This window comes from Enterococcus sp. AZ091 (assembly GCF_051714805.1).
Taxonomy (GTDB): Bacteria; Bacillota; Bacilli; order Lactobacillales; family Enterococcaceae; genus Enterococcus_D; species Enterococcus_D gallinarum.
Window position 1 is genome coordinate 57,672 of record NZ_JBIOSO010000001.1, and the last position, 374,829, is coordinate 432,500.

General features: G+C 40.2%; 373 protein-coding genes, 22 tRNA genes, 1 other RNA gene, 3 pseudogenes, 1 riboswitch and 4 other annotated features (2 of these 404 running past the window's edge). Of the genes and pseudogenes, 85 read left to right on the top strand and 314 right to left on the bottom strand.

Annotation, left to right across the window (positions count from 1 at the left end; translation table 11 throughout):
• The 6 genes from IGJ28_RS00280 to IGJ28_RS00305 all read right to left on the bottom strand — a co-directional run.
• Nucleotides 1-107, bottom strand: partial view of an alpha/beta fold hydrolase gene (locus IGJ28_RS00280; RefSeq protein WP_252712313.1) — the start only. Its footprint begins 820 nt before the window's first position; only the first 107 of its 927 coding nucleotides appear in the window; its start codon is at nt 105-107; the stop codon falls past the left edge of the window.
• Nucleotides 108-425: 318 nt separating this feature from the next.
• Nucleotides 426-1,820: a glycoside hydrolase family 43 protein gene (locus tag IGJ28_RS00285; RefSeq protein ID WP_103300386.1), complete on the bottom strand. Its 1,395-nt coding sequence runs from the start codon at nt 1,818-1,820 to the stop codon at nt 426-428.
• A 32-nt stretch (nt 1,821-1,852) separates the two neighbouring features.
• Complete coding sequence (locus IGJ28_RS00290) at nt 1,853-3,643, bottom strand: glycoside hydrolase family 2 protein (RefSeq protein WP_252712314.1); 1,791 nt, start codon at nt 3,641-3,643, stop codon at nt 1,853-1,855.
• A gap of 19 nt (nt 3,644-3,662) precedes the next feature.
• Nucleotides 3,663-4,496, bottom strand: coding sequence for a carbohydrate ABC transporter permease (locus IGJ28_RS00295; protein WP_438845075.1), 834 nt, complete (start codon nt 4,494-4,496; stop codon nt 3,663-3,665).
• A gap of 10 nt (nt 4,497-4,506) precedes the next feature.
• A complete protein-coding gene (locus IGJ28_RS00300; protein WP_003128733.1) occupies nt 4,507-5,388 on the bottom strand; it encodes a carbohydrate ABC transporter permease in 882 nt (293 codons plus the stop codon).
• A gap of 221 nt (nt 5,389-5,609) precedes the next feature.
• Complete coding sequence (locus IGJ28_RS00305) at nt 5,610-6,854, bottom strand: extracellular solute-binding protein (protein WP_103300384.1); 1,245 nt, start codon at nt 6,852-6,854, stop codon at nt 5,610-5,612.
• A 246-nt stretch (nt 6,855-7,100) separates the two neighbouring features.
• Here IGJ28_RS00305 and IGJ28_RS00310 point away from each other — a divergent pair, with 246 nt between their 5' ends.
• Complete coding sequence (locus IGJ28_RS00310) at nt 7,101-8,009, top strand: ArsR/SmtB family transcription factor (protein WP_003128730.1); 909 nt, start codon at nt 7,101-7,103, stop codon at nt 8,007-8,009.
• Nucleotides 8,010-8,133: 124 nt separating this feature from the next.
• Here IGJ28_RS00310 and IGJ28_RS00315 read toward each other — a convergent pair whose 3' ends face one another.
• The 6 genes from IGJ28_RS00315 to IGJ28_RS00340 all read right to left on the bottom strand — a co-directional run bounded on the left by IGJ28_RS00315 (nt 8,134) and on the right by IGJ28_RS00340 (nt 13,836).
• The gene (locus IGJ28_RS00315; protein ID WP_138371512.1) at nt 8,134-9,171 is read right to left on the bottom strand and encodes a Gfo/Idh/MocA family protein; all 1,038 of its coding nucleotides are present in this window, start codon (nt 9,169-9,171) and stop codon (nt 8,134-8,136) included.
• A 15-nt stretch (nt 9,172-9,186) separates the two neighbouring features.
• On the bottom strand, nt 9,187-10,155 hold the full coding sequence (locus IGJ28_RS00320) for a sugar phosphate isomerase/epimerase family protein (RefSeq protein ID WP_003128726.1): 969 nt from the start codon (nt 10,153-10,155) through the stop codon (nt 9,187-9,189).
• A complete protein-coding gene (locus IGJ28_RS00325) occupies nt 10,152-10,871 on the bottom strand; it encodes a ThuA domain-containing protein (RefSeq protein WP_003128724.1) in 720 nt (239 codons plus the stop codon). Before IGJ28_RS00325 ends, IGJ28_RS00320 begins: the two co-directional genes overlap by 4 nt.
• The gene (locus IGJ28_RS00330; RefSeq protein WP_252712315.1) at nt 10,868-11,617 is read right to left on the bottom strand and encodes a sugar phosphate isomerase/epimerase family protein; all 750 of its coding nucleotides are present in this window, start codon (nt 11,615-11,617) and stop codon (nt 10,868-10,870) included. Before IGJ28_RS00330 ends, IGJ28_RS00325 begins: the two co-directional genes overlap by 4 nt.
• Nucleotides 11,618-11,643: 26 nt before the next feature.
• Nucleotides 11,644-12,717 carry a Gfo/Idh/MocA family protein gene (locus IGJ28_RS00335; RefSeq protein WP_003128720.1) on the bottom strand — a complete coding sequence of 358 codons (1,074 nt, stop codon included), beginning with the start codon at nt 12,715-12,717 and terminating at the stop codon, nt 11,644-11,646.
• 255 nt (nt 12,718-12,972) lie between these two features.
• Complete coding sequence (locus IGJ28_RS00340) at nt 12,973-13,836, bottom strand: helix-turn-helix transcriptional regulator (RefSeq protein ID WP_003128718.1); 864 nt, start codon at nt 13,834-13,836, stop codon at nt 12,973-12,975.
• A 137-nt stretch (nt 13,837-13,973) separates the two neighbouring features.
• Between IGJ28_RS00340 and IGJ28_RS00345 the strand changes: the two genes are divergently transcribed.
• Nucleotides 13,974-14,762 carry a PHP domain-containing protein gene (locus IGJ28_RS00345; protein WP_252712316.1) on the top strand — a complete coding sequence of 263 codons (789 nt, stop codon included), beginning with the start codon at nt 13,974-13,976 and terminating at the stop codon, nt 14,760-14,762.
• A 181-nt stretch (nt 14,763-14,943) separates the two neighbouring features.
• On the opposite strand, the gene IGJ28_RS00350 is transcribed toward IGJ28_RS00345, so the two are convergent.
• From IGJ28_RS00350 to IGJ28_RS00410, 13 genes are all read right to left on the bottom strand, one after another.
• The gene (locus IGJ28_RS00350; RefSeq protein WP_252712317.1) at nt 14,944-15,906 is read right to left on the bottom strand and encodes a hypothetical protein; all 963 of its coding nucleotides are present in this window, start codon (nt 15,904-15,906) and stop codon (nt 14,944-14,946) included.
• A 128-nt stretch (nt 15,907-16,034) separates the two neighbouring features.
• A complete protein-coding gene (locus IGJ28_RS00355; RefSeq protein WP_138371507.1) occupies nt 16,035-16,559 on the bottom strand; it encodes a D-lyxose/D-mannose family sugar isomerase in 525 nt (174 codons plus the stop codon).
• Nucleotides 16,560-16,576: 17 nt separating this feature from the next.
• Complete coding sequence (locus IGJ28_RS00360) at nt 16,577-17,671, bottom strand: PTS fructose transporter subunit IIC (protein ID WP_138371506.1); 1,095 nt, start codon at nt 17,669-17,671, stop codon at nt 16,577-16,579.
• 108 nt (nt 17,672-17,779) lie between these two features.
• Entirely contained in the window at nt 17,780-18,094 is a 315-nt protein-coding gene (locus IGJ28_RS00365) for a PTS fructose transporter subunit IIB (protein ID WP_138371505.1), read from the bottom strand.
• A gap of 34 nt (nt 18,095-18,128) precedes the next feature.
• Nucleotides 18,129-19,013 (bottom strand): ketose-bisphosphate aldolase, encoded by an 885-nt coding sequence (locus tag IGJ28_RS00370; RefSeq protein ID WP_138371504.1) that lies wholly within the window; start codon nt 19,011-19,013, stop codon nt 18,129-18,131.
• Between the two features lie 24 nt (nt 19,014-19,037).
• Nucleotides 19,038-19,502, bottom strand: coding sequence for a PTS sugar transporter subunit IIA (locus IGJ28_RS00375; RefSeq protein WP_138371503.1), 465 nt, complete (start codon nt 19,500-19,502; stop codon nt 19,038-19,040).
• Between the two features lie 3 nt (nt 19,503-19,505).
• A complete protein-coding gene (locus IGJ28_RS00380; RefSeq protein ID WP_252712318.1) occupies nt 19,506-20,975 on the bottom strand; it encodes a BglG family transcription antiterminator in 1,470 nt (489 codons plus the stop codon).
• Nucleotides 20,976-21,313: 338 nt separating this feature from the next.
• Entirely contained in the window at nt 21,314-22,252 is a 939-nt protein-coding gene (locus IGJ28_RS00385; protein WP_003128712.1) for a 2-dehydropantoate 2-reductase, read from the bottom strand.
• Between the two features lie 166 nt (nt 22,253-22,418).
• Entirely contained in the window at nt 22,419-23,372 is a 954-nt protein-coding gene (gene trhO, locus IGJ28_RS00390; protein WP_003128711.1) for an oxygen-dependent tRNA uridine(34) hydroxylase TrhO, read from the bottom strand.
• Between the two features lie 120 nt (nt 23,373-23,492).
• Nucleotides 23,493-24,248, bottom strand: coding sequence for an alpha/beta fold hydrolase (locus IGJ28_RS00395; protein ID WP_103300376.1), 756 nt, complete (start codon nt 24,246-24,248; stop codon nt 23,493-23,495).
• A gap of 103 nt (nt 24,249-24,351) precedes the next feature.
• Nucleotides 24,352-25,221 carry a fructokinase ScrK gene (scrK, locus tag IGJ28_RS00400; RefSeq protein WP_171917849.1) on the bottom strand — a complete coding sequence of 290 codons (870 nt, stop codon included), beginning with the start codon at nt 25,219-25,221 and terminating at the stop codon, nt 24,352-24,354.
• A 39-nt stretch (nt 25,222-25,260) separates the two neighbouring features.
• Nucleotides 25,261-25,758, bottom strand: a complete 498-nt coding sequence (locus IGJ28_RS00405; protein WP_003128705.1) for an LURP-one-related/scramblase family protein — start codon at nt 25,756-25,758, stop codon at nt 25,261-25,263.
• 4 nt (nt 25,759-25,762) lie between these two features.
• Entirely contained in the window at nt 25,763-26,638 is an 876-nt protein-coding gene (locus IGJ28_RS00410) for an SPFH domain-containing protein (RefSeq protein WP_003128704.1), read from the bottom strand.
• 171 nt (nt 26,639-26,809) lie between these two features.
• On the opposite strand from IGJ28_RS00410, the gene IGJ28_RS00415 reads away from it, so the two are divergent.
• Nucleotides 26,810-27,166, top strand: coding sequence for a hypothetical protein (locus tag IGJ28_RS00415; RefSeq protein ID WP_003128703.1), 357 nt, complete (start codon nt 26,810-26,812; stop codon nt 27,164-27,166).
• Between the two features lie 223 nt (nt 27,167-27,389).
• On the opposite strand, the gene queG is transcribed toward IGJ28_RS00415, so the two are convergent.
• Together queG and rpsN are read right to left on the bottom strand one after the other, a co-directional pair.
• Complete coding sequence (queG, locus tag IGJ28_RS00420; protein WP_003128702.1) at nt 27,390-28,580, bottom strand: tRNA epoxyqueuosine(34) reductase QueG; 1,191 nt, start codon at nt 28,578-28,580, stop codon at nt 27,390-27,392.
• Between the two features lie 272 nt (nt 28,581-28,852).
• The gene (rpsN, locus tag IGJ28_RS00425) at nt 28,853-29,122 is read right to left on the bottom strand and encodes a 30S ribosomal protein S14 (RefSeq protein WP_003128701.1); all 270 of its coding nucleotides are present in this window, start codon (nt 29,120-29,122) and stop codon (nt 28,853-28,855) included.
• Between the two features lie 275 nt (nt 29,123-29,397).
• Between rpsN and IGJ28_RS00430 the strand changes: the two genes are divergently transcribed.
• The 4 genes from IGJ28_RS00430 to dhaL all read left to right on the top strand — a co-directional run bounded on the left by IGJ28_RS00430 (nt 29,398) and on the right by dhaL (nt 33,948).
• On the top strand, nt 29,398-31,728 hold the full coding sequence (locus IGJ28_RS00430; protein ID WP_252712319.1) for an HAD-IC family P-type ATPase: 2,331 nt from the start codon (nt 29,398-29,400) through the stop codon (nt 31,726-31,728).
• 221 nt (nt 31,729-31,949) lie between these two features.
• Nucleotides 31,950-32,351, top strand: coding sequence for a dihydroxyacetone kinase phosphoryl donor subunit DhaM (dhaM, locus tag IGJ28_RS00435; RefSeq protein ID WP_003128685.1), 402 nt, complete (start codon nt 31,950-31,952; stop codon nt 32,349-32,351).
• The gene (dhaK, locus tag IGJ28_RS00440; protein WP_060813028.1) at nt 32,351-33,334 is read left to right on the top strand and encodes a dihydroxyacetone kinase subunit DhaK; all 984 of its coding nucleotides are present in this window, start codon (nt 32,351-32,353) and stop codon (nt 33,332-33,334) included. The genes dhaM and dhaK overlap by 1 nt, the downstream gene beginning before the upstream one ends.
• Before the next feature lie 14 nt (nt 33,335-33,348).
• Nucleotides 33,349-33,948, top strand: a complete 600-nt coding sequence (gene dhaL / locus IGJ28_RS00445; RefSeq protein WP_438845076.1) for a dihydroxyacetone kinase subunit DhaL — start codon at nt 33,349-33,351, stop codon at nt 33,946-33,948.
• Nucleotides 33,949-34,077: 129 nt separating this feature from the next.
• Here the strand turns inward: dhaL and IGJ28_RS00450 are convergent, their stop codons facing one another.
• The 4 genes from IGJ28_RS00450 to hisS all read right to left on the bottom strand — a co-directional run bounded on the left by IGJ28_RS00450 (nt 34,078) and on the right by hisS (nt 40,276).
• Entirely contained in the window at nt 34,078-35,946 is a 1,869-nt protein-coding gene (locus IGJ28_RS00450) for an acyltransferase family protein (protein WP_438845077.1), read from the bottom strand.
• Nucleotides 35,947-36,152: 206 nt separating this feature from the next.
• Nucleotides 36,153-37,028 (bottom strand): YitT family protein, encoded by an 876-nt coding sequence (locus tag IGJ28_RS00455; protein WP_060813031.1) that lies wholly within the window; start codon nt 37,026-37,028, stop codon nt 36,153-36,155.
• Between the two features lie 165 nt (nt 37,029-37,193).
• The gene (gene aspS, locus IGJ28_RS00460; protein ID WP_252712321.1) at nt 37,194-38,966 is read right to left on the bottom strand and encodes an aspartate--tRNA ligase; all 1,773 of its coding nucleotides are present in this window, start codon (nt 38,964-38,966) and stop codon (nt 37,194-37,196) included.
• On the bottom strand, nt 38,963-40,276 hold the full coding sequence (gene hisS, locus IGJ28_RS00465; RefSeq protein ID WP_003128675.1) for a histidine--tRNA ligase: 1,314 nt from the start codon (nt 40,274-40,276) through the stop codon (nt 38,963-38,965). The genes aspS and hisS overlap by 4 nt, the downstream gene beginning before the upstream one ends.
• 400 nt (nt 40,277-40,676) lie before the next feature.
• Nucleotides 40,677-40,879, bottom strand: a binding site (T-box leader).
• A gap of 132 nt (nt 40,880-41,011) precedes the next feature.
• Between hisS and IGJ28_RS00470 the strand changes: the two genes are divergently transcribed.
• The 3 genes from IGJ28_RS00470 (at nt 41,012) to IGJ28_RS00480 (ending at nt 42,728) form a co-directional block, all read left to right on the top strand.
• On the top strand, nt 41,012-41,956 hold the full coding sequence (locus tag IGJ28_RS00470) for an aldo/keto reductase (protein WP_252712322.1): 945 nt from the start codon (nt 41,012-41,014) through the stop codon (nt 41,954-41,956).
• A gap of 82 nt (nt 41,957-42,038) precedes the next feature.
• Nucleotides 42,039-42,482, top strand: coding sequence for an acyl-CoA thioesterase (locus IGJ28_RS00475; RefSeq protein WP_003128673.1), 444 nt, complete (start codon nt 42,039-42,041; stop codon nt 42,480-42,482).
• Nucleotides 42,483-42,557: 75 nt separating this feature from the next.
• Entirely contained in the window at nt 42,558-42,728 is a 171-nt protein-coding gene (locus tag IGJ28_RS00480) for a hypothetical protein (RefSeq protein ID WP_005472698.1), read from the top strand.
• An 81-nt stretch (nt 42,729-42,809) separates the two neighbouring features.
• Here the strand turns inward: IGJ28_RS00480 and IGJ28_RS00485 are convergent, their stop codons facing one another.
• The 16 genes from IGJ28_RS00485 to IGJ28_RS00560 all read right to left on the bottom strand — a co-directional run bounded on the left by IGJ28_RS00485 (nt 42,810) and on the right by IGJ28_RS00560 (nt 65,440).
• Nucleotides 42,810-43,448: a PepSY domain-containing protein gene (locus IGJ28_RS00485; RefSeq protein ID WP_252712323.1), complete on the bottom strand. Its 639-nt coding sequence runs from the start codon at nt 43,446-43,448 to the stop codon at nt 42,810-42,812.
• Nucleotides 43,449-43,555: 107 nt separating this feature from the next.
• Nucleotides 43,556-44,911 (bottom strand): sensor histidine kinase, encoded by a 1,356-nt coding sequence (locus IGJ28_RS00490; RefSeq protein ID WP_003128670.1) that lies wholly within the window; start codon nt 44,909-44,911, stop codon nt 43,556-43,558.
• A complete protein-coding gene (locus tag IGJ28_RS00495; RefSeq protein ID WP_252712324.1) occupies nt 44,901-45,608 on the bottom strand; it encodes a response regulator transcription factor in 708 nt (235 codons plus the stop codon). Before IGJ28_RS00495 ends, IGJ28_RS00490 begins: the two co-directional genes overlap by 11 nt.
• A gap of 136 nt (nt 45,609-45,744) precedes the next feature.
• The gene (locus tag IGJ28_RS00500; protein ID WP_438845078.1) at nt 45,745-47,172 is read right to left on the bottom strand and encodes an ABC transporter ATP-binding protein; all 1,428 of its coding nucleotides are present in this window, start codon (nt 47,170-47,172) and stop codon (nt 45,745-45,747) included.
• Between the two features lie 4 nt (nt 47,173-47,176).
• Nucleotides 47,177-47,875 (bottom strand): energy-coupling factor transporter transmembrane component T, encoded by a 699-nt coding sequence (locus tag IGJ28_RS00505; protein ID WP_167757181.1) that lies wholly within the window; start codon nt 47,873-47,875, stop codon nt 47,177-47,179.
• The gene (locus tag IGJ28_RS00510) at nt 47,872-48,471 is read right to left on the bottom strand and encodes an MptD family putative ECF transporter S component (protein ID WP_060813040.1); all 600 of its coding nucleotides are present in this window, start codon (nt 48,469-48,471) and stop codon (nt 47,872-47,874) included. Before IGJ28_RS00510 ends, IGJ28_RS00505 begins: the two co-directional genes overlap by 4 nt.
• Before the next feature lie 329 nt (nt 48,472-48,800).
• Nucleotides 48,801-50,309, bottom strand: a complete 1,509-nt coding sequence (locus IGJ28_RS00515; protein ID WP_438845079.1) for a helix-turn-helix domain-containing protein — start codon at nt 50,307-50,309, stop codon at nt 48,801-48,803.
• A 396-nt stretch (nt 50,310-50,705) separates the two neighbouring features.
• Nucleotides 50,706-51,089 (bottom strand): DUF7006 family protein, encoded by a 384-nt coding sequence (locus tag IGJ28_RS00520; protein ID WP_252712326.1) that lies wholly within the window; start codon nt 51,087-51,089, stop codon nt 50,706-50,708.
• Nucleotides 51,090-51,340: 251 nt separating this feature from the next.
• Nucleotides 51,341-52,150, bottom strand: coding sequence for a hypothetical protein (locus IGJ28_RS00525; RefSeq protein ID WP_208774608.1), 810 nt, complete (start codon nt 52,148-52,150; stop codon nt 51,341-51,343).
• Between the two features lie 8 nt (nt 52,151-52,158).
• On the bottom strand, nt 52,159-53,460 hold the full coding sequence (lepB, locus tag IGJ28_RS00530; RefSeq protein WP_208774606.1) for a signal peptidase I: 1,302 nt from the start codon (nt 53,458-53,460) through the stop codon (nt 52,159-52,161).
• On the bottom strand, nt 53,444-55,609 hold the full coding sequence (locus tag IGJ28_RS00535; protein ID WP_252712327.1) for a glucosaminidase domain-containing protein: 2,166 nt from the start codon (nt 55,607-55,609) through the stop codon (nt 53,444-53,446). The genes lepB and IGJ28_RS00535 overlap by 17 nt, the downstream gene beginning before the upstream one ends.
• Before the next feature lie 90 nt (nt 55,610-55,699).
• Nucleotides 55,700-57,454: a sortase family protein gene (locus IGJ28_RS00540; RefSeq protein ID WP_252712328.1), complete on the bottom strand. Its 1,755-nt coding sequence runs from the start codon at nt 57,452-57,454 to the stop codon at nt 55,700-55,702.
• Between the two features lie 171 nt (nt 57,455-57,625).
• Nucleotides 57,626-58,297, bottom strand: coding sequence for a pilin N-terminal domain-containing protein (locus IGJ28_RS00545; RefSeq protein ID WP_219645453.1), 672 nt, complete (start codon nt 58,295-58,297; stop codon nt 57,626-57,628).
• 4 nt (nt 58,298-58,301) lie between these two features.
• The gene (locus tag IGJ28_RS00550) at nt 58,302-62,441 is read right to left on the bottom strand and encodes a SpaA isopeptide-forming pilin-related protein (RefSeq protein ID WP_252712329.1); all 4,140 of its coding nucleotides are present in this window, start codon (nt 62,439-62,441) and stop codon (nt 58,302-58,304) included.
• Between the two features lie 66 nt (nt 62,442-62,507).
• Nucleotides 62,508-64,208, bottom strand: a complete 1,701-nt coding sequence (locus tag IGJ28_RS00555) for a SpaH/EbpB family LPXTG-anchored major pilin (RefSeq protein ID WP_438845080.1) — start codon at nt 64,206-64,208, stop codon at nt 62,508-62,510.
• Nucleotides 64,209-64,831: 623 nt separating this feature from the next.
• Nucleotides 64,832-65,440 (bottom strand): YitT family protein, encoded by a 609-nt coding sequence (locus IGJ28_RS00560; protein WP_021149136.1) that lies wholly within the window; start codon nt 65,438-65,440, stop codon nt 64,832-64,834.
• A gap of 444 nt (nt 65,441-65,884) precedes the next feature.
• Between IGJ28_RS00560 and IGJ28_RS00565 the strand changes: the two genes are divergently transcribed.
• Entirely contained in the window at nt 65,885-66,883 is a 999-nt protein-coding gene (locus IGJ28_RS00565; RefSeq protein ID WP_252712331.1) for a beta family protein, read from the top strand.
• Here IGJ28_RS00565 and IGJ28_RS00570 read toward each other — a convergent pair.
• Nucleotides 66,852-67,421, bottom strand: a complete 570-nt coding sequence (locus IGJ28_RS00570; RefSeq protein ID WP_252712332.1) for a sce7726 family protein — start codon at nt 67,419-67,421, stop codon at nt 66,852-66,854. The two genes, IGJ28_RS00565 and IGJ28_RS00570, sit on opposite strands and share 32 nt — an antisense overlap.
• Nucleotides 67,422-67,830: 409 nt before the next feature.
• Here IGJ28_RS00570 and IGJ28_RS00575 point away from each other — a divergent pair, with 409 nt between their 5' ends.
• Entirely contained in the window at nt 67,831-67,986 is a 156-nt protein-coding gene (locus IGJ28_RS00575) for a hypothetical protein (RefSeq protein WP_438845081.1), read from the top strand.
• A gap of 1,126 nt (nt 67,987-69,112) precedes the next feature.
• Here the strand turns inward: IGJ28_RS00575 and rplT are convergent.
• The 4 genes from rplT to nox all read right to left on the bottom strand — a co-directional run bounded on the left by rplT (nt 69,113) and on the right by nox (nt 72,013).
• Nucleotides 69,113-69,472, bottom strand: a complete 360-nt coding sequence (gene rplT, locus IGJ28_RS00580) for a 50S ribosomal protein L20 (RefSeq protein ID WP_003128653.1) — start codon at nt 69,470-69,472, stop codon at nt 69,113-69,115.
• A gap of 61 nt (nt 69,473-69,533) precedes the next feature.
• Nucleotides 69,534-69,734: a 50S ribosomal protein L35 gene (rpmI, locus tag IGJ28_RS00585; protein ID WP_003128650.1), complete on the bottom strand. Its 201-nt coding sequence runs from the start codon at nt 69,732-69,734 to the stop codon at nt 69,534-69,536.
• 60 nt (nt 69,735-69,794) lie between these two features.
• Nucleotides 69,795-70,316, bottom strand: a complete 522-nt coding sequence (gene infC, locus IGJ28_RS00590) for a translation initiation factor IF-3 (protein ID WP_003128645.1) — start codon at nt 70,314-70,316, stop codon at nt 69,795-69,797.
• Between the two features lie 49 nt (nt 70,317-70,365).
• Nucleotides 70,366-70,487, bottom strand: a sequence feature (ribosomal protein L20 leader region).
• Between the two features lie 191 nt (nt 70,488-70,678).
• Nucleotides 70,679-72,013 (bottom strand): H2O-forming NADH oxidase, encoded by a 1,335-nt coding sequence (gene nox / locus IGJ28_RS00595; RefSeq protein WP_003128643.1) that lies wholly within the window; start codon nt 72,011-72,013, stop codon nt 70,679-70,681.
• Nucleotides 72,014-72,350: 337 nt separating this feature from the next.
• Here nox and IGJ28_RS00600 point away from each other — a divergent pair, with 337 nt between their 5' ends.
• A complete protein-coding gene (locus tag IGJ28_RS00600; RefSeq protein ID WP_252712374.1) occupies nt 72,351-72,986 on the top strand; it encodes a pentapeptide repeat-containing protein in 636 nt (211 codons plus the stop codon).
• 4 nt (nt 72,987-72,990) lie between these two features.
• Here the strand turns inward: IGJ28_RS00600 and IGJ28_RS00605 are convergent, their stop codons facing one another.
• Both IGJ28_RS00605 and IGJ28_RS00610 read right to left on the bottom strand, forming a co-directional pair.
• Nucleotides 72,991-73,893, bottom strand: coding sequence for a magnesium transporter CorA family protein (locus IGJ28_RS00605; protein ID WP_003128641.1), 903 nt, complete (start codon nt 73,891-73,893; stop codon nt 72,991-72,993).
• Between the two features lie 95 nt (nt 73,894-73,988).
• Nucleotides 73,989-74,633 carry a deoxynucleoside kinase gene (locus IGJ28_RS00610; protein ID WP_003128640.1) on the bottom strand — a complete coding sequence of 215 codons (645 nt, stop codon included), beginning with the start codon at nt 74,631-74,633 and terminating at the stop codon, nt 73,989-73,991.
• A gap of 413 nt (nt 74,634-75,046) precedes the next feature.
• On the opposite strand from IGJ28_RS00610, the gene mvk reads away from it, so the two are divergent.
• Genes mvk through fni form a run of 4 tightly spaced genes read left to right on the top strand, consistent with a single transcriptional unit; the run spans nt 75,047 to nt 79,107 of the window.
• Nucleotides 75,047-75,979: a mevalonate kinase gene (gene mvk / locus IGJ28_RS00615; RefSeq protein ID WP_252712373.1), complete on the top strand. Its 933-nt coding sequence runs from the start codon at nt 75,047-75,049 to the stop codon at nt 75,977-75,979.
• Nucleotides 75,972-76,991: a diphosphomevalonate decarboxylase gene (gene mvaD / locus IGJ28_RS00620; protein ID WP_003128638.1), complete on the top strand. Its 1,020-nt coding sequence runs from the start codon at nt 75,972-75,974 to the stop codon at nt 76,989-76,991. Before mvk ends, mvaD begins: the two co-directional genes overlap by 8 nt.
• On the top strand, nt 76,988-78,067 hold the full coding sequence (locus tag IGJ28_RS00625) for a phosphomevalonate kinase (protein ID WP_156248051.1): 1,080 nt from the start codon (nt 76,988-76,990) through the stop codon (nt 78,065-78,067). Before mvaD ends, IGJ28_RS00625 begins: the two co-directional genes overlap by 4 nt.
• Nucleotides 78,067-79,107: a type 2 isopentenyl-diphosphate Delta-isomerase gene (gene fni / locus IGJ28_RS00630; protein ID WP_138371486.1), complete on the top strand. Its 1,041-nt coding sequence runs from the start codon at nt 78,067-78,069 to the stop codon at nt 79,105-79,107. The genes IGJ28_RS00625 and fni overlap by 1 nt, the downstream gene beginning before the upstream one ends.
• 179 nt (nt 79,108-79,286) lie before the next feature.
• Here fni and celB read toward each other — a convergent pair whose 3' ends face one another.
• The 5 genes from celB to rpsO form a co-directional block, all read right to left on the bottom strand.
• The gene (celB, locus tag IGJ28_RS00635; protein WP_438845082.1) at nt 79,287-80,648 is read right to left on the bottom strand and encodes a PTS cellobiose transporter subunit IIC; all 1,362 of its coding nucleotides are present in this window, start codon (nt 80,646-80,648) and stop codon (nt 79,287-79,289) included.
• Between the two features lie 3 nt (nt 80,649-80,651).
• Complete coding sequence (locus tag IGJ28_RS00640; RefSeq protein WP_103300342.1) at nt 80,652-82,043, bottom strand: glycoside hydrolase family 1 protein; 1,392 nt, start codon at nt 82,041-82,043, stop codon at nt 80,652-80,654.
• A 160-nt stretch (nt 82,044-82,203) separates the two neighbouring features.
• Nucleotides 82,204-82,971, bottom strand: a complete 768-nt coding sequence (locus IGJ28_RS00645; protein ID WP_081131380.1) for a DeoR family transcriptional regulator — start codon at nt 82,969-82,971, stop codon at nt 82,204-82,206.
• Nucleotides 82,972-83,159: 188 nt separating this feature from the next.
• The gene (pnp, locus tag IGJ28_RS00650; protein ID WP_041119857.1) at nt 83,160-85,277 is read right to left on the bottom strand and encodes a polyribonucleotide nucleotidyltransferase; all 2,118 of its coding nucleotides are present in this window, start codon (nt 85,275-85,277) and stop codon (nt 83,160-83,162) included.
• Between the two features lie 444 nt (nt 85,278-85,721).
• Entirely contained in the window at nt 85,722-85,991 is a 270-nt protein-coding gene (rpsO, locus tag IGJ28_RS00655; RefSeq protein ID WP_003128628.1) for a 30S ribosomal protein S15, read from the bottom strand.
• Between the two features lie 217 nt (nt 85,992-86,208).
• Here rpsO and IGJ28_RS00660 point away from each other — a divergent pair, with 217 nt between their 5' ends.
• Entirely contained in the window at nt 86,209-87,069 is an 861-nt protein-coding gene (locus tag IGJ28_RS00660; protein ID WP_003128626.1) for a MurR/RpiR family transcriptional regulator, read from the top strand.
• A gap of 121 nt (nt 87,070-87,190) precedes the next feature.
• Here IGJ28_RS00660 and IGJ28_RS00665 read toward each other — a convergent pair whose 3' ends face one another.
• From IGJ28_RS00665 to IGJ28_RS00695, 7 genes are all read right to left on the bottom strand, one after another.
• Nucleotides 87,191-88,585, bottom strand: coding sequence for a glycoside hydrolase family 1 protein (locus IGJ28_RS00665; protein WP_003128624.1), 1,395 nt, complete (start codon nt 88,583-88,585; stop codon nt 87,191-87,193).
• Complete coding sequence (locus tag IGJ28_RS00670; protein ID WP_438845083.1) at nt 88,579-90,816, bottom strand: glycoside hydrolase family 3 N-terminal domain-containing protein; 2,238 nt, start codon at nt 90,814-90,816, stop codon at nt 88,579-88,581. Before IGJ28_RS00670 ends, IGJ28_RS00665 begins: the two co-directional genes overlap by 7 nt.
• Before the next feature lie 28 nt (nt 90,817-90,844).
• The gene (locus tag IGJ28_RS00675; RefSeq protein ID WP_252712370.1) at nt 90,845-93,871 is read right to left on the bottom strand and encodes an alpha-mannosidase; all 3,027 of its coding nucleotides are present in this window, start codon (nt 93,869-93,871) and stop codon (nt 90,845-90,847) included.
• 90 nt (nt 93,872-93,961) lie between these two features.
• Nucleotides 93,962-95,611, bottom strand: coding sequence for an extracellular solute-binding protein (locus IGJ28_RS00680; protein WP_103300339.1), 1,650 nt, complete (start codon nt 95,609-95,611; stop codon nt 93,962-93,964).
• 19 nt (nt 95,612-95,630) lie between these two features.
• Nucleotides 95,631-96,545: a carbohydrate ABC transporter permease gene (locus tag IGJ28_RS00685; RefSeq protein ID WP_003128615.1), complete on the bottom strand. Its 915-nt coding sequence runs from the start codon at nt 96,543-96,545 to the stop codon at nt 95,631-95,633.
• 15 nt (nt 96,546-96,560) lie between these two features.
• Nucleotides 96,561-97,514, bottom strand: coding sequence for an ABC transporter permease (locus IGJ28_RS00690; protein ID WP_003128614.1), 954 nt, complete (start codon nt 97,512-97,514; stop codon nt 96,561-96,563).
• Nucleotides 97,515-97,592: 78 nt separating this feature from the next.
• Nucleotides 97,593-98,936 carry an alpha-L-fucosidase gene (locus tag IGJ28_RS00695; RefSeq protein WP_252712369.1) on the bottom strand — a complete coding sequence of 448 codons (1,344 nt, stop codon included), beginning with the start codon at nt 98,934-98,936 and terminating at the stop codon, nt 97,593-97,595.
• Nucleotides 98,937-99,371: 435 nt separating this feature from the next.
• On the opposite strand from IGJ28_RS00695, the gene IGJ28_RS00700 reads away from it, so the two are divergent.
• From IGJ28_RS00700 to IGJ28_RS00715, 4 genes are read left to right on the top strand one after another with little or no spacing between them, the layout of a single operon-like run.
• Nucleotides 99,372-99,998 carry a YesL family protein gene (locus IGJ28_RS00700; RefSeq protein ID WP_003128609.1) on the top strand — a complete coding sequence of 209 codons (627 nt, stop codon included), beginning with the start codon at nt 99,372-99,374 and terminating at the stop codon, nt 99,996-99,998.
• A 27-nt stretch (nt 99,999-100,025) separates the two neighbouring features.
• Entirely contained in the window at nt 100,026-101,888 is a 1,863-nt protein-coding gene (locus IGJ28_RS00705; protein ID WP_003128608.1) for a beta-N-acetylhexosaminidase, read from the top strand.
• A gap of 58 nt (nt 101,889-101,946) precedes the next feature.
• Nucleotides 101,947-102,432: a hypothetical protein gene (locus tag IGJ28_RS00710; RefSeq protein ID WP_060813083.1), complete on the top strand. Its 486-nt coding sequence runs from the start codon at nt 101,947-101,949 to the stop codon at nt 102,430-102,432.
• A gap of 11 nt (nt 102,433-102,443) precedes the next feature.
• Complete coding sequence (locus tag IGJ28_RS00715) at nt 102,444-103,742, top strand: alpha-L-fucosidase (RefSeq protein ID WP_003128606.1); 1,299 nt, start codon at nt 102,444-102,446, stop codon at nt 103,740-103,742.
• A gap of 246 nt (nt 103,743-103,988) precedes the next feature.
• Here the strand turns inward: IGJ28_RS00715 and IGJ28_RS00720 are convergent, their stop codons facing one another.
• The 5 genes from IGJ28_RS00720 to IGJ28_RS00740 form a co-directional block, all read right to left on the bottom strand.
• On the bottom strand, nt 103,989-105,278 hold the full coding sequence (locus tag IGJ28_RS00720) for a family 20 glycosylhydrolase (protein ID WP_438845084.1): 1,290 nt from the start codon (nt 105,276-105,278) through the stop codon (nt 103,989-103,991).
• A 29-nt stretch (nt 105,279-105,307) separates the two neighbouring features.
• Nucleotides 105,308-107,566, bottom strand: coding sequence for a helix-turn-helix domain-containing protein (locus tag IGJ28_RS00725; protein ID WP_438845423.1), 2,259 nt, complete (start codon nt 107,564-107,566; stop codon nt 105,308-105,310).
• A 100-nt stretch (nt 107,567-107,666) separates the two neighbouring features.
• The gene (locus IGJ28_RS00730; RefSeq protein WP_103300335.1) at nt 107,667-108,566 is read right to left on the bottom strand and encodes an ROK family protein; all 900 of its coding nucleotides are present in this window, start codon (nt 108,564-108,566) and stop codon (nt 107,667-107,669) included.
• A 228-nt stretch (nt 108,567-108,794) separates the two neighbouring features.
• Nucleotides 108,795-109,958 (bottom strand): AI-2E family transporter, encoded by a 1,164-nt coding sequence (locus tag IGJ28_RS00735; protein ID WP_003128601.1) that lies wholly within the window; start codon nt 109,956-109,958, stop codon nt 108,795-108,797.
• Between the two features lie 11 nt (nt 109,959-109,969).
• Nucleotides 109,970-110,320: a PTS glucitol/sorbitol transporter subunit IIA gene (locus IGJ28_RS00740; protein ID WP_003128600.1), complete on the bottom strand. Its 351-nt coding sequence runs from the start codon at nt 110,318-110,320 to the stop codon at nt 109,970-109,972.
• A gap of 118 nt (nt 110,321-110,438) precedes the next feature.
• Between IGJ28_RS00740 and IGJ28_RS00745 the strand changes: the two genes are divergently transcribed.
• The 3 genes from IGJ28_RS00745 to IGJ28_RS00755 are packed head-to-tail and all read left to right on the top strand — an operon-like array spanning nt 110,439 to nt 112,024.
• Nucleotides 110,439-111,461 (top strand): lactonase family protein, encoded by a 1,023-nt coding sequence (locus tag IGJ28_RS00745; protein WP_431382907.1) that lies wholly within the window; start codon nt 110,439-110,441, stop codon nt 111,459-111,461.
• A 21-nt stretch (nt 111,462-111,482) separates the two neighbouring features.
• Entirely contained in the window at nt 111,483-111,833 is a 351-nt protein-coding gene (locus IGJ28_RS00750; protein ID WP_003128598.1) for a hypothetical protein, read from the top strand.
• A 29-nt stretch (nt 111,834-111,862) separates the two neighbouring features.
• Entirely contained in the window at nt 111,863-112,024 is a 162-nt protein-coding gene (locus IGJ28_RS00755; RefSeq protein ID WP_021149110.1) for a hypothetical protein, read from the top strand.
• A 192-nt stretch (nt 112,025-112,216) separates the two neighbouring features.
• Here the strand turns inward: IGJ28_RS00755 and IGJ28_RS00760 are convergent, their stop codons facing one another.
• The 10 genes from IGJ28_RS00760 to metG all read right to left on the bottom strand — a co-directional run bounded on the left by IGJ28_RS00760 (nt 112,217) and on the right by metG (nt 127,270).
• Complete coding sequence (locus tag IGJ28_RS00760) at nt 112,217-113,764, bottom strand: bifunctional metallophosphatase/5'-nucleotidase (RefSeq protein ID WP_003128596.1); 1,548 nt, start codon at nt 113,762-113,764, stop codon at nt 112,217-112,219.
• 103 nt (nt 113,765-113,867) lie between these two features.
• On the bottom strand, nt 113,868-115,151 hold the full coding sequence (locus IGJ28_RS00765) for an ABC transporter substrate-binding protein (RefSeq protein WP_103300332.1): 1,284 nt from the start codon (nt 115,149-115,151) through the stop codon (nt 113,868-113,870).
• A 21-nt stretch (nt 115,152-115,172) separates the two neighbouring features.
• Nucleotides 115,173-116,465: an MBL fold metallo-hydrolase gene (locus tag IGJ28_RS00770; RefSeq protein WP_003128593.1), complete on the bottom strand. Its 1,293-nt coding sequence runs from the start codon at nt 116,463-116,465 to the stop codon at nt 115,173-115,175.
• The gene (locus IGJ28_RS00775; RefSeq protein ID WP_041119808.1) at nt 116,449-117,267 is read right to left on the bottom strand and encodes a carbohydrate ABC transporter permease; all 819 of its coding nucleotides are present in this window, start codon (nt 117,265-117,267) and stop codon (nt 116,449-116,451) included. Before IGJ28_RS00775 ends, IGJ28_RS00770 begins: the two co-directional genes overlap by 17 nt.
• Before the next feature lies 1 nt (nt 117,268).
• Nucleotides 117,269-118,150, bottom strand: coding sequence for a carbohydrate ABC transporter permease (locus IGJ28_RS00780; RefSeq protein ID WP_029487291.1), 882 nt, complete (start codon nt 118,148-118,150; stop codon nt 117,269-117,271).
• On the bottom strand, nt 118,150-119,223 hold the full coding sequence (locus tag IGJ28_RS00785; protein WP_029487292.1) for an ABC transporter ATP-binding protein: 1,074 nt from the start codon (nt 119,221-119,223) through the stop codon (nt 118,150-118,152). The genes IGJ28_RS00780 and IGJ28_RS00785 overlap by 1 nt, the downstream gene beginning before the upstream one ends.
• Nucleotides 119,224-119,692: 469 nt before the next feature.
• On the bottom strand, nt 119,693-121,201 hold the full coding sequence (gene abc-f / locus IGJ28_RS00790; RefSeq protein ID WP_438845085.1) for a ribosomal protection-like ABC-F family protein: 1,509 nt from the start codon (nt 121,199-121,201) through the stop codon (nt 119,693-119,695).
• Nucleotides 121,202-121,717: 516 nt separating this feature from the next.
• Nucleotides 121,718-122,146 (bottom strand): hypothetical protein, encoded by a 429-nt coding sequence (locus IGJ28_RS00795; RefSeq protein ID WP_003128588.1) that lies wholly within the window; start codon nt 122,144-122,146, stop codon nt 121,718-121,720.
• 174 nt (nt 122,147-122,320) lie between these two features.
• Entirely contained in the window at nt 122,321-124,999 is a 2,679-nt protein-coding gene (locus IGJ28_RS00800) for a cation-translocating P-type ATPase (protein WP_005472760.1), read from the bottom strand.
• Nucleotides 125,000-125,263: 264 nt separating this feature from the next.
• Nucleotides 125,264-127,270 (bottom strand): methionine--tRNA ligase, encoded by a 2,007-nt coding sequence (gene metG, locus IGJ28_RS00805; protein WP_003128586.1) that lies wholly within the window; start codon nt 127,268-127,270, stop codon nt 125,264-125,266.
• Nucleotides 127,271-127,454: 184 nt separating this feature from the next.
• On the opposite strand from metG, the gene IGJ28_RS00810 reads away from it, so the two are divergent.
• A complete protein-coding gene (locus IGJ28_RS00810; protein ID WP_005472766.1) occupies nt 127,455-127,724 on the top strand; it encodes a hypothetical protein in 270 nt (89 codons plus the stop codon).
• A gap of 45 nt (nt 127,725-127,769) precedes the next feature.
• Nucleotides 127,770-128,600 carry an NUDIX domain-containing protein gene (locus IGJ28_RS00815; RefSeq protein WP_060813097.1) on the top strand — a complete coding sequence of 277 codons (831 nt, stop codon included), beginning with the start codon at nt 127,770-127,772 and terminating at the stop codon, nt 128,598-128,600.
• Nucleotides 128,601-128,798: 198 nt separating this feature from the next.
• On the opposite strand, the gene IGJ28_RS00820 is transcribed toward IGJ28_RS00815, so the two are convergent.
• Genes IGJ28_RS00820 through opp3b form a run of 5 tightly spaced genes read right to left on the bottom strand, consistent with a single transcriptional unit; the run spans nt 128,799 to nt 133,833 of the window.
• Nucleotides 128,799-129,836 carry an RNA-guided endonuclease TnpB family protein gene (locus IGJ28_RS00820; protein ID WP_003128583.1) on the bottom strand — a complete coding sequence of 346 codons (1,038 nt, stop codon included), beginning with the start codon at nt 129,834-129,836 and terminating at the stop codon, nt 128,799-128,801.
• Between the two features lie 16 nt (nt 129,837-129,852).
• Nucleotides 129,853-130,788 carry an ABC transporter ATP-binding protein gene (locus tag IGJ28_RS00825; protein ID WP_003128581.1) on the bottom strand — a complete coding sequence of 312 codons (936 nt, stop codon included), beginning with the start codon at nt 130,786-130,788 and terminating at the stop codon, nt 129,853-129,855.
• A 14-nt stretch (nt 130,789-130,802) separates the two neighbouring features.
• A complete protein-coding gene (locus IGJ28_RS00830; RefSeq protein ID WP_029487296.1) occupies nt 130,803-131,855 on the bottom strand; it encodes an ABC transporter ATP-binding protein in 1,053 nt (350 codons plus the stop codon).
• Entirely contained in the window at nt 131,855-132,892 is a 1,038-nt protein-coding gene (gene opp3C, locus IGJ28_RS00835) for an oligopeptide ABC transporter permease (protein ID WP_003128579.1), read from the bottom strand. The genes IGJ28_RS00830 and opp3C overlap by 1 nt, the downstream gene beginning before the upstream one ends.
• Entirely contained in the window at nt 132,892-133,833 is a 942-nt protein-coding gene (gene opp3b, locus IGJ28_RS00840; protein ID WP_003128578.1) for an oligopeptide ABC transporter permease, read from the bottom strand. Before opp3b ends, opp3C begins: the two co-directional genes overlap by 1 nt.
• A gap of 82 nt (nt 133,834-133,915) precedes the next feature.
• Between opp3b and IGJ28_RS00845 the strand changes: the two genes are divergently transcribed.
• On the top strand, nt 133,916-134,251 hold the full coding sequence (locus tag IGJ28_RS00845) for a DUF3899 domain-containing protein (protein ID WP_003128577.1): 336 nt from the start codon (nt 133,916-133,918) through the stop codon (nt 134,249-134,251).
• Between the two features lie 232 nt (nt 134,252-134,483).
• On the opposite strand, the gene IGJ28_RS00850 is transcribed toward IGJ28_RS00845, so the two are convergent.
• The 20 genes from IGJ28_RS00850 to IGJ28_RS00945 form a co-directional block, all read right to left on the bottom strand.
• A complete protein-coding gene (locus IGJ28_RS00850) occupies nt 134,484-136,145 on the bottom strand; it encodes a peptide ABC transporter substrate-binding protein (protein ID WP_003128576.1) in 1,662 nt (553 codons plus the stop codon).
• A 482-nt stretch (nt 136,146-136,627) separates the two neighbouring features.
• Nucleotides 136,628-136,951, bottom strand: coding sequence for a hypothetical protein (locus tag IGJ28_RS00855; protein WP_021149088.1), 324 nt, complete (start codon nt 136,949-136,951; stop codon nt 136,628-136,630).
• A gap of 237 nt (nt 136,952-137,188) precedes the next feature.
• A complete protein-coding gene (gene pcp / locus IGJ28_RS00860) occupies nt 137,189-137,836 on the bottom strand; it encodes a pyroglutamyl-peptidase I (RefSeq protein ID WP_081131449.1) in 648 nt (215 codons plus the stop codon).
• 30 nt (nt 137,837-137,866) lie between these two features.
• Nucleotides 137,867-138,787, bottom strand: coding sequence for a DUF979 domain-containing protein (locus IGJ28_RS00865; RefSeq protein ID WP_003128573.1), 921 nt, complete (start codon nt 138,785-138,787; stop codon nt 137,867-137,869).
• Complete coding sequence (locus tag IGJ28_RS00870) at nt 138,788-139,471, bottom strand: DUF969 domain-containing protein (protein WP_103300327.1); 684 nt, start codon at nt 139,469-139,471, stop codon at nt 138,788-138,790. It abuts the gene before it with no gap.
• Between the two features lie 339 nt (nt 139,472-139,810).
• The gene (rlmN, locus tag IGJ28_RS00875; RefSeq protein WP_367178295.1) at nt 139,811-140,875 is read right to left on the bottom strand and encodes a 23S rRNA (adenine(2503)-C(2))-methyltransferase RlmN; all 1,065 of its coding nucleotides are present in this window, start codon (nt 140,873-140,875) and stop codon (nt 139,811-139,813) included.
• Between the two features lie 262 nt (nt 140,876-141,137).
• A complete protein-coding gene (locus tag IGJ28_RS00880) occupies nt 141,138-141,434 on the bottom strand; it encodes a hypothetical protein (protein WP_260281646.1) in 297 nt (98 codons plus the stop codon).
• Nucleotides 141,434-141,805 carry a type II toxin-antitoxin system PemK/MazF family toxin gene (locus tag IGJ28_RS00885; protein WP_003128565.1) on the bottom strand — a complete coding sequence of 124 codons (372 nt, stop codon included), beginning with the start codon at nt 141,803-141,805 and terminating at the stop codon, nt 141,434-141,436. Before IGJ28_RS00885 ends, IGJ28_RS00880 begins: the two co-directional genes overlap by 1 nt.
• A gap of 9 nt (nt 141,806-141,814) precedes the next feature.
• Nucleotides 141,815-142,936, bottom strand: coding sequence for an alanine racemase (gene alr / locus IGJ28_RS00890; RefSeq protein WP_081131397.1), 1,122 nt, complete (start codon nt 142,934-142,936; stop codon nt 141,815-141,817).
• Nucleotides 142,937-142,989: 53 nt separating this feature from the next.
• Nucleotides 142,990-143,346, bottom strand: a complete 357-nt coding sequence (gene acpS / locus IGJ28_RS00895; RefSeq protein ID WP_003128562.1) for a holo-ACP synthase — start codon at nt 143,344-143,346, stop codon at nt 142,990-142,992.
• 352 nt (nt 143,347-143,698) lie between these two features.
• Nucleotides 143,699-145,207, bottom strand: a complete 1,509-nt coding sequence (gene cshA / locus IGJ28_RS00900; protein ID WP_003128560.1) for a degradosome RNA helicase CshA — start codon at nt 145,205-145,207, stop codon at nt 143,699-143,701.
• A gap of 489 nt (nt 145,208-145,696) precedes the next feature.
• On the bottom strand, nt 145,697-146,992 hold the full coding sequence (locus IGJ28_RS00905; protein WP_170081052.1) for an ISLre2 family transposase: 1,296 nt from the start codon (nt 146,990-146,992) through the stop codon (nt 145,697-145,699).
• Between the two features lie 377 nt (nt 146,993-147,369).
• A complete protein-coding gene (locus IGJ28_RS00910; protein WP_170081053.1) occupies nt 147,370-148,833 on the bottom strand; it encodes an arylsulfatase in 1,464 nt (487 codons plus the stop codon).
• Nucleotides 148,834-149,094: 261 nt separating this feature from the next.
• Complete coding sequence (locus tag IGJ28_RS00915) at nt 149,095-150,450, bottom strand: PTS sugar transporter subunit IIC (protein ID WP_431408337.1); 1,356 nt, start codon at nt 150,448-150,450, stop codon at nt 149,095-149,097.
• A gap of 667 nt (nt 150,451-151,117) precedes the next feature.
• Nucleotides 151,118-151,936: a PTS system mannose/fructose/sorbose family transporter subunit IID gene (locus tag IGJ28_RS00920; RefSeq protein WP_396336506.1), complete on the bottom strand. Its 819-nt coding sequence runs from the start codon at nt 151,934-151,936 to the stop codon at nt 151,118-151,120.
• Nucleotides 151,920-152,732 (bottom strand): PTS mannose/fructose/sorbose/N-acetylgalactosamine transporter subunit IIC, encoded by an 813-nt coding sequence (locus IGJ28_RS00925; protein ID WP_002364110.1) that lies wholly within the window; start codon nt 152,730-152,732, stop codon nt 151,920-151,922. The genes IGJ28_RS00920 and IGJ28_RS00925 overlap by 17 nt, the downstream gene beginning before the upstream one ends.
• A gap of 21 nt (nt 152,733-152,753) precedes the next feature.
• On the bottom strand, nt 152,754-154,502 hold the full coding sequence (locus IGJ28_RS00930; protein ID WP_205943860.1) for a hypothetical protein: 1,749 nt from the start codon (nt 154,500-154,502) through the stop codon (nt 152,754-152,756).
• A gap of 14 nt (nt 154,503-154,516) precedes the next feature.
• Nucleotides 154,517-154,924: a PTS sugar transporter subunit IIA gene (locus IGJ28_RS00935; RefSeq protein ID WP_137264877.1), complete on the bottom strand. Its 408-nt coding sequence runs from the start codon at nt 154,922-154,924 to the stop codon at nt 154,517-154,519.
• 23 nt (nt 154,925-154,947) lie between these two features.
• A complete protein-coding gene (locus IGJ28_RS00940; RefSeq protein WP_077454256.1) occupies nt 154,948-155,427 on the bottom strand; it encodes a PTS system mannose/fructose/N-acetylgalactosamine-transporter subunit IIB in 480 nt (159 codons plus the stop codon).
• A 3-nt stretch (nt 155,428-155,430) separates the two neighbouring features.
• Nucleotides 155,431-157,209 (bottom strand): glycoside hydrolase family 35 protein, encoded by a 1,779-nt coding sequence (locus IGJ28_RS00945; RefSeq protein WP_170081055.1) that lies wholly within the window; start codon nt 157,207-157,209, stop codon nt 155,431-155,433.
• Between the two features lie 118 nt (nt 157,210-157,327).
• On the opposite strand from IGJ28_RS00945, the gene IGJ28_RS00950 reads away from it, so the two are divergent.
• The 3 genes from IGJ28_RS00950 (at nt 157,328) to IGJ28_RS00960 (ending at nt 159,995) form a co-directional block, all read left to right on the top strand.
• Nucleotides 157,328-158,032, top strand: a complete 705-nt coding sequence (locus IGJ28_RS00950) for a GntR family transcriptional regulator (RefSeq protein WP_137264879.1) — start codon at nt 157,328-157,330, stop codon at nt 158,030-158,032.
• An 80-nt stretch (nt 158,033-158,112) separates the two neighbouring features.
• Complete coding sequence (locus tag IGJ28_RS00955) at nt 158,113-159,222, top strand: radical SAM/SPASM domain-containing protein (protein ID WP_252712526.1); 1,110 nt, start codon at nt 158,113-158,115, stop codon at nt 159,220-159,222.
• Nucleotides 159,219-159,995, top strand: a complete 777-nt coding sequence (locus IGJ28_RS00960; RefSeq protein WP_170081057.1) for a sulfite exporter TauE/SafE family protein — start codon at nt 159,219-159,221, stop codon at nt 159,993-159,995. Before IGJ28_RS00955 ends, IGJ28_RS00960 begins: the two co-directional genes overlap by 4 nt.
• Nucleotides 159,996-160,089: 94 nt before the next feature.
• Here the strand turns inward: IGJ28_RS00960 and IGJ28_RS00965 are convergent, their stop codons facing one another.
• The 3 genes from IGJ28_RS00965 to IGJ28_RS00975 all read right to left on the bottom strand — a co-directional run bounded on the left by IGJ28_RS00965 (nt 160,090) and on the right by IGJ28_RS00975 (nt 161,731).
• Nucleotides 160,090-160,581, bottom strand: coding sequence for a hypothetical protein (locus IGJ28_RS00965; RefSeq protein ID WP_438845086.1), 492 nt, complete (start codon nt 160,579-160,581; stop codon nt 160,090-160,092).
• A gap of 348 nt (nt 160,582-160,929) precedes the next feature.
• Nucleotides 160,930-161,391 (bottom strand): hypothetical protein, encoded by a 462-nt coding sequence (locus tag IGJ28_RS00970; RefSeq protein ID WP_170081058.1) that lies wholly within the window; start codon nt 161,389-161,391, stop codon nt 160,930-160,932.
• A gap of 124 nt (nt 161,392-161,515) precedes the next feature.
• Nucleotides 161,516-161,731, bottom strand: a complete 216-nt coding sequence (locus IGJ28_RS00975) for a hypothetical protein (RefSeq protein WP_438845087.1) — start codon at nt 161,729-161,731, stop codon at nt 161,516-161,518.
• Nucleotides 161,732-162,783: 1,052 nt separating this feature from the next.
• Here IGJ28_RS00975 and IGJ28_RS00980 point away from each other — a divergent pair.
• Nucleotides 162,784-163,035 carry a hypothetical protein gene (locus IGJ28_RS00980; RefSeq protein ID WP_240943322.1) on the top strand — a complete coding sequence of 84 codons (252 nt, stop codon included), beginning with the start codon at nt 162,784-162,786 and terminating at the stop codon, nt 163,033-163,035.
• Between the two features lie 319 nt (nt 163,036-163,354).
• Nucleotides 163,355-163,903, top strand: coding sequence for a hypothetical protein (locus IGJ28_RS00985; protein WP_252712529.1), 549 nt, complete (start codon nt 163,355-163,357; stop codon nt 163,901-163,903).
• 5 nt (nt 163,904-163,908) lie between these two features.
• On the opposite strand, the gene IGJ28_RS00990 is transcribed toward IGJ28_RS00985, so the two are convergent.
• The 32 genes and pseudogenes from IGJ28_RS00990 to IGJ28_RS01145 form a co-directional block, all read right to left on the bottom strand.
• Nucleotides 163,909-164,487, bottom strand: coding sequence for a recombinase family protein (locus IGJ28_RS00990; protein ID WP_170081061.1), 579 nt, complete (start codon nt 164,485-164,487; stop codon nt 163,909-163,911).
• A gap of 14 nt (nt 164,488-164,501) precedes the next feature.
• Nucleotides 164,502-164,843: a BRCT domain-containing protein gene (locus tag IGJ28_RS00995; protein ID WP_317738541.1), complete on the bottom strand. Its 342-nt coding sequence runs from the start codon at nt 164,841-164,843 to the stop codon at nt 164,502-164,504.
• Nucleotides 164,844-165,056: 213 nt separating this feature from the next.
• Complete coding sequence (locus IGJ28_RS01000) at nt 165,057-166,667, bottom strand: amino acid ABC transporter ATP-binding/permease protein (RefSeq protein ID WP_170081063.1); 1,611 nt, start codon at nt 166,665-166,667, stop codon at nt 165,057-165,059.
• Nucleotides 166,660-168,357 (bottom strand): ATP-binding cassette domain-containing protein, encoded by a 1,698-nt coding sequence (locus IGJ28_RS01005; protein ID WP_170081064.1) that lies wholly within the window; start codon nt 168,355-168,357, stop codon nt 166,660-166,662. The genes IGJ28_RS01000 and IGJ28_RS01005 overlap by 8 nt, the downstream gene beginning before the upstream one ends.
• Entirely contained in the window at nt 168,354-169,157 is an 804-nt protein-coding gene (locus IGJ28_RS01010; RefSeq protein ID WP_170081065.1) for an ABC transporter ATP-binding protein, read from the bottom strand. The genes IGJ28_RS01005 and IGJ28_RS01010 overlap by 4 nt, the downstream gene beginning before the upstream one ends.
• The gene (locus IGJ28_RS01015; protein ID WP_170081066.1) at nt 169,157-170,143 is read right to left on the bottom strand and encodes a FecCD family ABC transporter permease; all 987 of its coding nucleotides are present in this window, start codon (nt 170,141-170,143) and stop codon (nt 169,157-169,159) included. The genes IGJ28_RS01010 and IGJ28_RS01015 overlap by 1 nt, the downstream gene beginning before the upstream one ends.
• Nucleotides 170,144-171,079 carry an ABC transporter substrate-binding protein gene (locus IGJ28_RS01020; protein ID WP_170081067.1) on the bottom strand — a complete coding sequence of 312 codons (936 nt, stop codon included), beginning with the start codon at nt 171,077-171,079 and terminating at the stop codon, nt 170,144-170,146.
• A 14-nt stretch (nt 171,080-171,093) separates the two neighbouring features.
• The gene (gene rpmG, locus IGJ28_RS01025) at nt 171,094-171,243 is read right to left on the bottom strand and encodes a 50S ribosomal protein L33 (protein ID WP_170081068.1); all 150 of its coding nucleotides are present in this window, start codon (nt 171,241-171,243) and stop codon (nt 171,094-171,096) included.
• Nucleotides 171,244-171,684: 441 nt separating this feature from the next.
• A pseudogene (locus tag IGJ28_RS01030) lies at nt 171,685-172,476 on the bottom strand (zeta toxin family protein).
• Nucleotides 172,463-172,648, bottom strand: a complete 186-nt coding sequence (locus tag IGJ28_RS01035) for a hypothetical protein (protein ID WP_170081070.1) — start codon at nt 172,646-172,648, stop codon at nt 172,463-172,465. The pseudogene IGJ28_RS01030 and the gene IGJ28_RS01035 overlap by 14 nt, the downstream one beginning before the upstream one ends.
• 24 nt (nt 172,649-172,672) lie before the next feature.
• On the bottom strand, nt 172,673-172,939 hold the full coding sequence (locus IGJ28_RS01040) for a helix-turn-helix domain-containing protein (RefSeq protein WP_170081071.1): 267 nt from the start codon (nt 172,937-172,939) through the stop codon (nt 172,673-172,675).
• A complete protein-coding gene (locus tag IGJ28_RS01045) occupies nt 172,926-173,285 on the bottom strand; it encodes a type II toxin-antitoxin system RelE/ParE family toxin (RefSeq protein WP_170081072.1) in 360 nt (119 codons plus the stop codon). The genes IGJ28_RS01040 and IGJ28_RS01045 overlap by 14 nt, the downstream gene beginning before the upstream one ends.
• Nucleotides 173,286-173,360: 75 nt before the next feature.
• A complete protein-coding gene (locus IGJ28_RS01050; RefSeq protein WP_252712530.1) occupies nt 173,361-174,857 on the bottom strand; it encodes a relaxase/mobilization nuclease domain-containing protein in 1,497 nt (498 codons plus the stop codon).
• Nucleotides 174,854-175,228 (bottom strand): plasmid mobilization protein, encoded by a 375-nt coding sequence (locus IGJ28_RS01055; protein WP_170081073.1) that lies wholly within the window; start codon nt 175,226-175,228, stop codon nt 174,854-174,856. The genes IGJ28_RS01050 and IGJ28_RS01055 overlap by 4 nt, the downstream gene beginning before the upstream one ends.
• A gap of 715 nt (nt 175,229-175,943) precedes the next feature.
• A complete protein-coding gene (locus IGJ28_RS01060) occupies nt 175,944-176,219 on the bottom strand; it encodes a hypothetical protein (protein WP_252712531.1) in 276 nt (91 codons plus the stop codon).
• Nucleotides 176,216-177,256: an ArdC family protein gene (locus IGJ28_RS01065; protein WP_170081075.1), complete on the bottom strand. Its 1,041-nt coding sequence runs from the start codon at nt 177,254-177,256 to the stop codon at nt 176,216-176,218. Before IGJ28_RS01065 ends, IGJ28_RS01060 begins: the two co-directional genes overlap by 4 nt.
• 75 nt (nt 177,257-177,331) lie before the next feature.
• Nucleotides 177,332-178,225: an LPXTG cell wall anchor domain-containing protein gene (locus IGJ28_RS01070; protein ID WP_170081076.1), complete on the bottom strand. Its 894-nt coding sequence runs from the start codon at nt 178,223-178,225 to the stop codon at nt 177,332-177,334.
• A 23-nt stretch (nt 178,226-178,248) separates the two neighbouring features.
• Nucleotides 178,249-179,079 carry a hypothetical protein gene (locus IGJ28_RS01075; RefSeq protein ID WP_170081077.1) on the bottom strand — a complete coding sequence of 277 codons (831 nt, stop codon included), beginning with the start codon at nt 179,077-179,079 and terminating at the stop codon, nt 178,249-178,251.
• Entirely contained in the window at nt 179,063-179,287 is a 225-nt protein-coding gene (locus IGJ28_RS01080; protein WP_154731697.1) for a hypothetical protein, read from the bottom strand. The genes IGJ28_RS01075 and IGJ28_RS01080 overlap by 17 nt, the downstream gene beginning before the upstream one ends.
• A gap of 223 nt (nt 179,288-179,510) precedes the next feature.
• Nucleotides 179,511-179,660, bottom strand: coding sequence for a hypothetical protein (locus IGJ28_RS01085; RefSeq protein ID WP_252712532.1), 150 nt, complete (start codon nt 179,658-179,660; stop codon nt 179,511-179,513).
• Nucleotides 179,653-180,234: a hypothetical protein gene (locus IGJ28_RS01090; protein ID WP_170081079.1), complete on the bottom strand. Its 582-nt coding sequence runs from the start codon at nt 180,232-180,234 to the stop codon at nt 179,653-179,655. Before IGJ28_RS01090 ends, IGJ28_RS01085 begins: the two co-directional genes overlap by 8 nt.
• Nucleotide 180,235: 1 nt before the next feature.
• On the bottom strand, nt 180,236-181,480 hold the full coding sequence (locus IGJ28_RS01095; protein ID WP_240943330.1) for a CHAP domain-containing protein: 1,245 nt from the start codon (nt 181,478-181,480) through the stop codon (nt 180,236-180,238).
• A 693-nt stretch (nt 181,481-182,173) separates the two neighbouring features.
• Nucleotides 182,174-184,471 (bottom strand): VirB4-like conjugal transfer ATPase, CD1110 family, encoded by a 2,298-nt coding sequence (locus tag IGJ28_RS01100; RefSeq protein WP_438845088.1) that lies wholly within the window; start codon nt 184,469-184,471, stop codon nt 182,174-182,176.
• Complete coding sequence (locus IGJ28_RS01105) at nt 184,440-184,859, bottom strand: PrgI family protein (RefSeq protein WP_170081081.1); 420 nt, start codon at nt 184,857-184,859, stop codon at nt 184,440-184,442. Before IGJ28_RS01105 ends, IGJ28_RS01100 begins: the two co-directional genes overlap by 32 nt.
• Nucleotide 184,860: 1 nt before the next feature.
• Nucleotides 184,861-185,601: a hypothetical protein gene (locus IGJ28_RS01110; RefSeq protein ID WP_170081082.1), complete on the bottom strand. Its 741-nt coding sequence runs from the start codon at nt 185,599-185,601 to the stop codon at nt 184,861-184,863.
• Between the two features lie 44 nt (nt 185,602-185,645).
• On the bottom strand, nt 185,646-185,918 hold the full coding sequence (locus IGJ28_RS01115) for a hypothetical protein (RefSeq protein WP_205943861.1): 273 nt from the start codon (nt 185,916-185,918) through the stop codon (nt 185,646-185,648).
• Between the two features lie 14 nt (nt 185,919-185,932).
• Complete coding sequence (locus tag IGJ28_RS01120; protein WP_252712534.1) at nt 185,933-187,741, bottom strand: VirD4-like conjugal transfer protein, CD1115 family; 1,809 nt, start codon at nt 187,739-187,741, stop codon at nt 185,933-185,935.
• Entirely contained in the window at nt 187,741-188,223 is a 483-nt protein-coding gene (locus tag IGJ28_RS01125; RefSeq protein ID WP_170081084.1) for a hypothetical protein, read from the bottom strand. The genes IGJ28_RS01120 and IGJ28_RS01125 overlap by 1 nt, the downstream gene beginning before the upstream one ends.
• A gap of 195 nt (nt 188,224-188,418) precedes the next feature.
• Nucleotides 188,419-188,742 carry an HU family DNA-binding protein gene (locus IGJ28_RS01130; protein ID WP_170081085.1) on the bottom strand — a complete coding sequence of 108 codons (324 nt, stop codon included), beginning with the start codon at nt 188,740-188,742 and terminating at the stop codon, nt 188,419-188,421.
• Nucleotides 188,726-188,956 (bottom strand): hypothetical protein, encoded by a 231-nt coding sequence (locus IGJ28_RS01135; protein ID WP_170081086.1) that lies wholly within the window; start codon nt 188,954-188,956, stop codon nt 188,726-188,728. Before IGJ28_RS01135 ends, IGJ28_RS01130 begins: the two co-directional genes overlap by 17 nt.
• A gap of 106 nt (nt 188,957-189,062) precedes the next feature.
• Nucleotides 189,063-189,266 carry a hypothetical protein gene (locus IGJ28_RS01140; protein ID WP_170081087.1) on the bottom strand — a complete coding sequence of 68 codons (204 nt, stop codon included), beginning with the start codon at nt 189,264-189,266 and terminating at the stop codon, nt 189,063-189,065.
• Between the two features lie 154 nt (nt 189,267-189,420).
• The gene (locus IGJ28_RS01145) at nt 189,421-189,804 is read right to left on the bottom strand and encodes a hypothetical protein (protein ID WP_252712738.1); all 384 of its coding nucleotides are present in this window, start codon (nt 189,802-189,804) and stop codon (nt 189,421-189,423) included.
• A gap of 70 nt (nt 189,805-189,874) precedes the next feature.
• Between IGJ28_RS01145 and IGJ28_RS01150 the strand changes: the two genes are divergently transcribed.
• Nucleotides 189,875-190,141 carry a hypothetical protein gene (locus tag IGJ28_RS01150; RefSeq protein WP_086339295.1) on the top strand — a complete coding sequence of 89 codons (267 nt, stop codon included), beginning with the start codon at nt 189,875-189,877 and terminating at the stop codon, nt 190,139-190,141.
• A gap of 239 nt (nt 190,142-190,380) precedes the next feature.
• On the opposite strand, the gene IGJ28_RS01155 is transcribed toward IGJ28_RS01150, so the two are convergent.
• The 16 genes and pseudogenes from IGJ28_RS01155 to IGJ28_RS01230 all read right to left on the bottom strand — a co-directional run bounded on the left by IGJ28_RS01155 (nt 190,381) and on the right by IGJ28_RS01230 (nt 206,898).
• Nucleotides 190,381-192,966: a VaFE repeat-containing surface-anchored protein gene (locus IGJ28_RS01155; RefSeq protein WP_438845424.1), complete on the bottom strand. Its 2,586-nt coding sequence runs from the start codon at nt 192,964-192,966 to the stop codon at nt 190,381-190,383.
• A gap of 36 nt (nt 192,967-193,002) precedes the next feature.
• Nucleotides 193,003-193,212 (bottom strand): annotated as a pseudogene (locus IGJ28_RS01160) (prealbumin-like fold domain-containing protein); the annotation flags it as partial.
• 156 nt (nt 193,213-193,368) lie between these two features.
• Complete coding sequence (gene ltrA / locus IGJ28_RS01165; protein ID WP_252712687.1) at nt 193,369-195,174, bottom strand: group II intron reverse transcriptase/maturase; 1,806 nt, start codon at nt 195,172-195,174, stop codon at nt 193,369-193,371.
• A 666-nt stretch (nt 195,175-195,840) separates the two neighbouring features.
• Entirely contained in the window at nt 195,841-197,583 is a 1,743-nt protein-coding gene (locus tag IGJ28_RS01170) for a SpaA isopeptide-forming pilin-related protein (protein WP_438845089.1), read from the bottom strand.
• A 179-nt stretch (nt 197,584-197,762) separates the two neighbouring features.
• Nucleotides 197,763-198,722: a LysM peptidoglycan-binding domain-containing protein gene (locus IGJ28_RS01175; RefSeq protein ID WP_252712665.1), complete on the bottom strand. Its 960-nt coding sequence runs from the start codon at nt 198,720-198,722 to the stop codon at nt 197,763-197,765.
• A complete protein-coding gene (locus tag IGJ28_RS01180) occupies nt 198,719-198,850 on the bottom strand; it encodes a hypothetical protein (protein ID WP_277347370.1) in 132 nt (43 codons plus the stop codon). Before IGJ28_RS01180 ends, IGJ28_RS01175 begins: the two co-directional genes overlap by 4 nt.
• Complete coding sequence (locus tag IGJ28_RS01185; RefSeq protein WP_170081091.1) at nt 198,851-199,072, bottom strand: hypothetical protein; 222 nt, start codon at nt 199,070-199,072, stop codon at nt 198,851-198,853.
• 113 nt (nt 199,073-199,185) lie between these two features.
• Nucleotides 199,186-199,425: a hypothetical protein gene (locus tag IGJ28_RS01190; protein WP_438845090.1), complete on the bottom strand. Its 240-nt coding sequence runs from the start codon at nt 199,423-199,425 to the stop codon at nt 199,186-199,188.
• Nucleotides 199,426-199,511: 86 nt separating this feature from the next.
• On the bottom strand, nt 199,512-199,895 hold the full coding sequence (locus tag IGJ28_RS01195) for a hypothetical protein (protein WP_170081094.1): 384 nt from the start codon (nt 199,893-199,895) through the stop codon (nt 199,512-199,514).
• A gap of 25 nt (nt 199,896-199,920) precedes the next feature.
• A complete protein-coding gene (locus tag IGJ28_RS01200) occupies nt 199,921-200,430 on the bottom strand; it encodes a hypothetical protein (protein ID WP_170081095.1) in 510 nt (169 codons plus the stop codon).
• A 490-nt stretch (nt 200,431-200,920) separates the two neighbouring features.
• Nucleotides 200,921-201,487: a hypothetical protein gene (locus IGJ28_RS01205; RefSeq protein ID WP_170081096.1), complete on the bottom strand. Its 567-nt coding sequence runs from the start codon at nt 201,485-201,487 to the stop codon at nt 200,921-200,923.
• Nucleotides 201,488-202,111: 624 nt separating this feature from the next.
• Complete coding sequence (locus IGJ28_RS01210) at nt 202,112-202,495, bottom strand: hypothetical protein (RefSeq protein ID WP_438845091.1); 384 nt, start codon at nt 202,493-202,495, stop codon at nt 202,112-202,114.
• A gap of 20 nt (nt 202,496-202,515) precedes the next feature.
• Complete coding sequence (locus IGJ28_RS01215) at nt 202,516-202,803, bottom strand: hypothetical protein (RefSeq protein WP_170081098.1); 288 nt, start codon at nt 202,801-202,803, stop codon at nt 202,516-202,518.
• Complete coding sequence (locus tag IGJ28_RS01220; RefSeq protein ID WP_170081099.1) at nt 202,800-204,014, bottom strand: replication initiator protein A; 1,215 nt, start codon at nt 204,012-204,014, stop codon at nt 202,800-202,802. Before IGJ28_RS01220 ends, IGJ28_RS01215 begins: the two co-directional genes overlap by 4 nt.
• A gap of 392 nt (nt 204,015-204,406) precedes the next feature.
• Nucleotides 204,407-205,756 (bottom strand): UDP-N-acetylmuramoyl-tripeptide--D-alanyl-D-alanine ligase, encoded by a 1,350-nt coding sequence (locus IGJ28_RS01225; protein ID WP_041119802.1) that lies wholly within the window; start codon nt 205,754-205,756, stop codon nt 204,407-204,409.
• An 86-nt stretch (nt 205,757-205,842) separates the two neighbouring features.
• Nucleotides 205,843-206,898: a D-alanine--D-alanine ligase gene (locus IGJ28_RS01230; protein ID WP_003128558.1), complete on the bottom strand. Its 1,056-nt coding sequence runs from the start codon at nt 206,896-206,898 to the stop codon at nt 205,843-205,845.
• Between the two features lie 180 nt (nt 206,899-207,078).
• Here IGJ28_RS01230 and IGJ28_RS01235 point away from each other — a divergent pair, with 180 nt between their 5' ends.
• Nucleotides 207,079-208,812: an ABC1 kinase family protein gene (locus IGJ28_RS01235; RefSeq protein WP_438845092.1), complete on the top strand. Its 1,734-nt coding sequence runs from the start codon at nt 207,079-207,081 to the stop codon at nt 208,810-208,812.
• Between the two features lie 27 nt (nt 208,813-208,839).
• Here IGJ28_RS01235 and IGJ28_RS01240 read toward each other — a convergent pair whose 3' ends face one another.
• The 6 genes from IGJ28_RS01240 to IGJ28_RS01265 form a co-directional block, all read right to left on the bottom strand.
• Entirely contained in the window at nt 208,840-209,292 is a 453-nt protein-coding gene (locus IGJ28_RS01240) for a YaiI/YqxD family protein (RefSeq protein WP_003128555.1), read from the bottom strand.
• A gap of 115 nt (nt 209,293-209,407) precedes the next feature.
• Nucleotides 209,408-210,073: an ABC transporter ATP-binding protein gene (locus tag IGJ28_RS01245; RefSeq protein WP_081131399.1), complete on the bottom strand. Its 666-nt coding sequence runs from the start codon at nt 210,071-210,073 to the stop codon at nt 209,408-209,410.
• Nucleotides 210,074-210,083: 10 nt separating this feature from the next.
• Nucleotides 210,084-211,580, bottom strand: coding sequence for an ABC transporter permease (locus IGJ28_RS01250; RefSeq protein WP_252712483.1), 1,497 nt, complete (start codon nt 211,578-211,580; stop codon nt 210,084-210,086).
• 260 nt (nt 211,581-211,840) lie between these two features.
• Nucleotides 211,841-213,670: a carbohydrate-binding domain-containing protein gene (locus tag IGJ28_RS01255; protein ID WP_081131401.1), complete on the bottom strand. Its 1,830-nt coding sequence runs from the start codon at nt 213,668-213,670 to the stop codon at nt 211,841-211,843.
• A 12-nt stretch (nt 213,671-213,682) separates the two neighbouring features.
• On the bottom strand, nt 213,683-214,357 hold the full coding sequence (locus IGJ28_RS01260) for a DUF4956 domain-containing protein (protein WP_081131402.1): 675 nt from the start codon (nt 214,355-214,357) through the stop codon (nt 213,683-213,685).
• Nucleotides 214,347-215,069, bottom strand: a complete 723-nt coding sequence (locus IGJ28_RS01265) for a polyphosphate polymerase domain-containing protein (RefSeq protein WP_081131403.1) — start codon at nt 215,067-215,069, stop codon at nt 214,347-214,349. The genes IGJ28_RS01260 and IGJ28_RS01265 overlap by 11 nt, the downstream gene beginning before the upstream one ends.
• A 132-nt stretch (nt 215,070-215,201) precedes the next feature.
• Here IGJ28_RS01265 and IGJ28_RS01270 point away from each other — a divergent pair, with 132 nt between their 5' ends.
• From IGJ28_RS01270 to IGJ28_RS01280, 3 genes are read left to right on the top strand one after another with little or no spacing between them, the layout of a single operon-like run.
• Nucleotides 215,202-215,876 (top strand): response regulator transcription factor, encoded by a 675-nt coding sequence (locus IGJ28_RS01270; protein WP_003128546.1) that lies wholly within the window; start codon nt 215,202-215,204, stop codon nt 215,874-215,876.
• A 3-nt stretch (nt 215,877-215,879) separates the two neighbouring features.
• Entirely contained in the window at nt 215,880-217,190 is a 1,311-nt protein-coding gene (locus tag IGJ28_RS01275) for a sensor histidine kinase (protein WP_252712485.1), read from the top strand.
• A gap of 2 nt (nt 217,191-217,192) precedes the next feature.
• Nucleotides 217,193-217,663, top strand: coding sequence for a GNAT family N-acetyltransferase (locus tag IGJ28_RS01280; RefSeq protein WP_252712486.1), 471 nt, complete (start codon nt 217,193-217,195; stop codon nt 217,661-217,663).
• Between the two features lie 270 nt (nt 217,664-217,933).
• Here the strand turns inward: IGJ28_RS01280 and udk are convergent, their stop codons facing one another.
• The 3 genes from udk to IGJ28_RS01295 all read right to left on the bottom strand — a co-directional run bounded on the left by udk (nt 217,934) and on the right by IGJ28_RS01295 (nt 220,057).
• Entirely contained in the window at nt 217,934-218,563 is a 630-nt protein-coding gene (gene udk / locus IGJ28_RS01285; RefSeq protein ID WP_003128539.1) for a uridine kinase, read from the bottom strand.
• An 83-nt stretch (nt 218,564-218,646) separates the two neighbouring features.
• Entirely contained in the window at nt 218,647-219,330 is a 684-nt protein-coding gene (locus IGJ28_RS01290; protein ID WP_252712487.1) for a YjjG family noncanonical pyrimidine nucleotidase, read from the bottom strand.
• 13 nt (nt 219,331-219,343) lie between these two features.
• Nucleotides 219,344-220,057 (bottom strand): pseudouridine synthase, encoded by a 714-nt coding sequence (locus IGJ28_RS01295; protein ID WP_138371466.1) that lies wholly within the window; start codon nt 220,055-220,057, stop codon nt 219,344-219,346.
• A 300-nt stretch (nt 220,058-220,357) separates the two neighbouring features.
• Between IGJ28_RS01295 and IGJ28_RS01300 the strand changes: the two genes are divergently transcribed.
• The 4 genes from IGJ28_RS01300 to IGJ28_RS01315 all read left to right on the top strand — a co-directional run bounded on the left by IGJ28_RS01300 (nt 220,358) and on the right by IGJ28_RS01315 (nt 222,825).
• A complete protein-coding gene (locus IGJ28_RS01300) occupies nt 220,358-220,972 on the top strand; it encodes a 50S ribosomal protein L25/general stress protein Ctc (protein WP_003128535.1) in 615 nt (204 codons plus the stop codon).
• Nucleotides 220,973-221,091: 119 nt separating this feature from the next.
• Nucleotides 221,092-221,409, top strand: coding sequence for a DUF960 domain-containing protein (locus IGJ28_RS01305; protein WP_003128534.1), 318 nt, complete (start codon nt 221,092-221,094; stop codon nt 221,407-221,409).
• A gap of 409 nt (nt 221,410-221,818) precedes the next feature.
• Nucleotides 221,819-222,076 (top strand): hypothetical protein, encoded by a 258-nt coding sequence (locus IGJ28_RS01310; protein WP_156233682.1) that lies wholly within the window; start codon nt 221,819-221,821, stop codon nt 222,074-222,076.
• 35 nt (nt 222,077-222,111) lie between these two features.
• Nucleotides 222,112-222,825, top strand: a complete 714-nt coding sequence (locus IGJ28_RS01315; protein WP_228074035.1) for a helix-turn-helix domain-containing protein — start codon at nt 222,112-222,114, stop codon at nt 222,823-222,825.
• A gap of 182 nt (nt 222,826-223,007) precedes the next feature.
• Here IGJ28_RS01315 and IGJ28_RS01320 read toward each other — a convergent pair whose 3' ends face one another.
• From IGJ28_RS01320 to IGJ28_RS01345, 6 genes are all read right to left on the bottom strand, one after another.
• Nucleotides 223,008-223,859 carry a MetQ/NlpA family ABC transporter substrate-binding protein gene (locus IGJ28_RS01320; RefSeq protein WP_003128530.1) on the bottom strand — a complete coding sequence of 284 codons (852 nt, stop codon included), beginning with the start codon at nt 223,857-223,859 and terminating at the stop codon, nt 223,008-223,010.
• Nucleotides 223,860-223,906: 47 nt separating this feature from the next.
• Nucleotides 223,907-224,593, bottom strand: a complete 687-nt coding sequence (locus tag IGJ28_RS01325) for a methionine ABC transporter permease (RefSeq protein WP_003128528.1) — start codon at nt 224,591-224,593, stop codon at nt 223,907-223,909.
• A complete protein-coding gene (locus IGJ28_RS01330) occupies nt 224,586-225,620 on the bottom strand; it encodes a methionine ABC transporter ATP-binding protein (protein ID WP_060813125.1) in 1,035 nt (344 codons plus the stop codon). Before IGJ28_RS01330 ends, IGJ28_RS01325 begins: the two co-directional genes overlap by 8 nt.
• A 75-nt stretch (nt 225,621-225,695) precedes the next feature.
• Nucleotides 225,696-225,947, bottom strand: a binding site (T-box leader).
• A 72-nt stretch (nt 225,948-226,019) separates the two neighbouring features.
• Entirely contained in the window at nt 226,020-226,358 is a 339-nt protein-coding gene (locus IGJ28_RS01335) for a glycine cleavage system protein H (protein WP_003128526.1), read from the bottom strand.
• The gene (locus tag IGJ28_RS01340) at nt 226,340-226,717 is read right to left on the bottom strand and encodes an arsenate reductase family protein (protein ID WP_003128525.1); all 378 of its coding nucleotides are present in this window, start codon (nt 226,715-226,717) and stop codon (nt 226,340-226,342) included. Before IGJ28_RS01340 ends, IGJ28_RS01335 begins: the two co-directional genes overlap by 19 nt.
• A gap of 10 nt (nt 226,718-226,727) precedes the next feature.
• Entirely contained in the window at nt 226,728-227,909 is a 1,182-nt protein-coding gene (locus IGJ28_RS01345) for an FtsW/RodA/SpoVE family cell cycle protein (RefSeq protein ID WP_005472807.1), read from the bottom strand.
• Nucleotides 227,910-228,296: 387 nt separating this feature from the next.
• Between IGJ28_RS01345 and IGJ28_RS01350 the strand changes: the two genes are divergently transcribed.
• A complete protein-coding gene (locus tag IGJ28_RS01350) occupies nt 228,297-228,677 on the top strand; it encodes a PH domain-containing protein (RefSeq protein WP_252712488.1) in 381 nt (126 codons plus the stop codon).
• A gap of 94 nt (nt 228,678-228,771) precedes the next feature.
• On the opposite strand, the gene IGJ28_RS01355 is transcribed toward IGJ28_RS01350, so the two are convergent.
• Nucleotides 228,772-228,846 (bottom strand) — tRNA-Ile (locus IGJ28_RS01355).
• A 913-nt stretch (nt 228,847-229,759) separates the two neighbouring features.
• On the opposite strand from IGJ28_RS01355, the gene IGJ28_RS01360 reads away from it, so the two are divergent.
• Nucleotides 229,760-230,563, top strand: coding sequence for a glycerophosphodiester phosphodiesterase (locus IGJ28_RS01360; protein WP_252712489.1), 804 nt, complete (start codon nt 229,760-229,762; stop codon nt 230,561-230,563).
• A 37-nt stretch (nt 230,564-230,600) separates the two neighbouring features.
• Here the strand turns inward: IGJ28_RS01360 and IGJ28_RS01365 are convergent, their stop codons facing one another.
• The 46 genes and pseudogenes from IGJ28_RS01365 to IGJ28_RS01590 form a co-directional block, all read right to left on the bottom strand.
• Nucleotides 230,601-231,494, bottom strand: coding sequence for a GH25 family lysozyme (locus tag IGJ28_RS01365; protein ID WP_252712490.1), 894 nt, complete (start codon nt 231,492-231,494; stop codon nt 230,601-230,603).
• 1 nt (nt 231,495) lies between these two features.
• On the bottom strand, nt 231,496-231,942 hold the full coding sequence (locus IGJ28_RS01370) for a phage holin family protein (protein WP_252712491.1): 447 nt from the start codon (nt 231,940-231,942) through the stop codon (nt 231,496-231,498).
• A 72-nt stretch (nt 231,943-232,014) separates the two neighbouring features.
• Nucleotides 232,015-232,155: a CD1375 family protein gene (locus IGJ28_RS01375; protein WP_252712492.1), complete on the bottom strand. Its 141-nt coding sequence runs from the start codon at nt 232,153-232,155 to the stop codon at nt 232,015-232,017.
• Nucleotides 232,156-232,169: 14 nt separating this feature from the next.
• The gene (locus tag IGJ28_RS01380; RefSeq protein WP_252712493.1) at nt 232,170-232,610 is read right to left on the bottom strand and encodes a hypothetical protein; all 441 of its coding nucleotides are present in this window, start codon (nt 232,608-232,610) and stop codon (nt 232,170-232,172) included.
• A gap of 1 nt (nt 232,611) precedes the next feature.
• The gene (locus IGJ28_RS01385; protein WP_252712494.1) at nt 232,612-233,793 is read right to left on the bottom strand and encodes a hypothetical protein; all 1,182 of its coding nucleotides are present in this window, start codon (nt 233,791-233,793) and stop codon (nt 232,612-232,614) included.
• Nucleotides 233,751-234,644: a BppU family phage baseplate upper protein gene (locus IGJ28_RS01390; RefSeq protein ID WP_438845093.1), complete on the bottom strand. Its 894-nt coding sequence runs from the start codon at nt 234,642-234,644 to the stop codon at nt 233,751-233,753. Before IGJ28_RS01390 ends, IGJ28_RS01385 begins: the two co-directional genes overlap by 43 nt.
• A gap of 22 nt (nt 234,645-234,666) precedes the next feature.
• A complete protein-coding gene (locus IGJ28_RS01395; RefSeq protein WP_254005523.1) occupies nt 234,667-237,588 on the bottom strand; it encodes a phage tail spike protein in 2,922 nt (973 codons plus the stop codon).
• A gap of 23 nt (nt 237,589-237,611) precedes the next feature.
• Nucleotides 237,612-238,310 carry a phage tail protein gene (locus tag IGJ28_RS01400; protein WP_438845425.1) on the bottom strand — a complete coding sequence of 233 codons (699 nt, stop codon included), beginning with the start codon at nt 238,308-238,310 and terminating at the stop codon, nt 237,612-237,614.
• Nucleotides 238,311-238,321: 11 nt separating this feature from the next.
• Nucleotides 238,322-240,700, bottom strand: a complete 2,379-nt coding sequence (locus tag IGJ28_RS01405; protein ID WP_252712497.1) for a phage tail tape measure protein — start codon at nt 240,698-240,700, stop codon at nt 238,322-238,324.
• A gap of 192 nt (nt 240,701-240,892) precedes the next feature.
• Entirely contained in the window at nt 240,893-241,357 is a 465-nt protein-coding gene (locus IGJ28_RS01410) for a hypothetical protein (RefSeq protein ID WP_252712498.1), read from the bottom strand.
• A gap of 23 nt (nt 241,358-241,380) precedes the next feature.
• A complete protein-coding gene (locus tag IGJ28_RS01415; RefSeq protein WP_252712499.1) occupies nt 241,381-242,079 on the bottom strand; it encodes a major tail protein in 699 nt (232 codons plus the stop codon).
• Nucleotides 242,067-242,432, bottom strand: a complete 366-nt coding sequence (locus IGJ28_RS01420; RefSeq protein WP_252712500.1) for an HK97-gp10 family putative phage morphogenesis protein — start codon at nt 242,430-242,432, stop codon at nt 242,067-242,069. The genes IGJ28_RS01415 and IGJ28_RS01420 overlap by 13 nt, the downstream gene beginning before the upstream one ends.
• Nucleotides 242,425-242,760: a hypothetical protein gene (locus IGJ28_RS01425; RefSeq protein WP_252712501.1), complete on the bottom strand. Its 336-nt coding sequence runs from the start codon at nt 242,758-242,760 to the stop codon at nt 242,425-242,427. Before IGJ28_RS01425 ends, IGJ28_RS01420 begins: the two co-directional genes overlap by 8 nt.
• Nucleotides 242,750-243,076 (bottom strand): phage head closure protein, encoded by a 327-nt coding sequence (locus IGJ28_RS01430; RefSeq protein ID WP_252712502.1) that lies wholly within the window; start codon nt 243,074-243,076, stop codon nt 242,750-242,752. Before IGJ28_RS01430 ends, IGJ28_RS01425 begins: the two co-directional genes overlap by 11 nt.
• Nucleotides 243,054-243,317: a head-tail connector protein gene (locus tag IGJ28_RS01435; protein WP_367178301.1), complete on the bottom strand. Its 264-nt coding sequence runs from the start codon at nt 243,315-243,317 to the stop codon at nt 243,054-243,056. Before IGJ28_RS01435 ends, IGJ28_RS01430 begins: the two co-directional genes overlap by 23 nt.
• A 12-nt stretch (nt 243,318-243,329) precedes the next feature.
• Complete coding sequence (locus IGJ28_RS01440; RefSeq protein ID WP_252712503.1) at nt 243,330-243,806, bottom strand: hypothetical protein; 477 nt, start codon at nt 243,804-243,806, stop codon at nt 243,330-243,332.
• Nucleotides 243,807-243,819: 13 nt separating this feature from the next.
• Nucleotides 243,820-244,632 (bottom strand): SGNH/GDSL hydrolase family protein, encoded by an 813-nt coding sequence (locus IGJ28_RS01445; RefSeq protein WP_252712504.1) that lies wholly within the window; start codon nt 244,630-244,632, stop codon nt 243,820-243,822.
• Nucleotides 244,633-244,725: 93 nt separating this feature from the next.
• Nucleotides 244,726-246,081, bottom strand: a pseudogene (locus tag IGJ28_RS01450) (phage major capsid protein); the annotation flags it as partial.
• An 11-nt stretch (nt 246,082-246,092) separates the two neighbouring features.
• Nucleotides 246,093-246,668: an HK97 family phage prohead protease gene (locus IGJ28_RS01455; RefSeq protein ID WP_252712506.1), complete on the bottom strand. Its 576-nt coding sequence runs from the start codon at nt 246,666-246,668 to the stop codon at nt 246,093-246,095.
• Nucleotides 246,640-247,824 (bottom strand): phage portal protein, encoded by a 1,185-nt coding sequence (locus IGJ28_RS01460; protein WP_252712507.1) that lies wholly within the window; start codon nt 247,822-247,824, stop codon nt 246,640-246,642. Before IGJ28_RS01460 ends, IGJ28_RS01455 begins: the two co-directional genes overlap by 29 nt.
• 65 nt (nt 247,825-247,889) lie before the next feature.
• On the bottom strand, nt 247,890-249,617 hold the full coding sequence (locus tag IGJ28_RS01465; protein WP_252712508.1) for a terminase large subunit: 1,728 nt from the start codon (nt 249,615-249,617) through the stop codon (nt 247,890-247,892).
• Nucleotides 249,614-250,066, bottom strand: coding sequence for a P27 family phage terminase small subunit (locus tag IGJ28_RS01470; protein ID WP_252712509.1), 453 nt, complete (start codon nt 250,064-250,066; stop codon nt 249,614-249,616). The genes IGJ28_RS01465 and IGJ28_RS01470 overlap by 4 nt, the downstream gene beginning before the upstream one ends.
• A 107-nt stretch (nt 250,067-250,173) precedes the next feature.
• Nucleotides 250,174-250,542: an HNH endonuclease gene (locus IGJ28_RS01475; RefSeq protein WP_252712510.1), complete on the bottom strand. Its 369-nt coding sequence runs from the start codon at nt 250,540-250,542 to the stop codon at nt 250,174-250,176.
• Entirely contained in the window at nt 250,542-250,937 is a 396-nt protein-coding gene (locus tag IGJ28_RS01480; RefSeq protein WP_252712511.1) for a hypothetical protein, read from the bottom strand. Before IGJ28_RS01480 ends, IGJ28_RS01475 begins: the two co-directional genes overlap by 1 nt.
• A gap of 201 nt (nt 250,938-251,138) precedes the next feature.
• Entirely contained in the window at nt 251,139-251,225 is an 87-nt protein-coding gene (locus IGJ28_RS01485) for a putative holin-like toxin (RefSeq protein WP_221180308.1), read from the bottom strand.
• Nucleotides 251,226-252,046: 821 nt separating this feature from the next.
• The gene (locus tag IGJ28_RS01490) at nt 252,047-252,445 is read right to left on the bottom strand and encodes an ArpU family phage packaging/lysis transcriptional regulator (RefSeq protein ID WP_438845094.1); all 399 of its coding nucleotides are present in this window, start codon (nt 252,443-252,445) and stop codon (nt 252,047-252,049) included.
• Between the two features lie 264 nt (nt 252,446-252,709).
• Nucleotides 252,710-253,414 carry an ORF6C domain-containing protein gene (locus IGJ28_RS01495; protein ID WP_252712697.1) on the bottom strand — a complete coding sequence of 235 codons (705 nt, stop codon included), beginning with the start codon at nt 253,412-253,414 and terminating at the stop codon, nt 252,710-252,712.
• A 26-nt stretch (nt 253,415-253,440) separates the two neighbouring features.
• Nucleotides 253,441-253,620 (bottom strand): hypothetical protein, encoded by a 180-nt coding sequence (locus IGJ28_RS01500; RefSeq protein WP_438845095.1) that lies wholly within the window; start codon nt 253,618-253,620, stop codon nt 253,441-253,443.
• Between the two features lie 3 nt (nt 253,621-253,623).
• On the bottom strand, nt 253,624-254,109 hold the full coding sequence (locus tag IGJ28_RS01505; RefSeq protein ID WP_252712699.1) for a hypothetical protein: 486 nt from the start codon (nt 254,107-254,109) through the stop codon (nt 253,624-253,626).
• 5 nt (nt 254,110-254,114) lie between these two features.
• A complete protein-coding gene (locus IGJ28_RS01510; RefSeq protein ID WP_252712700.1) occupies nt 254,115-254,303 on the bottom strand; it encodes a hypothetical protein in 189 nt (62 codons plus the stop codon).
• Nucleotides 254,296-254,658, bottom strand: a complete 363-nt coding sequence (locus IGJ28_RS01515; protein ID WP_438845096.1) for a YopX family protein — start codon at nt 254,656-254,658, stop codon at nt 254,296-254,298. Before IGJ28_RS01515 ends, IGJ28_RS01510 begins: the two co-directional genes overlap by 8 nt.
• 142 nt (nt 254,659-254,800) lie before the next feature.
• Nucleotides 254,801-255,175: a DUF5406 family protein gene (locus IGJ28_RS01520; protein WP_438845097.1), complete on the bottom strand. Its 375-nt coding sequence runs from the start codon at nt 255,173-255,175 to the stop codon at nt 254,801-254,803.
• A complete protein-coding gene (locus IGJ28_RS01525) occupies nt 255,175-255,495 on the bottom strand; it encodes a hypothetical protein (RefSeq protein WP_438845098.1) in 321 nt (106 codons plus the stop codon). The genes IGJ28_RS01520 and IGJ28_RS01525 overlap by 1 nt, the downstream gene beginning before the upstream one ends.
• An 85-nt stretch (nt 255,496-255,580) precedes the next feature.
• Nucleotides 255,581-255,772, bottom strand: a complete 192-nt coding sequence (locus IGJ28_RS01530) for a hypothetical protein (RefSeq protein WP_438845099.1) — start codon at nt 255,770-255,772, stop codon at nt 255,581-255,583.
• Nucleotides 255,773-256,239: 467 nt separating this feature from the next.
• The gene (locus IGJ28_RS01535) at nt 256,240-256,605 is read right to left on the bottom strand and encodes a hypothetical protein (protein ID WP_252712726.1); all 366 of its coding nucleotides are present in this window, start codon (nt 256,603-256,605) and stop codon (nt 256,240-256,242) included.
• Nucleotides 256,602-256,904 (bottom strand): hypothetical protein, encoded by a 303-nt coding sequence (locus IGJ28_RS01540; RefSeq protein WP_252712725.1) that lies wholly within the window; start codon nt 256,902-256,904, stop codon nt 256,602-256,604. The genes IGJ28_RS01535 and IGJ28_RS01540 overlap by 4 nt, the downstream gene beginning before the upstream one ends.
• Nucleotides 256,885-257,790: a hypothetical protein gene (locus IGJ28_RS01545; protein ID WP_438845100.1), complete on the bottom strand. Its 906-nt coding sequence runs from the start codon at nt 257,788-257,790 to the stop codon at nt 256,885-256,887. The genes IGJ28_RS01540 and IGJ28_RS01545 overlap by 20 nt, the downstream gene beginning before the upstream one ends.
• A gap of 13 nt (nt 257,791-257,803) precedes the next feature.
• Nucleotides 257,804-258,595 carry a PD-(D/E)XK nuclease-like domain-containing protein gene (locus IGJ28_RS01550; protein ID WP_252712684.1) on the bottom strand — a complete coding sequence of 264 codons (792 nt, stop codon included), beginning with the start codon at nt 258,593-258,595 and terminating at the stop codon, nt 257,804-257,806.
• The gene (locus tag IGJ28_RS01555; protein ID WP_252712685.1) at nt 258,567-259,460 is read right to left on the bottom strand and encodes a hypothetical protein; all 894 of its coding nucleotides are present in this window, start codon (nt 259,458-259,460) and stop codon (nt 258,567-258,569) included. Before IGJ28_RS01555 ends, IGJ28_RS01550 begins: the two co-directional genes overlap by 29 nt.
• A complete protein-coding gene (locus IGJ28_RS01560) occupies nt 259,450-259,788 on the bottom strand; it encodes a hypothetical protein (RefSeq protein WP_438845101.1) in 339 nt (112 codons plus the stop codon). Before IGJ28_RS01560 ends, IGJ28_RS01555 begins: the two co-directional genes overlap by 11 nt.
• Nucleotides 259,788-260,129, bottom strand: coding sequence for a hypothetical protein (locus IGJ28_RS01565; RefSeq protein WP_438845102.1), 342 nt, complete (start codon nt 260,127-260,129; stop codon nt 259,788-259,790). Before IGJ28_RS01565 ends, IGJ28_RS01560 begins: the two co-directional genes overlap by 1 nt.
• A gap of 82 nt (nt 260,130-260,211) precedes the next feature.
• Entirely contained in the window at nt 260,212-260,955 is a 744-nt protein-coding gene (locus IGJ28_RS01570; RefSeq protein WP_438845103.1) for a hypothetical protein, read from the bottom strand.
• A gap of 12 nt (nt 260,956-260,967) precedes the next feature.
• Nucleotides 260,968-261,375: a hypothetical protein gene (locus IGJ28_RS01575; protein ID WP_252712734.1), complete on the bottom strand. Its 408-nt coding sequence runs from the start codon at nt 261,373-261,375 to the stop codon at nt 260,968-260,970.
• Nucleotides 261,368-261,631 (bottom strand): hypothetical protein, encoded by a 264-nt coding sequence (locus tag IGJ28_RS01580; protein WP_438845104.1) that lies wholly within the window; start codon nt 261,629-261,631, stop codon nt 261,368-261,370. Before IGJ28_RS01580 ends, IGJ28_RS01575 begins: the two co-directional genes overlap by 8 nt.
• 3 nt (nt 261,632-261,634) lie before the next feature.
• Nucleotides 261,635-261,961: a hypothetical protein gene (locus IGJ28_RS01585; protein ID WP_252712303.1), complete on the bottom strand. Its 327-nt coding sequence runs from the start codon at nt 261,959-261,961 to the stop codon at nt 261,635-261,637.
• A gap of 22 nt (nt 261,962-261,983) precedes the next feature.
• On the bottom strand, nt 261,984-262,184 hold the full coding sequence (locus IGJ28_RS01590; protein ID WP_252712302.1) for a helix-turn-helix transcriptional regulator: 201 nt from the start codon (nt 262,182-262,184) through the stop codon (nt 261,984-261,986).
• Between the two features lie 107 nt (nt 262,185-262,291).
• Between IGJ28_RS01590 and IGJ28_RS01595 the strand changes: the two genes are divergently transcribed.
• Nucleotides 262,292-262,504, top strand: coding sequence for a helix-turn-helix domain-containing protein (locus IGJ28_RS01595; protein WP_252712301.1), 213 nt, complete (start codon nt 262,292-262,294; stop codon nt 262,502-262,504).
• Nucleotides 262,505-262,523: 19 nt separating this feature from the next.
• On the opposite strand, the gene IGJ28_RS01600 is transcribed toward IGJ28_RS01595, so the two are convergent.
• On the bottom strand, nt 262,524-262,673 hold the full coding sequence (locus tag IGJ28_RS01600) for a hypothetical protein (RefSeq protein WP_252712298.1): 150 nt from the start codon (nt 262,671-262,673) through the stop codon (nt 262,524-262,526).
• Between the two features lie 50 nt (nt 262,674-262,723).
• Here IGJ28_RS01600 and IGJ28_RS01605 point away from each other — a divergent pair, with 50 nt between their 5' ends.
• Nucleotides 262,724-262,888, top strand: coding sequence for a YjzC family protein (locus tag IGJ28_RS01605; protein ID WP_252712297.1), 165 nt, complete (start codon nt 262,724-262,726; stop codon nt 262,886-262,888).
• A gap of 10 nt (nt 262,889-262,898) precedes the next feature.
• Here IGJ28_RS01605 and IGJ28_RS01610 read toward each other — a convergent pair whose 3' ends face one another.
• The gene (locus IGJ28_RS01610; RefSeq protein WP_301554800.1) at nt 262,899-263,030 is read right to left on the bottom strand and encodes a hypothetical protein; all 132 of its coding nucleotides are present in this window, start codon (nt 263,028-263,030) and stop codon (nt 262,899-262,901) included.
• Between the two features lie 105 nt (nt 263,031-263,135).
• Between IGJ28_RS01610 and IGJ28_RS01615 the strand changes: the two genes are divergently transcribed.
• The gene (locus tag IGJ28_RS01615) at nt 263,136-263,351 is read left to right on the top strand and encodes a hypothetical protein (RefSeq protein WP_252712296.1); all 216 of its coding nucleotides are present in this window, start codon (nt 263,136-263,138) and stop codon (nt 263,349-263,351) included.
• Here IGJ28_RS01615 and IGJ28_RS01620 read toward each other — a convergent pair.
• Genes IGJ28_RS01620 through IGJ28_RS01640 form a run of 5 tightly spaced genes read right to left on the bottom strand, consistent with a single transcriptional unit; the run spans nt 263,335 to nt 264,392 of the window.
• A complete protein-coding gene (locus IGJ28_RS01620; RefSeq protein WP_252712295.1) occupies nt 263,335-263,481 on the bottom strand; it encodes a hypothetical protein in 147 nt (48 codons plus the stop codon). The two genes, IGJ28_RS01615 and IGJ28_RS01620, sit on opposite strands and share 17 nt — an antisense overlap.
• A gap of 5 nt (nt 263,482-263,486) precedes the next feature.
• Entirely contained in the window at nt 263,487-263,669 is a 183-nt protein-coding gene (locus tag IGJ28_RS01625; RefSeq protein WP_252712294.1) for a hypothetical protein, read from the bottom strand.
• Nucleotides 263,670-263,674: 5 nt separating this feature from the next.
• Complete coding sequence (locus IGJ28_RS01630; RefSeq protein ID WP_252712293.1) at nt 263,675-263,869, bottom strand: hypothetical protein; 195 nt, start codon at nt 263,867-263,869, stop codon at nt 263,675-263,677.
• On the bottom strand, nt 263,866-264,198 hold the full coding sequence (locus IGJ28_RS01635; RefSeq protein WP_252712292.1) for a DUF771 domain-containing protein: 333 nt from the start codon (nt 264,196-264,198) through the stop codon (nt 263,866-263,868). The genes IGJ28_RS01630 and IGJ28_RS01635 overlap by 4 nt, the downstream gene beginning before the upstream one ends.
• A gap of 11 nt (nt 264,199-264,209) precedes the next feature.
• On the bottom strand, nt 264,210-264,392 hold the full coding sequence (locus tag IGJ28_RS01640; RefSeq protein ID WP_252712291.1) for a hypothetical protein: 183 nt from the start codon (nt 264,390-264,392) through the stop codon (nt 264,210-264,212).
• A gap of 292 nt (nt 264,393-264,684) precedes the next feature.
• Between IGJ28_RS01640 and IGJ28_RS01645 the strand changes: the two genes are divergently transcribed.
• The 5 genes from IGJ28_RS01645 (at nt 264,685) to IGJ28_RS01665 (ending at nt 268,225) form a co-directional block, all read left to right on the top strand.
• Nucleotides 264,685-265,020: a helix-turn-helix domain-containing protein gene (locus tag IGJ28_RS01645; RefSeq protein ID WP_252712290.1), complete on the top strand. Its 336-nt coding sequence runs from the start codon at nt 264,685-264,687 to the stop codon at nt 265,018-265,020.
• Between the two features lie 11 nt (nt 265,021-265,031).
• The gene (locus tag IGJ28_RS01650; RefSeq protein ID WP_252712289.1) at nt 265,032-265,664 is read left to right on the top strand and encodes an ImmA/IrrE family metallo-endopeptidase; all 633 of its coding nucleotides are present in this window, start codon (nt 265,032-265,034) and stop codon (nt 265,662-265,664) included.
• Nucleotides 265,665-265,698: 34 nt separating this feature from the next.
• On the top strand, nt 265,699-266,685 hold the full coding sequence (locus IGJ28_RS01655) for an exonuclease domain-containing protein (protein WP_438845105.1): 987 nt from the start codon (nt 265,699-265,701) through the stop codon (nt 266,683-266,685).
• Nucleotides 266,685-266,975 (top strand): hypothetical protein, encoded by a 291-nt coding sequence (locus IGJ28_RS01660; RefSeq protein ID WP_252712287.1) that lies wholly within the window; start codon nt 266,685-266,687, stop codon nt 266,973-266,975. The genes IGJ28_RS01655 and IGJ28_RS01660 overlap by 1 nt, the downstream gene beginning before the upstream one ends.
• 113 nt (nt 266,976-267,088) lie before the next feature.
• On the top strand, nt 267,089-268,225 hold the full coding sequence (locus IGJ28_RS01665) for a tyrosine-type recombinase/integrase (protein WP_438845106.1): 1,137 nt from the start codon (nt 267,089-267,091) through the stop codon (nt 268,223-268,225).
• Nucleotides 268,226-268,299: 74 nt separating this feature from the next.
• Here IGJ28_RS01665 and IGJ28_RS01670 read toward each other — a convergent pair.
• Nucleotides 268,300-268,372, bottom strand: a tRNA-Thr gene (locus IGJ28_RS01670).
• A gap of 126 nt (nt 268,373-268,498) precedes the next feature.
• On the opposite strand from IGJ28_RS01670, the gene IGJ28_RS01675 reads away from it, so the two are divergent.
• Nucleotides 268,499-268,735: a hypothetical protein gene (locus tag IGJ28_RS01675; protein ID WP_003128523.1), complete on the top strand. Its 237-nt coding sequence runs from the start codon at nt 268,499-268,501 to the stop codon at nt 268,733-268,735.
• A gap of 200 nt (nt 268,736-268,935) precedes the next feature.
• Here the strand turns inward: IGJ28_RS01675 and upp are convergent, their stop codons facing one another.
• The 8 genes from upp to IGJ28_RS01715 form a co-directional block, all read right to left on the bottom strand.
• Entirely contained in the window at nt 268,936-269,565 is a 630-nt protein-coding gene (upp, locus tag IGJ28_RS01680; protein ID WP_005472811.1) for a uracil phosphoribosyltransferase, read from the bottom strand.
• 132 nt (nt 269,566-269,697) lie between these two features.
• Nucleotides 269,698-270,933 carry a serine hydroxymethyltransferase gene (gene glyA, locus IGJ28_RS01685; protein ID WP_005472813.1) on the bottom strand — a complete coding sequence of 412 codons (1,236 nt, stop codon included), beginning with the start codon at nt 270,931-270,933 and terminating at the stop codon, nt 269,698-269,700.
• Nucleotides 270,934-271,013: 80 nt separating this feature from the next.
• Entirely contained in the window at nt 271,014-272,042 is a 1,029-nt protein-coding gene (locus IGJ28_RS01690; RefSeq protein WP_252712285.1) for an L-threonylcarbamoyladenylate synthase, read from the bottom strand.
• Nucleotides 272,043-272,238: 196 nt separating this feature from the next.
• Complete coding sequence (prmC, locus tag IGJ28_RS01695; protein ID WP_252712284.1) at nt 272,239-273,075, bottom strand: peptide chain release factor N(5)-glutamine methyltransferase; 837 nt, start codon at nt 273,073-273,075, stop codon at nt 272,239-272,241.
• Nucleotides 273,068-274,141, bottom strand: a complete 1,074-nt coding sequence (gene prfA, locus IGJ28_RS01700; protein WP_003128515.1) for a peptide chain release factor 1 — start codon at nt 274,139-274,141, stop codon at nt 273,068-273,070. Before prfA ends, prmC begins: the two co-directional genes overlap by 8 nt.
• Nucleotides 274,142-274,144: 3 nt before the next feature.
• Nucleotides 274,145-274,729: a thymidine kinase gene (locus tag IGJ28_RS01705; RefSeq protein WP_029487305.1), complete on the bottom strand. Its 585-nt coding sequence runs from the start codon at nt 274,727-274,729 to the stop codon at nt 274,145-274,147.
• Nucleotides 274,730-274,851: 122 nt separating this feature from the next.
• Entirely contained in the window at nt 274,852-275,454 is a 603-nt protein-coding gene (locus IGJ28_RS01710; protein ID WP_156248032.1) for a GNAT family N-acetyltransferase, read from the bottom strand.
• A 50-nt stretch (nt 275,455-275,504) separates the two neighbouring features.
• Complete coding sequence (locus IGJ28_RS01715) at nt 275,505-276,059, bottom strand: AAA family ATPase (protein WP_252712282.1); 555 nt, start codon at nt 276,057-276,059, stop codon at nt 275,505-275,507.
• Nucleotides 276,060-276,151: 92 nt separating this feature from the next.
• On the opposite strand from IGJ28_RS01715, the gene msrA reads away from it, so the two are divergent.
• The 5 genes from msrA (at nt 276,152) to IGJ28_RS01740 (ending at nt 281,985) form a co-directional block, all read left to right on the top strand.
• Nucleotides 276,152-276,670, top strand: coding sequence for a peptide-methionine (S)-S-oxide reductase MsrA (msrA, locus tag IGJ28_RS01720; protein ID WP_003128511.1), 519 nt, complete (start codon nt 276,152-276,154; stop codon nt 276,668-276,670).
• 311 nt (nt 276,671-276,981) lie between these two features.
• Complete coding sequence (locus IGJ28_RS01725) at nt 276,982-278,046, top strand: iron-containing alcohol dehydrogenase family protein (RefSeq protein ID WP_195957541.1); 1,065 nt, start codon at nt 276,982-276,984, stop codon at nt 278,044-278,046.
• A 268-nt stretch (nt 278,047-278,314) separates the two neighbouring features.
• On the top strand, nt 278,315-279,721 hold the full coding sequence (locus tag IGJ28_RS01730; protein WP_252712280.1) for a TrkH family potassium uptake protein: 1,407 nt from the start codon (nt 278,315-278,317) through the stop codon (nt 279,719-279,721).
• 250 nt (nt 279,722-279,971) lie between these two features.
• The gene (locus IGJ28_RS01735) at nt 279,972-281,321 is read left to right on the top strand and encodes a Mur ligase family protein (RefSeq protein ID WP_081131416.1); all 1,350 of its coding nucleotides are present in this window, start codon (nt 279,972-279,974) and stop codon (nt 281,319-281,321) included.
• Nucleotides 281,314-281,985: a type 1 glutamine amidotransferase gene (locus IGJ28_RS01740; RefSeq protein WP_003128503.1), complete on the top strand. Its 672-nt coding sequence runs from the start codon at nt 281,314-281,316 to the stop codon at nt 281,983-281,985. The genes IGJ28_RS01735 and IGJ28_RS01740 overlap by 8 nt, the downstream gene beginning before the upstream one ends.
• 134 nt (nt 281,986-282,119) lie before the next feature.
• Here the strand turns inward: IGJ28_RS01740 and IGJ28_RS01745 are convergent, their stop codons facing one another.
• Both IGJ28_RS01745 and IGJ28_RS01750 read right to left on the bottom strand, forming a co-directional pair.
• A complete protein-coding gene (locus tag IGJ28_RS01745; protein WP_252712279.1) occupies nt 282,120-282,932 on the bottom strand; it encodes an endonuclease/exonuclease/phosphatase family protein in 813 nt (270 codons plus the stop codon).
• Nucleotides 282,933-283,150: 218 nt separating this feature from the next.
• On the bottom strand, nt 283,151-285,322 hold the full coding sequence (locus IGJ28_RS01750; protein ID WP_005472822.1) for a PTS transporter subunit IIBC: 2,172 nt from the start codon (nt 285,320-285,322) through the stop codon (nt 283,151-283,153).
• A gap of 253 nt (nt 285,323-285,575) precedes the next feature.
• Between IGJ28_RS01750 and IGJ28_RS01755 the strand changes: the two genes are divergently transcribed.
• Both IGJ28_RS01755 and IGJ28_RS01760 read left to right on the top strand, forming a co-directional pair.
• Nucleotides 285,576-287,840, top strand: a complete 2,265-nt coding sequence (locus tag IGJ28_RS01755) for a glycoside hydrolase family 65 protein (RefSeq protein WP_438845107.1) — start codon at nt 285,576-285,578, stop codon at nt 287,838-287,840.
• A gap of 114 nt (nt 287,841-287,954) precedes the next feature.
• Nucleotides 287,955-288,974, top strand: coding sequence for a LacI family DNA-binding transcriptional regulator (locus IGJ28_RS01760; RefSeq protein ID WP_081131419.1), 1,020 nt, complete (start codon nt 287,955-287,957; stop codon nt 288,972-288,974).
• A gap of 63 nt (nt 288,975-289,037) precedes the next feature.
• On the opposite strand, the gene IGJ28_RS01765 is transcribed toward IGJ28_RS01760, so the two are convergent.
• The gene (locus IGJ28_RS01765) at nt 289,038-290,003 is read right to left on the bottom strand and encodes a ribose-phosphate diphosphokinase (RefSeq protein ID WP_005472824.1); all 966 of its coding nucleotides are present in this window, start codon (nt 290,001-290,003) and stop codon (nt 289,038-289,040) included.
• Nucleotides 290,004-290,075: 72 nt separating this feature from the next.
• Entirely contained in the window at nt 290,076-290,624 is a 549-nt protein-coding gene (locus IGJ28_RS01770; RefSeq protein WP_005472825.1) for a C39 family peptidase, read from the bottom strand.
• 157 nt (nt 290,625-290,781) lie between these two features.
• Here IGJ28_RS01770 and IGJ28_RS01775 point away from each other — a divergent pair, with 157 nt between their 5' ends.
• Complete coding sequence (locus tag IGJ28_RS01775) at nt 290,782-292,674, top strand: M13 family metallopeptidase (protein WP_252712277.1); 1,893 nt, start codon at nt 290,782-290,784, stop codon at nt 292,672-292,674.
• A 218-nt stretch (nt 292,675-292,892) separates the two neighbouring features.
• Here the strand turns inward: IGJ28_RS01775 and IGJ28_RS01780 are convergent, their stop codons facing one another.
• From IGJ28_RS01780 to IGJ28_RS01790, 3 genes are read right to left on the bottom strand one after another with little or no spacing between them, the layout of a single operon-like run.
• Nucleotides 292,893-293,192 carry a hypothetical protein gene (locus IGJ28_RS01780; RefSeq protein WP_081131421.1) on the bottom strand — a complete coding sequence of 100 codons (300 nt, stop codon included), beginning with the start codon at nt 293,190-293,192 and terminating at the stop codon, nt 292,893-292,895.
• Between the two features lie 18 nt (nt 293,193-293,210).
• Entirely contained in the window at nt 293,211-293,756 is a 546-nt protein-coding gene (locus IGJ28_RS01785; RefSeq protein ID WP_003128491.1) for a cysteine hydrolase family protein, read from the bottom strand.
• A gap of 21 nt (nt 293,757-293,777) precedes the next feature.
• Nucleotides 293,778-294,473, bottom strand: coding sequence for a 5'-methylthioadenosine/adenosylhomocysteine nucleosidase (locus IGJ28_RS01790; RefSeq protein WP_252712276.1), 696 nt, complete (start codon nt 294,471-294,473; stop codon nt 293,778-293,780).
• Between the two features lie 106 nt (nt 294,474-294,579).
• Here IGJ28_RS01790 and IGJ28_RS01795 point away from each other — a divergent pair, with 106 nt between their 5' ends.
• Complete coding sequence (locus IGJ28_RS01795; protein ID WP_257602617.1) at nt 294,580-295,194, top strand: class I SAM-dependent methyltransferase; 615 nt, start codon at nt 294,580-294,582, stop codon at nt 295,192-295,194.
• Nucleotides 295,195-295,299: 105 nt separating this feature from the next.
• On the opposite strand, the gene macP is transcribed toward IGJ28_RS01795, so the two are convergent.
• Complete coding sequence (gene macP, locus IGJ28_RS01800; RefSeq protein ID WP_003128486.1) at nt 295,300-295,596, bottom strand: cell wall synthase accessory phosphoprotein MacP; 297 nt, start codon at nt 295,594-295,596, stop codon at nt 295,300-295,302.
• Nucleotides 295,589-296,167, bottom strand: coding sequence for an NUDIX hydrolase (locus IGJ28_RS01805; RefSeq protein WP_081131423.1), 579 nt, complete (start codon nt 296,165-296,167; stop codon nt 295,589-295,591). The genes macP and IGJ28_RS01805 overlap by 8 nt, the downstream gene beginning before the upstream one ends.
• A gap of 213 nt (nt 296,168-296,380) precedes the next feature.
• Between IGJ28_RS01805 and IGJ28_RS01810 the strand changes: the two genes are divergently transcribed.
• Complete coding sequence (locus IGJ28_RS01810) at nt 296,381-297,028, top strand: 5-bromo-4-chloroindolyl phosphate hydrolysis family protein (protein WP_003128484.1); 648 nt, start codon at nt 296,381-296,383, stop codon at nt 297,026-297,028.
• A gap of 96 nt (nt 297,029-297,124) precedes the next feature.
• Nucleotides 297,125-298,318, top strand: a complete 1,194-nt coding sequence (locus tag IGJ28_RS01815) for a toxic anion resistance protein (RefSeq protein WP_252712275.1) — start codon at nt 297,125-297,127, stop codon at nt 298,316-298,318.
• A 133-nt stretch (nt 298,319-298,451) separates the two neighbouring features.
• Here IGJ28_RS01815 and IGJ28_RS01820 read toward each other — a convergent pair whose 3' ends face one another.
• The 19 genes from IGJ28_RS01820 to IGJ28_RS01910 form a co-directional block, all read right to left on the bottom strand.
• Nucleotides 298,452-299,843 carry an APC family permease gene (locus IGJ28_RS01820; RefSeq protein ID WP_081131424.1) on the bottom strand — a complete coding sequence of 464 codons (1,392 nt, stop codon included), beginning with the start codon at nt 299,841-299,843 and terminating at the stop codon, nt 298,452-298,454.
• Nucleotides 299,844-299,865: 22 nt separating this feature from the next.
• Nucleotides 299,866-300,732, bottom strand: coding sequence for a GRP family sugar transporter (locus IGJ28_RS01825; RefSeq protein ID WP_252712274.1), 867 nt, complete (start codon nt 300,730-300,732; stop codon nt 299,866-299,868).
• Nucleotides 300,733-300,829: 97 nt separating this feature from the next.
• Nucleotides 300,830-301,855 (bottom strand): two-component system sensor histidine kinase SapS, encoded by a 1,026-nt coding sequence (gene sapS, locus IGJ28_RS01830; RefSeq protein WP_208774623.1) that lies wholly within the window; start codon nt 301,853-301,855, stop codon nt 300,830-300,832.
• Nucleotides 301,856-301,863: 8 nt separating this feature from the next.
• The gene (gene sapR / locus IGJ28_RS01835) at nt 301,864-302,538 is read right to left on the bottom strand and encodes a two-component system response regulator SapR (RefSeq protein WP_003128479.1); all 675 of its coding nucleotides are present in this window, start codon (nt 302,536-302,538) and stop codon (nt 301,864-301,866) included.
• A 151-nt stretch (nt 302,539-302,689) separates the two neighbouring features.
• Nucleotides 302,690-302,896 (bottom strand): hypothetical protein, encoded by a 207-nt coding sequence (locus IGJ28_RS01840; RefSeq protein ID WP_003128478.1) that lies wholly within the window; start codon nt 302,894-302,896, stop codon nt 302,690-302,692.
• Nucleotides 302,897-302,917: 21 nt separating this feature from the next.
• On the bottom strand, nt 302,918-304,411 hold the full coding sequence (locus tag IGJ28_RS01845) for a phosphomannomutase/phosphoglucomutase (protein ID WP_242387272.1): 1,494 nt from the start codon (nt 304,409-304,411) through the stop codon (nt 302,918-302,920).
• A gap of 157 nt (nt 304,412-304,568) precedes the next feature.
• Nucleotides 304,569-305,063: a methylated-DNA--[protein]-cysteine S-methyltransferase gene (locus IGJ28_RS01850; RefSeq protein WP_138371454.1), complete on the bottom strand. Its 495-nt coding sequence runs from the start codon at nt 305,061-305,063 to the stop codon at nt 304,569-304,571.
• 108 nt (nt 305,064-305,171) lie between these two features.
• On the bottom strand, nt 305,172-307,094 hold the full coding sequence (locus IGJ28_RS01855) for an ABC transporter ATP-binding protein (protein ID WP_252712272.1): 1,923 nt from the start codon (nt 307,092-307,094) through the stop codon (nt 305,172-305,174).
• Nucleotides 307,033-308,772: an ABC transporter ATP-binding protein gene (locus IGJ28_RS01860; protein ID WP_438845108.1), complete on the bottom strand. Its 1,740-nt coding sequence runs from the start codon at nt 308,770-308,772 to the stop codon at nt 307,033-307,035. Before IGJ28_RS01860 ends, IGJ28_RS01855 begins: the two co-directional genes overlap by 62 nt.
• Before the next feature lie 301 nt (nt 308,773-309,073).
• Nucleotides 309,074-310,570, bottom strand: coding sequence for a PASTA domain-containing protein (locus IGJ28_RS01865; protein WP_003128472.1), 1,497 nt, complete (start codon nt 310,568-310,570; stop codon nt 309,074-309,076).
• Entirely contained in the window at nt 310,563-311,237 is a 675-nt protein-coding gene (locus IGJ28_RS01870) for an ABC transporter ATP-binding protein (protein WP_252712270.1), read from the bottom strand. Before IGJ28_RS01870 ends, IGJ28_RS01865 begins: the two co-directional genes overlap by 8 nt.
• 12 nt (nt 311,238-311,249) lie before the next feature.
• Nucleotides 311,250-312,794 carry an ABC transporter permease gene (locus IGJ28_RS01875; RefSeq protein WP_252712269.1) on the bottom strand — a complete coding sequence of 515 codons (1,545 nt, stop codon included), beginning with the start codon at nt 312,792-312,794 and terminating at the stop codon, nt 311,250-311,252.
• A 353-nt stretch (nt 312,795-313,147) separates the two neighbouring features.
• Entirely contained in the window at nt 313,148-313,594 is a 447-nt protein-coding gene (gene dtd, locus IGJ28_RS01880; protein WP_160805919.1) for a D-aminoacyl-tRNA deacylase, read from the bottom strand.
• Nucleotides 313,595-313,604: 10 nt separating this feature from the next.
• The gene (locus IGJ28_RS01885; protein ID WP_003128466.1) at nt 313,605-315,815 is read right to left on the bottom strand and encodes a RelA/SpoT family protein; all 2,211 of its coding nucleotides are present in this window, start codon (nt 315,813-315,815) and stop codon (nt 313,605-313,607) included.
• A 208-nt stretch (nt 315,816-316,023) separates the two neighbouring features.
• Entirely contained in the window at nt 316,024-316,683 is a 660-nt protein-coding gene (locus IGJ28_RS01890) for a deoxyribose-phosphate aldolase (RefSeq protein WP_252712268.1), read from the bottom strand.
• 4 nt (nt 316,684-316,687) lie between these two features.
• A complete protein-coding gene (locus tag IGJ28_RS01895) occupies nt 316,688-317,443 on the bottom strand; it encodes a 16S rRNA (uracil(1498)-N(3))-methyltransferase (RefSeq protein ID WP_252712267.1) in 756 nt (251 codons plus the stop codon).
• A gap of 10 nt (nt 317,444-317,453) precedes the next feature.
• A complete protein-coding gene (gene prmA, locus IGJ28_RS01900; RefSeq protein ID WP_003128462.1) occupies nt 317,454-318,395 on the bottom strand; it encodes a 50S ribosomal protein L11 methyltransferase in 942 nt (313 codons plus the stop codon).
• 11 nt (nt 318,396-318,406) lie between these two features.
• Nucleotides 318,407-318,895, bottom strand: coding sequence for a DUF3013 family protein (locus IGJ28_RS01905; RefSeq protein WP_003128461.1), 489 nt, complete (start codon nt 318,893-318,895; stop codon nt 318,407-318,409).
• A gap of 17 nt (nt 318,896-318,912) precedes the next feature.
• The gene (locus IGJ28_RS01910; protein ID WP_005472850.1) at nt 318,913-319,533 is read right to left on the bottom strand and encodes a DNA-3-methyladenine glycosylase; all 621 of its coding nucleotides are present in this window, start codon (nt 319,531-319,533) and stop codon (nt 318,913-318,915) included.
• A gap of 176 nt (nt 319,534-319,709) precedes the next feature.
• On the opposite strand from IGJ28_RS01910, the gene IGJ28_RS01915 reads away from it, so the two are divergent.
• From IGJ28_RS01915 to IGJ28_RS01930, 4 genes are all read left to right on the top strand, one after another.
• Entirely contained in the window at nt 319,710-320,987 is a 1,278-nt protein-coding gene (locus IGJ28_RS01915; RefSeq protein ID WP_005472852.1) for a replication-associated recombination protein A, read from the top strand.
• 97 nt (nt 320,988-321,084) lie between these two features.
• Nucleotides 321,085-321,279, top strand: a non-coding RNA gene (ssrS, locus tag IGJ28_RS01920) — 6S RNA.
• A 118-nt stretch (nt 321,280-321,397) separates the two neighbouring features.
• Complete coding sequence (locus IGJ28_RS01925; protein ID WP_148394905.1) at nt 321,398-321,682, top strand: hypothetical protein; 285 nt, start codon at nt 321,398-321,400, stop codon at nt 321,680-321,682.
• A gap of 63 nt (nt 321,683-321,745) precedes the next feature.
• Nucleotides 321,746-322,228, top strand: a complete 483-nt coding sequence (locus tag IGJ28_RS01930) for a universal stress protein (RefSeq protein ID WP_003128457.1) — start codon at nt 321,746-321,748, stop codon at nt 322,226-322,228.
• Nucleotides 322,229-322,602: 374 nt separating this feature from the next.
• Here IGJ28_RS01930 and IGJ28_RS01935 read toward each other — a convergent pair whose 3' ends face one another.
• Both IGJ28_RS01935 and IGJ28_RS01940 read right to left on the bottom strand, forming a co-directional pair.
• On the bottom strand, nt 322,603-324,183 hold the full coding sequence (locus IGJ28_RS01935; RefSeq protein ID WP_003128454.1) for a hypothetical protein: 1,581 nt from the start codon (nt 324,181-324,183) through the stop codon (nt 322,603-322,605).
• A complete protein-coding gene (locus IGJ28_RS01940) occupies nt 324,180-324,941 on the bottom strand; it encodes an ABC transporter ATP-binding protein (RefSeq protein ID WP_003128453.1) in 762 nt (253 codons plus the stop codon). The genes IGJ28_RS01935 and IGJ28_RS01940 overlap by 4 nt, the downstream gene beginning before the upstream one ends.
• Before the next feature lie 270 nt (nt 324,942-325,211).
• On the opposite strand from IGJ28_RS01940, the gene IGJ28_RS01945 reads away from it, so the two are divergent.
• The 3 genes from IGJ28_RS01945 to abc-f (IGJ28_RS01955) all read left to right on the top strand — a co-directional run bounded on the left by IGJ28_RS01945 (nt 325,212) and on the right by abc-f (IGJ28_RS01955) (nt 329,094).
• The gene (locus IGJ28_RS01945) at nt 325,212-327,218 is read left to right on the top strand and encodes a KUP/HAK/KT family potassium transporter (protein WP_005472860.1); all 2,007 of its coding nucleotides are present in this window, start codon (nt 325,212-325,214) and stop codon (nt 327,216-327,218) included.
• Nucleotides 327,219-327,277: 59 nt separating this feature from the next.
• Nucleotides 327,278-327,406, top strand: coding sequence for a hypothetical protein (locus IGJ28_RS01950; protein WP_005472862.1), 129 nt, complete (start codon nt 327,278-327,280; stop codon nt 327,404-327,406).
• 104 nt (nt 327,407-327,510) lie between these two features.
• Nucleotides 327,511-329,094 (top strand): ribosomal protection-like ABC-F family protein, encoded by a 1,584-nt coding sequence (gene abc-f, locus IGJ28_RS01955; RefSeq protein WP_138371448.1) that lies wholly within the window; start codon nt 327,511-327,513, stop codon nt 329,092-329,094.
• Between the two features lie 172 nt (nt 329,095-329,266).
• On the opposite strand, the gene IGJ28_RS01960 is transcribed toward abc-f (IGJ28_RS01955), so the two are convergent.
• Both IGJ28_RS01960 and IGJ28_RS01965 read right to left on the bottom strand, forming a co-directional pair.
• On the bottom strand, nt 329,267-330,124 hold the full coding sequence (locus tag IGJ28_RS01960; protein WP_176333079.1) for an SPL family radical SAM protein: 858 nt from the start codon (nt 330,122-330,124) through the stop codon (nt 329,267-329,269).
• A 99-nt stretch (nt 330,125-330,223) separates the two neighbouring features.
• Entirely contained in the window at nt 330,224-331,684 is a 1,461-nt protein-coding gene (locus IGJ28_RS01965; protein WP_252712264.1) for a peptide MFS transporter, read from the bottom strand.
• Nucleotides 331,685-332,674: 990 nt separating this feature from the next.
• Here IGJ28_RS01965 and IGJ28_RS01970 point away from each other — a divergent pair.
• From IGJ28_RS01970 to IGJ28_RS01990, 5 genes are read left to right on the top strand one after another with little or no spacing between them, the layout of a single operon-like run.
• Nucleotides 332,675-333,016, top strand: coding sequence for a PadR family transcriptional regulator (locus tag IGJ28_RS01970; RefSeq protein ID WP_005472869.1), 342 nt, complete (start codon nt 332,675-332,677; stop codon nt 333,014-333,016).
• 9 nt (nt 333,017-333,025) lie between these two features.
• Complete coding sequence (locus IGJ28_RS01975; RefSeq protein WP_252712263.1) at nt 333,026-333,928, top strand: ABC transporter ATP-binding protein; 903 nt, start codon at nt 333,026-333,028, stop codon at nt 333,926-333,928.
• A 3-nt stretch (nt 333,929-333,931) separates the two neighbouring features.
• Nucleotides 333,932-334,711, top strand: coding sequence for an ABC transporter permease (locus IGJ28_RS01980; protein ID WP_081131432.1), 780 nt, complete (start codon nt 333,932-333,934; stop codon nt 334,709-334,711).
• Between the two features lie 10 nt (nt 334,712-334,721).
• Nucleotides 334,722-335,063 (top strand): DUF1048 domain-containing protein, encoded by a 342-nt coding sequence (locus tag IGJ28_RS01985; protein WP_252712262.1) that lies wholly within the window; start codon nt 334,722-334,724, stop codon nt 335,061-335,063.
• 9 nt (nt 335,064-335,072) lie between these two features.
• On the top strand, nt 335,073-335,384 hold the full coding sequence (locus tag IGJ28_RS01990) for a DUF1048 domain-containing protein (protein ID WP_081131434.1): 312 nt from the start codon (nt 335,073-335,075) through the stop codon (nt 335,382-335,384).
• Between the two features lie 213 nt (nt 335,385-335,597).
• Here IGJ28_RS01990 and IGJ28_RS01995 read toward each other — a convergent pair whose 3' ends face one another.
• The 14 genes from IGJ28_RS01995 to IGJ28_RS02060 all read right to left on the bottom strand — a co-directional run bounded on the left by IGJ28_RS01995 (nt 335,598) and on the right by IGJ28_RS02060 (nt 345,887).
• A complete protein-coding gene (locus IGJ28_RS01995; RefSeq protein ID WP_003128443.1) occupies nt 335,598-336,782 on the bottom strand; it encodes an acetate/propionate family kinase in 1,185 nt (394 codons plus the stop codon).
• Nucleotides 336,783-336,806: 24 nt separating this feature from the next.
• On the bottom strand, nt 336,807-337,814 hold the full coding sequence (locus IGJ28_RS02000; RefSeq protein WP_003128442.1) for a class I SAM-dependent methyltransferase: 1,008 nt from the start codon (nt 337,812-337,814) through the stop codon (nt 336,807-336,809).
• Nucleotides 337,815-337,988: 174 nt separating this feature from the next.
• Nucleotides 337,989-338,294: a competence type IV pilus minor pilin ComGG gene (comGG, locus tag IGJ28_RS02005; RefSeq protein ID WP_231455746.1), complete on the bottom strand. Its 306-nt coding sequence runs from the start codon at nt 338,292-338,294 to the stop codon at nt 337,989-337,991.
• Nucleotides 338,295-338,316: 22 nt separating this feature from the next.
• The gene (gene comGF, locus IGJ28_RS02010) at nt 338,317-338,730 is read right to left on the bottom strand and encodes a competence type IV pilus minor pilin ComGF (RefSeq protein ID WP_003128440.1); all 414 of its coding nucleotides are present in this window, start codon (nt 338,728-338,730) and stop codon (nt 338,317-338,319) included.
• Nucleotides 338,720-339,001, bottom strand: a complete 282-nt coding sequence (locus IGJ28_RS02015; RefSeq protein WP_103300412.1) for a hypothetical protein — start codon at nt 338,999-339,001, stop codon at nt 338,720-338,722. Before IGJ28_RS02015 ends, comGF begins: the two co-directional genes overlap by 11 nt.
• A 10-nt stretch (nt 339,002-339,011) precedes the next feature.
• Complete coding sequence (comGD, locus tag IGJ28_RS02020) at nt 339,012-339,491, bottom strand: competence type IV pilus minor pilin ComGD (protein WP_103300293.1); 480 nt, start codon at nt 339,489-339,491, stop codon at nt 339,012-339,014.
• On the bottom strand, nt 339,460-339,735 hold the full coding sequence (comGC, locus tag IGJ28_RS02025) for a competence type IV pilus major pilin ComGC (protein WP_103300292.1): 276 nt from the start codon (nt 339,733-339,735) through the stop codon (nt 339,460-339,462). Before comGC ends, comGD begins: the two co-directional genes overlap by 32 nt.
• Nucleotides 339,732-340,763: a competence type IV pilus assembly protein ComGB gene (gene comGB, locus IGJ28_RS02030; protein ID WP_252712261.1), complete on the bottom strand. Its 1,032-nt coding sequence runs from the start codon at nt 340,761-340,763 to the stop codon at nt 339,732-339,734. The genes comGC and comGB overlap by 4 nt, the downstream gene beginning before the upstream one ends.
• Nucleotides 340,738-341,679 (bottom strand): competence type IV pilus ATPase ComGA, encoded by a 942-nt coding sequence (gene comGA / locus IGJ28_RS02035; RefSeq protein WP_005472888.1) that lies wholly within the window; start codon nt 341,677-341,679, stop codon nt 340,738-340,740. Before comGA ends, comGB begins: the two co-directional genes overlap by 26 nt.
• Nucleotides 341,680-341,790: 111 nt before the next feature.
• Nucleotides 341,791-342,453, bottom strand: a complete 663-nt coding sequence (gene trmB / locus IGJ28_RS02040; RefSeq protein ID WP_003128433.1) for a tRNA (guanosine(46)-N7)-methyltransferase TrmB — start codon at nt 342,451-342,453, stop codon at nt 341,791-341,793.
• Nucleotides 342,454-342,506: 53 nt separating this feature from the next.
• Nucleotides 342,507-343,286: a phosphotransferase family protein gene (locus IGJ28_RS02045; RefSeq protein WP_003128432.1), complete on the bottom strand. Its 780-nt coding sequence runs from the start codon at nt 343,284-343,286 to the stop codon at nt 342,507-342,509.
• 104 nt (nt 343,287-343,390) lie between these two features.
• A complete protein-coding gene (locus IGJ28_RS02050) occupies nt 343,391-344,602 on the bottom strand; it encodes an ABC transporter permease (RefSeq protein WP_138371441.1) in 1,212 nt (403 codons plus the stop codon).
• Nucleotides 344,599-345,333, bottom strand: coding sequence for an ABC transporter ATP-binding protein (locus tag IGJ28_RS02055; protein WP_003128430.1), 735 nt, complete (start codon nt 345,331-345,333; stop codon nt 344,599-344,601). The genes IGJ28_RS02050 and IGJ28_RS02055 overlap by 4 nt, the downstream gene beginning before the upstream one ends.
• Before the next feature lie 74 nt (nt 345,334-345,407).
• Entirely contained in the window at nt 345,408-345,887 is a 480-nt protein-coding gene (locus IGJ28_RS02060; protein ID WP_081131438.1) for a hypothetical protein, read from the bottom strand.
• A 196-nt stretch (nt 345,888-346,083) separates the two neighbouring features.
• Between IGJ28_RS02060 and IGJ28_RS02065 the strand changes: the two genes are divergently transcribed.
• The 3 genes from IGJ28_RS02065 to IGJ28_RS02075 all read left to right on the top strand — a co-directional run bounded on the left by IGJ28_RS02065 (nt 346,084) and on the right by IGJ28_RS02075 (nt 348,031).
• A complete protein-coding gene (locus tag IGJ28_RS02065; RefSeq protein ID WP_005472896.1) occupies nt 346,084-346,509 on the top strand; it encodes an HIT family protein in 426 nt (141 codons plus the stop codon).
• Nucleotides 346,510-346,875, top strand: a complete 366-nt coding sequence (locus IGJ28_RS02070; RefSeq protein WP_103300289.1) for a YtxH domain-containing protein — start codon at nt 346,510-346,512, stop codon at nt 346,873-346,875.
• A gap of 127 nt (nt 346,876-347,002) precedes the next feature.
• On the top strand, nt 347,003-348,031 hold the full coding sequence (locus IGJ28_RS02075) for a peptidylprolyl isomerase (RefSeq protein WP_003128425.1): 1,029 nt from the start codon (nt 347,003-347,005) through the stop codon (nt 348,029-348,031).
• A 39-nt stretch (nt 348,032-348,070) separates the two neighbouring features.
• Here IGJ28_RS02075 and IGJ28_RS02080 read toward each other — a convergent pair whose 3' ends face one another.
• The 5 genes from IGJ28_RS02080 to IGJ28_RS02100 form a co-directional block, all read right to left on the bottom strand.
• Nucleotides 348,071-349,015: a 3'-5' exoribonuclease YhaM family protein gene (locus tag IGJ28_RS02080; protein ID WP_252712260.1), complete on the bottom strand. Its 945-nt coding sequence runs from the start codon at nt 349,013-349,015 to the stop codon at nt 348,071-348,073.
• A gap of 28 nt (nt 349,016-349,043) precedes the next feature.
• Nucleotides 349,044-351,704 (bottom strand): ATP-binding protein, encoded by a 2,661-nt coding sequence (locus tag IGJ28_RS02085; protein WP_252712259.1) that lies wholly within the window; start codon nt 351,702-351,704, stop codon nt 349,044-349,046.
• Nucleotides 351,701-352,888, bottom strand: coding sequence for a metallophosphoesterase family protein (locus IGJ28_RS02090; RefSeq protein WP_003128421.1), 1,188 nt, complete (start codon nt 352,886-352,888; stop codon nt 351,701-351,703). The genes IGJ28_RS02085 and IGJ28_RS02090 overlap by 4 nt, the downstream gene beginning before the upstream one ends.
• A gap of 262 nt (nt 352,889-353,150) precedes the next feature.
• The gene (locus tag IGJ28_RS02095) at nt 353,151-353,492 is read right to left on the bottom strand and encodes a YlbF family regulator (RefSeq protein ID WP_003128420.1); all 342 of its coding nucleotides are present in this window, start codon (nt 353,490-353,492) and stop codon (nt 353,151-353,153) included.
• 70 nt (nt 353,493-353,562) lie between these two features.
• Entirely contained in the window at nt 353,563-355,719 is a 2,157-nt protein-coding gene (locus IGJ28_RS02100; RefSeq protein WP_252712258.1) for a PBP1A family penicillin-binding protein, read from the bottom strand.
• Nucleotides 355,720-355,912: 193 nt separating this feature from the next.
• On the opposite strand from IGJ28_RS02100, the gene IGJ28_RS02105 reads away from it, so the two are divergent.
• Nucleotides 355,913-356,764 carry an RluA family pseudouridine synthase gene (locus IGJ28_RS02105; RefSeq protein ID WP_081131440.1) on the top strand — a complete coding sequence of 284 codons (852 nt, stop codon included), beginning with the start codon at nt 355,913-355,915 and terminating at the stop codon, nt 356,762-356,764.
• A 92-nt stretch (nt 356,765-356,856) separates the two neighbouring features.
• Here the strand turns inward: IGJ28_RS02105 and IGJ28_RS02110 are convergent, their stop codons facing one another.
• On the bottom strand, nt 356,857-357,582 hold the full coding sequence (locus tag IGJ28_RS02110) for a pseudouridine synthase (protein WP_252712257.1): 726 nt from the start codon (nt 357,580-357,582) through the stop codon (nt 356,857-356,859).
• Between the two features lie 90 nt (nt 357,583-357,672).
• On the bottom strand, nt 357,673-359,319 hold the full coding sequence (locus IGJ28_RS02115) for a putative polysaccharide biosynthesis protein (RefSeq protein WP_003128416.1): 1,647 nt from the start codon (nt 359,317-359,319) through the stop codon (nt 357,673-357,675).
• Between the two features lie 196 nt (nt 359,320-359,515).
• Here IGJ28_RS02115 and murE point away from each other — a divergent pair, with 196 nt between their 5' ends.
• Nucleotides 359,516-361,030 carry a UDP-N-acetylmuramyl-tripeptide synthetase gene (gene murE, locus IGJ28_RS02120; protein ID WP_252712256.1) on the top strand — a complete coding sequence of 505 codons (1,515 nt, stop codon included), beginning with the start codon at nt 359,516-359,518 and terminating at the stop codon, nt 361,028-361,030.
• 140 nt (nt 361,031-361,170) lie between these two features.
• On the opposite strand, the gene IGJ28_RS02125 is transcribed toward murE, so the two are convergent.
• Nucleotides 361,171-361,470 carry a DUF5960 family protein gene (locus IGJ28_RS02125; protein ID WP_005472910.1) on the bottom strand — a complete coding sequence of 100 codons (300 nt, stop codon included), beginning with the start codon at nt 361,468-361,470 and terminating at the stop codon, nt 361,171-361,173.
• A gap of 230 nt (nt 361,471-361,700) precedes the next feature.
• Between IGJ28_RS02125 and IGJ28_RS02130 the strand changes: the two genes are divergently transcribed.
• Nucleotides 361,701-361,931 (top strand): hypothetical protein, encoded by a 231-nt coding sequence (locus tag IGJ28_RS02130; RefSeq protein ID WP_003128412.1) that lies wholly within the window; start codon nt 361,701-361,703, stop codon nt 361,929-361,931.
• A 355-nt stretch (nt 361,932-362,286) separates the two neighbouring features.
• Here the strand turns inward: IGJ28_RS02130 and leuS are convergent, their stop codons facing one another.
• Together leuS and IGJ28_RS02140 are read right to left on the bottom strand one after the other, a co-directional pair.
• Nucleotides 362,287-364,701 carry a leucine--tRNA ligase gene (gene leuS / locus IGJ28_RS02135; protein ID WP_003128411.1) on the bottom strand — a complete coding sequence of 805 codons (2,415 nt, stop codon included), beginning with the start codon at nt 364,699-364,701 and terminating at the stop codon, nt 362,287-362,289.
• A gap of 88 nt (nt 364,702-364,789) precedes the next feature.
• Nucleotides 364,790-365,017: a binding site (T-box leader), on the bottom strand.
• A 43-nt stretch (nt 365,018-365,060) separates the two neighbouring features.
• Entirely contained in the window at nt 365,061-366,731 is a 1,671-nt protein-coding gene (locus tag IGJ28_RS02140; protein WP_252712255.1) for a LysM peptidoglycan-binding domain-containing protein, read from the bottom strand.
• A 261-nt stretch (nt 366,732-366,992) separates the two neighbouring features.
• Between IGJ28_RS02140 and IGJ28_RS02145 the strand changes: the two genes are divergently transcribed.
• Genes IGJ28_RS02145 through IGJ28_RS02155 form a run of 3 tightly spaced genes read left to right on the top strand, consistent with a single transcriptional unit; the run spans nt 366,993 to nt 369,201 of the window.
• Nucleotides 366,993-367,643 (top strand): phosphatase PAP2 family protein, encoded by a 651-nt coding sequence (locus tag IGJ28_RS02145; protein ID WP_003128409.1) that lies wholly within the window; start codon nt 366,993-366,995, stop codon nt 367,641-367,643.
• A gap of 24 nt (nt 367,644-367,667) precedes the next feature.
• On the top strand, nt 367,668-368,651 hold the full coding sequence (locus IGJ28_RS02150) for a TIGR01212 family radical SAM protein (protein ID WP_252712254.1): 984 nt from the start codon (nt 367,668-367,670) through the stop codon (nt 368,649-368,651).
• A complete protein-coding gene (locus IGJ28_RS02155) occupies nt 368,626-369,201 on the top strand; it encodes a tRNA (mnm(5)s(2)U34)-methyltransferase (RefSeq protein WP_005472914.1) in 576 nt (191 codons plus the stop codon). The genes IGJ28_RS02150 and IGJ28_RS02155 overlap by 26 nt, the downstream gene beginning before the upstream one ends.
• Nucleotides 369,202-369,225: 24 nt before the next feature.
• Here IGJ28_RS02155 and IGJ28_RS02160 read toward each other — a convergent pair whose 3' ends face one another.
• From IGJ28_RS02160 to IGJ28_RS02270, 23 genes are all read right to left on the bottom strand, one after another.
• Nucleotides 369,226-370,008, bottom strand: coding sequence for an alpha/beta hydrolase (locus tag IGJ28_RS02160; RefSeq protein ID WP_021149016.1), 783 nt, complete (start codon nt 370,006-370,008; stop codon nt 369,226-369,228).
• The gene (locus IGJ28_RS02165) at nt 370,008-371,489 is read right to left on the bottom strand and encodes an MDR family MFS transporter (RefSeq protein WP_252712304.1); all 1,482 of its coding nucleotides are present in this window, start codon (nt 371,487-371,489) and stop codon (nt 370,008-370,010) included. Before IGJ28_RS02165 ends, IGJ28_RS02160 begins: the two co-directional genes overlap by 1 nt.
• Nucleotides 371,490-371,556: 67 nt before the next feature.
• Complete coding sequence (metK, locus tag IGJ28_RS02170; RefSeq protein ID WP_003128403.1) at nt 371,557-372,741, bottom strand: methionine adenosyltransferase; 1,185 nt, start codon at nt 372,739-372,741, stop codon at nt 371,557-371,559.
• Nucleotides 372,739-372,821: riboswitch (SMK box riboswitch) on the bottom strand. It overlaps the preceding gene by 3 nt.
• A 102-nt stretch (nt 372,822-372,923) precedes the next feature.
• A tRNA-Glu gene (locus tag IGJ28_RS02175) sits at nt 372,924-372,995 on the bottom strand.
• A gap of 13 nt (nt 372,996-373,008) precedes the next feature.
• Nucleotides 373,009-373,082: transfer RNA gene (locus IGJ28_RS02180), tRNA-Ile, on the bottom strand.
• Nucleotides 373,083-373,098: 16 nt separating this feature from the next.
• Nucleotides 373,099-373,169 (bottom strand) — tRNA-Gly (locus tag IGJ28_RS02185).
• Nucleotides 373,170-373,173: 4 nt separating this feature from the next.
• Nucleotides 373,174-373,246: transfer RNA gene (locus tag IGJ28_RS02190), tRNA-Phe, on the bottom strand.
• Between the two features lie 4 nt (nt 373,247-373,250).
• Nucleotides 373,251-373,323 (bottom strand) — tRNA-Asp (locus IGJ28_RS02195).
• Between the two features lie 17 nt (nt 373,324-373,340).
• Nucleotides 373,341-373,414, bottom strand: a tRNA-Met gene (locus IGJ28_RS02200).
• Nucleotides 373,415-373,498: 84 nt separating this feature from the next.
• Nucleotides 373,499-373,588 (bottom strand) — tRNA-Ser (locus IGJ28_RS02205).
• A 14-nt stretch (nt 373,589-373,602) separates the two neighbouring features.
• A tRNA-Glu gene (locus IGJ28_RS02210) sits at nt 373,603-373,674 on the bottom strand.
• Between the two features lie 7 nt (nt 373,675-373,681).
• Nucleotides 373,682-373,769: transfer RNA gene (locus tag IGJ28_RS02215), tRNA-Ser, on the bottom strand.
• Between the two features lie 25 nt (nt 373,770-373,794).
• Nucleotides 373,795-373,868, bottom strand: a tRNA-Ile gene (locus tag IGJ28_RS02220).
• Between the two features lie 16 nt (nt 373,869-373,884).
• Nucleotides 373,885-373,955, bottom strand: a tRNA-Gly gene (locus IGJ28_RS02225).
• A 1-nt stretch (nt 373,956) separates the two neighbouring features.
• Nucleotides 373,957-374,033, bottom strand: a tRNA-Asp gene (locus IGJ28_RS02230).
• A gap of 46 nt (nt 374,034-374,079) precedes the next feature.
• Nucleotides 374,080-374,153, bottom strand: a tRNA-Met gene (locus tag IGJ28_RS02235).
• An 86-nt stretch (nt 374,154-374,239) separates the two neighbouring features.
• Nucleotides 374,240-374,329 (bottom strand) — tRNA-Ser (locus IGJ28_RS02240).
• A gap of 19 nt (nt 374,330-374,348) precedes the next feature.
• Nucleotides 374,349-374,422, bottom strand: a tRNA-Ile gene (locus tag IGJ28_RS02245).
• Nucleotides 374,423-374,435: 13 nt separating this feature from the next.
• Nucleotides 374,436-374,509 (bottom strand) — tRNA-Met (locus tag IGJ28_RS02250).
• A gap of 24 nt (nt 374,510-374,533) precedes the next feature.
• A tRNA-Ala gene (locus IGJ28_RS02255) sits at nt 374,534-374,606 on the bottom strand.
• Nucleotides 374,607-374,620: 14 nt separating this feature from the next.
• Nucleotides 374,621-374,694: transfer RNA gene (locus tag IGJ28_RS02260), tRNA-Pro, on the bottom strand.
• A 10-nt stretch (nt 374,695-374,704) separates the two neighbouring features.
• A tRNA-Arg gene (locus tag IGJ28_RS02265) sits at nt 374,705-374,778 on the bottom strand.
• A gap of 11 nt (nt 374,779-374,789) precedes the next feature.
• Nucleotides 374,790-374,829: transfer RNA gene (locus tag IGJ28_RS02270), tRNA-Leu, on the bottom strand; it runs 46 nt beyond the window's last position.

Here is a 374,829-nt window from a genome sequence, read left to right on the forward strand (position 1 = left end):
TGGATCAGCTGAAGCATCCCTTTGGACTGTCCCTCCGGCTGCCAAATTTTCACATAAAGTTGATCTTTGCCGTTTGAAGATCGAATCATTTCTTGCCTGGTTTTCATCCATTCACCTCATTTACATCTATTTTTACGTCTACTTTGTAAACCGATTTGCTCCGTTCCATTTGTCTTTATTATACATGGAAGAAGGAAAACTGCCTATCTTGGCCTAGAGCTCTATCAGCGGCTCATCCTAATTACTCAAAAAAAAAACAGTATCATGGCACGTCTGTCCATGACACTGCTTTAGGATGTTAGTTTGCTTCATTCGGATCGAAGAACAGCCCTAAATTGAACAAGACAGATCACAGCATGGCCATTTGAGCCACGCCATTGCTTTCAGTGTTATGATATCTAAACCACTGAAAGCAGCTCTAGAAACTATTCTCCCTCTTTTGGTATGATCTCCATCCGATCGACACTCAGTGTGTCGACCCCAATTTCTGAAGACACTTCGATTTTGATAGTGCCTGCTTTCAAATTCATAGTAGTTTGGATAGGCTGATAGTATTGTGACGGATAGACCGCCAAACGTTGGCTGTCATCATCTGTTTTCAGTTGAACATACACGGGCTCATTCAATGACAAATAATCTTGAGTTTTAAGATAAACGATGACCGTCGCTTCACTAGCCTGTCCCATTGTTGGTTGAAAAACCAAACGATCTTCGGTCGATTCAAACCCTTGAACCACTTTTTTCATCAATGCTTCCTCGTCTGTCACTGTTACTAAATCACCTTCAAGAAGCGCATCACTGGCGGTCATTCGGATCCTTTTTGCTTCACCACTGGGAAGCTTCTGTGTTTCATTATCCGCTAAAGGAACTTCTAATTTCAGCTTGTTTTCTTCCCATTTGATCGGCTGCAAACGAATCGAGCGTTGCCAGCCAGAATGATCCCAACGAGCAGCGTGAAATATCAACCAGTCTTCGGTGCCGTCTTTCGACTTGGCAAACCCATTGTGCCCGGGACCAAAAACAGTTTCTGTCTGCTGAAAAATCGGTTCGGATTCTTTCGTCCAACTTCGGGTATCTAATGGATCATCTTGGCGATCCATTGTCAAAAGTCCCAGTGCATAATCATTGTCCCAACTTCCACTAGCCGAATAGACCACATTCACCGTATCTTCTTTGATGATCACTTGAGGTGCTTCGTTAATCAACGGCGTTTGCCGCATTTCCCATTCGTATTCCGGAGTCGAAATCAGCTGCTTTTCACCAATGACTTCTGTAGGCGAGATCATTTCAGCAATATAAATATTTTGGGCAATATTTTCATATCCTTCCCAACCTGACCAAAGGAAATACCGTTGCTCGTCTAATTCGAGGACAGTTCCATCAATAGCAAACTTGTCATCCAGTCCTTTGATTTCTTCCAACTGCCAATCATCACTGTAAGGATCCTGGTTTTCGTTGACTAGTGCATACATCCGGTGGGTTTCTGAGGGATGATTGGCCGCAAAATAAACGACCCACGTACCATCCAGCTGATGAAGTTCCGGTGCCCAGATACTTTCAAACTCCGCAGGCATTTCCCAGATGACTTTTTTCTCCCCCGCTGCTACTTCAGTCAGATTTTCCGAACGCCAAAGGGTTAAGTTGTTACCAGTAGTTTTCGTATAATAATAATATTCCTCATCTTGAAAAATCCACGGGTCTGCACCATCGTTGTCGATGATCGCTGTGAAATCGTCAACCAGCGTTTCATGAGAAGTACCGCAACCTCCTACGAAAGGAGTCGCCAAAATCAATGCACAAATAATGCCTTTTTTTCTCATTGTCTCTCCTTTCCAATGTTACCGTCTGAATATCATTCAACTTGAGAAACATGAAATTGATCATTGATAGCTTTGATTGCTGCCAAGTCCACTTTAGGCTGACGGTCATAAGTCAATAACCCATTGATCTCCTGTTCGACATCGGTCAATTGCGTATAGCAATATCCCCAGAGCCCTACTGAAGCATAGACAGCCGACAGCACCCGTTGGTAGTCCTTTAAGAATTCAACTTCATTGTCGACTGACGTATACCCCCAACCTGGTTGTCCCGATACATCAAAGCCGATGCCACCAAATTCCGTTAACAAGATTGGTTGCTCCTGATAAGAAAAGCCGTTGGCAAAAATCGGCCACGGAGTAGAAAGCCGCTTAATCAGATTTTCGCGAGTTCGGAGGGTTTCTTTAAAGTAATCATATTTCTCAGTTTCTTCTTTTTGGCCATGGGCATAGTTGTGAATGGCGCAAATATCTGTTTCTGTCATTGCCCAACCATCATTTGAGATCACTAATCGTGTTTTATCCAATGCGTGCAAGAAATGATACATTGCTTGAGAGAAATGTTGCTGTGTTCGGTCAAAGGAAATCTTTGGCACGCCCCAGCTTTCATTGATCGGCACCCAAGTCACAATGGAGGGATGGCTAAAGTCTCTGGCAATGATCTCGGTCCATTCCCGCATCAGTCGTTCAACAGAATCTTCATTGTAAATCGCCGGAGCCGCACATTCTCCCCAAACCAGAAAACCTAACTGATCCGCCCAGTACAAAAAGCGCGGATCTTCTGTTTTTTGATGTTTGCGGCAACCATTGAAGCCCATTTCTTTTGCTAGTAAGATGTCTTTTTTAAAGTCTTCATCTGACGGTGCAGTCAAGAGGCCACTAGGCCAGTACCCTTGATCCAAAATCAACTTTTGATAGTAAGGTTTGTTGTTCAAATAGACCATGCCGTTTTCCGTATGGATTTTACGCATACCGAAATAACTTTTCAGGTAGTCAATTGTTTCTCCATCGTTGATTAAAGAAAGTTTAATATCAAATAACTGGGGATTTTCCGGTGTCCACGACCAACCGTCATGATGGAAATTGCTTCTGAAAATATGTTCCTGAAAAAGATCGGCATTGAACTTCATTTTTGCCGAATCTGCAGACAGTCTCCCCGCTGCGATTAGCTGTTCTTTAAAAGAGATCCGATAGTCCAGTTCACACTGCGGCTGGAACTGATTCAAGATCGTTTCAACAGTCACGGTCCCCTCATCAAAATTTGGAGTCAGATTGATTTCTTTCAAATAAGTCTCTGAAACGACTTCCAGCCATACTGGCTGCCAAATCCCGGTAGAATTCGTATACCAGATACCAGCAGATTCTGTCTCCCAGAATTGTTTTCCTCGAGGAATACTTTCATCTGCATGAGGATCAAATGCACGCACACTTACCGCTTGCTGACCGTCGACCAAATAATCGGTAATATCAACTTCAAAAGAGGTATGACCGCCTTGATGATTCGTTACATGACAACCATTGACAAAGACATCCGCCTCGTAATCCACCGCACCAAAATGCAAGACTACACGTTGACTGTCCATTGCCTGCACTGTGAATGTCCGGTAATACCAGACAATATCGTGAGGTTCTCGTTGGTTGATCCCGCTCAATTCGCTTTGATAGACGAAGGGCACCTTGATTCTATGCGGATAGGCTTCCTCCTCTTGATACCATTTCTCTTTTAGTCCTACATTTTTATCATCAAAGGCGAAGCGCCATTCTCCATTTAAATTCAGCCAGTTCTCTCGTTGAAACTGGGGTCTAGGGTATTCATTTCTGCTCATAGTTCCTCCAAAAAACAATTTATTTTATACCACTTTGCAATGACATTGATTCCATGAAACTCTTTTGCGCCACTAAATATAAAAGGAATGTCGGGATCAATGCTAAAAGAGCTCCTGCAGCTCCTACTCCCGGATACGTCATATATTGCCCTTGCAGCAACTGAAGTCCCGGCGTGATAGGCAGTTTATCAATATCGCTCATAACGATAGAAGGCCACAAGAAGTCGTTCCACGAACCAGTAAAACTAAATAACGCAACGACGGTTAAAACCGGCTTGATCAGCGGAAGAATAATATGATAAAAAATCTGAAATTCATTGGCCCCATCGATTACAGCCGACTCATCCAATTCTTTAGGAATCCCTAAGATAAACTGACGAACTAGAAAAATGTTATAGACACCTGCTGCGCCAGGAACGATCACGGCTAGAAACGTGTTGGTCCAGCCTAATGTATCCACGATTTTGAAATTGGGGATCAAATTGACGACACCAGGAAACATCATCGTTCCCAGCAATAATGCAAAAATCAAGTCTCGACCTTTAAACGTCAGCCGTGTATAGCCATAAGCCGCAAAAGAAACGATCACCATCACCAACAATGTGTGGGCTGTTGAAATGATCATCGAATTCAAAAACCAGCGAAAGACTGGCGATGAATGATTCCCCTGCAACAACCCTAAAAAGTTTGCGAAGGTCCACTCTTTAGGAATCAGGCTAAAGCCAACTTTTTGGATCTCAGCATCTGATTTGAAAGAGGTAAAAATAGCCCATATCAGAGGAAAAATCCAGACAATACAAACAATAGCTAATACGATAAATGCGACTCTTTTTCCTACTTTATTTTCTCGCATGGCTGTCCCCTTACCTCTCTAATTTTTTGATCATGATAAATTGAAAGACCGAAACGATCATGATAACGATCCCTAGTAAAATCGCCATCGCCGATGACATACCAGCAACGGACGTACTACTGCCAAAAGCATTCTCTTGAATATACATCATGAGTACTCTCGTCGAATTGTTCGGACCACCCCCGGTCAGCATCAATGGCTGTCCATAAATATTGAATTGAGCAATAGTCGTCATGACTGTTGTAAAAATCAGCTGATTCCGAATACTCGGCAACGAAATCCGGAAAAACTTCACTACACTGCTGGCTCCGTCAAGCTCGGCTGCCTCCATTTGTTCCCTGGGCACACCGTTCAACGCAGCTACATAAATGATCAAATTTCCTCCTAATGTCCACCAAATCGTTACGATCAAAATCGCGATCCAGGCCCATGGTTGTGTCCCGACAAAATTGATATCTATCCCAAAAACTTCTTTGATGGGGCCAAAGGATTTACTTAACAGAAACCCCCAAATGATCATTACAGCAGAGATGGCAAACAATGTCGGCAAGTAAAGAACCGATTGAAAAAAGCGCATCATCTTTGGCTTTGCGGACAATGCCACAGCTAATAGCAATGGAATCGCGATACACAGAGGTACTGATATCACTGCAAAGAATAGCGTGTTTTTCATCCCATTGAAAAATTGCGTATGATACAGCGAGTCTTGATCAAATAGAATCGTCTTAAAATTGTCTAAACCAATAAAAATCGGTGAACTAAAAAGATCCCATTCGGTAAAGGAAACATAAACACCAATTACAGCAGGAACCAAAAAGAATAAAATAAAAAGAATCATGTGGGGACCGATAAACAAAACGGGCCAACCACTGAGCTTTTTTTTGCTACTCATACATTACGCATCCTTTCATGTCTTGATAAAATCGACTAGAAAAAGACTGTGACAAAAACCGCTTCTGCATGGAAGATGCTCTTTCGTGTAAGTTGCCAAGCTAACCAGATCAAAAGGCCACTCTTTGAGAAATCTTATATGAGTCCTCTTTTGGTATGTGCCTTCTCGACATGTCTGAGCACTATCTTCTTTGCCTTCAGCTTTTGTCACAGACCCTGCGATTATTTCATTTTCTCTTCCACGACTTTTTGGATTTCACCAAAGGTATCTTTAATATCGGCTTTTCCAGTGATCATGTCCCAAGAACGATTATCGTATTCATCAAAAATGTAAGACAATCCATCGACTGCATTCACAGAGATCGCCGCCTGTCCTTTTTCTGTTTTCAACAAGAAAGATTGCGGCATCTTGACATATTCCTCATTGTCAAGCATCGCTAGTGAAGTTGGATTGGCGCCAGATTTCACCCATTCTAACTGGTTTGCCTGCAACCAAGTCAAGAAATCCACCATTCCCTCTTTCTTTTCATCAGACCGTTCTTCTTTTGTCTTAAACATCGCAAACTGATCAACTCCCGATCCTTGAACGATATTTTCCGCATCCCATTGCGGTGTAAAGGTTTCTCCCCACTCAAAGTCACTGATTTCTTCCATATTGCTCAACATCCACGTTCCTTCTGGCAAGAAGATCAGCTGTTGATTCGCAAAAAGTTTATTGGCATCTTCCCCGTCTGGCACCATATAGCCCGCATCATACAAATTTTTGAATTCCTGTACCGTGTTATACGAATACTCATTATCGATATTGATCTTGCCATCTTGATCTTGCCATTGTCCGCCCATTTGCTGATATAGATTGGAATAATTCTGCATCCCCCAGGTATAACCAAAGCTATAAACGCCATCTGCTTTTGCTTTTTCACCTGCCTGATTAATTTCTTCATAAGTCACGATGCCATCATCTAATGCTCCAGGAATGTATTTGTCTACCAGATCTTTGTTGTAATACATGACCCACGACCCCATGGTGGCTGGGATCCCATACTGGCTGTCCTCAAGAGTACCGGTATCCCAAGCTGCTTCAACATAATTGCTGCGATCTAGCTCTGTACCTTTGATCATGTCATCCCAAGAATCCAGCATCTCTTGGTTCTTATAGGTGGGAAGTGCTTCTGAAGCGACTAAAGCCAAATCTGGTACACCTTTCCCCGATTTACCTGCTGTAGTTAGTTTTGAGGTGAAGGTATCCCCTTGCATACTCACTAATTTCACTTTGAAATCCGGATCCGTCGCATTGTATTCGTCAATCGTCTTTTTGATTTTCTCCCCATCTGGTCCAGTTGTGGATGACCATAACAAAATTTCAGAACTCTTGCTTGAGTTGCCGCCGCCACTTCCACATGCTGACAATACGATGCCACACAGCAACGTCGCCCCTACTACCATAGCTGCTTTACTAAATTTCATTTTTCCACGCTCCTATTATTTAACTTATTTGTAAAACGATATTCCGACTCACTTTACTTTTTTCAACAACAATAAAAACCAAACTGTTTACACCGTTAAATTAACATCAAAATAAAGCGCTGTCAACAGCTATTTAACAACTAAAATAAAATATTTATATCGTTTAACTATAGTGTAAAATCATCAAGTTATGTTATAATAAACCTGCGCAATCGATTAACTAAAAAGTATAACGAGGTGAATAGAATGGAATTAAATTTAGAGAAAACTTCTTTACCGGTTTATGAAGCTTTAGCCAATGAGACGCGTTTGGCAATTTTGAGAGAGTTAGGCGGGGAAAGAAAAAGCATCAGTGAGATTGGGGAAAAACTGGCAATCAGCAACGCACTCATGACCAAGCACATCAAAAAATTAGAGCAGGCACAATTGATCAGATTAGAAAAAGGAACGGGAAAAGATTGGAAAAAGAAGTTTCTAGCTTTAAAGACTGATTTCATCAACATCAACTTCCCCGAAAAAGTATTTCCAGAAATGAATTTGACTTCATTACCTGTGAAAATTGGTCACTTCACTGATTTTAGAGCCGAGGCTTCTTGTGGAATGGCTACAAAAGATCGCCTGATCGGCGCATTGGATGATCCTAAATCCTTTTTGGCACAAGAACGAGTAGATGCCAGTATTATCTGGTTAAACAATGGATTCTTAGAGTACAAAATTCCGAAACCGCTAAAAAATGGGGAAAAAATCGAAATGCTGGAAATCAGCATGGAGATTGCTTCTGAATTCCCTATTTCCAATAATTATTGGCCGAGTGATATTTCTTTCTATATCAACGATGTCTGTTTAGGAACCTATACTGTTCCAGGAAACTTTTCAGATGTACGGGGGGCATTGACCCCTCAATGGTGGATCGATGAGTTCAGTCAATACGGCTTGTTGAAACATCTGCGGATCAACCGTTTTGATACTTCGATCGACGGAGAAAAACTGACCGACCATAACTTAAGCGAGATCGATTTGGATCACAGTGATTTCTTTACATTCAAAATTGCAGCACCGGCAACCGCAGAAAACGCAGGCGGTCTAACTATTTTTGGCGATCGTTGGGGCAATTACCCGCAGGATCTGCTTTTCAATTTTTATATTTCGGAATAAAAAAAGACACAGGCAAACAATCACCTGCATCACTTGATGATCTCTGTTAACTCTCCTTTGACTGCAAGATTTAACAGGGATCATTTGCTATGGCGGGATTCGTTTTTCTGTGTCTTGATTGCTCTTATTTTGCGCTGGCTACGGCAAAGATTCGTTCGATCAATTCCATGACGTTGCGAACTTCTTCATTTTTAACAATTGGTTCAGCACCGTGACGGACTACATGATAAAAATTCTTGTAGAAAGGATCAAAATCGGCTTTCGCTTCTGGGAATGGGATTGATTCTGCAGCCAATTCAGATGGCGGTGCCATTGTTTTCGTTAATCCAACACCTGCTTGGACAGGTTTAGGTGCGGCAACATCTTCGCGGCCAGTTGCCCGAACCATCTCACCATTCAATGCCCAATCTTGGATCGTAGCAGTTCCTTCAATTCCCTTAATGTACCAGCGAGGCAATTGGGTGTAATTGGAGGTCCCAACTTCCACGATTGCTTTGACACCATTTTCAAATGTGATCAAAGCAAAGAATCCATCGTCGACTTCTTCTCCCAGAATATAGCTTAAGTCAGCTTTCACATCTTTCACTGGACTGTCCACTAACCAAAGTATTTGATCCAACAAGTGAACGCCCCAGTCTAATACCATGCCGCCTCCTTGTTTTTTCACATGGCGCCAATCACCTGGGATGCCATTTGCACCTTGGACCCGTGATTCGATTTGGAAAAGATCACCGATCTGCCTATTACGATATAAATCGCGAACGATCAGAAAGTCTGGATCCCAGCGACGGTTTTGATGGACCATAAATGTATTGCCTGTTTCTTTGGCCACAGCAACGATTTCGTCTAGTTCAGCAGTGTTTAAAGCAACAGGTTTCTCACATACAACATGCTTACCCGCTCTGAGGGCTGCGATCGACAAATCCTTATGCAAATCATTCGGCGTTGCGATCAGCACTGCTTCAATGGTTTCATCTGCTAAGACTTCTTCATAACTTTTATAGATTTTATGCCCTTTTTCTTGTGAAATAGCTTGTCTTTCTTCCGAAATATCATAGGTTCCCACAATATGGATCCGTTCATTTTCATTCGGCAGGATGTTGTGCACATGGTAAGCACCCATACCGCCATAACCGATGACAACAAAATTGATTGCACTCATTTTCTATACTCCTCGTTACACCCACCACATTGCGGATGGTTCTTCTTTGATCATAATCGATTTCAAATTAGTGATTGCTCGGTTCAATCCTTCATCAACAGACATGATTGGATCTTCATGCTCGATACTCAAGACATAATCATACCCATAGATCCGCAATGCGGAAATGATGTCCGACCAAACTTGCAAGCTGTGCCCGCAGCCAACAGAGCGGAAAGTCCAAGCTCTTGTTTTGACATTGCTGTATGGCTGCATGTCTGTCAACCCATGCATGTTGATATTATCTTGATCAAGATACGTATCTTTGGCATGAAAATGATGAATCGCATCTGCTTCACCTAAAATCTTGACTGCTGCCACTGGATCGATCCCTTGCCACCACAAATGGCTTGGATCAAGGTTACAACCAATTGCTTTACCTGCAGCGTCGCGAAGTTTTAACATCGTATAAGGCGTATGAGCCAAGAATCCGCCATGCAGCTCAATACCGATTTTTACACCAGCAGCTTCTGCCTCGGTATTGATTTCTTTCCAATAAGGGATCAGCTTTTGCTCCCATTGATAGTTGTAATTATCATCGTATTCCGTTGGCCATGGCAGAACAGGCCAGTTGACTTGCGTGTCTGTTGCATTTCCTCCCGAAACACCAGAGAATCCATTGACGACAGGGACATTCATCAAACTGGCCAGCTTGATCGTTTTGCGTAATAATTCATCTGCTTCCTGCGCTTCATTTTTTAAAGGCGAAATGGGATTGTTGTGACAGCTTAACGCCGAGATTTCTAGTCCTTTGTCGGCTAATTTAGCTAAATATTCTTTCCGGTCTGCTTCACTAGCAAGCAACTTATCGATATCCAAGTGGGCATTGCCTGGAGAACCTCCTGTACCGATCTCAACTGTCTGCAATCCTTTTTCTGCAACTTCTGTGATCATTTCTTCAAACGTTAAATGATTGAATAATGGCGTAAATACTCCTAATTTCATTTGCCTACCTCCTCATTGGCTTGATAATGGCCGTACGTTGGGTACGTATTTTCTGTTGGTGCGCACCAACGTGCCGCGTTTTTGATAACTTTTTGTACTTTTTCGTTGTAATAACTCGGAAACGTCTCATGCCCAGGTTGGAAATAAAAGATCTTGCCATTGCCACGACGGAAGGTGCAGCCGCTGCGGAAGACTTCGCCTCCTGGGAACCAGCTAACAAAGATCAATTCGTCTGGAGTTGGGATGTCAAAGTGTTCCCCATACATTTCTTCTTTCTCAAGTTCAATAAATTCGCCGACACCTTCTACGATTGGATGACTCGGGTTGATATTCCAAATTCGACAATGCTGATCATCCACGCGCCATTTCAAGTCACAGGAAGTGCCCATCAATTTCTTGAAGACTTTTGAGAAGTGACCAGAATGGAGGACAATCAGACCCATTCCTTCTAACACCCGTTGTTGAACGCGCTGAACGATTTCGTCTTGTACTTCATCATGGGCCATATGCCCCCACCAAACGAGCACATCGGTATCAGCTAATACTTCGTTTGTTAATCCGTGTTCTGGTTCATCCAAGGTTGCTGTGCGAACTTGAAAATCATCTGCTTGCAAAAAGGCAGCGATTTGTCCGTGGATTCCTTCGGGATACATTGCCTGAACGGTTTCATCTGTTTTTTCGTGTCTAAATTCATTCCAAACAGTGACATGGATCATTGGTAAACCTCCTCAACGATAGCTTTTAATTGCAAATAATCGATGGCCGTCGCTTCTAAAGGTGCGTATTTTTGGAACGCTTCTTGTTCCACGATCAACCAAGGCAATTGGAATTGTTGCGCAACTGTGACATAGTCCTTGATAGGTAAAATGCCATTATTGATTTCTGTGCTTTCTTTTGGTTCTTCCTGCATATCTTTGATATGCAAAAGACCAACGGACTCTTGATGTTCTTTCAACCAAGTGAAAACATCAGTGCCGGAATAAGCGATCCAATAAAGATCTGCTTCTAATTTAAGTGCTGGATTTTCAGCTAACAATTCTCCCATCATTGATTTATTAGGAATCTCGGTAAATTCATGGGCATGATTGTGATAGTAGCATTCAAAGCCCTGAGCAGCTGCTTTCTTAGCAACTTCTGCAAACTCTCGGGCAAACTGTTGCCATTCTGCGAATGTCTCAAATGAAGCATATGGAACCACGAGTCGGTGATTCCCGATCGCTTTTTCATAGGCCAGTGTTGCTTCAAAATGATCCCGCAATGTTTCAAAGGGTAGATGAGAAGCAGCAACTTCCAAGTCGTATTCTTTTAGCGCGTTTGCGACCTCTGTTGCGGAATAACCGTAGTAACCCGCGAATTCGACTCCGTCATACCCGCTTTTTTTGACACTTTCAAGTGCTTGGAACAAGTCTTCTTTACACGCTTCTTGGATGCTCCATAACTGTAGTCCGATTTTTGGTTTCATGCTTTGCTCCTTTTTAGCGACTGCTTTTACAAGTAGACCGGTTCGCCAGTTGCTGAAGATTTGTAGATCGCTTCTAAAATCTCAGTAACTACCATTGCCTCTTCCGGCTTGACCACAGGTTCTGTGTCATTGATGATGGCGTTGATCCAAGATTGTGCTTCCAAGATTTCAGGCGTTTCGCCGTCCCCTTCATAGAAGTCGACACCACCAGTTTCCAACTCAATATTTTTTTCATACAACAAACTATGGTCTTCACCATTGATTGTTAAGCCATTATTCATATCCGCGCCAGCTTTGCTGCCCATCAATGTTGTTTTTGCTTCTTTGACATCTAAACTGTTCAACGCCCAGCTAGCTTCCAAGAAAATCGTTGCACCATTTTCCATCACGACAAATCCAAAAGCAGAGTCTTCTACCGAAAACTTCTCTGGATCCCATGACCCCCAAGCGTTCGCTGCATTCTTTGTCTGAGATAATTCATGGTAAGCTTTTCCGACAACAAATTTAGGTTGGTAGTTATTCATCATCCACAATGTTAAATCAAGAGCATGCGTACCGATGTCGATCAATGGTCCGCCGCCTTGAGCTTCTTCGTCTAGAAAGACGCCCCAAGTTGGTACGGCACGACGACGGATGGCATGGGCTTTCCCAAAATAGATATTGCCTAATTGTCCTTCCGCACAAACCTCGTGCAAGTAGCGGGAATCTTTTCTAAAACGGTTTTGATAACCGATCGTTAATTTTTTGCCTGTTCGATTAGCGGCATCGATCATTGCTTTTGCTTCTTCTGTCGTTTTTGCCATTGGTTTTTCGCACATTACATGGCAATCTGCTTCTAATGCTGCGATGGACAATTCCGCGTGAGAAGCATTTGGTGTACAAACATGCACAACATCTAATTCAGCTTCTGCTAACATTTCTTTGTAGTCGCTGAATACCTGGGCATCTTCTGTACCGAAAGCTGTTTTAGCTTCCACTGCTCGTTCGACGATCAAATCACAAAATGCGACCATTTCCGCTTCTTTTACTTGTGATAATGCCGGCATGTGTTTGCCATTCGCAATCCCACCGCAACCAATGATTCCAATTCTTACTGTCATCTCTTTCCTCCTGAAAACGCTTATTATTTTCTACTCATTCATTATAGCGAAAGGATTTGACAGGTTCTTCCCAATTTCCTCTTAAAAAATTCCCGAAATTTATCTTATGGAACTCTCACTAAAACGAATCAAAGACTCCTTCACACCAAATAAAAACACCCAAACAAACAGTGAACAACCGCTTAAAAATTGCGCTTGTTCAAGGGTTCGAGTGATTGACAAGATTGGGTCGTTGATCTAGCTTTCATCAAGTATTCAATTATTTAATTGTTTCTGATACTGCAATGGGGATTGTCCTACGGTCTCTTTGAACACGTGATGGAACGTTTTGACACTGGCAAATCCGGCTTTTTCCGCTACTTCTGCCATTGGAAGTTTCTCGTTTGCCAAAATGAATTTGGCTTGATTAATCCGGTATTCCGTCAGAAACTGCATGAATGTTTTTCCAGTATTCGTCTTAAAAAAGCGGGTAAAGTAATGGGGACTGAAGCCAACATGCTTCGCTGTTTCTTCCATCGTTAAGACATCTTGGTAATGGGATTCAATATATTCAAACACTTCATCCAGACGTTGCAGCGTTTCTTTGTATTGAGCTGCAGAACGTTTCAAAGGAGCGATCTTTTTGGCACGTGGCGGCAAACCTTGATAACATTCGCCGATCAACTGATACAAAAATCCCATCGTCAAATAGCGTTTACCAGCTACTTGCTCTTCCTCTAACTGGTAGAGTTCGATCAACAATCCTGTGATTTTTTCGGTAAAACTGACTGGCCAATGCTTGCTGTGGGGTTCCCCCTCATCAAAAAGCGTCTTTAAAGAAAGTTCTTTTTCTCGCAAAATGGTTTCATCAAACAGTGCGAAATCAAACTGATACACATACCGCTCACTCTCTGGAGAAGCCAAAAAATAGTGCGGCTGACCGCTGGCAAAAATGTACAGCTCGCCTTCTTCCAACTCAATGATCTCATCAGCTACCCCAATATTGACTTTTCCTCGTTTCGCATAAATCAGCTCGATTTCTTTATGTACATGGGGATAAACGATCGTCAGCCCATCATTAAGGAATGTCCGAAAGCGAAAATCGCTTTCAAATTCTGGAATCTCAAGATACATACTCATACTGCTATTTACTCCTTTGCTTCCATTCTCATCCATTATAGAACAAAGAGTTTTTGTACGAAATGCTTTTCTGATTTTTTATGAAAAAATAGTCGCTGCTCGCTTTTTATGGTATCTTGTACAAAAAGGAGGTTATTATGAATTACTACGATCAGCATTTGCATACTTTTTTATCTTTTGATTCAGAAGAACGCGTCGAAAATTATTTAGCTTTTCAACCGGAATTTTTTGTGGCGACTGACCACTTTGATCTCAAGAACCCTTATTCAAATTATCGCGATGATATTCCCGATTATGAACAGCTTCAACAATGCCATCAGACTTTACAGGAACAAACAGCAACGAAACTTTTGAAAGGGATCGAAATCGGTGTCGTTCCTGGGCAAGAAACACAAATACGCGACTATCTGGATCAGCATCCTTATGACCTGAAGTTAGTGAGCATCCATCAAAACGGTTCCTTTGACTATATGGATGATGCCGTATTGGAGAAAGACAAACTTACCGTCGTCAAGTCTTATTTTGATCAGATGGCCACAGTTTTAGATACTTTTTCTGACGGACATATCCTGACCCATTTTGACTACGGGTTGCGGCGCTTCGACTTTACAGCAGAAGAACTTGCACAGCATTTCGAAAAAGAACTGACAGTTATTTTCAAGAAAGTCGTCGCTCGCGAGCTAGCTTTTGAAGTCAATGCCAAAAGCTTTGGTTCTTATCAAAATGCATCACTTTACGAATATGCGATCCCACTCTATCAAAGTGTGGGGGGAAAACTCTTTACACTAGGTTCAGATGCTCATAAGTCCAGTGATTATCGCTTGTTATTTGCCGAAATGAGCCAGATGCTGCGCTCCTTTGGTGTAGAACAATTGGCCGTCTTTCAAGGAACCGAAAGATACATGACAGATTTGCCTGAAGGTTGAGGGAGGATATAGCAAGCTTATCAGAAAAAACGGATATGAAAGAAACAAGTAAAACTATCTACTATATACAAACAATCCACATTACCGCTCTTGAAAAATTTCGCAAAACGGCAATGTGGATTGTCTTTTTAGTTTGCTTTTATCCTAACATAAAAACTGCTCTTCACTGGAAAAACTCGTTCTACTCAATGATGTACTCCGTAATCGAATAATAATTTTTGTCTAAATAGTCCGCCAGTTCATGAACATAATTAGGCCTTCTTTGCATCTCGAATGTAATGCCTTGATGTTTTTGTACTGGTGATCCAGAAACCAAATTCTGCTCAGCTATTTTATTTAGTGTATAAATCACAGCACATTCTTGATTTGAACGAATATGCAACCAGTTAGTTCGGGCACGATTCGTCAGAGAAATCAATGGGTGCTGATTTCTTTTTTTGAAACAATACCCTAGATCTATGCCCCCACTACAAATCTTGGATAAATCCTCTTCTGAATCAAAAGCTTCCCCAATCCTCTTCTCAGTTGTAAAATCAAATTTTTGATAGCGCGTACAACTTTGAAAATCAATATATTCTCCTGTAGGAATGAACTGTTCATCGATAAGTTGGAGTTTTGCATCCGCCATCTTCAGTAAGTGATCCTCTATTGTTCTCTTTTCTCTATCTAGGTTAAAGTAAGCATGATTAGTCAAATTACATACTGTTGGAACTTCTGCTTCTCCTTCAATTTCTATGGTGAAAACATTTTTTTCTATACGATAACTGATTTTTATCGCCATTCTCTCATAGGGTCCGGAATCGTTATCTAATCTAAGTTCATAGGTCGTACGATTCTTCTTGAAAATTCGAAACTCTCTAAGATGAAATCCAGCGGCTCCTCCATGTAAATGATTACCTTTTTCATTTTTGTCTAAAAGAATTGAATCTTTCTTATGAGATAGATAATAAGCAGGAAATGTTCTTCCTGCATTCCTTCCAATGATTGCACCAAAAAAATATGGATTAGTGCAATAATGCCATAAATCATCATAGGAGAGGACATAATTTGTTTTAGTCTTTTTGTTTATAATCTTAGTAATACAGCCTCCCATAGCTAAGAATTCAATTTGTATTTCATGATTTTCTAACGTATAACGTTTCATATCCCCCTCCCAAAAACATTGTTCATCTTCATAAAAGCTTAGACCACATATCAGCATTCAAATATGACAAACTTATCGTTTTTATTAACGATTATTTGAATCGTTTGTTTCTTTCTCACTAGTTCTCGTCAGAAATTTGTTGGTAAACGTTGGATATGTGGATTTGTAAAAATATCGCTAGCATCGTCACTAGGGGAAGAAAATTCTGAAATAACTGCACCTTCACTTGAAGCTTGAAACCAATGTTTCGTGTCGGGATCAATCGTATATTGTTGGCCTGGTAGCAACTCGATTTCATTAAAAACTGTATAAAAATTTTCCGTCTTTCGAGGAATCTGACTGCTTATCTTTCCTTTTTCTCCAGTTCCTTCTACATATAGATAGACTTTCCCACTTCGACATCGAAATGTTTCTTGTTTCCCTTTCTTGCTTCCGATCGAAGGATGAAGATGTTCTGGACAAGTTTGAAAAGGTAGCAGAACCATCTCTTTAGCACAATATCTCTCATTATTAATATAGACAATCAAATTCAATCCTTCTTCTGCAATATTGTTTAAACCAAAATCGGCATACTCGATTTGTTCTAATTCTTCTTTGGTAAAAGCAATAGGTATATTTTCGAAAAAACTTTTTACTTTCTTTTTATAATCCATCCCCTTCAATCCCACCTTTAACTGATTTTTAGCTCGTCCCAAGAGATGTCTTCTTCTTTTTCTTCAATAACTATTTCTGCATTGGGATCAACAGCTTTTTTCAAGACTATAATAGTAAGCGCAGTGGCTAAAGAACCGATAAACAAAGCACCGATAAATGCCCACGGACGAGTCATAGTAGGAATAGCAAACATACCTGAAGCTGGAATATGGCTATCGGCTCCCCAAAGCATGCTCAATCCGCCACCGATTGCTCCACCGATCCCTGTTGCAATAACATTTTTTACTAAATCATTTAAAACAATTGGAAAACATCCTTCTGTAATTTGACAGATTCCCATGGGGAACGCCGTTTTTAGCGCTTCTTTTTCTTGATTCGTGAAAATATTTTTTCTAATGACTTTCCCAATAAAAAAGGCCATCGTCAACCCAAATGGAGTTACCATAGAAGCAAGAATAAGTACTGTGATTGGTTCATAGATCCCTTCAGAAAAAAGTGCAAAAACAAACGCAAAAACAACTTTGTTGATAGCGCCTCCATAATCAATCGAAGCTAAGATACCTATGATTGCCCCATAAAGAAACAAAGAGTTTGTGTCTAATCCTCTCAAATAATTGGTCAATGATTCTGTTACCCATATAATAGGTGTCCCTACTATATAGTACATAATCACTCCGGCAATAAATGAACTAACAAAAGGGATAACCAAAGTTGGCATCAGGCCCTGCATCCATGCAGGAACGTGAATATAATGAATCATTAGTAATACGATTACTCCCGAAAAGTAGCCAGAAACAATTCCTCCCAAGAACCCCGTACCCGTACCATTAGCAACCATCCCAATAATCAATCCAGGAGCAATCCCTGGCTTATCTGCAATAGAATACGCAATAGCGGTTGAAACGATCATCGGAAGTAGCCCTAGGCCATATCCTCCCATAGTTGTCATAGCATCAGCAAATGTCCACGTTCCTTTAAAATCTTCGATGGTCGCTCCGCCCATCATATTCCCTATAGCCAAAAGAAAACCTGCAGCAACAACAATTGGTAAAAAAAACGAAATGGCGGTCATCAAATGTTTTTTGAATCCAACTTCTTTTATCAGTGTCATTTTTCGCATCCTCCTAATTTTAGTAACCGTGACAGAATCTAGTAAATATGCATAGAAAATGTTTGAAAGTAGTTTTCCTTACTAAACTCTGTCACAAACTGTTGATGGCTATACTTTTACTTGTATTTCTTCAAATTTTTCGACTAATTTTGATGGTGACTTCACGACCAATCCTGTTGGAACATCAACTACTTTTTTCCCTTTGAAACGCTCCCTGCCATTTACTTTGATATCTGCTGCGATAACAACGATATCCGCCTCTTCAATACTTTCCTTCGTTAAGACATCTTGGGTTCCAGCTAATCCTTGCGTTTCGATACTGATTTCATGTCCCCGTGCAGTAGCAGCTTTCATCAACTTCTCTTTTGCAATATAAGTATGGGCGATACCTGCTGTACAGGCTGCAATACCAACGATTTTCATTTTGGTTCCTCCTTTAGTATCGAATAGAAAATTACTAATTTCTTCCTTTTAGTCCATAGTATTGTGCCTTATTCTCAGAGTTAAAAAGTTTTATTTTTGCAATCGCTACTTTCTTCGTTTCTGCCATACAAGACGGAAATAACACATTAGGTTCCCTGATCTCTGTATTTCCGGCATTTAATACTTCTCTTAATTTATTTGCGAAAACAATTTTGATATCGGAAGAGATATTTATTTTGTTTACCCCCATTGTTACAGCTTTACTGATTTCTTCGTCAGGATTCGAGGATCCCCCATGTAGCACCAAAGGAATATCTGTTATCCGCTCAATCTCTTCAAGAATATCCAATCTTAATTTAGGTTCCACATCTTTAGGGTAGATTCCATGAGCCGTTCCAATAGCTACTGCTAAACTATCAACTCCAGTCTTGTCAATGAAGTCTTGAGCAACTTTAGGGTCTGTGTAAATCACTTCACTGACGCCGCCTTCAACAGTATTTCCTGTATCGCCTATCGTACCAAGTTCCGCTTCCACAGAAACGCCGACTGCATGTGCCGTTTCTGCAACTTTCTTAGAAATCGCAACGTTTTCTTCATATGGTAAATGTGAGGCATCAATCATTACCGAAGTAAACCCTAATTGGATCGCATGAATCACTTGCTCATAACTGCCGCCATGGTCTAGATGAATACAAACCGGCAGTTGACTATGATTTGCCAAAAACTTCACCTGGCTGACAAAACTATCTGTCAAAAAGCTCAACTCGTCAGGATGAATAGCAATCATTACAGGAGATTGTGTTTCTTCACATGCTTCCATTACAGCATTTAGCAATTGCCCTGAGCCAGCATTAAAGGCTGGTACTGCAAACCCCTTTTCTTTTGCCACTCCTAAAATTTCTTTTCCAGATACTAACATATCTTCATTCCTACTTTCTTTTTATTATTTTTCAGTGATTAACTGATAAATTTCTTCTGGTGATGACGCATGTTTTAGGTTGTCTAAAAATTGATCATCAGCAAGCATGATGGCGACTTGTTGTAGCAACAAAATATGGGTTGTATTTACATCGGAATCTTTAACTGCGAACATAATGACAACTTTAACCTTTTCATCGTCGAGAGATTCCCACTCAATTGGCTTCTTGAGTGTTGCTACTGCAAGTGTTGTCGTTTTTACGCCTTTGGATTTCCCATGAGGGATGGCAATACCTTGTCCAATCCCAGTCTCCCCTTCTTCTTCTCTGAGATATACATCGGATAAAAACTCCTCCTTGCTGATAATAAAATCATTATTGTAAAGGATATCGACCATCTCTTTTAGCAGATCGTTTTTATTAGTTGCTAAGGAATTAATTTTGATAAGTTCCTTTCTTATAATTTTTTCCAATGCTATTGTTTTATCCACTCGCTACATCTCCTTTAGCATGTATTTTAATTTTTGAATTTGATGCTCAGTCAATAAAGGACTTATCGTTAACACAGGTATATCGACTTTTTCAATCGGCTTTTTCAAAGTTGATAGGATCAAATCAATATTTTCGTTTAGAAAGTCTTTATTCTGTTGGACTTGTCGTTGACTCATAGTTGCAACAACATTTAGATTAGGAAAGTAATTTTTCAATCGTGCTTTTAATAATTCCGATGTCCCCACTCCCGAAGAACAAACTAGAAGGATATTTCGTTGGTGTTCCTTGTTTAACTTGTATTTTTCAAAATATAAAGTTAGGTATCCAACCTCTTCTTCATTTATTTTTGTGTCGAACATCAAATCATTGTTTATTCGTTCAACGATTTTCATGAGTTTGTCAAAAGTTTCTTTATACTCAATTTTTTCTTCATTAAGGAGACTATTCTCGATAATGATACCGCTTCTTAAACGACTCAACATAGGCAAGATATGTTGCAATAAATTTTCGTGTAGCGTACGGCAGGAAGGTAGTAGACGAACATCGCTTAAATTAAAAAATTGCGTGATCAATTGTTGTGTGATCAAGCTGCCCAGTGTTTTATCAAGATTACTGCTTTCACGTGCTTGAATTCGAATAGAATAAATATTTTCAAAAATAAAATACTGTTCGATCTCACTTAAACCAATATTTAAATAGCATTCTAAGTTCTTTTTTATCTCTTTCGAGACATTTTTTAATACCTTATTTGCATCCATCAATTGTTGCTCACCTAATTCAAGTGGTTCTTGATCATCCAAATAAGAAACATTTCCTTCACGATACCGTTTAAGAACCATATAAAGATGAGTAAAAAAAGTAATATCATAGGGATAATTGATTGTCTCCCCAATCGCTCCTTCTAAGATCATTAATTGTTTATCGATAAAAAACTTATCTATTTCGTTCACTTTGATCCCTATTTCTCCCAGAGCATTTACTTTGTTTAAATCAATTATCAGCTGATTGATTGCTTTACGGATACTATTTTCTGATCCAGTGAGCCAAGCAAAATCCTGATTGATATGAAAGAGAAGGTCATACTGTTTGAACGTGTGAGCTATCTTTTTTATAAATCGTTCAGTGGTACTTTCACTGACATACGCCAGTTTAAAATGATCGCGATCAATTTTCTTGGGATGTTTAAACAATAGTGTCAGCATAAGAGTGTTCAGAATATTCTCTTCTTGATAATCGATAATAGGATGAATAGAAATATTCATCATGCGCTTATTCAGCCTGTATCCCTTTCCTGTCTCAGCAATAATGAATGATTCGCCAAATTCTTTTTCTGAGATATCATTGATCCTCTTCACGCGCCGATAAACTGTTTTATTAGACACAAACAGCTTCTCTGAGAGTTCTTTTGCTGCGATGAACTTCTCGTAATTCAACGAATGAATCAACTCATTTTCACTCGAACTAAAAACCATCTCACTCACCTCACATCTATAATTTATCATCAAAGTAGGCGGTTACATTTCAATCTATGTCCTTATCTATGGACAATCAAAGCTTAATATAATTGTACTATAGCTCCTAAATGACATAACTTGTATATGAGAATTAGAATGTATGGAGACCGTGGTCTTTTTTTTAAAGAGAATAGTTTTGCGATCAAAAAAAGCTTGCCAAACAATCTGTTCAGCAAGCTCAAACTAATCTTATAAAAAGATACACCAGTATTTATAAATTAAAGAAAAGTCTCGATTCATTCAATGAGTTATTATGGATACCGTTACCCTTAAACACCCAAAACATATAGCTTCTACTACTTCGCTTCAAGCACATCTTCTTTGGCATGGATCAATTGGGTCAAGAAGTCGCAATAAGGCGTGGGAACATTGTATTTTCGACCTTTACGCGAAATAGCCCCGTTGATGTAATCGATCTCCGTTTTACGATGATTATTGATCAAATCTTGATACATGGAAGGATAGTGCAAGCCAATACCTGCAGGATCATAGGTTTTTTCAATATGGGCAACGACTTCTGGAACATCTAGTTCTACCGATTCATGAGCAGCAACAGCTGCGAATTCTCCAACAATGGTTTGCACCATTTGTCGTGCAGTGGCTGTATTTCCAAACTGTGCAATGTTGACATCCAAAATTGAACATAAACCATTCAATGTACCATTGACACAGGCTTTACGATAGATTGAATAGCGAATATTTTCAGAGTATGACGCATTCAATCCAGAAGCAGTCAGTACCTCAGCCAGTTCTTTGGCCGCTGCTTCTTTGCCTTCACCAATGTTTTGCAGTTCAACCGATCCTTCCCCAAACAATCGAACTTGCCCAGGTCCAATCAAATCTGCTGTCCATAGGGTATTTCCTAAGAAAATTTTATCGGTAGCGACATATTTTTCAATTGTATCTTCATGTCCAATGCCATTAAGTAAGCAAAGTACTCTTGTTTGATCACCGATTAGTGAAGCAATGTCTTGCATCATTTGGTCTAATTGCATCGCTTTTGTAAAAACAATGATCAGATCCGCTGGCGTATCCGCCGTTACTTCGGACTGTGGATAAATGGGGAAAGATTCTGTGATTTCTTCTCCATCCAAATTTGCTTGTAGTCCATTGGTACGGATCGCTTCGATATGCGCTGGCCAACCATCGATCAACGTTACATCGTTGCCGCCTCTTTTTAATTTAATGGCAAATCGGCTGCCCATGGCACCAGCACCAGCAATAACAATTTTCATCTCTATTCCTCTTTCCTATCTGACAATTAGGTATAGTTTACTCCAAATCAAACAAATATGCGAGGGGCTTGCCTTTTTTAAAGTGAAATTTGTTAAAAAAATCAATTGGAATCGTTTGATTTTTCAGATAATTAAAGAACAAAAAAAGATCCTTTTCAGGATCTTTTTAAACCGTCACTTCAGACGCTAGTTGTGCTAAAACTGCTGCTTGTTCTTCTTGAGAGATATTGTGCTCAATGACGTAACGATTGTTTTCATTGGCGGCACATTCATAGCAGCAGCCGCCTAAGTGTGCCGCTTGATTCTCTTCCGAAGTGAGGAACTGACGATTGCACTCTGGATTTGCACAATTGACGTAACGCTCACATGGTGTGCCATCGAACCAATCGCGACCGATCACGGTCTTGTCGACATGATTGATCTCAACACTGATACGTTCATCAAAGACATACATCTTACCGTCCCACAACTCTCCTTGAACTTCTGGATCATTGCCATAAGCAAAAATTCCCCCGTGAAGTTGTGCTACGTCTTGGAATCCTTCTCGCAACAACCAGCCCGAGAATTTCTCGCAGCGAATCCCACCTGTGCAGTAAGTGACCACTTTTTTATCCATGAATTTCTCTTTGTTCTCAATGATCCATTGAGGCAATTCACGGAAACTGCGGATATCGGGACGGACCGCACCTCGAAAATGACCAAGATCGTATTCATAATCATTCCGCGCATCGATCACTACGGTATTTTCATCCAACAACGCTTCTTTGAAATCTTTCGGTTCTAGATACTTTCCGGTTAGTTCTAAAGGATCGATATCATCTTCTAAGTTCAATGACACCAATTCTTTTCGCGGCCGAACAAACAATTTTTTAAAGGCGTGTTCTTCCACCTCATCGATTTTGTAGTAGATTCCTTTGAAACGGGGGTCCGCTTCCATTTTTTCCATATAGGCATCCGTTGCTTCAATCGTTCCAGAAAGCGTTCCGTTGATTCCTTCTTTCGCAACAAGAATTCGACCTTTGATACCGATCTCTTTCCCAAAAGCTAAATGCTCTTTCGCAAAACTTTCTGGATCTTCGATGGTCGTGTATTTATAAAATAATAAAACGCGATAGTTCACAGTCATTCCTCCTTTTTTCCACCCTACAGTATAAAAAAGAAAAATGAAGAACACGAATTTTATGCTTGTACATAACCACACAATCCCTTTGCTTACCTAGATACCTGTCGTTTTTTGTTGTCAGAGTGAATCAGTGCTTTTTCCTAATTGTTCAACAAAAAAGGCCGTTACCTGATCCATGGTCTCTCCACGAACTAAATGTCGTTCTTCGCGAGAGATAAATGTCAGATTCGCTTCTGGATGCCCTTGCACAAAGGTTTCTACATCGTCGTAAGGGATTTTCTCATCTTCCGTCCCATGCCAGAACAACAATGGACGTCCAGCTAGTTTTTCTGGTTGCGTCTGGAGATCATAAGCTTCGATCCATCCTAGCAGCAACTGATAGTCATCTGGGACAAAGAAACCTGCAGCACCCGCATGTTTCTGGATCCGTTCACGGTAACCGATCATCGATGGCGAGCCCATCACACACGCAGCAGCGGTGATCTCCGGATGTTGGCATAGCAAGCCGCAAGTCGTCATCCCTCCCATTGAAACGCCTCCTACAGCGATTTGCCCATTTACCAAACCTAGATTTTCAAAGAAATCCACCAAATAAGAAAACTCAAATAAGTTGGTATGAATGCTTTGCCAGAAAATCAATGAAGGAATCTCGGATAGTTGGGTCTTTCGCTCCCCATGATTGGCGGCATCAGGTAAAATCACACGAAAGTTTTCCCGTGCTAGTTTTCGACCTTGCGTCAGTACCAATTCTTTACTCGTTTGCCAACCATGATAATAAATGATCAACGGCAACGGTTCATAGATCAAATGTTCTGGAACGACTTCCAATACTGGGATATTCCCGATTTTTCTTTTACGAACTGCAATTTTCATCTCTTTCCACCTCTGCTTAAGTATACGCATTCTGCTCTTACCTGCCAAATAATCCCTTCAATCACAAAAAAATCACACCAATGTTTTGGTGTGATCACATGTATCAGGAATGTAACACAGCTTCTCGTGCTAGTGCCAGACAGCCTAATGTTCCTGCATTGTCTTCTAATTCAGGTGTCACGATGTAGTCTGCAACTGCTGGTGTTTTGACATAGCCGTTGACCAATCGTTCAAAAGCTTGATGAACCTTTTCCACCATGTGACGCTGCTTCATTACGCCACCACCAAAAATAATGACATCCGGTGAAAGCATCAATGTAGTGTTGTAGGCGCATTGCGCGATATATTCAGCTTCGATGCTCCAGAAAGGCTCATCTTCAGACAATTCCTGTCCTTTCTTTCCTAAGCGTTTTTCAATCGCTGGACCTGCGGCCATCCCTTCGAGACAGTTGCCATGAAATGGACAGCTGCCTTTGAATGAATCATCAGGATGAGGCACTACCAGCATATGTCCCATCTCCGGATGACTGAATCCCTCAACAAAGCGGCCATCTTGTAATGCACCGCCGCCAACACCGGTGCCGATCGTATAATAAACTACACTGGATAGTCCTTTTCCTTTACCGAAAACATATTCCCCATAAGCTGCAGCATTGACATCTGTAGTCCAAGCAATGGGGATGGGAAAGGCTTGTTTCATCGTACCTACAAAATCAAAATTCTGCCAAGCTAATTTGGGTGTGGAGGTAATGTAGCCATACGTTGCGGAATCTCGATGGATATCGATTGGACCAAAGGAACCAATACCGATCCCTACTAACTGGTCTTCATACTTTTTGAAAAAATCGATCACTAATGCCATTGTTTCTTCTGGTGTGGTGGTGGGAAAACTGATCCGTTCTTTAATGGCCATTTCTTCATCACCAATCGCACAAACAAATTTTGTACCGCCTGCTTCTATCGATCCGTACATCTTTCCGTCTCCTTTTCCATCGTTGCTTTCATTTTCTGTTTAAGTACTGGCAGAACTCGCAGCTGCACCATCATCGGCTTTTACGCGATCGATGGCAATGACGAGACAAATAATCAAGTCCTCCAGATCTTCCTCATAAACCGTTACTTCATAGGTATCCCCCCATGAGATCCAGCGTTTATGAATCTCAGCAATTTGACGTCCCTGTCGATTGACGACAAAGTCCATGTCCCACCAATTCCCCTGAATTTCAATTCCTTGGGCATGGATGGAATAACGCGCTTTGAAAAGCGTGAATTCTTTTTCTAGAACAATTGCTTCTTCTCCATGTACCTCAACAAAAAACTTGGGCAATAGACTAAACACTTTCTTTGTGACTTCACCGATTTGCTGTTGTCGTTCATCATAAATCGCAAAGCTTTTAGGAATCTTCATGAAACTCCCTTCGACAAAATAGCGCGGCTTTTGCTGCTCATCCATGACAGTAAATTTTTCACCGATACTGAAGACTTTTTGCTTGATGTAAAGTTTTTTCATTTGATTACACCGCCTTTTCTTTCACATCGCCTGTATTGATCACAGGTTGAGTGCCTTTGTCAGTAATGATCGATACGAGTAAATTGTTGATCAATTGGACTTTTCGATCGTCAGTAAAGTTAATATCCTGGCCATCTTCGATCTGTTCCAAGGCCATTTGTGTCATGGAGACCGCTCCTTCAACAATGATTTGTCGTGCCGATAAAATTGCTTTGGCTTGCTGACGCTGCAACATGGCACTAGCGATCTCAGTGGCATACGCCAAGTGATTCAACCGCGTCTCGATCACCTCGACACCGGCTACCGCTAAACGCTCTTGCAGTTCTTGTGCCAGTTCTTCAGAAACTTCATTGGTATTGCCTCGCAAAGTCAAATCATCATCATTAAAAGTGTCATAAGGATACTGGGTAGCGATATGGCGAATCGCTGTTTCACTTTGGATCTCAACAAAATCTTGGTAGTAATCGACATCGAACAATGCTTTGGCCGTATCTACGACTCGAAAGACGACGACTGCTGAGATTTCGATCGGATTGCCATCAGAATCATTGACCTTCAATAAAGAGCTATTGAAGTTACGGACTTTCAGTGATACATTGATTTTCTGTGTTAGCGGCACAGTCACAAAGAGTCCATTGTCTTTAATGGTACCTAAATATTGACCAAAGAAAAGAATCGCTTTCGCTTGATTCGGCTGCACAATCGTCAATGAACTAATGAACAAGATAGCGATGATCCACAACACGACACTGATGACTAACTCCCAAACCGCATTGCGGACAATCCCATCATAAAAGAGATAGCCGCCGCCGATCATTAAGGCGATCAAGACGATCAGTGCTAAGTAACCGTTAACATGAAACGTTTGTTTTTCTTTCATCTTTACTCCCTCATTTCTTTTAATACCATATTACCTTTGTTCACAAAAGACTTCAATTCTTCTTCTCATTTTTTTAACCCCTTTCATAGACCTGCGATCATACTATTTTGCAATCAACCAAATTCCCGCTACAATGAAATGAGAGTCAATTGACAAGAAAGGGGTATCCAAATGGCACAAAAAATTTCATTAGAAAACGTAAAATGGTCATTAGAAGAAATCATTCAGACTGTTGGGACTGATCTATCTTCTGTTGTCGAAATTCAAAATCAAGAAGGAATCGATGTCGTGGTGATTGCCAAAGATGAATGGCAGCACCTCTTAGAACTACTCGATGCGCGCCATGCACAAGGCTATCGAATCGATCAAGAACTGCCAACGGATATATTGATTGACGTTGCTGATAGCGACAACGAATACCAACAAACAGCTGAACTAGAGATGGAATTACCGGAACGTGTCCATCCAGCACCAGACTTTGAATTAGACTCAGAAGAAATCGTTGAAAGCGATGATGTGCTGGATTAAGCTGAAAAAATAGACTACTGTGAAAAATCTTCCCCTAAAAATAGCATCCATTCGACCAATAGCCGAGCAATGTCGGAATACTTCCAGACCTTTCAGGTCATGTCGCATTTGCGGCATAGTTGACGTATTCTAAACATTGCTCGGCTCTTTATTATCAAAAATCGCGTGCTTTAATTTTTTGTACGATTGCTCACGTGCTTATGGAGTTCCGCCTAGCACGCAATCAATCAACTGACTTGTTTTTCCGATCTGCACCGGAGGATGCCACGATCGTTTTTAAGCGTTCGATCGCCGCTTGTAGTTCAACGCGTGCTTCTTCTTCTGGTTCTAGTTCTTCGCATTGCTGTAAGCGTTCTAGCCATTGTTCGGGTTCTTTGATGCCTAATTGTCCAATGGCCCAATAGGCTGTTCCACGGATGACAGGTCGGACGTCTTCTGTCGCACACCGCCAGATGGCTGGCAATGCGGTGCGATCTCCCAGATTTGCTAAGGCAATGATCGCATTACGCTGCAATGGTTTCTTCCCGCGCCAAGAACCAGATAAATGCCCAAACTGATTCTTAAAAGCTTTATTTGATAAAGAAAGCATTGGCTGCAACTTAGGATAAACGGTTTCTACTTCCGGTTCCATTTCCTGATGAAAATGGAAATCCTTGCCTCGATTGTAGGGACAGACCAACTGACAAATATCACAGCCATAGATGACATTATGCATCTTTTTACGATATTCCTCAGGCATCATGCCTTTTGTTTGTGTCTGATAGGAAAGGCAGCGCTGTGCGTTCATTCGCCCATCCCCTAAGAGCGCTTTTGTAGGACAGGCAGTAACACAGCGCATACAATCCCCACAGCCAAAGGGTACCGCTTCATCTGTTTCGAAGGAAATATTGGTGACGATCTCGCCTAAATAAACAAAAGAACCAAATTCTTCCGTGATCAATAAGCCATTGCGGCCAATGAACCCCAAACCAGCACGCTGTGCAACTGCCACATCCACCAGCTCACCGGTATCCACTTGCGGGGCAAACCGCCAGCTTTCTGCTTCTTCCAGATTCTCTGCTTGCGCTTTGATAAACTGGATCAATTTTTCTAAGCGATCACGTAAAATATCATGGTAATCGATCCCCCAAGAGGCGCGGGCAAACATCCCCCGTTTCTCATCTCGCGGCACTTTCTCTTTGATTTTTGTCGGATATGCCAGAGCGATCGCAATGATTGTTTGCGGATTTTCAAAGGTTCTTTCTGGATATATCCGCTCTTCGATCACTTGATGTTCGAAACCAGATGTATGGCCTTTCGCGCGCTGCTCCCTCAACGAGGACTCTAATTCATAAAACGGTTCAGCAGAAGCAAAGCCGATTTTATCAATACCTAAACGCTTGCTTTCTGCGATGATTTTCTCTTTTAAAGACATGATATACTCCTATCCAACATGTGTTCATCAGACCTTCGTCTTTGCTTTTTCTATTATACGAGACCACTTCCGATTAGTCGAATCGCTGCCCTCAAAAAATTCAAACAAAAAACTACCTAAACGCTCGGCGTCTATCTCCCAGTCTTTTTAGGAGATCAGCTGCCTCAGCATTCAGATAGTTTTCCTTGAATACCCCTCCATACAGCGCATTTCTGAGCTATCTAGAAGGGAAATCGTTTGATTGTATTATTTTTGTTACACCTATTAAATGTTTACCAACTAGCTTTTTTTACACCTGGCAATTTGCCTTCATGTGCCAATTGTCGAAAAGTGATCCGTGAAAGACCAAATTTACGCATATAGCCCCGTGGACGACCATCAGTCATATCCCGATTCTTCAAGCGATTCGGATTAGAATCTTTAGGCAATTTTGCTAAAGCTTGGTAATCTTTTGCTTGTTTCAATTGGTAACGGATCTCTGCGTATTGCTCGATCATTGCGGCTTGTTTTTTTGCTTTTGCTTGTTTTGATTTTTTGGCCATTATTTTCTCCTTTGTTTTTTCTATCCATCATTCTAAAAAGAAAAGAAATCAGCTAGCAGAGTCCTCCATTTTCGATTCAAAAACAACAAATCGAAATCATTACTATTTGAGCATTATGACTATATCAAGTTTCTGGGAACAAGTCAATGAAAAGCCCCTTCTTTCGAACAAACCGCTACTGTTTTTTAAGATTTCAATTATTTTTTCATCATTTCTTGCAATGACTTCTTGGCATGCTAGACTAAACAAGGAATCTGATAGAAATGGAGAATTATATGAAGCAAATAGATACGGGACTTACCTCAGAAGAAGTCACACAACGAACCGAACAAGGCCAACACAACGATTATGAAACAAAAACATCGAAGTCTACGACAGCAATTTTTAAGGACAATATCCTCACATTGTTCAATTTGCTGAACTTGTTGATTGGTGTCTGTCTTCTAGCAGTTGGCGCCTATTCCAATTTATTTTATCTGGTAATCATTTTGATCAATATCACTGTAGGGATCAGTCAAGAGATCCATGCTCGAAATCTAGTCAAAAAACTCTCGATCATCGCCCAACAAGAAATACGTGTGATACGAGATGGCGTTACACAGTCGGTGGATGCCAAATCCCTGGTCCTTGATGATCTTGTTGTCATTGGTGCAGGAGAACAGATTCCAGCCGACATGGTGGTTTTATCTGGACAAGCCGATGTCAATGAATCAATGCTGACAGGCGAAGCCGATCTCGTCGTCAAAGAAAACGACGCGACTCTCTTATCTGGCAGTTTTGTCGCCAGTGGAGAGGTCACTGCAAAAGTGATCCGCGTAGGAGCAGAGAATTATGCGGCAAAATTAAGCAATGAAGCCAAAACACATAAACCGCTGCGTTCAGAGCTAGTTTCTTCGATTCGCAAAGTCACAAAATTCACCAGTCTAGTGATTGTTCCATTAGGGGTGATCCTATTTCTACAAGCTTATTTATTTCGTGGCAGTGACTTAAAAGAAGCAGTGATCGTTTCGTCTGCTGCTTTATTAGGAATGCTGCCTAAAGGACTCGTCCTATTGATCAGCATTGCTTTGACCACGGGTGTCATCAAACTAGCCAAAAAAAGGATCTTAGTCCAAGATATGTACGCGATCGAGACACTGGCCCATGTCGATACCCTCTGTTTAGACAAAACCGGCACATTAACGGAAGGTCGATTATCCGTCGAATCGATCCAGCCAATCGATGACACCCAAGATATAACGGCAATCTTAGGCAGTTATTTGGCTGCCAGTACCGACAACAATGTGACGATGCAAGCGTTGCGCCAAACCATCACCGGATCTGAGCATTACCAGTCCTTTGCAGCAATGCCGTTTTCTTCTGATCGAAAATGGGGTGCTATCGCATTTCACGAATTAGGGGCAGTCTACCTAGGAGCACCTGAAAAGACGATCGCCAACCAACAGCTGCCGCAAATTCAAGAAGCGCAATCGGCTGGTTTAAGAGTCCTCGTCTTGACTCTTGATCCTCATTATAACGACGCCAATCAGCCCTTTGATCCAGAAAAGGCTGCCCCGCTGGCAGTTCTTGTTCTTGCTGATGTGATTCGGGAAAATGCAGAAAGCACATTGGCCTACCTGTCTGCAGAAGGAGTGGACTTGAAAGTGATCTCGGGTGACAATCCGATCACTGTTGCAGCCATCGCCAAACGCGCCGGATTGCCTAATTCCGAGAACTATATCGATCTTTCCCAACTAACAGAAGAAGCAGACGTTCGTCAAGCTGCCCAAACCTATACCGTTTTTGGGCGAGTGACGCCTCAGCAAAAGAAACTGCTAGTTTCTGAGTTGAAGGCACTAGGCAATACGGTCGCCATGACTGGAGACGGCGTCAATGACGTGTTGGCACTGCGTGAAGCCGATGTCAGTATCGCTATGGCTGCTGGGGACAGTGCGGCTCGTCAAATCGCGAATCTGGTTTTATTAGATTCCGATTTCACGACACTGCCAGCAGCACTCTTTGAAGGTCGCCGTGTCGTTAATAATGTGACGAAAGTATCTGGGATCTTTTTTATCAAAACGATCTACAGTTTCCTATTGTCCTTACTATGTGTTGCCACTTCTACGGCATTTCCTTTCATTCCGATCCAAATCACATTATTGGACCTGGCAATTGAAGGATATCCTTCCTTCTTCCTTTCCTTTGAAGAAGACAAAAAGCGAATCACCGGCCGTTACTTGCCTACCGCATTGCTGCGGGCGTTGCCGAGCGCACTCTTGGTGCTTTTGAATTATTTCGCTGTACAGTTCCTGCAAACTGACTATGGCTGGGAACCAATGACCGCAACTACATTGTTCTATTATCTGCTGATCGGCATCAGTTGTTTAGCTGTGATCCGCAGCTGTTTGCCGCTAAATCCATTGCGCTTATTTTTGATCGTAACCACGATTAGCGGAACATACATCGCCGCAATGCTCTTCCATCACATTTTAGAAGTAGGCTTTTTGACTAGCATCACCTTGCCAATCTTTGTTGGATTGATGGCGATCAACTGCTTATTGCAGTGGGGGCTATCTGCCCTTGCAACACAGATCACCCGCCGGCTAGAGCAAAACGCTACGGCTTGATCAATGGAAAAAAATGATTCCGGACAACTATGATAAATTCTCCTAATTAAGGATATTTATTTGTAGTTGCTCGTTTTTTTTATCTGTTCTTCAATTATTTTCTATTTATATAGTGGAGCAATCGTCATCCATGCAAGTTTTGCGAAATTTGTTATACTTTTAGTGAAGGCGGTTTCGTCTACTGCCGCTGAATCTATTTAAGAAAGCGTTGGTGAATCGAAATGAAGAAAAGTATTTTACTTGTTTCTCACAGTCAACAACTGACAGACGGACTGAAAGCCATGATCGAAGACATGTCGGACAGCGAAACAGTCACTCTTTTTTCATTGGGTGGAACAGCTGAAGGCGAATTAGGGTCTGATCCGACAAAAATCGTTGAAGCGGTCAATCAGTCTCCGGATGCCGAACAGATTCTCGTTTTTGCTGATTTGGGTAGTGCCGTACTAAACGCAGAGCTAGCCTATGATATGTTGGAACCGGAACAGCAAACCCGCTATCACTTGATTGATGCACCGCTTGTAGAAGGTGCTTTTGCCGCAGCAATCACCGCTGGATTCAGTGATGACCTATCCCAGATCACAGCAGAAGCCCAAAAAGCAGCTGAGAAAGGATGGAATCAATAATGAAAAAAATAATCAATGATCCTTCAGCGATCGTCGAAGAAATGCTAGCTGGTCTGGTTGCCAGCTATCCGCAACTGGTTCATCAAGTCGAAGACTCCCGAGTCGTAGCAAAAAACGCCACCCACGAACAAGTTGGCTTAGTCTCAGGCGGAGGCAGCGGACACGAACCGGCACACGCTGGGTTTGTTGGTGATGGTATGTTGAGTGCCGCCGTCTTGGGAGACGTCTTCACTTCTCCAACACCAGATCAGATCCTGACTGGGATCAAAGAAGCCGATCAAGGGCAAGGCGTGCTTTTGATCGTTAAAAACTATACGGGAGATATCCTAAACTTTGAAATGGCCAAAGATATGGCTGAGATGGAAGACATCACTGCTGAAATCGTCGTCGTAGATGATGATATTGCCGTCGAGAACAGTACCTATACTGCTGGAAAACGAGGCGTGGCTGGAACCATTCTCGTTCATAAGATTTTGGGTGCTGCTGCTCGTCAAGGACGTTCATTAACTGAATTAAAAGAATTAGGTGAAGCATTAGTTCCGACCATCAAAACCATTGGTGTTGCCTTAAAAGCAGCAACCGTTCCAGAAGTGGGTAAACCTGGTTTTGAATTAGCAGATGATGAAATCGAGTATGGCGTGGGAATCCATGGAGAACCTGGTTATCGCCGGGAAAAATTGAAACCATCGAAAGAGCTAGCCAAGGAATTGGTGGACAAAATTTTAGCTGATTATGAACAAACACCGAAAAAAGTTGGTGTCTTGATCAACGGCATGGGCGGTACACCGCTGATGGAACAATTCGTCTTTGCCAACGATGTACAGAAATTGCTCGCAGACAAAGACATTTCTGTCACATTCCATAAAGTCGGCAACTATATGACCTCTATCGATATGCAAGGTCTATCATTGACCATGATCGATTTCAGTAACAACGATGCGACGGATGCGCTCAACGAACCTGTTGAAACGATTGCTTGGTAAAGGAGGAATTTTCAATGCAAATGACAACAGAGATGACCCAACAATGGTTAAATGCATTTACAAAAGCCATTGAGGAAAATAAAGGCTATTTAAGTGATCTAGATACCCCTATTGGTGACGGCGATCACGGCAACAATATGGCTCGCGGCGTCGCAGCCTATCAAGAAGCATTCGCAAAACAACAGCCTAAAACAATCACAGACACATTCAAAGTACTCTCGATGGCATTGATCTCTAAAGTTGGTGGTGCTTCAGGTCCACTTTATGGCTCAGCATTCATGAACATGACCAAAGCTACAAAAGAACTAGAAACAATTGATTCGTATAAACAATTAGGAAGCATCATCGAAGAAGGGCTTAATGGGATCAAAGCTCGAGGCAAAGCAGAATTCGAAGACAAAACGATGGTCGATGTCTGGCAACCTGTTGCCGCAGCGTTAAAAAACGGCAGTCTGACTAAAGAACAAATCGAGGAAGCCAAAGAACATACAAAAGACCTAGTCGCCAAAAAAGGCCGTGCTTCTTATTTAGGCGAGCGGGCAATCGGACATATCGATCCAGGTGCCGCTTCCAGTGCATTGTTGTTTGAAACGCTTGTTGCAACGATTGGATAAAGATCCTCATTCCACTTAGGAAAGGCGATACAAAAAACCGAGAGATCTCTTGCGATTCTTGAAGATAAACAAGAATCTGTGCTTGAGACCTCTCGGTTAGTTTATTTTTCTAAGAAATAGTCAACGCCATTATTGCAAAATAGCTTGAGAAACTAGTGTACAATATTGCAACATACCATCAGGATTTGGATGAACTCGATCTTCATAGAACCACTCTTCATGTTCATTACTTAAATCATACCAATCGATCAATGTCATATTGTCGTATTTAGCAGTCATTTTCTCCAGCATGCTGTTGACCTCATTTTGCCATCTTTGCGTAGGTACCCGCACATTGATCCAATAGACTTTGCGATCGCCAATTTCTTTCATCAAATTATCGAATTGGGTTTCTGTAAAGGACCCATTCGTTCCTAGACCGATCAATACCGTATCTCGTAACAAATCTTTTTCTTTCAACGCTTTGATCAGTTCCGGACTCTCATACAATTGTCGTCCCACATCCCCATCAACGACAGCTTTGGGAAAAATTTCTTGCAAGTCGGCAGTGGCATCCAGCATAACAGAATCACCAAAAGCGGTAATTTCCAGCTCTTCGGCCTTCTTCACCTGGGCTTCTGTCAACCCATATTTTTCCATTACTGATTGTTCGGCTTCCGTTGCCTTTGAAGAATTTTCTCCTGTACTTTCTGTATCCGAGCCATTCGCATTTTTTTGTGTCTGTTCTGCCGCTTTTTTATTGGCAGCAATATTTTCTTTTAACTGCTGCTGTTGCGCATCTACATAATTCACCGGAGCGGTAGCTATTCCATAAAGAGCAACTAAGGAAACAAGCAGTCCTGGAAGCAGCCAAGGTTTTTGTCGACTAATCACCGGCTTACTGAACCAATTGCGCACCGTGCGGAAAGTATCTTTGTAGTGGAATTTCCGCAACGGATTTTCGATAAACCGATAGGACAATTCACTGATCAAGAGAATCAATACAATCTCAATCAATGTATGCAGGAGAACATTCTCGCCGACATTCCCAATCTTTGCTTCATAAAAAATCATCACAGGGAACTGATACAAATAAATCCCATAACTCCGCTTGCCGATGTAACTGAATAACGGATTTGTCAGCCAACGGTTCAGACTAGCTCCAGGATGGGCAGTGACCGCCACCAAGATCGTACAAAGCAAGCTGACTATCAGCATTCCTCCGTAATAAACAAAGGAAAGATGATCATCTAGCACAAAAAATGTTATCACTAAACCAATAAAAGAAAGACCACCAGCTAGGTTCAATACCCGCTTCGCTTTCTTCGGAATTTCTTTTTTTAAATGGGTGCTGGGCCAAATGAAAGCCAGCGCACTTCCCATCCAAATCGAAAACAAACGCGTGTCGGTACCATAATAAACTCGAGTAGGGTCTGCCCCTGGTGAATACCAGATCGCTAATAAAAGAGCCGAAAGTAACGAGCAGCCGATCACGATTTTAAAAATCGTCCCACGATTTTTGACTAACTTCATCAATAAAATAAAGAGTAACGGCCAAATCAAATAATTCTGCCCTTCAACAGCCAAAGACCATAGATGCGTAAAGGGAGATTCATTGCCGAATCGGTCAAAATAAGAAAGACCGTGATTGATCTGCCACCAGTTGTTGACATACAAGAGACTGCTGACGACGACTCCCCGCAGATTATTCAGTAAATTCCGCTGGAACAATGTAATGTAGGCAGCAGACAGAAGCAGCATCACCACCATGCCAGGATACAGTCGTTTCATCCGGCGGACATAAAAATCTTTGACAGCAATACGACCGTTCTGGTCCCACTCCTGTCGAAGCAAATCGGTGATCAAATAACCAGAAACTACAAAAAAAACAGGAACTCCTAAATACCCGCCTCGCATTTGAGTAGGTAATAAATGATATAAGATAACGCCGATCACGGCTAATGTACGGATACCGTCGAAACCAGTGATATAGCGGCTTGTTTTTAACCGTTTGTTCATTCTCCAACCACTTTTCTTTTTTTTGATCAACTGTTTTTCGTAAGAAACAGTCAATGTGGAACCATTAAAAAATAATGACCCATTTCTTCATAATTTACCAGATAAAGCAACAAGAAAGCTAGCAAGAATACTCTATTTTCTAAAAAAATTAATTTTTACAAAAAGAAAAAAGCATCTCATCACGAAACGCTTTGATCCAAGCTCTCCTATAATTCTTCTTCATAAAAACGACCCAATATTTGTACATTTTCAGCAATACTGACAAATGCCTTGGGATCTGCTTCTTTCATGGCAGAACGTAACATCGGCAACTCGAAGCGTGTAACGACAGTCAATAATACTGTCTGTTTATCATGCTTGTAGGCTCCTTCTGCTTCATTGATGATCGTAATTCCTCGGCGCAGACTTTTCTGGATCGTATGGATGACTTCTTCAGGACTTCTCGTAATAATCGTTACCTGCATTTTCTTTTGCTTGGTAAAAACAGCATCGGTCACTTTACCACTGACAAAAATCGCAATGGCACTATATAGCGCATACTGCCAGCCGAACAGGATACCCGCAGCAAACATGATGGCAATATTGAAAAAAATCGAGATGGACCCGATGGTTTTCCCCGTACGTTTCCGGATCGCGATACTTACAAAATCGAGGCCGCCAGAGGAAAGTCCGCTTTTTAGCGCATAACCAATACCGGCTCCGTTGATGGCTCCCCCAAAAATCCCGCAAATCATCGGATCTGTCGTCAGTGTTTCTTCTGGAAGAATCTGTACGAACAAAGATGTTAGGACTACAGTAATTCCTGTGAAAATCGTAAATTTATGACCAATCTTGAACCAGCCGAGAAAGAAAAGCGGAATATTCAGCAACAATAGGGCGACTGAGACGGGGATATAGAATCCAAGCCAATCCGTGGAAACGGTGGTCAAAATTTGAGCTATCCCTGTGATCCCGCTAGAATAGATTTTGCCGGGTTGATAAAAAAAATTGACTGCGATCGCCGATAAAATGGCGTAGACGATCGAAAACGATAATTTGTTGGCATAATCAGGGTGTGGCAGCCATTTAAAGAGGGTATTCATTTCATTCAAGAGCCTCGCTTTGTTGATTTGCTCTTATTATACTTCAGATAGTAAAAAAAGAAACGAACAATGAAAGAAATAGACAAATTCTCATGGAATTTTCTTAATCGTCTATTTTCATTCATCATTCGCTCGTTTGTTCTTTACTTGTTCATTTCTTTTTACTTAGTCTTCTTCAACTGTCGTGACATCAATATTCAATTCGAACAATTGCAGCGGCGCCACTTTACTTGGCGCTTGTGACATTGGATCGGCGGCTTTCCCGTTTTTAGGGAATGCGATCACTTCACGGATGTTTTCTTCACCAGCCAGCAACATCACTAAACGATCCAAGCCTAGTGCGATTCCGCCATGTGGTGGGAACCCATAGTCTAATGCCGTCAGCAAGAAACCAAATTGTTCTTCCATTTCACGGCGAGAAAAACCAAGGGTTTCAAACATTTGTTCTTGAACATCCCGCTGATGGATCCGGAGAGACCCACCGCCAAGCTCGTAACCGTTCAAGACGATATCATAAGCTTCCGCATACACTTTTGCAGGATCAGTTGCCAACAATGGTACATCTTTTTCTTTAGGCATCGTAAATGGATGGTGAGCAGAGACATAGCGGCCAGCTTCTGCATCGTATTCAAATTGTGGCCAATCTGTTACCCATAAGAAATTGAACTTGCTTTCATCGATCAAGCCTAATTCTTTTCCTAACTTGCTGCGGATTGCTCCTAAAGCCGCCGAAACGATCTCAAACTTATCCGCACCAAACATTAGGATATCGCCCACTTCTGCATTCGTAGCAGCAATGATCGATGCTGCAGCGTCAGTCAAGAATTTTGCGATTGGTCCTTTTAAGCCATCTTCTTCTACTTTGACCCATGCTAACCCTTTCGCACCAAACTGTCCTGCGTAATGTCCCAAATTATCCATATCTTTTCGGGAATATTTATCCGCAGCACCTTTCGCATTCAATGCTTTCACCACACCGCCATTTTCAAGCGCCATTTGGAAAACTTTGAAATCAACATCTTTAACGGTTTCGGACAAATCAATCAATTCCATGTCAAACCGAGTATCTGGCTTGTCGCTGCCATAACGTGCCATGGCATCATCGTAAGTCATTCGCGGAAACGGCGTAGTTACTTCTAGCCCTTTGACTTCACGCATGACATTGACTAACAGTTCCTCCGTGTAAGCTTGAATCTCTTCCGCCGTCAAAAAGGTTGTTTCAATATCGACTTGGGTAAATTCAGGCTGACGGTCTCCCCGCAAGTCTTCATCCCGGAAGCAACGGACGATTTGATAGTAACGATCGAATCCAGCACCCATCAATAATTGTTTGAAAATTTGTGGCGATTGTGGCAATGCATAAAAATGACCAGGGTAAACCCGGGAAGGAACGAGATAATCTCTGGCGCCTTCTGGTGTTGATTTCGCTAAATAAGGGGTTTCGATATCTAGAAAGTCATTGGTATCCAAGAAATGACGAATCACTTGTGTCGCTTTTGCCCGCATCATGATATTCTTAGTCATTTTGGGACGGCGTAAATCCAAATAACGATATTTCAACCGCGTTTCGTCTCCTACGATTTGATCATCTTCGATCGAAAATGCAGGTGTTTTGGCTGTATTCAAAATAGTGATCTCGCTGACCATCACTTCATAGTGCCCGGTTTTCATCTTAGGATTGATTGCTTCCGGTGCCCGATTGATGACTTGACCTGTCACTTCTAGCACATACTCGCTGCGGCAAGTATCTGCAATCGCCCATGCTTCTTTGGATACTTCCGGATTAAAGACAACTTGCACGATTCCTTCTCTGTCCCGCAAATCAATGAAAATCACTCCGCCTAAGTCACGACGTTTTTGGACCCAGCCTTTTAAAGTAACGGTTTGATCTAAATGGGCTTCTGAGACGCGCCCACAATATACTGTACGTTTGCTCATTCTTCTTCTCCTTGCTTGATTAAGATTGTAGTCATTTCATCATAGATTTCATCAAAATGATCATACAGATCGGCTAACTTAAATTGTTTCTCGATCCGGCTTGCCATCGATTTGATGTTGATCACTTGTTCAGCTAATTCATTTTCACCTAGGGTCAGCACCAAACGCGCCCCTTGCTTATCTGCCGATTTGAACTGCGCTTTTGCTTTCCGATTCATAAAATCACGATCTGCCGAAAAGCCAAAATTACGGATCGCCTGAACGACTTTCAATGCTTCCAAATTGGTTGCTTCTCCTAGACCAACAACATAAGCATCTAATTCGTTCAATGCTGGAATAACGACTTCTTCTGCTTCCATTGTGATCAATAGACGTTCTAAGCCCATCGCAAAACCGAAACCTGGCGTTTGTGGGCCGCCTAATTCTTCGACCAGATGGTCATAGCGTCCACCCGCACAGATCGTAGCTTGCGCCCCCATTTTTGGCGCTTCACTCATAATCTCAAAAATAGTATGGGTATAATAATCCAGTCCCCGGACCATATTTGAATCAATCTCATAAGGAATGTCCAAAGCATCCAACATCGTGATGACTGTTTCAAAATGGGCTTTAGCTTCCGGACTTAAATAGTCCAAGATCGAAGGAGCATCCGCAACGAACTGTTGATCTCGTTTGTCTTTACTATCTAAAACCCGCAGTGGATTCTCATGCAGACGACGTTTTGAATCTTCACTTAATTCTGCTTCATGAGGCGATAAATAATCAATCAGTGCTTGACGATAGTTCTTACGCGTTTCTTTATCCCCTAAAGAGTTAATCACTAATCGAAGTTGACTTAGCCCTAATTGTTTAAAGAAATCCATCGCCATCGCCATCGTTTCAACATCTGTCGCAGGATTTGCGGAACCAAATGCTTCTACACCGATTTGATGGAATTGACGTAAGCGACCTTTTTGCGGCCGTTCATAGCGGAACATCGGTCCAATATAAAAGACTTTGTAAGGCTTGTTGTATTCAGGTCCGAAAAGTTTATTTTCAACATAAGAACGAGCAATCGGCGCTGTGCCTTCCGGACGCAATGTCACATGGCGCTCTCCTTTGTCATAGAAATCGTACATTTCTTTTGAAACGATGTCGGTTGTATCACCAACGCTTCTAGCAATCACTTCAAAATGTTCAAAAATCGGTGTGCGGATTTCATTGTACTGATAATCACGAAAAACCAAACGGGCTGTTTCTTCAACAAACTGCCATTTTTCGGATTCTCCTGGTAAAATATCATTGGTGCCTTTTGGACGTTGATAACTCATCTGTTTTCATCCTCCTATTGTGGGTATCTTCGATCAATCAAAAACGATCGTATGTATTCATTACAACTGTACTGATTTGATCCATTGTGGGAAACGATTTTCTGTTCATCATCTGCTCGTCTACTCTGCGTTACCCTACAGTCGCTTCTAAGCTGTCGCTAAGAAGGACTTGCATGGTCTTCGACCAGTCGCAGTGATTCGAAAAGCGGTGACTACTCTCCCTTCGGTCGCCTACTACTGTTCATCATCTGCTCTGCCCTGCTTCGCAGGTCAATCGCAATGATTCGAAAAGCGGTGACTACTCTCCCTCCGGTCGCCTACTACTGTTCATCATCTGCTCTGCCCTGCTTCGCAGGTCAGTCGCAGTGATTCACAGCAAAAAACTCGCCCTTGTTTTCTACACAAGGGCGAGTTATTACACGCGGTACCACCTAAAATTCGAGAACTTTCATTCTCCTTTCGATTAACGCTCGTTCACGGAACAGCTTTTCTTCTGTTCATCTCCAGATTGTCTTTCCGGCATTTGTCCTAAACTGCTTGCAGCCATGGCAGTTTTCTCTTTGAAGGTCCAAAATGACGTACTCGATCTTTCACAGATTTTTGATATTATCTATAAACTACAAGAATCCTTTGGAAATGTCAAGCTGTTTCATAGGCTTTTTCAATACTTATGAATATCGTTTTTCAAGTTTTTCCTTTACACTAAAAGAAGAGATTAGAAGGAGGAATTGCTTTATGACAGATGTTCAAATCGGCAAATCACAAGTCTATGTACGCTCCCTTGGCCTAGGTGCAAATGCCATCGGCGGCCACAATTTATTTCCAAATTTAGATGAAGAAGAAGGCAAGGAAATTGTGCGGACGGCGCTGCGCAATGGGATCAATTTGATTGATACTGCCTATATTTACGGTGAAGGTCGATCAGAAGAACTGATCGGTGATGTCTTACAAGAAGAAGCGTTCGATCGCAATCAAGTCATCATTGCCACTAAAGCAGCTCATCGACCAGAAGAACCAAACAAAAAAGATAATTCGCCGGAATTCCTGACCCAAGCCGTTGAAGAAGCTTTAACACGCTTAAAAACCAACTATCTGGACATATTTTATATTCATTTTCCAGATGAAACCACCCCTAAAGAAGAAGCGATACGCGCATTGCATCAACTGAAAGAAGCTGGCAAAATCCGTGCGATCGGTGTCTCCAACTTCACACTTGAACAATTAAAAGAAGCCAATGCCGAAGGATACGTCGATGTTGTGGAAGATGAGTACAGTTTGATCCATCGCCAAGCTGAATCAGAACTTTTCCCTTATTTAGCTGAACATTCAATCAGTTTTGTTCCGTACTTTCCACTAGCATCCGGGTTGTTGACTGGAAAGTACACACAAGAAACGACCTTTTCAAACGACGATATCCGTAGTAAAAAGCCGGACTTTCAAGGTGATCGCTTTAAAAAAATCGTGTCGGCTGTCGACCAATTGCGACCAATCGCTGCCTCTTATGATGCAACGATCCCCCAACTTGTGTTGGCTTGGTACATGAAAAATCCTGCAGTTGCAGCAGTTATTCCAGGTGCAAAACAAGCCAATCAAGTTGCTGACAACGCGCAGGCATTGGATATCCATTTATCCGCAACCGATTATCAAGCGATTGATCACCTGTTTGCTGAATTTAAATAGTCCCGAAACAAGAGAAGGCACTTTGCATTTCTCTTGTTTTGTATTATGCTGATGAAAACAGTTATGAAAAGGAGCAACCCTGATGTCCTTATATTCCGGCTATATCCGCCAACCTCATTACTATGAAACTGATCAGATGGCAATCATTCACCATGCAAATTACATCCGTTGGTTCGAAGAAGCACGAGTAGATATGCTCGCCTTTTTACAATTGCCATACCATAAAATCGAAGAAGCGGGTTTGATTGTTCCCGTTCTTGAAGTCAATGCACAATACAAGGAAATGATCCGTTATGAGGATCAAGTACGCATCGATGTGCTCGTCGATCATTACACCGGTACTCGACTTGATTTTCGTTATGAGATTTATAGAACTGACAACAATCAGTTAGTCACAACTGGCGCTTCCAAACATTGTTTTTTGAGTAAAGAGACCTATCGCCTAGTCCATTTGAAGCGCAGCTTTCCTGAGATCCATCAAGTATTTTCAGATTATGCGACATTATCGGCTGCCTCGAAAAATTAATCTCGAGACAGATTAATTGCATTTAGAGCACTTTTTTGTATAATCAAAGGTAATTTTTATGGGAGGATGATGACAATGTATGTTGTTAAAGTCTTGCATGGTTACATTGGCAAAGATGGTCGTCGCACTCGTGAAAAAATACCGGACAAGTTGTGGATTTTTGAAGATCGGAAGCAGTCGGAAGCCTTTGCAGCAAAAATAGGCGGACGAGTCAAACCGCTCACAGAAGTAAAGCCAAATCAATAAAAAGCAAGACAGCGAAAGAACGCTTACTGGCGTAAGTTTCATTATTCGCTGCCTTGCTTTTTTTATTGCTTATCGCTTTTGCTAGTCGTCTTGTTCAGTTTCTAAAATTTCTCCTGTTTGCGCATTGATTTTAACATTTGTTTTTTTGTTGCCGTCTTCAACTTTGACTTCCCAATAAGTCACATTCATTTCTTTATCAAGATCCCAATCTGTTGCTTGTCCACCGCCAGCTTCTTTCACAGCACTATCGGAAATCTCTTTCAATGAAAGCAAGTTGGTCAGATCCAATTGATCGGCTTCTTTTTTGACGCCGTTTTGTTCGTCCGCATCTAGTTTTTCGGTTCTTTCTTCAGAAGTTTCTTTTGTTTCTGCATCGATCTTTAGTTCAAATTCATTCGTGTCGTCTACGCCTTCAACTTGATAGAAGTACTTACCAAAAGAAGTATCCAAGTCAAGCGATGTGATTGCTGCATCTGGATATTTGTTTTGGAACACTTGGACGGCTTCTTCTACTGTCACTGTGGGCAAACCGCCATTTGCGATGGCTGCACTGCTTGAAGATCTGTCCACAGCTTGCGAAGAAGTTGTTTCACTTGATGATGCGACTGCTGAGCTTGAACTGCTGTTTTGTGCAGGTTCAGAATTTCCAGTGTTATTTTGTGTACATCCTGCCAATAATCCTAGGGCAGCGATTCCGAACAAAATTGTTGTTTTTTTCATGTTTCATTCCTCCAATTAATTGTCTATTCCTTTTTTCTATATATTTAGAATAACAAGTCCTTCAGAAAAAAGAATCAAAAATGCTTGAAGAAAATCTAAAAAAATCTTCATCTTTCTCTTTCACTTGGGAAATCAATTTTAAAGACACTACCTTGCGGCTGATTATCCGTGACGGTAATTTCAGCATGATACTTGTTGGCCAGCTGCTTTACCAGTGATAATCCGATTCCTGAACCGGAAATTTGACTGGAACGAGAATCTTCCACTCGATAGAAACGCTCAAAAATCAACGCTTTCTTATCATTGGGGATCCCAATACCAAAGTCGGCAACGGTTAGAGACAAGTGCGTTTGATCTTGTGTCAGTCTCACATGAATGGGCTGATCTGCTGGTGAATACTTCGCTGCATTTTCTAAAAGATTTTGGATGATCTGTTGGAAGTCACGTTTGTGCCCTTGCTTCCTACACTGGTTTTCCACAAAATATTCAATCGATTGCGGAACGATCGTTGCTTGTTTTTCACATTCTTCTCGCACGATCTGCGAGACATCAACGAGGCTTATTTCTTGGGTTTGGTTTTTTTCCAAATCCAGCAGTTGATTACTCAATGTTTCCAAACGCTTCGATTCTTTATCGATAAAGGCCAGTGAAGAAGGAATGACTTCTGGGTGTTTGGTTCCACGCCGCTGGATCAATTGGACATGTCCGCGAATCGCGGCTAAAGGTGTCCGCAGCTCATGAGAAGCATCGGCAACAAACCGTTTTTCTCGCGCGATCGTCTCACGCTGTTCTTTCAGTAGTTTATTGAAAGCCAACGCCACAGAACGAATCTCGATTGGTTCTTCAACAATCGTCAATTCGCCTTTTTGGCTTTGTTCGATTTCAGCAATTTCTTGCGCCATCCCTGTTAATTTCCGGCTCCATTTCCCAACGCTCCAATAAATCAATATACTGCCAACGACTACAGCGATCAGGTTCAAGAAACTGCTGATCATAAAGAGACCATAGGCTAATTCCACACTGTCCTCACCATTGATGGCGATCTTCACCTGATCCCTATCGATTTCTTGGGTTTTCGTATAATAGATACCATCATCTGTAAAGACGATGCCCTCCAAAAATGGGATGATCCGTCCTTGATTGATCTCGGCAAAAATCTCTGCTGCATCTTCCGATAAAATGACACTGCCATCAGCTAAGATCACTTGCAAGGCATCTTCTTCATCTGCCGAAACATAGGCATTGACTAGATCATTCCAGTCATCCCCTGAAGCCTCCCCGTTTTCGATAGCCTCAAGAATATTGCTCGCACGATTTTCGATATGTTCAAACAAATACCCTACGGATAACAAGATAAACAATACATTGAAGAGAATCAACAGACCAAATAGAATCAAAGAAAAGCGGCTCGTTAATTGAAACTGGGCAGTTTTTCTGCGTGGGTTGGCGAACTTATTCTTCATGGGCGGTCCTCAACACATAGCCTAATCCCCGAACAGTTGCGATCATTTTCCCTTTACCGCAGACATCCAGCTTGTTGCGAAGGGTGCGAATATAAACATCTACCACATTTGTTTGACCATCGTATTCATACCCCCAAATCTCATTCAATAGCTCATCTCTGGTTTTGACTACTTCTGGTTCTTTCATCAACTCATATAAGATTCCAAACTCTTTAGGAGTCAATTCAATGGTCTCTCCGGCAACCTGGACCAAGTGTTTGGCGATGTCCATCATCAACTCGCCTGCCACCAACTGATTTTGTTGGTTCTTTTGCTGTTGGGCTTCCCGCTGCAACCGTCGCTCAATCACGCGAATCCGGGCAAACAGTTCTTCGATTTCAAAGGGCTTCGTTAAATAATCATCTAGGCCAACGTCAAGACCAGTCACGATATCGGCAGTTTGATTTCTGGCTGTCATCATCAAAATCGGAATATCGCTTTCTTTGCGAATTCGCCGCGCCACCGTGATGCCATCATAGATTGGCAGCATCCAATCCAACAAAATCAGATCAAACAGATCAGTTTGCTGATTGAACAAGGTCAATGCCTCTTGGCCATCTTTGGCCCATACCGTGTCGTACCCCTCAAAAGTCAACTCAGTCTGGATAAAACTGGCTAAACTTTCTTCGTCTTCCACTATCAAGATTCTCAAGGCCATCTGCTCTCCTCCTATTTTTGCTTCTATCATAACGGATTTTGTAAAAACTTCCTAACGGATTGAAAGAAAAAAATCATGAAGATTTTTTCATGTTCAGACAAAAACGGAGTGAACCAATGCTCACTCCGCTTTTCTTTTATCCCCCATTTGTCGCTAACTGATAGGTATCAACTAACTTTCCCTGTTCGAGTTGGATCACGTAAGGGCAGGTTTCATCCAAAAACTCTTTATCATGACTGATCACGGCTAACAGATCGACTTCTTTGGCAACTTCCTGCAGCAGATTTCCGACCTCTTCCATTTGTTTCAGGTCTAATCCGCTAGTCGGTTCATCGAAAAACAACAAGCGTTTACCTGAAAGCAATGCACTGCCGATCGCGACTCGCTGCTTTTCGCCACCGGACAAAGATTGTGGATGTCTGCGCAGTAAATGCTCTAGTTCCAACAAAGTCACGACTTGTTCAAAACGTTCCGGTCTGGCAGCTTTTGCCAACAATTCTTTTTCGACAGATTCAAAAAAAAGCTGCAGGTTCACATCTTGCATAACCAGAAAACTTTCTCGCAATAACTGCTTTTGATTGATTGGTTGACCATGCAGCCAAAATTGAGCTGCTGAACATTTTTTTAAGCCAGCGAACACTTGAAACAATGTCGACTTGCCAGCACCGTTCGGGCCAATCAAACCCACGACTTGTCGCGTAGGCACAACAAGTTTCGCAATATCAAGAGCTGGTTGCTGTTGGCGTCGATAAGTGACTTGGAGATTCGTCGCAATCAGATCAGCTGAGAAACTCGCTCCCTCTGTTTCGTTGATTGCCAACTCGAACTGCGGCTCGTTGATCCGCCTTAATCCGAGATTGTGAATCTGTTGCGGGGTATGAGAAAGCAATGCTTCACTGGTATACTCTGTGACCAAGCGCCCTTCTGCTAGTAATAAGTAACGATCCGCAATCCCCGTCAAGTAGGACAATCGGTGCTCTGCAATGACGATCGTCTTCCCTTGCTCTTTCAAAAGACGGATCGCTGCGGCAATTTTTTGTAGTGCTTCTTCATCAAGATTACTGGAAGGTTCATCGAACAAAAAGAGATCATGAGAAAGCATCGTTGCACAAGCGATTGCTACTCGCTGCTTCTCGCCACCAGATAGTTCGAAAACACTTGCATCCAACAATTCTGACAAAGAAAATTGTTCTGCCACTTCTTTGATCCGTTTTCGTATTTCTACTGGCTCTACCCCTGCATTTTCCATTGTAAACGCCAGTTCAGAATAAACATCTGTTGTAAAAAATTGTGTTTTGGGATTTTGAAAAACAACACCGATTTTTCTGGCGTAGGCGGGAAAGTCTTCCGTCGGCAAAGAATCCCCTGCCACTTGAACAACCCCCGTCATTTCTGCTGGATATAGTTCAGGAATCAAACCATTGAGAACATTCAACAAGGTTGACTTACCGCTACCGCTTTGGCCGCATAACACGACGACTTCACCAGCAAAAATCTGACAAGAGACATCTTTCAATACCTGCTGAGTGCTCCGTTTAAGAGATAGTTTTTCGATGGTGATCATTCCTTCACATCCTTACAAACAAAAAAATAAGTAGTAACACAGTACCAAACACTACATAATCAGCAAGTTTCAACCGCAGTGTATAAACCGAGGTATGAGGATTTTTAGCCGACAGGCCTCTTACTAACGCGGTCGCTGACAATTCTGTGGCAGTATTTTCTGCAGACATCAATAAAGGAATCAAAAAATACTCCACCGTCTGTAGAGGATGTCTTACATAGGACCAGCCGTTCAAAGCAATTCCGCGAAAGCGCATCGCTTGGCGAATACTTTTGACATCTTGCAACAATGTTGGAAAAAATCGAAACAGTACGGCCAGCGGTACCAGCAAAAACGAGGGAATGCGGATTTTTTGCAAAGCAGCTAACCATTCACTGATTTTCGTCCCACTCATCGCAAATACGGCTGCCATGATCGTCGGTAACAATCGGCGATACCCTACGGAAAAGAAATCCAGCAGGGTGGTTACTATTGAATTGTTTTGCCCTGCAAAAAAACCTTCTACCAAAGACAATAATAGAAACAGCCCGAAAAACAACAATCCCTTTCGCCAGAAACCGCTAAGTAGAAACAAGATAAACAAAAAGCTGATCACAATCAACTCTTTTGTCCACGTCAATGAAATCATCAATGTGACACTTGCAAAGAATGTCACAAATAATTTGCATCTGGGGTCAAGTGAGAGCCTAGTCACATCGATCACCCGTTTGTTTGATGCAACGTTGGTTGGAAATGTTTTTGATATAGTCGAGCACCGAGGCCTATCCCGACAATCGAAGCAACCAGTACAGCGAGCCCGCAAATCACCAGCATCGCTGTGGAAGTATGAGCAAAGACCCCTGCAATATAGCTTTGGTCTTTTCCACGAGCAACTAGCGAATCAATATACGCATTTTTCATGAACCACAATGGTAAGATGGGACCCATTAAACCAAAGCTAAATACGGTATAACTAATAGTTGTCTTGAGACTTCCTTTCCACTTGCTTTTATACTGAATCGTATCTGCCAGTACTGCACATAAAATATTCGGCATAAAGGCTAACGGAAAGTGACCTGAAATCAAAAAAAAGAGACCTACCACACTGCCCATGATGGTGATCGCGCCAAACTTTGGTACTTTATTCAACATCAATAGATAAATGACCCCAGAAAAAAGTGCTGTAACGGCTGGAATGAATAAATTATGAAATCCTGGAATAACAAACCGTAAAATCAGCAGACAAAAACTCATCAATAAAAAATAAATAGCTGTATATATCCCGACAGCAATCAGGTCTTGAACTTTTAAATTTTTCATTTCTTATGCTCCTTCTTTCAAGCACCGGTTCTTGGTGCGATTACAAGCATCTAGTATAGCACATTCCCGCGCGAAACAATGGAAATGATGCTTATCTAGTCTAAGGTTGAAAATAAAAAAGAAAGATCCACTTTTGTTGATAGCGCGAGCCACTCAGTAAGCCTGTAACCGATATTTTAGACTCTGTCCACGATTCCGGCTCGGATGACTTGATCGTTCTATCTTTGCTGCAGTTTCTCAAAAATGAATCTTTCCTTGTACTATAATTTGATCACCTTGTTTTCTGCTAGCTAACGCTATTCTACGAATTTTTGTAGTGCAGCAATAAGCTAGTTCTCTTCTAATAAACGATAATACTTTTCATCTCTGATCTTATCGATAAATGTGATCACGCGAATCCAATCCGGCAAGTACTGTTTTTCTCCCCACTGAAAAAGATACGGGATCTCTTTTACAAAATACTTGGACAGATCAATAGCGTAATCAGAAATGATCACATCCGGATTTTCTCTGATGCCTACGATATTGATTGGTCGTGGACTCATCCGTACCAACTTTTGTTTTTGGATTTCTTCTTCTATCCCACGGCTTTTTGACTCAACAGCCACTCTGACAGGTGCATCGTAATCGGAGAGAATGTAATACAGAATCTGAGAAGCATAGTATTTGAAGGAATTAGAATTTAACGTTTCGTACCAGACTTTATTTTCTGACTCTAAGTCGCAAGAAATTTTTTCCAATACCGTAAACCAATAATGATACTGTCTTTCGATTTCTGACAACGTAATGTAATCTCCAAACGAATCGATTTTATTTCCCAAACCAAACGTTAATAAGAAAGAAAAAATATAAGTAGCATTGATAAAAAGCAGCTTACGTTCATTCTGGCCAAAGGAAAAGTGGATTTGTTGTTCGATCAATGAAATCCAATCTTTAATCAATTTCCGATAATCATTCATATACATCGGTGATTGTAGGCGTAGCCGCTGCAATGATTCTTGCGAATAGCTTTGGCCAACTGTGAACATGTAATAGAGGTAGATCAGTTCTTCATCTGGCAAGTCTTTTGGAAAGATCAAATTCATTTCAAAAAAAGGAAGTAGAATCTCATTGTCAAAGGTCCCCTTGTCCATAAAGGGATTATAAAATTTTCTGACACTTTCCGGTATTTCTTGTATCTCATAGCCTTGCTTGATTCTAGTCACACAAACAGCTAAAAGATTAATAAAACGTTCTTTCGCTGCATGTCTCAGAAATGGGAAATAGTTGGTTAACTTTTGATAGACTTCAGTGACGCTTTTTTCAACAATCGGGGGGCGGTTGCTTTCGATCTCATCATACACATGCCAGTAAAAACTATGGAAGAAATAGCGAATTCGATATTCTTCACCCACAAGATATTCACTCTTTTTTAGATTAAGTTCCAACTTATACTGATCTAGAATCGGGGCAAAAGTACCAATCTGACGTTGCACGGTACGACCACTGACATACTGACTCTGACTAAAGGCTTCTAGTGACTTGAATTTTTGATAAAAAATCGCATCCCAAATAGTATAAAGTAACGTAGCTTTGGTTAAGTTGACCCGAATTTTATTTAGCAGAAACCTTTCCGAAAAAACTACTTGGATTTCTTTGTTGTCCCGCTTGATCATAAATTCCGGATATTCCCTTTGAATATCTTCCACCTGTTCCAAAACATTATTCAAGACAGGGTAAGAAATATTCAATTCATCAACCAACTCTTTATATGTGTAAGTGTCCTGATACGAACGATAATAGAATACGAAAAAATTTTGCACTAACCGATCCTGTCCTCTAAAAAAAGAATCTAGCACAATAAAGCCTCCTTATTATTGATAAGTTAAACAATATATCATCTTGTTTTATGCAATACAATTTATATGCTTTGCTTTTTAAAATAAAAAAACAGCAAAAACTTTTCTTGTTGGGGGACAAAAGTTTTGTACTGCTTTTTTGAAGTTCACTAAAACCGCTCATACACCATAATATAAAGGCTGCAAAAAATTCTAAGTCTGCTGATTTCTCACAAGACAAACGAATTTTTTGACCTGTTGTTAAGTTGAATGACGACTTCCTACCTGTTTCGATGCTTCCATCCAAACAGAGCTTACTATATTGTGATCTTTTCTTAATCGGCCGAATAATCGTTACGGTCACTTCACGTGTTCAAGCGATGCTTCTCAAGCAGCTGACTTCCTTTGCACTTCTTATCAATCAATAGAGAAATGCAATGAATGAGGCGTCTCATCTAAAAGTGTCATCCCACATTTTTCTTTGAAATAGCTTCGACAATCCTCTTTAGCTGTAATGACGACTTCTTCTTCCGTAAAGACAGTCTTTCCTTTCTTGGCTGTCACTTCGCTCAATTCTAGCAAAATCCATATTTGAGATTCCAGGCTATTGATGGTCGCCCAGCGCTGAAAAAAATTTTCTTTGTTGATACCGTCAATTTCTTCTTCTAGTTCTCTGCAGATTTCCAAGATACGTTCTTTGACGATCGGCAAACTAGTGGAAAATATTGGCTCATTGACTTTATTGACGAAATACGCAAGGTAATCCTCCATCGTATTAATCTTAAATGTTTGACGCAGCATTTCATTTCCTCCATTAATTTGAGGGGAGACGTTCCCTATTTGCCTGTTCCCGAAACAAAGTCATGGTTGACTCTATTTCTCGTCCCCTGTTATATTTTGTTGCTCTTGCTGTATGTTATCGTTTCCGGTGATTGATCGTGTCTTGTTTCCTAAAACTTTATACAAAAGACAGTCTTTGCTTCGACTTTCCTCTGTTTTTCCTATAGTGGATCTTCTGATCGATCCTGATAAGATTTAGCCTCAAAGCCCTTCTAACGTCCGATTTCTTGCTGTAGCTGTCTTACTTTGTTTTGCAGCTCCATGTACAAAGAGGTAACAGTATCCTTCGATTCCTCTACTTCAATTGAGATCTTGTGTGCTTTATTGCTGATACTTTCCAATTCAAGATTAGCTGTCCGGATCAAATGATCAGCTTCCATTTGTGCTTCTTCTAGAATGCGGCTTGCTTGTTTTTTGGCCGTCAGCAACACTTCCCCGATTTCTTGTTGTGCGTACTGCACATCTTTTTTCAATTGCTCATTTTGCTCCGTGAGCTCTGTAATCTTTTCTAGTGGTTGTTTCAACAATGTATCATTCTTTTTCACTTGCTGTTCGTAGGCATTCTCTACTTCTTGCAGTTTAAGGATAATTGCTTCTTTTTCTTCTCGTAGTGTTTGTTTCTCTTTCTCTGATCGTTGGACCGCTAGCATCAACTCGGTGACTTGCCTTTCTAGTTTTTGATTCGTGCTAAGCAATGAATCAACTTGGCCCAAATTATCCTTTGTACTTATATCTGTAGCTTCCACGCTTTCTTTCAAGCCCTCCTCTTTTACTTCTTTCATTTCCTCCGTTCTTTTTTCTCCTTCTAGCGTCTGTTTGTCAACTTCTTCCATCATTTCTTTTACAGGTTCCGTACTTTGCGATTCGTTGGGTTTCTCAGGATTCTTGTTAGCTTCTAAAACAAAAGAATCTTTTTCCTTAGCTTTGACCGATTCATCTCCATAGATCATCTCATCTGGTACACTATTGATTTCATCAATTAGCTTCTTTTTGAAAAACCATCCATCTTTATTTTTAGCCATAATTCTCCTTATCCTTTCTCTTTACTCGTTTCTAAGAGAGAAAAATCCTCTTGGTCTTTTTCTCTCAAAAAGGTCCCTTCATAAATCGTCTCCTGCTTCTGATTGACTGTCATAACGATTTCAATGGTTATTTGTGTCAGTTTAGGAATATCCTTCGCTTCTGCTATAAATACTTCTACGTTTTCTTTGATTTTTTCTTTGTTTTCTTCATTTTCTGTATCGCCTAATAATGAAAGTGTCAACGTTTGTGAGGGAACATCCACAGAAATCATTGCTTGTACTAAGCCGAAGTACGGAGCTAATTTTTGTGTCAACGCTGTTTCAATCTTCGGTTGTGCTTCTTTTTGTTTTTCTTTGTCCACTAACTTTGTCCAGTCTGTTTCTTTCAGTCCGATCCCCTCATCAGGATAAGAACGAACCGTTACTTTTGAGAGTAATTCATTTTGCTGACTCTTGAGTTTTTGTACTTCTTTTTCGACTTGAGCTGCTTGGTGCTGAGCAAGGTCTAACTGATTGCCCGTTTGAAATACGGAAACCATCATCAAGCACAACGCAAGTCCCAGCAATCCGCTAATAATCAAAAGAAAGAAGGTATTTTTTCGCGTCTCTTCCTGTTTCAAGATGCTTAGTTTCCGACGAAAATCAGCGGGATATTGTTCAAGATTCTTCACTTGTTCAAGACGATAATGCGCAATCAATCGAATCATCAAAATGACAAAACTGATGACAACTAGCGCAACTGCCAGAACATTCAGCACAAACATAGGACGACCTCCTTTTATACTTTGTGGAAGGATCCCTTTTAGAACTCCTTCTACTTGCGTTTTTTTTATCAATCCAAAATTTCTGCTATCATTCGACACGTCCATATGATCCCCTAATGTAAAATAATAGCCTGCTGGAATTTCATTTTTCTCTTTTAATTGCTCTGCCACTTGATCACTTAATTTCACCTGCACGGTTGAATCAAATTTGGACTTCGTCTCCAAACTAAGAATCAATATGTTTCCCCGGATGGTCATTTTATCACCCGGGACACCGATGATGCGCTTGATAAACATGCCCTCTTCCTCGGTGGCTGAGAAAGCAATGGTGGCATACCGTTGGAATTTCTGATTTCTTTCGATCAATACGTATTGCCCATCTTGAATCGTCGGCTCCATCGAGCTGCCAGAGACCGGATGGATCGTATAGCGGGTATGTAAGACGAAAAAGAGGCTAAAAACAACTCCGAATGCAAGTATGAAACCTATCGTTCTTTTTCGTCTAGACGCTTGATCGACTGAAGGATGATTATTTTGGCTCCACATAAGTCACTAGCTCCGAACGAGCCAAGCTATTCGTGATGACTCGATAGGAGATGATTGTTCCGCCAAGTACGTTTCCTTCAGAAATCAATATTCCATCGCTGGTCACTGCTTCTACAAATGCCACATGACCATACACTGGACTGGAACCTGCTGTTCCAGGACTAAAAGAAATCAACCACCCCGCCTGAGGTTCTTGGCTTGTTCGATAGCCTAATCGTTTGGCGGTATCTCCCCATTCTCCGCCATTTCCCATGAAATCATCCACGTGTTTCCCTAGTTGTGCAACACGGTTGTAGGCATACCACGTACATTGCCCAATTGGATAAGAACCGGATGAATTATAGTTTTTGCCATCATAATCTGGGAAAGTCATTGCTTTTTGATACTGTTCAGGGATATCTTCTTTTCCTTGTAACACTGCACTCGTTGAACCAGGTCTTTCTTTTGATTCTGGAACATCATATTGCGTTAAATGATAAGCAGCAATCAATGAGCTGATCTTCCGATTATAGGTCGTGTCTGTGGCATAGGTGCCAGTCAAGGAATCAGCAGCTCGCAAATAGTTTTTGGCTTGTGAGCGCCACACAGATTGATAATAGGTCTTATTGCCTTGAATCCCGCCTCTGATTAGCGAGATGTAGTCGCCAAGGGATTCTGTATAACTCGGGTATTTGCGAAAAGCCGCTTGAATCGTGTAAAGCTCACCATTTCCACGGTCCTCTTGCGTGGCAAAGCTGACGGATGCCCCTTGATAACTCCCCTTCACACCAAACAAATTATAATTTGGTGCGGTAGACAGCAGACTTGTACCCGAGCCGCTTTCTAAAATTGCTTGAGCGATCATGACCGAGGCAAAAACGTCATACTCTAACCCTAGCTTTTGAGCAGATTGAGCGATCGATTGGATAAAGGTTTGTGTTTGCGTATTTTGAGAAAAGTCCATTGAAGCAGGATAAGAGGCTTCAACTTTTTGTCCATACTCTGTCAACTTACAGTCCTTTAATCGTTGGACTTTCACTGTTTTTGCGAATGTGTCATCTTCTTGGAAACGTTCGATGGTGCTAACCTTATGTTTAGCTAGTTCAGGCTTTTCTTCGATTTGCTTGGCTGTCGGCTCAGCTACTTTTAAGTAGTAATCTGCGCCTAGATACAGCCCAAGTAATTGATCGTTCTTGTAAAGCAGGTCCCCTGCTTGCTTTTCATCAATTTGCACCAGCTGTTTTTGAATTTTCTTCAATGGTTTACCAAATAGATTGTCCACTAATGTATTGATCAAGTCCTCTGTTGTTTGTAAGGCTGTTTGTGACTCTTCTTTTCTTTCGACATCAAGTTTGTATTGTCCAATCGATTTGATCCCTTCATAGACCAAAATTCCTTTGGTTTTATCTTCAAAGCTGTTCAATAAGGGCAACTCGAACCCTTTCAAATCAGATTCTGCCACTTCACTTACCTTAAAAGATTGATCCAAAGATGCCCCGTTGACACTTGATAAAATCTCAGAAACCTGTGATTCCAGCAATCGATTATTGGTTATTACTGGTTGATTCACAGAGGAAGCAATCTTCGTTGAGTCGGTTGATGAGACTGGTTTGGTCGAATTTTTTGTTTCATTCGTATTAGTAACCGGCTGCGGCTTAGAATCCGTTGGCTCTTCTTTGCTTGTACTTGTTGACTGTTTCTCCTGACTAGAATTAGAAGTTGAGGTCGTTGATTGAGTTGTTGATTCTGTCCCCACTGGTTTTGAAGTACTTGGCTTTGAAGAACTTGACTCTGAAGTATCCATTGCTGTATCCGCCGTACTTTCACTACTGACACTACTTGATTCTGTTGATTGACTATCAGAAATCGTTTCAGAATCAGAAGTATCTGGTTGTGTCATCTCCGAACTGGAAGCAGTTGTATTTGTTGATTCTACAGTATTTTCCATTGTATTCTCTATCTCTTCACTAGGAACTGTACTTGGTGCTGTAACGGGTTCTTCTATATTTTCTGTCGCAGAGGGCACTGTCTCATCACTGGTCGGAACAGTGCTTGGTACTGTTGATTCGATCGCTGATTGATCTTCCGCATGTAATGGTTGGCCTAAGGCATTCTGAGTAAGCAGTAGTCCCAGCACAACTACGCAAACACCTAGCATACTTTTTTTCATGATCACACCTTCTTCTTTCTATTCACTGTATCGATTTTCTGACATTCAATCAGCTGCCAAAGTTTCGCGTTTGCTCATTGGAAGCAAGAATCAGCGAAGCAAACTAAAGAATAAGATTGGCAGCATAAAGAATAAAAACATGGGTAAAATTGTCTGTAATGGTTCTCTAACGAAGCGTGCCGCAACAACCATCGCAAAGCTTTGAACTTGAGAGACTGGATTCTTCTCTACGATCGTTCCATCTGATTTTGCGGTCGTCTGTCTTAATCCTAATGAGACCATCTCTTGTTGATCCATTCCTTGAATCGGTTCGACCGCTTGCAGTTCCCCTTGTACGACTCGGCGGTATTGGGTACCGATATTGCCCTCGCATCGTAACAAAGTAATCTTTGGAGCAGCACCCGGTTTATTTTTGGCAATATACGAGACTTCGGTTTCCTCCACTACTTTATTTAAAGAAACTGTGTAGACGTACACATCTTTAAAATCAGTAGTATAGATTTTATCGCCATTCTTCAAAAACTTGATTCGATGGAGCAAGACATCTTGCTCGTAAATATTGTGAGCAAGCAACACATAGTTGTCTTTCCCTAGTTGCTGTTCTTGCCGAAAGGTCGCTGCTCCGGTCAATAAATTTTGATTCTCCAATCCTGCTAGAATCGGTAAATTGATCGATTGATCAGGTATTACCAATTTGCCGATCCCCCAATTATTGGTAGAAAGTTGGAGGGAACTTTTTGCTAAAGCATAATCAGCAACATTTACACTAGCAATTTGACGTTCTTCATAATTTGCCCGCTGGATTTTGTTCAAATTATAATCACTTAACGTTTGTTCACTACCAATGTCTGTTGCTGAGACTTGTGTATCTTGCTGCATCTGCATGTAGCCATAAAACGCAATTCCTAAAATCGTCAGCATCGTGACGAAAATAAGGGCAAAGTACGCTTTAGTCACAAACAACAAACGTTTCAAATTCTTTCGTCCTCGTTGCGAACGTTGCGGATCATCCGAACGAAAATATCTTAACCAATAGCGGTAATTCAACATCAAAATCAAGAATAAGATCAAATTGATGCCTATCGTTCCTAAAACGATGTTTTGATAACTCCACAAGTTCCGTTTCGTTACTGCTTTCTCTACTGCATAAGAATAGGGAACTCTTTTTCCCGTCACCAGCAGGCGATAGGTATTGATTCCTGGAGGTGTACAGGTCAGCAGGGTTACTTCATCTTTTCCGGCATTGATCTTTACTTTATCTACTTCACTAGGCAAAATCTCTTCAAAAGAAGTGATTTGATACGCCAAACGTTCTCCTAAAATATTGATAAAGAACAAATCACCTTCCACAAGATTCCGAATATCTGTAAAAAGAACCTGATTCTTGACTCCACTATGTCCTGTAATAACTGAACGTGTATTCTCGCCACCGATAGGAATCGAAGTTGGTTCGAAATGCCCTAGTCCTTTATCCAATGTTTGATAGGAAGTTCCATGGTAGAATGGCATCTTCTTGATATCGATTGCTGGAATGTCAATCGTTCCCATCACACCGGAGCGATTCTTTAAAACACTTTTGTAAACGATTGGTTCTGGATTCTTCCCTTGCTGCTTTTCATAAATGTATTGGTTGTATTTCTGAGCCAATTGGTATTGCTCTTTTTTTTCTTTTTCACTTGTTTCTTCCATTGTCTGATCGTAAGCCAACTCTGCTTGGCTACGTTCGCGATTCGATAAATAATTGCCTACGATTGGATAAAGGAGCACAAGGAAACCAGCTGTGATCATCGTTATGGCAAAAAGCATTAAGAAAGAGTATTTTCTTCGTGATTGACGTTTCCTCATGTGATCCTCCTTTATTTTTTTGCGACCGATTCTTCTCTCTTCGGTCAAAACGTATGTACGGGAATAAAATAATTGCTATGATTTTAAAACAAATGTGACAGCCATTTGCCTGTTCGTCCTTTTCTATAAAATGGGGGCAGTTTTTTTAGGACTACCCCACACAACAATCCACTAAAACTTATGATGCTTGGTTTTCAGAACTTTGATGCCGATCCCACCCATCACAAGGATGAAAACTAGGATAAAATACAGAGGCTGTGCATTGCCGATACTGCCGCTAGTTTGAGGCAAGCGCTGATTGTCTCCGCCGTCGGGACTAGGTGGTGTCGTTCCTGGAGAGTCGACCACACTAGACTTTGGATATAAGAAGACTTCATTTAGCGCTGCTCCCTCCCGCTGCGGCAAAGGCAATTCCACGATGACCGGCTCCATCACTGACTGCAACAAATTATTGTCTTTTTCCACCACTTGATAGGTTCCGCTGGCTAAACCAGCAACACGGGCTAATCCGTTTTGATCGGTAGTGACAGTGATCGAAAATGCATCCACTCCAACGATAGGCTCAAACGTTGATTGACCTTGTACCGGAGTCACCCGGGTAATTTCATAGGAAATTCCGGCTAAAGGTGCGAGTGCATTTCCATTTCCATCTGTCACTTTATCTAGTTTTGTCCCATCCATAGGTAGATCTGTGGACAGAAGGGCTGAATCACTCAGCTTATATTTCTGTATCGAAATCGCATAAGACTCATTACTAGCTTCATCAGCCTGTACATGAAGCGGAGCTAACCCTAGTCCTATCAGAAATAGGAATGAGAGAAAGAAAACGATATTTTTTTTCATTTGATTACGCTCCTTTCTTTCCAAGCTGACGGTAGTAATAAAACAGCGCCCAGATTCCTGCCAAACCAAACGCACTTGCGATACCTAAAAGCCAAACCATTGGCCCATTGGCCCCCGCTTGCGGTAATTCTGTCGCAGGATCATCTTCTTGATAAACGAGAATTGTTTGATTCCCTTCAGTAATCGTGACTTTAAGCGGTTCTTTGATCAATTCGTAACCGACAGGTGCTTTTGTCTCTACAAGATTGTATGCTCCAGGTGCTACACCTGTAATGTTCAGATAACCGTTCGTATCTGTGGTTGCTGTTGCGACTTTTTCGGTCTGATTATTTCCTTTGTATAAATCAAACGTCGCACCTGCTAAAGGTTTACCAGTTGTTTTTTCTACATCGCTCAGCTGTCCGTCACCATTGGCATCGACTGCAGTTCCTGTTTCGTATTTAAATAACCGGATAGTAGAAGCACGAATCAAACCAATGTTGACATCTGTTATATGGTGAAGATTATCCTTCAGATTTTCATCGGCTGCCAAATCCGTTAATTCTGGCATTGTATACGCTGCAGTCTTGAATGTGTCTGGATCCGCTTTGGAGTTTCGTGTTGGATCATCCCCAACGAGTGGTTTTGTTACAGAAAATTTCTTCTGCACCACTTGATCACCAACCACAAATTCCGCGATGTATTCTCCTTCTGGAACGTTTGCAAAGAGATATTTCCCTTCTGCATTTGTTTTGATCAAAGAATTGCCCGCATCATCAACAAATTTTTCCCCAGTCAAGCTTTCTTTGACTAATTCATTTTGATAGGTGTCATCTACATAACTTGTGCGGTAAAGTTTCACTGGAATGTCTTTGGCAGGTTGTTCTGCATTTCCGTTTGCCAAATTACCAATCAACCCATCAAGGTTATCGTCATACCATGCAAGCCCGGAAAGGTCACGACCATAGACAGTAGTTTCAAAGTTTTGTGAGCGAACCACCATGTCTAAATGAGAGTTGAAGCGAATATTATTGACCAAGACATCTTCTGGTTTCTGACCACTTGGATCAATCGTAATTGTCAAAGTAAGTGTCTCGCCAACAGGCAATGAGTCTGTTTTCACTAGAAATCCTTTGGCTTTAGAGATGTCAGACGTTCCTGCATTATAGAGTGTCCAATCATCAATATCATTCGGATCTGTCTCTTCATTGGCTTTCTCCGTGGTAAAATAGATTTCTGCATCAGGATCATCCACACTGACATCTGTTACATTGTAACTACCGTGTAAGATTGTCCCTCTGGAATCCCCATCGTAAGGAAGCACATCGCTGATTCTCACGTCTTGGATAGGTTGTGCTGACTCATTCTTTGTAATCATTGTGTACTTGATAGCATCGGTCACCCCAACCGGTGTATCATCTCCCACTTCAATGAGTTTCTTGTCTCCTGTTTTGCTGACGATTACTTGTTGGATCAGTTTTTCTTTGAATGTGTCTGATGAAGATCGAATTGCTGCATCCGTTTCGTCTTTTACTGATGTATCATCTGCTCGCCACATTTCCCCTACAGTAGAGACTGTTAAATTGTCAGTAAATCCACTAGAATCAAAACTCAATTCTGGAAAATCAGATGTTGCTTTGAAATTCACTTCTACACCAGTTGTCAATGGCATATCTGAGAAGGCCCAACGAAGAGTGTTTGTTCCGTTAGCATTCGTTGTAATAGTTGGTTCGGGTAATGACTCTCCTATAGCATCCTTGCTGGAATTGGCTTGATAGTGGATTCCTTTTGGCAATGTTGTCGTCAATGCCCCGTCATAATCAACGGTGCTCGTTCCTGTCAACGCTCCACTTACTTTTATAGAAATTGTTTCAGAAGTATCGTAGAGTTCTTTTTCGATTTCTGTCTTCGTTACAATACTGAAGGGATTCACATAGGCTGATTCACCAAAAATACAATAATAGGTCATTGGAATAGAGGTTGCTTCTCCGCTAGCATTATACTGAGTTGGTAAGTATGTTCCAGTCGTGCCTGCCAAAGGATCATAGAGAATATTTCCATTGTTATCTTTAAATTGATGTGTGCTCAGTAATACTAAAGGATTTCCTGCAGGAGTCACGTTGCCGGGTTGTTTTTGAATAACCTTCAACGGGATTCTCGGCATACCTTTCCATCCCGTTGGAACAGATGTTTTTACATAAGCAGCAACGGCAGATATTTGTCCACCGCTTGCTATTGCCTCTTCTGGTGTGGCATACCAGTTATATAGCTGTTCTGTCACACCGAACGATTGAACTTGCATTGTTACTGGAGCAGTATTTGCAAAATTCTTCGCAACACCATACATAAATTTTGGTTTATCGGATACAGGCTCAATTACAGACGGTCTCGAAGTATCATATGCGAATGCACTGGGATCCCACATTAGTATGGTATCTTCTTCAAAGACTTCATCATTGGTTGTTCCGATGAAATCAAAAGCAACAATCGAGTCACCGGAAGATAACCGCGCATTTCCTGTATTAGTTGAAACACTAGGTTGATTTAGTGCTAAATTAGTCAACCAACTATGCATATCTGAGCTGCTTGCTTTTGCTAGTACTGGTCCACAAACATACGCCCCAGATGCTGTGACAATATTAGGATATGAAATACTTGAATTATTGGAAGTTGTCACCCCATCATAGGAAACAGAATCCACATAAAAGCTCATATCGTATCGACTCCAGTTGCTTGTTCGAGCAATCGCTTCTGTTTGAGTACGGTCCCAAGACATAATGAGCTCTAAACTTGAAAATGCTTTAGATGAACCACTAGTAGTTCTATTCCCAGTCATGAGGTACGTATATGGATTGACCACTCCTGCATAATCGGAGTTGGTGACATCGCCATTAGTGGTAACGTTAAAGTTACCTGATTCATAGACACCGATCTCTTCCAGCAATCCTTTAGGCTGTGTAGAATAAATCTCACCAGTATTGGCATTGGGAATCGCTAATGGTGCGGTAAATACATTGGTATTTACCGTGCCCACGTTTTTCATAAATGGTTGCGTCCGCTGATAAGTTGCTGGTGCATAAGCGCCTATCGAATAATTCGCGTATTGTGAAGTCGCTAAATTATTCGTAGTGGAGCTTCCATTGACTTGATAGGTTCCTTTTTGCTTGATCGTGTAAGTGATTGGTCCAGTAGGGAAGGAGGCGCCTCGATAATCACCTGTAGCTCTTCCTTCCAATGGACGCAATACAGTAACTGCCCCGATATCATATGCATCTAGATTGGCATTGCTTCCACCAAATACATCTGTTCCTTTTTTTCGATCCCCTGAAACCAATTGAATCTCTACCGATGGTTTAGCAGAAACCGTTGTCTGTGGAACCGCAAATTCAGAATCATACACACTGTTAATGGGTTCGGTTACACCACTTTCCAAATTTTCAGCATCTACTATGGTTAACTCAAAAGTCGGTTGCATCACCGTCCCATGCTTTGCATCGAACACATTCACTACGATTGGCACAAAGATTTGCCCTGTATCACTAATCGTCGATTCCATGATACCTTCCGAATACTGGGTACCATCACCTGCTCCCGTATCAACATAAGTCCCGTTTGCAATTTCTCCATTGACTTGAGGAACGCCATTACTATCTTTGGTAATTGCATTAGGGAGGGTCGCTTTCAATCGATAACGAATATTGGTGTAATCTTGATCTTTCGTACTATTTTGAATCGTAAATGAAACAAGATAAATCACTTGATCATGAGAGCGAACAATGGTATTCGTCTCATTCGAGTCATACCCAGGATTATCATTTGTATCAAATGTTGCTGTTCCTGTTTTCAAACTAATTTTGCCTTCTCCCATTTGAATAGGAGAACTAGCAGTAGTTCCGATTTCCTCTGACGTTGCTTCACTAAAGTAGACAGGTTTGTTTAAGGAATCTTTGGGTGTGTATTCCTTATTTGTCAACTCTTGCAAACTCTTATCCGTCACAGTTGTTGGAACAACGATCACCTCCGCATTTGAATCCTCATTAACCGAAGAAGAACCACTATCATCTGCCTTTAACGTAGAGGCAGATGGAATAGCCCAGATAATCAGCAAAGCGAGTACAACCGGAAACAGAACGGCGACAAGTGTATTCAATTTAAATTTATTCATTCCTTAAGTCACCTCATTCTTTCCTTCTGAACTCCTCTTAGTTTGTTTGACGTTTTTTATCAATCACTACAGCAGCTGTACCAATTGTGATGGCGCCAATTCAATTGCGATCAATAATGTTGTTCCAGCTCCCCCAGTAAATGGTAGATCGGTCTTCGTTTCATTGACGATCGTTGCTTCAATGATGTCATTAGATTCACTTGCTAAATTGACTGTGATTTGTTGTGGTGCTTTCAATAATTCATAGCCTTCTGGTGCTTTTGTTTCTACTACCCAATAGTCACGTTTGATTTGATCGGCATCAAATGTTGGCTCGGTACCAATATCTTGTTGTCCGTCACCGTCTGTATCGGTATACCAGTTCAACTCAAGACCATTAAATTCTGCCAATCCTTGATCGTCAGAGGTAGCTTTTAAAAGAGTGACGCCATTTGGCATGTCAGTAACTGAGCCATCGTTATTCAATGTATAAGACTTACCATCAGAAGCTAAGAATTTATTGGCTTTCGCATCTTCTTCACTTGTTGCAAGATGGAATTCTGCCCCTGCTAACAATTTAGCTTCGTCTTCTGCTGTCTTCTTGATGTCAAATCCGCCTGTGTAGTATTCTGGGTCTTCTTCAGGTGGAGATGGTACTTCAACCGGTTTTAATCCTGGACTTAAATAATCTACATCCATGTGGTTGACAATGGTTCCATTGAAGTCTTTGTCTGTATGGGTTTCAAAAACAACTTGGATCTTCGTATCGCCATTAGTGGCAACTTTCTTCATTCCAGCTTCAGTCAAACTAACAGCAACAGCTTTTGCATTCTCAGATTGGTCAGTGACTGGTTCTGTTGCCACATTAGCACCATTCAGTGTAACGGTATAATCTGTGCCAAATTCAAGTGCTACCCAGTCACTGGAATCTGTCTTCGTATTAACAGTTAACCCATCCAACAAAATCTTTTCGTTCAATGTATCGCGAATCGTATAGTAGTCAGCGTAAATTTCGTCGCCTGCAGAGACTGGAATATCCGCAACTTGATTACCATCTTTGTCATAAACTGGTGTAATAACCATGTCTTTCGCTGCAATTTGGTAGAGTCCGCTTGGAAGAGTGGCATTGGCTTCCCAAGTGAAATGATTTCCTGCTTTATTGGAGAAACCTTTTCCTTCTTCAACGGTCTTATCTGGTTCAAGCAAAGATTCCATAATGTTCTTCGGTTGAACGACTACATCATAGATTAATGAGCCTAGATCATCACGGTCCGTTTGAGGTACTTGCACAAAGAATGGATCTGCTGGTTTTGCAACGGCAGGAGAGACACCACGGTCATCTTCTAATTCGGTAACTAAATAAATGCCATCTGCCGCATTGCCGCTACCCAAATTCGCTTTGACAGACCCATCTGCTCCTGTCGTTACTGTTTGAGCAGTAAATGTGTTGTCAATCGTATAATCGGTTCCTTCTTTTTGATCTAATGGATTCGTTAAAGCAGCATCACCGATTGCCGTTACCCGTTGAATGCGGAATTTGATCCCTGCTAACGGCGTCTTTGTAACCGTATCATCCATCTCCCCATCGCCACGATCACCCAGTTCAGATAGATCTTTCACTTCATATTTCCAAAGTGTAATAGAACGAGGGCTAGTATTATCTGCAACAGGACCTGTAGTCGCTGCATAGGCAGATAAAGTGCCAGCAGCTGGAACCACCAAACTACCTGCTGTGAAAAGAGTTGTTGCAACAACGAACTTTGTAACTAATTTTTTCTTTCGTTTCATTTCTGTACCTTCTTTCATATTTTTTTAAATCTTTCCTAACCTACACATGCCTAAACAACCAATCCAACATTTTCGTTTTACATAAAGATCACTCCTAAAAAAGTGCAAAGATTATCTAAACAGATTATCGGATATTTTCGCTATTAGGAACTGACAAAATCCTTTCAAAAAATAAGTATTTGAGTCTCATTCTTACTTAGTAATCTTTTTAAAAAAGGAGTAATTCTTATCATTTTGCGCCTGGAAATGAATGGATAAAAGCGATTTTTATCTCAGACTTGAGCATTTTTTTAATAAATAAGGACATTTTACTTCGTTTTTTTCTGAAATATGTGTTAAAAATCACATGATTTGGGATTGAGAAATCTCTTTCACTTATTGACCTGTTTATGAAAAAGACAAAATTCAAAATAAATCAACTTATTTTGTCATATTGCGCATTTTTAACGGTTTCTCTCTATTCGTTGATAGACAAAAAACAAAAAACACCTCATAAATCTCCGTATAAACAAGAGATTTATGAGGCGAGTCAATTAATGAAATAACCCCAATTTGAATTGGATCACTACTGTTAGTTTGTCGTTTTTATTGCGGATGAAAGGAAGCAAGAATCACCAAATAGATCACCGACTGCTTCTTTTCAACAAAAAATCTAATAGATAAGAATTGACAAAACTAAATAGTAATCCAATTACTACTGATTTGAAGCCATAAGTCAAAAATCCTAATATTAATACCATAAAGTTGATATAGCGGATACCCCGAGCAATACTAAAATCAGGCCGCTTTTTGTTGATAGCCATGGCAATCACATCCATCCCAACAGTTGAAGCGTTAGCCGTGATGCAGCAATAGTACCCTACCGCTATGAACAAGCTCGCAAATAAGAAATCAAGCATTAGGTTTACTTGAAAATCAATCTTCATATAATAAAAAAGAGCAAAAAATAAATTATAAAAAACACTGCTGATAATGGACTTGAAAAAATTGGCTTTTCCTAAAAATAGCCAACAAAAAACCAGCAGAAGGGTCGTAATACCAGATGTCAAATAAACGATCGGTACATTGGTCACCTTTTCTAAAATCATCGCCATACTAGTGACACCACCATTGATGATCCCATTAGGTTTCATCCATTTCGCATAAGCAAATCCCAACAAACTATTACCCGCGATGATTTTTAGGACTGCCTTTGATTCTTCCAATACTTCATTCCTCGTTACTAGTTTCATTTGATATCCTCCCAGCCTCAACAGGAATCCGATTTCATTGTAGACTACTATACCATTAGTCAAGCGAATTTGGTATTTTGCTTAGCGGAAGAAACAAAAAACCCGCTCATTGAGCGGGTTCAATCGTTGTAGAACAACGTGAGTTTATTTGTTTAAAGCGTCTTTTGCTTGGTCAGCCAGAAAATAGTTTTAATAGGATTTGCTAGCATTTAAAACAATCCGATAATATTAACTTTTCGAATATAATCATTTAACAGAATTTAACTCAGTTTAAATTTATTCTGGGCAAATCTGAGGCAAATTTCTTCATCAAGCGTGGCATGCAAACACAAAAAAATTAACTGACCATATTGTTAATTGATTATAAAAATGATGAAATGGTGCTATCTTAATGATACAATAACAGAGAGGCTATTCGAATGGATACACAAAGGAGGTTTTTATTTGTACGTCCCAATTTTAAAAGAAAAACAAGGTGAAAAAGATGCATTAATGCAATTAAGCGAAAGTTCTAAGAACGCAATTTGCCCATTGCTAGAAGTAGCTCCTGAGCACTTTCAAGGTTCTGTTCCAAGTACTTTAGAAAATTATTGGAGGGATAGGCGTTATTATTTAGATTTCCCTTATGAAAACATTTCTGAAGGGATAGATAATAGCGTTTTCAAAAATTGGATAATCAATAATAATTCTGAGTACATGATTCCTGTCATCCACTTATCTTATGATGATGAAACCATTGCTAAGGTTATTAATAAATTTAGCGATGGTGTTGCCATACGGTTTACTATTGACGATTTTTTTGAAGAAGAATTCCTTGAGGAATTCAACAAAATATCAACAAAGCTTGAATTACAAAATGTTGATTTAATCATCGATTCCCAAGACATTAACGCTTCCAATTATAAAAAACAAGCAGCATCAGTGAAATCTTGCTTGATTGATATCCCAGATATACATGATTACAACTCTATAATAGTTGTTTCTGGTTCCTTTCCTACGACACTGGACATTGAAAAAGAAACTTTTTTAACAATCGGAAGACATGAAATAGATTTTTATAAATTAATCAAAAATAGCTTTACAGATTTAAACCTAGTCTTTGGTGATTATGGTATAAACCATTGGACAAGTTTTGAATTCATTCCTGGTATGCAGCCTTCGTTCAATATAAGATATACTCTAGAAAGTAACTATCTTGTATACAAAGGTAAAACATTGAAAAAAGGCGGTCTGAAGCTTGACAATGTCAAAAAATGTTGTATTGACTTAGTCAATTCTCAACATTTTTTGAAAAAGTCGTTTTCATGGGGCGATTCTGTAATACAAGAAATTTCTGACGGAACCAAAGGTTCGGGCGGGAATTTAACTACATGGAGAGCAATTGGTACTAATCATCACATAGAATATATTGTTAAACAACTCTCCAATCTTTTCGATGCTTAAGCGTTTCTCGAGTATATTGTTTTAAACTAGTAAACTCGATACTATTTCCAACCATTTCAACTAATTCAGGTTTGGTCTTATTTGAATAACCTCTCACTTTATTATTCTTCATGAGCAATCTTAACTCACTATTCCATAATAAGTCAGTCAAACCTCTATAGGTTATTCTTTTATTGAAGGACGCTGATCTTATATTCTTTAAAGAGATTTTTCCAAATTTATTTTCATAAGCACTGATTATTCCCCAATGCTCTGGAACATACAGTTCAATTTTATCCTCAAACTTCTTTCCTACTACAATAATACATTTATCAAATGTTGCATCATACATCTCAACCTGATTACTTAATCTATCTAGTGTGTCAACATCACTCTTTATTTCATAGCCCTTAAATAAGCCATTCGCAATTGCAACATCCACTCTTGCTTTACCGTCACAAATAACTAATTCTTCAAGAATTCTATATTCTTTTTCTTGATTTTCCCTAACCAATTTATCTATGAGAACATTTCTTATATCTAGATCAGTTAGTTTCATAATATATCACCCTGACATCTTAAAATTTTAGATAAATATAAATTATCTTTTCGAATAGTATATCAAAAACTAGAAGATTTATTTTAAATTATATTAACGAACTATTCTGTATTCACTCAGTCTAAATGTAGATTATTAAGCAATATACCCTCATGGATCAAACGCTTCGTTCTGTCTTGTAACATGCAAACAAGAACGAGGGGATAATCTCCTTCGTCCTCTATAAGCAAGATAGTTTAATTTTTTACATTCTATTATTGAACATATTCCATCATCGCATTTATATCCTCGGCTGCAATATTTCCAGCATAGTTTCTAGTAGCAAGTGATAACCCCGTTCTCCTCGCTCGAGCCATTTTAGTATAGTCATGTATCGTTACTTTTACAAGCTGGCGTGCCTATAAAAGAAATGAGTGAACGACCAGAATATAAAGATATGAAAATCACTCTGGAAATTTATTCTCATGTGATGCCTAGGAAAGTTAAGAAAACAGCTACAAAGTTTGCTAATTTTAGTGATTTTTTAATTGTATCACAAACCACCAACGCAAGTACATACTTTTGAATTTCCCATCTAATGTGGAGCAACCGTCCATTTTATAGGCAGTTTTTTACATGCGTATTAAAGAATACAATATACTTCTTTTCTAAATGGAACTTTTGTTTTTGTGTATCTTCTTCGCTTCCTGGCATGTCTTGAATATGGCACTTTGTTTTTATTATAAAAATAGGCAACTATCATTTTCTTTTTTTGTATTTGCCATAACCAATATTTCTGATATTCTTCTTGCCCACCACCGAGGTCATTATCGAATGTGCGTGTCACGATCTTAATTTTGTACTTTCCTCTACATTTCCAGTCAATGAAAATCATAAGTGCTATTGCTATAATAATCAGTACGACAAACAAAATAATTAGCGGTAAATTAGGCTTTATATACAAAATGTACAATTTTACGAAACACCCTTTGACCTTATTTATTAAGTCTACAAATTCTACCTTAACCGACTCCTTTTATTTATCATTATACCAAAAAAGCTCATCAAAGCGATAAATTTCTCAAATCTCTATATTCACATTTAACGCAGAATGGTCATTCACTTTTACGCCTACACTGATACTAATGCTCACCCTCTCATCATTCACAGGTGTAGTTGTAACTACAGTTGTTCCTAAACATCTCTTCCAAATTGGAGCCAACTATTTCTTAGTGTAGCGGATGGTCGCCCTATAGCCGTAACTACACACTCATACTACATCGATAATTTTGGTGCTGTATGGGTATGGTAGATTTGTTGTAGCCCAGTAACGGTTGGCGCAATCTCGCTCTCACCTAAGACCTGAGGGCGTAAAACACGACAACAGAACAAAGGGTTCACCAAGGAAAATTTCCCTACGGGTACATCCTAATGTCTCAAAACGCTCCTTCAGGGCAAGCCATTCATGGTGTCTCCTAATTGACCAAACAAGCGCAGTTTAGTTCTCGTTGAATTTCAGACATTCTGAAGATAGGCGCGCTTTGCGCCTACTAATATTTTATGCTAATGAATTTCGTCGTTCCAACCTGCCATAATGATTCGTTAAGTCATCATCCGCAATGGACTTTCACCATATAGTTAGTCACCATGCCTGGCGCACAACAAAAAACCCGCTCATTGAGCGGGTTCAATCGTTGTAGAACAACGTGAGTTTATTTGTTTAAAGCGTCTTTTGCTTGGTCAGCCAATGCAGTAAATGCTGTTGCATCGTTTACAGCCAAGTCAGCTAACATTTTGCGGTTGATGTCGATTTCAGCTAATTTCAAACCGTGCATCAATTTTGAGTAGCTTAAGCCATTCATACGAGCCGCTGCGTTGATACGAGCAATCCACAATTTGCGGAAGTCGCGTTTCTTTTGACGACGATCGCGGTATGCGTAGTTGTATGAATTCATTACTTGTTCTTTTGCTGTTTTAAATAAAGTGTGTTTAGAACCGTAGTAACCTTTTGCTAATTTTAGCACTTTTTTACGACGTTTACGAGTTACTGTTCCACCTTTAACACGTGCCATGTATAATTCCTCCTAATATGAAAATCGATAGTTGTTTGAATTTGTAAAGCCTGGGACGCAATTATTTCATGCGTGCTAATTGTTGACGGATACGTTTGTAATCGCCAGCTGAAACCATAGAAGCTTTACGCAATTGACGACGTTGTTTTTTTGTTTTACCGTGGAAACGGTGGCTAGTAAATGCACGGAAGCGTTTCAATCCGCCGCCGCCAGTACGTTTTACGCGTTTTGCTAATCCGCGGTGTGTTTTTTGTTTTGGCATAACTAATTTCCTCCTCAAAATCTTTCGTTATCTGACTTTAAACTGAAACTCAGTGAGTCATTATTTATCATTTTTTGGCGATAATACTAAGAACATGCTGCGTCCATCCATTTTTGGTTTTTGTTCAACGGATGCTAAATCAGCTGTTTCTTCAGCCAAACGATCCAACACTTTCTGACCAATCTCTTTATGGGTAATGGCACGGCCTTTGAAACGGATCGAAGCTTTTACTTTGTCCCCTTTTTCAAGGAATTTACGTGCATTACGCAACTTTGTGTTGAAATCATTGACGTCGATCGTTGGACTTAAACGAACCTCTTTAATGTTGATTACTTTTTGTTTTTTACGAGCTTCACGGTCTTTCTTCTGTTGCTCAAAACGATATTTTCCGTAATCCATAATTCTTGCTACCGGTGGTTTCGCATTTGGTGCCACCAATACCACATCAAGGTTTGCTCGTTCTGCAATTTGCAATGCTTCAGCTTTACTCTTTACACCAAGTTGTTCGCCGTTTTGATCAATCAAACGCAATTCACGTGCACGAATGCCGTCGTTTACCATCATATCCTTTGCTATGGTCATTCACCTCCGAGTTTTTTGAGAGAAAGAAAAGCTTGTCGATTCGAAATCAGACAATAAAAAAAAACGAGTTCTTCACGAACCCGCACGTACTCCATACACAAAATGTAGGAATCCTATTCTGCCCAGCGATACAGTCACTCAGGCGAGAAGCGGGTGCTTCTGCTTTAATTTCTCAACTTTTATAGTATACTGCTTTTTTTAGTTCTTGTCAATGATTTTCATGATTATTTCAAAAAAGAGCGCTTAACAAAAGTGAACAGCCACCTGAAGTTTCGGCTTGGTTCCAAAGAAGCTACTTCTAATCGTTTATTTGAAAAAAGAAGCTGCGACAAGATTTTTGTCACAGCTCCCTCAGCTATTTATTATTCAGCTTTCAATGCAGCCATTGTGATGTAGTTGTATGGTTGATTGAAGTGTGGTAAGAAGAAGATATCAAGTAATTTCATCTTGTCGATGGTTACACCTTCTTCAATTGCTAATGAGAACATGTGGATTCCCATAGCGATTTCTGAAGTACGTGATGCCATTTGGGCACCAATCACCCGACGTGATTCTTCTTCGTAAACGATCCGGATTTTCACGGTATCGTTTTCTTTCATGAATCCAGGTTTTTGCGTATCTTCATAATCTGAATACTTCACTTTCACACCGTTACGTTCTGCTGCTTCTACGGAAAGACCGGTAGAAACCATGTTGTAACCAAAGATTGAGATTCCGTTTGATCCTTGGACCCCAGTTGATTCCAATGATGTACCGCCAATGTTATGGCCAGCTACGATCCCTGAGCGAACGGCATTTGTTGCTAAAGCGATGTAGGTCGTTTGTTGCAATGCATTCGAATAAACCGTTGCACAGTCTCCAACCGCAAAAACATCTGGGTCACTTGTTTGTTGGTGACGGTCTACCAAGTAGGCACCATTCGTAAATAGTTCCAAGTGCTCTTTGCCTAATGTATTGTTTGGCAAGAAGCCGATCGCATTGATCACAAGATCCACTGGATATTCTCCATTATCCGTTACCACTGCTTCTACTTTGTCGGTTCCTTTGTATTCTCGAGCTAATTCACCAAAGTGCAATTCGATCCCATGCTCTGCTAAGTTTTGATCCATGTCATCCGTGAACCATTTGTCATAGTAGTTTGGTAATGCACGGTTAGCGGCATCAAATAAAAGAACGTTTTTACCACGACGTTTTGCAGCTTCTGCAATTTCCACTCCAATATAGCCGGCCCCGATGACAGCAACATTTTTTACTTCTTCAGCTGCTAGTTCTTTATCCACAGATTGGCCATCTTGGAATCTCTTCAAGAAATGAATATTGGCTAAATCACGACCAGGTACTTTTGGCGAAATTGGTACTGAACCTGTTGCCAAAACAAGTTTGTCATATGTTTCTACCACTTCTTCACCATCTTTTGTTACTGCATGAACCGTTTTTTTCTCAAAATCAATATGGTCAACAGTTGTTTCCATATAGATTTTTGCTCCCTTTGCCTCAAAATCTTCCCGTTTTGTATAGAATAAGCCTTCATACGAATCGATTTGACGTCCAACCCATAACGCAGTCCCACAACCAAGGTAACTGAGGTTTGTATTCCGATCGATCATTACCACTTCTTGATCTTGGTAATTGTCTAATAAGGTATTTGCTGCGGCAATCCCTGCGTGGTTCGCACCAATAATCACTGTTTTTGTCATGGAAAAATTTCCCCCTTTTGTTTATGGTTTCATTATAGCTACATTGTGAATTTAAAAACTATCAAGATTTTCGCAAACCGTTAAAAAAATGACAGTTTTTACTGGTTATTGCCGAATTATCCTTGAATTATGCTTCTGAAATGAAGATTTTTCTTAAAACAATTCATAACCTTGTGAATATAAGCGTATTTATTTTTCATAAAACCTTGCTATTTCAGCAGCTAAAGTTAGCCTATTGAATTAAATTCACAATCTATCCATCAAACATCTTTGCACTGCTAAAGGCATCGCTAAAAACATGGTATACTATTAAAAAAACAAAATTTTGAGGTGCAAAATGAAAAAAAAGCAGCCGGAGCCTCTTTTACCGATTATTGAATACTCAGAAACAAAAGATTTTTATCTTGAAGATGAAGAAATTTTTGAACAAGCTTTTTTTACAGAAACTGATGCCAGTTATGACGCTTGTACGGGTCTCATTTTAAAACAGTGCCACTTGAAAAAGGTCACCATGCAAAAGACAAGACTAGAGCATTGGGAATGCCAAAATGTTTTCTTTGAAAACTGCGACTTTTCCAACATGGAATGTTTGGGCGCTAGCTTTCATCAAGTACACTTCAAAAACTGCAAGCTGACCGGTACAAATTTTGCAGAAAGTTATTTTCGTGACTGTACATTTGAATCTTGCGTCGGCAATTTTGCTTCCTTCAGCAACACCAATCTCAAAACGATCCGCTTTGCAGAGTGCCAGCTAAATGACACAGAATTTTACGAAGTCCAATGGAAAAATCTCCAGTTGCAACACAATCAGCTGACAAACAGTAATTGGTTCCGAACCAAACTCTATCAGCTGGATCTGCGGACCAATCCTTTCCAGAAAATCGCTCTTTCGCAAGAATTGTTGCGGGGATTGATCGTTGACCAAGAACAAGCATTAGTGATTGCAGCGGGGTTAGGTCTAGTGATTGACTGAAGCATCACTTGATTCTGCGCCAGAGTGCAATCAACATCCATCCTGACAAGACTAAACTGATCAGCAGAGCGATTCCCCAGCCAAACACGGTATTCGTGAAGGGCAATGGAACGTTCATGCCAAAGAAGCTGGTAACGATCGATGGTACCGTCAGCAACAACGACCAAACAGTCAGGAATTTCATCGTGTCGTTCAAGTTGTTGTTCAACAAATTATTGTACGTACCTGACAATTGTTCCAGAATTTGAAACGCTAACTGAGTCATTTCAACGGCTTGTTTCGCTTCGATCAGTGCATCATCCAACTGCTCTTTTTCATTGTCGTCCATTAAACGAAAGAATGACAAAGCTTTGATCTGTTCTAATAAAACGGCGTTTTGTTTCGTTGCCGAAACCAGATAAACTAGTCCGATCTCCAAGTCAGACATTTCCAACAAATTTTTATTGGTGGTCTTTTCCCGCAGCCGTTGATTGAGATGCACGCGATCGCTATTGACTTCTTCGACTAAAGGAAAAAAAGTTCCTGAGATCAAAAAAAGACTATTAAAAAGAAAATGAATCGGTGTTTGCAAAGGATTTTGCACGAGTATCCGTTCCATCATCGGAATCACATATTGGGTATTTCTCGAAGAAAAAGTAAACAGCCGATCTTTTTTTAAGATAAACGTCATCGGACTTGTTTCAAAATGATTGTCTTTCTTTTCTTGTTGAGGTACGTTGAACACCAACAACAATGCTTGGTCATCAGTATCGAACTCCACACGGGCACGTTCATTCTTGTCTAATGAGTAAGTTAACATCTCATCAGTCAACTGGTGCTGTCTTTGTAAACGCGCAATACTGCTACTGTCTTGTTGATCCACTTGAATCCATTCATAACGGCCATTGTAAAATCGTTTTTTTTCCACTGGTTTCCCTCCACACGTTACATGTTCGCTTTCTTCTATTATAAAAGAAAACAGCTGGAATCCCCACTTTTATGGGCTGGACTCCAGCTGTTGCTTTATTTGCGCACTTTTGCCAGTGCTTCGTCGACCATCGCTAATACCTTTTGGGCTGCTTCTGGATCTTCAACAAAGTTGAATTGATCGCCGTCGATTTGGATTTTTGGACTTTCTTGGTATTCTTCATACCATTGATCATACCGCAGATTCAATTCTTGATAATAGTCATACAAGGTAGGATCAAAGGATAACTGTTCATATTCCCGTCCCCGTTTATTGATCCGTTCTAACATAGTTTCAAAAGAAACCCGAATATGGACCAATAAATCTGGATGTTTTTTATGAGCTGCATAAGGCAATTCTTCCAACATGTTGGCCAATAAATCATCATAAACCCGAACTTCTGTATCCGTTGCTCGTCCTAAATCAGCATTCAAATGGAAAAGCAGTGAATCTTCATAAATGGATCGATCCAATACATTATTATCATCATTCAATGCTTTTTTGATACTATCAAAACGTTTATTCAAAAAATAAATCTGCAATAAAAAAGCATATTTATTTGGATCGGCATAAAACAACGGCAGCACTTCATTATCATCGATTGACTCATAAAATGCTTGACTGCCTAAATGATCAGCTAACAATGCAGTTAAACTTGATTTTCCTGCGCCGATAGTTCCTGCTAATACGATCACGCTCATATCCCCCAACTCACTCATCACTAAATATTGTATGTTTCATTTGCGTAATCAACTATACACTACTAGATATTGTATCGTCAACCCAGCGCTTTTGAAGCACAAAAACAAAAAATTTTCAATAAAAGTTTAAATATTTTCAGTTTTTTACGATTTCTTTTTCGGAATGCTTAACGAAACAGCCTTCTTCTAGTAAAATAAGAAAGAATCTTTTATTCGTTTTTCTGCGAACTTTTCTGTTCTAACGGAAAACAAGGATCTATGATGAAATCACTAGTAATTATTAAGTAGATTGCAGCTTAGTTTAAAAGAATGACTCACAGGATCAAAGGGGAACCTTTATTTTTTTGCCTGCTGCTTCCTCTGAGACATTCTTTTGACTTCTGCTGCAGTTCTAAGAGAAATGAGGATAATGAATGTCACTCGGTACTGGCATAGCTACAGGGAAAATCATATTAATGGGTGAACATTCGGTCGTCTATGGTGAACCCGCCATCGCTTTTCCATTTGCTGGCGCAAAGGTCCACGTGACGATCACTGCCAGCCTAACGAATGATTTAACCTCCAATTATTACCATGGCCCACTAGAAGAAGCTCCTTCGCATTTAAAAAATGTGAAAGAACTTCTTCATCGCTTGCAGCAAGACCATCAAACCGGTCCCTTTTCTGTTTCGATCGTTAGTACAATCCCTTCAGAACGAGGAATGGGTTCAAGTGCGGCAGTTGCAGTTGCGTTGACTCGGGCCTTTTTTGATTGGCAGCACAAAGAGTTAAAAAAAGAACGGCTATTGGATTATGTCGATTTTTCTGAGAAAATCGCCCATGGAAATCCTAGCGGTATTGATGCTGCAGCAACAAGCGGCAACGAGGCGATCTACTTTACCAAAGGGCAGCCGATTACTTCTTTTCCATTGATGATCGATGGCTTTTTGTTAGTCGCCGATACAGGGATCAAAGGTCAGACCCGCACAGCTGTCAAAAGCGTCGCGCATCTGTTTGAAACGCAAAAACACCAAACGAGTCAGGCTATCAGCCGCTTAGGTTCTTTAGCAAAGACCGCTAAAGAAGCTATCTTACATAATCAGCTGACGCAGCTAGGTCAGGCAATGACCCACGCACATGAGACCCTCCGGCAACTAGGTGTCAGCAATCAAAACCTGGACGATCTCGTGTCACTGGCATTAGCCAACGGCGCTTTTGGCGCAAAGCTGACGGGCGGTGGCCGCGGTGGCTGTATGATCGCTTTGACTCAAACAAAAACACAGGCTGAAGTGATCAGCCGTATTTTATTGTCCAATGGCGCCCATGCCACTTGGATTCAAGGATTAGGAGCTTACGAACATGTATAAAGGAAAGGCGCGAGCCTACACGAATATTGCTTTGATCAAATATTGGGGCAAGGAGAACGAAACACTGATCTTGCCAATGAATAACAGCTTATCTTTGACGTTAGATGCTTTCTATACAGAAACCTCTGTTACCTTTTCAGAGGAATATACTCAAGACCGTTTTTTCCTGGATGACAAACAGCAGAGTGAGGCTGCAACGAAGAAAATCTCCGCTTTTTTGGATCTTGTACGCGCAAAAGCCAATTGTCCTTTTTTCGCGCAAGTCAACAGCCGCAATTTCGTTCCAACAGCTGCTGGTCTTGCTTCATCTGCTAGTGGACTAGCTGCTTTAGCCGGAGCCTGTAACGCAGCACTTGACTTACAATTATCACAAACAGAACTATCCCGTCTCGCTCGGCGGGGATCTGGCTCTGCTTGTCGCAGTATTTTTGGCGGCTTTGTCGAATGGCATACTGGTGATGATGACACGTCTTACGCAACACCGATTGCTTCGGAAGGCTGGGAAAAAGAGCTAAGTATGCTTTTCATTTTGATCAACGACAAAGAAAAAGATGTTTCCAGTCGTGACGGGATGCGTCGGACTGTAGAGACTTCCAGCTATTATTCTGGTTGGCTAGAAAGCACACCACACGATTTGAAAAAGTTAAAGCAAGCCATCCGCGAAAAAGACTTTCAGTTATTAGGTGAAACGACAGAAGCCAATGCCCTAAAAATGCATGCCACTACTATGGCGGCGACTCCACCGTTCACCTACTGGTCTCCTGAATCCTTGCGAGCAATGGATTGCGTCCGTTCCTTGCGTCAAAAAGGGCTGGCCTGCTACTTTACGATGGATGCCGGACCAAATGTCAAAGTGCTTTGTCAAAGAAAAGACGAAGAAGCTATATTAACCCAGCTGAAAAAAGATTTTCATCCTGAACAATTAATCGTTGCTCACGCAGGACAAGGGTTGGTTGATTTACCAATGACAGTGACCGATCCGTCTATGACAAATGAAGGAGTGTCGAAATGATAGAAATCTCAGTCCCCGGCAAATTATTTATTGCAGGTGAGTATGCGGTCGTTGAACCTGGACATCCAGCGATCATCGTTGCGGTGGATCAATTCATCAATGTGACGATCGAAGGCGCCCGCAAAAACGGCAGTATCCAATCTGCCCAGTACAGTGACTTGCCGATCCGCTGGACTCGCCGCAATGGCGAACTAGTACTGGACCACCGAGAAAATCCTTTTCATTACATTCTAGCTGCTATTCGTCTAACAGAAAAATACGCTCAAGAAAAAGGAACCCTGCTCTCTTTTTATGACTTAAAAGTAACGAGTGAGTTAGATAATTCCAACGGTCGAAAATATGGACTTGGTTCTAGCGGTGCAGTGACCGTTGCTACCGTCAAAGCACTCAACCTCTACTATGATCTAAAAATGGATCGCTTGACGCAATTCAAGATCGCCGCATTGGCCCATTTGGCCGTGCAAGGGAATGGCTCGTGTGGTGACATTGCTGCTTCTTGCTATGGTGGCTGGCTAGCTTTTTCCACATTTGATCATGAGTGGGTCTTACGAAAACAGCAGGAATGGACATTGACTCAGCTATTGACCAGTGATTGGCCAGAGCTTTCGATCCGTCCATTGACTGTACCAAAAACATTGCGCCTGTTGATTGGGTGGACAGGTAGTCCTGCTTCCACTTCTGATTTAGTTGACCAAGTCTATCAATCAAAAGAAGCCAAAGAAAAGGGCTATGCCAAATTTTTGGCAGACAGCAAAGACTGTGTCAATCGTTTGATTGATGGCTTTTTAAATGAAGACAGCCGAACAATCAAAAAAATGATTACCGAAAATCGAAAATTACTTGTAGGATTATCTAGTCTGACTGGTGTAACCATTGAAACACCCGCTTTAAAGAAACTATGTGACTTAGCAGAAACCTATCGCGGGGCCGCCAAGTCTTCAGGCGCTGGCGGCGGGGATTGCGGCATTGTGATCGTCGATCAAAAAACCGGGATCTTACCATTGATGAGCGCTTGGGAAAAAGCCGACATTATTCCATTGCCGCTGCATGTCTATCATTATCGGGAGGAGATCTAATGAATCGAAAAGATGAACACGTCTCATTGGCAAAAGCCTTTCACAAGCCACGGTTGAATGATTTTGATGCGGTTCAAATTATTCACCAGTCCTTTCCCGAGATCGATAGCGCACAAGTCACTTTGGAAACGGAACTCTTTGGCCGCTCTTTCGCTACCCCTTTTTTCATCAACGCCATGACAGGCGGAAGTGAGAAAAGCAAAAAAATCAACCAAGACTTGGCTGAAGTTGCGAAAGCTTGTGACCTGATGATGGCGACTGGTTCTGTCTCAGCTGCATTAAAAGACCCAGCGCTGTCCGACACGTTCCAAGTCGTTCGCCAAGTCAATCCAGAGGGCTTTCTTTTAGCAAATGTCGGTGCTGGTAGTTCCGTTGAAAATGCCTTGCGTGCGATCGACTTATTTGAAGCCGATGCCTTACAGATCCATCTGAATGCCCCTCAAGAATTGGTGATGCCAGAAGGGGACCGTGAATTCAGCAATTGGCTAAGTCTGCTGGAACAAATCGTAAAGGCGGCTCCAGTACCAGTTGTCGTAAAAGAAGTCGGTTTTGGTATGACCCGAGAGACTATTCAGCAATTGATTTCGGTAGGCGTACAAACGATCGATGTTGCTGGTAGCGGCGGAACGAGTTTTACCCAAATTGAAAATGCCCGCAGAAAAAAACGAGAAATGGCTTACTTGAATCACTTCGGCCAATCGACGGTTATTTCTTTACTAGAAGCCAACGAAGTGCAACACTCCTTCACGACAATCGCTTCAGGAGGGATTCGAGATGCCTTTGATATTTTCAAAGCTTTATGTCTTGGTGCCAAAAGTGTCGGAATCTCTGCTACGATTTTGACCATGCTCTTAGATAAAGGACCTGAAGAAACGATTGCCACCATCCAGTCTTGGAAAGAACAGCTTCAGCTGCTCTACACCATGGTCGGACAAACCCGGACACAGGATTTGACCAATGTACCGCTAATTTTCTCCGGTTCTGTCAAAGACTGGTGTCATGCCCGGCATATTTCGTTGTCGGATTATAGTTTTCGCTAAAAAAGAGGCTGGGACAGAAATGTTAAACTCCGCAAAATAAGGAAGAATACACGGAAATTGCTTTTCAAATTTTGGGGTAGTTCGATTAATTTCTCGGAGTTGCTTCTGCTTCCGCCATTTAGACGTGTTTAGAGCGTGGGACAAAAGTGTTTTTTACTTTTGTCCCACGCTCTTTTTGTCTACTGATCATGGAGAGTCGCTTCTGCTTCGTTTGCTTGCTGCTCCGCAAAAAGTTTACTATCGTACATTCGGAAAAATGGATAATAGCAGACAACCGAAATCAATAAATTAAGGATAGCGATCAAGATTCCGCGAAAATCACCGCCAGTTCCAAGAAATGCTCCAATCCCAACAGGTGAGATCCAAGGAATCCCGGTGATCACTTTAGCTACAAAGCCAAAGGATGTAGCAAAATAAGCAATCGTCACATTGATCAGCGGTGTCACAATAAAAGGAATAATCAAATAAGGATTATAGACGATTGGCGCACCAAAGATCACTGGTTCGTTGATATTGAACAATCCTGGAAGGATCGCCGCTTTGCCCAATACTTTCAACTGTTGGGATTTAGCTCGAAACAGCATCAACAAGACCAACCCTAACGTACTGCCAGCACCGCCAATAAAAATGTACATATTGACAAAATCACCGGCAAAAATGTTGGTTGCTCCATCGATGTTTTCGGTTAAAGCAACTAATAAAATAGGATTGATAAAACTGTTTTTGATGACGGCTGTTCCGTGAACACCAACGGCCCACAACAAATGGATCAACAACATGATTACAATGATCCCTAGCCAAGAACCTGTCAAATCTTTTACAAATTCAAATGGTTTTGACAACAAACCATGCAAGTCGGTATGAAAAACGGCTAAACAGCCATTGATCAGAATCATCAAAAAAGCAATAATAATCGCTGGAATCAGGGAAGCAAATGCTTTACTGACCCCATCTGGTACTCCCGCTGGCATTTGGATCGTGATTTTCTTTTTAACACAAAAACGATAGACTTGGGTTGCCAGCACCGCCGTAAGGATACCGATAAAAATACCGACCCCACTAAACCGTGTCACCCAAGAGCCAAGTGCTACACCATTATAGATGATAGCTGTCTCTCCAGTTGTTTGAAGCAATTGTGCCCCACTATCTGAAATATCGACTTGAATGATCGTCATCAAAAATGCAAACAACCCAAGAATTGCGCCAACAAAGCTGCTCAATTGGAGTTTTTCTTCTTTGCGATAGATGTCCGTTAAATAATACGCAGTGGCTAAACAATAAAAGAGTGCGATCGAGCCGATAGACATAGTTGCCGCGACACTATAAAGCGGGGAAAATTTCAAAATCGTCTGTTCAAAAAAGCTGGCCAGCGGCGGAATAATTTGAGGCAGGTTATTGATGATCAAAAAAGTCGAGCCAACGATCGTGAAAGGAACCGTGATGACTCCCGCTTGCATGATTGCTCGGATAAAACGCAAGTTAGCGACTTTATTTAATGGCGGCATCAATCGCTGCTCTAAAAAAGTAAAGACATGATTCATTGCTTATCCCTCCCAATGTCCGTTTTCGATCAACTTTTGATACCAGTAAAAACTATCTTTTTTCACACGCTTTTGCTCTTTTTCATCGGCATCATTCCGATCCACATAAATAAAACCATAGCGCTTTTTGATGCCTTCATGGACACTGATCAAATCGATCGCAGACCAAGGACTATAGCCAATCAATTCCACTCCTGACTCGATAGCTGCTAGACATTGCTGGATGTGCTGCTGCAAATAGTCGATACGGTAAGGATCATGGACTGCGCCGTTTTCTTCCAGATGATCTTCTGCTCCCAAACCGTTTTCTGTGATGAGGATTGGTAGATGGTAGCGATCATAGAGTGTTTGCAAAGTCGTTTTTAAGCCCAGAGGATCAATGGTCCAGTTAAACGCATTTTTCTTCAAATAGGGATTCGTAAATCCTTTATAAAACCCTCGTTCCATGATGTCTTCACTTTGTTGATCACTGATCCCATTCGTCATGTCTCCTTCCATCGTTGGCTGTTCAACTGTGACCGTTGTATAGAAATTCATAGCTACAAAGTCTGGGAAGGCACTGGTCATCAAAGCCTGATCCTCTGGGTGGATAGTGATCTTCACCCCATTTTGATTCAAGTAATCTTGAAAGACTGTATTGTAGCGTCCTAAGCAGGCAAAATCTAAATACGCCCAATTCCGAACGCTATTGAAATAAAGGGCCGCCTGATTGTCTTCCGGCTTGCTGGTTGCTGCATAAACAAGCGAGATATTAGGGACTGGTCCAATTTTTCCATTTGGAACGAGTTCATGGCAATGTTTGAAGGCAAGCTTTTCAGCAATCATCAGATGATGGAATTGCTGGTACTTCTCTGGTAGAGGAATCGTCTTGCCTAGAATCTTGCGATCGACTAAGAGCATGATATTCGGCTCATTGATCGTCAACCAATGGGTCACCCGATCACCATAAGCGTTGAACAATGTCTTAGCATAGGTTTCAAAAGCTTCAACTGTACTGCGATTTGTCCAGCCTCCTTGATCTTCCAATGCTTGTGGTAAATCAAAATGATTTAATGTAATAAATGGTTGGATTCCCTGCTTCAACAGTTCGTCGATGACAGCACTATAATGGTCCAATCCTTTCTGGTTAACACTTCCCCGCCCCTCAGGGTAGATCCGTGACCATGCAATTGAAAAGCGAAAAACTTTGATTCCTAGTTCTGCTAACAAGGCGATATCTTCCTTGTACCGATGATAATGATCCACCGCTACTGTAAAATCGGCGATCTCGTTATTGTCTCGGGGACGAGTATCTTGAACACTTAGTCCTTTACCATCCGCTAAATAAGCTCCTTCTGTTTGATGTGCGGAAATGGATGCTCCCCATAAAAAATCTGTTGGAAATTTTGATGTCATGATGTTCTCCTGTCTTTTTTAGTAAAGCGCTTTCTGGTATTTAGGATAATCGTCTCCTTGATCAAAAGCAATAGCCGGACAAGAACTGTTCATGAAAGAATATTTATGAACGTTTCTCCTTAATTGATTGTCTGAGAAAAACTTCAATGCTAAATTAAAATCATAGCAGTGAAAACTGCAGACCTTGAGAAGAAAATTGCGCCGTCTCGATCTCTGAAAGTTGCCTATTGCTAAACAAGCGATTCGCCATAAACGTACGATCAATCATAAATCCTCGGACATGGCCAATATTTTCTCCTTCCGTATAGATGATTTTCTCTCCTTGAGTATGCTGAAGCATCGTCCGATACACAAAGGATTCACTTAGTGTCGTTGTTGTGATTTCATGGGAATCGATTCCTGAGGCTTCAATCAAACACAAATCAGCCGTATATTTGCTGAAAGCCAGTGTCGCTATATCTCCGACTAACGCAGTGGAGTTGCTTTCCACTTCTCCTCCACACAGACAAACAATCGCCCGTCCTGGTTTTAGATCAATCAATGCGGAATGGTCATTGGTCACAATCGTTAAATCAAAATCAGCAACTGCGTGGATCAATTCTTTCGACCAGCGTCCAGCCCCCACAAAAATCAATTTCTTTTCTTGCAGCAAAAGGTGTAACGGTGGAAGCAGTCGCTGCCAAGGAAATTCTTCTACCGATCCAAGTTGCTGGGATTCTCTTTTTTCTGATTTCTTGATCCGTTTCACGCCGCCATAATAACGTTCAATCAACTGCTTTTTTTCCAGAAACAACAAATCCCTGCGAATCGTCACTTCTGATACTTGAAATCGATCCGCTAATTCTGAAACAGTCCCATAATCATACTTATCTAAGTAGGTGATCAAGGCCTCTCGTCGTCGAAAAACACTTCCCTGTGTGGCTTTCATTTTTTCACCTTCTATACGTTTTTTGAATTTTTGATTGCCCGACCTCTTTGAGTCAGTTTACCTTATTATCAGCGAAATGTCTGTGCCTTATGTCGTAAAAACCCCCCAGTAATCGAATCGATTACTGGGGGGTTGGACGTTGATTTACGTTTGCAAAATCTTCTCTTGCGGATAACTAGTTAAGAAAATTATTTTTTCTCTGCTTTATCGTCAGTCAATAATGCTTTGCGAGACAAATTGATCCGACCTTGTTTGTCGATCTCTGTGACTTTCACAAGAACTTCATCGCCTTCTTTGACAACATCTTCTACTTTGTTGACCCGTTCATTTGCAAGTTGAGAAATGTGAACTAACCCATCTTTGCCTTTGATCAAGTTGACAAAAGCGCCGAATTTTTCAACACGAACAACTTTCCCTAAATAAACTTCGCCAACTTTGACTTCTTTTGTTAGATCTTCAATGATCTTAATAGCTTTCTTGATCATTTCCGCATCAGAAGAAGCAATTGATACTTTTCCGTCTTGATCGATGTCGATCTTCACGCCTGTTTCATCAATGATGCCATTGATCGTGTCGCCACCTTTACCAATCACATCTTTGATTTTGGCTGGGTCGATTTGGATCATCTCGATCTTCGGTGCGTATGGACTCAATTCTTCCCGTGGTGCAGCAATAGTTGAAGTCAATTCATTTAAGATTTCCATCCGTGCTTTTTTCGCTTGCGATAGAGCTTCAGTTAAGATTTGCTCGGTGATTCCTTGGATCTTGATATCCATTTGTAAGGCTGTGATTCCATCTTTTGTTCCGGCAACTTTAAAGTCCATATCGCCTAAATGATCTTCCAATCCTTGGATGTCGGTCAAGATTGTATAGTTTTCGCCATCAGAGACAAGTCCCATCGCGATACCAGCAACAGGGGCTTTGATTGGAACACCAGCATCCATCAATGCCAATGTACCCGCACAAATACTTGCTTGTGAGGATGAACCATTGGATTCTAATACTTCTGCCACTAAACGGATTGTGTAAGGGAAATCCTCTTCACTTGGGATTACTTGCGCCAAGGCACGTTCACCTAAAGCGCCATGTCCGATCTCACGACGGCCTGGAGAACCGGCACGTCCTGTTGAACCAACTGAAAACTGCGGGAAATTATAGTGGTGGATGAACCGTTTTGATTCTTCTACCCCTAAACCATCAATGATTTGATGTTCACCCAATGGTGCCAATGTACAAGCAGATAATGCTTGCGTTTGCCCACGAGTGAATAGTCCTGAACCATGAACACGAGGCAACAGACCGACTTCTGAGGCTAATGGACGAATTTCATCCAATTTCCGGCCATCCGGACGAATTTTGTCGATCGTGATCAATTCACGGACAACATCTTTTTCAAGGTCTTCTGCGATTTGTTTCACTTCTTTTAGAAGCTGCGCTTCATCCTCATGACCCGCAAATTTTTCTGCATAAACTTCTTTAACTGTTTCTTTGACGTTGTCGATCTCGTCTTCACGAGCCAATTTTTCTTCGGTCATAACAGCCGTTTTCATTGTTTGATAGTAGCCATCGAAAATTTCTTTTTTCAAGTCAGCATCTACTTGAAGCAAAGTCACTTCCATTTTTGGTTTACCGACTGCTGCAACGATTTCTTCTTGGAAAGCAACTAATTCTTTGATTGCTTCAAAACCGAACAGCAAAGCGCCTAACATATCATCTTCAGAAACTTCTTTCGCTCCTGATTCTACCATGTTGATGGCTTTTTTCGTACCAGCAACCGTCAATTCGATATCTGTTTGCTCTGCTTGTTCAACGGTTGGATTCAACACATATTCCCCATTGACACGGCCAACTTCAACACCAGCGATTGGTCCGTCAAAAGGCACATCGGAAATAGACAACGCTAAAGAAGAGCCTAGCATTGCAGCCATTGCTGGTGAGCAATCTTGTTCCACACTCATGACAATATTTGTCACTTGGACTTCATTTCGGAAACCATCCGCAAACATTGGACGGATTGGACGGTCGATCAAACGAGCAGTCAATGTTGCTTCGGTACTTGGACGACCTTCACGTTTGATGAAACCACCAGGAACTTTCCCGACTGCGTACATTTTTTCTTCATAATTGATCGTTAAAGGGAAGAAGTCTGTATCTTTTGCTTCTTTTGAAGCAACGGCTGCACTAAGAACTACTGTATCGCCATAGCGGACGAGTACTGCGCCATTTGCTTGTTTGGCTAATTGGCCAACTTCAACTTGTAGCGGACGCCCGCCCCAAGTCGTTTTGAATACTTGTTTTTCTGTCATAATCTGCTCCTTTTTTTCTGAGCCAAGCAAGTCACTACTAAACAAATGAAAAAAGCGGATCGGTGCTTCCGCTGCTTTCATTTGGTTAGTAGGAAGCTGCTCGCCGTGTCTCAGAGATTCTTTTTTAGTTGCGGGTTTGATTCACCAGTCAAGTCCCGCTAATTGAGTTTGTTAAAAAGATGGGGCCACTATTATTAGTCGCCTAGTATATCATCTGCTCGTCTCCGCTTTCGCTTCGCTCACAGTTCTTATAAGTATTGCTAAGAAGAACTTGCATGTCTTGCTATAGCAAGACAGTCGCAGTGATTCCGCTCGGGTGACTACGCTCCTGATTAGTCGCCTAGTACTATTCATCATCTGCTCTGTGTGGCTTGTGCCGCCCAGTCGCAGTGATTCATAGCAAAAAAGTGAGATTCGGGTTGAACCTCACTTTTCTTTGTTTGATTAACGACGTAATCCTAAAGCTTGGATCAATTCGCGGTAACGTTGTACGTCTTTTTGACGTAGGTATGCTAATAAGTTACGACGGTGACCAACTTTTTTCATTAGGCCACGGTATGAATGGTGGTCTTTTTTGTGCATACGTGCATGTTCGTTCAAATGGTTGATTTCTTCTGTAAGAACAGCGATTTGAACTTCTGGAGAACCAGTATCTCCTTCATGACGAGCAAATTTGTTGATGATTTCGTTTTTGCGTTCTTTCGTAATTGCCATGTTTTTCACCTCTTTTTTCTTTTTTCACCTGCGACTGAGTAAAACGTTGGTGACTCGTTGAACCAAGTAACAGGTAGCGTGTATTCACACGTAATTACTTTACTTTATTCTACCTAAAAATGCAAGTTTCTTCGCTGAATCTTTTCATTTTAAAATGAAAGCAACACTCCAACTTATGGTATACTAAATCTAGAAATTTCTTAAAGCAGGTGACCTTATGAGCGTCCTTTCTCGCATTGAAAGTATCCAGAGCGAATTATCCAATTCCGAAAAAAAACTTTTTGATTACATCAAAAAAAATTCTGAAAAAGTTCCTTCGATGACTGCGAGTCAGTTGGCTCAAGCTACCGGGATCAGCGCCCCTACAGTTGTTCGTTTTGCAAAGAAAACAGGCTTTTCCAGCCTAACTGATCTTAAGATTCAGCTTTCTGCGGAATCTGGCTCCCGACAAACCCATGAGGAGATCATTGGCTATGCAGATGTTGCATTGAACGAATCTTTTCATGATATTACTGCGAAATTGAGCCATAATGCCCAAGTGACTATGCATGAGACTGCGGACCTTTTAGAAGAACAAGTAATGCTGGCAGCAGCGGACCTACTGAAAACCCGCAATCGGATCTTCGTATGTGGTATCGGTGCTTCCTCTTTGATTGCTCAAGATATCCAACAAAAATGGACTCGCTTAGGCAAAGTGGTTATTTTCGAAACCGACTATAATTCGCTGTTGCCTCAATTGATCAAACACGAAAAAGAATGTTTGCTCTGGGCTGTCTCAAACAGTGGTCAAACACCTGAAATCCTACACCTTGCGGAGTTTACGAAGGAGATGGGGATTCCAGTTCTATCTTTGACTCGCTTTGGCAGTAATTCCCTTTCGAAATTAGCAGATGTTCCGCTGCAAGTTTCCCGACCGAAAGAAGCCAATATGCGCAGTGCAGCAACCAACTCGATTATTGCTCATCTTTTGGCAGTTGATGTGCTGTTCTATGTCTTTTTGAGTAAAAATGAACAGCTGGCTCAAAATATCTACGAATCAAGACAGGCCATTGCTGACTATCGTCACAAATATCTCTGATCGTCAAATGCGCCTGCTAAATTCAGTGGTCGAAACTTAAGCATAAAATAAAATCAGTTGAAACACTCAAAGCATGCTCCAGAGGTCCAATCGTCCCTCTGAAGCATGCTTTATTTGCTGGCTAATCAGGTCCATTCCCTGAATCGATCCCATTGTCCTTTGCTACTTGCGCCATCCAAAAGCTCGACGCTTTTGGTGTTCGGGTATCATCTGTCAAATCTACTCGATAATACCCATAACGATTTTTATACGCATTCAGCCAGCTCCAACAATCGATAAATGTCCACATATGATAACCGAAGCAAGGGGCTCCTGCTTCGATCGCCCGCTGCAGTTCTTTGAGATGATCTGTTACAAATTCGATGCGATAGGTGTCATTAATCTCCCCCTCTTGCGTTGCGAAGCGTTCTTCTTGAGAAACCCCCATACCATTTTCAGAAATATACCAAGGAATCGTGCCATAGCTATTCTTTAGACGCATGGCAATGTCATAAATACCTTGCGGAAAGATTTCCCAACCGCGATGAGGGTTGATTTTTTTGTCCGGCCAATCATAGCCTCGAAAAAGATCCCTCGGCCCTGTGATTGGATCGTTCGGCGCAATCGGGGCTTGAACTCGTAATGGCTGGTAGTAATTGCAACCAATAAAGTCCACCGTATTTAAGGCAAAAAGTTCTCGGTCCCCCTCCTCTGTTACAGGAGCAAGACCTGACTTTTTCAGCATCGCGACTAATTTTTCTGGAAATCGTCCGAGGACTGTACAGTCTAAAAAACTGCGAATATAGAGTAAGTCTGCCCATTCAGCAGCTTCAAGATCAGCAGACTGCGGACTTTTCGGATAGACGGGCGATAAATTTAAGATAATCGCTATCTCTCCGTTAGGAATCGCAAGTTCGCGAAAAGCAGCTACTGCTTTTGCGTGAGCTAACAGTGTATGATAACCTACTTGGATCGCTCGTTTAAAATTATGAACTTTAGGCCAATGGGCATCCCCCATATATCCGCATTCAATATGAACTAAAGGTTCGTTGAATGTGGCCCATTTTTTGACAATGTCGCCAAATTGCTCAAAGGCGATACGAGCGTAAGCGGCAAAGTAATCTACCGATTCTCTGGCTTCCCAACCACCTCTTTCCATTAACCACCACGGCATATCAAAATGGAACAAATTGATGATAGGTTCGATTCCTTGATCGACCATTTCTTGAAAATAGGCACGATAGAAGGTGACTGCTTGAGGGTTGACCGTCTTTCCATCAGGTACTAGTCGTGTCCAAGCAATTGACGTCCGATAAGAGTTCAGATTCATGGCTTTCATCAGCGCCACATCTTCTCGAAAGTGTCGGTAGGTATTCGAAGTATCACTAGGTCCTACGTGATCATAGAACTTGTCTGGCTCCAATTCGAACCATTTATCCCAAGTTGAAGGGCTTTTGCCATCAATCGCCGCAGCGCCTTCCGTTTGAGGAGCAGAAGCAGCTGCTCCCCATAAAAATCCTTCCGGGAATTTTAACATGATTTCTCTCCTTTTCCATTTTCTTCTTGTTTCAATGGCTTCGTGAATACTTGTTTCTGATTGGCTGCTTCGACTTGGATGATAAAATCAGCTGGCAATTCATTTGGTGAAATGTTCAACCGTTTCAACGTTTCATAAGAAACTGTTAGAGAAAAGTCGACGGTGCTTTTGGCTGGCAAAAAGACTTTTTGAAAACCGCATAACACTTTGACACGCGGTAAGACCTGCTGTGAGTAATTGCGAAGGTACACTTGTACCACTTCAGCTCCTGCTATCGCCGAAAGATTCTCGATTGTTCCATTAATTTGGATTGCTTGCGGAGCATACTGCGCATGGATTCCCTTAAGCATAAATTCTGCATAGCTTAGACCATAACCAAACCCATAACGAGGGGTTCCTGAACAATCTGTGTAATCTCTCTGGAAAGCAGCCTCACGGTAGTTGTAATAAACTGGCAGCTGCCCATTTTCATCTGGAATAGAAACAGCTAGTTTCCCACTGGGATTCGTTTCGCCAAAAAGAATCCGAGCTAGCGCACTTCCGCCAAATTGCCCTGGATAACCTGCAAAAAGCAACGCATCAAAAGCGGTACTGACCTCACTTAACAGATGAGGACGGCCAGCAATGACAATACCGATCAGAGGTTTCTGAAATTTTTTCAATTCAGTAATCAATCGTTTTTGACATTCTGGCAATGCCAAAGACGCCAGATCGATATTTTCCCCACTGGTCATCTCCGCAGATCCTTGCAAGGCAGCTCCATTCTTATCAAAATCCGTCGAAAAGTCACGAATACTAGAGCCGCCAATCGTTAAAATGATTTGATCCGCTGTTGCTGCCGCTTGGCATGCGGCAGTCAGTTGCTCTTTGGTTCCTTCTGTGATGCCGCAGCCATCTGCTTGAATAAAAGTGGTTTCGGTCCCCTTGATTTCCAGCAACCCCTCCCACAGATTGCGGCACTCAGACAGTTCTTTGAAAGGAGTATAGTCCCCTAGCTGATGATAGCTGTTTTTGCTATGAGGACCAATAACAGCAATTGTTTGTCTTTGTTTCTTTAACGGTAAGACCTGCTCATTTTTCAACAAAACGATGGCTTCTTCTGCTAAACGAGTTGCACTTTCTTGAAACTGCTTTTGATCCGGAACGGACACCGTAGGCACCGGTTCGTCAAAAAGTCCTAACTGCTCTTTCAGTTTCAGAACGCGCATCACGGATTGATCAATGGTTTCTTGCTTAATCAACCCATGATCAACAGCAGCTTCCAACTGAGGGAAAACATTGTCCCATAAACTGATGTCTACGCCGCTGTTCATGGCCCGGGCTGCCGCTTCTGGTTTGTTTCCTAGCCAATCCGCTAAACGGTCCAACGCACAACCATCTGCCATCACAATTCCTGCAAAGCTGGCTTCCTCTCGCAAAATCTCTTGAAGTAAGCGAGGGTTCGCGTGACAAGGGACACCATCCCAATCATTATAAGCAGCCATGCACCCTAGTGCCCCTGCCTGAATTCCCGCCAGCATAGCGGGTAAATGAATCTCTCGCAATTCTTGCTCCCCAATATTGACTGGTCCTGCATTGTGCCCGCCCATACTTGAACCTTGAGCTGCAAAATGTTTTAACACGGCCAGTACATGGGTTGTCGGTTCATGACCAAGTATTTCCCCTTGCATTCCCTTGACCGCAGCTTGCGTAAAACAACTGGCTAAGTAGGGATCTTCACTGAAACATTCCTCGGTTCGTCCCCACCTAGGATCTCGTACGATATCCAAGGTAGAGATCAGCCCAACTTGTGCCCCTTTAGCTCGTAACTCTTGTGCCACGAACGTCTGCACGCTCTGATAAAGATCAGGATTCCAACTAGCCCCTGTACTGAAATTGACCGGCAGTGTTGTTGCTGCTAATCCTTGATGACCATGAGGACATTCTTCTGTCAAAAAAGCTGGGATTCCAAGACGAGTATGTTCTTTTAAATAGTCCTGAATCATCCGGCTGACTTCCCGTGATTCTTCCACCGAGAGACCCGTTGTTGCGTCCTTGCCCGACCAAGGATCTGCTCGGAAAACGCCGTAGATCCAGCCAATCGAGCCAAAGCGAGCAACTTCCGACTTGAAGTAGTCTGTCAAATAAAGTTTTCCTTCCTTTTTCTGATAAACTTGCCAGCCATACAATCGCTGATTCAACTGGCCGATTTTTTCTTTTAGGGACATCTTCTTTACAATTTCTTCGATCATTTTAAACTCCTATCATCAAAAATGCCGATTAGTCAAAATAGACCTTGACCGTTTGAATTTCATAAGGGTTGAAAGGAATCACCACTTGGTGGCACACGCCCGTGACCACTAACCCCTGCTGTTCCTCTTCCAATAAATTCGTTAGCACTGCTCGTTTGATTTTTTTAGCTGCGGTCAAGCGGCATGTCGTTTTGCGATTGTGGTATTCATACAAACGTACCACGATGGCTTCATCTGCTTCAGCCTTTTTGACCGAATCGATCAGCACATTATTGTGATCCACTTGTAAAAAAGATTGCTCTTGCTGCTGATCAAAATCTGCCAATACATATGCTGGTACATTGAGTGCCAACGCTTCTTCCATCGTTTGTCCTTTCTTCCAGTCACCTTCATGAACATAGAGAGAATAGGTAAACGAATGAAGTCCTTGATCTGCTTCTGGATAGGGATCAGTCGCCGACTTGATAAGAGAGAGACCAATTTTTTGGTAAGCTGTGCTGAATCCGTATTTACAATCCGTCAACACACTGACGCCATAACCATCTTCAGACAAGTCGACCCATTTTTGCCCACAACTCTCAAAACGTGCCAAATCCCAAGTGGTATTTTTGTGGATGGCGCGTTTGACATTCCCAAATTGGATATCGAAAGTGGCATCTAGCGTATTGACGGCAATTGGCAACTGCGCCTTCAATAAAAGATGATGCTGATGCCAATCGACCGTTGTCTCAAAGTCGATCCTGCCGGTTCCATGATAGAAATGGATCAGCTGAATGATCGTTGATTGCTCAAACGTCCGTTTGATACGGATCGTGTCACGAATCTCGCCTTGCTCGACGATTGATGCGTCAGTCACATCCTCTACTGGATAAGCTTTACGATCGTAGTAGATGTCTATATCCCACGCATCATAATCCATCGGTAAGTCTTCATAGGCAATCAATTGATTCATCACTTCTCCTGCTGGCAAGACCTCTCGCTGGTGTCTTTTGTCAAAAAGAGCAGTCATTTCATATGCCGCGTTAAATGTTACGACAAAGTCGGTCGTTTCCAGTTGACGAGTCAGCGGAACACACTCTTGTTCTACTGGTTCTGAGATAGTCTCCCTCAACGTTAGGGGCCGCAGACCTAAGCTAGGGACTTGCGGAACTTTGACCAGCAAACAACCATCTTCGGTTCGCTGTGTCAGATAATCTTCTTGAATCGCCGGACTATCAACTTTGATTACGGCATCACGAGTAAAGCCTAATGGATTATAGACCACCTGATGATTTGCATCACTGGCGGTTCCTCCTGCCACGAGGGACTGGATCAATTGCTCGCCTTCTTCAAAAAGAGCAGCATACTCTTCTTCTGTCTGCTGGTACACTTCGCCAATCGAACTTCCTGGCAAAATATCGTGAAATTGATTGAACAACAATTTTTTCCAGAGCCTTTCGAGGAGCTCTTGCGGATACGCTTCGCTTCGATAGGCACTGTAAAGCTTCTCAATAGTTTGCAATAAAAATTCGCCTTTGCGATTGGCTTTCTTATTTTTACCGATGGAGGTCAGTGTCCCACGATGGTACTCAAAATAGAGTTCGCCAAACCAGACCGGGGCTTCTGAATGAGCAAAAGCTGCGGCTAATCGGTCAAAAAATTTGCCCGCATGATCGCCAGTGATCACTGGCATCTGAGGGAGTGGTTTTGATAACCGCTGTTTTGTCTCCAGCATCTCTCTAGTGGGTCCGCCGCCGCCGTCTCCATAGCCATATGCAATCAAGATCTCATCATGCTGATCTTTTTGTTGGTACCGTTCAAAGCTGCCTTTGACTGTATAAGGGTCTAAAAGCCCATTGTAAGTGGTGTAGTAGGGTCTTGGACTGTAGCCTTCACTGATCGTTGTAATAAAGTGAGTCAAAACTCTGCTGCCATCGATTCCTTGCCAGTAAAACGAATCATAAGGAATCTGATTGAATTGATTCCAAGACAATTTAGTTGTCATGAAATAAGGTGTATTGGTCTTTTGCAAGATCTGTGGCAATGCGGCGGAATAGCCAAAAACATCAGGCAGCCACAAAATCTGACTCTCATGATCAAACTCTTCTTTGATAAAGCGTTTGCCGTATAAAATCTGCCTTACCAATGATTCACCGGAGGTCAAGTTGCAATCTGCTTCTACCCACATAGCACCTTCTACTTCCCAGCGTCCAGATTTAATCTTCTCTTTGATTGCCTGATATAACTCAGGATATTGTTCTTTGATCGCTTGATATAACTGGGGTTGGCTTTGGAGAAACGTATATTCAGGGTATTCATCCATCAATTTTAATACGGTCTGAAAACTGCGTTCTCCTTTTTCAACCGCTTGCTGTGCCGTCCAAAGCCATGCCAGATCGATGTGGGTATGCCCGACTGCGGTCACTTTTTGACGAATCTCTTGGCTGTAACACGCTTGCAGACATTCTTGCGCGTTTGTGAGGCCTTCATAGAATCGCGGCGTATAGGGGGCTCGAAAATCTAATGCATTGGCAGCTTGTGACAGACAGCTTTGATAGATTTGTTCTTCTCCGCCAAATTTCCTAATGGCACGCCAACTGTCAAAAATCGTCGAGAAATCAAACCAGACTTGCTCAACGATAGGATCGATCGCCAATAGATTCACGTAAAGCGGAAACTTCTTCTCTTCTCGTCCCGAAAAAATATCGATCTGTAAGGCTATTGTTCCTGTTAGCTCCGAGGGATCCAACCGCACTTCTCGATGGTTGACATCAATTGCCTGAATGTAATTCCCATTCAAGAACACTTTCATTTGCGGATTTGTCGTATTGTCCCATTCAGAGAGCGAAGAATAGACTTGCAAAGCAACCGACATCTCTTTCCAGTCTTCCGGTAGTTCAAAAGTTCCTTTCATTGTGTAATAACAATTCTTTTCTCCAAAAAAAGTTCCTTGCACATAGGGTGCCCAGTTTTCTTGCTTTAACTGCAAGTCATTAACAGGCACCTGATAGCGAATCCGGTAATTCTTTAATTGAAATAAAATCTTACGGATACGTTCAAATTCAAATAACTGCACGCTGTATTCTCTCCTTTACTCGGTTTCTGAGGAGGAAAAAAGCGGGTAGACAAGAAATTGTCCAAGCCCGCTTCTCCTATTGCCGTGACTCTAGTTCTCTTTCCAACGATCATATGCTGTTTGGTAAACGGAAATGTAGTCATCGATCCCCATGGACTCGATCGTCGAAACATATTTATCCCAATTACTGATTGGCTCGACACCCGTAATGAATTTGGCTTCCATTTGTTCGACATACGTTGTCAAGTCAGTAGCCGTAGCAGCCACTTTATCATTTTCTTCTACAGTCAGATAAAGTAATGGAAATGGTACTTCCGCAATGTCATCCATCTTATCTGCTGTTTCTTTGGCCACCCAGTCACTGAAACGAGTATCAGGTTGTTCATCCGCGGATTTCAAGATTTGATATTCACCTGTCGTATCGATAACAATGTTCGGTGTTGTCAACCCGTATGCTGGTGTGATCTTGCCACGTTCATCTTCTGTATTTTCTGTATCAATGCCTTCTGCATAAACTCGTACTTTTTGGCCGTCAGCATTTTCTTTGTACTCCCAAAGAACGCCTTCAGGTCCTTGTTCGATATATTTCGTACCTTCTTCAGAATAGAAGTAATCCACCCAGCGCATCGAAGCTTCCGGCGATGGATTGACATTTGTGATGGCAAAGGTGCCTCGAGAAATTCGTGGACTTCCTGGAATCACTGCTTCTGGCGACCATTTTGAAGTCAATGGTTGGAACATGGCATCGTTCATCGCTTCAATCTCGCTGCGGCCTGTCGTAAAGAAGCTGAAGTAATCGGCGAACAAGCCCAACTGATCATTTTGTCCTTTTGCTTTTTTCTGTTCATCAGATTGGCCATAAACTTCCGCATCCAACAAACCTTCACTATACAATTTGTTCATATACTCAAGGAATGCTTTATAGTTTTCCGAGATTGGTGTATAAGAAACCACATCATCATCTACTTGAACGCCTCGTGTCCGTAACCCAAAAGCTGCCATCAGCCATACCCTTGTTGAATTCATATCGACATCGGTCAAAGGAATCTCATCGGCTTTGCCATTACCATTGGGATCTTCGTTCTTGAATCGTGTCAGCAAATCATACAATTCATCCGTTGTCTTTGGCAGTTCCTTGACATCCAACTTATCTAGCCACGTTCCGTTGTACCACATCGGACCTTGCCACCAAATAGATGTCGCATTTCTCGAAATCATCGGCAATGAATAAATATGGCCATCTGGTGTGGTGATCGATTTTAAGATGGACGGATCTTCTTGGGTCAATGCATAAAGATTAGGCATAATTTCCGGCGTGATATATTCTTCTAACGGCAGCAGAATTCCTTGGGAACCATAATCGATCTCCATTGAAGAAGTGAGCGAATTCGATCCTGCGCCATAAACGATATCCGGCAGATCCCCTGAAGCAAATGCTAAGTTCAACTTGGTACTAAAGTCAGCAGAAGGGGGTGTTGTATAAGTCAGTTTGATTCCTGTTTTTTCTTGATAATCCTGCAGCGTCGGCATATCTTCCCATTCTGCCATACCTACTCCTGGCGCCATAATGTTCAGCGTCAGTTCTTCGCCTTCTTTAATGATTGGAAATTGGCTGTCATGATTGATGGCTACCCCTTCATTTTCTCCTGTTGTTTCCTTTTTTGTGTTCCCGCACCCACTGAGTAAAAGCGCACTGCACAAAAACACCCCTGTTACTCCTAAAATTTTTTTCATTCCCATCTTCTTCCTCCTCTATGTTTTATCCTTTAATTGATCCTACCATCATGCCTTTGACAAAATATTTCTGCAAAAATGGATAGACAATAATGACCGGTAATGATGAAACGATCATGACACCGTATTTGATGACCTCTGCTAACTGTTGCTTGCTGTATAACATACTGGCCATTTCGGAAGTCACATTGCTGACAGTATTTGATGACATATCTTGTAAAATCAAAATTTCCCGTAAAATCATTTGTAATGGATACATTGATTTATCTGACAGATAGATCAATGCGCTGAAGAAACTGTTCCAGTGTCCTACCCCGTAAAAAAGTGCCATAACTGCAATGATTGGCGTAGATAAAGGCAGTACGATCTGCATGAATAAGCGAAAATCCGAGCAGCCATCCACGATTGCCGCTTCTTCCATCTCTCTTGGGATCGTCGTTTGAAAAAAGGTCCGCGTAACGACCACATTATAGACAGAGACAGCTCCTGGGATAACCAAAGCCCAAACCGTATTCAACATCCCTAAGCTGCGGATCAGTAAATAGCTAGGGATTAAGCCCCCAGAAAGAAACATTGTCACTAGCATGAAATTGGTAAAAGCTCTTCTGCCATAGAAATCATCTCTGGAGAGTGCATAAGCACAAGGCAGTGTCACCAACAAATTGATGGATGTTCCTAAAACAGTGTAATAGATCGTATTTAAGTAGCCACGCCAGATGCTGCTATTGCCTAAGAGAGTTCGATAGCCTTCAAAGGTGACCCCTTTTGGCAATAACCACATTTCCCCCGAGTTGACTAAATGAGGATTTGAAATCGACGCACTAACGATATAGATCAATGGATAGAGAACGATTAGTAATGCTATGGCTAAAAAGAAATAAACAAAAACCAAAAAGATTTTATCTGCACGTGTATCTTTCACTAATGAAGTTGTTTTCATTCCTATACCACCTTTCTATAAGAGACTCGAATCGCTCAGCCGTTTCGCAATCCCGTTGACTAAAATCAAGAGAATTGAATTGATTAACGAGTTGAATAACCCAACAGCTGCTGCAAAACTATATTGTGCATCTAAAAGCCCTTGCTGATAAACGAAGGTTGCAATGACATTCGATGATTCCATATTCAATGGGTTTTGCATCAAAATGATTTTTTCGAATCCCACCGACATCAAACTACCAAAACTCATGATCAGTAAAATCACCATGGTCGGCATTATCGTTGGAATATTGATATACCAAACTCTTTGGAGCCGAGAAGCACCATCGATGGTGGCAGCTTCATGCAGCTGAGTATCCACTCCAGACAATGCTGCCAAGTAAATAACCGATCCCCAGCCTGTGCCTTGCCAGACGCCTGATAATACATAGATTGTTTTGAACCACCGCGGTTCAGTCATAAAATTGATTCTTCCCACGCCGATAAAATCTAGAAAGTGATTGATGATCCCAGTGGAAGGAGACAGAAATGCAATAACCATTCCGACCATTACCACTACTGCGATAAAGTTTGGGGCATACGTGACTGTCTGGGTAATTTTTTTGAATGGACCATCCTTGATTTCATTCAAAGCCAGTGCAAGGATGATCGGTAGCGGAAATCCGACGATCAAAGAGTACAAACTGATACCTAATGTATTTTTCATTAGATCCCAGAAGTAATAAGAATCAAAAAAGCGTTGAAAATGTTTGAACCCTACCCAAGGACTTTCGAATATTCCCAAAGAAGGCATATAGTCTTTAAAGGCGATGATCACACCATACATCGGCCCATAAGAAAAAATCAGAATAATCAAAAAAGCAGGCAGGACAAACAAATATAACTGTCGACTCTTTTTTAATTTAGTCTTCATTTCTTTGATTTTACTTTTTGATGCTGACACAGGCTCTCTGATCGTTGTTGTTTCCATTCATACTCCTCCTTGTGTTTTTGGTTTGTATACTAAATATGAAATGAATTCGCTTTCAAAGAAATGTGTATTTTTTCTTCAATGTGTAGAAATGCGAATGCCAACTGCTCCAAGTTCGGGCTGATGCACTTCTGATGAAGCAATATAGGCGTTTTCACCCGTTCCATGAATCGTCAGTGATTGATTGGTTGCTAAATCTGTGATCACGGATTTTTCATCTGCATGGATCTCCTTCAGAAAAATTCGCGGCTGCAAATTTGTTGTGATACTGCGAAAGGCATAATGTGTTTTTTGATCTTTGCTATAGGTAAGATGCCAATTCTCCGTCCACGCTTCTGGTCTAGCTCGGGTCTCGTAAATGCCTTCCCCATATTGTTCCAACCAATCACCCACTTCAAGCAGACGCTGGGTCTCTTCTTTCGTGAAAGTTCCTTCTGGTGTTGGACCCACTCCTAAAATTAAGTTTCCGCCTTTACTGACGACATCGATTAATGTATCGACTAACTCTTGGCTGCTTTTAAAGATGTCATGGGGAACATAGCCCCAGTCATTGCCTATAGGTATATTACTCTCCCAAACTTTTGTTGGGATTTCTTCTAAAGAAGGAATCTTGCGTTCTGGCGTCACATAATTCTCATGTCTGCCGCCCATCATGCGATCAACAATGATCAATTCTGGCTGGTTTCGCCGGGCAATCTCCGCTAAGCGATCCATCTGCAAATCTTCTTTCCCCTGCCCACACCAGCCGGCATCTAGCCATAGCAAATCCACTTTTCCATAGTTGCCAGTGATTTCATGAATTTGTCGATGAACAAAATCCACATACCGCGACCAGATTTCTGGCTGTTCTAATGGATCATAACTTGCGTGACGCCCTTTGATCGTTTCATCATCCAGCCAATAAAACGGTGAGTACCAGTCCGCCTTAGAATAATAAGCCCCAGTAGCAATACCCGCTTGCTGGAACGAGGCAAAAACTTCTTTTAGGATATCTCGTTTAAAAGGACTCAATTTACCGCCAATTTTGAATTCTGACTCCAGCGTATTGAAGAGATTAAAGCCGTCATGGTGTTTCGTTGTGAACAAACAATACTTGAAGCCAGCTTTTTTACACGTTTCAGCCCACTGATCAGTATCTAATTCTATCGGTGCAAACGCTTTGATCAGTTGCCAATAATCAAGACGCAATGTGTTGATATCTTCTCGATAAGCTTTATTTTCCCTTGCCCATTCATCTTTTTCTGATAGTTGCCATGATTCAACGATACCCGCTTGTGCGTATAAGCCATAATGGAAAATTACCCCAAATTTTAAATCTTGGAACCATTCCAAACGCTTCGCCAGCATCTCTGACTCAGGGTACCAACGATCATCCTGCTTACTGTTTTTCGCAGACTCAATGTCCCCACGAATTGTTGTCAATTTATCCAACCCCTTTCGCCACTAATCTAACGAGAAAATAAAGCGCTATCAATATGTAGTTTCAGCAGCTATGTCAAACTTTATTTTTTTGTAACAAAAGAGCACTCTTTTAAGAAACATACCACTTCAATTGAAGTTTTAGCTTACGGTATCAGACGCCATGTTCACTCTAGCAATTTCGCCTTTCTCATTTGTAAGAAAACTGCGGGCTAGCGCTCCTCGTTGTACTTTTCTCTTTATCTAGAAAACTTGCTCCTGCGGGCTGGCGCTCCTCGTCGCAATCGAATGTTTTCAAAAGATAGCTTTAGGAGGGTGTATGTATTAGCTAGTTCGGCTATGTAATTTTTTGAATACGCTTTCTAAAAGGTCCATTTCTTGCTACTATTTGGCTAGTAGTGTTCTACTTTTTATCAATTAGTTAAAAGAGGTGTGTCCATGAAACAATCACGAGGGTTATTTGATCTATCTTACCGTTTGGGTGATTATTTGCTGATGGTGATTCGATTGCATTTTTTGTGGTTCTTTTTTGTCCTACGGGGCGGAATCATTTTTGGCTTCTTTCCAGCGACGGCTACTGTTATTCGCTATTTCTTTGAATTATTTGCAAAAAAACCACTGCCTGCCGAACTTTATAGTTGGTTCAAACAACAAACAGCCAAAAATTTTTGGCGTAGTAATCAACTAGGTTTGCTGCAAATGGCGATCTTGCTGCTGCTATGGATCGAGCTGCGGATCTCCAGTACATTCTTGCAAAATGCCTTTCTCCATTTCGGATTGACGGTACTCTTTATCAGCGGTTTGCTCATCAGCTTTTATTTGCTGCCGGTCTTTGTCCGCTACCATCTTCCTTTTTGGGTCTATTTCAGGAATGCGTTTCTTTTAATGATCGTTAGTGTGCCACAAACGATTGCCATGATCTTAGGTGTGTTTTTGGTTACATTCGCCGCTACCTTTTTGCCGATTTTGTTATTCATTGCCTTCATCCCTTTGCTTCTCTGGCCAATCAGTTGGTTCGCCTATCAAGCGATCCAAAAAACAGAGTTGCTAACAAATGAACACTGACGATTTTTTACTAAAGGAGAGTGAATCATGGAGATAAAGATTGTCACCAACGAAAACGTCGCCGCTTTTTTTCAAATCGTTGCTCCTGAACTTGGCTTGTCACTATCAGAAACCGGCAAACCGCTTGAATTGATCCGCCGAAAAGGATCATTGAAAATCATTTCCAATACAGAAAAAGCCACGATTTACTATCAGGAAAAAGCCCATTTATTTCGAGGGCTCCTTCTATGGATGCAAGCAGATACCGATTTTGTCCACGAAGAGACTCCGCAATTTGACCAAATCGGTCCTATGATCGATTTATCTCGAAATGCAGTACTGACAGTACCTCAGTTGAAACGTTTCATTTTGTTGAGCAGCAAAATGGGGCTCAACAGTCTCATGCTATATATGGAAGATACTTACGAAATTCCTGAATATCCTTATTTTGGTCATTTGCGAGGGAGATACAGTCAATCTGACTTGCGGGAATTGGACCATTACGCTGACCAATTAGGCGTTACATTAGTTCCTGCGATCCAAACACTCGCTCATTTGACAAATCCATTAAAGTGGCATTTTGCCAAAGAGATACGTGACACGGAAGACATTCTGCTAGTTGGTGAGCCCAAAACTTACATTTTTCTTGAAGCCGCTCTTCGTTCCATTCGCAGCTGCTTCAAAACAAATAAAATCCATATTGGTATGGATGAAGCACACCAATTAGGAAAAGGCCGTTACCTCGAACACAATGGTTTAGAAGATCGCTTTGCCATCATGATTAAACATTTAAAACACGTCATCACTCTCTGTGAACAGCTACAATTAGAACCCATGATGTGGAGTGACATGTTCTTTCGGATTGGTTCTCCAACAGGCGATTACTATGATCCAGCAGTCGTCATTCCTCCAGAAGTCATTCAGCAAATTCCAGCAGTCAACATGGTGTACTGGGATTATTATCATCATGATTTTCAAACGTATCAACGACTGTTTGCTGAACATAAAAAGCTAAACCAACCCACAGTATTTGCTGGCGGTATTTGGACATGGAATGGACTGGCACCCAATTATGGCAAAACCATCGCTACAATGGAGCAAGCATTAAGAAGTGCCAAAGCAAATGGCATCACTGAAGTCTATGCTACCTTATGGGGAGATGACGGCGCAGAGACCCCGATGATTGCCAGCTTGTTAGGTCTACAATTATTTAGCGAGGCCCAGTTTTATGCCACGCCATCGCGGGAGATAGTCACAGATCACTTGAAACTATTTCATGGATCACAAGCAGAAGATTTTCTTTTGCTGGATCTTTTTGACCAAACTCCCGGTGTTGCTGCCGAAAATCCTTCTGGATCAAATCCAAGTAAATTATTGCTTTATCAAGATATTCTTTATGGCCTTTATGAAAAGACATTCAGAGAGGTGCCATTGACCCAACATTATGAGGAACTGGCCCAACGATTGGCCGCAGTCACGGGGACACAGGACACACAACGGATGTTCCGCTTTTATCACCAATTAGCGGTGGTACTAGCTTTGAAAGCTTCTTTGAGTCCCTGGATCTCAGAAGCCTATCATGAAAAAAAACGTGAGAACCTTCAAAAAGCCCTTGAGATGATTCAGCACTATCAGCAGGAATTACAACACTTGCATCAATCTCATCGAGATCTGTGGTTTGAATGGAACCGCCCCTTTGGGTTTGAAGTGATCGATCTTCGCTACGGCGCTCTATCTAAACGTGCCGAGATGGCACAATGGCGTTTGCAGAACTATTTGGATGGTCACATCACTAGATTACCAGAACTAGAGATGCCACTGTTGCCAGTAGATGATCCCTCAAGTGTCGGCAGTTTGGGAAGAAATCTTTTCCATGGCATTTATAGTGCCAGCAAGATATCTGATGTATAAGTACAAAAAAAGTACAAAAAAAGTACAAAAAATAGTGCAGAAAACAAGGAGGATTTGCATGAAAAAAAAGAGTTATCCCTTATTTTTCGTTGGTTTACTTTTCATTTGCGGTCTATTTTTTTATCAACAGACAACTTCTCGTTCAGCAGAAACCACTGTAGCGCGTTTGCAAGTTACAGGAGCCGTTACAGATTCTTCTGCAGCACAAGCGTGTCTGACCGTACTAAAGCAAAACCTGCAGGCAGCCACCCAGAAAGACGTTGAGGGCTACACAGCGACCCTTGTTACTTCTGCAAGAGAATCTACGGCAAAGGAAATGCACGCTTTTTTTGCGAAATATGATTTGACTCATGAACTCTTGTCTTTTGAAGTTGTCAAACAAGAAGCAGACTCCATGCTGGTAGCTGCACAGCAAAAAACAGTGAACCAAGGACAGAATGACTATCGCGACCATATTACCCAAGCCCATCATACCTTTGTGCTCGAGAATGGGCAGTGGAAGATTAAAGAAACGGTTATGACAAACACCGAATTCATTGATTAAGGAGTATCTCTATGAAAACATTTCAGAATTGGCCTGATCATTACCCCGATCCTAGCTGGTTTATTCATGATCGGTTTGGGTTGTTCATTCATTTTGGCTTATTTAGTATTGGTGCACGCCACGAATGGTTTATGACCACCGAAGAAATTGCCCCCGAAACTTATCGAGAAACTTATTTCGACCAATTTAATCCCAATTTATTTGATGCTGCTGTTTGGGCCCAAACAGCTAAAGATTGCGGTGTTCAATATATAGTCTTTACTACGAAACATCATGAAGGGTTCGCCCTATGGGATAGTGAATGGACCGATTATAAAGTCACCAATACACCCTTTAAGCGAGATTTACTCGCAGAATTATTGCCTGCGTTTCGTGATGTGGGAATCAAAATCGGACTCTATCATTCGCTGATTGACTGGTACCACCCTCATTTTACGATTGATGGATTGCATCCTCAAAGAAGTGACTTAGCCGCTCGAGAGTCCAATTCTCAACGGGATATGCTTATTTATCAAGATTTCATTGCTGGTCAAGTGACCGAACTATTGACTCAGTATGGCAGGATCGATTATATGTGGTTCGACTTTCCTTACAGTCATCGTGATTGGGGCTGGTCTAAAGGAAAAGGAGCAGAAGACTGGGACAGTTCGCGACTGGAAAAAATCTGTCGGACACTCCAACCGGATATGCTGATCAATGATCGCTTGGAACTTGGTCGGGGAATTACCACCCCTGAACAATTTCAACCAGAAAAACCACTGGAAAAAGACGGTTTACCTGTTCTTTGGGAAGCCTGTCAGACAATGTACGGGACTTGGGGCTATGATCGCGATGCGTTGGAATGGAAATCAAGTGATATGTTGGTGAAAATGTTGATCGATACGGTTTCAAAAGGGGGTAATTTTTTATTGAACATTGGTCCTAATCCCCGAGGAGAGATCGACCCGCGGGCAGTCAAACGAATGCAGGCGATTGGTGCATGGATACGGCTGCATAAAGAAGCTATCATCGATTGTGGTCCTAGTAAATACCCGGTACCTAAAGATTGTCGTTATACTCAAAATGGCAAGAAACTCTATTTGCATGTATATAGTTATCCCTTCAAACATATTCATTTGCCGGAAATTGCTGATCAAGTTCGCTTTATCCGCTTCTTGCATGATGGCTCTGAAATTTTTTATCGTGGCTTTGATCCTAATGAAGTCATCACTTCTACGGAAGCTGTCATTGCTCCTAATGATCTAGTCGTCACGCTGCCGGTAGTGCCACCTAATGTTCTCATTCCAGTCCTTGAGATTACATTGAAGTGAAAAGAGTAGAACAAAGAATACCGTAAAGCGCTAGACAATATCTCTAGCAAATAGACGGCAGACAGTAAATCTTCCTCGCAAACCCACGACGAAGATTCACTAGACTGCCGTCTACTATTTAAGTACTTGCTTTAAATACTCGCTTTAGATACTTGCTTGAGGTATTCTCTCCATGTATTCTTCTTAGGAATCTCTTCTTATCGTCCACTTTAAAACAAGTCACGTTTTCCTAGAGAACGTTTCGCTTTACTGCTTAGTCAACAACGACTGCCATTTCTGAAATAGTTGGCTAAAGGTTTCTTTCCCTGGATCTGTTTCTTCATAAACTTTTAGGCTAATGATAGCTTGCAGCCAAAAAGCTTCTGTGATCACTGCCGCACCTTCTTTTGCATCTGGGATATCTGCCCAAATCGCTAATGCGATCGCTGGGGTTTGTGCTAGTTGTTCTTGGGTCACTTGCTGTCCGTTGGCAAAAGTCGTTAATGTAAACTCATCGCTTATTTTTTCATAGGTCGGATACGTATACCCTGCAGCTTCACCTACTACATAATAAAAGAAATTGTCATTGTGATTGATCACAGAATAGCCTTTGTCAAAATAAAGAGCGACTGGTGCCATATTTTGATTCCAGCGTGTCCAATAGGAAATCTCACAGTTTTTCGTTAAGGAAAGCTTTTCCTTTCGATTCAAACGATAAAACCCATCATTCCATACACGAACAACAAAACCTAAGTCAGTCACATAGTCCACCAAATCATTCACATACGCAATGAATACTTCAATCCCACTTGCTTCTGGTCCATATGCTTCTTTGGCAGCTTCAACTAAAGTCGGAAACTCTTCTAGACGGTCAAAATCAACAAATTCATCTGCACCAATATGGAAATAATGGCTGTCTACAAATAGCTCTGCGTATTCTTTGTAGATCTCTCGGATGAAAGCAACAGCTTCTTGGTCAAGAATGTTCAATGCCCTAGCATCGACCCCACCAGTCGCGTTAGGTAAACACCATTTGGGATGGGTGGCTAAGACTTGCTTGAGATGTCCTGGGGAGTCAAAATCAGGAATGATCTCGATACCGTAACCTTTGGCATATGTGATTAGTTCTCGGATCTCTGTTTTTGTTAAATGTTCGGTTGATACAATCTCCGGAAAACGTTCAGACTCGATTCGAAATCCTTCATTTTCTGAAAAATGGACTTGCAAATGCGTGAACTGAAAAAAAGCCATACTGTGAACGAGTGCTTTTAGTTCTTTTAAGGAAAAATATTTGCGGCCAATATCGATCATTAGGCAGCGCTCCTTGATTTGGGCGGTGTAGCTGTTTTTTTGTTGTTTCTTCGTCACTTGATTCAAATAGTAGGTTGTCAGACCATAAAATAATTGCTGGGGATCTTTCGCAGTAATCGTTTTTTGTTCCTCATCAAGAATAAAATCTGCCGTTAGTGCAGGTTCGATCTTAATTTTTGGTTCCTCTTCTAATGAGACACCAATAGAAGTATAAAGTTCTCTCGCTTTTTGAGTCATTTCTTTCATTGTCACATTTCCCTTCATTTTTCGCATTTTCAGCGTTTTTGGTTGATTTTGCGATATTGTCCTGGTGTTACACCAACGATCGTTCGAAACTTACGCGTATAGTTCGAGACATCATAATAACCGTTGTCCCGAATGATTTCTTTGATCGGTAGATCGGTTTCGACTAATTCTTGTTTGATTTTTTCTAACCGCAGTTCTTGGATATACTTAGAAAATGTTTTGCCACTTTCTTTTTTCACAAATCGGCTAATATAAGAGACAGATACTTTAAATTCTTCCGCAATAGATTCCAATGACAGCTGAGAAGACTGAAAATTTGCTTTGATATAAGCAAAAATCGTTTCATTCAACTCCGATTCTTGATTTTGTGGTCGATCCCTCACTTTTTCGCAAATATGCTGGACCAATTGTTGCAACACCGTTCCTAGTTGCATCAGATTAGTAAAATCTGCATGTTCGGCTGCAAATAGCAAAATCTCCTCTCCCACTAATTCGCCTCCCGTTTGTGCAACCGTATTCAATAAATAATAGCCATACATCTTTTGGACCGGCTGAGATCGTTGTTTACTTAACCCGTCTTTGATTAACCAATGCACCGTTTCAATTGCGATATCGCTATTTCCTTGATTCAATGCTTGGATCAGTTTTAATTTTTGACTGTCGGGATACTGGATCGCCGAGCGTTGTTCTTCTGCGGAAATTTCAAGGTAATAAATGATTTGCTGGTTGTTACTGACATGATAATCCAATGCAGCTAATCCTTCAATATAAGATTCATTGATAGCCGTCAATTCATTGACGATGGTTCCCACCCCAATTGCTGGAAGCAGTCCAATCGCAGCTGCTATTTTTGCCGCGACTTCTTGAACGATCTCTTCCTGTTGGTATCTGTGATCAAATCCCACAGTCAATGCGATCACTTCAGTGGAAAGGATCTCGGTGGCGTAGGCTGTGTACCCTTGGCTGCTGATTTCTTCAATATAGTCAATCAGAAAACAGCTCTCGCCGGCTTTATATTTTGAAGCCACGGTTTTGGTATCGATCGTGATGACAAAATAATTGTCCGCAGGAAAATGAATATGAACGGCTTCGATCAGCCTTGCAACTTCTTGTTCCGAACGCAGACGACCGCTCATCAGCTTTCTAAGAACTTGTTCTCGAGCATGCGGCGTCTGCATCTGGATTTCTTTATGCAGTTCCTGCTGTTCTTCTAAAACAGCAGCCAATGTATTATGAACATCATCCATCGAATTGACCGACATCTCCATATCTTTATGGAATTCTCGAACCAAATGTTCGATTTTGCGGATCGGTCGATAATTTCTGATCCCCATTAATGTAACAGCAATGATCCCCACGAATAGAATACACATAAAAATAAGAATGAAATGTTCTTGAACGCGATTGACCAGCGATAATGCTTGTGATGGATTGGTTACCGATACCACTGAGATATGCAGTTCCTCATTGGGAATTGATTGAACGAGGTACTTTTGCTGATTAAACTGAAAGGTGTCCTGAGTGGTGATCTGAGCCATTTCTTGGGGATCATTCAAAAAAACTGTCAAATCGTTATGATTTGTGCTAGCTAAAATCTGAAACTCATCATTGATCAAATAATTCGTACTCGCACCATCACTATTGGTCAAGTCCAGCATTTTTGCTAAGCTGGCTTCTTTGATCTCATAAATAGCTGCTCCATAGACAGTCAGTTCATCATTTTGTAACGGCACAATGTAGAAGAATCGGGAATGATGCCGTGCCAATGATGCCCCTTCGATAGTCAGCAACGTTGGATAAGCTTTCTCTAGCTGATCGATCAGCTGTCCTTGCTGCATATCATTATCTGGGATTACTTTTTCTAAGAAACCTTCGACGGATAATTTGCCAATCGAAGAAAAAAAGTTCTCCGGTTCTTCTTTATAGTATAAATAAACTTCTTCGACAAACTCATTCGTGATCTTGTAGGTTTGCAGGCTTGCTTTGCCTTCCTTTGAATAATAGGGATGGGTCAAAAAATTTAATGAGAGTTGATGGTCATCCATCATTTTCTGGGTCAGGTAGTTCAATTGAAGGAAGTTGTTCTCTAAGGAGTATTTCAATTGAATCAACTGATTCTTTGCCGTTAATGCAACCTGTTCATTGATACTTTTGACAGAAGTCGCATACCAAATCCACGAGACCGTTAAAAAGGGGATCAGGAATACCAGCAAGTAGGAACTGATTGAGCGCGCGATCCCTCTGAACGTGTTTTGCCCGTTTTGATCGTAAAACTTTTTCACTTTTATCACCTGACCCTTGTTTCATTCGCTGCAATTTAAACGCTTACATAATAAAAAAATAGAGACTATTTTTTTATTACATTTTTATCTTAGAATTGCAACTGTTTTAGCTAGTTTTCATTTCAAAAGTTTGCAGTAACCAATTGTAGCAAGCACCAATTAAATTGGACTCATTCCCAAACTGGCAACAGGCAACATTTGGCAATCGAACTGTACTAGGAATCTGCGCTGCAATCTGCTGAATCTTCTTTTCTAATAGCGGAAGTAAAAAGTCGCTTTCACTGATTCCGCCTCCAATCAAAACAATTTCTGGATCAAGAATGTATTGTAGGTTGTAGCAGGCCACGGCTAGCTTTTCAATAAAGCGATCCACCCAAATCGTCACTGCCGGATCGTTTTGCTGGTAGTAAGCAACAACTTTATACCCATCAATCGAGGGGTCTTTTTTTTCGGCTGCAACTTGTTCTACCAATGTTCTTGTTGCACCGGCAATACTCCAAATTTCCCAATCTTTCTTTTCGACTTCAGGAAACAGCATATAACCAAACTCGCCAGCTAAAAAGTGTTTGCCACGAATCAACTGGTTATCGACCATCAATCCGCCTCCCACAGAGGTACCTAAAACAATGACAGCAAAACTGCTAGCGCCTCTTCCTCTTCCCAGCCATTTTTCTGCTAAAAGCGCGCAATTGCCATCATTCTCCGCGATGACGGGTTTTTGATAATAGTCCGTTAAGAAAGAAACCATGCGATTACCAAATCCCTCATAAAGCGGTGAATCCATCCCAATCTGTTGTGTCACTGGATCGACTAATCCTGTCGTACTAATAGCAATTCCGGAAAAGTCTTTTGGATAGTCATTATCAATATGTGAAATCAATCGGTCGATCACAGTTGAATAGTCTTTATTCATCGGAAAGCTTCCTAATTGTATTCTTTCTCCGTGACTATTCAACAACCCCGTCTTGATCATTGTCCCTCCGATATCTACTGCAAGAATCTTCATTCCAACGCTCCTTTGCTTGTATGTGCTTTCAGTATAAGCATTCTCTAGAAACAGAAGCTATATGTTTTTCTTGCAACTATGTGTCAAAAATCGCACATAACAAAAAGGCTGAAGCAATTCGCTCCAGCCTTCTAAATTCAGCTTTTTTATACTCCGATAAAAAACTAGAAAAATGTGTGAGTCAGTGTGATTTTCACAAAGATCTTTCGTCAAAAAATTTTCTTCGAACTATTCTTGCTGAACATCGCTTTCCGTTTCTTCTTCATACAAACTCGATACGGTCGTATACCATTCAAAAATATGGGTAATGATCACTTTTGCCGCAGCATATACCGGGATCCCCAGAATCACGCCGACAAGTCCGAAGAGTTTACCCGAAGTCAGCAATACTAATAAAATCGTCACGGGATGGATCGACAACTCGTTTCCTAAAACGAGTGGTGAGATCAATCGCCCTTCAATAGTCTGTTCGATCACAAAGACGACCAGAACTTTCACCAACAGGACAGGACCACCGACGATACCCAAAAAGACCGCCGGAACCATCGCTAGAAAAGAGCCTAGGTATGGAATCAAGTTCAAAAAGCCAGCTGCGATCCCTAATGTGATGGCATAATCTAGGCCGATCAAACTAAAACCGACCATAAACATGATGGCTACTGCAAATGCGACTGTTAGTTGCCCGCGAATATAAGAAGAAACTTGATCATTCATCTCTTTTAAAACCGTCAATGATGGTTTACGCATTTTTGTCGGCAAAAATTTCACGAAATAAGGTGCTAACTGTCGTCCATCTTTTAAAAGATAAAAGAGAATAAACGGCATCGTTATGACAGCCAATACCACCGTTGCAACGGCCCCAAAAAAGCTGCCGATATTTTGAATCGTGCTCCGTGATAAGTTTTGAATGATGTCGGTCATTGATGCAATCAACTTCTCATTGGATGCTTCCAATTGATCTTGAACTTGTGAGAAAATCGGATCGGACAAAATCTCATTGACTTTATTTTCAATGATATCCAAATATCCGGGCAAATTCTCAACGAAACTCATGGACTGTTCTTGGATCTTCGGCACAATCACCACAACGCCCCAGACGATCAATCCGATGACCAAAATAAAAAGACCGAAAATACTATAGATGCGTTTGATTCCCTTTCGTTCCAGATAATCAACCGCAGGATTCATCAAGTAATACAAAATCCCCGCCAAAATGATTGGCAATCCAACAATCGCCAGAAATTGCCAAATTGGCTCAAATAGATAGGATACTTTCGTAAACATAAACAAGATTAATAAGACGAGTAGAACCACTAATAGACTCGTGACTGCTTGATTATTTAAAAACCACTTCCAAAACCAGGACAAAGGGCGCTTCTCTGTTTCCTTCATTTCCCCGCCTCCTACTTGTAGATAACTTTCATACCAACTTCAAGGGTCGGCAAATTGAAAGGTTCTAAATAGATAGCGCTGGTCAGTTGCTCTTCGGGTACTTCATCGAAGATAAATGTCACATGCTGGATCGTTTGCAAAATTTGATTTGCGATAGGACCGACATGTGTCACGGTGTACGACTGATCCCCAAAAATAAGTGTATCGCCGTTTTCTACGACCAAATCTTGAGAATCTGGAATCGATTGGATCACTGAATACTCCCTTAAGATTTCTGTTGCTTGGTCGCCGAAAAAAATCAGCATTTTTTCTTTTTGATCGATCGCTTGTGGCCCAATCGCTTTGATTGTTCCTTGTTTCATACAACAACCTCCCCTTTATGTTCTTTTTTTATTATAACATAAGAAGTTTTTCTATCCGCCCATTTCCGCATTCTATGGTAGAATTAATAAGAAATCAAACTATTAGGAGGCTTTTTTTATGTTGCAAACGATCTACCTAGGCACTTATACGCGTCGCGAAAGTAAAGGGATCTATTCGATCACTTTAGATACAGAAAAAGAACAATTGGTCGACTTGACCTTGCGTGCGGAAGAAAAGAGCCCAACGTATCTTGCCCGCAGTAAAAAAGAAAGAGTTTATACTGTGACCGAAGTTGATGGCGCAGGCGGTTGTGGTGCTTATACGCCTGCATTTGAGTTGTTGAATACTGTGACCGAAGAAGGCGCACCATTGTGCTATGTAGCAGTAGATGAACCTCGTCAACTTGTTTATGGTGCTAATTATCATAAAGGTGAAGTAAACGTCTACAAAATATTGGCGGACGGCAGTATTGAAGCCACTGATCACATCTATCATGATGAACCTGTTGGTCCTCACGAAAATCAAGACAACCCTCATGTACACTACACAGACTTAACGCCGGATCAACGCTTAGCTGTATGTGATCTTGGAACAGACCGTGTGTATACGTATGACGTTTCTGCTGAAGGAAAATTAACAGAAGCGGCTGTTTATGTTGCAGCTGCCGGAACAGGCCCTCGTCATTTAGTGTTCCATCCTAACCACCAATATGCTTATCTGGTAGGAGAACTGGACAGCTCTTTGACTGTTTTACGCTACAATGAAGCTGATGGCAGCTTTGAAGAAATCCAAAAAGTACCGACTTTACCAGAAGATTTCACCGACTTTAATAGTGGGGCTGCTGTCCGAGTATCAAAAGATGGACGTTTCGTTTATTCATCCAATCGTGGACACAACTCTCTCGTTGTCTTTGAAGTAATTGAAGATGGCGCTGGCTTGAATTTCATTCAACGTCTATCAACGGAAGGTGACTTCCCGCGAGACTTTGACTTGGACCCAACCAACAAATTCTTAGTTTGTGCCAATCAAAATTCCGACAACTTGACTTTGTACCGTCGCAACGCCGAAACTGGTGAACTCACTACTATTCAAAAAGACGTTTACGCGCCTGAATGTGTTTGTGTCTTATTTGAAAAATAAAACGATCAGGAGGACTCCCCCATGTTTGATAAAACACCCATCGAGCTTTTACTGAAAGATTTTTCAAATATTTATAATAAGTGCCAGTCAACTTATGAATTGGTCACTAGCCGTCGTTACAATGAAGCCCTCGTCTTATTGACTACGGCTGAAACCTATGCCATTGCAGAAAAAGCCTATATTCGTTGTGATACCTTTAAAGAATTGCAAACATCCGAAGTTACTGGCTTCTTTGATGCTTTTGAGATTTACTATTTTGAATTGAAACAAGTCCTTTTCCATGATGACGATGACTTTGTTTCTCTTAAAAGTCGTTTGGAAAAAATGAAAGAAATGTATGAAGCATTGACAGCCGCATTCAATTTGTTATGATGGTACCAAATAGACGAAAAGGTGATCTCATGAACCAAGAAGAAGTGCTTGAGCGCTTAAAAGAAGAGTTAGAACTTCCTTTTTTCCAAGCAAAATTAGAGGAAAAAAACTATAGCGAAGAAGACTATCAGCAGGTAAAAGCCGATTTGATTCGCTACTTCGATGAATATGTCCGCAATGTAGAAAACTAATCTGATTTTCTTTTACAAGAACATAGAAAGGGTCTGTGTCATAAGTAGCAACTAGACAAGACGATCCGAGGATAACTGGGTGTCATCCATCGTACATTGGTGATGGAAACTTGCTGAAGCGCAAGCACAGTCTCATTCTCCTCGGAATCGTTCGTTTGTTGCATGACTTATGTCACAGCCCTTTTTGGCTTTTTAGTACACGATTTTGAAATTCTGATTCGTCTCAGCTTCTAGTACTGGGTGTTGTTTCAAATAATCAGCAATCAATTCAGTCATATCCACTTGGATCTCCCGTACAATTTTGTCGGCTGTAAACATCGCGTAATTCCCACCGCCTACCGCTCGGTATTGATTTACGACAACTTCCAGCTCCTGTTCCGGCGTGATAGGCTCATTATGGAACAACAAGCGTGTGATTCGTTTGCCAACTGGCTGGTTCATATCAATCGTATAGTCGATTCCTTCGTACATATCATAATTGTAGTATTGCGGTTTCGGCTCGATAAAGGCTGGATTAAAGACGATTTTTCCTGCTTCGACGGCTAAGTAATTCGCTGTCTGTTCCAACGCAAGACGCAACTCTGCTCCGGTCACTTTTACGACAGCCAATGTATTAGGATAAATATAATTCGTGATGACATCCCGCATCGTGATCGTTGTACCGAAGCCTTTCCCTTCATTATTGAAGAGCGCTGTCCCAGATATTTCCGCTCCGCTGGCAGCCATCTGAACGCGATTGATAAATTCCACGTATGGATGTTCCACGATCCGTGCCTGCATCGGATCAGTAATTCGCATATCCCCGTTCACTTTCCCTAGCGGCTGATCCAACCAGCTTTCCAATTCCGTCTCAATTGGTTCGATCATTGCCAAAATTGCTTCATCGGCTGAAACTTCTGCCACTGAATGCAATGTCGCTTGTTGATCCGTAATCACTGTTTGACCCTCTTTTTTCTCTATTGTTAATTGGATTCGGCCGATTTGGCTGCCCCGATAACCTGGCTGGACCACAGGGACCCCATTGACAATGGCGGCGATTTCCCGATGTTGGTGTCCAGTAAAGAAAGCGTCAATCCCCGGCACCTCTTGCAGTAACTCATAGCCTTCATTCTCTCCGGTCAACAATTCGGTGGCTTCACCGGTTACCAAATCTTTCTCAAAACCGCCATGATAGCTGACGATGACAAGATCTGCTTGTTTTCTTAGCTCTGGCACATATTTTTTTGCCGTTTGGATAATGCTTTCGAACCGCATCCCCTTGATGGTAGCTGGTTGTTCCCAATGAGGAATATACTGGGTCACCAATCCCAACACCGCAATCTTAATCCCATCTTTTTCAAGGATCGTATAGGCTTTGCCGAAATAGGGCTGTCCCTCTTCATTTAAGATGTTCGCTGCTAAAACAGGGGACTGATAACTAGCGATTGCCTCTTGAAGATACGTTAATCCATAATTAAATTCATGGTTTCCTAAAACATGGACATCGTATGCCATGTGATTGATCACTTTGGTCAATTCTGCTACCGGATGCTGGCTTTTGGCAATATAATAACTCAGTGGGGATCCTTGGATAAAATCGCCATTTTCGATCATTACAACAGGACCATCGGCTTCGGCTTTTAACTGCTTTAGTTTCGTTGCGACTTTCGCTGCCCCAATAGCCAGATCGTGGTCGTCGGCGAAATTAGTTGGGTAGACATAGCCGTGCATGTCGCTGGTTTCAAGAAAGGTGATTTGCATTTTCTCATTACTCCTCTAACATTTATGTAAAAGAGACCGCAGGGATATCTGACGGTCTCTTTCGGGTTGATAGGGTCATTGTCTGGCCCTTTTACGAGCAGAACTATTGATTCCAAACATCCTCAAGTTGTGGAATGGAATCTTTAATCAATTTATCGGTATCTTTGTCAGTATTCGACAAAATATTCTCCATGATTGAACGAACTTCATTGTAAGCTGAGTCTGCATTTTCAATTACTGGGATCGAGAAAAGTTCTTTTGTTGCTTCACTTAACTCAGAAGCAACTTTCGTATCTGGATTGTTCTTGTATTCATCACTATCTAAAACAGATTGAACAACTGGCATGTATCCTGTTGAAACTGCCCATTCTAATTGTGACTCAGGAGAAGTCAAAAACTTCATGTATTCAAAAGCAGCGGTACGTTCCTCTGGAGATGCACTTGTGAACATATATAAGTCTGTTCCTTGTTGTAGATTGATTTTTTCTGGGCGGGCAGAGACACCATATTCAAATTTGCCTTCGGTGTCTTTTTTGACATATCCTTCTCCAGCAATCGAGCCGATGAACATCGCAACTTGTTCGTTTGCGAATGGTCCTGAAAGATATTGATCGGATCCAGCAATACGGAAGTAGCCGTCTTTCACACCTTCCGCATAATAATTGATGACTTCTTTCGATTCATCGCTGTCTAGCTGTAAATCCTTGTTAAAATCAACACCTTTGTTTTTCATGCCAATAGCATAGTAGTTATTCAATGAATCAAAGCCAGCACCAACAACGCTGCCATTTGATTTTTCGTAAATTGTTTTTGAAGCTTCTTTTAACTCATCTAATGTTGTCGGTACTTCTACACCATATTCTTTTAAAAGATCTGCATTGTAGAATAACATTTCCGTTGATTTGTTGAAAGGAATACCATATTGGACACCATCAATTTGTGCACCTTCTAATAATGAAGAGCGAATTTCTTCTTGGTCACCCCAACCAATCGTATCATTATCGATATACTCGCCTAAATCAACAAGCATTTCATCTTGAGCTGCATTCCAAAGCCAACCTGGATACGCTTGTGTGATGGTTGGCAAATCTTTTGGTGAAGGTAGTGTCGAATTGATTTTCGCCTGCAGATCGGAGTACTGAGATTGATTTTGCAGTTCTACTTTCACATTTGGGTTTGCTTCCATAAACTCATCTGTCAGTTTCGTCAGTGCTTCTTCTTGTGCACCATTCATTGCATGCCAGAATGTGACAGTAGTATCTTTAGGAACCTCTGTAACGATCTCATCGCTGCCTTTTGCACTGTCATTTGAGCCATTGTTGCCGCATGCCCCTAACACTAAAGTTGCCGCAGCCACTGCTGCAAATGCTAGTTTTTTTGATTTCATTCTTTACTCTCCTCTATCCTTTTATAGTTCTATTTTCTCGCCACGTTCTGGCAATATTCTTTCGCCATACGGATTCACCAGTTTCTCTGGTTTCAAGGTATGGATTGGAACCAATCTTTTTGGTTCGATCCACGCAATAATCTGATCAAGATCCTCAGGAACTGCGTGTCCCGAAACCGGCAGCCGTACAAACTCAATTTCCAGCTTTGCTAACAAAGCGAGAAACTCTTCATAGGCAGGATCAAAAGCCCCCAACGGTTGTGCATCGCTATGGATATACAGACTGCCTGGTTGTAAATTTTCAAAATGGTCAACTGCTTGCCAGACATACTGGCCAGTGTCGACACATAAAGAACGATAATCAATTTCTAGCGCAGGATCTAACTCTGCTAAGGAAGCTCCGCCTTCAACCGTGTAATAGGGAACTTCTCTGTCAAAGATTTCTTTCAGTAATGCTGCTTGGTGTGCTTCAAGGACGATCGTTCGAGGACAAGCATCCACCAAAGCTAAAAAGCGCTCTACATTGGCAGGATAGCCGTTGAAAGTGATTTGCCGTTGTGGATTTTTTTCGACCAACTCGACAAAAGCCGCTACCAATTCTTTCTCACTGGCTACTTCGATAGTATCTGGATCGCTTTCTCTTTCAGGAAAACTGATACTGACTCCTTCCATCATCAATAGATCCGTGTGTTTGGCTAACTGACAAAATTCTTTTGTCCGCTCTGGATGATAGCCATGCAACCGCAAATCGCCCGTATAGGCAATAAAGTGATCCGGTGTTCGAATCAGCAATGCCGCGGCACCATAGGCGTCGTGGTCCACAGGAACGATCTCTACTTCGATCTCACCAACTTTGATCACATCGTGGGGTTCCAAGCCAATCATTTCCCGCACAAAGGCAGGGGCTTCATGAGGAGTAGGAATCAAAAAATCACCGGTGCGATTCAATGCTTTTAGGATCGCTTTGGTTTCTTTCAAGGTATACAAAGGGATTGCAGGGTCCAAATAATTGACCATCTTTGAATGATCAAGATGGGCATGAGATAGAAAAACAGCTGTTTCTTGATAGTCCTTTTGTTCTGATCCATGATACGTATAAGACAGACGAGGATCATAGACATTGCGCAATTGCGGGACCCAGCGATGATCCACTAAGGTCTGTAATGCTTCGTCGGGTAATGGCTGCTCTGGGTGATACTCCGAACCAAAATCGAAGAAAATATGGGCATCTTTGTATGCCACTTCGATGACGGTGCCGCCGATCGTGAGAATACCACTGTGAAATGTAACTGTTGTTTTAGCCTTTGATGCCATCTTTTGCCACTCCTTTAATAATCTCTTTTCTAAAAATCAAATAAATGATCAAAATCGGAATGACAGTCAATGTCGCAGCTGCCATCTGCAAATGAACATCGCTACCGCTTTCTGATGTGAAGGCCGCTAGCCCATTATTCAACAACCGATATTTTTTTTCATTCGTGACTAACAATGGCCACAAGAAAGAATTCCAGCTCGAGATAAAGGTCAAGATGCCAACAGTCACTAGTGCCGGTTTAGACATTGGGATCAATATCCGCCGTATGTAAGCCATATCGCTTGCACCATCGATTTTTGCTGCTTTATAAAAGGTATTCGAAATGCTTTTCAAATAGCCATTCAGGTAATAAATATAAAAGATACTCGTCAGAAAAGGAATAATCAACGCACTGTAAGTATTCAACAACCCCATTTGAGCAATCGTGTTGTAGTTGGTAAAGATGATTGATTCATAAGGAACCATCAATAAGGAAATCATTAGAGCAATCACAAGCCCTTTGAATTTGAATTCCAAACTAGTCAATGCAAAAGCTGCCAGAATAGCAGTAATCAATGTGGCGATAGTCGTGACTGCTGAAACAAAGACTGTATTCAGAAAGTAACGAAGAAATGGTGCTTTGGTAAAGACTTCGGCATAGTTGCTCCATTGAAAGGACTCCGGCAAAATCGTAGGCGGAATACTGGTGGCCTCACTATAAGTCATCAGTCCCGCGAGAATCATATAAATAAACGGAAAAATCGTGATGATCGCTAAGAGCGCCAAAAAAATCAGAGAGATGAGGGTTACGACTTTTTTCATCTTATTCCCCTACTTTCTTTAAAATTTTATTTTGGATAAAGGTCACCGCCAAAATAATAACAAAGAGAATCACAGTCGCAGCCATTGCGATCCCAGGACGGCCCGCAATATGGAATTTGTCATAAATATAATAGACAGCTGTGGTTGCGCTTTTGGCGATACCGGGTTGACCACCAAACAAGGCATAGACTTGTGTATAGACTTTAAAGGCACTGATGATATTAACGGTCAACAAGAAGGCAAATGTCGGAATCAACTGCGGAAAAGTAATCTTGCGAAAAATCTCCCAGTTATTGGCGCCAAACATTTTTGCGATCTTATAATGTTCTTTGTCAATGTTACGCATCCCTGCTAAGAGAATAATAATATTGAAGGCCAAACTGCTCCAAATCCCAAAAATGATCAGTGTCGGCATACTCATATTGACATTATCCAGCCAATTGACGGCGGGAATCCCCACTAAGCCCAGCAAGTAGTTGATGATCCCATAAGACCCATTAAAGAAATAGCGAAACACGATCCCAATGGCGATGGTACTGGTGACATACGGCATAAAGAAGATCGTCTCAAAAAAGCTCTTATGTTTCACCTTTTCAAAGATGATCCAAGCGATCGCTAGTGAAATCACTAATGCAATAGGAACCACAGCGAATGCAAACCAAGCTGTATTCTTTAGCGCCTTGAAAAACACTGGATCCGTCAGCACTTTTTGGTAGTTTTCTAATCCGGCATATCGCTGATTGATCAATGATCCTTTTTGAAAACTCATAAACAATGAACGAAATAATGGATACACACTAAAGAGCAAAATAATGACTAGTGAGGGCAATAAGAACAGCCAAGCTTTGGGTTGATTTTCGGGATTATAATTTTTCTTGAACATCAATAAACTCGCTCCCCTTTTTCATCAAAGATGAACGCTTTTTTGTAATTGAAGTCAAAAGCTAAGTGTGCTCCTTCTTCAATGATTTCTTCGATGCTAACGATCGATTTAACGTGGATGTCAGCCAGATCAAAGTTCAAGATCCGTTCACGACCAATTAGTTCAACACTTTTTATCTCGGTATTGAATAATGGTGTTTGGGTCGTCGTTAACACATCTTCTGGACGGATCCCTAAAGTATAATGACCATCTGTCAACGGTTTCTTGAAGCGGATATCCACGAAGCGCTCTGTAGGGATCGTGAATTCTGGATGATGCATGACACCATCTGTCACTTCTACTGGCAAGATATTGATAATTGGGTTTCCGATAAACTTTGCAACGAATAAATTATTGGGTTCTAAATAAAGATTTTGCGGATCATCATTTTGCTGGATCACGCCTTCATTCATCAAAATGATTTTGTCACTGATAGACAACGCTTCTTCTTGGTCATGAGTCACAAAAATCGTCGTGATCCCAACTTCTTTGACTAAGCGACGAATCTCCTCGCGAATCTTTAAACGCAAACGCGCATCTAAATTACTCAATGGTTCATCCAGCAATAGTACTTCAGGATTTTGGACTAACGCACGAGTGATGGCAACCCGCTGTTGCTGCCCACCAGACAATGTACCAGGTTTTTTATCCTTCAATTCTTCAATATTGGTCAGCTGCATATATTTTTCAGCAATTTGCTGCGCTTCGTTTTTCTTGATTTTTTTATCACCAACAGTCAGTGGAAACATGACATTTTCTAAAACGGTCATATGAGGATACAAGGCATAATTTTGAAAAACAAAGCCGATATTGCGATCCTTTGGCTCCGTTTTCACCACGGAATTTCCGTTAAAGCGGATATCCCCATCTGTCGGACTCAACAATCCAGCGATCAAATTCAAAATCGTTGACTTCCCACAGCCACTAGGCCCAAGTAAACAAACAAGATCGCCCTTCTCGATCGTAAAATCCACCGCTTTCAAAGCTTCAAACTTGTTGTCAAAGACCTTCTTCAACCCAACTACTTCTATCAAAAAAAGAACCTCCATTATTTTTCTCTTTGCCGCTTTTGTTCGACCAGCAAGATAGGAACACAAAAACAGCTGAATTCTTACAGGCTGTTGTCAAACGCTCAAAGAAATTCGATTTTTATGATAACAAATGAATATTTTTATTCGGTACTGTTATTGTAAATCTTTTGTAAAACCCTTTGGTAATTATGATAGAAATTTTAATTAACTAGCAGAACGATGAGAAAAAAATGAGATTGTTGAACGACAGAATATTGCATTGTAAGGCTTTTTTTCTTGCAAAATAAATAAAAAATCCAGCTAAAATAAATAAAAAAAGAAAAAACAGGCACCCCATTTATTATTTTTTATCTAGACCACTCAAATCAAAAAAACAGACTAACGATCAAAATAGGGTAGCTTTCTCAAAAACCCACCACTTTAAAATAACAAAACCGGGATAAGATTTAAAAAAATCCTATCCCGGTTCGATTTATGGACGCGCTAGATCTGTATGTCCAAGCAAAAATTGTTGTGTAGACACTTGATCCAGAAAATGGCGATCATGTTCAATGATCAACATCGTCGGTTGGACAAGTTGGATCACTTCAGCTAACTGATTCTGATTAAAGACATCCAGATAATTCAAGGGTTCATCCCAGATAAACAGCTCAGCAGGGGTTGCCAACGATTTTGCCAATTCCACACGCTTACGCTGCCCCATACTCATATCTTCGATTCGGGTCTGAAAGACATTTCGCTCCACGCCCAATTTCTTCAGATTATTCAACAATTCTTGATAATCCAATCGGTGGGATTCAGCAAACTCAGTCAAGGTGCCTCGATTATCCTCGTAATTTTGGCGAACACGACTGATGGACAAATGTTGCGGCATCCAAACAGAGCCGGTGACAGTTCCAGTAAAATGACCTAATAGGCCAGCCACTAAACTCGATTTGCCAGAACCATTTGCACCCAAAATACCAATCCGGTCACCAGCTTCGATGGTAAAATTCAACGGATCAAACAACGGTTGCTCATACGTCAATTGCAAATTTTCCACTCGCAGCAAAACTTTGTGATGCGTGGCTTTAACATTCATAGAAAGGGGATCGATATATTCGATGTCTTTCAACAACTGTTCTTTGACTTGTGCTTGATCTTCCATCCGCTTGACGATTGCTTTGGATCGTTTCATCGTTCTGGCTGCCCGAGCACCAATCGCCCCTGTGTCATAGACTGCTCCACTGCCTTTTTTTGCTGGTGATCCCAGTTTATCTCGTTCCCGTCCTCGTGACCATTCTGCTTTTTCGGCAGCCGTTCGCTTTAAACGGCCGATCTCTTTTTTCAGTTTAACATTTTGCTCCTGTTCAAACTGATCTTGCCGTTGCTTTTGTTCTTCGTAAACAGAAAAGTTCCCCTGATAAATCACTAGTCGGCTTTTTTCAATCGATAAAATGTGATCCACCACTTCGTCAACAAAGTGTCGATCATGGCTGACGACGATAAAGCCTTTTTTCCGTTTTAGATAAGCAGCTACATGAGCACGAGCTGTAATGTCTAAATGATTGGTGGGTTCATCGATCAACGGAAAGTGTTCCTCATCGATGAACAGTAGTGCAAGTAAAACTTTGGTTTGTTCCCCACCAGACATTGTCTCAAATGGACGCCAGAGGACATCTGGATCCAACTGAAGCAAATTTAACTCTCGCTCGATCTGCCATTGCTCAAAGTCACACAGATCTTGTAATGTATCATAGGTTAGTTGTTGCGGATCTGCCACTGGTTGAGGAAAGTAAACGAATGCTTGCTGATGGGTGATAGTCCCGCTATAAGGCAATTGGTCTTGCAGTAATTTGAGTAAAGTAGTTTTCCCCCGACCATTTCGACCGATCAAACCTAATTTCCACTGGGTATCGATCACCAAATCAGCTTGATCGAACAGCAGATGATTCTGAGTATCGAAGCCAAAACTTAATTGTTCTATTTTTATATTTGACATTTTTGTACCTCCTGTCTATCTCTAGACAAAAACCGCGCCTATTTTCAGGTCAGGTTCCAGAAAAGTACACAAAAAGACCCTCCAGAAAAACACACCAATCCTGAAAATCTGCACACTGCTCCCTAGAGAACATGATTCTATGCAGCTTCCAACAAATTGGTTAGTTTTTCAATGGAGGATCCCTCATTTCGTTTATAAGTTGTTTTCAGTATAGCATCTACCGCGAAAAACCGCAATTGGCGATACTTGTTTTTAGATTAGCAGTGAAACGATACTAACAAACTGTTAGGTAAATTTATTCACAATGTCTTTTGCAGTCATTTTATTATTTTGAGTAAAAAAACATTTATAAAAATAAAAAAACCATCAGGTTGGTTAGTCCTGATGGCAAAAGGAGTAAAATGAAAAATAAAAAGGTTGTTGGTTGTGAATTCATTATACATCCACCATCATCATTTTACATAAGAATAACATAACATTTAAATTAAATAACTCTCGTTTAAGAAACGAACTTTATCATTTTTTTAACAAGAGAGCTGTCATCCGCTGAATTGCAAAAGAGATTTCATCAGTGGCTTCGTCTTGTTTTTTCTCTGACGCATCGAAAGCTTCCCGATCGACCCCATCAGCAATACTTAGAATCATTTCTTCACAGCCAGCAACATACTTCGTATATGCTCGTTCAAATTTTTTGTGAATCCCCATGACCGTTGCAGGCGGGCGTAATTTAGAGATCTGTTCCAGCATCAAACGATATTTGTCCGTTCCTTTTTTAAAGGACGCTTCGATTGTTTCCAGACGCTCTGGTGATAGTTCAGATTCCTTTTTTTTATCGAGAGCCTGACGAATCTCTTCATAATTCGGATTCATGGTTTCCCCGATTTTCTCTGTCTCCTTCACTAGATCATTGATTGTTTGTACATAAAAACCTAAATTCGGTCGCACGATTCATTCCCCTACTTTCTTCTTAGCTATCTTTTATTTTACCGTTTATTGCCAAAAATGAAAAGGTCGGCAAAAGCAGATTGTTCATTCGCCCCTATTATTCATTTACGACGATTGGTGTGAACAAAAACCGCAGTCAGAATACTCTGCCTGCGGAATAAATTTAGAGACTGCTTATTTTTTGCCCATTGCACGTTGGACAGCTTTAACGATCTCAACGATCGGGATGATCGCGAAGGATGCACCTAGAACGATTCCCCATTGATAGAGATCTAAATGAGCCACTCGGAAGATGTCATTTAATCCAGGAACAACAATGATGACCATCATCAATGCAAAGGAAAGCAAGATTGCCCAGTTAAAGGTTTTGTTGCGGAAAGGTCCCACTTTGAATAATGATTGGTAAACAGACTTAACGTTAAAGGCATGGAACAGTTGCATCAATCCTAGTGTAGCAAACGCCATTGTCAATGCATCCGCATGGATTGCATCATAGGTATCGTGTACCGGCCATTGAATTGCTGACCAGTAGACGAACAAGACCGTTGCAGCTTCCAAGATCCCTTGATAGATGATACTGCTCATGACTCCACCAGAGAAGAAGTTCGAATTCCGGCCACGAGGGGCATGCTTCATCAAATCTTTCTCAGCTGGCTCCATTCCCAATGCGATTGCAGGGAAAGTATCTGTTACAAGGTTGATCCACAACAGATGGATCGGCAACAGTGTATCCCAGCCCCATAAGGTAGCTAAGAACAATGTCAAAACTTCACCTAAGTTAGCCGCTAACAAATATTGGATCGCTTTTTGGATGTTTGAGAAAACTTTTCGTCCTTCTTCAACAGCCACAACGATTGTTGCGAAGTTGTCATCAGCCAGAACCATATCCGAAGCACCCTTAGATACTTCAGTCCCAGTGATTCCCATACCAACACCGATATCAGCTTGTTTCAGTGCTGGCGCATCATTGACACCATCACCTGTCATAGCGACGACTTTGCCTTCATGTTGCCATGCTTTCACGATCCGAACTTTATGTTCAGGTGAAACCCGTGCATAAACCGAGTAATGAGTCACTTTTTGTGCAAACTCTTCATCACTCATTTTGTTCAATTCAGCACCCGTCAATACAGCTGCGTCATCACCAGGCTTGATGATTCCTAGACGTCCAGCGATTGCTTCTGCTGTGTCTCGGTGGTCTCCTGTGATCATGATTGGACGAATACCAGCTTCTTTAGCTACTCGCACAGCATCGGCTGCTTCAGCCCGTTCAGGGTCGATCATCCCTACAAGACCAGCAAAGACTAGATCATTTTCTACGATTTCTGATTCCAAGTTTTCTGGTACTGCATCTACATACTTGTATGCCATTCCCAAGACACGAAGCGCTTGTTTGGCCATATCTGTATTGTTGAACAAGATTTTTTGTTTTTCTTCTTCAGTCATTGGTACTTCTTGTCCGTTCAACAAGACTTTTGACGCACGTCCCAATAAGACATCAGGCGCGCCTTTCACTGCAACTAAGTAACGACCATCTTCTTGTTCATGGATCGTACTCATCAATTTACGATCCGAATCAAATGGCAGATCCGCTACACGAGGTTCTGCACTCACTTGATCTTTCACGTGGAAGCCTTGATCCATCCCGAATTGAACAAGTGCTGTTTCAGTAGGATCACCAATCAAGTTGCCTTCCTCACCGAACTTAGTATCATTCGCGAAGTTCATGACTTTCAGAGCCATTGTATCCAATGGAATGTCTTCAGAAGCAGCATGTTGCTTGTCATTGACATAAAGTTTTTCAACTGTCATTTGGTTTAGTGTCAATGTACCTGTTTTATCTGATGCGATGATGTCTGTCGCACCCAATGTTTCTACTGCCGGTAATTTACGAATAACAGCGTTTCGTTTGGCCATGACTTGCGTGCCTAGTGCTAAGATGATCGTTACGATCGCTGGCAATCCTTCTGGAATCGCAGCAACCGCAAGAGAGATTGATGTCAGCAACATGTCGACCCAAGAAGTATTATTGAAGATCGTACCAACAAAGAACATAATTACGGCGATCACGATGATGGCGATCGTCAAGAATTTACCAAGTTCATTCAAGTTACGTTTCAACGGCGTTTCCGTTTCTTCGGCTCTTGCTAACATACCAGCGATCTTACCGACTTCTGTCGCCATCCCTGTATTGACAACGACCCCTTTTCCCCGTCCATAAGTCACATTACTGTTGGAGTAAGCCATATTGACACGATCACCGATCCCAACATCTGTTGCATCGATCACAGTCAATTCTTTTTCTACGGGTACCGATTCACCAGTTAATGCCGCTTCTTCGATTTTCAGAGAACTAGCTTCTAATAAGCGTAAATCAGCTGGTACCACATCGCCGGCTTCTAAAAGAACGATATCTCCGGGAACCAGTTCATCGCTTTTGATCGTCACCGTATGCCCATTTCGTAACACATTGGCATTGGGCGTCGACATTTCCCGCAACGCTTCGATGGCTTGTTCGGCCTTCGCTTCTTGAACCACGCCCATGATCGCATTGATAATAACAACGGCTAAAATAATGATTGAATCGACGATTTCATGTGACACGACAGCAGAAATGATCGCAGCGGCTAACAAGACGATGATCATCAAATCTTTGAATTGTTCAAAGAATTTTTGAGCCATCGATTTTTTCTTACCTTCTTCTAATTCATTGGCGCCATATTGTGACAGACGACTTTTGGCTTCGTCATTTGTCAAACCGTTGGCATCGGTTTGCAGCTCTTTCAGAACAGCCTCAGCTTCTTGTGCATAAAAAGCTTGCGAGAGTTGCTCTTTTTTATTCTCTTCAGACATGTTTTTCCTCCTTTATTCTTCTTCCTTCTTTATTGTACATGAAATGAAAAAAAATAGACTCATGTATGCACTAAAACACATACACGAGTCTCACTATTTAAGGCAACACCAGAAATTTCTTTCAGGATGGTGATGTTGCCGCAGCGATAAGCTGCCAGTTACTCCCTCATGATCATCTCAATAAAGACCATTATACAAAATGTTTCATTCGGTTGCAATTTCATTTTCTGAAAAAAGAACAGAAATGATTAAATACTGTCTCGCTTAGGCAATGATTGATCCATTAGGCATTCCCTTTGGAGCTTCAACAATTTTTAATCGTCCTTCGGTATCTTCCGCGGAAAGGATCATCCCTTGACTGATTTGCCCCCGCATCTTACGTGGTTTCAGATTAGCTACGATTACGACTTTCTTACCAATCAAATCTTGCGGCTCTGGATAAAACTCAGCGATTCCTGACAAGATTTGTCGATCTTGATCATCACCCGCAGCTAAGCGAAATTGAAGCAGTTTATCTGCTCCTTTGACTTTTTGACAGTCGATCACTTCAGCTACTTTCAATTCGATCTTGTCGAAATCATCGTATTTGATCTCTGTTTTTTCAGAAGCAAGAACCGTTTCTTCTGGGTTCCATTTGACTGTTTCAGCAGTGCTTTGCGTTCCTTCCGCCATTTTCTTCTGGATATAAGCGACTTCCGTCTCTAATTCCAAACGAGGGAAGATTGGCGTTCCTTTAGCCACTACTTTGGTATCACTAGGAAATTCACCGAAGCGCAAGTCTTTCAAGTCCATGGCTTCTGAAGTTAAGCCTAACTGATGGAAAATATTTGCCGGTGTTTCGGTCATGATCGGTTGCAGCAAGATTGCTACGATTCGCAAGCTTTCTGCAAGATGGACCATCACACTGTCTAATTCTGCTTTTTTCTCAGGATCTTTGGCCAATACCCACGGTTGTGTTTCATCGATGTATTTGTTGGCACGAGAGATCAACGTCCATACTTCCGACAATGCAGTACTGAATTCCATCTTGTCCATTGCTTCATGGTAGCGACCTACGACGTTGGCTGCGGTTGTCGATAACTCACTATCGTAAGGAGTTACTTTTGAGGCATATTTAGGAACGATTCCTTCACAATACTTATTGATCATAGCGATAGTGCGGTTTAATAGATTACCCAGGTCATTGGCTAGATCATAGTTTACCCGGGAAACAAAGTCTTCTGGTGTAAAAACGCCGTCACTGCCAAAAGGCACTGCCCGCAGCAAGTAGTAGCGCAAAGCATCCAAGCTATAGCGCTCAACAAGCATCTCTGGATAAACGACATTGCCTTTAGATTTCGACATTTTGCCGTCTTTCATCATCAGCCAACCATGACCGAAGATTTTTTTAGGCAATGGCAAATCTAATGCCATCAGCATGATTGGCCAATAGATCGTATGGAAACGAACGATTTCTTTCCCAACCATATGAACATCTGCCGGCCAGTATTTTTGGAACAATGAATCGTCATCGGAACCATAGCCTAGTGCTGTAATATAGTTTGATAAAGCATCGATCCAAACATAGACCACATGTTCAGGACTCGCCGTTACTGGAATCCCCCACTTGAAAGTTGTTCTGGAGACAGCTAAATCTTCTAAACCTGGCTTGATGAAATTATTGATCATTTCATTCTTACGGGATTCAGGTTGGATAAATTCTGGATGCTCATCATAATATTGCACCAGACGATCTGCATACTTGCTCATGCGGAAGAAGTACGAAGACTCTTTTACTAATTCTACTTCGTGGCCGCTTGGTGCTTTCCCACCGATCACATGTCCTTCTTCATCACGATAAACTTCTGCCAATTGCGTTTCTGTGAAGTATTCTTCATCAGAGACAGAGTACCAGCCTTCATACTCACCAAGATAAATATCTCCTTGGTCCAATAATTGTTGAAAGATTTTTTGGACTGCCTTTTTGTGATAGTCGTCCGTTGTCCGGATAAATTTATCGTAGCTGATGTCCAATGTTTTCCACAATTTTTTGACATCGGCAGCCATTTTATCTACATATTCTTGTGGATCAACACCTAGTTCTTCCGCTTTTTTTTCGATTTTTTGCCCGTGTTCATCAACACCAGTCAAATAAAACACATCAAAGCCCATTAGACGTTTATAACGTGCTACTGCGTCGCAAGCTATCGTTGTATAAGAATTTCCGATATGCAATTTGCCGCTTGGATAATAGATTGGCGTCGTAATATAAAATGTTTCTTTTTCAGCCATGGGCGTACGTCCTCCTTTTCACCTGTAAAGTGTATACTAAGGTAGTATACCATAATTTTCTGTGAGTTTTTCCTTTTTTCTTTTGCCCAAATTGATGAGATAATTTTACTATCAGCTCCTTTTGGTTTATGAGCTGTTTTTTTGCTATAATAGGAATGAACGTTTGAAAGAGAGGGTTTTTCGCTTGAAAAAACAACAACAGCGCTTCATGATCTTAGCTGTTTTAACGATCATCCATTTGATTTTTTCTAGTTTTTATTTGTATTTTTACGGCTATTTCAATGGGCAAAATCTAGCTAGCTTCTTTGTGGTCATCACATCATTGCTTCGTTATGGGTTCCTGCTATGGATCGCTGTGTGGGGATATTTAGCCATGAAGCACACACAAAAAGCGGCATTCTTCTATTTAGCACTCTTTTTTATCAATTTGATTTTTCCCTATTTTTTTAACTAATCCATCATCATTATTATTTCATCATATCAGGAGTAGGAGACAGGAATGAAAGAATTCACCTCAAAAACAGCAGAAAAAGAGTATTATGAAAAAGAAGCTTCTGAAGCAGAATTTTTAACTTGGTATCGCAGTCAGGACCAGCCAAAATATGAGAAGCCTTCTGTGACAGTCGATATGGTCTTGATGTGTTACAACAAAGAAGAAGAAGAACTGAAGATTGCACTGATTCAGCGAAAAGGGCATCCCTTTCGAAATTCTTGGGCTTTACCGGGTGGTTTCGTCAATCCGAATGAGTCAACTGGTCAAAGTGTCATTCGCGAGACGCAAGAAGAGATCGGCGTAACCATCTCAAAGCAAAACATCGAACAACTCCATACCTTCAGCACACCAGGGCGAGACCCGCGGGGCTGGGTCATTACGGTCAGTTATCTCGCTTTTATCGGCGAAGAACCTTTGAGCGCTGGGGATGATGCCAATCAAGTCCGCTGGTTTTCATTAGAGAGAAAGGCGAACCAAATCTTTTTATCTAGTGGCGATGTTGAGATTATCTTGGACCTAGTCTCGGGACAATCTGTCGGTAAGGATACATTGGCTTTTGACCATAGCGCGATTATTTTGAAAGCATTTGAACGAGTGGCAAACAAAATGGAACACGAACCACAAGTACTGCTGGTTCTCGGCGAAAGCTTCACGATCACTGAAGCACGTAAAGTCTTCGCTAAATTTTTGGGGATCGATTTTAAATTGATTGACCATTCAAATTTCAAAAAAGCCATGCTTCAATATTTCACGGAAATCGGTGAAAAGCCCGTCGGTATTGGACGACCTTCGAAAATCTATGAATTGAATGCTGATGTGCTTGGCGACAAAATGTAGGCCGTGCAAAGAGGCTGCAACACAAGCAAACAAGAACCGAAACGATAGACGAATCACTTTCAGCTGAGCATAAAGCCAGCGTCTGTGGGTTTGTGTATCGTTTGGGTATTTTTTGTTTTGCCTGACGTCACAGCCTCTTCGCTGGTTAATCATAATTAGTGAGCAGAATTCCTAGAAACAAAAATCCAAAGATTTTTTCTATCCCCTAGGCGATCCCTGGCGCTCCTCCCAGTTCGTTTCACTTTCGATTACACGCAACATTTGCGTCATTTTTTGACACTCTTTGGCCGACAAAGAAATAAATCGGACTTCTTTGCCGTACCACTCTGCTTTGTACGTGATTTTACGAATAAACTGATGCCAGTCGCTGACTGAAAAATTCCCTGTAGATCTACAAGTCTCATCGATCAGCCGTTCCAAAAAAATCGTATCGTATTGTTTGACCAGATGAAAGGTTACTTGATCGATGTATTCTTTTTTTTGATCACGATGCGCTCGATATAGCTGAGAAACTTTTCCTTTTTGTTTTTGATAATTACGAGCATGACTAAGCACCATTTTTTTTCGTTTGACAGCTTTTGCTTTCACATTTAGTTTTCGTTCTGCACGGGCCAGCCTTTGTTGAGATTTGATGGCATTGGTACTGATAAAGGGTAACTGTGCATTGGCCTCTACCAACACTTCTGGATGATAAACCAAGGCAATCTTTCGTTGGTTCTTCGGCAAGGGCTGAATTTCTTCGATGCAAAGAATCGAAATATAAAATTCAGTATTGTTTCTTGCAGAAATCGTCGCCGATTTAATCTGACCATTGATTGGCCGATGACGCTTGACTGCAACGAATGATTTCAATTTAGGCAATTTCAACTGATCATCGACCAAGTAGATCGTATGTTGTTGATTGTTTGTCGTATACGATTGCCAAATATTCTTTTTCGTCTTCAGTTTAGGAAAGCCTGCTCGCTTTTGAAAATAGTTGCGAAAAGCCCGTTCCAAATTGCGCTGGGCGTTGGCCAGTGCCAAACTGTCGGTCTCTTTTAAAAAAGGATACTCTTTTTTTAATTTTGCAGGTGTTAGTTTTTCTTTTTCTGCATTTGTAGTAAGTTCTTCCATCTTTGCTTTTAGCAATTGATTATAGGTGAAGCGTACGCAACCAAACGTTTGGATAAAGAACTGCTTTTGTTCCTCTGTAGGATAGATCCGAAATTTGTATGCTTTTAAAACACTCAGTTTCATCTCCTCCTAAACAGGTCTACCCCTTTTTTTGTGCCAATTTTTTCTGATACTGTGCCGCTTCTTCCTTCGTAGCATAAATAAAATGCCCCTCTGCGATTTCTTCCATGGCACGAGGCTTGTCATCTGTTGGTTCGCTGACGTATTTGATGCGCTTCCGTTCTCGTTCATGATCTGGGTCTGGCAGTGGAATCGCCGACAAGAGACTCTCTGTGTACGGATGGACCCCATAATGATAGATTTCATCACTAGAACCTACTTCCAAAAGTTTACCATTATGCATCACACCGATGCGATCGCTGATATGTTTGACCATTGATAGGTCATGGGCAATGAATAGATAAGTCAGCTTATGTTCTTGCTGTAAATCTTGCAGCAAATTGACGATTTGGGCCTGAATCGAAACATCCAGAGCCGAAATCGGTTCATCACAGATGATGAACTTGGGATCTACCGCTAGTGCTCGGGCAATCCCAATCCGTTGCCGCTGTCCTCCGGAAAATTCGTGGGGATAGCGAGTTCCATGACTTGGGTTTAAACCAACAGTTTTCAACAAATCATCTACGCGCTGGTTGCGTTCCTTTTCGTTTTTTGCCAATCCGTTGATATCGATCCCTTCAGCAATGATATCGCGAACTTTCATTCGAGGATTCAATGATGCATACGGATCTTGGAAAACCATTTGTACTTCTCGACGGAAATCAGCTAAATCTTTTTTGCCTTTGATTTTCATGACATCTTGTCCATCAAACAAGATTTCTCCTGCCGTGGGATGATTCAGTCGAATGACCGTTCGACCAGTCGTTGACTTCCCACTACCGGATTCTCCTACTAGTCCAAAGGTTTCTCCTTCATAGATCTGAAAGGAGATATCATCTACAGCCTTGACTTCGTCTTTGCGGCCGACATTAAAATATTGTTTTAAGTTCTTTACTTCAAGCAACACTTTCTCCAATGGGTTCTCCTCCTTTATACAGATGCCTGTCTAGTTTTTTCTTGGAATTTTTTCCAACGAATCAAGATTTCATCCGGAGGGGTAACCTTAGGAGCTTGCGGAGCTAAAAGCCACGTAGCTGCTTTATGGGTCGGTGAAACATCAAAGAATGGTGGTTGCTGTTCGGCATCGATCTGCAAAGCAAACTCATTTCTAGGATAAAAAGCATCCCCAGTCGGCGGATCCAACAAATCTGGTGGTGAGCCAGGAATCGCATAAAGACGATCCCCCGTCCCCTCCAAGGTAGGCATGGAACCTAACAGCCCCCAAGTGTAAGGATGCTGTGGATTATAGAATATTTCTTCTGCTGTTCCCACCTCTACGATTTTGCCGCCATACATGACGGCTACCCGATCTGCCACGTTTGCTACTACTCCTAAATCATGGGTAATAAAAATGATCGATGAATTGATTTTTTGTTGGATATCTTTCAACAACTCAAGGATTTGGGCTTGAATCGTTACATCCAGTGCCGTAGTCGGCTCATCAGCAATCAGGATCTGTGGATAACAGATTAATGCGATGGCAATGACGATCCGTTGCCGTTGTCCCCCTGAAAATTGATGCGGATAATTTTTCAAACGCTTCTCAGCATTCGGAATCCCTACCAGATTCAAAAGATCCAAGGCTTGTCGGAGTCCTTCTTTTTTACTAAGTTTGTTATGTTTCATCAAAGATTCGGCCACTTGTTTGCCGATGGGCATCGTCGGGTCCAGAGAAGTCATGGGATCTTGGAAGATCATCGCAATTTCTTTTCCGCGAATCTTTTGTAGTTCTTTCTCAGATTTCTTGAGAATATCCGTTCCATTGAATAGGATCTCTCCATTATCTATATTGGCGTTACTAGCTAATAATCCCATGATACTGCGGGTAGTTACTGATTTCCCACTACCGGATTCGCCAACGATCGCTAGTGTTTCGCCTTTGTATAGTTCGAAACTGACATCGCGGATCGCTTGGACTTTCCCTGCAAAGGTATCAAAGGAGATCTCTAAATTTTTCACTTCTAACACTTTTTCCATAGCAATCACTCTTTCATTTTCGGATCAAAGGCATCACGGAGTCCGTCAGCAAGTAAGTTGAATCCGATCATAATGACCGACAACGTAACCGCCGGCACCCACATTTGGTAAGGCAAGAATAAAAAGGTCTTGTACCCGTCGCTCAGTAACATCCCTAGCGATGCTGAAGGCGGCTTTAAGCCCAAACCGATAAAGCTTAGAAAAGCCTCGAAGAAAATCGCTGATGGGATACTGAACATCATTTGGACAATAATCACACTCGAAATATTCGGCAAGATATGCTTCATCGCAATCTTCATACGGCTCTCACCTAATGTCGTAGCAGCTAGCACAAACTCTTGATCTTTTAATTTCATTGTTTGCGCGCGAACGATCCGAGCCATTGGAATCCAGTTGGTGATAGCCATCGCAGCTACGATCGAAAAGATTCCTGGTTTGAAGACGACCAGCATCAAAATCATCACCACTAGATTCGGAATCCCAGAAAGGATCTCTAAGAAACGTTGCATGATATTATCCACTCGTCCCCCTAATAAACCGGAAATCAATCCATAGGTCACGCCAAAGATGATATCTAGCAAAGCGGCAATAAAGGCAATCAATAGCGAGATTCTCGTTCCGACAAATAAACGGCTCAACAGATCCCGTCCTAGTCCGTCGGTTCCTAGTAGATAGTAAGTGCCTTCTGGAACATTGGCAGCAGCATATTTATCAACCAATTCACCACCAACCATTGCATACCCATTTAATCCTGGGAGATTGAGTCCGGGAATTTTGGGAGGCAGATTCGTGAACTTCACGTTTTGCGCAGTAGGGTCATGGGGAGAAACAAAGATCGTAATAATCGAGATTGCAATAATGATCAGCAATAGTACGATCGAAAATACAGCTGCTTTGTTTTTCTTCAAACGGCGCCATGAATCTTGGAAAAAGGTCAGCGATGGCGCAGCAATTGCTTCTCGTTCTTCTTTGGTATTTTTTTGTAACGGCTGAAATTTGGCTGCATCAATGGCAGCTACTTGATTGATTGTTTTCTCTTCCATTAGCCACGGCTCCCTTCTGACACACGGATACGCGGATCAACGATACCATACAAAATATCTACCACTAAAATCACAAATACTAACATGGCAGAGTACAAAATCGTGACTGCCATGATTGTTGGATAATCATTTGTCATGATTGATTTTACGAATTGTTCGCCAATCCCCGGAATCGCAAAAATATTCTCAACAACTAATGAACCCGTCATCAATCCAACGGCTAAAGGTCCTAACAAGGTAAGCAGCGGGATCAAACTGTTCCGCAAACCATGCTTGAAGGCGATCTCCCAGCGGCTCAGCCCTTTGGCACGAGCCAACTCAACGTAATCACTGTGGAGCACCTCGACCATCTCGGTTCGAATAAAGCGGGCAGAGTCTGCCAGTGGCGACATGGCTAATGCGATCGTTGGCAAAATCGTGCTTGCAAAAGTTTCCCATTTGGCGATTGGCAAGACACCTAATTTGATGGCAAAAATGTATTGCAGCAAAACGGCAAAGACAAAGTTCGGAATCGAACGTCCCAAGATCGCTACTAGCGTTGACGTCGTATCAATCCATGTATTTTGTTTCATAGCGGAGATCGTCCCTAAAATGATACCGAAAAAAGTCCCAAAAATAATTGCCTGCAGCCCCAATTGTAAAGAAGGACCAATCCGACCAGATAATAGATTCGCTACCGGTTGATTTTTGAATTGGAATGAAATCCCAAAGTCGCCTTTAACTAAATTCGTCAAGTACAGCCCATATTGAGTAATCATCGGTTTATCTAAACCTGCTTGTTCATTCAATAAGGCAATCTGTTCGGGACTCAGTTTTTCTGCATTGGTATAAGGTGTTCCTGGTAAAAATTGCATTAAGAAAAATGTGATCGTGGCAATCAACCATAAGGTCAATACCATATAGAATATCCGTTTCAATAAATATTTCAAAAAACCGTTCACGCGTCTTCCCCCTAGGTATTTTGACTTCTTATCAATAATTATGTAAATTAAGTAGTACGAATCATTAAAAAGGAGTCAACTTATGCGGATAAAAAAAAGTAGTGGGCTGATCGCCCTCATATGTACCCTTATTTCCATTAGCTGGTTGTTTTTCAAAAAGGAATTGACCCTGTCAACTATCTCGGATGCACTATTTCTTTGGGCTTTATTCTTCTTGATCATCGGCGGTTTTCTTTGGGTCTTTGCCTCTGGCTTCTTTGATCATTTCCAATATTCAATGAAAAAAGCTTTTTCCAAGAATAAAACCGATTACCTTAAACTCTCCGATGTTGGTAAACAAAGCTACGGCTTTTGGCTATGGCCAGGAATTTTTTTACTGCTACTTTCTTTGCTCTTTTTATTAATCAATACTCTTTAATTTAGTAACCTATCGTTTCGTGTCTTTTGTCGACTGCCTTTCTGCTTTAGAAAAAAAAGCCGGCTGAGACTGTATTCAAGAGAAGATTTCCATACGTGACAAATAGTGAAGCACTTGGCATTTTGGAGAAGCAGCAGCTTCTCCATTTTTGTTATGCCTGTTATTCCAGCTATTCATCGATAATCGTCATCTTGTATCCAGTTACTGTCCCAGCCGCTAGGCATTCAAGTGGTTATTCAATCGATGTCCACTTGTAATCGTATTGTGCGCCTGCTGCATGAGCAACGACACCTTTTACATTTGGTGCACGTAAATGAGCTTCTGCTTTTTGGTAAACTGGGATTACTCCTTGTTCACTCATGATTAGTTTTTCCGCATTGACTAAATCTTCCCAACGCTTTTCTGGGTCATTGACGTTAGTCGTACTTGCCGATTTAATCAAGGCATCATACTCTTCATTGCTCCATTGACCACGGTTATATGAGTTGCCAGTCGTGAATAAGTCTGTAAAACTGCTAGCATCTGCATAGTCAGCTCCCCAACCACCCATCAACATATCAAAGTCTCCAGCGTTGGAACGATCCAAACGAACAGAGAATGGTACGGGGCTTAACGTTACTGTCAAACCATCCAATGTTTTTTGCAATGTATCTTGTACATATTCAATGATTTTCTTCGTAGAATCTGTATCAGAGGCTAAGATATCAAATTCAAGAGAATCGATTCCCAATTCTTCTTTAGCTTTTTCCCAATGCTCTTTGGCTTTGGCCTCATCATATTCTAAAACACTGCCTGCTGATTTAGTAAAATCAGTATTGTCGGATGGGCTAAAGGTCATGCCTTCTGGTACTAGACCTGTCGAAGCAATTGAGCCGTCCCCTAAAATCGATGTCACTAAAGCGTCACGATCAATGGCATACGAAATTGCTTTACGTAAATTTTCATTGCGGAATGGTGATTTTTCATCGCGTTGATTGACTTCAAAATAATAGGTCGTTGCTTCTGGTTGAGAGACAAACGCTTCATCATTGGCCATTTGCTGTGCAAGTTCCCCTGTAAGAATGACATCATCAGCTTGACCATCTTGGAACAAGTTCAATGCAGTCGCTGATTCTTTAACAACACTCACATTGATGGTTTCTAATTTCACTGTATCTTTATCCCAATACTGATCATTCTTTTCGTATGCCCATTCGGTATCGGTTCCTGGTCCATCAAATCCGGTAAGAACAAAAGGTCCATTATAAACGGCATTGTCGCTCGTTGCCGCATATTGATCCCCGTGTTCTTCAACAACCGCTTGACTTTGTGGGAAGAAAGATGGGAATGCCAGCAAGTAGTCAAAGTAAGGAGTGGCCTTTTCTAATGTGATCTCTAACTCATGATCGCCAACTGCTTTGATTCCTAATTCAGACGGATCTTTCTCTCCGGCTGTGATAGCTTCCGCATTTTTTACTGGTGCGTACAAGTAGGCATACTCTGAAGCCGTCTCAGGCTTGACTGTTCGTTGCCAACCATAGACATAATCAGCTGCTGTTACAGGTTCGCCATTTGACCATTTTGCGTCATCACGCAATTTGATCTTATAAGTCAATCCATCTTCACTGACTTCTGCTTCTTCTGCTGCTCCAGCTGGCTGCGGTTTGCTGTCAGCGTCTAAGCGGTACAACCCCTCATATACATTATTTAGCGCACTGAAACTGATTGTATCTGTCGCAAGGGACAAATCGGCACTTGGCATTTCTTGTTGAACCACAACATTGAATACCTGTTCCGCATTGCTTTCGCTGCTGGCAGCTGATCCGCTGCTTGAATTATTTGAACCACCTGTGGTACAGCCTGCTAAAACTAAGCCGCACACAGCAACCAATCCATATGCCCATTTATTTTTCATCCTGAACTACTCCTTAATTGATTTAATTTTCAGAATAATCGCTCTTTTCTGAAGTTAGATTAGATTTTAATTAATAATTATTAAAAAAGCAATCTTTTTTTGCAATTTTTAGCATTAAAAAACACGATAAAAGACAATAACTTTGAAGAATTTCTACTAAATATTCCTAGAAAACTAATAAATATGCTACTTTCATCTTCTTCTCATTTTTATTTTAAAGACCATTTTTTCTTTTAAAAAAAACAAAAAGAGTTGTGTCATAAGTTTAAAAAAACAAGCATATATCCGAACAATCAATGAAAGACACTCACTTTACAGCCGTGTCTTGTCGCTAATCTTGATGATTCTTGCGACCTTCATTTTTGATCATTCGGATATCATTTGTTTTAACTTATGTTCCAACTCTTGACTAGTTTTAAGAAACATCTTAGCCACTATAACTGTCTGTGTCCGTTTTGACAAGCAATGTTCAACTAGAAGACTTAAGAAACTAGCGATTCTCCGCCAGCAGCAACAACTTCGTCTCGCAAAAAGGCAGTCAAACGCTCACCTATTTGTTCATCTGGATGACGGGGATCAACTAAGCTGATCTCTTGCTGCCAGATAGTGTCGCTTTTTTGGAAGGCACTCACAAAGCCGACCAATTGCTCACCTTCAATAGCTGCAATGACAACTTTATTCGGCTGCAGTAATTCTTCTGCTGTCCGCTGCTCTTTTTGATAGGTAGACGGATAAATTAGAACGGCTAAGTCGATCAGCTGATCACGTAAAATATAATTCTCTCTATCAAATTCAGTAATGATCATGATTTGCCCCCTTCGCATTTCGCGTGTTCCACTAGATGAATTCTATCAATAAATCGATAAAAAGACGAATAAATGACTTTCCGCGCTTCATACTTGCTCGTTACTTGAAATAAATAAGACCAGACAACATCGGCCTATTCTCGCAAGCAACCTATCCTCTTACAAGTTATATTCCTAGTTGTCTGATCTATCTATCGTTAAATCAATTCGTTTTAATTGACAATCTGTTCGTGCCGCTTAATGAATGGCGCCCCCGATTGCTTTGATGTCTTCTTTTCCTTGATAATCGACAATCGCACCGATTGCCGCTTCCAATCCTTTCGCAATATCTTGTAAGCTCATAGCCGGTTGACCAGGCTTGTCAACAACTTGCTCTGGAATGAATGGGACATGAATGAAGCCCCCTTTAAGCGTTGGGTATTTTGTATCGATCATGTATTGTACTTGATACATGATGTGGTTGCAGACAAATGTACCGGCAGTATTTGAAACAACAGCAGGAATCCCGGCTTCTTTCATCGCAGCTACCATTGCTTTGATCGGCAACTGACTGAAATAAGCAGGTTGGCCTTGAGGCTGGATGGCTTCATCTACTGGTTGATTGCCTTCGTTGTCTGGAATACGTGCATCATCGACATTGATCGCCACTCGCTCAGGTGAAATAGCAAAACGTCCGCCTGCTTGTCCAATATTCAAAACAACATCAGGTTGGATCTCTTCAATTTTAGCTTGTACAACTTCAGCTGATTTGCCGAAAACAGTAGGAATCTCTAATTTAACTATCTTTGCTCCGTTGATTTCTTCTGGTAATAATTTAACAGCTTCCAACGCTGGGTTGATTGCTTCTCCGCCAAATGGATCAAATCCTGTGACTAAACATTTCATATTGATCATCCTTTCTATTCCTTTTTACCACTAAAATGCCCAAAAGTACATCAATCCGATATGGATCACAATTAGCAGCACGGCAATCGGTGCTTGGGTTTTGATTACTGCATTCGAATTTTTCATCTCGAGTAATGCGACGGGTAATGCATTGAAATTGGCTGCCATCGGTGTCAACAATGTTCCGCAAAAACCGGCAGTCATCGCCAGTGCTCCTGCTACAACGGGATCTCCCCCTTGAGCGATTACGAATGGGACACCGATTCCGGCAGTAATGACAGTAAATGCCGCAAAGCCATTTCCCATGATCATTGTAAATAAAACCATGCCTAAACAATAGGCAATCACACCAATCAAACGATTGCCTTCGGGTACTACACCTGAAATACCATGGGAGATCACTTCTCCAACACCAGCAGCATTAAAAATCACGCCTAGAGCCGCTAGTAATTGTGGCAAGATACCAGCAGTACCGACTTGTTGGAACATACGATCGGAATCATCCAGCACTGTTTTTGGTTTAGCAGAGGTCAATACCATTGCTAAAATCAACGCCAAAACAGAAGCGATCCCGATCCCAACTTGTCCGCCTAAAGGTGTGTAGGAAATCGCAACTGCGATGACTGCTAGCGAGATACAAGGGATAAAAATCTTACTGCCGATTCTTTCGGCGGCTTGTTCTGCTTTTTGTTCATCGACATCCACGATTTTACCAATTCGAACTTGCTTGAAGAACGTCAATACACCCATACAAATAATGATGATCCCATCAATGATGTAAGGAATAAAGTTTCCGAAAGCAAAAACGATACCAAGTAAAAGCCAAAATGTTGCTGTACCCAGTCGTGTTGGATGGGTCGCATCTTTAAAGACTCGAACAGCAGTCATGATTGACAAGAGACCGATCAAAATATAAAAGAATTCTAAAATATTATTGATGATTGCTTCCATTTACTTTTCCTCCTTTTCGCCATATTTTTTAGACAATTTGCGATCGAAAGCCAGATTTGAAAGGGTAGCAATGACTAAAACGATCAGCGCGATAGGGATTGAAGCCTGTGCAATTGCACTGGCGGCTACGTCATAACCCAATGATTTTAACGTTCCAGTGATCAATAAAACACCCGAAGCCGCCACAAACGTATTTTGGGCAAAAAAGTTCCCGTAGTTCTCATTAGCTGCCGCCCGAGCTTTGATTTTTTCCTGATCTGCTTCTTCTAGTTCGCCATACTTGTTCTCCGCTGCGGCTTGCGCCATTGGGTTAACGATTGGACGAATAAATTGCGTGTGTCCTTGGATCCGAATCGAGAAGAAACCTGCTAGTTCTCGAATAAACAAATACAAACTTAAAAACTTGCCTGGGGTCAATCCTTTGATTTTTTCAATCAAAACAACGGCCTGTTGTTTCAATCCAAAGCGTTCTGAGATTCCTACCATTGGTAGTGTGAGTAGGAATAAGGTCACGAGACGATTGTCTACAAATGCCTTTCCTAACATTGATAAGAAATCAGTAAAATCTATCCCCGAAACTAATGCGGTTGCTAATCCTGCGATCAGAACAACGGCGATCGTGTCGAGTTTCAGCAAAAAGCCGACAAGAATTACCAAAATACCAATCAATTTGATCCATTCCATGGAATCATCCTTTCATCATGTGTGTTATTTTTATTTCTATCAATTCTTATAGTATAGACGATTTTTCAAGCCATGAGTATCGGAATTTTGAAAAAAACCAGAGAAACCGCTTTCCTTTGTTGTTATCCAAAACAATTTTTTTCTGAAATAAAAAAATCAGCAAAAGCAGGAACCGCACCCGTCTTTGTCTCAGATCTGGCCTTTTTCAGCGGTCTGTCAACAAAGAGTGCCGTTCACCTACTTTTCTGATTTTGAAAAAACGGTCTTCTGTACCGTTTTTTGATAAAAGTCTGTTCAATGAGCGACTTTCCCGCCTTCATGGTCAGACTTGATTTGATTCTAGGCAGTGACTTGCTTTTTCATCTGTTTGCTACGCAACTGACCGCAAGCTGCATCGATATCCGTCCCATGTTCTTTACGAATCACACAGTTGATACCATTTTTCTTCAAGATGTCATAAAATGCTAAAACATCTTCTTTCTTACTGCGAGCATACTGATCATGTTCACTGACAGGGTTGTAAGGAATCAAGTTCACATAAGAAAGCTTGCGTTTATTCTTGAGCAATTCGACCAATTGCCGCGCATGCTCTGGTCGATCATTGACATGATCCAGCATGATGTATTCAAACGTGATTCGCCGATTGTTTTTTTCCAAATAGTAGTCAATAGCTTCCATTAGTTTTTCAATCGGGAAACTGCGGTTGATCCGCATCATCGAAGTTCGTACTTCATTATTTGGAGCATGGAGTGAAATCGCAAGGTTCACTTGTAAGCCATTTTCAGCAAACTCTTTGATTTTATGAGCTAAACCACTGGTTGAAACAGTGATATGGCGCGCACCAATCGCTAGTCCTTTCGGATCATTGATAATCTGCAGAAACTGCATGACATTCTCGTAATTGTCAAAAGGCTCGCCGATTCCCATCACCACCACATGGGAGACACGTTCTCCAGCATTTAATTCATCGAAATAATGTTGCACCAGCATGATCTGAGCGACAATTTCTCCAGCAGTTAGGTCTCGTTGTTTTTTTAGCAGACCGCTCGCACAAAATGTACAGCCGATATTACAGCCGACTTGTGTCGTCACACAGACTGACATACCATATTCCTGACGCATTAAGACGGTCTCAATCATATGATTATCGGGTAACTGGAACAAATATTTGACTGTGCCGTCGCTGGCTTCTTGCAAGACGATTTGTTTCAAAGGATTGATCACAAACGATTCATTTAACTTAGTTACCAATGATTTAGGCAAATTGGTCATTTCTTCAAATGTCGCTACTCGTTTCTCATATAACCATTCCCACACTTGATGCGTGCGGAATTTCTTTTCTTCTTGCTCAGTCATCCACAAAGATAAGGACTCTTTGGTTAATCCATAAATTGAAGGTTTCACATTGCTTCCTCTTTTCAAAATAGTCGCTACATACTATAACTGAATTTTGCGTATAAAGCAACTCATCTCCGAGGCTTGTTGAAAGCAGAACTACGAATGCAACACTCTGATCTCAGAATATAAAAAAAGATAAAAGACTGAACGATCTTGTTCTAGACACTGGGCTCTTTTTCCTAATTTATCGTTTCTGCTAAAATTTTCCCTGCTAATGCAAAAAACTTTCCTCACGTATCACATATAGTGATGGAAAGTTTTTTTGTATTCACGTATTGAATTCAATGACTTTGCCATCTTTCGCGACTAATTCGCCACGTTGCGGTGGGCTTGTGTGCAGGTAAAGCTGCAATGGCATCTCCAATGTCAATGTCTTTTCTCCTTGCTGAAAGACACCATAGTAACTTGCTTTTTCCTGATCTTCATATGTATGGCTCAATAAATAATACCCTTTTTCAACGTCTTCTTGTTTCTTTTTAGTTTCCCGTAAAAAGCGCCGCAAGTGTTGATAAGTATAAAATAAAAATAGTATCAGTGTTGCCGCTAATAACAAATATCCTAGCATCATGAATGAATCGACGACGTGGAATAAGCCGTCTCGACTCCCACACTGATCATTAATGCCGCATCGACTTCACACATGATTGATTCATCTAGATGACAAACCTTCTCCTTTAGTCGACTTTTGTCGATTGTCCGAATCTGCTCCATCAAGATCACTGAATCTTTACCGATCCCTGTACAAGTCGCTGAGATCCCAATATGGGTCGGCAGTTTTGGCTTAGCCATTTTAGCCGTGATCGCGGCAATGATCACCGTTGGACTAAAATGATTGCCTAAATCATTTTGAATCACTAATACTGGCCGAATCCCTCCTTGCTCCGATCCAACGACCGGTGACAGATCGGCAAAATAAATGTCTCCCCTTTTTACCATAGGACCACCCTAACTTTTATATTCTCGCGGCACCCTTGCAGAAAGCGTGCATGCCACTTCATAATGAATCGTCTCTAATTGTTCCGCTACTTTTTGCATAGTGATGCACTGTCCGTTATCTTCGCCGATCAATGTGACTTTTGTTCCCGCAGGAAATGACCGGGGTAAACGGATCATCAGCTGATCCATACATACACGACCAACGATTTCACAATACTCACCAGCTACCAATAAAGAAAATCCTTGCATTTTTCGCAACCAGCCGTCCGCATAACCAATCGGTACCGTACCGATCCATTCTGCTTGCGGCGTGATATATGTTTCACCATAGCCAATTCCGGCTCCTTTTTCAAGTAATTTCACTTGGACCAATTCAGAAACAAGAGACAAGGCTGGTTTCAATGGATATGTTTCTGGCAATGCCGTTCCTGAAGGATTCAATCCATACATCGCAATGCCATAGCGAACCATGTTCCCTACGGCTTCTGCATGCCACAAAGCAGTAGCACTATTGCCGGCATGGACATACCTTGGCAATTCAGGCAGACATGCCAATGCGGTTTGAAACCGTTGATTTTGTTCTTGCCAATACGTATCATCTGCTTGATCGGCTGTCGCAAAATGGGTGAAAATCCCTTCCCATGTGAACAAAGACTGCTCTTGGAGCCATTTGACAGCCGAGAGTAACTCTTCATTAGAAATAAAGCCAATTCGCCCCATTCCTGTATCAACTTTCAAATGGACCTTCAGCGGATTGGTGACAGGATTTTTTTGCAAGAAAGCAGCCGCTTCTTGCAACCACTCGTTCGTGCTTACTGGAAATGAAAGATTGTAGTAGCTCAGCAAACCGATATCTGCCACAGAAACGATCCCCAACACCAATATTGGTTCACTGAATCCAGCTTCCCGCAACTCGATACCTTCATCGACTGTCGCAACACAAAAACCGGAAGCGCCCCCTTCTAGAGCTGCTGTTGCTGTCTCAATAGCCCCATGTCCGTAGCCATTTGCTTTGACCACAGCAAATAAATCCGTTGCCTTTGGCAAACGCGCCACTTCATTTTCAACATTTTCTTTGATTGCCTCTAAATTTATAATGGCTTTCGTTGGTCTATGGATTGAAACGACCATTCCACTTTCCTTCTTTCTCTAGTGATTCCCTTAACGAATCGCTATCTCTGGCATTATTCATTCTCCAACAAGATTTGCGCAAAGGCAGTCTCATTGGTATGAGTGATACTGACAAACGTCTGATGTAGAGGGTGAGGTGCCTTTGTAACAACGGGCGCTCCAGCCTCGTTGGTCAGAACTTCGATATCTTGAAAAGACAATTTCCCAATTCCTGTTCCCCAAGCTTTCGAAAAAGCTTCTTTACAAGCATACCGTCCCCCAAGAAATTCAATCTGCCTTTTTTTTGGCAGCTTGAAAAACAGTTCAGATTCCTTCTCAGTTAAAATACGCTGAATAAATTGCGGTTTGTTTTCAATCAATTCTTTGATGCGGGCTAATTCTACTGCATCGATCCCGATACCTTTGATCATTTTCTATCCTTTTCTGTTCAGCAAGAACCTTTATTCCATGACTGTTCATTACGATTTTATATCTATCTATTAAATACATCAGCTGCATTTATTTTAGTTTCATTCTACCAAAAAAAAAGGGAATTACCACTCAAAACTAAAGGGTTTAATGGATGGTTAAGAAATTTTTGAGAGGCTCGTTCTCCAGTTTTCCTTGACTATACCGTCTTTTCTCAAAAAGGGCAAAAAAATATCCGAACAATGATCGATCACGCCAAGTGGCCTCTTGGTCAGTGGCACACATTGGCAGGTTGATCGAAAAAAGTTCAGATAATTTTGTGTCGAAAAAGGTGCTGAAAGCGACCTCTAAGGACTAGTCTTGATTGTTGCGGATAACGAAGCCGCGTTTTTTGTCATTGCTGCGACGGTTATTTTTGCGAGCGCCGTCTTTGCTGTAATTTCCTCGAGCTTTGCCGCTGCGGTTGCCGCCGTTGTCTTTACGGTTACGGTTGTTGCTGTTGTTGCTGCGACGACCATTTTTATTGAAAGATTTCTTTCCTTGCGGTAATGGTCTTTCTGGTGTGATCTTCACAGGGACAAGATCAGATGGATCTTTCGCGATTGTTTTAAGAAGCAAAGCAGCCAAGTCTTGTGCTGAGTAGCGTTCCAATAAATCATCTGCAGCTTGGAGGTATTTATCCAACCCGTTTTCATCCATTTTCACTTCTACTTGTTCAATTGCTGCACCTAATTGCCCCTTAAAAGCTTCTTTTTCGGTTGGTGGACGCATTGGTGACATCCGTTTTTTAGTTAGATTTTCAATAACATGCAAATAACTCATTTCGTTTGGTGTAACGAAAGTTACGGAGATTCCGCCTTTACCTGCACGGCCCGTCCGTCCGATACGGTGAACATAACTCTCTGGATCTTGAGGAATATCATAGTTGTAGACGTGAGTCACACCAGAAATATCTAATCCTCGAGCTGCAACGTCTGTAGCAACCAAAATATCTAAATGACCGCTCTTGAATGATCGTAATACGCTCATTCGTTTTTGTTGAGACAAGTCTCCATGGATCCCTTCCGCTTTGTAGCCTCGAGCTTCTAGTCCTCGTGCCAATTCATCGACACGACGTTTTGTCCGACCAAAAACGATCGTCAACTCAGGTGTTTGTACATCCAACAAACGAGTCATAATATCGAATTTTTCATAGTCTTTTGAACGAACATAATATTGATCGATCAAATCAGCCGTCATTTCTTTCGCCTTGATTTGAACATGTTCAGGGTTTTTCATGAATTTTACACCAATGCTCTTGATTGCAGGAGGCATTGTTGCTGAAAATAGTAAGGTTTGACGTTCTTCAGGTACTTGGCTGATGATCTTCTCGATATCTTCCAAGAAGCCCATGTTCAACATTTCGTCTGCTTCATCCAAAACAAGTGTTTCCACTGTACCAAGTTTCAATGTGTGGCGGTTGATATGGTCTAACATACGTCCTGGTGTACCGACAACGATATGGGGACGATCTTTTAGTTGACGGATTTGACGACCTATATCCGCACCACCGTAAACCGCTTGAACCCGGATTTTTTTGTCTTTTCCTAAACGATATAGTTCTTCTTGGGTTTGGATCGCTAATTCCCGAGTAGGTGCAATCACTAATCCTTGTAGTTGGTGATTTGCTGGGTCGATTTTTTCCAACATTGGCAAGCCGAATGCTGCTGTTTTTCCGGTACCGGTCTGTGCTTGACCGATGACATCTCTTCCTTGCAACGCAAGGGGAATTGTTGCTTCTTGGATTGGTGTTGCTTCTTCAAAGCCGGCACGCTCAACAGAAGTCAATAATTCGTTTGATAATTCTAGATCTTTAAATTTCAAATGGATCCTCCTAATTTGGTCATCATCATGATGCCTGTTTTCTTTAATCGAAGCGTACTTTCTTCAGAAACACAAGAGCAGTCCCATCTCTTATCTTTCTCTTGTTACCGAAAAACCGCTTCACGAAGGCATTATAAAAGGCTAAAACAAATCTTTCTGTCTCAGCCATCATTTTATCTCAAAACGTCAATGTTTATTTACAGTAATCATTCTGTGCTTCATCTTTCGGCATTAAATAAGTATAGCACAGAATGAAAATTTCAGCAAGATTTCACGCTTACTTGTATGTGTCTGAATTTTAGTTAGGTGCTAATCTGATAAGAATTTTAGAAGTTTTTTAGAGGATTTTGAAGAAATTCGTTTTCATTTTATTGTGCAAAAAATAAAACTAAATAGTTTTATAACCTATTGTTATTACGAGTGTACCTCTTTTTTAGAAAATTGCAATAGTTTTGTTTGATTTTTTTGCATATAAGTTCTAAATTCTTTTTATTTTATTATTTTTCGAATTTGATCCACCCGAATACGAGTTAAATCTTTTTCTTCTCGTCCCTTTTTTAATTGTACCCTTGGCTGATCCAGTAATTCAAATTGGGCGTACTCTTCCCGCCACTTACCAAAAAAGAGTTCTCTTAACTGATCTTCCTTCACATCTACAATCATCCTTCCCATTGTCTCACCCCCTAATGCAGACCAATACATCCCTTTTTTCTTCATACGATTGGCAATCTTTGATTGCTGTGACTCCATAATCCCAATTCCATCACTAGAAAAACCATAGGTTTTAGGTGATTGGGTATACACAAAATCACGCAAAAATTTCTTGCTAAATTGTTCAAATCGAATCATTTCTTCCTCCGTCTCAACGATTGATTCGATCGTCTCTAACACCAAACGAGCTTCTTGCTTATTATGTGTAGCGATTGCCTGAAAGAAACGTTCTTGCAGTGTCGGAGGATAGCTCTTAAAAAAGTCCTTAATTCGTTCATTCAAATGATAGCGATCCCAAAAATGAAGATGCTTGCCAGAAAATCCACCAACAAGTTCTTTAAAAACATACGGAGTATATCCTTTTCCCATATCAGAATTTGTAATCACCATCGTTTTCTCCCCTAATTCATAGTGATTATAGATATAATCCACAACTTCTTCCCGTGCTTTTTTATTACTCATTGATACAATCTCATGTTTATCTATTAATTGTTTTCGATTGCGATATTCTTCCTCACAACCTCGATGGATTACAAAATGAGCCAACTCAGCGGTCTGTTCCCCTTGACGATTCGTTTTAATTCGAATCCCGTCTCCTTCAATGTATAAGACCGGCACTTTTTGACGTTGGTTCATTTGGTTTTCCTCATAATAACGATAGACTTCTCGTTCTTGATAATACTGTCCTGCAAGCTGTACAGCCTTGCTAACCGTATCCTTTGTGATATAAATACCTTTCAAAAGGTGAAACGTTCTTACAACTTCACGATAAGGCATTTTTGTCGCTAGTTCTGCCACTTGCAACAATAATTCCATCGAAAAACGAGTATATTTGGGTAACCCTAATACTTCATCTACTGGATATCGATACTCATGATTCCATCGATAACATTTTCGAGAAAAAGTAATTTCACCAAAGGTGAAAATCACTGTCCGCTGAGCTGTTTTCACATATTTCCATCCTTGTGCTTGAACTTCCATCCCTACTTTTCGTTCAATCGCATGGAGCTTTTCTAGAAACCGTTCAATCGCTTTTTCCTGGTATTCTCGTTCAAAATCTAATTCGTTAAACATAGGCAAATTCCTTTACTGTCTTTCTTTTTTCTTCTAGTATAGAAATCCTGTATTTTTTTACCAAATCTTTTTTTGTTCTGCTCAATCATCCGAAAAGTTTTTTTTAAAGACTCATTAAAAAAGGAGAAATGGTTTAATATTGACTACTTTTCCAATCAAAATTCATCCAATTTCGTCCACACATAAAAACGTGCGTTTTTTTTGTTTCGTACGCTACGCGAACGAAACTGACTAAACTCATAAAAAAGCTGAGCTAGAATGAGGTTCATCCTAACTCAGCTTTGATTTTGCACAAATTGTCAGTCCCTACTGACAAAAAGCCAGTTTTGTTTATATCTGAATATATTTTGATTCTTTATAAAATCTTCAGTTTTAATTTATTTCTTACTATTTAAAGTTGAAACAATATTTTCAATACCTACTTGAATTAACTGTCCATCTTTAACAAATCCTTCTTCTCTATCTTTTAAATATCCTACTAATTTATGTTTCATTTCAGAAATGATCGATTCGTATTTTTTATCATAAAATAGGTTTTTCATCTCATTTGGATCATTTATCATATCAAATAATTGATACGTATTTTTTACGGGAAACCATATAAATTTCCATTTCTCCGTTAATATATACTGACTAGAATCAATACCTAAACTATGCTCCCCATGAATTTCTTGCCGCCACCCCTCATAATGTCCATAAAGTAATTGTTTAACACTTTTCCCATCTGTATCAACACATTGTTCTAATGCTAAATCAACTAGTGAAGGAAATATATCTTGTATTTTTACAAGTTCTTTGATGGTATGATTTTTAGCCGAAATAATATTTCCTGGATCATAAATAAATGATGGGATACGGATACTTCCTTGATAAGGATACCCCTTTCTAAATAAAAAATGTTCTCCTAATTGATCTCCATGATCTGAAATAAACCAAATGATTGTATCTTTGTCATGTCTAAATTCTTTTAAAGCCATTAAAAATCGATTAATTTGATGATCTATGTGAGAAATAAGTCCATAATATCCAGCCAACATTCTTCTTTGATCGTCCTTTTTTAATTTTCCTCTTAAGGCACAAATATCTGGAACATTATGTTCCAGTTCCAATTCCTCCCAATTACCAATATACAAATCTATAGTGTCTGGCAATCTATCCATATACATATCAAAATAATATTTTGGTGGATTCAATGGAGCATGAGGTTTCTCAAATGATAATTTTAAGAAAAATGGTACTGTAGGATCTTTCCGTCTTAAAAAGTTTATTCCTTCTGAAACCACCCAATTTGTTGGATGAAATTTTTCAGGATACATCCATGGTCGTGCTTCCCACGAATTGCAATTTAACCCATCATCAATCAAATCTGCATCTGAGCCCAATGATTCTTTTAGAAACATTAAGTAATCACTAGAGTATTCAAACTGCTCTCCATATCGTTTATCATATTTTCGATCAACATGAAGATACCCATCATGCAATAGTACATGATCAAATCCCAACCGTTTTCTTGAAGGATACACATGCATTTTCCCAATACACTCAGTTTGATATCCCTGTTCTTTAAAAACTTCTGGAAGTGTATTTTTAAAATACCATGGAACCTCATCTTCATAACCTACCCTTCCCGAAGTTTCTTGATCTAATCCTGTCAGTAATGCTGCTCTTGCTGGAACACAACTTGGAACAGGCGAATAACAATTCTCAAAATTATATCCTTGACTAGCCATCATATCTAATGTAGGCGTACTAATGAATTTATCTTGACTATTCAAAGATAACGCATCTGCCCTCATCTGATCTACTACAATTAAAACAACATTGGGTTGATCCTTTTTCATATTAAAAACTCCAATCATTAAAATAATCAAACAACCTCTCTTGATTTAAGAAATTAAAATTTCCTTTTGAAAGGATATTTTTTTGTGATGAGCAAAAATTTAAATGGAATAACAATTCTTTATAGCGGATGATTGATTACTTAAGAACACTTTATACTAAAATAAACCTTGATATCAAAAATCTCTAAATTTTTTGTCAATATAAAATGTTATTCATTAAATTTCTAAATACTGTAAATAACTATATCTTCTTTTTACTTATCAAACAGTTTCATTATTAGCCATCTTTACAAATGGTAAATAAATCAAGGTAGCTAAAATTAAATTGATTATTGATAAAATAATTGATCTCCAATCAAATCCTGTCGAAAAGAATCCATATAAAATCGGTGGCATCACCCAAGTTACATTTTGTGTTACTGGAGATACTAATCCTAAATCTGTTGCTAAATATGCAAGCCCAGCCATAATTACAGGACACAAAATTTTAGGTATAAATAAAATAGGATTTAATACAGTAGGTAATCCGTACATCACCGGTTCTCCTATATTAAAAAGGCATGGAACTATTCCCAATTTAGCCACTTCTCTATAATGACCATTTTTTGATACCCAAAAAATCGCAATTAATAAACCTAAAGTTGCATACCAGACAAACGATCCGTATGATACACTTGTCCAAACATAAGGAATAGTTTCATTGTTTTGATAAGCTTCTAAATTAGCTAATAGAGCCACTCCAAATACACCTTCCATAATAGGTGCCATAACATTTCCACCATGAATACCGAAAAACCAGAAAAATTGAACTAAGAAAGCAACTAATATAACAACAAAAAAACTTTGGGAAAGTCCTAACATAGGGCGTTGTAATATTTCGTAAATTACATCTGTTAAAATTTTTCCTGTTATTCTATTTAACAAAAATGTCAAAATAGCAATTATATAAAGAGAAACTAAAGCTGGAATAATTGATAAAAATGGTTTAGCGATAGCTGGAGGAACTGTATCAGGTAATTTAATTGTCCAATTTTTATTCATGAGTTTACAAAAAATAATTGAAGATAAAAAACCTATGATTATTGCGGTAAAATAACCATTTGAATTAATTTGTGTACCAGGCAACAATCCTGATATAGTCACATTTAAACTGTTACCTGTAACTTTTATTCCCTCAACATCAGTAAATAGCGTTGTTAAGTCAATATTATTATTATTCGATAAATTGTAAGTTGAAGTCATAGAATTACTTATAGAAATAATAAATGAAGACAGTGCGACTAGTCCTGAAGACAAAGTATCTGTTTTATATATTTTAGCAATATTTACTCCTAAACAATAAATAAACAGTAAGGAAACAATAGAAATGCTTCCTTTTGATATCAAATTATTTATATCTACTAACCATTGAAAATAATCAGTAATCTTCTCATAGCCAAATTGCATAGGAAAATCTACTAAAAAAGCATTTAATAATATTGCAACCGAACCTGTCATTATTACAGGCATCGTACCCATAAATGAATCTCTTAACGCTACTAAAAATCGTTGATTCCCAATCTTAGTAGCTATAGGTAAAACTTTATTCTGGATTGTATTCATTATTTTCTCACTCATTATGATTGACTCCTTCAAAAAATAATTAGAAAGCGCTATCTAATTATAGTATAGATTTTTTTGACCATTTGAACATGATAATTTGTATTTAAAACATGTCATTTTCTTCATAATTAGTTCTATAAGGAAAGATTTTGGATATCATAATAAATAAATTTCTATTACAATTTTCATTTCCCAATGCAGATATAAATCTCCTCTCCCAACCCCTCTATTCATAATTATATCCTTCAACAAAAACGGATATTTCATATGACAAAAAATTCTTATTAGAAGTAAAATATTATACAGATAAACAGACCCTTTAGACACTAATTTGGTGAAATATCCAAAATGATAAGAGCTCTGAATTTTTGTTTTAAACAACTTTGTTAAAGCAACTTACAGCTAGCAATATAAACTATAATATCCTAAATTTAACCATAGCTCCCCAAAAATAATAACTAATAATAGAATTAGAATCACTGTCAAGCTACTAATTGATTACAAAAATACAATTAAAGAAACTACAAAAAGATTAGTTACAATGATGAATTCTTATTTTCCAAACTGTGAAATACTGTCCTTGTTAATTTAGAAAACTTAATAACAATCAGTTAAAAATACGCTATTTAGAAAATTAAACAAAGGACGTGCCATAAATTAGTTGATCACGCCCCCGCATCTATTACAAAACTGCTAAAATATTTAATGAATACATTAGTATTGATAAAACTAAAAATATCCAAATAACCTTGGTTGAATTGAGAGATTTTTTGCTTAATAACCAATATGCCAATAAAACTAAAACAACAGGTACTATAGCTGGCATAATAGGGTCTAACATTTCTTTTTGGAAAGATAGTTTCTTATCACCAATAACTAATTTGAATGGAACACCAACCTTTACAACACTAGGAACCAAGCCTCCTAATACTACTACACCAAGTAAAGTTGCTGATTCAGTTAAATCTTTCAACAATCCACCTACACTGGATACCAGTTTTTTACCTTCTCGGAAAGCAATTGGTAACTCAAAATATCTCAAAAATAGTATAATGAGAGATACTAATAACCAAAGTATTACACCTAATGGATTTCCTTCTAATCCCATATAAGCTGCTAGAGATCCAAAAATTGTTGGAATCACTGCCCCAAATAAAGAATCGCCTACAGCTGCAAAAGGTCCCATCATACTCGTTTTAATTGCTGCTACAGCATCTTTCGATTTGCTTCCATCTTCTGCTTGCAATGCTAAATCAATTCCAATAATAAATGCACTTAAAAAAGGACTGGTATTATAGAATTGCATTTCTGATTGCAACACACTTTTTAATTCTTTTTCATCTTTGTATAACTTTTTCAAAGCTGGATATACAGCTCGAACATATGCCACATTCATCATTCGTTCGTAGTTCCAACCTAGTTGAGCTCCAAACATATATCTTAAACTAACTTTTCTCAGATCTTTGCTACTTAATTTGCTAACATTAGATTTCATCATCATCAACCTCTCCGTTAACTACTTCTATATGATTGATAGTATCTAGTTTTGATTCTAATAAACGTTTATCTTGTAATTTTTTATAGTGAATAATAGCAGCTGCCAATCCTGCAAAAGAAATACCCATCATTGGAATATTTAAATAAGCGGCTAAAATATACCCAATAATTAAAAAACCGAAAAAATTCCTAATTGGCAAATAATGTAGTAAAATGGCAATCCCAACAACTGGTAATATAGCTCCTGCCAATTTTAATCCTCCCATTAACCAATCCGGTGCATAATTTAATACTGTATTTACTACTTCATTACCAAAAATTAAACATAAGCCTACTGGTATTGCACGAGATAATGCAATAGGAACTAAACTTAACCATGCTTCTAAACTAATCTTATGAAAATTTTCTTCTTCTATATGTTTATCCACACGATGTAAAAAATAAACCCCACAAAAACGAGCTAAAATATCTAATTGAACTAATAATAAGCCTACAGGAACAGAAATACCTATTGCAAATTCAATTCCTTTTCCACTAACAACACCTAATGCTGTACCAATGATTGCCCCTGTGCCAAAATCAGGAATTGATGAGCCACCAAATGTTCCTACACCTAAGACCATCAGTTGTAATGTTGCTCCTACTAATAAGCCTGTATTAATATCTCCCATTATAATTCCTGCTAGAAAACCAGAAATTGCTGGTTTACTTAATTGTAATCCTGACAGATAAGGATCTATACCTCCTAGTATAGCTAAACATATTAAAGAAAATATCTGAAAAAAAGAAATATCATTCATGATCAAACTAACTCCTTTATATTATTTTGAACTTTTCACTGCCCCAATATCTAGTATGCCATCTAACTTAATACCAAAAAAATCAGTTCCTAAATTATAACCATTTTTATCGATAACCTTCTTCCCACTATGAATAGCAGGAGATGATTGTTCCAATTTATATCCATCAAACACTGTATTCTGACTGAATCGATCATATGTCAAATAGTTAAAATTAGGTTTTACGGGACCATTTCCAGGAGAAACAAATATATTTGACTCTTGGCTATTTACTAATAAAGCAGTATTATCTGAGCTTGGTAAATTACTATAGTTACAATATAAATTATTGCTATAGATAATGCGATTATTCGGATTCCACTCTTCATTTACTGGTTGTTTTCCAGCATTGTATATAATATTATTCTCAATCAGAGCTGACCCAGTATTCATATCCTTTCTCACAAACGGTACCCCTTTATCTATATAAAAAATGTTATTATAGATATGGGCATCAGGATTATTAGGCAAATTCAAAATGCCTTTTTTATCATTTTGACTAATATTAAATCTGAATGTACTATTTACTGCGTTTTCTAAACAAAACATAACTGTTCCACCAGAATTTCCACTACTATAATTATATTGATAAATAGTTCCATCAGCCGAATCTGCATCCCATGCTTGACCATCACCATTTCCTTGATCTGCATTTTTTGTACAATATGCTTCATTATATTGGAATAATGCATTTTTACACTTCCACGGCCACATAGCTGCCGCAACACGTTGTGTGGCAATTGGATAGTCTGTTGTATTCATTTGCCTTCCTGCTCCATTAGAAACATTTCTTTGAATAATTGGAGAACTACAATACATCGTTACAATACCGTCTCCACCTGCATCTTCGATATAATTGTTTTCAATTAAAACATTTGTATTTCCATATTTTTCTATTAGCTCCTGGTCTATTTCTGCAGCATTTTGAAATAAATCAAAATAGGCAGAATATGCCACTGCAAGTCCTGTTCGGCTGACATTTTTAATTCTATTACCTTTAATGATAATATTGTCATACTTTGGAATGCCTGTTTTTTCTTCATTATCTGGAAGTTCAGAAATGAAATATATTCCACCATTAGCCATATGCTTATTGTATATATTCCCATCTATATCATGAATAAATAAATTTTCTAACACAATATTCTCAAGGGTTCCTTTATTTTTAGCAACACTTGCAACTCCGGTTCTATCCATTACTTTTAAATCATTAAAAGCTAAATGATCTGGTTGACTTTTTTCACGATCATTTGTTATCTCTATATTTTTAATCTTTATATACTCAACATCTTTTAATAAGATAGCGCTAGACACATTACCTTTATATTTATGCCATGAATTTGGTAAAGGTTTTCCATAATCTTGATACCAAACTCCTTTCCCATTAGTATTGATAATCGGAAGGTTCCCTCTATCACCATAATTACTGATTTCAATACATGCCTTTATATTTCCTGAATTTTTTATTTGTAAATACTGATCATCAAAAACCGATCCATTTTCTAATAAAACTTTATCCCCTGGATTTAATTTAAGTTCATTTATTTTGTTTAAACTTTTAAAAGGCTCCGATTTAGATAATCCTGAATTAGTATCACTCCCTCTTTGAGAACTAACATAGTAACAATTACCAATGGGTTTACTTTCAGCATGAGCGACTTTTGTTAACATAGATAAACTGATCAAACAGCAAGTTGCAATAAAATATATTTGGATTTTTTTTATATTCATAAATTCCTCCACATTCATTCATCTTCTAAATCTATTGGATTTGCTTCCAAATATTCATTTACATGTATAATATTTTCTCTTCCTTTATTTACCAAAGAACTATCTTCTCCTAAAAATTGATTATTAACAAAGCCTATAACCATTGGCATATTCATTCCTGCATATAGTTCTATTTCTTTTCCTTCTAAAATTAATTGAGAAACAACATTGCAAGGAGTGCCTCCCATTAGATCAGCCAGAACTGTAACTTTTTTCAAACCATTAATTGTTTTTTCGAAATTTACTCGAAAATCTTTTGCTGACTCTTCAGGTAATAACCCTACAGTATAAATATCTTTTTGTGTTCCCATGATCATATCGACACTTTTTTTTAACTCTTCACAAAATCGTCCATGACTAATTAAGACTAAATGACCCGTCATCTTTTCTCCTCCTACATATATTTTTATTTATTTAACAGAGACATAAAGTCATCTGCTTTGTCACTTGGAACCATTTGCGCAATTAAATGGACACCTTTTGCATTTAATTGGTTGAACGTTTCTACATCTTGATCAACAACATTAATTGATTTCGTAATTGATCGAGTCTCAGACGTTTGTGACATATTTCCAACATTAATCTCTTTTATTGGAACGCCCAATTCTACTAATTTTAATAATCGATCAGGCTTTCGTGCAATAATCAGTAAACGCTGTGAATCGTATTTTCCTGCTAAAATATTTTGCGCTGCTTTTTCAATTGGCAAAACGCTTAGTTTCACCCCTGCTGGGGTAGCCAATTTCAATCCGCTTTTTTCAATATCATTTTGAGCCACTTCATCATCCACAACCATAATTCGAGAAATATTCAATTTGGTTGTCCATAAATTGGCTACCTGTCCGTGAATTAAACGTCCATCAATTCTTACTCCAATAATACTCATTGTTCATCCCTCTTTCATTTCTTTATATAGTGGTGCTTTTAATAAATTGATTTCTGGTTCATAGGTGCCTTCTGTCTCAAAAATAACAATTTCATTCTTACCAACTTTTAGAAAACCGCTAGAGATGTACAGTGAAAGCGTTGGTCCTACTTCCCAAAAACGACCTATATTGGTCTGATTAACAAAGACAATTCCTTTACCAAATTTACTTAAATCAATAAAACAATCACCGACATTCTCTAAAAGAAACTCATATCGATAAAAACTTGGGTGTTGAGGTTGCCATCCTTTTGAATAATCCACAGTTTTACAATTCTCCAAAGGCAGTGAATATTGTTGCCAATTTGTAATAAAATGTAAGTCTGCCATTACTCCTGTTCTAATTCCTTTTTTTTGCGTTTCCGCAAAAAGTTTATGTCCATAATTGACACGTCCCATATTTTCAATCAAAATATCCACTTGATTGGTTTCTTCTGTCATACTAACTTGTATATCTTCACCTATTTCTGTTTGATATTGGGTAGCTTGTAATTTTTGATTCAAAAATAATTGACTGCGATCTCTGCCATCAATAACCCGTAATCGTTCTTCCTCTGCATCCCTCTCTATCATTGTTCGGTAAAGTAGATAACCTGTATTTTGTCCCAACTCTTCCATTGTCTTTGGATACTTTGATTGAACCGGTTGACTAATGGTATCTAAAGTCGCGAAAAGACTTACTTTATTCGTCAAAGAAATCTTTTTCTTTTCAATCGTGGGTTTAATGACAGGATCTAACTGCTTAATCTCTGGATAATTGTCATGAATCATTTTACGCAATGCATAATATTTTTCTGTTGGATTCCCCTGTTCATCTAATGGTGCGCCATAATCATAAGAAGTAATTTGTGGTAAATCAATCACTCCTCTTGCTGAACAACCATTCATAAACCCAAAATTCGTTCCTCCATGAAACATATATAAATTAATGCTTCCTTGTTCTAATACCTCTTTTACCGCTTCAGCGAGTTCCTGTGGATCTCGTTGAATGATTGGTTCTTTCCAACGATTAAACCAACCATCCCAAAATTCCATACACATCAGTGGCCAATTTTTATCATATTCTTTAAAAAACTGCTTCATAGAGTCAAAGTTGTCTTTTGCTTTAGAACCAAAATTACCAGTAACCAAAATATCATCTTCAATCATGCTTCCCGCTCGTAAAGTAGCCCTCCACGGTCCATCTGAAGTGAAAAAAGGAACTGTCACTCCTCGCTCACTCATCAAATCTCTTATCGCACGCAAATATTCCTTTTCTTCCCCAAAAGATCCATACTCATTTTCAATTTGAATCATCAAAATATTTCCCCCATTATCAAGTTGATGGGGAACAATCCTTTTCATCAAAACATCATAATAATCTGCTACATGTTCCAAATAAGCGGTTTCATTCCTTCGGATATGAATCGGTTCACGGAGTAGCCATGACGGAAACCCTCCAAATTCCCATTCAGCACAAATATAAGGCGATGGTCGCACAATAGCATATAATCCTAAGTCTTGAGCGATGGTCAAAAATCTCTCTAAATCCAATATCCCTTCAAAATGAAACTCTCCTTTTTGAGGCTCATGTAAATTCCAAGGAACATATGTCTCTACTGTATTAAATCCTAGTGCTTTTAAATTATACAAAGAATGTTCCCAATCACATGGGGGAATCCGAAAATAATGAATTGCACCAGACAGTATTTTAAATGTTTTTCCATTTAATAAAAATTCTTCTTTTATTTCAAATGTAGTCATCTGTTACTTTTCACCTCAATTACTTAATATACTTAGTATATTAAGACTTTTGTATTAAAAGTCAACAATTTTTTTTAAGTATGTTAATATAGATGCGAGTAATTTAAAGGGGGAGCTTATAATAAAACCGAAATATTTAGAAATCAAACAGGATTTAAAACAACAAATTGTAACCGGTCAATTTCATAATGGCGACCGATTCTATTCAGAATCAGAAATTATCAAAAAATATAATGTTAGTTCTATAACAGCAATTCGTGCCTTAAAAGAATTAGTTGCCGAGGGGTATATCGTACGTTATCAAGGAATAGGAACTTTCGTTTCACGTGCAAGAAAAGAAAAAATAGTAAAATTTTCTGATATAGAAATATTTTCATTTGACAATGATAAAACACACGTTCTTTCGATTAAACGCGAAAATAAAAAACAAATATTAGATACATTAAAATTATCAACTGATTCATATTATTATCAAATCGAACGAATTAGAGAAGCTAATGAAATACCTTATATCTACCATAAATCTTATTTGCCAGAACAATATATAAATTCTAATTATCCAGAAATTAATTATTACAATTCTATTTACAAACGTTTAAAATCAGACTACAACATTGATTTAAACGAAGAAAACTTTAGGGAAACAAACGAAATTTTATTCCCCGCTCCTAATAGTGTATGTAAAAAACTAGAAATAAATGAATCTGAGCCTGTCGTTTTTCAAACCAAATTATCCTGCTTATCTGAAAATAATAAACCTATAGAATATGTTGAAAGTTATAAAAAATGGAATTTCTATAAGATTCAACTCCTGTCTAATTAACTACTACTGAATTTGATTCTACTTTGTTCGTTATAGTAATTTTTCATAATTAAACTATATTAAAAAATGAGGTTCTTACTATGAAACATATCTCAGTATTGATCAAACCGGCATCTTCTATTTGTAATCTTCGTTGCAGCTACTGCTTTTATGCCAATGTCAGTTCCTTGCGGGAAGTCCGCTCGTTTGGCAAAATGAAAGAAGCAGTGACAGAGAAAATGATTGAAAATATTTATGCAGACTTAGAAGACGGCGATCAATTAACATTAGCGTTTCAAGGTGGAGAGCCAACGATGGCGGGCCTCAATTATTTTCGTACAGTGATCCGATTAGTGGCGCAACAACAAAAACAAGTGCAGGTCCATTATGCGATTCAAACCAACGGGACAATCATCAATGAGAAATGGTGTGCTTTTTTGAAAGAACACGATTTTTTAGTAGGCCTGTCCATCGATGGCCATCCACTTTATCATGATCTGAATCGGGTTGATCCGAAAGGAAGAGGCACTTTTCAGCGGGTGCTACAAACAAAACAGCTGTTTGACTACTATGAGATCGACTACAATGTACTTTGTGTCTTGACCAATCCGTTGGCAAAAGAAGCTAAGAAAGTCTTCCGCTTTCTAAAAGAGCAACAAATTGATTTTGTCCAGTTTATTCCTTGTTTAGATGATCTAGATGCAAAAGAAAGAAATAGTTATGCTCTCACACCAAAACGTTTTGCAGGATTTTACCACCAGCTTTTGCAGTTATGGCTGCAAGAATTAGCGGAGGGGCATTATATAAGTATCAAGCTTTTTGATGATCTTTTGAATCTATTGATCAAGCGACAAGTCACTGCCTGCGGGATTTTAGGAAACTGTCAGGTACAATATGTCATTGAAGCAGATGGCAGTGTGTATCCTTGTGATTTTTATGTGCTGGATGAGTATCGCATGGGGTATATTCAAGAACAGACTTTACGTCAGTTATTTGAACAGGACATTGCAAAAACGTTTTTGTGTGAACGGCCCGAAATGCCAAAGAAATGTCTGAGTTGCCCGTTTCAAAAAATGTGTCGTGGCGGCTGCAAACGAATGAAAGATGCCATCTATGTGGATGGGGACTATTGTGGTTATCAGCAACTGTTGCAGGAGTTTGTGCCGCAGATCGATCAGATTTTAGGTTTGTTACAGGGGGTTAGAGTGTGATTGGGATTATTTATTTTATCGTGATCGTGTTGGCAAATACAGTGGGTGCCGTTTCAGGCATGGGGGGCGGTGTTCTGATCAAACCCATTTTTGATTTTATCGGTGCCCATTCTGTTGCAGCCATCTCGTTTTATTCTAGCGTAGCCGTGTTTACCATGTCGCTGGTTTCGACCGCAAGACAGTTGGCTAGTGGACGTAAAATCAATTGGCAAATCGTCCTTTGGGTTTCAGGCGGCGCCGTCTTAGGAGGCATCTTGGGCAATGTCGCTTTTGATCACCTGCTGCTTTTATTTCAGAATGAAGATCAGATACAAATGATTCAGATCTTTTTGACCGTTGTGACACTGCTGTTTGCTTTCTTTTATACCAAATATGACTGGCCCGGATTCCAACTGAAAAATAACTTCTGGTATTGCTTCTGTGGTTTAGTCCTTGGTTTTCTAGCCAGTCTTCTAGGAATCGGCGGCGGACCGATCAATGTTTCTTTACTGATGCTGATGTTTGCTTTGCCAATCAAAGAAGCGACAGTCTATTCGATTTGTACGATTTTTTTCTCTCAATTGGCGAAAATCGTGACGATTGCTGGGACCACTGGATTTGGCCTCTATGACTTAAAGATTTTGTGGTTCGTGATTCCAGCCGCGATTGTTGGCGGTTTGTTAGGGGCAAAAGTTAGCAATGTTCTCTCACCCCAAAAAGTGACACTGGTCTTTCAGACAGTGATTTTCCTGGTACTAATCATCAATCTTTATAACTTCTATCAATTACTATAAAAGCAGATTATTAATTGGTATTTTTCTAGAAATATTGCAGACTGTAGACAAAAGACGTCCCAAACTCAAATTACGAGTTCGAGACGTCTTTTGTCTACAGTCTGAGACCGTGGCATTCACTCAGATCTTCCTCTTCATTCTCCCTCATTTCTTTTTCTTGTATAAACTCTACTTCTGACTCCTCAAAAAATTCAGAAAGAATTCGATCAAAAAATGCTCTTTCATTTTTAGAAAATGGACGTCCATCTTTTTTAGTCATCGTCAATACCATTTCTTTTAGAGAAAGTTTGATCGTATAGTTAATCCGATCATACGGATTATACGTATATCCATGTAATTTGAACATAATATGATTTTTCAACGAATACGAATCATATTTTTCTCTTACTGCCTCTTTACTAATCAGAATTTTGTAGGAATAAACCATTCGATTTTTTTCATTATCCAACATAAATTCACCTTGCTTTTTATTATATCCTAAATATTCTGTTATTCGTTCATAAGAACATCCTGCATAGACAACACCTACAATTATCCCCAAAACAGCTGCACCAATAAAATGATAAAGAAGAACCACTTTTTCCACATAGGTTCGATAGAAATTTGTCATAACGATCATCATGAATCCACTATTACATACGGCATGCATAAAAAATAATCGAAGAAAGAGAAGAGAAATCGTTCTCTTTCGAGCTATCCTTCTATAAAAAACATATATCCAATAGACATAAATGAATAAAGAAAGCAACAATAAAAACAATTTTAGAATAAACCACCATGAAAAATGTAGATAGATTAAAAAATCAAGCAAGCATAAGAGCGGAACAAAAGCAAAGAATCGATAGGAATGAGACAAGTATTCCCAAAATGTTCCTTGTTTTAAGCGTTCCATTTGTTGATAAAATTTCTTATCATCCATCATCTCCATCTTCTCCTACTCCTTTTCTTTTAATGATGCGGAAACTTGTGCATCTTTTAATTTCTGAATATGTGCCAACATCGGTTTATTCCCCTTCACTACAAGAAAAACGGTTCCCTGTTCTTTCCCTAAAGTGACTTCTTTTTCCAGATGTAACGGCTGTTTGTCTGGTCCAACAAATTCCCGTTTTTCTTTATCTATAAACTGAACCGTAATAAGATACGGTTTTGTTTGATCGGCATGTTGGAAATCCAGTTTCCCTCGATAGAGTTCGTTGATAGTTGTTTTTTGTTGACTTTCTTCTTGATTAGACTCTAAAATTTCAATCTCTAGAAACAGTTCCGGCTTCAGTTCTTCTGTAGTAGCTATGGTAGAAGGTTCCTTCTCTTCCTCTTTTGAAAAAAAGAGATTTCCTACAAACAAACCACTCTCTATGATCGTCAATCCAACCACTATAACAATAAAAACTTTTTTCACACGTATCCCTTCTTATTTTTTTCTATTTTTCCATATTTTCATCTATTTGACTACCCTTTTTCTTTTCCAAAACATTCATATACACATGATTTTTTCTTCTCTTGACAGCCATTTTCCACTCTTTCTAGTATTTATACTTCCAATGATAGGGCAAATGATACCCTTTGATCCATAGAAACGTTTTCTCTATGGGTGCTTCAACCAACTCAGATAATTCAAAAATAAATAGATTAGGGCGATTCTGACACAGATAACAAAGCAACTCAATTTTTTCTCGATTCTTCTTTTTTTCATCTTCTAAACGCCGCATTTCTCTCACCTTTTCATCTTTATTCTTCAAAACAATTTCTTAAACACAATGTCAAAAAAGCAGAAATCGAATGGATTTCCGCTTTTCTTCTATTTTAGTTTTTGATATGCTTTTTGTACGTTGACAAATCCAAATTATGCAAATCTCACAAATCCACCTTTGTCAACGTAGCGACTACTTTTGAAAAGTAGTCGTTTTTTTGTCGTCCGCCGGAACTACGATTTTCCGAATATAAAAGTCAATTTGATTCGACGTTTTCAATCGATATTTCCAACACTCACATCTTACATACATCGGTGGCCAACTCGCATGAGCCATCGTATGAAATGGCACATAATAGCTATTGTAACACCCGCGATTGCTTGTTATAAACATCTTTCCTTCACCCCTTCTTATTTTCTTCTACCCACAATTTAGTACCTTACCCCCCTTCTTACTCTTTCTTTCTGTAAAGGTTACTTGTGCAGTGTTTCAGACGCCTAAGCGTCTGAATTTGAGTGACTTTTCCAGCTATGAATCGGATCAAGAGATTCTGTTGTCAAAGAAGCGAAAACTCAGAAGATTTTCTAATTCATGCCTCAGTCATTTGGCTAGCATAACCTAAACCATAACCTGCCTGCTTCCAAGGGTAAAATGTATCAGCGTCAAAATTTTAAGAAAATTTTGAACCAAAAATGTAAAAAATAGAAACCCACGATTTTTTTCATTTTTTCGCTGACCCTTTTCAGCAGTCAGAACATGGTTTCGAGCCGGTTATGCCAAACGACCGACGCACGAAAAGAAAATCTACTCTGAATTTTCACTTTTGATCTTTGACAACAGAATCTTTTTTCTTGATCTTACAGCTAACTATGGCAGTCACTCAAATCAAGACCTTAGGGGCTTTGCCCCTAACACCCCAGCCAACTTACTCTACCGAAAAGGTAGGAGAGGGAGACACAACTCTCAAAGAAAACAAAAAATTTTATTTTAAGGAGGAGTCACCTATGACAACACAAACAAAAAACATACCATATCAAGTCGGAGACATCTTTTATAGCTCCTGGGGCTATGAACAAACCAATGTTACTTTCTGGTAAATCGTGAAATTAACGAAAAAAACGGCTTGGTTCAGACCTGTTAAGAAACAAACGGTAGACATTCATACCTCAATGAATGGGACGACTGCGCCCATACCAAATGAATTTATCGATTATCCACTTGCAAGAACAAAAGGCAGTATCGTTAGAAAACGAATCAATCTAAATCATCCAAATGAACTCTATGGCAATCGTAGTTGGGATACCTTTTACCGATATGACGGACAACCTGTATATGAAAGTAGTTACTACTAAAAGGGATCTTTCCCTCTTAGTTCAAAATAAAAAAACAAAGGAGTAATTGCAATGACAAACACAAATTCCATTCCTATCGTTGCTTGTTATGATCGAACCACCAAGGAGTAATTAGGATCCTTTGAACAAACGGATGAAAATATCGGGAACTTTTTAGATCAAGTCCCTAATCAACAATGGCTACAACAGATCTTGCCTTTACTTATTGCAAAACAAACAGGAGAAAGTCTGATTGAATCAGTTCCCATGCTTTCTTAAATCATTCACTATCACATACTCAATGGAAAACATCTTCCCTTGAGAGAAAGGAGAACACTTTATGTTTACAGATCTTACCCCATTTGGGGAACGCATTCAAAAAGACGAATTCGTGCAGCACTACATGGAATTATTCGAAGGTGCAATTAAAAAAATGTATGCCATTGATACCTTCTATCCTAAAGAACGCCAATATCTAAAAGCAGAACAACAAAAAATCACTTTGCTTTATGAACAATTTGAAGCAACTTACCAAAGAGAACCAGACTATCGCTACCTTTCCCAATGTTTAACACAAAATATTCTCAAAAAAGAACATCTTTTTGCTTCCCATGAAAAGAATCTTATGTCCGCAGAACACTTTGCGAATATCTACACCGATCAACTAAAACAGCAACACATTTGTACATTTGAGCAATTCGGTCATGATACTTTTTATATTCTAGAACGGGAACACTATCGCGCCATCACACGTTACAACGAACAAAACCAAGCCATTGAAGGCTATCCCGAATTACAGATTCAGAACAATTGCTTTTTACAACAACAATTACTCAAACAACTAACAAATGAATTTCACGAAATCTACCAAAATTACCAAATAAACTAATCGCTTTACTCCTCCCGTTTTTCTCGGTACCTTCGAAAAGTTGTTCGATTAATGCCGGTTCTTCGTGCAATTGCTGCTTCTGTTAATCCTTGATCATAAAGAGCAAAGGCATGCTGCAAGCATTCATCTTCTAACGTATATTTGGGTTTACGCCCCTTAAACCTTCCCTGGTGTTTTGCAATTGCTATTCCTTGTGCCTGGCGTTCTTTAATCCGTTTTCTTTCAGATTCTGCTTGATACTTATACAATTCAATCACTAAATTATTTATCAACCTTCTTAGATTCTCATCTTCAATCCCAGTCATAGAAGGTAAATTCAACACTTCTAAAGTCGCTCCTTTCTGTTGGATATGATCCATAATCGCTGTAAGATCTTTGTTATTACGTCCTAATCGATCTAATTCCGTCACAACAACAATATCGCCTTCTCGAATATAATCTAACAAAGCTTTTAATTGTGGCCGTTCGGTAGATTGTCCGCTTATTTTGTCTGAAAAGACCTTAGAAACGTCCTGTAGTGCTTTTAATTGCCGATCTAAGTGCTGTTCTTTGCTACTGACACGTGCATAACCAATTCTACTCATCTTATCTCCCTCTTTCATATAACATTCTGATAAAGTTGATCAATGGTTTCTTTGATTTTCTGTAAAAATTCTTTCTCACTTATTAACTGTAACTTTTGTCCCTCGCGTTTTAAGCCTAAAGCTGTCAACTTTTTTCTTGACAGATCCAAAGGATCCGTCAATTTTGTTTGATGATAACCAACAACCAGTAGAGTTGTCTGCTTTGTTACCGTATGTTGTACTTTCCAACCCACATCAGTCACAAGAGCCTGTGCTCGTTTTCTCGTCATTGAACTCAGACTTCCTGTAAAAACGACAAATTTTCCCTCTTTTCGCACGTAAAAATCACATCTATTTTGAACAAGTCTAATGAACACTCACAAAGACTGATTTAACAACAAAACAAAAAAGTTCAATAGAGTATACTCTACTGAACTTTTGTTACACAAATTATAACCGTTTTGGTTTCAGACTGTAGACAAAGTCCATTTTATGGATGATGTCTACAGTCTGGGAATTACCTTTATTTAGGTAATCCCTTAAAAAATTAATTATATTTATTAAAATCATTCTGTATGAATCGATTTCTTTCAAATAAGATGAAATTTTTTGTTTTCTAATCTGTAAATCTCATCGCAATATGCAAGTGACTTCTGTCGATGAGTGATCAAAATAACCATTCCTTTGTAGTGCTCTTGAATCACTTCAAGAATAATTCGTTCATTAAATGCATCTAAATTACTTGTAGGTTCATCTAAAATCAATACACTAGAAGGATGTAGCAATGCACGAACAACCTCCATTCTTTGTAATTCACCTGAAGACAGGATTGGTTTTTTAGCTGAAATCCTTGTATCTAAACCTCTTTCTAGCTGATTAATCTTATCTATTAAAGAAACTTTATCCAAAAAATCCAGTAACATCGACTCCTCTACTTTTTTTCTTAAGATTAGATTTTCTCGGATTGTTCCTTCAAATATTTGAGGATTTTGTGGCAAATAATTGATTTGAGAGCGTACAGCATTCGTACTTAAGATTCGCAATTCTCGATTATTTACCTGAAATAAACCTGAATCATAATTGTACCATTTCATTAATAATTTGACGAAGGTACTTTTACCTATTCCACTTGCTCCAGTAATTCCAATTATTTTTTTATTAGGGATAGATAACGAAGTTTGCGACAAAGCCAATTCGTGATTCAATGGATATCTAAAAGAAAGTTTTTTTACTTCAATTGATTGAATTTCATCAATTGGGCCATCTATCTCTTCTGAAACTAATGGCTCTTCGGCAAAAAAAGCAAATAAATTATTCGCTGCATTCATACTTTTGCTTAACGATGTGGAAAGATTACTCAATGCTAAAAAAGGACTAAAAGTGAAGGGAAATAATAACACCCAGACAATCATTCCTGATTGAGATTGGATTCCGGTATAAATTAATAAAAATAAAAAGAACAAAAAAACAATTAAGGTATACCCACTTAAAAAATGTTGGTTAAGTTTAAGTTGATCAATTTTTTTGTTGGTTTGATACTCCTTTTGAAACTGTTTATTTAGACGATCAAAAGCATACAAAAAAGCATTTAGCTGAAACAAAACCGTCTTCCCTTGAATAAATTCCAACATAGTTTGCTGAATCATACCTTTATTCTGCATTGCTTCGGAGCTAAACCTCGTCAGTTTTTTCTTTCGATAAAAGGGTAATATTACTCCCATGATCAAATAACAAAACAATACATATACGCCTACCCAGCCAAAATTCAGACTATAAATAATGACCAAAGTTATGCCATATACGAACGCTAATGCAACTGGAACGATAGTATGAGCAAAGAAAACTTCGATCAATTCAATATCCGTATTCATTAACTTTAAAATTTTTCCACTCTCTTTATCATCTAGTTTAGCTGGTGCTAATTGTCGTAATTTACGATAGACTTGATTACGCAAATCAGACAACAAATGAAAGGCAACCAAATGGCCTAAATACTGTTCCAAAAAACTCGCTAATCCAATAAAAAGAGCTACCAAACAAGTAAAAATCATTAATGACCAATTGGTAGTTTGCTGAATAAATATATTTAATAAAATATAAATAACCAGTAATTGGGCAAATACAGCTCCTAAACTACACAAAAAACTTCCAAATAAAGCAGGTAGTAATGGGCGCGTTAAACAAAGTAATTTTCTAATCATTTCCTTCACCACCTTGCAGTTGCAGACGATTAGCTTCAACTAATTTCCTATAATTTTTATCAGTATCAAATAATTTAGAATGTGTTGAAACCTCAAGATTATGTTCATCTAAGAATAACACTTGATCCATTTGCTGAATATCAATCCAATTGTGAGTGATTACTAAAACTATTTTTTTTCGGCTTAATTGCTTCATTGCTTGCAAGATTTGCTGACTATTGCTTGCATCAATATTTGAGGTGACTTCATCAAATATATAAACTTCTTTATCTGCTAGAACTAAACGAGCAAAAGCAATTTGCTGCCTCTGACCCGGCGATAACAAACGTCCGTTTTCCCCTACTTGTGTTTGAAAACCCAGAGACAAGCTTTTGACAAATTGACAAAGTTGATAGTTTTCTAATATTGATTGCCAATCGGGACTCGTCGTTCCAAAACAAAGGTTCTCTTCAATGGTTCCTTGAAAAAGGTAGGCATTACTACCTAAATACCCTATAGATTGCTGTAATTGACCAATATTTTCATCTGTCACAAGCTTATCATTCATGTAAATTTTGCCGTTTCGTGAAATTTGTTCTCCCATGAGAATTTTAGCAAGGGTACTCTTTCCACTTCCGTTTTCTCCAGTTAATCCATAAAGTTTACCTACATGCAACTTAAATGATACTTTATTCAAAATAGTTCGCTTATCAGAATAATCAAAGTTTACTTCTTTAACCATCAGAGACTGTATAGGTGTCGTCAAGGTTTCATTAAAAATATACTTTTTTGTCTCTACTTTTTGATTAATAACTCTATAAATACTTGTTAAAGCAGGTTTTGAAGATTTAACAATGTGAAAAAAATAACCAATTTCTTTTCCGGACATCATAAAACGCATAAAATAAATACTGATACTTATTGCTAAAGCCATTGAAATAGTGCCATTTTGCCATTGAAAATAAGTAGAAAAAACACCAATTACTAACATCAAATACAAAATAGCATTCAATATAAATAAAGATTGTAGTTGATAAAACAAAACTTCCATCGTTTTCTTCCGATAGAATTCCGATTCTTGCTCAAAGTCTTGTTGATATTTCTCATCTACTTGATACATAATTAATGTGTTCATTCCAGATAAATCATCCAAAAAACGTTTTCCAAGAGTCTTAAAGCTTCCAAGATGGCGCTTATTCGTTTGATCACCTCGTTTACTTTGTATCTTCATCAATCCACTAATAAACAGTAAGGCAATTAATGGATAAATAAATAGGGAACTTTTGAACCATATGTCATAAATCAATAAACCGCTATATCCAATCACAAATTTTATACAAGCTGGAAAAAATACTTGATAAAATACATCTAGACGTTCCAACCCTTTTAAATCATTTTGAAGTACCTGAGACAAATTTGTTTCTTCTGAATAAAATATTTGTTTTAAATAGGCTTCTTTTATTTCTTTTTTTGCTTGATAAGACCAACGATTGACTGTTTTTGATTTCCAAAACAATAAATAAGCTAATTCTAGAAAAATAATCAGAATAGTTGTGATTAGTAAACCCTTGACTAGACGTTGTTCAAAAATAAGGACCAACCCTGAATACAAAAGAAAACACATGATTAAATTAGGTAGCCATTCAAACAATCCTTGAATAAAGGTCCATTTGCGTTCTTTTTTCCCTTGACTTAATAACTTTGTAATCACTGAACTTCCTCCAAATATAAATCTAAAACTTTTCTTTTTTGTGAACTCCTCAATTGAAGTGCAGAAACCGAAAAAACTTCTTTAATTAATTTTGAGCAAAGAACTGTTTCTGTTTTCCCTGCTTCGACAATGTGTCCATGATTTAGGACAATCGTTTCATCTGCATAAGACATCACTTGATTGAGATCATGCAAAACTGCACAAACTGTTAATTCTTCTTTATCCACTAATTGTTTAAGCAGTTCTAATAATTCCAATTGAAAACGAATATCTAAATAAGTCGTTGGCTCATCTAATAAAATCACTTCAGGTTCTTGGGCTAAAGCCAAAGCCAACCACACTCTTTGTTGTTGACCACCAGACAGATGTTCAATTTTTTCGTTTCTTAAAGAACTTAAGTTTACTCTTTCTAAAGCTAACTCAACGGCTACAGAATCTTGCGGATCTTGTCGATAATCAGAAAAAAAAGATCGGTATGGAATTCTTCCCATACGAACAATTTCTTCGACTGTTAATGAAGGAATTGCTTCATTTTTTTGTTGAACAATCGACAATTTTTGTGCTCTTTTACGACTAGATAATTGCAAAAGATTTTTCCCTTGAAAATAAACTTGTCCCTGATTAGGAACAAGCTCACCACTTAAACATTTAAAAAGAGTACTTTTCCCAGATCCATTTGGTCCAACTAAAGCTGTAAATTTTTTTGAAAATATTTGACAAGACACATTCGCTAGAATAGGATCTGAATACTTATTATATGAAAACTGGAGTTGATTAGCTTCAAATACGGCATCATTCATCAAACAGCACGTCCTTTCTTTTGAACAGATAATAAATACAGAAAGAATGGCCCTCCTACTATCGACATGACCGTCCCAATCGGTATCTCCATTGGTGAAATAATCATTCGAGCAATGAAATCTGCAAAAACAGCGACAATAGCCCCAATTAAGAGTGTATAGGGGAACAACTTATATAAATTCCCACCAACGAGCAATCGTACTAAATGAGGGACAATTAATCCGACAAACCCAATTAATCCAACTTGTGATACTGTAATTCCAGCTAAAAATACACCTAAAATAGCTGTCAATACTCGATAAGTACGGACAGATAGACCTAAACTATAAACCGTTGAATCTGATAAATTTAATACATTAATTTTAGGTAGTAAAATGACTATTAGCAGATAGACAGGTAGTGAGTAACCTAAAACTAATAATACTTGGTTCCAGGTTTTTCCACTTAAATCACCATTTAACCAAGTAATGACCCCATGTAGTCGGTCACTAAACATGGTCATTAGTACTGATTGAAAACCTCCGATGACCGCATTAACTGCCACTCCAGATAATACTAATCGAATAGGTGATAACTCTCTTTCCCAAGAAAAAAGAAGAATGCTAAAAAAAGCTAGCATTCCACCTAAAAAAGCAACTATCGGTACCAAAGCGGTCCCAACTGGAAACAAAATTAAAATAACTGTAGCTCCTAAAGCCGCTCCTGAACTAATTCCTAATATCCCGGGATCAGCTAAAGGATTCTTTAAAACAGTCTGTAAAAGCAGACCTGATACAGCTAAATTCATGCCTGAAAGTAAAGAAAGTGCCACTCTAGGAAGACGAATATTCATTAAAATAACAAAGTTATTCGTCTGATTCCCTCGAAGAATATCGATAAATTCTTCGAGGGAAATTTTTACACTACCAAATAAAATACTCGTAAGACAAAAAGTCACTAAAATTAACAACAAAAATAATAGAAGACTCACATGATTTCGTTTCATTTACTCAGGACTTCCATCTAATAAAAGATTTTTTAAGTTTGCTAATGTATCAATGACATGGATATTTCCTGTGACTGGATACGTTTTATCGTCTAAAGCATAGGTATGATTTTCTTGGACGGCTGTTGTTTGTTGCCATAACTCTTTTTGCATTTCTGCTTTAAAGGCTTGGGCTGCCTGTTCTTTATGCCCATGTGCCAAAGTTAAAATATAATCAGGATTTTCAGCAACTACTGTTTCCAAACTGAAATCAACATAAGGACGTGGCGCTTGCGCAATTTTATCAGCTACATTGTCAACACCTAATTTTTCTAACAAACTACCTAAATAAGAGTTTTTAGTAGCCAACTTGTAGCTTTCTCCAGTTCCAAATAATACCGCTAACTTTTTCCCTTTCAATTTTTCAATTCCTGACAAGGCATCCATTTCCTGTTTTTGCAAGTCAGCAACGATTTCTTTTGCTTGATCTTCCTTGTGGAATATTTTTCCAATCTGTTCGATACTCGTTAAGATACCTTCGTAGCTACTATTATTTAAATAAACTGTTTCAATCGACTGATCAGCCATTGCTTGCTGACTAAGTTCAGCTAATGCTTGATCACCAATAAAAAGATCTGGCTCTAAACTTACAACTTTTTCCATATTCAATTGTCTTGGTTGACCCACTCGTTCGCTATCGTTATACATAGTTGGAATACCGTCTTGATCTGTCACTCCTACCACAGGAATTTCAAATTCTGCTAAATATTCTGCTACAGAACTTGTACCAGCAATAACACTTTGATAAGGGAGCTCTTTATCACTTTCTTCCGTTTCTATTTGTACACTTGTTGATTGACTCACTTCGTTTGATTGACTGGTCTTATCTATTTGTTGGCCACAAGCTGTCAATGAAATTAATACTAAACTGGCTAATACGAAATAAATTCTTTTCACGATGAATATCCCCCTTATTTTGTTTCTCTAAAAAGCACTTTTTTTCTTAATTTTGGTGAGTATCCATCATACTCTAAACGATCTGGAGTATTACGTTTATTTTTACTAGTCAAACAAATTCGCTCTTTGGTTTCTATACATTCCAAGATAATATTTTGTCTCATATTCACTATCTCCTTTAATAAATAAATCGTAACAATTACGTTTTAAACGAAGCAAATTTTATCAGTTTTCAAACATAATGTCAACAGTAAAGATTAATGATACGTGATTAAGTTTCTCGAAACTCAAAGACATCTATGATTTTTTCAGTGTTCTCTTGTAGAATCCATAAACAAGTACCCAGTTCCTGAAGACTTATTCAGAATATCGTCAATAGCTTAAGAGGAATCCTTAATTAAAAGGATTCCTCCAGAATGTAGACACACCTCATACAAACATAAGGTGTGTCTTTTTTAATGAAACTATTTATTTGAAAAAGGCGCAAAAAATCCTTACCCGTATTATAATTGAGGTGAAAAAATTTTTTTAATGGTTCCTTGCTAGATGTTCGTGGCATCTAGTGAGGATTTTTCTTTTCCCCGATTGGCTTGTTCAATTTCTTTTTACAAAATCGTTTGATTAGGCTTAGTCATATCTCTTTGTAAGTTTTTATATGATACGACTCTCGTTTCAATTTCCATCAATACCTTATTTTTTGTAACAGCTTTTTCTTTGATTCGCTGTAACTTCTCTTCCAATCTACCATATATCATTTCTCGTTGATCCATATTCAAAACGCAAGTTAGTTTTTCTTCTAATACTGATTTAGGTGATTTTAACGGGGTTGAGTGCATGGAATACAAAAGTTCCCCCTGTCTAGTTAAAACTTTTATCTCGTTAAAAATATGGTGATTGTATAGCGTTTCTAAATTCTCTGGGATTGCTCTAACAATTTCATCATGAATCACTTTAGGAGTGGCTCTTGCAGTCTCTGGTTCTTCCAAATACATATCCAGGTATCTTTCTAAAGTGTTCAAATAAGACAATTCACTTTGAGTAGCAATCACATATAGATTTGTGGAATAGCCTTTATTTTTTAATTGAGTGTTTGTTTTTATTGGTGTTTCAGTCGTTCTCAATGTTCCTTCTATAATTAGGTTATACTTTTGATCACTTAGGTAATCGATTAGTTCATTTGTGAGACGATTGGAAAATGGTTTGACGTATTATGTTACTTCAACGCCAATTTTTACAGCTAATTGATCATAATTCGGATGTAAAGGTTTAAATGTATCATTATCAACGATAATAATATTCCCTTGCATCTCTTCCAATATCAATTTGTGAAGTGTTGATTTTCCTGCACCAGATTGCCCACCTAGAATATAAGCTTGCGGGTTTTTAGTCGGATTCATCGAATAAATTACTCCTTTTGTGCTCTTTAAATTGTTGTAAAAGTAAGCACTCAAAAATAGACATATCCGTTTTATCATATCCTGCTTCTAAAATCATGTTTAGTAATCGACCATATACTCTTGCGGACAACTCTTTAATTAACTCAACTTGGTATACTTCATCATAGTTCACTTTCCCTCTTATACCTCCTTAGCTTCAAATAAATTCTACTTTCATTTTTTTTCCCATTGCATGCGCAATGGAAGCTAATTTTTCAAAAGAGACGTTTTCTCCACGTTCAATTCTAGCAATAGTTGCTTGTGTTGTATTTGCTCGCTCTGCTAATTCTTGTTGTGTGAGTCCTGCTTGTTCACGAGCATGATATAAGGCAACAGCTGTCTGAAGCTTTTCACCTTCTGCTTGATACAACTCCGCAAATTCTGTGTCTTTTTTCATCTCATGAATTAACTCATTGATTTTCATTATCATACCATTCCTTTCTTAATTCTTTTGCATGTTCAATTTCCTGTTTTGGTGTTTTTTCCGTCTTTTTCGTAAATCCATGAGTAATGATATAGCGATTGTCTACTACATGAAAATAGAACGCTCGTTGAATATTTGATCCTACTTTACTCCTTAATTCGTATAGATTTGTGTCAATCTTCTTGACCCATTTCAAACGTTGCGCAACTAACAACCCATTTTTTTCTGTTTCTGCAATGATTCGTAACAGTTTCGCACTGTCTTTTTTTGGCAATAATTTTATCCATTCTAAAAATTCATCGTGTCCCTTTTTTCTCTGGTAACTTTCAAATACAATTTTTTCCATAGCATTATTATATCATATATTTATTTTAAAAACTATATATCATATACAAAAAGCCTTTTCCACGGAAAAAATCTATTATAACCGAGGTTTCGTCATCCGTTTCGTTTTTTCTTGTTCATATTCCTCATAACGTTGAACAGACTTATTATAAAACAAAATGTCTCTTTCGACTTTTTGAAGTGTTTTTCTTAATTCTGATTGTTCTTTTTGCAGATTTTCAATTGTCTTAACAATTTGTGTATTTGTTCTCGCATACTTTTTATTTTTTTCTACATAATTCACAATTCTCTCATCCAATTGATCTAAAATCGCTTCAGTTTCTAGATAGGTATTTTCAAGATCTGTTCCTATCGCTTCAAAAGATTTATCAAAGCCTAACCCTTTACTGATAAGAAAATCAAATTCTGTCAAAATTTGTCGTAACTTTATCCTTGCTGAATTGGCATAAAGCGGAACATTCCCACTTTGATTTTCAAGATTTTTCACAACAGTTGATCCTAACATGATTTTATTTTTCCCAGGATTCTTTTCATCCACAAAATAAAAACGATCCTGTTTCTTAATAAAAATCTGGTAGTTGCCATCTTCTAATTTATCGACACATCGTGCTGGAATTTTGATTGCTGCTTCTCGTTCTATCCCATAATCAACAATTACATACAAAAATTTTTCCGTTTCTTTTTGGACTTGCCAATCTTCTACAAGAATTTCGATTTCTTTTTCTTGACTCTCATTTTTTATTTTTTGTTGCTGCTTCCAAAGGGTAACTACTTCTTCTTTAGAATAGATCACCGAATTTCTTTTTAACCTGACTATAAGATTTTCCTTCATCAATGATTGATTTTTTAAACTTCGGTCTCGAATTTGTCGTTCTTGTTTACTATCCATCAATTGATACGTTACATATTTTTTTGTATCGTCTACTTTTATATTTAAAGCACGTGCTTTTTCTTTAAAATCTTCCCAACTATTCGCATGTGTCATTAAAAATTTTAATTTCGTTTTTATTTCATTCCGATAGGAATTTTGCGCAAGATACTGTTGATATTTTTTATGCGAATTTTTCAATGTCCGATCAATCACTTTCGCTCCATATTCCAAAGAAATTTTATCTGAAATTTCTTTAAGTTCATTAAACTGCATTTGAGATTGTTGAAATTTTTTTAATGTTTTCGGATTTGTCGCATTTAAAACAATATGGTTGTGTATATGATTTTTATCCAGATGTGTCGCAATAACAAACTCTGCCGAATCTCCAAGATATTTGTTCATTGTTTTTCTTCCAATTTCATGAATTTGTTCTGGAGTTAATTGATCTTCCGGTGAAAAAGATTGAACAAAATGAAAACCAAATCGTTCATTCTGTCGTGGTTGATTCCCTATAAGAATTGCAAGATCACGAGTCAACAACATTTCTTCTAACGCTTGTTGTGGAACATGAATATTTTGTCCCGAAACCAATTCATAATTATTTGTTTTTTTCGGATCAACAATATAGTCCAATGTATTAGATAATTGTTCCTCGCTATGAATAACTCCATGCGATTTTTTGGGCAATGAAATAACTGTCATTTTGATCCCTCCGAACATTCTTTTAACAAACTTCGTAATTTCTTTTGAAGATTTTTTAATTCGTTTTGATAGTCCTTCATTAATTCTTTTGTCTGATTTTGTTCTGATTCATTTAAATATTTTGCAATTTGATTTAAGTTATTTCCAATTCGATTCATTTCAAAATTAGCTTGTACAATAACAGAAATTATTTCTTCAAAAGAAGAAAGATCTGCAACATAAATTTTTTTATTTAGACAACACTTACGCACATATAAACCAAAATTTTTCATTTTTGCTTTACGCATATTTTTTTCAATAGCTTCTCGCTCTAATTCATTCACCCAAAATTTTTTTGGAATATGTCTTGTTCTATTTTTTTCTTCCCACATTTTCTTTCTCCTACTACAATATATTTAAAAGAAACTCATTTCTTTTGTACTCATGTACTCATTTTTTTGAGAAAGAATTTTTTTCTCAAAAATTTCTCCTGATTTTTTAGACTTTCAAAAATTTATTTGTAAAATTTTTTCTTTTCTTCTTTTGATTGTTCATTCATTTTCAAAAAAATTGCGAGAAAAAATAAAAAATGAATCAAAAAAATTCTCTACTAAAAATTTTTCCGAAGGAAAAACGGCCGCACTTTTTTGCTTTGCTCAAAAGTTTTTTTGATTGCTTTTTTCTCTTTTTCCAAAGCTTCTCTAAACTCAAAATAGGACATCTCTTAAAATGCCCTGTTGCGAGCATACTAAGTGGGTACCCACTTAGGTAAAAAAGATCCATCTGCCACAAATAAACAACTAAAATAGCATTTTACTTGTTCTTTGTTTCAGATGAATTTTTTCTTTTTGGGGCGCTGCCCCAATCCCCGTTTCCTAAAAAAAATACTTTTATTTTTTATTTTTAAATTCGAATTTTTTTCATCGCTCAAAATTTTTCATTGCTTTTGTCAAAGGTTTCTAAAAAAATCTGCGCACAAAAAATCAATCCGTTCGACCAAATTCAAAAAGTTTTGAAAAACTTTTTCACTTTTCGAAAATTCAGAGATCCTCAGTTGTTGTATTCGTGATACACAAAACCAATTTCTCTTTTTTCATTTTTAACCTATTAAGAAAATTGATTTAGATTTTCGTACTGTTGAACTACTAATACACAAATAGGTTCTATCGCAAATTCAGGTAACTTTTGGACAATTTTTTTTGCTTGAATATATTCTTCTAGTTCCTCTTTCTCAAGTAAAGGTTCCAATTCTTTAATGATTACGTTAAACGAATGAAGTAACTTTTTCTTTGGAACTGGAAACTCTTTTGAATAAGAAATGACTTCAAAAATTTCTCGTCCATAGTATTCTTCTGGTTTAAACTCTTCTTTTTTAGTATTCATTTTCTCACCCCGTTTTTCTTTTGTTCATTTCCTTTTTTCTCTTTAAGAAGTTCCGGGTGATTTTTTTGTTGTTCTTTGGCTTTCTCTAACAAATTTTTTTGAGATTGCTTGGCTTCTTCAATTTCTGTTTGTAAAGATGTCTTTTTCATTTTCACTTCTTCTTTTGCTGCCATTTGCGAATCAATCGTTTCAATCAATTCTCTTGCGGCTTGTTGTACATTTTCCATAACTTCCATTAATGCTTCACTACTGATCGTATGCAATCCCCAGGAATTGAGATAGCCCATTGTATATTTTGATGTATCTATTCCATAATTATTTGCAACAATATAAGCAGTAGATTCTGCTTCTAATTCTTGTATTGAATATTGTTTTTCTCCATATTGAACAGCAGTATTTGAATGAAGTTTAGCGTGAGTGATTTCGTGAATGAATGTATGAAGTAAATCCGCACCATGTAATTTCGAATTAATAAAAATCTTTTGTTCAGTTGAAGAATAATAACCATCAACTTCCAATGGTTTCAGTTCAACGTTTACTTCACTTATTTCTGCCAATGCAATAAATAATTCTCTTGCAAAACTTGGGTCTTGATTCAGGTATGAAACAGGTTTGGGAAGCTCTTCATATTCGACAAGTTGTTTATCTTCAAATACCGTTCCTAATTTAAATCCTTTTACTTCCAAAACTTTTTTGTTTTTCTCATCCAAAATAGGTTTTCCATTTTCACATTTTGCACCAATGATCGGCATAAAAATTTTAAACCCTTTTGACCCTTTCTTAATGTGATAACCTTGTTTTTTCCATTGAGTAAATGTACCAACAAGACCAATGGTTGGTTTTTGTTTTAATAAAAATTGAATATTGTGACTGGAATATTTGGGACATTTTGCAATAAAATCTAAGTAATTTTTGAACATTTCAGAATTTTTATACTCATCCACTTGCTCTTTTAAAAATTGCGCAAGTTTTTTTGTATCTTTTTCAGCTAATAAGGTTTGAAGCCTATTCGCTTTTGTAGATGACTGTTTGCTCATGATCCATTTCCTTTCCTAATCATAAAAAAGAGTCCTCTTTTACTCTAAGAGAACTCTTTAAACATTTCCTTCTGTTTAAGATTTACGTTTTTTATAACCAAAGAAGCCAGCAATGCCAATCAAAAGCACCCCTAGTATCGAAAGCGCTGCTTGTACTTCTTCTCCAGTTTTTGGTAAGACTTTCGTTTTTCCATCCGCTGTTTTGACTTCAATATTCCCGCTAGGAAGTTTTTTCACAGGAATGGATGGATCTTCTACTAAATTCCCTTGCGTATCTTGTACCAACGGCACTCCATCTTTTACCCCAACAATCGTTTGACCAGTCGCTGTTTTTAATGGCGTTGTTGGCGTTGGCACATGACTGATTTCTTTCACATCACTGGTTACGATCGGTACACTTGTTCCTTGAGAAGTACCCGTCGTGATTTTTCCAGAAGCATCGACCGACACCGTGACTTCTTTTGCCGGAGCTGCTGGTTTGTCTTCTTTCGATTGGGTGTCTTTGTCTTCTTTTGGTTCTTCTTTTGGCTGCTCTTCAGACGGTTGTGTCGATTCTTCTGTTGGTTGTTCGGGCTCTTCACTAGTAGAAGGCGTTGTTGGTTGTTCCGTCGTGGATGGATCAGTTGTTGTACTACCTGGCGTTTCTGCAGTACTTGGTGTTTCCGTCGGTGTCGTCCCGGGATCTATTGGCGTTGTTCTTGGTACTTCACCGCCTCCAATCGGTTCCGATGTTGACGGCTCTGGCAGCTCAGGATCAGGTGTTACTGGTTCAGTTAGTTCTGATGGTGGTGTGACAGGATCAACTGGAGGTTCTTCGGGAATACTAGAATCCGTTGTACTAGTACCAATTGTTTCTGCAGGAGGCGTTACAGGATCGACCGGTACAGTCGTCTCATCTGCAAATACTGAAACAACACCACTACTCAACAAGCCAACTGTCAATAAACTTGAATAGATCATTTTTTTCATTCTTATCATGCTCCTTTGTCTTCTTATTCTGTGATTGAAAAAGTAATCATTTGAGGTTCACTACAGACTCGCAGTTTTTCTTTCTTCATTGAAAGAAAAAACGTAATCTTCTTTGTTTCAATTTGCCCTTGTTTATTTGAAAGGGCAATCATATACGATACATTGATTTTTTGTTTTTTATCATAGGTCATTCCCAGCTCATACGTACCTTCTAATCTTCCTTCAGGCACCGTCCATTTTGCTGGATCGATTTCCACAAATTTTCTTAATTTTTCTTGATAAACAGCTTGATTTTGTTTATCTTTTGAAAAATAGCTACTAAGAAAAAAGCGAGAAAAAGTATCAATCTCTCTGTTTCTACTTAACAACTTTTGAACATCTGAAATTTCTCTTTCTAACGTCTGGCTTTCCATACGAAAAGTAGCAAGTTGAAACTGTTGAAATCCGAATAAACCAACGAATACTCCTAAAACAATGAATAGCCAAACCCGGCGTTTTCCACGATTCTTTGTTTGTTTAGATTTATTTTTTATCTTCGTAGTTTTTATCCGTTCCTGTTTCATTTTTTGTGGTTTTCCTCGATTAAAAGCAACCAACAAATCTTCAAAATTTGTCTCAGCTGAAACAGGCAGTGTCAATTTTTCTGTCAAAATCACTTGATTATCCTTAGTATACTTCGAAATAACTACACTTACTTGATCATAATCATAGATTCGTAATAGTCTTGCATTTGTATCTATAATCAACGTAACAAAGTCTTCAAAATACAAATAAACTTCTGGACTTTGAACAAACTCATCAATTTCTGTTTCAGAAAACACATATTTAGAAGGCTTCTTAGTAATCATCTTCATGTTGATTATCCTCAATTCCTAATAAATCAATCACTTCCTCTACACTGAGACTGGATTGTTCTAACATTTCCATCAGATAATCCTTTTCACTATTTTCTATCTTCTTTTCGATCTTTTTTAAGTCTTGATTGATTTTCTTTCGCTTTTTAATCAAGTCCTCTTGTTGCTTTAACAACTTCTGCTTTCTTTCCTCTAAAGTTTCCTTCATTGGCAGCTCACTCTCCTATTTTTCCAAAAAATGGTTGATTGTCGCTTGATCCGTACCCGCATACATTCTATTTTGATAGAGAAAAGTGGGAACAGAATGAATCTGATACAAAACAATATATTTACGATTCCTTTCCTGATTGAGATTGACAAACTGAATATCTCGATGAAAAAGATCATGCAAATAAACTTGCGGAAAAACTTTCTGACAATCTGGGCAATCGTCACGGTAAAAAAAAAGCGATTTTCTCTTCTTGAATACTAGAAATGACAGATAAATCTTTTTCTTTCTTATAATAGTCATGCCCAATGATTCCAATGACCACAAAAACAAGAACTGCAAACAGAAAAATAAATTTCTTTCCTCTATTCATTTACTATCCCCATATACTCTATTGAAACAAATTGATTATTGAGTGAATCATATTCTGCTTGATACATGAATTGTGTTTCTTGTAGCGCACTTCCAGCGATTGAAACTGTATTTTTGATTAGGATGAACACTTTTTGTTTGGTATCTTTCGTTGCAGAATAATAAATGTCTATTGAATCATCGATCTTAGAAACCGTTTGAACGGAAGCTTGATACGATGTTGCTTCTTTTGGAAAAATCTCTTCTAATGCCTGCTTGCTTGCAAATTTACGTGCTTTTTCTCGCCTTTCTTTGAGCGTATCCTTTTTAGAATCATACTCAAACAAACTTGAAAAAACGGCCGTAACCGCATGAACTAAGAGTTTGTTTTCAGTATTATTTTTTTGTGCGTATAACTGTTTGTATCGTTTATCCATTTCCTTTGTTTTTATTTCTAATACTTCAATTTTCTCCTTTTGTTGTTGTACTTCTTTTTTCCCTTCAATATGAATACCCACAGCAAAAATTAGCGTTACAAGCCATATTCCTCCCACCATCAAACATATTCTTTTCCATACCGTAACATTCTCCTGCATATCATTTTCTCCCTTGAATAAATTCAACTTGAGCCACAGTTGCTGGATCAATCACACGCCAAGAACGTGTCCCAGATCCTGGTTTCACAACATTGGTTTCACTGACTAAAATACTGCCATCTGGATTGACATATTCGCATACGGCTATGTGCCCATACGGTGGGGTTGATCCAGCCAACCCACCATAGAAACTGGCCGCCCAACCAACTTGTGGTTTCCCTTTCACTACAGTATAGCCTCTTACACGTGCAGAAGCGCCCCAGGAGCCGCCATGACCTCCGTTGCCTGAAAACCATTCAATTGGTGTGCCAAGCTGTGCCATGCGATTATACGCTCCCCAAGTGCATTGACCAAAAGGATAGTTATTCCCAGCATAATTCTTATTATCTGGTGGCGGTAATGTTAACTTTCCTACATATGCTTTAGGCAGACTTAGAGTTGGTGCACTATTTGTACCCGTTGCTTCTTTACTTGGCATTTGATTTACCACACAACCATTTTCAACTGACGAGAATTGACTAAATCTCTGATCTTTTGAATTGATGGCTTGCGCGGTTCTTTTGTATGGTGCTATCCCATGTCTTTCAATGGCTTCTCGATCAATCCACTGATAATTTTGTCCTAATGACCGATAAGCACTTAATAAATGAATGAGATAACTTGGATCCGTTGCCCAACCACCGTTAGCAATTGCTTTTAATGTTGCAATGCCATCTGTATTATTAATCGCTCCTTTATATAGTGTTTGGTGAGCCATGAATTCGGCTTTACCCACAATACCTGCATTGAAATCCTTAAACCAAGTGTAAGCACCGCCTGTATTGTCTCCTACATTTGTTCCTGGTTTTGTCCCTGTAATATCTACGGCGTCTTGACCAAAAGTAGCCAAGGTAAGTGGAAAATCACTAAGTTTTGATGTCTTAACTCCGCCCATGTTGTGAGCTTTCCAAAAACTGGTTCCCGAAGGATTCGTAAAATTGAACCCATTTTCCACCATCGTCTGTGCAATACTGGCAGATGGTAAAAAACCACCTGCTTTCCAGGAAAGAATATACGCATCTTTATGACTTTTGATAAAATCATCAATTGATCTGGGAGGCTTAGAAAGATTTTCCGTCGTGACTCGATCACTATAGCTAGGTCGTGAACATTGATTTTCTCTGATTGTAACGAACAAAGAAAGAAACAAAATAAGTAGAATCCCTGCTGTAACTAGTGCGATCACTGGTAAAGGCAATGTCGTCATAAAAGCTGCAACAGATGAAACCATCGTTTTTCCAAGTGTAAGCGTAGAAGAAACAGCTTTTTCTGCATATACTTTCGCCTTATTTACTGCTTGTGCTGAAATCCTAGAATGTCGGGACTTCTCAACAAAAGCATATCCCTTCTTATCTGTTCCTTGCGTTGAACGAAGATATTTCTGTACCCCTCTACTATTTTTAAGTCCATTTTTTTTGAACAATTTACTCTGCAGGCTCTGCTTTGTTAAATACACTGCCTTTTTCGATGGCTTCTTTAATAACAACAATAAAGAAACTGTTGCTTGTTCCGTTGCTTCTTCAGTTACTTTTTCACTTGCCTCAACCTGATCTGTTACAATATCAACAATCGGCGCTACTTTTTTCATTCCTTTTTTGGTTCGATGAAATGCTTTCTGTTTTATAGATCTCTTTTGCGATTTATTTGAGGACGGCTTTTTTGATGAGAAAGATTTTTTGGACAGGTCACGGGAACCTATCGAAACTCTCCTGACATTCGCAAATCCCGTTGGTTTCTTAAATCGTTTGAAATTGTTAACAGAAAGCATTGTTTTTTTCAACACATATTTTTTCTTAAAAAATGGATTTTTTGTAGGATCATGCAATGCTTTGGTTAAATTTTCATTCGTTTTGAACGAAAATTTATTCTTCATTTGCTTCTCTGTCATACAAATCCCTCGCTAGTCTGTCTGCATGATTCGATACAATTCCGTTGTCTTAGGAATGGTATTTTCAAAGGGTACAATCGTATTTCCTGCTATAATCAATCCACTTCCTTTAGCTGGTGTTTTTAGGTATTGTTCTTGTTGATTAGTTAAATTGTAATGTTGCTTGATAATGTTAATGGCAAACTTTTTTTGCTTCAACAATACTAAAAATTCTGAATTGAAGAACATCGAGCGTCCCTCTTCGGTAGCCAAAACAGTGTCAATAAATTGCGTAATTCCTGTTGGATTTCCGCCATACTTTCTTATTCGTGCCCAAATATCTTTAAACTTTTCTCTCGAGATTTCACTTGATGTTCCTGATAGTAGAACTTGTATCTCGTCAAAGTAGACCCAAGTTGTAATTCCTTTAGCATTATTTTCCACAACACGTTGCCAAATTTTTTCCTCTAACGCCATAAATCCAAATGGTTTAAATTTATTTTTTAACTGACTGATGTTGTACACAATAAAATGCGAATTTAAATCAACATTTGTTTTATGAGCAAAAATATCCATTGAGCCTGTGATATAGAGTTTTAACTTATACGCTAAATCTTCAGCTTCCTCATTCTCAATCGTTGTAAGAACGTTGTACCAATCGTGTAACGTAGGCTGAGAAACCTGTTTGTACGTCTTTATCGTTACTTCATCGATAATAGATTCCTGTATTTCTGAGATATTTGCAAAAAGAGAAGAAAACAAACTGACTAAAAAGCTCGATTTTAAACTAATTGGTTCATCGTCTGATTCTAGCCATTCTTCCTCTGGTAAATCCAAAATATTGATGTGTTGCTTTGTTTTAGGTGCAATTTTAACCAACTGTCCGTCAAGAACCTTTGTCAAATCATCGTATTCATTGTCTGGTGAAAGAATAATGACTTCATCTTTTGGATTTTTTAAAAGCGTCGTAATGATTTCGTATTTTGCAGTCATTGATTTTCCTGAACCTGAAATCCCTGTGATTAGACCATTAGAGTTATCCATGCTCGGATCTCTTCGATCGATGGCAATGATGTTATTAGAGAATAGATTAATTCCATAAAACTTCCCTTTAGAATGATTAATATCTACCGTTGTAAAAGGAGAATTAATGGATAAATTTGGTGTAATCAAATCTCTTTGATACGTTTTCTCACAATCTGTAAAATTCATTCCAATTGGCAACACAGAATTTAACGCTTCTTCTTGTAAATAACCAAGAGAAGAAAAAATAGCCCCATATTTCTCTCCAATCGCCTTAATCATTCGGGAATTCTCATCCCTTTCCTCTGGTGTTTTACCAGTTAAATAAATAAGAAAAATAGAGGAAAACTGTTTATCCCCTGTTTCTCGAACAAATTTAATGACTTCGTCAAGATCTTCTTGTGCTTCTTTCGTTGTTCGTCCAATAAAATCTGGCGAATAGCCTTCTTTATATGCTGCCTTTTGTTGCTTGATCACTTCACTTTCGATATTTGTCGCTTGTGCACGTAATCGTTTATTTGTTTGCATAATAGAGTATGGTTGTGCTTGAATCGTAATCACTAATTCTTGTCCACATTCTGCTAGATCTTTAAAGAGATGATCAGAAAGTTCCATTGGAAATTCTCTTAAATACAACACTTGATTGAAACGGTCATCTATTTCAACAGATGTCTTAGTAAATTTAAGCGAAGTAGGCGCAATTAAATCCTTGGTGGTCAACATCGAACGGTGAATATCCTCAAAATTTCCATACAACGGCTTACTATAATTGAGGATTTTATTCATTACACGAAGACGTTCTAAGCCAAATAGCGGCTTGATAGGTACCTCAATACTTGCTAGGGTATTTGCCATCAATGTATGCGTATTTTCTAGTTTCCCTAAGGCTTTTGACGCATTTGGCGCTTTCGTAGCGATCGTAATATAGCGATCAATATGATAGTTATTTAGCCCTTTTTTATAGTTTTTAACAATCATTTCATTTAATTCTTCACGCAAATAATCATAGGCATCGTTTTGCAAAGGGAATTCATTTTGTAAACGATATTCTCGCTCATGTACTTTCGAAATGACCAAGGTAAGCTGAAAATGTTCATCATCAGATACCGTATTAATCATTGAATTGTATTGCGTAATGATATTGATTTGTTCTTCATTCGTTGCCGTTGCATAATTTGTTGAGCCTAGCTCATAGGTCATCGAATAATAATCATCAACAATATGCATTAAGCCATTTCCAAAAAGAGAAGTGTAGCGTAATACATTCTGACTTGAACTACTTTTTGCCTTCTGTGCATTCTTTTTCAAACGATTCAACCGTAGCTTCTCTGTTTTGGATAAAGGTGGCTGTTTCTTTGACTTTTTTCGATTGAATAAATTCTTTACGTTCATAATTCACGATCCTTTCCGTTTGATATGTCCGTTTTGTCGCTCTTTTTAAAAAGACACACTTCAACTTGAACCAACGGTCACTAGGCAATCCATTTATTTTTATCAAAAAGAAAAAGAGACCGATAAAAAGGATAACTACCAGTGGCAATTCAAAAAAGATTGAAGCAATATGAAAAAAGAATGAATTTAGAATCAAAAAAATGGTCACAACAGCAATCAATAATAAAGCAGATAATTGCCGGAAAGTTAACCCGGCAAATTTGCTCTTTATTTTCGATCCATCTTTATATACTTTTATCTCCATATTACCCTCCTAATCCTACAACTGATTTTGCTATTCGGCCGGATTGGATCACAAGTACCATCACAATAATTGGTTGTACCAATGAAGCAAAACCTCCTGCAACCGCTCCTTCTACATGTGGCGCAGAAAATGCATTGCTAATCCCTAAAACAATCAAAATCACAAGGCCTTGTAATGAAATCGCACAATATTGTTTGAGAAAACCAATACCAATTGAACGATATTCACTTGAAGCAAAAGACGAAAATGCAATAGGAGCTAATATCGTATACACATACAACTGAAAAGAACGCATACAAACAACAACGACAATAATCAAAGAAGAAATAGAACCAACTATAAAAGAGATCGCCCAAGAAAGAATTTTTCCGAGCCCGTCAAAAACACTTGGAACAGCTGGAGAAGCAAAGGCAAACAGACGGTACGATCCCGTACCTTTGATTAGATTGATTGCCCCAACGACAATTTGATTAATAAAAGGCAAAATAAAAATCGCTCCTGCAACCAATGCACCAGCAAGCAAAGCATTTACACCCGCTTGGAACATGGTAATAGGGACGACTGTTCCTTCATTATTCTTATTGGCTGTTTCAAAAATCTTTGCTAGCTCAAAGATTAAGAAAAAAATCAATAAATAAGCGCCTACTTTTGTCGTAGAATTTGCCATAATCGTTGTGACATATTCCCATCCTTTTTCGTTTAAATTTTCTGCTTGGCCGCCGAGTACCTTAAATAGATCCATCGAATTCTATCCTCCTTTACTTATTGTTACTCTCTAAAAGATTCCTAAACACCTGGAGGTGCCGTAAGCAACTGTACAAGTCCAGCAGCTCCTCCTAGAAGCAAACCACCTAAAATTAACATGATTCCCCTTGTTCGTTGTCCCCCATTAGCTTCTGCCATACTTTCCGAAATTTGGATGACTCCAACAATAATTAAGCCAATTGCACCGGCACCAAAGAACCATGTCAATAATTTTTTAATCGTTTCTAACGCTGTCGCACCAACTACTAAATGAGGTGTAAGACTTCCTAGCCATAATAACGCTTTTGTTTTCATTTAAGCCGCTCCTTCTATTTTATAATTTGTTTTGGAGACAACGTTTGATTGTAATAATCATACGCTTCTTCCAACGTTCGAAATTCTGGTTTAAATTCATACCAGTTTTTGTCATTTTTATATCTACTCCATTCTTTTGATAACGGATGTCTTTCAAAAGGATATTTTTTGCCTCTATACATAGGCATAGATGAAATAGACACTAAACATTCATCTCTAGCTAATTCAGCTACTTCTGATTGTGTAATTAACTCTCTTCCTAAGACCTCATGGCTAATGGAATAAGAGCCGTTCGTACCTCTATTTTCCGAATTCTTTTTCATATGAATCGTTTCTTTTCCTGCACGCTCTGAAAAGAGTTTTTGTGTATCTGGTTCTGTAGAACCTGCCAGATAAAGCAATGTATCGCAATTCCCAATAAAGCTTTTCCAGTCATCTTTATACATACTGATCAATTGATTGAGATTTTGTATGATAATGTCAATACTCATTTCACGAGAACGAAACACAGCCAATGCTTCTTTTATATTGGGGATTTTCCCTAAATTCGCAAATTCTTCTAGGATAAAACGAATATGATTCGGTGGATTACTACCATATACATAGTCAATTTGATATTCCAATGTTCGAAAAGCTAGAATAAAAATTATTGTAACGAGAAAATTGAATGTTTTGTCCATATCTGGAATCGTAAGATAGACAACGGTCTTTTTTTCAATCCAAGTTTCAATTTCTAAGTCATCATCTTCTAATAGTTCACGAATATCCTGCAAGTCAAACATAGAAAACCGTGCGGTTGCAATCGCCAAAACACTACTTCTTGTATCACCTTCATAGTTTTTAAAACTATTGAATTGCGTCACAGCATAATTTTCCGAACCAAATCGTTTTTCAAATTGTGAAAACATAATCTCTAATACCGAAGGAACTGCTTCATTTTCTCTTTTTAGTAAACGAATCAGCTCAGAAACATGGTATAGAGCAGGCAATTCACCTGTTCCTTCTATTCCTTTTTTAGGATCGCCTTTGTATTTGTAATACAAGAAAGAAAACAGCGAACTAAGTAATAATTCTTCTGATTTATCCCAAAAAGGTTCCCCTTTCCGACTATTTTCCCCATTGGTCGCATCTATAATCACCTGAATGACACGTTTTAACGTAATTTCATCGTGGATATATTTAAAGGGATTGAATCGATTGCAGTTCTTAAATGTATTTACATCAAAGTTTTTAATCTGATAATGATGGCTTTCCATCATTTTTCCCGTTTCATGAAGCAGTCTTCCTTTAGGATCTGTCACTACATAGGAGGAATGAAGTTGAGATAAATTTGGCTTCACAAATAGTTCTGTTTTACCGGCACCGGCACCAGCAACTAGAAGAATATTTTTGTTTCTTTGATAATTTAATGGCATATTTTTTGTTGTTAAACTCATTTTGACCTCTTTTGAAAGGATAATATTGTTCTCTTCTCGCTCATTATCTGCAAAATTTTTTAACTCTCTTACTGTTGCCCAACGAGCGGAACCATATTCCTTCCCTTTCCGATATTTCCCATCACCTAAACTTAATAAAAACAAAAGAAAGGCGATAATGAAGCCTAAAAAAAAGGCAACCAATGGATAAACTTCAAAGCGGAAAAAGAATTTCCCTGCTGCAAGAGAAGTTAATACATTCGTTGCACTATTGATTAATTTATAGATTCCTTCTTCTTTCTCATTCAGAAGAAAATAGGCAAATAAATGAAAAAAGTATCCCAAAACAAATCCTAGAAGTAAAAAACAGACAGCCTTTAGTTTTGTTGCAAAAGAACGTTTTTGCATTAAAGACTCTTTCCTTTTTTGATCGTTTTATTCACGGTTTGTGTCGGTGCATTCTTCAATAACTCTTGTTGGATTTGTTTGGCGTTCTGGATTTCTTCTTTCAATGTTGGTTCTTTCTTGCCTTTTGATGGTTTTAATACGGTTTCTTTCTTTAGATATTTTTGCGGATTTTCTTGCATATCTCGCATAATTTTTTCTGTGGTTGCTAAAATCATATTTCGATCTTTCGCATGAAAAAGTAACTCCATTTTCCCATCCGGTAATTTTCGAGAAAAGAAATCCACGCCATTTATTTTGTATTCTCTTTTCAGTGCCTTTACTGCCACAATATTACTCGCTAAACTTTCGTTTAACACCTCGCTATCTGTAAAACGAGCGATTTTCGCCTTTGTATTTAACTTTGACTTTAACAAAGAATATAGATAGCGGATACTATCTTTCCCAGCTGATAAAATGACTCTTACTGCTAATTCATCTTCCATTTCTAGCTCACTCCTTTCAACAAGAAACTCTCCTCGTCTGCTATTGCACTCCTATCGCAGCATGATCGCAATAGAAAATGCCAGCCTCCAAATAATGAGCGTCGCCTTTAAAAAAATTCGAAGTGGGAAAACAACAGTCCAATAAAGAAATTTTTTCATTTCATGAATCTCCTTTTTTGTTTATTGTTCATTATATCACTTTAAATTATTCCCGCTCTGTTCGCAGACAAATGTCTTCTTTTTTTCTTTATTCAACGCCGCATCCTTCAATTTAGATCCTGGCACAAACGCAAGAGATCGTTCCCTCTTGATCTCTTTATCACCTGTTTCCGGATCTCGGATGCCCCCTTCTTTCTCAACAAGCAAAAAACTCCCAAAAGATTTGAAGCGGATTTCTTCCCCATTTTGTAAGTGTTCAATCATTTTATCCAATAGTAAACTAAACAGATTTTGAATCATTTGGGCATCCATTTCTATCTCTGCGGCTACTTCTTTCGCTAAATCACGTCGTCCGATCACTTGCTTTTCTCTCCCTTTCTGCTTTTCGATATTTTCCACACCTATGCCAATAATTTCGATCCCATGCGCGTTTTGCGTCCCTTCTTTCTTTTTGTACCGCTTCTAAGTTACGTAAGCGACTTTTGGTATACATTTGTTCTAGGGATGTATAGGTCACATCCAATCCGTTGCGTTGTAATTCTTCCACAAAAAAAAGATTTGGTATAATTAACATCTTTTCCTTCCCCTTCCTTCTAAAAATTTGCATTTCATCAAAAAATGACCTCGAGAATTGATTTCTCCGAGGCTTTAAACACATTTTCGACTAATTCTTCATCTTTTCATTCAAACGTCTGATAACGCAAAACAGACGCATTTTCATTCGCATTCTCGCTGTTTGCTTCTTGTTGATCCTTTTTTCTTTTCTCTTTTTCCTCTTTTCTTTTCTGACTTTTAATATACATCTCTTGTAGTTCTTCCAAAGTCACATCAAATCCATTGCGTTGTAATTCTTCTTCAAAATAGCGGTCAAGAAACATCCTCATTCAACTTTGCCCTCCTCCTTCTAAAAATTTGCATTTTACCAAAAAAACGGCCTCGAGAATTGCTTTCTCCGAGGTTTTAAAAACATTTCCGACTAAATTCTTCATCGATCGACTAAAACGTATCAAATCGCAAAATACAGCTTATTTCCATAAATCAATGAATAGAACTAACAACACAAAACGTACCCCATAACAAGAAAAAAAGAAGGGCAAAGATCGTCAACGACGTTTCTAAAATATCCCATCGTCGTTCCTTCTTGCGCTGTTCTTCTTGTTCTTTGATTCGTTGTTGGTTACACACTCGCTGTTTTTCTGGCACAGGAACAAAGTAACACTTGTAATAAACAATTTGATGATTCGCACCAAAATGCGCTTCACAAAAATAGCCCGCTTCTTCGATGGCTTGAATCACGGAAAGCGAAATTGGTTCATATTCCCATGACAACGTGAGCGAATCTGCCCAATCATTCTCTTCTTGATATATTCGAACGCCTTCAAGTAATTCCTCTGCCGTATAACAATCACAACAAGAAAACATCCCGATTCACCTCCACAAACAGTTTTTCTTTGGTATAATTTGCATAAAAAATAAAAACGGAGGGGTTAACATGCAGCTTTCATTGACACAAGATGAACTGAATCAGATTGTAGAAAAAGCGATTGAGCGAAATCATGGTGCTGAACACGATACAATGCGTGATACATTAGTGGAATGTTTGATCTCATTGTTTCCCGACAAAGCGTTTACGCTAGAAGAAGCAGCCACCATTGAAAAAATCGTTGATTTACTCATTCAATTTTCCGTCACTTCCGCTACGAGAGCTTCAGTAGAAGTCTTGGATGTACTAAGTCAAAAAGCATTAGCCGCACAATGAGCAAGGAGATTCTTTTCCTTGCTTATTTTTATTAAATAAAAGGCAGCACATCCTTAAGTTGTGCTGCCTTTTACAGAAGAATAAGCGATAAGGAGCTTTCCCCCTTCCGGTTTTTAGAATGTTGTGAGTAGTCTTATAACCAACTCTCTTACTCTTTCTTGATCATTCCAAATCGTAAAAGTTAGTTTATTCTTACTCTAAAACAAGCGGCTAGTTGTCTAACCGCTTGTTCATCCTTTTTAGTCTTTGACTTTGTATAAGTCATAACCAATCAATCCTGCCGCAAGGACAAAGATTAATCCAATCACGACCCATACATGGTTATCTTCAAATCCTGTTTTTGGCAACATAGGCACTACAGAAGCTGCTTTCACTGGTTGTTCTGGTTGCGGTGGTTTTGGTGCTTCCACAATTTGTACCGTTTGATCTTTATTCGTTAGATCCACATTGTGTTTCGCCACCTCTTCGAACGTTTCTTCCTCATCTTCTGTTTTCGCTTGAAGCCATTCCGCAAAACTCAAGCCTTTTCCAGCAAGATTACGACCATCTACCAAGAATTCAAACAAGAATTCCATGGTTTCTTTGTCTGCCGTAAAGATTTTTTCTGCATGGGTGCCTTCAAATGGCATGCCGTCTGGTGTTAAGTAGCCTTGAACAATCAGCTTGTACAACTGACCAATTGCTAGACCGTCTACTTTGACCCATTCCAATACTGTTTGATTTGGCAAGGCCAAGATCTCTTTTCCGCCATTTTCATTGGTGGCTTTGGTAGTAATGGTTGGATTAACAATTTTGATGGTTTGGTCTTTGTCAGTAATATCCGCATGAGAGGCTAATAGTACGCCTTCTCTGAAGAGATTTTCAAAGACAACCACTTCTTTTCCACGTAACGCACGTGCGTCTAGGATAAAGTCTAAATTAACTGTACCATCGGTACTTTCTGCCACAAACGTTAACGTACTTGTGATTTCTTTGTCGTCCACTAACACTGGTTTTTCTGTTGCTTTATCCATTAGAATACCGTTGACTGTGTAAGTTTTCCCAACAATCAAATCATGGTATTTCACAGCGTCTGTAATGGTCACTTTCGTTAACGGATTGACCACTTTCAAGCCAGTTGATTTATGTGTAGCCGTTGTACGAACACCTGGATTCGTTACCCGTACCGTTTGCCCTTTATCATTGATGTCTTTGTGATTTGTCAGTTCTTCGTCATTTCTGAATAAGCTTTCAAACACAACAATTTCACGACCATTTAAGTCGGTTAAATCAAAAGTAAATGGTACGATCACCGTTTCATTTTCTGCTTTGGCAATAAAGCCAACACTAGTTTCTACCGTATTTCCATGCACAAGCAATGCTTTGCCGGTTGCTTTGTCCATTAGGATTCCTTTGACCAAGTAAGCTTTTCCTGGAAGGATCTCGGTAATTTCAACGGTATCGTTTAAGGTGAACAGCCCCGTTGGGTCTGCGACCGTCAAGCCATCTTCAAAGACAGCAGTCGTATGAACCGTTGGATTGTTTACCCGAACACTTTGATTTTCATCGGTAATATCTTCATGTGCCACAACTTCAATACCGTCACGGAAAAGTTTTTCAAAAACAACGATTGTTTGACCTTTTAAGACGCTGGCATTGACCACAAATTCCAGGTCTTTTGTGCCATTGGCTTTGTCTGCAATAAAGGTCAACGTTTTTCTGATTTCTTTGCCATCTTGCAAGATCGGTTCATTTGTGGCTTTATTCATCAAGACGCCGGAAATGGTGTATTCTTTGCCGACAAACAAATTCGTATAAGAAACACTGTCTTTAATGACGATCGTTTCTAACGGATCAACCACTTTTTCCCCATCTTCTTTATTCGACGCTTGTGTTTCCAATGTTGGTGGAATCAAATAGTTGCGTACAGACACCAACAAGGTTTCGCCATCATCTGGCGCATTTTGTTTGAATGCGACGGTGAATGCTTGTTTGTCTGTATTTGGTTGGAAGCTTTCTAATGGTGCTTTTTCGGTAAAATAGTAAGCCCCGGCTACTAAGCCTTTGACTAGAAGTTCACCGTTGGTATCAGTGGTGTATTCCCCTAAAGCTTTTCCTTCGCTGTTATACAGCGTAAACGTGACACCGGCAAGCGGTGTTTTCTTCTTGTTCCATTCTTCATACTTGAACAATTTCACGTTTTTTCGTGCTTGACGGTTCGCAAAATTGATTACTTTGATCGGTTCTGTATCATCGGTAATCGAGAACACCAACGGTGTTTTGTTCAACACATAGTTTTTGGGTGCGTTGATTTCTTCGATACGGTACCGATTGTTTCCATACGTAAATGTACCGTTCGTAACAAGATAGCCTTTGTCATTTGTTCGGAAAATATCTGTTACTTCGGTATCGTTTGGAATCGCAAAAGTAACATACTCATTCGCTAAGGTGTCAAAGATCTTGAACTCCGTATTAGCAAGTGGAATCACTTTGCCTGTTTCTTGATCGACTTTGACAATTTTCAGCTGTTGTTCAATGATTTGGTCTTCTAACACATAACGGAAGGTTTGACCTTGTTCAGAAATCGTTACTTCGAACGGTTCAAACAATTTGTATCCTTCCTTGCCTTTCGTTTCAGAAACAATATAGGTGTCAACAACAACCGCATTTTTACCGAAGGTAAAGTAACCGTCTTTGTCAGTCAATACCGCTTTAACGACTTTCCCCGTTGTTTTCGAGGTCAAAGAAATTTCGATACCTTCTAATTTCGGTTTATTGTCAGGATCTTTCGTGTCTACAAAATCTTTATTGCCGACCTTGACGCCTTCAATCGTTCCTTTGATCACTTGATCTTTTGCGATTACTTCTGTTGTGACAGTCTCTTGATTTTGATCACCATAGACTAACTCAAAATGAATCTTATTCGTATTGAGATTGTATCCAGCTGGCGCTTTTTCTTCCATCCAATAATAAGAGCCAAGTTTCAGATCTCTCACTTCTGCTTGGACTTTTCCATTGATATTTTTCAGCGTAACAGATTTGATTTTTGTGCCGTCTGCTTGATACAAACCATAAACTGCGCCTTCTAAGGTCGCAGCACCTTGTGCTTTATTTCCAGTTTATAGCAATAGGTAAACCTTTGATTGTCTATTACCTTAGCTAATGATAATAGTTCGCTCTCCAGCTTTTCCCCTGCTCCACACCGTACGTGCGACTTTCACCGCATACGGCGTTCCAACTTATTTTCTTTAATAAATATCAGCTAAATTACATTTTCTACGATAATCATTTACTTTTTGTATTTGCTTCTCTGACAATTCAAGTAAACATACGTATCTTTCAATCGTTTCTTTTTGGGTTGCATGAATCAGTATATGTGCCCATTCATGTATAACAACAAGATTTTTAAATTCATCCGTTCCACCAAGAGCTCTGGGTATAATGTGATGACAATATACTTCTGATGCAGTAAGAAATCTTCCTGTTATTGCACATTTTCCTCGTTGCATGGAATATTTAGAAATTCGATTATCCGCATATTCCAAATTACTTACAGCGAGTGTTGAGTTTATTAATTCCTGCAATTCAGTTCCTATGGAACTGTTTAAAGGTTTGTATAAATACTCTCGTCCAGTCGCAGTATAATCACAGATTTCTTGAGTAAAATTTCTCAACATTTTCCACTGAATATCTCTAAGTGGATACAAATAATTTTTTCCTATTTTGAATGTTTTATATCTGTTTCGATAAAATTTTCTGTATACATAAGGTGGACTTCTTGGTACTTCATACACTCCTTTTGTCCTTAAACGATTATAGGTCGCAATTAAGAGTGCATAGGCTATTTCAGTGAAATCAATATTTACATGTGTTGCTATTGCGAAATATTGATGTACTCCCAAGACAAACGAGTTATACTCCATGATATTTTGCCATGTTGGGTTCACTTGTATTTTCTTGATTCTTTCTTTAGCCGATTGCTTTATTCTTTTCTTATTTTTCCTAGATACATTTGTTTTCGCTACATACTTATGTTTCTTTGGGATTACTCGAATTGAGAACCCTAAAAACTCTGAACTTCGCTTTCTTAAATTTGTTACTTTTGATTTTTCAGGGGATATTTCAAGTTTCAAATGATTATTGATATAACCTTTTACCGCATGAAATATCTTCCAAGCCTTTTCATAATCCTTTGAAAATATTTTAAAATCATCTGCATATCTTACAATATACATTTCTTTTAATTTTGATGTTCTTCTCAGTGCTGAATATTTGCTTCCATTCATAGAATATTTATGCCTTGTGGAAAATTCTTCCCACTGACTTGCTATCCAGTGATCCAAATCATTTAAGACAACATTCGATAATAAAGGGGAAAGAATTCCACCTTGCGGTGTACCTTTATTTGGTACACCAATTCCTGCTATTGGTGCTTTTAACATTTTCCCAATAATAGCTAGCACTCTTCTGTCTTTAACTCCAATTGTGTAGAGTTGACTCAATAGTTTAGCATGGTTTACATTATCGAAAAATCCTTTAATGTCCACATCTACAACATAGTGTAATTTGCTCTTATTTATGAGATACATACTACGTGCCATAGCGTGTTGTACCGACCGATTTGGTCTAAAACCATAAGAATGTTTGTAAAACTTAGCTTCACAAATAGGTTCTAATACTTGTTTGAACATTTGCTGTATAATTCTATCTTTAATTGTAGGTATCCCTAATGGTCTAACTTTTCCATTTTCTTTTGGAATCTCTACTCTCCTTATAGGATCAGGCTTATAACAGGTTAGCTCTTTTCTAATTTCCTTAATAAATTGATTTTTATCTTTTATTTTAAATTCAGAAATTATTTTATTATCTACACCTGCGGTGTTTGAGCCAGTATTAGACTTTATTATTCTATAAGCTAGTAAAATATTTCTATCGGAAACAATGATTTTATAGAGATTAACACCTTTCATTTGATTATTTAAGCTCCGCTGAAAGAGCCAGTCAAAAGTACCTTGCATATCATAATACTCAAAGTATCGTAACTTCGTACTCACTGATAGATTGTTGCTCCTAACTATGTTAGTCCTATCCTCTTACTCGACCTTGTGAGTTTCATTTATCTATATTTATTTTAGATTAATAAGCCTTGGGGCTATCCCTCCACGTTGATTAGACGTTTCACAGGTACTATGCCCCTACTCTCACGAGAGCTAAGAAATTTCAGATTTCTCCTTATATTCACCACTCCGATGACAGCCGTTTGATGAGTGTCTCTCGTTTTCCACGTTCAAATGATTCTAGCTTTTCATACCTATCCTTAGGTGCTTACTATGAGCCTGAACAATTATCGCCTCATTGTTATCGATCCCGAATTTCATAACGCAGATTCTTACTTTTCGGTATTGTTCCTTGCATAAACAAGCACATTCTTTTCAGAATATGAGAAGTTTAGACCCGTACATTCGCAAGTTCGTCAGTTCCATCGGAACATTCTCACCATAGATAGTTTATAGCGCCCCGGCATATCCATTGCCTTATGAATTAGCTACTTCACTTAGGCTTTGTTCTGCCGACTTCACCTAGTTCCATACCCAAAATTCCTGCCAAAATTTTACGCATGTAGGAGTATCAGACTAGTTGTTTCAATCAACATGACGATTTTCATTCCAACTATCAAATCATTCATTGTAACTATATAATATAGCCCTCACTTTTCGTGCTTAACCACTTATAGTGAAACGTGTCTCACCTGCATCTTCTTTGAAGAGTTTCGCAATGCCTAATTGTTCTTTGTTTTCAAGGGTCACTTTGATTGTTTTGTTGGCTTCAATCGTGAAATCTTTGCTTGTTTTGTTCAAAATATAGCCGGTTGGGGCTTTGATCTCAACAACTGTTCCTTTGGTGCCATGCGTGATATTCTTGATTGTCGCAATCCCTTGATCATTCGTTTTCACGATTTGGTCTTTACCATCGATCGTCACTTTGATTTCTGCATTGGCTAAAGGTTCTTTTGCGTCTGCATCGATCTTTAAGATTTCAAGATTGCCTTGTTTTAGGACATTTAAACGTAATAAAGAAGAATTTGGTTCGCTTGGGTTCAACACCCCTATTGTTTGTGAACCTGGTTTCTTATAAACCATTGGAGAACTCATAGCCTTTAATTTAAATAATTTAACCGTTGCATTTTCTGACGCATCCTTTGTTGCAGTAATGACTAATTGATTCCCTTGAATTTTCGCGGTAATACCTGTAGAAGGTTCAATTCTTACAATATCTTTTAAGACATTATTAGTATCCGTTACCTCAATTGTTTCGCCAACTTTGACTGTTCTAGTTTCATTATTAAATGAAACTCTTTTGTCAAAATCGTTAACCAATTTTTGAATAGCAGCTTTACGTGCATTGTAATTCAGAGGAGCATATGTCCAAGTGACTTTACGCCCTAATACTTCTCCAATCATTAATTGCGTCGTAAAATATTGTTCTTTCGATTTATCCGGATTATTGACATAGCCAAAATAAGAAATCAATGTAATCTTATGACGCTTAGAGGCATCTTTCAAATACGTATCCAATGCCTCAGTAGAATGGACTTGCCCATTTCCATTAAAATCAACTCCTGGTTGAATACAAAATGCGGCTTGCCCATTGACCGTAAACATAGGAATACCATTAAACGTAAATCCTGGTCGTCCTGGATCATCAACAATTGCCCAGTTAATTCCTTGGCCAACAAGATTTTCACGAACAATATTATCATTCGCGGCACGTGTAGAAACAGCGGCACGACGAACACGAGCAGAACGAGGTTGCGTGACAACGAATGTTTCTTCTACTTCTTTCTCCGAAAACGTCGTTTCTTTCGTGTCAGAAGCGACTACAGAGTCTTCGGTCTTTTCTTCCGTATCCTTAGCCTTAGTGTCTACCGGTTGTTCTACTGGTTTTTCTGTATCAGTAGCGGGTGTATCCGTTGCTTTTTCTACAGAGGATTCTGGTGAGGCAGGCACCTCAGGTGCTGGTTGCCCTTCTGGCATCGGTGCCTCTGGTTTTTCTGCCGACTCGGCTGATTCAGAAGAAGATGTCGTATTCGACGTACTTTCTTCTGATGATTCCGGTAAACTGTCTGTTTTTGGTGCTTCTGGTTCTACCGGTTGTGTGACCGCTGGACTATCTCCTGGGTTTTGTGCTTCCCCGATCGTTTGATCAAGGGCTGCTTTTGAGTTGGTTGTCGGTGCATCGGTCTCTGGCATAGGCTCAGCTGGCGTTTCTACCGCTGGAACGGCTTCTTCTACCGGTTGAACTTCAACTGCTTCAACAGGAACTGGTACCGTTGTTTCTACTGCTGGTTGACTGGGTGTTGTTTCTTCCGCTTGTGCTTGAAACGTACCGGTCAAAAAGCAAAACTGAGAAAATGCCAGAACCGCAGCGGCCTTTAACCATTTCTTTCTTGTTCTTAGCTGCACAAGAATCATTTCCTTTCTTAAAATTTTTGTATAATAAAACGCCGTTACCAAAAGCGATAACGACGTGAATGATTGGTTTTATTCTATTTGGTCCGGAGACCTTGCCCGTGGAAGTTTTCTCATTGTATTTCACTCCAAACAAAAAGGTACTAAGAAATTTCTCAGTACCTAACTATTTTTTATTCTATTAAATCTCCACTTGCATATCCTTCCTCTAAGAATGAAACAGTCCAAGTTCCTAATAATTCATAGTCTTTATTAAGTAATTGTTCCGCACCAAAACTATAGCCGTACCATGGACTATTTTCATTTGCGATCTCTGCATATCCATATTCAGAAGCCGCTTCTTCTGAATCAAACACTTTCCCGCTATTTCCCATATTAATAGGGGTAGTGTCTGGTGTGGTTGGTGTTGTTGGTGTTGTCGATCCACCTTGTTCTCCACCTGTACTTGGTTGTGTCGGTGTCGAAGGTTGAGTAGATGTGCTTGGTTTTTCCGCTGGTTTGCTTGGTTGTGTTGATTGATTATCTGTTGGTTGACTTGGCGTAACTGGCTCACTTGGTTGAGCAGGTGTTTCTGCTTGGTTCGAAGGGGCTGTTGTCCCGTTTTGATTGTTATTTGATTCGGAAATAGAAACGTTTGTCCCAGCTGTTGCACCTGGTGTATTCGTTGCTTGATTCGTCTGTGACTGACTAGGAGCTGATGTTTCTTGCGCTTTTTCTTCTACTTGTTTGGCAGGTTCTTGTTTTCCTACTGGTTTATTGGCATCATTCTTATCTTGTGGGGTTACCACTGACTGCGCAACGGTTTCTCCCTTATCGTTCTTAGCTGTTACAACATTGCCGTCAAATACTAGCGTATTGCCTGCGTAAATCAAATCGACATTCGCAATCTTATTCAGATCTGCAAGTTTTTGCACTGTCAAATTCGTCGCTTGACTGATTCCACTCAGTGTATCCCCCCAGACAATCGTGTATTGATTGTCTTTGGCTTTCGCAATGTCTGCTTTGATTGCCTCGACAGATCGAGGTGTCCAAACCCGATTGACTTCTGACGCCTGTGCATCATTCCCACTTGCGAAAAATACCACGCCTGCCGCTGCTCCAACAATCAAACTCGTTAACAATGTTTTTTTCATACTCTTTTCTCTCCTTTATTTTTGTCTTTATTTTGTAATAATTCAATTGATTTGTAAATAGATTGTAAGAATGATATATCTTGTTTATTTTCCCTTGTTTTTATCCAAATGCCATTTCTTTTTTTCATTCACTCATTCTTCTGCTCACACTCCTCTAACACCAAATACTGATCAATCTGATCTAATGTTTGGTGAATACTTTCCAGCGAAATCCTAGAAGCCTTAGCCAAAGAAACAATACTAAACAATGTTAACGTTACGGCATCGGCCGCACTTAAATTTCCTGCACTGACCGACAAATCATTCCCCTGTTTTTCAAACAACACACAACCATTCACTTCTCTATTCATCTTCTTTTCTACCTTCTTTCTTTTTTTGATTGGTTGACCGGTACGAGTATTCTGTGTTGAAAATCATTTTTTGTTGGGATTTTTTGGTTTTAATCGGTCAAATACAAGGAGTTTCAAATACTCGCACCAGTCAGCCAACCACTCGTTTCCACTTTTTTCTCATTGATTCCTGTTGTATACTTGATTTGAGCTAGTTTTTTGCATATGACCGATTTCATAAATACCATCAACCCTAAACCAGCTAGCTCAGTGGCTGTCGTTTGTCCTTTCACGACAGCCTTTTTTATTTGAAGCGCTTCGGTCGCTGTTCCAGCAACGCACAAATCCGAGCAACCATCCAATGCATGCAACAACCCAACAAACGATACATTCCCCAGAAAAACAAACAGGTACAAAATAGCATGATGCCATACACGACTTGGCTCATTTTTCCTCCCCCCTAACGAATATCCACATCTGGTAATACTGCACTTGGCTTAATGGTGATTTTGAACTGATATTGATTTGTTTCTTGCCATTCCAATTGTTCCACGATATAAACCGTCGTTGGTGATAAGCCTAGAAAATGCTTTTGAAATTGATCCTCGCCAGTTTTTGCAGTAATCTCCAGCTGGTTATCCTCTGTATCTGCTGCGATAGAAAAGTTCCCTTCAACGGTATACAACACTTCATCTGTTACAGTATTGATAAACGTCACTTTTCGTAATACTTTAAAATTATCGGCATCTTCACTCAAATTATAGGAGGCAATATCTGCATCCGTACAACCAGTAAATAGAAAGAGTCCCATTGATACCAAAACCATAGATACGATTTTCCTCATTCATTTTTTCCTTCCTCTTTGTTGATTATGTTGGTGAATAGTAGACTGACCAACCCAATTCGTTTAATCGTCGTTGATTGTTCAGCTTTTGAATTTCTAGCGGCGGTAATTCCGTCACGCTGTATCCTTTTAATACTGTTACCACATCCACAAAGCTATACTTGATTTCTGTGATTTCCCTTGCGATATAAAAAGCATTTTCTCCCAATTCACATACATCTCCAACTTTTACCGTTCGTCGTTTTTCCCAGGAAGGCAATGCATTCATCGAAGCTGTTTTGCAGGTGCTTATGAGTTCTGTTTCTCTGGAAACTCGATTGTTTGGATCGAATGTACCGATTTTTTGCGCGACTACTGTTGCTTCAATCAAGTCATGTTGCCAGCCTGACTTAGCTCCCAAGTTGACATATCTTGCTTTCACTCGATTTTGGGCAATCGCTCGAACGATCCAACATTCGCTCTCATGATCAAAGAAATCATTGCACTTGATCGAATTGTTAAACCCGATCTTTTCTAATGTGATTAATTTAAGCATCCTTTCACCTGTTTCTATCGCTCATCTAAATTCTTTTTTTCTTCTCCCTTGATAGGCTGGTGGATAAGGGTGTTTAGTGAGTAGTGTATATTTCTCTAAAAGTTTTTTTATTGTTGGAGTTTACTCGTGCCTGTTTTAGTTATTATTTTCACCGTTTGTTAAAGAAAGAAGAAACCAACACCCGTATCCATCAACCTACCAAAGTTTTCAACTACGAACAGCTTCTATCGCGGTTTCTTCCATGTCCATTCTTGTTTTTTGCTTTCTGCTATTTCGTCGGATCGTTCACTAAAACAACGATCCTTCCCCCAATCAGGTTAGCTCATGGTTATTCATACCATCCTCTATTGATCTGCTGACTCCTACGAATGTCGGGAGGTGTCTAAACCGATGACCCAGTGAAAAAAGAAAGTGAAAAAAACACTGGGGGAGGAGCCCGACACTCGCACGGGTCAACAGATCTAAAACGGATGATCATAAGACATGTTTATCAGTAAAAGAATTGCTCTCTTTCTGTCCAAAACTGTAACTTCCGTTGAAAATGCTTCTTATGCAGACTATCGCTGATAATCCGCTCTCGACCACCGATCTGTTCCCATCCGCCAACGACTGCATATTGATATACCCAAGCTTGACCAGAGATTTCCGCATAATCTTGAATCCGCGCAAAATCACTGGTGACGGCACAGCCTTTTACTTTCGCATGATCGAACACTTCCGCACGTTGCGTCAATCGGGCGTGTTCTGAAACGATCGCAAAATCACTCACTACCACATAGCCATACACTTCCGCTTGGTCTCGGACCTTTGCCCATTTTTGAATTTGGGCATGGCCATGAACCCAGGCATCATCACACACTATCGCTTCATCAGAAACCCAACAAGTGTCCTCATGTGAAAGATTTTCCTGTTTCTCTATCCAACCACCCACCTCGCCAGCTTTCACGGTTCCAAACGCTCGACACGCTTGAATCCGATACAGTGTCCGGTGTTGATACGATTTGGTCTCGCCTGTAAAACAATATTTTGGCGTTCGTTCTTTTTCAGATTGTGCCATGCTTTCTCCACTCCTTTCAATCGATAGCTTGTTTGCCTTTCTCTGTTCTCTTCTTCGATCTACCCTAACGGGCATTCGACTGGATTATGGCGTCCGGATCCAGAAACCCTAGTAAGACAACGGTAAATGCTCGCCCATCTTCTTGATAGGGTCTTCGCAAGTGCCTACATGTACTCCCGCATACGCTCAGAAAAAGTCTTTTAAAAAACTCCTTCTGAAGTTTCCACATTACTGGAAATCTGATTTTCTATTTCAAAAATGTACGTAACCTTATCCCCTTAGTAGCGGTTCTGATTAGATAAGGCGCTATGGCTGATCGTTCCGATAATCTTCTTACTTGTGCCATCTGTGGTTTACCGAAAACCGTCATCGTTTCCGTTCATTCCTGTTCCCAGTTCCTACCGCATGGACTCACACTACCAATTCGTTGTTGTAGATGCGTAAAAGAGAACCGACGTTGATGTCAAAAAAGGTCTAGCACGTATGCCCTAACTTTAGCCGCAGACTCCCTAAGTCTACGGTATTCGCTAAGTCCTCCATAGATTTTCCAAGCGTCCAATTACTTTCGATCAGATGTTAAGGTACATCGAAAAAGAGAACATCAAGTGTTTGTGTATTCAATTTTTAGCATTTACTCTGCCGTCCTGTTGGAAGCAGCCAACGTAACGGCTGTTCAGGTTTCAAGCGGCGTGCGATCGTTTTTCCTGACGCATCCGTTACGCGTTTGATCTCTGGATAGATCGCTTTTAAGGGCAAGGTTTGTTTGTCATAGATTTTACGCTCCTTTCCTTCCTGGTATTCCTCAAATTCCACGACGTCTCTGTCTTCGACACGAAACTTTCGTAATCGCCGAACGATCCGAGTTTTTCCTCCCGGCAAATGAAACGTCTCAAACGTGGGAAAACACTGGCACTCTGCACCGAGACGTTGGATATCGGTCATTCGAAAAATCCCTTGTTCTTTCACCCGTGGGCCGAATTTTTCAGGAAACGCTTGATTTCTGTCCATTCCTTTTTCGCCTCCTCCGCTTATTTCCCATCAGCATCATTTGGGTTATCCCTCTCCTGAACCATCCGTTCAAAATCAAATGTGCCTTTTATTTGTCGGTACCGTGCCCCACAATGGATACACTTCCAAATAAATGTATTTTCAAAATGCGGCGCGCCACAAGGCAACCGGCGATAATGCACGATATGTTCCGCCAATTCTCCACAATCGCAAGTCACATAGGTTGGCGGCCAGCTTGCATAATACAGTGTTTCAAACGGCACGTAATAGCTGTTGTAGCACTGTCGATTTGTTTCTAGAAATTTCATCGGTTTTCCTCCTTGTCCCCACGTTTTACTGCTGTTTCACGCAAACAAAGCAATTCGTTATCCAATTGCGGCAACGTATATTGATCAGGGAAAATTGCTTGAAGCACGCTTCGTTCTGTCCGTTCATCTGATAACCATTCTTGTCTTAAGCGTTCAATTTCAGAGAAAGAAACAACGGTTTCTGCCAACAACACCAATTTCCAGAAATGTGTCATCATCCGATAAAAATAAGCAAATAGATCTTGAATCGGTTTTCCTTCATGACAACTCGTACGATATTTAAAAATGAATTTCTCTACTTCGTGTTCCAAATCTTGTGCCCAAAGCTCTCCGTTTAATCGTGGCAAAACACGATAATGGATCGCTAGAATATCCGCATACTCTTTTTCTATTTTGCGCTTTGCGGCATAAATCTTATCAATCAATTTTTTTGCATCTGTCCCGAAATGAGAAAACAGCTCAATGGTTCGCTTCGTCAAAAATGGATAGTCGCCCATTTTGAGCAGCTCTGCTTCTGGAATTTCTGAAAGAGAAACATCCGTTAGTTTCTCGTATCGATTTGTATCGTTAATATTCTCAGTATTACTTAATTCAGTATTACTAGGGTGTAAATTTTTCACTTCCGGACGTGTATTTTCTACACGTGTAAAATTTACACGTCCTTGTCCCCCAAGGGATTCAGGCGTTTTTTCTATTCTTTTCGAATGATCCTCTTTTGGAAGAGAAAGTTCATTTCCAAGATAATCCAACCGCTTGATCAATCGATTTTCTGAATCATATTCTTCAATCATTTGATGATCCGCTTCGACTAATTGAAGATATAAACGATTGGGCTTATTTAGACCTTGTTTTACTTCTCGCAACAGCTTCTTCTGCTTTAATTCTTTTTTGATCTTCGTAATGGTCTTATTCGACTTATCTAACAACTCCATTAATTCTTCCACAGTAAAAATCAAAAACACAGAGCCATGTTCATCAACAAAATCTCGTTTTCCAGATTCATACGAACGAATCGATAACTGACAGCGATTATACAATGCCCCATACGCCAATTTGGCATCATTGGATAATTGTGCGTAATCGCTCGTATAGCGAATCTTTTTAATAACTTTTCCCATACTATCCTTGATACGCTCTGTCCGTGTCATAAAGATTTGTGGGATTTGATAAAAGTATTGCGTGGTTAATTGATTCACTGTAATGTCTGCCATGTTATAGCCTCCTTCAGATTTTTCTACTTCTCCGCCAAGAGAAATAGAAAAACCTCATAAAATTTTGTAAGCAGGCAACGGGAGTCGAACCCGTACTCACCAATGTCAAAACATCTGAATACCTGCGGCTCAGTATAGTCATCTAGAAAGATTTGGCGGAAACTATACTGATCATCTAGAAAGAGGGTCAATAATATGGCTTTGGGAGCTATTTCTAGTCCCTATACAAATACAAGGAATCGAACCTTTTGAACCGACCACTTCGGATAGTTGTTTTCTTGATTCTCCCCTTCCGCCTGAACAACAAAAAAGAGGACAGATTTCTCTATCCTCTTTACTTCTAAATTCTTATTTTTTAATCCTAACTAAACTCTAGACACTTACCGCTTACTTTACATTGCTGTTAGAGAATCAATTACCTCAACCAGGCCCATTCCGTTGCTCCCCTTTAAAACAATGCTATCCGTAGGCTGCAGTTCTTTTTGTAGTTGTGTGATCAGCGCCGCTTTTTCCTCTTTGCTAAAGAAATGGACTCGATCGGCTAAGCGGCTTTGATCCAATGCACGTTTCAACGCTTGCATCTCACTACCGTACAAAAAGATCAAATCGAACCTTTCATCTAAATGATCCGCCATCCCGGCATGCATCTTCGCTGAATCAGGACCTAACTCCAACATGTCTGCTAGCACAGCGATCCGTCTGCCAGTCAGAGGCAATTTTCTGAAACTGTCTAAGACTAATCCCATCGCTGTTGGGTTTGCATTATAGACATCGCTTAAAATAGCGGCGCCATTCGCAGCTTTCAACCATTGTGTACGATTCTTTGTCAGTTGAAAATCAGCCAATCCTGCTTTGATTTTTTCTTCTTCAATCCCCAAATAACGGCCGATGCCAATCGCGATCAAGGCATTCTTTACATTGTAGCCGCCGATCACTGGAATCGTATAGACTTGATCCGCTACCGTAAAAGCTGTTTGTTCTTGGGTTTCTTCTTGGATCGTTCCTTTAAGATTGCCTTCACCCAAACCAAAGGTTTCTACTTGCTGAGTCAACTCTGCAAGGTAGGGGGTCAATAAAGGCTCGTCTGCTGGTATCATGAAAAATCCTGCTGGGTCTAAGCCGGCAGTGATTTCCATCTTGGCTTTCGCGATTCCTTCACGAGAACCAAGATTCTCAATATGGGCTTCACCGATCAATGTGATCGCTGCAACATCTGGCTGAGCCAAGTGTGACAAGACCTCGATTTCCCCCGCATGATCCATCCCCATCTCCAATACAAGAACTTCTGTATCCGCTGGTGCATGCAGAATCGTTAGTGGCAAACCAATTTCATTATTGTGATTTCCTTGTGTTTTGTAGGTTTTGAACTGCTGTGCCACCACCGCATCTACCATATCTTTTGTAGTAGTCTTACCATTGCTACCTGTAATAGCAATTACTTTTGGCGCCAGTTTTTCTTTATAGAATTTTGCCAGCTTTTGAAAGGCAGCTAGGGTGTCTGATACTTCGATGATCATTAGTCCTTCTGGCGGCTGGATTGTCGGATGGCTCCAAAAAGCAGCGATTGCTCCTTTTTCTTGTGCTTGTTGAGCAAACTCATGGCCATCTCTCGTTCCGGCCAACGGCACAAACAAACTATCGGTAGTGACCAAGCGGCTGTCAAATTCTACACTGCTGATCATTGTCTGATCGGCACATTCTACGCCAAATAAAGCGGCAACTTCTTTTATCGATAGATTCATCTTATTTATCTCCTTAAGTTAAAAACAGGGAAGATCATGGTCCTTTCAAGCTTCACCTTGAGTTGAACTGATTTCCCTGTTTGTGATTATTCGACATCGGTTAAAAAGGCTTGACGCTGTTTAAAACGGTTGACTCCTAATTGAATCAATTCCTCAATCAAATCACCATATGGCAGACCGGTTTTTTCCCACAACAGCGGGTACATACTAAACTCGGTAAAACCAGGCATCGTGTTCAATTCATTCAGGAATAATTCGTTTTTGTTCGTCAAGAAAAAGTCGCAGCGGCTGAGGCCGCTTCCTCCAAGCATCGTATAAGCTTTTTTGGCAAACTCTTGCGCTTTCGCTTGTGTCTCCTCAGGAATTTGAGCTGGGATCTGCATCTCAATCTTATTGTCAAGATACTTCGAATTGTAATCATAAAAAGCTACATCTTTAACGATCTCGCCGGGCATTGTTGTACGCACATCTTCATTTCCAAGAACAGCGACTTCGATTTCGCGAGCTTCGATCCCTTGTTCTACGATCGCTCGTGTATCATAACGGTAGGCTTCTTGAAGTGCATTTTGCAATTCTTCCCGATTTTCAGCTTTTGTGATCCCAACACTTGAACCCATATTGGCAGGTTTGATAAACATTGGATACAAAAGACTGCCTTCACATTGTTCAAATACTTTTTTAGGATTTTCTTTCCAATAGTTTTTAAGAACGGGTACATAAGGAACTTGCGGAATCCCCGCCGCCTGCAAGATATATTTGGTCATAATCTTATCCATGCCACAGGCACTAGTTAAAACCCCTGCGCCTACATAAGGCATGCCGATGGTCTCTAGAAAACCTTGGATCGTTCCATCTTCTCCATTTGGTCCGTGGAGCAGCGGAAAAACAATCGCATCCTCTTCCTTGATCTCACCAGGTTGGATCGGCGTCCCTTGGTAAGCCGAATCCGTCAGATTCAACACTTCTTTGGATGTAGGGGCTTCAGTCAATAAAGAGCCTTTTAGCCACTGGCCATCTCTCGTGATCATTACTAATTGTACTTGGTAGTAATTATAATATACAGCATTGACTACTGAAAAAGCGGATAGAAGCGATACATCATGCTCTGCACTGCGTCCGCCATATAATAAAATAATTTTCAAAAGAAATTCCTCCTGTATTCATTGTTTCTACCAAAACTAATTCTTCCACATTTTAGCACAAAAACGAAGCTGCGACATTATTTCTTGCCGATTTTAACAACTGAAATCATCCGTAGTTGAATGTTTCTTGATTTCTTCGTACTATTAGACTAGCGAAACTTAAAGAATAGAGGTGCCCGTATGGAACAGGAATCACCATCTAAGAAAAAAAGACTCAGACAGATCGTTCAAGTGTTTCTCAAATACAAAGTGATTCAAAATTTAAGTAAGCAGCAAGATCCCCTCGATGTACGCAAAGCCTTTGAAGAATTAGGACCCACCTTCATTAAAATCGGACAAATGCTTTCCGTCCGTAGCGACTTATTATCTGACGCTTTTATCAATGAATTCAAACACTTGCAAGACAATGTCAAAAGCGATCCTTTTCCGCAAGTCCAGGCGCTGTTAGAAGCAGAATGGGAACAACCTCTGACAGCCATTTTTACAACTTTGCAAGAAAAGCCCTTAGCTTCGGCATCTATCGGTCAAGCTCACCGTGGGACTCTAAAAGATGGCAAAGAAGTTGTTGTCAAAGTACAGCATCCCGGCATTATTTCCGCTATCCAAGTAGATCTCGATTTGTTTGAAAAAGCGATTCCTTTGATTCGCTATATTCCAGAAACGAATGTGGTGGATCTTAAAAGCGTTCTGCATGAAGTTCGACGCTCATTGGATAATGAAACAAACTTTCTGCAAGAAACGAAAAATGCGCAAGAGTTTTATCACTTCAATCACCACTGGCAGCAGATCGAGATTCCTAAAGTCTATCCTCAGTGGTGTACACGTAAAGTCATCGTCATGGACTATATGGAAGGAGAAAACCTAAACTGTTTGCTTGCTCGAAAAAACAATGAACAATTTTTTCCCAACCGGACAGTAAAAGAAATCAAGAAAGAGGTCGGTACCCTGCTGGTAGAGAACTTTATGAAGCAAGTCTTTGAAGACGGCTTTTTCCATGCAGACCCTCATCCTGGAAATCTCTTCTTGCAACCACTGGACCCCGATCAGCAAACAGCTCCTTTCCATGTAAAAAAGAAAGTTGGTGTTTTAGGCGGTGTCGATTACTCCTTAAAATGGCAGGATGAGGAGACATTGCCGCCTTATCGCTTGATCTTTTTAGATTTCGGAATGATGGGACATCTGGACCAGACCCTTCGCAGTCGGCTGGCAGATGCCTTGATCGCATTGTACACTCAAGATACCCAACAAGTTGGTAGAGCTGTCCTACGCCTTTGCCGTCGGGAAAGAAACTTCGATGAAGTGGATTTCTATCAAGATCTTCAGTCTTTTGTTGAAAATTATTACAACATGCCGATCAAAGATATTGATTTGCAAAAAGTATTAGCTGAGGTCATCACTATCTGTCATGACAATCATCTGCAGATGCACCGTGACATCACGCTGCTGATTAAAGCTTTCGGAACGCTTGAAGGAGTAATCGAGGCACTTGACCCTCAATTATCGATGATGGAAGTGACACAGCCATTTGCTCAGAAATACTTTTTGCAGCAGCTGGATCTTGAAGAAGAAATGAAAAAAAGTTTGTTAGCCAGTGCCAAAAGTCTCCGAGCACTCAGTCGACTCCCTGATCGAACATTAGCTGCTGTCAACACACTAGCTACTGGCAAGCATCGTCTGAATATTGAGATCCGCCATCAAAAACAGCTGCTGGACCGTTTTGATCAAATGATCAATCGGCTAGTGATTGGCATTATCTTAGCAGCAGTGATTTTAGGTTCCTCTCTTTTAGTCGTTGCAAGTCCCCAACAGGGCGGCTTTGTTCATCAAATGGGTATCTTTGGCTATTGTATAGCCTTTGTGGCCATCGTCACCGTTGCCGGAAAATATTTTTATGATCGTTTTCGAAAAAAATAAACGATCCAGCAGTCTCCTCAATGATGGTTACTGCTGGATCGTCTTTTTAATTTCTTGCTCTAGAACTTGTTTGAATTGTTGACGATCCTCTTTCGTGAATGGTTTCGGGCCTTTGGTCCGCTTGCCGGCTTTACGCATTTGTGTTCCTAAATACCGTTGCCCTAATAAAAAGTCGATAGTCTCCGGCAAATATTCTGTCCCGTTATGATGAAAAACACGGGCTTTTTTTGGTAATACAAGTGAAGCTAAGCCATAATCTTGTGTGACTAAAAAATCGCCCGGTTGAATTTCTTTAACAATCTCATAGTCGGCTCGATCGGCCCCCTTATCCACATAGACAAAATGAACAAAATCAGGATATTCTTTGGCCGTATAGTGATCGACACTAGTGACAATCACAACTGGCAATGCAAACTGCGCACCTAATTCAATGACTTCGTTTTTTACTGGGGAACCATCCCCATCGATCAGTAATCGCATCGTCTCGCCCCCTTCCTTTTATTGTAGAAGTTTCTGCTGCAAGATGCAAGACAAGGCTGTATCCGCTCTGATGAGAAAATACAGCCTTGAGTTTAGTCTTTCAGTAACAAGTTTATTAGGAGTCCCGCATGACAAATTGACGCTCTTTTAGTTCATAAACAACATCACAGACTTTCGCTACTTCTTGTTCATGGGTCACTAAGATGATACATTTCTTTTGTTCATGGGCAATTTCTTGAAACAGTTGAACGATATCTTTTGAGGTCGTTTCATCTAAATTACCGGTGGGCTCATCTGCCACGATCAACTCATGTTCACAGCATATAGCCCGGACGATGGCCACTCGTTGTTGCTGTCCACCGGAAAGCTGGGTAACTTTCTTCATAGCTAATTCTTCAGTTATCCCAACTTTTGCCAGGTTTGCCAAAGCATATGCCTTTTTATCTGTTTGTTGTGACTTGGCAATCGCCATTGCGGTAGTCACATTATCCAGTGCCGACATATAGGGCAACAAATTATAAGCTTGAAAGACGATAGAAACATCTTTACGACGGTATTCTCGCAATCCAATTTTGTTCAACGGTTCGTTATCGTAATAAATATTCCCTTCTTTTGGTGTGTCCAATCCCGTGATTAATGAGAGAAAGGTCGTTTTACCAGAACCGCTGGAACCAAGGATCGCGTACATTTTTCCAGACTCAAAGGTCAAATCTACTTCTCGAAAAAGGGCTTCAGATTCTGTTTGGTACCAGTAACCTAATTTTTCTGTTTGTAACGTCATGCTATCCCTCCTAGGAAACCAATATTTTTTTTGGATTGAGGCGCAAAATTCCAGCTGAAGATAATAGAATGGACCCAAAGCTGATCCCTACACCTAACAATGCCAATAAGCCGATTTCTTGGAATGAAACCGTAATAGCTAACTCTTGTACTTCTGCCGAGGGTGTAAAAGCGGATAGCCCGCTTCTGCCATTAGGACCGCCGTTGCCCATACTTGGCATTCCTTCCGGACCATTCATCCCTGCGTCCGCTTGTTCCGTTGTCGTTTGTTGAGCCAACAGCTGCTCGCCCACGATATTCCCTACAACATTGCCACTAGCTGCAGCGATTCCCAATGCAAAGAACATACAGATAGCAATCTCAGTAAAAAACTGTAAAATGACTTTTATTCGCGATTCGCCTAAAGATAACAGAACGCCGATCTCATATTTGCGTTCTCTGATCGACAACATTATGATCAATGTCAATATGATGACACCGGCAACCGCAACTAGCACAATTATATTTTTGGCAAAACTTGCAACATTATTCAATGGTGTCAACATCGACTGATAAATTTGATCATTCGTTTGGATACTGTAGGTATCGGTATCAATCAGTTTTTCAGCTTGAGCAACGAAACTGTCCATTTCTGAAGGATCACTCAACGTATAAGTCGCCGAATCTAACGTATCCTCATTACCCGCCAATGTATTAACGAGAGTATAGGATGCAAACAATGTATTGGCTGGGTTCAAAAAATTGAACATTTGGCTCATACTGTTCCCAACTTCACTGGTTTCATAGATCCCTTTGATCGTTACTTCGACTTCATTGTCTTCACTATCAGAAATAACAAATTTGTCGCCAACTGAAAGCCCATTTGCTTCTGCTAATTCTGATTCGATCAAGACATGATTCGTCCCTTCATCTCCTGCAGTGATGGCTTCACCATCGGTAATTTTCGCGGTGCCTTCTGAAAAACTTGTATAGTTCGTACTTTCGGAAACACCAGTGATTTGAAAATCGCCGCTGCTCATTCTGCCTCCTTGCATATTAGGCATCCCACTTGGCTGGCCATTCGTTGCTCTAGATGAATCCTCCGTAGATTCTGTCGCTGTACTTTCGTCATCCTCACTTGAAATAGCTTCAATGCCACTGACAGCATCGGCTGATGTACTCGCTTCAAAGCTATAGGATGCTACCCCACTTAACGCTGCAATTGCTTGAGCATCACTAAGATTTACCGGTGTATTCTGGAAACTGCCTGGATCGGGCGGTGTCGACTCCCCCTCTGAAGTATCTGAAGAAGCTGTTTGGCTGTTTTGTCGAAGAGACTCCCGATTGGCTTGCAGCGTCACCGTCGCTCCCACGCTTTTTTGTGCGTTTTCGGTTGCGACTAAAGCAGCACTGCGGATTGTCAATCCTGCTAAAACAAAAATCAAAATTGCCGAAAAAACAGCAATCAGCAGCAAACTTCGACCTTTCTTTGCCCACAAACTTTGTAAGCCGCGTTTCATAAAATTCATCTCATATCCTCCTCTACTAAACGTAGCTTGACTATATGTTTACTAGCTTAAGTACACCTTAAAATAGGCATGGTCTATCCACGATATCTTTAGACACTGTCTGCTTCAATCTCGGAAATGGAGGGCTAGAATATCCTTTCAGAATGTTACACTTTAATGGCTTTTTACCAATCATGTATAGCAAGAATAAACTAAGTTGTAGCGGTCATCGTTCGTAGTATTCTTTCTTTGGTTCCTCCAACGAGGGCTACTAGAATTGATCAGCGTCCAAATCCGCCCATTTGGTTTGTCGTGGCAGTTGCGCCAGATTGAGTCAAATTTGAAAGGGTATCTGTTAAAGATAATGTGCCTAATTCAGAAGCATCCTTCACACTTCCTCCTTGATAAAGACCATAAACAGAAGTTTCACTATTGCTGCCGCCACTAAGTAGTGTATAGTCTGCTGATTGTAAATCTGGACTTGAAATCACCACATGTTGAAAATCCTTACTAGGTGCATAGGATAATAACGTATTGCCCTCAGTATCTTGCAAGGTGATCAACGTGTCTGCTGCCTGAGATTGATCGAAAGTAATCGCCACTGATCGTTGTGTTCCGCCACTCACATTCATTGCCATATCAGTGGTTCCTGCAGCGACGAGGGTCCCACCTGTAATTTCAAAGGTTCCATTATAATCTAAAGCGCCATTCCCGCCTTGCGTCGGTCCATTGACAATCACGATTCCACCGCTCATTGTGACATTGCCATTGCTGTCCAATCCATCTCCTTCAGCATCAATTGACAAGGTTCCACCTGTGATGACAACTTCTTTGCTATCGTCTGCTTGATCGCCACCGCCTGGTCCTCCTCCAAAACTATCTTGTCCAAATTGTCCGCTGTCCGTCGTGTCGCTGCCGCCGCCGGCATTTACCCCATCATCGCTTGCTAGCACTTGAATATCTCCACCAGCAATGGTGATGACGCTTGCTTCTAAGCCTTCATAGGATTTGTTGACAATAATCGTCCCATCATTAATGGTTAAACCATTGTCTGCATGAATGCCATCATCTCCAGTCGCTGCTGAAATCTCCCCGCCATTGATGGTGACTGAATCATTGGCGTGGATACTATCATCCGCACTATCGATAGTATAGGAACCACTTGCTAGTAGGATGGATCCACCTGCTTTCATTCCTTTATAACTTTCATCAGCGACGACTGATTGACTATCTGCACCATCAGCTGTCTTAACGGTCATTTCTGCTGATTGAATACTAAGATTTGTCTCAGCTTGGATACCATCCCGACCACTTTGGATCGTAAATATACCACCATCAATCCCAATATAGCCTTTTGTAGCATCTTCGGTATTGTTGGCTTGGATACCATCTCCTTCAGAAGTCGTCAGAGTATAATTCCCATCTCGAATCGACACCGAATCTTTTCCTTTGATCGCATTGTTTTTTGCTGTGATTTCATAGGTGCCGCTTGCCAAGACTAAATCGTCTTTGCTGCGGATGCCGTTGCTATAATTGCCTTCAATGACCAATTTCCCTTCTCCATTGATCGACAAATCGTCTTTGCTATAAAAAGCAGCATCCGGTTCGGTTTCTCCTTCTGCAAAGGTATAACTCGTTCCATCCGTTAACGTATTTGTTGTATCCGCAGCTAATGTCGTAATGACTTTCTCTGCCTGCTCGATAACAACTGCTGAACTGTTAGCATTCGTGATACTTACTCCAGCAAAAATCAAATGAACTTTGGCTTCTTTGTCGACGTTGATTTTCAACTGACCATCTGTCAAAGAACCGCTGACCATATATGTCCCTGCCGAAGTAATCGTTACTGTTTGATCATCAACTGTAAATCCTTCTCCAGCTTCCGTTTGTGCACCCGCCAGTTTTATCGCTATGGCTGAAGATGACTCATAAGAAGCATCCAAATCCTCTTCTTCATACTTTCCATAATAATCTGTATCTTCCAAAGAAGTAGATCCATTCGTAACCGTTGCTTCCGAAGTTCCAGTGGCAGAACTTGAAGAATTTGTTTCAGATTGCTGCGCACAAGCTACCAGTAACAGTGCCAAAAACAATGGGTAGATTTTTTTCATTGGTCTTCCTCCTTATAATTCATCACGATTAGCCGCAACTTTACCGAGTACAACAGGTAAATTGCCATTACGCGTCCGTACATCATCGATCAAAGCCTTTTCTTGTGTTTGATCCTTCAATACTAAGTGATAGCGTAACTCGTAGAGACTACCCATGGTTGTTGTGCGTACCGAATCCAACTTGGCTGTATGAGTAAATTTCTCAAAAATGTCATCAAACAGTTGGGGATAATCTAAGTCTTCTGGAATAGTTATTTTCAATTCCCGTTCGCTCGTCTTACGTCGTTCGCCAAAGGGTAAGGTGTACAGCATCAATAAAAAGGCAGCTACCACGAATGAAAAAACCACCACATAACCGACATAACCCATACCGGTGGCTAAGCCGATCCCCATGGACCAAAACACACTGGTGATTTCGCGAGAACCTCCTGGAACGGAACGGAAGCGGATCAAGCTGAATGCGCCCAAAATCGCTACCCCAGTTCCTAAATTCCCATTGACCAGCATAATCACTGATTGTACTAGAACCGGCAGTACTGCCAACGTAATGACAAAATTTTTTGTATAAGCATTCTTTACCATATGCACTCCGGCAACTAAGAGACCCAGAATCAGTGAGGCACTAATACAAATAATCAAGCCATCCCATTCAAGAGTAGCGGTATCACTTAACAAACTAGATAACATTCTGAATATCCTCCTTTTTAAACAAATGACGTTGGTAGGTTTGAGCATACTTGGAAAAACTAGCTTTGCGCACACCATACTGATTCAATTGTTCAACAAACCAAAGGGGATAGGCCCCCATTGCTTTGACTTCCATCAGCACACCAATCTCTGGCGCTATCAATTGTCCATAACTCCCTTCAGACAATGTCAGATTGCTTTCCCGATAACGAATGTTTTGATCAAAGGTCACTCTAAATTCACTGTCTTCTGATGCAAAAAGCGAAAGGCGGTCATAGGCAATCAAAACGCGCGGACTTAAGTCATGGTTTTGTTTAAATAGCCAACGAATTTCGGCGGCAATTTGAAGTGGTTGAATAGTGGTAGGAAATTCCCCGCTTCGTATCCATGATTGATAATCTGAATAGCTTAGAGGAACACGCCGCTTATATACAATGCCATTGACTTTCTTCTTGATTTCTAGGAACACCAAACTGTCCTGAGATGGAACACCATAACTCCGGATGCGAAATTTCTCTTTATACTTTGGCTTATCCATCGAATGACGGATGAAACGAAAATCATCCGTGTCATAGTAAAGAGATAGAATCGTGTGTTGACCATATTCATCAACCTTCATCCTCTGCTGCAACGCACCCAGAAACGGCTGAAACTGCTCAGACGATAAAAGATACTTGGTTTCTTTTCGTTGAAATACCTTTTTTAATTTCATGGTATTTTCCTCCTTTGATTGCTATAGTCCCTATTTAAGACGCTGAAACTTAAAGACAGCTTAAGCAAAAATCACTTTTTTAAGTTTTTTTTATGTTACTCATGCTATGCTTATAATGAAAGAGGTGACAGAATGATCAAGTTATTACTGATCGAAGACGACAGAACGTTATCAGAAAATATTAAAGAAATCGTTGCAGAAATTGGTGAAATCAGCCAAGCTTTTGATGGGAGTGAAGGTCTGTATGAAGCCCAAAGTGGGATTTATGATTTGATCATTCTAGATTTGATGCTTCCAGAAATGAATGGCTATGAAGTATTGGCAAAATTACGACAGCACACTGTTCAGACACCAGTCTTGATCTTAACCGCCAAAGATGGATTAGAGGATAAGGTCGCTGGCTTTCAAAAGGGCGCCGATGACTATTTGACAAAACCTTTTTATCGGGAAGAATTATTGATGCGTTGCAAAGCCTTGTTAAAACGTTCATTGGGTTTATTTAATGAAAACCAAGTGGTCTATAAAGGATTGACCTGCAATCTCTCTACTAATGAGGTAACGATTGACGAAAAGCTATTACCTATCCAAGGAAAAGAATTTGCATTACTCGTTTATTTTTTGCAAAACCGAGGCATTATTTTGACGAAAGAGCAAATTTTTGACCGTATTTGGGGATTTGATTCAGAAACAACGATCACAGTAGTCGAGGTCTACATCAGCAATTTACGCAAACATCTTCGGGATACTGGTATTGATAAAGAGATCCGGACACTGCGCAATGTAGGCTATATTATGCAAGGAGATTAGCGAATGAACAAAGAACTCTCCAAGAAACAGCGACTTAAATTGTTCTTGATCAATATCAGCGCTTTTGCATTGATCTTTACATTGCTCGGAATCATTGTACTAGAATTATTTGATCAATCTGCATATCAAGAAACCGATATTGCCCTTGAACAAGCCGTCCAAGATACACGTCTGGTCCAAGCAGAGATCAACAACGCCAATCAAAACGAAGCCATTGCCTTACTGCCAAATACAGCAATGCCAAAGATTCCTGGAACCAATCGTTTCAACACCCAATTTATTCTTTGGTCAGAAGACGGTACGATAGTAAACAAACAATCATTAGGCGGACGTTTCTCTCAGCTAGCTTCACTCAAATTAGATACGGAACATTTAAATACGATTCAATCACTGACCGTAAGCGATCAAAATGAAGCGGAGACTTTGCTGTTTCACTCGATCACGGTTGCCGCGCCTACGAACCAATCAGGGGTAGCCTATGTTCAAGTGTTGGCCAATACCAACCAAATCAATAATGCAATGAACAACTTTCAAACAATTTTGATTTTATCGATGATTTTCTTTTGGATCTTGTCAATCGGTATCAGCTACTACCTTTCTTCATTGACAATGCGGCCGATCCTCGCTTCGTGGAAAAAACAGCAAGAATTTGTCGAAAATGCTTCTCATGAATTACGGACGCCTTTGACGATTATCCAAAACAGTTTAGAGCGCACCTTCACTAAGCCCAATCATACGATCATTGAGGAATCAGAAAGTATTGCTCAAGCATTAGCAGAGACCCGGAGGTTGACTGGATTGACAGCGGATTTATTGACGATTGCCCGCAGCGATTCCAACCAGCAGATGTTAGCCAAAGAAACCATTGCCATCGCTCCTTTCATTCAAGAACTGGCAAAACCGTTTCAAGAGATTGCCAAAATGAATAATAAACAATTTGTCTTGGAAAACCTAGCTACGACAACTGCTGTCTTCGACCCAAAAAAATTACATCAAGTATTAGTAATTTTATTGGATAATGCCCTGAAATATACAAGTCAAGGAGATAAGATCACACTGCTGTCAGAAATTTCCAACAAGTATTGGCTGCTCGAAGTTAGAAACACAGGTCCATCTATTAGCGATGAAGACAAGAAACATATTTTTGAACGCTTTTATCGGGAAGATCGCTCCCGTTCAAAAGAAACCGGCGGCTATGGTCTCGGTTTGGCCATCGCCAAACAAATCGTGGAGGAACACAAAGGGCAAATCAGTGTACGTGATCTACAACCTAAAGGCGTTATTTTTCAAATCCGTTTGCCAAAGGAGGGATAAAAATGAAAGTCATTCATTTAAGAGAACATCCTGAATATTTACAGGAAGCGATCGCTTATTTTCAATCAAAATGGGCGAGTCCCGCATCCATGAAAGTGTATGAAGATAGCTTGACCCACAGTTTTGCAGATACCGATCTACCGCAATGGTTCCTACTCGTGGATAACCAAGCCGCTGCTGTCCTCTCGATCATTGGCTGTGGTGGACTGATCACGAATGATTTTATCAGCCGAATGGATTTGATGCCTTGGCTGTGCGCCCTCTATGTCGATCCTCACTATCGCAGACAAGGTGGTGCTCGGCTTTTGATCGCAACTATCAAGCAATCTGCCGCTACTGCTGGTTTCTCGACCCTTTATTTATGTACAGATCTTGTTTCGTTTTATGAAAAATTTGGTTTTGAGCTAATGGGTACAGGCTATCATCCTTGGGGAGAAGAATCGATGATCTATCGCTATCCCCTACAGAAATAGACAAAAAAACAGCCTTGAACATGAATGTTCAAAGCTGTTTTTTATTCACAGTACTATTACTAGTAGAATACCCTATCTCCACAAAAGGAATATTCCGACACCCTGCATCCGGCAGGTGGATCGCTCCTTGTGCCTCTGTTATCAATCTGGTCAGTCAAAGCTAGACCATCTCGACTCGTCGCATGAGGTATACTTTACCATAATTGATAAAGAAAAACTACTGCTTTATCAAAAAAATTCTTTAATAAGTGTTTTCGAAAGAAAAGATGCTCAGCTTTCGGTTAGGAATGTTGCAACTTTCGTTGTGATCAAATCAATCGCTACGTGGTTCTCGCCGCCTTCTGGAACGATGACATCTGCATAGCGCTTCGTAGGTTCGATAAATTGATGATACATAGGCTTGACTACTGTCAAATATTGTTCAATAACGGAATCCAGCGTTCGTCCGCGTTCTTCCATATCTCGTTTGATCCGACGAATGATTCGAATATCATCATCCGTATCTACATACAGTTTGATATCCATCAAGTCTCGCAAACGTTCGTCTTCCAAAATCAAGATTCCTTCAAGAATGATCACTTCTTTTGGTTCCTGAATGATCGTTGCTTCACTGCGAGTATGTGCCACATAATCATAGACCGGTTTTTCGATCGTTTCGTAGGCAAGGAGTTTCTGCAGATGTTCGATCAATAGATCGGTATCAAAGGCAAACGGATGATCATAGTTTGTGTTCAACCGTTCTTCAAAGCTCAAGTTGCTTTGATCTTTATAATAAGAGTCTTGTTCAAGCATCATAATGGAATGATTGGGAAAGTGATTGAAAATCGCTCGGCTCACACTTGTTTTTCCACTACCAGAACCACCAGTCACACCAATAATAATGGGCTTGCCATTCGTCATTCAATTAACCTCTTTCGTCTCTAAAATTTACACTGTTTCTATTATAGCGAAATTCTGAAAAATTACTATTCATTTCTAAGAAATCAGTCTTTTAATAACGATGGCAATTGATCCAACGACTGGATCTCATAGGTTGGGAGAACTGTTGAAGCCGCTTTTTTGTTAGGATTCAGCCAGATTGTATCGATCCCTGACAAATGTCCGCCCAAAATATCTGAAGACAATGAGTCACCAATAATGACTGTTTTTTGTTGTTCAAAATTAGGAATCCGGTCAAAAACATAGGTGAAGAATTCTTTCATTGGTTTTTGATAACCTGTATCTTCTGATACAAAGATATCCCGAAAATAAGGCATCAACTTAGCATCTGACAAACGGCGGTATTGGGTTTTAGAGACACCATTAGTCACAACATATAAATCAAACTTGTCAGCCAATTCGGCCAACACTAGCTGACTATTGCCTAATAATTTATGCCCTTGATCCAAGTAAGAACGATAGTGTTTTTCCATCGCTTCACTGTCGACGATTCGCCCATACTTTTTAAAAAATAAGCCAAATCGTTCATTGACTACTTGGTCTCTAGACAGCTTCCCTTGTTCAAATTGTTGCCACAATCCGTGATTAACCTCTTGATAAATCTGTTTCATTTCGAGATCCATCGTCAGACCTTGTTCCGCAAAAAGAGCTGTCAGCGCTTCATGTTCAGTATCTTGGAAATCAAGAATCGTATCATCGACATCAAATAACAGTGTTTTATAAGTCATAGTCTCCTCTTTCTCAGCGAAAATAATTCGCTAGGCTTTCTAATTCAAATTGGGTGAGATTCCGGTATTCTCCGGACAATAGATCCCCTAGTTCCAAAGGACCAATTGCAACTCTTTTTAGGGCAATCACTTTTTTCCCTCTTGCTAAAAACATCTTCTTCACTTGATGGAACTTCCCTTCAGCAATCTCTAGATGAACAAAGGACCGCCTACCTGAAGTCATCTCTATGGTCAATTTGGCAGGCTGGCAAACGACACCTCCATGAAAAACGATGCCTTGAGCAAAAGCAGCCACATCTTCCGCTGTTACCGGACCATTGACAATAACATCGTATCGTTTCGGCACTTTCTTGTTTGGGTGCAATAATTCATAGCCTAACTGCCCATTCGTCGTCAACAACACCAATCCTTCTGTATCGCGATCCAAACGTCCCACTGCATAAAGTGTCGCCTGTCGGTCTTCTGGTTGTAAAAGATCAATGACTGTGGGGTGCTGGTGATCTTTATTTGCTGTCACCACCCCCGCTGGCTTATTGAGTAAGTAATACACATCTCTTGTTTGCAGCAGTACCCCAGCAACCTTGATTTCATGCAATCGACTGTCGACATTTCGAGATGGGTTCCGTTCGATTTGCTGATCCACCAAGACTTTCCCTTGTTGAAAAAGACGTTTCATTTCTTTGCGAGAGGTCGCTAACCGCTCTTCTATCAGTTTGTCTAAACGCATTGTTTTCTCTCCATCTTGGCTATTATAGCTCAGATTTAATTGCTTGCAAATCCTCGACTCATCATTTCATTTGACTTTCTTCGACTTTCCACGTAAGGTTAAAGAGTAAAGTAAATAAAGTTTCTCATACACAGCGTTACGACCTGGTGGAGAAAAGTTGAACCAAAACTTTCTGGGGCAGTTGTGTAAACAACTGCCCTTTTGCGTGTTTTTACTCACGTACCACTTAATGTGCAGAGTTAACAAAATTTGCTTAAAAACATCCCGTTTTTTTCGGGAAATTTTAGGAGGAATTGAGTTATGTCAGTATCATTAGAAGTTACGAAAAGAGAAGTTCGCCCCCGTTCATTACGGAACAAATTGCGTCACGAAGGAAAAGTACCTGCTATCGTGAATGGTTATCAAGTAGACAGTACTCCGATTGCAGTCAATGCAGCGGAATTAGAAAGACTGCTACGTGAAAATGGTTTGAATACCGTAATCACTATGAACTTAGAAGGCAAGAAAGTAAATACACTGATCAAAGAATTTCAATCAGACACGTTCACTCGTGCATTGACCCATGTTGAATTCATCTCAGTCGATATGAATGAAGAAACTGAGGTAGAAGCTGAATTGACCTTAGTTGGTGATGCAGCAGGCGTGAAAGCCGGCGGCGTATTGACACAAAACTTATACAGTGTCGTTGTATCCGCAACACCAGATAAATTACCTGAACGTATTGAAGTTGATGTCACTGGACTTGAAATTGGTGACGCGTTGACTGTAGGCGATTTAGAGAAAAATGATGATTATACGATCGTCACAGAAGCCGAAGAACAAATCGTTGCTGTTGCTGAAGCACAAGAACTTTCAGAAGATGACGAAAACGGTGAAGCAGCAGAACCAGCTGTTATTGGTGAAGATCAAGAATAATTTTTGCTACAAGTAAAGAATAAGACCATTCCTTGGGGAGTGGTCTTATTTTAAACAAGTTGATTCTATCTTTCGATTGCCGACCCACGACCGACTTTATCCTCAAGGAGGGAACAACCATGTTTGAACCATTTGACAGTAGCCGCAGCCGCTATGCTTCTGGCGGTATCGTCCAAACCATGCCGGGAGAATTGATCGATAGTTTATGGCTGATCATTGACTTGGATCTGAAAGGCGTTATTCCGTTAGAAAATCTATTAACTTTTCACGTAAAAAATAATGACGGCCGTGTTAGTATTCATTTTTCACAAGATGATCGCCGTGCTGGGATGTGTATCGATCTGCCGATTGCTTACAATGAGTATTTGCCTCAAACCGTTTATGCCTATGATGATGGTCAGCGCCAAACCATTTTATTGCCTAGTGAAGCAAGCTGATCTTCTATAATTTATTTCTCTGCATTACGTACCAAATCTCCAGCGAGTGAGGGATAGCTAGACACTTTCTGCTAGGCTTAAGGTATTCTTAGCCTAGTAGTTTTTTAGTGTTGCCCTACTATTTTTCAGCTATTCAGTTGTGCGGTTCTTTTGAGTCTGCTTTTAAGCGACACTGCTTGCAGGATCACCCAATTTCCCCTTCCATCATTCCCTACTATGAATCCAGAATCCCTGTTTTTTTCCTTATTTTCTTCATTTTTTTCTCTTTTAAGCTGATTAGCTCCACATCTGTCTCTTTGTAGTGAAAATTATTTATTAAACTTTGATGATTATTCTTTTCTAAAAAAACCAAGAAACTAGTTATCCACTATAATAAATGTAATCTCATCCGAAAGAGGTGATTCACAACTTGGAGGATTTTCTCGAGAAAGAAGTGTTGCGCATGTTGCGTCTGATCCGTAGTCTTTTCAAAGAAAGTCCGCTCCCCCTCCAACAAGCAGCCCTGCAACAAGGGATCTCCGTCAAGACTATTAGACGGATGATCGCCAGCGAGTTAGGTATCAAGTTGCCAATCAAATTTTTGATTAAAAAAGGTCAACTTGATTATTTACAGACGGAAGCAATGTCGGTTACTGAGTTACAAAAAAAGTCATCGCTTCTCTTGTAAAAAAGAGCAGTAACTACCGTATTCTTAATACCCAGCTGGAAGAACCTTCGTTGACTTATCCATTATTATGCAGAAAATGCCACCTGAGCCCTTCCAGTGTCAATCGACGTTTCACTGCTCTATCATCCTCTTTGGCAGCGTATCACTTATCTCTGAATCGCAAGCATTTTCCACTTTTACAAGGGAACGAAATACAAATCCGTTTTTTCCATTATCAATTGTTGCGCTGGATGCGTCCACACTTGATAAAAAGTTCCAGTGAGGCCTTCTTTTGTATCAAAACAATCCATGAAAAAAGAAAAGCGGTTTATCCGCTGGAAAATGGGATCGCATTAGCTACAGTTTTTCCAAAAAACTTTGTCCCTGCCTTTTATTTGCGCCATGAACGCAACTATCTTTTCTTATGGAAACAATTACTTGGACTTGAAGCCTTCTATTTATCTGAAGAAGATACCTACTTGCTGAACCAAATATTTGCTGCAGAACTGCTCAAAGAACGTCTGGGAAGTGACTCCTTTCAAATCTGTCTTGTCAAAATCACTCAAATCCACTTGCTCTGTGCTTTATTGGAAGGCAATCTGATCTTGTTTAAAGGGAGTGGATCACTTTCACCTGATACCCTCACACTCATTCGTCTGTTTCTTAGCCAGCTCCCCCACTACGATCAATTATTAAAAAAGCACCCTGAATTGCCGCTGCTGTATGAAATGATTTGGCATAACCGTTCTGTTTTGCTAGATTGGAATTAAAAAAGAGCAGTGACAAAAGTATGAAACAAACCACCTAACCGAAACGTAAAGAGATTACTCCTGCGATTCAGGAGGTCTTCGACGCAAGATTGCGAGGAAGGTCAAATCTCTTTATCATTTAGTAAGTTTCGTCTGTTTTTAACTTATGTCACTGCTCTGTTTGTACTGCTTAATGAAGGAAACTATTTAGCGTCCGCATCAACGATTTTCACAGAACCTTGCCATTGTTTTTCGACAAAGTCTTTGATTTCGTCAGAGTGAAGCACTTCAACCAATTTTTTGATTTTATCGCTGCTTTCGTCGCCACTGCGTACGGCAATCACATTGACGTATGGTGAATTATCCGCTTCTAATAAAACAGAATCATCTGCTGGATTCAAGTCGATCCCAAAAGCAAAGTTCGCATTGATGGCCACTAGGTCTGCTTCATCATTTTGGTAAGCCGTTGCCAATAATGAAGGATCAATATCATGCTTGAATTCTAATTTCTTTGGATTTTCAGCAATATCATCAAATGTTGCTGTTTCAGCATCGACACCATCTTTCAACTTAATCACACCAGCATCTTGTAAAATCGTTAAGATACGGCCCCAATCGGATTCCGAATTTGAAGTAATCACGGTTGCACCTTCAGCTAATTCAGAAATGTCAGAGATCCGTTTTGAATACAACCCCATCGGTTCGATATGAACCGCTCCTGCATTAACAAAGTCATAGCCATTATCGGCAATTTGCTTGTTCAAGTAAGGGATATGTTGGAAATAGTTGGCATCGATATCGCCATTTTCTAAAGCTTTGTTTGGCAAGATGTAATCATCGAAGGTTTTGATTTCTAAATCAATTCCTTCTTTTTCCAACAATGGTTTTGCTTGTTCTAAAATTTCTGCATGGGGTGTGACAGATGCTCCCACCACCAATTTCGTGTTTTCTCCACTAGCTGATGTTGAATCGGCGCTGTTATTTGAACCTGTACCGCAGGCTGCTAAAGCGACTGTTAACAATACTGTTGTTGCAAAACCAAAAATCTTTTTCATTTTTATTCCTCCCAATTTTCTGTTTGATGTTTTTCTTTTTCAGCCAATCAGCGTTTGTCTGTTGCTTTTGTCAAAAAGTCGCCGATTGCTTGTAAGATAAAGACAATAATTAAAATAATCACTGTTGCTACAAGCGTCACAGTGTAATTTCCCCGTTGAAAGCCTTCTTGCCAAGCCAATGAACCAAGGCCTCCGGCACCGATCGCCCCTGCCATAGCTGTGTAACCGATCATTGAAATGGTGGTGACAGTGATGCCCGAAATCAATGCTGGGACACTCTCAGGAATGATAATCTTATAAATAATCTCCCAGTAACTTGCCCCCATCGCCTCGGCAGCTTCAATCACACCTGGACTTACTTCTCGAAAGGCAATCTCTACTAACCGTGCATAAAAAGGAGCTGCTGATAGAACCAATGCTGGAATCGCAGCTTTTGCCCCTAAGAAGGATCCTACCAATAGTGTCGTAAACGGTATAATCAAAACCATCAAGATCATAAACGGAGTTGAACGAAACACGTTACTGATAATCGAGACTAAGGTATAGGCAAAGCGTGATCCAAATGTTTGCTTGCGACCTAATGAATAAAGAGCCAATCCTAGTATTAGTCCAATCACAATGACTAGTACCATAGAGAAGAATGTCATAAATAACGTATCGATCGTCGCTTGTTGCATGTTTGCCCAATCGATTTTTTCAAAATCAAAATAGGTTTCTGAAAATGATTTACCCACGCTCGATCACCTCCACGCCTACTTGTTCTTGCGCAAAAAAGCGCAATGCTTTATCGATTTCTGGTGTTTCACCGGTCAATAGAACGGTTAATGCGCCAAAAGAACCTTCATTTGTTTGCTGAATCTTGCCATAAACAACATTGACATCAATCAGATACTTTCGGATCGCTTGCGAAATGATTGGTTCATTCGCATTGTCTTCCGTAAAGGTCAATGTCACTAAGCGGCCATGGGGATTTTCTCTTAAAAAGGCTTGACGCAATTCCTCGGGATCTTCTTCTGGCTCCAAATCTTGCTGCACAAAGCGCTTAGTCACAGCTTGTTGCGGATGACGAAACACCGAGTGCACGGAACCTTCTTCAACGATTTTGCCTAATTCCATTACAGCTACTTTATTGCAGATTTTGCGAATCACGTTCATCTCATGGGTGATCAGCACAATCGTCAAATTCAGTTTTTTGTTGATGGACAGCAGTAAATCCAGAACTTCTTCGGTTGTTTGAGGGTCAAGTGCACTGGTTGCTTCGTCGCATAGCAAGATTTCTGGCTCATTTGCTAACGCACGGGCAATTCCTACCCGTTGTTTTTGGCCACCTGACAATTGGGAAGGGTAAGCTTTTTCGCGTCCTTCTAACCCGACAAGTTTTACCAGTTCTTGTGCCCGCTCGCGGCGTTTGATTTTGGGGATCCCTGCCAATTCTAATGGTAATTCGATATTTTCCAATACTGTTCGTGACCACAAGAGGTTAAAGTGTTGAAAAATCATTCCAATTTTTTTACGAAAATCTCGTAATTCTTTGTTCTTCAAGGCTAAAATATTTTGACCATTGATCACTACATCACCAGCTGAAGGAAGTTCTAATCCATTCAATAGACGAACCAATGTACTTTTGCCGGCACCTGAATAACCAACGATGCCATAAATATCGCCTTTTTCCACTTGCAGAGAAACATCATTGACGGCATGGACTGCGCCACTTTTACCGTCAAAGGATTTCTTTACGTGGGTCAATTCGATTAATGCCATAAATTTCCCATCTTTCTTTATTCATTCACTAGTTAAACACAAAAAAAGCTTTCATCCTTTGTACATTATACTGTTACAAAGGACGAAAGCACAACTTCCGTGTTACCACCTTGATTTACTGTCGACTCGCATCAACAGCCTCTTCCAGTACTTGAATTTCTTCGCATACTGTTGCACAGTAACGGGTGCATCCCGTGATAGGCTTGTCCTTAGACTCACCCATCCTGCTCAAAGACCATCTTCCATCTTCTCTTCGTTGCCCATTTACACCAAACAGGGCTCTCTGTGTACGTCAAGAACATGTACTCTTCTTTTCAAAGCATTCATTTATTGAGCAAATTATAGCAACGTCTCAATCTGCTGTCAATTCTTTTTGTAAATCAGTGGTTGGATCTTGTTTTATAATTCGTCAAATTGACTTGGATCAACATCTTTAAAGCTGACTAGCCAAGCATTCATTTCATCGCTGTCGTTTAAGATATCAACGTTTTGATCGATTTTTTCATTTACAGAAGAAATCACGCCTGTTAATGGGCTTGGAAATTCACTGACAGCTTTTTCTGCTTCCAACTCCACTAGCGTATCTCCTTGTTTCAAGGCTGTACCAACTTTTTTCAAAGAAGCAAAAGACACAGCACCTAATTCTTCTTGTGCTTCTTTTGTCAAACCAACACAGTATTCTTTGCCATTGAACAGTACCCACAAATTATCTTTTTTTCTCAAGCATTTCTTTTCCATGATTCTAACAAGACTCCTTCATATTCTTTTTCTTTAAACCCATTGATCAAAAAGCGATCTTCACTAATCAACAACGGGCGTTTGATCAACATGCCGTCTGTGGCCAACAAAGTTGCGGCTTCTTCATTCGACAACGTTGGTACTTTCTCTTTCAAACCTAATTCACGATATTTCATTCCGCTTGTGTTAAAAAAGCGGCGAGCTGGCAAGCCGCTAGAGGTGATCCATTGTAACAATTGCGCCTTCGTAGGCACCTCTTTGATCATGTCAATGGCCTCATAGGGAATCCCATTTGCTTCTAGCCAAGCTTTCGCATTTTTACATGTACTGCATTTCGGATACCAGTAAAATGTGATCATAGCTATCTCCTTACAAGGTTTTTGGTGTACTCTCAGCCTGATAGCGCATCGATAAAATCAAGCCAATGCCGATCATGTTACTTAATAATGCCGATCCCCCTTGACTGATGAAGGGTAATGGAATACCTGTCAAAGGCAATAAGCCAATATTAGCACCGATATTTTCAAAGACATGGAACAAGATCATCATGATGATCCCGGTAGCAAGATAGGCATAAAATTCATTGTTTGTATCAAAACAAACCCGAATCATTCGGTAAATCAAAATGAAATATAATAAAATCACAAAGGCACTGCCGACAAACCCAAAGTTCTCTCCGATCACAGAGAAAATCATATCTGATTCACGAACTGGCACGTAGACATCACTCACATTGAACCCTTTACCGAACATCCCACCAGACCCAATAGCCATTAAAGCATAAGCTAGTTGGAAAGACTGGCCTTGAGTATCGTGAAACGGATCTAACCAAGAATCGATACGTGCAAACTGATATTCTTTAAAGCCGACATTATAGAGAAACTCTCGTCCCATATCTGTTGTGACTAAAAAGATGGTCCCGCCCCCTATCAAAACAAAAGCGGCGATAACTGGGATCACGATCTGCCAAGAAATCCCCGACATCAAAAAGATCCCACCAAAAATAGCTAAGAAAACTAACATCGTTCCAAAGTCTTTTTGCAGCATGACTAAAACTAGGACCGGAATGGTTACAGCTAACATTTTAGCGATCAATAAGCCATCCGTCTTTAAATCTCGATCTCGATGACGAACATTGTGATGGGTGACCACCAGCGCCAACATCATGATAAAGGCAATCTTCATCAATTCCGAAGGCTGGATCGTAAAGGAGCCAAAACGCAGCCAGTTTCGCGAGCCCGTAGAGTCGGCTAACCCTGCATCATAGAACTTCAAGAGACCCAGCATTACCAGCAATCCTGCTCCGTAAATATAGGGAGTCAACTTCCACAACCACTTGGATTTTATATGCATGATCACTATAATTGCGATAACTCCTAGTACATACCATAAAGCTTGAAATCCTAAGGTTTTTCCCACGGATGGATTCCTTGGATCATTCGTCAATGCGACATACAATGACGCAAACCCAATCAAGCACAATAAAAATACGGGTAATATCACACCGTAGTCAATTCGATTATCATTCTTTTTTATTCGTGTATTTTCCATGCCCACACTCTCTTCTGTAGAATCTTTATCCATTATAGTGATGTTTGCGCAGAAAAGAAAGGATTCCCCGTTCTCATTCAGAAAAAATTTAGAAACTTTAAAGTTTTCTCTAAAAAAATCATCTAAAAAAAGAAGCAGTCTAATTAGACTGCTTCAATGCCAGCTGCAGGCAATTATATATATAAATTAGTTAGTTTATGCTTAAAAAATCACGATTTAAAAGTAAATCGCATTGAAACATTGACTTATGTCAGAACATGTTTGAAATTTTTTTGGCACATTTTTTGGCACATTTATTCAGGCCATAGAATCTCTAGTTAGAAAAACAGTTCCTTTATATAGTTTTTTTCTGGTACAATAAAACAAAAAATGAAATGAGGGATTATAATGGGATTATTTGATGGATTAATGGGAAATGCAACACAACTTTCAAGTGAATCTGTGTCAAAAGAATTGCAAGATGTACTGACTACAGATGAAAGGATTGATTTATCATTTAAATTAGTTCGCGATTTGATAGTCTTTACCAACAAACGCTTAATCATAGTTGATAAACAAGGTGTATCTGGTAAAAAAGTAGAATATAAATCAATTCCTTACAAATCGATTTCCAGATTTTCTGTTGAAACTAGTGGACATTTTGATTTAGATGCTGAATTAAAAATATGGATCTCTAGCGCAGAACTCCCAGCAGAAACACTTCAATTCCGCAAAGATAAAAACATTATTTTTGTACAGCAAGCATTAGCTTCTGCTGTGTTGCATTAATTACACAATATAGTGTTCTCAGTAAAATATTCTGGGAATACATCATAGCTAAACAAAAAAACTCCTACTTGATTAAAAGTAAGAGTTTTTTCTATGTACCTTTGTAGGACTCGAACCTACGACCGGACGGTTATGAGCCATCTGCTCTAACCAACTGAGTTAAAGGTATAAATCAAAAAATAACCACTCCCTTTGAGGAGTGGCACAATTAGATGAAAAAGTTTTTCAAATTTCATGTTAATCAAAAAAAGTTGTATATTTCTCTAAAAGTTTAAAATCCTGCTCAAGATTTTTTCTTATGAATATTTGATCTCCAAAAAATGACTTACGAGATGTACGTGCTATCTTGTGATAAATATCATTTTTAATTAAATAGTCTAATTCTTCATTAATTTTCTCGAGGTTACTTTGATCAGACGAAGATTGAAAGTAGCGTATCGAATTATATTCTAGGTATCTTGCGCTGTTAATTACTTTTCTATAATGTAGTTTATCAACTTTCATAGAATCACCTCTAATACAAATCTACATCATTCTTAACTTTCTATCAATATGTTTAATTTAATAAAATACTAATTTTAATACTATAATTAATATAAGAGGTTAAATTTTTTGAGCTTAGAGTATATATAAGAGATTTCTAATCAATAATATCTATTACGTTGAAACAATGATAAAATAAACAAGAAGAGGATTAGGCACACTTCCCCAAGTTTCCCCCGCCTAATCCTCTTCATTAACGATTTAATATCGCCTTACAAAGTCTACATTAAAATAATTTTTATTTCAAATGAAAAGAATAACATTTAATATTTCGTTTATAAGATCGCCGCAGCGGGATATTTGTTTACCATGGATTCTTGTTGTTGCTGTTCAATTAACATTAAAAATCAACAATATGACTAATTTGAATACGTCATATTGTTGATTTTTATCATCTTTAGTTCCTAGTTGTCGGTATTCGTCGATAAATGATTAATTTATTTGCACATTTATTTATGCCTTAGGATCCCCAGTTAGAAAAACTGTTCATTTATATATTTTTTTTCTGGTACAATAAAAGAAAAACCTTGAGGTACCGTATGCATCGTAAAAAGATAAAAAAAACAAAAATACTAATTCCATTCTTAATATTTTTAGTAATTCTTTCTTCAGTAGTAACATTTTACTTAATAAAAAACACTAACGATTCCAGTTCAAGGGTATACTCCCATAGAGGAGCCTCTGGAGAAGAGATTGAACACACAGTCGCTGCTTATGATCTGGCTATTTTATACGGATCAAGATATATCGAACAAGATCTTGTGACATCCAGAGACAACACTCTTTATGTTTCTCATGATTTATCAGCAAAAAGAATAACTGGTGTAGACAAACTTTTTGTAGATATGACCGATGATGAAATTTCTGATTTAAGAACTGAAGATAATGAAAAGATATTGAGTTTGCAAGATGTGTTTAATCGATACGGGAATACTGTGAATTATGTAATAGAACTAAAGGAAAACTCCAATCAAACGAAGCTTTTCGAAGATCTTGTGAAAAAAAATAACTTGGAAGATAATATCGTAGTTCAAGCATCTGATATTAAACCGTTGCAAGACTTGAGCAAAAGTTTTCCAAATATGCCAAAACTCTTATTAGTTAAGAATCAAAGCGAATTAGAAAAGGCAGTCACGTATGACATAGTAGATATAGTTTCTGCTGAAAAGAGTATGATGACAAAAGAAAATGTTAAATTAGTTCATGGCCACAAAAAACTTTTGAATATTTGGACAATAAACTCCACTAGTGAAATAAAAAAGGCAATCAATCTTGGTATAGATAATTACTTTACCAACTTCACAGCAAAAGCTTTAGCATTAGAAAATAAATACAGAAAATAAAAAAGCCCCTTCTCATTTGCAGAGAAAGGGCTATTTTTTATAGAATATTTCCCCAATCAGAAATCTTTCCAATGGCTATATATCCCTTTTTGTAACTGTCCGTTCGAGGCTGAACACCCCAAATATAGCCCGAACCGGTTACAATATCATTGAACTCAACTTTACTACCCTTTTTCAAAGTTGCAATAATCTTACTGTTAGTATTTGCGCTAACACGTAAGTTAACATTGTCTTTTAAAGTAATAGTTTTCATTTTAATTTTCCCCCCTGTTGTTGAGTTGCTAGAAGATCCATTATCTTCGTTTGCTCCAGTGGAACTATTACCGAAAAAATATTCAAATCCTTTACGTACAATCCGATTCAAGTCGAGTGGTCCGGAATAGCCACTTAGTTTTCCATTTGATGTGTACTGATGGATATCATAGTTAGAAGTAGCTGTCGGATTCGAACCATTATACTGACCATTGTTTGAACCGTATGTGGGAACCCAGATGCCATCAAATTTTGAAGTATCTAAATTAAAGCTTGCATACAAGTGGTTAGCAATATATGCTCCCACTTTTTTAGCTCCTAAAGATTTCAATTTTGCTCGATACTTTTCAATCCCAGTTCTCATATCGCTCATTGACTTTTCTTCTACGTCAAGCCACCAGAATGTTGGATTATACGCTTTCGCACGGTTATAGAAGTCTGTCGCCTCTTTCTCCATATCTGAATTTGAAACTCCTCGAACCCAAGCGTATACAGCTACTGGAACGCCACGTTTTTGAAATTCTGCAATGTGAGTTTTGTAGTGCTTGTCGATGTACCGTGATCCATACTGTATACGAACAATTACACCGTCAACAGCACTGACCAACTTATCATAATTAATAGTGTTTGGTGTTTGCCATTCACTAATATCTAGAATAACTGGTTTTGGAATACTCATTTTAATCATCCTTTCGCTCAGTGAACTCCTGCCCATCGCCATAATCCTTCTCTGAACTTGTGCTCTTAACACTTGGATTAGTATTTGTATCTTGTAACTTCGACAATCTTTCTTTGACCCAATTTGGAATCGGTACACCTAATTGACCTAAGTTCTCAGTAATTGAAACCCCATAGACTGCGATATAAAAAAAGACGAATGCAGTCGCAAACGTCTCAAGACTCATAATCTTTAAATACGGGTAAGCAATAATTACTAAGCAGACAACTAACATGTGTTTAACGATTCCTAACAACCCTTTTGTGCTATTCGCATCTTTCACAAAAATCCCTTTACACAGACCTGTAACAATATCACCTACTACAACCCACAAAAAAAGTTGAATATATCCATTTGTTAACAATCCACGAAATTCGTTCAGTAACATTCCATTATTAATAATCACCATATTAACCACCTTTTCTTTTATTAAAAAAGCAACCGGCTAGAAAGCCCATTGCTCCTGATACGACATACCCATTTAATTTGTTTCTTCCGGCTTTTTTACTTCTTCTACAATTTTCGCAACATCTTCTCGCAAAACATCTGGCACACTTTCGATAGTTCGTTTCCCTTCAATTACGTGTTTTGCATACAACATTTTCAACGCTGAAAATTCCATCTATCACTCCGCCTTTACTTTGAGAAAATATAATCTGATATTTCCATGAGCGCAGTTTGAAATGATTCAGATTCTGCTTGCATGGACTTAACTATCCGTTTCAATTCTTCATTTTCTAATTCTAGTTTTTCAAATTCGGTTGTCCCTTGGTCGCTTATCTTGTTCCATTGGTTATCTTTCCATTCGAATATTCCGTGACCAGCTGGAGGTTCCGTGTTTATTTGATTCGAGCCAATATGTTCAACCCATAGAACCGACTTAAAAATATTTGAATCTGACACTTCGCAAACTCTAAACTTTTTCGAACCTTCGATCCACTTTTTCCCATCCCATTTTGGCGTATAAAGACCAGGAGGGCATTGTTCAACTATCGTATTTTCACAAATTTGTTCAACCCAATCTTCTTTAACAAGAAAGCCATTTTCATCAATAATTCTTACAAATGTTTTTGCCAACTCAGGCACCTCCATCAAACGTACACACAAAAGAATATTTACCTAAGTAACTTAAAGTAGATCCTTTTGCTACCCGAATATTTCCGTCATTTGCACTAATATAAAAACCATTATTAATTACTTTGCCAGTTTCTGTTTCTATAGCATTTATAGGCATATTTTTCCTTGGTCTGTTCCCTCCAGGAAGTGTTGCAATGGGAGTTATTTCTGTTACATTTCCCCCAACTAAGTCTGCATAAACTGAAACTTTTCCTGTGTCATCTTTTCGATAAGAAACATTGCCTGTCCAAGCACTGATCACAGTCAGTGCTTGATAAGCTACTTGAGCACGTCTTGCTTTACCAACCAAAAACTCAACAGGTTCTTGTTCGCTATAAGTAGATTGATTATCTATATGACCCTGAGCAATGGAATAATCTGTTATCACAACGGAGGAACGCTCCTTAAGTCTTACTTTCGATTTAAAGGTCAAAGCATTATTAAACAGAGTACCAATCTTTATATACATGGAATTTGTCAATTCAACAATTGCGTCAGTATCACTTGCCATTGTTGGTAAAGATAAACCTTCAATTACACCAAATTCACATCCGTTGCACTTGACTGGATTAATACAATTTTCTGCACCATTAGAAATCAAGGAAAACCCTTTTGTTCTTACAAGTTGATAGCCTATAGACGAATGATCTACGCCACATGACGTGAAACTAGAATAGGTCATAAGTTCTACATTAAAGCCAGAAGATGCCGCATTTATAGAATAGCAATTTTGAAAACTAACGGATGTTCCTTGAACCCTATTATCCACATCCCCAGCTACATAAAACCCTGAACCACCAGAATTTTGCACCTCAACTCCGTTTAAATATGCCATCCAAGCAATCGCATGGATCCCTTCATTTTTCGGCTTAAGAATACGTAGTTTATCTATCCTGATTCTAGAAATAAATTTTTCACTTTTGATCCCATATTTACTGGCTCCTTTGCAATGAATGTAACCTTTATTGACAGTAAAATTTCTAACTCCTTCCTCAATAAAAATTACTGTATCCACTTCTATTCCAGGAGATAGGTAACCGTTGTCCACTTCTACATCGCCGTTCGTTTCAAATTCTAACTCTACACTGTTTTTGTTTATTACTAGTTGTTTATCTTCGTATTCAGGATGTGTCGTATTAAACAAATAATTTTTTTTGGTCTAGGAATGACAATTTTCCCACCAGCTTCTGGTAAATAGTCTATAGCTGCTTGAAATGCTGGCAAATCATCATGAACACCATCGCCAACTGCACCAAACCATTTTACATTTATTCCTCTTTCAAGGTTCTCGTTATAGACTCGCTTCATAAAACTCGAATCATCAAAACTCCTGAAGTCTTCATTTAAGCCTATTTGTTGATCTAATCGTGCTAGTAAATCCGGATAGGTTTTTGAACCACCTGCTGGTTTTCTTGATCTAATCAACTCACTTAAAATCTGCCCTCCTGGATCGACAGACTCTAGAATCTCCTTGTTTTGTTCCACAAATTCTTCCCAGTCTGTCTTGCCTGTAGCGATGTATTCATTAAACAATCGAATCAAATCTTCAATTGTCCAAACATAGGTTGACCCATCTTTGGTAATTTCTTTAATACCATCACTATAAATATTTTTAGTGACTTCGTAAGTAAAATCACGAGTAGAGAATTGTTGCTCGTAGGTGTGATCATCAACCATTTTCCTGAAACTGAAATAACCAGTTTGACGACCCAAAACTTGCCAGTCTTCAGATCGAAATGTATATTCGAGTTTTCCTTTTTTCGGATCAGTCATTTCATCTTCCGTTAATTTTTGTTCAATGATACCTAACCCCGGCGTTTGCCCAATTCTTGCACAAAAGAAGACTTGGAGACCATCGTAAGATTTCGGGATTGCATCTTCCAATATTTGCACAACTAGTGTCTGTGTTTCTTCGTCTGCTTGTCTGATTTTTAGTAACCCTATATTATTGTTTGGTTCGCTTACGTTAAGTGTAATTGGGTATCTAACCGCCAAAACTATCAGCTCCTTTATATATTTATTTATCTGCTGGCGGAATAACAATTGATGAAATCCCTACAGCACTCGTATATGAACGATCGAATTTCCCGACGATCATTCCTTGTTCGGTATTTTGTTCATATGTTTGGATTCGTCCATTTTCTAATCCACGAATCACACCTGTATGACCATAGGTATCGTCAACTCCTCCTGGCCAACCAGCCCAAGGTGCACCACGTGCAATATTAATGATGGCACCAACTTGTAATTGGGCATATGTTGGATTCTTGATTACCGTCCAGCCGACAGCAGCCCAATCATAGGCAATACCAATATCACTAGCAGCGGCGGTACTTCCCACTCCAGTTAAATGACTCATGCCATATTGCGTACCAGCACCAAGACCACATCCACCCATATAACCAGAATACTCTGCGGATAGTCCATAACACTGTCCATTGCCGATTCGTCTACCTAGTAGATCTTCTAGATGTTCCAGACCTCGATTGGTGGTCACACCATCGAAAGGGATATAGGTTTTATCCGTCAGCTTCAGTGCATCAGCTTTTTCATTTCTGAACCGATTTTGAATCCCTTCGACATAAGCAGGCGCAACCATAGAAGCCGCATTGGTGACAATATAATCACAGACTGTCGTAATAAATGCCGCATCATCCCACCGATTTGCAAATTGTTGAGTAATGGTTTTAAAGAAGCCATTTGAAACAGCGGCAGGATACCAGTTTTGAATCGAAGCAAGAATGCCAAGTGTTCCAAGCCATTTTGGGCCATCGTTGAAATCAACGCCTGTACTTGCTTTCAATCCTTCGATTGCCGGTTTCAATTTTGTGCGACAGAAGTATTCGGCTTGCATTCGCGTAAATTGTTTATCATTCGCGTTCCCATAAGCAGCCCACGAGTTGTTAAACTCGGTTGAGCCAACAGAACCCACTAAAGCACTTCGTGCATCCGGATAATATTTGGCCAACCACGCTAAGAAATTGTCCATCTCGTATACTTGCGTGAAAGAGTATTTTCCATAGTTCCAACCGGCGCCATCATCTAATGGCGGATGGTAATACCCAGAACTACGATCACCCATTTCATATTTAGCAGTCAGTGCCAGTACACGCACAAAAACATCAGATAAAGTGCCGCCTTCTCCTGGACCAGGACCGCCATTTTGTCCAGGAATGACTTTCGAACCACCAATATACATTTCTTTCGCATCAACTCTACCTTTAAATTCAACATTTCCTTCAAAGACAACATTATCTTTGAAAGTGATCTTTCCTTCTCCAAAAGTTCCTTTTCCATAGAAATTGTACAGTCGATTATCCGCTGTACTTTCTTCAGGAACTTGAAAAATCGGGGTAGATAATTTCTTATTGTTTTTACTTGCAGAGTTGATTGAGAATATATAACCAGGATCTTGCACTACTGCAAATCCGTTGATTACTCGACCACCGCCATACGTAGCTGTAATTCTCCCCAGTTCTTCTCCATGAACATCGTCTAAGCCCGTTGATACGACTTGTTTTTCAAAGGTTACTTTTCCGCCTTCCATCACCACTTGGAAATCTTCATCATCCAGAGTTTTCAACGCAACCCCTTGGACGAGAATGCCAGATAAAATACCGGCAGTAATAAAGTCAGCCACGATTGCACCATCTTGAGTCATCGCCAATCCATAAGGACCATTCACACCATTATTTGAATAACCAAGACCTCCCAGGTTCCATCTCCAAACTTTTTGAGCATCTGCAACCGACGGTTTATCCATGATTAGTATTTCGCTAGGTGCCTTCTCAGGTCTAAAACGAACACAACCACCTTTGGTACCAGTAATCCAACTTGATGCGTTTCGAACAGCTTCCACCAGTAGTTCCGTTCTAGTTTCAACTTTTTGTCGTAGTTTAGCTGTTTCTGTAGCAGTAGCATTCGTATAAAACTCAATATCGTTTCCCAAAGTAACACTCTTGTATTTTCCAAGTGTTGGACACCAGGTGTATTCAACCATTCGTTCTGCTACTTCAATATCTAATTTTGCAACTTTACAATAGCAAGTATCTCCGAAATGAAGTCTTGCTATATCTCTGTATAGTCCTTCATATTCCAATGTATGTTCTAGTTGAACCATTGAAACGGTATGAGTGACTGAGGGCTCATGAACTCGATCATTATCGAATTTGGTTTGCCCCCATTTTTTTAACTCCTCAACAGTTGTGATTTCAGAGTTCTCATACTTGCCGATTCGACGATTTTTGTCTGTCACACCTTTCAATTCAAGAAATTTAAAGGTAATCGGTTCTTTGTCTTCATCATAATCGCCTTCCGGTACACCACCGACTAAATACAAGCTGTTGTAGTAATTTCCGTCAATCTCTTCTTCAATTGCCTCAAGATTTACTCCTAGATCAATTCGATAACCATTATCTTTTCCGATGCGATCGAGCAATTTGAGTCTGTAGTTTTCCATGTCCAGTTCGCCACCGGTTACACTGGCAAGATTTTCATTGCCATTATTCGAACCTATAATTGCATCAATAGGATTCGTTTGCTTAACAGTAAATTGATGAACTGTTTGAATGGTTGATTCAAAGGAAAAAGGCTGCTCAAATGCTAAAGCAGCCTTTAATCTACTCATGATAATTGATCCATTCCCAGCAGAAGTAAAACTATTCTCAATAAAATTCCTACTTAACATATACCCAATTGCTCTGCCGGTAACAGAAAATGAATTAAGATTTTTAATTACTTTTTTAATTTCAAAATATTTTATTTTGCCATCTTCATCTTCTGCACGAATAAAATTGTCTTCTTTCAAATATTCTACATTCTGGCCATCAAGCGAGTAGTTTCCATAAAAAGTGAAATCACCATTTAGAATGCGATTGATTTCAGGTAAATCATCCCAATCGATCAAAGCGTGACCGTTCGTTTCTAAGTCTGATGGCATTTCTTCATAAACATAAATTAAACTCACAAATACACGCTCCTTCTTAAAATTGTACCGCTAGAAACTCCTGTGGTAATCAATTTGTTTTCTCCAGGACGAACCAACGGCCATTCTCCTTTGCTAAAAAGTGTTTTCGAACCTTGAATAATTTTTCCGTGTTCACAATCAATTTTGATTGTTTCAGTGCTGTTGTTCGTAATCGTCAACGAAATATTATTGATCATAAGCTTGACATTGCCACCTGTTGGCTTTAATTCAATGTACGGTTTTGCTGTTTCGTCGCCTGGGTCGTGAAAGATCAGTGAAGTAGTGAATGGCAATGATTGCTCATTTACTTTCCGTTTAAAAGGTTGGCATCTAAATGTTAAATCGAAGGTGTAGAAAAACCCCCACTCGTTTTCAAACTCAGTAGGGGAATTCATCATACAGATAACGTCTCGATAAGTATCATAATCATTGTGGGTAATCAATTGCCCACGACCTTGCAACCATTGCTTTACTTCACGTAACCGATCATACGGGATTGTGATTGATTCAACTTCTAGATCATAGGGTTCGTAATCATCGAATGTTTCATGCAGCGAACCGCTTCGACCTAGCACAGTGATTTCTTCATAGCGTTTGTTAGGAGAAATCTCAGGAAGTTCCGTTTCGATAATACAATCCATATCCAAAACTGCGTTAATTCCTTTGAATATGAAATTCGGTGTATCAGCATCCATGAACATTCCTATCAACCTCCCACACCGGCAAGAGCTTGTTTGCTTGCACGATAAAATTTACGGTTCATTTTGTTTAATTCGCTTGGGTTATTTGCATCGACATTGCCAATATGGATATGTTGTTCTACTTTGGAAGGCTGTACTTTGCCGCCAATTCCTTTGCGTTTTTCTTCGTCTGATAACGGAGTAACAGTGGTCTTACCGTTTTTATTCGTAAGCAATTCTGGTCCAGCCTCACCAACAATCGCTTGGCCGTTCAATACATGACCGCCTTTCGCTAGATAAGGCAATTCTCCAATGCTGAAACTTTTACCACCAACACCAGGTACCCATTTAGGAACCTTGATATTATTCAGACCTCGAATAAATCCGTTGATCAAGCCGATCATGTTGTTTAGTGGCATTTTCGCAATAGCAACAATTCCATCAAAGATACCACCAAAAATATTTACAATGCCATTCCAAGCTCGTTCCCAATCCCCAGTGAAAACTCCAGTGATAAAATCAATAAAACCAGTGAATATGCGTTTGCCAGCTTCGAATACGTTGGAAACATTTGTCCAAAGACCTTCAAATACTCCACTAATGTACCCACCAATAAAGTTGAACACCTCAACGGCGACATCTGAAACACCTTGAAAGAATGCATTCACGCCATTTCTAAACCATTCAACCTTGTTGTAGGCGAGAACCAATCCTGCAATCATCAGAGCAATACCAGCGACTACTAATGTAAAAGCACCGCCAGATAAACTCAACAAACCAGCTAGTTTAGTCCATATACCCCAAAAACTGGTTGCTGCTGTTGTTATTTTAGTGATAGAGCCCATTAATGTACCTAAAACTACTAAAACAGGACCAACAACAGCTACAATTCCAGCAATTGTTATAATTGTTCTTTGCGTATTGTCGTCCAATCCTTTAAACCACAATACTGCTTCTTTTACCTTTTCAGCTACACTATTAATCGTAGGCGCTAATATTTCGCCAATATCTTTAGCTGCCATCATTAACTCATTCATGGCCGATTGATACGTGACAGATTCTTCCACCCCGTCAACCATTTCTTTGGCCGCACCGGTCGCATTCTCATACGCTTGTTTATTTTCTAATAGTGCATCGCTAGCTTTACCCATAGCTTCAACGACTTTAATACCAGCATCTTCGCCTTGCGAACCAAAAATTGCAGAAATAGCTGCCGCTTTTTCTTGACCACTGCTTAAATTATTAATTTCTCCAGCAAGTAATTGGAAAGCATCTTTAGAAGAAAGATTCCCGTCTTCTATCTGCTGATATAAGGCAGCAAAATTACCACCTAAGTTTTGAACAGCCTCTTTTACAGTTCCGTCACTCATACGGATACCAAACTCTTTGACTAAGTCGTTCACCTTGTCTAGATTATATGCACCGCCATCTAATCCAGTCTCTAAAATTGCAAACATATCCTCTGCCGAATAACCAGCATCTTTGAAGTTTGTTACATACTCCGCTAGATTATCACCTAACTCATCTGTTTTATCTAGTCCTCTTTGACCAGCTTTTACGACTAAATCCATTGCTTCTTCGCTAGATAAACCATACTGTTCAATCAAGCTATTTACTCCTCGCATAGTTTCAGTCATATCGGAGCCCAGAGTGGTTTCAATTGCTAAAAATTTCTTAGTCATATCAGTAATGGTTTCAGCGCTCGCATTTCGTAATTCTGGAAATTGATTGGCCAATTCCATTACCGCTATTTTTGATTCGTCAATGCTTGTAACCATGCCCGAAGTGAAAACATTCTCAATTGCTTGGTTCAAGTTTTCTGCTTCTTTTTTTGTTAAGCTAAAAGCCGCTTGAACTTGAGACTGAGCACTCGACAAATCACTATATATTTTCGCGCTAGCTGTTGCAATACCAGTTATTGGCGCTGTAACATATTTACTTAATCCTGTGCCGGCATTTTTTATTTTTTCTCCAGCTTTTTCGATCTTTTCCAATTTTTCAGCAGTGGTTAATGCTTTATTCCCTTGCGCATCTAATGCATCATTTGTAGATTGTAATGCTTTACGCAAATTATTTTCACTTGTTTCCGCTTTGAGTAACATCTCATAAAGCTTACGAGTTTTTTCGGAGTTTTCACCAGTTTCTTCCGCAGCCTTCTTATATGCCTCACGTAAACCTTCTGTTTTAGCAGTCGCAATAGATAATTGCTTTTCTAATTTCTGTTTAGCAGCCGCTAATTTTTCAGTTGCAGTCGCATTTTTATCCATCGCAGATATTTGATTTTTATATTCAAGTGCGGCTAACTTCATGTCATTATTGATTTCCTTGATTGTTTTAGAATAAGCGACTTCACCGTTCATTCTAAAATTAAGGACTACATCAGATTCTTTTGTGTTTTTCGCCATGCTTTTCTCCTTTCTACCAGAATGGACTATTATCTAGCGTAGTTGTTTCCGGTATTTCAAAATCAGGACTATTCGCTAGTAGCCACTGGATATAGGATTTAAGCCACAAGTTTGGCGTTGCTCGTAAAAAGAAATCCTCACTCCAATTTAATAGAGTGAGGGCTACATAAAGATAAAAATCCCATGGAGTACCTATCGGTTCCGTTTGCGATTTTGATTTCGACTTTTTCTTTTTTGGTTTTTTGAGACTTGATAATCTTGTGGCTTTTTGGATTTTTTTAAATCTACCTCTTGAAATTGCTTAGGCGCATAAATCTTCATGCATGTCGAATAGACTTGTAAAACTTCATCGCCCATACCAAGTAGCCGTTCGATTGTTTTAGGATTTTCTTCTAACCCACCAGTTCTTAGCATTCCATAAATCAACGCGCGCATAATTTTGAAATCGGAAGGTGTTATAGATCTTGAATCAAGTTTACCATTTGCTCGTTTCAACATGTCATTCATGTCTGCCTCAAAAATCGAATAATCTTGATCGTAGATTTCTGCTATATATTCCCAGGTTTCCATTGTTGCATCTACCGGAAATTGCTTGCCGCGAATCGTGACCGTTGGTAATTCATCTAATGTGATACCATAATCAGATAATTTAGCCATTATTACACCTCAAATTTATTTTATTAAGACAATTCAATCGTTGCTCCATCTGCCGTTGGTGTGATTGTTCCAACAACTGCTACTGGCACCTCTTCAATTGCTAGTTTATTCCATTGTTCCTCGCTATATACAGGCTGTGCAATGAATTGTTCTAGCGAAATGCCTTCTGCACTTTCACGGTAAGAATCAAAAGTTGAATATATTACATTATTGAAATTCAACCCATATGCATTAAGATTTGCTGTTACATCATTAATTTCAATTTCTACTTCTGCTGTAACGTATGTTTCATCAATAACATTTGATAATTGTACCTTAGGATACCAAACAGCTTTCTTGCCTCCACCTTCAATATTTCCGATAAACCCAAAAGCAAAATACGGTAATTCAACGGCATTTGTTTTGCTAAATGTAACCCCTTTTTGAGCAACCAATCCTTTGATTTTATCCATTGTAGCGACAGGAATCCCGACATGAGTTAAACCGATCTCATGTTTTGTTTCTCGTCCAATCGATCGAAATAGTTTGCTCGAAGCGTATTTCTCTAATGTAGATCCATTCCCACTAATAGCCAATTCAGTTGCAATCGGTAATCGTACAATTTCATCATAAGTTGGTGCAGCATTAGGCGAATCAGGTGTTAACATCATAGCAATTAAGATATCATCTAATCCTTCAAAAAATTTAATTTCTTTTGCATCCAAATCAATCACCCTTTCCATTGTTTTATAATTTTTCTTGTCATAATTTCAGCTATTTTATCTTTATGTTTTTTGTAAGTTTTACTTGCAAAACGCTGAGCCTTCTGTGTATCGGTACCATTTTCCGAAAAACGCCAGTAAAAAAATGTATCTTCAAATACAACTTTTACTTCTTTTTCTTCAACGATTACTTTTACATGATCATTCATATGCTCTTTATCGAGTAATGATTCAGGAATATTCGGTATCAACTTTTCAAGATAAAATTCTGCCGCTTCTTCCAATGATTCAAGCGAAATTTTTGCAGGATCTGTTTTCATAAGTGTTCCAAAATAATCAGCTTGTGCTTCAAATCCATTTTTCCTTTTAGCCATCAGCCATCACATTAATTTCTGTGTAAAAATTTGTCACAGTATCGTCATTTTCAGATCCTGGTATCGCATAAAAATCATGGTATCTTATGTTATTTTCATCCAATAGATTTTCTATTGGCAGTAAATCTTCTTCGGTACCTGTCGTAAAAAGTGACAATTGATACGTTCTCATTCGACGATATACCTTGCTACTAGCATGCATATTTTCCGTACTATCGTAGGTATAAACCATGTAAGGATAATTAGTCCCTTTCGGTGCTTGATCTCGATACAAGCTATATGGCAATGTTTTTAACAAGGACCTTAATTCATCGATTTTAATCAACATAAGCCAAACTCAACTCCATTTCTCGTTTATCCACATCTGTATAAATACGAGTAATGTTATACGTCACAGAATCGATTCTGACAGCACTTAGCTTTTCAGTGATAGATTTATCCCATCTAACCTTGATCCGTCTAACAACGTCCGTTTTCGCTTGTTTAGAAAGATATTTTTCTTGTGCAGTTACGCCGATATCTTCATACCATAAAGGTCGTTTCAATTGAAATTCTGCAACTGGCCGATCTCGATCATCAACTGTTTCGATAACATCCATCAATTCTGCTTTCCATCTAAGTTTATTCGTCTGCCTCTTCGGCATTTTGAATCACTCCTTGCACAATAAACGGCGTAATAGCATTCAATGCTGCTTCTAATTCACCTTCCGCAACTCGATACTCATACCCAATACCAGCTACCAGTAAAACTAGATATTCTTTTTGTCCGCCAGTAGCGGTCATCACATAGTCTTTAGCCATCTCTAAATAAAAAGAAAGCATGGAATCATCCATGCCTTCTTCAAAATGAATGTGCGCTTTAAATTTTGTTAATAATTCATCCACTCTTTACACATCCTATGCTTCTGAAGCGCCAGCAGTAAAGGTAGTATCCAATCGTGGACTTGCCCCATTCGCATTTAGCGCCTCTACTCCAAATACATATTGCACGCCATTTTCCATCGTTCCAAATCCACCAGTTAATTCTGTAACTGTGGTTGATTTTGCAGCGCTCCAGTCTTCAGAAACTTTCTTCGTATAAATCTTGTATCCTGTTACACCTTCTTCTGTTGCAGTTGGTGACGGTGTAATTACAAAGTCCATTCCTTTGTCCTTAGGTGTAATTTTTACAGTCGGTTGTGTAGGTAATTTTAAAGTTGTGAATCCTTTAAGATCTACTTTTTTTGATTCTTTTTCTCCTCGAACACGTGTTGCTTGATAATCTCCCTCCGCAACCGTTGTTCCAGAAGCAATCCCTGTGAGTTTCACTGGTGAAACACTTTCTGCTACTTTTGATCCATCTGCTTTTTTATATACTCGAAATTGATCTGCCATCTTTTTTTCTCCTTTAATTTCCTAATATTCCTTTTACAAAGGTTGTAATTTTCGTACCGATTAAATTGTATCCATAATTATTCACATGATATTGATTCTGTCCTGCTTCTAAATCATCTACAAACAAGGCAGAACGAGTAATTTTATTGATTCCGGATTCGTTGTATAAATCAATGTACGGAATCGCATATAACTTAGCGATTTCTTTCGTTACATCTATATATGTTTCTGGCATTGGGGTACCAGAATTTTTCCAAACTTGATAGGGCAATATAATCCCTATTTTCAGCTTAGGAAACCGTGTAACGACATCTTCAATCATCGATTGATAATTTCCTGCCATTGTTTTTAGATCAAAAGATCCTCCTATTTCTGATACTTCCCCTACAGGAACATTTAAGCTGAAATCATTGACCCCGGCATAAAACGTCACCATTTCATAACCGGTAAAATCAAACGCTTTACTACGTGCTGCAATCTGTGCAGTTGTATTTCCTGCAATTCCTTGATTCTCAACAGTTCCCCCAAGGGCATTACGTAAATAAGTCTCATATCCTTGCATCACAACTCCTGCCCATTCTTTTAACACAGTACTAGGCATTGCGTGACTATCATAATACGTGATCGAATCCCCGAAACAAACCATTTTCTTCCCGACTAATGCTGGTAAACTCACTTTTTCCGACTCCTTTGTTCCTCTTACTCGGCTCACGCTCAACGGACCTAAAAAGCCCATTTGATTGCGTAGACTATTTAAAAATGTCAAAGGGGAATCCCCCTCTAATAGCAGTTGTTCCCCTTGATAGATTCTGAATTTATCTGCCATATCAATCACCTATTAAGACAATTCAATCGTTGCTCCATCTGCCGTTGGTGTGATTGTTCCAACAACTGGTACTGGTACCTCCTCAGCTGTATTCGATAAATCAAAGCGATATACCGATGGTTCAAACGGCGAATAAATCAATTGCCCATCCAATAAATTATAGATTTGGAATCCGATTTTGTTAGTACCAGAAAATTTCTCTACTAGTCTCTGGATTTCTAATGCACCAATTACTTCTTGAATTTTAAACGTAGAAAAGTCTCCGAAATAAATGATTGGAACATCTGGTTCACCTTTTTTATCTGCTGCATCTGTCCAATCAACTGGATAGCCAACTAATGTATGCCCGATTCCACCTTCTGCTTGTGTAAATGGCCGCAAAAGCGGGAATCCATCTGCTGTTTTCATTTTTTCAACAGCCGTTAACGCTGCACGGTTAATAATAAAACGACCTTTTTTCATCACTTCAGTGACAGGTGTATTCTTCATTTCAATTAACGCATCATACAATTTCTGCCCTGCATCTGCTGCTGTCAAATCAACCGCTTTTTCCGGTACAAAAGGTACTGCTTTTTTAGCTAGTGCCCCCGGATTTTCATTGCCTGCATCGTCACCATTAAACATATAGTTGATTTCTTTACGAACATAAGCTTTCTTCAATTCTTCAACCACGATATCTTCAACAGGTACACCAGACATTTTTAATAACTTCTTGGTTACTGTTGCTAGTGCATCAAATTCTGCCGGATCCAAAGTGATTTCATCAAATTCAATATCCGTTTCAGGAATATCCGTCGTACGTTCTTTCTTGTTAACATTTGCTGTTGCTTTTTTAACAAGGAATGGGTATTTAACATCACCCTTAGTTCGTTTCACAGTCCCGTACTTACGCAACAAGTTTTCTTCCTGTGCATAAGTAATAACTTCAGAAGCAATTACCTCTGGAACCGTCACAGATCCATTTCCTGCTTCAATTCCTAATGACCGAGCCTCAGATTCAGAAATTTTCCCGATAACAAAATCAGCAAATGCTTTTCGTGTTTCTTGTTCCTTTTGTTTCTTATTCAAAACATGTCTCGCCTCCATTCCTTGTTTAATATTGCTCAACAAAGCATCTCTTTGTTGTTGCGTGATCATACCAACACGGTTTTCTTTAATGCCACTATCTGGGTCATCCACTTTTGGATCATCTGCTGGTGGATCCGCTGGTTTATCATCATTAGCAGTAGCATCCTGCCCTTTTGCACCATCTGGGTCTGCCAACGACTCTACTGGTTCCTCTGCTAACTCTTCATTAATACCTTTCAATTCTTCTGCTAAACCATCAACTTCATTCTGAACCGCTTCAAGTTCTTCTTCTCGTAACTCTCCTGATTCAATCTTTCCGCGTAATTCAGTTAGCCGTTGCTCATGACGAGCTTTTACTTTTTCCAATAATTCTTTATTCATTCGAATTCCTCCTACGCGCTAAGCGCTTCATTAATTTTTTTGATCATCTGTTTTCTTGCTAAAACATTTTGTTTCATTTCCTGTTTGCTTCGAGCAAGTGTTGCTTCTGTATCCTGATAAGCAGGTAAAGAAACAATTGACACTTCGAACAATTCCACCTCATTGACCGTACGAAGCACTGGGTCAGTGTTGTAATCCCATGTTTCCTCCGTTGGGATAAAACCGAAACTACATTGGTTGATATCTCCTCGATTCATTGACTCGATCAAGTCGTTCGCAACTGTTGTATTTGGCAATTCGACTTCGAATTTTAAACCACGATCATCTTCTTCTAATCGAAGAGTGCCGCTTTTTGTACGCCCCAAAACTTTGGACCAGTCATGATCGAAAAGACATCGAATATCTGCTCCTGATGATAAAGCTCTTGAAAAAGCACCTGAAGCAATCATTTCTTCCAACCCTTCCCATAAAAGTGTGCGGCTATTAAATACAGCTGCATAACCCGTAACGATTCGACTATTGTTTTTCGTATCATCTCTTGTACTCAAATTGGTGATATCAAATGTCCGAATTTCCTTCTTTTTCATTTCCATCACCCCCCTTCAAATCGTCACTAGTCGGCAAAGAATTATCTGTCGCCTTCTTTTGTCCGATCTTAGACAGGTCATTAGAAATATAGATTGCTTGTGTTTCTGGTGTATTCTGTTTAGGGAAACCAAGCATTTCTGCAACGTTATCCGGACTTGTAATCCCAGTGCGCACAATGTTGTATCCAATATTGGTTTTAGTTGAATAAGGGACGAAGTCCAAAATATTGATTTTCCATTCCACTCGATAGCCAGAATGAGGCATAAAAAAAAGAGCGGTATAATGATCGCTCTTGTTCTTCAATATCGGTTTGATTGCTTTGTTATGCAGATACATCATTGCTTTTTCGATATCAGATTTCATCAATGCTTGATAGGTATCTACATTGATTCCAAGAAATTTTCCTAAATCTTTTTTATATACACCTAAATAATTTAAGATTGCAGCATCATTCACTGGGCTTGTTAATGTTTCAATCGAATAACCTTTCCCTAAAGGAATCATCTTAACTGCATGATTATTCTCATTTTGCGTAGTCTCTAGTTGATCCAGAATTGCCTTTACTATCTTTGTTTGTGCGCTGTTATTCGGATTAATATGCGTATCCAGTTTGAGCATAAACGCAAGTAATCCACCTTTAGAGTATTTATCCGTCAACACTTTTTCAGCGCTTAGAACGCCTTCTAGAGTATTTCTAGCTAGGTCAATAATTCCAGCTCCTTTTATCGAATCAGTACCAATATTTTTTATATGCCGAATCATCTGACTAGGAATACCTTTGCCGTTCATACTAAACTCTTCTTGCAACTTTTCATTAATTTTAGTAGATACCCCAAAAGCTAAATGTAAACAATCCTGATCTGTTAGAGGGAATACTTCTCCGTTTATAAGCAAAGTATTTGTTTCTAATTTTGAAAATTCAAAACCTGTTAAATAATCGTTTGGTTTGTTAAGAATCTTCAATAAAAAATGATCTTCTACTTCTTCTCCATCCGGTCCAATCACCACTGGTGTAGCCAAAGCCACTTGATTCGAAATATCTTGAACCAATTCGTATACATCCGACGATTCCATAATCGAATTGTCAGTAACATATCTTTGGCCATACCGTGTTGTTTTTCCAAAAATATCTTCTAGATATCCTCGCTTTTCCATAAACGTATATACTGCGTTAGAAAACCTGTCTCTTAATCTCAATAAGTCTCACCGCCTTTCAATTATCATCTATAAATACTTTCCAAATATTCTTCCATTTGACCATCATCAAAATCAGTCATTTGTTCCATTGTTTCTTTGTGCGCACATAAAAATGCTACAAACCCATCAATCTTTTTCTTTGACTGCTTCTTGCTAGGTATTTTTAAGCCTTGAGTGTTGGTAAAAGCTACTACATTCAAAGTGCAATATAGAAACAAAGGATTATCGAATAATATTCTTTGTTCATGAAATAACCTTTCTGAATCATCAAAAGCAGAGTTAAGATATTTTCCATACTGAGGAACTTCGACACATTCAAGTCCTAGATTTTCAAGCCTCTCAACAATTTTGTCACTCATTGCTGGGTCATAATTAACTTGCTGGATATCGTACAAATCCATACAGTCGTGTATAAACTGAATAATTTGTTCTTGATCTATAAATTTACCATCACAAAACTCTACAAACCCCTGCTCTTCCAATTCTCGATAAGGAACATTGTCTTCCTTTTCTCTAAAATCGAGATTTTCACTTGGGATAAAATACAATTGTTTAACTTTTAGAATGGACTTTCCATTTTCATCCCACGTAGGAAAATTTAAGGACACGCACGTTAAATCTCGTGTTCGCGACAAGTCAAGTCCGATATAACAAGGCTCGTTTTGCAGATTGCCCAATTCTTTTGTTGAAACTAAGCACGGTTCAACTTGATCTTGCTCAAAAAAGTTGTCCGCACTATTTACAAATACGTTTAGGTGTTTCGTTAGAAACTCAGCTTTAGAATGAGCGGAACGTTGAGCCGTCTTAAAAGCTGATTCCAAAGCAGACAAGTCGACAGATATTCCCCAGTTAGGATTGCACATTTCCCAAACTTTACGATCAGTCCAATCATAATTTTTGTTTGGTTCGTAAATCAAAACGAAATTCGAATCATTATCATCTTTCTTCAACACTTCTTTTGCTTCACGGTAAACACGCATTCCAACTGAGGACGATCCTTTACCAGCGGTGGAAATGTTAAACATCAAAGGCTGTGGCAAAGAAATTTGAGCAGATTTGAAATTATCGTACTGTTCCATTTTTTCTTGTTTATGCAATTCATCGTTCAAAATAAAGTAAGGATTTGATCCTTCAATATTATCTATATTCTTCGTTTGGACAATAAACTTATTTGTATAAGCCATCTCTTCGTAAATATAACTATAAGTAACGCTGGATACCGTCCCTTTTGGACCTTTGAATATTTTTGATCCGTCCAGTAAAACTTCATTGTTTAATATCGTGTCAGCGAATGGTTGAGCAGCATATTGTGCTTGAGCAAAATCAGACGCACAAGCATAACAATTGACCGATAAGGCCCCTTCACCATACATTGCATAACCTAATGAACCTACACCAATCAACGTTTTGCCATTCTTTTTAGGAATTTGAACATAGGCTTCACGAGTAACGCGAACTGTCTGCCCTTTTTCATTTATCTTCACCCAACCATAGATCCATGAATAGATAAACTTTTCCCATGGTTCTAATAAAAATGGTTTTCCAACCAATTCGCCTTTTGTATGGACGATAAAAGATTCTACCCAATCCATCATCTCGTTTGCACGATCAACATCAAACCAAATATCTTTTCGTTTTTTCCATCGATACCAACGATCAATAGCCAATCTAACTGTCTTAGGATATTTTTTGGGATTCTTACGGACTTGTTTCGCAAATAAATCTGCATAATTCACGCCATACTCGATCATATCTTGCCACCAACTTTTTTACGCCACTTATTTCTATGTGCTGCAAGTTCATCGACTGGTTTTTCTTCTGGTCGTGTAATCTCTTCATCTTTTCTGGCAGTCGAACCTCCGGTAATTTGTCTACCTATTTTTGTCTTATTCGTTAATCCTAGCAAATCAAGAGCTTTCATTTTTTTGTCGGCCCATACTTCGACTTGTTGCGCCAGTGGATGTTTACTGTTATTTGTTGCCCCAGCTTTATTTGTTGTTTTCTGCGTTTCGGGGAATCCTTTTTCCTTCCACAACGTGTATTTATATTGATAAATCTCAAAAATATCTAAATATGATTCAATCAGTGGATCTAAGGTGATAGTGTATAAATCAGACTTGCGCATTATTTCTAAAATACGAGTTTTTTCAGCATTTACTTTTTCATCGACAATCGATTTACGTTGCGCTTTAGTTGTCATTTTTTACACACCCCCTTTATTTTTTGAAATTTTTGAAAAAACGATACGCGTAACTCCCTCTGACCTATCTCCCACGAAGAAAATTTTTTCAAAATCGATAGGGGGGGTTAATTAAAATAAGACGGAAAAATTTTTTTCTCGTCTGTTTCATTTTCTTCAATTACATGGCATTTGGGACATAATAAACGAATATTGTTTGGATCTAGCTTCAGCAAATCGTTCTTCTTGATCGGCACTACATGATGTCGATGAGCTTGTTTACCAAATACAAATCGACCACACCTTTGACAACGACCGCCTTCTCTTTCATAAACAAAATCAGCAACTTCTTTCCATGCTTGAGTCCGATAGAATGATTTGTTCTCATGGTGGTATGCACTCTTCTTTGCCTTAACCTTACGTCTTGGTGCATGTTCCTTGCAGTAAGTACCTCGTTTTATCTTGACCTGACAGCCATCAAAACCACAATATTTCATTATTCCAATTCCTGAATAATTTGTAAGATATCACCTTTGGCACGAATAGCAGCTGGAATTCTAATATCGTTCTTTTTCGCATATGCTCGCAATTCTTTAGCAGTCATATTGTTTAAATCTGATGGTTGATCGTCTTCTGAATTAGTATTGACTTCATCAACAAGATCAGCTTCAGCATTACTATTCGAATCAAATGCTTCTAAATTGATTGCTTCAGATACAATGTGATTAGCATTAATAACTTCGACCTTATCCCCTTCAGGTGTGATCATCGACTTAGGATTTTCAGTCACTTCAAAATCTGGTTCACTTCCTTTTGGTATAAGCAACGATTGTTTCTTTTCTATATCCCAATACTCAGTCCCAACAATTGTTTTTCTGATAGGTACTATCATTTGTAAAACCTCCCGTCTTAATCAAAATAAAAAGACCACTCAGCGAGTGATCCTGAATTGATTTTCTATTTTCACATGATATAATAGACATAGAAAAAGGACGTGCTGCAAACACGCCCCATGTAGAACCGTTAAAAAGACGGTAGCTTTCATCAGTTGATATTGTAACCATCTAATTACTGGCCAAAGTGGATTAGATGGTTACTTTTTTTGGTTTTTATTCTCTGTGATCAGCAACACCAATGTCGCAAAAGCAATCATCAGCGTTAATGCTTCAAATACAGACATGCTTACTCCCTTCTAGGGATAAAGCTATGAACCATAGGCATCACCCCTTTTTCAAGAGATTAGCCACCATCTTTTCACTTTTCTACAATGGATATTATACAAAAAGGCCAGCGTATGTGCTAGCCTTGTTTTTATGTATAAGCAACCTACACGATACTCCGTCCGTATCTCCACTTCCATCTCGTCAGATTCTAACCCTACCACGTCCTCGGTTGCTAACACAGTTTTACGGGATAACTATAAACCCTATTGGTGACACAGGATTCGAACCTGTGACGTTGTCGGTTCTTCCGGTCCTCCGTACAACCATATCCACCAACTTGAGGGAGCTACCCTCTGCGCGCTTTTTTTCTGGGATCTAAGTCCCGTGTTTTGAGATTGTTTATCCAACAAAAGCCCCGGGATAATTCGGTGGCTGCTTGCCACATGCTTACTGTCCAATCTCAATGTCACTGGAGTGGTACTGCCCCACTCACGTTCTGATTTGTACTCACGCTGTAACTATAAAGTCACTTCTACGTACAGAACACCGTGTTCCTTAGTTGCGTCTTCTACTTCCGCCACAGTAACATAAAAAAGACGACGAATGAAGATAAGGAGCATTTCAACTCCTTTATTGTAATTTGCCGTCTTCTGTCAAAGAAGAATAAGCGATAAGGAGCTTTCCCCCTTTCGGCATTTGGATTATTGTGAGTAGTCCAATCACCGTCTCTCCTAATCTTCTGACACTACTATAATAACATCTAAAATCGGACTATTTGCGCCAAATCTACGCCAAAAAGGCCAAATTTGCGCCATTTACGCCAAAAACGCCAAAATTTTCAGCGATAAGCGACCACTCCAAACACATCCGCAAACTCCAACAATGCCTCCGACTTCATGCGATTCAGTGTGCGAGTTGCTACTCCAAGATTATCCGCAATCTCATCATTTGTCATAACTTCTTTCATACAATACGTATAGTATAATACCTGTCTGCTCATCAGTCCTAACCGACTTAACGCATATTCTATCGCTTGAATTTTCTCTTTTATTTCGATATTTTGAATCAATGCATCTTTAACCATATTTCCATGCTTTGGTGCTTTAGGCATATCGTTCATAAATGGGGAACGAATATCAATCGGACTTCGTCCTGCCTTGCGTTCTAGTCCCCGATACTGTTTTAAAATAGCCTTTGCATTTGCCTTTGTCTGTTTGATATCAGCTTCTTTAATCATTACAAATCACTCCAAGATATGGTATAATGAAAAAAGATTTTGACTCCATTCAATATCCTATGTACAGGCAGCCAGTGGTCGGTTGCCTATTTTTTATTAAATAATATTGACTATTTAATTTTATTTATTAATCTAATAGAAAAGGCTACTCATTCCTTTGTTGGACCCTTTTCAGAATAAATTCGTTTGTAACTGTAGCCTTTTTTCGAACCTTCTAGTTATTGACAGCTGATTGTAACCACTCTCCCTAGAAGGTTCGTTTTTTTATGCCGTTTCCCACAAGTCAGAAACACCATTCGCTTGATTGATTTTAGCTTGCAATTCTAATGTCGGTTTCCATCGAGGGATAAGGTCCATTGCCTCTGTATATCTCGCTTTTGGGATATCCAAATAAGAAGCTACATCAAACACTGCTTTCAGCTGATTATAACAACTGCTGAAGGCAGCTTTATTTATGCTTTGATCTTTGTAAGCAATACTATTTTTCCCTCCCAATACTTTAATTACTGTCGATCGAACACTTCCTTGAATCTTCCTACGTTGGCTCGAATTGATGGTTGTTTCTGTTTCAAGCTTATCCAGTCGCTCATTAACTACTTTTAAGTTGCGTTCATGCTTTAGTGCTGTTTCTAAAAGTAATTCGGTATTGTTTATTGGTAACGACGTCTTTTTTAATTGGTTCTCCATTTGGTTGAATCGATTTACATACTTTGCTGTAAACTGAACTCCCTTAGCCCCTGTCAATTTATTGGCAACCATTTCACAACCTTGTTTCGTTAATAAATAATTTGGACGTGTTTCATTTTTAGAATCTTGATAGGTAGATTCAACGAAAAAATCAACCGAGCCAATTTTGGCTTCGTTAAGATATCCAATATACGTACGAATATCTCTAATTAATTTACTATGTTCTTTACCAATCATTTCTGCTACTTCATTACTAGTAATTGTTCGTTCAATTGTTTCCATCTGCTTTCTTCTCCTTCTTCGAATATTTATCGTTCACAGTCCCATTCGCCTAGGCTTTCTCTAACAACTTCCGCTTCTTCTTTTTTACTTTCGATTTTTTCTTTGGCAATGTCTTGCTTCTCCTTTTTATCTAATTCTTTACCAAAAATCACACTTGCGAATACTGCCGCAAAAAGTGCCACGGCTACTAACACTGCAAAGTCCATCATTTATCCCCCTAGCCGGAATGATTTACTCATAGAATTACGAATCTGATTTGCAATACTGCTCGAAACATCTATCTCCATTCCGGAACGACTCAGCATATTGGCAGAAATACTTGGTCCAACTATTAATCCCTCATTCAATTGTCTTCCGGTTATATATGATCTGGCTACCTCATACAATTCACCTCGAGGGACAAAATTAAACTTATATATTTCAAAAAATCGGTCATTACTCATTTGAAAGAAATCTAATGCCAATTTGAATTTTGAATGTCCTTTATATGTGCCGTATTTTTTTATTAAATATGCTCCCGGATCATCATCTGCCTTGATTTTATCTTTCTGCTTGTCATTCATTTTTTTACTGGCTTCTGATTCTGAAACATTCTCAATGGACATGATCAATATTTTTTCTAAGCAAGCTTTCATGACTTCTTCATCGTTCGAATTCATACCATGCAAAGCAATTCGTGCTATTTCTTTTAACATTTGTTTCATCCTCCCGCTTCCATCGCATCTCGCACTAACGGATCATTAATAATAATCTTGTACTTCATTTGTTCATGCTGCAGCTGTTCTTGTAACTGCTCAATTTGTTCCTGTTGTTCAATTATTGTATAGGTTAAGCAACTGAGTGCTACCACAACCATAATCAGTATGATGATTGTTTGTTTATTATTCATTGACTTGCTCCAGTAGTTCAGGATTCTTGTAGATGTTGCCAACTATTTCGATGTCATCTGTTGCTTCAAATAAATCTTCGGAAATATTTTTCCACTCATATGTGAAACTACCATTTTCAAAAACTACTTTCCCGTATTCTTCGAGGTGTTCGTCCCAACCGATATCCCCACAGTAAATCTCCACACCGTTCTTGTCTTTCAAGCCAGTGGATTGCATGAGGACTACTTCTTTAAACCAATACCACTCGCTGGCGTTTTCAATTTTGAGACTAACCATACTTCTGCTTAAATCAATTTGTAGCACATCGTATATTGTTTTTGTTTCGGTTAAAAACGCTCTAAATTTTGGTACCATCTTATCCCTCCTGTTTGCTATCGCTGACAATTGCGGAAATATTTCATTTTATTTTTCTGTTTCCAAAGTTCTTCCCACTTGTCCATATTTTGAGTTACATAGTAATGATATTTCATTCTTAAACGAAGGCAGTAATAGCGAATCATTGCTCATCATCCTCTGGCTCATGAGCAATAATTTCAACGCCAATAATATAATCACCAAGGCATTTCAATTCATCTTCTAACAATTGGACATCCCCTTTTTCATTAGTCAACTCCATAGTGAACCATTCTCCATCAGAGACATCAATTTTATGAAAATTAATTGGATTTTCCTCAAATTTATTATCATAAAAATCACAAGGATCTATGGTTAACAAATATATACCTTTACAGTTACCCTTTACTTTATAAGTAACGTATCCTGTATAATCCCATATCATGAATGTAATTTTGATAGTATGCTTACTCCATCGTAAATTAGGATCATAATTCTTTAATCTTGATTTTCCTAAAACTGTAGTTTTTTCTTTCATCACTCTGCCTCCTGTTCCAAAGCTTTTTTAATAAAATCCTCAATCAAGACTGCGCTTCGGTTTTTCCAGTTTATTTCTGTAATGTCTGTGTTTCTGATTATTTGGCAAGGGATTGCATTAGGATCACACTCGTTGACGTATCCCCAGATTTCTAAATCCATGTATTTCTTAGGTTTCAAAGAAAAAAGCACCAGCCATTCGCCTTCTAAATCACGGACAACATATCTGAAGCCACGATCAAAATACTTTTTCAATTCTTTTAAAGTATCCGCCCGATTTTTCAGCCGTATAGATTCCTTAACCCGATCTTCCCAATCCATTTAAGTCCTCGCTTCCTGCGGTTGACATTTTTTCACAAAAAAGGCAAAGTGTTAACATTGCACGTAGTGATAGAGTATTTTTCTACTATCTCATCGGATTACCAACTGATTCACCATCTACGTTATAGCCTGCATCTTGCTCTGCTTGCTTTGTCCATTCCCAAACTTTGTCAGATGAAACCCAATTTTGATTCCATAGGATGAAGTAGAAAGCCAGTAGAAACTCATGTTGATTTAACCATTCTTGTGTAACTTCATGTGTGTCATTACCAGACATAATATCGTCTCCTTTAGTTGATTATTTTGTTGACTGCTCAATCTATAAATCTTTCTATCATTTTTGTCATATCAGACTATTTTTCTCCTCTATGATCTATAATCATATTTATAAAGGAGGCGTTTTCTTTGAAAAAAGTCCCTAAAGTATTCAAATGGTTTGGTGTATTCTTAGCAGTCCTTTTTATTCCAGCGTTCGCTACTTACGGCATTGACAGGAAAAAGAAGTAAACGGAATATACCGGCAAAAGGTAACTCTTGAGTTGCCTTTTTGTTTTCTCAAAAATTGATTTTCGAGTTGCTAATCTCTGTCAATTACTGACTCACAGTAATCTTCATTATTTTGAACACACCCTGTGCAACCATTGCTTGTTGTTCAATTTCTGAGTAGCTGTAGCCGTGCAGATACATCACCGCATGGCGACCTTTCCAATTCACATAATCGACTCTGTATTGTCTCAGGACCATCTACATCACCTCTAACAAATCACGAACGACGCCTTTCGTTAATCCGAGCGATTTCTTCCATCGAGCTAAAGCATATGCGGTGATATTGAAAATATACTTGATCTCACGATCTAGATAGCCCTGTTTTTTTAGCTGTATATAACTATTTACACTCAGTTCCTCCATCGTGCAGATCGCTCGATCACTAGACAGATGTTTTTCTTGCGATACCACTCGTTCTAGCGCTTTGCTCAGCCGTTGGACTTTCTCCACAATCTCTGGATCATTGTCCCAACCTTCTAAGTAGGTCAATTCACTGATTTTTTGACGTAAAAACCGTTTTTGATAGGTGGATCGAGACGATTGAGTTTTCTTTGCTTGCTTCATCCGGTCTTCTCCTTTCTTGCCATCAGTCCTCGATATAGCAACTTGGCTTCTTGCCACATGGATTCAGTAGTTCCGGCAGTGAGAAATTTGCCATAGTGCATCTTTGATACTTTGCCCAAGCTAATTCGAGTATGGCGATACATCACCATGAAGATTCGAAAGCGGACCTCTTCTGGCTGATCACTATCAAGGATTCGCTTAACATTTTCCATCAAGTTCTTGTGACTAGGGTCTAATGCAGTGTAGATTTGCTTAATTACAGTGATTCGGTTCACTTGATCAATTTCCAAATGGATCATCCCCCGCTTCTTTTCGTAGTCGTTCCATGATCTCAGCTTCCTTTTGAGCGTTATAGCCTTCTGGATCATCAAGCCATTCTGGGATAGGCTCTGTACGCACTGGCTTGTAGGATAAGGTGCTAAAACTTGTTCCCGCTTGTTTGTACTCCCTGTTGGCTTGTGCCGCCATGGTGTCGTATTTCTCACGCAACTTGCGTGCAGATAAGATATTTGCTGACCAAAAACTATTTTTCTGACTCCAATCAATCATCCGGCTTACTTGGTCTTCGGTCCGCTTGTCGATCTCGATCATTTTCCGAATATCATCCGCCCAACGTTGGAGGTTCGGTTCCTTGATTTCCTGATTCTGACAAATCTGTTTGAATAGCCGTTCTGCGAGTTGATAATAATTCGAGGCAGGGTCGTAAACGCGCACTTTGCGTGTTTGCGACGATAATGTTTTATTCTTTATATTCTTATCATTCTTTATTTCTTTATCATTCTTGTTAGTTGTTAGCTGCTTGTTAGTTGCTTGTTGATTGCTTGTTAATTCCTTTGTTGAGTCGGATTCCCTAGATTGATAAATCTCCCAATTGACAATGGTTATAAGCCTATTTTTGTTTGTTGATTCGCTTGTTAGAAATTCATATTTTTCAAATCGTTTTAGAGCAGTTCTTACATTCTGTACAGAGATTCCTTTACCACATTTGCTTTTAATCTTTTCTAGTGACGTAATAAATTGACCAGGAATAGCCTTGTAAGGTTTACCTTGCCATTCCCATTCTTTTTTCTCATGATTCGCCATAGAAAGAAGTGTAATCAATATGACTTTTTGTTCTGGTGTAGATTCTTGCCATATTGGCTTTTCAAGTAATTGGCGGTAAATCTTTATCCATCCGCCGATCATTTAAATCACCACCTTATCCCAATAAATCGCCGACTTCTACAAAACCTGTTAATGCCTTATGTTGACGACAGTATTCACATTTCCCACACATTTTTGGTGCTTCTTCTCCGTTTTTTACTCGTAAGATATGAGGAAGTTCCTGTTCCAATAATCGAAGTTCAAAATCAAACCGTCCTGGGTAGATGCTGATACCCGCAATATCAGGAGGGGATTCTTTCGTTACTGCAAAGATATAGGGTGTGATTTTCCTGTTATAGTTTTGTTCGAGTAAGTGTTTATAAACAGCCATTTGTAAAATATAGCCGTACTGTTCAACAAATGAAACATATCCACCATATTTCTTTGACCAGTATCTTTGATCGAGACTTCGAGTCGTTTTTAAATCAACAAGATAGCCTTTCTCTAGATTGAAACAATCAATTCTGGCTTTCCATTGCGTATTAAATAGCGTACCGGTTAAAATCAATTCCTTCTCCCCTTGATAAACAAAGCGGAAAAAATCATCATATTCTAACGCTTCAATCATATTGATTGCTTGAACAAATTCTGCACGCTCAGAACCATTCTTTTTGTAGATTGCACTTGCATTCTCCTCTAAAAACATCTTGTGTGCTTCAGAAGATTCAAAATAAGAATGGACATAGTTTCCAACTAACAAAGCCGTAGGATCACTTTCTGGCAACCACTCTTCTTTTAATTTAGCCATAGTAGCGGCTTCACAGTCTTGAAATGATTTGAATTGGCTGACTGACATATACTGCCAGTCAGCTTCGTTGCTATAATAGTTCTTCTTGTTTAGGTCCATCGGTATCTGCCGCCTTTGCTTCTTTCAACGGGTCTTTCTTTGTGTGAGAGAATTCTTGCTCTAGTTTCGATGATTCTTTCTTTTCAGCTGTCGGAATCTCAAACCAATCCTCTACTTTACTCATACCATCTTTGATTGAGTTATAGATATTTGCTAAGTCCACACCATTTTTTTCAGTAAAAGCAGTCGCTTTATAGCCAAATCTTGCTTCAATCATTTCTTGAGTGATATCCAGCTTTTCTTTAAACAATTTGAACATTTGATCCAGTCGCTCTTTTAGCGGTTTGTCATTCGCCCCAGCCATCGTTTTGTTGCACTCTTCCACTGCTGACTCAATAATGTCTCCCGGAATAACACCCAAGATACAAGCTCGTACCCGTCTTGCACCGTTATTCGCAACTAGCTCATAAATATCTCTTGGGTCCTTCAAGTAAGTCACGCCCTTTTTGGTGTGCCTCTCATGTTTTACAGTAAAGACTTTTTCTTGTCGTGTGTTGGTTTCAAGATCCCACGCATAAGCCATAGCTACTGACTCTCCGGGCAGTTGTTGTAGCTCTTTGATGCCAAAAGATAGATTTCCCCAATTCTGTGCAATTACCTCTGCTAGTCGAATCGATGGTCCACTGACCATTTGTCCTCCACGAGGATAGTTATAGACCGCTGTTTTTGCTAAAGATTGTCTTTTACACGCATCTAAAATCCGCCGTTCCGCATCAAATGGATTTCGTGGAAACTGTTTTGCCATGAAAATTTGCCCTTTTACTTCTTCGATTTCACGACTTGCTGCAGTACTCATCAGTCCGCGTTGATTTTGAAAATTTGTAGCTGATTGTTGTTGAAAACTCGTTTCTAAATCATAACTCATTGAAAAGTTCCTCCTGCCTTTGCTTGAGCCAATCTTTTCCGCTAACAATTCGTAGTTCTGGCATAATTACTGAATCAGAACCAAATTCATCAATCATATCAAGAAAATTTTCGTGATATAACACAAATTTATTGCGTATGCCACGCTTATTCATTCGATAGCCGATAAACAGCCAATCTGATTCGTAAATAATAGTCCCGTTATCATCTTCATTCCAATGTGCAGAAGGGTCTATCCCTTCTTGCACATCAGTAGAATTTACATTTGGGAACACGTGACTGGTTTCGTCTTGTAATATAGTGTCGTAATTCGTTGCGATGTAATCCATCACTCAAACTCACCTCGCAAAATATTTGAGAGAATATCAAACACATCGTTTGGGTCATCTGTCACGAATGTGTGTGTTTGTTTCGGTGGTTCTTCCGTTTCGATACCGAACATTCTTTTTAAAGCTCTATGTTTATAACAATTACAATCATTTTCTAGTAATTCTTGTTTTTCTTGATCGTACTGCTCAAGTACAGCAAGTGCGATAAGCGTTCTATTTCCCACTTGTGCTAATGCCATTTCGCCTGTAACATCTAATGTCGCTAAAGACAACGCAACATTTCCCTTCTTGCATTCTTCTGCTAGTTCTTCGATTAAGCTTTGAATTTTTTCACTAATCATGTTATCATCTCCTTGTCATACTAATAATTGCTATTGAGCTTCACTTGTCTACAACCAAGTGAAGCTCTCTTTAGCTTTCTCCTTATGCAATAATTGTCAATGTTTCAGATTGAATTAACTCACTTAGTTCATTGGTTAGATACTCATGAATATTCTCCATTGCTGTGTGCTTCCAGATACCACCATCTGCTTCAAACAAGGCACAGTTACCCATTTTATCAATTCGGAACACAAAAGGACTTGAAGGCTGTTCGACTTCTAAAAATGTGCGATATGGACGCAATTCAGCAGGGCTTGGTACTTCTGCTTTTGTTAAAGTCGCAGCTCCTTCTTTGACTGTGACAGTTTGAGAAATTCCGTTATCCACCAAATCACCCCCACCCTCAATCCGAATCGAGCTTGCACAAGCCAGAATTGCTTCTGCATCAAGATCACGCTGAATAAGTGATTGAACGTTGATAATAAAATCTTCCGATTTCATAAAACGTCCATATGGAAAAACATCTAACAATGCATTCGCTTGGATCACACTCTCACGCTTACGATCCAAATCAAGCGAAGAATATATAACAATCTTCGTTGGACTCTCAACATGAACCAGTAACTTCGTATTACTCTCGAGAATACGGATATTTGATTTTAAATAGCCAACAAGTCCTGATAACGAATTAACTGTCAGCGTTTCTGCACGTTTGATTGGGTCAAGTTCAACTAGGCGAGCTTTCGTCGTATCATAAAACACTTTTTCACCTTGCTCGTAAACAACCTCTTGTCCTTCACGCAATTCCACTGCATATTCCAAAGCATCTCTTAATTGTTCCGTCATTTTCATCCACTCCTAATTTGTTTTAAACTTTTTGATTTTTTCTGTTTCTTCAATTTCTTTGACCGGCGTTCCCTTATCATCTTTCAATTCGGAATCTTCGGGATCAAAATACATTTGTCCTCTTTGTCCGCTTTTCAACTCATTCGCAAGAGGTTTTCCTTTTTCGTCTTGACCGATGATGACTTTCGATGTTAGCGAATCTCTAGCGACTAACTTAGATTTCACCTGATAATCAATGAGGATATCTTCTCGATATTCATCGGGAATAATCGTTAAATCAATCGTGATTTTCCGTTTCTTTGTTGGGTCTGTGTTGGGATCATGAATGTTATTGATTACCTGAGCCAATTCAAAATCAAATCGTTCTTGGAGTCCTCCATCGCTGATCCCGCTCAAAGGAACATTAATATTTTTAGCCATTTTGATTTTTTCCTCCTAGCTGTGCTATAATTTTTTTACCTTTTTCATTTTTTGAGCTTACACTGGCGGAAAACGGTGTAGGCTCTTTTTGTTCTCTCAGTTCAAATAATGCCTCATCATAAATCATCATCAACCACATGACAGCTGTTGGATAGCCGATTCTAACCCACATTGGTACTTGTCCTGTGATTAGTGCGCCTAACGCAAAAATCGTTAAGATAAATGCGGTCCGCCGGACCCAGTAGATTTTTTTCACACCTTACACCTCCTGTTCCAATGGAAAAACTCGTTTCCTAAAAAACATTTTTTGTTGATCGAAAACATTCACCGCAAGATGATAGTTCTCTTCTGTTAGTTCAGACATGCGGTTGATGTCCAAACACGCTTTGACCGCTTCGTAAATAGCGCCCTTTTGATTTAAAATAATTTTTCGATCGTCTCCTTGCTTTTCTAGCCATGCTTCAACTTCTTTGCTGAATTTTAGTCCGTAATTAATTTTCGGTTTCTTTTGTTCGGCTAGTTGCTTTTCAACTTCTTCGGCAATACGTTGACTTAATTCTTCTGTTGTCAAAGTTATTGTTTCCATGCCTATTCCTCCGTGGTATACTTTAGATAAATTGATTTTTAAAAAGTGTATCAACACTTGTGCCGAGTATTTCGGCTAGTTTGAATGCGGTACTTAAGCTTGGTAGGCGTGTACCGTATTCAAATCTTTGGTATGAAGTTAGTGTTATCCCTAATTTTTTCGCCACTTCATGTTGCTTTAGACCTGCATTTTCGCGGGCTTTTTTTAGTTTTTCATTATTCAAATCACATCCCACTTTCTTTATTGATTACATCCAATTAGGTTGTAACCTAATTTCATTATACATCCATAATGGTTGTAGTCAAGTATTTTTATTTTGGAGGTTTTTTTATGGAAACAAACATTCCTGACAGATTAAAACATCTCAGAGAATCAAAAAAATTGACTCAATCAGATATGGCAAAAATATTAGACATTACTTTACAAAGTTACCAACGCTTCGAATATGGGAGCAGACGTCCAAGCCTCGATATATTAATCGCCCTAGCCGACTACTTCCAGGTGTCGCTTGATTATTTAGTCGGTAGGTCAGACGAAAAATGATCGCTTAGGCGGTCTTTTTTCATTCAAACTGCGCCTCCGTCAGCTCGTAGTCTACTTTTTGTTGTGCTTGTTCAAATAACTTTTCTAAGTTATCTTCTGTCGCAAAGGGGATTATCTTTTCAACATTCGGAAATACCGTTTTGATAAAATCTAGTTTTTCTTTTGACATTTTTATCCATTCCTTTCCGTTGTATAATTTCCTTAAGAAAGCGAGTTAAATTGAGTAAACTTTACAAACCCGGCGAAGATAACAAACCTGCCGGTAAATACAAAGAAGTTGGTCCACGTGGCGGCAATGTACCTGGCGGGCATAATGCAACGATTGATAAAGGAGACCGACTTCCACCTACTTCAAAACCTAATAACAAATGGGCCAAGAAGTAATGTTCATTTGCTAGTTGTTCTTTTGAATGACTAGCTCTTTTTTTGAAAAACAATACGAACGACCAAATAAATTCATTTGAAGCCATGAAACAACAATTAGTTTTCCGTCGTCTGTTTTATATTTGGTTATATAATGCTTCATTTTTATTCACACCTCCTGTGCTGATTGATTTTTATTTATTACTTTTGATAAAATTCCCTATCAGTGAGTGGTCCACTGAAATACTGATAAGGAGGTGATTAATTTATGACAGTAACTATTCAATTAAAAAACGATTCTTTTGTCAGTGTTGAAAACTTTGAACATGTTGTTTACAACGATTTTTATTCTGGGGAACAAAAAATAACAAAAGATGCGATAAGCAAGTTTATTAAAAAAGATGATTTAGAATATACTTTTGTAGGAGAAAGTATTGTTTCTATTAAAGGTTCAGAAATCTTGTACATCATTTTTGATAAATAATTCTTATCAATCCCGTAGCTATTTCAAGTAGTTGCGGGTTTTTAACTGTTACATTTGCTTCAAAAATTGATTTTGCTACTTTTAATGCAGCTATTTCAGTTTCTTTTTTTAAATTTTTCAATTCCTCCACCTCTCTCACCTCCTATTATTTAAACCAAATGGATTATCTTTGACTTCACAGATTGTTTTTTCCATACGTTCAATATTTTTCAATACCTCTAGTTTCAAATCTTTATTAGCCTTAGTATCTTCTGCCAAAGTGCTAAGGCTTTCCGCTATACTTTCTAAAGCCGCAGCTATTCTTTCCAAGTCTTTCATCTCTCTCACCTCACTTCTATTTGCCGATTCAATCGGTTTTGATAAAATAGTTCTTGATACTCTCTAAGTTCTCCACGCATATGATCATACTGCCTAGCACTCAACTCAAATTTGTTGTCATATAGCAGCATTTGCAAAGTTTTCACCTTTTCTTTTGCATGGCTATGAATCAATAATTCTTGATTTAGTGTATAGGTCATTGGTATCCCCCGAGATACTTCCCAATCTCCTCATCAATGAATCTGATAAGGCCTTTTGCATTGAAAAGCCAACGATCACTTTGAGAATTGGGATAATAAACAAAGCCACCATTCTCGATATTTAATTTGTTAATCAATTTAGGATTATTTAAAATATTGTCTTTCAACCATTTACTAGATCTATTGCTCCTAGCGGTAAAATCTTTCATAGTAAAAATTTTTCCTGCAAACTCATTCTCTTCCAGCTCTTTTAAACGAGTTTTACTCACTAAAACCATTTCTTCCGGTATAGGAATTTTTATAGACAATTCCGCTTCAAGCTGTTGCATGTTTAATCCTCCTATCTGATTTTGTAATAAGAAATAATATCGGTCATTTGCTTCAAATGTCTTTCTGGATTATTTAGAATTTTCCGTAAATATTGTTCTGTAATCCCTAAAGCCGTTGCTACATCAGGAATTTCCCATTGATTTCTTTCAAAGTGATCCAGAATTTTTTGACGTGTTTCTTCGGCCTTTACCATAGCCCTATGCCCTCCTTTTTCTAAATTAGTAAACAAGTTCATCAACTAATTTCTAAATTCGATTGACAAATTTTAACACTAGGTGTTAAAATGAAATCACACTTAAATAAGACATTAAAAACATTGATTTTAAAGCTTTCTTGGCGGTTAGCATTTATTATCAGTAGTGTTTTTGTTGTCTGTTTAGTTGTTAAACTTGTTTACGAGAACAATTTTAACATTTAAAGTTAATTTTTGCAAGTATTTTTAACAAAAAATGTTAATTTTTTCTCGAACGAAAGGGACTGTTTATATGATAACGTTTGAGAGGATTAGGGAACTAGCAAGAAAACAAGGAAAATCACTAAATAAAGTTGAAGAGGAACTTGGATACGGAAAAAATGTCTTGTATAGATTAAAAGATTCCAAACCTTCTGCAGAACGATTAGAAGAGTTAGCAAACTACTTCGATGTATCTGTCGACTACCTGCTAGGTCGTGAAGAAACAAACAATTTAAACTCTTTCTTTCGCATCAACACTTCTAATCTAGATCCAGATATCAAAGAAGAAGTTGAAGAAGAGTTACGCAACTACAGCGAGTTTTTAATCAAAAAAGCATTGGAGAAAAAAGCGAAAAGAACTAAGTAGGTGTTTGTTTGATGAGTTTTATTGACGAGGGAATATATTTTGAGGCTTCCAATCTTGCGAATGAATTAGCTAAAGAAGTTGCAAGAGCATATAACATACCAATTTACTGTGTAAATTGTAGATATATTCGAAAATATGTGGAAGAATTTGAAGGTATATCTTTTTTGGAAGTTTCTTTTGGTAAACATTTGGATCAAATGTTATTAGGCGCAATTTCCAAAGTCTTTGGAGAAATTATTATCTCAATAAATAAGACTGTAATGTATGAACGAAAACTTTTCACATCTATGCATGAAGTTGGTCACTTTTATTTTGATTTAGAGGATTTGAACGCTGGGAATCAGTTAACCGATATGATTAGCGAAAACGGCTATTTACCCAAAGATTTCGCACGAGAATATCGAGCGAATGTTACCGCTAGTGTATTGATGGCAAATGATGAAGCTTTAAAATTTGCAATAAGGAATTTTAAAACTATAAAAGAAGTTGCAAATTATTTTTTTATGAGTAAAGCAGCATTGCGGATACGTTTGAGAGAGTATCTGATTTACCATTTGGAATGCTCACCAAACTATGCATTTCGATTGGTAAACGATTATGTATATTCTAGTGGGCAACTATTCAAGGCCGTTTTTTACAAATAAAAAGCCCATGCTGGGAACACGATATCTTATACATGTGAAGATTTATACAAAGCATCTTGAAGAAATGAGGTTGAAAAATATGTCGCTAGATTTTGTTGCCATTGACTTCGAAACCGCCAACAGTAAACGTTCTTCCCCTTGTTCTGTGGGTATGGCAAGAGTAGAAAATGGTATTATCGTAGATACTTACTACTCTTTAATTAATCCGGAATGTCAATTTGATGCATACAATATGTATATACATGGCATTACTCCAGAAATGGTCGTAACTGAGAAGATTTATCCGGATATCGCTAAAGATATATTAACCTTTTCTACTGACCTCCCGCTTGTTGCTCATTACGCACCTTTTGATATGGGTGTAATCAAAGATTCCAATGCACGATACAACATCTCAGATTTCAGAAAAAAATATTTTGACAGTTACTATTTAGCTAAACAATACATTTCTGCTTTAAGTTATAAGCTTAATCATTTAGCCAATCAGATTGGTTTTAGCTTTGAACATCATAATGCACTAGCCGATGCAGAAGCTTGCGCAAATTTAGTTAATTATTTATGTACTACCAATTCTTTCAATTGCATTGATGAACTAATATCTTCAGCAAAATACAAAAAATTTGGTGTGATTGATGGCTATAACGGATCAGGTTTCATAAAATCTAAAATATATGGAAACAAAAGTGAGAATTACACTCAGTATGTTCAGCAACTACTTGAATCAGTTGATCCAAGTAGTTTGGATACTACCCATATTTTTTATCAAAAAAAGGCTTGCTTTACTGGCACTTTAAAAAGTATGGCTCGTAAACAAGCTATGGCTATATTTGCTATGCTTGGTGGTATTCCTGAAAAAAATATTACAAAAACAACTAACTTTTTAATTATGGGCGATCAAGATATCAGAGTTGTTGGTGAAACTGGAAAATCATCCAAGATACTCAAAGCAGAACAGCTACTTACTAAAGGCCAAGAAATCCAATTACTCAGTGAAAATGAATTTTTAAGGATGATTGAATAATGATTGAATTAATCGAAACTACAGCAAATGAGTTTTGGCTTGTAGAAGAAACAGGTCAAACAAATGAAAATATAATTGGAAATGCAGTTAGACTATCTAAATATTTTGGTGATGACTATTATTTTATTCATGACGTCCCACTCATGAAAGTATCTTCAGTTAAAAATAGATCAAAACCTGAAAAAAATGAACTTCTATTTTTTGATTATGTGAAGCGCATGAAAGAAATTTCAGGACGAAAATTTATTGTTGAAGATTTCAACGTATCTCATTACTTAAAATCCCATTAGAGTGCGAAAAACACGCCCCACCGTCCAAAGTAAGAGCGTGTTTCAGAAAAAAACCTACACAATAGGCTTATTTGCTATGCCTATTGTATCAAAGAAAGTGAGTTGGTTCAATCATGGCTAGATATATAAAGAGAGGTAACTCATGGCAATATGAGATTTCTTACAAAGATGAAGATGGAAAATACAAGAAACTTAGAAAAAGCGGCTTTCCCAAAAAAGCAGATGCTATTGCAGCAGCTACAGATATTGAATCAAAACTTGCCAAAGGGTTAAGAGTAACTTCTAAAGATACTTTACTTTCAGATCATTTCGAACAATGGATGAATGTCTATAAAAAAGGAAAAGTTTCTGATGTTACTTTTAGGAAATATAATAATACACTAATGAACATTAAGAAATATTTTTCAGATGACACAATTAAAAAAATATCCAGAACACACTACCAAGAAAAGATAAATGAATTTTCAAAAGAACATGCTGATGCAACAGTCGAACGTTTCCATACTCAAATAAAGGCTAGTCTGCGCAATACTATCGACGAGGGTGTTATCCCCTACGATTTCACTAAAGGCGCTGTGATCAAAGGAGAAGCCCCTAGTATAAGCGAACAAGACAAGTTCTTGGATTATTCTGAGTTTGAAAGATTAGTTAACCTAGCAAGAGAAGGTTTAGATCCTCACTTTGCATCTCGTTTTATGATAGTTGTCGCAGCAGCAACAGGATTAAGATTCGGTGAATTACTTGGATTGACTTGGGATCGTGTGGATTTAAAACGCGGAAAAATATTCGTGGATCGTGCGTGGGATTACACAGAGACTCATACCTTCGTGCCACCAAAGAATGAGCAGTCTATTCGAAAAGTACCGTTAGATACAGAAACAAATGAAATCATGAAGACTTTCAAAAAGGAACAAAAAGAACTATTTAAAAAAATGAAAATCAAACCTAAATATGATTTTGTTTTCTACAATGCGAAAGAAGGATTGATTTCAAATAATGCGGTCAATAAAAAATTAAGAGAATTACTGAGACAATTAAAAATAGAGACACCCCTCACCATGCACGGTTTAAGGCACACTCACGCCTCTGTTTTGATTTTCAAGGGTGTTAACATTATGGCAGTCTCAAAACATCTAGGACACAAGAATTTGGCTGTTACGATGGAAGTATATAGCCATGCAGTGAAAGAACTAGAAGAACGAGAAGATGACCGGATTAAATCAATCTTCGATGACATTTACAAAAGTTAAATACGATTTGGCACAAGATTGGCACAAAAAGAGAGGCAAACCTTGATATAATAAGGTTTGCCTCTTAGTTTAAATGCCAGCTGCAGGATTCGAACCTGTGACCTACGCGTTACGAGTGCGTTGCTCTACCAACTGAGCTAAGCTGGCAACTAACACAAAGAAGATTATAAGAAAAAAACACAACTTTGTAAAGAGAAGTTTAGGGAAAAAATAGGATTACTGAAAATTTTCAAAAAATGTGGTATAATTTAACTATATCAAGGAGGTTTTTACATGGCAACATTTGGTAAGTTCGAAACAACCGTTGTCCCGTCAGCTGAAGGTGCAAATTTTGAGGTCGCTACTCCTGTCATGTTCACGATCCATGGAATAAAACAAACCGGTACAGTCACTAAGCAGCTTAAGAACTCTGCGGTTGTTGAATTGAATCAGACAGCGGAGAATCAAAAGCTTGTTACACAAAGTAATGGTGTATTGATCATTAATTATAAACAGTTAACGAAAATGTAGTTCGTTCAAAAGGAGACTGGGACAAGAGTGGTAATCTCCAAGAAATAAGGAGGAATACACGGAAATTGCTTTTCAAATGTTTGAGTAGTTTTTGAGTAGTTCGATTTATTTCCGAAGGAGTTGCTCCTACTCCCAGCGTTTAGACGTGTTTAGAGCGTGGAACAAAAGTGTTTTTCACTTTTTGTTCCACGCTCTTTCTTTTATTTTGTTCCAAACAAACGGTCACCAGCATCGCCTAATCCAGGAACGATGTAGCCATGTTCATTCAAGCGGTCATCTAAGCTTGCTGTGTAGATATCCACATCAGGATGGGCATCCTGCAATGCTTTCACACCTTCTGGCGCAGCAACTAGGCAAACAAACTTCATGTTAGAAGCACCGCGTTTTTTCAACGCATCGATGGCCATGATCGCTGAACCACCAGTTGCTAACATTGGATCAACAATAAATAACTGACGAGTGTCGATGTCTTCAGGCAATTTAACGAAATACTCATGTGGTTCAAGGGTTTCTTCATCACGATACATACCAATGTGTCCTACTTTAGCCGCTGGGATCAACTCTAGAATACCGTCGACCATGCCTAGTCCGGCCCGTAGAATCGGTACGATTGCTACTTTTTTACCACTAAGTGTTTTTTGGGTCGATTCTTCGATCGGTGTTTCGATCACTACATCTTCGAGGGGCATATCCCGTGATACTTCATACGCCATCAACATGGCGATTTCATCGACAACTTCACGGAACACTTTCGTTCCACAGTTCTTGTCGCGGATCATTGTTAATTTGTGTTGAATCAAGGGGTGGTCAATTACTTGGAATTTACCCATTTTAAAAGTCTCCTTTGGTTTTTCTTTTATTTTAAAGCAAATCAACGATTGATACAACCTTGCATCACGTCATAGCCATATTCCTTCAAAAAAGGATCTGAGCATCGGCTCAAACCCTTTTCCTGCTACATCTTAATACAACGGATACTTGTCCGTCAACTCTTTCACTTGTGCTTTTGCTTCTTCCAAAACAGCCGTATCTTCAGGGTGTTCCAACACTTTGACAATCAGTTTTGCTACTTCCACAGCATCTTCTTCTTTGAACCCACGGCTAGTGATTGCCGGTGTGCCGACACGAATACCGCTCGTTTTAAATGGGCTAAGGGTTTCAAATGGAATCGAATTTTTATTGACTGTGATGTTGACTTGGTCAAGCAATGCTTCGGCTTCTTTTCCGTTAAGCTCAAATCCTCGCACATCAATCAGCAATAAATGATTGTCCGTTGCACCAGAAACAAGCCGTGCTTGCGGTGCTTGATTGAACACTTTTGCCATTGCTTGCGCATTTCTGATCACTTGCTCTGAATAGGATTTGAAGTCTTCATCCAATGCTTCTTTGAATGCGACTGCCTTGGCAGCGACCACATGTTCCAAAGGTCCGCCTTGAATGCCAGGAAAGACTGCACTGTTGATTTTTTTCGCTAAGTCTTCGTCATTGGTCAAAATCAAGCCGCCACGAGGCCCTCTAAGGGTTTTGTGGGTCGTAGAAGTAGTGATGTCTGCATAAGGAACTGGATTTGGATGCAGACCAGCAGCAACTAATCCTGCGATATGTGCCATATCTACCATCAACTTAGCACCGACTTCATCAGCAATTTCACGGAATTTGGCAAAATCGATTGTTCGTGAATACGCACTTGCACCAGCAACGATCAATTTTGGTTGATGCTTTCTCGCTAAGATCCGTACGACATTATAATCAATCACTTCAGTCGCTGGGTCTACGCCATAGCTAACAAAGTGATAGGTTTTCCCACTAAAATTGACTGGAGAGCCATGGGTCAAATGCCCACCTGCGGATAGATCCATGCCCATCACCGTATCTCCTGGTTCAATCAACGCTAGATATGCTGCAGTATTGGCTTGTGAGCCTGAGTGAGGCTGTACGTTTGCATAGGCCGCACCAAAAAGTTCTTTGGCACGATCAATTGCTAAATTTTCAACAACATCGACAAATTCACAACCACCGTAGTAACGGCGACCTGGATATCCTTCGGCATATTTATTTGTTAAAATACTGCCTTGAGCCGCTCTTACACCTGCGGAAACGATATTTTCAGATGCGATCAATTCTAAATTGTTTTGTTGGCGATCCGCTTCCTTTTCAATGGCTTGCCATAAATCAGGATCAAACGTTTGATAGTCCATTCATACAACACCCCTTTACCTTAATGCTAGCATTGTATCATATTTCCTAAGCACTACCTATGATCAAAGCAGCGTTTTTTCTATTTTACCTGAAAAAAATTTTGATTGGCTGCTTTTTTCAAGCGATTCATATAGGCGCTGCCCATCCCTGTCTCAGGAAAAGCGGCCGCTAAAATGATCTCCAAGCCAGCGATCGATTCATCTAAGGCTCGCAAACCTGCAAAAAGTCCTTTTGCTGCTGCCTCAACCGTGTCGTCCGCATACATGTAAACAGCTGCTGTTTCAAATCTGGCTGTCTCACAAATTGATGGGCCTGCCAAGACACCTGCTCGCAATCGCTGCTGCTTGACCCAATCGAGTGCTGCTGGCCAGTCCTCTGACCGAACCATCACAACCTTTGTATCCGGAGCATAATGTTTGTATTTCATTCCCGGTGCTTTGGGTCTTTCACCTTCAGATACTAGGTGTTTATCTATTTCGACTTCACTGCCTAAAACCGTTTCTAATTGTTCTTTGGTCACGGCTCCTGGACGCAAGATCATTGGGTTTGCTGTCGGATCACTTAAATCCAAGACTGTTGATTCAACTCCGATACTAGTAGTCCCATCATCGATCACACCAGCTATCTTTCCTTTCAAATCATGCAATACATGTTCAGCTGAGGTCGGACTTGGCTTGCCAGAGGTATTTGCGCTAGGTCCGACTAGTGGGACATGTGCCTGTTTAATGACTGAAAGTGTTTTTTTATTCGCTGGCATACGGAATGCCGCTGTGGATAACCCCCCGGTCACAATAGACGGTAAACTGTTATTTTTGATAGAAAAAATCAATGTTAGGGGGCCAGGCCAAAACTTTGCCATCAATTTTTCCGCTGCTGGATGCAAGTTATCCACATAATCCTTCAGTTGTTCCGGGTCGGCGAGATGGACGATCAATGGGTTGTCACTAGGTCTTCCTTTGACGGCATAGACTTGTGCTACCGCTTCAGGCAAAAGAGCGTTGGCGCCTAAGCCATACACTGTTTCTGTAGGAAAAGCAACTAATTCACCCGCGGCTAAAATTTTTGCTGCTTCGGATAATTGTTCTTCACTAAATTTTTTTGTTTCCACAGTTTATCCACATCCTTTTTTTGAGGACTTCCACACTTATCAACATTTTTTCGGTTTTTATCCACATTTTGTGGATAAATCGTTTGTCAAGTGTGGATAACCCTGTTCATAACTTTTATTCGCAAGTAAGTCTTACTCTATCACTGTTTTTTATCAAAAAAATTTTTCAAAAAAATGGTTGTCCACATGCTGTGGATTATTGTACTGCGACCAACCGATCTTTTCCAGATAAATCTTGAATGACCGTAACTTTTTTATCTGGAAAAGCTTCCGCAAAAATACGCTGGACAGATTTACCTTGTTGAAAACCGATTTCGACGAAGATTTTTCCGTCAGGTGTCAATAACTTCTTTGCCTGGTCTGCGATCTTACGATACATCACTAGACCATTCTCCGCTGCAAAAAGGGCCATTTGGGGTTCAAACTGACGCACACTGGCATCCATCAGCTCCCACTCCTGCTCACTGATATAAGGCGGGTTTGATACAATGATGTCCCATGATTGATCCCCCACTGGTGTCAGCGTGTCGCCTTGATAAAAAGCGACCTCCGCACCTAATTGCGCCGCATTCTCTTTAGCTACCGCCAATGCGGCCTCTGAAAGATCAACAGCAGCGATCTGCCAGTGAGGACGTGCCAATTTCAAAGAGACCGCGATCGCACCTGTCCCTGTCCCAATATCTACGACCCGCAAATTCTCTGCAGGTTCTGTTTGCTCCAGACATAAAGCGACTAATTCTTCCGTTTCCGGTCGAGGAATCAATGTGTCTTCTGTTACTTTGAAGCGATGGCCATAAAACTCTTCATAGCCTAAAAGGTATTGGGGGGGACGATACGCTAAAAGCTGCTGCAGATCTGCTTCAATTTGCACTTCATCAGCTGGCGAAATTTGCTGATCCATATGCAGCAACCAATCTAGTTTTTGCCAATTTTTACGAGCCAGAAAAAGGTATTGGATCGCATACCCTTCCAGTCCCTTTGTTTCTAAAAAAGAAGAAGCCCGTGAAAGGACTTCTCGATAGGTTTTACCCATTTTGCATTTCTTCCAATTTTGATGTTTGATCGTACATGATCAATGCATCAATGATCTCATCAAGTTTTCCAGCCAAAATTTGATCCAATTTTTGGATAGTCAACCCGATGCGGTGGTCCGTCACCCGATTTTGCGGAAAGTTATACGTACGGATCCGTTCAGAACGATCCCCAGTTCCCACTGCTGATTTACGATTTGCATCGTATTCGCTTCGTGCTTCTTGCTGGATTTGGTCGTATACTCTTGCCCGCAAAACTTTCATCGCTTTCTCACGGTTCTTCAACTGTGAACGCTCATCCTGCATGGCAACGACGATGCCAGTCGGCAAGTGTGTCAAGCGGACAGCTGATGCCGTTTTGTTGACGTGCTGACCACCAGCGCCTGAAGCATGATAGATATCTGTTCGGATATCTTTATCAGCAATATCGATCTCTACTTCTTCTGCTTCTGGCATCACGACTACGGTTGCTGTAGATGTGTGGATTCGTCCTTGAGATTCTGTCGACGGCACGCGTTGTACCCGATGCGCGCCACTTTCATATTTCAATTTTGAATAGACATTCTCACCGCTGATCATCATGATGACTTCTTTGTAGCCGCCGATGCCGGTAACGTTGGCATCCATCACTTCGACTTTCCAACCTTGTGTTTCCGCATATTTCTGATACATATTAAAGAGATCTCCAGCAAATAGTGCCGCTTCATCTCCACCCGCAGCCCCGCGAATTTCCATGATAATGTTTTTGTCATCATTGGGATCTTTTGGTAATAATAAGATTTTGATGCGATCTTCAAGAACATCTTTTTCTTTTTTTAAGTCAGATAGTTCTTCTTTAGCCATTTCTGCCATTTCTGCATCCAAGTTTTCGCCCAATAGTTCCTCTGTATCTTTGATGCCTTCAACGACTTCTTTGTAACGGCGATACACTTCGACAGTCTCTCGGGTATTTGCTTCTTCTTTGGACAACTGCATGAACCGTTTCGTATCTGAAATGACAGCGGGATCACTAAGCAGTTCGCCTAGTTCTTCATAACGGTCTTCAATCGCTTGTAACTGATCGTACATGTTTTATTCTCCTTCTTTTTTGATTCCAGGGTGAAAATAGTGTTTGCGACAAACAGGGTAATAGGCTTCATTACCGCCAATTTGAACTTGATCGCCTTCATAGACTGGTTTACCGTCAATGTAATGCAGATTCATGGTCGCCTTTTTGTGGCAGAACCAGCAGATCGTTTTCATTTCTTCAATTTTATCTGCATAAAGAAGCAGATATTTAGAACCTTCGAATAATTCGTTGCGAAAATCATTTTTTAAACCAAATGCCATCACAGGAATGCCTAATTCGTCTACGATTTTAGTAAACGCCAAGACATGGTGTTTTTTCAAAAACTGTGCCTCATCAATCAAAATGCAATAGGGTTGATATCCTAGATCTTTTACTAAATGATACAAATCGGTCTCATCGAAAATCGGAATGGCGTCACGCTCTAACCCAATACGACTGGAAACTGTTCCGATCCCGCTTCGGGTATCGATGCCGCTGGTCATAATCACGACCGGCTTGTCTTGTTCTTCATAATTATGTGCAACTTTTAAAATCTCGATCGTTTTGCCACTATTCATCGCGCCATATTTAAAAAAAAGTTGTGCCATCTTGCCCATCCTTCCTGATACTCCTTTGGTATTATACTTGAAAACAAGGAATTTTTACAGGTTTAAATTCAGAAGTCGCTAAGAGGGGTACTGAACAGAACGATGCCTGCAAATGATTGGCTTTACTGCCCGTTTTCCTTCTGCGCCACGTCTCTCAAAATAGTCAATACTTGTTCGTACTCGGGATTCATCTGTCCCTGATAGTCTGTATCAATAAGTTTGAAGCCTAGTTGTTGATACAGTCCAATCGCAGCATGACTCCATGTTTGCGTATGGAGATAAATAGCGGCAGCAGATTCTTCGGAATCTGCCGTTTGGTTCTGGCATGTTTCTATAACTTTGGTTACCAAGCCGCGAGCGATCCCTTGTCTTTGAGCGCTGGGAATGACTGCTACCCAATGAACGAGCGGCACAATGTTGCCATCTTGCTTCTTCTTCCACCAAGCAGTCGCTGTTCCTACCTTTGTTCCTTCTGGATCCACTGCAAAAAACATTCGTTGCGGCAATTGAGATTCATAGGGGAGAAAGTCTTTTTCAAAATACGCAAGTGCCGCGGCTTCTGTATCAAATTCTCCCACCGCTGTCTCAATCCGCGCCCACTCACTCGCATCACCGGATTGATAAGGTTGAATGATGTAGTTATTTGAGGCAGGGACCGGTGCTACTTCATCCGCAGCCATGCGCTCCATCCAAATTTCTGCATAAGGAATTGATTTGTCTAACATAGAGATACCTCACTTTAGTTTTTTTGGAAAACAGATCGTTTGCTTCAAGGCTATTCTTGAAACTGTTTCGTATCCTCCAAGATCATCGTGATCATTTCAGATATTGTCTGCTTCTCTGTAAACATCTTCTCTTTTGAGAGGACTGATTTATTACTCGTATCATTGCTCTTGGACGCTATGCCGTTTTCCCCAAAGAGAAGGTCTTTTTCGAGCCACCACTTTTGTAGCGATGATTCGGAAAAAAATGCCCGTTGTGGCCGTGTTCGGTGTCTTTCAATCGTTGTTTGAAAAGGCACATCAAAATAATAAATGAGACACTTCTCAAAGGATTCTAGTAAAAAGAGCAAGAAGTCCTGGTATTTTTCACGGGCAAAAATTCCCTCAACGATGATGAAAGGAACCTTCCCTCGCGCATATAAAAGGGCCTCCCTCATTAGACCTACAGCATGATTATTAGGCGTATCTTTCACGTGAAAAATTTCTCGGCGAAATACATCCAGTGAGATCAACACCGCTTCTGCCCCTAATTGTTGATGCAGCGCTTTTGCTACTGTCGTTTTTCCGCTGCCAGAATTCCCCCGCAATAAAATGATAATCGTATCCACAGCAAACCTCGCTTTCTTTGGCCGTTTCTTATAAGCATATCGCTTGTCTTTCTCTATAAGAAGCATACCATAAAACCAAAGGAGGAATCACAATGAAAGATACTGCAATTTTTGCCGGTGGCTGCTTCTGGTGTATGGTCAAACCTTTCGATTCTTTACCAGGAATTCTTTCGGTAGTCTCAGGTTTTACCGGTGGACATGTCCCTCATCCTACCTATCAAGAAGTAACAACTGGAACCACAGGACATACAGAAGCCGTAGAAATCACTTTCGATCCTGAACAAATAACGTATGAAGAACTCGTGGCTATCTATTGGCAACAAACCGATCCTACAGATGCCTTTGGTCAGTTCGCAGACCGTGGGGACTCTTACCGTCCAGTCATCTATTACAATAGTGAAGAACAACGAAAAATCGCAGAAGCTTCAAAAGCCGCTTTGCAAGCAAGCGGTCGCTTTACAGATCCAATCGTGACAACAATCGAACCTGCTGAACCTTTCTATCCAGCAGAAGACTATCATCAAGATTTCTATAAGAAAAATACGGCGCATTACAACGCCTACCGTGAAGGTTCAGGACGAGCTGGTTTCATCCGTCAAAACTGGACATAACCTATTTTGAGAAGCGGCAGTTTGAATATTCCTTTAGTTTTCTGAGATAGAAATAGTACTGTTGTCTCGCCCAACAACTGACCCTCAAAAGGAGAGGATCTTCGCAAAACAGTCTTGATTATACGAAGACTAGCAAGAACAAACTCTCCTTTGTTAGGGTCTTTTTTTATGTCCTCTTTACGCCTGCTTGCGCCGATTGGCTTTGGCCTGGCTGATCTGAACAAAACTGCTCAAAAGAAAAATTGACAGCAGGCGCTATTCCACGTTACACTAATTAGAAAATTCTGACGATTGCAAAGGAGTGTTGTGTTATGTTAGCCAATGAAGTCCGCCCTGGACCAAACCGGTATATTACTGGTGAAGGAGTTCTTTTTGATCTACCAGAGTATCTCAATGATTTTGATCAGGTTGCTGTCATTACTGGCGATCAATCATTTGACGTTTTTAAAACCTATTATCCGCATCCATTTGACTATCCTGTTTATCGCTATGATGGCTCCTCAAGTTATGAGAATGCTCAGGAGTTAGCGGATAAGATCAAACACGCAGATGTCCTGCTTGCGATCGGTGGTGGTCGTGTCGCAGATACCGCAAAAATTACTGCAGAAAGAATGGGAGCGGAGCTGATCGTCATCCCTACATTGGTTTCCAACTGTGCACCCTTTACTCCTGTGATTGTCGCCTATTACCCAGACCACACAATCTGCAAGATCGATTACGCCAAAAAAGGGGCTTATATGACGATCGTCGATACTCGATTCTTGCTAGCAACACCCGTGGATTATTTCATTGCAGGCATCGCAGACACGCTAGCCAAGTATTATGAAATGGAAGCCATTGTACGCACGATGGCAGAAGAAGATAAAACAGCCTTGGTTCGGCTCGGTTTTCAAAGTGCAAAACTAATCAAAGAACTCTTGATCGCAGATGCCATCCAAGCAGTCACTGATTTAGAAGCCGGGCGCTTGACGCCAGCTTTTGCGCGAATCACAGATGCCATCATCGCTTTAGCAGGAGAAGTTGGTGGATTTGCTGTAGAGTTTGGCAGAACTTCTGGCGCCCACGCATTACATGACGGCTTATCTTATCTGAGCGAAACCCACAGTGTCCTCCATGGCAATAAAGTGGCCTACTGCATCTGGGTACAGCTTGCCTACACCAACGATTTTGCTGTTATCGAGGAACTGCGTCCTTTCTACGAAGCATTGCACTTACCTATGAAACTAAAAGACTTGCATGTCACTCGTGTGGATCGCGCTTATTTTGCGCCTGTTTTGACTTATGCCGTTAAAGAAGAAGAAACATTTGTCCTGATCGACCCTATGATCACTCCAGAAAAAGTCTTTCGCGCAATCGAAGCGGTGGAAGCACTCTAACTAACCGATCTCTTCAAAAAAACTGTATGCCCGATACGTCTGTTGGGCTTACAGTTTTTTGTCCGACTCACCGCTATCTTCTAGTGCTCTCTCAATGACAGGCTACCGTCTTCTCTGTTCCAGTGATTGTTTTGCGGCGCTATCTCATATTTTTGCAGAACGTTTCTTTGATGATATTGGCTGCTACTTACTTTCAATCTTGCTTTCTTTTGAAACTGCTTGGTTCTTTGGTATACTGTGGGTAGTTTATTTAGTGAGGAGACTAGTTATGAATTTCACGCGGTTTGCTCGTCTGACACAACGCAAAAGCAAATATTTTATTGCCCAAAATGTTTCTTCGATCCAAGTGATCGTTTTTTACTATATCCTGATGACGATTATTTCCTTAGGTTTATTTTACCTTCCCTTTTTTCGTGAACCTCGTTCTCATGCTTCCTTCATCGATATGTTTTTTATGGCAGTCAGCACGGTCAGTGTCACCGGATTGACGACATTCCCTATCGATGATGTGTTCAATGATCGCGGTGTAGTGCTTCTTGAAGTTCTTTTTCAAGTGGGTGGACTAGGGATTATGATGATCTCCACTTTCTTTGCGATCGTTTCTCGGAGAAAGATCTCATTGAAGCAGCGTCAGTTGATTATGACGGATATGAATCAGCCAAAGCTAAGCGGAATCGTGCGGATGATTCGAATCACGTTTACGATCATCTTACTTTGCCAAGCCATCTCTGGCGCTATTTTTTCTATTTATTTTTATTTTAATGGCTATTATGACAATTGGCGGGATGCCCTATTTTATGGTTTTTACCAAGCTATTTCCGCGGTCACAAACTCTGGTTTTGACGTGACAGGAAATTCCATTTTACCTTTCGCACATGATTATTTCTTTTTGTTTTGTATCATGTTTTTGATTTTTATCGGTGGGATTGGGTTTCCAGTGATTATGGATTTCCGAGAATGGGCCCTCTTCAAGCTGAAAAAAAATCGCCGACAACTGCCTTTTCGCTTTTCATTGTTTACAAAAATCGCGATGTTGGCTTTTGTGATTTTGTTTATCGGTGGAACGATCGCCATTTATTTCCTAGAGAAAGACCATCTGTTCAAAGATTACGGCTTCAGCAGCACCTGGATCAACAGTATGTTTTATTCCATGACTACCCGTAATGCTGGACTGCAGATCCATGATTTAGGGAACTTTCAGACCACGACATTGATCGTTTTTTCGTTACTAATGTTTATCGGTTGCAGCCCAAGTTCAGTCGGTGGCGGGATTCGTACGACAACGATCGCCATTATTGGTCTTTATCTTTATGCCTTCTTAAAGAGTGAAGACAATATCAACATATTTGGCCGACGGATCGATGAAGACGATGTGCGTAAGTCGGTTGTTGTCTTCATGTTATCCTTAGGAATGTGCTTTTTCTGCGTATTATTTTTGACCGCCACTGAAGATATCCCGTTGATCGCCATCATTGTCGAAGTAGCTTCTGCGTTTGGGACCACCGGTTTATCGTTAGGGATCACCGATGATCTCTCAAGTGTGGGTAAGTTAGTGATAGCCTTACTGATGTTCATTGGACGTGTAGGTATGCTTTATACGTTGTTGTTGTTTGTGCCAAAAGAAACCCGAGATTTAGGTTATGAATACCCAACCGAGAAGATTATTATTGGTTAAACAGCCAGTAAAATGGCGCTATTGAAGGTTCTAAGCGTTGTATCTTAAAGTCGCGAGCCTTCCACAAGCGTTTTGAAGCGGCAGAGACATCTTGTTTGTAACGAATGTCTCTGCCTTTTTTGGTTCAATAAACTGAACTCTTTGCAGAAACTTAAAGAAATCGAAAAGCCGTTTAACCTTTTTTAGAACATATGGTATGATAAATTGAATTTAAACTAAAAAGACAATCATCTCGTTTGGAGGTTCAACTATGGGGTTAAGAAGTCAACTGGCTGTCACAGTCGGTAAGACCTCTCAGTGGGTATTAAAAAACTTTTTTAAAGGCGGATCAAGTCTGCCTGGGAAAATAGCATTAAAAATCGATCCGCATATTTTAGATTATCTAGCAAAAGATTATCAAGTTGTCGTTATCACTGGTACGAACGGAAAAACCTTGACTACTGCACTGACGGTGAATATTTTACGGCAAGAATTTGATGATGTGCTGACAAATCCAACAGGTGCCAATATGGTCCAAGGAATCGTTTCTACTTTCTTATCTGCCAAACCAAAAGGCGGCAAAAAGTTTGCAGTACTAGAGATCGATGAAGCTAGTCTTAGCAAAGTAACGAAGTATATCAAACCTGAACTATTTGTCTTCACGAATATTTTTCGCGATCAGATGGACCGTTATGGTGAAATCTATACAACATATAAAATGATCGTTGAAGGAGCAGCAAATTCACCGGCGGCCACAATTCTATGTAATGGTGATTCCCCGTTGTTCAATTCTGTCACTACTGTTAATCCAAGAAAGTATTATGGCTTTGATCACTTACCTGATCAGGAGCAGATGGCCCATTACAATACAGACGGGGTTCTTTGTCCAGAATGCCACCACATCTTACATTACCAAATGATTACCTATGCGAATCTAGGCAAATACTATTGTCCAAACTGCGGATTCAAACGTCCAGAACTAGACTACAAACTGACAGCCATCACAGCAATGGACAATACTTCTGCTGATTTTGTCATTGATGGGAATTCATATGGAATCGAAGTTGGCGGCATGTACAATGTCTATAACGCATTGGCAGCGACCGCTGTAGCGGAATATTATCAAGTCGCACCTGAAAAAATCAGAGCTGGATTGGCCTATGATGAAAAAGTCTTTGGCCGTCAAGAAGTCATTACCATCGATGGCAAAGAGTGTACACTCGTGTTAGTCAAAAATCCGGTAGGACTGAATCAAGTGATCGATATGATCGGCTTATCTCCGTATCCTTTTTCTCTCGTCAGTCTCTTGAATGCAAATTATGCGGACGGCATTGATGTTAGCTGGATCTGGGATGGAAATCATGAAGCATTTGCCGAAATGGCGATTCCTCAAGTCATTGCTGGCGGCGACCGCCATCAAGATATGGCGCTGCGTTTAAAAGTAGCGGGAATTCCCGAAGAAAAGATCACCGAAACAAAAGACCTTGATGAGGTCATTAAAGATATCGCCAATCTACCAACTGAAAAAGTCTATATCTTAGCAACCTATACTGCTGTTTTGCAACTACGCAAAAAATTGGCAGAAAAAGGCTATATCAAAGGGGGGATGGATCGTGGCTAATTATCGTTTGAATGTTGCTCATCTTTACGGGAATTTGCTGAACACCTACGGGGATAATGGCAATTTGTTGATGTTGCGTTATGTAGCCGAAAAAATGGGTGTAGAATTCATTTCGGAAGTCGTCAGCATCCATGAACCATTTGATCCGAAGAAGTATGACTTAGTCTTTTTTGGCGGCGGACAGGATTTTGAACAGCTGATCGTTTCTGAAGATATCCAAACAAAAAAAGAAGCATTGACGGAATACATCGAGAACGATGGAGTCATGTTGGCCATTTGTGGCGGGTATCAGTTGTTAGGTCATTACTACATGGGAGCTAACGGAGAGAAAATCAAAGGAATTAGCGCATTGGATCATTACACATTGAGTCAAGAAAACAATCGCTTCATCGGAGATATCGTTATCCATAATGAAGAATTCGATGAGACCTACTATGGTTTTGAAAATCACAATGGTCGGACGTTTCTTGGCAAAGGTGAGAAACCACTAGGTAAAGTCGTAGAAGGGCAGGGAAACAATGGCGAGGACCAAACAGAAGGCGTGGTCTACCGCAATGTTTTTGGTTCCTATTTCCATGGTCCACTGCTTGCCCGGAATGAACATTTGGCAGAACGCTTAATACGCACTGCCTTAAAAAACCGCTATGGTTCGATTGACATTTGATCAAAATAAAAAGGATGAAATCAGAAATTCGTTTCTGGTCTCATCCTTTTTTTAATCGATTGTCTGCTTCCTGAATCTCTAGCCGATTCAAGAGATAGCAAGCGAATAATCGAAGTCGTCTTCTCTATTCTTGGTTATTCAAAAACCACACAGATACCAAAATGATCGCTGACTATCGGCAGCCGCTGACCGTCAAAGACCACTTCATACTCTACGGGCTGTTCATTCTGTGAGGCAAAGACATAATCGATACGCAAGGCTGTCTGATTGTCTTGCCAGCCATCGATTGCTTTAACAACCGAAGCCTCACCGATCGTTTTTGTTGCGGCAAGAAAACTATCCTGCAGCTGCAATGAACTGTTTTTAACCAGCTGATAACCCAAGCTGTCTGCCTCATTATTGAAATCACCTAAAAGCAAGAGCGATGCTGCTTGCTCAGTCAAAAACGCTTCGGTTTGCTGCCATTCATAGGCAAACTTGCCGTCATTCCACCAAGAAAAATGGCAGCTTAACACTTGGATCATTTTGCCGTCTACTTCTGTGAGACCGCTAAGATTTTTTCGCGTAGTATGGTCCCAGACATCGGTTGTCTCAGAAGCCAAATATTCTTTGGCAATGATTGGATTTTTGGACAGTAAGGCATTCCCTTCATGATAGACATCATAACCCACATGACTGTAAGTCCATGACCAATAATAATCGTGATCCAGAATCTGCAGTTCTTCTACTAAGCGCAAAGCAAAATTGTCTTCTTTGATCTCAAGGATCGCCTCTGTCGGACAATAAAGACCATCCGGAACGATCGTTGTAGCAGCAATCGATTGATTGACTTCTTGCAATGCAATCAAATCATAATCTCCTGCTGCGATTTCTTGTGCGATCACTTTTAATTTTGCTTCTTGATCGTCTTCTAACCAGCTATGGGTGTTTAATGTTAAAACTTTCATGAATAACGCTCCTCTGCGTTTGATTATCTTCTTTCAAAATGTAAATAAAAGAACGGAGCTGTGCCATAAGTATGAACCAGACGAAACTATCCGCACTGTATGAGATCAGCTGTACTTCTCGTGAATTGCGACGAGAAACTACCAGACTGTAGCAACCCCACGATCGTTTGGATATTCAGTTTGGTAAAATACTTATGGCACAGCTCTTAGTCATTTTATTATAGTTTGACGATTCCAACAACTGCTGCAGCTTTTTGCTGACCAGTTTGGGACAATTCAAAGGAATCGATTTGATCGGTATTTGTCATTACTACAACGATCGTTGTATCCTTACCCGCTTCTTTGATAGCTGCGAGATCCATTAAAGCCAACGGGTCACCTTTTGTGACTTGCTGCCCTTCTGTGACAGAAACTGTGAATGGTGCCCCTTGAAGTTCAACAGTATCCAAGCCCATATGAACCAATACTTCGACTCCTTCATCAGATAGCAACCCAATCGCATGTTTCGTAGGAAAAACATTCGTCACTTTCCCAGAAACAGGTGAATACACCTGCGTGTTATCGGGAATCACGCCAAATCCGTCCCCCATCATTTTCTCTGCAAAGACTTGATCACTGACCTCCGTGATCGGAATCACTTGCCCATCGGCTACTGAAACAACCTCAGCGGTTATCCCTTGGCTTTCGTGATTCGTCTCATTAGTGACTTCTTTTATGACTGCTTCAGGAATCGCCACACCGGAATCCAAGATATCCTGGATGTCTGATTTAAGTACATCGGCTTTAGGACCATATACCGCTTGCACTCCGTTATCTTTTACGATCAAACCTAATGCGCCAGCACCTTTCCAAGACTTTTCGTCTCCTACTGAGCTAGGGTCTTTGACAGAGACCCTTAAGCGAGTCATACATGCATCTACATCGCGGATGTTTTCACGTCCTCCCAACAGATGAATGATCTTAACCACTTGAGAGTTTGGATCTAACGTTCCGTCAGAGGCAGTTGTTGCTACGTTTTCGTCAGCTCCTTCTACTTCGTAGTTGCCGTTGCGTCCGGGCGTCGCAAAGTTGAATTTTTTGATTAAGAAGTTAGCCAAGAAATACATGCCGACCCCAAATGCGATGGTTACTAGGACAAAATTGATCAAGTCCTGACCCAGACCTGCATTGATCGCCATTGGTGTCCGAGTCAATAGTTCGATATTTCCAAAGGAGTGAACACGCAGGTGAACGATATCCGCCATAGCAAATGCTGCCCCTTGAACGACTGCATAAACAACATATAACGGTACAGCCGCAAACATGAACATAAATTCCAATGGCTCTGTCACGCCTGTCAAGAAAACCGCGATGGCAGCGGATAAATACATCGAGGTATATTTATGGCGTTTGTCTGCATCGACATTGCGATACATTGCATAGGCAAGTCCCATCAAAATACCAGAAGAACCGATCATTTGTCCGACTTTGAAACGTGCAGGCACAAAATTCTCTATCAAGAATTGGTATTGTGAAGTATCTCCTGCATTTCGCATATTGACCAAATCAGTTGCCCAAGCTAACCATAGAGGATCTTGACCGAAAACTTGTGTCCCCGCTTGTGCACCAGATAAGATCGTATAGGTGCCTCCCAATTCAGTATAATTGATGGGAATAGTCAGCATGTGATGCAGCCCAAATGGCAATAGTAATCGTTCTAATGTTCCAAACAAGAAAGGTGCTAAAATCGGCGCACTTTCTTGCGATTGTGCGATCCACAAGCCAAAGTTATTGATTCCTGCTTGAATGTAAGGCCAAACGATCGCTAACACGATCGCAACAACCACGGAACGAGCAATTACAACAAACGGGACGAAGCGCTTGCCATTAAAAAACGAAAGCGCATCGGGCAGTTTGCGGAAATTATAGTATTTATTATAAGCAGTCGCACCAACAAACCCGGCGATGATCCCTACAAAAACACCCATGTTCAGTGCCGGAGCTTCTAAGACACTTGTAAAAAAGCCATCCACCATAATTTTCGTACCGAACAATGTATGAGTAAAAGCCCCTTCTTCCGTCAGCATGGCGCTTGTGACCCCGAAGATCGAACCTGTGATTCGATTGATCAATACAAATGCAATCCCCGCAGCGAATGCCCCGCCTGCGCGTTCTTTCGCCCAACTACCACCGATAGCTAATGCAAATAATAAGTGCAGATTCCCAATAATTGCCCAACCAATATTTTCGATCACACCACCGGTCGTTACCAAAAATGCCCAATCGGCATTAATCATGGGGATCGTCTTCCCAATACTGATCATCAATCCGGCGGCAGGCATAACAGCTACCACAACCATTAGTGCTTTTCCGAATTTCTGCCAGAATTCAAAGCTTAGTAATTTTTTCATCCTCTTTCTTCCTCCTCCACCGTTTTACGCAATCGGTTTCTTAATAACCACATTGTAGCGGAGATTGAAAATTTTGTAAACCGAGAAATTTCAATTTACATTCTCCTCAGTCATTAATTTATAAAAATGCGCAAAAACAGCTCTTTGTCACACTTCTATTTAAAAAAGCATAGAAACCAATGATTTACGCTTGACTAACGCAATCGTTTGCATTTATTATAGAGTTATCAAAAAGATTTTGGAGGAAAAACCTATGAAAAAAATCCAGCGTTTGTTCGATATCGATCCTTGGAAAATCGCAACAACTACTTTAAATAAAGAAAATCGCCGACTACAAGAGTCGCTTACAAGTATTGGAAATGGCTACATGGGGATGCGGGGCAATTTTGAAGAACAATATAGTGGCGATCACCATCTAGGGACTTATCTGGCAGGGGTCTGGTATCCAGACAAAACTCGTGTTGGCTGGTGGAAAAATGGCTATCCGGATTATTTTGGAAAAGTGATCAATGCTGTTAACTTCATTGCAATGGATCTTTTCATCAACAATCAGGCTGTTGATCTTGCGAAAATTAGTCCGAGCGATTTTTATATGGAACTGGATATGCAAACAGGAATTTTACGCCGGACATTTACGGTTTCATTAGCTGGCGCAACTGTCAAATTTACTTTTGAGCGCTTTTTAAGTATCGTCAAGCGAGAAATGGCGGTAATCACGATGCAGGCAGAAATCCTTGAAGGATCAGCAGAAATCACAGTCATTTCTAAACTAGACAATAATGTCCGCAATGAAGATAGTAATTACGAAGAACGCTTCTGGGAAGAATTAGACCACGGCAGCTCAGGCAACTATCGTTATCTGACCACCCGTACCATTGAAAACAACTTTGACATTGAGCAATTCACGGTCACTGCCGCAATGCGTCATAGTCAAAAGCCAGCATCCACAGAGACGAGTGAATTGACGATTGCTGACGCGTTTACTTTTACAGGAGAAACAGGAGCTGTCTTTCATTTACAAAAAGACGTGATTATTGTTACCAGTCGTGATGTCAATCCTCATGATCAAGTAACAAAAATTGCAGAGCTTTTCCAAGTGTACAGCGCACCTTACGAAGACTTACGGCAAGAACAAGTCAATGCTTGGAAAGACCGCTGGGCATTAGCTGATGTGATCATTGAAGGCGATGCTGCTGCGCAACAAGGAATTCGTTTCAATTTATTCCAACTCTTCTCGACCTATTATGGAGAAGATGAACGTTTAAATATTGGACCTAAAGGATTTACCGGTGAAAAATACGGTGGCGCTACTTATTGGGATACAGAAGCCTATGCTGTGCCTCTTTATTTGGCATTAGCGAAACCAGAAATCACTCGGAATTTGTTGAAATATCGCCACAATCAATTGACGCAAGCCCATATCAATGCGCAAAAACAAGGCTTGGCTGGCGCGCTTTATCCTATGGTGACATTTACAGGGATCGAATGCCACAATGAATGGGAAATCACCTTTGAAGAGATCCATCGAAATGGTGCAATCGCTTATGCCATCTATAACTACACGAATTACACAGGTGATACGAGCTATCTGAAAAAAGAAGGCTTGGAAGTATTAACGGCCATCGCTCGTTTCTGGGCAGATCGTGTCCATTATTCCAAACGTCAGCAAAAATATATGATCCATGGCGTTACCGGCCCCAACGAATATGAGAATAACATCAATAATAACTGGTATACGAACAAGATGGCTACCTGGGTCTTGAGCTATACTTTACAAAGTTATAAAGAATATGCCACAGAAGCAACCGTAACGATCCCAGAAAAAGAGCAAGACTACTGGCAGGATATCATTGACAATATGTATTTCCCAGAAGATCAAGACTTAGGAATTTTCGTTCAGCACGATACCTTCTTAGACAAAGATTTGATGCCAGTCACTGATTTAGATCCAGAAAACTTGCCATTGAATCAAAATTGGTCATGGGACCGAATCTTGCGCTCTTGCTTTATCAAACAAGCGGATGTCTTACAAGGAATCTATTTCTTTGGGGATCAATTTACAGAAGAGGAAAAACGAAACAACTTTGACTTCTATGAACCAATGACAGTGCACGAGTCTTCCCTGTCTCCTAGTATCCATGCCATCTTAGCAGCCGAGCTGGGAATGGAAGAAAAAGCACTGGAAATGTATGAACGAACGGCTCGGCTAGATTTGGATAACTACAACAATGATACCGACGATGGTTTGCATATCACTTCAATGACTGGCAGCTGGTTAGCGATCGTTCAAGGATTTGCCCAAATGAAGACGGACCATGCCCATCTAGGTTTTGCCCCGTTTCTACCGAAGACTTGGAACAGCTATGCTTTCCATATCAATTATCGCGGACGCTTATTATTCATTTCTGTTAAAGAAGAAACTGTCACACTAAAGAAAATCAGTGGTGAGCCATTGACAGTTCAGCTTTATGGAAAAGAGCATCTGCTGGAAGAAGAAGTCTCAGTAACTATTGCTTAATTATTGATCAGAAACCAAGAAAGAAGAAATGAAGGCATTTCTTCTTTCTTTTCTTTCCGGCTACCAAAATAACACAACTTTATGATACTATAAGCTAAAAAAGGAGGGAAAACAGTGAGCGTAACTGTCAAAGATGTCGCCAAAAAAGCCGGCGTCGCTACTTCAACTGTTTCTCGGGTCGTGAATGATCACCCTAGTATCTCTGAAGACACAAAAAAGAAAGTACGCAAAATCATGGCTGAGATGGGCTACGTGCCAAATTTGGCTGCGCGAAATCTAGGCAAGCAGATTTCAAGCGCTATCGGTGTTATCTTGCCGCCTTTGGATTCAAAGGAACGGCTAGGAAATCCTTTCTATTTAGAAACGATCGAAGCCATCAACGAAGAAGCTCGCCACCACCAAATGACGGTTGCGGTTGCCTCTGCCCGTGATTTTGATACATTATTGAAAAATGTGGAACGTATGCACCTTCAAAAACAAGTGGATGGTTTTATCTTAGTCTATTCCGATGAAAAAGATCCAATCATTGATTATTTAGTTCGTAAAAAAGTTCCTTTCACATTGATTGGACATCCTTACAGCAATGAAGAAAATATCGTTTTTGTTGATAATGACAACCAAATGCTGGGAAAACAAGCGACAGAGTATCTGATCTCCCAAGGACACTCTAAGATATTGTTTGCTACGAATACAACTCACGAAAATCTCTATTTCGAACGTTTCTTTGGCTATCAAAAAGCAATGATGCTAGCCAACCTGCCTTTTTATCCGGCATTGACATTTGAACAGGCAGAAGACTATGTCAATTTCGAGACAACGATCAAAGAGACCGAAGCAACGGCAATCGTAGTAATCGATGATCTTTTTGCAGTTCGGATCATCCAACTAGCAACGATGTTCGGGTATAAAGTTCCGGATGATCTATCTGTGATCAGCTTTAATAACTCGATTTTTGCTACATTGACCCATCCTTACTTGACCAGCATTGACATCAACGTCTTATCCTTAGGAAAAATCGCCACAGAAAGCTTGATGGCACAATTAAACCATGAAGGTTCAAATGCGGTTCAGCTTGTCGTCCCGCATAAGCTGATTAAACGAGAGACTGTCTTGAACCTCAATAACTTAGCATAAATTGCATTGTCTCATGACAAATAAGAAGCAAGAAAGTCCAGAATAACCGGACTCTCTTGCTTCTTATTTGTATTCTTTGCTTTCTAACCGAAACAGGGGACTCATCGGTGTATTTTCGTGGATTCGTTTGACAGCCTCGCCCATCAGTTCTGCACAAGAAAGGTAAGACAACCGTTCTGGATGCCGTTCTTCGGCAGTCCAACAAGAATCTGTGACACAAATGTTTTCGATGACAGATTGATCAAGAATGTCTTTGGCTGGTGGTGACAATAACGCATGAGAGACGCACGCATAAATCTCACTAGCTCCTGCTTCTTTTAGCAAATCTGCTGCCTTTGACAATGTTTTGCCTGTATTCAAAATATCATCTACTAAAATACATTTTTTGCCGGCAACATCTCCGATCACATAGCCACCATCTGCCTCATCTTGATCAACGATCGCAATCGCTGTATCTAAATATTCGGCTAAACTGCGGGTCCGCTGAACTCCGCTATTTTTGGGAGAGACAACGACATATTCGTCTCCGATCATTTTTTTCTCGCGATAATAATGCGCGAAAAGCGGAATCGTAAATAGATTATCAACAGGAATATCAAAGAAGCCTTGCACCTGCACGGCATGCAGATCCAATGTCAAGATCCGTGTCGCCCCAGCTTCCACTAACATATTGGCAATCAATTTTGCCGTGATCGGCTCATGAGGATTTGCCGTCCGGTCTTGTCTTGCATACGCATAGTACGGTAAAACCACATTAATCGTTTTGGCACTTGCACGTTTCATGGCATCGATCATGATCAACAATTCAAGATAGTGATCATTGACTGGTTCATTGGTTGATTGAATGATAAAAATATGATCGCCACGAACACTTTCCTCAATATTGATCGCGATCTCTCCATCACTAAATTGTGTTACTTTTGACTTACCTAACTCTGTACCGAAAACTTTTGCAATTTTCTCGGCTAACGGTCTGTTGCCGTTCAAACTGAAAATCTTCAATGAACTATCTTTATAACTTTCGCCCATGTCTGCCTCCAAGTGAAGTGAATTGTTTCTTTTATTCTAGCACATTATAGGTGCTTTTTTCATTAAATTAATTTAAGGTAACGAGACGGTTCCGTTAATCCAGCTGGCTGGAATCACTTGATTGTAATTCCCCCAGTTGTCATGAACTTTTAGATAACGTCCAGTCTCTGTTTCTAAATAAGCATATGCGACTACCCAGTGATTGCCGTAGGTACTTCCTAAAGGCTTCAAGAGACCAACGATCACCGGTTTGCCTTGATCGATTCGTTTGCAGGCTCGCTGCCAGCCGCCGAAAACTGTGGCACGCCCCCGATAAGGTAGATCAAAATGAGTGAAAAAGCGTGATAGTCCATGAGCCACCTGCCAAGCAATCGTTGGCAATCCATGAGGTTGAATCAAGAGCCGCAAGATGTCAGTCAGTGCGCCCGGCTGCAGCTGATTTTTCCTTCTCACTGTTTTAGGGATGATCTGCTCATCGATATAATCTTGATAATAAGCCAAAAACACGGTGGCAGCATAAGTTCCGCACAAATAGCCGGAAGGTGTTACCCAAGATTTGTAGCGGCGGAATCGTTCTTCTGGTATTCCCTGCCAAGTATCTATGTTCTCTCTTTCTTCCATCGCCATTCCTCCTTACCAAAGTATATCTTAATAGTACCACGGGAATCAGCCGGTTTAGACACTAAGGAACTTTTTCGCTAAGAAAAAAACAAACTTTTTTTGCGTACTGGAAAATTTTGTTCCATAATAGGAGAAAGCATAAAAAGGAGCGAAGCATATGACAACATTATTAAAAGATGATTTTTATGATTATGTGAATGGCGATTGGTTGGAATCAGCGGTGATCCCTGCGGATAAACCGGCAACTGGAGGTTTTCAAGATCTGGTAGACGGAATCGATCAGTTGATGATGGCTGAGTTCAAGAATATGGCGGCAGATCCTTTAGCAATTCCTAAAGGAAAAATGAAAGACGCCGTTGCTTTCTATCGCTTAGCAAGCGATTTTGCTACCCGTGATGAAAACGCAGGTCAAGAAGTTTTGCCGATTTTGGCAAAAATCGAAACCCTTGCGTCTTATGACGAGTTAAATGCACAGCTACCTGAATTCATTCTTAACGGCATCCAACTACCATTTGCTTTCGATATCGACTCCGATATGAAAAACGCGAAAATGAATACACTGTTGGCCTATCCGCCAGCAACGATCTTGCCTGACAAAACATATTATACTGACCACCCGCAGGCAGAAGAGTTACTACAAGTTTTCTTCGACAATGCTGTTGCGCTCTTAACGAAATTAGGGAAATCACAATCCGAAGCAGAGTCGCTGGTAGAACAAACACTGGCTTTTGATAAATTGATTGCTCCTCATGTTCGCAGTGCGGAAGAAAATGCCGATTACAGCAAAAATTACAATCCGCAAAGTCTAGATACCTTTGCACAGCATTCGGCGCAACTCGACTTCAAAAAGACATTAACCGCTTTATTAAATGCCGAACCAGAAGAGCTGATCGTGACTGAGCCTGAGTACTTTGAGGCATTCGATATCATTGTCTCTCCTACCCACTTTGATTTATTGAAAAGCTGGATGATCGTTCATCAAAGTTTGCGCTACACTGGATATCTTAGTGAAGAACTACGCCAACTCGGCGGAGCCTACAATCGGTACCTCTCTGGCGTTGATGAAGCGATGCCTAAAGAAAAAGCCGCCTATTATCTGACGATTGGCCAATTTAGTCAAGTCGTCGGTGATTATTATGGTCGCAAGTATTTTGGTGAAAAAGCAAAAAATGATGTAAAACATATGGTAGAAACGATGATCGGCGTCTATCAAGATCGTTTGACCAGCAATACTTGGCTCAGCGAGCATACCAAACAAAAAGCAATCGTTAAATTAAATAAACTAGGAACCCATGTCGGTTATCCAGACAAAATCCCAGCTATCTATGATCGACTGCACACAGACCCTGATGCATCATTGTTACAAAATGCACTACGTTTTGGACGTATCTTCCGGGAAGATCTTTTTAGCAAATGGCAAAAACCGGTCGATCGCGAGGAGTGGGAAATGTCTGCAGCAACAGTCAATGCCTACTATCATCCTTTCAAGAATGTGATTGTCTTCCCAGCAGCTATTTTACAAGCACCATTTTACAGTCTGTCTCAATCAGCAAGTGCCAATTATGGTGGGATCGGTGCAGTGATCGCTCATGAGATTTCTCATGCTTTTGATAATAACGGAGCCAAATTTGACGAATTCGGCAACCTGAATAATTGGTGGACAGCAGAGGACCTGGCCCATTTTGAGACATTGGCTCAAGAAATGATCAATGAATTCGACGGCTTGCCATTTGCTGGTGGAACGGTCAATGGCACCTTGACAGTATCGGAAAATATTGCCGATGCTGGTGGATTAAGCTGTGCACTAGAAGCAGCAGAAAAAGAAACTGACGTCTCACTAGAAGACTTCTTTATCAATTGGGCAAAAATTTGGCGCACAAAAGCCAAAGAACAATATCAACAGTTGCTGCTAGCCATTGATGTTCATGGCCCTGCCAAGTTACGGGCCAACATCCAAGTTCAAAACATCGATTCCTTCTTCACTACTTTCGGTATTGAACCAGGAGATGGCATGTACCGGGCTCCTGAAGACCGTGTTCAAATCTGGTAAGATACAGCTTGCTACGAGGCATTTGTTACGAACTGTTTGGTTATGAATCATTGGTCCATTTGTTGATGCAACTTTTCTAAAAAAAGAGGATTCACCTCACATCATTAGCCAAAGTAGTTCAGAAATACAATCAGCCGTCACCTTCATCAAAAGATACAATATTAAGACCGCCCCCGAAAAGTTAGCAGCAAACAGCTAACTTTTCGGGGGCGGTGATTTTATTTTCCTAGTGCTTTTTTGATCATTTCGATTAGAGAATCAAATTGGGAATGGTCCTTTACGACTTGGTCAGCATGATGCCGGTTGCTTCTATCTTTCATAAAGTCCATGAGTTGATCTTTATCTTGAATGCCTAGTTTTGTCATCAATGCTTCCACATTTTCAAAATCGGTATACTTTTGCATGAACGTATCATTCAAAATCTTGTCAACATCCAATTCACCGCTTTTATAGGACTGATACAATCCTGTCAATTCACTGAAACTAAACTGTTCTTTTAATTGATCCATAAATCCCATTACACTCAGCTCCTTTTTTTAAAGAATAGTAGCCCCTAATGTCTGCTCAAAGTGGCGCAACGCCCATTCATGACCGACTGGATCGAAACTTGCGACAGCATCTTTGAAAATAAATAATCGATACCCAAGGTTATACGCATCGACAGCCGTATGCAAGATACAGATATCTGTACAGACACCAGTCAAATAAAGTGCAGTAATGCCCCGTTCCCGTAAACGAATGTCAAGATCTGTCCCACTAAACGCCGAGTAGTGGCGCTTATCAATCCAGTAAACATTTTCTTTTTCTTTGTGATCTTCATACACTGCAGCTAGTGTCCCGTAGAGATTCCGTCCCTCTGACCCTGCCAGATTATGAGGAGGAAACAACTGATTTTCTGGATGATAAGGATCTTCTGCTTCATGGCGATCAATGGCAAAGACAACAAAATCCCCTTGATCGATAAATCGTTGGGTATGATCTACTAATGTTGTTTCAATCGCTTGACCCGCTTGACCGGTCGTCAAACGACCAGTATCAGCTACAAAATCGACCGTATAATCAATTGAGAGTAATGCGTTCATTTGTGATCTCCTCCAATTTTATTATTTCAGCTTTTTAACAAAGGCGAGCACCATTTCCGCAGAGCGCTTGCCGGCTTCCAAAATGAATTCGTCAAAGGAAACTGTTGCAGCATGATCCGCAGTGTCACTGATGGCTCTTACGACAAGGAAAGAAATATTGAATTGCTTCGCTGTTTGGGCGATCGCAGCACCTTCCATCTCGCAAGCCAAAGCGTCTGGGAAGTGCCTTAGGATTTCTTGTACTTTACGTCCGTCATTGATAAAGCTGTCCCCTGTTACGATCAAGCCATTTTTTACATTGTGATTCGTTGCTTCTGCGGCTTTGGTCATTTCGCCGATCAAGTAACGACTGGCCTCGAAATACAAAGGCATTCCCCCTGGGAGTTGCCCATATGTATACCCAAATCCAGTAACATCTACATCGAAATAAGCTAGTTTTTCTGAAATCACAAGGTCGCCGACGGCTAAACCAGCACCGATTCCCCCAGCAGATCCAGTATTGATCACCATGTTGACCCCATATTGCTGAATCAGCAAACTTGTTGTCAGTGAAGCGGCAACTTTCCCGATTCCAGATCGAACAACGATCACTTCATGATTGCCGATACTGCCGGAAATAAATAGTGCTCCAGCTCGCTCCCAAGATAAGGGAGCTTCCAATGCTTCCCGCAAGATCTTGATTTCTTCATCCATTGCACCGATAATACCAATTTTCATCTTGTAGCCTCCTGACAATCCTATACATTATATCTTAATAAAAGATCATTTTTTCTCCTTTTATGATAAACTAGTTTTACTCAAAGGAACAGTTTTTTGTCAGACCATTAAGGAGGTTTTTATGTCTGAGATTTTTAATAAAATGGCCGACCATTACGATACACCCCCAAGGATTGCTCTAGCTGAAAAGATTACAGCAGCAGTAAGACCCCAACTGATGAATGCCCGTGAACAAATTCTTATTGATTATGGCGGCGGAACAGGTCTTGTTAGTTTACCGCTGGCCCCTTTAGTCAAGCAACTGCAGATTTGGGATACTGCGGAGGGCATGCTGGCGATCGTTGATCAGAAGGTCACCCAGCAAGGGCTGACAAATGTTTCTGGATCACTCCACGATTTAACGAAGGAGTCCATTCATGAAGAAGCAGATATCGTTCTGTTGTCGCTGGTAATGCTTCATATTCCCGACACAGAACATTTACTGCAGCAACTTTATCAGTTGTTAAAACCCGGCGGACGTTTGTTCATCGTTGATTTCAATAAAAACCAATCCGTCTCACATCCTAAAGTACACAATGGATTTGAGCAAGACACGCTGCTCCAACTAGCAGAATCAGTAGGTTTTGATTCAGTAAGTTATGAAACATTTTTTGAAGGTCCACAGTTGTTTATGGGGCAAGATGCTGCTCTTTTTCTATATAGCGCTGCTAAGCCATCCTAGCCATAAAACAAAAAAACCAGCATGCTGAGCGCTGATGCTCTGCGTGCTGGTTTTTGATTAGATACATGTGCTGATCAACGAATTAAACCCGATTAATCGTGTTCCTTAAAGCAAAAAGATCGCTAATGCAACTACGATCAGCAGCAATGCCACTACCACGATTGCTTTGATCAAAAAAGTATTCAAGTTGCGGGACTTCTGATTTTCTCCTGCTCTCGTTTTAGTGATCGCTTTATTTTTTTTACGGACTTTCCGATAATGATTGTCGATTTGCTTTTCTTTTTGCTTCCACTCTTTGTTTGCTTGCTTAGCAACGATCTTTTGGTTTCGCTCAGAAGCAGCCATTTCTTCTTCACGACGTCGACGCAATTCAGAGCGGGTGATCAGTGGTTCTTTAGGCACGGCTGTTCCTCCGTTTCAATTCTAAAAGTTCCCAAAACTGAATCGCAAAAATCGTTTTTGCATCACAGATCGTTCCATCTGCGATTGCTGCTTTGGCTTCTTTCATTGTCAATTCATACACTTCCAATACTTCATCCTCATCTTGAGGCAGCGGGTTCTCTACTTTTTGTAATTGTTTCGCGTGAAACAAATGCAGCACTTCATTAGCAAAGCCCGGGGAAAGGTACATCGAATGCACATGTTCCAACGTTGATGCTCGGTAGCCGGTTTCCTCTTCTAATTCACGAGCACCAGTCAATTCGGGCTGTGCACCTTCTCCTGGATCGATCTTGCCTGCCGGAATCTCTAAAATGACTTTCTCTAATGGCTTGCGAAACTGGCGGACAAAAATCATTTTATTTTCTTCCGTCACAGCGATCACTGCAACACCGCCTGGATGAAAGACCAACTCTCGTTTGCTAGTACCGCCATTTGGTAATGCGACATCATCAACAACGACATCAATGATTTTTCCATGAAAAATCTCGTTTCTGGCAATCGTTTTTTCTTCAAAATCTTTATAGGTTAACATTTTTTCACCTGACCTTTAACGTCTTTTCTACAAAATACTTTAGCATAGTTTCTCAAAAATATCTCCTTAAGAAAGAGCAAGAAAGATTATGATTTTACTAAATATCGGAAAATCCACCCCAAGTCTGATATTTTTCTACTAGTGAACATGCTAAAATAAGGATGTCGAACAATCCCTATATTACTTGTCCAAAGAATTTTAGGAGGAGGAAAAATGAAAAAAAATATTTGGCTGATCGTTTCTGCGATCGCTGTAATCACACTTTTTGCCTTTATCAGTTCCACAGGCACTGATTTATTTACTGTCTTGTTGCTGATCGTTGGCGCGATTCTGGTATTTATCGGTCTGAAGGGGCGTAAGGTAGAAGCAAATCCCAATGTGTTACCTATACTGACGAAAGAAAAAGAAGCGCATTACTTGAAAAGCGGTATGTCTCCAAGTGAAATCGAACTGTTCCGAGAAACCATGAATCAAACCAAACAACAGATCGAGCATTTACAAAAAAACATCAACCGCAGCAATAAATTAAAAGCGATCGACTTGCGTCATGATGCATTACGCGCTTCGAAAGCACTGTTCAAAGAGTTGGTCAAAGAACCGACGAAATTACATTCGGCGAGTCATTTTCTTTACACCCATTTGCCGAACATGGTTGATTTGACAGACAAATTCATTGAGATCAATGAACATGAGATCAAAAGCCGTGAAACCTATGAAAAAATCGAAGAAAGCACTCAAATCATTGAACAAATGGCCTCGTTGATCGCTAAAGATTATCAGCAGTTTGTGGCAGATGATTTAGATGATCTTGATATCGAGTTATCCATTGCCAAACAAAGCATAAAACGAGATAATGAATAGGGATGGGTTCCTTTGCTCGATCTTCGAATGAAGCGATCCAAAAAAAATCTAGCCCAGGCTAGATTTTTTTCGAAACAAGACTTAGGAGGAGTTAGAATGACGGAGACACCAAATCAAGTTAAACCAGTAAACGATACTCTTGATGATCTATTGAATAATCCATTTGCAACCCCTGTCGATACATTGACGACAACCCAGCAGGCAGAGATCAATGCCTTGCAAGAACAACAAAAAGCCTCTCGCTTAATTGATAAATTACCACCTGAGCGACAAGCACAGGCACAAGAGTTAGCGAATAAGATTGATCCAACCGACCAACAAGCAGTCATTACCTATGGCGCAGCTGCTCAAACCAAGCTAGGAGAATTCTCTCAATCGATGCTGAATCATGTGCAAGCAGCAGATATCGGACCTGTCGGTGATTCATTGACAGAGTTGATGTATCGTCTGCAAGAAGCTAATCCAGATGAATTACGGGCAGGAGAAGGCAATCTCTTCAAACGGATGTTTGGCAAAGTCAAACAATCGATTTTTGAGATCACCGCTAAATACCAAAAAATCGGTGCTCAAATCGATAAAATCGCTGTTAAATTAGACAAAGAAAAAGACGGTCTGTTAAAAGACAATTTGATGTTGGAACAGCTTTACCAAAAAAACAAAGATTACTTCGATGCATTGAATATCTATATTGCTGCCGGTGAGTTAAAAATGCAAGAACTACAAACAACGATTATTCCTGAAGCAATGAAAAAAGCACAAGAAACGAATAATCAGATGGATGTACAGATCGCCAATGACTATACGCAATTTTTGGATCGCTTAGATAAGCGGACCCATGACTTGCGCTTGGCCCGTCAGATCACGATCCAACAAGCGCCACAGATCCGTTTGATCCAAAATACCAACCAAGCATTAGCAGAAAAGATTCAGGCATCTGTCAATACAGCGATTCCTTTATGGAAAAACCAAGTCGTTATCGCACTGACTTTATTGCGTCAAAAAGATGCGGTTACTGCACAACGCCAAGTTTCGGAAACAACGAATGATCTCTTACGTAAGAACTCTGAAATGCTGAAGGTCTCTGCGATCGAAACAGCTAAAGAAAACGAACGAGGAATCGTTGATATCGAAACGCTGCAAAAAACGCAAAACGATCTTGTCGAAACAATTCAGGAAACATTGCGTATCCAAAAAGAAGGAAAAGAAAAACGCCGAGCGGCCGAAGTGGAATTGGGTCACTTGGAAGAAGACCTCAAAGATCGCTTGTTAGACTTGACTGGAAACAAATAATTCAGGCAGACGCAATACTGTTTTCTATTAGCTGAACGAGCCTCTGGGAATCTCTCAGGGGCTCGTTTTTTACAGTGTCATCACTTTTGGTTTCCTGCCAAGACATGAACAAAAACAAGAGCGTTAGCAAACACTAACGCTCTTGCTGGTTTTCTTCATTCAATGCACTGTTGCGGTACCCATAGATAAAATAGATCAGCAAACCAATGACGATCGTAATACCAAAAACGATCCAAGTGGCTGTCTGCAATCGCGTCATCAAGAACAAACAGCTAGCAACAGAAACTAATGGCAAGACTGGCACAAGCGGCACCTTGAATTCCCCTTTTTTGGGCATGCCCATCATTTTACGCAGCTTGATGATCCCCAACGACATTAAGATCAAGTAGGCCAATGCCACGATATTCGTTAATTCCGCCAAAATATTCAATGGAAAAGCTGCGGCAAAAAAGAAGGCGACGACTCCAGCTGCATAAGTCGCTTTTTTCGGTGTCTTATGCTTAGGATCAATTTTTTGCAATGATTTTGGCAACAAGCCATCCTTACTGATAGCATAAAGCAAACGTGCTAATGAGTACATCATGGAAATCGTCACTGTCAGCAGCGTTAAAATGGCACCCACCGAAATCACCGAACCAACTACGCCGTGATCGATATATCGCATGGCAAAAGCTACCGGATCATTGACATTCAATTCTGTAAAGGGAACGATTCCAGTCAAAATCAGCGTGACCACGATATACAATAAGGTAGCGATCGCAATTGAACCGATAATTCCCCGGGGCACATCTTTTTTCGGATTTTCAACTTCTTCCGCAGCCATTGCGACCGCATCAAAGCCCAAAAAAGCAAAGAAAACAAGTGCCGCCCCATTAAAGACGCCCGAAAATCCGAAAGGCATGAACGGCTGCCAGTTGCTTGGCTTCACAAAAAATACCCCAAAAAAGATAAAAAGCGCAATGATCCCGAATTTGACCCAAACCATAGCATTGTTCAATCGCAAGGCTTTTTTGGCTTCTTGACTTACCCAAATCGTCACAAAAATGATCACTAATCCTGCAATCAGATCAATGTACGTTCCTTCGCCAGGATTATAGCCAGCAGTCAGCGCTTTTGGCAGATGCACACCGATACTTGTCAAGAACCCTTGGACATAACCGGACCAGCCAGAGGCCACCGAAGATACTGCCAACATAAACTCGCATAGCAGAAACCAGCCAGCGAGCCATGCAACAAATTCGCCAAATACAACATACACATACGAATAGGCACCGCCTAATACAGGGATACGGGAAGCAAACTCCGCAAAAGAGAGCCCTGATAAGATAACGACAAAAGCCGCTAAGACAAATGACAAGATCAATGCTGGCCCTGCATATACAGCAGAAGCCACACCGGTCACAACAAAAATCCCTGTGCCGATGATTGCGCCAATACCCAACATGATCAAATCTTTCAATTTCAAGTCTTTTTTCAAATGACTAACGGGACTGGCTTCAATAGTTTTTTTACGAAATAAATCCATAAATCCTCCTAAATTTCACTACTTATGCAGCTTTCATATACCCTAGAAGGATACCACCAAAAATAACAAGCAAGCAACCAAAAACCACATATTTGAACTCTTTTTTGGTTTTTTTCTCCCCTAATAAGAATATGCCTCCCAGTGTAGAGATAATAATCCCCATCTGTGACAGCGAGAAACCCACGGCCAGTCCGATCTGTTGAACTGTTATCAACATACAAACATTTCCTATTCCCCACAACAATCCTGATAATGTATTCTTCCAGACCGCCCGATTGACTTTGGTTTTTCTTAGAGCAAAGAAACTAGCGCCAATCAGCATGCCTATACTCTGAGGCAAGATAATTGCCAATGGGTCAATTCCCGCCCAAGTAATAATGATTGTGTAAGCACCATAGCCAATTGTTGAGGAAATCAACGAACGAAAGCCTCTAGGAAAATCCAACATCTTGTTTTCTGTCTCAGGCATTTGTTCCCCGTCTTGTCGTGCGGTCAAATAGGCACCAGTTACTAATAAAATCAATGCGGTGATTCCCAACAAATAGTCTTGTGATTGCGTCCATTCGCCAAAAAAAAGGGCTCCAGCAATTGTATTTAAGATCAATTGCATACCAGTAGATAACGGAAGCCCCACCGAAACGCCCAGATATTTCATTCCATGAAATTGACCATTTTGACCAACTGACCAGCAAAGTCCTGACAGCAAACCAATCACTACGATCCAGCCATCAATCGTCGGCATAGTGACAAAGAAAACAATCAGTGAAAAAAGGAATGCACCAATTGTCATTCCTAATGTCTGTTGATTCGCATCCCCACCTAATTTTCCACTGACCAATCCGATACTGCCCCAGGCAAACATCGGTATTAAAGCAAATACTATACTCATCTTATCCATCCTTATCATTCAATTTGACACACAAGGTTCAGTGTATCAGTGAAAACGGTATAGAGACAAGAACTAAATGGTATTTCTCAAAAAATCATTAGCGATTTTCTTGATAGTAGCTTAGCAGAGGGAAGTAAAGCGTGACGGTTGTCCCTTCTCCTACAACCGATGAAATCGTTAACTCAATTCCTAATTCTTTGGCCAGATTCTTGGCTAAATAGAGCCCTAACCCTGTCGAGTGCATATCAGTTTTCCGACCATTCTCACCAGTAAATCCCTTATCAAAGACTCGCCTTAGATCTTCTGCCGGAATACCGATTCCAGAATCTTCTACCGAAAGACGCGTTCCTTGTCCATCTTTTTGGATTTGGACAATGATTCGCCCATTTTCCGGAGTATACTTCAATGCATTACTGAGGATTTGCCGAAAAATAAAACTCAGCCATTTGCCGTCAGTTAACACTTGCTGGTCTGCCCCTTTAATCGCATAGTGAATATTCTTCTGAATGAACACGTTGGCTTGACTGCGAATAACCGGCTGAATCGTCGCTTTCAATGACACTTCTTGAACAAGGTAATCTTTGGAAAAACTGTCCAAACGTGCCACATACAGCACTTGTTCCACATACTCATTGATCCGATTCACTTCGTTTTCCAGTAAAATATACTTTTCATCTGGAATATCAAATTCAATCGAATTTAACAGTAAGCGCGTCGCTGCCAAAGGTACTTTAATCTCATGGACCCAAGAATCAATGTATTCCTTTTGCTCTTCTTGATTGCTTATCACTTGCTGCATCAAGTCTTGGTGTTCGCGAATCAGCTGATTGATATAGTTTTGAACCAGTTCTTCCTCTGATGAACGCGCACCATGAATATAGTTTTGTAAGACACTGTCTGACTCATGGAATGTGAGCTTTTGCCAGAAACGACGTTTAGTAATATAAAAAACGCCCAAAAAAAGCAGTAGAACGACTGATTCCATCAAAAAAAGATAGCCAACAGTTCCCCAGTCGATGGGGAAATCAGGTGTCAGCCACATCACTAGAATCATCAGCAAGAAAAAAATCACCCAACCAATCAGAAGTAACCAGCGGTCTTTTAAGAAGGCAATGAATGACATCGGTTTGTTCATGGCACAATATACCCTTGTCCAACTTTGGTTTCGATGTAATTATCCATACCGGCTTGCTCAATCTTCCGACGCAAGCGATTGATATTGACAGTCAATGTATTGTCGTCAACAAAACGTTCATCATCCCAGAGCGCTCGCAACAGCTTTTCTCGACTAAGGATCTTCCCGTGATTCTTCATCAATATATATAATAATCGATACTCATTTTTGCTTAAATCAATTACTTCATCATTGATCTGCATGCTGCTGTTGTCGATATTCAAAGTAAGCCCATTGTGAACCAGCGTTTCGCTGTTGTTTTCGACATAGTTATAGGAACGGCGCAGCAGTGCATTGATTTTTGCAATCAAGACATCAATCTCAAATGGCTTCGTCACGAAATCATCTGCCCCCATGTTCATCGCCATGATCATATCCATATTCGTATTACGGCTTGATATAAAAATAATCGGTACTTTCGATGTCTCTCTGATTTTCTGGCACCAATAATAGCCGTCAAAAACCGGTAAATTGATGTCCAACAAAATCAATTGCGGTTCTTGCTCTTCAAAATCGTCAAAAACCTGATGAAAATCAGTTGTTCCAAATGTTTCGAATTGCCATTTTTCAAGTTCTTCGATGATCAGCTGGCGAATAACTGCTTCATCTTCTACTACCATGATTTTTGCCATCTGAATATTCCCCTCCACTTCTTTTCTTTACTTTAACAAATATCTAAATCGAAAGCGAATGATAATCCCAGCTTTAAAAAAAGCTAAAAAAACTCTCAAATCCGCCAGATCAAAAAGTTCTTTTTCTCTGACTCTCTAAGAGTTTCTTTGTCTATTCAATAATCATCGCTGCTTCTAATAATAACTTTCCAACAAATAAAACGATCCCATCTACAAACAAGACACTCATATTGACGCCCAGTAACATAGACAATCGTTCTACCACATCGATCTGCGGCCGTTTTCTCATGTATGCTATCAGAAAAAGATTCACACCATAAGTGACAGCCATGATCACTAACATAATAAATACCAACATTAACCCTTCATTCTCTATTCATTATTTTTCTAAAAATTGTTTGATTGCAGACTGATCGATCGCTTCAAACGGCAGCAAACGTTCACTGATTTCGCGGACGATCGCCGGCAAATGTCCAGGTTGGTCATTTTCGATCTGCAAGACCAATAATGGTTCATGCAAACTCAACCGCAACAAAAACCACCCTTGTCCATAAGGTGCAGAAACCTGTATACGGATGCCTTCTTCATTTTCATTGTCAATCTGCCACCCCGATGGGAGATGATGCGCTAGCGATGCGATAACCTTCTCCCCGGTTGCGCGATAATCTGAATCATTGATCTTGAAACGCAATTCTTGGGTTTCAACTGGCTGTTTCAGCGCCGCGATCAAGTCTTCCAAACTGATATTTTGCGCACGAAGTGTTGGCAGCAACATCAAGATCTTCGCAATAACATATGCACCATCATCTAAAAAATAGTTTTCCTTGAATGCTGCATGTCCACTAGTTTCAATCGCCAACTGAGCATTAATGCCTTTTTCGTTAAGAGCGATCGCTTTGTTGATGACATTACGATACCCGGAAATATAACGCACTTGATGACCACCTAGCGATTCAATAAATGACTTTAGATGAGTGGAGGTCGGGGAATTCGTGACAATACTCGCAGCCGGATGTTCAGATAAGACGATTTTACTCAAAACAGCAATCATGTTGTTGCGGTTCAGCGGCTGTCCGCTTTTGGTCACCACAGCGGATCGATCGACATCGGTGTCAAAGATGATCCCCAAGTCTGCTTGTTCTCGTAAAACGGCTTCCGTAATACTAGCCATCGCTTCTTTATTATCCGGATTAGGAATGTGGTTAGGGAAGTGTCCATCTGGCTCCAGAAACTGTGAACCATTCGTATCTGCCCCTAACGGCACTAAAACTTGCTCTGCAAAAAAACCACCTGCGCCATTTCCAGCATCCACAATGATTTTCATTCCAGCCAATGGCTGTTCTTCTTCTGTCTGCATCCCATGACGAATTTTCGTCACCAGATCTGCTGCATAGGGAGTAAGTAAGTCTCGTTGGTAATACTCGCCGAGTTGGTCAGCTGGATGAGCTTCAGGATGTGCTAAGATAAACGAGATATCTTCTTTTTCTGCACCACCAGATTTACTAAAAATCTTGATTCCATTAAAGTAATAGGGCAAATGACTGGCTGTCAGCATCACACCGGCATCACAATCAAAATCAGCAAACTGGGTACTCATAAATAGCGCGGGTGTTGTAGCCAGCCCACAATCAATAACCGTAATCCCTTCTATTCGCAATTGGTTCATAAACGCCTGCTGCAGCGTTTCACCACTTAAACGACTATCACGACCAACTGCCACTTTTAAGGGTTCCGTATATCGCTGCAGCAACCAGGTCCGCAGACCTGAAGCAATTTCTTTCACTGCATCTTCTGTTAAATCCGCTGTAAGATCTGCTGTCGAAAGCGCGATTCCACGGATATCTGAACCATTTTGCAACTTCATTCGCTTCATCTTCTCCACTCCTTTTTTGTAAACGGAAACAACTCCATTATATCAAAGGTAGCATAAAAAGAAACGCCTTTTTAGTATTTTTTACTTTTAAACAAAGGGAATTTATAAAGGCCAAGATTCGTAAAAAGGATCTAGAATAGATTAAAAAAAGCTGCGCTCAGTCCTTGAAAGGAATCCCTTCTAGTTGCAACAGTTTCCGCTTGATCGGCAAACCTCCCCGATAACCAGTCAATCGACCATTTTTTCCCAGGACACGATGGCAAGGGACAATAATCATCATCGGATTGCGTCCGACAGCATTGGCAACCGCTCGGACGGCACTAGGACGTTGGATTCTCACCGCTAATTCACTATAGCTGACAGTCGTTCCATAAGGGACTTCAGTTAACGCTTGCCAAACAGTTTGTTGGAACGGTGTACCGACAAAGTCAAAAGGAAAATCGAAGGCTACTGGCTCCCCGGCGAAATAGGCTTTCAGCGGCTTTGCATACCGTTCTGGTGTCTGAGAACATTCACGAATTTCTGCATATGGGAAAAAAAGAGCCAACTCTGCATGTTCTGCTAAACGACCAAAATAAGCTGCCCCCTGATCAGTGACACCCAGTTCATACATTTCCTCATTCAATTGGATCTGTGAAACCGTTAAATGCATCCTATTTCCTCCTATCCACTTACTCCTCATAGTTTTTCTTTAGTATAGCACAGCAGCAAGAAAAAAAACGAAGACCCTTAAATCCGGTCTTCGTTTCCTAGGAAAAAATCAGTCTAACTCAATTTTTCCTGTATACAGTTGGTAATAGGTCCCCTTCTCTGCTAATAACGTATCATGAGTACCTCGTTCAATGATTCGACCATGATCCATTACCATGATCACATCTGAATTCTGAATCGTCGAAAGACGGTGAGCGATCACGAAAACTGTCCGACCTTGCATCAGCCGGTCCATTCCAGACTGGACGATCCGCTCTGTTCGCGTATCAATGCTGGAAGTCGCTTCATCTAAAATCATAACAGGCGGATCGGCGATCGCCGCTCTGGCAATTGCTAGTAGCTGTCGCTGTCCTTGTGACAGCCCTTCGCCATCCCCCGTGATTACGGTATCGTACTTCTCAGGTAAATGATTGATGAACATATCCGCATTCGCCAGTTTTGCTGCCGCTTCTACTTCCTCATCCGTGGCATCCAGTTTACCAAAACGAATATTTTCTCGAATCGTTCCTGTGAATAAATGTGTATCTTGCAAGACGATCCCTAATGAGCGCCGCAGAGATTCTAGTTGGATCTTTTGAATATTGATGCCATCATAACGGATCTTTCCCTCTTGAATATTGTAAAAACGATTGATCAAGTTAGTGATGGTCGTCTTACCGGCTCCCGTTGCTCCCACAAAAGCAACTTTCTGTCCCGGTTCAGCAAAAAGATTGATGTCATGCAGAACCATTTGATGATCCACATACCCAAAATCAACTGCTTCAAAACGAACATCTCCAGTCAATTCTGTGTACGTAACAGTTCCATCTTCGTGAGGATGTTTCCAAGCCCAGAGTCCTGTACGATTTGTTGTTTCCACTAAATGGCCAGATTCCCATTTGGCATTGACTAGCGTGACATACCCTGTATCAATCTCTGGGGTCTCATCCAACAAATGAAAAATGCGTTCTGCACCTGCCAAAGCCATGATCACAAAGTTGATCTGCTGTGAAATTTGGCTGATCGGTCCATTCAGCGAACGGCTAAGCTGTAAGAAAGAAGCAATCATCCCTACGGTTAGTCCCGAGACACCATTGATGGCAAAGAGCCCGCCGATAATTGCGATCAGCACGTATTGAACATTCAGCAAGTTCATCATGATCGGCATCAATGTATTGGCATTGACATTGGCCTTTGTAGCACTGGATTGCAACTGGTTATTCAAAGCATCAAATTCCTGCATGACAACGTGTTCATGGTTAAAGATCTTGACAACTTTCTGTCCATGCATCATTTCTTCAATATAGCCATTGACTGCGCCTAGATCCCGTTGCTGTGCGCCAAAGAAGCGGCCGCTTTTGCGGGAGATGATCCGAATCACATTCAGCATCAAAATGACCGAAACCAGTACAAAGCAAGTCAATGGGATACTAATGGAAAACATCGCAATGAAAACCGAGCAAAATGTGACGGCAGCCATCATCAAATTGGGAATACTTTGAGAAATCATTTGCCGTAATGTATCCGTATCGTTGGTGAAATGACTCATCATATCACCATCAGAATGGCCATCAAAATAACCAATCGGTAATTTTTGCATATGTTTGAACATCTGATCGCGGATTTTTTTCTGAGTGCCCTCACTGATTTTGACCATCATAAAGTTGTAAGTCAAACCAGCAATGATCCCAATTAAATAAATAATTGCCATCTGAATAATAGCTGCCAGCAGACCGCTGAAGTTAGGATTGCTTTGTCCCAGCAGCGGAGTTATATGGTCATCGATCACCACTTGCAAAAAAAGTGAGCCGCGAACATTGGCAAAAGCACTTAACAAGATCATGAACAATACGATAATCAACTGCAGTTTGTAATCGCCAAACATGGTCGCCAGCAGCCGTTTCAAGGTTCTCTGGGGATTTGCTGCTTGTCTATTCTTCACCTTCACCAAATCCTTTCTGCTGCGAGTCGTAGACTTCACGATAAATTTCATTGCTAGTTAATAATTCTTCATGGGTTCCGATTCCGTTGATTTTCCCATCATCCATCACAATGATTCGATCGGCATCTTCGATCGAATTGATCCTTTGGGAAATGATGATCGTTGTCGTTCCCGGGATTTCTTGTTTCAATCCTGCTCGAATACTACGGTCTGTCTTTGTATCCACAGCACTAGTAGAGTCATCTAGAATCAGAATTTTCGGTCTTTTTAACAGCGCTCGCGCGATCGTTAACCGCTGCTTTTGTCCACCGGAGACATTATTTCCTCCTTGAGAGATCAACGTGTCATATTTATCAGGAAATTCTTGGATAAAAGGATCCGCTTGGGCAATTTTTGCTACCCGCTGAATCTCTTCATCCGTTGCTTCCGCGTTTCCCCAGCGAAGATTCTCACTGATCGTCCCGCTAAAAAGGACATTGTTTTGCAAAACCATACTGACTTGATCCCTCAATGCTGCCAAATCATAGGCGCGAACATCTTGTCCCCCAACGAGAACACGACCGTCAATTACATCGTACAAACGGGGGATCAATTGGACCAGCGTTGATTTTGCACTTCCGGTTCCGCCGATGATCCCGATTACCTCTCCGGATTCAATTCGTAAGTTGACATTTTCCAATGCCAATTTCGTTTGATCATTTGCGTAACTGAAACAAGCATTTTCAAAGACAATTGAACCATCTTTGACTTCTGTCAATGGCGATGCCGGATTTTTCAAGTCGCTTTCTTCATCCAAAACTTCCACCACCCGCTGTGCGGAAGTACGAGCAATCAGAATCTGAACAAAAGCCATTGACATCATCATCAAACTCATCAAGATCTGCATAGTATAGTTGAACATGCTAACCAGTTCCCCTGTCGTCAAGCTGCTGTGCTCAACGATCAGTTGGGCACCGAACCAAGACAACAGCAACATGCAGCTATAGATCGAGAATTGCATCAAAGGCATATTGAACGAGACGATTCGTTGTGCTAGCGTAAAGTTGCGGTAGACATCATTTGACACCTCGTCAAAAAGTTCTTCTTGCTGCTCTTCTCTGACGTAGGACTTGACCACACGGATTCCTTGAAGATTTTCTTGGACTACGTTGTTCAAACGGTCATAGATCCGAAATACTTTCAAGAAAAGCGGATGAGCAAAGCGAATCACTAAAGCAAGTCCGATGGCTAGAATTGGCAAGACGACTAGGTAAACCAGCATCAATTCTGGACTGATCGTGCTAACCATGATCAGTGAGAAAACCAGAATCAATGGACTGCGCACCAAGATTCGGATAATCATTTGGTAAGCATTTTGCACATTAGTCACATCGGTGGTCATTCTCGTGATCAAACTAGAGGAAGAAAAACGGTCGATATTGGAAAAAGAAAAATCCTGAATCTTGCTAAAAAGATTGTGGCGAAGATTTCGAGCAAAACCGGCAGAAGCAATCGCAGCTGTTTGTCCTCCTAAAGTTCCTAGCATCAGTGCCAATAATGAGCACAAAAAAAGCAGACCGCCATAGCGCAAAATGACGCCCGCGTGTCCTTTTTCAATTCCTTGGTCGATCATCATTGCCATGATCAGTGGCATAATGACATCTAGCGCCACTTCGCCGGCAACATAGATCGGTGTCAATAGGCTGGCTTTTTTATAATCGCCAACATTTGCTAGTAATTTTTTGATCATTTCTTTCGTCCCTTCTCTATGTAAAATACTGCTTATTGACTGGTTATCAATTCAACTGTACCGTATCGATAAAAGGTTTTCAAGCATGCATGCTTGAAAACCTGTGATTACTTGATAACAAAAAACCTCTCTCCATTTTTCAAAATCCAAGTAAAAAAACAGAAAAACTATCTAAATGTAGGTAGATCCTTCTGTTTCAGTCTGTCATTGTCGACAAACAGAAGACACACTTCATTTAGATAGTTCACTCACTTATTGCTTGGGTTCTGTAGCTTTGTTACGGGCCCGATTGCTAAATGTCTCATTCGGTAGTGGCACTGTTGACTGTTTCTAGCGGATCCTTTACATTTTCTGTCTCAGGACTGACCGGTAATGATTCGGTCTCGCCTTGCAGATTTCCGCGACTAATCCCGATGGTGATCGATACTTCCAATGGAATAAATTCACCATAACGACTCATCTCCACAACTGTTCCTTTTGGTTCTGCTGAATCTACATAATAGACATCATAATATACAGAAGCACCTTTCGATTTGTACTCATCAAAGAACATTTTTGGCAGATCGCCTTCCGTTGCTTGGTGCCGGATATCCTTCAAATACGGTTGCCCCAGTGAATAAACCACTTTCACTGTTGGCAATGTATCGCTGTCACTATATTCTTTGCCCGCCTCTTCCGACTGACTGATGAAATTGCCATAACCGATTTGATCAGAATAAACTGTCTTGACTTGAATCGGTATCTTCGATTCTAGCCCCTCTGCCTGCTCGATGGTATACTGTGAGAAATCAGGAACAACTAATGCTTTCCCTTTAGAAACTTTGACAAGAAATTGATCCTTTTTGGCCAATTTGCTGCCTTTGACTGGTTCTTGGGAAACCACGACGTCTAGAGCAACTGTATCAGAAAAAACAGCTTCTTCTTTGTACTTCAATTCATTTTTCTTAGCCCACTCTTGAGCTTCACCTTTGTTTTTCCCTGTAAAATCAGTAACTTCGATGTTCTTCTCGAAGACTTCTTTTCCTTTTGAATAATAGATGCTTAAGCGATCTTTGCGCTTATAAGCTTTGAGATCTTGCTCTTTATTTGCTGCTTCTTGTTTGATGAATACACCTGCTTCGACTTTGTCGTCATACTGTTCGATCAACGAGATATTTTCTGCCTTTTGTTTCTCGATCCATTCTTTTGCCGCTTCGGTAGTCAGTGACGAAAAGTCAGGCAGCTCGATCATTTCTTCTGGGTCAGGACCTAGGCTTGCTTTGACTGTCAAAGTCTTGCCTTTTTTGATCTTCTGATCTGCAGCAACACTTTGACTAACGATTCGATTGGTCTCTACCTCAAAATCATACACTTGATCGACTTTGATCGCCACGCCTTCTTCCATGCCCCATGTTCGGGCTTCGGATAAATCTTTCTTAGCAAAATCAGGAACCTTCACATGAGTCAATTGATAATACACCACACTGCTGATGGCAATCAGCACAATGACAGCACCAGCGATCAGCGCGTATTTTTTACGCTGCCGCTTGCGATAAGTTGGATCAAACTCTGTCTCTTCTTTTCCAAACCGACTGACCGGTTGAGAAGAGCTAGTTTCCTTGCGCGTTCTTCGCTTCATTTCCTTCGGATCCGATGCTGCTGCAGCTTTACTCTCTCCTGCGCCCTGATCAGATGTCTGAGAATCTGGAATTGGTTCTGCTTTACGCTCTGTTTTTTCGTCAAACTCAGTTTCTTTAGGAGAGCTTTGTTTCTTGCCATCGTAATTACCAGGACTGAAATTTGATAAAAAATCACTCATCTTTATTCAACACACCTTTACGCAAATAGAGTACTTCGTCTGCTTGTTGGGCGATTTCATTCGCATGGGTCACAACAATCACACATTTGTTATGCATATGAGCCAAATCTTTAAAAATATCGATGATTTCCTGTTCCATTTCTTCATCTAAATTACCCGTTGGTTCGTCTGCCAAAATAATATCAACATTCGTCGCCAGTGCACGAGCTATTGCCACCCGTTGCTGTTCCCCACCAGACAACTGATTGACTAAACGATCTGCTTTTTCTTTCGTGATCCCAATATAGTCCAATAAATTGTATGCGACTTCCCGCTGGTTCTCCGGCAATTGATTATCCGTGATCGACATTGGGACTAGAACATTTTCTACCGCAGACAGGTACGGAATCAAATTGTAACTTTGAAAGATGATACTGATATCATCTCGGCGATATTTCTCATGTCCGATTTTTTGAATATTTTCTCCATTAAAGAAAACAGCGCCACTTTTAGGTGTATCCAACGCACTGATCAAAGAGAGAAATGTGGTTTTTCCTGACCCTGACTGTCCTAAAATGGCATAAAACTTGCCTTTCTCAAACGCCACCGATGTTTCTTTCAAAATATAGCGCCGCTGATCGCCATCTTGATAATAGTAATCTACTTCTTTTGTTTCCAACAAAGCCATTTTTTCTTCCCCCTACATCATGATTTTCTTTGGATTCAGCCGTAGAATATACAACAACGGCAAGATTGCAGACAATAAGACTGTACCTAATCCCAATAAAAGATAGGTGATGACATACCCCATAGAAAAAGTGACTTTATAAGCACTTTGGACATCCGCATAGCTGAGAGTATTTGTCATCATTGTGCTTGAAATGGAATAGGTATCCGTTTGGGACAGATTCGTCATCCAGTCACTTTGCATCAATGTTTGAGAAACCGCACTTCCTAATAGATTTCCCGTCACCAATGAGCAGATTAGAGCGACTAAGCTGACCAGCACCACTTCAATAACGATTTGCCCAATCACTTTCCCACGGCCTTCTCCTAAAGATAGATAGATCCCTAATTCCTGCTTGCGGTCTCGCAAAAACAATAGAACGACTAATGAAATGATAAAGACCGTAGCAATAGCAGCAACAATCACGATATAGCGGGAAATCGTTCCCAGACGATTCATTCCTCCGGCAATCTGATCGTATTGATCTGTGGAAGCTACCACATGATAGTAATCCGGTAATAATGGATTGGCTTCTTGTTTGAATGCTTCAACATCGTCGGTAGAGTTCAAAACATACATCGCTTGATAATACTCTTCCGGTTCGGCCTCCGTATCTTCGGCCATTACCATATCTCCCCACAATTTTTCGTTTTGGAATTTGCTAAAATCTTTCACCAACTGATTGGCAGCATAAATCGTATTGATCTGTTCAACAGCTTGCCAGATTTGATTGGATTTTTCTTCTTGCGAAGGATTACTATTGGCCGATTCCTTTTTTACTACACTAAAAATCCCTGCAACTTTGACAGGATAATCAGCTGTGACAACTTTTGTTTGGATTTCTGCACTTTCACTCTCTGCATCTTCATCATCTGAAGTAGCCGTACTATCATCACTGTCACCCATCGGATCTTGAGGGACTTCACTATACATATCCCAAACTAATTGATCGCCAACCGACAAATTATTTTTTTCAGCGACTTCTTTACTAATCAAAATCGAATTAGTGGTTTCTGACAAGTCTTTTTCACTAAACACTTCTCCATCGATCAGCTTGATGTTGCCTTCTTCCATATCTAATGGCTGTGGTCGATTGCCGCCCTTTAAATTAAAATAATTGCCGCCCGCCATGCCAAAAGATTCATCTTCTGGTGTATAGGCTTTGAATTTCTTGGTCTCTAACCAACCCATCATGGTATAGTCGTAATATTTGACGTAATCTAATTCTCCCACTTTGTCATAGTCCGCCGTTTTTGGCGTTTTCGGACTATTTTCTTCAGAATAAACTTCCTCATCTGATTTTCCTGAATTGTCTTTCTCAAACTGCTCATAATCAAACTCGACTGTAGCAACGTTGCCCATTTTCTTTTTCGTTTCCCGTTCCACATTCATAGTAGACTGCTGCACAGCTACCGCACCTGCGATCACGTTACCTAAAATAAAGATGACTAAAAATAAAATAAACGACTTCCCTTTCCTGCGAGTAACACTTTTTAATGCACGCTGCCAAAAATTCATTGTCATTTCCTCCAGTGACATTATTTTTTAACTATTATTTCACATTTGCGCTTTAAGGACAATCTAATTTATTGAAAGTTTTTTAGGGATGGATAAAAATAAATAACTTTTTTGTAACTGCTACCATTACGAAAAGGAATAGATTCAGCTCTTAAATAACTATTTCTGATTAGAAAGAACTATCTTACAGTTTTGTAAGATAGTCCAAAGACAAAAGGGTTGGTACCAGAAGTGCTACAAGATGGACTTATTTCCACTAAAAAAGACTACCAACTTGCATGTTGGCAGTCCTCTTTAAACTATTTGCTTTGGTTCTTTTGGCATGTTGGATAGGCAGTCGTTGTGAACGCAGCCTATTTTTCCTTCGTATCGATCAGGATCGTTACAGGACCGTCATTGATTAATGACACTTGCATGTCTGCGCCAAAGCGACCCGTAGCCACTTCGATACCTGCAGCGTGCAGACCCGCATTGAAAGCTTCGTACAATGGTGTAGCCACTTCAGGTCTGGCAGCTTGAATAAAGCTTGGACGGTTTCCTTTTTTGGTCTCGCCATACAATGTGAATTGCGAGATACTCAAAATAGCACCTTCGATTGCTTCAATCGATTGATTCATTTTTCCCGCTTCATCTTCAAACACCCGCAAATTTTTGATTTTTCGAACCAAGTAATCCACATCTTCTTGGCTATCGTCATGAGTGATTCCCAAGAGAACTAAAAAACCTTTTTGGATTGCTCCTACAGTAGTTCCATCGATTGCAACACTGGCTTCACTTACACGTTGAATGACTGCTCGCATGTCTCGCGTCTCACCCCTTTGTTCTTCTGACACTATATACTTCTGGGATTTGTTTGATTTTGTCCACGATTGACTTAAGATGTGTTAGGTTCTGGATTGAGACCGTGATTCTAATGGTGGCCATCTTGTCTTTGTTGGTTTTCGCTTCCACACTGACCAATCGTTTAGTAACAGCGTTGACTGTTTGCAAGACATCATTCAACAATCCGGAACGATCATAACCATAGATTTCCAGATCTGCATCGTATTCTTTGCCGCTGTTAGAAGTATCTTCCCACTCGACATCGATTAGACGATTGACGATCTCTTTGCTTTGGACATTCGGACAGTCACTGCGATGGATCGAGATGCCGCGGCCCTTCGTGATATACCCGACAATGGCATCACCAGGAACTGGATTACAGCAACGAGAGATTCGGATCAGTAAGTTGTCCACGCCTTCGATCACGATCCCGCCTTCATGGCGGACTTTCATTTTCTCTGGTTCTTTCTTCGCTGGCTGATTGATCATGTCTTGTACTTGTTGTTTTTGTTTTTCGATCTGCTTCTCACGGCGTTCTTCTTCCGTCAAACGATTGGCCAGTGTAGTTGGACTCACTTCGCCAAAACCGACAGAAGCAAATAAATCATCTTCTGTTTGATAATTAAATCGTTCGCAGGCTTCTGCCATCTTGCTTTTCGTTAAAAATTCTTTTGGTACAAAGCCCATGTCTTGCAATGTTTTGACCACTGCTTCGTGCCCTTTGATGATGTTTTCGTCACGATCTTGGGCCTTGAAAAAACGTTTGATCTTGTTTTTAGCTTTGCTGGTAGCTACAAGCTTGATCCAGTCGCGGCTTGGTCCGAATGAATTTGGTGATGTCAAAATTTCAATGATATCGCCATTTTTCAATTTGTAATCCAACTGGACCATCTTGCCATTCACTTTTGCACCAGTGGTTTTGTTCCCGATATCGGTATGAATACTGTAGGCAAAATCCAGCGGACTTGAACCTTGAGGCAATTCTGTGACATCGCCTTTCGGTGTGAATACATATACTTTGTCACTGAAAATGTCCCCTTTGACACCTTCCATAAATTCAGAAGCATCGTAGCTTTCATCCTGGAGTTCCAAAATTTCGCGGAACCAACCGACTTGCTGGGTCATTTTGTCTGCTTTGACTTTCTCGGTTCTACCCTCTTTATATGCCCAGTGAGCAGCAACCCCGAATTCAGCAATCTCATGCATCTCATGGGTACGAATCTGGATTTCTACTGGATTGCCTTTTGGACCGATCACTGTCGTATGTAGTGACTGATACATATTCGCTTTAGGCATCGCAATGTAATCTTTAAATCGACCTGGCATTGGTTTCCATTTTGTGTGGATCGTTCCTAAAACAGCATAACAATCTTTGATTGAATCAACGATTACCCGAATAGCCAAAAGATCATAGATTTCATTGAATTGTTTCTTCTGGTCTTTCATTTTGCGGTAAATGGAGTAGATATGTTTCGGACGACCATAGATCTCAGCAAAAATATCTAGTTCTTCAGTTGCAAGTCGAATCTGTTCAACGGTTTCCGACACATAAGCTTCCCGTTCTTCCCGCTTGGTTTGCATCAAGTGAACGATCCGATAATATTGTTGTGGATTCAAATAACGTAGTGAAATATCTTCTAGCTCCCACTTGATACGGCTGATCCCTAAACGATGCGCCAATGGTGCATAAATCTCCATCGTTTCTTGGGCGATTCGCCGTTGTTTGTCTTCCCGCAGGTGTTTCAATGTACGCATATTATGTAAGCGGTCCGCTAATTTGACCATGATCACGCGCAAATCTTGAGCCATCGCGATCAGCATTTTGCGATGATTCTCTGCTAGCTGTTCTTCATGGGATTTGTATTTGATTTTCCCTAATTTTGTCACACCATCGACCAGCATCGCTACATCTGCACCAAAGACTTCTTTTAGATCTGCTAGGGTCACTTCCGTATCTTCTACCACATCATGTAAAAAACCAGTGGCGACTGTATGAGGATCCATTTGTAGTTCCGCTAAAATCCCTGCTACTTGAATAGGATGGATGATGTAAGGCTCTCCGGACTTGCGAAACTGATCTTTGTGGGCTTCTGTCGCATAATCTAAAGCTTTCTGTACAAATGCAACATGTTCTTCACTCATATAATGGGCCACGAGCTTGATCACACCAGGTCCGGATAATATCACTTCTTTTGCCATGAAACGCGCCTCCTTTTTTCCTATTTTCAAAAAGCAAGACAGAAGCCGCTTCTAAAGAATTCTGCTATCCCCAACTCTCTGAATAGCAGAACTCTTGAAGCAATGCGCTTCTGCCTGGCCATCTTCTTTTATGATTAGTGTCATTATACAAATTTTTCTTGTTTTTTTCAATTCTCTCTATTCTGGTCAAGCGAGACAAAATACCGGTTTATTCATTCAACAGTAACGCTGACTCTGTAAAGGGCACGCCGATTTTTGCCGCCCCTGCCTGTAAAAGTTCTGCAAGTGATTTCTGATCCGTAACAGACGCTGCCGTGTTGACTTGGATCGTCAGTTGCGGTCCTCCATCTAGAGCAAAAATCGAGACATCATGCAACGCATCTGAAACAGTTAACTGCTGACCAAGAGTAATACTAGGCCAGTCCCATGCTTTCAAACGCTGTGCTACTTGGATCTTTGTCAACTCATTCATAAGTGAAGTATTGACAGCCCAGCGGATCTCACCACCAGACAAAGCCAGTGACCGGCTTGTCTCCATTAACTCCGCCAGATCAGCCGTCCGCTCTTTTTCCACCAACAAAGCCGCTGGTAGCCAGACTTCTAAAAAATCAGCGCCATCCATAAAGGAATGACCGATCTCAAAAGCTTTCTTAGCGATTGTTCCTTGTGCCAAGGGAAAATCAACTGCACAGCCGACTTGGATCTCGGAGCCTTCAGTTAACTGCTTCGCTCTGCGCAAATCACTAGGCAACACGATGACTTCTTGGACACCAAGTGTCTTAAATTCAGTAAACATATCTTTTAACAACCAATCCGTCAGTCCAGCTTGTAAAAATCGAAAACTAAGCTTGTCTTTGAATTGCGTCACTTGATCACTTCCTTACTAATTCAGTTAGTACGCTGACAGCACTCAAAAAATAAAATGGGGCGGTTTCGGTTCGCAAAATACGTGGCCCTAACCCACAGATCACAGCACCTTGAGATTCAGCACGAGTGATTTCAGCAGGTGTCAGCCCACCTTCGGGTCCGAAAATTGCTAAGATTTTGCTGCCGAGCGCTGCTTTGGACAAAATATCGATCAGTTTGGCATTCTCGCCACTTTTAGCAGATTCCTCATAAGCAACGATCACATAGTCATAGTTTGAAAGACTATCCCACAACTCTTTGTCCGAAGCAGCCAGTTGGATGATCGGTGCTCGTTGCCGCTGCGCTTGTTCAGCAGCCTCTTGGGCAATTTTTTGCAGCCGCTGCTGTTTCTTTTGGAGTTTCTTATGGTCCCACTTAACTACCGAGGATTGGGCGGGAAAACCGATAAATTTAGCGGCACCCAATTCTGTCCCTTTTTGGACGATCAATTCCAATTTATCTCCTTTAGGATACCCGCTGGCGATCGTAACATGAATCGGTAATTCTTTGTCTTGCTGTTCCTTTTCTACTTCAATCAAATGAACCGCTTGTTCATCGATCTGCTGGATTTTCGCGAGGATCGCTACTTGGTCTTGAAAGACCAAGTAGACACAGTCATCCGGAACCATCCGCATCACACGTACCATGTGATGAAACGGTTCTCCCTCTACTACATAAACAGGCTTCGCCTCATAATCCTCATTCAAAAAATATCGCTGCATATGACATTCCCTACTCTGGTTTTTTTAGTGCGATCGCATACCAATCTTTTTGATTCAAGATTTGGTCAACAACAAATCCTTGCTCTGTCATGGCATCGATCACAAGTTGTTTTTTCGCTTCGATGATTCCAGAAACAATTAATGTTCCGGTAGGCTTCAGCAACCGCCAAGCATCTGGGATCATCAGTAAGATGATATCAGCTAAAATATTCGCTACAATAATGTCTGCTTCGATTTCAATACCTGTTAAAAGGTCATTGGCAGCAACATTCACTGCTTCGGCAACTGGGTTTAGTGCCATATTTTCTTTTGCCGCCCGAACAGCCACCTCGTCAAGGTCATAGGCATATACTTGATTGGCCCCTAAGTGGCGGCTGGCAATACTTAAAACCCCTGATCCGGTTCCAACATCCAGGACCGTTTCCTCGCCTCGTAAATACATTTCTAACGCCTGTAACGTCAAGCGCGTCGTCGGATGGGTACCAGTTCCGAAAGCCATTCCTGGATCTAGCGTAATGATTTTCTCGGCAGGGTCCGTCGTTTCATATTGTTCCCAGCTGGGAACAATCGTCAAATAGCGAGTGATCCGTACTGGATGATAATATTTCTTCCAAGCAGTCGCCCACTCTTCCTCTACTACTTCGCTGGAGGTAATCTCATTTTTGCCAATTGCTAACCCATATTCCGGTAAACGAGCGATCGCCGCCTCAATAAATGGCAAAATTTCAGGTAAAAAGATAGTCTCGGGGAAATAAGCCGTTACCTGGGCGCCTTCATCCAGCGTTGTATAGGTTTCTTTGTCTAACACTTCACCATAGGCATCGCTTTTAAAGTTTTCAATGTCAAGAACATCTTCGATTGCTACACCACTGGCCCCTTGTTCCATCAAAATGTTGGCGACCGCTTCAACTGCTTCACTTGCAGTAGCTACTTTCACTTCATTCCATTTCATCTATCTGCTCCTTAATAACTTGGATAAGGAATATACGATTCCCCATCGCTTTCTTGGTAAGTATTCATACGGTCTAACAACTGATCTTGATCGAAAACTAGTTCGAAGACCGCTTCTTCACTCTCATCGTTTAGAAAATCTAGTAAATCACTTTCTCCCTCCGTCAGAATCTCTTTGATGTAATCAACCAAAGCATCCAGCAACGCTTTTTGGATTCCTTTTTTGCCTGCGTAGGGAATGACTGCCAAAAAGTCCTCTTCTGCAAAGGAAGACTTTTGGGGATCAAACAATAAAATACCGTCTTCAAATTCGATGATCTCTTCTTCAGAGGCTACTCCTTGGGCATCATCTACCTGCAAATGATTCGGGTTCTCTGCAAATAAGCGTAAAACAAGTTCGATGGTATGGTTTCTTGCATCCCAATCAAGGGCAACATCGTACTCAGGGATTTTTTTTGTTAATTGTCTGTCCAAATAAGTCAGCATTGTTTCTTTAGCCATTATACGTTCCTTCTTTCCTATTGCCAGCCGTGATCTGGCTGGACAGCAGATTTTCTGCTGTTGGTAATATATGGGTTACCTGCTACGACAAACCGCAGCGGCTTATGGGTCCACTCCCCTTTATTCGGGATACCGATTCTGGGAACAGCGAGTATTTCTTTCGGTGTTCGCCGTTTCTCGTTGACAAGATGCAGTGGACTTGTAAAAATTGAATGGCCATAATAATCAGGCGTAATTCCCAAAGCTTTCACAAGCTTTCCAGGTCCGTTCGAGAGATCAGGACCGGATTTACTGCGATTTATCTCCATTTGTGCGATTCCTTCGACGGGCTCCACGCCGCGGATCATGATCCCTTGGGGAATGCCTTCAGGCTGTGTGATAAAATTCAAAATCAAATGAGTATGCATCGTATATAAATAAATCGTTCCCGGCTTTTCATACATTGCTCGAACTCGTGGCGTGTTACGCATCCCGAAACTATGAGCAGCCAGATCTTCTGGTCCTAAATAAGCTTCACAGTCGACGATATAACCGCCTAATTTCCCACTGGGCGTCTCATGTTCCAGATACATTCCTAATAATTGCCGGGCAATCGCTGTTGTTGATTGTTGTGCAAATAATTGTTCAATTTCATTCATTTTCTTCACCTTCTTTATTTTACACAATTCTCAAGGAACTTACTATTGATTACGACCATCTTATCAATTGTTTGACCTTTCTATCGCCACTGACTAGTTTCAATAGCAAAATACCCGCTTCCTTATGGGAATATACGTTCTTATGATATACTAAAGAAAAAAGAAAGGAGCTTATTATGCAGCAACCACTTGCGTACCGCATGCGTCCCCGCAACCTTGATGAAGTCGTAGGTCAACAGCATTTAGTTGGACCCGGAAAGATCATTCGCCGGATGGTTGAGGCCAAGATGCTCTCTTCCATGATCCTGTATGGTCCACCAGGGACCGGAAAAACAAGTATCGCTAGTGCAATCGCCGGTTCGACACGTTACGCATTCCGCATGCTGAATGCTGCGACTGATACGAAAAAAGACCTTCAAATCGTCGCCGAAGAAGCCAAAATGAGCGGCACAGTCATTTTACTTTTGGATGAAGTCCATCGTCTGGATAAAACAAAGCAAGATTTCTTACTGCCTCATTTAGAAAGCGGAAAAATCATTATGATCGGGGCCACAACTGAAAATCCTTATATCACTATCAACCCAGCCATCCGTAGTCGTACACAGATTTTTGAAGTAAAACCATTGCAAGAATCAGATATTTTAGCCGCCATTGATGCGGCTTTAGCTGATAAAGAACGTGGCTTGGGAACAGAATCGATCCAGTTGACAGAAGAAGCTCGTCTCCATCTTTCACGAGCGACCAATGGGGATCTCCGCAGTGCACTCAATGGATTAGAACTCGCTGCTCGCTCCACGCCGCCAAGTTCTGATGGGAAAATCCATTTGACTTTGCCAATTATTGAAGAGTGTGTTCAGCGCAAAGCATTGACCCATGACAAAGATGGCGATGCCCATTATGATGTCATCTCTGCTTTTCAAAAATCGATCCGCGGCAGTGATGTTGATGCGGCACTCCATTATCTGGGTCGTCTGGTAGAAGCAGGAGACTTGGCAATCATCTGCCGGCGTTTGATGGTGATCGGTTATGAAGATATCGGGTTAGCCAATCCAGCGGCAGCTGCTCGAACAGTCAATGCTGTCTTAGCAGCGGAACGATTAGGCTTACCTGAGGCGAGGATCCCTTTAGCAGATACTGTGGTCGACCTTTGTCTATCCCCTAAGTCCAACTCGGCTTATATGGCACTAGACGCTGCCATCGCAGATATTCGTGCAGGCAATGCCGGGGATGTCCCTGATCATCTAAGAGACAGTCATTACAAAGGAGCTGAAGCCTTGAACCGAGGCGTCGGTTATCAATACCCGCACAACTTTGATGATGCGTGGGTCGATCAGCAATACTTACCCGATAAAATCAAGCAAGCTCACTATTATCAGCCAAAGGCTACCGGAAAATACGAGCAAGCTCTAGGTCAAAGATATCAACAATTGCAGCAACGAAAAAAACAGACCTAACCCTCAGCAGCCGCTTCATGGAAGCGAGAAAGGTTTTTGTCACCGTTTTCAATCTTCTTTATTGCTACTTTTGTTGTCCTATGCTACTATGAAGGTGGGAATTCTGTGATGTACGAGTTGTCCCATCTGTGTGTTGACCGAACATTTTTATTGATATATTGGGATCCGTCTTGTGTCAAAGCTGGTAACATGCCTTTTCATTTGGTAGTTCGATGCTTAGACCGTGGAACCCACCTGCTAGAATTTGCGGGATCAATACTACGGGAAAAAGAACGGCATCTACGGATATTACCCATTCTTTATTGAATGTGCCATCTGTTTTAGACAGGTGGCTTTTTTGTGCTTTTTGCTATTCCTTTAGCACTTCGCTATACTAAAACTATCTTATAAGAGAAGGACGGATTTCACGGATGATTTTTCTATTATTTTTGATTGCTGCTGTTTTGTTGTTTGGCGTCTGCTACTTACTGTTAACAAAACATGCCATTTTCTTTTCCCTTATTCCTGAAAATACTAAAAATCAAACTTTTTTGACCATTTATGGCTATCTTCATGGTGTTTTAGGTATTCTTGCAATCATCGTGGCTTTTTTAGACAAAAAATTGATTGCCCTCGTTTATTTAGCAGTGTTAATGATTACTTCTGCCTCATTCAGTTTGCTGTTTGCCCGTAAGATGAAAAAAACAGATAATTAGGTTTTTCTTTTTAGTCAAAAAGTTTTACAATAAAGATGAAGTTATCTGAGAGGAGTGTTTCATATGTTACAACAATATCAACGAATCATGGTTGCAGTCGATGGCTCAAGTGAGTCAGAATTAGCTTTTAAAAAAGCGGTCAATGTGGCCCAACGGAACAATTCTGAACTGGTACTAGCCCATGTAATCGATACCCGTGCCTTTCAAACTGTTTCTTCCTTTGATGGCATGTTGGCTGAGCAAGCGACTGAAATGGCTAAGCAAACATTGAAAGATTATGAAGACTATGCCCGTAAGAACCAAGTAACTGCAGTAAAGACTGTCATCGAATACGGTTCGCCAAAACCAATCATTGCGAAACAATTACCAGAAGATAATCAAATCGATTTAATCATGATCGGCGCTACTGGTCTCAATGCCGTCGAACGAATTTTTATTGGTTCAGTCTCTGAGTATGTAATACGTCATGCCTCTTGTGACGTATTGGTCGTACGGACAGACCTTGACAATCATCTGCCAACAACCAACGAAAAAGAGGAAGCATAATCTCTGAATGAACCAACACATACTCAAATCAAAAACAAAAACACTCTGACAAAAAGGTTCTTGTCAGAGTGTTTTTTTCTATTTTTCACGATTTGTTAGTTTTAGCCATTAAAAAAACTGCGCCATCCGTCTCAGCTCAAAATGACCTAGCTGTCTTTCTTGAAGAGGACACCTTCTGGTTCCTTCTGATCAGTATGACGTTTGGCACAGTCTCTTGCAACAAGCCTGTGGAGCAAGCTTGCCAGCAAAAAATGAAAGCAAAGTAATAGGTTATTTATTATCTAATCATGTTTCTGAATACTTGTAAAGTCTTTTTTCTGAATTTTCTGATTAAATCTATTTCTTTTTCTATGCGCTATTGATGGCGACTAGACTCAGTGAATCAACTGCCAAAATTTTCTTTGATAGTAGTTGTGCCATAGCACGCTACCAATCAACAGAACCAGCAAGACTGGACCATTCAAGAGCCAAAATGGAATCATCGTTGCTGCAAAACCGTAACCGACGAGTAACAGAATACTAAGGAGAAGTGCCACCATCATGCCGACGATCATTCCCACACTTCCGGCACCCCGGGTAAACAATTGACTGACATTGGTCCAATCAAGCAAAAGCAAGCGATAATCACGAGCAAAATATTTTAAGCATAGCAAGTAACAACCAAGTAACGTACCTAGAAAGAAAGTCGTTGCCAATAGGATCGGCATCTTAAAGAGCAAAATCGCCAATAAGGCAATCCCGCCAGTCAAAACCATTTGAAGCATTAGGCCAAATCGGAATTTTGCTTGTAAATATTTTTTCATAGACAACGGCAATGAACGAACAAACAGAAAATTTTGCTGATCCAATGAAATCAAGGTACTGATAAAAGAGGTTGGATTGACCATCATCACAGCTAATGCGATACCTGCCAAAAAGAACACTCCGCAAAAACGAGCATCCATTTGTCCTAGATCAAACGTACCGCTCAATGCAAATGTCACAATAAAAATGATCGGTGTCATCAGTGAAGTGGACAATACTTGCATAATCAAGTTGGGATCACGAACCAGCTGGGAATTATAACTGAATAACATCTGCGACAATCCTTGCCCGGATTTCTGCTTCCGTCGCACGCTTCCATGGTCGGGCACAGCCATCGCCACCTGATCATAAAACTTCGGTAAAATAAAGAACCGAATCGCTCCTAGCAGCAACAAACAAACCACTAGAACAATAGCAAAGCTCCCGATTCCTGCAACTGCAAAGGGACTGTGCATGATATAGAAAAATGGCAGTAAAAAGGCAATGGCCCCGCGATCCATGATCTGTGTATCGTAGGAACTGGTTTGATTCATCATCAAGATCCCTACCACTACTACGATCATAGAAATTCCCAACAACAAGCTGGTCATCATTTTTTTATGTTCACGAAACAATTTTGTTCGAGCCAATCCAAAAACGATCAAACTACAAATACTAAAAACAATCACGAGAAATAATAAAAAGAGCACAATCGCTAACAAAAGCGTGAGCAGAATAAAGACCTGTGAACGCATTCCCGTTAAAAGAAATAAGACAAATAACGGAAAAACAAATGGTGCCACTGTTAAAAAGACAACAAGAATCTTGGCGGTGAAAATTTCTGCTTGCCGGAAAGGCAATGGCAAATATGCAGGCAAGTCTTGACTCTCAAAGAAGACATTAAAAATGGACGAGATTCCTTGAGAAAATCCTAGAACGCCAAAAAGAGCAACATAATAAGTGAAAAAACCTGGCAAACGGCTGAAATCCAGTGCGATCATTGTTAGGCCGTAAATCACTAAAAAAACGAAACCTGATAATACATATTGTTGGATCAAATAACGAGTCAATTGTGTCCCGCTTTTTCCTTTTTTACGGGCTTTGTCTGTGACTTGCGGATTGGCGTACCGAAGATTGACGCTTGTCAACGTCAATAACTGTCGCTTGTTCATCTGAACTCGCCTCCATTTTCTGTCAACGATGGCTCTTCCGCGCCTCTACCTGTCATTTTTAAATAGATCGCTTCCAAAGAAAGATCTGGATTTTGTGCAAGCAATTCATCGACAGAACCGTTATAAAGCAATTCGCCTTTTTTCAAAATAGCTAACTGATCACAAAGCTGTTGGGCAGTATCCAAGACATGCGTCGAGAAAATAACCGTTTTGCCTTTCGCAGCATGTGCTTTCATCATTTCTTTTAGATCAAACGCTGCCTGCGGGTCTAATCCCTGCAAAGGCTCATCTAAGATCCAAATATCCGGATCCGGCAGTAATGCTCCAATTAGAATGGTTTTTTGCCGCATACCATGGGAAAAACTGGCTAGCGTTTCTTCTGCATGCGTCGTCATATCAAATAACTGGCCCAGTTCATTTAAGCGTACCTTTTTTTGGGTTTCCGGTACTTCATAAGCAGCTGCGATCAAATCCCAATATTCTCCGGCGGTCAACTGCAAAAACATGTCCGGTGAATCCGGGACATAAGCAATCTGTTTTTTTATTTCTTCTCGGTATTGGGCTAATGCTTTGCCATCAAAAACGATTTCGCCACTCGTCGGCTGTAAAATACTAACTAGACTCTTGATGGTCGTTGATTTTCCCGCACCATTATGTCCTAAAAAACCAAAGATCTCACCTTGCTGAATCGTCAAAGAAAGGTCCTTCAATGCTTTTTTTGTTCCGTACGTTTTACTTACATGTTTCAATTCAATCATTTACTATCCCCCTTAGAAATAAGACTTAACGTAATTTTACGTGAATAAACAGAAAATTTAAAATGTTTATTTACATTTTAAATGAAAAAAGTTGACAGGAATCAGCAAAACAAAGATAATTATAGCAATTTAGGGGAGTAGCACATGGGTTTTTCCATGATCATAGATCAACAGCAAGCGGGAATCCGCTGGTCTATGATGTTTCTTGCAAGACCTAAGTGGCAAAGGGCCTCTTGGGTCTTTTTGCAGTTCAATTTGGAGGGAAAATCTATGAGTAAAATGAAAAAATTAACCGCGGGAGGCCTTTTGGTCGCCATGGGTGTGGTCTATGGAGATATCGGGACCAGCCCACTCTATGTGATGAAAGCAATCGTTGAAGACAACGGCGGGTTGAAAACACTCTCCCCGGACTTTGTATTGGGAAGTGTCTCCCTCGTTTTTTGGACTCTGACTCTGCTTACCACGATTAAGTACGTCTTAATCGCTTTGAACGCGGATAATCACGGTGAGGGCGGAATTTTTTCCTTATACACACTTGTTCGTAAGCAAAGCCGCTACTTGATCATTCCGGCAATCATTGGTGGCGCTGCGTTATTGGCAGATGGTGTACTAACCCCTGCCGTCACTGTCACGACAGCCATTGAAGGGTTGCGGGGCATTCCGATGTTTTATGATCATTTTGGGAATGATCAATCCATTATTGTTTGGATTACATTAACGATCCTTTTCGTTCTTTTTAGCCTGCAACGCTTTGGGACAGAATTCGTTGGGAAAGCATTTGGACCGATCATGCTTGGTTGGTTTACTTTTTTGGGGATCGTCGGTTTGATCAACTTTTCCGGTGATCTGTCTGTCATTCGTGCGTTGGATCCCCGTTATGCCATCGGGCTGCTGTTTAGCCCTGATAACACCTCAGGTCTGTTCATTCTCGGGAATATCTTTCTGGCAACCACTGGTGCTGAAGCACTATATTCCGATTTAGGACATGTGGGCAAAAAGAATATTTATGCCAGCTGGCCTTACATCAAAATCTGTTTGATGCTTAATTACTTAGGTCAAGCTGCTTGGTTATTAAAGGTTTATCAAGATCCTGCCTATCAACAGATTGAAAACCTAAACCCTTTTTTCCAGGCTTTGCCTCAAGGTTGGACCGTTTTTGGCGTCGGCTTTTCTGCGTTGGCTGCAATCATTGCCTCCCAAGCTTTACTTTCCGGATCTTTCACGTTAGTTTCGGAAGCAATCAAGTTGCGTTTGTTGCCGCGGATGCAGATCATGTATCCTGGTTCTTCCATCGGACAAATGTATATCCCCGCGCTTAACCTGATGCTGTGGATCGCTTGTTCCGGTGTCGTTCTCTTATTCCGGACATCCACGCGAATGGAGGCCGCTTATGGTTTAGCGATTACAGTAACTATGCTGATGACCACAGTCTTGTTATATTTCTTTTTGCGTCAATTCAAAAAAGCGCGATTTATCGCTCCATTTATTACCTTATTTTTTGCAGCTATCGAAGGCATCTTCTTCATCTCGAGTGCCGCAAAATTTTTCCACGGTGGGTTCGTTGCGGTTTTGATGGCCGCTTTGATTATCGCCATCATGCTCATTTGGGAATGGGGCAACCACATTCAAGAACAAGCTGCCGAAGAAGTTGACTTGACCGAATACATTCCCCAACTACAGGAATTGCGGAATGATGAGACATTGCCATTTTCTCAGACCAATGTCGTCTTTTTAGTTCCAAAACTGCAAGGAAATACGATTGGCCGTCAGTTTATTTATTCGATCCTTGATAAACGGCCGAAACGCGCCAAAGTGTATTGGTTTGTAAATGTGGAAGTCACAGATGAACCTTATACAAAACAGTACGAAGTCTCGATGGCTGAGACAGATTTCATCGTAAAATTGAAACTCTACTTGGGCTTTCGGGTTTCTCAAGAAGTCAATGTCTACATCCGACAAATCATTCAAGAATTGATGAAGGATGGTCGCTTACCAAAACAGCCGCAAAAATACTCATTGACCCCGGGACGTCAAGTTGGCGACTTCCAGTTTGTTCTGATCGAAGAAGAGTTGTCGAATGTCACCTCATTAACCCGATGGGAGCGGCAAGTAATGTTAACCAAACTCTTTATCAAACGGCATACTATTTCTCCGGAACGTTGGTTTGGACTCACTTACAGTGACGTGGTCCATGAGACCGTTCCATTAGTGATTGGGCAACCGAAGGCAAGTAACCTTTCTGAAATTGTTCCAGTCAAGAAAAAACTAACTGACTAATTGCAAAGTAAGGTCACTTGCGGTACACTATTGGCAAATAAGCAAAAGGAGGAAACACCATGATGCGCATGACTAAAATAACATGTAACGTCAACTATCAGCGTTACCATATCGCATTTAGCCATGCAATTGGTTTTACAAAAACCGTTTTAGGGACGAGTCTGTCTAAAACAGTTGAATATTCGTAAAATCAATGGCCATCTCAAGGTGTTTATCTCGAACAACATCAGATAAAAATAACACAGGCCATGGATTTCCATGGCCTTTTTGAGTGGTCTCAAGGAGTGAGATCATGCTAATTCAAGCAAATAAAATCAGTAAAAATTTTGGCGGTACCCCGCTATTTGAACAATTAACTTTCCAAATTGATCCCGGTGAAAAGATTGGTTTAATCGGCATCAATGGATCTGGTAAGACAACATTATTAGATTTATTACTCGGGACCGAGAAAAACGATACTGGAACGATCAGCCGACGTAAAAGTCTTTCTATTGGTCATTTGGCACAAGAATTTTCGCCCTCTTCAGAAACGGTGCTGACGTATTTACAAACCTCTTCCCCCCGACTGCAAGAGATAAGTCGCAAGATGCGACGTTGTGAACAACAGATGAGCGATCCTGACGCTGACTTATCGAAATTATTGGACCGCTATGGTCAATTACAGCTACAATTTGAAGAACTCGGTGGCTATCTGTTAGAAGACCGGATTCTTGCTAGCTTAAGAGGATTGGGAATAGCGCAGTTGCAAGAAACTTCTTTGCAGGCGTTAAGTGGTGGGGAGCGAGTCAAAGTAGAACTAGCAAGATTGCTGTTGACAGAGCATGACTTGCTTTTACTGGATGAGCCCACGAATCATCTTGATTTAGCTAGTCTTCATTGGCTGGAAAACTATCTTATCAATACGAAAAAAGCATATATCGTCATCTCTCATGACCGCGCTTTTCTGGACAAAGTGACGACTAGGATCTGTGAGATCGAAGATGGTCAATTGATTTCTTATCCGGGAAACTATAGCCAATATCGGTCATTGAAACAAGCTCGAATCGCGGAACTGACTAAGAACTATGAGCTGAAGCAAAAAGAATGCCAGCGGCTTAAAGCGATGATTCGCCGTTATCGCCAATGGGGGAATGAAGGGGACAATGAGGACTTTTTCCGTAAAGCCAAAGAAATTGAAAAGCGTTTAGCGAAGATCACTCTCGTCAAGCCCCCGCTGCCTCCTAAAAAAAGGATACGCACAGTCAATCAAAGTGATCGAACAGGCAGAGAAGTCTTTATCGCCCGAAATATCGGTAAAGTCATGGCTGATCGGCTACTCTTTGAAGACAGTAGTTTCTCGATTTACCGTGGTGATCGCTTAGCGATCATTGGTGAAAACGGCACCGGTAAGACGACCCTGATTCAGCTTTTGTTAGGTACTTTGGCGCTTGACGCGGGAACGATCAAATCCGGCAGTAATCTGCAGATCGGGTATCTGCCTCAAAAGCTCTCATTTTCTAATCCCGCTATGCGGGTCCTATCCTTTGCCTATCAGTTCATAGGCAATGAACAATCTGCACGACAACAACTGGCACAAATCGGTTTTTATCAGGATGATGTCTCAAAACGCATTCAGGATCTTTCTGGCGGTGAGAAGATTCGCCTTTATCTGCTGAAACTTTTTCATAAAAAAATCAACGTCCTGCTATTAGATGAGCCTACCAATCATTTGGATATCTATGCTCGTGAAGAAATTGAAGAATTGATTCAGCGCTTTGGTGGTACGTTAATTGCTGTGAGCCATGACCGCTATTTTCTAAAACAAACTTTCCAAGACATGCTGTTGATCCGCGACCAGCAGGTCATGCGGCAGCCCATCGACTGGCAGGCTCTTTAAGAAGATCACGTTCGTTTTTTTCACCATAAGGAATCGTATATCAGAAAAATCAAATAAAAATAGCCGCAGGATAAGAGAACTGGCAGACCTCGTGACAGGGTGACGAGGTGTTGTTCGTACACTGGAACACTCTCAGTCCCTGCGGCTATTTCATTTGTTTAAAAGACGCGAATTAAAAGAGTGTCAACTGCTGGTCTTCAAAACGATGGATATAGGCAAAGACTTCTTCTGGTCGATAAAGAATTTGATAGGTTTGGCAGAATGCACAAAAAATAGCCATTAGCTTTTGCTGATTCGGACTGTCGCAAACATACCGATCGCCAAAAGTTTGCTGATACTTTTCCTTCATACCAGGAAAATCACGGTCTAGTTGCTGATAAAAGTATGCGCGATTTCCTTCCCGCATCGTCACCCCAAATCCAAAACAGATGATGCCTTTCACTCCCGCTTGGCGACAGTAGTCCAAAACCCCCAACAGATTCTCCTCGCTGTCATTGATAAAAGGAAGAATAGGTGATAACCAAACAACAGTAGGAATCCCTGCTGCTTGAAACGTCTTAAGCGCCAAAAAACGATGATAAGTGGTAGCGACTTGTCGTTCTAATTTTTTACATAGTGCTTCATCATAAGTCGTTAGAGTCATTTGAACAACTGCTTTCGTTTGCTGGTTGATTTCTATCAGCAAATCCAAATCTTCCAACACACGCGTTGATTTGGTCAAAAGCGCGACACCAAAACCGTTCTTTTTGATTACTTCCAGTGCTTGCCTCGTTTGTCTCAAACGCTGTTCTGCATGAACGTAAGGATCTGACATAGCACCGGTAACGATCATGCAAGGCTGTCGGCGCTTCTTTAATTGCTGGTCCAAAATCGTTATTGCTGCTTCTTTGATCTCGATATCCTCAAACCGATGCGCCATCTGATAGCAGCTGCTGCGACTATCACAATAAATACAGTCATGTGTACACCCTCGATAGAGATTCATTGTATTGTTTGGTGAAAGAATCGTTTTATAGCGTCGCGTGTGCATTTAACCCCTCCTACAGAACTTATGTTCCCATTTATTTTCTCATAACTTGACTAAAAGTGCAAAAAAAGACTTGATCTTTTTCAAGATCAAGTCCGTTGATTAGTGAATATTCCCAATCAGCTTACGAATCGGTTTTCTTGCCATGTAAAGAATAATCCCTACGACTACTGCAACACCACCGACAATGCCATAATAAGCCCCTTCTGTTTGCGGTGTATAGAAACGAGCAATCTGAGCATTGATCGCTTGCGAAGAAGCATCTGCTAATAGCCAAATAGCAAGAGTTTGGGCTTCGAAGGCTTTTGGTGCTAATTTGGTCGTTACAGACAATCCAACTGGTGACAGACACATTTCGCCAGCAATCATGATAAAGAAACTAAAGACTAGCCACAATGGGCTTACCCGTTGATTGACTCCGAACAGCATACTTGGGAACATCAACAAGACAAAAGACAAACCTGCTAAAATCAAACCAATTGCAAATTTCACTTCCGTTCTAGGTTGTTTATTGCCAAGTTTCGTCCACAACCAAACAAATACCGGTGTCAACAGCACGACAAACAATGGATTTAGTGTTTGATACAGACTCGCCGGAATCGTGATCCCAAACAACGTATCTTGTGTCCGATCGGCCGCAAAAAGTGCCAATATTGATGACCCTTGTTCTTCTAGGGACCAAAAAACGATTGCAGATAAGAACAAAGGAATATACGCTAAAACTTTTTTCTTTTCATCCGGTGTCACATCACGAGAACGCAACATTTTAGTAAAGTAGTAGATCGGCAAAAATATTCCTAAGATACTGATGCAATTGATAAAGAAATCAACGGTCAGATAGCCCATCGCAGCTGCACCGCCGAAAACCACTGCTACAAGCCCTAGTACGATGATAACGTTACGGAAAAAGATTTTTTTCTCTTGCGCAGATAATGGATTAGTTGGTGTCATTGCAACATCTTTCAACGTTGTCTTCCCTTGAACATAATATTGCACCAAACCAATGAACATTCCGATAGCTGCTATTGAAAAACCTAAATGGTAATTGACGTTTTGTCCTAAAATACCCACAATGATCGGTGCTAAAAGTCCACCAATATTGATCCCCATATAAAAGATTGAAAATCCTGCATCTCGGCGCACATCTTCTTTCGAATATAAGTGGCCGACCATCCCTGACACATTGGACTTCAACAAACCTGTTCCAATAACGATCAACATCATAGAAACAAATAGTGCAGCAATACCAAGAGGCGCTGCCAGAACAATATGTCCAAACATAATAAGGATCCCGCCATAAAAAACGGATTTGTTCGATCCTAATAAGCGGTCAGAGATCCACCCGCCAACGATACTAGACATATAAACGAGTGAACCGTAGATTGACATGATCGCTACAGCCGTTGATTTAGGTAGGCCTAAGCCACCATTTGTTACAGCATCATACATAAAGTAAACTAAGATGGCCCGCATGCCATAGTAGCTGAATCGTTCCCACATCTCAGTGAAAAATAGTGTCGACAACCCTCGCGGCTGTCCTAGGAAAGTCTTTTCTTTTTCCATACTTACTGGCTCCTTATAAAAAACAAATTTAGAAATTTTTCTGAAAATTCACAAATGCCAGTTTATTCCCGTTTGGCTTCCTTTACAAGGTTATTTTGCTTAGATTATGTTTTGTAAAATGGCGATATGCTGAGTCGAAAATGAGAGTTTTTTACTAGATACTAGGAAATCACTGATCTAACAACCTAAAAAATTGTACGTTAATTAAATAACGTTTTTTATCGATTAAAACTATTTTTACCGTTTTTTTATTCTAGATTCAAGAATTTGTTAATAAAAATAACCTGATTCATCACATCAATGTTTATTCATACACTTATATGCTGAATCAGACGATTTTTTATTCAATGTTCTTTGTTATTTAGCAGGACACAGCCTCTCTCAACATCTGGCAGAACATTTCCACCGACTGGGCATAAAGAGCAGCAATTGTGAGCTTTCCTCTTTTAGTCTAGGCTTGCTTACTGTCTCAGTCAAATCAAGTGCATTGGGCGCCTATGTATCAGCGGCATTCCCTAACGAAACAATCCTTAGTTTCATAACAGAGCCCAATAAATCTCGATTTTTTTGCTCCCTTCTCAATCGATGTCTAACATTTCATGTCAATGATTCACACCATGATCGGTACCGAAGTCCTATTTCTCTTTACTGAACACAATTCATCAAATCAGAGCCTATCTTGTTGAACTTGTTCTTAAGAGTGATAACAACGGCGAGCAGCAGCTAATCACTGTCTTCGATGATTAGCTGCAAGCTTAGATTCGAACGAAGAAGTTGCAGAGCAGCCCACAATAAAGCTCAGTTTAACAGGATCCAGTCTCCTGAGTACCATTCATCACTAAGCGGGAAGCTTTTTTCAAGGTGTTACTTTTTTTGCATCTTTGCTTAATGATACTTAGTAGTTGACAGTCCGTCTACTAAGTATTATTATGTAGCAGTACTGAGTAATACTAGGTATTGAGACAAATGGTTTTTGAGAGGATGAGCGATGTGAAAGGAATGACTGAATTACTAAAAGGTGTGCTAGAAGGTGTCGTGCTTCAAGTCATCCATAACAGCAAAGAGACTTATGGCTATGAAATCACGAATACACTGATCGAATTAGGGTTTCAAGATATCGTCGAAGGCACCGTCTATACAGTCTTACTCCGTTTAGAAAAAAAAGAATTGGTAACTGTTGAAAAAAGGAAATCTGACCTTGGACCGGCAAGGAAGTTTTATCGTTTGAACGCAAATGGGGAAATTTACCTCCAAGATTTCTGGAGTAAATGGACGTTTCTTGTAGATCAGCTAGATAAAATCAAGCACGAGACACTTTTCAATCAGGAATGAGGGATAACTATGAAAGCCATCACTGTGGATCATCTTACAAAAACCTATGGTGATCTTGACGTATTAAAAGGAATTACTCTTGAAATCAAAAGAGGCGAAATCTTTACTTTACTTGGAGAAAATGGTGCTGGAAAGTCAACACTGATCAATATTCTAACTACACTCGCTAGCCCTACATCCGGCAATGCAACAATTTTAGGGTTAGACCTACGAAATGACTCCGATCAAGTGCGGGATGTCATCAGCTTGAATAGTCAATCGATCACACTAGATGATGAATTTACCGGTTTTGAAAATTTGAAACTAATTGGCACGCTGTTGGACATCCCTCATCTGCGCAGGAAAATAGATACCTTATCAGAACGACTTCATTTAGCAGATTTTCTCTATAAAAAAGTCGCTACCTATTCTGGAGGAATGAAGCGACGACTAGATATTGCAGTCTCTCTGCTCCCTGACAAAGAAATTTTGTTTCTTGATGAGCCAACTACTGGTGTGGATCCAAAAAACAGATTAGAGATTTGGCAACTAATCCTTCAGCTTAAAGCAGAAGGAAAGACGATCTTTCTGACAACTCAATACCTTGATGAAGCAGACCGTTTAGCTGATCGAATCGCTTTTATCAACGATGGGAAGATTTCATTGATTGGCACACCACAAGAATTGAAAAAGCAAGCAAGAGATCTGCACAAAGTCATCGTTCCAAAAAAAGTGATCGATCAAGCGACTTCTCTTCTAAACGAATCTGCGATTCACTATATGGTTGAAAATGACACCATTATTCTTGCTAGAAATGATTTAAAAGAGTCGATGATGAAACTCTTGCAAAATGATATTGACATTCTAACAACTGCTCCGATTGAACTTAGTTTGGAAGAAATATTCTTGGATGCTACTGGAAAGGAGGACTAAAAAATGAAGACAATCAAGCAACTTTTCACATTAACGAACCGCATCGTTAGACAAAATTTAACAAGTGTCGATACGATCATTACAAGTATCGTTATGCCTATTTTCATCTTACTTTTTTTCGTTTATGTCATTGGTGGCAATATTTTAGTCGGGGGCACAGCAGGAGAGCCTTCAGACTATCTTAGCTACGTTATGCCAGGATTTTTGCTGATGTCTATGGCAATGGGATCGGCTTACACTGCTTTGAGGATCAACAATGATAAAACAAAAGGATTCCTGACGCGATTATTATCTATGCCAATGAAACGTTGGGTGATTCTAGGATCGCACATTGTCGCCTCAACAATTTTTATGCTTATTTCTGTACTTTCTGTACTGCTGATCGGACTAGTATTGGGTTATCGACCACAAGCAACGATTGGTGACTTCCTGCTTTTCACCCTTTTGATCGTACTTTTTGCCGTTAGTCTCACTGTGCTAGCTATCCCCTTCTCGTTAACAGCAAAAGATTATGCTGGAGCAGGAGCCTTTTCGTATATTTTGATCTTCCTGCTTTTTATCAGTCCAGCCTTTGTGCCGGTCGCTGGAATGGCAAAACCTGTGCGCCTATTTGCTGAGAACCAGCCAATGACGCCCATTATCGAAACGACAAAGAATTTGCTTGCTGGTACATTCTCTTTTGGTTCCCAAAGCAGCCTCTTGACCCTTTTGTGGCTAGCCCTATTACTAAGTTTTTTCTCTTTTCTGTCAATGAAACGCTACAAACAACTATTTATTAATTAGGAGGCCCACCATGAACTTTTATGACAAAATAACAGGTAACGACATGAATAAGCAACAAAAAGAATTTCAACTTCGTATTGATAAGTTACCCGCTGGCTACCAAGATGCGTGGCGCGAACTCAATCAAAAGATCTGGAGCTACAGTGATTTTTCTGGAAGAAATCTGTACCCTATCTTGGAAGGGATCGTCGGTCTTTTTGAAGAAAGTGCCGCAGAAAAACTGCCGATCAATAGCGTGATCGGTGAAAATATGACTACCTTCATCTCAGAAATCGCTGAAGCAGCTGGTGCCAAAAATGAGCGAGACAAATTGCGAGAACACTTGAATCAAGTGACCAAAAAACTAAAGTGAGGGATGAAGATGGGAATAAAAGAAGCATTAGAAGGTAAAAAAGAATGGCGTGCTCTGCAAAAACGGGCAAATCAGTTGCCGAATGATTATCGAATCGTCTATAAAGAAATCCAAAAGTACTTTATGAAAGTTGATCCAGTAAATCTTGCCAGCGATTTCCAACCACTCGTTGATCTGTTGGATTTGTTTGAAGACAGTGCGCAACAAGAAAAAAGTGTTCTTCAAGTAACTGGCGAAGACGTGGCCGCCTTTGCGGACGGATTGCTGGTAAACCAAGCAACCTCTGACAACGAAATGGAACCAAAGTCAAAAAAGCTATGAGAAAATGGCTAGATAAGTTTTGAGTTCCACCGTTGGATTTTCTGAAAATATAAAGAAAAATAAGAATAGCGCTAACCAAATTTGCAACTTTCAAGCATTATTCATTGGTATCCAAGGTGTACAGCTGTTCAAAACAAAAAAGTGTTAAGCCGAGGCTTAACACTTTTTTTAATCAAATAATGAAACTCATTTGTTCCAATTGATCTCCGACAATTAACCGCGCAAACGTTCCACGTCGCGAGCAATCATTAATTCTTCATCTGTTGGAATCAACAAGACTTTCACTTTAGAATCTTCTGTAGAAATGACTAACTCTTCACCGCGTTTGGCATTTTGTTCTTCATCAAGTTCACAACCAAACCAAGTCATTCCTTTGATAACCTCACTGCGGACATGGGCATCGTTCTCACCGATACCAGCAGTAAAGACGATTGCATCAACACCGTTCATTGTTGTTACATAGCCACCGATATATTTACGAATGCGGTCAGTAAAGACATCATACGCAACCTTTACTTCTTCTTTGTCATAATTAGCTTCAAGATCCCGCATATCGCTAGAAATACCGGAAAGTCCTAACAAACCAGATTTTTTGTTTAAAACATCGATCATTTCATCGATTGATAGGTCTAATTTTTCCATTAAATAAGGCAATACAGCTGGGTCGATATCACCAGAACGAGTACCCATCGTCACTCCTGCAAGTGGTGTGAAGCCCATTGATGTATCAACAGATTTTCCACCATCAACTGCAGTGATCGATGCGCCATTTCCTAAATGACAAGTAATGATTTTCAAATCTTCAATCGGTTTGCCTAACATTTCAGCCGCACGTTCTGACACATAACGGTGGCTTGTACCATGGAAACCATATTTACGAACTTTATAGTCGTTGTAGTAAGCCAATGGCAGACTGTACAAGTAGTTGTGTTTTGGCATGGTTGCGTGGAAAGAAGTATCGAAAACAGCAACACTAATGATATCTGGTAAGATCTTCTTGAAAGCAGTGATCCCCATCAAGTTGGCTGGATTATGCAATGGTGCAAACTCTGCCAATGCTTCAATGCGTTCCATCACTTCATCTGTGATCACAACAGAATCCGGGAAGTCTTCTCCTCCATGAACGACACGGTGACCAACACCAGTGATTTCATCATATGAACCTAAGATGTTCAATTCGATCAATTGATCCAAAAGCATTTTTACTGCGACTTCATGATCATTGATGTCGATGATTTGTTCGAATTTTTGATCTTCCCCATATTTGATGGTAAAAATCGAATCTTTTAATCCGATACGTTCAACGATCCCTTTAGCGACCACCGTTTCTTCTGGCATTTGATATAACTGCCATTTTAGACTTGAACTTCCAGCATTGATTGCAATTGTTTTAGACATAATTTTCTCCTTATCCGATTTATATTACAAATTTGATGCTTTCCAAGCTTCAAATTGTTCGAAAAATTTCTTGATGTTTTTTGGTTCCTTGAGAGATGCGAGTTTAGCAAGTAACACTGGTGCTTGCTTGCTCGTTGCACCATGATTTTGAATCAGCACAATACTTTTTCTTGATCGCTCATTTTTGAAAAGCTCGTCTGGCAATTGAATGATTCCTTGCAGATAAACTTTTTCATTGAGCCATTTCTTCAAATAATCGCTTTGTTCAGTTTCCATGAAATTAGCCGGAGCTAAGAATAGTCCATAGCCATCTTCTTTCACATAGTTCATTGCTTGTTCCATCAATAAATGGTGGGCAAAGCTATGTCCTTCGCCTTCGGGAGCTGAAGTAAGAAACGATGCTGCTTTTTCATCTTGTGGATAATAGCCGACTGGCAAATCACTGACAGCAATGTCCATTGGGTCGATTAACAATTCTTGCAACCCGTCTTGATGAAACAAATGCAGCGGGGCTTGAGTCCATTCGCTTGTAGCTGCAGCAACACTCAGTAATGTTTCATCAATGTCAACACCTGTTGCTTGCACATCTCTTTGCGCTAACTGCAAATTGAGCAAGAGCGTTAAGACAAGATTCCCCATTCCAACCGAAAGGTCCAGAATCTTGGTTTGTTGCTTCGCTGGTGTCAATTGCTCGATCAAATACACAAACAAAAAACCGATACTATCTGGTGTCAGCTGATGATTAGGCTGCAGATGTTCGGTTTGTCCGCCCTTTAACAGAAGTAGTTGAGCAAGTTTACGCCGTTCTTCTGCTGTTAAGGGTATCTGCTCTAATTTTTTATAAATCGCTTCCAACCGTTGAGCATCCGCTTCACTAGGTACTCCGTCGATCACCCGTACGCGATACTGATCAATAAAATTCTCGATCGTCTCGATATATGCATCCAAATAAGATGTTTCTAATGCGTTTTGGAGCACTTGAATCGCTTCTAGCGATAAATGAAAAGACTCTTCCATTTTTTCTGGGGACATCTTGCACCTCTTTTCAAAACTATAACAACATACATACCTGTTTAATTTTAGCTGATTCAGCCAAAATAATCAATCGCTATCTTTCAGAATAATTTGTGAAGAGACAAACATACTTTTCAACTCTTTTATACAGAAAAAAGACACAGTATGTCTGTGCCTTTTTCTGTATTATAGTTACTCAAGATCTGTTGCTATTTTTTCCAAATCACCTGACAAAATTTCGGTAAAACGGAAGGTGCGCTGATTGACGACACATTGAATCAACAACAGCTCTTCTTTTTGTTCATAAATGACCCTTCCTACATTGTAGTTGACACTGCCCTGCTCGGCATAGGTTAACCGCTGATAATCCGCCAAAAAAAGTTCTTTCATGATTCGTGCCTCATACATGTGAAGAGTCTTAATATAGAAATCAGTAGTTGTCCGAGTATTTTCTAAAACCGTTAGCAACATAAGGCTCAGCAAATGAATCAGCATCATTGCTGACAAAAAGATACCGCCCTTATGCAGGAATCTGCCATTGACCAATTCTCACCTCTCCATTCTCGAAAGTCACTGTAAACTGGATCGAGGATGCCTTTTTTTCAAAGTAAATCAATGATACTTCCGTCAATAACGGATGGTAGCCATTATTGTCTCTTTTACGGACTTTCCCATTGATTCGATCGATCGTGACTACATTTTCTTTGCTGCTTTTTAAAAAAAGTGTATACGGACTCACTGAAACATACGTACACGTTTGAAGCTCCCTTTCTAACTGAATCAAAAATATCTGCCATTCTTGGTCTTTGCGAGCAAAAAGCTGTTGATTAACTTGAGGCATCTGGCGAATGATTCCGTTGATCAACAACACACTGAGTCCTAAGATCATTAAAGACAGCAAACATTCCAACAAAGTAAAACCCTTACTCTTCATAGTTGATCTCCATGATAAGAGGACCTCTTACAATCCGTCCATAGCTTCGGTCACGCTTGAAACCGAAAGACAACTGATACGACTCTGTACGTTGTGTCGAATAAACGACTTCCTGTTCAAATGCTTGGCATTGGACTTCTTCATACAATACCCGAATAGCAGCCACCTTGGCCTGTAACTGTGCACTTTGCTGCAAAATATGGGTCTGGACAGTCAGAAAAAGGAAGACACTCGTCGTCAGCAAACCAAAGCCAATGATACTTTCTAGCATGATATATCCTTTATTCGATGATCTTATCATATCGTCCACTTCCAAAAAGAAATTTGTAGGTAATCTTTTTTTCTTGGTCCATCCATTCAAACCGTAATGTTTCCATCCGCGTATAATTGCCAGATTGACTGGTGAATGTAAGTACAGGAAAAACACGTACTGCGAGCTGCGAGGGTACTTCAAGTGGCTCCATTTTGATTTCACCTGTGATCGTCGAATGAAAATATATCGTAGGAACTGGTGAATCAGAATAAGCGACTTTCGTTTCGCGAGCATCAATAATCGCTGTTTGTTGTGCTACTGCCAATCCTTTTTCCAAACGAGCACAAAACCCCCACACTTCAAAATATGCTTGGTAACGGTCGATAGCTATTAGCGGAAGAAAGATGAAAATCGAAACGACTAAGAGGACAATCAAACTCTCCACCATTGTAAATCCCCGCCAAGTAAAAAAACTGCTATTCGTTCCGATGGGCAAGATAAATCGCATACTGCTCCTCCGTTACATAATTTCCAGCTAGTAATTCTTGTCGAGTAGGTGTTCGATTCTCATTAAGCTGGAACAACTCAATCTGGGATTCTACGACTTTGACGATTGCCGCATTTCCTTTCTCATCTATCACTGTACGTTGTGCAGATAAGTTTGGTACAAACAATAAAATCAAAATACTGATCACTAACAGTACAATCAGCATCTCCACCAATGTGAACCCTTGATGCTTCAATTTTCTCATTCGATCACTCCTTGAATATTGCCGTAAATCGGCAAAAACATTGCAGCATAAACACCCACGATCAGAAGGGCCACTAATAAAAAAATGACTGGTTGAATCCACTGGATTTTCTTCTCGATTTGTTGGAAAAGCCGATCTGTCAAAAGCTGACTATAAACAAACAATTCTTCTCCTAATTTCCCACGCATTTCGCCCTGGAACACAATCAATGAAAACTCTGGCGTCAAAAATGCATAGTTCTTTAATTTGTCCGGCAACAATCCGCCACTTGCCAAGCACAGCTCTAATTGAACAGCTAGTTCTTGTACTAATGTTGCTGTACTTGTTTGTTGCATGCACATAATGATCTGACGAATTTCCAAGCCTTGCTGAAACAATTTCCCCCACTCTAATGCAAAATAACTAGTTTGATAGCAGCGATACAAGTCTCCCAAAAAAGGCAATCGACTCAAAAAAGTGGCTCGCTTCAACGCTGTCTGCTTGGCAAAGATTCCTCTTACAACAAGAACGAAACCTCCCAATCCGCCTACAATGACCGCACCGATCCATGGTGCTGCCGTAATAAAGAGAATGCCCCAATGATTCGCATCGATCATACCGGAGGCCAGAAGTTGAGGCAATAGAAACCGACGCATGGCAAAGAGAGCGGTAAAGACAAATACCAGCAATAGAAGGGGATACGCCAACACTTTTTGTAATGTCTGATTTTGTTTTTCCAAAAGGATCTGGTAAGCGACCATTCGCTGCAACGTATCCACCAGATTGCCATGGGTCTCTGCCAAGTCCAGCTGATTTTGTTCGGCTTCAGATAAATGCAGCAAAGAAAAGGCCTGTCTGAGTCGTTGACCTTGTTTCAGACGCTGATCAATATCTTTTACTGTATTCGGATCAAATTGGCCACTGCGAAGTATAACAAGCAAACTCTCTTGTAATGAGAAACCACTCTCTAATAAAACCGTAAATGTGGCTAATAAGGCGTGGGTCTGTTTGCGGGAAAGCCGTTTACTTTTCCTTGTCAAAAACCTCATGGGTGATCTGCTCCTTTTCTCTGATCCTTGTTAGTGCTTGATCCCAAGTCATTGAGGATTTGTGGGGTTCATAAAAGGTGTAGGCCATCAATGCGTGAGGGACTCCGTGAAGATCTGGCAGTAAGCGCTGATAAATGATTCCTTGGAGGCATTGGTCGATCACAGCTGCTTCCTCTGTCAGCTCTTGCAATCGCGCAATTGTTTCCGTTAATCCCCGTGCATGGATCGTCGCAAAAACCCGATGTCCTGTCAGTGCCGCACGGATCGCAGCCTTGGCCGTCTCTTTATTGCGGATCTCACCAATCAGCAATAGCTCAGGTCGATGCCGCAACGACAAACGAATCAGCTCATCATAATCCTGGCCGATCATTGGATTGGTCTGCAACTGTAAAAAACGAGGCTCAACGATCTCAACCGGGTCTTCGATCGTGATCACCTGACCTGCTGCAGCTGAAGCTAAGCGATACATCAGTGTGGATTTCCCCGATCCAGTAGGACCAGAAAAGAGATAGAGCCCTCGATAGCGGCATGCATCTGCGATCGTTTCATATTGTTCATTCATAAAGAATCGATGGAACTTACCTAAAGGGTGCAAAAAACGTAGAACTAAACTTTCTTGACCTTGAAAATCCCCAACAGTCGAAACCCGGATACGCTGCTCTCCATCTGCCAAAGGATAGCTGATAGCCCCTAATTGCGCTCTTCGTTTTTCTCCTACTTCCATACCGCCCAGAAATTTGAATCGAGTGATCAATTGTTGCGCGTCTTCTGTAGTAACTTTGCGATACATTTGCCGATAGTAACTTTTGCTGAAAATCAGAGTCATCCCTTCGACTGTTGGCAGTATGGATAGATCTTGCATTTTCTGCACCTTCGCATACTCCACCAACTCATCTGAAAATGTACAAATGTCCATTGTCACCCTCCTAAAAAGAGATACGCAGCTTTTACTTTTCTATACAAAAAAACTGTAGAACAAAGACATTTTCTGCCTTGTACTACAGTCTGAACGCTAGGACTCGCTTATTTAACTTTTGGTCGTATCTTCTGGTGCCACAAATTGGGCTTCTACCCGGTAGATTCTTTGACCGCGGCTGGAAAACTTCTCTTCATACTCGGTCATGATATTTCCTTCATAGTCACTTTGATGAAGATCCAACCATACTTGTTTTAAAACCATACCATATTGTGAAAAGCTGGCGAGTGAATATTCAAATAAGCCTTGATTGTCCGTTTTGAAATGAATTTCACCATTCGGACGTAAAATTTGTTCATCGACTGCCAAAAAAGCTTTCGATGTTAGTCGGCGTTTCTCATGCTTCTTTTTTGGCCAAGGATCTGAAAAATTCAAATAGATTTGATCGACTTCATGATCCGCAAAATAATTCGTCAATGCGGAACCGTCAACGTGCAGCAGTTGCACATTAGGGATATCTTGTTCGATCAGTTTATCCAGTGCAATGGAAACCACACTGATTTGCATTTCGATGCCAATATAATTAATTTCCGGATGTGCTTTAGCCATTTCGGTAATGAAACGGCCTTTTCCCATACCGATTTCAATATGCAATGGGTGATCATTGCCAAATCGTTCCTTCCAACGGCCTTTCCACGCTGTCGGTTCAGCTACTACAAATTCGGGATGCGCTTGGACTAATTCTTCTGCTCCCGCACGTTTTCTTACTCTCATGTTGTTTCCTTTCCGAAAAAACAAGATGGAACTTGTTGCTTCGCTCCATCTTCTCATTCACTATAAATTCTTTTTAATTGCAGAATCTCTGCATTCATTGCTTTATAATCCCCGCGTTGGTAGTACTTCTTTACTTCCTGAAGCATACTTAATAAAGCATACCAATAAATTTTCTCGATCACTTCACTGCTGCCATGAATCCCGTAACGCACTAGCCAATGCGGCCAGCTGGATAATGGAACATAATGCCCTAAGATCGTACCGATATCCATTGCGGGATCCGCAAACATGATCGAATCCCAATCAACCAAATACAGATAGTTTTGGCAAACAAGCCAATTACGGTAATTGACATCCCCATGAACGACGGAGGCCTTTTGTTCCTGAAATTCTGGAATATTCTCTCTTAAATAACGATAAACAATAGCAATAAAGCGATTTTGAACAACCGCTTTAGGTAAATTTTCTTCATATTCAACTAACATTTTTTCTGGTGTCATCACTTGACCACCGATTTTGCTCAGCATCTTCGCTAATGTTTTGGAATGGTGCAAATGATACAATACATCGATCACATCATTTCTTTGACCGATCTCTTCGGGGTCCAATACACGACCATCTAGCCACTCTTGAGCAGACAACGTATCGCCATTGCCGGTACGCTTGGTCCACACAAGTTTAGGAGTAATCCCCTCTTTGGAGAGTGCCGCAAGCATCGGGGTCGTATTTCGTTTGATAAAGACTTTATCATTGTCCTTCAAGCCAATGTAGGCTTTGCCGGTGTCGCCTTTGATTGGTCTCAGGCGCCAATCTTGATCCAAGCGAATATCCATCCTAGCTTCTCTCCTTATTTCACAGTATCTCTTATTCTAGCTTCCTAAAGAGTCAACGTCAAGCGCATATGCGTTCGGTTTTTTCGAGTAACGTCCAGCCATCTTTATTGACTTTGCATTTTTTTCAAGCGGGCAGGTACATAGAAAACCAAAAAGAGTCCTGTAAATAACAAAAAGCCCAACAGCACTAGCACTCCTTGCCAAAGAATTGCCGCTCGGAACAAGCCGACTACACCAAAAATGAAAGCAGCTCCGCCTAATAATCTAAGCAATAGCCAATTAATGGCTGTCTGTTTTTGCCCTTCCTCGATTGGATATAAATGAGTCAAAATCATGTACTGAAACTCATTATACATCGGCAGTAGCTGAAAACCGATCAAATAAAGAAACATACATCCTAACCCTAGACTAAGCCACCATTCTTGAACAAAGAAAAGCACTAATACACCAATCAGTGTCAAACGGAAAAAAAGCCCGCTATATTGTTCCCCTCGCAAAAAGCGGCGAGCATATAGATAGCGATAAGTCTGTTCCTGTCCAAAAGGAATCCTATTCAACAGACCATCTAAATACTTGCGGCGTTTGGCTGCTGCTGTGATTTGAGGTACATCTGTGAATAAGTTGATAAACCGATAAATGCGATGAAGTCTCGTTTCTTCCATGTGGATCATGCGATCCCAATCTAATAGAAGACCTGTCGGACGACACTGAAGGTTGAACCAAGCAGCTTGTAGAACAGCTAAGAGCAATCCAACCCAAGGTGCAACATACAGACTAGCTAAAAGGCTGCTTAATGCAGCAATCACCCACAGAACACGCTGGTTGTTACGCTGTTCTTGTCCTTGATAAAGAGACAAACGCTGTAACCAGAGATCCGTAACTTTTAATAACCAAATCGTCCCTAAATAAAAGAAAAAGCTCGCAAACGTTTGTTCAGTAACTACTACGACTAAAGGCATCGTCGCACCAACGACTAAAAAGGAGACCCCAAAAGGCAGCCACATCGAATAGCGCAGTGCTTGAGCAAGATAGTCCGCCATCTGCTTTTCTTTAGCTAAAAGAAAAATCAAATCTGCTGGTTTCACCAATGTTGCCAACTTGCCGACTGACAAAAGTGCCAACCAGATCAATAGCAATACGATCCCCCCCTGAGGGAACGGCCGAGGGAGCGTTTTTAACAAATTCGAATAATATAGACCCAGTCCACCCATTAGAAATGTGCTGAGGATCGCAAAATGATCATTGAAAACATAACGCAAATAGCGACTCATCTGTTTCTGATGTCGTTGCAAGCGTTGTGAGAAGAACCCCTTCATAGCTGACTCTCCTTTGTCAATGCTAAGTACAACTCATCGAGGGAAGCTCCTTCAGCCCCAAATTGGCTTTGTAATTGCGACAGCGTTCCTTGGGCTCGAATCTCGCCATTGTGAAGCAGGATAAACTTATCACAATATTTCTCAGCTGTAGCCAAGATATGGGTCGACATTAAAATCGATGCCCCGGTTTGTTTCATCTCATTCATCAATTCAAGCAATGCATTGATTGCCAATGGATCTAAGCCTAAAAAAGGCTCATCGATGATGTACAAACTTGGTTCAATTAGAAAAGCACACAAAACCATGACTTTTTGTTTCATTCCCTTAGAAAAATTTGCTGGAAACCAGTCCAACTTATTTTCCAAGCGAAATGTTTTTAATAACCGCTCCGCCCGTTGCAGTGCGACATCTTTGGGGATGTCATAGGCCATTGCCGTTACTTCGATATGCTCTTTTAAAGTCAATTCTTCATAAAGCGAAGGCGTTTCAGGAATGTAGCCGATCTGCTTGCGATACGCTTGCGGATCTTCTTTCAGCGATAGTCCGTTGATAGTGATTTTTCCAGTGTGAGGTTGTAGCAGACCAATGATTTCTTTAATCGTGGTACTTTTACCAGCACCATTCAAACCGATCAACCCCACAAGTTCACCATCCGCGATCGAAAAATCAATATTTTTTAGAACAGGTAGCTGTGTATAACCGCCTGTTACATTTTCTACTTGTAATGTCATTTTCGTTCCTCCAATATCGACTATTATACCATGAAGCAGCGGTCAAAGAGCAGTCATCTACTTCTTGAAATCTGCTATTTTCCGTTATTAGTTATTTGAACAACATACTCGTGTCCAGCTACTTGCAATGGTTCTTTTGGCAGCTCACTGCTACCAAAACGCTCGACCCACCTGTCTGCTTCGGACGCATCAAAAATGACGGCTTGAATTGCTCCGGCAGCTAAACGGGTCGTAAAGGCTTGGACAGCGGCTGGATCTTCATAGGAAACAAATGTAACTGTTATTTCGTGATCAGGCGCCACGTTTTGCTTCACCCAATCCGTCGCTGCTTTTTCAAATTCAGATTGTGTGGGCTGCTGTTCACTGGTCTCAGAAACAACAGCCACTGTATAAACAACTTCTTTTGGTCTTGTCATCGAATAGATCAGCGAACCTCCTACTAGAATGACTGCTAGTCCTGCAATCAGCCACTCCTTATACGCATAGGCAAGATAGCTGATTTTTTCTCGTTTGGTCTTTTTTTTCTGTAATGTTTCTTTAATGATTGGTTTCATCGTATCCGTCCTTTTCTATTTCTGCTTTTAAGTCTATTGGTGCAAGCGGACAAATGCAAGCGTTTCTCTCCACAAACATCCGTACTTTACATGGAAAAGAAGCGATGGCCTGCTTTTGAAGGAATTCAAGAACAAAAACTGCCGAAATCAGCAGAATATGGTAAAGTAGGACTAGAAGAACAAGGAGGTTTATGAAATGGAAAATTGTATTTTTTGTAAGATCAACAATCGTGACATCCCTAGTTACAAAGTATATGAGGATGATCAAGTCTATGCCTTTTTGGATATTTCCCAAGTAACACCTGGACATACATTAGTTATTCCGAAAGTCCACGTAACGGATATTTTTGAGTATGATGAAGCCCTTGCTGCAGAGGTCTTTGCTCGCGTTCCTAAAATCGCTCGGGCAATCGAAAAAGCCTTTCCTGAGATCAATGGACTCAACATAATCAATAACAATAAAGAATTGGCTTATCAATCTGTTTTTCATTCCCATATTCATTTGATTCCTCGTTACGATGAAAAAGATGATTTCTCGATGCATTTCGGTAATCATGCAGAGGATTACTCACAGGAACAGCTAACAGAGATCGCTGAAAAAATCGGAAAGCTGGTGGACTAAATGATCGGTAACTTTATCAAAGGTTTGTTATTCGGCTCTCTCGCCGGCGGCTTAGGCGGGCTGCTATTTGCACCAAAAAGCGGTAAAGAAACCCGTGAACAAATGATTCGTTATGTCGATGAGACCACGGAAGCGACTCTTGAGTTTAATGAAAGTGTCAAAAACTTAAAAGATGCTGTCACATTGACGCGTAAAACGGTTGACGAAACGATTCCTGTTGTCAAAGAGTCTTTCACAAAAGATTTTGAATCATTCAAATTCCAAGCACAGCCAAGAATCGAGCGGATAAAGACCCACGTGGATCGTTTGAACCAACATGTCACGACGATACAAGCCAAATCAGTTCCCCAAGAAGAAAATAAGTAGCAAATATTGGAGAATCTATGAATTTTGTTTGAAACATCATTTGTTTTCTTCCCAATTAAAAAAAGAGTGTGGTATAGTATTAGCTGTGATTCTTTGAAATATTTAGAAAATAGGAGTGCTTAAACGAATGAAGAAAAAATTGATTTTAGCAGCAGTCAGTGCACTGAGCGTTTTGACATTAGCTGCTTGTTCCGGAAGTTCAAGTAATGAGATTGCAACCATGAAAGGCGGTAAAATCACGGTTGAAGATTTTTACGAACAAGCAAAAACAGATCAGAATAACCAAAGTCTTATCCGCCAATTGATCGTCTTAAAAGTCTTCGATCAAAAATATGGGGATGATGTTACAGAGAAAATGATCGACAAGCAATACGATCAAACTGCGAAACAATATGGCGACAGCGATAAATTTGAGTCTGCATTGGAAGCTTCTGGACTTACTAAAAAAAGCTATCGTGAACAAATCAGACAGCAATTAGCATTACAAGAAGGGCTAAAAGCGAACATGGATATCGGTGATGATGAGCTGAAAGCAGCTTGGGATTCTTTCCATCCAGAAGTTGAAGCACAATTGATCAAATTGACTAGTGAAGATGATGCAAAAGATGTATTAAAAGAAGCTCAAAAAGATGGTGCTGACTTTAGTAAATTAGCAAAAGAAAAATCAACAGACACAGCGACTGCAGAAGATGGCGGTACAGTCAAATTCGACTCAACCTCAACAACTGTGCCAGCTGAAGTACAAACAGCTGCCTTTGCATTAAAAGATGGTGAAATTTCAGAGGTCATTTCTGCTACGGATGCTTCTACTTATACAACAAGCTATTACATTGTCAAAATGGTCAAAAACCAAGACAAAGGCAACGACATGGATAAATACAAAGATCAAATCACAGAAATCGCACAAAACACGCTATTGAACGATTCTACATTCGTGGCAAAAACGATTGGTAAAGAATTGAAAGCTGCTAATGTGAAAATGAAAGATGAAGATCTAGCTGATATTCTTTCTGACTATGTTTCTGCAGCAGAAACAAAAGATTCAACTGATTCTTCTGCTACAGATGCATCAGATAACAAAGAGAATGCAACTGATTCTACAAAAGAATCAACTGAAACAACTAGTTCATCTGCTACAGATTCCTCTGAAAAATAACAGAAAAAAAAGATTGGCAAAAGCCAATCTTTTTTTTATTTATACATCTTTCGGCACATAAAAACTACGATTATCCATCCCAAAAATCCGCTCAGTATATTCTCCTGGTTCCGTTAAGCGAATAGATGACAACATCATTTGCATAGAAGCATCGATGTTATCGATTTGATGCAGGATCTCCGCCTCCATAATTCTTGGGCGAACTGGTGAGCCATATTCCAACAATCCATGATGAGCCAAAACCATGTGCCGCAGCACAACGATATCTTCTTGTTTATCATCAAATTTCAGAGCAATACACGCTTGGGTGATTTCTTCATCTACTAGCACTAAATGTCCAACCAGATTTCCAGCTAATGTATACTCTGTGGTCATTGGTCCCGTCAATTCAATCACTTTTCCTAAATCATGCAGGATAATTCCTGCATACAAAAGCGGTGCATTGATTTCCGGATACTCTTTGACCAAAGATTTTCCGATTCGCAACATTGTCGTTGTATGGTAAGCCAATCCACTAGCAAAGGCATGGTGATTTCGTTTAGCTGCTGGAAAATCAAAAAATTCTTTCTTGTATTTATTCAGCAAAAAACGAACGATACGATTCCAATGAGGATTGGTGATTTCAAACAATGTCTGATTAATTTCCTCTTCCATGTCTTCTTTTTTCAGAGGGGCTCTTTCCATGTACTGGCTCGGGTCATGAGGTTCTTCTGGTTTTGCCAGACGCAGATGCAAAATCTTGACTTGGGGATTTCCTTGATAAACTTCTCGCTTTCCATCTAATAAAACGACCTTACCAGCCTCGAAGCGATTGATTTCTTCCTCAGAAGCATCCCAAAACTTTCCGTCGATTGTTCCAGAAGTATCTTGAAAAGTAAACGCGATAAACTTTTTGCCATTTTTTGCGATACGAACATCCGCATTTTTAATCAGCAAAAACACTTGAAACGTCTCATCTACGGTCAATTCTCGAATTTTTTTCATGTTAACATTTGGCGCATAGCCAAATTTCTCACATCCTTTGACTAAGTTCTTGTACGGATTGCTGGTATTTATGATAATAGCTTACCATTTCTTGGTCAGAAGACAAACAAATTACTTGGTAATATTGGCCAAACTCAGCGAATAATTCCGCTAACCGTTCTTTTCGTGCACTATCATAATGCAACCAGCCATCATCGATAATGATGGGACTAAGAGGATGATTTTGTTGCAACGCAAGATAACCGAAGCGGATCGCCATGATCAGCTGATCTTTTGTTCCTGTTGATAGATCGATGATCGAGTAACTATCGCTAGCATTGCTGGCAACTAATTGCCCCTCATGCAGTGTTACTTGGTGATAGCGGTCATTGGAAAGCAATCTGAAATATATCGAAGCTTTTTCTAGTAATTGCGGCAATTGTTGCTCAGACAATTCAGTCGTCAAATCGGACAATACCGAAGCTGCTAATTGTCGACTGCTCCAAGCAAGAGCCAATTCCTCGATTTTTGCCCGCAGTTCGCTTTCTTCCTGATAGAGCTGGCTCAACGTACCGCTTTTTTGGCTGGCGGCTACTTCTAGTTCAAGCCGTTGCCTTTGCTCTGCCTTTTGTCGACTAAGCTGGTGCAGCTCTTTTTGCTTTTGTGCCACTTGCGTTTTCTTTTCCAGCAATTCTTCTTGTGTGATTGGTTCCGGGAAAATCGGATCCAGCATGACTGCTAATTCGGCTTCCCGCTTTGCCGCCCGCTGATGCGTCTCCCATTGTTTGAGCCAAAGACTGATTTCTGCTGGCTGATCAATGCCAACTTGTGAGAGAATCTCTTGAGAAGCCGCCAACAATGCAGTCCGCTCCGTCTTTTTGCGAGCAAGTTGCTGCGCCAACAACGTGCTGGGCTGCTGTAAACGCGCCAATTTAACAGCCTGCATCTCTTCATTGAATTCATGCAATAGCTGAGCCTGCTCCAGTATTGTCTTATTTTGCAGGGGCAACCAATCAGCAAAAGGTGTAAACATCGCTTGATAAGGCTGAAGCTGTTCTGTGACCTCTTGCAGTTGTTCTTTGGCTTCGCGAAGCTGATGAGCATACAACTGATAATTAGTAACATCTTCTTGGTACTGCAGCAAGAAGACCGACCATCTGTGATAAGGTTCCGTTCCAAAAAAAGGTTGCAGCGCCTGACGCCATCGTTCATTCTGCTGTTTTTGTAAATTATTGGCTTCTGTCAGATCTGCGATCTCTGAGGCAACCAGATCCGTTTGCAACAATAACTCTTGCCATTGTTTTTTGCTGTCACCTTGTTTATGAGGACGTTGTTTCATTGCCTCCCAAATTGCTAGTCCAATACCAACGGTGCCAGCCGCTATACACAACCAGCGCCATGGAGACGGTAAAAAGAATGCTGCAACACAAGCAACCAAACCACCTACTAATGGCACCATAGGAATAGCCATTTTTTGCTCTCCCATCAATCCTGGGTGCGCCTGTTCCAACCGTGATAAAGCATGTTGAAGATGATTTTCCTTCTCTTCTAACCACTCTAAGCGCTTGTTTGCTTCCTCTAACTGGTAGTCGCTTTGCTCCAGATTCATTAATTGTTCCTGGATTTGTTCTGTCTGCAGTGGTGGTGATTCTTTTGACCATTGCCGTCTATTGATCAGCTGGTTCAACGCCATTCGTGCTTGTTGTTCCTTTTCTAGCGCCTGTTCCTGCCGATCCATCAATCGGGCCATCTCAACTTGTTTCTGAAGGATCTGAGTGATCAAATGTTCGTTGTCCAGATAAAAGAAATATTTATCTGAAGCTTGCCCTTGTTCCAAACGATCAAGTTCTGCTTCTTTTTGATGAATATCTTCTGTTAAGTGCTGATAGGTCTGATAAAATCTGCTGATTTCCTGAGCGTCTTTTTCTGCTACTGCAGCTGGCTGGCTTGATAGCTGTTGCCATTCTTCATACAATGGCCAATGGCTGATCTGTTGTTGAACAGCTTGATAAGCATCGCTTTGCACTTGCTGCTGTTCTTCTAATTGCCGCAATTCTTTTTGAATCTGTGAAATCTGCTGATACTGCTGTTGCAAGCGATGTTCTTCGCTTTCTTTTTGGGCAATTTTCTCCTGTAGTTTCTCCAAACGTTTCAACGCTTGGTTCAAAGGGAGTTTTTGTCCCCGCGGTTTATAATTTTGTTGATTGATTGCTTCATAGCGAGCCACTTGTTGCAGCATCTTTTGACTCCCACTGATTCCCAAAGAAATCAGTGCTTGATGCAATTCATTTTCTTGCAGCTTGTCAATTTGGGCAAGTTGTTCTTGCTGAAAAGTAAATACATCGAAAAACAACGTCTGATTCAAGGGTTGCAGCAACTGTGCCAGCATTTCCTCGTCGCCGGTCTGCCCGTTGAAATGGACTTTGGCTCTTCCTCGATCGATTTGACGGTAACGTTCGATCATCACTTCCCCGTAAGGTTCGATAACTAGCCACAATCTGCCTCCATAAGCGGCCCCATTTTTGGGGGTATAATCCTTTTTCTTAGCTGTTCTTTTAGGAAAACCAAACAGCATAGCCGCAATAAACTGATACAATGTCGACTTGCCGATTTCATTGTTGCCAAAAAGCAATTGATTTCCTTGGGAAAATTCAATCACTTGATCATGGTAACGGCCAAACCCAGTGATCTCTGCTTTTAAGATTCTCATACTTCTTCCTCCCACTGGAAATCATTCTCCAGCAAGTGTTTCGTCTGCTGTAAGACCTCTTCTTGAAAGGCACCTTGATCAATCCCGCGATAAAGCAACGGATGACGAAGCAAATCATTCAGTCCTTCAGCAAAAATAGACGGGTCTTGATAAATAGCTAGTAATTGATCAACATAGGACGCCGGGATCGCTAATGGAATTTTGTCTGTCTCTGTTTTGTAGACTTCGATTGCATAAATTGTCTGTAATACGTCTCTTGACAGCTGCTCGTTCAAATAGGCGATCATTTCATTTTTTTCGGTTTCAGAAAACCAATCTGAAGATAACTGATCCGTATCTGTCAGCACTAATTTGATCAGTCGTGGCTGATTCGTGTTGACCTCCTTCAAAATCGTTTGCAAAATCGAACGCTGATCCTTACAAGCTGCTAATGAGACTTCTTGTTGTGCCCATGTGATTTCTGCTACGTCGACCGTCTGGATCTCGGTACCATGGGAACTCAAAGTGGCTAAAACAACGCCTGTATCTTGTTCTTTTTGCGTTTTGCCTTGTGGGGTCCCTGGATAAACGATCGCAGGCTCTTCTGAAAGGATCTTAGGAACATGAATATGACCTAGTGCCCAATAATCATAGCCTTTCTGCTTCATTTCACTCACAGAAAATGGTGCATAATGTTCCCCTGCACTATCCCCGTGGTACATACCGATATGGAAATCAACCGCTTGGCGATTAGGAAATTCCCTGATCTTGTTCTGTGTAATCCAAGGCTGCTGATAACTAAAGCCACTGATAGCATAGGTCTCACCATTTCTGGTTACGCCTTTGATCGTTTCAACCGTCTCACTGGGAAACAGCACAACATTCTCAGGAAAATCAAACCAATAACGCTGCGGATCATAGTAATCATGGTTACCAAAGATCATATAGACAGGGATCTCTGCTGACGCAAGTCGGGAAATCTCTTGAAAAAAGTCATGCTGGATCCGCAGACTTGGACGGGCTTGGTGGAAGGTATCCCCCGCCAAGAGAACAAAATCCACTTCATGCTCCAGTGCCGTATCAACCAGTTTTTTGATTATTTTTCGATTGATCAGCGGAAGCTGCTCTTTGACGTTATCCGATAACATGCGGATCCCTTCGAAAGAACGATCAATATGCAAGTCAGCACTATGTAAAAAACGCATGATACCTTTCCCCCTTTTGCTTCTATCATAACATTTCTTTGTTTTTTCGTCAGCAAAATACGAAAATTTGTTCGCCTTTTTGAACAAAAAAAATTCGAAGGGTCGAGGAAGTCCCCGATCCTTCGAATGTTGTCCGCTCAAATTAGCCTCTAACACTATCTAAAGCACTGTAAATTGGCATAGAATTGGCACAAGTCCGAGGCCTCTGTTTGAGAACCCCTCTTGGTCTCTTTTGTGCTGCGGTAAGCCAGCAAGCTAGCGCTTAGGCTTCGTATAAGTCCCGCACAGGGCCCATGATGATTCGATTCAAATCATTGGCCACCAGACTAAATGCTTGTTCTTTTTGCATCAATTCCGAAACGATTGGATCTTGCTGAATTTTTTGAGAGAGTTCTTGTGCTTGCTGTGCTTCTTCTTCTGTCATTTCTTGGCCTGCCATCATTTTTTGTTGCAAAGCTTGTTGCAAGCCTTGGAACTCCTTGAATAAGCTATACGCTTCTTGGTTTTCTTTCAAACGATCAAACGAGGCTTTTAAATCTTGAAACTGTTCGGATTCTCGTAATTCTCGTTCTAATTGATTCGCTGTGTCATAAATGTTTGCCATACTGTTCCCTCACTTTGTTTTTTTCTTATTATAACATACTGTTCGGATGCACATGCAGTAGAAGCTAACATCAATTACCATTGATCGTATTCCATAGATTACCAAAAAGCTCTTTGGTTCCTTGTTTGACGCGCTCACCAAAATCTTTTAATCCTTCTTTGGCATTTTCGGCAAACTCGTCAACTGATTTTTTCCAGTCATCGTTGTCCGTTGATTCATTTGGATCTGGCACTTCATCTGCTGCCATCAGTTTCCCACCAGTCATATAGGCATCTGCTACTTGGAACTGACTTCCTTGGCTGTAAGGCAACAGACTTTCGGCTTCCGCTTTAAATATCTTGCCGACGACTTGCCCGCTGGTTCCAGTCAAATAGTGTTCGGCACTCGTTTGTTCAAAGCCCAGCCAGGTGGAGATTACGAGATCAGGTGTATACCCAACGATCCACTGATCATTGACTTTTGATAAATCAAAGTTTGTTTCCGTTGTCCCGGTTTTTCCTGCGATCGTAAAGCCATAAGGGCTAGCGCTGACCCCAGTTCCATTAGAGAAGGTACCCAGCATCATGCTTGTCATCTTGTCTGCTGTTTCTTTGGAGATGACTTGTTTTCCTTTGACTGAAGTATTATCTACAATAACCGCGCCCGTTGAATCAACGATTTTGGTGATCAAATGCGGTTGGTAGTAATAGCCTCCGCTAGCAAAGACACCATACGCGGCAGCCATGGTCAACGGTGATTCGCCAGTTTCCAATCCGCCTAACGCCAATCCCCAATATTTGTCCGATTCTGACAATGTTAGCCCAAATTCCTGAGTCTTTTTGTATCCGCGGTCGAGACCAATTTCATGAAGTGTCCAAACAGCTGGCAGATTTAAACTTTGAGCCAATGCTTGATACATCGGCACTTCACCGGAATAGGTCCCATCGTAATTCTTTGCCTCATAATAACTTTGAGGTTTGTCTTCCAAAATACTATCTGGATTATAGCCCGCTTCGATTGCAGGTGCATAAACACTGATGGGTTTGATTGTCGAACCTGGCGAGCGTTTCATTTGGGTAGCAAAATTGAACCCGCGAAAAACATGTTCGCCTCGTCGCCCTACCAATGCTTGAACACCGCCAGTTGTCGGATCTAATGCCACCGAACCTGATTGGACCATCGTTCCATCAGACGCATTTTCTGGAAAGAGCGCATCGTTTTTATAGGCAGCTTCCATTTGTGCCTGATAGTTTTGATCCAGTGCTGTGTAGATTTTGTATCCACGATTCATCACATCATCCGCATCAAGTCCGTAAGACTCCGCTTCATCGATCACTGCATCGAAGTAATAAGGATATTTATAGCCAGATTCTGAATTGCCATAGCCATCGTACAACAGGCTAGCTATTGAAACTTGCTCTTCTTGATCGGCCACAGATTGATCCAGCATTTTGTTGTCTACCATCAGTCCTAGAACAGTATCTCGGCGGTTCGTCGCATTTTCTGGATGATCGATAGGATTATAAATTGATGGACCTTTAAGCATACCTACTAAGGTAGCTGCTTCTCCTACCGTCAAATCTGAAGCATTGACACCAAAATATTTGAGCGAAGCATCTTGAATCCCCCAGACTCCATTACCGAAATAGGAACTGTTCAAATACATTTCCAATATTTCATCTTTTGAGTATTTTTTTTCGATTTCAATCGCTAGAAACAGTTCTTTGGCTTTTCGACTAAAGGTTTGATCGAGAGAAAGATAGGCATTCTTTGCTAGCTGTTGCGTAATTGTACTCCCACCGCCACCTTCTGCACTACGATTGACTACCATCCGCAAGGCCGCCCGAGCGATCCCTTTGATATCAAACCCATGGTGATTATAAAAATTCTGGTCTTCCGTTGAGATCAGTGCGTGAACGACTGCTGGGGAAATGCTTTTTAAATCAACATAGGTGCCCTTTTGAGAATAGAGCTGCCCAGCTTCTTCTCCTTTAGCATCGTAGATCACAGTGGACTCTTTCAATCCTGATTCTAATTCACTAACTTTGGTATTCTTGGCGATATAAAACAAGTAACCGCTCATCACTAAAATACCCACTAAAGTCAGTAAAATAACTATTTTATTCACATGATATTTTTTCCAAATGCGTTTGCGCCATTGATGGAATTGCTGTAGATAAGGCTTGATCCAACGCCAGAAAGTTTGGATCGATTCTTTTATCTTGTGAAGGATTTGTTTCAAATCCATTTCTCCACGCTCCTTTTAACAAAGTGTAGCATAAATCAAACCGTTTGGAATACGGCTCTAGCAGTAAATTTCATCCACAAAAGATTGCTCGTCAATTCTATCAGCGAAACTTCTGTTTTTTGTTGTTTTTTTTATAAGAAAATCTTAAAGATGCTATAATAGCAAATAGATCACAACTTAGAAAGGGATTTTTATGGAATATACCATTACATTACCTAATGACCATCCCCGAACAACGATTCGGGAATTATTAGAACAAGAATGGCTCGTCCCTCGCAAAGTACGCCATTTACTGCGAACCCGCAAAAATGTACGCGTCAACGGTGAAACAGCCCTTTTTCATCAGGAAGTAGCAGGTGGGGATCAGCTCACGCTTCTTCTAGAAGAAGCAGATTACACGTATCAGCCAGTGATTTCTGGGAACAAAGAGAAGATTACGGTGTTGTTTGAAGATGAACATCTGATCGTTGTCAATAAGCCCGCTGGTATCAAAACCCACCCCAACCAACCAAATGAAACCGACACACTTATGAATGATCTGGCTGCATATCTTGCACCAGAGACAAGACCCTATGTCGTTCACCGATTAGATAAAGAGACCAGCGGCGTCATTTTATTTGCTAAAAACCCCTTAGTCTTGCCTATTTTGGGACGAATGCTTGAAAGTAAGCAAATTTATCGTCGCTACCAAGCAACAGTCTGGGGACAATTGGATCAAAACCAAACCATTCGCAAAAAAATCGGACGCGATCGCCACGACCGTCGCAAACGAGTCATTGACCCACGCAATGGCTTATCTGCGGTGACACACGTTGAGATTGCCGCTCGCAATGCCCAAACGACTTCGATCTATTGTGTATTAGATACAGGACGTACGCATCAGATTCGTGTCCACCTTGCTAGCATTGGACATCCTATCGTCGGAGACCCTCTTTATCAGAAAAAAACTGCAGCTCGCCTTGAGCTGCATGCCTATGAACTTTATTTGACCCATCCATTCTCACAAGAGTCACTGCAGATCAAAGCGCTGCCTGGGCTCTGGTGATGGACAGAATGTTTCTGAAGCAGCAGAAACATTGCCTCTAGTCTCATTCCACATACCGGGCACAGCCGTCAGACTTCATTCGCTGCAACAATTCAATCATCCGCTGGTTCAGCAGAAAGCTGTGCCAGCTCTTTTTCTGTCACTGAGCGATACTCTCCTAATGCCAAATCTTTCGGCAGCTGTAACCCGCCCATTCGAGTACGCTTGAGATAAGTCACTTCTTTTCCCACTGCCTGCACCATTCGTTTTACTTGGTGAAACTTCCCTTCATGCAAAATCAAGGTAATCGTGGATGTCTCGGCCTGCTCGTCTACCTTTAAAATCGTCAGCTGTGCCGGCATGAGAGTTTCCCCATCCAGTTCGATTCCTTGGAGAAATTGGTGACGATCCTCTTCGGTCATGATTCCTCGTACTTCTGCATAATACTCTTTTTCGACGTGTTTTTTGGGTGACAATAACCGATGAGCTAGCTGGCCATCATTCGTAATTAGCAGTAGTCCTTCGGTGTCTTTATCCAAACGACCGACTGGAAAAAGATCCCGGCGATAATCTTCCGCCGCAAACAAATCCAAGACCGTCTTTTCCGGATCGGTCGTTGCAGAAATCACACCAGCCGGTTTGTTCAATAAATAATAGAAATCTTTCTGGTAACGTACCAGTTCTCCTGCAAACGAAACCTGATCCTCTTGTTCAGCTACTTGGAATTTATCACTTTTGACTTGTTGACCATTGACCGCAACAACGCCTTTCTTGATTGCTTGCTTCACTTCTTTTCGTGAGCCATACCCCATATCTGCTAAGAATTTATCTAGTCGCATGTTTTCTCGCCTCTTTCTTTGCGATCTTTTTTACTGAAAAAACCGCCTGATCGATCCATGCGATCTCAGCGGCTAATCAGGTTTATTGGGTTATTTGATTCGCAATTTCTTACGCAAACGAATCATTGATGAGCCCAGTAGTTTTTCTGCTAAGCGGATTTTCAATGCCATATAAATATAGGCCCCGCCACCGACTGCTGCAACCAGTAGAGAAAGAATAAAGGCTTGGACTTTACGATCCGAACTTAAGACCAGACCAAACAATTGCCGAGCAATCAGCGCGATCACTAACATAATGAGAGTCATCAGGAAAATCAAAACCGTTCTTCTAAAGGTCAACTTGGCATTGAAGTGGCCTTTAGTCAACATTTTTCTAATATTCAGCCAGCAAGTCACACCAAGTGCCAATGTTGTAGAGACTAAAGGACCATAAACTTGGAACAGCCAGATGGCCGGATACTGCAAAATAAATTTTAGCAACAAACCAATAAAGAAGAAGATAACCGCTTCTGTGTTATGGTACATCCCTTGCAGCATGCTAGAAGTCAGCATGAACAAGCCCAGGATTAAGCCAGAGATACAAGCAGCAACGAGGACGCTTGCCCCTAATGTATCCGGTCGATAAAACAATGTATACAATGGATACGCCAATACGATCATTCCAAACGTAGCAGGCAGCATGACAAAGGAATACAACTGGAGGTTATTACTGATCAATTTAGCTAAATTCCCTTGATTCTTTTTCGCTACTGCTTCACTGATTAAAGGCAACCCTGTAGATGCCATCGACGTTGCTAAGCCGATCACGACCATTGTCAGCTTGTCTGGATTGCTGCCAAAGATTGCCATCATGTCTAAGAGCTGATCATTTGAATATTGTGTAAATCCTTTCATAATTCGAACAAAGGTATACTGATCCACTAGTTTAAAAATTGTGATCCCAGAACCAACAATAATAAAAGGAATCGCTTCTTTGATGGTGGATAAAACCAATTCTTTGGTTTGGATCTCTGTTTCTTCTTTGCTCATGTCCAGCAAAACATCCATCCGAACCCGCTGCTTCTGGAAATAATAAACCAAAACCAGAACACTTGCTAAAACGCCGATAAAGGCAGCAAACGTTGATTGAGTCACAGCAGCTGTATAGTCGCCTTCTACCACCCGCATGATAATAAACGTTGCCAACAGCATATAGAAGACTCGCGCGATCTGTTCAACGATCTGAGAAATCGCGAATGGTTTCATGTCTTGATTTCCTTGGAAATATCCTCGCATCACACTCATACATGGAAAGACCAAAAGTGCCACGCTTAAGGAGCGCATCGTTGGAATCAATTCTTCTCCGCCACCAGATGCGGTTGCCAGCCAAGGAGCGGCTATGTACATGATACCAGCAGTTACTACCCCAAATCCTGCCATCAACTGTAAAGCTCTCAGGAACAAGCGCTGACTTGTACGATACTCTTCTCTTGAGTTGTAGTAGGAAATCTGTTTCGCAATCGCTGCTGGAATTCCTGCAGTAGAAATCATCAAAAACAAAGCATAGACATTGTAACCCATTCCAAACAATGCATTTGCTTTATCTCCGTTGGCTCCCATCCAGTAGTACCACGGCAAAATATAGATCGCACCGAGCAACCGAGAACCAATGTTTCCCAGTGTCATCCAAGCCGATCCTTGAGCCATTTTTTCTTGTGTCGTTAATTGTTTTGACGCAGATTGCGTATGATTATCCATGGCAGTTCTCTCCAACTTTCTACAAACATATCCCCTTCATTTTAATTCGAAAAAGGACTTCGAGCAATCTATTTTTGCAACATATTAAAGTTTCTTCACATTATTGAAGAAGAACAACCAATCGCATGCTGTCTTCCATTCGATTTGCCTGAATATGCTATAATAAACTAAACTTTTTGAAACGAGGAGAACCAAGATGTCACTACTTACCATTACCCCCCATCAGATCCGCGGGTTGTTGATCGAAGCAAATCTATTAAAAGAGTTTATCGGCCAAGAATGGCATTATACCGTTCCACAAGAAATGAACGACTTGATCTTTACCTCACTAAGTTATGATTCGCGTCAGACAGACGCAAATACGCTATTCTTCTGTAAAGGTGCCGCGTTCAAAGAAAGCTATTTGGAAAGTGCCGTTGCTCAGGGCCTTCAATGTTATGTTTCGGAACACCCTTATGAAAATTGTTCCGCCTATGGCATCATCGTTACAGATATCCGAGCAGCCATGGCTTGTATTGCCCAGGCTTTTTACAACAATCCGCAAGATCAGCTGTTTAAAATTGGAATCACAGGAACAAAAGGCAAAACGAGCTGTGCTTATTTTGTGCGGGAGATTTTAGCCAAAACAACCAATCAGAAAGTAGCTTTTTTCTCCTCTGAAGAAAATACTGTTGACGGAAAGAACTATCAGGAAGCAGTTTTGACGACTCCAGAAACGTTAGACTTGTATGCTATGATGGCCGAAGCAGTCGCTAATGGTATGACACATCTAGTAATGGAAGTCTCTTCCCAAGCTTATAAAACCAAACGTGTCTCTGGGATCACTTATGAAATTGGAATCTTTCTAAATATTTCGCCCGATCATATCGGTCCAGTAGAACATCCGGACTTTGATGATTATCTTTTCTGCAAACGCGAGTTGATCCACAATAGTAAACAAATGATCATTAACCGACAAAGCGATTATTTTGAACTATTAAAAGAAACTTGTGCTGCTCATCAAGTACCATTGATCACCTATGGCCAATGCGATGGAGATTATCAAGTATTACCAGCGGAATCGGGCGATCCTAAATCATTCCGCATCCATTCTGAAAAAGATATTCTTCTTGTGAATGGCGACTATCAGTTGGCTTTGCTAGGAGAATTCAATCACGACAATGCTACTGCTGCAATCGTTGCTGCTTGTCTTGCGGGAGCTACCCAAGAAGAAGCACAATCTGTCTTGCCCAATGTAACGATTCCAGGACGAATGATCGTTCTGGAAAAACAAAATGGCGCATTGATCATCGTTGATTATGCCCACAACTACTTAAGCTTTAAGTCACTGAGTGAGCTAGCCCATACATTGCGGCCAAAAGGACGGCTGATTTTTGTGACCGGCAGTGCCGGCGGCAAAGCAGAATCACGACGTCCTGACATGGGTCGAGCGCTTTCTGAGTATGCAGATAAAGTCTATTTAACTTCTGATGACCCTAACTTTGAGGATCCTCGTGCTATCGCTGCCGAGATAGCCGCTGCGATCACTGCACCTACTGTCATTATTGAAGAACAGATGGACCGCAGCCTTGCGGTCCGATCAGCGGTTGCTGAAGCCGCTAGTCAAGATATCGTGATTCTAGCTGGTAAAGGCGCTGAGCAATATTTGAAAGTCAATGGTCAAAAAGAACCTTATGAAGGTGATTTGCAGATCGCTCAGCGTTTGCTTTGATTTTTTCATTGCCTCACCTATCCGTTAACAACAAACACCCAAAGAATGACAGCATCAAGCGGGTCATCCTTTGGGTGTTTATTTTTGTGTCTATGCAAATGCCTCTTAAAAAGTTCTTGATTTAAATACCTTGCTGAAAATTATGGTTGTTCATCCTCATAGGTTTCATAGACATAAGGAGCACCATCATAGCGAAATTCTGTCGAGATTGCTGCGTCCAAATCTTCGGTATACATGAATTTGCTGAAAGGAAACAGAAAGACTTCGCCGTCTTTCGTTTTTTCCGCTTCCACTCGGTAAATTAGCTGGTCCGCAGTCAATTGCTGATTCAGCTGTTCCAGCACGTCATCGATCACTTCTTCTTCTTGGTAACCTGCTTTTGCTACTCGTTGATAATCATTGAAAAAAGCCTCTTGACCTTCAAAAGATTGATAGTCCATTTTTATTCCTTCTTTCTGCACTTTCATTTGCGTTAATTCTATTATACGAGACCCCTCTTAGTTCAGCGAATGATTTGATTGCCGTTTCACTTAGAAAGAGTCAGCTGACTAGAAAAATATGTCAAATTCATTTCAAGTGTATTACGAATCAATGATTTGACAAAATCGCATTGAAGACTTTTTCATTTTTTGTATAATGGGACATAGAGAATATTAAAGGGGCAGACGCAATGAACAGCACAAAGAAAAAAATCTTCTTTGGAACAGGGGCAACAGTAGGTTTTCTAGCAATGATCGCATTGGTCGGACAATTTTTAGTAGCAAACCACTTGATCGGCACAAATGATACTTCCACAGAAATCTTCACTCGCGCAACATATCCAAATGGCTTTCTATTGGTGATCTTCATTCCATTAGTGGCTACAGCTGTATTGTTTTACGGCATTATTCGCAAAAAATAGTATGCAGCGGCAGTTGATGTTTGCATCAGCTGAACCGCTGCTTTTTTGTACAAAAAAAGCGGGGACAGAAGTGTTAAACTCCGAGAAATAAGGAGGAATACACAGAAATTGCTTTTCAAATTTTTGGGTATTTCGACTTATTTCTCGGAGTTGCATCTGCTTCGACCGTTTAGACATGTTTAGAGGGACTGTGCCATAAGTCATCATCCAACAAGTTAAACCGAATAATAGTCTATTGCTAGGATAGATTCCTCTGACTTTTGCGACGAGGAGTCCCTGCACCGCAGGAGCAATAATAGTTAATGTTCGGATAGTTTTACTTGTAGGAGACTTATGGCACAGTCCCTCTTTTCAATTAATTAGCGACGATATTGACCAATTTATTTGGTACAACGATGATTTTGCGAATCGTTTTTCCATTCAATTGTTCTTTTACCAGTTCATTTGATTGAGCTAACTGTTCGAGCGTCGCTTTGTCTGCATCCGCAGGAACTTTGGCTTTTGCCCGAACTTTGCCGTTCACTTGGAATACCACTTCGATTTCATCTTCGACTAGCGCACTTTCATCATAAGTTGGCCATGGCACATAAGAGATGCCCTCTTTATTTCCGAGAATTGCCCATAGTTCTTCACCGATATGAGGGGCAATCGGTGCCAACAATTGGACAAATCCAGCAACATATTCATATGGTAGTGCATCGGACTTATATGCTTCGTTCACAAAGACCATCAGCTGTGAAATAGCCGTGTTGAAATGAAGCTGTTCAAAATCTTCGGTAACTTTTTTAACTGTTTGGTTGTAAACTTTACTTAGTTTGCCATCATTGAATGTAGTAATTCGATCACGCATTTTGCCATTTTCATCCACGATCAAACGCCAAACGCGGTCTAGGAATTTACGGCTGCCTTCCAAGCCGTTTTCATTCCAAGCGATCGATGCATCTAATGGACCCATGAACATTTCATACATGCGCAGTGTATCTGCTCCGTATTGTTCGATGACATCATCCGGATTTACGACGTTTCCGCGAGACTTCGACATTTTTTCATTGTTTTCCCCAAGGATCATCCCTTGATTGAATAATTTCTGGAATGGTTCTTTTGTCGGTACGACACCAAGATCATAAAGGAACTTATGCCAGAAACGAGCATAAAGTAAATGAAGCACCGCATGTTCTGCCCCACCGATATAGATATCTACTGGTAACCAGCGTTTCAATTTGTCAAAATCGGCTAAGCGATTTTTATTGTGAGGGTCGATAAACCGCAAGAAATACCAAGAACTCCCTGCCCATTGCGGCATCGTATTCGTTTCACGACGTCCCTTCATGCCTGTTTCTGGATCAACGACATTGACCCACTCGCTGACATTCGCCAATGGCGATTCACCTGTACCACTTGGCTTGATATTATCGGTTTTTGGCAAGCGTAGTGGCAATTGATCTTCCGGAAGAGTGGTTGTAGTACCGTCTTCCCAATGAATGATCGGGATAGGCTCACCCCAGTAACGCTGCCGAGAAAACAGCCAGTCTCGCAGACGGTAGCTGATTTCTTTTTTACCGACTCCTTGTTCTTCTAACCAGTGGTTCATTTTTTCAATTGCAGCTTCTTTATCTAGACCATCCAGAAACTCTGAATTGATATGAGGACCGTCTTCAGTATAAGCAGCTTCTTCAACGTCTCCCCCAGCCAGAACAGGAATGATTTCTAACCCAAAAGCTTTTGCAAATTCATGGTCACGTTCGTCATGAGCTGGCACAGCCATGATCGCACCAGTACCATATGAAGCCAACACATAGTCAGCAATCCAAATTGGCACTTCTTTCCCATTCGCTGGATTGACCGCATAGGCCCCTGTGAAGACACCCGTCTTTTCTTTAGACAAATCGGTCCGATTCAAATCGGACTTCTTCGCTGTTTCTGCTACATATGCCTCAACTGCTGCTTTTTGCTCCGGTGTAGTGATGGCTTGTACCAACTCATGTTCAGGAGCCAAAACCGTATAAGTGGCACCGAACAATGTATCTGGTCGTGTCGTAAAGACGGTGAATGCTGCATCGCTACCCGCTACTTTGAAGGTGACATTGGCACCCACAGAACGACCGATCCAATTCCGCTGCATTTCTTTGATGCTCTCAGGCCAATCAACTTCTTCTAGATCATCTAGCAAGCGATCCGCATAAGCCGTGATCTTCAACATCCACTGACGCATAGGTTTGCGAATAACATCGTAGCCGCCGCGTTCACTTTTGCCATCGATCACTTCTTCATTGGCGATAACCGTTCCTAACTCTGGAACCCAATTGACAGGAACCTCGGCTTCATAAGCCAATCCTTTTTCATAAAGTTTGGTAAAAATCCATTGCGTCCATTTATAGTACTCAGGATCTGTCGTGTTGATCTCACGATTCCAATCGTAACTAAACCCCAGTGAATTGATTTGACGACGGAATGTTTCAATATTTTTTTTCGTAAACTCGGCCGGATCATTCCCGGTATCCAATGCATATTGTTCAGCAGGCAACCCAAAAGCATCCCAACCCATGGGATGAAGAACGTTGAATCCTTGGCTGCGCTTGAAGCGGCTTAGAATATCCGTCGCTGTATATCCTTCTGGATGCCCTACGTGCAATCCTTGTCCAGAAGGGTATGGGAACATGTCTAACGCATAAAACTTTGGTTTATCCGGTTGATCGTGGGTATTGAACTCATTTTTCTTAGCCCAATATTTTTGCCATTTTTTTTCAATTTCTTTGTGATTGTAGTTCACTATGGACGCCTCCTAAAAATTGGTGCTCTGACTTGATCAAAAATCAGCAGAACTTAAAAAAAAGTCCTATAAAAATCACTATTGATTTTTATAGGACGTTATAAACGTGGTACCACCTAATTTTATCTGTTATGAAACAGACCTCGATGTGTTAACGACCATCGCCGTATCTGCCTACTTTGAGCGGTTCTGAGAAACACTCATTTCAGTCAAATATCACTTGAAGGCGAGTTCGAAAGGTCTTCTGTGCATTTCCACCAGCCATGCACTCTCTTGATTCCAACACGTTTCTACTATTCCTTCTCAAATGTGAAAGATTCTTTGCACTTATCCTATCAAAAAAACAGCGGAATAGCAATCTATTTTACGCGAACGCTTTGTCCAGGATAAACAAAGTTGTCTTTAATGTTATTCCATTGAATGAATTGATCTCTGGAAATCCCAAATTTATCCGCAATTCCCCAGACAGAATCGCCAGATACTACGGTATAGTTGCTCGTACTTGCCGTCTGATTCGCAGCCGTTGCCGTACCGCTGACCCGTACGCTTTGACCAGGATAGACGTAATCATTTTTGATATTGTTCCAACTGCGGAATTGGTCCATCGTGATACCAAATTTATTAGCAATCGACCAAACCGAGTCCCCAGACGCCACTGTATACTTTTGACTGCCAGCTGATGAAGAAATGCTCGTAGAAGCTGTGGTCGGGCTACTTGTCTGTTTATTTCCAGAATTTTTTACGACTAAGCGTTGACCAGGATAAATAAAGTCATTTTTGATATTGTTCCAGCTGCGCAATTGATCCATCGTGATGCCATGCTTATTCGCCACACTCCAAACCGAGTCCCCTGAAGCAACGGTATAACTACCAGCATTGGTTACAGAACTTGTTGCTGTAGTCTTGTTGGCCTGACTTTTTGACCCAGTACCATTTTTTACGACTAAGCGTTGACCAGAATAAATAAAGTCATTTTTGATATTGTTCCAGTTGCGTAATTGGTCCATCGTGATGCCATGCTTGTTCGCCACACTCCAAACCGAGTCCCCTGAAGCAACAGTATAACTACCAGCACTTGCTGTCGTGGTAGATATGGTCCCTGTATTCGTCGTTTGTTTGGCAGTACCACCATTGATCGTCAGTTTTTGTCCTGGGTAGATAAAATTATTGCGAATATTGTTCCAGCTACATAGCTGATCCATTGTGATGCCGAATTTATTAGCGATTCCCCAGACAGAATCCCCTGACGCAACTGTATAGCCTTGACTACCAGAAGAAACTGACGATGTCGCTGCTGGCTTGCTGACAGGATTTGTAGCGGTATTAGGCGTACTGACCGTTGCTCCACCACCGGCATTGCCTGAAGCTGGTGTATCATATTTAGTCAAGCCATACTGCTGGATCACCGTATTCAATGAAGAAGCATAGTTGGGAGCTGTTGCGTAACGCCCCGTCAACCATTGGGTTGCATCACGGTAAGAAGACGTATTGCTCTTCCAAGCACCTGCATAATAATAATTACCGTTTCCTAGCGAAACATTTCTTAATGTTCGTGCGTTGTCTTCAAAAGATTCTTTGTAAGAAGGGTATTTTTTGAAGGGTTCTTTCATAGTCAACCATTGATTGTTTAAATACTCTGCTGTGTTCATATAGACTGTCTGACCATTATGACTGCCCTTGATTCCAAAAAGATTATGGTTAGGTGATTGGGACAGGGCACTTCTTCCCCAGCCGCTTTCAAGAATGGCTTGTGCGATCATCACTGAAGCATAAAGATCATTTGCTTGGGCAACAGGCTGTGCATAAGTTGCGATTTCTGTAATGAATGCTGCTGTATTAGGTGCAGCAAAGTTACTTCTCACCACAGTATTTTCTACGGCATCCGCTTGAACTGGAGTCAGCAAAGGCGCTACTACTGAGCAAGCGGTTATGGTTGTCCCTACAACAGCGGCACTTTTTCTCATCGTTTGATAAAATTCACTGGACTGTCCTTCTCTGCGACGCTCTTTGCGCGATAAACTCATGTTCATGAACGTTCCTCCGTCTTCTATTTTTTTCCTACGTTTAGTATACAATTTCTTAAGATTTTATAAAAGTTATTTCCTTCTTTTCGCCAAACTGTAAACTCTTTGTAATCTAACGTACATTATTCGAAAGAAGAAGTAAGCGACAATTTCTTGTTATACAATATTGTCCCTCAAGAAACACCCCTGCACCACTGTCTTTTGTCCCTCCAAGATAAATGGTATAATAGACTCACTATGTTTGCCTGTAGAAATGAGGATTTTTTTATGAACAAAAAACTGTATTATCAATTCGCCGGCAGCTGTTTTTTGCTGCTTTTTGCCTTTTTAGGCTATGTTGTCAAATTCTATCCAACTTGGCTGAATCCTTTCGATGAAAGTAGCACTCGTTTGATCCGTAGCGGTTATCCTTTTTTGACTGACTTTTTCCTATGGGTGACCAAGTTTGCTAATCCAGTAACGATTGGACTGCTTTTCATTGTTGTATTGGTCGTGTTGCTTATCAATCGCTTCTATTCCGAAGCACTGTGGCTCAGTTTCGGTACGATTGGCATCTCAGCGGTCTTCAATCCGTTGATTAAATTATTCTTTATGCGAGAAAGACCAACACTGGAACATTTAGTGTTGGAGACAAGCTCTAGTTTTCCTAGCGGACACTCCACTGGCAGCATGGTATTTTATGGAACCTTACTTTTGCTGATTCCTGTCTTTTTCCAGTCACAAGCGTTACGCTGGGGTATGAGAATCTTGCTTGGCTTACTGATTTTTCTGATCGGTATCAGTCGGATCTATCTAGGTGTTCACTTTCCTAGCGACGTACTCGGCGGATTTTGTGTGGGACTCTCTTGGCTGTTACTGACCTATCCGTACTATTTAGAAAAGCGTTTTGTCTGGCGTTTCCAACAAAAACAATCTTAGAAAAAAGAAAAGAAGGTAAAATCCATGAATTCATTCCCCTATGCCGAAAATCAGCATAAACGTTACCATTCTTGGAATTATGCATTGCGTCAGGAATTTGGTGAAAAAATCTTTAAAGTACCGATCGATGCTGGCTTCGACTGTCCCAATCGAGATGGTACTGTTGCAAAAGGTGGTTGTACCTTTTGCAGCGTGTCTGGTTCAGGCGACATGATCGTTGCACCTGAAGCCCCGCTGCCCGTTCAATTTCATAAAGAAATCGATATGATGCACAAAAAATGGCCTCATGTCGATAAGTACATCGTTTATTTCCAAAATTTCACCAATACCCATGCCCCAGCTGCAGTCATTCGAGAGCGATTTGAACAAGTTTTGACCATGCCAGGTGTCGTTGGTGTTTCTATCGGTACACGTCCTGACTGTCTTCCAGACGATGTGGTAGACTATCTAGCTGAATTGAACCAACGCTTTTATTTGTGGGTGGAGTTAGGGTTACAAACAACCTTTGAAACCACCAGCAACGCAATCAACCGTGCGCATGATTATCAAACATATCTTGATGGTGTCGCTAAATTGAGAAAACATGGCATTCAGGTTTGTACCCATTTGATCAATGGACTCCCTGGTGAAACATTAGAAATGATGCGGGAAAATGTGCGGAAAACAATCTTGGACTCAGATATTCAAGGGATCAAACTCCATCTCTTGCATTTGATGCGAAATACCCGCATGCTCCGGGACTATCATGAAGGCAAGCTGCAATTGATGCAAAGAGAGACTTATGTCTCTTTGATTTGCGACCAACTAGAAATGATTCCTGCGGAGATCATCATTCATCGTCTGACAGGTGACGCTCCTTGGGATGCTTTGATTGGACCTATGTGGAGTCTCAAAAAATGGGAAGTCTTGAATGAGATCGATAAAGAAATGCTGCACCGCGACTCCTATCAAGGAAAATTTGATGTTAGAAAAGAGGCTATCTATGCTACAAACAGCCATGCGTTATAGCCACACCCTTTTACAAGAAGTCGTCAAACCCGGACAGACCGTAGTTGATGCCACCATGGGAAATGGCCATGATACCGAGCTGTTGGCAACACTAGTCGGACCTGAAGGCAAAGTCTATGCCTTTGATATTCAGGAACAAGCAGTGACAACAACAAAAGAACGCTTGTTAGCAAAAGGACTCCTGCCGCAAGTTGAACTGATCCACCAAGGACATGAAACAGTAGCGGATTACGTCCCTGATGCCGTTCATGCAGCTATTTTCAATCTAGGTTACTTACCAAAGAGCGATAAAAAAATCATTACTTTACCTGAGACGACCGAACAGGCACTGCAAGCATTGATCCAACGTATTGTTCCTTGCGGTCGGATCATCCTTGTATGCTATTATGGCCACGAAGGCGGACCTGAAGAGTTAGAAGCTGTTCATCGCTTTTGTCGTCAATTACCACAAGCGCAATTTAACGTGCTGTCCTATCAATTCATCAATCAGCGCAACCAACCACCAGTCCTGTTTTGTATCGAACGAAAAAAAACATCAGAGAACCGTTGACTATTCTTCGGTCTCTGATGTTTTTTATTTTCCTTCAACGAGCCAGTTTAATACCCGTTGGATCCACTGATCCCAAAATTGCCAATCGTGATCTCCGGAACCAGACTCAAATGTCACTGCCAAGTCACGTTCCTGCATTTTTGCAACTGCATATTCACTTGCAGGAAACAGTTGGTCTTCTGTTCCACAACTAATATAAAAGCGCGGTGCCTTTTGCGGATCAATCGTATCGATCAAATGGATCAAATCATTCTCTGAACCTTGAAACTGATCCAATGGGCCAAAAATCCCTTCCCAGTAAGAAGTATTTCGAATCTTTAAAAGAGAATCCATGCTTTCAGCAATCGCTAAAGCCCCGGACAAAGAGGCAACGGCAGCAAAACTCTCTGGTTTACGCAAACCCAACTTAACAGCACCATAGCCCCCCATAGATAGACCAGCAGCAAATGTCTTCTCCCGATCACTGCTCAATTGAGGAAACAGCTCTCGGCAGATTTGCGGTAACTCTTCTGCAACAAAGGTCCAGTACTTCATATCATAAGTTGTATCTGTATACCAAGCCAAATCAGTCGAAGGCATGATCACTGCCATTTGATAGTCGCTCACATAGCGCTCGATCGAAGTTCGTCTTTCCCAGACACTATGATTACCACCCATTCCATGTAATAGATATAGAACTGGTAATTCTTTTTGATCATTTTTTGTAGTTGTACCTACCTTTTTGATGGTAGTTTGGGGGAGAATCACGTTTACCATTACTTCCATTTCAAGAACATTTGAATAGATATTTGCTTGTATAAAAGCCATCAAATCACCTGCGATTCTTTTTTTATCATTGTACCAGATTCTCGCCGAATTGTACGGGCAAACACCAAAGCAAGCACAATCAGCAACAATCCTAATCCATATACCCAATGTAATCCATCGTACAAAATTCCTCGTAATTGAAGCAGAATGTCTGTTGAAAGTTTCTTAGCAGCAGTTGGGTCCACTAAGCGATTCATGATTTCCTGATCTTGAATACCTGCTTCTTTCAATCCAAAATTATTGCTGATATTCAAGACGATCCCGAAAACAGAAACCATGATTGTCTGACCAATTGTTCTTAATAGCGTATTGAAGGAGGTCGCTACCCCAATTTGTGAATGAGGAACACTCGTTTGAGCAGTCACGGTACAAACGACCATCGTTGCTCCCAATCCGATTCCGGTAATTGAAGAGATTCCTAAAAACCAGAGAAAAGACGTTTTCATTGGGGTGATAAAAAGCCAGATTGCGCCAACAAGCGTAATTAATAGACTAGCCGTTAGGACCCATGAAACCGACCGCTTCAGCAACCAGCGGCTGGCTAGAAATGAGCCGACCATCCATAAAATCGATAACGGTGCTAGTACAAGACCACCGATACCTGCACTCATTCCTAAGACTCCTTGCATCCACATTGGGATATACACATCGATACCCATCAAAAAACCGCTAGCTAGTGCTGCGACAATATTTACTACCACAAAAGTTCTAGAATGGAATAACGCTAAATCAATTAATGGATCTGCTGCTTTTTTCTCTACTCGATAAAACAGCAGGAATGTTACAATAGCCAAAATCAGTAAGCTTACCACAGCAACACTTAACCCCTGATCGCCTAGTAACTGAAACCCTAAAAGCAGAGAAACTAATGTGACCATCATCAAAAAACTACCAAGTAAATCCATTTTCCCAGATTTCTTCGTCTTTTTGTTTTCATGAAAATAAAACCAAATCATGCCAAGAAGAAACACACCAATCGGCACATTAATAAAAAAGATCCAGTGCCAACCGACTGTATCAACAATCACACCACCAGCTAATGGACCGACGACACTAGCAATCCCCCAAGCAGTACTGTTCAAACCCAAGACTTTCGCTCTCTTTTCTACAGGGTACAAGTCGGCGATGATCGTCAATGCAACAGGCATCATCGCACCAGCCCCGATTCCTTGAACAGCTCTCGAAAGGATGAGTGTCAGCATGCTGTTTGACAAGCCACAGAGTGCGGAACCAATCATAAAGAGCAGTGTCCCAAATAAAAAAATCGGTTTACGACCAATGGTATCGGCAAGTTTACCGTAAATGGGTGTCAACATAGCACTAGTCAATAAGTAAATCGAAAAAACCCAATTCATGATCTCGATCCCGTGTAAAGAACCAACGATCGTCGGCATAGCAGTCGTAATGATCGTCCCTTCGATAGCCGTCATAAATGTTGCAACAAAAACAGCAATCGTCACACGTGTCACATTCGTTTTCATCATTCTCCCCCTCTTCTAAGTCAAAAAAAAGAACCTCTATTGATTTACATCAACAGAGGTCGCCTCTTTATTCCTTCACACTTGCCAATAAAGCATCCACTTTATCTGTTTGTTCCCATGGCAAGTCGATATCTGTACGACCAAAATGTCCATATGCCGCTGTCTGACGATAAATCGGACGACGTAGATTCAACATTTCTATAATTCCAGCTGGCCGCAGATCAAAATTCTCTCTTACAGCTTGGATCAATTTCTCTTGACTGACTTTTCCGGTTCCAAACGTATCAATTCGAATCGATACAGGTTGTGCTACACCAATCGCATAAGCTAGCTGAACCTCTACCTTTCGGGCAAGTTTCGCTGCAACGATATTTTTAGCAATATAGCGTGCAGCATAACTAGCAGAACGGTCAACTTTTGTTGCATCTTTCCCAGAAAATGCGCCACCGCCATGTCTTGCATATCCACCATAAGTATCTACAATGATTTTTCTACCAGTCAATCCGGCATCCCCTTGAGGCCCACCGATGACAAATCGTCCTGTCGGATTGATATAATATTTTGTTTCATCGTCTAAAAGAGAAGCTGGTATCACTTCTTTAATCACTTTTTCAATAACGTCATGACGAATCGTTTCATTGTCTACTGCATCATCATGCTGTGTGCTGATAACAACTGTATCCACTCGACGAGGCTGATCTTGATCATCATACTCGACAGTTACTTGGGATTTTGCGTCAGGACGCAAATAGGTCAATTCATTCGTTTTACGCAGTTCTGCTAATCGCCGAACAAGACGGTGACTCAATGCAATTGGTAATGGCATCAATTCTGGTGTTTCATCAACAGCAAAACCAAACATCAATCCTTGATCTCCGGCACCGATTTCTTCTTCATTCGCTTCATCGCGTACTTCTAATGCATTGTCAACGCCTTGAGCAATATCAGGTGATTGTTCATCAATGGCTACCAATACCGCCACAGTGTCACCGTCAAAGCCGAATTTTGCCCGTGTATAACCGATTCCTTTGATGGTTTCGCGAACAATTTTTTGAATATCTACATAGGCACTTGTCGAGATTTCGCCAAAAACCAATACTAATCCGGTCGTCACCGAGGTTTCGCAGGCAACCCGTGCCATTGGATCTTCAGCAAGCAGCGCATCTAAAATAGCATCACTGATTTGATCAGCCACTTTATCTGGATGTCCTTCAGATACAGATTCTGAAGTAAATAAATGTTTCTCTGTCATTTTTTGTATTCCCCCTAAATTTCGATTCGGTTACAAGGCATCTTCGCAGCTGCGAATCCTTTCGGGAACTTGCAACGGACTGATTATAACAAATTTTGACCTACTGTGCCTAATTTATGGAAAAACTTTTAAAATTGCCTTTTTTAAAACATAAAAAAAAAGCATTCCAAAGGATGCTTTCATGATCCGTACGGGATTCGAACCCGTGTTACCGCCGTGAAAGGGCGGTGTCTTAACCACTTGACCAACGGACCAAGTAAAATTCAATGGGCCTAAATGGACTCGAACCATCGACCTCACGCTTATCAGGCGTGCGCTCTAACCAGCTGAGCTATAGGCCCAAAATAAAAAAACTAAAGCGGGTGACGAGAATCGAACTCGCGACAACAGCTTGGAAGGCTGTGGTTTTACCACTAAACTACACCCGCAAGATGGCGCGGGACAGAATCGAACTGCCGACACATGGAGCTTCAATCCATTGCTCTACCAACTGAGCTACCGAGCCATAACGGTTCCGACGGGAATCGAACCCGCGATCTCCTGCGTGACAGGCAGGCATGTTAACCCCTACACCACGGAACCATATTTAGTTTTTTTGATTGCGGGAGCAGGATTTGAACCTACGACCTTCGGGTTATGAGCCCGACGAGCTACCAGACTGCTCCATCCCGCGATAATAAATTACTAATTACAATAGCTGCTTTAAGTAATTAAAAGCTGGACTCATTGATCTACAATCCGATCAAGAGTTCAGTAAAGGAGGATAAGGGATTCGAACCCTTGCACGGTTTTACCCGCCTGACGGTTTTCAAGACCGTTCCCTTCAGCCGGACTTGGGTAATCCTCCAAAAAGTGTTGCAATGATCCGTACGGGACTCGAACCCGTGTTACCGCCGTGAAAGGGCGGTGTCTTAACCACTTGACCAACGGACCGCTAAAACGGAGAAGGAGGGATTTGAACCCTCGCGCCGGTTTCCCGACCTACACCCTTAGCAGGGGCGCCTCTTCAGCCACTTGAGTACTTCCCCAAATGTAACAAAATATATAGTTCAATGGGCCTAAATGGACTCGAACCATCGACCTCACGCTTATCAGGCGTGCGCTCTAACCAGCTGAGCTATAGGCCCAAAAAATAAAAACTAAAGCGGGTGACGAGAATCGAACTCGCGACAACAGCTTGGAAGGCTGTGGTTTTACCACTAAACTACACCCGCATGGCGGTCTGGACGGGACTCGAACCCGCGACCTCCTGCGTGACAGGCAGGCATTCTAACCAACTGAACTACCAAACCATATTTTAGTTTTTATTTGACGCTTCTATTGTATTAACAGAAGCAATTGCGGGAGCAGGATTTGAACCTACGACCTTCGGGTTATGAGCCCGACGAGCTACCAGACTGCTCCATCCCGCGATAATAAATTACTAATTAAGCAATAGCTGCTTTAAGTAATTAAAAGCTGTACTCATTGATCTACAATCCGATCAAGAATCCAGTAAAGGAGGATAAGGGATTCGAACCCTTGCACGGTTTTACCCGCCTGACGGTTTTCAAGACCGTTCCCTTCAGCCGGACTTGGGTAATCCTCCAACATATACAATGCCACAATGGACCTTGTAGGACTCGAACCTACGACCGGACGGTTATGAGCCGTCTGCTCTAACCAACTGAGCTAAAGGTCCAGGCTCTTAATAATCGCGGCGGAGGGGATCGAACCCCCGACCTCCCGGGTATGAACCGGACGCTCTAGCCAGCTGAGCTACACCGCGAAAAAATCATTTATTCAAATGATATGGAGCCTAGCGGGATCGAACCGCTGACCTCCTGCGTGCAAAGCAGGCGCTCTCCCAGCTGAGCTAAGGCCCCTTTTGAAAATATAATCGGGAAGACAGGATTCGAACCTGCGACCCCTTGGTCCCAAACCAAGTGCTCTACCAAGCTGAGCTACTTCCCGTTGCTAAAAACGCGCCCAAGAGGAGTCGAACCCCTAACCTTTTGATCCGTAGTCAAACACTCTATCCAATTGAGCTATGGGCGCATATTAAGAAATGCCGAGGACCGGAATCGAACCGGTACGGTGATCACTCAC

Coding starts and splice junctions, on each gene's coding strand:
- IGJ28_RS01015 (WP_170081066.1), bottom strand. CDS start 170,143: ATGAAACGAAATCATGTGAGTCTTCTATTATTTTTGTTGTTAATTTTA.
- IGJ28_RS01845 (WP_242387272.1), bottom strand. CDS start 304,411: ATGAAGCGAATGAAGTTGCAAAATGGTTCAGATATCCGTGGAATCGCG.
- IGJ28_RS00540 (WP_252712328.1), bottom strand. CDS start 57,454: ATGAGGAAACGTCAATCACGAAGAAAATACTCTTTCTTAATGCTTTTT.
- IGJ28_RS00735 (WP_003128601.1), bottom strand. CDS start 109,958: ATGAAGGAAACAGAGAAGCGCCCTTTGTCCTGGTTTTGGAAGTGGTTT.
- IGJ28_RS01095 (WP_240943330.1), bottom strand. CDS start 181,480: ATGACGACATTGCCTTTACCAGTGATCGCACTAGTTACAGCAGGGATT.
- IGJ28_RS01660 (WP_252712287.1), top strand. CDS start 266,685: ATGATTGAATTAATCGAAACTACAGCAAATGAGTTTTGGCTTGTAGAA.
- IGJ28_RS01445 (WP_252712504.1), bottom strand. CDS start 244,632: ATGGCAGATAAATTCAGAATCTATCAAGGGGAACAACTGCTATTAGAG.
- IGJ28_RS00495 (WP_252712324.1), bottom strand. CDS start 45,608: ATGGCCTTGAGAATCTTGATAGTGGAAGACGAAGAAAGTTTAGCCAGT.
- IGJ28_RS01420 (WP_252712500.1), bottom strand. CDS start 242,432: ATGGCTAAAAGGAAAAATGGATTTGAAGCACAAGCTGATTATTTTGGA.
- comGC (WP_103300292.1), bottom strand. CDS start 339,735: ATGAGAAAATTGAAGCATCAAGGGTTCACATTGGTGGAGATGCTGATT.
- IGJ28_RS01055 (WP_170081073.1), bottom strand. CDS start 175,228: ATGTGGGAAGAAAAAAATAGAACAAGACATATTCCAAAAAAATTTTGG.
- IGJ28_RS00410 (WP_003128704.1), bottom strand. CDS start 26,638: ATGAAAGAAAAACAAACGTTTCATGTTAACGGTTACTTAGCACTGATC.
- acpS (WP_003128562.1), bottom strand. CDS start 143,346: ATGATCAAAGGTATCGGGATCGATGCAGTAGAATTAGCCCGCATCAAA.
- IGJ28_RS01410 (WP_252712498.1), bottom strand. CDS start 241,357: ATGGCTAAATTATCTGATTATGGTATCACATTAGATGAATTACCAACG.
- IGJ28_RS01085 (WP_252712532.1), bottom strand. CDS start 179,660: ATGAATAGAGGAAAGAAATTTATTTTTCTGTTTGCAGTTCTTGTTTTT.
- IGJ28_RS02125 (WP_005472910.1), bottom strand. CDS start 361,470: ATGGACTATCAATCTTTTGAAGGTCAAGAGGCTTTTTTCAATGATTAT.
- IGJ28_RS00920 (WP_396336506.1), bottom strand. CDS start 151,936: ATGATGATGAAATCTAATGTTAGCAAATTAAGTAGCAAAGATCTGAGA.
- scrK (WP_171917849.1), bottom strand. CDS start 25,221: ATGTACGGATCGATAGAAGCAGGCGGTACAAAATTTGTTTGTGCGATT.
- IGJ28_RS01125 (WP_170081084.1), bottom strand. CDS start 188,223: ATGGAAGATGAATTAGCAGTAAGAGTCATTTTATCAGCTGGGAAAGAT.
- IGJ28_RS01530 (WP_438845099.1), bottom strand. CDS start 255,772: ATGTCTGGTAATGACACACATGAAGTTACACAAGAATGGTTAAATCAA.
- IGJ28_RS01675 (WP_003128523.1), top strand. CDS start 268,499: ATGGCAACATTTGGTAAGTTCGAAACAACCGTTGTCCCGTCAGCTGAA.
- IGJ28_RS01770 (WP_005472825.1), bottom strand. CDS start 290,624: ATGGAAGAAAGAGAGAACATAGATACTTGGCAGGGAATACCAGAAGAA.
- IGJ28_RS01250 (WP_252712483.1), bottom strand. CDS start 211,580: ATGAATTTTATGAAACGCGGCTTACAAAGTTTGTGGGCAAAGAAAGGT.
- IGJ28_RS01340 (WP_003128525.1), bottom strand. CDS start 226,717: ATGATCACATTTTACTGGTATCCGAAATGCAGTACATGTAAAAATGCG.
- IGJ28_RS01360 (WP_252712489.1), top strand. CDS start 229,760: ATGCATCGTAAAAAGATAAAAAAAACAAAAATACTAATTCCATTCTTA.
- IGJ28_RS01630 (WP_252712293.1), bottom strand. CDS start 263,869: ATGACCTATACACTAAATCAAGAATTATTGATTCATAGCCATGCAAAA.
- IGJ28_RS00355 (WP_138371507.1), bottom strand. CDS start 16,559: ATGGATTATAAAAAGAAAGTAAAAAGTTTTTTCGAAAATATACCTATT.
- IGJ28_RS01865 (WP_003128472.1), bottom strand. CDS start 310,570: ATGAGTGATTTTTTATCAAATTTCAGTCCTGGTAATTACGATGGCAAG.
- IGJ28_RS00680 (WP_103300339.1), bottom strand. CDS start 95,611: ATGGGAATGAAAAAAATTTTAGGAGTAACAGGGGTGTTTTTGTGCAGT.
- IGJ28_RS01275 (WP_252712485.1), top strand. CDS start 215,880: ATGAACAAAGAACTCTCCAAGAAACAGCGACTTAAATTGTTCTTGATC.
- IGJ28_RS00985 (WP_252712529.1), top strand. CDS start 163,355: ATGTTTACAGATCTTACCCCATTTGGGGAACGCATTCAAAAAGACGAA.
- IGJ28_RS00625 (WP_156248051.1), top strand. CDS start 76,988: ATGATAGAAATCTCAGTCCCCGGCAAATTATTTATTGCAGGTGAGTAT.
- IGJ28_RS01850 (WP_138371454.1), bottom strand. CDS start 305,063: ATGCATTTAACGGTTTCACAGATCCAATTGAATGAGGAAATGTATGAA.
- IGJ28_RS00330 (WP_252712315.1), bottom strand. CDS start 11,617: ATGAAACCAAAAATCGGACTACAGTTATGGAGCATCCAAGAAGCGTGT.
- IGJ28_RS00405 (WP_003128705.1), bottom strand. CDS start 25,758: ATGAAAAAACTTTACATCAAGCAAAAAGTCTTCAGTATCGGTGAAAAA.
- IGJ28_RS01415 (WP_252712499.1), bottom strand. CDS start 242,079: ATGGAAAGGGTGATTGATTTGGATGCAAAAGAAATTAAATTTTTTGAA.
- IGJ28_RS01135 (WP_170081086.1), bottom strand. CDS start 188,956: ATGTTAATTATACCAAATCTTTTTTTTGTGGAAGAATTACAACGCAAC.
- IGJ28_RS01875 (WP_252712269.1), bottom strand. CDS start 312,794: ATGAATTTTTGGCAGCGTGCATTAAAAAGTGTTACTCGCAGGAAAGGG.
- IGJ28_RS01930 (WP_003128457.1), top strand. CDS start 321,746: ATGTTACAACAATATCAACGAATCATGGTTGCAGTCGATGGCTCAAGT.
- IGJ28_RS01965 (WP_252712264.1), bottom strand. CDS start 331,684: ATGGAAAAAGAAAAGACTTTCCTAGGACAGCCGCGAGGGTTGTCGACA.
- IGJ28_RS01255 (WP_081131401.1), bottom strand. CDS start 213,670: ATGAAAAAAATCTACCCATTGTTTTTGGCACTGTTACTGGTAGCTTGT.
- celB (WP_438845082.1), bottom strand. CDS start 80,648: ATGAATCATGTCTTTACTTTTTTAGAGCAGCGATTGATGCCGCCATTA.
- IGJ28_RS01480 (WP_252712511.1), bottom strand. CDS start 250,937: ATGATAGTACCTATCAGAAAAACAATTGTTGGGACTGAGTATTGGGAT.
- IGJ28_RS01945 (WP_005472860.1), top strand. CDS start 325,212: ATGAGTAAAATGAAAAAATTAACCGCGGGAGGCCTTTTGGTCGCCATG.
- IGJ28_RS00640 (WP_103300342.1), bottom strand. CDS start 82,043: ATGACATCAAAATTTCCAACAGATTTTTTATGGGGAGCATCCATTTCC.
- IGJ28_RS02050 (WP_138371441.1), bottom strand. CDS start 344,602: ATGAAGGGGTTCTTCTCACAACGCTTGCAACGACATCAGAAACAGATG.
- IGJ28_RS01825 (WP_252712274.1), bottom strand. CDS start 300,732: ATGAGTATAGTATTTGCTTTAATACCGATGTTTGCCTGGGGCAGTATC.
- rpsN (WP_003128701.1), bottom strand. CDS start 29,122: ATGGCCAAAAAATCAAAACAAGCAAAAGCAAAAAAACAAGCCGCAATG.
- IGJ28_RS02085 (WP_252712259.1), bottom strand. CDS start 351,704: ATGAGAATCTTAAAAGCAGAGATCACTGGGTTTGGCCGTTACCATGAT.
- IGJ28_RS01265 (WP_081131403.1), bottom strand. CDS start 215,069: ATGAAATTAAAAAAGGTATTTCAACGAAAAGAAACCAAGTATCTTTTA.
- metG (WP_003128586.1), bottom strand. CDS start 127,270: ATGGCTGAAAAAGAAACATTTTATATTACGACGCCAATCTATTATCCA.
- IGJ28_RS01520 (WP_438845097.1), bottom strand. CDS start 255,175: ATGAAAGAAAAAACTACAGTTTTAGGAAAATCAAGATTAAAGAATTAT.
- IGJ28_RS00285 (WP_103300386.1), bottom strand. CDS start 1,820: ATGAGAAAAAAAGGCATTATTTGTGCATTGATTTTGGCGACTCCTTTC.
- IGJ28_RS00935 (WP_137264877.1), bottom strand. CDS start 154,924: ATGACGGGTCATTTAGTCTTAATTAGTCATGGACGATTTTGTGAAGAG.
- IGJ28_RS01505 (WP_252712699.1), bottom strand. CDS start 254,109: ATGTTAAAAGAAATAGCACGAATTGCTTTGCATGGTATGAATTCGAAC.
- IGJ28_RS00525 (WP_208774608.1), bottom strand. CDS start 52,150: ATGGCTAAAAATAAAGATGGATGGTTTTTCAAAAAGAAGCTAATTGAT.
- IGJ28_RS00545 (WP_219645453.1), bottom strand. CDS start 58,297: ATGAAAAAAAATATCGTTTTCTTTCTCTCATTCCTATTTCTGATAGGA.
- IGJ28_RS01220 (WP_170081099.1), bottom strand. CDS start 204,014: ATGGCAGACATTACAGTGAATCAATTAACCACGCAATACTTTTATCAA.
- IGJ28_RS00710 (WP_060813083.1), top strand. CDS start 101,947: ATGAAAAAAAAGAGTTATCCCTTATTTTTCGTTGGTTTACTTTTCATT.
- IGJ28_RS02060 (WP_081131438.1), bottom strand. CDS start 345,887: ATGAAACCAATCATTAAAGAAACATTACAGAAAAAAAAGACCAAACGA.
- IGJ28_RS01640 (WP_252712291.1), bottom strand. CDS start 264,392: ATGGTAAAGGCCGAAGAAACACGTCAAAAAATTCTGGATCACTTTGAA.
- IGJ28_RS01140 (WP_170081087.1), bottom strand. CDS start 189,266: ATGAGGATGTTTCTTGACCGCTATTTTGAAGAAGAATTACAACGCAAT.
- IGJ28_RS01280 (WP_252712486.1), top strand. CDS start 217,193: ATGAAAGTCATTCATTTAAGAGAACATCCTGAATATTTACAGGAAGCG.
- IGJ28_RS00670 (WP_438845083.1), bottom strand. CDS start 90,816: ATGATCGAAGAAATTGTAAAGAAGATGTCCCTAAAAGAAAAAATCGGC.
- prmA (WP_003128462.1), bottom strand. CDS start 318,395: ATGAAATGGAATGAAGTGAAAGTAGCTACTGCAAGTGAAGCAGTTGAA.
- IGJ28_RS01990 (WP_081131434.1), top strand. CDS start 335,073: ATGGGAATAAAAGAAGCATTAGAAGGTAAAAAAGAATGGCGTGCTCTG.
- IGJ28_RS01145 (WP_252712738.1), bottom strand. CDS start 189,804: ATGTTTTCTTGTTGTGATTGTTATACGGCAGAGGAATTACTTGAAGGC.
- IGJ28_RS00415 (WP_003128703.1), top strand. CDS start 26,810: ATGGCACAAAAAATTTCATTAGAAAACGTAAAATGGTCATTAGAAGAA.
- IGJ28_RS00730 (WP_103300335.1), bottom strand. CDS start 108,566: ATGAAGATTCTTGCAGTAGATATCGGAGGGACAATGATCAAGACGGGG.
- comGD (WP_103300293.1), bottom strand. CDS start 339,491: ATGCGATTTATCTTGCCCATCGGAACGAATAGCAGTTTTTTTACTTGG.
- IGJ28_RS01200 (WP_170081095.1), bottom strand. CDS start 200,430: ATGCTTAAATTAATCACATTAGAAAAGATCGGGTTTAACAATTCGATC.
- IGJ28_RS01855 (WP_252712272.1), bottom strand. CDS start 307,094: ATGAAATTTATCGTGAAGTCTACGACTCGCAGCAGAAAGGATTTGGTG.
- IGJ28_RS01840 (WP_003128478.1), bottom strand. CDS start 302,896: ATGTTGGTATTTATTATGTTAGTGATCATGGCTGTCACTTATGGTGTG.
- IGJ28_RS01775 (WP_252712277.1), top strand. CDS start 290,782: ATGACAACATTATTAAAAGATGATTTTTATGATTATGTGAATGGCGAT.
- trmB (WP_003128433.1), bottom strand. CDS start 342,453: ATGAGAGTAAGAAAACGTGCGGGAGCAGAAGAATTAGTCCAAGCGCAT.
- IGJ28_RS01330 (WP_060813125.1), bottom strand. CDS start 225,620: ATGGCATTAATCGAATTGACCCACGTAAAGAAATCCTTTGACGGTAAA.
- IGJ28_RS00690 (WP_003128614.1), bottom strand. CDS start 97,514: ATGGAAACAACAACGATCAGAGAGCCTGTGTCAGCATCAAAAAGTAAA.
- IGJ28_RS01500 (WP_438845095.1), bottom strand. CDS start 253,620: ATGGACTTTGCAGTGTTAGTAGCCGTGGCACTTTTTGCGGCAGTATTC.
- IGJ28_RS00705 (WP_003128608.1), top strand. CDS start 100,026: ATGGAGATAAAGATTGTCACCAACGAAAACGTCGCCGCTTTTTTTCAA.
- IGJ28_RS01180 (WP_277347370.1), bottom strand. CDS start 198,850: ATGAAAAAAAGAAATGGCATTTGGATAAAAACAAGGGAAAATAAACAA.
- IGJ28_RS00480 (WP_005472698.1), top strand. CDS start 42,558: ATGTATGTTGTTAAAGTCTTGCATGGTTACATTGGCAAAGATGGTCGT.
- IGJ28_RS01785 (WP_003128491.1), bottom strand. CDS start 293,756: ATGAACGCATTACTCTCAATTGATTATACGGTCGATTTTGTAGCTGAT.
- IGJ28_RS00745 (WP_431382907.1), top strand. CDS start 110,439: ATGTTGCAAACGATCTACCTAGGCACTTATACGCGTCGCGAAAGTAAA.
- IGJ28_RS00395 (WP_103300376.1), bottom strand. CDS start 24,248: ATGAAAATTGCAGTTCGTAAAAGAAAAATCGGGAATATCCCAGTATTG.
- rpmI (WP_003128650.1), bottom strand. CDS start 69,734: ATGCCAAAACAAAAAACACACCGCGGATTAGCAAAACGCGTAAAACGT.
- IGJ28_RS01405 (WP_252712497.1), bottom strand. CDS start 240,700: ATGGCGAAAAACACAAAAGAATCTGATGTAGTCCTTAATTTTAGAATG.
- IGJ28_RS00720 (WP_438845084.1), bottom strand. CDS start 105,278: ATGAAAGAAATGACTCAAAAAGCGAGAGAACTTTATACTTCTATTGGT.
- IGJ28_RS01725 (WP_195957541.1), top strand. CDS start 276,982: ATGTTAGCCAATGAAGTCCGCCCTGGACCAAACCGGTATATTACTGGT.
- pnp (WP_041119857.1), bottom strand. CDS start 85,277: ATGACAGAAAAACAAGTATTCAAAACGACTTGGGGCGGGCGTCCGCTA.
- IGJ28_RS01975 (WP_252712263.1), top strand. CDS start 333,026: ATGAAAGCCATCACTGTGGATCATCTTACAAAAACCTATGGTGATCTT.
- IGJ28_RS00610 (WP_003128640.1), bottom strand. CDS start 74,633: ATGAGCGTGATCGTATTAGCAGGAACTATCGGCGCAGGAAAATCAAGT.
- IGJ28_RS00815 (WP_060813097.1), top strand. CDS start 127,770: ATGAAAGAATTCACCTCAAAAACAGCAGAAAAAGAGTATTATGAAAAA.
- IGJ28_RS00930 (WP_205943860.1), bottom strand. CDS start 154,502: ATGAATATAAAAAAAATCCAAATATATTTTATTGCAACTTGCTGTTTG.
- IGJ28_RS01735 (WP_081131416.1), top strand. CDS start 279,972: ATGGGGTTAAGAAGTCAACTGGCTGTCACAGTCGGTAAGACCTCTCAG.
- IGJ28_RS00955 (WP_252712526.1), top strand. CDS start 158,113: ATGAAACATATCTCAGTATTGATCAAACCGGCATCTTCTATTTGTAAT.
- IGJ28_RS01600 (WP_252712298.1), bottom strand. CDS start 262,673: ATGTCAAAAGAAAAACTAGATTTTATCAAAACGGTATTTCCGAATGTT.
- IGJ28_RS00740 (WP_003128600.1), bottom strand. CDS start 110,320: ATGAAACAAGGAACAATCAAAGCGATTGGGCCACAAGCGATCGATCAA.
- IGJ28_RS01705 (WP_029487305.1), bottom strand. CDS start 274,729: ATGGCACAACTTTTTTTTAAATATGGCGCGATGAATAGTGGCAAAACG.
- IGJ28_RS00945 (WP_170081055.1), bottom strand. CDS start 157,209: ATGACTACATTTGAAATAAAAGAAGAATTTTTATTAAATGGAAAAACA.
- IGJ28_RS00870 (WP_103300327.1), bottom strand. CDS start 139,471: ATGGAATGGATCAAATTGATTGGTATTTTGGTAATTCTTGTCGGCTTT.
- IGJ28_RS01940 (WP_003128453.1), bottom strand. CDS start 324,941: ATGATTGAATTGAAACATGTAAGTAAAACGTACGGAACAAAAAAAGCA.
- IGJ28_RS01490 (WP_438845094.1), bottom strand. CDS start 252,445: ATGATTAAAGAAGCTGATATCAAACAGACAAAGGCAAATGCAAAGGCT.
- IGJ28_RS00845 (WP_003128577.1), top strand. CDS start 133,916: ATGCGGATAAAAAAAAGTAGTGGGCTGATCGCCCTCATATGTACCCTT.
- IGJ28_RS00475 (WP_003128673.1), top strand. CDS start 42,039: ATGTCCTTATATTCCGGCTATATCCGCCAACCTCATTACTATGAAACT.
- IGJ28_RS01225 (WP_041119802.1), bottom strand. CDS start 205,756: ATGAATCTATCGATAAAAGAAGTTGCCGCTTTATTTGGCGTAGAATGT.
- IGJ28_RS00780 (WP_029487291.1), bottom strand. CDS start 118,150: ATGTTCAAGAAAAATTATAATCCCGAAAATCAACCCAAAGCTTGGCTG.
- IGJ28_RS00760 (WP_003128596.1), bottom strand. CDS start 113,764: ATGCAAATCACCTTTCTTGAAACCAGCGACATGCACGGCTATGTCTAC.
- IGJ28_RS01650 (WP_252712289.1), top strand. CDS start 265,032: ATGAGTTTTATTGACGAGGGAATATATTTTGAGGCTTCCAATCTTGCG.
- IGJ28_RS01815 (WP_252712275.1), top strand. CDS start 297,125: ATGACGGAGACACCAAATCAAGTTAAACCAGTAAACGATACTCTTGAT.
- IGJ28_RS02160 (WP_021149016.1), bottom strand. CDS start 370,008: ATGGCTTTTATACAAGCAAATATCTATTCAAATGTTCTTGAAATGGAA.
- IGJ28_RS01895 (WP_252712267.1), bottom strand. CDS start 317,443: ATGCAGCGATATTTTTTGAATGAGGATTATGAGGCGAAGCCTGTTTAT.
- sapS (WP_208774623.1), bottom strand. CDS start 301,855: ATGTCATTCATTGCCTTCTTAAAAGACCGCTGGTTACTTCTGATTGGT.
- IGJ28_RS00665 (WP_003128624.1), bottom strand. CDS start 88,585: ATGTTAAAATTCCCGGAAGGATTTTTATGGGGAGCAGCTGCTTCTGCT.
- IGJ28_RS01305 (WP_003128534.1), top strand. CDS start 221,092: ATGTTTGAACCATTTGACAGTAGCCGCAGCCGCTATGCTTCTGGCGGT.
- IGJ28_RS01260 (WP_081131402.1), bottom strand. CDS start 214,357: ATGTTATCTAGTTTGTTAAGTGATACCGCTACTCTTGAATGGGATGGC.
- dhaM (WP_003128685.1), top strand. CDS start 31,950: ATGAAGAAAAGTATTTTACTTGTTTCTCACAGTCAACAACTGACAGAC.
- IGJ28_RS01345 (WP_005472807.1), bottom strand. CDS start 227,909: ATGGAAAATACACGAATAAAAAAGAATGATAATCGAATTGACTACGGT.
- IGJ28_RS00685 (WP_003128615.1), bottom strand. CDS start 96,545: ATGAAAACAACTTCATTAGTGAAAGATACACGTGCAGATAAAATCTTT.
- IGJ28_RS00700 (WP_003128609.1), top strand. CDS start 99,372: ATGAAACAATCACGAGGGTTATTTGATCTATCTTACCGTTTGGGTGAT.
- IGJ28_RS00315 (WP_138371512.1), bottom strand. CDS start 9,171: ATGAGTGCAATCAATTTTGTTGTCATCGGTTATGGCGGTATGGGTGCT.
- IGJ28_RS01495 (WP_252712697.1), bottom strand. CDS start 253,414: ATGGAAACAATTGAACGAACAATTACTAGTAATGAAGTAGCAGAAATG.
- fni (WP_138371486.1), top strand. CDS start 78,067: ATGAATCGAAAAGATGAACACGTCTCATTGGCAAAAGCCTTTCACAAG.
- IGJ28_RS01730 (WP_252712280.1), top strand. CDS start 278,315: ATGAATTTCACGCGGTTTGCTCGTCTGACACAACGCAAAAGCAAATAT.
- IGJ28_RS01010 (WP_170081065.1), bottom strand. CDS start 169,157: ATGAATGATGCCGTATTTGAAGCTAATCAACTCCAGTTTTCATATAAT.
- IGJ28_RS01525 (WP_438845098.1), bottom strand. CDS start 255,495: ATGGATTGGGAAGATCGGGTTAAGGAATCTATACGGCTGAAAAATCGG.
- IGJ28_RS01290 (WP_252712487.1), bottom strand. CDS start 219,330: ATGACTTATAAAACACTGTTATTTGATGTCGATGATACGATTCTTGAT.
- IGJ28_RS02155 (WP_005472914.1), top strand. CDS start 368,626: ATGCTACAAACAGCCATGCGTTATAGCCACACCCTTTTACAAGAAGTC.
- murE (WP_252712256.1), top strand. CDS start 359,516: ATGTCACTACTTACCATTACCCCCCATCAGATCCGCGGGTTGTTGATC.
- IGJ28_RS01585 (WP_252712303.1), bottom strand. CDS start 261,961: ATGGAAACAATAACTTTGACAACAGAAGAATTAAGTCAACGTATTGCC.
- comGF (WP_003128440.1), bottom strand. CDS start 338,730: ATGAAGAGTAAGGGTTTTACTTTGTTGGAATGTTTGCTGTCTTTAATG.
- IGJ28_RS01665 (WP_438845106.1), top strand. CDS start 267,089: ATGGCTAGATATATAAAGAGAGGTAACTCATGGCAATATGAGATTTCT.
- prmC (WP_252712284.1), bottom strand. CDS start 273,075: ATGGGTAAAACCTATCGAGAAGTCCTTTCACGGGCTTCTTCTTTTTTA.
- IGJ28_RS01115 (WP_205943861.1), bottom strand. CDS start 185,918: ATGAAAACAAAAGCGTTATTATGGCTAGGAAGTCTTACACCTCATTTA.
- IGJ28_RS00370 (WP_138371504.1), bottom strand. CDS start 19,013: ATGTTAGTATCTGGAAAAGAAATTTTAGGAGTGGCAAAAGAAAAGGGG.
- IGJ28_RS01195 (WP_170081094.1), bottom strand. CDS start 199,895: ATGAGGAAAATCGTATCTATGGTTTTGGTATCAATGGGACTCTTTCTA.
- IGJ28_RS01105 (WP_170081081.1), bottom strand. CDS start 184,859: ATGGAGATAAAAGTATATAAAGATGGATCGAAAATAAAGAGCAAATTT.
- IGJ28_RS01350 (WP_252712488.1), top strand. CDS start 228,297: ATGGGATTATTTGATGGATTAATGGGAAATGCAACACAACTTTCAAGT.
- IGJ28_RS02100 (WP_252712258.1), bottom strand. CDS start 355,719: ATGGATTTGAAACAAATCCTTCACAAGATAAAAGAATCGATCCAAACT.
- IGJ28_RS01235 (WP_438845092.1), top strand. CDS start 207,079: ATGGAACAGGAATCACCATCTAAGAAAAAAAGACTCAGACAGATCGTT.
- IGJ28_RS00645 (WP_081131380.1), bottom strand. CDS start 82,971: ATGAAAGCCACACAGGGAAGTGTTTTTCGACGACGAGAGGCCTTGATC.
- IGJ28_RS00450 (WP_438845077.1), bottom strand. CDS start 35,946: ATGAACAAACGGTTAAAAACAAGCCGCTATATCACTGGTTTCGACGGT.
- IGJ28_RS01625 (WP_252712294.1), bottom strand. CDS start 263,669: ATGAAAGACTTGGAAAGAATAGCTGCGGCTTTAGAAAGTATAGCGGAA.
- dhaK (WP_060813028.1), top strand. CDS start 32,351: ATGAAAAAAATAATCAATGATCCTTCAGCGATCGTCGAAGAAATGCTA.
- IGJ28_RS01210 (WP_438845091.1), bottom strand. CDS start 202,495: ATGGACAGAAATCAAGCGTTTCCTGAAAAATTCGGCCCACGGGTGAAA.
- IGJ28_RS02165 (WP_252712304.1), bottom strand. CDS start 371,489: ATGAAAACGAATGTGACACGTGTGACGATTGCTGTTTTTGTTGCAACA.
- IGJ28_RS00300 (WP_003128733.1), bottom strand. CDS start 5,388: ATGAGTAGCAAAAAAAAGCTCAGTGGTTGGCCCGTTTTGTTTATCGGT.
- IGJ28_RS00820 (WP_003128583.1), bottom strand. CDS start 129,836: ATGAAACTGAGTGTTTTAAAAGCATACAAATTTCGGATCTATCCTACA.
- IGJ28_RS01755 (WP_438845107.1), top strand. CDS start 285,576: ATGAAAAAAATCCAGCGTTTGTTCGATATCGATCCTTGGAAAATCGCA.
- IGJ28_RS00510 (WP_060813040.1), bottom strand. CDS start 48,471: ATGAAAAATTTAAAAGTTCAAGACCTGATTGCTGTCGGGATATATACA.
- IGJ28_RS00470 (WP_252712322.1), top strand. CDS start 41,012: ATGACAGATGTTCAAATCGGCAAATCACAAGTCTATGTACGCTCCCTT.
- queG (WP_003128702.1), bottom strand. CDS start 28,580: ATGTCTTTAAAAGAGAAAATCATCGCAGAAAGCAAGCGTTTAGGTATT.
- IGJ28_RS01905 (WP_003128461.1), bottom strand. CDS start 318,895: ATGGCTAAAGAAACAATGCTGACTTATTTGGACAGACAATTAACAAAA.
- IGJ28_RS01750 (WP_005472822.1), bottom strand. CDS start 285,322: ATGAAAAAATTACTAAGCTTTGAATTCTGGCAGAAATTCGGAAAAGCA.
- IGJ28_RS01425 (WP_252712501.1), bottom strand. CDS start 242,760: ATGTTGATTAAAATCGATGAATTAAGGTCCTTGTTAAAAACATTGCCA.
- IGJ28_RS01060 (WP_252712531.1), bottom strand. CDS start 176,219: ATGAATACTAAAAAAGAAGAGTTTAAACCAGAAGAATACTATGGACGA.
- IGJ28_RS02140 (WP_252712255.1), bottom strand. CDS start 366,731: ATGAACATGAGTTTATCGCGCAAAGAGCGTCGCAGAGAAGGACAGTCC.
- IGJ28_RS02115 (WP_003128416.1), bottom strand. CDS start 359,319: ATGGATAATCATACGCAATCTGCGTCAAAACAATTAACGACACAAGAA.
- IGJ28_RS00455 (WP_060813031.1), bottom strand. CDS start 37,028: ATGAATACCCTCTTTAAATGGCTGCCACACCCTGATTATGCCAACAAA.
- IGJ28_RS02000 (WP_003128442.1), bottom strand. CDS start 337,814: ATGTCCCCAGAAAAAATGGAAGAGTCTTTTCATTTATCGCTAGAAGCG.
- IGJ28_RS02090 (WP_003128421.1), bottom strand. CDS start 352,888: ATGCGTTTTTTACATAGTGCTGACTTGCATATTGATCGTTCTTTCGAA.
- IGJ28_RS01790 (WP_252712276.1), bottom strand. CDS start 294,473: ATGAAAATTGGTATTATCGGTGCAATGGATGAAGAAATCAAGATCTTG.
- IGJ28_RS01515 (WP_438845096.1), bottom strand. CDS start 254,658: ATGGTACCAAAATTTAGAGCGTTTTTAACCGAAACAAAAACAATATAC.
- IGJ28_RS01925 (WP_148394905.1), top strand. CDS start 321,398: ATGATTTTTCTATTATTTTTGATTGCTGCTGTTTTGTTGTTTGGCGTC.
- IGJ28_RS01475 (WP_252712510.1), bottom strand. CDS start 250,542: ATGAAATATTGTGGTTTTGATGGCTGTCAGGTCAAGATAAAACGAGGT.
- IGJ28_RS01610 (WP_301554800.1), bottom strand. CDS start 263,030: ATGAAGCATTATATAACCAAATATAAAACAGACGACGGAAAACTAATT.
- IGJ28_RS01040 (WP_170081071.1), bottom strand. CDS start 172,939: ATGAAAATCAATGAGTTAATTCATGAGATGAAAAAAGACACAGAATTT.
- IGJ28_RS01910 (WP_005472850.1), bottom strand. CDS start 319,533: ATGAATGAAATTGAACAATTATTTGCACAACAATCAACAACAGCGATT.
- IGJ28_RS01270 (WP_003128546.1), top strand. CDS start 215,202: ATGATCAAGTTATTACTGATCGAAGACGACAGAACGTTATCAGAAAAT.
- lepB (WP_208774606.1), bottom strand. CDS start 53,460: ATGTGGAGCCAAAATAATCATCCTTCAGTCGATCAAGCGTCTAGACGA.
- IGJ28_RS01370 (WP_252712491.1), bottom strand. CDS start 231,942: ATGGTGATTATTAATAATGGAATGTTACTGAACGAATTTCGTGGATTG.
- rplT (WP_003128653.1), bottom strand. CDS start 69,472: ATGGCACGTGTTAAAGGTGGAACAGTAACTCGTAAACGTCGTAAAAAA.
- IGJ28_RS00360 (WP_138371506.1), bottom strand. CDS start 17,671: ATGACACTGATAAAAGAAGTTGGATTCAAAAAACATTTGATGACCGCC.
- IGJ28_RS00320 (WP_003128726.1), bottom strand. CDS start 10,155: ATGAAATTAGGAGTATTTACGCCATTATTCAATCATTTAACGTTTGAA.
- IGJ28_RS00430 (WP_252712319.1), top strand. CDS start 29,398: ATGAAGCAAATAGATACGGGACTTACCTCAGAAGAAGTCACACAACGA.
- IGJ28_RS01810 (WP_003128484.1), top strand. CDS start 296,381: ATGAAAAAAAATATTTGGCTGATCGTTTCTGCGATCGCTGTAATCACA.
- IGJ28_RS00350 (WP_252712317.1), bottom strand. CDS start 15,906: ATGAAACGTTATACGTTAGAAAATCATGAAATACAAATTGAATTCTTA.
- IGJ28_RS01440 (WP_252712503.1), bottom strand. CDS start 243,806: ATGGCAGATCAATTTCGAGTATATAAAAAAGCAGATGGATCAAAAGTA.
- IGJ28_RS01860 (WP_438845108.1), bottom strand. CDS start 308,772: ATGATCAAAAAATTACTAGCAAATGTTGGCGATTATAAAAAAGCCAGC.
- IGJ28_RS01070 (WP_170081076.1), bottom strand. CDS start 178,225: ATGAAAAAAATGATCTATTCAAGTTTATTGACAGTTGGCTTGTTGAGT.
- IGJ28_RS00325 (WP_003128724.1), bottom strand. CDS start 10,871: ATGATCCATGTCACTGTTTGGAATGAATTTAGACACGAAAAAACAGAT.
- msrA (WP_003128511.1), top strand. CDS start 276,152: ATGAAAGATACTGCAATTTTTGCCGGTGGCTGCTTCTGGTGTATGGTC.
- IGJ28_RS01185 (WP_170081091.1), bottom strand. CDS start 199,072: ATGAATAGAGAAGTGAATGGTTGTGTGTTGTTTGAAAAACAGGGGAAT.
- IGJ28_RS00800 (WP_005472760.1), bottom strand. CDS start 124,999: ATGTCTGAAGAGAATAAAAAAGAGCAACTCTCGCAAGCTTTTTATGCA.
- IGJ28_RS00305 (WP_103300384.1), bottom strand. CDS start 6,854: ATGAAATTTAGTAAAGCAGCTATGGTAGTAGGGGCGACGTTGCTGTGT.
- IGJ28_RS01550 (WP_252712684.1), bottom strand. CDS start 258,595: ATGGACCTAAACAAGAAGAACTATTATAGCAACGAAGCTGACTGGCAG.
- opp3C (WP_003128579.1), bottom strand. CDS start 132,892: ATGGAAGAGAAAACAATCAATCAAGTAGCTGCCATTGATGCAGCCAAA.
- IGJ28_RS01430 (WP_252712502.1), bottom strand. CDS start 243,076: ATGCCGAAGAGGCAGACGAATAAACTTAGATGGAAAGCAGAATTGATG.
- glyA (WP_005472813.1), bottom strand. CDS start 270,933: ATGGACTATCAAACGTTTGATCCTGATTTATGGCAAGCCATTGAAAAG.
- IGJ28_RS00915 (WP_431408337.1), bottom strand. CDS start 150,450: ATGAGTGAGAAAATAATGAATACAATCCAGAATAAAGTTTTACCTATA.
- dtd (WP_160805919.1), bottom strand. CDS start 313,594: ATGCGAGCAGTCATTCAACGTGTAAGTGAAGCCAGTGTTGCAATCGAT.
- IGJ28_RS01935 (WP_003128454.1), bottom strand. CDS start 324,183: ATGAACAAGCGACAGTTATTGACGTTGACAAGCGTCAATCTTCGGTAC.
- IGJ28_RS00520 (WP_252712326.1), bottom strand. CDS start 51,089: ATGCTGCGTCAAACATTTAAGATTAATACGATGGAGGATTACCTTGCG.
- mvaD (WP_003128638.1), top strand. CDS start 75,972: ATGTATAAAGGAAAGGCGCGAGCCTACACGAATATTGCTTTGATCAAA.
- IGJ28_RS00855 (WP_021149088.1), bottom strand. CDS start 136,951: ATGATCATTACTGAATTTGATAGAGAGAATTATATTTTACGTGATCAG.
- IGJ28_RS00560 (WP_021149136.1), bottom strand. CDS start 65,440: ATGAAACTAGTAACGAGGAATGAAGTATTGGAAGAATCAAAGGCAGTC.
- IGJ28_RS01745 (WP_252712279.1), bottom strand. CDS start 282,932: ATGAAAGTTTTAACATTAAACACCCATAGCTGGTTAGAAGACGATCAA.
- IGJ28_RS02110 (WP_252712257.1), bottom strand. CDS start 357,582: ATGCGACTAGATAAATTCTTAGCAGATATGGGGTATGGCTCACGAAAA.
- IGJ28_RS00570 (WP_252712332.1), bottom strand. CDS start 67,421: ATGAAACTAACTGATCTAGATATAAGAAATGTTCTCATAGATAAATTG.
- IGJ28_RS01455 (WP_252712506.1), bottom strand. CDS start 246,668: ATGAAAAAGAAGGAAATTCGGACATTTGATATCACCAATTTGAGTACA.
- IGJ28_RS02075 (WP_003128425.1), top strand. CDS start 347,003: ATGAAGAAAAAATTGATTTTAGCAGCAGTCAGTGCACTGAGCGTTTTG.
- IGJ28_RS01510 (WP_252712700.1), bottom strand. CDS start 254,303: ATGAATAATAAACAAACAATCATCATACTGATTATGGTTGTGGTAGCA.
- IGJ28_RS01205 (WP_170081096.1), bottom strand. CDS start 201,487: ATGGCACAATCTGAAAAAGAACGAACGCCAAAATATTGTTTTACAGGC.
- IGJ28_RS00555 (WP_438845080.1), bottom strand. CDS start 64,208: ATGAAACGAAAGAAAAAATTAGTTACAAAGTTCGTTGTTGCAACAACT.
- comGB (WP_252712261.1), bottom strand. CDS start 340,763: ATGAGGTTTTTGACAAGGAAAAGTAAACGGCTTTCCCGCAAACAGACC.
- IGJ28_RS01150 (WP_086339295.1), top strand. CDS start 189,875: ATGCAGCTTTCATTGACACAAGATGAACTGAATCAGATTGTAGAAAAA.
- alr (WP_081131397.1), bottom strand. CDS start 142,936: ATGGTCGTTTCAATCCATAGACCAACGAAAGCCATTATAAATTTAGAG.
- IGJ28_RS01545 (WP_438845100.1), bottom strand. CDS start 257,790: ATGATCGGCGGATGGATAAAGATTTACCGCCAATTACTTGAAAAGCCA.
- metK (WP_003128403.1), bottom strand. CDS start 372,741: ATGACAGAGAAACATTTATTTACTTCAGAATCTGTATCTGAAGGACAT.
- aspS (WP_252712321.1), bottom strand. CDS start 38,966: ATGAGCAAACGTACAGTATATTGTGGGCGCGTCTCAGAAGCCCATTTA.
- IGJ28_RS01595 (WP_252712301.1), top strand. CDS start 262,292: ATGGAAACAAACATTCCTGACAGATTAAAACATCTCAGAGAATCAAAA.
- IGJ28_RS00905 (WP_170081052.1), bottom strand. CDS start 146,992: ATGTTTAACGAATTAGATTTTGAACGAGAATACCAGGAAAAAGCGATT.
- IGJ28_RS01645 (WP_252712290.1), top strand. CDS start 264,685: ATGATAACGTTTGAGAGGATTAGGGAACTAGCAAGAAAACAAGGAAAA.
- sapR (WP_003128479.1), bottom strand. CDS start 302,538: ATGGCAAAAATCATGGTAGTAGAAGATGAAGCAGTTATTCGCCAGCTG.
- IGJ28_RS01780 (WP_081131421.1), bottom strand. CDS start 293,192: ATGGGATTTATGGATCAATTAAAAGAACAGTTTAGTTTCAGTGAATTG.
- IGJ28_RS00755 (WP_021149110.1), top strand. CDS start 111,863: ATGAACCAAGAAGAAGTGCTTGAGCGCTTAAAAGAAGAGTTAGAACTT.
- IGJ28_RS02070 (WP_103300289.1), top strand. CDS start 346,510: ATGATCGGTAACTTTATCAAAGGTTTGTTATTCGGCTCTCTCGCCGGC.
- IGJ28_RS01245 (WP_081131399.1), bottom strand. CDS start 210,073: ATGACGTTACAAACAGAAAAATTAGGTTACTGGTACCAAACAGAATCT.
- pcp (WP_081131449.1), bottom strand. CDS start 137,836: ATGAAATGTTTAGTCACAGGATTTGATCCATTTGGCGGAGAAGCAATC.
- rpmG (WP_170081068.1), bottom strand. CDS start 171,243: ATGAGACAAAATATTATCTTGGAATGTATAGAAACCAAAGAGCGAATT.
- infC (WP_003128645.1), bottom strand. CDS start 70,316: ATGACCATAGCAAAGGATATGATGGTAAACGACGGCATTCGTGCACGT.
- IGJ28_RS01560 (WP_438845101.1), bottom strand. CDS start 259,788: ATGGATTACATCGCAACGAATTACGACACTATATTACAAGACGAAACC.
- IGJ28_RS01960 (WP_176333079.1), bottom strand. CDS start 330,124: ATGCACACGCGACGCTATAAAACGATTCTTTCACCAAACAATACAATG.
- IGJ28_RS01335 (WP_003128526.1), bottom strand. CDS start 226,358: ATGGAAAAGAAATGCTTGAGAAAAAAAGATAATTTGTGGGTACTGTTC.
- IGJ28_RS00380 (WP_252712318.1), bottom strand. CDS start 20,975: ATGGTTTTTAGTTCGAGTGAAAATGAGTTGATTCATTCGTTGAATTAC.
- IGJ28_RS01615 (WP_252712296.1), top strand. CDS start 263,136: ATGACAGTAACTATTCAATTAAAAAACGATTCTTTTGTCAGTGTTGAA.
- IGJ28_RS00850 (WP_003128576.1), bottom strand. CDS start 136,145: ATGAAAAATAAATGGGCATATGGATTGGTTGCTGTGTGCGGCTTAGTT.
- IGJ28_RS01465 (WP_252712508.1), bottom strand. CDS start 249,617: ATGATCGAGTATGGCGTGAATTATGCAGATTTATTTGCGAAACAAGTC.
- IGJ28_RS00485 (WP_252712323.1), bottom strand. CDS start 43,448: ATGAAAAAAACAACAATTTTGTTCGGAATCGCTGCCCTAGGATTATTG.
- IGJ28_RS01555 (WP_252712685.1), bottom strand. CDS start 259,460: ATGAGTTATGATTTAGAAACGAGTTTTCAACAACAATCAGCTACAAAT.
- IGJ28_RS02150 (WP_252712254.1), top strand. CDS start 367,668: ATGAATTCATTCCCCTATGCCGAAAATCAGCATAAACGTTACCATTCT.
- IGJ28_RS00750 (WP_003128598.1), top strand. CDS start 111,483: ATGTTTGATAAAACACCCATCGAGCTTTTACTGAAAGATTTTTCAAAT.
- IGJ28_RS02045 (WP_003128432.1), bottom strand. CDS start 343,286: ATGGATATTCGCTTGGATCAAGATTGGCGCCTGAGACCAATCAAAGGC.
- IGJ28_RS01000 (WP_170081063.1), bottom strand. CDS start 166,667: ATGATTAGAAAATTACTTTGTTTAACGCGCCCATTACTACCTGCTTTA.
- IGJ28_RS01885 (WP_003128466.1), bottom strand. CDS start 315,815: ATGGCAAAAGAAGTGATATTATCCGGACCTGGTGTGATCAAGCTCGTG.
- abc-f (WP_438845085.1), bottom strand. CDS start 121,201: ATGTCAAATATAAAAATAGAACAATTAAGTTTTGGCTTCGATACTCAG.
- IGJ28_RS02105 (WP_081131440.1), top strand. CDS start 355,913: ATGGAATATACCATTACATTACCTAATGACCATCCCCGAACAACGATT.
- IGJ28_RS02065 (WP_005472896.1), top strand. CDS start 346,084: ATGGAAAATTGTATTTTTTGTAAGATCAACAATCGTGACATCCCTAGT.
- IGJ28_RS02145 (WP_003128409.1), top strand. CDS start 366,993: ATGAACAAAAAACTGTATTATCAATTCGCCGGCAGCTGTTTTTTGCTG.
- IGJ28_RS01460 (WP_252712507.1), bottom strand. CDS start 247,824: ATGGAAAAGCGAGGATATCTAGAAGATATTTTTGGAAAAACAACACGG.
- IGJ28_RS01320 (WP_003128530.1), bottom strand. CDS start 223,859: ATGAAAAAGATTTTTGGTTTTGCAACAACAGTATTGTTAACAGTCGCT.
- IGJ28_RS01535 (WP_252712726.1), bottom strand. CDS start 256,605: ATGAAGCAAGCAAAGAAAACTCAATCGTCTCGATCCACCTATCAAAAA.
- comGA (WP_005472888.1), bottom strand. CDS start 341,679: ATGGACATTTGTACATTTTCAGATGAGTTGGTGGAGTATGCGAAGGTG.
- mvk (WP_252712373.1), top strand. CDS start 75,047: ATGTCACTCGGTACTGGCATAGCTACAGGGAAAATCATATTAATGGGT.
- IGJ28_RS01065 (WP_170081075.1), bottom strand. CDS start 177,256: ATGAGCAAACAGTCATCTACAAAAGCGAATAGGCTTCAAACCTTATTA.
- IGJ28_RS01080 (WP_154731697.1), bottom strand. CDS start 179,287: ATGAAGGAAACTTTAGAGGAAAGAAAGCAGAAGTTGTTAAAGCAACAA.
- IGJ28_RS01820 (WP_081131424.1), bottom strand. CDS start 299,843: ATGGATTTATTTCGTAAAAAAACTATTGAAGCCAGTCCCGTTAGTCAT.
- IGJ28_RS02095 (WP_003128420.1), bottom strand. CDS start 353,492: ATGGCAAACATTTATGACACAGCGAATCAATTAGAACGAGAATTACGA.
- IGJ28_RS01240 (WP_003128555.1), bottom strand. CDS start 209,292: ATGCGATTACTGATCGATGGGGATGGTTCCCCAGTAAAAAACGAAGTC.
- IGJ28_RS00345 (WP_252712316.1), top strand. CDS start 13,974: ATGAATTACTACGATCAGCATTTGCATACTTTTTTATCTTTTGATTCA.
- IGJ28_RS00365 (WP_138371505.1), bottom strand. CDS start 18,094: ATGAAAATCGTTGGTATTGCAGCCTGTACAGCAGGTATCGCCCATACT.
- IGJ28_RS00550 (WP_252712329.1), bottom strand. CDS start 62,441: ATGAATAAATTTAAATTGAATACACTTGTCGCCGTTCTGTTTCCGGTT.
- IGJ28_RS01565 (WP_438845102.1), bottom strand. CDS start 260,129: ATGATTAGTGAAAAAATTCAAAGCTTAATCGAAGAACTAGCAGAAGAA.
- IGJ28_RS01375 (WP_252712492.1), bottom strand. CDS start 232,155: ATGGAATTTTCAGCGTTGAAAATGTTGTATGCAAAACACGTAATTGAA.
- comGG (WP_231455746.1), bottom strand. CDS start 338,294: ATGATGCTGATTCATTTGCTGAGCCTTATGTTGCTAACGGTTTTAGAA.
- IGJ28_RS00310 (WP_003128730.1), top strand. CDS start 7,101: ATGGAATTAAATTTAGAGAAAACTTCTTTACCGGTTTATGAAGCTTTA.
- IGJ28_RS00765 (WP_103300332.1), bottom strand. CDS start 115,151: ATGAAATCAAAAAAACTAGCATTTGCAGCAGTGGCTGCGGCAACTTTA.
- IGJ28_RS01765 (WP_005472824.1), bottom strand. CDS start 290,003: ATGGGCGAAAGTTATAAAGATAGTTCATTGAAGATTTTCAGTTTGAAC.
- IGJ28_RS00865 (WP_003128573.1), bottom strand. CDS start 138,787: ATGGAAGCAATCATCAATAATATTTTAGAATTCTTTTATATTTTGATC.
- rpsO (WP_003128628.1), bottom strand. CDS start 85,991: ATGGCAATTACGAAAGAACGCAAAAACGAAATCATCAACAAATTTGCT.
- IGJ28_RS01950 (WP_005472862.1), top strand. CDS start 327,278: ATGATGCGCATGACTAAAATAACATGTAACGTCAACTATCAGCGTTAC.
- IGJ28_RS01870 (WP_252712270.1), bottom strand. CDS start 311,237: ATGGCTTTGTTGGAAACAAAAGAAGTAGATTACTATTATCAAGATGGC.
- IGJ28_RS01995 (WP_003128443.1), bottom strand. CDS start 336,782: ATGTCTAAAACAATTGCAATCAATGCTGGAAGTTCAAGTCTAAAATGG.
- IGJ28_RS02130 (WP_003128412.1), top strand. CDS start 361,701: ATGAACAGCACAAAGAAAAAAATCTTCTTTGGAACAGGGGCAACAGTA.
- IGJ28_RS00910 (WP_170081053.1), bottom strand. CDS start 148,833: ATGAAAAAGGATCAACCCAATGTTGTTTTAATTGTAGTAGATCAGATG.
- dhaL (WP_438845076.1), top strand. CDS start 33,349: ATGCAAATGACAACAGAGATGACCCAACAATGGTTAAATGCATTTACA.
- IGJ28_RS01110 (WP_170081082.1), bottom strand. CDS start 185,601: ATGGATCTATTTAAGGTACTCGGCGGCCAAGCAGAAAATTTAAACGAA.
- IGJ28_RS01485 (WP_221180308.1), bottom strand. CDS start 251,225: ATGTCTGTATTTGAAGCATTAACGCTGATGATTGCTTTTGCGACATTG.
- IGJ28_RS00990 (WP_170081061.1), bottom strand. CDS start 164,487: ATGAGTAGAATTGGTTATGCACGTGTCAGTAGCAAAGAACAGCACTTA.
- IGJ28_RS00340 (WP_003128718.1), bottom strand. CDS start 13,836: ATGAGTATGTATCTTGAGATTCCAGAATTTGAAAGCGATTTTCGCTTT.
- IGJ28_RS01075 (WP_170081077.1), bottom strand. CDS start 179,079: ATGAAGATGATTACTAAGAAGCCTTCTAAATATGTGTTTTCTGAAACA.
- nox (WP_003128643.1), bottom strand. CDS start 72,013: ATGACAAAAACAGTGATTATTGGTGCGAACCACGCAGGGATTGCCGCA.
- IGJ28_RS01805 (WP_081131423.1), bottom strand. CDS start 296,167: ATGTTAACCTATAAAGATTTTGAAGAAAAAACGATTGCCAGAAACGAG.
- IGJ28_RS02080 (WP_252712260.1), bottom strand. CDS start 349,015: ATGAAAAAAATTCGAGAATTGACCGTAGATGAGACGTTTCAAGTGTTT.
- upp (WP_005472811.1), bottom strand. CDS start 269,565: ATGGGTAAATTCCAAGTAATTGACCACCCCTTGATTCAACACAAATTA.
- IGJ28_RS01980 (WP_081131432.1), top strand. CDS start 333,932: ATGAAGACAATCAAGCAACTTTTCACATTAACGAACCGCATCGTTAGA.
- IGJ28_RS01295 (WP_138371466.1), bottom strand. CDS start 220,057: ATGCGTTTAGACAAACTGATAGAAGAGCGGTTAGCGACCTCTCGCAAA.
- IGJ28_RS00600 (WP_252712374.1), top strand. CDS start 72,351: ATGAAAAAAAAGCAGCCGGAGCCTCTTTTACCGATTATTGAATACTCA.
- IGJ28_RS01400 (WP_438845425.1), bottom strand. CDS start 238,310: ATGGATGCTGATACACCGAATTTCATATTCAAAGGAATTAACGCAGTT.
- IGJ28_RS00715 (WP_003128606.1), top strand. CDS start 102,444: ATGAAAACATTTCAGAATTGGCCTGATCATTACCCCGATCCTAGCTGG.
- IGJ28_RS01090 (WP_170081079.1), bottom strand. CDS start 180,234: ATGCAGGAGAATGTTACGGTATGGAAAAGAATATGTTTGATGGTGGGA.
- IGJ28_RS01710 (WP_156248032.1), bottom strand. CDS start 275,454: ATGTTAGACAAATCAATTCCTTATGCAGAAATTTGGATGGAGCGCATG.
- IGJ28_RS00925 (WP_002364110.1), bottom strand. CDS start 152,732: ATGAATGATATTTCTTTTTTTCAGATATTTTCTTTAATATGTTTAGCT.
- IGJ28_RS01470 (WP_252712509.1), bottom strand. CDS start 250,066: ATGACAACTAAAGCGCAACGTAAATCGATTGTCGATGAAAAAGTAAAT.
- IGJ28_RS00940 (WP_077454256.1), bottom strand. CDS start 155,427: ATGAGTATTATTGGAGTAAGAATTGATGGACGTTTAATTCACGGACAG.
- IGJ28_RS02055 (WP_003128430.1), bottom strand. CDS start 345,333: ATGACATTACAAGTAGAAAATGTAACAGGCGGTTATACACAGCTACCT.
- IGJ28_RS01395 (WP_254005523.1), bottom strand. CDS start 237,588: ATGCCATCAGACTTAGAAACGAACGGTCACGCTTTGATCGATTGGGAT.
- IGJ28_RS01985 (WP_252712262.1), top strand. CDS start 334,722: ATGAACTTTTATGACAAAATAACAGGTAACGACATGAATAAGCAACAA.
- IGJ28_RS01365 (WP_252712490.1), bottom strand. CDS start 231,494: ATGAGTATTCCAAAACCAGTTATTCTAGATATTAGTGAATGGCAAACA.
- IGJ28_RS01540 (WP_252712725.1), bottom strand. CDS start 256,904: ATGATCCATTTGGAAATTGATCAAGTGAACCGAATCACTGTAATTAAG.
- IGJ28_RS00500 (WP_438845078.1), bottom strand. CDS start 47,172: ATGATCACCATCGAAAAACTATCTCTTAAACGGAGCACTCAGCAGGTA.
- abc-f (WP_138371448.1), top strand. CDS start 327,511: ATGCTAATTCAAGCAAATAAAATCAGTAAAAATTTTGGCGGTACCCCG.
- prfA (WP_003128515.1), bottom strand. CDS start 274,141: ATGTACGATCAGTTACAAGCGATTGAAGACCGTTATGAAGAACTAGGC.
- IGJ28_RS00575 (WP_438845081.1), top strand. CDS start 67,831: ATGAGTGAACGACCAGAATATAAAGATATGAAAATCACTCTGGAAATT.
- IGJ28_RS01575 (WP_252712734.1), bottom strand. CDS start 261,375: ATGGCTAAAAATATTAATGTTCCTTTGAGCGGGATCAGCGATGGAGGA.
- IGJ28_RS01215 (WP_170081098.1), bottom strand. CDS start 202,803: ATGAAATTTCTAGAAACAAATCGACAGTGCTACAACAGCTATTACGTG.
- IGJ28_RS00660 (WP_003128626.1), top strand. CDS start 86,209: ATGAGCGTCCTTTCTCGCATTGAAAGTATCCAGAGCGAATTATCCAAT.
- IGJ28_RS01915 (WP_005472852.1), top strand. CDS start 319,710: ATGCAGCAACCACTTGCGTACCGCATGCGTCCCCGCAACCTTGATGAA.
- IGJ28_RS00775 (WP_041119808.1), bottom strand. CDS start 117,267: ATGAAAAAAGTCGTAACCCTCATCTCTCTGATTTTTTTGGCGCTCTTA.
- IGJ28_RS01045 (WP_170081072.1), bottom strand. CDS start 173,285: ATGGAAAAAATTGTATTTGAAAGTTACCAGAGAAAAAAGGGACACGAT.
- IGJ28_RS00535 (WP_252712327.1), bottom strand. CDS start 55,609: ATGAAAAAAAGTATGCTAGGTGTTTGCGTAGTTGTGCTGGGACTACTG.
- IGJ28_RS01300 (WP_003128535.1), top strand. CDS start 220,358: ATGTCAGTATCATTAGAAGTTACGAAAAGAGAAGTTCGCCCCCGTTCA.
- IGJ28_RS00490 (WP_003128670.1), bottom strand. CDS start 44,911: ATGAAGAATAAGTTCGCCAACCCACGCAGAAAAACTGCCCAGTTTCAA.
- IGJ28_RS01570 (WP_438845103.1), bottom strand. CDS start 260,955: ATGACGGAACAATTAAGAGATGCTTTGGAATATGCAGTGGAATTGCGT.
- udk (WP_003128539.1), bottom strand. CDS start 218,563: ATGACGAATGGCAAGCCCATTATTATTGGTGTGACTGGTGGTTCTGGT.
- IGJ28_RS00880 (WP_260281646.1), bottom strand. CDS start 141,434: ATGCTAGGATATTTGTTATTAGCGGCAACACTGATACTATTTTTATTT.
- IGJ28_RS00770 (WP_003128593.1), bottom strand. CDS start 116,465: ATGGCATCAAAGGCTAAAACAACAGTTACATTTCACAGTGGTATTCTC.
- IGJ28_RS00335 (WP_003128720.1), bottom strand. CDS start 12,717: ATGACAGTAAGAATTGGAATCATTGGTTGCGGTGGGATTGCGAATGGC.
- IGJ28_RS01120 (WP_252712534.1), bottom strand. CDS start 187,741: ATGCAAAAACGTTCTTTTGCAACAAAACTAAAGGCTGTCTGTTTTTTA.
- IGJ28_RS02015 (WP_103300412.1), bottom strand. CDS start 339,001: ATGCTAGAAAGTATCATTGGCTTTGGTTTGCTGACGACGAGTGTCTTC.
- IGJ28_RS01050 (WP_252712530.1), bottom strand. CDS start 174,857: ATGACAGTTATTTCATTGCCCAAAAAATCGCATGGAGTTATTCATAGC.
- IGJ28_RS01175 (WP_252712665.1), bottom strand. CDS start 198,722: ATGAAAAAAACATTGTTAACGAGTTTGATTGTTGGAGCAGCGGCAGGC.
- IGJ28_RS00885 (WP_003128565.1), bottom strand. CDS start 141,805: ATGGTAAAAAGGGGAGACATTTATTTTGCCGATCTGTCACCGGTCGTT.
- IGJ28_RS01635 (WP_252712292.1), bottom strand. CDS start 264,198: ATGCAACAGCTTGAAGCGGAATTGTCTATAAAAATTCCTATACCGGAA.
- IGJ28_RS00295 (WP_438845075.1), bottom strand. CDS start 4,496: ATGCGAGAAAATAAAGTAGGAAAAAGAGTCGCATTTATCGTATTAGCT.
- IGJ28_RS00385 (WP_003128712.1), bottom strand. CDS start 22,252: ATGAAAATTGTTATTGCTGGTGCTGGTGCCATGGGCAGCCGATTTGCC.
- hisS (WP_003128675.1), bottom strand. CDS start 40,276: ATGAGTTATCAACGTCCAAAAGGCACCAATGATATTTTACCAGGAGAA.
- IGJ28_RS00290 (WP_252712314.1), bottom strand. CDS start 3,643: ATGAGCAGAAATGAATACCCTAGACCCCAGTTTCAACGAGAGAACTGG.